Below are 461,373 nucleotides of genomic sequence, written 5' to 3'. Positions count from 1 at the left end.
GATGTCCGCGCGCTTGTCCACGCGGTCGAAGTCGAGGCGGGCGGGGCGGCTAACGGTGCCGTGGCATCGATCGGTATCGGTACGCCAGGGTCGATTTCCCCGCAAACCGGACTGATGCGCAACGCCAACTCGCTGTTTCTGAACGGACGCCGGTTCCGCGAAGACCTGGAGACCGCGATCGGCCGACCTGTGCGGATGGCGAACGACGCCAATTGCCTCGCCTTATCCGAAGCCGTCGACGGCGCGGCAGCCGGCGCGCGCTCGGCGTTCGCAATCATCGTAGGGACCGGCTGTGGCGGTGGTCTCGTGATCGACGGGCGGATTATAGAAGGGGCGAATGGCATTGCCGGGGAATGGGGCCATGTGCCGCTGCCTTGGCCGAACGAGTCTGAGTATCCCGGGCCAGAATGTTGGTGCGGCGAGCGCGGTTGCCTGGAGAGCTGGGTATCGGGAACGGGATTTCGGCGCGATCACGAGATCGTCACCGGCCAGGCGCTAGAAGGCGCGGCGATCATCGCGGCGGCGCGCGACGGCGATCCCGACGCGGCGGCAACTCTGGAGCGCTACGTCGATCGCCTCGGCCGTGCGATCGCCTTGCTCGCCAATTTGATCGATCCCGACTGTTTCGTGCTCGGCGGCGGCATGTCGAACGTGGTCGAGATTTACGCCCAGCTGCCTAATGCGGTGCGTCGACATACCTTTTCCGACGCCTGGAATGCGAAGATCGTCCAGGCGGTGTGGGGCGACAGCAGCGGTGTCCGCGGTGCGGCACGGCTTTGGCCATTTTAAAGGAGTCCACACGCGCAGAGGAAGGGATTCAAAATTTCAGCGCCGGTCGAATTCAGACTTTATTGTATGGATACTTGTTTTTCCGCGAAGGCGGGGACCCACACTGGCCTGCGACCGTCCCGGGAGAACAACGCTTCGTTGCGCTACGCCCGCTTGACGCTAAGGTGCGCTGCGCAAGCCGCACACTTCGCCGCGTAGATCCGCCCCCGGCTGCGGGCCACCGTTCACGAAGCCAAGATAACTCTTGGTTGCAAGATCAAAACGCTTCCACGCGGGCAGTCCGGCAGCGTTCGGATCGCCGGTGCGCGCAAAGGCTAACCAATAGGCCTGCATTGGCGGCGCCCCAGGCTCCAGATCGTGCGCGCTCGTCATCACGTAGCGAATTTCGCTGCCGTGCGTCACGGGCTTGGCATCGGGCGCGCTGTAATCAAACTGGTATTGCCAGACCGGCTGACCCGCGCGCGTGCGAGCGGCGGCAATTGTCGTTACCGGACAACGGAAGGTGATGTCATTGGACAGGATCAGGTCTAGATCACCCAGCCGCGGATCGGCAACGGGGATCGTGTCCACGCCGTACACCTTGCGAGCGATGGCGGCGTTGTTGCCAAAAGCTTCCGCGATCGCGTCGTCCGCGCGCGCGACACCACCGTGCAGCGTCAGTTCGCGGGCGTTGCTACCCACGATCAGCGGGGCGGGGTTGCCGCCCTTTACTAAGCTCGCAGCGGGCGACTCCGTCAGTACGCGGCCATCAACGACCGCCTGAAGCCAGATGAAGCTCTTGTCGGCGAGCCCTGGCACCTCGACAGCCTCGGTGGCTTCGATGAGCTTGGCGACGGGAAGCGCACGCATCGCGGCAGTGGTCTGTCGGATGCCCGCCTTGACCGCGATCAATGTGCCAAGGCGTTCGTTTTCGGCCAGGCTGCGCGGTGGCGTCCCGAAGCCGGGCGTCCCGCTCTCCTCGATCGCCTTGGCGAATAGCCCGCGCGATCCAGGACTGAGCAGGTGCAGGCCGACGTCCATCGCGCCGGCACTTTCGCCGAACAGGGTGACGTTGGTCGGGTCACCACCGAACGCCGCGATGTTGGCGCGCACCCATCGCAGCGCCGCTTGCTGATCCATTAGACCGTAATTGCCCGATGCACCGCTCCCCTCGCGGGTCAGCGCCGGATGCGACAGGAATCCGAGCGCGCCGAGGCGGTATTGCATGCTAACAAGCACGACGCCGTTGCGCACCAAGCCGGACTGGATCGTACCCGCGCCGCCACCCGCATAGTTGGATCCGCCGTGAATCCACACCATCACCGGCAGCGATTTGCGCGGCGTAAGGTCGGGCGTCGCGACTTCGAGGTAAAGGCAGTCTTCGCTCGCGGAATTTGCAGCCTGCGTGTTCCAGCCATGATCTACCTGTGGGCAGGACGGTGCGGATTTGGTCGCATCGCGCGGACGCTGCCAGCGACGCATCGGTTGCGGCGGTTTCCAGCGTAGCGGGCCGATCGGAGGCGCGGCGTAAGGTATCCCGCGGAACAGATGGCGGCCGTCCGACGTCACTTCGCCGCGCAGGGCACCTTGAGGGGTGGAAACGATCGTGGCGGTTAGCAGCCCAGCGAGCAGAATCACCGCGCGATGATCGCGCGGGTGGGCGCGGGCTTTGCCAGCGCTGCTGCGAATGCGAGATCGGCGACCGGCGCCATCACCGCATAGCCCGCGGGGGTAGGATGAACGTGATCCGACGACAGGCCTGCGCGCATGCCGTTGGTGCCGGGTGCAACCAGTGCGGACCAGTAATCCGCGTAGGTCGAACCAGTCGCCGCGGCATAGGCCTTGAGCCACGTGTTCATCGCCACGATCTTGCTGCCTGTATCAAGCCCCGGACGCCAAGGATACTGGTCTGCCGGCGGGATCGAGGCGAGGATCACCCGGATGCCATTGGCCTGCGCGAGTTCCGTCATCGCGCGAATGTTCGCCTTGCTCTCGTCGGGGGTCATCGGCCCGGTATTGAAGGCGATATCGTTTGTGCCGGCCATGATCTGTACCACTGCGGGCTTCAGCTCGATCACGTCGGCGGGGAAGCGCACAAGCATTTGCGGCGTGGTCTGGCCACCGATGCCGCGACCTAACCGGCCGTCCTTGAAGAACGCCGGCACCTGGTCGAACCAGCCCTGTGTGATCGAGTCGCCGATCAGCACGATCCGTGGCTGGCCTTTGACGGGAGCAAGTAGGGCTGCGTTCGCATCGCGGTAGCGGCCGAGATACGCCCAATCGGTGTGCAGCCGCTCCTCGGCTTCCTTGGCCCATCGTGCCTTCTGCTCGGGCGTAGGGTCGGCGGCGAGGGCAGGGAATGCTACGGCGAAGGCGAGTGCTGCAATCAGCAGGCGGGTCGGTTTCATCGGAGCGTCCTCATCGGATCGGAACGAAACGGATCGCGCCGCCGCCCGATGCTGCGAGTGTAAGGGTCAACGTTTCGCGTGCAGTGACAACGCGCGTGGTCGTGATGACGTCGGTGGGGCTTGCACCGTCCTGCCATATTGTCGCGGTGAAGCGGCCACTGCCAAGAAAATCGAGCGGTACGTCTACGGTCCGTGCCGTCTCGTTGGTCATTGCGCCGACATACCAATCTTTGCCCGACCGGCGCGCGGTGACGATCCGCTCGCCGATCTCGCCCGACACGACGTGGGTTTCGTCCCAAGTTGCGGGCACGGCACGGATGAAGTCGAATCCCGCCGCGCCCGCATAATTATCCGGGCTGTCGGATACGCCCATGAACGGACTGTCGAACACGACGTACATGGCAAGCGCCTGTCCCCGCGTGGTCTGCACCATCGGCGTCTGCGGTTCGATCCGGAACGTCGCGGGCGTCGCGTTGCGGAAACCACCGGGGGTATAGTCGTAGGGTCCCGCCAGCCCGCGCGTGAACGGCAGCGTGACGTTGTGCCGCGCGGTAATGCGTCGCGTCCACTTGTTGTATTCCGCGCCGAGCACGCCCTCCTGCGTCAGGAACTGCGGCCATGTCCGCGTCGCGCCGGTCGGATGATACGCGCCGTGCAGGTCGAGCATCAGGCGGTGCGCAGCGCTCGCCTTGAAGATCCGGTCGTAGAATTCGACGATCTGCTGGTCGCTGCGGTCCATGAAGTCGACCTTGAAGCCCTTGATCCCCATCGCCGCATAGCGATCGAACGCCGCGTTCATCTTGGCATCGAGCACACGCCAGTTCGCCCACAGCCACAGCCCCACCTTCTGGTCGGCGGCGTAGCGGACGAGGCTGGGCAGATCGATCGTTGGCACGATCGTCATGATGTCGGCTCCCGGATACACCACCGGCCCGCCGCCGCTGTTGATGTACCAGCCCTCGTCGATCAGCATGTACGGCAGGCCGTTGGCGGCGGCGAAGTCGATATACGCTTTGATCGTCGCGTCGTTCATGCCCGCCTTGGGCAGTGCCCTCAGCGTTGGGCCGTTCCACCAGTCCCACGCGGTCTTGCCCGGCTTCACCCACGAAAAGTCGCCCTTCGGCGCAGGGTTGAGGCTGGTCAAGATCGTCGACTCGATCAGTTTGCCCGGCGTGTCGCCGAGCATCACCACGCGCCACGGCGTCGTTAGCCCGGTGGTACGGATATCGGCCTTCACCGCGATCGCGGGATCGTCGAGCCGCGGCGTCAGGCGCGTGACGAAGCCGAGCGCACCAGTCTCGCGACCGGTGAGGTAGGAGCCTGAGTAATTACGCAGATCCGCCTCGGTCAGCGCGAAGCTGGTATCGCCGGAGCCGGTGCGGCAGGTGACGGGCGTCTCGAACAGATTGTGCGGGCGGACCTGCGATGCGTTGAGCGGGTCGTATTCGCCCTCGTGGCTGGTGTCGAACCGGCCGAGATTGAGCCCCCAGCAGCGATAATCGGCTGGGAAGGCGAATTCGGTCAGTTCGCCCGCGAGCCGCAGGTCGGTGAAGCCGGGCTGGACGGGCAGGCGGTAGCGGAACGCGACGCCGTCGTCATACGCGCGAAATACGATATCGAGCTTGCGTTGAGCGCCGCCGGTCTCGGTCAGCCCCAGCGTCAGCTCGTTATACTGATCGCGCGCGGCCGACGTCTTGCCCGCAATCAAGCGATAGCGTGTATCGGCGTTCGTGCGCGCAGCACCGGTAACCGCGGTGTCGGGGCCAAGCTTCTTGTAGCTCTCGAACGCAAGGCCCAGCGGCGACGTGCCGATCACCGGCCGCCCGTGAAAGGCTATGGCGTAGGTCGGACCCTTGGTAGCCGCATCTTGGCCGATCGTCACGTCGATCGCCCCATCGGGCGACAACAGATGCCGGTCTTGCGCCGATACGGAGGTGGCGGTGCACAGGAGCGCGAGGGCGAGGAGCGTCTTCATCATTGTACCTTCACAGTGGTCGGCGTCACGTTCCAGCCGCGCAATGCGACCGTCGTCCGTCCCTTTGTCGCGGAGGCGGGGTAGCGGATTTCCACGCGGCGACGAGTGCCGGGGAGTAGCGATACGTAGTTATCGGTGAAGTACGCGGGGAGGACTTGCGTGCCGGCTCCGTTCATCACCGTCAGCTTGGTCGCGAGTGCTGCGACCGAGCCCGTGTTCGACAGGTCCAGCGTCGTCACGATCTCGTCGCCGTCCCGGCGGCTGAAGACGGTGGCGGCGACGCGGGCCTTGGCCATCATCGTCATACCCCGATAGGCGGCGTCGTCAGCACCCTGCCAATAGACGTTCTGCGAGACGATCTTGCCCGCCGCGTCGGTGACGTCGAGCGACACCAGCACCATGCCCTTCGCCAGCAACGGCGCAAGATCGAGCGTGAACGCGTCCGCCACCAGACCCGCCCCCGCGCTCAAGGTCGCACGCTGCTCGGCAAGCACGCGGTTGTCGAGCGACGTTACCTTGGCATGCACGACCGCGCCAGCCAGCGCCGGGCCGTTATTCACCAGCACCACCTTGTGATCGGGCAGGTTCATCTGGACATGGACTGGCTCCGACGCCTTCTTCGTCCCATAGAACGCGGCGTGCGTATCATAGTCCGACGAGAAGATTTGCCACGCCGACGACGGCCAAGCTGGCTGCGTCATCCACAGCATCCTCGCCGAGTTGGTGGTCCACAGCCCGGCGTTGAACCCTTCGAAGATCGCGCGGTAGGAGTCGTACTCCATCATCTGCGCCTTGCGTTCGAAGTCGGGCAGGCTGGTGCCCTCACCATAGCGCGTCGCCAGCGCATCCATATACGTCTTGACGGCGCCGTTCCCGGTCTGGTGCCAGTCGTGATACGCCCACGCATCGCCGATCGGCCACAAATCCGCCTTGGGCAGCGCGCGCGTCCACGCTTCCAGTGTCGGGAAGCTCGGCGTACCGAGTTCGACCGAAAAGCCCTTGGCGTGTTCGGTGAAATAGCTCGCCTCGGGACGCCAGTTGTACGGCCCGCTGTTCTGCAGATTCACCCGGTTCGACGAGCCCATGTACAGCCGCGTCCCGTCGTCACGGTTGACGATTCCCTGCAACGCCTCGTTGAGGATTGGCTGCGGCACGCCCTCGTTGCGGCCGAACCAGACTACGATCGAGGGATGGTTGCGGAACCGCTTCACCACGTCTTCGGCATTGGCGGTGAACAGCGGCACGTCCTGCGCCTCGAGGTTGTAATCCTGCGTCGATTCCCAGAAATCGTTGAGGATCATCAGCCCGTGTTCGTCGGCGAGATCGTAGAACGTCTCCTCGGTATTCTGGCCGACCCAGTTGCGGATGATGTTGAGGTTCGCATCCTGATGCAGCCGGAAGAACGGCAGCAGGCGCGCGCGCTCGGTCCGCTTCATGAAGTCGTCCATGCCGATATTGCCGCCGCGCGCGGCGATCCGCACGCCGTTGACCTTGATCAGCAGATACGGCGCGAGCCCGGCATCGCCTGCGATCGGCGTCACCGCGGGCGAGGTCTCGGCGCCGGGGACGAGCGACGCCGCCCAGCCATTCTCGGTCTGGAGGATACCTTGGTGCGTACCATCGACGATCTGCGTGTGCAGCGCGCGCGCCTTGGATAGGTCGATTCCGACGCGGCGCAGCGTATCGGTCTTGTCCATCAGCGAAATCTCATAGGTCACCTGCCGCATACCGAAGCGCAGCGTCTTCGTATCCGACACCGCGCCGCCGATCGTGCTGGTCAGCGTCAGGTCATGCAGCGCCGGCGCACCGTAGCCGTTCGGCCACCAGAGCTCGGGATTGCGCACCGCGAGCACCGGAAACTCGGCGGGTGCCATCGTCACGTCGGCGCTCGCACGCGGTGCGAGCGAGACCGATTTGCTGACCGTCACGTCGTCGAACCTGGCAGTGACGACCGCCGTCGTCGGCTGGTCGGTCAGGTTGCGGACGGGGACCGTGATCTCGACGTTCGCGACGCTGTTGTCGGCATTGGGCAAGGTCGTGACGACCTGCGCATCGCCAAGTGCGGCGGACCCGGTCGCGATCAGGTCGACGCCTTGCCACAGACCGGTATTGCGGTCGCGGATCGACGGGATCCAGTCCCAGCCCTCGGTCGCGACGAAGGTCGGGCCGTCGAGCATCTGCATGCCGCCGTTCTCGCCTACCCCTGCGGTCATCGATTCCTCATGCGCAAGGCCGGGATGCGGCGGCGGCGACACCTTCACGGCGATGACATTGCGCCCGGGGGCGAGCTTGCCCGTCACGTCGAACCGGCCGCGGATGAAGGCGCCCTTCATCGTGCCCAGACGCGCGCCATTCAGCCAGATTTCGGCCGCGTAGTTCACGCCCTTAAAGTTCAGTTCGAGATGCTTGCCGACGGTCTCGGCGGGCACTTCGATTTCGGTGCGGTACCAGTAATCCTGGCGGGCGAGGCGCTCGGGGATCGCCATGTTGTTCAGCCCGAAGGCGGGATCGGGATAGACGCCGCGGTCGACCAACGTGGTTAGCACGGTGCCGGGCACGGTGGCGACGTACCAAGATTCGGCGTCATAGCCTACGCGCGATACTGCGGCACCGTTCGCCCGAACGCTGGGTGCTTCGGCGAGCCGCCAGCCGGCGACGGTCCACGATCCGGGCGAGCGCTTCGCCAGTGCCGGACCAGGCGGTACGGGCTTGGCAACGGGCTTCGACAAGGGGGCACGGCTGCGCGGAAGTGTAGCCGGGTCCTGCGGTGCGACCTGTCCCAGCGACTGGCGAACCTGCACCGGCCATTCCGACCGAACGAGGTCGCGCTCGGCATAGCCTGGGGGGAGCGGGGCAGGAGGTGCTGTCTGGGCGCCAGCGGTAGACGCGAGCAACGACGCGAACGCAGTAGCGCCAAAGATACGGATCGAACGTTCGGTCATCAGTCATCCCCTTTTTCGGCAGCCGGATCTCTGGCCGGGCTGCACAATCAGGCCTCAAAAAGCACGCCCGAGAGAAAAAGCCAAATTATTTGGCAAACTCCTGGTGGCGATCGAACGGCGCGTGCCGGGCGACGAATTCCGCATGGTCCGGCAGGGCTTTCGCGGTACGCAACGTCGCGGCGCGCATCTCGCGCAGCGCGTCGGCAACCCGATCGGCATCCAACGCATCTACGATCGGATCATAGCCGACCGGGGTGACGTTCTGCCCAAGCAACACCTGCACCCAGCTCAGAATGCCGAACAGCTCGTCATCGTAGCGGAAGATGCGGCCCTTTTCACGGAACAGCGCGAGCTTGCGCGTCAGGCTGTCGGGGATTGGCATCGTCCGGACACGCCGCCAGAACGCGGAATCGTCGCGGCGGGTGGCATGGTAATGCAAGATGATGAAGTCGCGAACCGAGGTGTAGGCGTCGCCCATCAGCCGGTTGTATTCGTCGCGTTCAACATCGGAGAAACTGCGGTCGGGAAACAGCGCAAACAGCTTCGAGATCCCCGTCTGGATCAGGTGGATGCTGGTCGATTCGAGCGGTTCAAGGAACCCGCCGGCAAGGCCGAGCGCGACGACGTTGCCCTTCCACATTTTTGTACGCCGCCCCGCCTTGAAACGAAGTTGTCGCGGATCGGCTGTCGGCTTGGAATCGAGATTGGCGAGCAGCAGCGCGCTTGCCTCGTCATCCGAGATATGCCCGCTGGAATAGACATGGCCATTGCCAGTGCGATGCTGGAGCGGAATCCGCCATTGCCAGCCGGCCGAACGCGCCGTCGCTCGCGTGTAGGGCAGCAGCGGTGCGCTCGGTTCGGTCGCGACCGCGACCGCCCGGTCGCAAGGGAGCCAGTGCGACCAGTCCTCGAACGGCACGCTCATCGTCTCGCCAAGCAGCAGGCTGCGAAACCCCGAGCAGTCGATGAACAGGTCACCATCGACCGAACGACCATCATCGAGCCGGACCGCGCTGACGTGACCGGTGTCGGGATCGCGATCGGCGCCAACGATCCGCCCTTCAATCCTAGTGACGCCACCGGCCTCGGCATGGCGGCGAAGGAATGCGGCGTATAGGCCGGCGTCGAAATGATAAGCGTAGGCGAGCGGTTGCTGGCCGCTGGGCTGGCCGAACTTGTGCAGGTAGGCGGCGACTGCGGAGGGGGCGTACGCGTCGAGTGCGCTAATACCGGGACGATCGCGCAGTTTCAGCCAGAGCTGATGGAAGGCGAGCCCCTGAATGTCGCGGCCGTGTCCGCCGAAGGCGTGCAGGTAGCGATCGTCCCCCGTGTCCCAGCCGACGAACTCGATCCCGAGCTTGAAGGTGGCACCCGTCGCGCGGACGAAGTCGCGTTCGTCGACGCCGATCAGCTGGTTGAATCCGAGGATCGGCGGGATCGTCGCCTCGCCGACACCGACCGTGCCGATCGCGTCGGACTCAATTAGGACGATCTGGCGCTGGCCATCGTCGAGATAGCGGGCAGCCGCAGCGCCGGCCATCCAGCCAGCTGTGCCCCCGCCAACGATGACGACCTTCCGTATCGGGCCAAGGTTCGGATCGGTCATTGGCCACGCTCCAGTTGCGCGAGATAGGCGGGGTAGGGGGGCAGGCGCGCTGGCAGAGCCGCAGTTGCCTCGGCAAGCCGCTTCAGCGTGGCGGCGATCGTGCCGGGGGCGGTAGCCGAGGCGATCGGGTCGGCAATGTGCGGCATCATGCCAAGCCCCAGTAACAGCCCATGCCAGTCGTCCTTGTCAAAGCTCTCATCCTCATAGAATGGCAGCCGCCCGCGGTGCGCGAATTGCTCAAGCGTATGCGTGAGGCTGTCGGGCCGGGGCAGGCGGGATGCCCTCTTCCAGAACGCGCCGCGCGTGCGACCGGTCGGTAGATAATGCGCGGCCTGGTAGTCGCGAACCCGCTCGGCCTGGCGAACGCTTTGGGCGTTATATTCAGCAAGTTCGGTCAATGCGCAGTCACGACCCGGGAGCAGGTCGATCGCGCGCAGGATGGCGGCGTGTGCGAGGTGCAGATTGGCGTTTGCCAAGGGATCGAGCACGACCGCGGCATCGCCCAACGCAAGGACGTTGTGCTTCCACGGTTCGGTGCGGACACCCGGCGCGATGGGAATGATCGTCTTACCTGCGGGCAGGATGCGGCGTGCACTTGAATCCGACGTCTGATCAGCGGCGAAGGACAGGCCAGTCAATGTCCGGTCACGGAGTACGCTCGTAAACCGCCACCCTGCCGGCACCGCGATCAGTTCGTCGGTCGGCGTCGGCGCCTGGGCGGTAGCCGTTCCAAGCAGCAGGCGGTCAACCGGCAGCCACGTCTGCCAATCGTCCCACTGCGCATCCAATGTCGAGCGCAACGGCGCGGCGGGCCCCGAACAGTCGAGATACAGATCGGCCGAGACGCGCCGCCCGTCCGTCAGCATCAGCAACGCGACGCGCCCATCCGGGGAGCGCTCGACGCTGGCAAGGGCACCGGAAACAGAGAGGATGCCGATATGCCGGGAAAGTGCATGCAACAGATCGCGATAGCGGCGCGGATCTAGGCGCAATGCGTAGTCGAAACCCGAGGTCGGTGAGTTCGTATCGTCGGACGGATGGACGAACTTGTCCGCAGACGCGAGCACGGCCGGCACCGAGAAGGCATCGAACCCAGCGATCTTGCCGGCGCGGCGTGCGTTCAGCCAGTGTTGGTGAAACGCGCCAGGTGCAATCGTACCACTGCGTTCGCCATGCGCGAGCACGAACGGCGCTCCGTCAGCGGTCCAGTCCGACAGCCGCGTGCCGATCCGATGCGTCGCGCCCGCCGCAAGCAGGTCGCGTTCGCGCAGGCCGATCCGGTCGTGAAACTCGGTGATCGAGGACAACGTGCCGGGCAGGCGATCAACCAGCGCCATGGGATCGTCGGGCGTATCGATCAGCGTCACCATCAGCCCGGGCAGCGCACGCGCGAACGCGACCGCTGCGGACAGACCGACGATTCCTGCACCAAGTACGGCGACGCTGGCTATCGGCGCGCGGCTGGTCACGCGGCGATCGTTGCGTTGCGGCGCGCGATAAACGCGGCATGGTCGGGCATTGCGTTGGCGGTCGAGGCGACAGTGCCGCGCAAGCTGGCGAGCGCGCGATCGAGACCGTCGAGGCCCGGTCGATCCGCGCGCTGGTCCCACGCCTGCGGGATGATCCCCTGACCGAGATACACCGCGATCCAGCTCGGTTCGAGGAACAGGCCCTCGCTATACTGAGTTACGCGGCCAGCACGGCGGAACAGTTCCATCTTGTCGGCGAGCGTCGTGGGCACGTCCATCGTCCGGACGTGGTTCCAGAATTCAGAATCGTCGCGGGTTGTGGCGTGATAATGCAGGATCAGGAAATCGCGGATCCGGTCATACTCCATGTCGACCATCCGGTTGAACTCGGCCCGATCGGCGGCGGATATGCCCTCCGACCCGGCGCGCTGCGGGAACAGCTCGATCAACTGGGTGATCGCCATCTGTGCGAGGTAGATGCTGGTCGATTCGAGCGGTTCGAGGAATCCCGATGCGAGGCCGATCGCAACGACGTTGCCGACCCAGCTGTTGCGGCGGCGACCGGCACGAAACTTCAGGAATCGCGGGTCGGCGAGCGGCGTGCCCTCGACCGACGCGACGAGCGCCTCGGCGGCAGCCTGATCCGTTATGTGCGCGCTAGAATAGACATAGCCGTTGCCGACGCGGTGCTGCAACGGGATGCGCCATTGCCACCCGGCTGATTTCGCCGTCGCCCGCGTATAGGGTTCGATGGGTCCGTCCGGCGAGGTGCACGGCATCGCGACCGCGCGGTCGCATGGCAGCCATCTCGACCAGTCTTCCCAAGGCTCGGCCATCGCGTCGCCGAGCAACAAACTGCGGAACCCCGAGCAGTCGACGAACAGGTCGCCCTCGACGGTCTCGCCCGAATCTAGGCGTAGCGTACGGACATCGCCACTAATGGCATCCTGCTCGACCCCGACGATCCGCGCTTCGGTCCGGCGCGCGCCGTGTGCTTCGGCAAAGCGGCGGAGATAGGGGCCGAACAACGTCGCATCGAACTGATAGGCATAGCCGAAGCTCGCGGCCAGATCGTCGGGTGCGCCGTCCGGAATGGCAAAGCGATGGCGCCTGGCAGCGGCGACCGCGATCGAATAGTCGCCGATCGGGCCGGCCCGCCCCTCGGCCGCGAGCCGGAGCCAATAATGATGGAACCCGACATCGTCGAGCGGACGACCAAACGTACCAAAGGGATGGATATAGCTGTCGCCGATCGCGCCGAAATCGCGAAAGTCGATGCCGAGCTTGAAGGTCGCATGCGTGGCTCGCATGAAGTCGGCCTCGTCAAGCCCCAGCCGTTCGACAAAGGCGCGGATATGAGGCAACGTCGCTTCGCCTACACCAACAATGCCGATCTCCGTCGACTCGATCAGCTGAACGGTACAGACGTTTGGCAACAGCCGGGTCACTGCCGCTGCCGTCATCCAGCCGGCCGTCCCGCCGCCGACGATCACAACATGCGTAGGCCTCATATCGTACATCATCCTCTTCCCCGATTTAGGATCGATCCGAGAATGTAACATGAAAGTCACAGTCGGATTAAGTCCGGCATTATCTGTCAATTGATTTGTCTTATTCGACTTGTATGGGCAAACATAGCTGCTTATCACGCTGATCAAGCGTGCGATTGTCGTTCGCCTTGATGGGGAAAGCCCGGTGAGAACGCCTGCTTCATAAGCGGCGACAGCTAGGCTTGTGGATGTTGAAGGGGTAATCATGGCTAGTATTTCATCGCGCCTGTTCGGGGCGAGCGTATCGGCGCTCGCTGTCGCGTTCACTGCACAACCGTCGTCCGCGCAGGTCGCTGCTGCATCGACCGATGCCCAGACGGTGCCGGCACCCGCCGGCTCTGGCGCCGCGAGCACGACGTCGGGCGCGACCAGCCTCGATGCAGCGACCGCGGGCACGGCGCCTGGTTCGGCTAGCAACACCACCGGCACCTCGGGCGCCGCGCAGGATGCCGGCAACCCGACCCCCGATCCCGAGCGCGAAGAGATCGTTGTCACCGGCATCCGTCAGAGCCTGGCGAACGCGCAGAACATCAAGCGTAACTCCGACACGGTCGTCGACGCGATCACCGCGGAAGACATCGGCGCGCTCCCCGATCGCTCGGTCAACGAAGCGTTGCAGCGCGTTCCTGGCGTGTCGATCAGCCGTTTCGCCGCCCCCAACGACTCGCAGCATTACTCCGCGCAAGGCTCGGGCGTCGTCATCCGTGGTCTCAACTATGTGCGCGGCGAGTTCAACGGCCGCGATGCGTTCGCCGCGGGCGGCGGTCGCGAGATCGGCTTTAACGACATTCCAGCCGAAGTCGTCGGGTCGATCGAGGTTTTCAAGAACCTTACGTCCGATCTGATCGAGGGTGGCATCGCCGGCACGGTCAACATCAACACGCGCAAGCCGTTCGATTCGGCGAAGGACCTGATCTTTTTGTCGGGCGGGATCAATTATCCTGATCTTGAAAAGCGCAGCGCGCCGCAGGCCGTCGGGCTCGTTTCGAAGCAGTTCGATCTCGGCAGCGCCGGACGCTTCGGCATTCTCGCCAGCGGCACCTATCAGAAGCTCTATAGCCGTTCCGACTCGGTCTTCGTCTCGTCGATGCTGCCGCGCTACAATGACGATACGAACGGCAACGGCGTCCAGGATGCCGGCGAGGGCCGCGTGCTCAACGCTGGTACGCCGTACCAGTCGACGCTGTTCGACACCTTCCCGCTGCCTACCGGCCGCAACGTCGTCTACGCGCCACTCGGCGGGGGATCGCGTACGCAGGACTTCGATCGCAAGCGTATCGCCTATTCAGGGTCTGCGCAGTATGAGAATGCCTCGCGCAGTCTGCTGATCACCGGCCAGTTCCTGCGCGCCGAATCGACCGAAGACTGGATCGAGCACACTGTCGAGCCGAACGTCTATTATAATGACGTCAACACGGTTTTCCCTGTCGGCGGTACTGATTTCACCTATGACGATGACGGCGTGTTTACCAGTGGCACGCTCGGAAAGCGCACAGGGCAGGTATTCGGCAACAATCCCGCCGGGTGCGGCACCAACGCCGATGGCTCGCTGGTGACCTACTGCCCGCTGACGCAGTTCGCACCCAACGGAATCTTCACGACCCAATCCAACCGCCACTTCTATTCCAAGTCGATCACGCAGGATCAGTCGCTCAACATTAAGTTCGAGCCGATCGATCGCCTGCATCTTAATTTCGACGGCCAGTATGTGAGCTCCAAGGTTAAGGTGCGCGACGATATTCTCGACACCGCGACCTTCAGCCAGACGTCGATCGACCTGCGTGGCAATATTCCGCAGATCACCTCGATCACGCCAGGCTTCGATACCGCCAGCTATTTTGCTAATCCGAACTCGGTCTATTTCCGTGACGCCTTCAACGGACGCCAGGATAATAAGGGCGACGAGTGGGCGTTTCGCGGCGACGCGCAGTTCGACGTCAGCGAAAACGCGTTCCTGCGCAACGTTCGGGTCGGCGGTCGCTATAGCGACCGCAAACAAACCGTGAAGGCGGTCGACTACAACAACTGGGGCAACGTGTCGGAGACGTGGGCAGCCGCGGGGCCGGTCAGCTACACGGCGCTCGACTCTAGCCAAGGCGAACTTTACAACTTCACCAATTTCTTCCGCGGTGGCACGAACACGCCTCCGAGTACGTCGTTCGTTTCTGACGCTGTACTGGGCGATCATGACGCATTCACCGATCTGTTGCGTAAGCTCACCGCGCTTGGCGGCGGCAGTTATCAGCCAGCCGAGGATCGAACGGGCGTGACGGTTGACGGCGCATACCGGCCGAGCGAGGTCTATCGCAATCGCGAGCGTACCTTTGCAGCCTACGCTCGTGCCGATTTCGGCGTAGAGGATTTCGGCAACGGGATGAGCCTGACCGGTAACGTCGGCGTGCGTTTCGTCCGCACGAAGGACGATTCGAACGGCGCGATCACTTTCGCGCAGCAAAATACGATCTTCGATCCCACTAACCTCGGCAATAACGCGGCCGGCGTACCCTATCCGGCAACGCTCGGTGGTTTCTGTCAGCGCGCGTTTGATCAGCCAAACGGTCAAGGCACCGTGCCTGCGATCTGTACGGTGTCCCCCGCACAACAGGCGGCGATCGTGGCGTATTCAAACGGTGCCTCCACACCGGACATCGCCAAGCAGAAGTTCAACTTCTGGTTGCCGAGCGCGAACGTGAAGCTTCAGGTCACCCCGACGCTTCTGTTCCGTGCGGCTGGATCGAAGGCAATCTCCCGCCCTAATTTCGGCGATCTCCGCAACTATGTCGGCGTCGGCGCTTCCGGCGGCAACACGACCGGCAACTTCCAGTTCGCCGCGCAATCGCGGAACCCGTTCCTTCGCCCAGTCGAGGCATTGCAGTTCGATCTGACCAGCGAGTGGTACTTCTCGAAGGTTGGCTCGCTGACTGCAACACTGTTCCACAAGACGCTGTCGAACATCATTGTCGACAATTTCGGCTACACGCGCACCCTGACGAACAACGGCCAGACGTTCGACGTGCAGGTCAACGGCCCCGCCAACGTGAAGGGCAAGTCGCGGATCAAGGGTGCGGAAATTGCGTACCAGCAGACGTTCGACTTCTTGCCGGGTGCTCTCAGCGGCCTCGGCATGCAGGCAAACTATACGTATGTGAAGGCAGGCAAGATCCCCAACCCGGTGCCCGCAAATGGCGCCGCGGATGGCAGCCGTCCGCCGCAGGACGTCGCTGGCCTGTACGACAATCTTCCGCTCCAGGGCCTGTCGAAGCACACCGTCAACCTCGCCGGCTTCTACGACAAGGGTCCGTTCTATGCCCGTGTCGCGTATAGCTGGCGTTCAAAGTTCCTACTGACCAACCGCGATTGCTGCTTCCCGTTCCTGCCAGTTTACGCGTTGCCGACCGGACAGCTCGACGCATCGGCGTTCGTGACGGTGAACGAGCACTTCAAGCTGGGCGTGACGGGGGCGAATCTGCTCGACACGACGACCAAGACTACCTTCCTGCTAAACGGTGCGGGGCTTGAAGCGCCACGCAGCTTCTTCAAGAACGATCGCTCGTACACATTGTCGGCACGCATGACCTTCTAAGGTAGCGGGATACAAGGCCAGGGATTACACGCATACGATGAGTGAAATCACTGGCCTTCCGGTGGCCGAAACCGGCCCGGTCGACGCTGTACGGTTCGAAGCCGAGATCGCGCATAGTTATCACCCTGTTGTGATGCGCGGTTTGGTGGCGGCCTGGCCGGCGGTGCGAGCGGCACGGACTTCCGATCGCGCAATTGGCGATCATATTATCAAGTTCGATGGTGGACGCTCCGCCGACGTAATGGTCGCTCAGAACGAGCTGCGGGGGCGGTTCTTCTACAACAATGACCTTAGCGGCTTCAACTTCGAGCGCGCCAAGGCACCGATCCCTACACTGGTCGAGCAACTAATCGCGCTACAGGGCGTGCCGGGTGCGCCCGCCATCTACGCCAGCGCCGCCGCAGCGGAAGAGTTCCTCCCTGGCTGGGCGGAAGCAAACGTCCTGCCGCTTCTAACACCCAATGCAGTGCCGCGCGTCTGGATTGGCAATGAAAGCCGCGTTTCGACACATTACGACGTATCGAGCAATGTCGCGGTCGTGGTGGCGGGCAGGCGGCGGTTTTGCCTATTCCCACCCGAGCAGGGGCCGAACCTGTATGTCGGGCCGCTCGACGTCACGCTCGCCGGCCAGCCCGTGAGCCTGGTCGATCTCGAGGCGCCGGACCTGCAGCGTTATCCCCGCTTTGCCGAAGCGTGCCCGCACATGCAAATGACTGTGCTTGAGCCCGGCGATGCGATTTTCATTCCGTCGATGTGGTGGCACGACGTGAAGGCGCTCGGGCGGTTCAACGTGCTGGTCAATTACTGGTGGGGACAACCAGGCGCCGCGTCGCCGTTCCCTGCGCTGATCCACGCCATTCTGGCGATCCGCGACTTGCCGCCGGGTGAGCTTGAGGCGGTGCGCGGGTGGTTCGATCACTATGTGTTTGGCGACAACGCTCAGAACGCGGCCGCACATATTCCCGAGGCGGCACGCGGCGTACTCGGGGCACCTTCACCTGAGCGGACCGCCGTGATCCGCGGGTATCTAGCACGGACGCTGGAGCGGCTCTAGCGCCCCCGCGTCGCATCGAGGAAGGCGGCGGTCCAGACCAGGGGTGCGTTCCAATTGATTGCGACTTCGTTAACCGTGAAGGCGCGATAGTCGTCGATCCAGCAGGTTTGTGGCGCGCATCCCTTCATCGGGCCGGGTTCGTTCGCTGCCGCGGAGTTGGGGCCGCCCGACAGCACGCCGGTAGGGGGGGGCGGGTAGCGCTTGCCCGCCGCGGCGGCCCAGAAACGGTGGTGCGGGTGCTGCACCGGGCGCGTGCCGATGCCGGTGACGTAGGACCGGTCGAGCGGATTGCGGCCGAGGATATAGTCGAGGCTCGCCACGACCGCGTCGCGATAAACTGGCTTGCGGTCGATCTGCCACGCGACGCCCAGCAAGATCGCTCGATTGAGGATCGAACTGCTCGAGCCGCACGGGTAGTTGGTGCCGCCAAAGGGGATGCCGTAGCCGCTGCGATTGCCTTCGGCGACGAAGCCGTCGGCCAGTGCGGTGATCCGGCCGCGGAGCGTGGCGCGATCATCGGCCGGTAGGTCGCCGGGGACCGTTGCCAGCGTCAGCGCGCCCGCCAGCTTGAGCGAGCCCCAGCCAATATCCGCGCCGGGATCGGTGAAGATCCCGTCCTTGCGCAGGCGATCGAGGAAAACTGGTTCCTTGGTGGTTGCGTAGAGTTGCGCGGCAGCGAAGGTGAACTCGTCGCGGACATCCGGGTCGCCGTAGCCGCCACTGCCGGTGAAGTCCGAACTGGTGAGCAGGTTCGGGTGACGAAGTGCCGCAGCCCAGCCGCGCCGTGCCGCGGTGAGGCATTTGGTGGCGAAGGCGGGGTCGATCGTGCGCCAGATCCGCGCACACTGCGCCGCGACGCCGACCATGTTGAGCGTCGCCGCGGTCGAGGGCGGATAGAGGAACCGCGTCTGGTGATCGTCAGCCGGCGCGGTCGGGATGCCCGTCCAGCTCTCGTCGGCGATCTTGGTGTGGACTAGCCCGCTTGCGTCAATCGTCTCGAACCGGGTGATGGCCTTGCCAGCGACGCCCGCGTCCGGGGCAATGGCGAGCTTGGTGCCATCGGGAATCTGCATGGCGAGCAGGAAGGCGACTTCGACGCGCGCCTCGTCGAGCAGATCGTCCTTGCCGTTGGTGCGTTCGGGCAGCGCGAGGCGGCCATCGGCGAAGGCGTTGGCGTCACCGAAGGCGGCGAGGCGCTCGTGGAGGTCGAGCAAGGTCCAGTTCGAGACTTCGCCGTTGACGACGTATTTGCCGTGGTCGCCGGCGTCGTACCAGCCGCCGGTCGCGTCGAGCTTATAGCCGCAACCAGGCCATTTGACGCCCTTCTGGTCGACGCCGGCAAAGCAGGTGGCGATGTCGGGGGCATGACCGGCAGGACGGGCGAGGTCCTTGCGTTCGACGAATGCGGGCAGGATCGGCACGCCGCTACGCTGCTGATAGAAGAACGACATCGCTGCGGTCGCGACAGGCGCGAACGGACGGTCTGCGATCGCGAAGGGGTGGCTGGCGGTTGCGCCGACGTGCAGGCGATAGCCGGTGCCGGGCGTGTGGAAGCTGCCGAAATCGATCCGGTGGACGCTTTCGCCCGATGCTGCGTCGGCACCTACCGGTATCGTCTGGCCCGACGCGGCGGTCTTGCGGCGCGCGTCGGTGAGTGTCCACGCGAGCGGCTTCGCCTGCGTCGATGGCAGGACCGCGATCTTGGGGCCGCGCGTCTCGAACCCTGCCTGGTCGATCCTGATCGCCGCGGGCGGAGCTTGCGTGGCGGCGGTCGTAAGCAGGACAGCCGCCGCACCGAGTAGGAGCCGGCTCAATCGCCGCACTTCGTCATCGGTACGGGAGCGGAGTCGATCTTCACGTCGGAGATCGACAGGCCGAGCTTGCCGTCGGTGGCGATCACGAACGGTGCGGTGACGTGCGCCATGTCGATGCCGCGCTTGGCGAAGCATTGCAGCGGCACGATCACCTGCTGCCACTCGCCGCGCTTGCCAGCCGCGAGCGTCCTGGTGATCGGGACTGTGACGGCCTTTCCGTCGTTACTGACCATACCGAGCCCGACGGGTGCGCTACCGGCGCGATCGACGCGGACGTCGACGACAAGGCTCAGTTCACCATTGTTCTCGCGTGTCAGGTCGAGCGGACCGGACGCTTCGACCCGCGCATCGGCAGCCCCGCCCGCCCAAACGAGCGCGCGCGCGTCTTCCTGACGGCGGCGGTCGACGGCGGAGGCGGTGAGGCGCTTGGTCGCGGTCGTCGCGTTAACGCCGAGCAAGCGAACCTTCGACTGGTCCTGCTCGACTAAAGTCAGCGACCAGCCCTCGGGTACGCGGCCCTTGCCGAAGATCGTGCCGTTCGACGATGCGGCCATGCCGGCGGGGCGGGTTTCGTCGAGCTTGGGGACCGAGCCGGGCTTGGCGTAGCTCAGGCCGTAGCCGAATGCGAAGAGCGGGTCGTAGCCGGGGTCGGAGCGGTTCAGCACATACTGATCGGGTCGCTTCGGCCAGGAAAAGCTCAACTTGCCGCGGAAGTCGTTGGCGACGCTGCCGTCCTTCTTGCGCAGCAGCACGTCGGCGATGCCGCCGCCTTCGCTGCCCGGCAGGAACGCCGCGACGAACGCATCGGAGGCGTTCAACTCGGCATTCACCCAAAGCGGGCGGCCCGACAGGAATACCGCGACGACGGGAACGCCCGCCGCCTTAAGCTTGCGCAACAGGTCGAGGTCGGACTTGTCCTCGGGGCTGTATTCGAGGTTGGGACGGTCGCCCTTGAACTCGGCATAGGGCTGTTCGCCGAACACGATGATCGCCGCGTCGGGCTTCTTGGCGAAGCTTCCGTCCGCCGACAGCGTCGCGGTGCCGCCGGCGTTCTTGACCGCGGTGCTGATCCCCGACCAGATCGTCTCGGCGTTGGGGAAGTTCGCGTTGGTGGTCCCGCCGCCCTGCCATGTCAGCGACCAGCCACCGGCCTGTTGCGGAATGTTGTCCGCACCGCCGCCGGCGACGAGAATGTTGGCGGAGGGCTTCAGCGGGAGCAGCCCGCCTTCGTTCTTGAGCAGCACCATCGATTCACGCGCTGCCCGGCGCGCGATCGCGCGGTGGTCGGCGGCACCGATGAGGTTCATCTTGCCGGCGAGCGCCCGCGACGACGGGCGACCGCGATCAAACGTGCCGGCGCGCAGCTTGACGCGGAGGATGCGGCGAACCGCATCGTCGAGCCGAGCGGCGGGGATCTCGCCCGACTGCGCCTGTTTCAGCGTGTTGGCGTAAAGCGTCTTCCAGCCGCTGCCCGAATACATGAACATGTCGAGCCCGGCATTGATCGCAGCGGCGCAGCTCTCGTTCGAACAGCCCTCGACCTGGCCGTGGCCGTTCCAGTCGCCGACGACGAAGCCGTCGAAATGGAGCCGGTCCTTGAGCACGCCGGTCAGCAGGCTCTTATTGCCGTGCATCTTGGCGCCGTTCCAGCTCGAGAAGCTCGCCATCACCGACTGCGTGCCCGCCTCGATCGCGGCGGGGTAGCCGCCGAGGTGAATGTCGCGCAGCGCGGTCTCGGGGATCAGCGCGTCGCCCTGGTCGCGACCGCCGGTGCCGCCATCGCCGAGGAAATGCTTCGTCGTCGCGATCACGCGGTCCGGCGCAAGAAACTCCTTGGTGCCGACCTTGCCCTGGACGCCTTCGATCACCGCGCCGGCGTAATCGGCCTGGATCGTCGGCTCCTCGGAATAGCTCTCGTACGTGCGACCCCAGCGGTCGTCGCGGACGACGGCGAGGGTGGGGGCGAAGGTCCAGTCGATGCCGGCGGCGGCGGTCTCGATCGCGGTGACGTGGCCGATCTCGCGCATCAGGTCGCGGTCGCGTGCGGCGCCGAGGCCGATGTTGTGCGGGAAGAGCGTTGCGCCGGGAATATTGTTGTTGCCGTGGACCGCGTCGGTACCCCAGATCACCGGGATCGCCGGGCGGCCGTCGCTGCGCGCCATCGACGCGTCGTAGAACGCATCGGCGAGTTTGAGCCATTCGACCGGGGGAGCGAGATCGTTGCCGCCGGGGCCGGCATTGCCGCCGTTGAGGATCGATCCGAGCTTGTAGGTGCGCAGGTCCGATGGCTCGATGCTCGCGATGTCGACCTGTATCAGCTGGCCGATCTTGTCCTCGACCGACATGCGCTTCATGATCGCGTCGATCCGTGCCTCGACCTTGGGATCGCGCAAGGGCCGCGCGTTGGCGGTCGGCCAGATTTCGGGATGCGCGACGGGCGAAAGCGGCACGGTCGGTGCCGCTATGGGCGCCGCCGCCGATTGCAGCAGAAGCGCGATCGTAAAGGTCGAAAAACTCGCAGGCATCATACTCTCCCCGGTCGGTACGCGATCGTAATCCGTACCGTTGCCCCTCTGCTACCGGGTGCCGGCAACAATATGCAAATTATTTGGCTATTCGTTCGTCCAGATCTCTGGATGCGCGTCGATATAGGTCGATAACGCGGTCCCGATCTGGGCATCGTCAGCCGTCGAAGGGTGCGCGTGGCAGCCGGTGAAGGCAAGTCCGGTGACGGGCACGAAAGCGACGTCTCGCTGACCCTCGGCCTTGAGGCGTGCAGCGACCTTGCCGACTTCGGATGCGATCTCGCCGTCGGCCATGTCGGTTGCCCACAGGAGTACATGCGCGTGCGAATTTTGTGCGCGCAGACGTTTGACGAAATCGACATAGTGCTGCTCGTAATCGACATGCAGCGCATCGCGCGTCTCCCACGGTTCGCCGGGGTGGAGCGGCGTGGTGAAGTCGTTGGTGCCGAGCGCGATGACGAACAGGCGGGGGCGCCAAGCCGGGTCGGCGTAGCGCGTGGCCTTGTCGAACAGCGTGAAGGGATAGGCCACGGGCACGGTATCGGCCGTCATGCCGTCGTAATTGCGGACGATGCCGCGGCCGGAGATCGCGTTGATCTGATAATCCGCGCCGTAGCGGCGCGCGGTCAGCGCAGGCATGGCCTGCGACGCGTCGGTGGTCGCCCAGACTTCGTCCTGCGTGCAGTCGCGCTTGGTCGAGATGTTGCCGTAGCCGACGGTGTGGGAATCGCCGATGAACTCGATCTGGCGGGTGCGGGCGGGAGCGGGCAGGGCGCGTGTTTCGGGGTCGGCGTAGAAGCCACCGAAGACGGTCGGTGCAGCCTGGCTTTCGCTGGCGACGTCGACGCGAATGGTATGGCGGCCGTTCGCGAGACCGCCAACGCGGTAGAGACCGGACCTCGGCTTGACGAGTTTGGCGACGGGGGCGCCATCGACGGAAACGCGAAGGATCACGTCGCCCGCGCCGATCTTCAGAAGTGCGCTCGTGCCGCGGAACGCCGCCTCGAAATAAGTGCCCGGCCACTGGCGCGTATAGCCTTCCGCGGTCCGCGAGACGCGACCGCCGACGTGAAGGGGGAGCACGGCGCCGGCTTTCCCGGTCGTCGGGGTTACCGTCGGTGGGGCGGCGATGGCCGACGTCGACAGCAATGTCGCGGCGAACAGCCCCAGGATTATCTTCATGCCTTTACCCTCAGCGCTGCGGGAAGTTCATCCTTGGTCACGTAGCGCTTCGACGCGAAGTCGCGGCGCAACTGGTCGGGCGTATTTTGGTCGGCGCCGGTGAGCCAGCGCGTGTGCCACGTCATGAACCAGAGCCAGTCGGCGTTCGGGCCGAGGAACGCCGGATCGGGGACCGGACCGTTCTCGTGCAGGCAGATCGGCAGCGTGTCGCCGACGATCGCCTTTACCTGCGCGAACATGGGCGCGAGATTGCCGTGGTCGTTCGCGTAGATGTCGGCGCCGGCGACGTCGACGGTTGCACGGCCGGGATACCAGGCGGGGTCGACGTTCTGCCCAGCCCAGCCAAGTACCCAGATCAGGTTGTTGAGGCCGTGGACGCGCGTGAACTGGTCGTACATCAGTGCCCACAGCGCCTTGAAAGCGTCGGGGCCGTGCTTGCCCCACCAGAACCAGTCGCCACTGAATTCGTGGAAAGGGCGCCACAAGACTGCGACGCCGCGGTCTTGTAGGACATTCAGCAGGCGCGCCACCTCGGTCATGTCGCGCATCATCGCGACGTTCTGCGGCGTGCCGGGCTTTAGTGCGGCGGCGACGTCGAAATCCTTCTTCGAGTTCTCGTAGCCGGTGCCGATGTCGGGGGCGCCCCAATGCCAGCACAGCGTGACGATCCCGCCGGACCGCGCCCAGGCAGTTGCCCGGTCGTTCACCGCGTCGTTGTCGCGTGGGTCGATATAGTCGAGGCCGAGGATCGCGGGCAGCTTGCCGGTGACGCTCTGGAGATAGTCGAGTTCGCCGTTCGGATTCGGCTGGGCGGAACCCTGTTCCTGCTGGCCGGTCAGCGTCTTCCTGCCGTACTGGCTGCACAGATAGGTGTAGAGTTTTCGCGCGGCCGGGGACGCGCTCGAGTTGCTGAGCGTATGGTTTGGGCCCGCCGCCAAGGCCGGCACGCCGTGCAGCAGGCCCAGCGCGGCCGTCATCCCCAGCGTTTCGCGTCGGCTGAGCATCACAGTGCCGCCATCGCCGATGCGTGGGCGCGGATCACCGCTTGCGTCGAGGTGTCGCTGTCGAACACGCCGTACCAGCCCTGCGGTTCGTGCGGCGGATCGCCCATGTAGCTGAGGTCGCTGCGCTGGAACCGGTGATCGGCATGTGGCGTGCGCGCTTCGCCGTTCCACGCCCAGAAGTTCGAGCCTGCGAGCGGTCCGCCGGCCTTCACGTTGGTTTCGATCGCGGTGTAGATCTGCCGGTAGAAGCGATCCTTGTAGACCGTCGTGATGGTCGGGTCATAGGCGGTCTTGCCATCGCGCGGGTAGCCGAACTCCTCGATCACCAGCGGCTTGCCGAGCGTGGTGGCGAGCCGGATATGCGCGTCGATATAGCCGGCGACCTTGGCTGCGCCCGCGTCGTAGGTGCCGGCGAGGTTGCCCGCGTCCATCCACGTCCAGTTGTTCGGCCAGATGTGCGTGGTGAGGTAATCGATCGACGTCGAGCGATGTGCGGCGAGCACGACGTCCTCGCGCTCGATCGAGCCCTTCAGGCCTTCGGAGCCGGTGGAGACGAGATGGTTCGGATCGAGCGTCTTGATGTAGCGCGCAGTCTCGTCGATCCAGCGATAGAAGGCGGGCAGATTGGGGACGGCGACCGCAGCCCCGCCGGCGGGACGCGGTTCGTTCGCAAGCTGCCACGCCATGATCGTGGGATCGGCGGCATAGGCCACGCCCGTCACGCTATTGGTGCGCGAGACGACCGCGCGAATATAGTCGCGGTACATCGCCTGCGCTTGGCCGTTGGTGTAGAACGCGGCGTTCCAGTCGGCGAACTCGGGCCACGGGTACGCGGGGTCGTTCATGTTGATGAACTTGCCGCCGTTGACCCACGACAGATACGTCATCATCCCGCCCGACCATTCCCAGAAGTTGGTAAGGTAGATGACGCCGGTCATGTCGCGCTTCGCCACCTCGGCGAGCGTCCAGTCGAGGCCCTTGAGCAGATCCTCGTTGTAGGTCGCGGTCTTGTCGCGGAAGCCGGGCGTGATCGAGTTTTTGAGCGGCGACAGTTCGGCCGAGCCGAGGATGCGCAGGTTGCGCACGCCGAGCGCCTTCAGCCGGTCGAGCTCGCGCCCGAGCCGCGTTCGGTTGCCATAGGCGGTGTCCGCGCCAAGCCATGCGCCGTACCAGATGTTCGCACCGGCATAGCGATACGGCCTGCCGTTGCGTTCGAAGCCGTGGCCCGCGACAGTGACGAACGACGAAGCCGGCTGTGCGCTACCAAGCCCTCCGCTCGCTAGATGCGCCGCATTCGTGCAGCCAGCCACGAGAGCCACCCCCGCGAGCAACGCCGCGCGCCTGTCGATTACCGCCAATGCCAACTCCCCTGTAACGCCCGTGTTTCAGAACCGGTCGCGATTATTCCGTATCGGATAGACCTTTAGGATTGCGCTCCGCTCTGCGCTACCGCGGAATGTATCGAACAGATTAATTCGGCAGATCCGATGGCAACCGAGGTTCGCCCGTCGCATCAGCCGAGCAAGTTGACTGCTAAGTCTACATATGTTGGATAGGCGCGTGACGCGTGATCGTCGACCCTCGAAACAGATGCTGGCGCTGTTGGCGACAATGTCCGAGCGTCCCGGACACTGGCGGCACTGGTATGAGCTCATGAAGAATATCGGTGTCTCGTCCGGTACGCTCTACCCGTTCCTCATGCGCATGACGGAGCAAGGGTTGTTGGCCGCGGAATGGCGCGAGCCGGTGCAGGCGGGGCGGCCTCCGCGTCATGATTACCGCCTGACGGCCGCCGGCATCTCCCTCGCGCGACGCGTTGCCGAGAGTGGATTTGTATCCGCCGCGGGAATGGTCCGGATATCATAGCAATACTCTCCCGGTGCGTGATGACACTTGCGATCGCCGGTCTGGGCGATCGTAATCGCGACTGGGGACTTGCGATGCAGGGCGAATTCGAGGCCTCGATCGACGACGGCAGGCCGTTATTCTTTGCGTTCGGTTGCCTGCTGGGCGCGTGGCGCATGCGATTGGCGGACCCGGACGGACGCTTTGCCTTGGCGAGTTTCGCGCTCGCGGTCGGCCTGATCCTGCCGCTGGCGTCGGTGCTAGCCGTCGGCGCGATCGTCGGCTTTCCGTATCTCGATTTCGCACAGGACAATGTGGTTGGTATTCTGGCCGTCGACGGTGCGCCGACGACGCTTCTCAACGACGGCAATCGCGCCGCCGCGTCGTCGCTGTCGATGGTGGTATTCCTGCTGGCGGGCACCAGCGTTCTCATCGCGTGGGCAATACTCGATCGTAATTGGGTCCGCGTTGCAGCGGTCGAACAGTTGACGGTGGCGGCGACACTGACGCTGTTGGTGTTCGTCGGGCTGCTCGGCTTCGACGAAACCCGCATGATCTTGCCGATTCTGGCTTTCGTGACCCAGCACGTTGTGGTCCTGATGCTGATGCAATGGCATTGGCGGCTGGACCGGGACACCGCGAGCTCGCATCGTCAAGACTAGCCATACTCGGTTCGTTCGACACTGTTCATCCTGTTAGCCCGCAAAAGGTAGCAAACCCATGCAGTCGCCCGAGAGTATGCGTGAGGATACTCGATGGGCGCCTCGCATAACCTTCGCAGCATGCCTGTTGTCCTGGTCGGCGGCAGGTATATCCCAGTCCGGAATGCCGTCGGACGTACCGGTTAAAGGCGATCCCGACGCATTGCGAGACCAGCCCAACGCGTCCAATTCCCGCCCTGATATCGTGGTGGTCGGCAGGCGACGGCAGGTGGACACGGCCATCCAGCCGCTGGCGACACTCGACGCGGGGGCGATAAGCGCCACCGGGGCGACCTCGATCGACGAGCTGCTGCGGACGATCCGCGGCGTGACGCAATCAGGCGACGGGCAGGAGCCGATCTTCCTGCTCAATGCGCAACGCGTGTCGGGATACCAGGAGATCGGCAACTTGCCGCCGGAAGCGATCGAGAAGGTCGAGGTGTTTCCGGAGCCGGTCGCGCTGCAATACGGCTATCCGCCGACCCGGCGGATCGTGAACTTCATTACCAAGCGCCGGTTTCGCCAGCTATCCTTGAAGCAGGCCGCCGGGACGTCGACACGGGGCGGTGCCGACAATGCGAACGCGCATGTCGATTACACGCGTCTGCGGGGCGACGGCCGTCTCACGCTGTCGCTGGACGCGCGACATACCGATGCGCTGTTGCAGACCCGGCGGCGCGTCCTGCCCGATCCGGACGTGCCGTTCGATGCACGCGGGAATATCAACGGGACGCTGGCGGGTGGCGAGATCGATCCGGTGTTGTCAGGCTTGGCCGGACAATTCGTGACGATCGTCCCGGTGCCGAACGCACCTCTACCGGTTGGCTCGGTTAGCCTCGGCAGTTTCGTGGCGGACGCCAATCGGCCGCGGCTGTTCGACCTGTCACCATTGCGTACACTGGCGCCGTCCAACGAAACGTTCCACGGCGAGGCGGTGATCGCCAACCGGATCGGGCGCAGGCTGTCGGGCTCGTCGACGCTGACAGGGGATCGCAGTCGCGAACGTACCGTGTTCGGCCCGGCAAGCGCGACCTTGTTCATTCCCCGCGGCAATCCGTTTTCGCCGTTCGGCCGGGACGTGCTGCTCCAACGCTACCTCGTCGAGGCACCGCCGCTCAGCCAGCGCACCGATACCACTACCCTGCACGCGGGCAGCGTGGTGCGCGGCGCGTGGCGGGGGTGGCAATGGGACTGGACGGGCACGCTCGACACGCAGCGCAAGGAAGGCATCGTCGCCAAGGCGATCGACACCACAGCGGTCACTGCGGCGATCGCCGCGGGTGCCGACCCGTTTCGACCGCTCGATTCCGCATTGCTGGCCAATCGGCTGGTCGATCGGACGGTTCAGTCCAGTTATGGTGCCGGCACGAAATTCGTCGCGACCAACCGTCCGCTGCGCCTGCCGGCCGGTCGCGTCACGCTGACGGCCACGTTCGAAGGCGAGCAGATCGGCACGGACAGCAGGACGCGCGGTGCCAACCCGTCCGCGATCGCCTTCGATCGCAGCCGGGTCGAGGGGGCGGTCGCGCTTGACCTGCCCATCACGTCGCGGCGCGAGGACGTACTGCCATGGGTCGGCGAACTGTCGGCCAATGTCTCTGCCACCGTCCGCCACGTTGGCGGTTTCGGCGATTTGTCGGATTCAACGCTGGGCGCGAACTGGGCGCCGTTCGCGGGTCTTGCTGCACGAACCAAGCTCCTTGCACTGAACGCTGCCATGGAGGCGGCCCGTGTCGGCGAGGCAGGAAAGGGGTTTGCCGTCGTTGCCGACGCCGTGAAATCTCTGGCCGCGCAGACCGCGGACGCTACGGGCGAGATTGAGGAGCAGATAGCTGGTATGCAACGCGGCACCGGGGCAGCCTATGCCGGCCTGTTGCATATCCGCGCAATGGTCGAGGACATGGCTCGCGGCACCGATGATCTCGCGTCGAGCATTGGCGAACAGGCGCAGAGCGGCCAGGTCATCAGCCGGAACGTGGATGGAACTGCTACAGACCTCGACCTGATCGGGCGCCTGGTGACACATGTATCCGTCGCGACGCAAAGCACGACGGGGATGGCAGCCAAGGTCCGCATGGACTCACGGCTGGTCGAAGATGGGGCATCGTCAATCGATGCCGCCCTGTTGCGCTTCTTCGAGACGTTGCACGCAACTTGAGGCTACGCGCGGTCGATCCGGAGCGTCGCACAGGCGCGGTTCAGCGTAGACCGCTGCCCTCCAACGCGAGGACCGCGGCCCGCATTGCTACGATGCGATCGGCCGCCGTGGGCGAAAGCTCGCCCCAGGAAAATGCCGAACGGTCACGCGCGCCTTCGCGCCACATCCGCGCAGCGACATTGTCCAGGTCCGCTGCGGTCGGGGACCGGCCCGTCGACATGCAATCGACTATTTGATGGGGAACGAGCGAGGTAGCGCTGGACATCGGGAATACCCTCTACTGCAAGAACTTTCCCTAGCTGCGTTTGATGGCACCAGAATGACAGGCGCGGTGTTTTCAAACACCTAGCGGTATGGAAATGCTTTCCGGAGCTTCGGGCCCTGACGCGAAAATCACGTCCAGCCATTGGCCGTGCTGATCCGAATATATGCCACAGCCATCGACGTGACGATCAAGTCATGCCGCATCGTAACATGCACGTCACAAGTTTACCGCATTCAGCCTGGAGCCGGATGCGGAAATTGGGGGCGCGATGTTTTAAATCTTGGCTGGTTGCTGGCGTCCGTCATTTTGACAAGCCGATGTAAGCGATAAAGTCGGGCGACGCGTACGCTTGCCGCTGCAACGCGACGGCATGAAGAATTGTCTGGTCTGCCCGATCAATAGTCGTCGCGTGCACTAGAGCCAACGTATCTCCGCAGGCGGACTGCCGTTCCATTAAATAAAATCTGTCATGATCTCGAACGCACACGTTCGGGGCGCGAAGTCGCACGTCCAGCGATCACCTCGCGGGGTGTCACTGGCATATCAGCACCGGGGGAAGCCGAACAATGATCCGTAGTTTGAAGCATGTCGACCGCATGACGTCCCTGCTCTTCGGAGCCGCGACCGCAGCACTGTCCGTGGCACCGGCCGCTGCCCAAACCGTAGCGGCGCCCGTCAGTCAGGAGGCCGATACGGGCGACGAGATCCTGGTCTCCGGGTATCGCCGCAGCCTCGAAGAAGCGATCGACATGAAGCGCAACACGATCGGCTTTTCGGACTCGATCATCGCCACCGATATCGCCGACTTCCCCGAGCAGAATCTCTCCGAAGCGCTGCAGCGCGTGCCCGGCGTGACGATCGAACGCGAACGCGGCCTCGGCACGCGCGTCAACGTCCGCGGCCTGCCGAGCGAATTCACCTTCGTGTCCATCAACAAGCTGGCGACCGCCTCGGGCTCGGGCGGCCGCGACGTCGAGTTCGACATCTTCGCGTCCGAACTGATCCAGTCGGTCACCGTGCAGAAGTCGCCGGTGGCGGCGGACGAGGAGGGCGGCATCGCCGGCTCCGTGCTGATCCGTACCGCGCGGCCGTTCGACAACCCCGGGCTTCGCGTGGTCGGCAGCGTTGATGGCGCGTATAATTCGATCTCCGAAAAGATCGATCCTAACTTCTCGTTTCTCGCCAGCAAGACCTTTGGCGATTTTGGCTTGCTGGTTTCGGTCGCCAAGCAGCAGCGCACCAATCGCACCGATTCCAACTCGGGTATCAACTTCCGCCCGATCGCGCGCTGGACCGATCGCGCCAACACCGTCTATCGCAACCAGGCGATCGCTGTATTGCAGCGCGACGTTGGCGTGACGTTCACCGAAGCCAACAAAAACAGAATCGTCTTCCTCGATAAGGTCGGCGACCGCGTCTATCAGAACGATCAGGACCGCCTCGGGCTGTCGGGCTCGGTGCAGTACAAGCCGAGTGACGATTTCAGCCTGGCCTTCGACGCCTTTCTCGGATCATACGACACGACCGAGGACGAATATGACGCTGCCGGCTATTCGGCATCGAGCAATTCGACGCTCGAGACGATCCACGAATTTGATGCCAAGACGCTCGCCGATAGCGGCATCGTCGTGCTGCGCGACGTCTCCTACACCAACACGCAGCATGAATTCCTGAGCAAGGAATATATTAACGAGACCGACTATCGGCAGTTCGGCGGGGAGATGAACTGGACGACGGGCAATTGGAAGATCAATGCGCTGGGCGGCTATTCCGGCGCCAGGAAGACGCTCGACTATTCCAATCTGAAGCACGTCGCCTATGCGCCCTCGCGCACGCGCTATACCGAGAATGGCGGCGAAACGATCCCGAGCGGCAATCCGAAGACGATCGACATGTACGATGCGCCGAATTCGTATCTGTTCGAAGCCTATGAGACCACGCGCGAACAGATCAAGGACGACAAATATGCCGCTCAGATCGATCTGAGCTATCAGTTCGAATCGTCGGTGCTCAAGCGCTTCAATTTGGGTGGTCGCTACACCGACAAGACCAACGAGCGTCAATATGGCGAGGAGAAGATCCAGGGTCCGACCCGCGGCAGCACCGCCTATGTCAACACCCGCAAGCTGGGCGATAGCCCGCTCGAGACCGTCACCGACATCGTCGGCGGGAAGAACTACCAGGCACGCGACCTGAGCTGGGCGCAGGTCTCGAACGCCTATGCGCGCGACTTCTTCCGGCCCGACGGGTTCGTCACGCCGTTCAGCGATGCGAACTACTACAGGGTCAAGGAAGAGACGATCGCCGGCTATGCGATGGTCGATTTCGAATTCGACGTGGCCGTGCCGCTGTTCGTTAATCTGGGTGGCCGCTATCTGCGCACCACGATCAATTCGGAAGGGTTTCAGCAGGTCCAGTACCCGAGCGGCTCGATCGGCCTGACCCCCGCGCCGGTGTCCAGCGACGGAAAATATGAGAAATTCCTGCCCTCGTTCAACGCGCATGCCGAGCTGACCGACAGCCTGTTCCTGCGCGCTGCCGCGTCGAAGACGCTGATCCGCCCGGCGTTGACCGATCTGGCGTACAAGCGGATCGCGAGCATCGGCAATTTTCGGTACACCGATGGCAATCCCGGCCTGAAGCCTACGCTTGCCGATCAGTGGGAAGTCGGCCTCGAGCAATATCTCCCGCGCGGCGGTATTCTGGCGGCGTCCTATTTCTGGAAGAAGATCAAGGGTGTGGTTCAGAGCCAGTTGACCGCCGAGGTACCCGGCGTGACGGTCTACAACGCCAACGGCACGGTCAACGGCGTCTATGACTTCGACGTCTACCAGCCCGTCAACGCCAAGGGCGCGTACAAGGTCAGCGGCGTCGAGGTGAACGCGGTGATCCCGTTCGGCATGATTGCGGACTGGGCGGACGGCTTCGGCGTCAACGCCAACGCCACCTTCCTCGACAGTTCGCTGACGGGTCAGTCCGACCTCGGCATCGATACTTCGCCGATCGGCCTTGCCGACAAGACCTACAATGCCACGGTCTTCTACGACAAGGGGCCGGTGTCGCTGCGCGTCTCGTACAACCGCAAGGGTGGTTACGTGGAACGGATCGAGCGCAACATGTATCCGGTTTACCGCGATGCCTATGGCCAGTTCGACGTCGCCGCCAGCTATCAGGTGACGCGCAACGTCCGTGTCGAGCTGCAGGGCATCAACGTCGGCAATGCGAAGACCACCGGCTACACGGTGGATCCGTCCTTTCCGGCGATCTACGAATCCTCGGGCAGCCGCATCAGCCTAGGCGTTCGCGGGCAGTTCTGATCCTCGGCAGGCCTCGCCGTGGGGGCGAGGCCTGCCGCGTAATCTCGTTGCGGAGAATCCCCAAGTCTCGCGTAGCGCCCTTGCCGCTCTCGCTCGACGCCAGCAACAGGACGGCACTCGCGACAAGTTCAAGCCGCCCCAGGCGCCCGAGTGGAACGCCTGTGATCAGCTCTTCGTCAGCTCCCGGCGTTGCGTCAAAATAGTACCGAATAAGACGTGTTTCAGTGCCTCCCGGACGAGACGACGTTCACGCGGATGCCGCGTTCTTTCCGGTCAGGGCGGCATTTCAAGCGCCGCTCTCCCCGAAATCGAATAGGCGTCCGCCTGACGGTCGATGATGCCGAGTTTCCCGGCTTCTTCGAATACCGCTTGAAAGTCGGGCGTGGAGAGGTGCGCGTTCAACGCCGCCTGATCTCGCCAGGCTTCAATCAGGCGGAACGTGCCGGCGGCACCTACTTCCTCCGTAACGTCGAGAAATACACAGCCGTCCCGTAGCTTGGCTGCGCTCGCCATGCGCGAAGCGATACCCCGGAACGCCTCCACATCGCTGAGCTGAATGCGATATGTTGCATAGATCAGGATGGTCGGGGTGTCAGTCATGTCCAAGCTCCATCGAGGCGACGGAAAAGATGATCGATCACGTCGCGCACGTTTCCGGGATATGGACTGGCACTGGTACTGCGGGTAGAACCTACCTAAAGGTAAGTGTCAAAGAGGCTTGATGAACGTTCCCCGATCTGACCCTGCAAGTGACTGTGGCCTCGATGTCGCGCTGGCCATCATGGGCGGCAAATGGAAGCCGCTGATCCTGTATCATCTCCGCTCGGGTCCGAGGCGGTTCGGCGATCTCAAGCGGGCGGTTGCCGGCATCAGCGAAAAGGTGCTGATCCAGCAATTGCGTGAACTCGCTTCGGCAGGCGTAGTGGTTCGTCACGATTATGGCGAAGTGCCGCCCAAGGTCGATTACACCGTCACGCCATTCGGCATGACGCTGATCGAGGCTCTGCTGCCCTTGTGCGAGTGGGGCGTAAGGAACCGCACCCGCGCTTCGGCCGACAATACCTTTAAGGGCAAGCTGGAGAACCGCTAGATTGCGCCTCGTTGATCTGGCCTTTGCGAGGTTCCATCCTTTTTGAGAAAAGCGGCAGCGCCGCGATGTCGGCTATTGGCGCCCGCCGTCCCGAAAACCGCCGTTCCACTTTCCTACCTCGGCGAACATCAGACTAACGTGCAGAAAGGCGACGCTACTGATGGCCTGAAACGTTTGCGGTCAGGCGCCCGGCGACGATCCTGGTAGCTGTCGTTTGAAATGCTATTCTCCTGGCGCGTACAAGAGGCCCTCGTGCCAAATCGCAGCTAAGGTTGCTGTGTGCAGCAGCGCGATGGCGAGGTTGCTCTTTACCACCGGATTGCGCCAACCGACCGCCGGTATGGTCATCAGCTTGTAGGCGATCTGCATCGGAAACAAGACGCCGGCGATGGCGATCGACAACGTCGTATTGCCCGAAGCCTGACCGATCAGCGCGACGGCGCTGGCCATTGCGATGGTCGCGTAAAGGCATGCAAGGATACGCCGTGCAGCACTGTCGACGCCGTAGCACGCCGTCATTGCGGGCACGTCGCGCGCGATCAACGCTGGAATGACCGTCACAACGATAACATTTACGAGATGAGATAGGATCAGCAAGACCATGCCTTCATCCGATCAGAAGCTGGCGCATGGTGAATATATGCATCCGATGCGTACCGGTCCAGCGAGGGCGCGGCTTATGGACCCGACAACAGACACGCCTGATCGGAATTGATCAACGAGGCGCTAAATCCGATCTATAAAATATCCTTGCGAGTTATCTAAGCTGCGAGTTCGATAAGTATCCATGGGCTGATGTTTTTCAATCAACGATATCCCGGTTTAGCGTCCTTAGTCCGTAAGGTAGTCAGAAAAGTAGAAGGCCTAAAAAGTGACCAATTTTTGCTTTTGCCGCCGTCAGACGGGCTCATTTAAACCGGACATTGCCGACGCAAGAAACGCGAGATAGATTCTAGCCATGTGGACATTGTTCCCTTGAAATATTGCGGCTCTGGGCATCTAGGCTTTCCACTACGGGCCTTCCGGGTGCGCTTCGAATTACCGGACCAGTCGGGAAGCTCTCCCGCCGTATGAGGCGGAACGGGGGCGGCTGGGGGGCAACTGACTCAAAGGATATAGATTGTTGGTGCGAACTTCCTAACTTAAGTCTACGAAAGCTACCATCAACGGCGTCCCGTTGGCTGAGAGACGCTGGAGTGCTCCCGCTTATCTGGGGGAGTGACCAATGTTCCGTTTCGATCTGGAGCCTGCGATACCGCTTCTGACGGTCATCCAGAAAGGCGTTTGGACAGCCGCGACGGTGGCGACGTTTGAGCCGGCTTTTCGGCAAGAGCTTAAACGGCTTCTGGTCTCGGGGCGGCCGACATCGCTGATTATCGAAATCAGAGCCCCGGTGCCCAGGGATCTTCTTGTCACCGAGGCGCTGCGCGCAATGGTTGCGCGACTTGGACTTCTCAACGCGGACAGAACCGCCGTGGTGTCGTCGTTGGGATTTGCAGATCTGCAAGCCGGGCGCATTTCAGACCCAAATACACGGATCTTTACGTCGATCGTTCAGGCAAGGGACTGGGTGACGAACAACCCCGCGGAAAGCCTAGGTATGACGTGCGGCAACGAGCCGAGCGATGCTAGCCCAGAAGGGTCCGTCGTCCATGTACGCGGTCCTGCAGACGTGGACTTTGTGCTTACCCCGGCCGCCGCGCTCGAAACGGCTAGGCGTATTAGCGATGCAGCGGTGGAAGTGCTGCTCGAAACCGCGAGCGCGACGGCTCAGCGCGTCATTCCGATGTAAGCAGTTCCAAAGCCCGGACGCCTGATTTGGTGCCAGCACTGTAGTGGCGCTGAGTATGGAAAATCTTTGCATCCCATCATTGCTTGATCATGACGCGCGCACTTGGCGCCACCGGTCTAAGGTTCGCCACTGGGAACCTTAGACCGGGTCGTGTTCGCTGGGACCGGAAATTCGGAATGTCACCTGCCGAGCGCTTGGGCGATCGCCGCGGTCGCGAGGGGGCGCATGGCGGCATAGCCCTGCGGGGTCGGGTGGACGCCGTCGGTTGCGTAGCCGGGCTTCATCGCCCCCGCCCGCGTCGAAAGTGCGGCGTGATAATCGACATAGGTGAAGCCATTGGCTTTGGCATAGCCGCGCAGCCAGTCGTTGAGCGCGGCGATCTGCGGGACCGGGCGTTTGTCGGGGCTCCAGGGAAAGGCGGCGGCTGGGGGAACCGAGGCGAGGATCACCTTGATCCCGTGCGCGCGCGCGAGTTCGGCCATGCTCCGGATATTGCCTTCGACCGTCTCGATCGTCGCTGCGCCCGTGTTGCCGGCGATGTCGTTGGTCCCGGCCATGATGTGGACTGCCCGCGGTTTGAGCGCGATGACATCGCTGCGGAACCGGACGAGCATCTGCGGGGTCGTCTGCCCGCTGATCCCGCGATCGACCACGCCGTTCGAGAACAGTGCGGCGTCGGCATGGATCCAGTTGTCGGTGATCGAATCGCCCATGAACACGACGCGGACCGTCTTGCCGGCGAGTGCGCGATTATCCGCCGCGTAACGGCACAACTGTCCAAAATCGCGGGTCAACATATGCCGTTTCCACGTTGCCCAGCCGGCTGCATCGGCCGGTGCCGGATGTTGCGGGCAGGGGTCGGCGACGATACCCACCGGATCGCTGGCATAGGGCGTGTCTGCGTCACTCGTCTGCGCGGCGACGGTGATTGGCAACACAACAAGTATCATTGGCAAAAGCCAGTGTTTCATCGCCATGCAGTGGATCCTTTCCAGTGTCCTGCGGCGCCCTCGACAGGCGCGATTATATAATTACCGCAATTTATCATACAAACCTTGTTACCGCTATCGGATCAGGCAATACAGCGGCGCTACGCGACCGGAGCTTATCGGTTGCGAGGCGAGAGGGGACGGGACTGGTGGGGAAGAGGGTGGTCTTGACGAGCGCGATCGCGTTGCTCGCCCTGTCGGCGCCTTCCCGGCCCGCCGCGTCGCACGCCGAGGTTTCTCCGGCTCGTGCGCCCTATGCCTGGCGCAACGTCCGGGTCGGTGGCGGCGGCTTCGCGCCCGGCATCATCTTCAGCACCGTCGAGCGTGGGCTCGCCTATCTGCGTACCGACATGGGCGGAGCCTATCGCTGGGACGCGGCCGCGCGTGCCTGGCTGCCGTTGCAGGACGGCAATGCCGTCAGCAGCTATATGGGGATCGAAAGCATTGCCGCGGATCCGGTCGATGCGGATACCGTCTATCTCGCGGCGGGCATGTCGGCGCGGGGCGAAGCGGCGATTTGGCGATCGGACGACCGTGGCGCGCGGTGGCAGATCACGCCGGTACCGTTCGCGATGGGCGGCAACGAGGACGGGCGCGGCCTTGGTGAACGGCTTGCGATCGACCCGCATCGCCCGGCGACGCTAATGTTCGCGTCACGCCATGACGGCCTGTGGCGAAGCGGCGATTCGACTGCGCATTGGCGAAAGGTCGACAGCTTTCCGGTCGCGGGGCTCGGCAAGCCGGTGCAGCCCCGCGCAACGCATGGCGGGCTGAGTTTCGTCCTGTTCGATCGCGCGCATCGCGGGCGGATCTTCGTTGGCCAGGCGGACCCCGGCGCGCATCTGTTCCGGTCCGATGACGGTGGCGCGTCGTGGCGCCAGGTATCCGGCGGGCCCGATGAAAGCATGCATGCCGTGAAGGCCGTACTCGGTACGGACGGTGTCGTGACAATGACCTGTTCGAACGGAATCGGGCCAAATGGAATCACTCGGGGCGGCGTCTGGCGGTACGATCCAACGACCAATGTCTGGACCGACGTGACCCCCGACAGGCGCCCGGATGCACCGCCGGGGGGCTATATGGGCGTGGCGGTATCGGCGCAGGATCCGCGCGTCATCGCCGTCAGTACTGTCAATCGCTATCGCCCCGTCGACACCGTGTGGCGATCGAGCGACGCTGGCGCACATTGGGACCAGCTCTACCAGCGCAGCACCCGCGACGTCACGCAGACCCCGTTCCTTGCGTTCGACGGCCCGGCGGATTTCGGGCACTGGATCGCCGGGCTTGCGATCGATCCGTTCGACCCGGGCCACACCGCCTATGTGACCGGCGCGACGCTGTACGAGACACGCGCTTTCGACCGACCCGGTGCCGTGCCGTGGAAGCCCTGGACACGGGGTATCGAGCAGACCGCGATCATCACGCTGATCAGCCCGACGGGGGGCGCACCGTTGATCTCGGGGTTCGGCGATATTGCGGGGTTCCGTCACGACGATCTGACGGTTTCACCGCCCAACAGCCACCGTAATCCCTATCTGACCAACACGAACACGCTCGATTATGCGGGACTGGCGCCGGCGGTGGTCGTCCGCAGTGGCAGCAGTCATAGTCGCGAGGTCGCGGGCGCGAGCCTGGCCTGGTCGCAGGATGGGGCCCGGAGCTGGCAACCGCTCGTCACGCCGGGCAGGGGCGCGTCCGAACGGACCGGCGATGCGCCGATCATCGTGTCGGCAGACGGTGCGGCGTTTATCGTCGAGACGGAACAGCCAGTCCTGACCCGCGATCGCGGGCAGACCTGGGTCCGGATCCAGGGTCTGCCGGTGGGGCTGCGGCCGGTCGCCGACAAGGTCGACCCATTCCGTTTCTACGTCGTCGACACGCTGAACAACCGTGTCCTGCGCAGCACGGACGGCGGCGCGCATTTCATTCCCGTCGCTGCACAGGGCCTCCCCGCCGACCTTTCGATGGCGCAGGGCCGCAACCGGGAGGCGCAGAGCCCGCTGCTCGCGACGCCGGGCACGGCGGGCCTGCTGTGGCTCAACCTCGGCGGGGGCCTGTACCGCTCGATCGATGGCGGTGAGCGATGGGCGCGGGTCGGGGCAGGGTTGCACGTCGCGCAATTCGGTCTGGGCAAGGCGGCGCCCGGCGCCCGCTGGCCGGCACTCTATGCGATCGGCCAGCAGGCCGGACAGGACGCGGTGTGGCGATCGATCGACGGTGCGACGACGTGGCAGCGGATCAACGACGACCGGCATCAATGGGGACTGCGCTTCCGCGTGATCAGCGGCGATCCGCGGATCTTTGGCCGCGTCTATATCGGCACCGACGGCCGCGGCGTCGTCTATGGCGATCCGGTCGCCCGGAACACGAAGGGCTGAGGGGATGAAGATGAAACGACAGGCTCTGCTGCTTGCGTGGACGATGTCCGCGCTGGTGACCGCCGCACATGCGCAACAGGCGACGCCGGTGCCGCACGTCGAGACGAAGGACGGACGTCATGCGCTGATCGTCGACGGCGCGCCCTTTCTGATGCTCGGTGCGCAGGTCAACAATTCGAGCAACTACGCCTCCGCGCTGCCGAAGGTCTGGCCGATGCTCGAGCGGATCCATGCGAACACCGTCGAGATTCCCGTTGCCTGGCAACAGATCGAACCGATCGAGGGGCAGTTCGATTTCTCGTTCGTCCAGACGCTGCTCGATGAGGCACGCACGCATGACAAGCGTGTCGTCCTGCTCTGGTTCGGAACGTGGAAGAATACCGCGCCGGGCTACACACCCGACTGGGTCAAGCTCGACAATCGCCGCTTTCCCCGGATGAAGGACAAGGCGGGGCAGGATCATTCCGTCCATACGCCGCTCGCCCGGTCGACGCTCGAGGCCGACAAGCGCGCCTTTGTACGCCTGATCGGCTATCTCAAGGAGCATGATCCGCAGAACACGGTCATCCTCGTCCAGCCCGAAAACGAGGTTGGCAGCTACCGCGTCCCGCGCGACTATAGCCCGGCGGCGAACGCGCTGTTCGCGAAGCCCGTGCCCGCGGCGCTGACGCGCAAGCTCGGCAAGCCTGCCGGAAGCTGGACCGCATTGTTTGGCGCGCAGGCCGACCGTGCGTTCAACACCTGGCACACGGCACGATATGTCGACGAGATCGCTGCGGCGGGCAAGACGGTCAAGCCGATCCCGATGTACGTCAACGCATCGCTGGCCGGACCATCCAACGTGCCCGATCCGACCGGTGTCGCCAGTGGCGGGCCGCAGCAGGACGTGCTCGATATCTGGAAGGCGGCAGCGCCGTCGATCGATTTCGCCGCGCCCGACATCTATGACCGTGCGAGCGAGAACGTCGCGCAGTATCTCGATAAATATGCGCGGCCCGACAATGCGCTGATGGTCCCGGAAATCGGCAATGCCCGCGAATTCGCGCGCTATTTCTACGGTGCGCTGGGTCGTGGCGCGATCGGCTACGCGCCGTTCGGGATGGATGATACCGGCTACGTCAACTATCCGCTCGGCGCGCGGTCTCTCGACGAGGCGACGCTCGATGCGATCGCCAAGCCCTATGCCCTGTTTGCCGGCATGGCGCGCGAGTGGGCGAAGATCGCGTTCGAGCGTCCGACCTGGGGCGTCTTCAAACCCGACGACAATACGCCCCGGTCGACCGTGATGGGCGAATGGACGATCGCTGCGACCTGGGGCGAATGGCAGTTCGGTCAGAAGGACTGGACCTGGATCAAGACCGAGCCCGCGCCATGGGGCAACGAGCCCGTTGGCGGCGCGGCGATCGCGCACTTGTCCGCCAATGTCTTCCTGGTCGCGGGCGACCATGTCCGGCTCAACTTCGGCGCGCGATCGGGGGGGGCTGCAAACGGGCTCGTCCTGCGCGTCGACGAGGGGCATTTTCGGGACGGTGTCTGGGTGCGCGACCGGATCTGGAACGGCGATCAGACCGACTACGGGATCAACCTGATCGAGCCCGTGCTGCTTCGGGTCACGATGGGCGCATATCGCTGAAACATTACCGATCGACGCGCCGCGGGCTGCGTCGGCACTGCTGGAGAGTAAGATGACCAAGCCATTCCTGACCCTGTTGCTGGCGAGCAGCGCGATCGCCTCCGCGCACGCCGCTGCGCCCGGCGGGTACGAGAAGATCGACGGCGGCATTGCCGTGACCCCCGCAGGCGGCGCGACCGCGCGCGTAGAGGTCACGGTTCACGGCGACGGGATCATCCACGTCGTCGCCGCCCCGGCGACTTCGCTCGGCGCGACCCGCGCGGCGAGCCTGATGGTGCCGAGCCCGCCCAAGGCGGGCGCGTACACGGTGACGGAGCGGGCAGGGCATGTCCTCATCAAGACGGCGCGGGATACGGCGGACGTCGACCTCGCGACCGGGCATGTCCGGTTCCTCGACGCCACCGGCAAGACGGTGCTCGACGAGGCCAATACGCGCCGCTTCCTGCCGAAGACGGTCGACGGGCGGCAATATGTCACGGCGTCACAACAGTTCAACCGCGGTACCGACGAGGCCTTTTACGGGCTCGGCCAGCATCAGAACGCGCAGATGGATTACAACGGCGAGGACGTCGAACTCGCGCAACACAACATGGACATCGCCGTGCCCTTCCTGGTTTCGACCGGCAAGTACGGCATCCTGTGGGACAATGACGGGATCACCCGGTTCGGCAATCCCAAGCCGTATGACCTGGTCGGCGCGGGAACCGACACGGGCCTGCGCGTGACGAGCAACGGCAAGCCGGGCTTCACCGCCAACTATTATCTCGACGGCAAGCTGGCGGTCACGCGCCAGGAAGCCACGATCAACTATCAGTATATCAAAGACCAGGCGAACTGGCCCGAGGCGGCCAAGGCGCGCACGGTGGCGGCGACCGGCGGCCAGAATACGGCCGGCAATGCGGCCCAGACGCAGCGGGTCGTATGGACCGGCCGCGTCACGCCCGACCAGACGGGCGGTCATAAATTCCAGCTCTATGGATCGAGCTATTTCAAGGTGTTCGTCGACGGGCGCGAGGTGCTCAACCGCTGGCGTCAGAACTGGAATCCCTGGTACGCCAATTTCGACCTGCCGATGACCAAAGGCAAGGCGGCGGAGATCCGCATCGAATGGGATCCGAACGCCGGATATATCGCGCTGCTCCACAATGATCCGCTGCCCCAGGCCGATCGCCACTCGGCCTGGTTTACAAGCGACGTCGCGCGGTCGGTCAATTACTGGTACGTGCCCGGCAGCGACATGGACGACGTGATTGCGGGCTATCGCAAGCTGACCGGCAAGGCCGTCATGATGCCCAAATGGGCCTATGGCTTCTGGCAGTCGCGCCAGCGCTACAACACGCAGGATGAGGTCGTCGACGTGGTGCGCAAGTATCGCGACCTCCGCATCCCGCTCGACAACATCGTCCAGGACTGGTTCTACTGGCCCGAAAACGCCTGGGGCAGCCATCAGTTCGACAAGACGCGCTTTCCAGAGCCGCAGAAGATGGTCGACCAGCTCCACGATCTGAACGCGAACTTCATGATCTCCGTCTGGCCGAAATTCTACCCGACCACCGACAATTACAAGGAGCTGGCGGCCAAGGGTTTCACCTATGACGGCAATCTGAAGATGGCGAACAAGGACTGGGTCGGGCCCGGCTACGCCAATACCGACTATGATCCCTATGCGCCCGAGGCGCGGACGATCTTCTGGCGGCAGATGCGCGACAGCCTGGCAAAGTTCGGCATCGACGCCTGGTGGCTCGATGCGTCGGAGCCGGACATCCATTCGAACCTGTCGATCCCTGAGCGGATCGCGGCGATGGGCCCGACCGCGCGCGGGCCGGCGGAGGAATACTTCAACAGCTTCCCGCTGGTCCATGCCGGCGCGGTCTATGACGGCTGGCGCCAGTACAAGCCCGATGTCCGGCCGTTCATCTTGACCCGTTCGGGCTTTGGCGGACTGCAGCGCGAGGGGGCCGCGATCTGGTCGGGTGATGTCGCCAGCCGCTGGTATGACCTGCGCGCGCAGGTCTCCGCGGGCGTCAACGCGTCGATGTCCGGCATCCCGAACTGGACCCACGACATCGGCGGCTTCGCGCTCGAGGATCGCTATGCGAGCAAGACGCCCAAGCCTGCCGATCTCGACGAATGGCGCGAGCTCAACCTGCGCTGGTTCCAGTTCGGCGCGTTCAGCCCGTTGTTCCGCAGCCATGGTGAGAGCCCGTACCGCGAGATTTACGAGATCGCGCCCGAGGGCACGCCGATGCGCGCCTCGATGCTCTGGTATGATCAGCTTCGCTATCGTCTGATGCCGTATATCTACACGCTCGCTGCGGAGACGTGGTTCAAGGACGGCAGCATCATGCGGGGCATGGTGATGGATTATCCCGACGACGTGAAGGCGCGCCGGATCAACGACCAGTATATGTTCGGCCATGCGTTCCTGGTCGCGCCGGTCACCGACTACAAGGCACGCTCGCGGTCGGTGTATCTGCCGGGTGCAGCAACGCTCTGGTATGATTTCCAGTCCGGCCAGACGTATCGCGGCGGCCAGACGATCACAGCGCCCGCGCTCTATACGCGCATGCCGCTGTTCGTGAAGGCGGGGGCGATCGTGCCGATGGGGCCTGTCCGCCAGCATGTCGATGACCTGCCCGACGCACCCGTGACGGTGACCGTCTATACCGGCGCCAGCGGACAGTTCAGCCTGTACGAGGATGACGGTCGCAGCGAGCAATATCGCGGCGGTGCGTTTGCGCGCATTCCGATGCGGTATGACGATGCAGCGGGCACGCTGTCGCTCGGTGCGCGCGAGGGCAAGGGCTTCAAGGGCATGGCGACATCCCGCACGATCAACGTGCGCTGGTTCACGCCCGGCAAGCCGGTGACCGACGCCGATACCGCCGATGCGACGGTGACCTATGCGGGCAAGGCGATCACGGTGCAGCGCCCGCGTTGATGGCCGCGCGAGGGGGCACGGACGCGAAATCCCTTCGGGCCTGAACAGTCGCGGCGGACATCTGGACGCCGCAACGAATGCCGGGCTAGATCGGGCGAAACGAGACCAGGCGGGACGGCATGCGCCGGCCGTCCAGAGACGGCATGTAGAGAGAGAAATGTGATGATGACGCGCGGTACCCGATCGCTCCTGAACGTCTTGCTGCGCAGCGCGGTGCTGGTCGGTGTAATCGGGGTTTCGCCCGCGCTGGCGCAAACGACGAACAACGCGCCCGCGGCGGCGGCGGCGAAGACCGATGCGCCGGTCGCGCGGCCGTGGATGGATACGAGTCTCGATCCGTCCGTCCGCGCCGATCTCATCCTCAAGGAGATGACGCTCGACGAGAAGCTGCAGCTGACCTTCGGCTATTTTTCGACCGATGCCGCCTGGCTCAAGACGCCGACCAAGAACTGGGAATTTCCGAAGGACGGCTTGCCGGGATCCGCGGGGATCGTTCCGGGCATCGCGCGGCTGGGTATCCCGAGCCAGTGGCAGACCGATGCGGGGGTCGGTGTCGCCAGCCAGCGCAGCGCAACCCCGCGGCTGCGCACGTCGTTGCCATCGGGAATATTGACCGCGGCGACGTGGAACCCGGCGCTCGCCGAAGCCGGTGGCGCGATGATCGGCAACGAGGCGTTCCTGTCGGGCTTCAACGTGCAACTGGCGGGCGGCATGAACCTGCTGCGCGAACCCCGTAACGGCCGCAATTTCGAATATGGCGGCGAGGACCCGCTGCTCGCGGGCGTCATGACGGGGCATGCGATCAAGGGAATCCAGTCCGAGCATGTCGTCTCGACGATGAAGCATTACGCGTTCAACGGGCAGGAAACCAACCGCTTCACGATCGATCACCGCATCGGTGAGCAAGCGGCGCGCCAGTCGGATCTGCTGGCGTTCCAAATCGCCAACGAGATCGGTCAGCCGGGTTCGGTGATGTGCTCGTACAATCGCGTCAACGGTCATTATGCGTGCGAGAACGACTGGCTGCTGAACACGGTCCTGAAGAAGGACTGGGGGTTCAAGGGCTATGTGATGTCGGACTGGGGAGCTGCCCATTCGACGACGGAAGCCGCCAATGCCGGGCTCGACCAGCAATCGGGCTGGGCGTTCGATCGGTCGCCATATTTCTCCGAAGCGCTGCGCGAAGCGGTCAATAACGGCCATGTCAGCACGACGCGCGCGGACGACATGGCCCGACGCGTGCTGTGGGGGATGTTCTCGGTGGGCGCATTCGACGCGCCGGTCCGCGGCGATCGTGCGGCGACGATCGACTATACCGCGCACGCGGCGGTCACGCGCAGCGATGCCGAGGAGGGCATCGTCCTGCTGAAGAACGACGCCAATCTGCTGCCCCTGGCGAAAACGGCGAAGTCGATCCTGCTCATCGGTGCGCATGCCGATGTCGGCGTGTTGTCTGGCGGCGGATCGTCGCAGGTCTATTCTCACAACGCGCCGACCAGCGGCCTGATCGTGCCGGACGAGTTCAACAAGGGCTTTCCCGGCCCCAAGACCTATCACGCATCGTCGCCCATGACTGCGCTGCAGGCCAGAACCGGTGCTCGCGTCACCTATCTCGGCGGCAAGGATCCGCGCGCGGCTGCGGCTGCGGCGCGCAAGGCCGATATCGTGATCGTCTTTGGCGAACAGTGGACGGGCGAGTCGATCGACGTCCCCGACCTGGCGTTGCACGATGCGCAGAATGCGCTGATCGACGCGGTCGCCCGCGCCAACCGCAAGACCGTCGTGGTGCTCGAGACGGGCGGGCCGGTCGTGATGCCGTGGCTGTCGAAGGTCGGCGCGGTGATCGAGGCCTGGTATCCGGGCACGGCGGGCGGCGAAGCGATTGCCCGTATCCTGACCGGCGAGGTCAATCCGTCGGGTCGGCTTCCCGCGACCTTCCCCGCGTCGCTGTCGCAGCTGCCCCGCCCGGTGCTGGAAGGCGACCCTAAGCTCGACCGTGACGCGCATCCGATGGGCAATTACGACATCGAAGGCGCCGCCATCGGCTATAAGTGGTTCGACAAGACCGGCCGCAAGCCGTTGTTCCCGTTCGGCTACGGCCTGTCCTATACCCGGTTCGCGCTCGACGGTCTGAAGGCCGAAGCAAAGGGGAAGGGCATCGCCGCGACGTTCGCAGTCCGCAATACCGGGTCTGTCGCAGGCAAGACCGTCGCCCAGGTCTATGTTGCGGCGCCAGGCTGGGAAGCGCCCAAACGGCTCGGCGCGTTCAAGAAGGTCGATCTGGCACCGGGGGCGAGCCAGTCGGTAGCGACGATGATCGACCCGCGCCTGCTCGCGACCTTCGACACGGCGACCGCGACGTGGAAGATCGCGGAGGGCGACTATCAGGTCATGCTGGCCGACTCGGCGGCGAGCATCGCGCAGACGGTCACCGTGCATCTGCCGGCGCAGACGCTCGACAGCCGGGGGAAATAGCCGACGGCGCGGGGGCTGTCGCGCGGCGGCGGACGCCGATCAGGACCGCGATCAGTCCCAGCGCCGACGCCCCGGCACCCGCAAGCGCGACGACCGGATAGCCGAGGCCTGCCGCAATGACGCCGCCGCCAACCGCCGCGCCGATCGCGTTGCCCAGGTTGAACGCACCGATGTTCATCGCCGAGGCGAGGTTCGGCGCGTCGGCGGCGGCGTGCATGACACGGACCTGAAGCGGGGGGACGAGCGCGAAGCTGGCGACACCCCACAGGAAGATGAGGATCGCGGTCGGCACCTTGAACGGCATCAGCACGGCGAAGCCGACCAGGATCGCGGTCAGCAGCGCAAGCGTCACGATCAGTGTCCGGTCGACCGAGCGATCGGCGAACCGCCCGCCGAGCCAGTTGCCGACCGTCAGGCCGACGCCATAGGTCACCAGCATCGCGGTAACATAGCCGAGCGACGCCTGCGTCACCTCGCGCAGGATCGGCGTGATATAGGTGAAGACGGTGAACATCGCGCTGGCGCCAACGACCGTCAGGCCGAGCGCACCCAGCACCGGCCCGCGCGTGAGGACGCTCAGTTCAGCCCTCGGGTCCGTACCGATCGGCGCGGGCAACGCGGGAAGCGTCAACCGCAGCGCCGCCATCGTCGCGAGGCCGAGCGCCGAGATGCCCCAGAACGATGCGCGCCAGCCTAGGTGATCGCCCGCCCATGTCGCGAGCGGGACGCCGACGACGTTGGCGATGGTCAGCCCCATGAACATCGCTGCGACCGCACCGGCCCGGCGTTCGGGCGGCACAAGGCTGGAGGCGACGATCGCCCCGACCCCGAAGAACGCGCCGTGGTTGAACGACGTCAGGATCCGCGCGGCCATCAGCATGCCGTACCCCGTCGACATTGCGGCGAGCAGGTTGCCGATCGTGAAGATGCCCGCCAGCATGATCAGCAGCGTGCGGCGCGGCACGCGCCCGGTCGTCAGCGTCATCAGCGGCGCGCCGATGACCACGCCGAGCGCATAGGCACTGATGAGCAGGCCCGCTGTCGGGATCGAGACGCCGAGATCGCCGGCGATGACGGGGAGCAGGCCCATGGGGGCGAATTCGGTCACGCCGATACCGAACGCGCCGACGGACAAGGCCAGAAGCCCGGGGTTCAATTTCATCGCTGTATTCCTGATGACGTGGGCGGTTCGGACCGTCGACGGACTTAGCCGGGCGTAACCCTCTCGCTGACGATTGGGCGGCAGGCATGGCTGGATCTGCAGCCCCGATGATCCCGATCGCGACTTAACTCGGCTTCGATTTCGAGGCATAAATAGGGCAACGCGCGGGGCGTTATTAGGGGGCGATGTGACGAAGGACCTTTGACTTGAACGCAAAGACGGGAATGGGGGCTGATCGGGCCCGCGCGCTCGAGATCTTCGCCGTGGTTATGCGCGAGGGAAGCTTCTCGGGGGCGGGACGCGTGCTCGGACTGACGCCGTCTGCGGTGGCGCGGGCGATCGACCGGATCGAGGCTCGGCTCGGCATCCGGCTGCTCCTGCGGTCGACCCGTGCGCTGACCCCGACGGCCGAGGGGCAGGCCTATCTTCAGACGGCGCGCCGGATCCTCGCCGACCTCGACGATGCAGAGCAGCAGATCGCCGATCAGGGCGCGCCCCGGGGACGGCTGCGGATCAGTGCCGCGCTGTCGCATGGGCGGTTGTGCGTCGTCCCACTGCTCGGCGCATTTGCCGAGGCCTATCCACATATCCTCGTCGATATCGCGTTGACCGACACGATCGTCGACGTCGCGGCGGGGCAGGCGGACGTCGCGATCCGCTTCGGTCCGCTGGTCGACAGCCTGTTGACCGCCCGGAAGCTCGGCGAGAGCCGGCGGGTGATCGTCGCGGCACCCGACTATCTGGCGCGGCGTGGTACCCCGACCCGGCCCGAGGAGCTGCACCGGCACAACTGCCTGAATTTCAACTTTCGTCGGGTCGAACCCGTCTGGCCGTTCCGTGTCGATGGGGTAGACATGGCGCTCGTCGTGACCGGCAATATCGAAGCCAATAACGGCGAAACATTGGGGCAGCTGGCCGCCGCGGGCGTCGGGATCGCGCGCGTCGGTGCGTTCAGCGTCGTCGACGATATCGCCGCGGGCCGTCTCGTCCCGCTCTTCGAGGCGTATAATCCGGGCGACGTCGAACACATCCACGCGCTCTTCGTCGGCGGTAGCAACACGCCGGCGCGTGTCCGGGTGTTCGTCGACTTTCTCGCGGAACGCCTCCGGGGCTGATCGCCGCGCCGGTGTGCCGGGAGGGGTTATCGACCCGCGGCCATCCCGGGTCGCGCAGGCACTTGGCGGTGTCCGCTGAGATCGGATCCGGCATCGACGGCAAAACGGCGGTTCCAGATCGTGGCGGCCGCCGACACCGCCGTCACGACGAGGAATGCGAGGGTGAAATCGGCGAGCACCGGGCGTGTCGTGCCCGATCCGAGCATGCCGACCTGCAACGCGGCCGCGCCGACGCAGATGCCGAGCGAGAGCATGAGCTGCTGGAACGTTGCGTAGAAACTGGTCGCGCTGCTCATCCGTGACGATGGAATCTCGTCATAGGCGATCGTGTTGTAGGCGGAGAACTGGAACGACATGAAAAAGCCCGAGAGCATCAGGACGCCAAAGATGACGGGGATGGGCCAGTCGGGGCGGAACAGCCCGCACACCGCGTAGCCGCCGCTCGAACACAGGCCGCCGACGATCAGGCTGTTGCGGAATCCGAACCGTCGCAGCACGCGGGGGGCGAGGCTCTTCATCATCAGCGAACCGATCGCCCCGGCGATCGTGATTGCGCCGCTCGCCGCCGCGGTCATGCCGAAGCCGAGCTGGAGCATCATCGGCAACAGGAACGGCTGGGCGCCTTGCGTGATCCGCGTCAGCGATCCGCCGATCACCGAAAGGCGGAAGGTCGGGATCAGCATCAGCGACAGGTCCAGGATCGGATCGCTGCGGCGTCTGGCATGGCGGATATAGGCGACGCCCGCGACCAGGCCGACCGCGATGAGCCCGACGGCCTGCGTCAGTTCGCCCGTGCGGCTGGTCATCTCGAACCCGAACAACAGGCACCCGAGCGACACGCCCGACAGGATGAAGCCGGGGACGTCGAAGCGTGCCGGGCGATCCTCGCGCACATCGCCGATATAGCCGGTGACGAGCGCCACGCCGAGCATGCCGATCGGGATGTTGAGGTAGAAGATCCAGCGCCAGTCCAGATAGGTGACGATCGCGCCCCCGACCGGCGGCCCCAGGATCGGACCGATCAGCGCGGGCATGATCAGCCACGACATGGCCTGCACCATGTCTTCCTTGGCGACGCTGCGAAGCAGGACGAGACGCCCGATCGGGATCATCATCGCGCCGCCCAGACCTTGCAGGAACCGCGCGCCCATCATGAACGACAGGCTGGTCGCCTGACCGCACAGGATCGAGCCGCCGACGAAGATCAGGATCGCGGCCCGGAACACGGTGCGCGATCCGAACCGGTCGGCGAGCCGCCCGCTCGCCGGGATGAAGATCGCCAGCGCCAGCAAATAGGAGGTGAGTGCCGATCCCATGCTCGTCGCTGGCACGCCGAAATCGCGCGCCATGGTCGGCAACGCCGTCGCGAGCACGGTGGAATCCATCTGTTCCATGAACAGGGCGCAGGCGATGATCAGCGCGGTGACGCGGTAGTTGCTCGGCGTGTGCGGGGGCGCTCCGGCGTCGCGCGCGACCCGGGCGATCGTGCCGGCGGCCGGGACGATGCCGTCGCGGACTTCGCTGTTGATCGCGGCGAGCCCGCGCCGGCGAAGCCTCATGCCTGCCACCCGCCGCCCAGCGCCTTGAAGACGTCGACCTGACGATCGATCAACAACGCGTCGGACGCGGCGAGGTTGGCCTGCGCCGTGGTCAGCGCCGCCTGCGCGGTCAGCAGCGACAGGAAATCGGTTCGGCCGAAGCGATAGAGCGTGCCCGCCTGGCCGGCGGCGGTCGCCGCGCTCGCCTGCGCCCGCGACAGCGCGGCGTTGCGGTCGCCTTCGCGCGCATAGGCGGACAGCGCGGTCTCGGTTTCGCGCAAGGCCTCAAGCGTCGTCGAGTCGAACTGCGCCAGTGCCTGATCCGCCGAAGCGCCGGCCTGCGCGATTCGTGCGCGGACGACCGGGCGGTTCGGGAAGCTCCAGCTGATGAGCGGGCCCAGCCCCCGGTGAAAGGCGCTGGTGGATCCGAGCGTCGAGACCGGCCCTGTGAACCCGGCGGATCCCCCCAGGCTGACCTGCGGATAGAGGTCTGCGGTGGCGATGCCGATCCGCGCGGTCGCCGCGGCCAGTGCGCGTTCGGCCTGACGGATATCGGGCCGGCGGCGGATCAGCGCGGCACCGTCGCCGATCGGCAGCGGCCGGGTGAGGGCGGGGGGCTTCGCGCAGGTCGCGACCTCGGCGGGATAGGCGGCGGGTGCCCGACCCATCAGCGTCGCCAGCCGGTAGAGCGCGGCGGTGCGCGTCGCGACCTGCGACGGGATCAACGCCTCGCTCTGGTCGACCGCGGTCCTTGCCCGCGTGACGTCGAACGCCGTGCCGCGCCCACCACGTTGCAGGCGGCGCGTGACGTCGAGCGTCTGGCGCTGGAGGGCAAGTACTTGGCTGTTGGCGGCGAGCACCATGTTCGCCGTGCACACCGCGGCATAGCTGCGCGCGGTTTCGGCAGCGACGGTCACGCGGACGTCGTCGCGCGCGGCGGCGACCGCCTGCGCATCGCCCTGCGCGGCTTCGATCGCGCGCCGGATGCGCCCCGACAGGTCGAGCGGATAGGCGAGGGTGATGCCGAGATTGGCGTCAAGCGTTCCGGGCAGGTTGCCGCGGCTCGCATAGGGCCGGTCGATCGACGTACCGCCGCCGATCGTGGTCGACAGCGTCCGCCCGGCGGCAACCTCCGCAACGACCGCGTCGGCACGGCGGAGATTGGCATCGGCAGCGCGCAGATCGGTGTTCGCCGCCAGCGCCTCGGCGACGAACGCGTCGAGGCGGGGATCGCCATAGAGTTGCCACCAGTGATCGGGGAGGGGGGCATCGACGAACGCGGCCTCGTGACCGCTGTCGAACGCGCCCTGCGCGGCGGGCATCGCGGCGACGGCGTGGTCGGGGCGCGCATAGTCCGGGCCGGCGGTGGTGCAGGCGGCGAGGCCGAGCGCGAGGATACTCGTGGCGAGACCGCGGTGGGTGGGGGAGGCGGCGATCCCGCCTCGTCCAGGAGAAGGGGCGATCGGCGAGAGACGCGTGCGCATCACGCCGGCGCTCCCGACTGAAGTTTGGGTTCCACCGTCACCGTCGCCGTCCGCCCGACGATAAGCGGGACACCCTTCGGCACCTGCACGAGCTTCACACGCACGGGGATGCGCTGTGCGAGGCGGACCCAGTTGAACGTCGGGTTCACATTGGGCAGCAGGTTGGTCGTGTTCGTCCGTTCGCTGTCGTTGATGCCCGCCGCGATGCTGTCGACTCGACCGTGCAACGCCTGCGCTTCGCCCATCAGATGCACGGTCACCGGGTCGCCGAGATGGATGCTGCCGAGCTTGGTTTCCTCGAAATAGCCCTCGACCCGAAGCGAGTCCGTGTCGATCAGCGCCATCGCCTGCGCGCCCGCGGCAATATAGTCGCCGGGGTGCAGGTCGAGATTGGTGACGATGCCGTGCACGGTCGCCCGCACCGTCGTCCGCGCGAGGTTCAGCGCCGCGGTCGATCGCGCGCTCCGGGCCTGCGCGAGCGTCGCCGAGGCGGTGGCGACGCGCGCGACATTCTGTTCGTGCGTTTCCTTAGCGACCAGATCGCCCAGCGCGAGGTCGCGCTGCGCCTCGCGCCGTGCCTGCAGCAGCGTCGCGCGCGCGCTCGCGATCGAGGCGTCAGATTGCGCAAGCGTCAGTTCAAAACGGGGACGATCGACCACGAACAGCACGTCGCCGGGCTTGACCGTCTGGTTGTCCTGCACCGCGACGCGCGTGACGAGACCCGCGACATCGGGCGTTACGCGAACGATGTCGGCCCGGATATGCCCGTCGCGCGTCCACGGATCGCTCTCGTAGCGCTTCCACAGCCAAAGCGCGACGACCACCGCGAGCGCGACGATGACCAGAGTGACGGCGGAGCGGCCGAGCGGGGCCAGCAGGGACTTGAGACGGGGCGAGGTCATGCGGAGGGTCCGGTGAGCAGGGCAAGTAGCCCGAGGATGAGGATGAACAGCGCCAGGTCGACCAGCGGACGATAGGTCACCGCGCGGTACACCCCGGCAAAGGCGAGCAGGCGGGTAGCGACGCCCGTGAGCACGACCGCGGCAACCGCAAGCAGGAGGAGGGTCGGCAGATAGACACCGCCGATCGAGATCTCGCCGGTCATGCGGGCATCTCCGGTGAGCCCGCATAGGCGGGGGCCGAGGGAAAGAGGTTGCGGCGCAGCGAGGTGAGCGCGAGCACGCTCGTGCGGTGTCGCTCGGGCATGCTCGACGCGAAGCCGGCCAGCGCCCGGTCGATCCCCGCGAGCAGATCGGGTTCGGGGGGCGCCGGCTGGTTGGGGCGTAGTGCGCGGTAATGCGTGCCGACCCCGCGCAGCACCGGCGTGATCATCGCCGCCTCGTCGACCGGACCATCGATCCGGAGCTGGCGCAGTTCGCCGACCGCCACGCCGACGCGCAGGTCGGTCAGCGCATCGAGCAGCGGCTTGCCGGGATCCTCACCCTGCAGCGCAAGCCGCGGTGCGAGCAGGCCGATCCGGTCGAGCATCCGCGCGATCCAGCCGGCCGTATCGGGCCGGCCGGTCGAATCCGCGCGCGTCGCGAGTTCGCGCCAGCCGGCACGGAGCAACCGTCGCGCGCTGGTCTGTGCGCCGATCGTCTGGAACAAGCCGACCGTGACGACCGCGAACAAGGTCCCGATCAATTGCGCGATCGCGCCGTTCATAAACTGATCGAAGCCGCCGCCGAACCGGTCGTTCAGCCCGACCGTGTTAAGTCCGCCAAGCAACGCGCCGAGCGTGACGAGCAAGGTTGCCGGCCGCGCGAGGAACATTCCTCCGATCAGCATCGGCGGCGCGAGCACCGCGGCGAGCGTCACGAAGTCGGTCACGCGTGGCAGGATCGCGAACGCATAGACGGCCGACACGACCAGGCCGAGGATCGTGCCATAGAAGAACGCCTTGATCGCCGGTGCCGGGTTGTCGCTGTTGCCGAACAAGGCGCAGCACACCCCCGCGATCAGCACCGCGCCCGCACCGTCGGTCCATGCGGTCCCGATCCAGAAGGCGCAGCCCAGCAGGATCGTCATCACCGTGCCGGCGGCCGCTCGCAGCGCGATGCCGCGATCGCGGTGGAGCGGTCGCCTGGCGGAGCGCGCGAGCAGTCGCGCGACTGCGGGGGTGACGGGCGCGCGCGACGGCGATCGCATCTGATCGCGCAGGTCGCGCACTTTGCGATGCGCGTCGACCAGTTCCCCGAGCCGCGCCACCAGGCTCAGCCGCAACGCGTCACGCCAGATCAGCGCGCTGCCGGGCGCGGGTTCGAGCGCGCGGGCCCGGGCGATCAGTTCATCGGCGTGCGCGCCGCGCTCCGATGCCGAAGAGGGATCGCGCAGCCATTCGCGAACGTCCTCGATCAGCGCGAGCGCCTCGGGCCGCGGCCTGTCGGCGCCCCGCTTGAGCTCGACTATCCGGTCGTCGATCGCGCTCGCCAGCGGCAACAGCATCGACAGTTCCGCCTGGAGTGCGCGCAACGTCCGGACGCGCGGGAGCAGCCGTGCGGTGTCGAACGGCAGATGGATGGAAAGCTGGTGCAGCTCGTTGATGTCCAGTGCCAGCCGCCGCCGGTCGCGGTCGAGCGCGGCATCGCTTTCCCCCGCAAGCGAATCGCGCGACCAGCGTTCCGCGTCGGCGAGGATCGCGTCGATCCGGCCGAGCAGCACGGCGGTGACGGTCTGCGGGAAGACGAGGCCGTGGATCAGACTGCCGCACAGGATGCCGATCGTGATCTCCTGCACCCGCAGCGCAGCGATGGTGAAGACCGCGCCCGGCGCCGCAACCGACGGAAAACCGATGATGCTGGCGGTATAGCCCGCGAGCAGGAACACATAGGCCCGCGGCGTCCGGTCGAGCAGCGAGATGTAGAGGCACAGCCCGAGCCACAGCGCGAGGCCGAGCGACAGGAGTTCGGGCGCGTTGACGAGGTTCGGCACGAGCACGACCGCGGCAATCGCGCCAAGCACGGTCCCCGCGACCCGGAACACCGCCTTCGACAACACCGCGCCGGCCAGTGGCTGCGCGACGATATAGGACGTCGTCACCGCCCAATAGGGCCGCGTCAGACCGATCCGCAGCGCGATGTAATAAGCGAGGATCGCGGCGACGAAGCATTTGACCGAGAAGAGCGCCTCCTTCCCCCCGAAACGCGACAGCGTCATCGTCCGCGATCTGCCACAAACCGCGCGCCGAGCCGTTCCGCAACACGTAGCGCGGTGGCCAGATCGTCGTCCGGCACGCCCTCGAGCATCGCATGGCGCAGCGTCGCGAACTTCGCCTCGATCGTGGTGACGAGCCGCCGCCCGTGTGGCGTCAGGCGGATCCGGCTGACCCGCGCATCGGCGGGATCGCGGTGGCGCTCGACAAGCCCGGCGGCGGTCATCTGGTCGATCGAGCGCACCAGCGATGCCTGTGTCACGTCGAGTTCACAAGCGAGATCGATCTGCCGCACATCGTCGCCCAGCCGCCCGACCTGAACAAGCGCCCAGCCGGTCGATGCCGACACCCCCATGTCACGGAGCGCATGGTCGGCCGCCTGCCGCCAGCTGCGCGCGAGCGGCAGGAGGGTGCGAGCGTAGGAGGATTCGAGCTTAGCGCGGGGGGAAGTCATTAGCGTGCTAAGTAATCACGTCAGCCCATGCTGCAATGCAAAATAGTAAGTTATGCGAGGAATTTGTTCGCGCCCGCCGGGCCGCGCGGCGTGCGCGACCCGGCGGCTCAGATCTAGTGATTGTCGCGCGGCAGGCCCATCGTCTGCGCGATGCGCTGATATTTCTCGGCACCTTCGAGGATGGCACCGGTTTCCATCTGGCCGACCGTGGCGCGCTGGATTTCCTGCCACGGCGTCTGCGAGCGCGGGAAGGCATAGCCGCCCGCCGCGGTCAGCGTGCGGCGCCGCTCGGCGAGTTCCTCATCGGAGATCAGGACATCGGCGCTGCCCTTGCCGAGATCGATGCGAACACGGTCGCCGGTGCGGATCAGCGCGAGGCCGCCCATTGCAGCCGCCTCGGGGCTGGCATTGAGAATCGACGGCGAGCCCGACGTGCCCGACTGGCGACCGTCGCCGATGCAGGGAAGCGCGTGAACGCCTTCGCGGATCAGATAAGCGGGCGGACGCATGTTGACGACTTCGGCGGCACCCGGATAGCCGATCGGGCCGGCACCGCGCATGAACAGCAGCGTATCGGTGGTGATGCCGAGCGACGGATCGTCGATCCGGTGATGATAGTCCTCGGGGCCGTCGAACACGACCGCGGGGCCTTCGAACGCTTCGGGATCGTCAGGATTGCTGAGATAGCGTTCGCGGAATTCCGGCGAGATGACGCTCGTCTTCATGATCGCGCTGTCGAACAAATTGCCACGCAGGACGATGAAGCCGGCATCCTGCAGTAGCGGGGTCGCGAACGGGCGGATGACGCGCTCGTCCTCGATCGTCGCGGTGCGGCAATTGTCGCCGATGCTCTTGCCGTTGGCGGTCATCGCGTCTTCGTGGATCAGGCCCTGCTTCATCAGCTCGGCGACCACCGCTGGCACCCCGCCGGCATGGTAATAATCCTCGCCGAGATACTCGCCGGCGGGCTGAAGGTTGACCATCAGCGGGACCTTGTGACCGTGCGTCTGCCAGTCGTCGATCGGCAGGTCGACGCCGATATGGCGCGCGATCGCGGCGAGGTGGATCGGCGCGTTGGTCGATCCGCCGATCGCCGAATTGACGACGATCGCGTTGTGGAACGCCTCCTTGGTCAGGATGTCGCTGGGCTTCAGATCCTCGGCGACCATGTCGACGATGCGCTTGCCGGTCTTGTACGCGACCTCCTGGCGGTCGCGGTAGGGCGCCGGAATCGCGGCCGAGCCGGGCAGCTGCATGCCGAGCGCCTCGGCGAGCGAATTCATCGTCGTCGCGGTGCCCATCGTGTTGCAATAGCCGGTCGACGGCGCCGACGAGGCAACGAGCTTGATGAAGCCCTCATCGTCGATCGCACCGGTCGCGAGCAGCTCGCGCGCCTTCCACACGATCGTCCCCGAGCCGGTCCGCTCGCCCTTGTGCCAGCCGTTGAGCATCGGGCCCACCGACAGCGCGATGGCGGGAATGTTGACCGTCGCCGCCGCCATCAGGCAGGCGGGCGTCGTCTTGTCGCAGCCGATCGTCAGCACGACGCCGTCGAGCGGATAGCCGTAGAGCACCTCGACCAGCGCCAGATAGGCGAGGTTGCGGTCGAGCCCGGCGGTCGGGCGCTTTCCGGTCTCCTGGATCGGGTGGACCGGGAATTCGAGCGCGATCCCGCCCGCCTCGCGAATGCCTTCGCGCAGCCGTTCGGCGAGCACGAGATGATGGCGGTTGCAGGGGCTGAGGTCGCTGCCGGTCTGGGCGATGCCGATGATCGGCTTGCCCGAGCGCAGTTCCTCAAGGCTCAATCCGAAGTTCAGATAGCGCTCCAGATAGAGCGCGGTCATGTCGATATTCTCGGGATTGTCGAACCACGCGCGGCTGCGGAGTTTGGGCAAGTCGGTCATGAGAGGCTTTCCGGGGTAAGCAGGTCGAATATCAGCGAGCGACGGAGACGCGGTAGATCATGGCGTGATGATAGGGCTTGCCCGGATCGACACGCGCAGAGACAAAATTCGGCTTGTTCGGTGCGTCCGGAAATTTCTGCGGTTCCAGCGCGATACCATCGCCCATCCGGTAGAGATGGCCGTGCTTGCCGATGAACGTCCCGTCAAGAAAATTGCCGGTGTAGAATTGTACGCCCGGCTCGGTCGACAGGACTTCGAGCACACGGCCCGACGCAGGGTCCTCGAGCCGCGCGGCGAGCTCGGGCTTGGCGGTAACGCCCTTGTCGAGCGCGAAATTGTGATCGTAGCCGTGGCCGTAGCGGATCTGCTGGTCGCGACCGTCGCGAAGCCCTTCGCCGACGATCCGGCCGTTGCGGAAGTCGAACACGGTCCCCTGGACGGGCTGCAACGCACCGGTCGGGATCAGCTTGTCGTCGACCGGCGTGATCGCCTTGGCGGGGATCGTCAGTCGGTGACCGTTCGCGCCCATCGCCGATCCCTCGCCACCAAGGTCGAAGATCGCGTGATTGGTCATGTTCACGATCGTCGGCTTGTCGGTCCTGGCATCATAGGCGATGCCCAGATTGCCCGCTTCGTCGAGCGTATAGGTGACGGTGACGTCGAGGTTGCCCGGATAGCCGGACTCGCCATCCGCGCTGCGGTGGCCGAGCACGAGCGTCGCGGTCGGGCCGTCCTTGATCGACAGGACTTTCCACGCGACCTTGTCGAAACCCTTGCCGCCGCCGTGCAGCGAATTGACCTTGTCGTTGAGCGGCAGCTGATAGGCCTTGCCGTCGAGTGTGAAGCGGCCGCCGGCGATGCGGTTGGCGAAGCGTCCGACCGTCACGCCGAAGAAATTGGGATGGTCGACATAGGAGGCGAGGTCGTCATAGCCGAGCACGACGTCGGCGACCTTGCCGGCCCGGTCGGGCGCCATCAGCGATTGCAGCGTCGCGCCGTAGGACAGGATGCGCGCCGAGACGCCGTGCGCGTTGCTGAGCGTGATCGCCTCAATCGCCGTGCCGTCGCGCAGCGTACCCGCGGGGGTGCGCTTGGCATCGGCCGCGTTCGCCGCTGGCGCTGCCAGAGCGGCTAAGAGAGTTGCCAAGATGATCCCCGTTTTTCCGATTCCGCTCATTCCGGTTCCTATCCTGATCGTCTGACGCCGTTGACGCGCCTTATGGGGGTATATAGTCGGACAATATATTTCTGAGCAAGCCATGCGGGAAAAGACTGATGCTCAGTCGCCGACATGGCACGGAGGATGATGACTATGGCGATGCCGATACAGACGCACGGGACGATCGCAGGCGCTGCACCGGGGGCAGGGGGCAGCGCGGAGGGGCCGAGTTACCGATCCGCGCTGACCTTGCTGGCCAGCCTGTTCTTCATGTGGGGCTTCATCACGGTCATCAACAACACGCTGCTGCCGCATCTGCGCAGTGTGTTCGACCTCAGCTACACACAGACCACGCTGATCGAGAGCGTCTGGTTCATCGCCTATTTCTTCGCGTCGATCCCGTCCGCCAAGCTGATCGAGCGCGTCGGCTATCAGCGCGCGATGGTGTTCGGGCTCGGCTTGATGGCCGCGGGCGCATTGATGATGGTGCCCGCCGCGCGGCTGCCGTCTTATGGCGTGACGCTGTTCGCCCTGTTCGTGATCGCCAGCGGCATCACGCTGCTTCAGGTCGCGGCGAACCCCTATGTCGCGGTCGTCGGCCCGCCCGAGACCGCGTCGTCGCGACTGAACCTGGTCCAGGCGTTCAATTCGGCGGGCGCGACGCTCGCGCCCTTATTCGGCGGCTATCTGATCCTCGGCCGCTCGACCTCGGGCACGGCGGTCGCCGGTTCCACCGCGGTACTGACGCCCGCCGAGCGACTGGCCGACGCGCAGTCTGTCGTGCTGCCCTATCTCATCGTCGCGGGCGTGCTGGTCGTGCTCGCGGTCGTCATCGCGCGCTTCCCGCTGCCGGCGATGGGGGCAGCGACGCAGCGTTCGGCAAAGGCCGATCGCAAGGGCCTGTCGCTTTGGTCGCATCGCAACCTCGTGCTCGGCATCCCGGCAATCTTCATCTATCTGATCGCCGAGATCGGCGTCGCCAACCTGTTCATCAATTTCGTCAGCCAGCCGCAGATCGGCAATCTGACGCACGAGCAGGCCTCGCACTATCTGTTCATCCTGTGGGGCGGGATGATGGTCGGGCGGCTGGTCGGCAGCGTCATCATGCGCAGCGTTCCGGCGGAGCACGTCCTGGCGCTGGCCAGCATCGGCGCGTTCGTCGTGATGCTGGTCGCCACCTTCACCACCGGGCATGTCGCGATGTGGGCGCTGATCTCGGTCGGGCTGTTCCATTCGATCATGTTCCCGACGATCTTCACGCTCGGCATCCGCGGGCTCGGACCGCTGACGGAAGAGGGGTCGGGGCTGCTGATCATGGCGATCGCGGGTGGTGCGCTGGTGATCGTGCAGGGCTGGCTTGCGGACCGTTATGGCCTGCAGATCTCGTTCCTGCTGACCGCGGCGTGTGAACTCTACATCCTGTTCTACGCGCTCTGGGGATCGCGCGTGACGCATGCGCTGCCCGAGCCGGTCGCGGTCGGATGATCCGGATATCGGCGATGCGGCGCGTTCAGCGCTGCATCGCTGCCTTCGTATCTTCCAGTGCCAGGTCGACCAGCGTGCGCATCGCGGCACTTGCCGCCGCGGCATCGCCGGCTGCGATCGCGTCATAGACCAGCACATGATCGGGGATCGGGTTGCGGGGCAGCGCGCGGGCGCGTTGCTTGTACTGCGTGGTCCAGTTGACCGCCGCGCCGATGCTGGCGCTCAGCACGATCAGCGCGTCGTTCCGCGTCGCGGTCAGCACGGCGTCATGGAATTCGCGATCCGCCGCGCGGCCCGCCTCGGTCGCGAGCGTGTGGCGACGCATCGCGGTGAGCGCGTCCTTCATGATCTTCAGATCGGCGCGGTCGCGGCGCTCGGCCGCCAGCGCGGCGGCGGCCGGTTCGACGATTGCGCGCAGTTCGAACAGGTCGCGCACGAACATGATGTCGGGCTCGGCCGCGAATGCCCAGGCGAGCACGTCGGGATCAAGCAGGTTCCAACGGCTGCGGGGCAGGACGCGCGTGCCGATCTTGGGCCGGCTCTCGACCAGCCCCTTGGCGGTCAGCACCTGCACGGCCTCGCGGTACGCGCTTCGCGACACGTCGAGCGTCTTGGAGAAATCGACTTCCCCGGCCAGCGTGTCGCCGGGCGCATATTCGCCCGACAGGATCGCGGTGCCCAGCTTGTGCGCCACCGCGCCGTGCAGGCGGCGGCCGGTCCCCCGGGGGCTGCGTGCTGTTCCGGCGTCGGTCACAATCTCCTGTGGATCGTCGTCGTTGATCGTCATAGCGCCTGCTCCATCATCACGGCGTAACAGTCCGCGTGCCATCAAGGAACGCCAAAAGATTGCTAAATCGGGCCATTGCGCATAAGTCTGAGTATAAGGGAGCTACTATCCATGACTGATATCCAGACGGCCAAGACGGCCGGCCACGACGCGTTCCGTTCGATCGACGCGGCGACGGGGCTCGCGACCGGCGAGGCCTTTGCGGTGCACGGCGCTGATGACGTGGCGACGGCCTGCGCTGCCGCCGACGCTGCGTTCGATGCGTATCGCGCGACCGACAATGCAGCCCGCGCGGACTTTCTCGAACGGATCGGCGAAGAGATCGTCGCGCTCGGTGACACGCTGATCGTCACCGCGATGCGCGAGAGCGGCTTGCCGCGCGCGCGGCTCGAGGGCGAGCGGGGTCGTACCGTCGGCCAGCTGAAGCTGTTTGCAGGCGTCGTGCGCCGCGGCGGCTGGATGGGTGTCCGGATCGACCCGGCGCTGCCCGACCGCGCGCCCTTGCCGCGTCCCGACCTGCGGCTGCGGATGATCCCGCTCGGCCCGGTCGCGGTGTTCGGCGCGAGCAATTTCCCGCTCGCCTTCTCGACCGCGGGTGGTGATACCGCGTCCGCGCTCGCTGCGGGCTGCCCCGTCGTCGTCAAGGGTCATCCGGCGCACCCCGCGACCGGCGCGATGGTCGCTGGCGCGATCGCGTCGGCGGTTGCTGCCTGCGGCCTGCCAAAGGGCGTGTTCTCGCATCTGGTTGGCCCCGGCAATGATCTGGGCAGCACGCTGGTCCAGGATCCGCGGATCGCTGCGGTCGGCTTCACCGGGTCGCGCGCTGGCGGCTTGGCGCTCGTCAAGCTGGCGCAGGCGCGCGACGTGCCGATCCCGGTCTATGCCGAGATGTCGAGCATCAATCCCGTCGTGCTGCTGCCCGAGGCGCTGAAAGCGCGCGGCGCGGCGCTGGGCATGGCGTTCGTCGGGTCGCTGACGATGGGCGCGGGGCAGTTCTGCACCAATCCCGGCCTCGTCCTCGCGATCGAGGGCGACGGGCTCGATGCGTTTGTCGCCGCGGCGGCCACCGCGCTTCCCGACGCACCGGCGGCGACCATGCTCACCGGCGGCATCCACGCTGCGTACCAGAAGGGCGTCGAGGCGCTCGCGGGCCATGACGCGGTCAAGACGATCGCACAGGGCAAGGTCGGCGAAGGTGTCGCACAGGGGCAGGCGGCGTTCTTCGAAAGCACCGCTGCACAGTTTCTGCGCGACAAGGCGCTGGGGCATGAGGTGTTCGGGGCGTCGTCGCTGCTGGTCCGCTGCGCAGACGAGAACGAGCTCCATGCCGTGCTGCGCGCCGCGGAAGGTCAGCTGACCGCGACGATCCAGATGGACGCGGGCGATGCCGGGATGGCGTCGCGCCTGATCCCGCTGCTCGAGCGCAAAGCGGGGCGGATCCTGGCCAATGGCTGGCCGACGGGCGTCGAGGTCGCGCATGCGATGGTCCATGGCGGACCGTTCCCGGCGACGTCGGACGGTCGCACGACCTCGGTCGGCAGCTTGGCGATCGACCGCTTCCTGCGGCCGGTATCCTACCAGAACCTGCTGCCGGAATTGCTGCCCGCCTGCGTGCGTGACGACACGGACGCGCCGCGGCTGATCGACGGCGTCGTCGCCGGTTGACCCGCCAATTCCCTGCATGATGACGTCCGGGCGAACCGTAACAGCGGCACCTGGAAAGGAGAGGATGATGAGCTTGCGCCTGTTGCAGCATGTTGGCGTCGACGGCACGCGATCGGTAATCGCGGCCACCAGCGCCGGGGCGGCTTTCGTTACCGGCGTAGATAGCGTCCGTGCGCTTGCCGAGCGCGCGATCGCGGAGGGTCTTGATCTTGCCGCGACGGTCGCGGCCTGCGGTACGGGCACCAGTGTCGACATCGCGGCCGAACTGGCTGCCGGTCGGCTGATGTCGCCGATCGATCATGTCGACCCGGCGCATGTCGTCATGACGGGTACCGGGCTGACGCATCTCGGCTCGGCCGAGGGACGCGACAAGATGCACCGTGCCGCGGCGGATGCGGAAAAGCAGACCGATTCGATGCGGATGTTCCTGGAAGGGGTCGAGCGCGGCAAGCCGGGGCCGGGGGAGCGCGGTCAGCAGCCCGAATGGTTCTACAAGGGTGACGGTTCGGGGCTCGTCGCGCCGGGCGCGGCGCTCGAGATGCCTGATTTTGCCGAAGATGGCGGCGAGGAGCCCGAGCTTGCCGGGATCTACCTGATCGGGGCTGACGGCACGCCGTTCCGGCTCGGCCTGTGTCTGGCCAACGAGTTCAGCGATCACGTGACCGAGCGGCATAATTACCTCTGGCTCGCGCATTCCAAGCTGCGCCAGGCGTCGCTTGGCCCTGAGCTGCTCGTCGGCACGCTGCCCGAGCATGTCGAGGGAATGAGCCGGATCCACCGCGACGGCGCCGTCCTGTGGGAGAAGCCGTTCCTGTCGGGCGAGGCGAACATGTCGCACAGCATCGCCAATCTCGAGGCGCATCATTTCAAATATGACCTGTTCCGCCGTCCGGGCGACATTCATGTCCATTTCTTCGGGACCGCGACGCTGTCGTTCGCCGAGGGCGTGACGACGCGCGAAGGCGACGTGTTCGAGATCGAGGCCGCGCCCTTCACGCTTCCGCTACGCAACACGCTGACCAGGGCCGCGCCGCGGTCGGTCTCAGTAAAGGCGCTTTGAGCGTGGCGGGTATTCGCATCGCCGTCGTCGGCATGGGCAAGATCGCGCGCGACCAGCATCTCCCGTCGATCGCGGGCAACGCCGAATTCGAGCTTGTCGCCAGCGTCAGCCCGCGCGATCCGGGCGTCGAGGGCGTCGCCAACTTCAGGTCGCTGGAGGCGCTGCTCGCCGACGGTCCGGCGATCGACGCGATCGCGCTCTGCACGCCGCCGCAGGTGCGCTATTCGCTTGCCACGATGGCGCTCGAAAAGCGCCTGCACGTGTTCCTCGAAAAGCCGCCGGGCGCGACACTCGCGGAGGTCGACGCGCTCGAGGCCCAGGCCGCACAGACCGGCGCGACGCTGTTCGCCGGCTGGCATTCGCGGTTCGCCGCGGGGGTCGCACCCGCCAAGGCCTGGCTTGCCGGCCGTCGCATCGACCGCGTGTCGATCGTCTGGCGCGAGGACGTCCGCGTCTGGCATCCCGGCCAAGCGTGGATCTGGGAGCCGGGCGGCCTCGGCGTGTTCGATCCCGGCATCAATGCCCTGTCGATCGCGACGGAGATCCTGCCCGAGCCGTTCTTCCTCGAGTCCGCGACGCTGTCGACACCGGCCAATCGTGCCGCGCCCATTGCTGCCGATCTCGCTTTCCGCAGTGCGTCGGGCACACCGATCACGATGGATCTCGACTGGCGTCAGACCGGCCCGCAAAGCTGGGACATCGTCGTCGACACCGACGCCGGCACGCTCCGTCTCGCCAAAGGCGGCGCGGTGCTCACGCTGCCCGAGGGCAGCAGCGAGCATGACGATGCCGAATATGCCGGGCTCTACGCGCGTTTCGCCGCCCTGGTCCGTGACGGGCGCAGCGAGGTCGACACGACCCCCTTCACGCTCGTCGCCGACGCGTTCCTGCGTGGCACCCGCGTCTCGGTCGCGGCGTTCGACGACTAGGACCGCGGGTGCGATGGCCCGCGGTCCTGCTCGGCCGTGGGTTAAAGCCTCAGGCCGAGACCGACGCCGAAGACGAGCGGATCGAGATTGATCTTCACGGTCTGCGTACCGATTGCCGTCGTACGCAGGCGGGCGCTCGTGTCGATGTCGATATATTTGACGTCGAGATTGAGAAAGACCTTCGGCGTGATGTCGACATCGACCCCGGCCTGCGCCGCCCAGCCAAAGCTGTCCTTCATACGCACCCGCGTCCGCCCGACCGCCTTTTCGAGACCCGCCGAGGCATCCTCGTTCCAGAACATCGTGTAGTTCAGCCCGGCCCCGACATAGGGACGGATCGAGCCGCGTGGGTTGAGGTGATATTGCGCGGTCAGCGTCGGGGGCAGCACCCAGGTCGAAGCCAGCTTGCCGATCGATCCGGTCGTCCCGCTACGCCCGCTGGCGCTGTGCTTGGTCGTCGCGGCGATCAGTTCGAAGCCGATCTGGTCGGTGGCCATATAGGTGACGTCGACCTCGGGCATCGCGCTGTTGTCGACGCTGACGCGTTCGCCGGGAAAGGTCGGGAGGATCCCGCCCGAGCGTTCGTTCGGGGCGACGAGGATCGCGCGCAGGCGGACGAGGACGTCGCCGGCCTTGATACCGGTGCGCGGTGCCGGGTCCTGCGCCATGGCCGGCGTGGCGATGCCGAGGCCGGCGGCGGCTAGAACTACGCCGATGGAAAGATGCTTCATTGCCCGACTCCTGATTGGGATGCGTTCGGGCTAGGCGTGCGGCGTGGCGGGGGCGTTGATCACGGCCAAACGCGGTTTTGATGCCGATCAAAGACCAGTCGAAGGGGACATCGCACCCATCATCGCATGTGGACCTATCACCCCGAACTGCTCGCGACACCCGTGCCGCGCTACACCAGCTATCCGACCGCTGCCGAATTCGGCGACGATGTCGGCCCGGCCGACATGGAGGAGGCGCTGGGGGGCATAGTGCCGGGGACGGTCGTCTCGCTGTATCTGCACATCCCCTATTGCCGGGACATATGCTGGTATTGCGGATGCAACACGGGGGCGGCGAACCGCGCCGCGCGGCTCGCCACCTATGTCGAACGGCTCGAACGCGAGATCGCACTCGTCGCGCAGCGGGTGACTGGCATCCGCGTGGGACGGATCGCATTCGGCGGCGGCAGTCCGAACGCGATTCCGCCGGCGGCGTTTCTCCGGCTCGTCGAAAGCGTCAGGACGGCGTTCGACTGCACCGATGCGATACTATCGGTCGAGGTCGATCCGCGCGGTTTCGACCGCGACTGGGCGGGGGCGATCGGGCGGGCAGGGGTGTCGCGGGTCAGCCTCGGCGTCCAGACGCTCGACCCTCAGGTCCAGGCGGCGATCGGGCGCGTGCAGCCGTCGGAGGATATCTGTCGCACGACAGCGCTCCTGCGCGAGGCCGGTGTCGGGTCGATCAATTTCGATCTCATGTATGGCCTGCCGCGACAGTCCGAGCAGAGCCTGCGGGCCAGCATCGTCGAGAGCATCGCGATGGGCCCCGACCGGCTCGCGGTGTTCGGCTATGCGCACGTCCCGCACCTCGTACCGCGCCAGAGACGTATCGTCGCGGACGGGCTGGCGGGGACGGCGGAGCGCTTTGCGCAGGCGGCCCTGGCGCATCGCATGCTGGTCGATGCCGGCTATGATCCGGTCGGGTTCGACCATTTCGCCCGACCGGGCGATGCGCTCGCGCAGGCGGCGGCGAGCGGCGGCCTGCGCCGCAACTTCCAGGGTTTCACCGAAGACCCGGCGGAGATCCTGATCGGTCTGGGCGCCAGCGCGATCAGCGATTTCCCCGACCGCATCCTGCAGACCGAGAAGAATACGGGGCGCTACGGCATGCGGATCGATGCCGGAGCCCTTGCAACCTGTCGCGGGCTGCGGCGCAGCCCCGAAGACAGGCTGCGCGGCCGGGCGATCGAGACGATCCTGACCCGGGGCACGGCAGACCTGACCTCGCTGGATGGCGCCGCCGATATTCGCAGTCGGCTGACGCCGTTCGAACGGTACGGGCTGATCGCCTGGGAGGGGAATGTGCTCCGCCTGAGCGAAGACGCGCTTCCCTATGCGCGCGTCATTGCGAGCAGCCTGGACGCCTACCGGCAGCCCGCGTCGGCCCGCTTCAGCCATGCGGTCTAGCGCGGCTGGCGGGGCGATCGTGACGCTGCCGCCACGCTGTGCCGCCTGCAACGTACGCGACGATGCGCTGTGTGCGACGCTCGAAGACGCGGGTCTGGTCGCGCTGCACGGGATCGGCCGACGGCGGACGATGCCGGCAGGACAGGTACTGGTCTGGAGCGGGGATCCGAACGCGATCTGCGCCACCGTCGTGTCGGGGGTGCTGAAGGTGATGCGCGCGGGGCCGGAGGGTCGCGAACACATTGTCGGCCTCGCCTTTGCCGGAGATTTCGTCGGCGACCTGTTTGCCGACACCGCGAACGAGACGATCCGGGTGATCACCGATGCGGAGCTGTGCGTGTACCCGCGCGCGGCGCTGCAACGCATGCTCGACGCGCATCCGGCGATGGAACGCCTGTTGCTGCACCGCGCGCTCGGTGCGCTCGACGATGCGCGGATGTGGATGCTGATGCTGGGACGCAAGGCCGCAGGCGCGCGGATCGCCACGTTCCTGCTGGAAATGGCACGGCGGATGGGTCAGCCGGGCCCGGCCCGCTTCGACCTGCCGATGAGCCGGTCGGAGGTCGGTGCGCTGCTGGGGATGACGATCGAGACCGTCAGCCGGCAGATGACATCCCTGAAGCGCCGCGGGGTCGTCGCCCTGCCGGGCGGGCGCGGCGTCATCATCCTCGATCGGGCGCAGCTCGCGCGGGCCGCGGCGGGCTGAGCGACAGCGTCCGGAGCCGGTGCTAGGCGGCGCTACGCTGGTCCGATCCCGCCTGTGTCAGGTCGAAACGCCGGGGGCAGAGGGCGACGAGCGCCGGGCGGTGGCTCACGAGGATCAGCCCCTGTCCGGTCGTGTCGAGGCGCTGCGCCAGTCGGACCGCGAGCAGCTTTTCGGTCGTGCCGTCCAGCCCCTCGCTCGGCTCGTCGAGCACGAGCCACGGCGCGAGCGAGCAATAGGCACGCGCGACCGCGAGACGGCGCCGCTCCCCGCCCGACAGGCGTGCGCCGTTTTCACCGACCCACGCGTCGAGTCCGTGATCGAGCGCGCGAACCTGATCGTCGAGCACCGCGTCGTGCAGCGCCCGCCACAGGGTCGCATCGTCGGCATCCGGGTTGGCCAGCATCAGATTGTCGCGCACCGTCCCCGACAGCAGCGCGGCATCCTGTGGTGCCCAGGCGAAGCTGCGCCGCGATATCTCAGCCCGGATCAGGCCGATATCGAGCCCGTCCAGCCAGATCTCGCCAGGCGCGCTCGGCCGCAACGACAGCAGCCGTTCGACGAGCGTCGTCTTGCCGATCCCCGAGGGGCCGGTCAGCGCGACCCGATCGCCCCGCCGCACGTGACACGTCCCCGCCGGCAGGACGAAGTGCAATGCGCTACGGCTAGGACCGGTCGTGTTCGGCAAAGCGCGCGGAGATGCATTCTCCAGGTAAGTCTCTGCGCTCTCGTGCGTTTCCAGAATATCGTCGAGCCGGTCGCGTGCCGCGCGCATGCGACCTCGCTCGATCATTGCGCGCAACACGGGCGTTCCCGCGTCGATCGTCATCGCCGCCGCCAGCGCCGCCAGTGCAGCCCGTGGCGCCCCCGATCCCGCCGAAAGGATCGCGGCGCCGGCGGCGGCGATACCGACGGCCGTCGCATGCAGCAGGTCCAGCCATCCGGCAGCTTCTGCCTGCGCACGCTGCGCCGCGGCGAGCGCACGGCTTCGATCGTCGACCTGCGCAGCCGCCCAGGGCTCGAGCCCGAAGCATCGCAGTTCGGGGGCGGCATCGGCAAGGCCTGCGAACGTCTCGCGAAGTGCCCCGGCAACGTATTGCACCGCTTGGCCAAGCGGCGCGCTACGACGGGCAAGCCGGTCGGCAATGATCACGAGCACCGCCATGCAACAGGCGGTGGCGATCGAGGCTGCGACGCTGCCCAGCGATACGAGCCCGAGCCCCGTGATCAGCGCCGCGGCGACGCCCCAGGGCGCGGACTGTCGTACGAACTGCATCTCCATCGCATCGACGTCGCCGATCAGTCGGGCGGTCGCCTCGCCCGTCCCGAAGGCGAGCGCGGTACCAGCGGGCTGTGCTGCGAGCGCGCGGAAGATGGCCGGGCGTATCCGCGCGAGCGCGCCGAACGCCGCCTCGTGGCTGGCAAGGCGCTCGCCGTAGCGTGCGCCAGTCCGCAGGATGGCAAGAAGCCGGATCCCCGCGCTGGGCAGCATGTAGTTGAACGCGAGCGCTGCCGCCGGGCCCGCCAGACCGGCGATCGCGGCGGCGGTGATGAACCAGCCCGACAACCCGAGCAGCAGGACCGACGCTGCCGCGACCACTGCGGCGAGCAGCGCGGCGCGTGCGAGAAGTAGGCGCTGCGCACCTCGCTCCTGCGCGAGCAACCTGTCGAGTGGACCAGTCATGCCGGGTCTCCAAGCCGGACCACATGATCGGCGATGCCGACCAGGCGGTCGCTATGCGTCGCGATCAGCGTCGTCCGGCCGCGACAGGCCGCCACGATCGTCGTGACCAGCGCAATCTCCGACAGCGCATCGAGATGCGCCGTCGGCTCGTCGAGCAGCAGGATCGGTGCCGGCTTGAGCATGGCGCGCGCCAGGGCAAGCCGCCGCCGTTCGCCACCGGACAGCCCGCCGCCGCGCGCATCGAGCCGCGTGTCGAGACCGGCGGCCATCCGACCGCCGCCGCGTGCCATCAGCATCGGCCGAAGACCGGCCTGCACCACCGCGCGGTCGATCGCATCGTCGGTGGCGTCGGGGCAGGCAAGCCGCAGGTTTTCGCGGATCGTGCCGGCGATGATCAACGGATGCTGGCCAGCCCAGGATGCGGACGGCGCGAGCGAACCGCCGGGTGGGAGCCGCTCGCCGTCGATCAGGACATCGCCCGCGACCAGCGGCGCGAGGCCGAGCAGCAGGTGCAACGCGCTGGTCTTGCCGCTGCCCGATGGTCCGGTCAGCACGACGATGCGGCCCGGCGGGACATCGAACGACAGGTCGGACACGGCGTCCTGTTCCGCGTCGGGATAGCGGATCGCGACCGACTGGAACGCCAGTGCGGGAAGAGCGGGCATTTCGAGCCGCAGTGCGTGCGGCGTCGATGGCAGCGACGCCGGCATGGGAGACGAGGGCGCGGGCGCGGGCAGGGCGATCAGGCGATCCGCCGCCGTCTCGGCCGCCTGCTTGTCGTGATAGGCGGCGGCAAGACGTCGCATCGGTGCGTAGAATTCGGGTGCGAGCGCGAGGACGAAGAAGGCGCGGCCGAGATCGAGCTGCTCGGGCACCGGGAAGGGCAGGAGGTGGAGCAGGTTGAACCCGCAATAGACCGCGACCAGCGCGACCGAGAGCGCGGCGAAGAACTCCAGCGCGCCCGAGGACAGGAAGGCGACGCGCAGCACGCCCATCGTCCGCGCCGCCAGTTCGTCTGCGGCGATCCCCAGCGCGCGGGCCTCGCGGTCCTCGGCGCCGAACGCAAGGACGACCGGTAGTGCGCGGACCCGATCCGCGAACCGCCCTGTCAGCCGGGCCAGCGCGGTGAACTGGCGCCGGGATTTGTCCGCGGCCGCGCCCCCCGCAAGCGCCATCGCGACGATGAACGGTATGAGCGTCACGACCAGGATGCCCGCGGCGACGGGGCTGGCCAACGCGGTCGCGAGCAGGATCAGGAAGGGTGCGATGGCGCTTGCTTTGCGCGCGGGCAGGAATCGCGCGATATAGCCGTCGAGCGCGTCCACCTCGTCCACCACCGCGGCCATCAGGACACCCGTGGTCGTCGGCGCACCGGGGTCGCGGTGCAGCGCCGACGCGACGATCCGGCGACGCAGCGTCACCTTGGCGTCTTCGGCCTGGCGGGCGCCCCTGCGCGTCGCGAGCATGACGACAAGACCGCGAAGGCCGCCGGACAGGACGACGAGCATTGCCCAGGGCAGGACCGCGGCGGCACCGGCCGGAACCGCGACGATCGCCCCCGCCAGGCCGCCGGCAAAGCCGATTGCGGCAATGCTGTCGAGCATGAGCCACGCCGCCGCCGCATCGCCGCGTCGGCCGCCCTGGGCGATGGTCTTGAGCCACTGGCGACGCGCGCGGGGCGTCGGGTCGGTGGATGCGAGGTCGCTCGAAGATAGTGCCGTCATGGACAGGCTTGTCGCGTATTGCCGTTCGTCTGGTCTTTGACCGCGGTCAATGTTCTGACCGGCCGCGCCACTTACGCCCCGACCAAACCGGCATGTTCGCCGGGGGGGAGACCGTTCCATGGACCTCGGGGTCATCGACCTGTCGCGGCTGCAGTTTGCGCTCACCGCGCTCTATCATTTTCTCTTCGTGCCGCTGACGCTGGGCCTGTCGATGATGCTGGTCATCATGGAATCGGTCTATGTCATGACGAACCGGCCGATCTGGCGCGTGATCACACGCTTCTGGGGGCGGATCTTCGCGATCAACTTCGTGCTGGGGGTGGCTACGGGGCTGACGATGGAATTCCAGTTCGGCACGAACTGGTCGTATTTCTCGCATTATGTCGGGGACATATTCGGCGCGCCGCTCGCGATCGAGGGGCTGATGGCGTTCTTCCTCGAAGCGACGTTCGTCGGCATCATGTTCTTCGGCTGGGGGCGGCTGTCGAAGCTCGGGCATCTGCTCGTCACGGCCATGGTGGCGCTCGGCACCAACCTGTCCGCGCTGTGGATCCTGATCGCGAACGGCTGGATGCAGAATCCGGTCGGCGCAAAATTCAATCCGGAAACGATGCGGATGGAGGTCACCGATTTCGGCGCCGTCCTGTTCAACCCGATCGCGCAGGCCAAGTTCGTCCACACGGTCAGCGCGGGCTATGTCTGCGCGGCGGTGGTCGTGCTGGGCATCAGCGCCTTCTGGTTGCTCACCGACCGCTACAAGGGCGTGGCACGGCGATCGATGACGGTGGCGGCAGCCTTTGGCCTGGCCGCGTCGCTGTCGGTCGTCGTGCTGGGTGACGAGAGCGGCTATGCCCTGACCGACAACCAGAAGATGAAGCTCGCCGCGATCGAGGCGGCTTGGCACACGGCACCCGCGCCGGCCGGTCTGACGCTGTTCGGCGTACCCGACGTCGCCGCCCGGGAAACCCGGTACGAGGTTCAGATCCCCTGGGTCCTCGGGCTGATCGCGACGCGCAGCCTCGACGGCACCGTCACCGGCATGTCCGAACTGGTGCTCAAGGCGCAGGAGCGGATCACGTCGGGCGTGGTCGCCTATGACGCGGTCGAACGGCTCAAGACCGACCCTGCCAATGTCGTACAACGCGCACGGTTCGAGGCGCACAAGCGTGACCTGGGCTACGCCCTGTTGCTCAAGCGGCATGTCGCGGATCCGCGCACTGCCAGCCCCGCCCTGATCGCCTCCACGGCGTGGGACGTGGTGCCGAACGTGCCGCTGATGTTCTGGAGCTTCCGGATCATGGCCGCGATCGGGGTCCTGATGATCGCGCTGTTCGGGGCGGCGTTCGTCCTGACGTCGCTCCGCCTGCACACGCAGACGCGGTGGTTCCTGAAACTCGCGGTGCTCGCGATCCCCTTGCCCTGGATCGCGATCGAGCTGGGCTGGATGCTTGCCGAGATCGGCCGCCAGCCCTGGGCGATCGAGGGCGTGCTGCCGACCTTCCTTGCCGCATCCTCGCTGACGCGCGGCGTGCTGTGGACGACGATCATCGGCTTCACCGCCATCTACGAGACGCTCGCGGTCATCGAGGTCCGCCTGATCCTCGCGACGATCCGCAAGGGGCCGTTCGAGCATGACGAGGATGCCTATCCGGTGCCCGATGCCGGACCGGCAGGGCGCGGCGCCGCGCGTCCCGTTGCTGCCGATCCGATCCCCGCCTGACCCCTTTTCGCCTGATCCGAAAGGCACGATCCGATGTTCGACTATGAGACGCTGCGCATATTGTGGTGGGGGCTGATGGGGGTGTTGCTCATTGCCTTCGCGCTGACCGACGGGTTCGACCTCGGGGTCGCCACGCTTCTGCCGTTCGTCGCACGGACCGATTCCGAGCGCCGGATGGTGATCAACTCGGTCGGTCCGACCTGGGAGGGGAACCAGGTCTGGTTCATCCTGGGTGGCGGCGCGATCTTTGCCGCCTGGCCGTTCGTCTATGCGGTCAGCTTTTCCGGTTTCTACCTCGCGATGTTCCTCGTGCTCGCGGCGCTGATCCTGCGACCGGTCGGGTTCAAATACCGGTCGAAGCGGCCGGATCCGCGGTGGCGGTCCGGATGGGACTGGGCGCTGTTCGTCGGGGGCGTCGTGCCGGCGCTCGTCTTCGGGGTCGCGGTCGGCAATGTCCTGTCTGGGGCGCCGTTCCGGCTGGACAGCGATCTGCGCGCCTTTTTCGACGGAAGTTTCCTCGGGCTGTTCACGCCGTTCACGCTGATCTGCGGCCTGTTGTCGGTCGCGATGCTGGTTTTGCACGGCAGCGCATGGCTGGCGATCAAGGTCGAGCATGGCCCGGTCCATGACCGCGCGACGCGGTTCGGGACATTGGCCGCGATCCTGTCGCTGGTCCTGTTCGCGGCCGGTTGGGCGTTCGTCGCCTGGACCGATATCGGGTTCCGCATCGTCGGGACCATCGATCCGGCGGGGCCGTCCAATCCGCTGCGCACGACGAGCGAAATCGCTGCGGGCGCGTGGCTGGCGAACTATGCACTCCATCCCTGGATGATGATTGCCCCGCTGATGGGATTCGGCGGCGCGGTGGTCGCGCTGATCGGGATACGCCGACGGATCGAGAGTGCGGCATTTGCGGGATCCTCGGCATCGGCGGTGGGGATCATTGCGACCGTCGGGCTGTCGATGTTTCCCTACATCCTGCCGTCCAGCATCGATGCGCATTCGAGCCTGACGGTCTGGAATGCGTCATCGTCCGAAAAGACACTCGGGATCATGCTGTTCGTCACCGTCGTCTTCCTGCCGATCGTCCTCGCCTACACCGCATGGGCCTTCAAGCTGATGTGGGGCCGCGTCACGGCGCACGAGGTCGCGACCAATCCCGATTTCTACTGATCACTCCGTGCGGCAAGGACGATAGATAATGTGGTATTTCAGTTGGGTATTGGGCCTCGGCCTTGCGTTGGGCTTCGGAGTGCTGAACGGCATGTGGCATGAATTCTCGTTGCCGGCCGATGACGAGATCGACGTACCGGACATGCCGTAGACAGTGACGGGCAACATATCCTGCCCGGCCCGTCCGGCGATATTGACCAGTCGGCGCCGAATTGATGCGGTCAATTCGGCGACCGGGCGCTATATCTGCCGTCATGCTTGCTGCAACCATCTGCGTCGACTGTGCAGTTCGCGATCAGTCGCTCTGCGGAAGCCTGACCAACAGCGAACTGCATGCGCTCAATACCCTGGGTCGGCGGCGGATCGTGCGGCGTGGCGAGACGCTGATCTGGGCGGGTGAGGACAATATCCTGTGCGCCAATCTCCTGTCGGGCGTGCTCAAGCTCGTCGCATCGAGCGGTGACGGTCGCGAGCAGATCGTCGGGCTCCTATACCCCGCCGACTTTGTCGGGCAGCCCTATCCCGGGCAGGCCGATTTCAGCGTGTCGGCGCTGACCGACGCGGAAGTGTGCATCTTTCCGCGGGCGTCGTTCGAGCGCGTCCTGACCGATCATGCGCGGATGGAGCGGCTGCTGCTGCAACGCACGCTTGCCGCGCTCGACGAGGCGCGGTCACGCATGCTGACGCTCGCGCGCAAGTCGGCGAGCGAGAAGGTTGCCGGGTTTCTCGTCGATATGGCGATCCGTGCCGCGGCGACCGGTTGCAGGGGAACGCCCAGCGGGCCGGTCACGTTCGACCTCCCGCTTTCTCGGGGTCAGATCGCGGACATATTGGGTTTGACGATCGAAACCGTCAGCCGGCAGATGACGCAGCTGAAGACTCGCGGCGTCATCGGCTTGCCCGGCGGAAGAGCCATCACCATTGTCGACCGCGACGCTCTCGCGGCGCGCGCCGATCCGGCATAGCGACGCCGGGAGCGACAGCAGGCTGCGCTCAGGGTGAAACGCTACGCGCCAGGCTGTCGGTCAGCCGCATCCTGGCGGCGCGCGTGAGGCGGGCATGCCCCAGGGTCAGGATCGCCAACTCGGTGAATTCGGTGGCACGCCGGCAGCCGTCGAAGAAGCATCGCAGCATATAGCCGAGCATGTCGGGCGCGAACCGGTCAGCCTCGATCGAGCGCGGATCAAGCGCGACGATGAGATCCTGCGCATAGACGGCGTCGGTCGCGCGGTGTGCGGCGACATGATCGAGCAGCACGCCGATCAGCGGCTGTGACGGGGTTCGTCGGAACAGCGTGTCGAGCGTCGGCTCGAGGCCATCGTCGCGCCGTTCGGTCACCAAGGCCAGTCGCGCACAGATCCAGTCCGCATCACGTGCCGAGGGTCTGACGGGCAAGCAGTCTGCGCAATGTTCCAGAATGCTGCACAGGCTGCGCAGATCGGCATGCTCGGACAAAAGGTCCGCAAGATCGTCGTCGCGGATGACATGCCAGTGACGACACGCTGGAACCGGGGACGACTCGCCGTCGCCCGATTCCCGATCGACGCGCTGCGCCTCGCCGTCCTGCTTCGTGCCGTGCCCGTCCGTCATGCCGGCTCCTCCGGTCATCGCTCTGCCCGTCATGGCGAACCGTGGCATTGATCGTCGTCAAAGGGGCAGGGCACGGGATTGAGGCCGCGGCCACGACCGTCGCGGAGCCAGAACGTCGGCTGATATTCGGTGACGTTTACCGATGCTTAGGCGCGCCGGCCTATCCTCGGGCGGATCGTCGCGTCGTTCCGAAGTCGCGGGATGGACGGCTTTTCACAGCTGACCATAATGGTGGAACTGCCCGTCATTATGGGTCAATATATTCGCCAATGAGCTAGGTAATAATACAGTATTGGCATATATTTGCCGGATAGCATGGAGACTTCAATACAAGACGATCCCGTTTCGACAATGAGACAGCCGGGCCGTACTGTGGCCGGGTGGTGCATAGCGGCTGTCTTTGCCTGCGCGACGATCCCGTTGATCGGATGGATGCTGCGGATTCCCGTGCTGACGACGTTCGGTTTGGTCGAGCCAATGCCGCCGTTCGGCTGCATTGCCTTTGCCTGCATGGCGGCGGCGACCCTGATTTTGTCACGCGGACATTCCAGTCGCCGGGCCATGCCGCTGCTCGCCGTGCCGATCGCCATCGGTCTCGAACGCCTGTTCGTCCAACTGGTCCTGCCGGCCGGGAGCCATGGAATCGATGGGTGGCTGTTTGCGGACGATGTCCGGAAAGCCTTTGATCGCGCGATGACGGGGCCGGGCATTGTCGCCGATCTCATACTCGTCGCATTGCCCGTAGCGATCGGCGCAGCCGCGGCAAAAACCCGCTCTTATGGACGGCTGGCGGCGGCACTCGCAGGCGGCAGTTTGGTGACTGCAAGCACAGCCTTATTGCTGATCCCGATGCTCCCGGCCCTGCATGCGACCGGGTGGCATCTGTCGTCGACGTCCATGCCATCCGCGATCGGCGCGATGCTGCTAGCCCTGGCGGTACTTGCCTGGCGAAGTGATATTCTGGACGAGCCCGGTGCCTGGTCGCCCGAATGGCACATGTTGCGACTTGTCCTGCCGCTGCTGCTGGTCGTACCGGTGCTAGCGCCGCTCGTGGAAATGGCGAGCATCGAGCTTGCCGGGGTGTCTGCGGTCTGGGGCGAACTGCTGACCGTCACCCTGAATTTCGTGGTGGTCAGCGCCCTCGTCACCTGGACGGTGCGGAGCGCAGCGCGGCATCGCGCCGCGTTGTCCGAGCTGACCGAGGCATTGAACGCCGCACCGATGGCGCTGGTCGATACCGATGACCGGATCATCCACTGGTCGCGCGGGTGCGAGGAATTATACGGGTGGCGTGCGCACGAGGCGCTCGGCAGGCAGAAGCATGTACTGCTCGCGTCGTGCACCGCCGACGGCAGCTTGGCGACGGGCTGCCCGCATGCCGATGGCGAGCGTGAACTGATCGAGCGCCGACGCGACGGCAGCGCGGTGCACGTGATCGAGCAGGCGCGCAGGGTCGAGAAGCTGGCCCGTGCGCCGGCCCTCGTCCTGTCGATGACCGATATCAGCACCCGGCTCGAGATCGAGGCCGCGCTGCGCAAGAGCGAGGAGCGTCTCGCGCTCGCCAGCAGCGCGCATGAGGTCGGGGTCTTCGAATGGGAGGTGGCGACCGGGGCGCTGACCTGGACCGCAGGGTCCGAGCAGCGTCTGGGGCTGCCCGCGGGAAGCCTGCACGATTATCCGAGCTGGGCGGCGTTGATCGACCCGGACGACCTGGCGGAGGTCGAGCGCACGATCGCCGAAACCGTCGGCATGCGCGCACCGCGCATCAGTTTCACCTATCGATTGAAACTGCCCAACGGCACGCAGCGTTTCCTCGAGGGCTCTGCCCGGTGCTTCTATGATCAGGCCGGCGTCATGATCCGGACGACGGGGATCACGCTGGACATAACGCGGCACGAGGAGCGCGAGGCGGCGCTTCGCGTGCGCGAGGCGCAATTGCGGTCGATCCTTGAAACCGTGCCCGACGCGATCATCGTGATCGACGAGGCCGGCGCCATCCGCTCCTTCAGCGCCGCCGCCGAACTCATCTTCGGCTATAGCGCCGCCGAGGCGATCGGATTGAACGTGCAGACCCTGATCCCGGGCGAGCGCGAGGCGTGGCAGCAGGGATATTTACGGCGCTATCCGGCCTCGGGCGATCGGCGTGGCGTTGGTCATGGCCGGCTCACCACCGCGCGGCGCGCGGACGGAAGCAGCTTCCCGGTAGAACTGCATGTCGGCGAAGCGCTGGTCGACGGCGAACGCGTGCTGACGGGGTTCGTCCGTGACATTTCGGAACGGATCGCCGCGGAAGAGCGGCTGAGCCTCGTCCGGCGGGAATTGATGCAGGTCATCCGGTTGAACGCGGTCGGCGAAATGGCTGCGGCGCTCGCGCATGAACTCAACCAGCCGCTCGCTGCGATCGCGAACTTCGTCACGACCGCCGAATTGCTCCTCGACAGCGGCGCCGGCATGGATGGCGACCGGCTCAAGGCCACGTTGATATCGGCGAACGCGCAGGCCCTGCGGGCAGGCGACATCATCCACCGGCTTCGCGAGTTCATCGCCAAGCGCGAGTCCGAGATGCGGATCGAGCCCGTGGAGGCGACACTGCGTGAGGCCGTCACGTTGCTGACGTCCGGCGGACAGCATGCCGATATCGAGCTGAGCTTCGGGCTGTCCCCCGACGCCGACTTCATGCTCGCGGATCGGATCCAGGTGCAGCAGGTGGTCGTCAACCTGCTCCGCAACGCGTTCGAAGCATTGGCGACATCGCCCGACGGCGCGCGCGGCGTCCTCATCGAGGCGCGGTTGAACAAAGCGGCGCTCGTCGAGATCAGCATCTGCGACAATGGTCCCGGCTTGCCCGATGCGATCCTGTCGCGGATGTTCACGCCCTTCACGTCATCGAAGGGGGAGGGGGGCATGGGCTTCGGCCTGTCGATCTGCCGCCGCATCGTCGAAGCGCATGGCGGGGAGCTGGTCGGCTTCAACGCCCCGGGCGGTGGCGCCTGCTTTCGCTTCACCGTGCCGCATGTCTGTTTGGAATAAGCCGTGAAAGGATGTCTGGATGCGTACCGTCTATGTCGTCGACGATGACGACGCCGTCCGTGCATCGGTGCAGGGGCTGCTGTCGACCCGTCCGAACCTGCTGATCCGCGGCTTTCGCTCCGGGGACGCGTTTCTGGCCGAGCTCAGCAGTCTCGATCCGGGTATCGTGCTGCTCGACCATCACATGCCCGGAACCACCGGGCTCGAGGTGTTGCGAAAGCTTGTGCCGTTCGCACCGCATTTCGCGCCGATCATCCTGACCGGGCAGGGCGACGTGCAGCTCGCCGTCGAAGCGATGAAGGCGGGCGCGCTCGAGTTTCTGGAGAAGCCGTGCGATCCGCACATCCTGCTGCGCACGGTCGACGAAGGTTTTGCGCGGCTCGAAACCGAAACCGCGGCCGCGGACCGGACCCAGGCGGCGCGTCAACGGATCGCGCGGCTCTCGATGCGCGAGACCGACGTACTGATGGGACTGATCGACGGCCAGCCGAACAAGGTGATCGCGCATGCGCTGAGCCTGAGCCCGCGGACCGTCGAGATCTACCGTGCCAATCTGATGGACAAGCTCGGCGTGCGGAGCCTGTCCGAGGCGCTTCGGATCGCCTTTGCCGCCGGCCTCGTGACGGTCGACTGACGATCGTGCGGTCCAAGGGGGTGTCGTTTGTGGCGCGTGCCGGTTAGGAAGGATCCGACGCCACGCGGGAGTATCTTTTGGAAGCTGTATCGATCGTTCTGTTCCTCCTGCTCGCGGTCGTCCTGAGCGGGTCCATTTCGCGAATGCTCCCCGTGCCGGTGCCGACGCCTCTGGTGCAGATCATGCTCGGTGCGGTCATCGGTATGTCGACGTCGTACCGGGTCGCGCTCGATCCCGAACTCTTCTTGCTGCTGTTCCTGCCACCGTTGTTGTTCCTCGATGGCTGGCGGATCCCCAAAGACGAGCTGCTAAAGGACATTTCGACCGTGGTCGAACTGGCGCTGGGGCTGGTCCTGATCACCGTGATCGGCATGGGACTGTTCATCCACTGGATGATCCCGGCCATGCCGCTCGCCGTCGCGTTCGCGCTGGCTGCGGTGGTGTCGCCGACCGATCCGATCGCAGTCTCGGCGATCGCCGCGCGCGTCCCGATCCCGAAGCGGATGATGCACATCCTCGAAGGGGAATCGCTGCTGAACGATGCGTCAGGCCTTGTCTGCCTGCGCTTCGCGATCGCCGCGGCGCTGACCGGATCCTTCTCGCCGTCCTCCGCCGCCTTCAACTTCATCTGGGTTGCCGGCGCGGGCATCGTCGTGGGCGCCGGCCTGACGCTTGCGGTCACGCGCGCCAAAGCATGGGTATCGCGGCGGTTCGGTGAGGAATCAGGGTCGCAGATCCTCGTCAGCCTGCTGATCCCGTTTGGTTCGTATCTGCTCGCCGAACATCTTCACGCGTCGGGGATCCTCGCGGCCGTCGCGGCGGGCGTGACGATGACCTATGCTGAGATATCACGTCAGGCGCTCCCGAACACGCGGATGCGGCGCAACTCGGTGTGGGACACGATCCAGTTCGCGCTCAACGGCATCATCTTCGTGCTGCTCGGCGAACAGCTGCCGGCGATCCTTGCGGGTGCCAGGACGACGGTCAAGATGACGGGGCATGACAGCACCGGCTGGCTTGCCGCTTATGTCCTCGCGATCGTCGCCGGGCTCGCCGCCCTGCGGTTCGTCTGGGTCTGGGTGTCGTTGCGGCTGACGCTGCTGCGCCGACGCTATCGCGACGGGGTGACGGTCCACAGCCCGGACTGGCGGCTGGTCGCGGCGATGTCGTTGGCGGGGGTCCGCGGGGCGATCACGCTGGCAGGTGTCCTGACGATCCCGCTCGTGCTCGACGACGGCACCGCGTTTCCGGCGCGCGACCTCGCCATATTCCTCGCCGCAGGAGTGATCATCGTGTCGCTGGTGCTGGCGAGCGTCGGCTTGCCGATCCTCCTCAACGGCCTGACGATGCCGCCCGAGCCGTCGTTGCTCGCGGAAGAGGATGCGGCGCGGGTCGCGGCGGCGGAAGCGGCGATCCGCGCGGTCGAGCGATCGCAGCATGAGCTGGCCGAACGGATGGGCGACGGCGATTTCTATGCGGCGGCGGGCGGCCGGGTGATGGACATCTATCGCGACCGGATCGACAGCCGCAGCGGTTCTGCCAAGGCGTCCGCGGCCGCGCGTGTGCAGGACCGGATCGAGCGGGACTTCAAGCTCGTCGCGCTCCAGGCGGAACGCAGCAGGATCGTCGATCTCGCGCGCGATCGCCGGATCGGCAGTGCGACGATCCGCAAGCTGGTCCGTGAACTCGACCTCGTAGAGGCCCGGTATCGCAGCTGACGGTCTGCGAGGGCCTCAGACGGGAGCGCCGGGCTTTCTCAGCGTGGAAAGCCATGCGACCACGTCATCGGGTCGTGTCACGGGGATCATGTGGCCGCCTGCGACCAGCGTGAGCGCTGCGGCGGGACAGGCGTTGGCGAGACCCTGGCCGTGGGCCAGCGGATCGAGCACAGCGTCGTCGCGTCCGAACAGGATCGCGGTCGGGACAGACAGCGAAGGATAGCGGTCGACCATCGCGGGCAGATCGGCATTTGCCGCTGCGAGATCTGCCGCCGCTCCGGCAAAGGCCGATGGACGACCGATCAGCGCGCCGCCGCCGCGTGTCGCGAAATCGTCGGGTACCGGATCGGGTGCGAAGACCATGCGCGCGCCGCTGGGTCGCGCGAACAACGCCGCGGGCGTGGCGACCGTCCATGCCAGCGCGCTGCGCATCGCTCGCGTAGCGATGGCGCGCGTTGCGACGATCTGCGGCACGGTGGCGAGTGGCTGGGTCAGGGGTGCGATCAGCGCGAGCCCGCCAACCTGCCGCGGATGATCGAGCGCCAGCGCGAGCGCGATCGAGCCGCCCAGCGAGTGGCCGACGACGAGCGGCCGGTCGAGCCCCATCGCGGTGATGAACGCCGCGACATGCGCGGCTTGTGCACGGATATTGGCCTGCGCGATCGGCGCCGAATAGCCCGAGCCCGGGCGGTCGATCAGGATCACGCGGTGATCCGCACTCAGTCGGTCGAGCAACGCATAGCCGAAGTTGCGCATCTGCCCGCCAAGCCCGTGGATCATCACGATCGCCGGGCCCGTACCGCGTTCGAGATAATGCATCCGACGCCCGTCGATATCGATGAACGCTCCGTCGGCGGGCACGCGGCGTTCCACGCTGTTCGCCGCGAACCTGGCGAACAGCGCAAGACCGGCCACCACACCGAGCGCGAGGCCGGCCGCACGCGCGGCCGGATGGCGAGGCGGCGTGGGCGCCGCATGGTCGTTCTCTTTCATATGCGTCATCCGCCGACACATAGAATGCGCCGAAAGGTCACGCCAAGCCTCCGCGAGGCCGGTATGCAGCCCGCTTGCGAAGCAGCAGGCGCAGGCGGCATGACGCTGGTATTGAAACCGGGCCGGGCGGGTGCGCCGGATGGGAGATGGTGATGACCGACATGACGGCGATCCTGGGGGCGCAGCGGGCGGCGTCGATGGCGGCGATGCCCGAGCCGCTGTCGGTCCGCAAGGACCGGCTGAAACGGGCCGTGGCGATGATCCGCGAGTCCGCCACGCGGTTCTGCGACGCGCTGTCGGAGGATTTCGGGCACCGGAGCCGCGAGCAGTCGATGATCACCGACATCGCCGGATCGATCGCGCCGATCACCCATGCGATCAAGCATCTCGACCGCTGGGCGAAACCGGAGCGGCGCGCGGTGCAGTTTCCGCTGGGGCTGCTCGGCGCGAAGGCCTGGGTCGAATATCAGCCCAAGGGCGTGGTCGGGGTAATCGCGCCGTGGAATTTCCCGGTCAACCTCATCATGGCGCCGCTTGCGGGCATCTTCGCCGCGGGCAACCGTGCGATCGTCAAGACCAGCGAATATACCCCGGTCACCGGCGCGCTGTTCGAGGAGCTGGTCGGGCGGTATTTCGCGGCGGACGAACTAGCTTTCGTTGGGGGCGGTCCGGAGGTCGGCAAGGCGTTTGCCAGCCTGCCGTTCGACCATCTGCTCTTCACCGGTGCGACGGGGATCGGGCGCCATATCCTCCACGCGGCCGCCGACAATCTGGTGCCCGTGACGCTGGAGTTGGGCGGCAAGTCGCCGGTGGTGATCGGTGAGGGGGCGGATATCGCGCGCGCGACCGAGCGGGTCGCGCTCGGCAAGATGCTGAATGCCGGCCAGATCTGTCTCGCGCCCGATTACATGCTGGTCCGCGACGCCGACGAGCCCGCGGTGGTGGCCGGGCTGACCGCGGCGGCGAGCGCGATGTATCCGACATTGCTCGACAACGCGGACTATACGTCGCTGGTTAGCGACCGCCACATGGCGAGGCTGAACGACTGGCTCGACGATGCCCGGGCCAAGGGCGCGCGGGTCGAGATCGTCAATCCGGCGGGCGAGGACCTCAGCGGTGCGAATACGCGCAAGATGCCGCTGCACATCGTCCGCGACGCGACCGACGACATGATCGTGATGCAGGAGGAGATCTTCGGTCCGGTCCTGCCGATCCGTCGCTATGACGACATCGACGACGCGATCGGCCAGATCAATCGCCGCGACCGGCCGCTTGCCCTCTATCACTTCGGCAGCGATGCGGACGAGCGTCGCCGGTTGCTCGATCGAACCGTGTCGGGTGGCGTCAGCCTCGACGACGTGATCCTCCATGTCTCGATGGAGGATCTGCCGTTCGGCGGCATCGGCCCGTCGGGCATGGGCGCCTATCACGGCGCAGACGGGTTCCGTACGTTCAGCCATGCCCGCGCGGTCTTCCGGCAGGCGCGGTTCGACGTCGCCAAACTGGCTGGCCTGAAGCCACCCTATGGTGCAACAGCGCGCAAGGCCGCCGCGCGGCTGATCGGATGAACCGCGCGTCCAACCGACCCACCGCGCCCGCCGGCGGTTAGAAATCCTTGCGCAGCAGCAGGCCGGCGTAGCGCTGGTCGTCACGCGGGACGAACCGGACAGTCCCGGCGAACGTCCCTGCGGTGAGGAACGACGAATAGGAGGTGTTCGTCAGGTTTTTCACATAGGCGCGCAACTGCCAGCCCGACTGGTCGCTGAGCAGGGCGACGCTCGCATTCCAGATCGCATAGGCGGGCTGCACCGTGCTCGGTGTCTGCGCCAGCGCATATTGCACCTTGCTGCTGAACGTCACGTCGCTCTGCAGTTCGAGGGCGAGCGTGTCGCTGAGTGCGAAGCGGTAGGCCGCATTCTCATAGAGCTTGATCTTGGGGGCATAGGGGAGCGGCTGGCCGTCGATGTTGCAGCTCGTCGGCGCACCCGGCGGGCAGAGAAAATTGCGCACCGTGGCATCGGTATAGGCGGCCGAGATGTCGAGCGTCAGGCCCTTGGTCGGGCGCAGCGTCACGTCCGCCTCCGCGCCGCGCGAGCGCACCGAGCCGGCGTTGATCAGGCGGCTGACCTGCGCGCCCGCGACGACGTCGTTGAAGCTTGCCTGATACCCGTCGAAATTCGTCGTGAATGCGGCCAGGCTGTAGCTCAAAGCACGGTCTGCGGTGCTGCCCTTCAACCCGACTTCGTAGGAGTTCGAGGTCTCGGGGCTCAGCGGAACCTCGTCGAGCGGCGTCGTCGCGTTGAGCGACCGCATGTTGAAATACACGTTATACGCCGGCCCCTTATAGCCGCGCGAATAGGTGAAATAGGTCTGTGCGTGATCGCCGATGTCATATTGGAGACCCAGCCGGTAGCTGTCGCCACGCCGATCGAGCCCGTCGCTGGCATTGTGATAGGCGCGCACGCCGGGGCGATCGAGCGCCGCTGCCCCGGTGTTGAGCGGATCCGCGCTCGACGTGCGGACATGGTAGAAATCGAGGCTGTCCCAGGTCGAACGATAGCCCGCGATACCACGGAAGCGCGGGGTGAAATTGACGTTGGCCTCGCCGAACAACGCGAAATTGTCGTTGGTGATGCCGTAGTTCGCGATGCCCGTCGTCGTGCTGCGCGCACCACCAGCGGCGAGCGACGTCAGCGTCCGCTGATAGGTCTCGTCGGTGGTGGCGTGGAGATAATAGGCACCGAGCACGTAATCGATCAGCCCGCCCTTGGGCGATGTGAGCCGCAGCTCCTCCGAGAACTGCTTGGTGTTCACCCGCCCCGTGTCCTGGCCGGACGGGAAGGCGGTCGATAGCGCGGCGACGCTGTCATAATCCTGACGTTGCGTGTTCAGCCACTGCCGCCAACCGGTGATCGAGGTGAGGTGATAGTCGCCGAGCGTGAGGTCGCCCGTGAACGAGCCGCCGTAATTCTCGTCGCGGACGTCGGTGATCGTATCGTTGTTCGTGCGGCGGTTACTGGCGTTCGCACTGATGCCGCTTGCCGCAAGCGCGGCAGCCAGGTCGGGCGAATTGGTGACGGTGCCGGTGGGGTAGGCGGTCCGGCTGGTGCGGGCATAGACGCTGGTCGGGGTGGTATCGTGCGAATTGAGATAATCGCCGATGATTGTGAACTTCAGCGCGTCCGACGGCGTGATCACCAGCTTGCCGCGCGCACCGTAGCGCCGATAGCCGTTGACGTCGTCGTTGCGCGTGACGTTTCGGACATTGCCCTTGAAGTCGTCGTAAAGGCCGCCGATCAGCGCCTGGACCTTGCCGGGCACGATCGCACCCGAGATGCCGGCCTTGATACGGTATTCCTTGTCCGACGTGACGCCGGCTTCGCCGAACATCCGGAACTCGTCGGTCGGATTGCGCGTGACGATGTTGACGACGCCCGCCGACGCGTTCTTGCCGAACAACGTGCCCTGTGGCCCACGCAGCACCTCGATCCGCTCGACTTCGCCCAGGTCGAGCGTCGACTGGCCGGGGCGGGTGAGGACGACACCGTCGAGCACGGTCGACACCGACGGCTCGACGCCGGGCGAGGTGGTGATCGTGCCGACGCCGCGAATGAATATCGTCCGGTCCTTGTTCGACGCACCGCTGCGAAAGCCGACCGCGGGGATCGTCGCGGCGATGTTCTCGACCGTGTTCAACTGGCGTTCGGCGAGCGACTGTCCGCTGACGGCGGTGATCGCGATCGGTACGGACTGGAGGCTTTCGTTGCGAAAGCGCGCGGTGACGACGACGTCTTCGCCGGTGTCGGCGGGAGGCGTTGCCGGCTTGGGGGTCGCGGCTGTCGGCGCCGCTGCCGTGTCCTGAGCGAATGCCGGCGCGGCGAAGGTCGCAAGCGCGGTGCCGGCCAGCAGCGCCACATGGCGTGGATCGATCATGATATCCCTCCCGAAGATGATGTCGTCTTTTAAATCCCATTCAGCCGATGGGTATATAGATCTGGATGCAGACGCATCGTATCAGCTTTAGTGCCCCTCGACCGGGCGTAACCGCGGCAGCAGCAACTGGATCCAGCCGACCGCGAGCAGATAGGAGACGCTGGCGAACAGGAACAGCGGCAGGTAGCCGAGCCCGGCGGTCAGGACGAGGCCGGCGACCTTGGCGATCACCATACCACCGACATTGCCGCTGAACGAGCCGAACGCGGTAACCCGGCCGAGCTTGTCCTGCGGCACGACGTCGGCGATCAGCGCGAACAGGTTGGTCGAGAACGCCTGGTGCGCGGCGAGCGTCAGCGCCATCAGCGCGATCGTGACGGGATAGCTGCCGACGTAAAGCACGAGCGGAACGGGCAGGACGCAGAGCGCGGCAACCAGCAATATGCCCTTGCGGACGGCGTTGACGCTGTAGCCAAGGCTCAGCAGCCGGGTCGCCACGCCGCCGCCGAGCAGCGAGCCGACCGCAGCGCCACCATAGGCGATGGCCAGCGGGACGCCGAGCGCGACCCCGCTCAAACCATATTGCCGGTGAAAGAAGTCGGGCAACCAGAAGAGCATCAGCCACCAGGTCGCGTCGGACAGGATCTTGGCGACCGCGATCGCCCAGGTCTGGCGATTGTGCAGTATCGGGCCATAGTCGCCGACCGGTGCCGCGGCATCTGCGGCGCCCATGGGCTGCAAGGTGAAGCGCAGGCGACGTGTCGCCATCAGCCAGACCGCCGCCCAGACGAGCCCGAGCGCGCCTGCGACGACGAACGTCCCCCGCCAGCCGACGAGCAGAGCGACCCCCGGAATCGCCAGCGGCGCCAGGATCGCGCCGATGCTGTTGGCCGCATTGGTCGCGCCGAACCCGCTCGACCGCCAGTTCTTGGGCAGCACCGACGCGATCGTCTTGATCCCGGTCGGCGTGCCCATCGCCTCGGTCGCGCCCAGGCTGACGCGGATCATCACGAATTCGGTCATCGATCGTGCCCAGCCATGCGCCATCGCGGCGATGCTCCATGCCGCGACACCGATCGGGTTCGCCCATTTCACCCCGAGCTTGTCGACGATCCAGCCAGTGAACAGGAACGCGAACGCCGCACCGCCCTGGAACCAGGCGGCGAGCGTCCCGTAATCATCGTCACTCCAGCCGAGATCGGCGGCGATCGTCGGCTTCAGCACGGCGATGATCTGACGGTCGACGAGGTTGAGGATGCCGGCGGTGACGACCAGCGCGAACAGCAATGTGCGGCCACGGGCGCTGAGTTGTGCGACGGTCTTGGTGGGCAAAGTCATAGCGGGCCAGCATGGACAAGAGGACGATGGATGCGAGCCAGTTTCTCTTGTCCGCGTCGGTTATTTGATTTCAGTCGGTCTCAGCGGGCAGGCCTGCGTCCTAGACGACCAAGGGACCATGCTCGATCCGCGGCAGCACGTGGCGTGCGAACAGGTCGGCCTCGGCGGCGTGCGGATAGCCCGACAGGATGAACGCATCGATTCCTTCGGCCCGGTAGGCGTTGAGCTTGGCGAGCACCTGATCCGGATCGCCGACGATCGCGGCACCGCATCCCGACCGTGCGCGGCCGATCCCGGTCCACAGATTCGCCTCGGCATAGCCATCGTCGGATCCCTCGCGCAGTTCGGCCTGGCGACGGACGCCGGCGGACTGAGAATCGAGCGAACGCGCGCGGATCGCCTGGCCTTCGGCATCGTCGAGCTTTGACAGCAGACGATCGGCCGCGGCGCGGGCTTCGGCCTCGGTGTCGCGGACGACAACATGGACACGGTAGCCGAAGCGCAGCGTGCGGCCGTGACGTGCGGCGCGGGCACGCAGGTCGGCGATGATCGCACGAACGCCGTCCATCGTGTCGGGCCACATCAGATAGACGTCGGCATTGGTCGCCGCGGCTTCCCGCGCCGCCTCGGACAGGCCACCGAAATAAAGCGCGGGACAGCGCCCCGACACGGTGGTCGTCCGGGGAGGATCGAGCTTCAGCTTCCAGAAGTCGCCGTCATGGTCGAGCGGCTTGCCGTCGAGCAGCGTGCGCAGGATGTGCATCGCCTCGACGGTGCGCGCATAGCGTGGCGCGCTTGCGAGCGTTTCGCCGGGCAGGTCGCTGGAAATGATGTTGATTGCCAGCCGGCCGCCGAGCATCTGGTCGATCGTCGCGATCTGGCGGGCGAGCTGCGGCGGCCAGCTTTCGCCGATCCGTACCGCCATCAGCAGTCGCAATCTCTTGAGCATCGGTGCGATCCCCGCGGCAAACGCGGTCGTGTCGATACCGAGCGTATAGCCCGAGGGCAGCAGGATATTGTCGTATCCCGCTGTCTCGGCCTGCATCACGATGTCGCGACAATGCTCCCAGCTCGATTTCAGCGCGGGGTCGGGGACGCCGAGAAACTCGTAATCATCATCGCACAGCGCGGAAAACCAGCTGATCTCGCAGGGCGGAAGGCTTGCCGACGGATCGATCATGGCAGCGAGACGCCCATGCCGGCCTGCAACACCGCATACCATTCGCTGCGGGTCCATTCGACCTTGTACGCATCGGCCGAGGCTGCGATCCGCGCCGGGGTCTGCGAGCCGACGATCGGGATGATCCGCGCCGGATGCGCCATGATCCACGCCAGCGTCGCGGTGGCGGCGTCGACGCCGTAGCGCGCGCCATGCTCGGCGAGCAGCGTTGCCGCCGGATGATCACCCTGCGCCAGCCGGCCCCCGCCAAGCGGCGACCACGCCATCACCGCGACGTCGTGCGTCATCGCCTGATCGAGCGTGCCATCGAACAGGGGCGCGGTCTGGAGCGGGGAAAACTCGGGCTGGGTGCTGACGATCGGCTGGCCGAGAAACGCCTGCAATGCCGCGAATTCGTGGACGCTGTAGTTCGACACGCCGATGCTGCGCACCTTGCCCGCGTCGACCATGCGCGTCAGCGCCGCGGCGACCTCCTGCGGATGGGTCATAAAATCGCGGCGGTGGATCTGGTACAGGTCGACCTGTTCGATCGCCATCCGCGTCAGCGACGCATCGAGGGCGTCGGCCAGATACTCTGCACTGGAATTATACGGGATGCCGGGACGGATGCCCGCCTTGGTCGCGATCACCATCTTCGCGCGCAGGCTCCGGTCCTCGGCCAGCGCGCGACCGAACAGCGCCTCCGCCGAGCCGAAACCCGCCGGGACGTCGCAGCCATAGATGTCGGCGGTGTCGAAGAAGTTGATCCCCGCACCCAGCGCCGCGTCGATCATCGCGCGGACAGGCGCGGTTTCTCCGGCCAGCCGCCACATGCCCCAGGCTATCGGCGAAACAAGGATTTCGCTCTTGCCGAGCGGGCGAAGGTCGTTGGAAAGGCGGATCGTCGTCATGCCGACGGCTCATGGCATAGGGATAGACAGCTTGGTAGCCACGATCAGATACGGTGTCGTCGGAACGGGCATGATGGGCGTCGAACACATTCGCAACCTGGCGATCCTCCCCGGTGCGGAGATAGTCGCGATCGCGGATCCGGTCGCGACCTCGATCGACTGGGCGACCGAGGCGCTCGGCGACCGGGCCGATGGCGTCGCGCGGTTCGACTCGGTCGAGGCGTTTGCGAAGCGGGCCGATGTCGACGCGATCGTCATCGCGTCGCCGAACAATACGCACCGCGACGTGCTCGATCAGCTGTTCGCGATGGACGCCGCGATCCTGTGCGAGAAGCCGCTGGCGACGACGATCGACGATGCGCGGTGGATCGTCGATCGTGCCGCCGCACACGCCAAGCCGTTCTGGACCGGGATGGAGTATCGTTTCATGCCGCCCGCAGCCGCCTTTATCGAGCAGGTCCAGGCGGGCCGGGTCGGCCGGTTGCAGATGCTGTCGATCCGCGAGCACCGCTTTCCCTTCCTGCCCAAGGTCGGCGACTGGAACCGGTTTGCCCGGAACACCGGCGGGACGATGGTGGAGAAATGCTGTCACTTCTTCGATCTGATGCGGCTGATCGTCGGGTCGGAAGCGGTGCGCGTCCATTGCTCGGGCGCGATGGACGTGAACCATCTCGACGAACGCTATGACGGCGAGCGCCCGGACATCATCGACAACAGCTATACGACGGTCGATTTCGCGAACGGCGTGCGGGCGATGCTCGATCTCAGCATGTTCGCCGATGGTGCGGAGAATCAGGAGGAGATGTCGGCGACGGGCGATGCGGCGCGGCTCGACGTGCTGATTCCTGCAGGCGAACTCGTCTATTCGCCACGGGTCGGATTTCTCAACCCCAAGGCGGTCGAGCGCAGCCATGTTTCGGTCGATCCGGCGGCCCGGGCTGCGGGCTCGCACGAAGGTGCAACCTATTATCAGCACGCCGCTTTTGCTGCCGCCGTGCGCGGCGAGGGACCGGTACAGGTCACCGCGGAGGATGGCCTGCGCGCGGTCGCGATCGGTACCGCGGCGGAGATCAGCGCGCGCGAGCACCGGGTCGTGACGATGGCGGAACTAGGCGTCTGACACGGCCGCGGGGTTGCGCGCCATCCGCCGGGCGCGCACAGGCTGTGGCGAAATCACGCCCAGGAGGTCGATATGCCCGTGAAGGTCATTGCGTTCGTTTCCGTCAAGCCCGGCCATGAGGAGGCCTTCATCGACGCCGCCCGCATCTGCGCCGCAGCGTCGCGTAATGAACCGGGGGTGCTCCACTACGATCTGTGGCGCGAGGCCGATGGCGACCGGCGCTTCGTGTTCAACGAGCTGTATGTCGACGATGCCGCGGTTCAGGCGCACATGGCGTCCGACCATTTCAAGGCACTGGGCGTGGCGTCACGCGATCTCGCCGCCGCGCGACCGACGATCATCGCGACGCATCCGGTCGACGTCGAAGGCTGAGGCAACACCGCGGCCGCGACGCGCGCATCCGTGAGGGGCTGACGCGCGCCGTCTGCAGCCGAGCATCCGCCATGGTCGTGACGTTTTCTCTTACGGTATAGGCGACGGATGGACACGCAGGGTCTGGAGGCCGTCTTCCTTGCCAACCGCGATACGCTGCTCCGCTTTCTGTCGGCGCATGGCGCGGGGGATGCGGCGGAAGACCTTTTGCACGAGCTCTGGATCCGCGTGCGGACGCCGCGCGGCGGGCCGATCGCTGCGCCGCTGGCCTATCTGTACCGCGCGGCGCACAATCTCATGCTCGACCGTCATCGCGCGGTCCGGCAGGCCGCCCGACGCGATCAGGACTGGAGCGACGCGGTCGGCGGCACGGTCGCGGGCCAGTCCGATGCGCCGTCGGGTGAGCGCGTGCTGATCGCGCGTGAAGAGGCGCGGATGGCAGCGCGCGCGCTGGAGGCGATCGGCGAACGCGCCGCGGCGGTGTTTCGCCGCCACCGGATCGACGGGATCGCGCAACGTGCGATCGCGGACGAGATGGGCGTGAGCCTCAGCACCGTCGAAAGTGATCTGCGGCAAGCCTATCGTGCGATGATCGCGTTGAAAGGGCGGCTCGATGAGGTTTGAGGCGAACGTCTCCGTCAAGCCAGTCAGGAGGCCATGATGGCGCAGGACGACACCGCATTGGACGCACAGGCGCTCGACTGGATCGTGCGGACGGGCGATCCCGCATTCGACGACTGGCCCGGCTTCATGGCTTGGATGGAGGCGGACCCGACGCATGCCACGCGCTATCACGCGCTGAGCGCCGCGATCGATGATGGCGTCGCACTGGTGCGCGCGCCGCAGGCGGGGGCGGTGGCGCAGCCGATGGCCAGCCCGTCACGACGCGCGCCGCAGCGGATAGGACGGTGGGCCGGTGGGGCGATCGCCGCATCGCTGGCGGTCGTCGCCGGCTTTTCGGTCTATGAGCGCCGCCCCCAACCCTATGCCGTCGAGGCGGCGGCGGGGGCCGCGCGGACGATCCTGCTTGCCGAGGGAAGCAGGATCATGCTCGCGGGCGGTTCGCGTGTGACGATCGATCGACGTGATGCGCGCATCGCGACGCTCGATCGTGGCGAGGCGATGTTCGTCGTCGCGCATGATGCGGCGGATCCGTTCGAGGTCCGGGTCGGCGAGACGCGGCTGGTGGATGTCGGCACGGCCTTCGACGTCAAGCGAACCAGCGATGGCATGCGGGTCGCCGTGTCCGAAGGTGCGGTCGACTATGATCCGGGTCCGAACGCGATCCGGATGACGGCGGGGCAGGGCGTCGTGGCCACGCGCGGCGGTGTGATGCGGATCACGGTCGAAGCCGCGGCGGTCGGGTCGTGGCGCGAGGGGCGGCTGGCATTCGAAAATACGCCAATGACCGAAGTCGCGGACGATCTGTCGCGAACGCTGGGCATCGCGATCGTGGTGGCACCTGAGATCGCCGATCGCCGCGTCCGTGCAACGATCGCCACGGCCGGGCTCGCGCGTGACCCCACGCCGCTCGCCGCACTGCTCGACGTGACGATGCGGCGGTCCGCCCAGGGTTGGACGATGTCGGCACGGTGATCCGGCAGGGCGGGGTCTTTGTCGTTATGGTGGCAATCGCCGGGCTTACCGCTGGGTCGGCTTCGGCGGGGCCGGTATCGCTCGACCTTCGCGCCGGCCGTCTGGGCGACTCCGTCATGGCACTGGGGCGGCAGGCCGGGGTCAGCATCGCCGTCGACGACCCGGCCTTATGGGCACGCCCCGTCCCCGCGATCCGGGGTCGATTCACGGCTCGGCAGGCGCTCACAAAGCTCGCACGGTCGACGGGGTCGACGATACGGTCCGCAGGGGCCGGGGGGTGGCGTCTGGTCGCGCGTGCCGCGCCGCCACGTGCGGCACAGCGCCGGCTTCCGGGGGCGACCGCGAATGCCGCGCCGGCAGTACCGACCATAGCAGGGACCGATATCATCGTCGCCGCGAGCAAGCGGGACACCCGGCTGCGCGATTTCGCCGGGCAGGTCGCGCACCTCGATGGAATCGACCTGGCGCTTGGCGGCGCGGGGGGCAGCGACGCGGTGCTGGCGCGGCTCGCGAGCGTGTCGTCGACGCATCTCGGTGCGGGGCGCAACAAGCTGTTCATTCGCGGCATCGCAGATTCGAGCTTCACCGGGCCGACGCAGACGACTGTCGGCCAGTATCTCGGCGACATCCGGCTCAGCTACAACGCGCCCGATCCCGACCTGCGGCTCTACGACATCGCGTCAGTCGAGGTGCTCGAAGGGCCACAGGGAACCCTGTACGGCGCAGGGTCGCTCGGTGGCATCATCCGCACCGTTCCCAATGCACCAGTGATCGACGACACGACGGCCGCCATCGCGACGGGCGTGTCTGCGACGACCCACGGCGACCCCGGTGGCGACATCGGCGCGACTCTCAACCTGCCGGTGATGGAAGGCCGGATGGCGCTGCGCATCGTTGGCTATGCGGTGACGGAGGGCGGGTATATCGACAACCCGACGCTCGGGCAGAGCGACGTGAACCGCACCAGCATCGCCGGCGGGCGGGGTACGCTGCACGTCGATCTCGGACGCGACTGGACGCTCGATCTGGGCGGCGTGTACCAGCGGACCCGCGGCGACGACAGCCAATATACCGATCGCGACGCGCCGCCCCGGACGCGGAACAGTGCCGTCGTGCAGGGCTTCGGTGCGGACTACCGAATGGGCGACCTGGTCGTATCGGGCACGCTTGGCGGCCTGATGCTGCGATCGTCGACGGCGATCGTCGGGCAGACGCTGACGGAACGCTATGACGCCACCATGGTGGACGGTGATCCGCGGCTGTTCGTGCAGCGCAACGCGACCGCGATGGTGACCAACGAGACCCGGTTGTGGCGGCCGATGCGCGCTGGCTTCGGCTGGGTTGTGGGGGGCAGCTTCACGCACAACCGGACGCGGCTGTCGCGCGCACTCGGTGCGGTCGAGGCACCGGTGCCGGTGACGGGCGTCACCAACCGGATCGACGAGGCGACGCTCTATGGCGAGGGCAGCGTCGCGCTGTTCCCCGGATTGATCGCGACCGGCGGCGCGCGCGTGACGCGGGCCGCGCTGTCGGGAACGGGCCAGGATCTGGCGGAGGCACTCGCCCCGGTTGCGCTCGCGCGTGCGCAGGTGACCGCCAGTCGTCGCGAAATCAGCCTGTTGCCGTCCGGATCGCTGATCGCGACCGTGCTGCCGCGGCTCTCGCTTTATGCCCGGTACCAGCAGGGGTTCCGGCCCGGCGGGCTCGCGATCGAGAGCGACTTCGTCCGGCGGTTCCGCAACGACCGGGTCCGCACGATCGAAAGCGGCATACGGTTCGGGCAGAGCGGGATCGATCCGGTATCCGTGTCGGCCGGGCTGTCGCATACGCTGTGGGACGATATCCAGGCGGACTTCATCGACGGGTCGGGGTTGCCGAGTACCGCCAATATCGGCAACGGCCGGATCTGGTCGGCAAGCGCGGCCGCCGCCTGGCGACCGGTCGCCGGGCTCACGATCGACGCCGGGCTGACCTATAACGACAGCCGCGTGACCGAACCCAGCCAGGCCTATGCCCTGGCGTTCGCGCGGATGAGCCAGGTTCCCAATATCGCCCGGTTCGCAGGGCGGCTGGGGCTCGACTATAGCCGGCCGCTCCGCGGTGACCTCGATCTGCGGGTCTATGGCTGGGCGCGGTATGTCGGCCGCTCCCGGCTCGGTATCGGCCCGGTGCTCGGGGAGGAGCAGGGCGATTATCTCGATACCGCGCTGACAATGCGCGTCGGCCGGCCGACACTCGGCTTCACGCTCGGCGTGACCAATCTGACGGATGGCACCGGCAATCGCTTCGCGCTGGGCACGCCGTTCCAGATCGGCAGCGGCCAGATCACGCCATTGCGTCCCCGCACGTTGCGCCTGGGGATAGACGCGGCATTCTGAAAAGCTGCGCAGCGCGGCAAGGCTGCGCGGCAATGGTTCCGTCCTGTGTTCGAAACATATTCGAAAAGGGACCTGGTTCATGCGTCGTATCCTGCTTGCCTCTACCTGCCTGATGGCAGTCGTTCCGGCCCATGCGCAGACCACGATCGAGACCAAGCGCACCGATACGGTGCGGACATCGACCGTGAAGGCCGGGGCGCCGGATGCGATCCGGATCACGGCCGCGGGATCGGTGACCCCTGCCGGCGGCACGGCGGTGACGATCGACAGCGTGCATGCCGTCACCAACGAAGGCACCGTCCAGATTACCAATGCGGACAATGCCACGGGCATTCTTGCGGTTGCGGGGACCGGCGGCGGTATCACGAACAGCGGCAAGATCATCGTCGACGAGACCTATGAAGCGACCGATGTCGACAAGGATGGCGACCTCGACGGCCCCTTCGCGGCGGGCAGCGGCCGTACCGGCATCCGCACCGCGGGCGCCTATAGCGGCGCCATCGCCAATACGGGCGCGATCACGGTCGAAGGGAACGAGTCCGCAGGGATCTGGCTCGGCGGCCCGCTGTCCGGTGCGCTCAAGACCGAGGGCACGATTGCGGTGACGGGGACGAACGTCGTCGGCGTACGGGCGGGCGACATTACCGGCAACGTCCGGCTCGCCGGAACGGTCGCGGCGATCGGGCAGGGGGCCGTGGCGGTCCGGTTAGACGGCGCGATCACCGGTGCGCTGGTGGTGCAGGGTTCGCTCGGCGCGACCGGCTACCGTACCACGACCGCGCCGGCGGATCCGTCGAAGCTCGATGCCGACGACCTGTTGCAGGGCGGCTCGGCGCTGGTCGTTGCGGGCAACGTGTCGGGGGGCATCGTCTTCGCGGTGCCGCCAAAGGATGCCAGCACGACCGACAATGACGAGGACAAGGACGGGATCGACGACAGCAAGGAAGGATCGGCGTCGGTGACCGCCTATGGCGCCGCGCCCGCGGTCCAGATCGGGTCGGCGACCAATGCGGTCGCGATCGGCGCAGTCGCGGGCAGCGGCACGAATTTCGGGCTGATCGTCGATGGCGGCATCGGTGGCAGCGGTGTCTATGCGGGTATCACCGCGACCGGCCTCTCGATCGGCGGCCTTGGTGGCAGCGTGTCGATCGCCAACGGGATCGCGGTCAACGGCACGGTCCAGGCACAGGCCAATGGGGCGAGTGCGACCGCGATCCGGATCGGCAGCGGCACGACGACTCCCGAACTGCGCAATGCCGGGACGATCGCGGCGGCGGGCGGCGGCACGACCGCATCGCTGTCGAGCGCGGTCCTGATCGAGGCGGGCGCGACGGTCGGCACGATCCGCAACAGCGGGACGATCAAGGCGAGCGCACAGGCGGCCGATGGCAGCGCCACCGCGATCCTCGACCGGTCCGGCCGGGTGACGCTGGTGGAGAATAGCGGGGCGATCACCGCAAGCGGTGCACTCGCGACGTCGGAGCGCAACGTCGCGATCGACCTGTCCGCAGCGACGGCGGGCGCCACCGTCCGCCAGACCGCGGTCGCGGCGGGCGTCACGGCGCCGAGCATCGTCGGCGACGTCCGGTTCGGTACAGGGAACGACGTGTTCGAGATCGCCGATGGCACCGTGTCGGGCACGACCCGGTTCGGCGGCGGCGCGAACCGTCTCGCGCTGTCGGGCGACGCAGCCTATGCGGGAACGGCGCTCTTCGGCACCGGCAACGACACGATGGCGCTTGCCGGGACGGCGGTGTTCAGCGGCGCGGCGGATTTCGGTGGCGGGGCGGACACGCTGACCATCGGCGGGACGTCGCGCTTTTCGGGCACGCTCGCCAACAGCGGCGGGCTGGCGGTGACGGTCGCGGGCGGTACGCTCGACCTGACCAAGGCCGCGACGATCGCGTCGCTGGCGATGGGCTCGGGCAGCGTGCTGGCGGTGACGCTGGACAAGACCGGGGGGACGGGGACGTCGATTACCGTCGCCGGGGTGGCGTCGTTCGAGAAGGACACCAAGCTCGCGCTCAAGCTGGCCAGCATCACCGGTGCGGAAGGACGGTACACCGTCCTGCGCGCGGGGAGCCTGACCGGCGCGGCAAACCTGACCGCCTCGACCACGCTGTTGCCGTTCCTGTACAAGGGGAACGTCGCGACGGGCACGGGCAACGACGTTGCGATCGACATCGTCCGCAAGACCACGGTCGAACTCGGCCTCAACCGCTCGCAGACCTCCGCCTACAACGCAGTCTATGCGGCGCTCGGCACCGACGCCAAGGTCGGGCAGGCGTTCCTGAACATCAATGACGGCGACGCATTTCGCGGATCGCTGCGCCAGATGCTTCCGGATCATGCCGGCGGGACGTTCGAGACCGTGACGATGGGCTCGCGTGCGACCGCCCGTGTGATCGCCGACCCGCACGGCCCGTTCAAGGATGAGGGGCAGTGGGGCTATTGGGTCAGCCAGGTCGGCTGGGGCACGTCGAAGAGCATCGGCGATACCGGCGGCTATGACGTGACCGGCTGGGGCGTCTCGGGCGGGGCCGAATACAAGACCGGGCTGGGCAATTTCGGTGCGTCGCTCGCCTATCTCAGCGGCCGCGATGCCGATGAGGGGACCAGCAACGAAGTCAGTTCCAATCAGTATGAGCTCGCGGCCTATTGGCGTGGGCACTGGGGTGGGCTGAACGCCAATGCCCGCGCCTCGGGTGCGCGGATCGGGTTCGACGGCGTGCGGCGCTTCGCCGGCACTGCGGGGACCGAGGCGGTCCAACGCGTGTCGAGCGCGGACTGGAACGGCACGCTCTACTCGGCGTCGGGCGGCCTGTCCTATGATGCCGATCTGGGCAATATCTCGTTCCGGCCGATCATCGCGGTCGATTATTACAAGCTGAAGGAGGACGGCTACAGCGAAACCGGCGGCGGCACCGCGATCGATCTGGTCGTCCAGTCACGCAGCAGCGACGAACTGGCGGTCACCGGCAGCGCGGCGCTGGGTCTCGATCTCGGGGGGCAGAACCAGGACGCAGGCTGGTTCCGCTTCGAGCTCGAGGGCGGGCGGCGCGAACTCGTCGGCGGGGGGCTGGGTGCGACGACCGCGGCCTTTGCAGGCGGGAGCGCGTTCACGCTGACACCCGAGGAGCGGACCAGCGGCTGGGTCGGCAAGCTGCGCGCGGTCGGCGGCAATGCCGCGTTCCGTTTCGGCGGCGAATTCAACGCTGAGGAGCAGCAGGGACGTGCCGCCTTGTCGCTGCGCGCGAGCCTGCAGATCGGATTGTAACAACGGAAGACTGGTCTGCCCGCGTCAGCGCGGTGCGGACCAGTCCCCGGACTTGCCGCCGCGCTTTTCGAGCAGGCGGATCCCGTCGATCTCCATCGCCTTGTCGATCGCCTTGGCCATGTCGTAGACCGTCAGCAGTGCAACGCCGACCGCGGTGAGCGCCTCCATCTCGACGCCGGTCTTGCCGTCGGTCGCGACGGTCGCGGTCGCGGTGACGCCGCTGTCGTCGACGTCGAGGTCGAGCGTGATCTTGGTCAGCGGCAGCGGGTGGCACAGAGGGATCAGGTCGCTGGTCCGCTTCGCTGCCATGATCCCCGCGACGCGGGCGACGGCGATGACGTCGCCCTTCTTGGCCGAGCCCTCGGCGATCGCGCGCGCAGCCTCGGCCGACATGGTGATCCGGCCGGTTGCGACCGCCTCGCGTGCGGTCGGCGTCTTGCCGCCGACATCGACCATCCGCGCGGCACCCGCCGCATCGACATGCGTCAGCTGGCTCATCCGACCAGCGCCCGCGTCGCGGTCTCGACATCGTCCTGGCGCATCAGCGCTTCCCCGATCAGGAAGCACCGGATTCCGCGCTCGGCCATCGCGTCGAGGTCGGCGCGCGTCGTCAGTCCACTTTCGGCGACGAAGGTACAGTCGCGCGGGGCCTTGTCGACCAGGTCGTAGGTCCGCTGAAAATCGACCGTGAAATCGCGCAGGTCGCGGTTGTTGACCCCGATCAGCCGCGATTTGAGCTTGAGCGCGCGATCGAGTTCGTGCGCGTCGTGGATCTCGACCAGTACGTCCATCCCGCATTCGAGTGCCGAGGCCTCGATCTCCGCCATCTGAATATCGTCGAGCGCGGCGACGATGATCAGGATCGCGTCGGCGCCGATCGCGCGCGCCTCGGTCGCCTGCCACGGGTCGACCATGAAGTCCTTGCGCAGGACCGGGATCGACACGGCGTCGCGCGCGGCGGACAGATAGGCGTCCGCGCCCTGGAACCATTTCTCGTCGGTCAGGACCGAGAGGCAGGCGGCACCGCCAGCTTCATAGGCGCGGGCATGCGCGGGGGGATCGAAATCGGCGCGGATCAGCCCCTTGGACGGGCTGGCCTTCTTGACCTCGGCGACCAGCGCATACCCGGACTTCGCATCGAGCGCGGCGCGGAAGCCGCGTGGCGCGGACATGCGGGCAATGCCGGCGTCGATGTCCGACAGCGAGGTGGTGGCCTTGCGCGCGGCGACTTCGGCGCGCTTGGTCTCGAGGATACGGTCGAGCATGGTCATGTCAGTAGGCGATCCAGCGGTCGAGCAGCGCGTCGGCGCTGCCGGTGTCGAGGGCGGTGGCGGCGAGCGCCGCGCCTGCGACAAGGGTGGGGACGGTCCCGGCGACCATCAAGGCCGCGGCGGCGTTGAGCAGGACTGCGTCGCGATAGGCGCCCGCCTCGCCCTTCAGCAGGCGGCGGAGCGCCTCTGCATTATGGGCGGCATCACCGCCGCGAATTGCCGTGATCGCATGCCGCGGCAACGCTGCATCGTCGGGCGTGACGCGCGCGGGAAGCGCGACGTTGCCGATGGACGCAACGACGCTGGGGCCCGCGCCGGACAGTTCGTCGAGCCCTTCCTCGCCGGAGACGACGAGTGCGGCCTGGGTACCGAGCTGGGCGAGGGCATCGGCGTAGAGCGGGACATAATCGGGCCGCGCGATGCCGATGAGCTGACGCGTCGTTCGCGCGGGATTGGCGAGCGGCCCCATCAGGTTGAATATCGTCCGCCTGGCGATACGCTGACGGATCGGGGTGATCCGCTTCATCGCCGGATGGTGATTGGCGGCGAACAGGAAGGCGATGCCGATGTCGCGCAGGCTGGCCTCGGCCGTCGCACCCGCGCGGTCCATGTCGAGGCCGAGGACTTCGAGCGTGTCGGCGGCGCCGGCCTTGCTCGAGGCGGCACGGTTGCCATGCTTGGCAACCGGCACGCCGCAGGCCGCGACGACGAGTGCGACGGCGGTCGAGACGTTGAGCGTATGGTGGCCATCGCCGCCGGTGCCGCAGACGTCGATCGCGCCCGGCGGCGCATCGATCGGGATCATCCGCTCACGCAGCGCACGCGCGGCCTCGGCGATCTCGATACTGGTCTCGCCACGCTCGGACATGGCGATCAGGAATGCGGCGATCGCGTCTTCGCTGGCGCGCGCGTCGAGGATGTCGGCAAACGCCTCGCGCGCGGTCTCGCGCGACAGCGGCGTCGTCGGATCGGGCAGGAGCACCGTGGTCGTCATCGATCGAGCCCCTCGCGCAGGCGGTCGGGCAGCTGATGCGAAATCCCCGCCAGCGTCAGGAAATTGGCGAGCATCGCGTGGCCGTGTTCGGTTGCGATGCTCTCGGGATGGAACTGCACCCCGTGGATCGGCAGCGTCGCGTGGCGGAACCCCATCACGCTGCCATCCTGCGCGGTCGCGTTGACGACCAGCGTATCGGGGACCGCGTTGACGATCAGCGAGTGATAGCGCGTCGCGATAAACGGCGAAGGGAGGCCGGCATAGAGGCCGGTGTCGTCATGGACGACCGGCGACGTCTTGCCGTGCATCAGCCCGCCACGTTCGACCTTGCCGCCGAAATGCTGCCCGATCGCCTGATGGCCGAGGCAGACGCCGAGCAGCGGTTTGCCGGCGTCGGCGCAGGCGGCGACGAGGTCGAGGCTGACGCCCGCTTCGGTCGGCGTGCAGGGGCCGGGAGAAATGAGAAACGCCTCCGCGCCGGACGACAGGGCCTGTCCAGCGGAGATCGCATCGTTGCGGACGACCTCCACCTCGACACCCAGTTCCATCAGATAATGGACGAGGTTCCAGGTGAAGCTGTCGTAATTGTCGACGACCAGGATCATGCGTTCGCCATAGACGAAGTCGAAGCCGGTGCAACGGGGATGCGCATCGGACGGCGCTGTACACGATGCCCGTGATAATCGCTGATGGGCTACGCGCGGGGCATGCTATTCAGCACGGAGCAACCTGCGGCGGCAGACGTTGTGCGTATGCAAGGAGTTTTCAACCAATGTTCCGTCTCACCGTCCTCGCCGCGCTGATCGCGCTTCCCGCCCTCGCTTCGGCGCAGGAGCAGACGGCCGAACAAGGCCAGCCCCCGCAGCGCATCCGCAGCGTTACGCTCGGGGCTGGGCAGAAGTGCCCGACATCGACCAATGGTGAGATCGTCGTCTGCTCGACACTCGACCAACCCTATCGTATCCCCAAGGAACTGCGCGATACCGCACCGATCGCCGCGCAGAATCAGAGTTGGGTCAACCGGGCTGCAACTGTCGATCAGGTCGGCCGCGTCGCGGGCGGGCTGCCGGACACCTGTTCGCCGGTCGGTACGGGTGGACAGTCGGGATGCGCGCTCGCACGGGCCCGCGCCTATTCGGCCGAGCGTCGTGCGCAGGCTGCGGGGCAGGCGATCGATCCCTGACGCCAAAGCGAGAACTACCGGGATCTTAGGCCGCGGTCGTCACCTGACGCCCGCGGCCTTTTATTGTGCGTTTCACCGATCGCCGGATTATTGCCCGTAGGACGTCCCGCCGGCGCGCGCGACCGCTTCGCAGGCGGCGGCGAGGATCGCCCCGGCCTTGGCCTCGCATTCGCGCTGTTCGGACACGGGATCGCTGTCGGCGACGATTCCCGCCCCCGCCTGTGCATGGATCATCCCGTCCTTCACGACGGCGGTCCGCAACACGATGCACGAGTCCATCGATCCGTCGGGGGAGAAATAGCCGACGCCGCCGGCATAGGCGCCACGTCGTTCGGGTTCGAGTTCGGCGATGATCTGGCACGCCCGGACCTTGGGGGCGCCGCTGACCGTGCCAGCCGGGAAGCCCGCGAACAGCGCATCGAGCGCATCGCTGCCAAGCGCGAGCGACCCGACGACGTTCGAGACGATGTGCATGACGTGGCTGTAGAATTCGACGCCATAGCTTGCCGTGACGCGGACCGAGCCCGGCGCCGATGCCCGCCCGACATCGTTGCGGCCGAGGTCGAGCAGCATCAGATGCTCGGCGCGTTCCTTCGGATCGGCGAGCAGGCTGGTCCGGTTCGCCTCGTCCTCCGCAGCACTGCGGCCACGCGGACGGGTCCCCGCAATCGGGCGGATCGTCACCTCGTCGTCGCGGACGCGGACGAGGATCTCGGGTGAGGATCCGATCAGCGCGAAGCCGGGCAGATCGAGGTGATAGAGGAAGGGCGACGGATTGATCCGCCGCAGCGAGCGATAGAGCTCGAACGGCGGGAGCGTGAACGGCGTGCTGAAACGCTGGGCAAGGACGACCTGGAAGATGTCCCCGGCCACGATATAGTCCTTCGCGCGCGCGACCATCGCGCCGTAGCGATCCGGCGACAGCGCCGACGTGTAGGACGGCTCGGGTGAAACTGCCCGGACCGGCGCCGGCACCGGCGTGGTCATGAGCTTCGCGGCGACGGCGTCGAGTCGCTCCTCGGCACGCGCGACGATCGTGTCGGGATCCATGGCTGGATCCGGCCAGGCGGGGGCGACCAGAAACAGCGCGTCGGCGAGCCGGTCGAAGACGAGAACCACCGAAGGACGCACGAAGATCATGTCGGGCAGACCGAGCGGGTCGCTGTCGGGTTGCGGCAGGGTCTCGACCAGACCGACCGTCTCATAGCCGAAATAACCGACCAGACTGGCAAGCGCGCGCGGCAATTCTGCCGGGACGTCGCTGCGGCATTCGGCGACCAGAGCGCGCAGGGCGTCGAGCGTCGGCAGCGCACAGGGCTCGAACGCCTCGCGATCGGTCGACCAGTGACGGTTGATCTCGGCCCGATGACCCGCGGCACGGAACAGCAGGTCGGGCGCGAGGCCGATCAGACTGTGCCGTCCGCGTGTTGCGCCGCCTTCGACCGATTCGAGCAGGAAGTCGCCACGCCCCGGCTCGATGAGCTTGAGGGCGGCGGCGACCGGCGTCTCCGTGTCGGCGACCTGCCGCCGCCAGACGAGGGCGGGGCGTCCGGCGGCAAGCGCCGCGCGTGCGAGCTCAGTTATTGGAACCACCCTGTGCCAGCAGTTCGGCACGGACGCGGGCAACCGCCTTCGGATCGGTCTTCACGCCGACCTGCGCGCGGACGGCCTTGACGAACTGGTCGACATATTCGCGGCCGACGCTGCGCGCGATCGAACCGCGAGCGGCCTGGATCGCCGCCTGGTTGCCGGTCGCGTTGCCGCGATCGATCTTGTCGAGCTTGACCACGAACCAGCCATCGGGGCCGGCGATCGTCTTTGCGGTACCCTGTGCCATGCTGAACATCAGGCGCAGCACGGGCGGGGTGTTTTCGGGGTTCTGCATGATCTGCGCGCGCGACGCCGTGACGGGGCGCGCGGGCGGGACAGGGAAGCCCGACTGCCCCAGCGCCTGCTGCAGCGGTATGCCCTTGTTGATCCGTGCAAGCGCGGCATTGGCATATTTGCGGGCGGCCTGGCTGGCGCGGTCAGCCATCAGGTCACGCATCACGGCAGGACGGACCTGTGCGAGCGGACGGGGTGCTGCACGAACGACGCGGCCGAGCGCGACGACTGCGAAGCTGCCGTCCGACCCGGTCTGGACCATCTGCGGCGCATCGCCCTCGGCGGCCTGGAACGCGGCACTGACGATCGGCGCGAGCGCGGCGTCGGGCTGGGTGGCGGGCGCGTCGGGGTTGGTGCCGTTGGCGACGAGGCCGGGCGTGGTGATCGCGGTCAGCTTGCGGTCCGCGATGATCTCGTCGAACGTCGCATTGTCCGACAGGCCATCGTCGATCGCGTCATGGATCTTGCCGAGCGCTGCCTGTGCCTTTTGCGCGCTGAGTGCTGTGGCGATCTCGCCCCGTGCCTGGTCGAGCGTCTTGGCGGGGACGTTCTGGATCGCATCGATGCGAGCGATCGTCCAGCCGAGCGGCGTACGGACGGGGCCGACGACCGCGGCATTCGCTGCCGCGAACACGGCATCCGCGACCTGCGGGCTGGTCGTGCCGGCATAGGCGGCCTTCTCGACAGCCGTCTGGGTCGATGCCTCGAGCCCGGCGGCGCGGGCGGCGTCGGCGATCGCGGTTCCGGCCTTCACCTTGGCAGCGATCGCGGTGGCGCCTGCCTGATCGGCGACGACGACCTGCGTGATCGTGCGCTTCTCCGTCGGGGCATAGCGCGCGCGATCCTGCTGATATTGCGCGGCGATTTCGGCGTCGGTCGGGACGGCCTGTGCCTTCACCTGCGCCGCATCGACGACAGCGTAGCGGATGACGCGGCGTTCGGGGATCGTGTAGCGCGCGACGTTGCGGCGATAGAAGGCGTTCAGTTCGGCGTCGGTCGGCGCAGGGCCGGCGGGCACCGCGGCGGTCGGGATGAAGCCGACGAGACCGCTGCGCTTCTCGAGCAGCAAGGAGGCGAAGGGGAGGGCGAGCTGGCTCGGGACCTGCGACGCGCCGCGCGTCGGCAGGATCAGCTGCTGCGCATAGGTGTCGCGGACGATGTCGGCGCGAATCTGCGCGTCGGTCAGCTTCCGTTCGACCAGCACGCGCTGATACAGGGACGGATCAAACTTGCCGGTCGGGCCCTGCAGCGCGGGGATGCTGGCAATCTGCCCGTCGACCGCGCGCTTGCTGACGACCATGCCCTGCTGCCGGCCGAACTGCTCGAGTGCGAGGCTCGCCGTAATGCGGTCGAGCGTGCCGTCGAAGCCGCCCTGCTGGACATAGCTCGCCATGTCGAGCGTCGGCTGCTGCTGGCGGAAACCTTCCATCTCGGTCTGGACACGCGTGCGAAGCTCGTTCGCCGTCACGTCCGCCTTGCCGACCGTGGCGACGTCGTCCGCAGCGATGCCGCTTGTTCCGCCGCCCAACCCGGTCATGTCACCCGCCGCGAAGGCGAGTGCGATGACGCCGAGGAGGCCGAAGGTGATGATCACGCCGAACCTCGACTGGGTGAGGCGGCGGAAGAAACTGAGCATGAATGGCCGATCGACAGGGACTGAGTTCCTTCCGCTTTACGGTGCGCATCGGCGCGCTTCAAGCTTGTGCCGTTCGGTGTCGGCGCTATCCGGGACCGATGATGATCGGGAGAGTGCGATGCGGCGCAAGTTGGTAGCGGGAAACTGGAAGATGAACGGGTCGCGCGCGGCGCTGGCCGAACTCGACGCGATTGCGGCGGCGGCGGCGGCCGCGCCGGACGTCGATGTGGAGATTGCGGTGCCCTTCACGCTGATCGCCGCAGCGGCCGATCGCGCGCCGGCGCTCGCGATCGGTGCCGAGGATGTGCACGAGGCCGACTCGGGCGCGCATACGGGTTGCGTGTCGGCGGGGATGGTGAAGGAAGCGGGTGCGCGCTTCACGATCGTCGGTCATTCCGAACGCCGTGCTGACCAGCACGAAACCAGCCACGACGCCTGGGCGAAGGCGGCGGCGGCGCGGCGGCAGGGGCTGCGCGTCATCCTGTGCTGCGGCGAGACCGAGGCGGAACGCGATGCCGACCGTGCCGAACGTGTCGTGCAGGCGCAGATCGAGAAATCGGTACCCGACAATGCGGACGGAAGCTGGTTTACGCTGGCCTATGAGCCGCGCTGGGCGATCGGTACCGGGCGCACCCCGACGCTCGACGAGATCGCCGCGATCCATGCGATCGCGCGGGCGAAGCTGCGGATGCTGATCGGCGATGCGGCAGCGGGCGTGCGGATCCTCTATGGCGGGTCGGTGACCGGGAGCAACGCGGCCGCCATCTTGGCGACCGCGAATGTCGACGGCGCGCTGGTCGGGGGCGCGAGCCTGACCGCGGACAAGTTCGTCCCGATCATTGAGGCCGCGGCCGGTTGCAACGACGCCCGCTGACGCGCGGTCCGGCCGCCGGCCTCAGCCGGTGCCGTACCGCGTGCTCAGCATCGCGAAGGCGGCGCGCAAGGCATAGGCCTCGCCCCCCTTGGGGCGGCCGGGCTTCGGCGTCGGGCGCCAGGCAAAGACGTCGAGATGCGCCCAGGCAATGCCGGGCGGCACGAAGCGGCGCAGGAACAGCGCCGCGGTGATCGCGCCGGCAAAACCCCCATCGGGCGCGTTGACCAGATCGGCGATGTCCGACTTGAGCATGTCGTCATACCCGTTCCACAACGGCATCCGCCAGAGCGGGTCGGCCTGTGCGTGGCTAGCGGCGATCAGTTCAGCCGCGAGCGCTTCGTCGTCGGTGAACAGCGGCGGCAGATCGGGGCCGAGCGCGACTCGCGCCGCGCCCGTCAGCGTGGCGAAGTCGAGGATCAGCGCAGGGCGGTGCTCGACCGCGCGGGTCAGTGCGTCGCCGAGAACGAGCCGCCCCTCGGCATCGGTATTGGTATTCTCGACCGTCATGCCCTGTCGCGTGTCGAGTACGTCGCCCGGGCGGAAGGCATTTCCGGCAATCGCATTCTCGACCGCGGGGATGAGCAGGTGGAGCCGGACGGGGAGCTTCGCCCCCATCACCAGCCCGGCCAGGGCGAGCGTGTGCGCGGCGCCGCCCATGTCCTTCTTCATCAGCCGCATGCCCGCCGACGGCTTGATGTCCAGGCCGCCCGAGTCGAAGCAGACGCCCTTGCCGACCAGCGCAACGCGCGGGTGCGTGGGGTCGCCCCATTCGAGCTCGATCAGCCGGGGCGCGCGTGCCTCCGATGCTGCCTGGCCGACCGCGTGGATCATCGGATAGCCGCTGGCGAGCGCGTCGCCGCGCGTCGTCGTCACGGTCGCGCCATGCCGTGCGGCGAGCGCTTCGACCGCCGTCTCGAGCTCGGCGGGACCGAGATCCGATGCGCCGGTGTTGACGAGGTCGCGGACCATTGCGGTCGCCTCGGCAAGACGGATCGTCGGCTCGATCGACGCGACTTCGCTCGTCAGCAACACGCGCGCAGGCTTCGCGGCGGGCTTGCGATAGCGATCGAACTGATGCTGAGCGAGCATCCAGCCAAGTCCGGCACCCCCCACGTCGCCCTGTGCAAGGCGGTAAGTGCCCGCGGGGAGTGAGGCGCCGAGCGAAGCAATCCGCCACGGCGACGACATCGCCTCGTCACAGACGAGCAGCATCGACCAGGTGTCGGAGGGATCGCCCGGGAGCACGGCACGGTCGCCCGGCTTGCCGGTCAGGCCATGCGCCGCGACCGCGGTGCGGATGCGCGGCGGCTGAGCACCAAGCCAGCTCGCAAACTCCTCCGGACGGACGACGTGGATCGGCGTGGCGGGCTGGCCGCGGTCGGGCTGAAGCAGGGAAGCGAAATCGGTCATTGCGTGCCAGTTACTGAGAGGGAGCCACGAGAAATTGTTCGTACCGGCCGTTCGCGCCGGGTTCGGCATAGGTGCTGAGCGACAGCGTGCGGTCGGGATAGGTGATGCGATAGGTGCGGTTGACGAAGCCGCCGCGCAAGCGGGCGCGGCCGGTTTGCGCAAAACCGGTCGGTTCGCCGAGCGCGCCGAGGCTCGATTTATAGTCCGCGAGCGCGACCGGCTTGAAATAGAAATTGGCGTCCTCGGTCAGGCGGCTGCGGTCGAGCGTGCCGGTGCGGAGCTGATCGTAGACTGCGCGTGCCCTGGGCAGGGCGGCGGCATCTTCTCCGTTCGCGGCGGGGGGTGGCAGGACGATCTTCGCGATCCCGCTCGAGATGCGGCCGACCGCATCGCTGAACCAGCTGTTGGTAAGCACGACGATCGCCGCCTGATCGTCGGGATACACGATGTTCTCGGAGAGGAACCCGACCGCCTCGCCGCTATGCTCGACATAGCGACGCCCGTTGGCGGTGCCGGTCGAGACGCCGAGGCCATAGCCATTGGTCGATCCGTCGACGAGCCTGATAGGGGTCTCCTGCGCCGCCCAGTCGTCCGCGGGCAGCGTGGTGCGGGTAAGCCGCGCTACGTCCCATTTGGCGAGGTCCCGCGCACTCATCGACAGCTCGCCCGCGGCGTAGAGCCAGCCGGGCGCACTCGGCGTCTCGGGACGGACGGGCCCGAGCGCGAAACGGCCATAGCCTTGCGGAAAGCCCCTGCCGATCGCCTTGTCCTGATCGAGCGCGCGAATGTCGAGCGGCTTGAAGATGCGCTGCTGCAGGAAGTCGAGCAGCGGTTGGTTCGCGACCTTCTCGACGATCAGGCCCGCGACGACATAGCCCGTGTTGGAATATTGCCACTGCGTGCCCGGCTCGAAATCGAGCGGCTTCTTCCCCCAGCGATCGACGATCTGCTGTGGCGTGACGGGGGTGGCCATCGCCGCAAAGCTGTAATCCTGCGGCCAATAGTCCTGCAGCCCTGAGGTGTGGCTGAGCAACTGGCGGATCGTGATGCGGTCGCCGCCGGTCACGCCGGGGACATATTTCGCGACCGTATCGTCGAGACCCAGCCGGCCCTCATCCTCGAGCAGCAGGATCGCGGCGGCGGTGAATTGCTTCGAGATCGACGCGATCTGGTAGGGCAACGCCGGATCCGCCCGCGCGACCGTTTCGGACGGCTTGCCATAGGCCTTGACGAAAATGATCCGCCCGCCGCGCACGATCGCGATCGATGCGGACGGGACGCCCGTATCGCGGAGCGAACCAGCGACGAGCGTATCGATCTGCGCGCTTTCCGCATGCGTGAGCGACTGGGCGATGGCCGGGAGGGGAAGCGCGAGCGCGGCGAGCGTGAACAGGCGAAGCAACATGACGGTATCGAAGCAGAAGGCGGGTGTCGGCGCAACGCCGCAACTAAATGTCGAGCTAGCTGAGGAGCTTAACCCATATCAGGTTAAACGGCGGAACACGCTCGAGCGCGGGGACGTTTCAGCGGCATCGATCACGTCATCATAACAGATTGGGAACTGCCATGCTCTGGACCATCGCCGTCATCTTGCTCGTCCTCTGGCTTGCCGGTTTCGCCTTTCACGTCGCGGGCGGGTTGATCCACATTCTGCTCGTGGTCGCCGTGATCGTGGTGCTCGTGAAGCTGTTCACCGGTCGCAACGTCGTCTGAACGTGTGAGCCCCAAGGTGCAGGCGTTTTCGCGTGCACCTTGGGGTAGTATCGTTGCGTCAAGACCGACGCAGGCGCGTCAGACCGGCACGCCGTACAGATCATGGTCGTCGGCATCCTCGATCGTCACGGGTACGATGTCGCCGACCGTCAGGTGACCCGCGTCGCGCAGGAAGACCTCGCCGTCGATCTCGGGCGCATCCGCCTGTGAGCGACCCGTCGCCCCCTCGTCGTCGACCACGTCGATGATCACGTCGAGCGTCCGGCCGATCTTGGCCTGCAACTTCGCTGCCGAGATCGCCGCAGTCTTTTCCATGATCCGGGCGTAGCGCTCTTCCTTGAGCGCCTCGGGCACATGGTCCGGCAGCAGGTTGGCCGCCGCGCCCTCGACCGGTTCGAACCGGAACGCGCCGACGCGGTCGAGCTGCGCCTCGTCGAGCCAGTCGAGCAGATACTGGAAATCCTCCTCGGTCTCGCCGGGGAAGCCGACGACGAAGGTCGAGCGGATCGTGATGTCGGGTGCGATCTCACGCCATTTGTGAATGCGCTGGAGCACCTTGGCGTCGTTGCCGGGGCGTTTCATCCGGCGCAGCACCGATGGCGCAGCATGCTGGAACGGGATGTCGAGATAGGGCAGCACCAAGCCCTCTGCCATCAGCGGGATGACGTGGTCGACGTGCGGATAGGGGTAGACGTAATGCAGCCGCACCCACGGCGCGATCTTGCCGAGTTCGCGCGCGAGATCGGTCATGTGCGCACGAACCTCGCCGCCACCCTTCAACGGCCAGACCGAGTGGCGCAGGTCGACGCCATAGGCCGACGTGTCCTGGCTGATGACGAGCAGCTCCTTCGTGCCCGCGGCGACCAGCTTTTCGGCTTCGCGCAAGATCGCGTCGGGGCGGCGGCTGACGAGATCGCCACGCAGGCTCGGGATGATGCAGAAGGAACAGCGATGGTTGCAGCCTTCCGAGATCTTCAGATAGCTGTAGTGCCGCGGCGTCAGCTTGAGCCCGGCGTCGGGGATCAGGTTAAGGAATGCGGACGGCGGCATCGGGGCGGCTTCGTGGACTGCGCCGACGACCTGCTCATATTCATGCGCACCGGTGATCGCGAGCACCTGCGGGAAGCGCGCGCGGATCGCCTCGGCTTCCTTGCCCATACAGCCGGTGACGATGACACGGCCGTTCTCGGCGATGGCTTCGCCGATCGCCTCGAGGCTTTCCTCCTTCGCCGAATCGAGAAAGCCGCAGGTATTGACGAGGACAACGTCGGCACCGGCATAGTCGGGCGACATCTGATAGCCGTCACCGCGCAGCTGCGTGAGAATCCGCTCGCTGTCGACGAGGTTCTTCGGACAGCCGAGCGAGACCATGCCGATCTTGGGCGGAGTGGGGAGTATGGTTGCCATGGGAGCCGCGCACATAGGCGCAAAGTTCGGTTTTTTCTAGGCGGTCGAGATACGATCCGTCATGGCCGGGTTTGAGGACAGGCAAGGGGACCCAAATGCTGGCGATTGGATTGATGTCGGGGACGTCGCTCGACGGGATCGACGCCGCGCTGATCGAGACCGATGGCGAGGCGATGGTCCGCCCCATCGCGTTCCGTGGGGAGCCCTATTCGGATGCGGCGCGCGCGGAACTGTCCGACGCAACACGTATGGCGCTGACGTTCGATCGGCCGCGCGCCAGTCCGCCAATCGTCGCGGCGGGCGATCTCATCACGCGTACGCATGTCTTCGCGGTACACAAGCTGCTGGCGGATGCCGGCGTCGCCGCGGCGGAGATCGATGTGATCGGGTTCCACGGACAGACGATCGCGCATCGGCCCGATCGGGGATGGACCTGGCAGATCGGCGACGGCGCTGCGATGGCACGCGCGACGGGGATCACGACGGTATCCGATTTCCGGTCGGCCGATGTGGCGGCGGGGGGGCAGGGCGCGCCGCTGCTGCCGGTATATCATGCGGCGCTGGCGTCCACGCTCGACGGGCCGGTCGCGGTGTTGAACCTGGGCGGGGTCGGCAACATCACCTTCATTCCCGAGGCGACAAATGGCAACGACTCGCTGGTCGCGTTCGATACGGGGCCGGCGAACGGCCTGATTGACAGCTGGGTCGAGGCGGAGACGGGCGCGCGCTACGACAAGGGGGGCGCGCTGGCGGCGGCGGGGCGTGTCGACGAGACGGTGCTGACGGCGATGCTCGATCACCCGTTCTTCGATGCACCGCCGCCCAAGTCGCTCGATCGCAATGACTTCACGATTCAGCCGGCACGCGGGCTGTCGGCGGCGGATGGCGCGGCAACGCTGACCGCATTTACCGCGGAGACGGTTGCGGACGCGGTCCGGCATCTGCCCGCGCGACCCAAGCGGCTGCTGGTCGCGGGCGGTGGACGTCATAATCCGACGATGTTGGACATGATCGCCGCGGCGACCGGGCTGCGGGTTGAGGCGACTGACGCGCTCGGGTGGAACGGCGATGCGCTGGAGGCGGAAGGTTTCGCCTATATGGCGGTGCGGACGCTCCGCGGGCTACCGATCAGTTTTCCGGGGACGACGGGGGTGCCGGCGGCGATGGCTGGCGGGGTCGTCCACGCGGTCTGAGCCCGGCGGGATGCAAAAAATCATGGCCCGCCTTTTCGGGCGGGCCACACATTTCGCTCAGTGAGCCTTTTTCGGCTTGCCGGGCTTCTTGGGTGCGGGCTTTGGCGAGGTCTTCTTTTCCGGTGTGTCCTTGGCGCGCAGCGCCGGTGCAGCGATCGCAGCGGCGATGCCGGCGACCAGCGTGGCGCCGACCGCGATCGCGGTCTTCGGGTGCGACTTCACCGCGTCGGTGGCGGTGGCGATGCCGGCCTTTGCCGCGTCCGTCGCATCGTCCATCCAGTCGCCCTTGGCGGCGGGAGCCGGCGCGGCGTCGTCGTCATGCTTGACCTTGGCATGCGGCATGGCAGAATTCGGGATCGACGACATAAGCTATTCCTCGCACAGGGATGATGCACGGTAAACCGACCAGGTCCATGACGGTTCCGTTACGGGATCGCGCAGGCGGGGCCTTAGCGCTTGCGGGTAAGCTCACGCATCGCGTCGTCGAGACCGGCGAGAGTCAGTTGGTACATGCGGTCGGTCATCAGTTCGCGCATCATGCGAACCGATTGCGAATAGCCCCATTGCGCCTCGGGCACGGGGTTGAGCCATGCGGCAGACGGATAGGTCGTCGTCAGGCGCTGCATCCAGACCGCGCCCGGCTCCTCGTTGAAATGCTCGACCGAACCGCCGGGGTGGGTGATCTCGTACGGGCTCATCGATGCGTCACCCACCAGCACCAGTTTGTAATCATGGCCGAACTTGTGGAGCACGTCCCACAAGGGCGTACGCTCGGCGAAGCGGCGCGTGTTGTCCTTCCACACGCCCTCGTAGGGGCAATTGTGAAAATAATAGAATTCGAGATTTTTGAACTCGGTGGTCGCGGCCGAGAAGAGTTCCTCGCAAAGCTTGACGAAGGGGTCCATCGATCCTCCGACGTCGAGGAACAGCAGCATCTTGATCGCATTGCGGCGTTCGGCGCGCATGACGATGTCGAGATAGCCCTGGCGCGCGGTGCCGGCGATCGTGCCGTCGATGTCGAGTTCGTCCGCCGCGCCGTCGCGCGCGAACCGGCGCAGGCGGCGCAGCGCGATCTTGATGTTGCGCGTGCCGAGTTCGCGGGTGTTGTCGAGATTGCGGAACTCACGCTGGTCCCAGACCTTGAGCGCGCGCTTGTGCCGGCTCTCGCCGCCGATGCGGACGCCTTCGGGATTGTAGCCGCCATTGCCGTACGGGGAGGTGCCGCCGGTGCCGACCCATTTGTTGCCGCCCTGATGGCGTCCCTGCTGTTCCTCAAGCCGCTTCTTGAGCGTCTCCATGATCTCGTCCCACGAGCCCAGCGACTGGATCGCGGCCATCTCTTCGGGGGTGAGGAATTTCTCGGCGACCGCCTTCAGCCAATCCTCGGGGATGTCGGTCGGCGTCGTGCCATAGCTTGTGGCGAGGCCGCGGAAGACCTTGGCGAAGACCTGGTCGAAGCGGTCGAGCATCCCCTCGTCCTTCACATAGACCGCGCGGGAGAGGTAGTAGAATTCCTCGGGCGTCCGCTCGATCACCTCGGCGTCGAGCGCCTCGAGCAGGAGCAGATGCTCCTTGAGGCTGGCCGGGATGCCCGCGCTACGCAGCTCGTCGAGAAAATTGAGAAACATCGCCCTATCCTGCCTCTCCAGCCCCGCGAAGTCGAGGGGCGAGTCGAGGATCGGGTATGCGCGGTCAGCTGCCCGGGACGTATGCGTCGATCAGCGCGCCGACATAATCCGGATTGCGACTGGTCAGTTCGGCCGCGGGTCGCGCATCGCCGTGGATGAAGCCGTAGACGGGGTAGATGCCGCCGCCGAGGCCGTCCACATCTTTGTACCAGACCTTGACGCGGCTCCAGTCATTAGCGGGCGAGACGTCGAACAGCGTGACGTCCTGTTCGGCATGACCGCGTTCGCCGTTCTGACGCGACCAATTGGCATGGGTCAGCATCACGACGCGCTTCTCCACGACGCGGCTGATGACCGCGACATGCCCCATCGGCAGACGGGCCGTCTTCGCAAAAACGATGACCGAGCCCGTCTTTGGCCGGTGCGTGCGCTCGTAGCGGCCATCGGCCTGACGCCACCATGTCCAGGCATCGCCATAGATCTCGATCCCCGAGGCCGCCCGCGCGAAGGGAACGCACTGCCCGACATAGTCGAGCAGCGATGCCTGTGCAGCGGACCCCGCGCCGATCGTGAGGACAGCGGAGAGAAGGGCGCGACTGAAGCGATTCATCCCGTGATCCTAAAGGCCGTCCCATGACCGCCATGTTGCCGCCTGTGGTTAATGGCATGGCGATGCGCCAGCCTCAATATGGATTAGTCGACAAGGCGTTGCGCGCGCGCGGTAGTCCGTAAAGCGCCCAGTCGGTTCCCGACAGCATTCCCCGGCGGCGCACGGTCCGAAGCGTATAGACGCGTCCGCAGCGTCGCGTCGTGGCCGCCGCCGCGCCGCCGTCGTCGAGATCGACGAAGACGAATTGCACAGGTCGGCAGTCGCCTGTCAGAACGAGCGGATAACGCGCCGTCGCGGCGGCGACCCGAAGCGGGGCAACCGGCTGGAGGTGATCGACATGAACGCGTGCGCCGCCCGGTGCTTCGATGCGGACGCCGGCGATGGCGGCATCGATATCGCCGCGTCGTCGCGCGATGTCCTGCGCGATGTCGTGGACCATGCCGATCGCGACGAGAGTGAGGGCGAGCGCGGCCAATATCTTTGACCGCAGGCCTTTCGTCAGCGCCGTGGCGACCAGGTCGGTCAGGAGCAGCAGTATAGCCACGCTGGAGAGCAGGAAATATCGCGGCATTCCTGTGTTGGCGATGTGAAGCGTGGCGAGGGCGATTGGCAGTCCTGCAATGGCGAGAATTACCAGCCACGCCATGGGTCGTCGTTGCGCCACGGCGGCCATTGCCGCGACGCATAGTGCGAGCGCGAGCACGGCGATGCACCAACGCGGCGAGGCGGATGCGCCGAGCGTCGTCGCCAGCATGACCTGCAGCGCGCTGACCAGGCTGGCGAACGAGAAGGGTACATAGTCGCCGACCTGCATGCCGCCAGGGCTTGCGGCCGCGGCGCCGAAGACCAGCGTGACGACGAGCAGGACGGCAACGAGGCTCGGCAGCATCAGCCGCGCGGTCATCGCAGCGGCCGTCGCTGTGGCAAACCGCTGGCGCAGCGTCAGCGCGACCCAGCCGGCGATCGCAACCACGAAGAACAGCATCGTCAACTGCGACAGGAGTCCGAGGATGGTCAGCAGCGCAAGCAGCCCCGGCGCATGGCGGGGCGCAGAGGCGGGGGCGTTGAGCCAGCGCGCGGTGACCAGGATCGCGCCAAGCGCGCACAGCAGCATCGGCGCATAGCCGCGCGCTTCGCTGCCATAATTGACCAGGATCGGCGACAGCGCGAACAGTGCCGCGCCGACCAGCGCATGCGCCGTGGAGCGCCGCGCACCGATCGCGGCAACGACCAGCACCGTGGCGGCACCGGTGACGATCGACAGCGCACGCAGGGCCAGCGGCGGCGCGGCATAGCCGACCGCCTGCATCCACAGGCTGTTCAGATGGTGGTTGTTGTCGTGGTTGATCGAGGTGAACACGGCCCAGGGCGTGCCCGCCTTCGCCACCAGCACCGCAGACCACGCCTCGTCAACCCACAGCCCGCCATGGGCCGATAGGATCCGGATCCAGACCGCGACGCCCAGGATCGCAAGCAACGCGTATGCCGCGGGGAGGGGCAGGTGGTGACGCACCCCCGGAGCATTAGCGCGCAACTGATTAAAGCCGCGTTTTCAGCGTCGCTCAGGCGGACCGTTCCGGCCGCGGCTGTCTCGTCGCTCCCGAAGCTACCCCTGGTTCTTCTGCCGCTTCGCCATGAAGGCGAGGCGTTCGAACAGCATCACGTCCTGTTCGTTCTTGAGCAGTGCGCCGTGCAGCGGCGGGATCGCCTTGGTCGGATCACGGTTCTGCAGCGTCTCGAGCGGCATATCCTCGTGCAGCAGCAGCTTGAGCCAGTCGAGCAGTTCGGAGGTCGAGGGCTTTTTCTTGAGGCCGGGTACGTCGCGGACGTCGTAGAACAGGTCCATCGCGCGCGAGACGAGCATGCGCTGGATCCTGGGAAAATGGACGTCGACGATCGCCTGCATCGTCTCGCGGTCGGGAAACTTGATATAGTGGAAGAAGCAGCGACGCAGGAACGCGTCGGGCAGTTCCTTCTCGTTGTTGCTGGTGATGATGACGATCGGGCGCTCGACCGCGCGGACGGTTTCTTTGGTCTCGTAGACGTGGAATTCCATCCGATCGAGTTCCTGCAGCAGATCGTTCGGGAACTCGATATCGGCCTTGTCGATCTCGTCGATCAGCAGGACGGGCGGTGCCGGCTGGGTGAACGCCTCCCAGAGCTTGCCCTTGCGGATATAATTGCCGATTTCGTGGACGCGCTCGTCGCCGAGCTGGCCGTCGCGCAGGCGGGCGACCGCGTCATATTCGTACAGCCCCTGCTGCGCCTTGGTCGTCGACTTGATGTTCCATTCTATCAATGGCGCGCCGAGCGCCTTGGCGATCTCATAGGCGAGCACGGTCTTGCCGGTGCCGGGCTCACCCTTGATCAGCAGCGGGCGGCGTAACGTCACCGCGGCATTCACTGCGACCTTGAGGTCGTCGGTCGCGACATAGCTCTGCGTGCCTTCGAAGCGCTTCATGCCCATTCCCGTCAGAATCGAATTCCCGGTACGGATAGAAGCTGTTGGGTATCCGACGCAACCCGGACGATGGCGACACCGACAGCGATCGGGGTTCGTGGCAAGGCCCGGACGGTGTACGGAACGATCGCGCGGCGAAACGGCGCGGCTGGAGGAGGCATCACGATCATCATGCTGAACAGGCGGGCTCTCCTGTCAGGCGTTTCCGCAACGCTCGTCACGCGTCCCGCCTTCGCACGCAGCGAGGCTCCTCCGCCCGGCGTCGCCGACTATGAGACCGCGAGCGGCGGCCATGTCGGGCTCTACGCGCGCAACCTGACGACGGGGAGGGCGATCGCCTGGCGTGCCGATGAGCGGTTCGTCATGTGCAGCACGTTCAAGGCCTCGCTCGCCGCGTGCGTGCTTAGCCGGGTCGATCGCGGCCGGGCCCGGCTTGCGGACAGGATCGCGCTCGTTCCTGCCGACCTTCAGGACTGGCACGCGCCCGTCGCCCGGCAGAATCTGGCGCGGGGCGAGATGTTGCTCGGCGAGATGTGCCAGGCCGCCGTCGAGCACAGCGACAATAGCTGCGCGAATATCCTGTTGAGGCAGGTTGGCGGGCCCGCCGCGTTGACGGCCTATTGGCGACGTCTCGGCGACGATGTCAGCCGGCTCGACGATATCGAGCCGTTCCTGAACCGTACGCCGCCGGGTGGGTTGCGCAACACGACGACGCCGAGGGCGATGGCGGCGACGATCGGACGGCTGACGCGTGGTCCGGCGTTGTCGCCCTCGTCGCGCGCGCTGCTCATGCTGTGGCTCCGGCAATGCCGGACCAGCGACGCGCGGTTGCGGGCCGGTCTGCCGCACGGATGGGCAATCGGCAACAAGACGGGGAACAACGGCAGGGACGCGGCAGGCGACGTCGGCGTGTTGTGGCGCGATCCCGACACGCCGATCATCATCAGCGTCTACACGCGTGGCGGCTCGCCCACCGAGGCACAGTTCAAGAGTTTGTTTTCAGAGGTTGCCCGGGGAGTTGCTACGACACTGGCCTAGGCTGCGTGTGCAATCCGGTCAGAGATCGCCGCGCGCGCTGGCGCGGGCTTCGAGCAGCGACCAGAGGCCGCGATGCTGGGCGTAGAGCTGCTGCGCCCCGAAAGTGATGGCGCGCCGCGTACCGGGCGTCGCACCCAGCGTCGCCAGCGCCTTGGCGCTGACGTCAGCGGGCGGGAGCGCGCGCGGCGGCGCGACGATGCCGAAGCGGGTCGCGGCAAGGTCGAGCACATCGCGCGTCACCGCCCAGTCGTGGAGCAGCGCGGCCACCGCCCCCGTGGCGCAACCGGCGCGCTCCGAACCGGACAGGATCTCCAGCGCGTTGCGCACGCCGGCGAGGGCGGCCTCGGTCGCCGCCTGACCCGGTGTCGAGGGCAACGGCCCCACGGCCGCGGTCAGCTGGGCGAGATAGCCGCGTTCGATCGCGAACCCGGTCGCTGCGGTTTCGAGCCAGGGCAGCGATGCGAGCTGTGCGCCGCGCAGCAAGGCGTCGTCGATCATCCCTGGGTGCCGTCCATAGACGTCACAGAACGCGTGCACCGCATCTGACAGGTTGCGCTGGGCTGGGGCGGATTGAATCAGCCGCGTCGCGTGAGGGTGCGCGGCGGCACCGTCGACGGCGCCAAGGCGCGCGACGACGTCCCAGGCGCCGGGCCGTGTTTCGTCAATGGATGCCGTTGTCGAAGCCATTAGTCCCCGGTCATGTCTGGGATGCCCGCGCGCCATATGCGTGCGGACGTCCGGCCACAGGTCCTTGCATGCGACCTGTAAAGACGGCGTGCACATGACGTTAACCGGCTGCTAATCATCCGCCGGCGGGTCCGGTCGGCCTGGGCTTGACGGCTTGGCCGCGGGCGAGCGCATCACGCGGGGTTTACGGCTTTACGGGGGCGGGGCGCGCCGCGATAACGCGCGCGGCACCGGCGCCGCGCTGGAGCCCGTCCATCGGAGACTATAGGATGCGTACATGGTTGCTTGGGCTTGCACTTGCTTCGGTCGGAACCGCCGCGATGGCTGCTGACGGCGCGTCCGCGCAAACGGCTGGCAAAGCCGACGGCGTTGCCAAGCCGGGCGACCCGGCAGCGGCTCCCGTGGCAGCTGCAGCCCCGGCCGGCGATCTGACGCTGGCGCGGGTGTTCGGCAATCCCGACCTGTCGGGCCCGCAGCCGCGCGCGGTTCGGCTGTCGCCCGACGGTGCACTGTTGACCTCGCTGCGCAACCGGGCGGACGAGAAGGAGCGGTTCGACCTGTGGGCGGTCGATACCGCCACGGGCCAGGAGCGGATGCTCGTCGATTCGAAGAGCGTCGGCAGCGGCGCCGAGCTGAGCGAAGCCGAGAAGATGCAGCGCGAGCGCGCGCGGATCGCCGGGTCGAAGGGCATCGTCGCCTATGACTGGGCCCCCGATGGCAAGTCGATCCTCGTACCGCTCGACGGCGACCTGTACATTGCGACGCTCGACGGCAAGGTCCGGCGGCTGACTGATACACCGGGTGGCCAGCTGAACCCCGTGATCAGCCCCAAGGGCGGATTCGTCTCCTATGTCCGCGACCAGAATCTGGTCGTCCAGCCGCTCGCGGGCGGCGAGGCGCGCGCGGTCACCAAGGGCGGCGGCGGCACCGTCCATTTCGGCGAGGCGGAGTTCGTCGCGCAGGAGGAAATGGATCGCCGCACGGGCTATTGGTGGTCGCCCGACGAGCGCTATGTCGCGGTCGAGCGGTTCGACGAGGCGCCGGTGCGGATCTTCACGCGTGCGTCGATCGGCGCGACCGGGACCAAGGTCTATGATCAGCGCTATCCCGCCGCTGGCACGCCCAACGCGCTGGTCGACCTGTATGTGATGAAGCCCGACGGGTCGGGCCAGGTGAAGGTCGATCTGGGCACCAATCCCGACATCTATCTGGCGCGCGTCGACTGGACGCCCGATGGGACGATGTTGCTCGTCCAGCGCCAGAGCCGCGACCAGAAGCTGCTCGAGATGCTGCGCGTCGACCCGGCAACGGGCAAGTCGACGATCCTGTTCACCGAGAAGTCGGGGGTGAAGAGCTGGCTGAACCTGTCGGATGCATACCGCGTGCTGAAGGACGGCAGCCTGATCTGGCGGTCGGAGCGCAGCGGCTATGGCCATCTCTACCGGTTCGCGGCGGGGCGCTGGACGCAGCTGACCAAGGGCGATTGGGTCGTGACCGGGCTGGTCGGCGTCGACCAAGCCAAGGGGCGGCTGTTCTTCACGGGCAACAAGGACGACGTGCTCGAGCAGCAGCTCTATTCGGTCGATATCGCAAAGCCGAACGCGATCACCAAGCTGACTGAGAGCGGCTGGTGGAACAGCGCGTCAATGGACGGCGCCGGCACGCGGTTCATCATCTCGCGCTCGAACCCGTCACAGCCGACCCAGGTCTATCTGGCGGATGCGACCGGCAAGCGGATCTCGTGGATCAACGAGAATGCGGTGAAGGAGGGGCATCCCTATCATCCCTATGCCGCCAGCCATCAGCAGACCAAGTTCGGGACGCTGAAGGCCAAGGACGGCACGACGCTCTATTACGAGATGATCACCCCGCCGATCGAGCCGGGCAAGAAATATCCCGTCTTCTTCCAGCATTATGGCGGTCCGGGCACCGGCCAGCAGGTCACGCGCGGCTGGCAGGGGCCCCTGCCGCAATATCTGGTCGATCAGGGCTGGATCTTCTTCCAGATCGACAATCGCGGCTCCTACAACCGCGGCAAGAAGTTCGAGGACGCGATCTATCATGCGATGGGCACGGTCGAGGTCGAGGACCAGCTGAGCGGGGCGGAGTATCTGAAGACGCTGCCGTTCGTCGAGCCGAGCAAGATCGCGACCTATGGCTGGTCGTATGGCGGGTACATGTCGCTGAAGATGCTGGAGAAGACGCCGGGGGTCTATGCCGCCGCAGTCTCGGGCGCGCCGGTCACCGACTGGCAGCTCTACGATACGCATTATACCGAGCGGTATCTGGGCGATCCCAAGACCGATCCGGCGAGCTATGCGACGTCGGCCGCGGTCGAGGATGCGTCGCTGATCAAGGATCCGCTGCTGTTGATCCACGGCATGGCGGACGACAACGTGTTCCTCGACAATTCGACGAAGGTCGCGGCCAAGATGCAGGCGACTGCAACGCCGTTCGAGATGATGTTCTACCCGGGCTATACGCACCGCGTTGCGGGGCCGGGGATCAGCGAGCATGTCTGGGGGACGATCCTGAACTTCCTCGACCGGACGGTGAAGGACAAACCGGTTCCCAGCGAAGGGACGAGCTTGCCCACGACGAAATAAAGTTATCTGGCAGGGCGCGCCGGAGACGTATACGGACGCGCCCGGATGAAAATCAGCAATGTCGCGATCGTTTCGCGGCGGCATCAAGGGACGACATAATGGGTTATCGGATCGTGGTCGCAGGGGCGACCGGCAATGTCGGGCGCGAAATGCTCAACATCCTGGCGGAGCGTGAATTTCCGGCGGACGAGATCGCCTGCGTCGCATCGTCGCGCAGCCAAGGCGAGATGGTCGATTTCGGTGACACCGGCAAGCAGATCAAATGTCAGAATATCGAGAATTTTGACCCCACCGGCTGGGACATGGCGCTGTTCGCGATCGGGTCGGAGGCGACCGCGGTCTACGCACCGAAGTTCGCCGCGGCGGGCTGCACCGTGATCGACAATTCGTCGCTGTACCGGATGGATCCGGACGTGCCGCTGATCGTGCCCGAAGTGAATGCGGACGCGATCGACGGCTACAAGGTCCGCAACATCATCGCCAACCCGAACTGCTCGACCGCGCAGATGGTCGTCGCGCTCAAGCCGCTGCATGACGCGGCCAAGATCAAGCGCGTCGTCGTCGCGACCTATCAGTCGGTGTCGGGCGCGGGCAAGCAGGGCATGGACGAGCTGTTCGAGCAGAGCCGCAACATCTTCGTCGGCGACCCGGCCGAGGCCAAGAAGTTCACCAAGCAGATCGCGTTCAACGTGATCCCGCACATCGACAGCTTCCTCGACGACGGGTCGACCAAGGAAGAGTGGAAGATGGTGGTCGAGACCAAGAAGATCCTCGACCCGAAGATCAAGGTCACCGCGACCTGCGTCCGCGTGCCGGTGTTCGTCGGCCATTCGGAAGCGATCAACATCGAGTTCGAGAACGAAATCTCGGCCGAGGAGGCGCAGAACATCCTGCGCGAGGCGCCCGGGGTCATGCTGATCGATAAGCGCGAGGATGGCGGCTACATCACGCCGATCGAATGCGTCGGCGAGTTCGCAACATTCATCAGCCGCGTGCGCGAGGATTCGACCGTCGAGAACGGCATCAATCTGTGGTGCGTGTCGGACAATCTGCGCAAGGGTGCCGCGCTGAACGCGGTGCAGATCGCCGAGCTCCTGGGTCGTCGGCATCTGAAGAAGGACGCGTAAGCGGGGGAGCGGGAGGGGGAGCCTCCTTCCGCTTATCCGACGTCGAGCGCGGGATGACGTATCGCGGGCGTCATCCTGCGTGGGCGGACACGGGCAAAGCCCGTGTCGTCGACCGGCGCTGAGTGCGCCGTCGGCCGATCTTGCCCTATGCGATCCTGCTTCGCTGGATCGTCTTATGGCTGCGATCAGTGCCCAATATACCGTCCCGGGCGGTGCCAAGCGATCAGGATAAGGCTGATCGCGGCTGCGCTTAGGACCGACCAGCCGAACTGACCCGCGCTGACGACAGGGATCGCGGCGGCTAGGATTACCACGTCGAGCGCGATCTGCGTGCGGCCCGCATTCCAGCCGCGCGTGCGCTGCAGCCACAGCGTCACGACCCCGGTGCCGCCGACCCCGGCCTGATGTCGCGCGAGGACGAGGATGCCGAGCCCGATCACCGTGCCGCCGACGATCGCGGCGAAGAACGGGTGCATCTGGTCGACGTGCATCGACCCGCCCGCGAAGGTCGAGAAGGCGGCAATCCCGGCATTCACCAGCATCGTCTTGATCGCGAAGCGGCGGCCCATCGCGTAATGCGCGAACAGGAAGAAGGGCAGGTTGATCAGCGTGAACAGCACGCCGGTCGGCAAGGGCACCAGATAGGACAGCAGCAGCGCGATCCCGGCGATCCCGCCGGTGACGAGCCCTGCCGCCTTCAGGAAGACCAGCCCGATCACCAGCAGGATGCAGCCGATGACGAGCGCGTAGAAATCCTCCGCGATACTGTGCGGCCGCCCCAGCGGGAGTGTGGCTGAGGGAAGGGTGGCGTCGGCAGATGGCGGCATTGCGGGTCCTTGGTCGGGCCCTTCGCGCATCCTCGGTGAATCGTCCGACGCGATCCTTGTCCCTTAGCTAAAGGAGTTTGCGTGCCACACTACCCCTTTTTGTGATGGCGTCGTGCGTTGCGGGGTTTAGCGCCGGTCCCGGTGGCGGTTGACAGCAAGGTGTCGTGTGTCGGACGGGGGCGGCAACATCCTAAGATTATAGGGATCTGGATCCGTGGCACATTCCCCGACCGAGACGCAGTATTTTGAGAGCTTCGACGGCACGCGGATCGCGTGGCGCGAGGTCGGCGAGGGGCGGCCGGTGGTGCTGATCCACGGCTATTTCTCCGACGCGAAGACCAACTGGATCCGCTACGGCCATGCCGCCAAGATCGCGGCCAAGGGGTTCCGCGTGATCATGCCCGACCTGCGCGCGCACGGCGAGAGCGGCAAGCCGCATGGGCTGGAATTCTACCCCGCGGATGCGCTGACGCTCGACGGCCATGCGCTGGTCGATCATCTCGGGCTCACTGATTATGATCTCGGCGGCTATTCGCTCGGCGCGCGGACGACGTCGCGGATGCTGGCGACGGGCGCGACCCCCAGGCGCGTGATATTTTCGGGGATGGGGCTCGCGGGGCTGACCGAGACGTCGCGGCGCGCGGGGCATTTCCGCAATATCCTCGCCAATCTGGGCAAGCATGTCCAGGGCACGCCGGAATGGCTGGCCGAGGCGTTTCTGAAGACCACGGGCGGCGATCCGGTCGCATTGCTCGGGATCCTCGAGACGTTCGCGGACACGCCGATCGAAGCGGTGAAGGCCATCCAGCAGCCGGCGCTTGTCGTCTGCGGTGCGGAGGACGCGGACAACGGATCGGCGCCGGACCTCGCCGCGGTCCTGCCGCATGGCCGCTATGTCGCGACGCCGGGCGGGCATATGAGCGCGGTGGTGAAGCCCGAGCTTGGCCAGGCGATTGCGGATTTTCTTGCTGAATAGCCCCCGGTCATCCTGACGAACGTCAGGAGTCGGAGCCAAGGAGCGCCGTCCCCGGTAACCCTGGGTCCTGACTTTCGTCAGGATGACGGGAGGGGGCGTGGCTGGCGGGTTGACCATCTGGCGGCGGATCATCCATCAGGGCCTCACGATAAGGGGATGATGATGGTTCGGTTCAGCGTTTCGATGTTTGCTCTCGCCGGCGCGCTGTGCGCTGCGCCGTCAGTGGCCGGTGCTCAGGCCACCGCTGCCGCGTCCAGCCCGACCGCCGCGCAGGCGGATGCATTCGTCGCCGAGGCGGAGAAGGTCTTTGCCGCCAAGTCGGTCGACGCATCGCGCGTGGCGTGGGTGAACGCGACCTACATCACCGACGATACCGATGCGCTGGCGGCGAAGTCGGGCGCGGAGATGACCGATCTCGGCGTGAGATATGCGCTGGGCGCGGCGAAATACGCCAATGTCCCGGGCCTGTCGGTCGACACCAAGCGCAAGCTCGACCTGCTCCGCGGGGGGCTCACGCTGCCCGCGCCGACGCGGCCGGGCGCATCGGACGAGCTGTCGATGCTGACGACGAAGATGTCGTCCTCCTACGGCAAGGGCATGGGGACGCTCGACGGCAAGCCGATCAACGGCTCGGACATCGAGGCGGCAATGGGCGAGAGTCGCGATCCCGCCAAGCTGCAGGAGATGTGGACGAGCTGGAACGACGCAGTCGGTGCGCCGATGCGCGGCGACTATGCCAAGATGACCGCCATCTCGAACGAGGGCGCGCGCGAGCTCGGCTACAAGGATGTGGGCGCGCTCTGGCGGTCGGGCTACGACATGAGCCCCGAGCAGTTCGCGGCGCTGACCGACAAGATCTGGAAAGAGGTTGAGCCGCTCTACATGGCACTGCACACCTATACGCGGTGGAAGCTCAACGAGAAATATGGCGACGCGGTCCAGTCGAAGACCGGCCCGATCCGCAGCGACCTGCTCGGCAATATGTGGGCGCAGGAATGGGGCAACATTTACGACATCGTCGCCCCCAAGGGATCTGGCGATCTCGGCTTCGACACGGGCGAGCTGCTGAAGGCCAAGGGCTATGACGCGGTGAAGATGGTGAAGCAGGGTGAGGGCTTCTACTCGTCGCTGGGCTTTGCGCCGCTCCCCGAGACCTTCTGGAAGCGGTCGCAGATTACCAAGCCCGCGGATCGCGACGTGATCTGCCATGCCTCGGCCTGGGATATCGACAACCAGGACGATATCCGCATCAAGATGTGCACCAAGGTGAATGCGGACGACTTCGTCACGATCCACCATGAGCTCGGCCACAATTACTATCAACGCGCGTACAAGGCGCAGCCGATGCTGTACAAGAACGGCGCGAACGATGGCTTCCATGAGGCGATCGGCGATACCGTCGCGCTGTCGATCACGCCTGATTATCTGGTGAAGATCGGGCTGCTCGACCAGGCGCGGGTGCCGAGCGCGGACAAGGATATCGGCCTGTTGCTGCGTCAGGCGATGGACAAGGTCGCGTTCCTGCCGTTCGGGCTACTGATCGACAAGTGGCGCTGGGGCGTGTTCTCGGGGCAGATCCCGACGACCGGCTATCAAGCGGCATGGGACCAGATGCGGCTGCAATATCAGGGGATCAAGCCGCCGGTCGCGCGCGACGAGACCAAGTTCGACGCGGGCGCGAAATATCACATCCCGGCGGCGGTGCCCTATACGCGCTACTTCCTCGCGCGCGTGCTGCAGTTCCAATTCTACAAGGCTGCGTGCGAGCAGTCGGGGTGGAAGGGGCCGCTGCATCGCTGCTCGTTCTACGGCAACAAGGCGGTCGGCACGAAGCTGAACGCGATGCTGAGCATGGGGCAGTCCAAGCCCTGGCCCGATGCGCTGCAGGTGTTCACGGGCAGCCGCGAGATGTCGGGCGCGGCGCTGGTCGAGTATTTCAAGCCGCTCAAGGCGTGGCTCGACGTGCAGAACAAGGGCAAGCTTACGGGTTGGTGAGCTTTAGACGACTGGCGGCGGTCCTGTTTCCCCGCGAAGGCGAGGATCCAGGGCTACCAGAACGCCCTAGGTTTTAGCTGGGCCCCCGCGTCCGCGGGGGAACAGTGGGCGGGCAGCCGACGCCTTTGCCCCACAGCCCCGGAGAAAGACGGCCTGGTGGCAGGATGCGGCCTGCCAGGGGCGATTATTCCGGGATCGTCCCTTCGTCGGCAATCCCTGCCTCGAACGACTTAGACGAATCCGTACCATCCGCCTGATGCGCGTGCTTGCCAGCGGGTTTGGGCGTCTTTGGTGTGCTGCCGCGCAACGTCAGCAGCGCGGCGGCAGCGCCAAGTACCGCGACGCCGCCCGCGATCGTAGCGGCTCCCCATTTGCCGCCGACCTTGTCGATCGGCTTGGCGACGGGCGGCGGCGTCTTGCGCGCCGATATCGGTCGCGGCGTGCTGCGCTTGGTCGAGCGCGGCTTGGGGGCGGGTTTGGGCTTGCGCGAGACGGGGACCGCCTTTTCGGATGTCGGCTTGTCGAGTGCCGGCGCGGCCGGCGCAACCACTGGCTTTGCCGGCTTGGGTGCACTGGCCTTGCGCGGCGCGCGGCGGCGCGTGACGACGGGCTTCTTGGCGTCCGTTTCAGGCGAGTCGGTGTCGGCCACGGCTATGCTCCCTCACAAATGGTCCCGCGGGCGTAACGCATCGGCATGCGATGCGCTCCGAAAATCGCGCGGCAGGCCTTACCGGAACGGCGGCTCGTCGAACGCCCGCAGCTTGCGGCTGTGGAGCTTGGCGCCCTCCTGGCGAAGCTGTTCGCAGGTTTCGATCCCGATCCGCAGATGCTCGCTGATCGCGCGTTCGTAGAAGCGGTTGGCCTGACCCGGCAGTTTCAGCTCGCCGTGGAGCGGCTTGTCCGAGACGCAGAGCAGCGTGCCGTAGGGAACGCGGAAGCGATAGCCCTGCGCCGCGATCGTCGCCGATTCCATGTCGATGCCGACCGCGCGCGACAGCGAGAACCGCAGCGCCGATTTCGAATAGCGCAGCTCCCAGTTGCGGTCGTCGGTGGTGACGATCGTGCCCGTCCGCAGTCGGCGCTTCAGGTCCTCGCCCGACTGGCCCGAGACGATCTCGGCGGCCTTGGCCATCGCCACCTGGACTTCGGCGATCGCGGGGACGGGGATCTCGGGCGGAAGCACGTCGTCGAGCACATGGTCGTCGCGCAGATAGGCATGCGCGAGCACATAGTCGCCGATCCGCTGGCTGGGACGCAGGCCGCCGCAGTGACCGATCATAAGCCAGGCCTCGGGACGCAGCACCGCGAGATGGTCGCAGATCGTCTTGGCGTTGGACGGGCCGACGCCGATGTTGACGAGCGTGATCCCGGTGCGGTCGTCCGCCATCAGGTGATAGGCCGGCATCTGGTGCCGACGCCATGCGCTGTCCGAGATGATCTTGTCGATATCATCCCCGGACGTGATCGTGATCCCGCCCGCGCCCGACAGCGTCGTGAACCGGCTGCCTTCGCCGAGCTGGGTACCCGCCCAGCGAACGAATTCATCGACATAGCGGTGATAGTTCGTAAACAATACGAAGCGCTGCGCGTGTTCGGCCGGTGTGCCCATGTAATGGCGCAGCCGTGCCAGACTGAAATCGGTGCGCAAGCCATCGAACAGCGCGAGCGGACGCGTGTCGTCCTGCGCCACCCACAGCCCGTCGGCGATCTCGTCGCCGATATGCGCGAGCTCGGTGGCGGGAAAGAATCGTGCGAGCTCGGTCGCGGAGACTTCGTCGAGGCTCAGCGCGTGGCCGGGATCGATGACGTACGGGAAGGGGATCTCCTGCCGCCCTTCGACGGCTTCGACCTCGACGTCATAGTCCTCGATCAGCAGGGTGAGCTGTTCGGTCAGATAATCGGCGAAGATCGCGGGCTTGGTCACGCTGATCCGGTATTCTCCGGGATTCACCATGCGTCCGAAGGAGCGGAGCGGGGTCGGGCGATCAATGCCGCCTTTGTAGATCAGCCGGATTTCTGGATAGGCGAACGAGCCATCGCTGCGGCTTGCCGGATCGGGCACGGTGCCGTCGGCGATATAGGCGCTCATGGCGGACTGGAGCCGCGCAACGGAGGCGCGGTAGAGGCGGTCGAGTTCGGCGACCAGGTCGGATGCGATTGTCATCGCCCAGTGTTACGCGGGCGAGATTACGGAGGCAAGACTGGCACGCGTGCCACGCCAACTCCGTCATTCCCGCGTGCGCGAGGATGACGGAGCGCGACGTTCAATCAGGCGTGCGACGCGATCAGATTTCGCTGAGCAGATGCTCGGCAGAGCTCACCTTGAACTCGCCGGGGGCCTCGACGTTCAGCTGCTCGACGACGCCGTCATTGACGATCATCGAATAACGCTGGCTGCGCGTGCCCATGCCGAAGCCCGAGCCGTCCATCGTCAGGCCGACCGCCTTGGCAAAATCGCCATTGCCGTCTGCGAGCAACGTGATGTCGCCGGCGCCAGCCGACTTGCCCCAGGCATCCATCACGAACGCGTCATTGACCGAGGTGCAGGCGACCTCGTCGATGCCCTTGGCCTTCAACGCGGCTTCCTTTTCGACGAAGCCCGGCAGGTGCTTGGCCGAGCAGGTCGGAGTGAAGGCGCCGGGAACCGCGAAGAGCGCGACCCTGCGGCCCGCGAAGAAGGTCTCGGACTCGACCTGATCCGGGCCGTCCGCGGTGGCCTTGACGAGAGTGGTGTTGGGAAGCCGGTCGCCGACGCTGATCGTCATGGAAATTCTCCTGTCGCCGCGAGATCGTCCCGGGCGGACGGTACCTCGTATGGGAGGCACGCGATTTCAAGCGTGGCGGCGGGGCCGTCGCGACGCTATGGTCTAGGGCATGGACAAGACGGCTTTTCTTTCCGGGCAACTCCTCCTTGCGATGCCGGGGATGAGCGATCCGCGGTTCGCCCGCGCGGTGATCGCAATGTGCAGTCATGATGAAAACGGCGCGCTCGGGATTGGTCTCGGCGCCACCGTCGACGGTCTCGGCTTTCACGACCTGCTCGAACAGTTCGAGATCGCACCCGGTGACGCGCCCAATGCCCCGGTGCATTTCGGCGGGCCGGTCGAACCCCGCCGCGGCTTCGTCATCCATTCGTGCGACTGGGGCGGGCAGGACACGATCGAGGTCGCAGGGCTCTGGGCCTTGTCGAGCACGATCGACGTGCTCCGCGCGATCGCGGAGGGGAAGGGGCCGTCGCAATGGGTCGTCGCGCTCGGCTATGCGGGATGGGACAGCGGGCAGATCGAGGGCGAACTGGCGCGTCCCGGCTGGTTCAACGTCGCCGGCGCTGCCGATCTGGTATTCGACACCAGCGCGGATGAGCGCTGGAGCAGGGCGTTCGAGCGGGCCGGCGTCGACCCGCGGCTGCTGGTGGCGGATACCGGTACGGCCTGACGATCGCTGCACGCATCCGCGGGTCAAGATGACATTCTAGCGCGGTGGAGACCTCTCCGGGCATCATATAAAGATATCTTTATATTTGATTTGGGCGGCCCGTTCCTTTATGCGGCCCTGCATCCGGCACGGGCATGAGGCCCGCCGATCAAAGATTTCCAGGAGATATCCTCGTGGCCACCACGCTCGCGCCCCAGAAGACGGACGGCAAGACCGATTACGTCGTCGCCGACATCAGCCTTGCCGATTTCGGCCGCGCCGAGATCAACATCGCCGAAACCGAAATGCCGGGCCTGATGTCGCTCCGCGAGGAATTCGGCGCAGCGCAGCCGCTCAAGGGCGCGCGCATCACCGGTTCGCTGCACATGACGATCCAGACCGCGGTGCTGATCGAGACGCTGACCGCACTCGGCGCCGACGTCCGCTGGGCGACGTGCAACATCTTCTCGACGCAGGACCATGCCGCCGCTGCGATCGCCGCATCGGGCGTGCCGGTGTTCGCGATCAAGGGCGAGACGCTCGCCGACTACTGGAATTATGTCGGCGACATCTTCTCGTGGGATCGCGACGTCGAGGGCCAGACCGCTAACATCATCCTCGATGACGGTGGCGACGCGACGATGTTCGCACTCTGGGGTGCGAAGCTCGAAGCCGGCCACACGATGCCCGAGCCCGAGAACGAGGAAGAGGTCGAGATGCAGCGTGCGCTGAAGGCGTATGTCGCAAAGAATCCCGGCTATCTGACCGAGACCGTCAAGAACCTGAAGGGCGTTTCGGAAGAGACGACCACCGGCGTTCACCGGCTGTACGAGATCGCCAAGAAGGGCGAGCTGCCGTTCCCCGCGATCAACGTCAACGACTCGGTCACCAAGTCGAAGTTCGACAACCTCTACGGCTGCAAGGAATCGCTGGTTGACGCGATCCGTCGCGCGACCGACGTCATGCTCGCCGGCAAGGTCGCCTGCGTCGCCGGTTTCGGTGACGTCGGCAAGGGTTCGGCCCAGTCGCTCCGCAACGGCGGCGCACGCGTGATGGTCACCGAAGTCGATCCGATCTGCGCTCTGCAGGCGGCGATGGAGGGTTTCGAGGTCGTGACGATGGAAGACGCCGTGAAGCGTGCGGACATCTTCTGCACCGCGACCGGCAATGCCGATGTCATCACCGCCGATCACATGAAGGCGATGAAGCCGATGTCGATCGTCTGCAACATCGGTCACTTCGACTCGGAGATCCAGATCGCCGCGCTGTCGAACTATGACTGGACCGAAGTGAAGCCCGGCACCGACCTGGTGAAGTTCCCGGACGGCAAGCAGATCATCATCCTGGCGAAGGGTCGCCTTGTGAACCTGGGTTGCGCCACCGGCCATCCGTCGTTCGTGATGTCGGCCTCGTTCACCAACCAGACGCTCGCGCAGATCGAGCTCTGGACCAAGGGCGAGAACTACAAGAACGAAGTCTATGTCCTGCCGAAGCATCTCGACGAGAAGGTCGCAGCGCTGCACCTCGAGAAGCTGGGCGTGAAGCTGTCGCAGCTTACCCCGAAGCAGGCCGGTTACATCGGCGTGCCCGTCGAAGGCCCGTTCAAGCCGGATCACTATCGCTACTGATCGCCCACGCGATCTGAAGCGGAAAAAGGCCGCGTCTACCGAAGGGTGGACGCGGCCTTTTCTTTTGGATCTGACTGTTGCGTGGCGACTGGTATGCCAGTCTTTCCGTTACATATCGGTCGCTTGCGGTGCTTTCCTGACGTCCGGCTTCAACACCGGGGCCGCGGCTGCCGCTGGCGTGGCGGGCGTCTTGCGTCGCACACCGTCGAGCTCCTGTGGCGCATCTGCTTGGGGCGCAGCCTTGTCCGCCGCGGCGGGGGCCGCGCGCAGCGTCTGTCGCGCGCGCATGCACTGCGAGGGATCGGGCCGGCGGACCTGCTGGCAGTTCCACAACGCCTTTTCGTAATCGGCCGAGCGATCGCGCAGATAGCTGAACGTGATTGCCGCGCTCTGCACCGGCGTCAGCGGCGTGGCCGTTGCGGCTTTGGTTTTGTCGGCCCAGGCCATGAAACGGCAAAAGGCGCGGTCGCCGCACGCGATCGTGGCAAGCGTCGGGTAGGCGTTGGGCAGCACGCCCGGCGAGAAGGTCATCAGCACGGTATCGCCTTCGGCCGTCGCGAAGGGCGTCGAGGCGGCGTTCGCGCCGTCACCGGCGACCGCGTCATCGCCCAAAACAAAGCCGAGCGCGGCGGATGCCTCGGCAATCGCGGCATCGGCTTCTGACAGCGCGGCGGCGGTGCGGTGCGCATCCGAAATAGGCGCGAGCTGCGCGATAACCGATTCGCCCTGCTCGGGCGCGCGCCGGAAGGCCGGGGGCGTGCCCCACCAGCCCGACCAACGGAAGAACAGGTGCGACCCGACCGCGACGATCTTGTCGAGGCTCGACTGCCAATAGGGGACGACCCAGTCGGTGTGGTAATGCGTGGCATAGCCGACCGGTCGATAGACATTGCCCGACAATGCGGCGGTCGCGACGCTGCGCGCCCGGCGCCAGGCGTCCTCGGAGGGCTTCCATCGAAGCAGCGCGCCGTCGCAGCTGAAGCTGAACTGGCATCCCGTCGCGCGTGTCTCGCCCTCGAACACGACCCCGCAGACGGTCTTCGGAAAGGCGGGATGACGCAGGCGGTTCAGCACGACCTGCGCGACGGCGCGCTCGCCGACCGTGTCGTCCCCCGCCTCGTACAGCGTGCCGGCCGCGAGGCAGTCGGTCGCGCGTGCGAGGTCGTCTGCGGTACCGGCGAAGCGGAACGGCCGTGCAGCGGGGTTCGGATCGGTCGAGAACGGCACCGTGGCGTTGAACGCCCGCGCGTCCTCGGGCGCGAGGTCGACGAACCGGACCGGCTCGACCGGGGGCAGCTCTGCCTGGGGCACGACGCGCTGCTTCGGCATCGCGGCGCGCGCCGGGTGGGGCAGCGCCGGGGGATTGGTCACGACGAGCGTCGGTCCGACGATCGCCGCAGCCGCGATCGCGAGTACCGACACGCGCAGATAAACGGCGCCACGCGCATCGGTCATCGTCGTCACTGCTCCGGAAGGAAGTCCGGCACGGACAGATAGCGCTCGCCGGTATCATAGTTGAAGCCGAGGACGCGGACGTCGTCGGGAAGATCAGGGAGCTTCTGCAGGATCGCGGCCAGCGTCGCGCCCGAACTGATCCCGACCAGCATGCCCTCTTCGGCCGCCGATCGGCGTGCCATGTCCTTGGCGACCGCGGCATCGACCTCGATCACGCCGTCGATCGCCTGGGTGTGGAGATTGGCGGGGATGAAGCCTGCGCCGATGCCCTGGATCGGATGCGGGCCCGGCTGGCCACCGGCGATCACCGGCGAGGCGGCGGGCTCGACCGCATAGACCTTCAACTCGGGCCAGTGCGCCTTCAGCGCCTCGGCGACGCCCGTGATGTGGCCGCCGGTGCCGACGCCCGTGATGATCACGTCGATCGGCGTATCCCGGAAATCCTGGAGGATTTCCTGTGCTGTCGTACGGACATGCACGTCGATGTTCGCAGGATTTTCGAACTGCTGCGGCATCCAGGCGCCGGGCGTTTCGGCGACGCGCTCGCGCGCGCGTTCGATAGCGCCCTTCATTCCCTTCTCGCGCGGGGTCAGGTCGAAGGCGGCGCCATAAGCGAGCATCAGACGCCGACGTTCGACGCTCATGCTCTCGGGCATCACGAGGATCAGCTTGTAGCCCTTGACCGCTGCGACCATCGCCAGGCCGACGCCGGTGTTGCCGCTGGTCGGCTCGATGATCGTGCCGCCGGGCTTCAGGTCGCCGGCCTTTTCCGCGGCCTCGATCATAGCCAGCGCGATACGGTCCTTGATCGAACCGCCCGGGTTCGACCGTTCGGATTTCACCCAGACTTCGGAATCGGGGAAGAGCTTCGACAGGCGGACGTGCGGCGTGTTGCCGATCGTGTCCAGGATCGAGGAGGCTTTCATGGCTTGGCTTCTCCGTGCTGTGGTTCGGTCTCTAGGATCTCGGGGGGATCAAAGGTCTTCGCCGCCCCGAGTTCCGGGAACAGGCGCGCCCAGCCGATCGTGACGGCAATAGCACCAACCCCGCCGAACACCACTGCGCCGACCGGGCCGAGCAGCGACGCCATCACCCCGCTTTCGAATTCGCCGAGCTCGTTCGAGGCCGAGATCGTCAGCTGCGACACCGCGCTGACCCGGCCGCGCATCACGTCGGGCGTGTGCAGCTGGATCAGCGACTGGCGGACATAGACCGAGATCATGTCCGCACCGCCCGCGACGATCAGCGCGACGAGGCTGAGGACGAAGGCGGGATGAATGGGGAACCCCGCAATCGTGCCGGGGGTGAGCCCGATCAGCTCGACGATCGGCGTCGCGACCCCGAAGGTGAGGATCGCGATACCGAACACGATCACCGCGACCAGCATCTTGACCCCGACATTGCGCGACATCGGTCGAATCGAGAACCAGATCGCAGTGACCGCGGCACCGATCCCCATGCCCGCGGCGAGCACGCCGAGCCCCTGCGACCCGACATGCAGGATATCGCGGGCATAGACCGGCAACAGCGACGTGGCCCCCGCCAGCAGTACCGCGAACAGGTCGAGCGTGATCGTCGCGAGCACCAGCCGGTTGCGGCGGACATAAGTGAAGCCCTCGATGATCCGGGCGAGGGGGCGATGGTCGGTCTGCGCGGCGGGCTGTGCCACCGGGCCGATCAGGAACATGAACACCAGCGCGACGAGGAAGAGCAGCGTCGCCACGCCGTACGCGACCTCGGGATGGATCGCGTAGAGCAGCCCGCCGACGCTCGGGCCTGCGATCGTTCCGACCTGCCACGCGATCGAGCTGATCGCGATAGCGGTGGGGAGCACCGCCCGGGGCACGAGATTGGGCGCGAGCGCCGAATAGGCCGGGCCGGAAAAGGCGCGCGCGACGCCGAAGGCGACCGCGGCGGCGAACAGTGCGCCGAGCGTGAGATGGCCGGACCAGGTCAGCAGCCAGAGCGTCGCGGCGGTGAGGACCAGAAGCGTGGTCGTGCCGCGGACGATCCAGCGCCGGTCGAAGCTGTCCGCGACGAGCCCGGTGATCGGGGTCAGCAGGAACAGCGGCACGAACTGCGCAAAGCCGATCATCCCGAGCATGAACGCCGCCTGGCGGATGTCCATCGTCTCGCGTGCGAGGTTGTAGACCTGCCAGCCGATGACGATCGACATCGCGCTGACCGCGATCGTGCCGGCGAACCGCGACAGCCAATAGGCGCGAAAATTGGCGATCCGGAAGGGATGCTGATGCGGGTCGATCGTCGGGTTCATTGTCCCGGGCTTTAGGGGGTCGGGCGGGGGAAGGGCAACCGGAGCTTTGCTTGGGGCGGGGATAGGGGCGGGGGCGACAGCCCGCGTGTCGGGCGCGACGGATCGAGGCTCGCGGGACAGTCGCAAAATCGCATACCCCAGACGGGAATTGATGTTCGGCCCCGTCCGCGCCTATAGGCTGCGGCAACTCCCCTACGGAAAACGAGGTTTCCCACATCGTGGCCAAAGCCCCCCCAGCACGTGCAATCGCCGAGCCCCCGATCACCAACCGTGAACGGCCGGCCGAACCCAAGCCCTATGAGGCCAGCAAGGACGAGCTGCTCGCCTTCTACAAGCAGATGCTGCTGATCCGGCGTTTCGAGGAAAAGGCGGGCCAGCTTTACGGTCTCGGCCTGATCGGCGGCTTCTGCCATCTGTACATCGGCCAGGAAGCCGTCGCAGTCGGCCTGCAGTCCGCGCTCGACGGCGAAACCGATTCGGTCATCACCGGCTATCGTGACCACGGCCACATGCTCGCCTACGGGATCGACCCGAAGGTGATCATGGCCGAGCTGACCGGGCGCGGCTCGGGCATCTCGAAGGGCAAGGGCGGGTCGATGCACATGTTCTCGACCGAACATAAATTCTACGGTGGGCACGGCATCGTCGGCGCGCAGGTGTCGCTGGGCACCGGCCTCGCGTTCAAGCACAAATATTCGAACGACGGCGGCATCTGCATGGCCTATTTCGGCGACGGCGCCGCGAACCAGGGCCAGGTGTATGAGAGCTTCAACATGGCCGAGCTGTGGAAGCTCCCGATCATCTTCGTGATCGAGAACAACCAGTACGCCATGGGTACGAGCGTCAATCGCGCCTCGGCCGAGGACCAGCTCTATCGCCGCGGCGAATCGTTCCGCATTCCCGGCATCCAGGTCGACGGCATGGACGTGCTGGCGTGCCGCGGGGCCGCCGAAGAGGCGATCGCCTGGGTCCGCGCGGGCAAGGGCCCGGTCATCCTCGAGATGAAGACCTATCGCTATCGTGGCCACTCGATGTCCGATCCGGCGAAATACCGTACGCGTGACGAGGTCCAGGCGGTCCGCGACAAGTCCGACCCGATCGATCACATCAAGAAGTTGCTCGACGAGCAGGGCGTGACCGAGGCGGACCTGAAGTCCATCGAACAAGAGATCAGGAAGACCGTGAACGAAGCCGCCGATTTCGCCGAGCAGACCCCCGAGCCGGATGTCGCCGAGCTCTACACCGACGTTCTGGTGGAGTCGTACTGATGGCGATCGAGATCAAGATGCCCGCGCTCTCCCCGACGATGGAAGAGGGCACGCTCGCGAAGTGGCTCGTCAAGGAAGGCGATAGCGTCAAGTCCGGCGACATCATGGCCGAGATCGAGACCGACAAGGCGACGATGGAGTTCGAGGCCGTCGACGAGGGCACGATCGGCAAGATCATGGTCGCCGAGGGTACCGACAATGTGAAGGTCGGCACCGTCATCGCGACGCTGCTCGAAGAGGGCGAAAGCGCCGACAGCGCGCCGACCGAGGCGCGTGCGGGCGAGGCCGCCAATGCCGCGCCGAAGGAGACGCCGTCGGACGACAAGGCGCCGCCGGTTCCCGAAGGCGCGTCGCCTGCGAAGGCCGAGAGCGGCACGCAGCAGCTCGTCGCCTCGGCCGAGAAGGTCGGCAAGGCGGACCCCGCGATTCCCGAGGGCACCGAGATGGTCAAGACGACCGTCCGCGAGGCGCTGCGCGATGCGATGGCCGAGGAAATGCGCGAGGACGACCGCGTCTTCGTGATGGGCGAGGAAGTCGCGCAGTATCAGGGCGCGTACAAGGTCACGCAGGGGCTGCTCGACGAGTTCGGCGAGCGTCGCGTTATCGACACGCCGATCACCGAATACGGCTTTGCCGGCATCGGTGCAGGCGCGGCGATGGGTGGCCTCCGCCCGATCGTCGAGTTCATGACCTTCAACTTCGCGTTGCAGGCGATCGATCACATCATCAACTCGGCCGCCAAGACCAACTACATGTCGGGCGGCCAGATGCGTTGCCCGATCGTGTTCCGTGGTCCCAACGGTGCCGCGTCGCGCGTCGGTGCACAGCATTCGCACAACTTCGCCGCATGGTATGCGAGCGTCCCCGGCCTGATCGTGATCGCGCCCTATGACGCGGCGGATGCCAAGGGCCTGCTGAAGGCGGCGATCCGTACCGACGATCCGGTCGTGTTCCTCGAAAACGAGCTGATGTACGGCCGCAGCTTCGACGTCCCCAAGCTCGACGACCATGTGCTGCCGATCGGCAAGGCGCGGATCGTCCGCGAGGGCAAGGACGTGACAATCGTCAGCTACTCGATCGGCGTAGGCATCAGCCTCGAAGCCGCCGAGAAGCTCGCCGAGGAGGGCATCGACGCAGAGGTCATCGACCTGCGCACGCTGCGCCCGCTCGACACCGACACGGTGCTGAAAAGCCTCGCCAAGACCAACCGCATGATCATCGTCGAGGAAAACTGGGCAACCTGCTCGATCGCGTCCGAGATCGTGTCGGTGGTGATGGAGCACGGCTTCGACGACCTCGACGCGCCGGTGCTGCGCGTGACCAACGAGGACGTGCCGATGCCCTATGCGGCGAACCTCGAAAAGCTGATGCTGGTCGATGTTGCCAAGGTCGTCGATGCGGCGAAGAAGGTGACGTACCGGTAATCGGGTGAGCCGTTGCTGATCGCTCCGACCGGGTTCACCGGTCGGAGCGATCATGCTGCGTAGGTCGAGCACAGACTCGGCGTGACTCCCGCAACGGCGGCCAGGGTCTGGTCGTTGCGTTCGCGCACATTGTAAACCGCTTCAGCACGCAGGACCGGGGCGCCGAAGAATCGCTGCGAGACGAGCGGCTGATACTTGTAGGTCACCTCGATGAAGATCAGCGCGGTTCCGGGGGCCGCCGCAATCTTGCGACTGGCCAGTCCCATATATTGCAGGCTTGCATCGGCCTTGCCCTTGTCCTGCAGGCCATAAGCCGGCTGCGAGGCACTTGTGTTCAGCGCCCCCGTGCACCGCTGCCAACGGATCCACTGTCCCGCCTTCGTGCCGGTCTGACCATTGGGTTCGACGCTCGAAATCACGACGCGGCCGTTATCGGCAAAGTCGATATCGGTCCCTAGCAACTTCGGGCTGAGCAGGACCTCGTTGACATCGGCCTCGTTGATCGAATCCCGCACGCGTGCGACGTTGTCGGACGCGGTCGTGGCGATCTGGTTGACGCGCATCTTGGCGATCGACATGTGCGTCAGTTCGGCGCCGGCGAGACCCAGTGTCAGCAGGAACGGCGCAACGATCGCAAATTCGATCATCGCGAGGCCGCGCGTGTCCGCGAGAACCCTTGGCCTTGCGGTGCGGTCCGTCCTCGTCATGGCTTGGTACATACGACCGTCGGTGCCGCACGCGAGGTAAAGGGCTGGTTACGTACCAGCGTCGTTTCCGTGACTGTCCGGGTGCGCGTCCAGCCCATGAGCGGTCCGACCGGCGTCAGATTGGGGTATTTCACGGTCGCCGTGTAGAAGATGACGTCGTCCGCGCTACCAACACCGTCATCGCCAGGCGTCGCGTCGTAAATGCCGTTGTTGTTCGCATCTTCGAAACAGTCCCCGAGATTGAACGTGCCGCGCGGGTCCGTGTCCGACGTGATCTTCTCGGGCTTGCCGACATTCGAGAAGTTGTAATAGCGGCGCGTCGACACGGTGACATATTCTGCCGGGACGACGGCGCGGACCTCGGCCTTGATCGTTGCGCTCACGTTGGCCGCGGTCGTGTTGCCGACCGTGGTCAGCCGTGATGCCTTTGCGAGCGCGCCCTGTACCATGGCCTCGACATAATTCTGATACCCGACCTCCAGGATCATCATCAGCAACCCGATCAGTAACGGTACGATCAGAGCGAATTCGACGATCGTTGCGCCCGCGACGTCTGCCGCAATGCGCCGCCTTGCCGGCGCTAATCGCGCGATCACTGGCTCACCCGTAGCGATCCGACCTTGGTGCCGATTTCCTTGAACTTCTGGATGAGCGCGGCGGAGGTGGTGATGCCTGACGCCATGGAAGGCTGTGTCGCGCAATCCCGCATGTCGTTGGTCAGCGTGGTCGAAAACGCAATGACGTACAGCTGGATACCCTGCGCCCTGGCAGCATTGCAGGCCATGCGAAATCGCTGGAGATGACGCGACAGCTGCGCTGCGGCGAGCTGGGTGGTATTGCCCGTCGTCGTTCCAAGCACGCGCTTGTCGCGCTCCTCCGCGCCATAGGTCGTATAGACGTCCAGGTAAGGCGACAGATCGCCGTCGGTCATGAAGATCATGAACTTCCTGACCGAGAAGCCGCGAAGCTTTCTTGGATTGTCCGGATCGCTCTGATTGTTCGTTTCGGGCGTTGCCGATGCGAAGATGCCGTCCGATGAGATAAACCGGGCGCCCCATATCATGCCGATATCATGATAGGTGCCGCCAAGAGGTTGCAGGTCATTGAGGTATTTCATGAAGCCGGCCTTGTCGCCGTAATATTCCTTCAGGCGGCTGGCCTCGCTGGCGCAGTATTTCGGGTCGGTATAGATGGCGCGCCGGTCGGGATCGAATTCCGTCTCGGGCCACCACGGCGCCCAACGGCTGGCGTCCGAGTTCGGCAACCGGTTGATGTCCAGGTCCCACGCGTCCGACGGTGCCGTCGTCAGCGATCCGCCGTCGATCGTCGTGTTGTTGGTCTGGCGCTCCTCGATGCACCCGGCCCATTTCGATGTCGCCGTGCTGGGCGATCCGCCAGGCGTCGGTACCGAGGCGCCCGTCTTGAACGTCGCGGTGTTCAGCGTCGCCTGCTGGTAGGTCCAGTAGTTCGAGCAGACCCCCCAATAGCTTGAATAGCTGCCGTCATACGCGTTGCACCAGTTCAGCGAGCTGTAGACAGGTCCGCCGGTCCGGGCCCGCGTCTGATAGGGTGCGCTGTTGCGGATATAGCTCGCATCCTTGGCATAGACGAGCCTGCCGACATTGACCGTCGCATTATAGGGCACAAAGCCATAGCGAAGCCTAAGGTTGTTGTTGTGCAGCTGGTTCTGTGCAGACTCCAGGGTGTCGTAGAGGGACTCGGACGCATCGCGCAGCGCCTGCATCTTCGATCCGGATTGTTCGATCTCGCCGCAGGCGTCATTGGGGCGGCTCGTCGGGCAGTTCATCGATCCCGACATGTCGAGGACGAGCACGACGTCCGTGCCGACGAAATCCTGCGTCGCTGCGCAGGTGATCGACAGGGGCAAGGTGTTGAACCCGAAGATCTTCATCACCGTGGTCGGTATCGCGGTCGTCGCGGTGATCCGGACGGTACCAACGGCGGGAACGGTGACCACGGGAGTGAACGGGGTCGTGTCGAAGGCCCCGCTGGGGAAGTTGAAGTTGAAATAGTTTCTGGCTTCGGTTTCGACGTCGCTCGTCAGCGTCGGGCCCGCCAGCAGGCGCCGCGCCGCCAGCGAGCCCGCGTCGCAGGCCTGCTGCAGCCGGTCACGCGCGACATAGGCGCGTGACATGTCCAGCCCGGACCCGACCATGGCCAGCAGCGGCATGATCGCGAAGGCGACGATCACCAAAGTGTTGCCTTTGACGTTCCGTCGCAGACGCGCGAGGAACGTCAGCGCTGCAAATTTCGGGGCAATCGTCTTGGCCATGGATGTCCCACTGGATCTTGATCGCGCACCCATGCCCGGCAATCCGGTAAGCCCGGCTCAAGAGATATGGTTAACGTGGTCGGGGGGCGTGCCCTGCGGCGCGTTCGCAGCTATGGCAGCGCGATGGTCGACCCTGCCAACATACCCAATCCCGAGCGCGCGCTTGCCCTGAGCTACGCCCCGGCCTCGACCCGGCCCGGGCTTGAGGCGCTGTTCGCGCTCGACACGGCGCTCGGCACGATCCTCAAGACGACGCGCGAGCCGATCGTCGGGCAGATGCGGCTGACCTGGTGGTATGAGGCGCTCGGTCGGCTCGACACCGCGCCGCCGCCGGCCGAGCCCGTGTTGCAGGCGCTCGCACACCATGTCGTGCCGCAGGTCGGCGGCGCGACGATCGCGACGATCGCCGAGGGGTGGGAGGCGCTGCTTGAAACGCCGCTCGACGATGCAGCGGTCGAACGCTTTGCCCGTCTGCGCGGCGGGCAGCTGTTCGCGGCGGCGGCATCTTTGCTGGCGGTGTCGGACGATCGCATCGCGGCGGCGGGCGAGGGATGGGCGCTGGCGGATCTGTCGCTGCGGCTGTCGGATCCGCAACGCGCGGCAGGCGTGGCCGCGATGGCGAACAAACGGCTCGACATGGCGCTCCACGGCCGCTGGCCACGACGCGCACGATCGCTCAGCGCACTCGCACTGCTGGCGCGGGCCGATCTTACCGCGCCGGAGCAACCGGCCGGCAGCCCAAAGCGGGTCGGCCGCCTGCTGCTGCACAGACTGGTCGGATACTGACCGGTTCGTTTGAGATCGGCGCGCTGCGGGACTAGCCTTGCGCCTGGACGGGGACGTCCGGGGGTGGGGGAGACCGGGGATGTGGCGATACCTGACGGGCGGCGCGGCGCTGATCGCGCTGATCGGTGCGGCGATACTGGGCTTTGGCGGCAAGGTGCGATCCGGGCCAGTGCTGGCACCACAACCCACCGCGCAGGCGCAGACCCAGGCGGGGGCGGATGGCGGAATCGATCCTTTGCCGAGCATGGCACCGCGCGCGACCGATGCGACGCGCGAACAGCGGCGATTTCAACGGTATGACAAGGATCGCGACGGCGCGGTGACGCGCGACGAATATCTGGTCGCGCGGCGCAAGGCCTATACGAAGCTCGACGTCGATGGCGACGGGCGGCTGTCGTTCGACGAATGGGCGGTCAAGGCGACGACCAAGTTCGCCGGTGCGGATGCGGACAAATCGGGCGCGATGACCGCGCCCGAATTTGCCACCACCGCGGTCAGGCGGAAGCCGTCGTCTCGGGCTGCCTGTCCGCCGATTCCGCCGTCGTCTGAGGAGAGTTGAGCCACGCCGCCAGCGCCGCGCGGCCGCGATCGGTGTACATCCGCTTGCGATCGGTCTTCTTGGTGCGGCCGGGGATCGGCGGGAACAGCCCGAAATTAACGTTCATCGGCTGATAGGTCTCGGCCTCCGCCCCACCGGTGATGTGGCCGAGCAACGCGCCGAGTGCGGTCGCAAAGGGCGGCGGCGTCAGCGTCTGGCCGTTCAGCTCGGCGGCGGCGAACCGGCCCGCGAGCAGGCCGATGCCGCAGCTTTCGATATAGCCCTCGCACCCCGTGATCTGCCCGGCGAAGCGGATGTTCGGCCGCGATTTCAGCCGCAGCATCGCGTCGAGCAGCTCGGGCGATCGGATGAAGGTGTTGCGATGAAGGCCACCCAGCCGCGCGAACTCCGCATTCTCGAGGCCGGGGATCGTGCGGAACAGCCGGACCTGATCGGCATGTTTCAGTTTGGTCTGGAAGCCGACGATGTTCCAGAGCGTCCCCTGCGCATTGTCCTGGCGCAGCTGGACGACCGCATAGGGCCAGCGCCCGGTCTTGGGATTGTCGAGCCCGACGGGCTTCATCGGGCCATAGCGCAGCGTGTCGACGCCGCGCTCCGCCATCACCTCGATCGGCATGCAGCCATCGAAATAGGGCGTGTCCTTCTCCCAGTCCTTGAACGGCGTCTTCTCGCCATCGACCAAGCCCTGATGGAAGGCGAGATACTGGTCCTTGTCCATCGGGCAGTTGATGTAGTCCTTGCCCTCTCCCTTGTCCCAGCGCGAGGCGAACCAGGCGGTCTCCATGTCGATCGAGTCGCGGTGGACGATCGGCGCGAGCGCGTCGAAAAAGGCGAGTGCCTCGCGGCCGGTCTCGGCGCCTATCCCTGCGGCGAGCGAGGCGGCGGTGAGCGGGCCGGTCGCGACGATCGTCGGGCCGTCGGGCAGCGCGTCGATGCGTTCGCGGACGAGCGTAATGTTCGGATGCTGGTCGATCGCCTCCGTCACGCTGTTCGAGAAATTGTCGCGGTCGACCGCGAGCGCGGAGCCGGCGGGGACGCGGTGGATATCCGCCTGACGCATGATCAGCGAGCCGAGCGTGCGGAGTTCCTGATGGAGCAGGCCGACCGCATTGCTCTCCGCATCGTCGGATCTAAAACTGTTCGAGCAGACGAGTTCGGCGAGGCCGTCGGTCTGGTGCGCGGGCGTGGCTTCGCCGCTGCCGCGCATTTCGGAGAGGCGGACCTTGAGGCCGGCTTCGGCGAGCTGCCAGGCGGCTTCGGATCCGGCGAGGCCGCCGCCGATAACATGGATGTCGTGGGTCATTCCCGCCAGATAGCGCCGGACGCTTGCCGTGTCAGCGGTCCAATCCCACTTCGTTCTCATGAAGATCTTCACGATCGGCTATGAAGCCACCACGATGACGGACTTTCTCGCGGCGCTGACGCGGGCCGGGGTCGAGCGGGTGATCGACGTCCGCGCGCTGCCGCTGTCGCGTCGGCCGGGCTTCTCAAAGACATCGCTTGCAGCATCGTTGCGCGAGGCGGGAATCGATTACACGCATCTGAAGGCGCTCGGGACGCCGAAGCGCGGGCGCGACGCGGCCAAGAAGGGTGACGTCGCGACGCTGACCGCGGTGTATGACGAACAGCTCGAACTGCCCGAGGCGCAGGCACAGGCGGCGATCATGTTCGCGCTCGCAGCGGAGAAGCCGAGCGCGCTGCTGTGTTACGAGCGCGACCCCTGCCATTGCCACCGGACCCTGCTGTTGCAGGCGGTGGGCGAGGGGGCCGAGGTGGTGGACCTGTTTACGTGATTTTCGACGGGCTTGACCCTCCGTCATCCTGACGAAAGTCAGGATCCAGAGCCACGAACGGTGAACTTCAGTAACTCTGGATCCTGACTTTCGTCAGGATGACGGGGTTGTGGAGGAAGCGTGGCAGACCGTGTTGCAATGCAGCACCGTATCCGCTAGCAGGCCCGCATTCGCTTGGACCCGGTGCAATTCCGGGTGGCTATTCCGGCCGCCGATCCGCCGGACAACGCAACGACGCCATTGTGAACACCCGCGACCGAAAGCGTCGCCGCGGTTCGTGCGTCCTATGCGGACACATCCATGACAATTTCTGCTTTTTCTCGTTACCGCGCCGAGTGGTATAGCGGCCCGACGGCCGCGCGGCGTGACATTCTCGCCGGCATGGTCGGTACCTTCGCGCTGATCCCCGAGGTCATCGCCTTCTCCTTCGTCGCCGGCATCGATCCCGAGGTCGGCCTGTTCGCTTCGTTCGTGATCGGCATCGTCATCGCCTTTGCGGGCGGGCGCCCCGCGATGATCTCTGGCGCGGCGGGCTCGGTCGCGCTGGTCGCTGCCGCGCTCGTTCATGCGCACGGGCTTCAATTTCTCCTCGTCGCGACGATCCTCGCGGGCATGCTGCAGATCGCGTTCGGGCTCGCCAAGCTCGATGTGCTGATGCGGTTCGTCTCGCGCTCGGTCCATGCGGGGTTCGTCAACGCACTCGCGATCCTGATCTTCTCGGCGCAGGTGCCGCAGATGGTGGGGGTCAGCTGGCAAGCCTATGCGATGATCGCGGGCGGGCTTGCGATCATCTATCTCGTGCCGCGGATCTCGAGTGCGATCCCGTCGCCGCTGATCTGCATCGTCGTGCTGACCGCAATCGCTATGTGGTTTCCGATGCCGCTGAAGACGGTCGGCGATCTCGGGCGGCTGCCCGATTCGCTGCCGTCGTTCGGCTTGCCTGACGTGCCGCTCAGCTGGAATACGCTGCGCATCGTCGCCCCCTATGCGCTTGCGATGGCGGCGGTTGGGCTGCTCGAATCGATGATGACCGCGAATGTCGTCGACGAGCTGACCGAGACGCGCAGCTCGAAGGCGCGCGAATGCACCGGGCTCGGGCTCGCCAACATCGCCGCGGGTGCGTTCGGCGGGATCGCCGGGTGCGGGATGATCGGCCAGACGGTCGGCAATGTCCGCTATGGCGGCACCGGACGGCTGTCGACGATGGTCGCCGGCGTGTTCCTGCTCGTGGTGATGGTGCCGTTGCGTCCCTGGGTCGCGCAGGTGCCGGTCGCGGCGCTGGTCGCGATCATGATCATGGTGTCGATCAGCACCTTCTCCTGGGGGTCGCTGCGCGATCTGGTGCGGCATCCCAAGGTGTCGAGCGTCGTGATGCTGGCTACCGTCGTGGTCACCGTTGCGACCCACGACCTGTCGCTCGGCGTCGGGGTGGGCGTGCTGCTGAGCGGCGTATTCTTCGCGTGGAAGGTCACGCGGATGATGGATGTTGTGGTCGACTACGATGCGGCGAGCGATACGCGAGTCTACAGCGTGACGGGACAGGTGTTCTTCGCCAGTGCGGATATCTTCGCGGACCGGTTCGACCTGCGTGAGGAGGCCAAGCATGTGCGGATCGACCTGACGGGCGCGCATCTCTGGGACGTCACCGCGGTCGGTGTGCTCGACGATGTGGTCGCCAAGCTGCGGCGGCATGGTGCGGTGGTCGAGGTCGTCGGGCTGAACCAGGCGAGTGCGGTGCTCGTCGACCGGCATGCGCCGTTGATGCGCGATTTGGCGGCGTGATCGGGTAGCGGGGGGCGGTCTGAACGACGGTCGTCGTTGCCGCCCCCTCCGTCACACTTTGCCTGCCACCTCCCCCTGGCGGGGGAGGATGGTCAGGGCTTTAGCCGGCTACGGGAAGCTTCACCTGGCCAGCATCGTCGCGTTCGAGCGGGCTGTAGGACAGCACCGTCTCGAGCAGGAGCGGACCGTTATAGATGTGCGGGAAGAGCTGGCCGCCGCGCGACTCTTCCCATGTCACGTCGTCGCCGATCGCTTCGAGATCGACTGCGGCGACGTACAGGTCGGACTGGCCGGTGAAATGCTTGTCGACCGTCTCGGTCAGCTGCGCCGCCGTCGAGAGATGGATATACCCATCGGCCAGATCGACCGGTGCGCCGGCGAAGCTGCCGCTTTCCAGCGACGCCAGCTGCTCGCCCGTCAGCACCTTGTAGGCGATAGGGTCGCGGCTCATTCGCCGTCCCCCTGGCCTTCGGTCGGATCGCCCGCCGCCGTGTCCTCGCCGATCGTCGCGCCGGTGTCGGGCGCCAGCTCTGGCGTTGCGTCGGCCAGGTTCACTTCGGCGTCTTCCTCGGTTTCCTCGATCCGTGCGGCCGAGACGACATGCTCGCCCTTGGCCACGTCGAACAGCTTCACGCCGGCCGAATTGCGGCTGATGACGCGCAGGCTCGCCAGCGTCGTGCGGATCAGCTTGGCCTGGTTGGTGACCAGCATCAGCTGATGGCCCTTGGCCGCCGCAAAGCTCGCGACCACCGGACCGTTGCGGCCGATATTGTCGATGTTGGTGATGCCCTGACCACCGCGACCGGTGCGACGATAGTCGTACGCGCTCGACAGTTTGCCATAGCCGTTCTCGCAGACCGTCAGGATGAACTGCTCGCGATCCTTGAGATCATTGTAGCGCTCGTCGCCCATGCCGTGATCGCCCTCGCGCTCGCCCTTCCAGGGGGCGAACTTCAGGTACGTCTCGCGTTCTTCGGGCGTCGCGCCGACGCGGTGGAGGACCGACAGCGAGATGACCTCGTCGTCGCCCTTTAGCGTCACGCCGCGCACACCTGTCGAGGTGCGGCTCTGGAACTCGCGGACGTCGTCGCCGGCAAAGCGGATCGCCTTGCCGAGGCGTGTCGCGAGCAGGACGTCGTCATGCTCGGTGAGCAGCGCGACGCCGATCAGCTTGTCCTCCGAACCCTCTTCGAAGCGCATCGCGATCTTGCCGTTCGACGGCACGTTGGTGAACGCATCCATCGCGTTGCGACGGACGAGCCCGCGCTGCGTCGCGAACATGACGTGGAGGCGGCTCCACTCGCTGAGATCCTCCGGCAGCGGGAGCACGGTCGAGATTGTCTCGCCCGGCGCCAGCGGCAGCAGGTTGATCATCGGGCGCCCTCGGGTTGCTGGGCCACCCTCGGGCAGGCGCCAGACCTTGTAGCGATAGACCTTGCCGAGGTTCGAGAAGAACAGCACCGGCGTGTGCGTCGAGGTGACGAACAGCTCGGTGACGACATCCTCGTCCTTGGTCGACATGCCCGCGCGGCCCTTGCCGCCACGTGCCTGCGCACGGAACGTGTCGAGGCTGGTGCGCTTGATATAGCCCTGCATGGTCACGGTGACGACCATGTCCTCGCGCTCGATCAGATCCTCGTCGTCGATGCCGTTGGCGGCAGCGGCGATCTCGGACCGGCGCGGGGTCGCGAATTCGTCGCGGATCGCGATCAGCTCGCCGCGCATCACCTCGTACAGCTTGGCGCGATCGGCGAGGATGTGGAGCAGCTCGGCGATCGAGGCCGCGAGCGTCTTGAGTTCGTCGCCGATCTCGTCGCGACCCAGCGCGGTGAGGCGGTGGAGACGGAGGTCGAGGATCGCGCGGACCTGCGGCTCGGACAGCTTGTAGATGCCCTCCTGCTGCTTGTCCTCGACTGCCTCGACGAGCGCGATGTACGGCGCGATCTCCGCGACCGGCCATTCGCGCGCGAGCAGCTTGCCGCGGGCTTCGGCGGGGCTCGACGATCCGCGGATGATGCGGACGACTTCGTCGAGGTTGGTGACCGCGATGACGAGGCCGAGCAACAGATGCGCGCGCTCGCGAGCCTTGGCGAGTTCGAACTTCGAGCGGCGGGTGATGACCTGTTCGCGGAAGGTGATGAACGCGCCGATGATGTCGCGCAGGTTCAGCAGCTCGGGGCGGCCGCCGCGGATCGCGAGCATGTTGGCGGGGAAGCTCGACTGCGCGGGGGTGTGCCGCCAGAGCTGGTTGAGCACCACGTCGGGGGTCGCGTCGCGCTTCAGGTCGATGACGATGCGCACGCCCATCCGGCTCGATTCGTCGCGAATGTCGCTGACGCCTTCGATGCGCTTGTCCTTGGCGGCTTCGGCGATCTTCTCGACCAGGCCGTTCTTGCCGGTCTGGAACGGGATTTCGGTCAGGACGATCGAACGGCGATCGCCCTTGCCCTCTTCGACGACGTGGCGCGAACGGACGATGATCGAGCCGCGGCCGGTCTCGTAGGCGGACTTGGCGCCTGCGCGGCCGAGGATGATCGCGCCGGTCGGGAAGTCGGGCCCGGGGACGATCTCGAACAGTTCCTCGGTCGTGATCGCGCCATTGTCCATATAGGCAAGGCACGCGGCGATCACTTCGCCGAGGTTATGCGGCGGGATGTTGGTCGCCATGCCGACCGCGATGCCGCCTGCGCCGTTGACGAGCAGATTGGGGAAGCGCGCCGGCAGCACCGACGGCTCGCGCTCCGACCCGTCGTAATTCGGCGTGAAATCAACGGTATCCTTGTCGAGATCGCCGAGCAGCGCATTGGCGACCTTGCCTAGGCGGGCCTCGGTGTAGCGCATCGCCGCGGGCGGATCGGGATCCATCGAGCCGAAGTTGCCCTGACCGTCGATCAGCGGCACGCGCATCGACCAGTCCTGGGTCATGCGGGCCAAGGCGTCGTAGATCGAGCTGTCGCCGTGCGGGTGATATTTACCCATCACGTCACCGACGATACGCGCCGACTTGCGATACGGCTTGCCCGCGACGAAGCCGCTTTCGTGCGCGCCGTAGAGGATGCGGCGATGGACGGGCTTCAAGCCGTCGCGGACGTCGGGGAGCGCGCGCGCGACGATCACGCTCATCGCATAGTCGAGATAGCTCGACTTCATCTCGTCGACGATCGAGATGGTGGCAATGCCGGCTGGCTCGCCGCCGGTGGGTTCGGCGAGCATGGTCTCGTCGGTCAAATCTGAAGGCTTTCGGCTTGTTTCGGTACGATGACACACCTTAGCCGAGGGGGGACCACCTTACTACCCCCGCGCACGCGTACGCGCGGGGAGAGGAGAGGTTTCATCGGTATTTGCGGGTGATTGTGGGTTGTCGGCGCGACGCGTTATGCCAGCTTTCGCCGGGGTGACGGATGTCGGGGCAGGCGAAGGCGCGCGTCAGGGGGTAATCTCGACCCCGTCCCACGCGAACAGCTTCCCGCTGTCGGGCGCACGGAGGCCGTCGATCACGTCGAGCAGCTGGACCGCCGCCCGGTCCGGCTTGAACAGCGTGCCGGGCGTCACATTGCCCTGGAACGGCTGCGACAGACCGGTGTCGACCGTACCCGGATGAAGCCCGACGACGATGCCGCTAGAATTGCGCCGCTTGTCCTCGATCGCGATCGTCCGGACGAGCTGGTTGAGCGCCGCCTTCGACGCACGATAGCCGTACCAGCCGCCGAGCTTGTTGTCGCCGATGCTGCCGACCCGCGCCGAGAGGACCGCGAACACGATCCGCCCCGCCTTGGGCATCGTCGGCAGAAAATGCTTGGCGACCAAAGCGGGACCGATCGCGTTGATCGCGAAGTTGCGCGCCATCCACACCGGATCGAGATCGCGCATCGCCTTTTCAGGCCCCTTGTCGCCCGCATGGAGCAAGCCCGTCGCGACGATCACGAGCGTCGGCGACCCGACCTTCGTCGCTGCGGCGGCGATGCTCGCTTCATCCTCCAGGTCCAGATGGCGATCGCCATCGGCCGACCGCGAGAAGCCGTGGACGGCATCGAATGTGCCCTCGTCGCGCAGCGCCTCTTCCAGCGCCTTGCCGATCCCGCCCGAGGCGCCGATGACGACCGCGCTGCTCATCGGCGCACGAACCGCCACTGCGCGTCGGTACTGCCAGCCGCGTCATAGGCATAGCCGTCGGTGTCGAAGCCCTTCATCCCCTCGATATCGTCGATGCGGTGCTCGAGCATCCAGCGCGCCGCCATCCCGCGAGCCTTCTTGGCGTGGAAGCTGACAAATTTCTGGGCCTCCCCCTCGCGGAAATCGAACGCGACGACGCGGATCCCGGCGGGCAGCTTGCCATCGGCCGCCGCCCAATATTCCTGGCTGGCGAGGTTGAGGATCGTCCCTGAGCCTTCGGTCGCGACGTCCTCGGCCAGAAGCTTTGCGATCCGGTCGCGCCACCAATCGGTCAGCTTCTTCTGACGGGGTGCCCAGCGGGTCCCCATTTCGAGTCGGTAGGGGCGCATCGCGTCGAGCGGACGGAGCAGGCCGTAGAGACCCGACAGCATGCGCAGATGATCCTGCGCATAGTCCACCGCCGCCTCGTCGAGCGTCTTCGCGTCGAGCCCGGTATAAACGTCACCTGCGAACCCAAACATCGCAGGGCGTTCGGGCAGCGTGTCGAAATCGCCGAACCGGTCGGCATTGAGCTTCGCGAGCGCCGGCGAGATGTGCATCAGTTCGCTCAGCCGCTTCTGCGTCAGATGCGCCGCCGCATGCGCGAGCGTCGTCGCCTCGTCGGCGAACCGCGGCTGTGTGGGGGTGACGGGGGGCAGGGCGGTCTCATAGTCGAGCGTCTTGGCGGGCGAGAGGACGGCGATCATGCGGGTCACCTAGCCGTGCAACCCGGCGCGTTCAATCGGCGTTCAGTGCGCGGGACACATAAGGCGTGTCTTCACCCTGATTCCCGCTGCTTGCTTGAACGCAATCGGCCACACCCATATAGCGTCGCGCCAAGTCGCAGATACGCACGAGGAGAGTTCCCGCATGAAGACCATTTCGAAACTCGCACTGGCCGCGGTGCTCGCCACCGGGGTGAGCGGCATGGCACTTAGCGTTCCGGCCATGGCCAAGGACAAGAAGGAAGAGGCCAAGGGCGGTCTCAAGCTGAGCCCCGAGGTCCTGAAGGCCGCACAGGTCGCACAGCCTGCGATCGCTGCGAAGGATTTCGCCACCGCAGAGCCCGCGCTCGCGCAGATCGACGCAGCCGCGAAGACCGACGACGACAAATATATCGGCGCCGCGCTGCGCTATGATCTGGAACAGCAGAAGCTGGCCGCCGCACAGGCCGCCAACCCCAATGCTCCGATCAACGAGACTGTCCTGGCCGGTCCGCTCGACGTGCTGATCGTCAATCCGAGCACGCCTGCCGACATGCGCGGGCGCTACACCTATCGTCGCGGCGCGCTCGCGTTCAACGGCAAGCAGTATCCGGTCGCGATCCAGTATTTCCAGAAGGCCAAGGCGCTCGGCTTCACCGATCCCAACCTCGACCTCCAGATCGTCAAGGCGAAGATGGAAAGTGGCGACGTGAAGAGCGGCCTCGCCGATCTCGACGCGTCGGTGACGGCATCGACCGCGGCCGGCCAGAAGGCACCCGAGGATTTCTATCGCTATGCGATCAGCAAGGCCAATGCCGCCAAGCTGAAGCCCGAGACCTTTGCTTGGCTGCAGAAGTACGCGGTGGCCTATCCCTCGCCCAAGACGTGGCGCGACGTGATCGTAACGTTCGGCCTTCAGCAGAACGGCGTCGTCACGCTCGACGAGACGCAGAAGATCGACCTGTTCCGGCTGATGCGCCAGACCAAGTCGCTCGCCGATCAGAACGACTATCTTGAATATGCGGACAGCGTGAACCGTCGCGGTCTGCCGAGCGAGGCGCAGGCCGTGCTCAAGGAAGGCATGGCTGCGGGCAAGATCCCGGCGACCAACACGATGGCGAAGACCCTACTGGCGGATACCGGCACGGCGATCCGCAACGACGGCCCCTTGTCCGGGCTCGAGAAGAAGGCCGCGAGCAACGCCGATGGCAAGCTGGCTGCCGGCACCGCTGATGCCTATCTCGGTCAGGATAACTACGCCAAGGCGATCGAACTCTATCGCCTTGCGCTCAGCAAGGGCGGCGTGAATGCCGATGACGTCAACCTGCATCTCGGCATCGCGCAGGCGAAGTCGGGCGACAAGGCTGGTGCGGCGACCTCGTTCGCGGCCGTGAAGACCACGCCGCGTCTGGAGACGGCGCAGCTCTGGACGGCCTGGATGAACGCTCCCGCCGCCTGAGCGGGTGGCAGAAATGGAAAAGGGGGCGGCAGCGATGCCGTCCCCTTTTTTTGTGCCCCGCGTCGGAGGGGGCGCTGCGGATGCGGCGTCGAACTTGTGCCTAGTCGAGCGTGACGGGAATGCCCGACAGCGCCTTGGCGGTGCGGATCGTCAGCGAGGTCTTCACGCTGGCGACATTGGGGGCAGGGGTCAGGTGCGTGGTCAGGATTTCCTGGAAGCTCTTCAGGTCGGCGGCGACGATCTTCAGGATGAAGTCGATCTCGCCGTTGAGCATGTGGCATTCCCGGATCTCGGGGATGTCGGCGATGTGCGTTTCGAACGCGGCCAGGTCGTGCTCGGCCTGGCTGCGCAAACTGACCATCGCGAAGACGGTGATCGGGAAGCCAAGGCGGCCGGCGTCGAGATCGGCGTGATAGCCGCGGATCGCGCCCGCTTCTTCAAGCGCTCGGACGCGGCGCAGGCATGGCGGCGCCGTCAGCCCGACCTGGTCTGCTAGGTCGACATTGGTCATCCGACCGTCAGCCTGCAAAAGCGACAGGATCTGGCGATCGATCCGGTCAAAACTCATTACGTGTAACTCCCATGAAACGCGTCAAACACGGCGATCGACCCTCCATAGCGATAAGATTGTTGCGGCGAAACGCAATTGTCCCACATCGCCACGGCATAACCATGCACGCCAATTCTGTTGTTCCTTCCAAGGCCGCCTCAGGGTATGACAGCTTGATGACGCAGGCGGTGCAGCGTCCATTCGGGGAACTCCGTGCGCTTCGACGACAGCCTGAAGACCGTGCTATCTGCCGACATGGCCACGGATTTCGGTGCTCAATCGGCGTGGCGTCAGATGGTCGACCTGATCGGACGCGGGCGTAGCCCTGCCGATGCTGAGTCGCTGGCCCGGTTGCAGGCGCTGCGCAAGCTGGTCCCCGACACGGTTCGCGCGGCAAGCGCGCGCGCGCTGGCGTTCGCGAAGCCCGATGTCGCACTGGTAGGGTTTTTTGCCGAAGACACCTTGGCGATCGCCGCCCCCGTGTTGCGGACCGCGATGCTGCCGGCGGATGACTGGCTTGCTCTGCTGCCTCAGCTGACCCCGGCGGGCCGATCCGTTCTGCGGCATCGGAAAGATCTGCCCGAGCCCGTCTGCCGCGGTCTTGAGAGTTTCGGATCAACCGATTTCGTCCTCGCGCATCATCCGGCGCCGTCCGAGGCTGCTCCCGCGATCAACCCCGGTGCAGAGGTGCAGCTTTCTGTCGATGACGTGGTGCCCGCACCTGCCGTCGAGGCTCCAGCGGAATCACCGTCGTGTCCGACCATGCCGCGCACCGCGTCGCCCTTTGTCACGCTCGGCGCGATTACGCGCGGTCTGCCAGTCGTGGCCGAAGCGCTGCGTCACGCGGCGGTACCGGCGACCGACGCCGCGCCCGAGCCCGTCGCGAAGCCTGAGCGGTTCGAGATTTCGGACCTCGTCAAACGAATCGACGCGTTCAATCGCGACCGGATCGTGCCTGAGGCGACGGACTTTGCCGCGGAGGTTGCCGACAGCTTCCGCTACGAAACCGATCCGACGGGCGTGATCCGCTGGGTCGACGGCGTGTCGCGCACGGCGCTGGTTGGCGCCTCGCTGGCCTATGCCGCCGTTCAGGGTGAGGTTCAGATCGACGGAGTCGCGGCAGGCGCCTACCGGCGGCGCTCCGCCTTCGACGCGGCGCGGCTCCAGATCGGCGGTTTGTCGAGCGCTGCCGGTGCATGGCGTATTTCGGGTGTCCCGGCCTTCGATCCCGCATCGGGGCGGTTTACCGGGTTTCGCGGCACCGCCCGCCGGCCGCGGCGCGATGAGGTTGCGTCGCTCGGTGAGCCGTTGGCCGCGCCCAAGTCGCCGGTTTCCGATTCGTTGCGGCAACTGGTGCACGAACTGCGCACGCCGACCAATGCGATTGCGGGCTTCGCCGAACTGATCGAGACCGAATTGCTCGGCCCGGTCCCTGCAACCTATCGCGAACGCGCGGCGATGATCCGGAGCCAGGCGTCCGAACTGCTGGCCGCGATCGAGGATCTGGATACCGCGGCACGGATTGAAGGCGATGCGCTCGAACTGCGCCCGACGATCGTGCCCGTCCTGCCGTTGCTCGACGGCGTGGTGCGTGACCTCGCACCGCTGGCGGCGTTGCGCGGCGCCCAGGTCGTCATCGATCCGTCGGCGGCCCATTGCGACATCGCCGGTGACGACCTTGCTGTCGAACGGCTGGTGGGGCGCCTGCTGGCGACCCTCGTATCGGCCTGCAGCGCGGACGAGATGCTGATGGTCGCGGTCCTGTGCTGCGGCGATACGGTGGCGCTGCGCTTCGATCGGCCTCGCGCGATGGCGGTGCACGACACGAACATCCTGCTGAGCATCGACAACGACCGCGGTCACGAGCGCGATGGCGCCCCGTTGCTGGGCACCGGTTTTGCGCTGCGGCTGGCGCAGAATTTTGCGGTCGAACTGGGTGGGCACATGGCGTTCGAGTCCGAACACATCATCCTCACGCTACCTGCCGTTGCGGCCGAACGGATGGAGCGCGTTCTCGACCGGTTTCGGTGAACGGCGCGCGGTACAGGCTGGCTTCACCGCCGGAGCCCATCGTCTGGCGGCCGGGTTTTGGCCCGCGCTACACGCTGTTCGTCGATGTCGAGGAGCAGTTCGACTGGAACGCGCCATTCGAGCGTACGCGACATTCGACGAGTGCGATGGCGGCATTCCCTGAGGCGCATGCGCGGTTCCGCGAGCAGGGCGTCGCGCTGACCTGTCTGGTCGATTATCCGATCGTCGACGACCCCGCCGCCGTCGAGATCCTGCGCGACGTCGTTGCCGATGGCCGGTCGGAGATCGGCGCGCAGCTGCACCCCTGGGTCAACCCGCCCTTTCGAGAGCCGCTGACCCCGGCGATGAGCTTTGCGGGAAATCTTCCCGAAGGCCTCGAAGCCGCAAAGCTCCGCTTTCTTACCGACGCGATTGCCACGGCGTTTGGCCGACGCCCGCGCGCGTATCGCGCCGGTCGCTACGGGGTTGGCCCGGACACGGTCGCGACACTCACGGCGCTCGGCTACCGCGTCGATAGCTCGGTCCGGCCCGGCTATGACTATTCAGCCGAGGGCGGGCCCGACTTTTCGTCGAGCGACCCGCGTCCCTGCCGCCGGGGCGCGCTTCTTAGCGTGCCGTTGTCAACGCTGTATGTCGGCGCGCTGCGTGGTCACGGTGCGGGACTGTACCGCGCGCTGGGGCGAGTGCCCTATGCGCGCGGTGTCGCGTCGCGACTGGGGCTGTTGTCGCGGGTCGCGTTGACGCCGGAGGATATGCCGATCGGCGCAGCGTTGGAGGCGGTGACGATCGCGGTGGGCGAGGGGGTCGAACTGCTCAACTTCGCCTTCCATTCGCCGTCGCTCGTCCCCGGCAACACGCCCTATGTCCGCGACGCCGCTGATCTGCGGGTGTTCCATGACTGGTGGTCGGCGATGCTGACCCGGCTCGACCGGCTGGGCGTGCGCAATGCGTCGCTCGACGAAATCCTGGAGAATGCCCTGTGACGACGCACCCTTCGCGCTGTGGCTGGGCGGGGCACGATCCGCTGATGTGCGCCTATCACGACACCGACTGGGGCGTTCCCGAACGCGACGGACGCGCGCTGTGGGAAAAGCTGATGCTCGACGGTTTCCAGGCGGGACTTGCCTGGATCACCGTGTTGCGAAAGCGCGAGGCGTTTCGCGCCGCCTTTGCCGGGTTCGACCCGGAACAGGTCGCGCGCTTCGACGAGGCGGACATCGCCCGGCTGATGGGGAACGCCGGCATCATCCGGTCGCGGGCCAAGATCGAGTCGACGATCGGCGGCGCGCGCGCGGTCCTCGCGATGCGCGACGCGGGTCTGGATTTCGCGACCTATTGCTGGTCGTTTACCGATGGCGCGGTATTGCTCGGCGACGGTGCCAAGCTGGTGACGCAATCGCCGCTATCGGCCCAAATCGCAGCCGATCTCAAGAGTCGCGGGTTCAAGTTCGTCGGTCCGACGATCGTCTATGCCTGGATGCAGGCGGTCGGGATCGTCAATGATCACGAAACCACGTGCTTCCGACGCGCGGAGCTCAACGGCTAGGACGCGACAGGTCGGCGCGGTCACAACGCGCGACGGTGCTTTCCGCCATAGCGACGGCCGATATAGTCGCCGATATGCGCAACCTCGATCGCCGCTTCGCGCACTGCGCCGTTCTGGCAGGGCATCGGATCGCTGGCCGGTTCGGCGGCGCGGCGTTGAACCGTCGCGCAAAGCTCCTCGATGTCGGCGCGCGACAGGATGTTCTTCTCGCGCAACAGGCAGATCAGGCTTTGCAGGATGACGAGGTTCTTGTCCTCGGGATCGGCTTCGAGCCGTAGCGGCGTCGTCACTGTCTCTCTCCTTATGTTTATCCAGTGATGATATGCTCATGAGGTTCAGGCGCAAGGATTGATTTTCGCTGTGTTGCAAAGGCTTGCCGGTAACGGGTGACGCATCGCCCTACGCACCCTATCTGGTGGGGATGTACAAACCGAAAGCCGGTCTTCCGACCCGCCAGCAGATCCTGGACTTCATAGCGTCGTCGGACGTCCCCGCGGGCAAACGCGAGATCGCCAAGGGCTTCGGCCTGAGCGCGCAGGACAAGATCGGACTGAAGGCGTTGCTGAAGGACATGGCGGACGAGGGGCTGATCGACAGCGCTCCCGGCCGCGCGTTTCACAAGATGGGCGGCGTGCCGAAGGTCACTGTGCTGCGGATCGCCGACGTCGACGATGCGGGCAATGTCTGGGCGGTCCCCGAGCGCTGGGAGGCCGAGGGCGTGCCCCCGCCGCGGCTGCGCGTGCGCGAACGCAAGCGCGGTGCGCTGGGGGTCGGCGAGCGGATCCTCGCGCGGACCGAGGAGGCCGGCAATGGCTGGACCGCGCATCCGATGAAGGTGCTCGCGCCCGCGTCGGAGCAGGTGCTGGGCGTGCTGCGCGAGGAGGCGGGGCGGCTGTGGCTGACCGGCGTCGACAAGCGCGAGCGGCGTGAGTTCGCGGTTGCTGATGCCGGCGGCGCCGCGCCGGGCGATCTGGTGCTGGCCGAACTGGCGGGCAAGCCGCCGCGGATCGCCGCGCGGGTCGTCAACAAGCTGGGCGACCCGTTCGCCGCGCGCAGCTTTTCGCTGATTGCGATCCACAAGCACGGAATTCCCGACGTGTTCGCGGTCGAGGCGATCGACGAGGCCAAGCGCGTCGCGCAGCTCCCGCTCGGCGACGACCGCGAGGATCTGCGCCACCTGCCGATCGTCGCGATCGACCCGGAAGATGCGCGCGATCATGACGACGCGGTCTGGGCGCAGGCGGACGAGGATCCGGCTAATGCCGGCGGCTGGAAGGCGATCGTCGCGATCGCCGATGTCAGCTTCTACGTGCGGCCCAAGTCCGAGATCGACCGCGAGGCGCGACGTCGTGGCAATTCGGTCTATTTCCCCGACCGCGTCGTCCCGATGCTGCCCGAGATCCTGTCGGCGGACGTCTGTTCACTGAAGGAGGGCGAGGACCGCGCCGCGCTCGCCTGTCACCTGGTTATCGGCAAGGATGGGTCGCTCAAGTCGTGGCGCTTCACCCGTGCAGTGGTGCGGATCGCGGCGAACCTCGCCTATGAGGAGGCGCAGGCCGCGATCGACGGTACGCTGGCGCTCGACATGACCGAGACGGTGCTGAAACCGCTCTGGGGCTGCTGGGCGTCGCTGGCGAAGGCCCGCGATGCGCGAGCGCGGCTCGACCTCGACCTGCCCGAGCGGCGGGTGGTGCTCGACGAGAGGGGGCGGATCATGTCGGTCGCACCGCGCGAGCGGCTCGATGCGCACCGGCTGATCGAGGACTACATGATCGCGGCCAACGTCGCCGCGGCCAAGGCGCTCGAGGGCAAGAAGGCGCCGGTCATGTACCGCGACCATGAGCCGCCGAGCCGCGAGAAGCTGATGGCGCTGAAGGATTATCTCGAGACATTCGGGGTGCCGTTCGCGCTGGGGCAGGTCATCCGGCCAGCGACGTTCAACCATGTGCTCGAGCGGATCGGCGACGCCGACTTCCGGCCACAGGTGATGGAGCAGGTGCTGCGCACGCAGACCCAGGCCTATTACAGCCCCGCCAATCACGGGCATTTCGGGCTGGGGCTTGGCAGCTACGCCCACTTCACCTCGCCGATCCGCCGTTATGCCGATCTGATCGTGCATCGATCGCTGGTCGCGGCCTATGGCCTGGGGGCAGGCGGTCTGCCTGCCGAGGATGCCGCCGGGATGGAGGCGATCGGCGAGACGATCAGCCGACTTGAACGCCGCGCGATGGAGGCCGAGCGCGACACGATCGACCGCTATGTCGCGTCCTTCCTGTCCGAACGCGTCGGCCAGATCATGGAAGTGCGGATCACCGGCGTCACCAATTTCGGATTCTTCGCGACCGTCGAGGGAATCGGCGGCGACGGGCTGATGCCGGTCCGCGACCTTGGCGGCGAGTATTTCCGTTTCGACGAGGCGACGCGGACGCTGGTCGGCGAGGACAGCGGCGACGTCTATGCGCAGGGGCAGATGCTCGACCTCAAGCTCGCCGAGGCGAACCCGGTATCGGGCGCGCTGCGCTTCGAAATGCCCGAGGGGAAGGGGGCCGCAGGACCGGCACGCGCGCGCAAGCCGGGCCGCGAGATCAAGCGGCGCGGGCGTCCGGCGAACATCCGGCACCAGGGAAAGCGACGCTGATTATGATCCCCGTTGCCACGGATGATGCGGAAGCTTTGGCATAAGCCCGGCGAGGTGCTAACGGCGCGCGCATGACGACCGAATTGTCCCGCATCCGCAACTTCTCCATCATCGCGCATATCGACCATGGCAAGTCGACGCTCGCCGATCGACTGATCCAGCAAACCGGCGGTCTGACCGCGCGCGAAATGTCCGAGCAGGTGCTCGACAACATGGACATCGAGAAGGAACGTGGGATCACGATCAAGGCGCAGACCGTGCGCCTGGCCTATCGCGCGAAGGACGGCGAGGATTACGTCCTCAACCTGATGGACACGCCGGGCCATGTCGACTTCGCCTATGAGGTGAGCCGCAGCCTCGCCGCCTGCGAGGGCGCGCTGCTGGTCGTCGACGCGGCGCAGGGCGTCGAGGCGCAGACGCTCGCCAACGTCTATCAGTCGATCGAACATGATCACGAGATCGTGCCGGTCATCAACAAGATCGATCTTCCCGCCGCCGAACCCGAGAAGGTCCGCAAGGAAATCGAGGACGTGATCGGCATCGACGCGTCCGGCGCGGTGCTCGCATCGGCCAAGTCGGGCATCGGCATCGAGGACATCCTCGAGGCGATCGTCACGAAGATCCCGCCGCCCAAGGGCGATCCGGAGGCACCGCTGAAGGCCATGCTGGTCGACAGCTGGTACGATCCGTATCTCGGCGTCGTCATCCTCGTCCGCGTGATCGACGGCATCCTGAAGAAGGGCCAGCAGATCAAGTTCATGCAAACCGGGACGATGCATCTGGTCGACCGGGTCGGCTGTTTCCGCCCGAAGATCGAGCAGTTGACCGAACTCGGCACGGGCGAGATGGGCTTCATCACCGCGCAGATCAAAGAGGTCGCGCAGACGCGCGTCGGCGACACGATCACCGATGCGAAGCGGCCTGCGCTGGAAGCGCTGGCGGGCTTCAAGGAAGTCCAGCCGGTCGTGTTCTGCGGCATGTTCCCGGTCGATGCCGCCGAATTCGAGAAGCTGCGCGAGTCGATCTCCAAGCTGCGCCTCAACGATGCGAGCTTCTCGTTCGAGATGGAGACGTCGGCGGCCTTGGGCTTCGGCTTCCGTTGCGGGTTCTTGGGCCTGCTCCATCTGGAGATCATCCAGGAGCGCCTGACGCGCGAATATGACCTCGACCTCATCACCACCGCGCCGTCGGTGGTGTACGAGATCGAGCTGACCCACCCCGATCCCGCGGGCACGACGCATATCGAGCTGCACAACCCCGCCGACATGCCCGAGCCGAACAAGATCGCAACGATCAGCGAGCCGTGGATCGAGGCCACGATCTACGTCCCCGACGAATATCTCGGCAGCGTGCTCAAGCTCTGCCAGGACCGCCGTGGGATCCAGAAGAACCTGACCTATGTCGGCGGCCGCGCACAGGCGACCTACGAGCTGCCGCTCAACGAGGTCGTGTTCGATTTCTACGACCGGCTGAAGTCGATGTCGAAGGGCTATGCGAGCTTCGACTATCACCAGATTGGCTATCGTGAGGGCGACCTCGTCAAGATGGGCATCCTGGTCAACGAGGAGCCGGTCGACGCGCTGAGCATGATCGTCCACCGCGGCACCGCCGAGGTACGCGGTCGCGGGATGGTCGAGCGGCTGAAGGACCTGATCCCGCGTCACCTGTTCAAGATCCCGATCCAGGCAGCGATCGGCGGCAAGGTGATCGCTCGCGAGACGATCAGCGCGATGCGCAAGGACGTGACCGCCAAATGCTATGGCGGCGACGCGAGCCGCAAAAAGAAGCTTTTGGAAAAACAGAAGAAGGGCAAGCTGAAGATGCGCGAATATGGGTCGGTCAGCATCCCGCAGGAGGCATTCATCGCCGCGCTGCGGATGGGCGACGACTCCTGATCGGGTGTTCTCTTTCAGGCTGACGTGACGGATTTGTCATCGTCCCGATCGGTCGCAGGCATGAATGGTGGTGCATGGCGCGCGATCCTGGGGTCGGATAGCGTTGGTCATGGCACTGCATCCTGTTTTCTACGACGCTAGCGGTCGGCGTCGTCGTCGTTTCGCATTGGGTGTCATCGCGTTCGTCGCGCTCGTTTTATTGTCGGTGGCGGTGTTCGCCGTGTCGATCGGCGCGGTCCCGGCGGCACCGTTGCTGCCGTTCGAGCCCGAGCATCCCGGTCTCCACCGTCTTCCGGCACCGCATAGCGGCGTGATCGGCCGGGCGCAGCGCAGCATCGATTATTACGGCAAGGCGCTGTTCGGTGGCCCCACCGCGGGCGCCGGCAAGGCGGGTGCGAAGGGGGGCGTCGGACAGGCACCGCGCGCGACCAACCCGCGGCTGGCCATCGCCTTCCACGTGCCCTGGGACGAATCGAGCGTGGCGAGCCTTGCCCGGCATGTCGAACAACTCGACTGGGTCATTCCCGGCTGGGTGTCGGTGACCGGGGCCGACCACCGGATCACCGTGTTCCGCGATGTCGCGGGCCGCGCGGTGCTCAATCGCGCGATCCACCGCCCGGTGATCCTGCCCATGGTGCAGAATGCCAAGGATGGCGACTGGGACGGCGCGGGCAGCGCCGCGCTGTTTGCGGATGCGACCGCCCGGCGCGCCTTTCTCGATCGGCTGGTCCCGTTCCTCGCGGCGAACCATGCAGGCGGCGCCTTCTTCGATTTCGAGAGCCTGCCGGCGAATGCGCAGGCGAACTACCGCCTGTTCCTTGCCGAGGCGAAGGCGCGGTTCGCGCCGCGCGGCTGGGTCGTCGCGATCGCCGCGCCGGTCGGGAATGCAGACTGGAACATGCATGCCTATGCGCGCGTGACCGACAAGATCTTCCTGATGGCCTATGACGAGCACGAGACGAGCGGCCCGGCCGGGCCGATCGCATCGCAGCGCTGGTTCGCGCGGTCGGTTGCGAATGCCGCGCGCGGCGTCGCCCCCTCAAAGCTGGTCATCGCGTTCGGATCCTATGCCTATAACTGGCATGACCGTGGCGGCGATGCGCTCGGCGTCGAGGAGGCGTGGCAGGCCGCATCCGACTCGGGCACCGTCCCGACGTTCGACAAGGGTAGCGGCACCAGCAGCTTCGCCTATGCCGATGGCGGGACCCGGCATCAGGTCTGGCTGCTCGATGCGGCCAGCGCGTATAACGAGCTGGCCTTTCTTCAAAAGGCGGGGGTGCAGAGCTTCGCGCTGTGGCGGCTTGGGTCGGAGGATCCGGCGCTCTGGTCGATCTTCGGGCGCGACCACCGTCGATTGGCCGATGCGCGTGCGATCAACACGACACCGGCCGGGACGAATGTCGATATCGAGGGCAATGGCGAGATCCTGAAGATCGGGTCGACGCCGGTGTCCGGGCTGCGTGATACGGTCGCGGCTGCCGACGGGACGATCGCGGACGTCCGCTTCACGCGCATGCCCTCGCCCTATGTCGTCCAGCGGACGGGCTACAGCCCGCGGGCGCTGGCGCTCACCTTCGACGATGGGCCGGACGCCGAATGGACGCCGCAGATCCTCGACATCCTCCAGCGCAAGCACGTGCCGGCGACATTCTTCGTGGTGGGCGAGAATGCGCTGACGCAGCGGAGCCTGCTCGAACGCATGGTGGCCGAAGGGCATGAGGTCGGCAGCCACACCTATACGCACCCCAATCTGGCGACGGTATCGGGGCGGCAGGTCGGGTTCGAGCTCAACACGACGCAGCGGCTGTTCCAGGCGTTCACCGGGCGATCGCTCCGCCTGTTCCGCGCGCCCTATTTCGGCGATGCCGAGCCGAGCACCGCAGACGAGATCAAGCCCGCACTCGAGGCGCAGCAGCGTGGCTATGTATCGGTCGGCCTGCACGTCGATCCCGACGACTGGAAGCGTCCGGGCACCGCGGCGATCATCGACCGCACGATAGCACAGGTCGTGGAAGGATCGGCCGAACGCAGCGCCAACATCATCCTGCTGCACGATGCGGGGGGCAACCGCGCGCAGACCGTCGCGGCGCTGCCGGTTATCATCGACCGGCTGCAGGCGATGGGCTATCACTTCGTGCCCGTCTCCGCGCTGGCCGGGCTGACGCGCGATGCGGCGATGCCGGTGATATCGCCGAGCGACCGGGTCGCGGCGGTCGCGGATCTTGCGCTGTTCAGCACGCTGGGTGGACTGGTAATCGGACTGCGCTGGATCTTCGGGATCGCGATCACCATCGGCATCCTGCGTGCGCTCGCGCTGTCGGCGCTGGCACTGATCCAGGCACGGCGCGAATTGCGGACGGTGTTCCCGGCGATCGATCCGGCCCGATTCGTGACGGTCATGATCCCGGCGTTCAACGAGGAACGCGTCATCGTCCGCGCGGTCGAGGGCGTGCTGGCCTCGACCGATGTGATGGTCGAGGTGATCGTGATCGACGACGGGTCGAGCGATGGTACGAGCCAGGCCGTCGCCAGCGCCTTTGCCGGCGACGCGCGGGTGCGACTCATGACTCTGGCGAACGGCGGCAAGGCGCGGGCGCTGAACCGCGGGCTGGCCGCGGCGCGCGGTGACATCGTCATCGCACTCGACGCCGATACGCAGTTCGAGCCGCTGACGATCGCACGGCTGGCGCGGTGGTTCGACGACCCGGCGCTGGGGGCGGTCGCGGGCAATGCGAAGGTCGGCAACCGGGTCAATCTGATCACGCGCTGGCAGGCGCTCGAATATATCACCGCGCAGAACCTCGAGCGTCGCGCGCTCGCGCGGCTGAACGCGATGACGGTCGTGCCGGGCGCGGTCGGCGCGTGGCGACTGGCGGCGATCCGCGCGGTCGGCGGCTATCCCGACGATACGCTGGCCGAGGATCAGGATCTGACGATCGCGATCCAGCGCGCGGGGTGGACGGTCCAGTACGACCAGTTCGCGATCGCCTGGACCGAAGCGCCCGAGACGCTGCGCGCGCTCGCCAAGCAGCGGTTCCGCTGGGCGTTCGGGACGCTCCAGTGCCTGTGGAAGCACCGGTCGGCGATCGGCCGGAGCCAGCCGCGCGGACTTGGCTGGGTCGGGCTGCCCCAGGCGATCGTGTTCCAGATCCTACTGACAGCGATCTCGCCGATCATCGACCTCGCGCTGCTCGTCAGTGTCGCGACGACTTATGTCGCGGTCTCGGCGCATGGCTGGGCACAGAGCAGCCATGACCTGCAGACCATGCTGACCTATTGGCTGGTCTTCACCGCGATCGACCTGCTCGCGGCGACGATCGCGTTCGCGCTCGAGCGGCGCGAGCGGTGGCGACTGCTGTGGCTGCTGATCCCGCAGCGGATCGGCTATCGTCAGGTCATGTACTATGTCGTGCTCAAGGCGCTCGCCCAGGCCGTGCGCGGGCCGATGGTCGGCTGGGGCAAGCTGGCCCGGACGGGGCGTGTGACGGCGCCCTCCGGGGCAGAATGAACCCGACGTCGGTTGTGGCGTTCAGCGGGCGGCATATTATAGCGCCGTGATCATTGGCGAGCCTGAGGGGACATGATGAAGTATCCGGTATTGCTCGCCATGCTGGCCGTCGGCGGCGTCGCGACGGGCGCCGACGCCGCGCAGCGCGCGGCACCGCTCGTGCTGGCAGCGGCGAGCCTGCAGGAATCGATGACCGCGGCCGCCGATGCGTGGGCGGCGAAGGGGCATGTGCGACCGACGATCTCGTTTGCGGCCTCGTCGGCGCTGGCACGGCAGGTCGAGGCCGGCGCGACAGCGGACCTGTTCGTGTCCGCGGATGAGGACTGGATGAACGAGCTGGCAAAGCGCCGCCTGATCGTCCCTGCGTCGCGCGTGACGTTCCTGGGAAACCGGCTGGTCGTCGCCGCGGCGGCGGGGACGACGGTGCGGATCCCGTCACGCCCGCCCGCCGCGCTGGCGCGGGTGCTGACCGCGGGTCCACTCGCGATGGCGGATACGCCCGTCCCCGCGGGGCGGTACGGCCAGGAGGCGCTGGAGGCGCTCGGCGTGTGGAAACAGGTCGCGCCGCGCGTCGTGCGGGCCGAAAACGTCCGGGCGACGTTGGCGCTCGTCGAACGCGGCGCGGCACCCCTGGGGATCGTCTATGCGACCGATGCCAAGGCGTCGACGCGTGTCAGGATCGCGGGCGTGTTTCCCGCATCGACGCATCCCGCCATCACCTATCCGATCGCCCGTCTGACGACGTCGCGCAATCCGGAGGCCGAGGCGTTCCGCCGGTTCCTGACGTCGCGTCAGGGCAAGGCGATCTTCGTGCGTTACGGCTTTTCGGCGCGCTGAGTGACGGATGGATTCGTCCTGACACCGGCGGAATGGGAGATCGTCGGTCTGTCGCTGAAGGTCGGCGCCGTCGCCATGCTGATCACATTGCCGATCGCGTTCGGCTTTGCCTGGCTGCTGGCGCGCGTACGGTTTCCCGGGCGGATCCTCGTCGATGCGGTGATCCACCTCCCGCTCGTCGTGCCGCCGGTCGTGACGGGGTGGCTGCTGCTGCTCGCCTTTGCGCCGAACGGGCCGGTTGGTGGGTGGCTGCAGTCGTGGTTCGGGGTCAGCGTTTTGTTCCGCTGGACCGGTGCGGCGATCGCGGCGGGGGTCATGGCACTGCCGCTGATGGTGCGCGCGATGCGGTTGTCGATCGAGGCGGTCGATGCACGGCTTGAAAGTGCGGCGCGGACGCTGGGCGCGGGGCCGTGGCGGGTATTCTGGACGGTCACGCTGCCGCTGAGCGTACCGGGCGTGCTCGCGGGCGCGGTTCTCGGCTTCGCGCGATCGATCGGTGAGTTCGGGGCGACGATCACCTTCGTCTCCAACGTGCCAGGCGAGACGCAGACGCTGCCCTTGGCGATCTATTCGGCGCTTCAGCAGCCGGGCGCGGAGATGCTGGTGTGGCGGCTCTCGGCGATTTCGGTCGCGCTGTCGCTGATCGCACTGGTCGCGTCCGAACTCCTGACGCGGCGCGCGGGCAGGGGGCTGCATGTCCTTTGAGATCGACGTCCGCAAGCGACTGGGCGATGCCGAGGTCGCGCTGACGCTGGCGGCGGGCGACGGCGCGACGGTGCTGTTCGGACCGTCCGGCGTCGGCAAGACCAGCATCCTGAAGATGGTCGCCGGGCTGCTTACGCCCGACCAAGGCCGCATCGTCGTCGATGGCGTCACGCTGTTCGGGGAGGGCATCAACCTGCCACCGGAACACCGCCGTGCGGGCTATGTATTTCAGGAGGCGCGGCTTTTCCCGCATCTGAAGGTGCGCGCTAACCTGCTTTACGGCGCCGGCCGCGACACGTCGGGGTTCGAGGAGCGGATCGGCTTCCTCGGAATCGGGCATCTGCTTGACCGCTGGCCGCGGTCGCTATCGGGGGGCGAAGCGCAGCGCGTGGCGATCGGACGGGCATTGCTCAGCAACCCGCGCTTCCTGCTGCTCGACGAGCCGCTGGCGTCGCTCGACCGACCGCGCCGCGAGGAGATCGTCCGCGTGATCGAGCATCTGCGCGACGCGATGCGCCTGCCGATCCTGATGGTGACCCACGACCCCGACGAGGCTGCACGGATCGGCACCCGCGTCGTACGGATGTAGCGCAGGCATGAAAAAGGCGGCCCGGGAAAACCCGGACCGCCTCTTTCGTAGTTCGGTAAAGCGTTTAGCGCTTCGAGAACTGGAAGCTACGACGGGCCTTCGCCTTGCCGTACTTCTTACGCTCGACGACGCGGCTGTCGCGCGTCAGGAAGCCTGCAGCCTTGACCGATGCACGCAGCACCGGCTCGAAGCGGGTCAGCGCCTGGCTGATGCCATGCTTGACCGCGCCGGCCTGGCCCGAAAGGCCACCGCCCTTGACCGTGCAGACGACGTCATACTGACCTTCGCGCTCGGTGATACCGAACACCTGGTTGATGACGAGACGCAGCGTCGGACGTGCGAAATACACTTCCTGGTCACGACCGTTGATCGTGATCTTGCCGGTGCCGGGCTTGACCCAGACGCGAGCGACGGCGTCCTTGCGACGGCCGGTCGCATAGGCGCGACCCTGCTTGTCGAGGATCTGCTCGCGGAGCGGCATCGGCTCGCGGACCGGCTCGTTCGAGACGGGCGCTGCGATGTCGCCTTCGCTGGTCGGCAGCGACTGGGCGGCCGGAGCAGCCGGTGCGGGCTGGTTGGTCAGGCTCGCGAGATCGGCGAGCGACTGGCGGTTGTCGGTCATTTACGCACCCACCTTGTTCTTGCGATTCATGCTGGCGATGTCGAGAACCTCGGGGTTCTGTGCCTCATGCGGATGCTCGGTACCCTTGAAGATACGCAGGTTGCGCATCTGCTCACGGCCAAGCGGGCCGCGCGGGATCATGCGCTCAACGGCCTTTTCGAGAACGCGCTCCGGGAAGCGGCCGTCGAGGACCTTGGCGGCAGTGATGCCCTTGATGCCGCCGGCATAACCGGTGTGCTTGTAATAGACCTTCTTCGCGGCCTTGTTGCCGGTGAAGCGGATCTTGTCGGCGTTGATCACGACGACGTTGTCACCGCAATCGACATGCGGGGTGAACGACGTCTTGTGCTTGCCGCGCAGGACGTTGGCGATGATCGACGCTGCGCGACCGACCACCAGATCCTCGGCATCAACGATATGCCATTTCTTCTCCACCTCGTGCGGCTTGGCCGACTTGGTGGTCTTCATGAGCGCCTTCATGGGGCTGAGACCTTTGCTGAAACGATATGCGCCGCCACGACGGACGGCGCTAACGAGGCGGCAATGGCGAAAAGGGGTGTTTAAGTCAAGCTTTCCGCCGGTTTCATGGCGGGTATTATGATACCCTGGACGGATTGCCGAGGCGGTGCGCGGCAAATACCGTGGCGATCAGCAACAGCGCCGCGTTGGCTTGATGCGCGACCGCGACTTGGATGGCGACGCCGGTCATGAGCGTGGCGATCCCCAGAAAGACCTGAAGCGTGACGAGCCCGACCACCCAGAAGCCGGCGCGCGAACCGTGCTGCGTCGCGCGGACAGCGAGCCAGACGAGCCCGGCAGCGGTGGCGAAGGCGAGCCACCGGTGAATGAACTGGACGACAATCGGGTTGTCGACGGCGTTGATCCAGCCGGGTGACAGCATCGGGACGCCGGCCGGAAACAGGCTGTCGCCCATCAGTGGCCAACTCGCAAAGGCATAGCCAGCGTCGAGCCCTGCGGTGAACGCGCCATAGACCAGCTGGACGAACAGCAACGCGAACGCGGTGACCGCGATCGGCACGAGGCGGGCCGGGGCTGCAAGCTTCGAGCGGTGGAGCGCGAGCAGGTCGAGCGCCGTCCAGACGATGCCGGCGAGCGTGACGAGCGCGGTCATCAGATGGACTGCGAGACGAATGTGGCTGACGTCGGTGCGAACGGACAGCCCGGACTTCACCATCCACCAGCCGACCGCGCCCTGAAGCGCACCGAGCGCCAGCAGCGCGCCGAGTCGCCAGCCATAGCCGACCGGGATCGCCCGGCGCAGCGCGAACCACAGGAGCGGGATCGCGAACGCCGCGCCGATCGTCCGTGCCAGCGCGCGGTGGAGATATTCCCAGAAGAAGATCGCCTTGAACCCGTCGAGCGTCATGCCACTGTTGAGCTGGCTATATTCGGGGATCTGTTTGTAGTTCGCGAATTCCGCCTGCCACTGCGCAAGCGTGAGTGGCGGGATGATGCCGGTGATCGGCTTCCATTCGGTAATCGAGAGGCCCGAATTTGTCAGGCGCGTTATCCCGCCCACGACGACGATGCCGACGATCATCGCCGCAACGAGAAGAAGCCAGGTCGCGACCGCTCGCGGGCGCGCTGTGGACAGGAAGGCGGCACTGGGCTGGAGCATCGCACGGCTCTACGCCTGTCTGACTGGGGCGTCGAGTATCAGGGGTTATCGGCTGCCGGGTTTCTGCTGGGCCAAGACACGCGTGCGATGTGTTGAGAACGAGCGCACGCGGACGATTGATCACGACATCGGTCGAGCGTCCTTTTCCTGGAAAAAAACGAGCGGACGGCGGGCGTTCGGTCGAATGTGATGTTGTATCCTTTCCTTTGATGGACTATCTGACCGGAACGATGTCGACGACCGCCCACCACCATACCCATGCGCATCCATCCTGGATCGCAGGCCTGGATCGCTATGCGATCGGGCTTTCGGGTTTATGCATGGTGCACTGTCTGGCAACGTCGGTGCTGGTTGCGCTGATGTCGACCGCGGGCGGCGTGCTGCTCGATCCCATCTTCCACGAAGTCGGACTGACGATCGCGATCCTGTTCGGTGCGGTCGCGCTGGGACGCGGGATCCTTCATCATGGCTATGCGATGCCGGCCGCGATGGGGGCGTTCGGCCTCGGGATCATGGCGGGGGCGATGACGCTGCCACATGATTCGGGAAGCGGTGAGACGCTCTGGACGATCATCGGCGTCGCGTTGCTCGCGTTCGGGCACGATCTGAACCGCCGCGCCGACAGCTGAGCCGGGCCGCACGATCGCCCCGGTGCGGTCGCTGCTTGTCGCGGCTCCTGCGGCACCCTAGATTCACGGCATAATGGCAACGCATTCGCATTCACATCATGAGCCGCAAGGCGCCGACCTCAACGTTGCCGCGCAGGCGACGCTGGAAAAATCGGGCGAGCAGTGGACGACGATGCGCGCCAGCGTGTTTTCCGCGCTGGCTGGCTTCGACAAGCCGGCCTCGGCCTATGACATCGCGGAAGCCGTGTCGAAGGCGGAAGGGCGGCGCGTCGCTGCCAACAGCGTTTACCGAATTCTCGACCTCTTCGTGGGTGCGAACCTGGCGCGACGGGTCGAGAGTGCGAACGCGTATGTCGCCAACGCCCATCCCGATTGCCTTCACGACTGCATCTTCCTGGTGTGCGATTCGTGCGGGCAGACGACGCATATCGACAATGACGTGATCACCCGCGGCGTCCGCAACGCGGCGGTTTCGGCCGGTTTCGTGCCTGTCCGCCCAGTCATCGAAGTCCGCGGCCGGTGTGCCGCATGCGAGGCGCAGCGCTGATCGAGGACGGCTTCCAGCGCCATGACGGGGTGACCAATCTGGCGTCGCTGCGTAGAAATATCTGCGGATGGCGGGGTTTCGTTCGGTAACAATCGACACCAAACCTGTGCTGCGATAAGCCGGTGGGATGGCAGATACTCCTGTAACCCCGTTGCTCGACACGGTTTCGACCCCCGATGACCTGCGCAAGCTGAAACCCGACCAGCTTCGCCAGCTTGCCGATGAACTGCGGACCGAGACGATTTCGGCCGTCGGCACGACCGGTGGCCACCTCGGATCGGGGCTCGGCGTGGTCGAGCTGACGACCGCAATTCATTATGTGTTCGATACGCCGCGCGACCGTCTGGTCTGGGACGTCGGGCATCAATGCTATCCGCACAAGATCCTGACGGGCCGCCGCGACCGGATCCGGACGTTGCGCCAGGGTGGCGGCCTCAGCGGCTTCACCAAGCGGAGCGAGAGCGAATACGACCCGTTCGGCGCTGCGCATTCCTCGACGTCGATCTCGGCCGCGCTCGGCTTCGCGGTCGCCAACAAGATCGCGGGCACGCCGGGCAAGGGCATTGCCGTGATCGGCGACGGCGCGATGTCGGCGGGCATGGCCTATGAGGCGATGAACAATGCCGAGCAGGCCGGCAATCGCCTCGTCGTGATCCTGAACGACAACGACATGTCGATCGCGCCGCCGGTCGGCGGTCTGTCGGCCTATCTCAGCCGGATCGTGTCGAGCCGCGAATTCCTGGGCATTCGCGAGCTTGCCAAGAAGCTCGCTCGGCGCCTGCCGCGGCCGTTCCACAATGCCGCGCGGAAGACCGACGAGTTCGCCCGCGGCATGACGATGGGCGGTACGCTGTTCGAGGAACTCGGCTTTTACTATGTCGGGCCGATCGACGGTCATAATCTCGAGCATCTGATCCCCGTGCTCGAGAATGTGCGCGACGCGGAGGAGGGCCCGATCCTCGTCCATGTCGTGACCAAGAAGGGCAAGGGCTATGCGCCCGCCGAGGCCGCGGCCGACAAATATCACGGCGTGCAGAAGTTCGACGTGATCTCGGGCGTGCAGACCAAGGCCCCGCCGGGACCGCCGCAATATCAGAACGTCTTCGGCGCGCAGCTCGTCGCCGAGGCCGCCAAGGACGACCGGATCTGTGCGATCACCGCGGCGATGCCGTCGGGCACCGGCCTCGATGCGTTCGCCAAGGCCTATCCCGATCGCTTCTTCGATGTCGGCATCGCCGAACAGCACGGCGTGACCTTCGCGGCTGGGCTTGCCGCGCAGGGGATGCGGCCGTTCTGCGCGATCTATTCGACGTTCCTGCAGCGCGCCTATGACCAGGTCGTCCATGACGTCGCGATCCAGAACCTGCCGGTGCGCTTTGCGATCGATCGCGCCGGGCTGGTCGGCGCGGATGGTGCGACGCACGCCGGATCGTTCGACGTGACCTATCTCGCGACGCTGCCGAATTTCGTCGTGATGGCGGCGGCGGACGAGGCCGAGCTGGTCCATATGACGCACACCGCGGCGCAGTATGACACCGGCCCGATCGCCGTGCGCTACCCACGCGGCAACGGCACGGGCGTCGCCCTGCCCACAACGCCCCAACTGCTCGAGATCGGCAAGGGCCGGATCGTTCGCGAGGGCAAGGCCGTGGCGATCCTGTCGCTCGGCACGCGGCTCGAGGAAGCATTGAAGGCCGCCGATGTGCTCGAGGCCAAGGGGCTGTCGACCACCGTCGCCGATCTGCGATTCGCCAAGCCGCTCGACGTCGAGATGATCCGCAAGCTGCTCACGACGCATGAGGTCGCGGTCACGATCGAGGAGGGCGCGGTCGGCGGTTTCGGCGCGCATGTGCTGACGCTGGCCAGCGACGAGGGGCTGATCGACGGCGGGCTGAAGCTGCGCACGCTGCGTCTGCCGGATCTCTTCCAGGATCAGGACAAGCCCGACGCGCAATATGCCGAGGCCGGGCTCGATTCGGCGGCGCTGGTGGAAACCGTGCTCAAGGCGCTGCGCCATAATTCGGGCGGGGTTGCCGAAGCGCGCGCATGAGCGGGCCGACCAAGGCCATCGTGATCATTGCGCTCGCGGTGATCGTGATGGTGTCGCTGAACATCGCCATGTGGCGGCGGATGCGCGCCGGGTTGGCCGCGGCGCGTGCCGCGGACGAGCAGGATCAGCAGTCGCAGGTGCCGGCAGACGACACACTGCGCGGCTGATCCGGAACGACTGCCGGACGCGCGCCCTGCCTATCTGCCCAGATAGTGGGAGTGGGCCGCGTCGGTTGCGCTGACGGCGAGGATCGATCGCGCCTGGCTCGGCGGCAGCGCTTGCCCGTGACCGTCGCCACTCGCGGCGATCACCCGCTCGAGCAGATCCTGTCCCTCGCGCCACCAGCCGATACCGCTCGCGGCATTGAGATGCCCCTGCGGGCCGGCATCGACGAAATGACTACCCCAGTCGGCGGCCATGCTGTGCGCGCGGTCGGGCGTGACCCAGGGATCGTCGCTGCTCGCGACGACGATCGAGGGGAAGGGCAGGGGGCCGCGCGGGGTCGGTGAAAAGCCCTTGAGCTCGGCCTGGGCCCCACCGCGATCGACATCGGCGGGCGCGACGAGCAACGCACCCGCGACGGGCCAACCATAGGGTTGTGGGCTGAGTTCGGCCCACCACGCCACCGCGAGGCAGCCAAGACTGTGCGCGGCAAGGATGACGGGAGCCTGTGCGCGCCGGATCGCCTCGTCGAGTCGCGTGACCCAGGCGTTGCGATGTGGTGTGTTCCACATTCCCAGTTCGACCCGGACGGTATCCGGCCGGGCATCTTCCCACAGGGTCTGCCAGTGTGACGGGCCGGATCCGCCGAGCCCGGGGACGGTCAGGATGGTCGGCTGAACGCTATCATATGGTGCAAAAGAACCCACGACGCCTCTCCTTCTCCAGACCCCCGGAGCCCGGGGGTGGGATCGTGATCGATCGACGCTCTAGGGGACGTCGGCCGATCACGATCCCTGTCCACAAGATAATCCGACCATTTCAGTGGGCAATAGGCATTGCGGCAAAAGGAAGGCAGCTTGCGATGATCGGACGCCGGGGCGATAGGCTGGCGCATGGCAAAGCAACGTGCGGACCAGATGCTGGTCGACAGGGGACTGGTCGAGTCGCGGACGCGCGCCCAGGCGCTGATCATGGCGGGGCTGGTCTTTGCCGGCACGCGCAAGGTCGACAAGCCGGGGCAGACGCTGGCGGACGACGTCGTGCTCGACGTGCGGGGTCGCGATCACCCCTGGGTATCGCGTGGCGGGATCAAGCTCGCGCACGGGCTCGCACATTTCGGCTGGACGGTCACGGATGCGGTGGCGATCGACGTCGGCTCGTCGACCGGTGGGTTTACCGACGTGCTGCTCAGCAACGGGGTCGACCGCGTCTATGCCGTCGACAGCGGGACCAACCAGCTTGCGTGGAAACTCCGCCAGGACCCGCGCGTGATCGTCCATGAACAGACCAGCGCGCGCATCCTGACCGACGCGCATATCCCCGAACCGGTCGACCTGATCGTCTGCGATGCGAGCTTTATCGGGCTGGCCAAGGTGCTCGAGCGCCCGATCGGGTTCGCACGTCCCGGCGCGCGGCTGCTCGCGCTCGTCAAGCCGCAGTTCGAGGCGGGCCGCGAAGAGGTCGGAAAGGGCGGCGTGATCCGCGATCCGGCCGTCCATGCGCGCGTCTGCGGCGAGGTCGCGGCCTGGTTCGAGGCACAGGGCTGGCAGGTCGAGGGCGTCGTCGAGAGCCCGATCACCGGTCCCGAGGGCAATATCGAGTTCCTGATCGCCGCGCATGCGGTCTCCGCGCCACGCGGCTGAGGATCCGGATGCTACCCGCGCTGGACCCGGATCGGCCATCGCAGAATGACACACTTCCCGATCGGTCCATGCATGTTGCGGTTTACGGCAGGGCGTTCCCGCGGCAGGACTAAGCCGATCAGTCTTGAAAGGACGTATGTGGGAGGCATCGCTTCGAAGGGCCAGCTGAGGATGTCGTTCCTGCGCTGGGCGATCGTGACCGTTCCGTTGATCGTCCTGCTGGGCTTTCTGGCCGGGCGCGCGGTCCCGGTGGGGAGCGAAAGTGCCTGGTACACCAGCCTGGTGAAGCCGGCGCTCACTCCGCCAGGCTGGGTGTTTCCGGTCGCCTGGTCGACGCTCTACGTGCTGCTCGGCCTGGCTCTCGCAATGATCCTCAATGCGCGTGGCGCGCTGGGGCGGGGGCGCGCGATCGCCTTGTTTGCCGCGCAGTTCGTGTTGAATCTTGCCTGGACGCCATTGTTTTTCGGCGCGCACCGAATCGGGGCGTCGGTGCTTGTCATCGTCGCGATGCTGCTGCTCTCGATCGCGGCGACATTCCTGTTCGCGCGCATCCGGCACGGCGCGGCGTGGCTGATGGTACCCTATATGGTGTGGATCAGCTTTGCGGGAATGCTCACATACGGTATAGGCCGGCTCAACCCCGAGGCCGAAACCCTTGTGCCGACGACGCGCACCTCCCAGATGTTGTGAAGAGGCGCGCGGCGCGAGTTACTAGCAGGATGATGACAATGCAGTCCGAAAGCCGGATGTTCGACGATTTCGTGAAGGTCCTCAACGGCGCCGCAGGAACCTTTGCCGGTGTCGGCCGCGAAGCGCAGTCTGGGGTTCGCGAGCGTGCCCGTGAATGGCTCGGCGGCCTCGATTTCGTGAGCCGTGAGGAGTTCGACGCGGTCAAGTCGATGGCGGCTGCGGCGCGCGACGAAAATGATGCGCTGAAGGCCCGGCTCGACGCTCTCGAAGCAAAAATGCAGGTCGGCGTCTGACTTTTCCACAGATTTCTGGGCATTCGGATCGAACGGGGTTGTCGGAGCATTTTTGCCCCGGCACCCTTTGTCGCGTGACAGGGAGTGCCAGGACGTAATGATGCTCGACCACGCCGACCATGACCAGGACGATGCTGCGCCCATCGACATGCTCGAAGCCTATTATGCTGCGCATGGATGGGAGCACGAACGTCACGACGACGAGATCGTCGCGACCGTAAAGGGCAGCTGGACGACCTACGAGCTGCGCGCCTTGTGGCGCGAGGACGACAGCGTGCTGCAGTTCCTGGCGTTTCCGGACATCAAGGTGCCCGATGAACGGCGTCAGGCGGTCTACGAGACGATCGGCCTCGCCAACGAGCAGCTCTGGATCGGCCATTTCGAGCTTTGGTCGACTAGTGGGATCTTGCTGTTCCGCCACGCGGCGATGGTCGATGGCGGCGAGGATGGGACGATGTCGCTGTCGGCCGCCGAACTGCTCGTCGAATCGGCGATCGAGGAGTGCGAGCGCTTTTATCCGGTGTTCCAGTTCGTCCTGTGGGGCGGGAAGACGCCCGAGGATGCGCTTGCCTCGGCATTGATCGAAACCCAGGGCGAGGCGTGATCGCGCGCGTTTCCCCGGGCGCGGCGTGCCGATGACCGGGCGGATCCTGATGATCGGCTGTGGCAATATGGGCGGGGCGATGCTGGCCCGCTGGCTTGCCGACGGCCTTTCACCTGACAGCGTGACCGTCGTCAGCCCCAGTATGCGCGTGATGCCACCCGGTGTGCACGTCGTCGCCGCGGTGCCCGACCCCGACGACTTTTCCGCCGAAACCGTCATGCTCGCGCTGAAGCCGCAGCAGCTTGGCGCGCTGAAGACGCCCGTGTTCGCGCGCTATGCGCCCAAGCTCCTGATTTCGATCCTCGCGGGGGTCGAGATTGCCGCACTCGACCGTCTGTCCCAAGCGCAGGCGGTGGTTCGAGCGATGCCCAACCTGCCGGTTGCGATCGGCCGCGGCGTGGTTGCGCTGCACGGCGCGACGGATGACGGCGCGGCGCGTGCGACCGCGGAGGCGTTGATGACGCCGCTCGGCTTGGTCGAGTGGATCGCCGCAGAGGCGCAGTTCGATGCCGTCACCGCGCTGGCAGGATGCGGGCCGGGTTTCGTGTTCCGCTTTGCCGACGCGCTGGCCAAGGCGGGGCAGGCGCTCGGCCTGCCGGCGGATCAGGCGGCTCGGCTTGCGATCGCGACGCTTGACGGGTCCGCGCGGATGGCCGGCGCCGCGGACGTTTCGCCGGCGGTGCTCGCGGACCGGGTCGCGAGCCCGGGTGGATCGACACGCGAAGGGCTAAACGTGCTCGACGACGGCGATGCACTGGTCACCCTGATGTCCCGCACGCTGGCGGCGTCGGCACGGCGCAATGCGGAGATGGCGGCAAACGCCCGAGGCGACCTCGCGCCGCGCTAGTCAGCCACGCAGCTTTATCACCTGCTCTCGTTCTTCTTCGGGGATCAGGCCTTCAAGCACCGCCCAATAGCCCGCAACCGCGCCGTGGCCGGCGTGATTATAGGCTGCGGACATCTTCTGTCGCGCGGCTTCGAACAGGTCGCTTTCCATCTTGCTGCCGACCGGCGTCAAGCGCAGCAGCCGCTGACGCCGGTCACGATCGCCGGGACGAACCTCGATAAAGCCGCGATCGCTGAGTTCGTTCAGCACGCGGCCGAGCGACTGTTTGGTGATCGCGAGCAGCGATAGCAGCTCGCTGACCGTCATGTCCGGTTTGCGGGCGATGAAATACAGGGCGCGGTGGTGCGCGCGCCCCAGCCCTTGCTCCGCGAGCCCCGCATCGATCGACCGGACCAGATGGCTCTGACCGAAGTACAGGAGTTCCATGCCGCGACGCAGTTCGGGTTCGCGAAGAAACAGGGGTGAAGCGGGTGATGCTGAGGCAGCCATGTTGACCGGTTTAGTCTTCGGTCCTAGTCGACGGCAAGCCGTGGAAAGAGAGAAAAATTCAATGCATCCTCCGTTGTCGCAGGCCTCATCGTCCCCAGACGCGAGCATGACATTTTCGTTCGAACCGTGTGGCGATCCGGTCGCTGCGAACGAGCGTGCGCAGCGCCTGATCGATCCCGGCTTCGGCCGGGTCTTTACCGACCATATGGCGATAATCCGATTCAGCGACGCGAAGGGCTGGCATGATGCCAGGATCACGACGCGTGCGCCGATCATGATGGACCCCGCTTCCTCGGTTCTGCACTATGCGCAGGAAATCTTCGAGGGGATGAAGGCGTATCGACTCGCCGATGGCGGCACCGCGCTCTTCCGGCCCGAAGCCAATGCGCGGCGCTTCCAGGACTCGGCCCGCCGGATGGCGATGCCCGAGCTTCCCGAGTCGCTGTTCCTCGAATCGGTCGAGCGGCTGGTCCGGACGGATCAGGACTGGATTCCCGACAGCGACGGCGGCGCGCTGTATCTGCGGCCGTTCATGTTCGCGAGCGAGGTGTTCCTGGGGGTCAAGCCGAGCGCGGAATATCTCTACATGGTGCTCGCCTCGTCGGTCGGTGCCTATTTCAAGGGCGGTGCCTCCGCGGTCTCGATCTGGGTCAGCCAGCATTATACGCGTGCGGCACAGGGCGGCACGGGCGCGGCGAAGTGCGGCGGCAACTACGCCGCCAGCCTGCTCGCGCAGAAGGAAGCGATCAGACAGGGCTGTGACCAGGTCGTCTTCCTCGATGCGGTCGAGCGCCGCTGGGTCGAGGAACTCGGCGGCATGAACGTCTTCTTCGTGTTTGCGGACGGCAGCCTGTCGACCCCCGCGCTCACGGGCACGATCCTGCCCGGCATCACCCGCGATTCGATCCTGACGCTCGCGCGGGCGCAGGGGATCACGGTGCGCGAGGAGCCCTATGCGATCGATCAGTGGCGCGCCGACGCAGCGAGCGGCAAGCTTGTCGAGGCGTTCGCCTGCGGCACTGCCGCAGTCGTGACCCCGATCGGGACCGTCGCGTCGCCCGAGGGCCGCTTCACGATCGGCGGCGGCGAGCCGGGCGCGATGACGCTGCGGATCCGCGATTCGCTCGTCGCGATCCAGCGAGGTCTGGCGCCGGATGCCAATGGGTGGGTCCATCGACTCGATTAAGACGCGATAGGGCTTTTCTCGTCGGGGCGCGCCGCTATAAGGCCGCCTCTGCTGGGGCGTCGCCAAGTGGTAAGGCAGCGGCTTTTGATGCCGCCATGCGCAGGTTCGAACCCTGCCGCCCCAGCCAGTCCTTCCTGCGTCCATCGGTTCTGCCATACGCGGGGAGCCGAGGATTGCGAAAGCGGGCGGTGATGACCCATCCTTATGATCTCGAACGGTTCGTCACTGCGCAGGCGGCAGTCTACGAGTCCGCGTTTGCCGAGATACGCGGCGGCGCCAAGCGTAGTCACTGGATGTGGTTCATCTTTCCGCAGATTGCCGGGCTCGGACGAAGCCCGATGGCGCAGCATTATGCGATCGTGTCACTCGAGGAAGCGCGGGCCTATCTTGCGCATCCGGTGCTCGGGGCGCGTCTGCGGCAGTGCGTGGAAGCGCTCGACGCGCTGACGGGGGTGACCGCCCGGGCCGTTTTCGGTGAGGTCGATGCGATGAAGCTGCGATCGTCGCTGACGTTGTTTCGCGAGGCGGGGAATGATCCGCTGTTCGGCGCAGCGCTCGATCGCTGGTTTGCCGGGACGAGCGACGCGGCCACGCTTGCTCTCATCGACAGATCAAGCTGACGGCGATCCACGCCGCGCCGTTCAGTCCTCGGCCCAGCGCCGGAGCAGGTTGGATTGCGTCTTGGCGAGCAGGTCGAGTTCGGGCGTCTTGCCCAGCCGCTCGAACAGCGCGTGGCGGGCGGTTTCGAGATCGAACAGCAGTTCCCGTGCATCCGCGTCCCGAACGAGGCTGCGGACCCAGGTCACCGCGGCAAGCCGCTCGCCCGACACGACTGGCGCCACGCGGTGCAGCGAGGTCGTCGGATAGCAGACCGCCGAGCCCGCAGGCAGCTTGACGTCCTGTTCGCCGGCGGCGGATTCGATCACCAGTTCGCCGCCGTCATAATCCTCAGGCTCGCTGAGGAAGACCGTCACCGACACATCGGTCCGCATCCCGCCCATGATCGCATCGTCGACATGACTGCCATAGGCCATGCCCGCATCATAGCGGCTGAAGAGCGGCGGGCGGACGACATGCGGCCGCGTCGCCATGCGGAACAGGGCATTGTCGAGCAACCGGTCGACGACGAGGTCCTGCATCTCGGCGAGCAACGGGTCGCCGCGGTCGACCTGTTCGTTGCGTTTGACCGTTCGTGCCTCGCGCCCCGCCGTCCGTCGGCCGTCGACATAGCGGGTCTTGCGCATATTATCTCGCAGCCACTGGAGATTGTCCGCATCCAGGACGTTGGCAATCATGATCATCATGGGAAATCTCGCAAATCCGGCATGGAGCCGGGTGATGCGCCCCTAACAGTTCAGTGCCCTCCCGGCCAACGTGTCGGGACCAAGGAGATAGTATGCGTACAAAATTATGGATGGGCGTTGGCGCCTTTGTGATCGCTCAATCGGGCCAAGCCGTCATCGGGGACGCGGCCGCCATGCCAATGCCGTCGCCAGCTCAGCAGGTCGGTGAGGGCGAAGGCGAGGGTGAAGGTGAAGGACGGCGGGTCGTTCGGTCGGGCAAGGCTCGGCATGCGGTGACATCGCCGCGGCGCGCGCGCGCGGTGCAGCAGCAGCGTGGCCAGCGCGGCGAAGGCGAATATGAGGGTGGTGAGAACGAGCGCGGCGAGGGTGGCGAAAACGAGGGTGGCGAGGGCGAACGATGAGCCGCCTACGCCGATTGGCGTAACCAGCACTGCCGCACGGACCGGCATGATCCGTGCGGCAGTAACGAGACGGCACCATGGGCATCGCCCCGGCGGTGACGAACGGACGGTCAGTCGGTGCGTGATCCGCTCGGCTTGGCGCGATAGCGATCGAACCAGGCGATGATCGCCGAGGCCTTTGCCGCGGATTGCGACGGCCGTGCGGTGAAGCCGCCATGGCTCGCACCCGGCACCTTGACGAGCGCGGTCGGTACGCCGCGAATCTGCAACGCGGCGTAATATTGCTCGGATTCCGAAACCGGCGTGCGGTAATCGTCGCTGCCCACCACGACCAGGGTCGGCGTCTTGACGTTGCCGACGAGACTGAGCGGCGAGCGGTTCCAGTAGCTCATCGGATCCTCCCATGGCAGCTTGCTGAACCAGTAGCGCGACGTGAACAGCGTATTGTCCATCGTCAGCGCCTCGCTCGCCCAGTTGATCACCGGCTTCTGCGTCGCCGCGGCCTTGAACCGGTCGGTCTTGCCGACGATCCAGGCGGTCAACACGCCGCCGCCCGATCCGCCGGTGACGAACAGATTGTCGGGATCCGCGGTCCCATCCGCGATCGCCGCGTCGACCGCGGCGATCAGGTCGCCATAATCGTCGGACGGGTATTTCTTGTCGATCAGGTTGGCGAACTCCTCGCCGTAGGAGGTCGAGCCGCGCGGATTGGTCCACAGCACCGCATAGCCTGCCGCGGCATAGAGCTGCATGTCGGTGGCAAACCCAGGGCCATAGGCGCTGTTAGGCCCACCATGGATTTCCAGGATCAGCGGCACGCGCTGGCCGGGCGTGCGATTGGCGGGCGTTGCGAGCCACGCGTCGATCGCGCGGCCATCGGGCGCGGTCACCGCGATCTTGCGGATTGGCGCGAGCGCTTTGGCGCCGGTCATCACCGCGTTGAGCTGCGTCAGCCGCCGTGACTTGCCACCGCTCGACACCCAGACATCGGCGGGGGCGCTGCCGTCGCCGCCGGTATAGGCGATCGTTCCGCCTCTCGCGACCGAGAACTCGCCCCCGGTATAGGGCCGGTCGAGCCCGCCGCCCGCGACATTGTCGACCAGCGGCGTCGTCCGGCCGTCGAGGCCGATGCGCGCAATCCGGCGCTGGCCGTGATCGTCATAGCTCGCATAGAGGCTGCGCCCGTCGGCGGCCCACACTGCATCCTCGATCCCGCGATCGAGCGCGGCGGTCAGCGACCGGGGACTGCCGGCGTTGCGGTCGCCGAGGTAGAGCTGGGTGTTCTCGTAACTGCGCCGCTTGTCGTCGAAGCCGAGCCACGCGATCCGCGTGCCGTCGGGGGAGATCCGCGGCTGCGCATCGGGGCCGTCGCGGGTCGTCAGCGTCCGCATCGCGCCGCTCGTCGTGTCGACCGCGATGAGGTCCGAATTCATCACCTGCCGCTCGGCTTCGTGCCCACGGATCGCGGCGAAGACGATCCCGCGGCCGTCGGGCGTCCATGACAGGGGGCCGCCGTCATCGAACGCGCCGAAGGTGAGCTGTTGCGGCGCGCCGCCGTCCGCCGCGACGACGAACAGATGATCGCGGCCGGGCTTCACATAGCCGGGGCCATCGTTGCGATAATTGACGCGGTCGATCACCGTCAGCGGCTCGGCCCATTTCGCGCCCTCGGGCTTGGGCGGTGCCTTGCCGAGCGTCGTCGCCTCGCCAGCAACGGTCGCGACGTAAGCGAGCCGGGTGCCGTCGGGCGACCAGGCGAGCGCCTGCGGATCGCCGGGAAAGCCCGTCACCCGCGCGCTCGTGCCGGTCGCGATCCAGCGGACGAACAGTTGCGATTGCTCGCCGTCGCGCGCGGCATAGGCGACGCGCGTGCCGTCGGGGGACCAGCGCGGGTCGGACCCTTGCGCGGCGAACGGCGACTGGCGACCGGTCGCAACGTCGATCAGCCACAGCGACGACTGGACACGGTCGGTCATGACGTCGGCGGTGCGGCGGACATAGACGATCGTGCGTCCGTCAGGGCTGATCTGCGGGTCCGCTGCGATCGACAGGCCGAACAGGTCGGCGCCGGTGAAGCGCCGCGTCGGGGCGTCGGCGGGGGCCGCGATCGGCTGCTGCTGCGCGACGGCGGGGGCAGCCGACAACAGGGCGAGAACGAGGGTGAGGCGCAAGCACGGCTCCTTTGACGATGATCGAGGTGCGATCATGCCCGATCCCCCGGTCCGTGCAAGGGCAGGGGCGGGGGCGGGGGCGTCACCGGTCGGGTGATCGTCAACCAGTCGGCGCGAGGAACACCGCCCGGGGACGCGCAGGGTCTGATCGGTCGGCGCGAGACGGCCGTCCTTGCCAAGTGCCATGACCGCGATCGTGCCCGACCGCTCGTTCGCGACGAGCATCTGCCGCTGATCCTCGAGCAGGAGGAAGATGCGCGGCCAATGTCCGCCGGCGGCGATGTGCTGGACGAGGGTCGGCACTCCGTCGCGATCTAGTGCGAACACCGCGATACTGTCAGCGCCGCGGTTCGAGACGTAGAGGTGCCGGCCGGCGCGATCGATCGCGATGTGCGCGGCCTGGGATGACCCGACATGGCCATCGGGCAGGGTGGATACCTGCGTGCGGGTGGTGAAACGCCCGTCCGGCTGTGCATCGAGCATGGTCACGGTATTGGCGAGCTCGGCGACGACATAGGCGCGCGGCAGGCGGGGATGCCAGACGAGGTGGCGCGGTCCCGTTCCCGGCGGCGCGCGCCAGGCCGGGACCGGTGCGACAAGGCTGCGCGCGCCCGGATCGAACTGATAGGCGAAGATCGTGTCGGCGCCGAGGTCGACCGAATGCAGCCAGTGTCGATCGGGGCTGAACCCGACCCAGTGCGCATGCGGCCCCTCCTGACGGCTCTTGTCTGGACCGGTCCCCTCATGGCGGAAGATCGTCGGTTCGCCCGGCGCACCGGTCGCGGGATCGATACGGTAAAAGCCGACGCTGCCGCTCGAATAATTGGCGATGGCGAGGCAGCCGGACGCGTCGTCGAACGCGGCATGGCAGGGATCGGCGCCACCCGATGGCATCGTGCCGCGGGCTTTCCAGTCGGGCGTGAAGCCGGTCACCGACCCTTTCGCCTGCTCACGAAGGACGTACCATAGCCCGGTGCGGGGTGCCCGCACCGCGAACGACGCGTCGTCGATCCCGGCGACGGGCGGCTCGACCTGCCAGCGATTGCGCGCGCGGTCATGCGACAGCGTGTACAGGCCCTTGCCGCCCTCGCGCGCATAGGTGCCGACGAGCACGCGGGCGTCGCGCGGCGATGGCGGCGTGGCGCGCAGACCGGTGGCGAGCGTCGCGGTCGCCATGCCGCAGAGCAAGGTGCGGCGGGTGATGTTATTGAAAACAGGTGGCGTCATGGATGGCGGTCCGATGGTTGATCCTCCACCCCAGCTTACCATCTAAGAAGCGGTCTCGCGCAAGGGGCTCTCCAGACCGAGGATAGACCGACGAGCGAAGATCCTGTCATGCCCGGTACGGAGCTGGGCGCCGAGCAAAATCCAGACGCTGATAACGAGTCCGGCTTCGACGCCGGATCGCAATCGCGTGGCGGGCGGTCGATCCCGCGGGGCCGGCTGTCGCGGCTCGGCGTGTTCGGGCGGCTTGCCGGCGGCGTCGCGGGCGGGGTGGTCGCCGAGGGGGCCCGGCGCCTCGCGAGCGGCGAGCGTCCGCGCATGTCGGACCTGCTGCTGACTCCCGCCAATGCGGTGCGGGTCGCGGACCAGCTGTCGCATCTGCGCGGTGCGGCGATGAAGCTCGGCCAGATGGTGTCGATGGACGCGGGCGACATGCTGCCGCCCGAGCTGGCGACGATCCTCGCCAGGCTGCGCAACGATGCGCATCACATGCCGCCCGCGCAGCTCGACCGGGTGCTCACGGCCGAATGGGGGAAAGACTGGCGCCGCCGCTTCGCCCATTTCCAGGCGCATCCGGTCGCGGCCGCATCGATCGGCCAGGTGCACCGGGCACGGCTCCCCGACGGACGCGTGCTGGCGATCAAGGTGCAATATCCGGGCGTGAAGGACAGCATCGACGCGGATGTCGACAATGTCGCCACGCTGCTGCGCGTGTCCGGGCTGTTGCCCAAGGAGCTCGACATCACGCGGCTGCTCGGTGATGCGAAACAGCAATTGCACGACGAGGCGGATTATGTCCGCGAGGGCGAGATGCTGGAACGCTATCGCGCGCTGGTGGGCGACGATGCGGGGCTGGTCGTTCCGCAACTCGAGCCGACATTGTCGACGCCGCGCGTGCTGGCGATGGAGTATATCGACTGTACGCCGATCGAGAGCCTCGAGACCGCACCCCAAGACGTACGCGATACGGCCATGGAGCGGCTGATCAGGCTCACGCTGCACGAACTGCTCGACTGGCGGCTGATGCAGACCGATCCCAATTTTGCGAATTATCGCTGGCAGGCCGAGACGGGGCGGATCGTCTTGCTCGACTTCGGTGCCGCGCGTGCGGTGCCGCAGGCCGTGGCGGACGGGTATCGCCGGCTGCTGGCCGCGGGGCTTGCCGGACAGCGCGACGCGGTCCGCGACGCCGCCGTTCAGGCTGGCTTTCTGGGCGAGGCCGCGGTCGTGGGGCATCGGCCGCAGATCGACCGCATGATCGACGTGATCCTGGCAGAGATGAACCGGACGGGGCCTTTCGACTTCGGCGATCGCAGCTTCGTCTCGGTGCTGCGGGACGAGGGCGCGGCGATCGCGCGCGACCGGTCGACCTGGCATATCCCGTCGGCTGACATGCTGTTCGTGCAGCGCAAGATCAGCGGTACCGCACTGCTCGCCGCACGGCTGAAGGCGCGCGTGGACGTGCGGGCGATGGTCAAACCTTATTGCTAGTCAAATGAAAGCCGTACTGACCTATAGAGGCGATCACCAGCTGCGATTTTCCTGTTTTGCCGCTTATGCTGCGGCGCGGTATCGCGACTCCAAATGTTTAGGCTGCATGGACCCGGGCAATTTCCGCGGTGACACGCCCGATTTGGAGATTTGAGTATGCGTAACAAGCGTCCCGACGGGATTGTCGACTATACGGGCCCGGCCGGTGGCTGGGGTGCGCTCAAGGCGGTTGCCACGTCGTTGAAGGCCCAGCAGATCGTCGTGCGGGGCGGGCAGACGCTGCTGAAGTCCAACCAGCCCGACGGGTTCGACTGTCCGAGCTGCGCCTGGCCGGACCCCAAGCATACCTCGTCGTTCGAATTCTGCGAGAATGGCGCCAAGGCGGTGGCATGGGAATCCACGGCCAAGCTGATCGGCGCCGACTTCTTCGCCAAGCACAGCGTCTCCGAGATCTGGAAGCAGAGCGATCATTGGATCGAGGATCAGGGTCGCGTCACCGAACCGTTGCGCTACAACGCCGCGACCGACCATTATGAGGTCGTGACCTGGGCGGAGGCGATGTCCGCGATCGGTTCGGGTCTGGCCGCGGTGCCGGACCCGAACCAAGCCGAATTCTATACCTCGGGCCGCTGCTCGAACGAGGCGGCATTCCTCTATCAGCTGTTCGTGCGGCTGTACGGGACCAACAACTTCCCCGACTGTTCGAACATGTGCCACGAGGCGACGTCGGTCGGCCTCCCCAAGTCGATCGGGATCGGCAAGGGTACGGTCAGTCTCGAGGATTTCGACCATGCCGACCTGATCCTGTCGATCGGCCATAATCCGGGGACGAACCATCCTCGGATGATGGCGACGCTGCGCGAGGTGTCGCGCCGCGGTGGCAAGATCATCGTGTTCAACCCGCTCAAGGAGCGCTCGCTCGAACGCTTCGAATCGCCGCAGTCGGTGGTCGAGATGGCGACGATGTCGGCGACCCAGATCGCCAGCTCCTATCTGCAGGTGAAGGTCGGCGGTGACGCCGCGGCGCTCAAGGGTATCGCCAAGGCACTCGTCGCGCTCGACGAGGCGGCGCGCGCGAGCGGCGGCGAACCCGCGCTCGACCATGCTTTCATCGCCGAGCATACCGACGGGCTCGAACCCTATATCGCCGATCTCGCATGGACTGACTGGGCCGATATCGAACAGGCCAGTGGTTTGCGCCGGGCGGATCTCGAGGACGTCGCGCGGATCTATGCGTCGTCCAAGGCGACGATCGCCTGTTACGGCATGGGGATCACCCAGCACCGCACCGGGACCAGCAACGTCCAGCAGCTTGCGAACCTGTTGCTGCTGCGCGGCAATATGGGCCGCCCCGGCGCCGGGATCTGTCCTCTGCGCGGGCATAGCAACGTGCAGGGCGACCGGACGGTCGGCATCACCGAACGCCCGATGCCGCTGTTGCTCGATCAGATGAAGAAGGTCTTCAATTTCGAGCCGCCGCGCGAGCATGGTCATTCGGTGGTCGAAAGCATCGCCGCGATGCGCGACGGCAAGGCCAAGGCGATCGTCTGCCTGGGCGGCAACCTCGCCATCGCGTCGTCCGATCCGCAGGCGTGCGCCGAAGGGTTCCGCAATCTCGATCTGGCGGTGCACATCACCACCAAGCTCAACCGCACGATGCTGTTGATGGCGAAGGACACCTATATCCTGCCATGCCTGGGGCGGACCGAGCTCGACACGCAGGCCGGTGGCCCACAGTCCGTCACCGTCGAGGATTCGATGTCGATGGTCCACGCCTCGCGCGGCTTCCTGATGCCGCCGGGCGAGAATGTAAAGTCCGAGATCTGGATCGTCGGCGAGATCGCCAAGGCGACGCTGCAGGGCAAGGGCGATATCGACTGGGATGCCTTTGTCGGCAATTACGACCTGATCCGCGACAAGATCGAGGCGGTGTTCCCCGATTTCGCCGATTACAACGCGCGCATCCGCAAGCCCGGCGGGTTCCATTTGCCCAATTCCGCCGCGATGCGGATCTGGAAGACGAGCAGCGGCAAGGCGAACTTCATCGTCGCCGAGGGGATCGAGGAAGACGAGACCGCGAACGCGCCGGACGTGCTGCGTCTGACGACGCTGCGGGCGCATGATCAGTACAACACGACCGTCTACAGCCTCGACGACCGGTATCGCGGTGTCTTCGGCCGTCGCGACATCCTGTTCATGAACGAGCGGGACATGGCGCGGCTCGGCTATGCGGAGGGCGATGTCGTCGATGTCGCCACCGCGTTGCAATATGCGCATCCCGACCGCGTCGTGCAGAAGCTGACCCTGGTCCGCTACGCGCTGCCGGACGGGTGCATCGCGTCCTATTATCCCGAGACGCAGCCGCTGATCGCGCTCGAGGATCATGATCCGCAGAGCTTCACCCCGTCCTACAAGTCGGTTCCGGTCACGGTGCGGCGGGCTGGCGGGGATGTCGGTGCGGAGCGCGGCGTGGCGCGCGCGGGGGTCGTCGGCCAGAGCCAGGCTGCTATGGTATGAGCGCGGGATACGCGCCGACGATCGACACCTATGCGACGCTCGCGGCGGCCAAGGCCGCGGCGTGGCGTCGCTCGCCGATCGGCTTCTTTGCAGGCGCGATCCTGGCGGGAACCTATATCGGGATCGCGATGATCCTGGCGATCAGCGCGGCGGCGGGGCTTCCTCCCGGCGTCCGGCCACTGGTGATGGGCGCGACGTTCGGGATCGGCCTGATCCTGACGGTATTCGCCGGCGCCGAGCTGTTCACCGGCTATGTCATGTATCTTGGCTTCGGCCTGGCGAAGCGGACCATCAGCTATGGTGAGGCGATCACGCTGGCGGCCGTTGTATGGCTCGGCAATCTGGTCGGTGGCGTCCTGTTATCGGTGATCTTCGCGATCGGCGGGGGCGGCGCCGTGTTCGCCAATGCCGACACGATGTTCAACGCCTATGTCCAGCACAAGGTCGAGGCGGACGGTATCGCGTTGTTCGCGCGGGCGATCCTGTGCAACTGGCTCGTCTGTCTCGCAATCTGGACGGCGGCGCGGATGAAGGGCGATGCGGCCAAGTGCATCGCGATGGCCTGGATCCTGCTCGCGTTCGTTGCTGCCGGCTTCGAGCATTCGGTCGCCAACATGACCGCGCTCACGCTCGGCCTCATGGCGCCGCATCCGGTGATCGATCTGGCGGGCACGGTGCACAATCTCGTCGTTGTGACCGCGGGAAACACCGTCGGCGGGCTGGTCTTCGTCGTCTTCGGGTACATGCTCGCGGCCAGGACGGATGCAGCAGCCGCGCCAGCGGCGGACTGACGCGCACTTGGCGAAGAAGCATTATCTCACCGCGACGCTGCCCGATGGCTATGTGAAGACGATCGGGCCTACGGCGACTGCGTTCACGCACTACTGGCGGATCGTCGCGGTGCTCGCCAACGGCAAGACCGAAGTGTTCTGGGGGCACAGCAAGTCATTGGCCGAGGCGAAGAAGAAGCGCGTCGCGGCCGAGGAGGCGTCGATCCAGCGCGGTTGGCGATCGCATGCGTTCGAGATCGTCGAGCTCGTTCGCTCCTAGACCGTCCACGCGTACAGCTGGGCCAGACGCGAAACGGCCGCCCCGCACATGATGTGCGGGGCGGCCGTTCTTCTGTTGGACGAATGAGACCATACACGAACGGCGTGATCTCATTCTCGTGCCGGTCAGGCGAGCATGCGGACGCTGGGTTCACGATCCCAATAGCGCTTTGCACCTGCGGTCGCGATGTCGGCCAGCGCCACCACACCCGCATCGGGCTCTACGCCGGCCTTGTCGAGAAGCGGCTTGGCCGCATCGCTGGCGCCGATCGCCTTCAGATGACCGAACGCATCCATGACCCACTGGACCGCCGCGCCTTCCTTCAGGAGCATCTTGCACCCGTCGGCCGACAGGACGACCGCCACCGCGTCGAAGATCTGCGACGGGCTGCCCGCAAGCTGGCCCTGTGCCTTCTTCATGCTGCCATCGGCAAGCTTCGCGCCACCGACCTTGGGCGCGACCAGCACCGGCTTGCCGCCTGCACCCTCGACCGCCGCGACGACCGCGTCGATCTCTGCGCCATCCGACCCGTCGGCGATCAGGATCCCGACCTGACGGCCCTCGAGCGTCTCCTTCATGTTCTTCTGGATCGACAGTGCCGGGCTCGGTGGCATGTCGACCGGCGCACGGAACGCCGGATTGGCCGCCGGCAGGGCGATGCCGAGACCATCGGCAACGCGCGTCGCGAGTTCTTCGTTCACGTTGCGCAGGTTGGCAACGGTGCGCTCCTGAACATGCGCGAGACCGACCTTCGACAGCTCGAAGGTGAAGGCCGACGCGATATGCGCCTTCTCATTGTCGGTTGCCGACACCCAGAACAGCCGTGCCTGGCTGTAATGGTCACCGAACAGTTCGGCGCGCATCCGCAGCTTCTCGCCCTGCTCGTCTGCACCGGTCGGGTTGGTGGTCGTCACGAAGCCGTTCGGCGATTCGCGTGGGCCACCGTCTTCGCCGACAACCGACAGGCTGTTCGGCTCGTAATTGGCACGACCCTTGGGCACCTTGGTCTGCATCATGCCGTCACGCTGGAAATTGCCAGCGGGGCTGCGGGGTGCGTTGACCGGGATCTGGTGGAAGTTGGTCGTGCCGAGACGCGACTTCTGCGTGTCGAGATAGCTGAACAACCTGCCCTGAAGCAGCGGATCGTTCGAGAAATCGATGCCGGGGACGATGTTGGTCGGCAGGAACGCGACCTGCTCGGTCTCGGCGAAGAAGTTGTCGACGTTGCGGTCGAGCACCATCCGGCCGATGATCCGAACGGGAACGTCCTCCTCAGGGATCAGCTTGGTCGAATCGAGCACGTCATAAGGCTGCGCCTCGGCGAACGCCTTGTCGAACACCTGGATGCCGAGCTCCCACTCGGGGAAGTCGCCGGTGTCGATCGCTTCCCACAGGTCGCGACGATGATAGTCGTTGTCCGCGGCCTGTAGCTTGAGCGTCTCGTCCCAGATCGTCGACTGGAGACCGAGCTTGGGCTTCCAGTGGAACTTGACGAAGCTCGACTTGCCTTCCTCGTTCACGAGCTGGAACGTGTGGACGCCGAAGCCTTCCATCATCCGCAGCGAACGCGGCAGGGTGCGGTCGGACATCGCCCACATCTGCATGTGCGTCGATTCCGGGGTCAGCGATGCCCAGTCCCAGAAGGTGTCGTGCGCCGAACCTGCCTGCGGATAGGCGCGATCGGCCTCCATCTTCACCGAATGGATCAGGTCGGGGAACTTGATCGCGTCCTGGATGAAGAACACCGGAATGTTGTTGCCGACGAGATCCCAGTTGCCCTCGGTCGTGTAGAACTTGACCGCGAAGCCGCGCACATCGCGCGGGGTGTCGACCGAACCGGCGCCGCCAGCGACCGTCGAGAAGCGCGTGAAGAGCTCGGTCTTCGTGCCCTTCTTGAACACCGCCGCCTTGGTCAGATCGGAAATGTCATCGGTAGCTTCGAAATAGCCGTGCGCACCCGATCCGCGCGCATGGACGATCCGCTCGGGGATCCGCTCATGATCGAAATGAAAGATCTTCTCGCGCAGTACGAAATCCTCGAGCAGCGTGGGACCACGCGCGCCGGATTTCAGGCTGTTCTGGTTGTCGGACACGGGCACGCCGTGGTTGGTGGTCAGGACGGGGACGTCGCCGCCTGCCTGCTGATGCGTCTCACCACCGTTGCCGGGGTTGCGCTGTTCGATGTCGCTCATTGCGGATCCTTGCTGTCGAGGACGAAGTTCGGGTGCTCAACGTGCGATCCACCAGACCGGGTCCACACAGGCGGCAAGGAATCGGCCTGCTTCATGTTAGGGGATCAGGTCGTGGGCGACGGATGTTGCCCGGACCACGCCGAACCGAGTCCGTTTCCAGCAGGTGCCCGGAATCGCCGGAGTTTTTTCGCCGACCGCCAGAGCAGAAGCAGGCCGATCGCGAACAGAAACAGCGCACCGAACAGAAAGGCGAGGTAGAATCCTGGTGCGAGCCAGGCCGATCGTATCACCGGCCCGGCCGCTGCGGCGTCCGCGGCGGCCCCTGCCATGCTGGTCATCGGCGTTGCACTGGTTTCGATCGCTGTCATGGCGTGTCCCCGGCCGGACCGGCACCGTCGCGGCACCGGATCCGACCTGAGGTATGCCCGCGATTTATTGCACGCGTGGGACAGACCGTATCATTGCGTCACCCGCTGCGCGGCCGGAACGCGCCGATCCCGGCGATTGCGAGGCGACGGGCAGGGATCGCGGTCTCGGCAAAGCTGAGGCGGAGCAGACGGGCGGTGACCGGGGTCGCAAAGGCGATGCGCTGAGTCGCGAGCGCATAGGCGATGTTAGGCAGTTCGCCCTTGCCGGCCTCTTGCCAGTTGGTGCCGTCGGTGCTCGTCTCGATCCGGTAGCCCTTTGGCGGCGCGGTGTCCGCCATGACCGCGCGAGACGGCGTCAGGCTGAACCCGGCGAGCGTCTCGGTCGCGCCAAGGTCGATCGTCACCGAGGCGGGGGCGCCGGGTTTGGGGGCGGGCAGCGCCCAGCTCGTCGCGGTATCGTTGTCGAGCAGGGCCTGTGCGCCGGGGGCGGAGGCGGCAGCGATCGACCAGCGCGTCGTGGCGACGATGCTCGGGTCGGATGCGACGACAGTCGCGACCGCGGTGGGCGCGACCTGGCGGAAGAGCGCGATTTCGCGGATCGCGGGACAGGCCGGCGCCTCAAGGATTCGCAGGCGCAGGCGGCGGGCTGTGACCGGCGCGGGCAGGCGGATGATCCGCTGCGCGCCGATGCAGGCGTGCTGTGCCAGTTCACGCCACCGGCCGTCCACTTCGGCATCGACCGCAAACCGCGTCACGCGCAGCCCGAGCGGGAGATATTCGCGCAGGCGGATGAGGTCGAAGGCCCGGCCGGGCGGAAGGTCGAGCACGAGACTGGGCGTCGTGATCCCGTCGGCGGTCGACCAATAGCTGTCGGCGCGACCGTCGAGGACGTTTGCCGGCGAAAAGCCTGAGCCGCGACTGTGGCTGGCGGTCGCGACCGCGCCCTGGGCGAGGTTGCGCGCGAAGGTGGCGGCCTGCGCGGTGCCGAAGGATTTCAGCACGGCGACGTCGATATCGGCGAGGCGGCCGCGCCGGTCGGGCGGCAGGTTGAGGTTGAGGTTGGTGCCGCGACCGACCGACTCGTCGTACAGCTTTACCAGCCGCGCGGGCGTCTTGACCTTCGCATCCTCGTCCGCGTGATAGAACCAGCCCGGCCGGATCGAGACGTCGGTCTCGGCCGGCCACCAGAGCGGTGCACCGCGCACGCCCGAATTACCCTCGCTCTGGACATAGGGATGGTTCGGCATGGTCGGCCAGCAGGGATCGCCCGCGACGCCGTCCTCATTGCCGACCCAGCGGACATCCGCGCCCAAAGGATCGAAGGTACAGGCCATAGGCTGATGCTGATGGACCAGCGCGACGATCGACGGCCAGTTGTAATATTTCGGCGCATCGATCTTCCGCGTGTCGCGCGCGCCGCCATAATAGCCGTCGCCGCCATTGGCGCCGTCGAACCAGAATTCGAACAGCGTGCCATAGCGCGTGCAGAGCTCGACCACCTGCTTGCGGAAATACTCGACATAGGCCGGGCGGCCATAGTCCGCGTGATTGCGATCCCAGGGCGAGAGGTACAGCCCGAAATCGAGCCCGGCCCGCCTGGTCGCGCGCTCCATCTCGCCGACGACATCGCCCTTGCCGTTCTTGTACGGGCTGTTGCGGATGCAATGCTCGGTCAGCATCGTCGGCCACAGGCAGAAGCCGTCATGATGCTTGGCGGTCAGGATGATGCCGCGCATGCCGCCTGCCTTGGCCGCCGCGACGATCTGGTCGGGGTCGAAATCGGTCGGATCGAAGAGCTTGGGATCCTCGTCGCCATAGCCCCATTCGCGATCGGTGAAGGTGTTGATCGAGAAATGGACAAAGGCATATTGCTCGCGCGCATGCCAGGCGAGCTGGCGCTTCGACGGCGTCGCACCCCATGGCTTGGGGGCGGCCGCGCGGGTCGCCGCGAGCGCAGGCGTCGCGGTTGCGGCGAGGCCCGAGGCGAGCAGGAGGCGGCGGGAAACTTCGGTCATCATCGTCTCCATGGGAGTTCAGGTGGCGGGGCGGCCGAACGAGGGGGGGCGGTCAGCGAGCTTCTCGCCGAACGCCGGATCGGGGGTGGCGGACATGGTGAAGCGCAGCGTACCGCCAGCGACGAGATCGGCATGCGCGATCCAGCTTTTCGTCCAGGGCTTGCCGTTCCAAGTGACCGCGGTGACATAGGGCGTATCGATGCGGTTGCCCGGCGCCTCGATCACGACCTTGCGCTTGCCCCCGACCTTGAGTTCGGCGCGGGTGAAGAGCGGCGCGCCGAACACATAGACCGCCGCGACCGGATCGACCGGGTAGAGGCCGAGCGCTGACATCACGAACCATGCGCTCATCTGGCCGCAATCGTCATTGCCGATGATCCCGTCGGGCGCGCGCTTGTACATCGTCGTCAGGATCTTGCGGACCAGCGCCTGCGTCTTCCAGGGCTGGCCGACATAAGCGTAGAGATAGGGCACGTGCTGATCGGGTTCGTTGCCGTGCGCATATTGGCCGATCAGCCCCGATATGTCGGGCGGCGCGTCCCTGGGCAGCGTCGAGGGCGCAGCAAACAGCGCATCGAGGCGCGCGGCGAACTTCGCATCGCCACCGAAATGCGCGATCTGGCCGTAGAGGTCATGCTGATTGAGGAAGGTCGTCTGCCAGCCATTGGCTTCGGTGAAATCATGGTAGCGCTTGATGTGGCCGAGCTGGATCGGGTCATAGGGCGTCAGCCAGCTGCCATCGGCAAGCTTGGGCCGCGCCAGGCCGATCACCGGGTCGAGCACGTTGCGATAGTTCCGGCTGCGCTCGCGCAGGCGGGCGGCGTCGTCGGTCGCGCCGGCCCTGGCCGCGAGGGCGGCCATCGCCCAGTCGTCATAGGCATATTCCTGCGTTCGGCTGACCGACTCGTCGACCTGATCGGCGGGCAGATAGCCACGCGCGATATAGGTGCCCCGCGCGCGGCTGTTGACGAGGTCGGGGGCCTTGGCGTCGAACGCGCGCGTGCGGATCGCGGGCCAGGCGGCGGCATAGTCTGCGTCGATGCCCTTGGCTGCCGCCTCCGCCATGATCGCGACCGAATGCCAGCCGATCATCGTGCCGGTCTCGACCCCCTGGAGCGGCCAGCAGGGCGGGCCATAGGCGCTTTGCTGCGTCTGGCGGACCAGGTCACGGACGAGTGACCGCGCGCGATCGGGCGCGACCAGGGTCAGTAGCGGGTGGAGCGTACGATAGGTGTCCCAGGTCGAATAGGTGCTGTAGGCCTGATCGCCTTTGGGCACGCTGTGGACCAGCCGGTCGAGCCCGACATAGCGGTCGTCGACATCCGAAAACAGCGTCGGCGCGAGCATCGCATGATAGAGCGCAGTCGCCATGACGACGCGCTGGTCGTCGCTGCCACCCTCGATCTTCACGGTCTTGAGGGCGTCGGCCCAGTCGCCGATCGCCTGACGCCGCGCCGCATCGAAATCGCGCGAGGCCGAGGCGGCGAGGTTGGTCCGTGCGCCCGCCATGTCGACCGCGGAGACCGCAGTGCGCACGACGATCGGGGCGGAGCCCGCATCGTCGTAGTGCAGCACCGCGCGCACGCGGTCGGCGGTCGCGATCGCGCCGTTGACGACCTGGTCGCCCGCATGGAGCGTAATCCTGTCGGGCTTGCGCGAGACCTGCATCGCGAAGTGGATGCGGCGCCCCTTGGCCCAGCGGAAGGTGCGGCGGCTGCCGATCAGGATGCCGTCCGATTCGAGCTCGATCCGGCTGTCGTCGATCAGCGGGCCTTCGCCCGGGCGGCTGTCGCGGTAATTGCCGAGGTCGATCAGGAGATGCCCGGGGCCGGCGGGAAAGCGGTGCCGCTGCCACCCGACGCGCGCTTCAGCGGTGAGTTCGGAGCGGACGCCGTTGCCCAGCGTGCAGGCATAATAGCCGGGCTCGGCACTCTCCTGTGCATAGGTCTGGCGATAGCCTTCGCCGGGACGGTCGGGCGCGCCGGGGCGCAGCTTGACCGGGCCGCGGGCAGGCACGACGAGCACGTCCATCATGTCGGCGATACCGGTGCCCGACAGATGCGTGTGCGAAAAGCCCATGATCGACGGGTCACCGCGATGATAGCCCGAGCAGTTCGCCCAGTTCTCCGTATCCGTATCGGGGCTGACCTGGACCATGCCGAAGGGCACGGTCGCGCCGGGATAGGTATGACCGTCACCGCCGGTGCCGATCCACAGATCGGGCACCGCACGCGACCGCCCGGCAAAGGCCGGCATCGCGCCGGTCAGCGCCAGCGCACCGGTCGAGCCGAGCAACGCACGTCGCGTGAGCCTCATAACGGCGCCGCCAGCAGCGCGGGGCGGGTATCGGCAAGATGGACGAGCAGTTCCCCGAACAGACCGTTCGTCCAGGCGAACCAGCTGCGCGTGAACTTGGTGGGATCGTCCTTGTCGAACGCCTCGTGCATGAAGCCGGTGTCGGCATCCGTATCGCGCAGCATCCTGAGGCAGCTGCGAACGGTCGCGTCGTCGGCGCCGGCAAGCGCGCGGATGATCAGCGACATCGGCCAGATCTGGCCGAGCCCGACATGCGGGCCGCCGATCCCCTCCGCCTTGGTGCCCTTGAAGAAATAGGGATTGGCGTCGCTCCAGGCCGCGTCCGAGGTGCGGCGCCAGAGCGGGTCGGTGGCGGGAGCGCAGCCCATATAGGCAAGCGCGGACAGCGACGGCACGTTGGCGTCGTCCATGAAGACCGCGTTGCCGAACCCGTCGACCTCATAGGCCCACACCTCGCGGCCGTCGCGCAGCCGCATCTTGCCGTGCGCGTTGAGCGCGGTCTCGACCTCGGCCGCGAGCGCGGTGGCATCGGCGGCGAGCGCGGTGTCATTGCGCGCCTCCTTCGCGACGACGGCCAGTTCACGCAGCGTCGTCACCGCGAAATGATTGGCCGGGATAAGATAGGGATAGAGGCAGGCATCGTCGGACGGACGAAAGCCGCACTGGATCAGGCCGTTCGGCTTGGCGGGATTGCCCCAGCCCTCGAGCGCCATCGTCTCGGTATTGCGGTTCGAGGCGCGCAGGAAGCTATAGGGTCCGCGGCCATCCTTACGCTGCTGCTCGCGATAGGTGCGCAGGCTGGCGCGTGCTGCCTCCGCCCAGGTCGCGTCGAACGGGGTCGCGTCGCGCGTCGCCTGCCAATAGCCATAAGCGAGACGCATCGGGTAGCAGAGTGAGTCGATCTCCCATTTGCGCTCGGCAACACCCGGTTTCATCTCGGTCTGGTCGTGCAACGCCCAGCTCAGCTCGGTCTTCCCGGCGGGATCCTCGCGAAATGCGTTGGCATAGGGATCGAGCAGGATCGACCGCGACTGGCGGGCGATCAGCCCGCGAAACACGGTGCGCAGCGCGGGATCGTTGCGGACGAGGTGGAGATAGGGGCGGAGCTGCGCCGAGCTGTCGCGTAGCCACAGGCAGGGAATGTCGCCGGTGATGACGAAGGCATCGGGCGCGCCCGCGATTGTCGACATCCGCACGGTCGTGTCGAGCGTGTTGGGATAGCAGTTGCCGAACATCCAGCGCAGCTTCGGATCGGCGATCCGGGCCGAGACGCGGGCGATCTCGCGTTCCACCGCCCGGCTCTTGAACAGACGGTCGGCGACGGCGGGGCGCTTGGAGGGCAGGCCCGGGCGGGCGGCAAAGGCAGGGGTGCCGACGAGCGCGAGCCCGCCGGCGATCAACGAACGGCGATCGATCATTTGGGCAGCCCCACCGCTGCGCCGGTGATCGTCAGGTCGGTCCATTGCCCCTCGCCGTCGCCGGGCTGGCCGCCGCCGACATAGAGGCGATAGGCGCCGGGCTGGATCGTCCGCGTGCCGTCGCGCGCGACGCTGCTCATCGAGCGGGGATCGAGCGCGAACGAGACGGTGCGCGACTGGCCGGGCTTGAGCGCGACGCGGTCGAAGCCGACGAGCTGGCGCTGGAGCACCGCGGTGGTCGCTCCGCCGCCGGTGGTCGCGGTCGGGACGAGATAGGCCTGAACGACCTCTTCGCCCGCGCGCGCGCCGGTGTTCGAGACCTTCGCCGCGAGCGTGAGAGGCTGGCCGGCCGCGACGGTGAGGCTGGGTTTTGCCGCGGCATAGCCGAAACTGGTATAGCTCAGCCCGTGCCCGAAGCCCCAGAGCGGCTTGCCGGTGAAGTAGCGGTAGGTGCGCTCCTTCATCGTATAGTCGATGAAGGCGGGCAGGTCGCTCGCGGACTTGTAGACGGTGACGGGGAGGCGACCCGAGGGGTTGTTGAGCCCCGCCAGCGTCTCGGCGATCGCGGTGCCGCCGGCCTGGCCCGGATACCAAGCGGTCAGGATCGCGTCGGCGAGCGACGGATCGACCGCCACCGCGCTGCCGCTGGTCAGGACGAGGATGACGGGTTTGCCGGTCGCGCGCAGTGCTTTCAGCAGCGCCTGTTGCGCGAGCGGAAGCCCGATGTCGGTGCGGTCGCCACCGACGAATCCGGGGACGCTGACCGACAGCGCCTCGCCCTCGAGATCGGGCGACAGGCCCATCACCGCGACGACGACGTCCGACGCGTTTGCGGCGGCGACGGCGGCGGCGAGCATCGGCGCGGCGGGCGGCGTCCAGAGCAGGCGGATGCCCTCGTCGTCGCTGCGGTGATCGAGTTCGAGGCGGAAGGCGGCGGGCTTGCCGTCGCTGGAGACCGGGATCTCGATGCGGCCTTTCTTGACCTCGCCCGCAGTGAGCTGGCGGTCGCCGATCCAGAGGCGTGCGACGTCATGGACCGAACAGTCTTTCCAGCACGCCGGGACGTCGATTACCAGCGTATAGTCACCCGCGGCGGGCGGGGTGAAGACGCCCGACCAGCGGACGGCGAAGCTGCGGCCAAGCCCGGGCGCCGGACTGACGCGGTTGAGGTCGGCATCGATGCGGCGTTCGGTGCGCGTCAGCACCGGCGTGCCGCCGGTCGTCCCGGTACCAGCGAAATATTCGGCCTTCAGACCCTGTGGAAAGACGGTCTCGGGAACCACCACCGGCGCGCCGTCGGCGAGCACCGAACCCTGGGCATAGCGGACATTGGCGGCGCCGAACTGCTTGCGGATGCCGTCGAGCGGGGTGACCGGGGCGACCGCGGTGCCGTGGTAATTGCCCTGAAGCACGCCGATATCGTCGGCATTGGTGCCGATCACCGCGATCCGGCTGCCGGTCTTGAGCGGCAGGCGGCTGGCATCGTTCTTGAGCAGCACGATCGACTTGCGCGCCGCCTCGAGCGCGAGCGCACGGTGCGCGGGGGTGTCGACCTGATCGGTGCCGATCTTGCTCCACGGGCTGTCGCCGCCGAACGCGATGCCCAGCGCGCGGCGGGCGCGGAACGCCCGCGTCAGCGCGGTGTCGACCTCCGCCTCGCTCACCAGGCCCTGGCGCACTGCGGCGGGGAGGCCGGCATAGGCGGTGCCGCAATTGAGGTCGGTGCCGCCCCTGATCGCCGCCGCCGCTGCGCCGGGCGTGTCGAGCCGGTAGTGGTGATAGGTGCTGATATTACCGACCGCGTCGCAATCCGAGACGGTGAAGCCGGTAAAGCCCCAGTCGCGCCGCAGCCGGTCGACCATCAGCGGCGACGACGCGCAGGCGGGCACCCCGTGGATCGAGTTGTACGCGCACATCAGCGAGAGCGCCTTGCCCTCGGTCACCGCCTGACGGAAGGCGGGCAGGTAGGTTGCTTCCAGATCCTGCGGGCTGGGGTCGACGTCGAAACTGTCGCGCCCCGCCTCGGGGCCGCTATGCACCGCGAAATGCTTCGGCGTGGCGACGACCTTGGGATGGAGCGGGTCGGGGCCCTGGAGACCGCCGATGAACGCGACGCCGAGCCGCCCGGTCAGATACGGGTCCTCGCCATAGGTTTCCTGCCCGCGCCCCCAGCGCGGATCCCGGAAGATGTTGATGTTGGGCGACCAGATCGTCAGCCCTTCATAGATGCGGCGATCGGCATTGGCGGGCTTCGCATTGAAGCGCGCGCGTGCCTCGGTCGCGACGACGTCGCCGATTTTGCGGACGAGCACCGGATCCCAGGTCGCGGCCATGCCGATCGCCTGCGGGAACACCGTCGCATGCCCGTTGCGCGCGAGACCGTGCAGTCCCTCGTTCCACCAGTCATAGGCGGGCAGCCCGAGCTTCGGATCGGCGGGCGCGGTGCTTTGCAGCTGCGCGGCCTTTTCTTCCATCGACATGGTGGCGACCGCGGTGGCGACGGGATCGGCGGAGGCGAGCAGGAGCCAGATCATCGGGCAAGTGTCCTCAAGGTGAGCGCTTTGCGCAGTGTGGCAGGCGACGCGTCCGACGCAACGGCGACGGTCCGCGTCTCGCCCGGCAGAAGGTCGAACCCGTCATCGGCGGGCTGCGCCGCCACGTCCCCGAAATCGAGCATGACCGCGCGGGCGAAGCGGCTGGCCGTGATCGTCGCGGTCGAGCCCGACCAGGTGACGCTCAGGCCCGGATCGGGATAGGCCATGTCCTTGGGCAGCGCGCGCTCGATGATCGCCCGGCTGGCGACCGCGTCACCGATGATAAGCTCGGCGACCGCATAGCTGGCCCCCGGCGCGGCGCTGCCGAACAGCGTCGCATCGGGGAGCGTCGCGGCGAGCGTCGACGAGAGCGGCGGCAACGTCGCGGGGGTGGTGGTGTCGTTCAGCACGGTGCCCGCCATGTCCATCGCGCGCACCCGCCAGCGCGCGGCGATCGGCGTGGTCGCGTCGGAGATCAGCGAGATCCGCGTCGCGCCATCCTTGTGCTCCGCAGCAATCGCCTGGGGTGCAAAGAAGCGCCGCGCGGCATAGTTCAGCAGCTTCCACTGGCCGTCATGATCGATGCTCGCCCAGCTGATCGAGGGCCAGACGTCATTCAGCTGCCAGTAGAGCGACCCCATCGTCACCGGGCGGCATGCACGGTGATGCAATGCGGCGATCCGGATCGCCTCGGCCTGGTTGACCTGCGTCAGATAGACGAGATCGGCGAAATCCTTTGCCGGGCGCAGGCGGTCGCGCAGGTACATCAGCAATCGCTCATTGCCCTCGCCGGCGAGGAATTTCTGGTGCGCCTTCATCACCGGGCTGTCGGCGGCAAGCGGGCCCTTGCCCGCGAAAGCGCGGATCGTCGCGAGGTCCGGCATCGCCTGGAAGCCATATTCGGACATGAAGCGAGGACAGCTGTCGAGATAGCGTTCGACCGGTTTCGAGCCGGACCAGACATCCCAGAAATGGCGATCGCCATTCTTGTCGGTGTCGGTCGGGCCCTCATAATCAGTCGAGGGGGAGCCCGGCCAATAGGGCGTGCCGGGCGAATATTTCGTCACCGCCTGGCGCAGCACGCGGTCGAACAGCACCGCCATGCCCGCGCCGATCCGCTCCTGCTCATCCGCGCCGACCGCCTTCTTGAACGCCTTGCGATCGGACCAGTTCTCCCAGCCCGATAGCACTTCGTTGCCGCCGGCCCAGATCACGACCGAGGGGTGCGAGCCGATCCGGGCTACCTGCTGCTCGGCCTCGATCCGGACATTCTCACGGAACGCCGCATCGGGCGGCGTGACGCTGCCGCCGAACATGAAGTCCTGCCACACCATCAGCCCCATGCGGTCGGCCAAGTCGTAAAAGGCGTCGTCGAGATAATAGCCGCCGCCCCAGATGCGGATCATGTTCATGTTGGCGTCCGCCGCGCCCTTCAGGATCGTCTGCATATAGGCGGGGGTGACGCGCGACGGGAACATGTCGAACGGGATCAGGTTCGCGCCCTTGGCGAAGATCGGCGTGCCGTTGACCTTGAAGCCGAAGCTGCCGTCCTTGCGGATCAGTTCGACCGTGCGCAGGCCGATCCGCCGCGTGACGCTGTCCTCTGCGGTCGCTTGCGCGCCGGCGAGCGAGGCGGTGACGGTGTAGAGCGGCTGCGCGCCATAGCCGATCGGCTGCCAGCGCTGCGGCGCGGCGATCGTCAGCGGGAGCGAGACGCTGTTGCTGCCGGCGGCGAGCGTGACGCTGCGGTCGACCGTGACGGTCTTGCCGTCGGGACCCGTGACAACGGCGTGCACAGTCGTGCGACCGGGCGTGTCGGCGACGATGTCGAGCTTCGCCGCGATCCGCGCCTCGGCGTCGCTCAGATCCTCCTGCTCGACCCGGAACGTCTCGATCCGCGCCTCGTCCCAGATTTCGAGACGGACCGGGCGCCAGATGCCGATATTGACGATCCGGGGACCCCAGTCCCAGCTGTAATGATATTTGGGTTTGCGGATATAAGGCGAGGTTTGCTTGCCCTTGGGCTCGTCGCCGAACGCGCTGTCATATTCGCCGGGAAGCGGATGCTTCTCGGCGAGCACCATCGGCTGAAGCGTGCGGATGGGCGAGGCGATCGTCACCAGCACCTCGTTGCGGCCCGCCTTCAGCGCCGATTTCGCGTCCACACGCCAGCGACGGTGCGCATTGTCGGTCTTGAGCAGCGGCGTGCCGTTGACGGTGACCGTCGCAAAGGTGTCGAGACCGTCGAATACGAGGTCGAGATGGTCGCGCGCGAGCATCGCCGGCGTGACGTCGAGCACGCGGCGGAACTGCCACCGGGTCAGCCCGGCCCACTGGATCGCGGCCTCGTTCATGCCCTTGTAGGGATCGGGGACGCGGCGCGCAGCGATCAGGTCCTGCTGGACCGAGCCCGGCACCGTGGCCGCGAGCCATTTCGCCTCGCGCTTGTGCGCGGCGACCGCGCTCGTGTCGGTCGGATCGATCCGGACCTGCCAGTCGCGGTCGAGCGTGACCACTGTCTTCGGGGCCGAGATCGCGGGCGAGGCGAGTGCGAGGAGCGGGAGAAGGAACCAGCGACGCATCAGCGTGTCTCCGTGAGTTGCATCCGCTCGACCGCATAATAGGGATCGGACGTGGGGGAGGTGAATTGCAGGCAGATGTCGCGGTCGCCGGTCAGCGCGGGCAAGCGGCCCTTGACGCTGAACCGGGTGGCGGCGGTTGCCGGATCGGGAAGCGGGAAGGTGCCGGCGACGACCGGCTTGGCACCCGCCACGGTGCAGCCGACGAGCACGATCAGCTCGCCGTGCGGGGTGACGTTATAGTGCCGGCGCAGCTTGGTATCTTCATGCGCCAGCGCATAATGACGCGGCAGGCGGGCGATATCGATCGTGAAGCCCTTTGCGACGTCCATCGGCGCGGCGGGATAGGCGGTGCACAGGTCGAACAGGTCGATATTGTACACCGGCGCGTTCGTCTGCGCCTCGGGCGTCAACGGCACGCGGAGTGCGAGCGATCCCTTTGGACAGGCGACCATGTCGGAGGCAGTTCGCGTCAGCAGTGCCTCGCGGCCGGTATCGAACAGGCGTGGCTCGGCGATCTGCTGACCGGCGGCGTCGAACGCGGCGGCGCGGATCTTGACCCCCGGTTTGATCGACAGCGGTGCCGTATAGGCGGGCGACCGCGGGCCGGGGGCCTTGCCGTCGAGCGTGTAGCGGATCGTGCCATAGGGCGCCTGCGTCGCCAGCGAGACCTTGGCGCTTTTGGTGCGCAGCGCATCGCCGCGCGTGCCAGCGAGCGTATAGTCGACCGCGAACGCGCTGTCCGCGACCTGCATGCCGGAGGTGCGCCAGCGGCCGATCTGCGGCTGGACCCGCTCGAGGAAACTGCCGAAGTCGCGCTTGTCCTTGCCCGACCAGGTGATCTCGGCGAGCGCGGCGGCGCGTGGGAAGATCAGATGCTGCATCTGATAGGGCGTGACGATATATTCGCTCCACAGATTGCCCTGTGCGCCGAGCACGTGATGCGCCTTGTCGGCGGGGATCCCCGCGGGCATCGGCTCATACTTGTACACGGTCTCGAGAGACTGGATATCGATCCGCCCCGGCGGTTCGTCGCTGCGATCGCTTTGCAGGCTGTTGAGGTAGAGCGTCGGTGCGGGCGAGAGGACGACGTCGTGGTTCTGGTTCGCGGCCTCGACCGCGCCCTTTTCGCCACGCCACGACATCACCGATGCGGAGGCGGGGAGGCCGCCTTCGAGGATTTCGTCCCAGCCAATCAGGCGGCGGCCCTTGCTGGCGAGATATTCGCCGAACTGGTCGATCATCCAGCTCTGCAGGCCATTCTCGTCCTTGATCCCGAGCTTGACCATCTGCGCCTGGACTTCGGGACTGCGTTCCCACTGATCCTTGACCGCCTCGTCGCCGCCAAGATGGACATAGGTGCCCGGGAATACCGCCATGATCTCGTCGAGCACCGTCTTGACGAAGGCGATGCCCTTGGGGCCGGGATTGAAGAGATAGGGATTCACGCCCCAGTCGCTGCTGACCTTCGGCGTGTCGCCGAGGACGCCGAGGTGCGGATACGCGGCGACGAGCGCCTGGGCGTGGCCGGGCAGGTCGATCTCGGGGACGACGACGATGCCGCGCTCGGTTGCATAGGCGACGAGCTTGCGCAGCTCGTCCTGCGTGTAGAAGCCTCCGACCTGCGTGCCGGGCGCCTCGCCGGTCGAGGGCGACGTCCGGACGCTGCCGATCGCGGTCAGCCGGGGATAGGCCTTGACCTCGAACCGCCAGCCCTGATCGTCGGTGAGGTGGAGATGGAGCGTGTTGAGCTTCACCGACGCCATCTGGTCGACGAGCGCATAGAGCGAGGGCAGCGACTGGAAATGCCGTGCGGTGTCGATCATCAGCCCGCGCCAGCCGAAGCGGGGGGCGTCGTCGATCGTGACCGCTGGGATCCGGACGGGCTGGCCGAACGCGCGATCGGGGCTGATCAGCTGCGCCAGCGTCATCGCGCCATAGACGAGCCCGGCATCGCCCGACGCCGCGATCCGAACGCCCGACGCATCGACCGTCAGACGATAGGCTTCCGCGCCTTTGATCGTCGCGTCGCGATCGATCCGGATCACGCCGCGCGCGCCGGTCGCCAGCGTCAGGCCGCGTTCGGTCTTCACATGGGCGAGGAGCAGACGGGCGGCGGCGGCGGTGCCGGCATCGCCGGGATCGGCGGACACCGTGCTGCCCGTCACGATCGTCACGGCGCCGGTTCCGCGCGTCATCGCTGCGGGTTGCGGGACGAGCGGCAGGCGGTCCTGTGCATCGGCCACGCCGGTGGTGCCGAGCATCATGCCGGTCGCGATGAGCGCGCATCCGAAACGGGGGGGTGCGTTTGACCGCATGATTTCTGCTCCCGGTAACCGGCTCCTCACGGCCGCTGGTCGGGGAATGTAACCAATATAGGTCCAGACACAAGCCGTTGATTCAGCGGCGTCCCGAAAGCAGGTCCCGAGCCTTCGCAAAGTTTGCCAGTGTTTCAGCCGATCTGACAGCATCGACCCGTTTTGAACGGAAATACCAATATAATCCTTGGCGCCGGTCTGGTTGCCGTGCGGCTGTGCTTTGGCTATCCTCCCGCGCCAGGACAGGGTGTGGCGCGCTTCGGGCTGCCAGTCAAAGGGGGGTACATGGCGTTTTCCGATGATATCGGACGCTTTCGCAAGGGCAATCCGTCGCCGCTCTATCTTCAGTTGCAGGATCTGATCCGCAACGCGATCGGCGAGAAGCTGCTCGTCCAGGGCAATGCGATCCCCGCCGAACGCGATCTGGCGATCGAATATGACGTCTCGCGCATCACCGTGCGCAAGGCGATCGGCGGGCTCGTCGAGGAAGGGCTGCTGACCCGGCGTCGGGGTGCGGGCACGTTCGTCGCCGGTCGCGTCGAAAAGAGCTTCTCGAAACTGTCGTCGTTCAGCGAGGACATGGCAGCACGCGGCCGGACATCGAGCAGCACCTGGATCTCGCGATCGGCGGGCCAGGTGAACCCCGAAGAGGCGATGGCGCTCGGCCTGTCGCCGGGGGCGCCGGTGTTCCGTTTCAACCGCATCCGCTATGCCGACGAGGAGGCGATGGCGCTCGAATTCTCGACCATCGCGGGCTATTGCCTGACGTCGGTCGATGGCGTGACGGACTCGCTCTATGCCGCCCTCGAAGCGGCGGGGAGCCGACCGGTGCGCGCGCTGCAGCGGCTGCGGGCGGTGCCGTTCGGGGGCGAGCATGCGCGGATGCTGGGGGTCGATGCCGGTCATGCCGGGCTACTGATCGAACGCCGCGGCTTCCTGCGCGACGGACGCGCGGCCGAATTCACGCGCTCCTATTACCGCGGCGACGCCTATGACTTCGTCGCCGAACTTGCCGACATCTGATCCGTCACACCGAAAGACTGCCATGAACCGACGCCAGCTCCTCATCGGCACGGCGGGCGCCGGTGTCGGCGTCGTCGTCCGCCCGACCGACGCCTTTGCCGCTGCCGGGGCTGGCCCGGGTCGGCAGGCAGGCGAGGCCGGCGCATTGCCGATGCCCGCGCCGTCGCGGACGCTGCCGCCTGCGATGCATGTTCAGGACCTGTCCTGCACCCGGATCGAACGCGGCTGGGTGTTTCATGAAGGCGATGTCGCGACGCCCGCGCCCGAGGGGCATAATGCGACCTATCTGAGCGTGAAGGCGGGCAACGCGCTTGGCGCCGCGGCGATGGCGTTCGACGATTCGGACTGGGCGCCGGTCCGGTTGCCGCACGACTGGGCGTCCGCGCAGCCGTTCGAGCGCGACGCGAATATATCGCAGGGCTATCGCCGGCGCGGGATCGGCTGGTACCGGCGGACGTTGCGGCTGGAGGCGGACGATCGTGGCAAGACGATCGCGCTGCGGTTCGACGGGATCGCGAGCAACGCGACGATCTGGGTCAATGGCAGCGTCGTCGCGCACAACTGGTCCGCCTATAACAGCGTCGAGATCGACCTGACCCCGTTTGCGCGGTTCGGCGACGATCTGAACATGATCGTCGTGCGCGTCGACGCCACCGCGATGGAAGGCTGGTGGTATGAAGGCGCCGGCCTGTACCGGCATGTATGGCTGATCCGGCGCGCGCCGGTCGCGATCGTCACCGACGGCGTGCACTGCGATCCGCGCCGCGACCCGGCGGGGGGCTGGCACGTGCCGGTCGCGGTGACGATCGGCAGCATCGCGCGGGCTGCGGTCGGCGTGACGATCGAGACGATCCTGCTCGGCCCGGACGGCAAACCGGTCGCGACGGCGCGCGCGGCGGCGACCGTCGCGCCGCTCGATCCGGTGGTGACGACGCTGATGATGCCGGTGACGGCGCCCCGCTTGTGGTCGATCGAGACCCCGACGCTTTACACCGTTCTCACGCGTGTGATGCGCGACGGCAGCGTCATCGACGAGCGGCGGACACGCGTGGGGTTCCGGACGATCCGCTTCGATGCGGACCGGGGCTTCTTCCTGAACGCTCGACCGGTGAAGTTGAAGGGCGTGTGCCTGCATCAGGATCATGCGGGTGTCGGCACCGCGATCCCCGACGCGGTGGTCCGCTGGCGGCTCGAACGGCTGAAGGCGATGGGGTGCAACGCGATCCGCTGTTCGCACAATGCCCCGGCGGCCGAGCTGCTCGACCTGTGCGACGAGATGGGGTTCGTCGTGATGGACGAAAACCGCCAGTTCAATCCCGCGCCCGACTATATGGCGCAGCTCGAATGGATGGTGCGGCGCGATCGCAACCATCCGAGTGTGATCCTGTGGTCGGTATTCAACGAGGAGCCGATGCAGGGGACGGAGGCCGGCGTCGAGATGCTCCGGCGGATGGTCCATGCGACGCACGCGCTCGACGACAGCCGGCCGGTGACCGCGGCGATGAACGGTGCCTTTTTTGATCCCGTCAACGTCTCGAGCGAAATCGATGTGACGGGGTTCAATTACTATCAGGGCGATTATGATCGCTTTCACCAGCTCAACGCGACCAAGCCGATCACGAGCTCGGAGGATACGAGCGCCTATGAGACGCGTGGGGCCTTTGCCAGCGATCCGGCGCGGCATGTCCAGTCGTCCTATGACGTCGAGGCGGCGAGCTGGGGGGATACGCATCGCGGCACCTGGAAGAAGATCGCCGCGCGGCCGTTCGTCGCGGGCGGCTTCGTGTGGACGGGGTTCGATTATCACGGCGAGCCGACCCCGCACGAATGGCCGACGATCTCGAGCTTCTTCGGCATCCTCGACCTGTGCGGTTTTCCCAAGACCGCGTTCGACATCCACCGCGCGCACTGGGTAGACGCCGCGCCGGTGGTGAGCATCACCCCGCACTGGACCTGGCCGGGGCGGGAAGGCCAGCCGGTCACGCTGCTGGTGATGAGCAATGCCGAGCGCGTCGAGGTCCGGCTGAACGGCCGGGTCGTCGGCGAGGCGGCGGTCGACCGGATCATGGGGAATGAGTTCGTCGTCCCCTATGCGCCGGGGCGGATCGAGGTGATCGCGCGGCGCGGTGGCTCGCCGGTGGCACGCGCGGCGCACGAAACCGCCGGGCCGCCGGTCGCGCTGCGGCTGACGCCGGCGCGGACGGTGATGGCGGGTGATGGCGAAGATGCGCAGCCGGTGACGATCGATGCGGTCGATGCGGAAGGACGGCACGTGCCGACCGCCAACCTGCCGACGCGGTTCGCGGTCGAGGGGGCGGCGATCATCGGGATCGGCAATGGCGATCCGAACAGCCATGAGAGCGAGAAGGGCAATGCCCGATCGCTGTTCAACGGCCTTGCGCAGGTCATCGTCCAGGCGGGCGAGGGGCGGGGGCGGATCGTGATGACCGCGACCGCACCGGGCCTGAAGCCGGCGCGGCTGACGATCAATCGCGCGGGTCTTGCGCCGCCTGCGCAGGTCGCCGTGAAGCCCGCGACGATGGCGATCCGCGAGTGGCGGCGTTCGCCGGCGATGACGGCGCGGCCCGATCCGGCGCTGGCACCGGTCGATGGCGACAATAACAGCTGGGCGTTCGTGCGCAGCGGGACGCCGGTCGATCCGGAGCGTGCGGGCCGCTGGCGGATCTATCGCACGAAGGTCACGCCGTGGCGGCGGGTTGCGCAGGAGGGGGGCGTGATCCGCTTTGCAGCGATCGCCGGGCGTGCGGAGCTATGGGTCGACGGCACGCGGGTCGCGGTCAAGGGTGCCGCATCGGTCGGACCGTTCGAGGCGGCGGTGCCGCCGGGTGGCGGCGTGCGGACGATCGCGGTGCTGGTCGAGGCGGCGCCGGGCGTCGCGTCCGGGCTCGTCGGCGGCGTGACGCTGGAGCCGCGCGCAAGATAACAAGGGCGGTGCCGTGCCGCCCGACCCTCGGCCGATGCCGAAGGAACGGGCGGAATGGACGTCAGGCGGCGGTGTGGATCAGCGTCGCGAGCGTCGCGTCGGTCCCGAGCAGGTGCAACTGACCGGCAGCGGGGCGTGCGGTGGCGCGGAGCCCGAGCCGTGCGAGACGCGGTTCGTCGATCGCCGCAGCGTCGGCCAATTCGATCCGCACCCGACCGGGGTGGCGGCTCGCGGTGACGATATTGTCGTTGCCTCCGAGTGCGGCAACGGCCGCGTCCGAAAGCCGCACCGCGGTGGTGTCGTGCACTACCGCGGCGGTCGCGACGGGCGCAGCGCGGGCGACAACTGCAGGACCGCCCAGGGCGAGCGCATCGCGGATCTCGACCGCGACCACATCTGCAATCGGGCCGAGCACGACCTGCAGCGCGGCGTTCGATGGGCGCAGGATTCCGCGCGCGCCGAGCGCCTTGAGAGCGGCGTCGTCGACCGCGGACTGATCGACGACGATCAGACGCAGCCGCGTGGTGCAGGCGCTGACCGTGGTCAGGTTCGCACCGCCGCCGAGCGCCTGCGCGAATGCCGCACCACGGCCGCCCGCGACGGGGGCCGCGGCGACAACGCTCGCCTCTGCTTCCCGGCCCGGGGTGGCGAGGTCGAACTTGCGGATGAAGAAGCGGAACAGCCCGTAATACAGCGCGAAATAGACCGCACCGACGGGGAGCAGCAGCAGCGGCCGTGTCGCCTTGCCATAGTTAAGGACATAATCGAGCAGTCCCGCCGAGAAGCCGAAGCCGAGTTTCACGCCCAGCGCGTTCATCAACGCCATTGACAGGCCGGTCAGCACCGCATGGACCGCATAGAGAAGCGGTGCGAGGAACATGAAGCTGAACTCGATCGGCTCGGTCACGCCGGTCAGCGCGGAGGTCAGCGCGAGGCTGAACAGCATGCCGCCGACCGCCTTGCGTCGCTCGGGAAGCGCTGCGTGGTACATGGCGAGACAGGCGGCGGGGAGGCCGAACATCATGACCGGGAAGAACCCGGCCATGAACGCGCCGGCATCGGGATCGCCTGCGAAGAAGCGCCGCAGATCGCCGGTCGTGCCGTGATAATCGCCTGCGACGAACCAGACGATGTTGTTGACCAGATGATGCAGGCCGGTGACGAGCAGCAGCCGGTTGAACAGGCCGAAGAGGAACAGGCCGATCGCACCGCTGCCGCTGACCGCTAGGCTGAGCTGATCGACGCCCGCGTTCAGGATACCGAAGCCCGCGCCGAAGATGACCGCGAAAACCAGCCCGGCAACGCCGCTGATGATCGGAACGAACCGACGTCCGCCGAAAAAGGCGAGATATTCCGGCAATTTGATCGCCGAATACCGGTTATAGAGCAACCCGCCGGCGAGCCCGGACAGGATCCCGATCGGCACGTCGAGCCGCGCGATCGCCTTGGCCTTCCAGGCTGCGGCGACAATCTCGAGCGTCGGGGTCGCTATCCCCGCGACGACGTCGGCGGGGACGGATAGGAACACCTTGCCCGCTTCGGTCGCGACGAGGAAGCACACGACACCCGCCAGACAGGCCGCCCCGTTTCCGTCGCGGGCGAACCCGGTCGCGACACCGATCGCGAACAACAGACCCAGATGCGAGAAGATCGCGTCACCCGCCGCGCTTAGGAACGCGATGTCGAGCAGGTCGGGCTGGCCGAGACGCAGCAACAGGCCGGCGATCGGCAGCACCGCGATCGGCAGCATGAGCGCCCTGCCGAGCGGCTGCAGGGCTTCGAGTATCGACTTCATGCGGCAAACTCCCGGGCGAGCGTTCGGACTTGGGCAGCGGAGGTGCAGGCGAGACACGCGGTCGCGTGCGCGCGGCACGCCTCCATGCCGAGCGTGGCGACCAGCGCCTTGATCTCCGGAATGATCGCCGGTGCGCAGGAAAGTTCGGTGACGCCGAGGCCGATCAGGATCGGCACGGCAAGCGGTTCGGAGGCCAGCCCCCCGCAGACGCCGGTCCAGCGCCCATGGACCGCGCCACCCTTGCAGGTCTGCGCGATAAGGCGGAGGACGGCGGGGTGGAGCCCGTCGATACCCGACGCAACCGCCGGATTTCCGCGGTCCATCGCCAGCGTATATTGGGTCAGATCATTGGTGCCGACCGACAGGAAGTCGGCTTCGCTGGCGATCAGGTCCGCGGTCACCGCAGCGGCGGGGGTCTCGATCATGACGCCGACCGGGACGCGATCGGGCAGGTCGAGCTCGGCGGCGATCCGGTCGACAGCCGCGCGGACTGCGCGCAGCTCGTCGAGGCTGGCGATCATCGGCACCATGATCCGGCATTGACCCGTGGGACGGACCGACAGGATCGCGCGGACCTGATCCTCGAGCATCTGCGGATAGGCGAGCCCGACGCGGATGCCGCGCAGGCCCAGCGCAGGATTTTCCTCGGCATCCATCGGCAGATAGGAGGCCGGCTTGTCGCCGCCGATATCGAGCAGCCGGACGATCAGCGGGCGACCGTCGAGCGCGTCGGCGATCGACTGGTAATCGGCGGTCTGCTCGGCGACGCTTGGTGCGGATTCGCGTTCGAGGAACAGGAATTCGGTGCGGAGAAGGCCGGAGCCCTCCGCCCCGTTGTCGCGCGCGAGACGGGCATCGCCGATCGATCCGAGATTGGCAAAGGCCTCGATCCGCGTCCCGTCGGCCATGCGGCAAAGCTCGCCGGCGCGGGCGAGCATGTCGGCTCGGCGCATCTCGGCCTGGGCAAGCCGGACCTGCGCGGCGACGAGCGTGTCCGCGTCGGGATCGACGCGCATGAGCCCTTCGCTCGCCTCGAGGATGACGGGCGTGCCGTCCGCCAGCGGGGCAAGCGCGGAGCCGACCGCGACCAAAGCGGGCAGGCCGATCGTCGCGGCGAGGATGGCGACATGCGACGTCGGCCCACCGCGCGCGACGCACAGGCCGATGACCATCGCGCGGTCGAGCGCCAGAATGTCGGATGGCAGCAGGTCGTCGGCGAGCAGGATCGTCTCAGGCGGAAAGACCGGGACGGTCGTCTCGACGCCTTCGAGGACCGCCAGCAGCTGGCGTTCGAGGTCGAGCATGTCGTCCGCGCGCTCGGCGAGCCGTGCATCGGAGCCGGCACGCAACGCGTCGGCAAGCGGACGGATCGTGGCGCGCCAGGCGTGGCCCGCGCTTTTGCCCGCGGCGATCTGCGCCTGCGTCCCGTCGCGGAGCACGGGATCGTCGAGCATCGCCGCATGCGCCTCGATGATCGCCTTCTGCGCGCCCGCGCTATTGCGGGTCTGCGCGGCGAGTCGCGCGGCGAGCGTCGTGATCGCGCTCGCGAACCGCTCATTCTCGACGGCGATGCCCTGGCCCTGTTCGGGGACCGCGATCTCGGCATGGCGGAACCAGCGCGCCTTGCCGACCGCGAGGCCCGGTGCAGCGGTCACGCCGAGCAGTGCGCCGTCGATCGCCGCACGCGCCGGGCTGGCTGCTGCCGGGGCCGGGGCGGGTGCCGGAGCGGCCTCGTCCATGCCGCTGAGGATCAAAGCCGCGATCGCGTCGAGCGCGTCGGCGGCGTCGGGGCCTCGCGCACCCAGCGTGATCGGGTCGTTGTACCGCACCCCGAGCGCGAGCAGCCCGATCGGGCTGAGGATGCTGGACGTGTTCGCGTCGCGCGTGACCGTGACGTCGGCGGTATAACGTTTCGCGAGCGCCCCGAGCCGCGCGGCGGGGCGCGCGTGGATCCCGTGCGCAAGTGGCACGGTGATCGTCCGCGTCAGGATGTCACCCGCGTCCGCGCCACCTGCGGCTGCGTCGGGCCGGATGTCGGCAATCGGTTCGATCGTCATCAGCGGGTCGCCGAGCGCGACCTGCCGGTCGGTCATGCACTGCGTGATGGCGAATCGGTCGGGGTTGACGACGATGATCGGCGTGACGACGGCACGCGCTTCGCGTACGAGCAGGTCGAGATCGAAGCGGATCAGCGGCGCACCCGTGACGATCCTGTCGCCGACCGCGACGCAGGGCGAGAAGCCCCGACCACCGAGCGCGACGGTATCGAGCCCGATATGGATCAGGATCTCCGCGCCTTCCGCGGTGCGTAGCGTGATCGCATGGCCGCTGTCGAGCAGCGTCAGCACGGTCGCGTCACAGGGCGCGTAGAGCCCGTCGCCGGTCGGATCGATCGCGACGCCGTCCCCCAGCATGCGGTCGGCGAAGACCGCGTCGGGGACCTGATCGATGGGCAGCGCCCAACCCTGCATCGGCGCGCTCAGGAGGATGGGAGCCATGGGATCGTCCTTGGTGCCGTAAGGGGGGTAAAGCGGGGCGCGGTCAGGCGGACGGAACGCCGCCGAACCAGGTGCCCCGGGGGTGGAGATCGTGCGTCAGCCGCACCCAGTCGGCGCGCTGCCCGGGGGCAAGCGCCCCGCGCGTGTCCGACAGGCCGAGAAACGCGGCCGGATAGGTCGACGCCATCGCCGCGGCCACCTCGGGTGCGAGGTCGAGCCGCGCGACCGCATTGCGGACCGCACCGGTCATGTCGAGGTCCGACCCTGCCAGCGTCCCGTCCGCGCCGACGCAGCGGCCATCCTCGACACGGATCGGCCGCCCCTGGATCGTGAAGGACTTGTCCGCCGCGCCGACACACGGCATCGCGTCGGAGACGAGCATGAACCGGTCATGCGGGCGGCTGCGCAATGCGATCCGCAACGCGGCGTCATCGACGTGAAAGCCGTCGACGATGATCCCGCAATAGACCGACTGGTCGTCGAGCGCTGCGCCGACCACGCCGGGTGCGCGGTGGATCAGCGGCGACATCGCGTTGAACAGATGCGTGACGCCGGTGATGCCCGCAGCGATGCCCGCGGCGGCGGTTGCATAGCTCGCATCGCTGTGACCGATGCTGACGAGTACTCCGGCGGCGGTGAGCGCGGCGACCTGATCGGCGGTGACGCGTTCGGGCGCGAGCGTCAGCATGACTCGGCCGCGACGGGGACGCGTCATCAATTCCATCAGATCGTCGTCGAGATCCTGGAAGCGCGACGCATCATGGATGCCCTTGCGGGCCGCACTGATGACCGGGCCCTCGACATGAATGCCGACCACGCCCGGCACGTCGGCGTCGATCGCTTCGTCGACCGCATCGAGCGCACGCGCGATCACGTCGGGCGTGTCGCTGATCAGCGTCACCATGAACGCGGTCGTACCGTAACGGGCATGCGCCGCACCGATGGCGGCGATCCCCTCGACCGTGGTGGCATCGTTGAACAACACGCCGCCGCCGCCATTGACCTGCGTGTCGACGAAGCCGGGCATGATCCAGCCCCCGTCGAGGTCGATCGTCTCCGCCACGGTGTCCGCGACGGGCGCCGCGTCGAGGCTGACGATCCGGCCGTCTTCGACGACCATCGTCGCGTCGGTGAGGACAGCGGCCGGCGTGACGATATGGCCGTTGGAAAACCGGAAAGTCGTCATAGCGTGCGCGTGACCTTGGCAAGATGCGAGGGCGCGTCGGGATCGAACCCGCGCGCCACGGAAAGGGCGTTGACGAGCTTGTAGAAGCTCTGGATCATCAGGACCGGCTCGATCGCCGGATGCGCGGTGAGCGCGGGCAGCGTCGCGTCGCCGGCCTGCGCGTCGCGTGCGGCATCGGCCAGCAAGACGCAGGCGCCGCGCCCCGCAAATTCGGCCGCGGCGTCGCGCACGCCGTCGCCGGCCGCGTCGGAGGTCGCGAGCGCGAGCAGGGGAAAACCGTCCTCGACGAGCTGCATCGGGCCGTGGCGCACCTCGGCCGAGCTGAAGCTTTCGGCATGAAGCGCGCAGGTTTCCTTCATCTTCAGCGCCGCCTCATTGGCGATGCCGAAGCCCGGGCCGCGCGCGATGACGAAGAGGTTGGTAGCAGTGCGCAACGGCGCGATCGCGCTGGACCAGTCGAGCGCCCAGGCACGCTCCAGGTCGGCGGGAAGTGCCGCCACCGCGTCGCGCAATGCATCGTCGTCGGCCCATTCCGCGGTGAGTGCCGCCAGTGCCGCGAGCGCGCAAATATAGGATTTGGTCGCAGCGACGGAGCGCTCGGGGCCAGCCTTGAGCGCGATCAGCGTGTCGGCGGCAGCGGCGAGCGGCGACGTCTCGTCATTGACCAGCGCGACGACATGCGCGCCGCCTGCCTTCATCGAGGCGACCGTCGCGAGCAGATCAGGGCTGCGGCCGCTTTGCGAGATGGCGATGCACAGCGTCGTCTGCGCGGAAAGCTCTGCGTCGTACAGCGACACGACCGAGGGGGCGGCGGCCGCGACCGGGATGCCGGTCTTCGTCCAGATCAGGTATTTGCCGTAAACCGCAGCGTGATCGGACGATCCGCGCGCGCAGGTCACGACCACCGCGGGCGGTGCGGCCCGCAGCTTTGCGCCGAGCGTCGCGAAGGCGTCGGCATTGGCCGCGAGCAGCCGGGCAACCGCGGCGCCCGATTCCGCCGCTTCGCTGAACATCAGCGTGGCTTCCGGGTCGCGTGCCGCCAAGGGGGCGGGGGGGGCGTTGGTCATGACAGCTCGCTCTCAGGATCTTGCACGGTGACCGTATGGCGGCCTTCGTCGTTGGATTACGCCAAGCGTAAGTTATAGACTGGTCTTATTCAAGCGTGTGTTTCTGCGTAAGCATATGTGACAGCTGGCGGATGCGGTCCGTACTGGTCGCGGTGCGGTTCGGCGCGGCGAAACCGAATCGCACGTCCACCGGATCGGCACCGCCGGCGATCGGCTGACGGCACGAGGCGTGGACTTCGGTGATGCCGGTGCGCAGCAGCGCGGGCAGTGATTGCGGGGACACGCCGCTGCCCGCGAGGATGATGATGCGTCCGGCGGCTCGGCGATGCAGGTCGGCAACTGTCTCGACCCCGTCGATTGCTTTGGGCGTCCCGCCCGAGGTGAGGACCCGGTCGAAGCCGAGTTCGATTGCGGTGTCGAGGGCGGCGCCAAGATCGGAACACACGTCGAAGGCGCGGTGCAGCGTCAGCGAAAGCGGCCTGCCGCGTTCGCTGCCGAGCGTCCGTGCGTGCGCGATCAGCATGGCCAAGGTTGTCGCGTCGAGGCGGTGGTCGGCCAGGGTTGCGCCGATCACGACGCCCGCGAGCCCGGCGTGCGCAGCGGTGACGATATCGTCGGCGATCAACGCGATTTCGCGCGGGGTGTAGGCGAAACCGCCCTCGCGCGGGCGTACGAGCAGGTGCGCGGGGAGGGGCGCCTGCGCCGCCGCGCGGATCAGCGACGCAGGCGGCGTCAAGCCACCGACCGCGAGTGCGGCGCACAGCTCGATCCGGTCGGCGCCGCCCTCCACCGCGGCATCGATGCCGTCGAGATCCTCGACACAGACTTCGAGCGTCATGGCGTCGCGCATCATGCGGTCAGCTCGCGAACAAGGCGCGCGCTTTCAGCACCGTGGTGCTGCCGCGCGCGTCGGTGACGGCGTAGGTAAAGCCCGGCAACAGGCAGAAGGCCCCGACCGCGCCCTTTGTATCGAGCGCGAGGAAACCGACCTGCACCCCGCGTATCGCGTCGCCGCGCAGTCGCGCGATATGGCGGACCACCTCTTCGCAGGCCTGTTGCGGCGACGCGCCCGCGCGCATCGATGCGACGACGCGCGCCGACCCTGCGACACGCGTAACCTCCTCGCCCAGCCCGGTCGAGGTCGCGCCGCCGACGCCGGCCTCGACATAGAGTCCCGATCCGACCTGCGGCGAATCGCCGACCCGGCCGCGCATCTTGAACGCCATGCCCGATGTGGTGCAGGCGCCGGCCATCCGCCCCGTCGGATCGCGCATCAGCAGCCCGATCGTGTCATGGTCGAGCGCGCCACCGGGCGTCCGCGTGATGCGGTTCTCACTATTGGCTTCGGGGCGATAATCCGCGGTCTTCAGCCAGTCGCGCCACGCCTTTTCCGCCTCGGGCGTCAGCAACGACTGTTGCTTAAAGCCTTGGTCACGCGCGAACCGCGTCGCGCCTTCGCCGACGAGCATGGTGTGCGGTGTCCGCTCCATCACCCGCCGCGCGACGGAGATCGCGTGCATCGTGTTCTCGAGCGCTGCGACTGCGCCGACGCCACCCGCATCATCCATGATGACCGCATCGAGCGTGACATGGCCATCGCGGTCGGGATAGCCCGAATAGCCGACGCTGTGATTGTCCGGATCGGCTTCGGGGACCATCGCACCGGCCTCGACCGAGTCGATCAGCGATCCGCCGGCGCGTCTGCGGGCAAAAGCCGCGGCATTGGCAGCAGCACCGAAATCCCAGGTCGACACGATCACCGCGGGCGCAGGGCCGCCGGTTGCGGCGCGCGCGCGGGCGATCGGCGCAACAAAGGGCAGGGCCGCTCCAATACCACCAAACGCGGTCAGCAACGATCGTCTCGTCTTCATCAGCAGCCCCCTGTTGTCACCCTGGCGCCCAGTCGTATCGCAAGTCACGGCGGTCGACCAGTCGTATGGCCATTTTACAACATCCGGTCCGAAACGTTACACAGTGGTCTTACTAAGGTATTGACTGAGACCCGATTATGACCAAAACCTTACGAAGGAGACGGGGGCAGGCGACAACGCTGGCCCAAACAAGGGTTTTTAGTATGAACGTGCGTAATTCGGCGTCTTATATGGCGCTTGCGGGGGCACTGATGGTGTCCGCGACCCCGGCGATTGGACAGGTCACGCCGGCACAGGCCGAGGCTACTACGCCCGCGGAGGCCAAGGTCGAGGCGGACGCGGCGACCGCGACCAGCGCCGTCGACGCGCCGCCCGCCGAAGACCGCGCTGGCGGGGGCGACATCGTCGTGACCGGATCGCGCATCCAGCGTCCGAACATGACCTCCGCCGCACCGATCACCTCGGTCACCTCGCAGGACATCCGCGCCCAGGCTGCGGTCAATGTCGAGGACGTCCTCAACCGCTTGCTGCAGGTCGCGCCCGACAGCCAGCAGACCTATAATGATTCGGACGGCCGGCAGCGGATCAAGCTGCGCAGCCTCGGGTTCGAGCGGACGCTCGTGCTGATCGACGGCAAGCGCCTTGGCACGCAGAACGGCCAGGACGTGGGCATCATCCCGCCGTCGTTGCTCGAGCGCGTCGACGTCCTCACCGGTGGTGCGTCGTCGGTCTACGGGTCCGATGCGGTCGCCGGCGTCGTCAACTTCGTCCTGAAGAAGGATTTCGAAGGCATCCAGCTCGACGGCAACTATAATTTCTACAACCACAACAACAAGGACACGGTAGTCTCGTCGCTGGCACGCGCAGCTGGCTTCAACAGCCCGCGCGGCCTGACCAACGATGGCGGCCGCGCCGACGTCACGCTGACCGCGGGCAAGAAGTTCTTCGACGGTGCGCTGCGGATCAACGGCTTTGTCAACTACAAGCATACCGACGAGGTCCTGCTGTCCGAGCGGTCGAACTCGGGCTGCTACCTCACGCAGACGAGCCTCAACGCGCCGATCTCGTGCGGCCTGACGCCGAGCAGCTCGACCAGCGGCCTGATTTCGCCACTGGACAGCAAGGGCGTCGCGACGGGGCAGTATGTCAACAACCCCAATGGCACGCGCACCTTCGTGCCGTTCGGCACCGGCGCGGGCAATGCGTCGAACTATTTCAGCAACTACGCCTATCAGCGCCCGTCCGAGCGCGTGAACGCGGGTGGCTTCGTCAGCCTCGACGTTGCGCCGGACGCCGAAGTCTATGCATCGGGCATCTGGTTCCGCGACAAGTCGTACAACAACTACCCGGCGATCGCGGGCGGCAACGTCCAGGTGAACTGCAACAATCCGTTCCTGTCGGCTTCGCAGGCCAGCACGATCTGCGGGGCGGCAGCGGGTACCGCGGCGTTTGCGCCGATCGACATCCGCTATCGTCTCGGCGAGGGCAACGATCAGCCGGACAGCTATCTGAACACCGGTCTGCGCCTGACCGGCGGCCTGCGCGGCAAGGCCGGCGATGCATGGACCTATGACATCGGCGGCGTCTATGCGCGCAACAAGCAGGACTACACGCCGAGCTTCGTCAACGCGGCCAATCTGCGGAAATCGCTGAACGTGGGCGGGACGCTCGCGGCACCGACCTGCGCAGGGACCACCGACGCCGCCTGCGTGCCGTTCGACGCGTTCAGCGCGGGCAACACCAATCCGGCGCTGATCGACTATCTCTACGACCGCGGCACGTCGACCACGATCGGTACGCTGTATGACGTGCAGGCGAACATCACCGGCGATCTCGGCAAGTACGGTGTCACCTCGCCATTCGCCGAGCAGGGCGTCGCAATCGCGCTCGGCACGGAATATCGCAAGGATACGCTGAAATCGACCGCCGACAGCGTCTACCGCGCCGGGCTTGGTGGCAATGACACCTATCTCAAGCAGGACGTCTGGGAGGCCAATATCGAGGTCCAGGCGCCGCTGATCGAGCACAAGCCGTTCGCGGAACTGCTGCAGGCCAATGGTGGCTATCGCGTTTCGAAGTACAGCAGCAATTCGAGCAGCTTCAACACGTGGAAGATCGAGGGCATCTACGCCCCGGTCAGCGACCTGACGTTCCGTGCATCGTTCAACAAGGCACAGCGCGCGCCAACCGTGACCGAGATCCGCCAGGCGACCAATGTCGATTTCGCCCGTGGCGGATCGGGCACGTTCAACGATTTCTGCGCACCGACCGTGACGACCAACGCCGCTGGCGGCGTGACCTATGGCACGCCGGTCGCCTCGCGCGAGGTCTGCCGCGCGACCGGCCTGTCCGACGCGCTGTACGGCAGCCCGACGCTGATCTGTCCGGGGGATGCATCGACGGGGGCGACCGGGTGTACGGTTCGCTCGGGCGGTTTCGAAGCCGATCCCGAAACGGCTTATACCCAGACCTATGGCCTGATCGTGAAGCCGCGCTTCGTGCCCGGGCTGGTCTTCTCGGTCGATCGCTACAAGATCAAGATCGACGACTCGCTCGGCTATAACGACTTCAGCTATTACACCGATGGCTGTCAGCGTTCGAACGGCGACGCGTTCTTCTGTCAGGGCATCGTCCGCAATCCTGGAACCGGCACGCTCTACTCGAACGCGGCGAGCAACCCGACGACCGGCTTCATCCGCCAGGGCACGACCAACTTCTACAAGTCGATCGCCCGCGGCTATGACTTCCAGGCGCAGTACACGCTCGATCTTGCCAGCGTCGGCAAGATCGACTGGAACTTCAACGGCTCGCTGACGACCTTTGCCGGTGGTCAGGACTCACCGGTCCAGCCGACCCGCAACTGTGCAGGCTATTACGGCAATGGCTGCGGTCAGTTGATCCCGAAATGGTCGCACGGCCTGCGCGCGACCTATACGACGGTCGACAAAGGGTTCAGCGCGTCGTTCAACTGGCGCTATGTCGGTTCGCTGACGAATGCGGACAATTCGGGTGATCCGGCGATCGGCGGCACGCCCGAGCGCGAGCGAACCAGCTATTTCCGCGTCTCGCCGAAGAGCTATTTCGATCTCGCGCTCAACTTCGCGATCGACAAGGCATTCTCGCTGCGCCTGATCGCGAACAACCTGCTCGACAAGAGCGCGCCGATCGTCCCCGATTCCTACAATGTTGCGCTGGCACGGACCAACACCATCCCGCAGCGCTACGACTCGCTTGGTCGCAACCTGGCGGTTGGTGCTACCGTCCGGTTCTGATCCCGTACCCCCACCTCAAGGCCCGCCGGAAACGGTGGGCCTTTTTTTATGCGCGCGTTCGGCGATGGAGAGGCGGGTTCGTGCTTGCGGGCGTGGATCGCATGGTCTAGCGAAACCGCCGCTGCCCGGGGCTTGAAGCCTGCAGGGCGGTCGTGCGGGTGTGGTGGAATTGGTAGACGCGCTGGACTCAAAATCCTGTTCCGAAAGGAGTGCCGGTTCGACCCCGGCCACCCGCACCACCTTTACTGTTTAAGAGCCCGGGCGACCCAAACCAGTCGGCCCGGCTCCACGGCTACGAAGCCGGAAAAATCTGAACATCGTCGAAGCGAAGCCCCGCACGAGCGCCACGCTCGGGCAAGGGACCGCTCGTGTCGATCTCGACGGCGATGTCGTCGACACGCGCCTCGACGCGCCACGTACCACCCCGCTTGTGCACGGCGCCGACGACGATTGGCAGTGCACCGGGCGTGTCATCTCCCAATAGCGCCTCGTGCGGGCGGAAGTGGAGTTCGGCCGGGCCGTTGGCGAGCGCCTTCGGAGAAACGTCGAGCGCCTGTCCGTGATGCAGGACGCGGCCATCGGCGACCGTCACCGGGATGCGGTTGGTCTCGCCGACGAATTCGGAGACGAACGGCGTGGCAGGCATGTCATAGACTTCGCGCGGGGTCCCGATCTGTTCGATGACACCGCGGTTCATGATGACGACGCGGTCGGCAAGCTCGAGCGCCTCCTCCTGATCATGCGTGACGAACACCGAGGTCAGGCCAAGCCGGTCGTGCAGCTCGCGCAGCCAGCGGCGCAGGTCCTTGCGGACCTTGGCATCGAGCGCGCCAAAGGGTTCGTCAAGTAGCAGCAGGCGGGGCTCGACCGCGAGCGCCCGTGCCAGTGCGACACGCTGGCGCTGACCGCCCGAGAGCTGTGCGGGATAGCGATGGCCCAGATCGGGCAGCTGGATCAGGTCGAGCAGCTCGGCGACGCGCGCGCGGATGTCTGCCTTGGCCGGACGATCGCGGCGGGCACGGACGGTCAGGCCGAACGCGATGTTGTCGGCGACCGTCATGTGACGGAACAGCGCATAGTTCTGGAACACGAAGCCGATCTGGCGTTCGGCCGCAGGCGTCCCGGTCATGTCGGCGCCGTCGAACAGGACACGGCCTTTATCGGGGAAGTCGAGCCCCGCGATCATGCGGAGCAGCGTCGTCTTGCCCGAGCCCGACGGCCCCAGCAGCGCGAGGAACTCGCCCGGACGCGCTTCCAGGCTGACGTCGTTCAGCGCGGCGAACTGGCCGAACCGCTTCGATACGGCGTCGATGACGATACTCAATGCGCACTCCTTGCCTGATGATAGCCGAACCGCCATTCGAGCAGGCTCTTCAGCACGAGCGTGACGAGCGCGAGCGACGCGAGCAGCGATGCCACCGCAAACGCGCCGACGAAGTCATATTCATTGTACAGGATCTCGACGTGGAGCGGCATGGTGTTGGTCAGGCCGCGGATATGACCCGACACCACCGAGACCGCGCCGAACTCGCCCATCGCGCGCGCGTTGCAGAGCAGCACGCCGTAGAGCAGGCCCCAGCGGATATTGGGCAGGGTGACGTGCCAGAAGGTCTGCCACCCCGACGCGCCGAGCGATACCGCTGCCTCTTCGTCGTCGCGACCCTGCTCGGCCATCAGCGGGATGATCTCGCGCGCGACGAACGGGAAGGTGACGAACACGGTGGCAAGCACGATGCCGGGCACCGCGAAGATGACCTTCCAGTTGTGCGCAATCAGCCACGGCCCGAACCAGCCCTGTGCGCCGAACATCAGCACGAAGATCAGGCCGGCGACCACGGGCGACACCGAGAAGGGCAGGTCGATGAGCGAGATGAGCAGGCTCTTGCCGCGGAAGTCGAACTTGGTGATCGCCCAGGACGCGACAACGCCGAACACGCAATTGAGTGGCACCGAGATCGCCGCGACCAGCAGGGTGAGCCGGATCGCCGCACGCGCATCGGGCTGGCCGATCGCGTCGACGAACATCGGCCAGCCCTTGGCAAAGGCCTGGACGAACACGACGACGAGCGGCAGCGCGAGGAAGAGTGCGAGGAAGAGGAGACCGATGCCGATCAGGATCCGCCGGGCGACGGGGCTTTCGCTGGACGCGGCGCGGGTCATTTCGCGCTCCGCTTCGCACGCCACGCCTGGAGCAGATTGACCAGCAGCAGCATCGAGAAGGAGGCGACCAGCATGACGCACGCGATCGCGGTCGCGCCGGGATAGTCGAACTGTTCGAGCTGGGTGACGATCAGCAACGGGGCGATCTCCGACTTGTACGGCATGTTGCCCGCGATGAAGATGACCGAGCCATATTCGCCGACGCCGCGCGCAAAGGCGAGCGCGAAGCCGGTCAGGAGCGCGGGTGCGATGGCGGGCAGGATGACCCGGCTGAACGTCTGCCACCGGGTTGCCCCGAGCGTCGCTGCGGCTTCCTCGACATCGGCGCCGAGATCGGCGAGCACGGGCTGGACCGAGCGCACGATGAACGGCAGGCCGATGAAGATGAGCGCGACGACGACGCCGAGCGGGGTGTAGGCGACGCGGATGCCAAGCGGTGCCAGCAGCGACCCGATCCAGCCGTTTTCGGCATAGAGCGACACCAGCGCGATGCCCGCGACCGCGGTCGGCAACGCAAAGGGCAGGTCGACCGCGGCGTCGACGAACTTCTTGCCCGGAAACTCATAGCGCGCAAGGATCCAGGCGATCAGCAGGCCGAACACCGCATTGACCGACGCGGCCAGCAGCGCGGTACCGAAGCTGAGCTTGTAGGCAGACAGCGCGCGCGCCGAGAGCCCGACCGCGACGAACCCGTCCCAGCCAAGCCCCGCCGCGCGCAGGAAGATCGTCGACAGCGGGATGAGCACGATCAGGCATAGCCAGACGATCGTCAGCCCCATCGTCAGTCCGAACCCGGGAATGACCGACCGTCGCGCGCGGCGAGCGCGGCCGGGCCTGGCGCCGAGGCGCGCGACGTCAGCCATTGGTGGGGATCCGGACGATCGCATTCCCGATCAGCGCTTCGGACCCGAATAGATCCGGTCGAACACGCCCCCGTCTGCAAAGAAGCGGGCCTGCGCGACCTTCCACCCGCCGAAATCGCGGATGGTGCGCATCTCGATCTTCGGGAACAGCGTCGCATAGCGCGCCAGCACCGCAGGATCGCGGGGGCGATAATAATTCTTGGCGACGATGTCTTGGCCCTCGGGCGTGTAGAGGAACCGGAGATAGGCCTCAGCGACCTTCTCGGTACCGTGCGCCTTGGCATTGGCGTCGACGACCGCGACCGATGGCTCGGCGAGCACCGAGATCGACGGCACGACGATGTCGAACTTGCCGGTGCCGAGTTCCTTCTCCGACAGGAATGCCTCGTTCTCCCAGGCGATCAGCACGTCGCCAAGTCCGCGCTCGACGAAGGTGGTGGTGGCGCCGCGTGCGCCCGAATCGAGGACCGGGACATGGCCGTAGAGCTGCGTGACATAGGCCTGCGCGGCGGCGTCGGATCCGCCCCCGGCCTTCTTCCCATAGGCCCAGGCCGCGAGGAAATTCCAGCGTGCACCGCCGCTGGTCTTCGGGTTGGGCGTGATCACCTGGACGCCGGGTTTGACCAGATCGCGCCAGTCGCGAATCTGCTTGGGATTGCCCTTGCGGACCAGGAACACGATCGTCGACGTATAGGGCGCGCTGTTGTCGGGCAGCCGCGTTTCCCAGTTGGCGGGCAGCAGCTTCGCACGCTCGGCAATCGCATCGACGTCATAGGCGAGCGCCAGCGTGACGACGTCGGCGCCCAGGCCGTCGATCACCGCCCGCGACTGCTTGCCCGATCCGCCATGGCTCATGTTGAACCGCACCGTTTGGCCGGTGTCCTGCTTCCACTTGGCCGCGAACGCGGTGTTCACCGCCTTGTAGAGTTCGCGGGTCGGATCGTAGCTGACGTTGAGCAACTCGACCGATCCGTCCTTGCCCGTGCTCGAGGGCGACGAGCAGCCCGCGACGATCGCAGCAAGCGCCAGGCCGATATGCGTGCGGTTCAGTCTCATCCAGTCCCTCCGGTTCGCGTAATCCCTATCGCGTCGGTAGTGGTGGGGAATAGCCGCAAAGCTTGGCCATGCCAAAGCCTGGGTATCCGGCAGGCGTCACATCTGCAGCGGATCGGCATAGCCGGTGAGCTCGAGATAGCCGCTGCCGCCCGCCGTGCGGACCGCACCTTCCCAATAGACCGGCATGCCGCTGCGCCGCGCGTCGAGCTCCTGATCGGCGAACAGCGGATCGAGGCGGAAGCGGCGGACGCCTTCGGGGAGGCGGACGGTGAGGCGTTGCGTCACGGGGTAGAGCGCCCCCGTGCGCGGCGAACGCCATTGCCGGAGCGGATCGAACCGGACGTCGGCGGGCGCGAACCGGACGACGCGGCCATCCGCGCGGCGCAGCGATCCCCCAGCCCAGAGCGGCTTGCCGTCGCGGCCACGTATGCGGAACGCCATCAGCGCCCCCCCGTCGTCGAGATTGAGCCCGGTCCAGTCCCAGCCGACCGCGCCGCCGCCCAGATAGTCGGACGACCATTCCCGGTCGAGCCACGCCTGTCCCGTGACGCGTTGCGTGCCGTGCCGCACCAGCTGCCCCGTTACCGCGAGGTGCGGGATCGAGTAGTAATAGCTCGCCTGTTCGGGCTTCGGGCCCTTCTGGCTGTAACCCGCCTTGCCCTGGAGCAGAGGCGGCTGGCGCGGTGTCAGCGTCAGCGTCAGCGCAAAATCGCCAGTGGTAACGGTGGTCGTGAACCGGCCATCGGGTCGCCTGCGGATATGCCAGTCCTTGAGCGTGACGTCGGTATCGCCGATGCGCGCCTGGGCCAGGCCGAATCCCGCCCGTGCCGCCCGCTCCCCGTGCAGCAGATGGCCGAGCTTCGGGTCGGAGAGGGCCGCATGCGCGAACAGGATCTGCTTGGGGGCGAAGCGGCTGGGATTCGCCGCGTCGGTGCCCGGGGTGGTCCGGAAGAAGGTGATCTGGAAGCCGAGGTCGCGGCCGTTCTGCGTCTTCAGCAGGCCGGTGACATACCACCATTCGGTGCGGAATGCCGGGTGTGCGCCGTGTTCGCGCGGAAAGGTGAAGGAGGCGCCGGGACGGACGACGGGATAGCCGGTCGCGGCCGGCGTCGCGGCGGTCAACGCCAGCGCTGCGAACGTAAACACTGGGCGCATCACCAGTCCTCCCTGACCATGCGGACCGCATCGGCGGCGATCGCGCGCCGGCCGGCAAGCACCGCGGTACCCGCCGCCGCAACGATCAGCGCAAGTGCTACTCCGCCGACGCTACCCCAGGGGATGCGCGTCGCCATCGTCCAGTTGAACGACTGCGGATTGATCACGTGGACGAGCACCTGTGCCATCACCCCGCCGAGCGTAATCCCGGCGATGCCACCGACGAGACCGAGCAACGCCCCCTCGGTCGCCAGCATCGCGACGATCTGCCGCTTTGCGACGCCGATATGGCGGAGCATCCCGAATTCGCGTGTGCGGGCGATCGTCTGCGCGGACATGGTCGCGGCGACGCCGGCCAGCCCGACAAGGATCGCGACCCCCTCGAGCAGATAGGTGACGGCGAAACTGCGATCGAAGAGTTCGAGGGCATAGCGGCGCAGGGTGGCCGGGCGCGCGATCGAGACGAGGCCGGCGAGCGCCGGGGGCGCCGCCGCGGTCAGCGCGCGCTCGACGGTGCGGGGATCCGCGTCGCGGGCAAGCGTGATGGCCGCCTCGGTCCGCGTGCGGTCGCCGGTGGCGCGCGTATAGTCGGTGTCGCGGACGATGATCGCGCCCTGCTGGCGGGCATAGTCGCGCCAGATCCCCGCGACGACGTACCGGCCGGCGATCGGCAGCACGACGCTGTCGCCGACCGACCAGCCATACAGCCGCGCGGCGGGCTCCGAGATCCAGATCGGCGCGGTGCCGGCGGGGCGGGCGCGTCCGCTTTCGAGCAGCACGAGGCTCGGGTCGGGGCCATCGGTAACAACCGGGCGCGCGATCAACGAGACGGGCGGCCGGTCCGGCGCGAGCGTCAGCGGGATCTGCCGGCTATACGCGATCGCTGCGATACCGGGTACGGCGCGCAACCGGGCCTGCGCCGCGGGATCGAGCCCGGTGCCACCCTCGACCCGGAGATAGAGATCGTCCGAGAGGACCTGACCCAGCCATTCGTCGACCGCGCCGCGAAAGCTGGTGACCATCACCGCCATCGCGATCACCAGCGCGGTGCTCGCGACGATCCCGCACAGCGCGGTGGCGGCCTGGGCGGGGGCACCGTGGAGGTGGCGGATCGCGAGGTCGACGGGGACGGACCGCCCGGCACCGCGGCTGAGCGGTGCGAGCAGCGTGCGCGCGAGCCAGGGCATGCCGGCGATGCCGCCTGCGAGAATCAGCGCCATGCTCGCAAACCCGAACAGGGGCAGGCCGCCGATCGCGGGGAGCAGCGCCGCGCCACCGCCGAGCAGCATCAGGATGGCGGCGGGGCGGACGGGCATGGGAGTCCGGGGGTCGATCACGTCGCCGGCGTTGCGTAGCGCCGCGGCGGGGGCGGCACGCGCCGCGATCCGCGCCGGCAGGACGCTGCCCGCGACCGCAGCCAGCAGGCCGAGCGCGAAGAATCCGATCGCGGCGGCGGGCGCGAAGGCCAGCCGGACGCAGCCATCGGCGAAATAGCCTGCGCCAAGGTCCGCGCCGAACCGGGCGAGCGCGGCATAGGCCAGCGCATAGCCGAGCAGCAGACCGAGCGCGGCGCCGATCACGCCGATCGCCAGCCCCTCCAGCGCGACGGTCGCGACGATCCCGTTGCGCGGCAGGCCGAGCGTGCGGACGAGCGCAAAGGCCCGCAACCGGCGTGCTACCGATAGCGACTGCGCGGAAAAGACGAGGAACCCGCCGGTCAGCAATGCGACCAGCGCGAGCATGTCGAGATTGACGCGGTACGCGCGTGACAGCGCGTCGCTGCGCGTCGCATCGCTAGCGTCGCTGCCGATCGTCGCATCGCGCGGGAGGATGGTGGCGAGGCGTGGAGGGGCGGCGCCGTTCTGCTGTTTCACGTCGATCCGGTCGAGGCGGCCGAGCCGGTCGAAGAGCCACTGCGCCGCGGCGACGTCGATCACGCCGATCGCCTCGCCCTCGGCCACGCCCGGCAACCGGCCTGCGACGCGCATCGTGGCGGTTCGTCCGTTCGCGGTGACGACGAGTATCGCGCCGGGACGGGCATTCACGTTGCGCATCGCCGCGGCGGACAGATAGAGCGCCGCGTCGTCGAACGCCGCGTCGCCCCGGCGGTCGATGCCGGCGGGAGCGACGCCGACCAGCGACGGCGTGACCTGCGCCGCGCGGATCACGTCGAGGCCGAGCAGGGTGACTGGCCGTTTCCCGATCGTCGCGCGCAGGATGACGACCGGGCTCGCGTCCGCGACGCCGGCCGCGGTCGCGACCCTGGGATAGAGCGCCTCGTCGAAGCCGAGCGGGCTGGTCGCGTTGACCTGAAGGTCCGCGCTGCCCTTGACGGTGCGCAATGCGCCTTCGAACGACGACAGCGCCGATCCGTTGACGAGGTGGACCGCGAAGCCGAGTGCGACACCGATGGCGATCGCGATCGCGGTGAGGGCGAGCCGCGCGGGATGGGCGCGCCACTCGCCACCGATCATCCAGCCCAGCGCAAGCCGCGCCGACAGGATGCTCATCGCGCGTGTTCCAGCCCGCTTGCGGTCAGCGTCAGAACGTCGTCGGCGATCCCGGCGGCCGCCGCCGAATGGGTGACGATGATCGCGGCAACGCCCTGTTCGCGGACCGCGTCGGAAAACAGCGTCAGGATCTTCGCGGCGGTGTCGGGGTCGAGATTGCCCGTCGGTTCGTCGGCGAGGATCAGCGCGGGACGATGGACGAGCGCGCGCGCGATCGCGACGCGCTGCAGTTCGCCGCCCGACAGGTCGCGGGCATAGCCGTCGCCGCGGGTGCCGAGCCCGACCCGCGCGAGCATCGCCTGCGCCTGGTCCGCTATCGCGCGGCGGTCGGTGGACACCAGCGCGAGCGGAAGCGCGACGTTCTGGCGCAGGGTCAGATAGGGCAGGACGTGAAAGGCCTGGAACACGAACCCGATCCGCGTCGCGCGCAGCCGCGTCAGCGCGGCCTCGTCGAGCGTGTCGAGGATCGTGTCCTCGATCGCGACATGCCCCGCGTCTGGCGCGTCGAGCCCAGCGAGGATGTTGAGCAGCGTCGATTTGCCGACGCCGCTTTCGCCGACGATCGCGATAAGCTGGCCGGCACGCGCGGTCAGGTCGAGCCCGCCGAAGAGTTGGCGGCCGCCTGGGACCGACTTTTCGAGCGCGGTGACGCGGAGCAGGGCGCGGTCTTGCATGGGGGGCTCATGCCACGGCGCGCGGCCGGGGGACAGCGCGGCGGTGTTGCCATGGGTTGTCTTGGGGGCTGGTTTTTGTGGGGGTGTGGCTGCGAAGGGGTGAGCTTTGGGTTGGCCGATACCGCGTGCTCCCGCGGCGCCCTCAATAGCGCCTCCCCGGCGGAGGCCGGGGTCCAGTTGGAGAGGTGGGAATAACGAAAGGCGACGCCTGCCATAACCGTCCCCCAACTGGGCCCCGGCCTTCGCCGGGGAGGTGTCTTTCAGTAGGCATGCGCGTCTTTACTGACGTTGGAACAGGCCAGCGCCGCGACGAAGCCGCGGCGTCGGACGGGGATTTTGGCCCCGCCGGCCGGGCCTGACGCGGGTCCGCGCCGGAGCTTGCGCTCCGGCTTGGGCGTCAGGCCGCGAACTGGTTCATCGTGTTGTGGACGCCGCCGGCCTTCAGCGCCGCCTCGCCCGCGAAATACTCCTTGTGATCGTCGCCTAGGTCGGAGCCCGACATGTTCTGGTGCTTCACGCAGGCGATACCCTCGCGGATTTCCTTGCGCTGGACGCCCTTCACATAGCCGAGCATCCCTGCATCGCCGAAATACTCCTTGGCGAGATTGTCGGTCGAGAGCGCCGCGGTGTGATAGGTCGGCAACGTGATCAGGTGATGGAAGATGCCGGCGCGCTTTGCCGAATCCGCCTGGAAGGTGCGGATGCGCTCGTCCGCCTCGTCGCCGAGCGGCGTGCCGTCATAGTCGACGCTCATCAGGCGCGTCCGGTCATAGGCCGACACATCGCGACCCGCTTCGGTCCACGCATCAAACACCTGCTGGCGGAAGTTCAGCGTCCAGTTGAAGCTGGGCGAGTTGTTATAGACGAGCTTCGCATTTGGCACGACCTCGCGGATGCGGTCGACCATGCCGGCTATCTGCTCGATGTGCGGTTTCTCGGTCTCGATCCAGAGCAGGTCGGCGCCGTTCTGCAAGCTTGCTATGCAGTCCATCACACAGCGATCCTCGCCGCTGCCGGCACGGAACTGGAACAGGTTGGAGGGCAGGCGCTTCGGGCGGAGCAGCTTGCCGTCGCGGTTGAGGATGACGTCGCCATTCTGCGCGGTCGCGGGGTCGATCTCCTCGCAATCGAGATAGGAGTTATACTGGTCGCCGAGATCGCCGGGCATCTTGCTGACCGCGATCTGCTTGGTGAGGCCAGCACCGAGCGAGTCGGTGCGCGTGACGATGATGCCGTCCTCGACGCCGAGTTCGAGGAAGGCGTAGCGGCAGGCGCGAACCTTGGCGAGAAAGTCCTCGTGCGGCACGGTGACCTTGCCGTCCTGATGCCCGCACTGCTTCTCGTCGCTAACCTGGTTCTCGATCTGGAGTGCGCAGGCGCCCGCTTCGATCATCTTGCGCGCGAGCAGGTATGTCGCCTCGGCATTGCCGAAGCCTGCGTCGATATCGGCGATGACGGGGACGACGTGCGTCTGGTGGTTCTCGATCGCGTTGAGCAGGCGCTTTTCCTCGATCGCGTTGCCCGCTGCGCGCGCCGTATCGACGTCGCGGAACAGCATGCCGAGCTCGCGCGCATCGGCCTGACGCAGGAAGGTGTAGAGCTCTTCGATCAGCGCGGGTACGCTCGTCTTCTCGTGCATCGACTGGTCGGGAAGGGGCCCGAATTCGCTGCGGAGCGCGGCGACCATCCAGCCCGAGAGGTAGAGATAGCGGCGGTCGGTCGTGCCGAAATGCTTCTTGATGCTGATCATCTTCTGCTGCGCGATGAAGCCGTGCCAGCAGCCGAGCGACTGGGTGTAGTTCGCCGGATCGGCGTCATAGGCGGCCATGTCGCGGCGCATGATCCCCGCGGTGTAGCGGGCGATGTCGAGACCCGAGCGGAAGCGGTTCTGTGCGCGCATCCGGGCGACCGATTCGGCGGAAATCCCGTCCCAGGTGCCGTTCCGCGCGGCGATCAGCTGGTCGATCTGGGTAAGGTCGGTCTGGAAGGTCATGCTGCATCCTCGTTCCGCGTTTGATGACGGATCGGTACACAACATGACAACAAATCGCTCGGGGCTAGGAGGCAGCTACAGCGTCGCGCTGTCAAACTCCTGCGCGTGCCTGAGTCTTCTTGTCACGTTTGTGACAGCGCGCAGTTATGCCGTGGCGGCCTGCGCCGTCCCGGCGTCTTGCAGTGCCGGATCGAGCAAGCCCTGCCGCTTGGCGACGATCGTCGGGACGAGCGCCTGCCCGGCGACATTGACCGCGGTGCGGCCCATGTCGAGGATCGGGTCGATCGCCAGCAGCAGGCCGGCGCCCTCGAGCGGGAGGCCGAGCGTCGACAGCGTGAGCGTCAGCATGACGACCGCGCCGGTCAGCCCTGCGGTGGCGGAGGACCCGAGCACCGACACGAGCACGATCAGCACATAGTCGGCGGCATGCAGCGGAATGCCGTAATATTGCGCGACGAAGATTGCCGAGACCGCAGGATAGATCGCGGCGCACCCGTCCATCTTGGTCGTGGCAGCGAGCGGAACGGCGAAGGCGGCATAGGTGCGGGGGACGCCGAGGCCGCGTTCGACGACATCCTCGGTCACCGGCAGCGCGGCGATCGACGAGCGCGACACGAAGCCGAGCTGGATTGCGGGCCAGGCGGCGGCGAAGAACCGCCGCGGGCTGAGCCCGTTGGCAAGCAGGAGCAATGGATAGACCACGAAAAGGACAATCGCGAGCCCGGCATAGACCGCGATGCTGAACGCGCCGAGCGCCGACAGCGATTGCCAGCCATAGCGGACGATCGCGTTGCCGAGCAGCGCCCCCGTACCGATCGGCGTCAACCGTATCACCCAGCGCAGGATGCGGCGGAAAAGCGCGAGCGCGGATGCATTGAAGGCGAGGAACTGCTCGCCCGCATCGCCGATCCGGACCGCGGCGATCCCGATCGTGATCGCGATGACGATGATCTGCAGGACGTTGAACGACAGCGCGGTTCGTGCGGTGTCGTCGGTCATCTTGGTCGACGCCTCGAGCCCGAGGATATTGGCGGGGACGAGCCCGCGCAGGAAGTCGAGCCACGACCCGGCGGTCGTCGGCGCGACCGCGCTGGCGGCACTGACCCCCGCGGTCACGCCGGGCTGGATCACCAGCGCGAGGACGATGCCGATCGACACCGCGATCAGCGCGGTGATCGCGAACCAGGCGAGCGTGCTGATGACCAACCGGCGTGCATTGTCGAGATCGCGCAGCGCGGCGATCGACGCGATGATCGCCGTGAAGACGAGCGGGACGACAAGCGTCTTGAGCAACTGCACGAAGATCTCGCCGACGATGCGCAGCGTCTCAGCAAGGCCCGATCCCGCGCCGGTCCCGCGCGCGACGAAGCCGAGCGCGAGCCCGGCGATCATCCCGATCAGAACCTGTAATCCGAACGATCGCCGTAATGTCTGCATGGCCGCTGTCCCGTATGAACCGGACGAAATACAGCTTCTGCACGGTGCGGTGCAACGAAGACGCTGTCCGTGCCGGGATAGCCGAGCTTGTCGGTCGCGCGGCGCGCCAATCAGCGTATGATCGGGAATTCCTCACGGAACCGGTCGACGAGTGTCTCGATCCGGTCGATATCCTCGGCGCTGCCCGAGGGCGTGACCGACCAGTTGCAATGCGCGTGCGTGTCGGTCGAATAGACCCGGACCTCGCCGACCGCCATGCGCCACCGACGCCGGTCGCCGAGATGGTCGCGAGTCAGAACGGTCACGAGCCGATCGCGCAATTCGCTGGCGGTCAGCATCGGGGTCCGGAACGGGTCATGGGGCAGGGCAGGTGGAGCAGCATGGGGCCGGCGATACCGCGCCCGTCGCGATGTGGCACCCCCCAAAGGGCGATCAGGTCGGATCGCTTTCCTCGGAAATCGAAACGAGCGGCAGCGGGGCGCCACCTCCAAGGACCGGGCCGGCATGTACCGAACCGATATGAATGCGGACACCCGACGCCAGATGCACGCGTGGTGTTGCGGCGGAGGACTCAGATGGTGTCGACAGCGCAGTCTCCACCCCCGGCATGGTCCGGCCGCGATGGACGGTGACGCCGGATCCCGCCGTACCGGGTTCGGTAGAGGCGGACGGGGACGCGGCGAAGATCGTATCGGGCGCCGCAACGCGGGTCGGTTCGACGCCCGCATAGGTCTGGCGGAAGCTGAGCGCGCGCTCCATCGCGCCGCGCCAGCGATAGAAGATGTGCGCACCGACTGCGCCGACCCGGCTGAGGCTGGGCGCCCACCAGGGCAGGATCGAGGCGGCGTGGTAGGAGGTCGAGGCGCCGACCGGGGCGAAGACGCTGCCGTCGAACGCGGCGCGCGCGACCGATGCGGCCCTTGCCCAGGCGGCACCGTCGCGGGGGTGGTTCATCGAGCCGTCGCAGGTGAAGCTGAACTGGCAGCCGGTGCGCCGTGTCGACCCCTGATAGACGACGCCGCAGACGCTGTGCGGAAAGGCGCGATCGCGCACGCGGTTGAGCACGACCTGTGCGACCGCGCGCTGGCCATCGGTCTGTTCGGAGCGTGCCTCATAATAGACCGCGGCGGTCAGGCAGGCGATTGCGCGCTGGCGGTCGTCGTCACTTTGCGCGGCGCCGGGAAAAGCGGGCGCGGCGGCGAGGGTGCGCGGGGTGTCGTTGGTGGAGGCGGCAGAGGCGGCAAAGGCGCGGTCGAGTGGTTCGGCGGGCGCCTCGAGCGCGAGCCCGGCGAGCAGGCTGCGCGCTTCTGCTGCGTCGCGGACCGGGACGCCGGTCGTCGGTGCAGCCACGCGCATTGACGGGGGAACGCACGAGGTGCTGGCGGCGATCGCCGCGAAACCGAGCACTGTTCTCTTGAGCATGGGGTAGATCGCGCGTCGTGACAGGAAGCCTGCACGTACCACCCGGATGTTAGATAGTGGTTAAGCCCCCGGCGTGGCGCCGACGAGGCTCAGCCCGACCGCCTCGGCGACCTTGATGCCGTCGACGCCGGCCGACAGGATCCCGCCCGCATAGCCCGCGCCCTCGCCGGCGGGGAACAGGCCGATCGTGTTGAGGCTTTGAAAATCGTCGCCGCGCGTGATCCGGACGGGAGACGAGGTACGCGTCTCGACCCCTGTCAGGACCGCGTCGGGGTGGTCATAGCCGGGAATGTCGCGACCAAATACCGGCAGCGCCTCGCGCATCGCCGTGACCGCGAATTCGGGAAGGCATTCGGCGAGATCGGTGAGGTGGACGCCGGGGCGGTAGGACGGGATGACCGTGCCGAGCGCGCTCGACGGGCGGCCGGCGAGGAAATCGCCGAGGCGCTGCGCGGGGGCCTTATAATCGGATCCGCCCGCGACATAGGCGCGCGATTCCCAATGGCGCTGCAATTCGATGCCCGCCAGTGGATTGCCGGGATAGTCACGCGCAGGGTCGATGCCGACGACGAGTCCCGAATTCGCGTTGCGCTCGTTGCGCGAATATTGGCTCATGCCGTTGGTGGCGACGCGGCCTTCCTCGGACGTCGCCGCGACGACGGTACCGCCCGGGCACATGCAGAAGCTGTAGACGGTGCGCCCGTTCGTGCAGTGATGCGACAGGCTGTACGCGGCGGCGCCGAGATCCGGATGGCCGGCACAGGGGCCGAACCGCGCCTCGTCGATCCAGGATTGCGGATGTTCGATGCGCACGCCGATCGAGAAGGGCTTCGCCTCCAGGAATACGCCGCGATCGTGCAGCATGTGGAAGGTGTCGCGCGCACTGTGCCCCACCGCGAGCACGACATGATCCGCCTCGAGATAGTCGCCGGTATGCAAATGCAGCCCGCGGATGCGCCGCGTGCCGTCCGCATCGACCGCGATGTCGAGATCGTCGACGCGGTGCTCGAAGCGATATTCGCCGCCGAGCGACTCGATCGTCGCGCGCATCGCCTCGACCATCGTCACCAGCCGGAACGTGCCGATATGCGGATGCGCCTCGGTCAGGATCTCGGGCGGGGCGCCGGCCTTGACGAACTCGGTGATGACCTTGCGGCCGAGATGGCGGGGATCCTTGATCTGGCTCCACAGCTTGCCGTCGGAGAAGGTGCCCGCGCCGCCCTCGCCGAACTGGACGTTGGACTCGGGGTTAAGGACGCTGCGGCGCCACAGGCCCCAGGTGTCCTTGGTGCGTTCGCGGACCAGCTTGCCGCGGTCGAGGATGATCGGGCGGAACCCCATCTGCGCGAGGATGAGGCCGGCGAACAGGCCGCACGGCCCTGTTCCCACGACGACCGGGCGACGCGCGCCCGGCGTCTCGGGTGCCTTGGCGACGTGGCGATAGCCGGTATCGGGGGTCGTGTTGACGTGACGGTCCTTGCGGAACCGCGCGAGGATCGTCGCCTCGTTCTTCGCGGTGACGTCGATCGAATAGACGAGCTGGATGTCCATCTTGTCGCGCGCGTCATGCGCGCGCCGCGCGACGGTATAGCGGATCAGTTCGCGGGGGGTGATGCGCAGCCGCTTGCAGACCGCGGCGGGGATCGCTTCGTCGGCATGGTTGAGCGGCAGCTTGAGTTCGGTGATGCGGAGCATGGGGCCCTGTAACGCGGGCCGCGGGGTTTCGCCATGAGCTGTGGTACCGAAGCGCAGACCGTGCAGGCCTTGCCCTGGGACGGCCCGGACTGCACGATATCGGCATCCGGGAACAAGGGAGCTAGCCGATCAACAGCGCCGTCGTCATCGCCGCGATGCTTGCCTATGGCACCGCGTTGTTCGGGATCGCCTGGGTCGTCGATCGGCGCGGGCTTTCGCCGCGCATGGCGCGGATCGCCTATCCCTTGTCACTGGCCGTCTATTGCAGCAGCTGGACCTTCTTCGGCGGCGTCGGCACCGCGGCGACGCGCGGCTGGGATTATCTGTCGATCTACCTCGGCCCGGCGCTGGTGTTCCTGCTCGCGCCGGGATTCCTGACCAAGCTCGTCCGGCTGGCGCGCGACGAAGGGTCGAGCTCGATCGCCGACTTCATCTCGGCGCGTTATGGTCGCAGCCGGAGTACCGCGGCGATCGTCGCGGGGACCGCACTGGTCGCGTCGATCCCCTATATCGCGCTGCAGCTGCGATCGGTGACGCTCAGCTTCGGCGCGCTGGTCGGGATCGGCGGATCGGTGCTGGTCGGGCCGCTCGTCGCGCTGCTGCTGGCGACGTTCGCGATCAGCTTCGGCGCGCGACGCTATGAAGTAGCGGGGGGCAATACCGGCGTGGTCGCGGCGATCGCGGCGGAATCGCTGATCAAGCTGCTTTGCTTCGTGGCGCTTGGCGGATTCGCGCTGACGCTGCTTGCGACGATGCCGGCCGCGCGGATCACGCCCCCGCTGACCGGGTTCGTCGAGGGTTTCGCGCCCGGCGCACTGACCCCCGATTTCTTCGTCCGTACGCTGTTATCCGCCTGCGCGATTCTGTGTCTGCCGCGTCAATTCTATGTCGGGATACTAGAAGCGAGCGGCCCGGCGGCGGTGCGGCGCGCGCGCTGGCCGTTCATCGCCTATCTCGCGGTGATCTCGGTGATGGTCCTGCCGCTCGTGCTGGCGGGGCTGGCGGTGTTACCCGCCGATACGCGACCCGACCTCTATGTGCTGGCGGTCCCGCTGGCGCTCGACAACGATCCGATGGCATTGCTCGCGTTCATCGGCGGGTTTTCCGCCGCAACCGCGATGGTCGTCGCCGAGACGATCGCGCTGTCGACGATGGCGACCAACGACCTGCTGGCCCCATTGCTGCTGCGGCGGCAGACCGATGGAGGGGAAGGCGATCTGGGGCGGCGGCTGCTGCGTGTCCGGCGCGTGATCATCGCCGCGATCGTCGCCGCAGCTTTGTGGTACGGCACGAGTATCGGCGACGAGCTGTCGCTCGCATCGATCGGGCTGATCGCGTTCGCCGGCGTCGCGCAGTTCGCGCCCGCGCTGATCGCCACCGTCGGCTGGGGCTTTGCCGATACCCGGGCGGCGCGCGGCGGCTTGATCGGCGGCGTCGTCGTCTGGGCCTATTGCCTGTTGATGCCATCGGTATTGGGTGGCTTCGGCGCCAGTCTTGCGAAAGCGAGCGGCGGACTGCTCGACCCCGATGCGCTGATGCGGGTCGCGCTCGGATCGCCGCTGGTCAACGGCACGGTCTGGAGCCTGGGCGTGAATATCGCGCTGATGGCGGTGCTGCACCTGTACGCGGCGCGGCGGCGGGTCTTCGGGGGACGGCACAGCGTGCTGGATCACGTCACGACCTTTGGCGAACTCAAGATCCTGGTCGCGCGCTTCGTCGGCGATGCCGAAGCCGCGGAGGGGCTGGACCCGCTGTCACGCGATCCGGGCGCGCCGATCGACGGACGCGCCGCCCGTCAGGCGGAACGGCTGATCGCGGGCGTGATCGGCGCACCCTCGGCGCGGCTCATCGTGACGTCGAGCCTGGCGGGTTCGGCGATGGAAGTAGGCGACGTCGTCCGGCTGCTCGACCAGCGGGGGCGCAGCCTGCGCTTCTCACGGTCCCTGCTGTCGGCAACGCTCGAGACGATCGACCCGGGCGTCAGCGTGATCGACGCCAATCTGAGGCTCGTCGCGTGGAATCCGCGCTATGTCGAGATGTTCGACTATCCCGAAGACTATGTGATCGCCGGACGGCCGATTGCCGACTTGATCCGCTACAATGCCGAGCGCGGCGAATGCGGCCCGGGCGGCGTCGAAGCGCATGTGTCGCGCAGGCTCGCGCATCTCGAACGCGGCCTTCCGCACAGTTTCGAGCGGCTTCGACCGTCGGGGCGGTGGATCAAGACGGTCGGTCAGGCCATGCCGGGCGGCGGCTATGTCCAGAGCTTCACCGATATCACCGCAGAAAAGACCGCGCAGGCGGAATTGGAGGCCCGGGTCGAGGCGCGGACGCATGATCTGGCCCAAACGAACACGATGCTCGACGAGGCGCGGCGGCATGCCGAGACCGCGACGCGCGACAAGACCCGGTTCCTTGCCGCGGCAAGCCATGACCTGCTCCAGCCGCTTCATGCCGCCCGGTTGTTCTGCGCGGCACTCGACGAGGGCAAGGCGCCGCACCAGGCCGACCTGGTGCGCGCGATCGATGGCGCGATCGGGTCGGCGGATACGCTGCTGCGGGCCTTGCTCGACGTGTCGCGGCTTGACGCGGGCGGGGTCGTGCCGAAGATCGAGCAGTTCGTGCTCGGGGACCTGATCGAGGAACTGGCCGCCGAGTTCCGGCCGCTTGCCGGCGAACGCGCGTTGATCCTCGCCTCGCACCCGGGGACGCACATCGTCGCCACCGACCGATCGCTGCTGCGCTCGATCCTGCAGAACTTCCTGTCGAATGCGGTGCGTTATACCCCGTCGGGGCGGATCTGGATCGGCGCGCGGCGGCGCGGCGGTGACGTCCTGGTCGAGGTGCGGGACAGCGGGCCGGGCATCGCGGCGGGTGACCGTGAACGGATCTTTGCCGAGTTCGAGCGGGTGGAGAGCAAGGGCAGCGCGGGCGGCGGTGTCGGGCTGGGGCTGGCGATCGTCCAGCGGATCGCGCAACTGCTCGACCTGCGGATCGAATTGCGGTCGCAGCCGGGTGCGGGGTCGACCTTCGCCGTTCGCGTTCCGCTGGCGGCGCATGCGACGCTGCCCGATCGTGCCAGGACGGCCCCGGTCCTGCGCGACCTGCCGCCGGGGCTGCGCGTCCTGTGCCTCGACAATGATGCCGCCATTCTCGCCGCGCTTGACGCGGCGCTCCGGTCGCGGCGCTGCGTCCCGCTGCTGGCGGCGACAATCGAGGAGGCGATGACGCTGGCGGCGGACGAGGAGCCCGACGTCGCACTGATCGATTTCCATCTCGAGGTGGCGCAGGACGGACTGGACGTTGCCGAACGCTTGTCGGCGATGGCACCGGCGCCCGCGATCGCGCTGGTGACCGCGGACCGCAGCGCGGCGGACGATCCGCGCTGTGCCGGGATCACCGTCTTGACCAAGCCGGTGGTGCCACGCGAGCTATGGGCATTCCTCGAACAGGCATCAGCCGCCGCGGCTGCGGTTTGAGGTCCCGGCCCAGCGCGCCTATTTGTTCGGTGCGCTGGTGAAGTCGATCTTGATGCGGACCCAGGCGCCGATCATCTTCTTGCCGCCGACCCGAGGCGGCAGCACGCGGAACTGCCATGCGGCCTGCCGCATTGCGCGGGCCAGCCCCGAGCCGACCGGGGATTCGCCGAGCGACCGGCAATTCTCGACCCTGTAGTTCTCCGCGGTCCGGCAGGCGATCAGTGCCCAGCTGCCCGGGGGTGCGCCATTGGGAACATAGCCCGCAAGTTCGGCATGGCTCGGTTCGGTATACCATTCGGCATTGTAGAGCCGCTCGCCACTTGGACCTTCGCCCGGGCCGTAGGCAGAGCCGCTGTCCTTGCCAGCGCCCGCGCCATCGGTGTCGGAGCCGCCCGCCTGGCGATCGCCCGGGTGCGACGGGATCTTGGATATGTCCGCCGAATCGAACAACTCCATGCCGCCCGCCAGCATCTTGGGGAAGGCCGGGGCAGGGGTGACGGGGCGCGGGTCCGACGCCGGCGCGGTCGATGGCGGGCGGGGCGATCTGGGCGAGGCGCCGCCGGCGACCTTCTTCGCCTTTTCGATCACCGGGCGTTGCGGGGTCTCGGGTTTCGTCTCGCGGTCGGGTAACAGGCGGAAGCTGCTGGGCGGTGGCGTCGGCTCGGGCTTGGTCGGCGTTGGCGCGAGCCGCAGCAGCAGGAGAATGACGACGACATGCGCGGCGATCGCCAGCAGGAATGAACGCGCGCGCCGCCAGAGCGGCTGGCGCGATCGGTTCGACGCGGACAGGTAGGACGTCGAAGCCATTGATGGTCGCCTAGACCGCGCAAGGTGGTGTCGCAAGACGTCGATTGCCGTGCGGCTCGTCTCACAAGTGGGAGGCGGTCGGCTAGTCGGCGAAGCGAATGTCGAGCGCGCGCGCGGCAAGCACCGCCTGGGTGCGGTTCTGGACGCCGAGCTTGCGCAGGATCGCGGTCATGTGGCCCTTTACGGTCGCCTCCGAAACGCCGAGATCGAACGCGATCTGCTTGTTGAGTCGCCCCGCGAGAACGCCGAGCAGCACTTTCAATTCGGTCGGGGTCAGGCTGGCGACGCGATTGGAGATGTCATCGGCCGGCAGGGCGGCGACGGGGGCATCGCGGTCGCCCGCCAGCGCGCGCGCGACCGCATTTTCGAGCGTGGCGAGATCGGCGGTCTTCGACACGAAGCCGACCGCGCCATAGGCGCGCGCGCGCGGCGCGGCCTCCGCCTCGTCGGCGGACGAGATGACGACGATCGGCGTGTCGGGACGCTCAGCATGCAGCAGTGCGACACCCGCAAAGCCCTCCGACCCCGGCATCCGCAGGTCGAGCAGGACGAGATCGAGGCGGGCGGCGCCGCGCGCCGCCTCGATCGCCTCGCCGAGCTGCCCCGCCTCGAGGATCACCGCATCGGGGGCCGCGCGACCGACCGCCAGCTTCAACGCCTGGCGAAACAGCGGGTGGTCGTCGGCGATCAGGATCGTGCGCGCGGTCATGCGAAGGCGGCGGTGGCCTTTTCGCGACCCGTGATCAGCGCGTCGACGACCGTCGGATCGGCGAGCGTCGAGGTATCGCCCAGACCGTCGAGCTGGTTCTCGGCGATCTTGCGCAGGATCCGGCGCATGATCTTGCCCGAGCGCGTTTTCGGCAGGCCGCGGGCGAACTGGAGGACATCGGGCGTCGCGATCGGGCCGATCTCGCGGCGGACCCATTGGACGAGTTCCTTGCGCAACTCTTCGCTGGGTTCGGCATTCGCGTTGAGCATGACATAGGCATAGATGCCCTGGCCCTTCACGTCGTGCGGCATGCCGACGACCGCGGCTTCGGCAACCTTCGAATGTGCGACCAGCGCGCTCTCGACTTCGGCGGTGCCCATGCGGTGGCCGCTGACGTTGATCACGTCGTCGACGCGGCCGGTGATCCAGTAATAGCCATCCGCGTCGCGGCGGCAGCCGTCACCGGTGAAATACTTGCCCGGATAGGTCGAGAAATAGGTCTGGAAGAAGCGCGCATGATCGTTCCACACGGTCCGCATCTGCCCTGGCCAGCTGTCGGCGATCACGAGATTGCCCTCGACCGCGCCGTCCAGCACCTTGCCGTCGGCATCGACCAGTTCGGGCACCACGCCGAACAATGGCTTGGTCGCGCTGCCGGGCTTGAGCGCGGTCGCACCGGGGAGCGGGCTGATCATGTGTCCGCCGGTCTCGGTCTGCCACCAGGTGTCGACGATCGGGCAGCGGCCTTCACCGACGACATTGTGATACCAGTTCCAGGCCTCCGGGTTGATCGGCTCGCCGACCGACCCGAGCAGCCGAAGCGACTTGCGGCTGGTCCGCGTGACCCAGTCGTCGCCCTCGCGCATCAGCGCGCGCAGCGCGGTCGGTGCGGTGTAGAGCGTGCTGACCTGATATTTGTCGACGATTTGCCAGAAGCGGCTGTGGTCGGGGTAATTGGGAACGCCCTCGAACATCACCGTCGTCGCGCCGTTCGCGAGTGCGCCGTACAGCGTATAGGTGTGGCCGGTGACCCAGCCGACATCGGCCGCACACCAGAAGACGTCGCCTTCGCGGTAGTCGAACACATATTCATGCGTCATCGACGCCCAGACGAGATAGCCGCCGGTGGTGTGGAGCACGCCCTTGGGCTGCCCGGTCGATCCGCTGGTGTAGAGGATGAACAGCGGGTCTTCCGCGTTCATCGGTTCGGGTGCGCAGTCGGTCGACTGGTTTGCGACGCACTCGTGATACCAGCAATCGCGGCCCTCGGTCATCGCGATGTCGCCGCCGGTGCGGCGGACAACGATGACCGTCTCGACGCCGAGATCGCCCTGATCGAGCGCGGCATCGACATTGGCCTTCAGCGGAATCGTCTTGCCGCCGCGCAGCCCTTCGTCCGCGGTGATGACGACGCGGCTGTCGCAATCGTGGATCCGGTTGCACAGGCTGTCGGGGGAGAAGCCGCCGAACACGACCGAATGGATCGCGCCGATCCGCGCGCAGGCGAGCATCGCGAACGCGGCTTCGGGGATCATCGGCAGATAGATCGTGACGCGGTCGCCCTTCGCGACGCCGCGTGCCTTCAGCGCATTGGCGAGCCGGGACACTTCGTCACGCAGTTCGGCGTAGCTGATCGTGCGCGAGTCGGCGGGGTCGTCGCCTTCCCACAGGATCGCGGTCGCATCGGGCCGTGCATCGGCGTGGCGATCGACGCAATTGGTGGCGACGTTGAGCTGGCCGTCCTCGAACCAGCGGATGCGGAAATCGGCCTCGTCGAACGACGTGTCCTTGATCTTGGTCGGGGAAATGATCCAGTCGAGCCGCTGCGCCTCTTTCGCCCAGAAGGCATCGGGATCAGTCGCGGCCTCGGCATACATCCGGTCATAGGCGGCGGCATCGATCCGTGCGTCCTTGGCCCATGCTGCGGGAACGGGATAGCTGGCCTCGGTCATCACACTCTCCTTTTGCCGCCGTTCTAGACGGTCGCGCGGCACGCGGCACCCCCAACCAAAGTCAGGGATGATCCCGCCCGGGCGATCCGCCATCGTCGTGTTGCTTGCATCTACGCGTCAGACCGGTGGAGCAACCAGGAGGTTGGGATGAGACGATCGGTATTCACGACGTTGCTGCTGGGCACGGCCCTTGCCGGGCTGACGCCGGGCGCCGCCTTCGGCCAGACCGCGCGAGAGGCGGAACTCGAAGCACGGCTCAAGGCGCTCGAAGCAGCGGTCCAGGACCTTCGCGGTGAGTTGACCGCAGCGCGTGCAACCGCCGCCGCGGCCCCGACTGTGCCCCCACAGACCGCCGTCGCTGCGTCGCAGGTGACGGCGCCGGCCGCATCGCCCGGCGGATCGCCCGGCGCGACCAATGTGGCCCAGGCCAAGCCTGTCGCGACAAATTCGGCACCGACCGACGGTTTTCGCATGGGGAACACGACGGTCAAGCTGGGCGGTTTCGTTCGCCTCAACGCCATCGCCAGCCGCTACAGCGGTGGCGAGGTCGCGGTCGGGGGGCTGGGCAAGGAGTTCTTCCTGCCGCAGCAGATTCCGGTCGGCGGCGGGTTCTCCAGCCAGGACCTGCTGCTCTCCGCGCGCCAGACCCGCCTGCAGTTCAGCACGGCAACCCCGATGAACGGTACCGACATAAAGACGCTGGTAGAGTTCGATTTCGCGCTCGCGACGGCGCCGGTCGGTGCCCAGCGCGCGACCAACCCTTACACGCCCACTTTCCGCCGTGGCTTCATCGAATATGGCAATCTGCTGGTCGGGCAGGAATGGTCGACTTTCCAGAACATCGCGGTGCTGCCCGAGACGACCGATTTCGTCGGACCGCTGGACGGCACGGTGTTCAACCGCCAGGCGCTGATCCGCTACTCCATCCCCTTGCGAACCGGGCTGACGTTGCAGGTCGCGGTCGAGAATCCCGAAACGGAAACGGCGCTTCCCGCCAATGCGGCGCTGGTCGACACGGATGACGACCGCCTGCCCGACGTGGTGGCACGGCTGAACTGGAAGTCGACACTCGGCGATTTCGCGCTGGCCGGCATCGCGCGCGAATTGCGCACCGATACGCTGGGCCGCGGCGATACCGCCTTTGGCTGGGGCGTTTCCGGTTCCGGCAAGATCCCGATCGGCAAGCGTCACGACCTGCGCTTCATGGCGACCTACGGGCAGGGCATCGGCCGGTATCTGGGATTGGGATATGTCCCCGACGCGATCTACGGCGGCACCGCGACGCAGCTCGAGCGGATCGACAATTTCGCGGGCTTCGCGGCGCTGCGGATCGGCTGGACCGATGCGATTCACTCGACCGTCATGGGCAGCTACCAATCGGCCGATTATCCGGCCGGCGTGATCGTCACGGGGCTGGCCAATGCCAAGTCCTATGGCGGTGCTGCCAACCTGTTCTGGTCGCCCGGCAAGGGCTTCGACATCGGCGTCGAATATCGCCACGCCGTCCGCGAACTGGTCTCGGGTGACACCGGTGCGCTCGACCGCATGGAATTCGCCTTCAAATACGGGTTCTGATCGCCCGACGTTCCAAAATCACCACCGCTCCACTTGAGAGGATACCGCCATGGCAACGACAACAGGGGACGCATCGCCCCTTGGTCACGTGAAGCAGAGCCAGCCACTGATCATCATCGCGTCGTCGCTCGGCGCGGTGTTCGAATGGTATGACTTCTATCTCTACGGGCTGCTCGCGACGATCATCACCGCGCAGTTCTTTTCGGGCGTCAACGAGACGACCGGTTTCATCTTCGCGCTCGCGGCGTTTGCGGCGGGGTTCGCGGTACGGCCGTTCGGTGCGCTGGTGTTCGGGCGGATCGGCGATGTCGTCGGGCGCAAGAACACCTTCCTCGTCACGATGGCGATCATGGGCCTGTCGACCTTCCTCGTCGGCCTGCTCCCGAGCTATGCTTCGGTCGGCGTCGCCGCGCCGATCGCGCTGGTCGTGCTGCGGCTGTTGCAGGGCCTCGCGCTCGGCGGCGAATATGGTGGCGCTGCGACCTATGTCGCCGAGCATGCGCCCGACAAGAAGCGCGGGCTGTTCACCAGCTTCATCCAGACCACGGCGTCGCTCGGGCTGTTTGCAGCGCTGCTGATCGTCATCGGCGTTCGCACGCTCGTCGGCGAGGAGGCGTTCGCGGCCTGGGGATGGCGCATCCCGTTCATCGTCTCGATCGCGTTGCTCGCAGTGTCACTCTGGATCCGGATGCAGCTCGAAGAGAGCCCGGTGTTCCAGAAGATGAAGGAGGAGGGCAAAACCTCCAAGGCACCGCTGACCGAGGCGTTCGCCAAATGGGGCAACCTCAAGATCGTGCTGATCGCGCTGTTCGGTGCGGTCGTGGGGCAGGGCGTCGTGTTCTACACCAGCCAGTTCTACGCGCTGTTCTTCCTCGAAAAGAATCTCCGTGTCGACGGGCCGACGACGAACATTCTTATCGCAATCGCGCTGCTGATCGCGACGCCGGCGTTCATCTTTTTCGGCTGGCTGTCGGACAAGGTCGGGCGGAAATGGATCATCCTGACCGGCTGTGCGCTCGCCGCACTGACCTATATGCCGCTGTTCCACGCGCTGTCGGAGGCAGCCAACCCGGCGCTCTATGCCGCGCAGCTGTCGTCGCCAGTCAGCGTCGTCGCCAACCCCAATGAATGCTCGGTGCAGTTCGATCCGGTCGGCAAGAACAAGTTCGACAGCAGCTCGTGCGACATCGCTAAGTCGTATCTGGCCAAGGCGGGCATTTCCTACACCAACGTCGTCGCACCGGCCGGCACGGTCGCCCAGATCCATATCGGCGGCGCAACCATTCCGGTCGTCAATCCGGCGATCATAACAGGGGCCGATCGTACTGCAGCGATCAAGGCGTTCGGGGCCGAGGTGAAGACCGCACTGACCGCAGTCGGCTATCCTGAAAAGGCGGACCCGGCGCAGATCAACAAGCCGATGGTCGTCGCGATACTCGTCCTGCTCGTGCTGTACGTGACGATGGTCTATGGCCCGATCGCCGCGCTGCTCGTCGAGCTGTTCCCGACGCGGATCCGCTATACCTCGATGTCGCTGCCCTATCATATCGGCAATGGCTGGTTCGGCGGCTTCCTGCCGACTGCGGCCTTCGCGATGGTCGCGGCGACCGGGGACATCTATTACGGGCTCTGGTACCCGATCCTGGCCTGTGCGGTCACCGCGCTGGTCGGTCTGGTCTTCCTGCCCGAGACGTTCCGCCGCTCGCTGCACGGCTGAACGGTAGTATCGAAAAGTCCCGGGGTGCGGCAGCCGCCGCGCCCCGGATCTGTTTCAGAACAGCGTCTTGAACAATCCGGCATTGGTCTTGCCGAGCTCGACGATCGAATCCCCGCGACCACTCATCACCGCTTTCGCCATATAGAGCGTGAAGCCCTTCATCTGTTCGAGCGTGATCTTGGGCGGCATCGACAGTTCGGTGCGCGCGGTGACGGCATCGAGCAGTGCGGGGCCCGGATGCGCAAGCACCTCGCGGACGCCCGCCTCGACCTCGCCAGAGTCGGTGACGCGGACACCATGCAGACCGATCGCACGCGCCATCGCGGCGAAATCGGGATTGTCGAGCGCGACCCCGGTCTCGATCATCCCCGCCGCCTTCATCTCCATTTCGACGAAGCCGAGCGTGCCGTTGTTGAAGACGATGATCTTCACCGGCAGGCCGAGCTGCCGAACGGTCAGCAATTCACCCATCAGCATCGCCAGGCCGCCGTCGCCCGACAGGCTGACGATCTGACGGCCGGGATAGGCGGCCTGCGCGCCGATCGCCTGCGGCAGGGCGTTTGCCATCGAGCCATGGTTGAACGACCCGATCAGCCGGCGGCGGCCGTTCATTTCCAGGTAGCGCGCTGCCCAGACGGTAGGCGTGCCGACATCGCACGCGAAGACGGCGTCGTCGCTTGCCAGGTCGCTGACGATGCGGGCGACATGCTGCGGGTGGATCACGCCGCTGCCCGCGGTACCGGTCGCGAGCTCGTCCAGGCCTTTGCGCGACTTGGCATAGTCCTCGCGTGCGTCGCGCAGGAAGGCGCCGTCGCGCTCGCGTGTCAGCAGCGGCAGGACATGGTCGATCGTCGCGCCGACGTCGCCGACCAGCCCGAGATCGATCGCGGTGCGGCGCCCGAGATTTTCGGGCCGCAGGTCGATCTGCGCCACCTTCGCCTTTTCCGGATAGAATTGGCGATAGGGGAAGTCGGTCCCGAGCATCAGCAGCGTGTCGCACCCCATCATCGCGTCATAGCCGGACGAGAAGCCGATCAGCCCGGTCATGCCGACATCATAGGGATTATCATATTCGACGAATTCCTTGCCGCCGAGTGCATGGACAACCGGTGCCTGGAGCACGCCGGCAAGCGCGACGAGTTGCGCATGCGCCCCCCGACAGCCGCGACCTGCGAGGATCGTCACCTTGCCGGCGTCGTTCAGCAGCGCGGCAAGGCGAGCGAGCGAGTCCTGATCGGGGATGATCGTGGCCGCTTCGGGCAGCAACGCCGTGCGGGATCGGGCGACGAGGCCGGTCGTCGAGCGCAGTGCGACATCACCCGGCATCGCGACGACCGCGACGCCACGATGGCCGACCGCGGCACGGATCGCGGTATCGAGCGTGCGCGGCATCTGATCGGCATCGGAGATCGTCTCGCAATAGACGCTGCATTCACGGAACAGCGCCTCGGGACGGGTTTCCTGGAAGTAGTTGGAGCCGATTTCTGCGCTCGGTATCTGCGCCGCAATCGCGAGTACCGGCACGCGCGTCCGGTTGCAGTCGTACAGCCCGTTGATCAGATGCAGGTTGCCCGGCCCGCAGGAGCCGGCGCAGACCGCGAGCTTGCCGGTGAGTTGCGCTTCGGCGCCGGCCGCGAAGGCCGCCGCTTCCTCGTTGCGAACGTGCACCCATTCGATCGTTCCGCGCCGCCTGAGCGCTTCGGTGAGGCCGTTCAGGCTGTCGCCGACCACGCCATAGATGCGCTCGACACCGGCAAGCTCGAGCGTCTCGACGAACAGGTCGGCGATCAGGGTCTTGGGCATCGGGCGTCTCCGGGTCTCGAAAGGGGGGAAGGTCGAGGCTTCAACGCGTTCCGGCGGCAAGTGACGCGGCGGAATCGCGGAATTCAACTTGGGAGCGGTATGACCGATCGTTGCAGAAATGTAACAAGTCCGAATTTTCGGTCCGAAAACGCGCGCGAATACGATCTCGTTACCCTGAATCGGTTGCATTCAAAATTTGGAGACCCGAGCATGCACAACGGATCCCGGCAACATCCCGGGGCCATGACAAAGGATTGATTTCGGCACGGCCAGTATTGCGTGAGCAAACGACGTAAATCGTCGATAGACTTGGGGGAAGGATCGGAAAAGGCACTCACCATTCGGGGGTAGCCTAATGAAGATCGCTCATCATATCTCGCGTCACGCCTTGATCGTCGCCCTTGCCGCTGGAGGGCATGTTTCCGCCAGTGCCCAAGAGCTTGCCCAGACGACAAACCCCGCCACGGTAGGATCGGCCAGCCCGCCGACAAGTGATGCGTCCGACGACATCCCCGACGACATCATCGTGACGGGGACGCGTGCGACCGGCATTACTGCTGCCGAAAGCGCGGCGCCGATCAAGGTGCTTGATGCCGACATGATGAGCCATGTCGGCCAGCCCAATCTGAACCAGATCCTGACGCAGCTGGTCCCGTCCTTCACCGCGCAGGCATTTGGCGGCGACACCGCGAACCTGACGCTGTCCGCGCGGTTGCGCGGGTGAGCCCCAACCACACGCTCGTGCTCGTCAACGGCAAGCGCCGGCATGGCACCGCCAACCTCGCGGTGCTCGGCGGGCCCTATCAGGGGGCCGCGACCGCGGATCTCGACCTGATCTCCCCCTCGTCGATCAAGCGGATCGAGGTTCTGGAAGACGGCGCGGCGGCCCAATATGGCTCGGATGCGATCGCCGGGGTGATCAACATCATCCTCAAGGACGGCGATACGGGCGGCGATGGCTATGCGACCGTGGGCGAGAACTACCAGACGGGCGGGCGGACCTATGCCGGGACGCTGCATCTCGCGACCAAGATCGGCGAGGACGGGTTCCTCAACGTGACCGCATTTCACCGCTATCACGACTTCACGCAGGTCGGCGGGCTCGACCGGCGGGTGACGGACGGTGATGGCAAGCTGCTCACCGGCACGACGTCGCCGGCGTTAAGTCCCCTGCAGCAGCAACTCTACCCGAATATTTCGGGATTTCCGTACGTCAATCGGATCAACGGTGATGCGCAATCCCGCCTCACCAACCTGCAATTTAACAGCGCCTACGACTTCGGCGCGGCGGAGGTGTACAGTTTCGGCACCTATTCGAAGCGGATCGCCAGCGCGTACGAAAACCTGCGTGTACCGACGCGGGTCTCGCGGACGGTCGGCGGGGTCACGACCTATTTCGATCCTGACGGCGACAGCCCGGTCAACGGCTTTTCGCCGCGCGAGAAAATCCGCGAGGACGACATGGCGTTTACCGGCGGGGTTCGAGGGCTGCTGAGCGGGTTCAACTACGACCTGTCGACCAGTTTCGGGCAGGACAAGAACCTGATCTACACCGTCGATTCCGCCAACGCCTCGCTCTACGCGGATACCGGATTTATGCCGACGAGCTTTTATAACGGCTTCTTCAAGGCGACCGAGTTCACCGCGAACGCCGATGTCACCCGCGAGATCGCGGTGGGCATGGCGGCCCCGCTGAACCTCGCATTCGGCGCGGAGTATCGGAAGAACGTGTACGAGATCGGCTCGGGCGATGCCGCATCGATCTACAAGGAAGGCGGGCAATCCTATCCCGGGTTTCGGCCATCCGATGCGGGCGTGAACGGCCGCAACAGCCAGGCGGCCTATGTCGATGTCGCGATGATGCCGATCGACGGGCTGAAGGTCGATGTTGCCGGACGCTATGAACATTATTCCGATTTCGGCAGCAAGTTCATCTACAAGGGGACGAGCCGGTACGATTTCTCGGACGCGTTCGCACTTCGCGGCACGGTCTCGACCGGGTTTCGGGCGCCGACGCTCGCGGAATCCTATTACTCCGCGACCAATGTCTCGCCGACGTCCGCGTTCGTGCAGCTGCCGGCCAATTCCGCCGCGGCCAAGCTCCTGGGGTTTGCCAATCTCAAGCCGGAGAAATCGACCAATTTCAGCCTGGGTACCGTGCTGCGTCCGGCGCCACGCCTGACGATCACGATCGACGCCTATCAGGTCAAGATCCGCGACCGCATCCTCGGGACCGGTTCGCTCTACGGCAGCGGTGGTGCGACCAACTTCCCGATCGTGACCGCGGCCATTCGGGCGAACGGCAACATCCTCGGCCCGACCGTCAATCAGACCGGGATCAACATCTTCACCAACGGCGCGGACACGCGGACCCGCGGCATCGATCTCGTGGCGAGCTACGTCACCGATCTTGCGGACTATGGCAAAGTGAACTGGATGCTGTCGGGCAACTATAACGAGACCAAGGCGCTCAGGCTGAATGCGGCGCCTGCGACGCTCGGCGCCATCCCGCTCTTCGACGATGAGGCGATCAGCTATCTCGAGACGGCGTCGCCCAAGACCAAGGTGATCGGTTCGATCGTCTATGCGCTCGACAAGTTCGGTGCGACGCTGCGCGGGACCGTCTACGGCAAGACGACGGCGTATCTTACCCCGGATGGCGGCGCATATTACAAGCAGACGGTGGGGTCGGCGTTCATCGGCGACGTCGAGCTCAACTATGACCTGACCGCCGCACTCAAGCTGTCGGTCGGTGCCAACAACCTGTTCAACAAGCGGCCGCCGACCGTCGGGCTGGTGCCGGGGTCGACCAACTCGCTGGTCAACGACGCCAATGTCCTCGACGGGCCGCTGACGTTCAGTCCCTACGGCATCAACGGCGGCTATTATTACGCGCGCTTCAATATTACCTTCTGACGAGATCGGGCGCGGCGCTCGGCGGCCGCGCCCGAACCTGCCTGCACGTCAGGCGGGGGCCATGACCGACAGGATATCATCGACCTGTGCGGTGGCGAACGCGGTATATTCGTCGCCGATTGCATAAGGCAGCAGGATGCGGCGCCCCTGCAACAGCCCGCCGCAGCTATAGGTGACGTTCGGCACATAGCCGCCACGCTGCTCCGCGCTCGGGAACAGGAGTGGGGAGGGCGTGCGCGCCAGCACGCGGCTGGGGTCCGCCTTGTCGAGCAGACACGCGCCGATGCAATAGCCGCGGACCATGCCGACGCCATGGGTGAAGACAAGCCACCCCTCGTCGATCTCGATCGGGGATCCGCAATTGCCAAGTTGCACGAATTCCCACGGATATTTCGGTGCCATGATCGGCGTCCCGCGCTCCCAGGTGTAAAGATCGTCAGAGCGGAGCAGCCAGATCGTCTCGCTGTCCTGCCGTCCGAGCATCACGAACTGGCCATCGATCCGGCGCGGGAACAGCGCCATGCCCTTGTAGCCGGTCATGGCGCCGGCGAGGGGGCGCATTTCGAAGGTCCGCATGTCGACGCCGCGGAGAATTTCCTGCTGAACCTTGCGTCCGTCGAACGCGGTATAGGTCCCGATGATGCTGCGAACGCCATCATGATCGGTGAAATTGACGAGGCGCAGATCCTCGACACCCTGGCGCTGGCTGGGCAGGACGGGAAAGATGACCGTTTCCGACGCGTCCTGGCTGTCGTCGCACAAGAGCCGGACCCAGCCATCCCGGTTGCGGTCAATTCGTGGCGGCACACCATGCGGGCTTGCCGAATCGATCACGAGGCGATCATCGGGTCCCCATTCGCCGGTACGGAACGTAACCGAGGAGATATGTCCTTCGCCGATGCCGCGCAACGACAGCACGAACTTGACGCCGCCCGTAGCCGATCCGGGTTCGTCGTCGATCCGCGCGATGCTCGGATTGAAAAGGGCCGCCGACTCGAACGCATATTCCTGACTAAAATAGGCTCCCAGCAGCAGGGCCTCGTCGGCGTCGATGTCGCCGATATCAAGCTCGTCTTGAACCTCGGCAAAGCGGCGGCGGAAGACGTCATCAGCATTGCGATGCCGCTCCTCCATCGGTTTCGCCAGCAGTTCGATCATGCGTTTGCGCAGCGCGGGGTCGAGTGCCATCACCCGCTGCGCCACCTTTTGCGCGCGCGATGGACGATCGGCCGCAAATGCCTCGGGATAGCTGAAGCTGAACGGGCGGATCACCGTTCGCGAAGGATCGGGCTTGAGTTCGATCTCAAGCTTTTTGAAGACGTTGGCAGCTTCCATGCGCGGACCTTTCATCGGGCGGCGTCCTGCATGCGCACACCCTTGCCCCGTTCAGCGATGGACCCCGCGTTTATATCCATAGATCGCATCGCCGCGGCGGATTTCCTTGCGACCTGCTGCTCGCGACCCTGACCGGATATCGTGCAATAACTTTGCTATTGATAACCACTCGCAAAATTCTGTAGGGCATGACCATGCAGGTCATCCCGCAGCGCACGCCGGATCTAAGGCGAACGGCAACGTCGCCGCGGCGTCGGTTGCGACCTGCGGTCGTGCCGATGATTGCTCGGATCGGGACCGCGCTGGTCGGCGGCTATGTCCTTGCCTCCGCGGTCGCCACGCTGATCGCACGCCTGCTGCCGGTGGACCGTGCGGAGGCGACCAGCTGGGGAATGATCCTCTCGTTCCTGGTCTACGCAATCGCCGCGCTCTGGAGCTTTCACGAGCCGCGGGTGATGCGTGTCACGCTCGGCATCTGGGGCGGTAGCGTGGCGATCGGTCTGGCACTGGCCTTGCTCGGCGTCCGCCCATGACGGCTGCGTTGCCGCTGCGGCAGAGCATGGCGTGGATCCATGGGTGGCTGGGACTGCTCGCGGGATGGCTGTTGTTCGCGATGTTCCTGACGGGGACGGCAAGCTATTTCCGGCCCGAAATCACCCAGTGGATGCAACCCGAAATCCGCGCGAGCACGGTGTCGCCTGCGCAGGCCGCGCAAGGCGCGATGACCTATCTGCAGCGGATCGGCGCGGGGGACGACGTCCAGTGGTTCCTCTACCTTCCCGATGCCCGCTCGGCGGTGACGCGTGTGTTCGAGCAGCGGAGTCCGACGTCGACGGCACCGCCACGTCCCGCCGAACTCACGCTCGATCCCCGCAGCGGAGAACCGGTCCGTGCCCGCGAAACGCGGGGCGGCGAGCATTTCTATCGGTTCCACTTCCAGCTTCAGCTGCCCTATCCCTGGGGGCGCTGGCTGGCCGGACTGTGTGCGATGGTGATGCTGGCGGCGATCGTGTCGGGGGTGATCACGCACAAGCGGATCTTTGCCGATTTCTTCACGCTGCGCTGGAACAAGGGACAACGCAGCTGGCTCGATGCGCATAACGTCTCGGCGGTGCTCGCGCTGCCCTATCATGCGATGATCACCTATACCGGGCTGATCACGCTCGTGGCGATGTACATGCCGTGGCCGGCGATGGTGAACTACAAGACGCCGCTCGATTACGGGGCGGTCGCATTCGGCATTCCGACCGAGCGCGCGGCGACCGGGATTGCCGCGCCGCTGCTGCCGATCGGGCCGATGATCGAGAAGGCCGAAGCGGTGCTCGGCGCACCTGCGACCCGGGTCGTGGTGCGCCATCCTAATGATCGTGCGGCAACGGTGACCGTCTATCGTCATGCCGGCGTGTCGATCAATGCGCGGCTGCCATCGGTGACCTATTCGGGAAGCACTGGGCAAATGCTCGAGCGATCGGGCGGCACCGGCCCCGCGCTGATGACCGCGGGGGTGATGCTCGGTCTGCACGTCGCGAGCTATGCGGCTCCCGGGCTGCGCTGGGCCTATTGCCTGCTTGGCCTGACCGGCGCTGCGATGGTCGGTACGGGCCTGTTGCTCTGGACGACCAAGCGGCGGCGGCCGGGCGCGGCGCCGTTTCCGGGGCTGACGCTTGTCGAGCGCTTGAACATCGCGGTGATTGCCGGGCTGCCGGTCGGGATGGCGGCGTATCTCCTGGCGAACCGGTTGATTCCTGTCGATGCGGCCGGGCGTGCGGATGGCGAAGTCGCCGCGATGTTCTGGGTCTGGGGCGCGGTCGCAGTCGCGCAGCTGGCCCGATCGCCGCGGCGCGCCTGGATCGAAGGGTTCGGGATCGGTGCCATCGCCTTTGCCGCAATTCCGGTCATCAATGCCGTCACGACCCCGCGCGGTCTGCCGGCCTCATTGCGTGGCGACGACCCGGTATTTGCCGGGTTCGACCTGACCATGCTCGCGATCGCCACCGTTCTGGCGATGGCGGCATGGCGTGTCGCGCATCTTCGTCCGGCCCCCCCGGTACGACGTCCTGCCCGTGGAGTGGTTCATGCTTGAAACGATCATCGTCACACTGGCGGGCTGGATGCTGCTCGCGGCCTCCGCGTTTCGCTATCGCCGGGATCTCGGGATCACCGCACCCGGGACGATCCGGCTGTTGCGGATCGCCGCCGCCGCCGCGCTGACGCTGGCGTTCCTGCGGTGCGGGGCGCCGGTCAGCGGCGAACGCGTCGTGCGGTTTCTGGGTGGCGGCTCGATCGCGGCGGTCATCATGGTCGGCACGCTGTCGGTCGCGCCGATGCTCATTTTGCGGCCCGTCGTCCTGATCCTCGGCATGGCGCGTGCCCTACGACCTTCGAAAGACGAACACCGTACCGCTTCGGCCTGACGGCGGAAGCGGTACGGAGGGTGCCGGTCATTCGCGATTGGCCTGAGGACTCGATCCGCCACAGTTGTGGCGGATCGCAACCATCCTAGCGATTTACCGCGGCAGCCGGTGCGCGGGGTAGCGTTTGCGCGACGGGTGTGCCGACGGGTGCCGGTGGCGGCGTGACACCGGTTACGGATGGGGCACAGCCTGGGGCGGTGGACGGCGCCATTGCCCCGGGAGGGGCCAAGTTCGCGCCGCCCGGTGGCGGGGGCGGCGGACCATCGTGGCCGGGACCACCGGGGCCGCGAGGACCACCGGGGCCATGCGGCGGCGGCCCGCCCGCGGGGCCGGCGGCGATGATCCGCCCATTCGGATCGACCAGATAGGACGCGCGCAGCTGCCCATTGTCGTAGCGACCCTGTACCGTCATCGTCGCACCGGCAGTGACGCCATCGCCGTTGCGACCGGCATCGATCATCGTCCGCCCGGTTGCGTCCTGAAGGACGAAGCGGTCACCGAAGATCTCGACCACACGGCCCTTCACCGTCACCACACCGCTCGTACCAGACAGTCGGGCGATCGCGGTCGGCGTGGTGGGTGCCATCTCGATGCCGGGCCGCGTCAGCGATACGGCGCCGGCGCCGCCTGCCACGCCGACTGCGAGCAGGGCGGCAGCGGCGAGCTTCATCCGCGTTCCGCGGTTCAGTGTGTCCATCAAACGGGGCATTCATCGTCTCCTCTTCGTGTCGATGCCCGGCTTCTAGGCGCCGCATCCCCACGCCCCGCTGAACTTCCCCGTTCAGTTTGGGTTTAGCGTTCACAGCTAGCGAGGTCGTCATGCGTATATTGCTCGTCGAGGACGATCCCGATCTCGGCCCCGCGCTCGCCAAGGCCTTGCGAGGCGAGAATTGCGCGGTCGATCTTGCCGCAAACGGCGTCGATGCGGGGCATCTGGGCGACACCGAGGCCTATGACGCCGCCGTGCTGGATCTTGGCCTGCCGGGCCGGGACGGCGTCACGATCCTGCGGGACTGGCGGGCGGCGGGGCGCGACCTTCCCGTGCTGATCCTCACCGCGCGCGACGGATGGTCGGACAAGGTGGCGGGGTTCAAGGCGGGGGCCGATGACTTCATGATCAAGCCGTTCCGCGTCGAGGAACTGGTCATGCGGCTGCGCGCGCTGGTGCGCCGGGCGGCGGGGCATGGCGCCACACGGCTCGAATGCGGCCCGCTCGCGTTCGAGACGCAGACGGGGCAGTTCGAGCTCGACGGTTTGCCGGTCAAGCTGACTGCGCTCGAATGGAGGGTGCTGTCGGCGCTGATGCTGTCGAAGGACGCGGTGATCGAGCGGCTGGCGTTGATGGAGCGTGTCTATGAGGGCGATGCGGACGGCGATTCGAACAGCCTCGAGGTGATCGTGGGTCGACTGAGAAAGAAGATCGGTGCGTCGCTGATCGATACCGTGCGTGGCCGGGGCTACCGGCTCGCCACGCCGACACCCCGATGAGGCCGATCCCGCGGTCGATCCATGGGCGGATGCTCGGCCTTTCACTGCTCGCCACCCTCGTTGCACTTTTGGTCGCGGGTGCGGCGATCGCCGGCGTGCTGCAGCGGTTCGTCACCCAGGGGCTCGACCAGCGGCTCGATGCCGAATTGTCGCTGCTTGCCGGTGCGGTCGGTGGCGATGGGCGGATCGACCGGGCGCGACTGACGCGGCTTCGTGGCCTGCTTGATGCCGGCCCCGGCTGGCAATGGCAGATCAGCGGCCCGGTACAAACAGTGAGTTCCGCCGAATTTCCGACGCTGCGGACGCCCGGCCCGGCACCGCGAGGCTCGCTGCGCGGGGAAGGGGAGGCGCGTCCGCAACCACTGGAAGGGCGGAACGGAATCCATGCCCGACGGATTTCGATCGCGACGGACGCGGGGCCGATGGTGTTGACCGCAGCCGCACCGCGCGACGTCGTCGCCCGACCGATCCGGTCGGCGGTGGTGCCGTTGCTTGCAACGCTCGGCATCCTTGGCATCCTGCTGGGCGTTGCGACGCTGGTGCAGGTGCGGATCGGGTTGCGACCGCTGCGCGCGTTGCGCGACGGCGTCGCTGCGATGCGCAGGGGGGCCGCGGGTGTGTCCGAAGCGCAGCCCGACGAGCTTCGTCCGCTCGCGATCGAACTGAACGCACTCGCGCGGGACAACGCGTCGGCGCTCGCGACCGCGCGCGCGTCGGCGGCCAATCTGGCGCATGCGCTGAAAACCCCGGTCGCGACGCTTGCGCTAACGGTGCGTGACGATCCCGCCCAGGCGGCGCAGCTTGCCCGGATCGACGCAACGATCCGGCATCATCTTGCCCGCGCACGCAACATCGCCGGCGGTCATGCGAGCAGCACCGCACTCGCCCCCGCGATCGCCGATCTGATGTCGACGATCCGGCGGCTGAGGATGGAACGCGGCGTCGTGATCGATGCGGCGATCGATCCCGAGCTGCACGTCGCGGTCGATGCCGCGGATCTCGACGAGATGGCGGGCAATCTAATCGACAATGCCGCGCGGCATGCGCGAACGACGGTGCGTGTCGCCGCGAGGGTCGATCAGGGCATGATCCGGCTCAGCATCGTCGACGATGGCCCGGGCATCGCGCTGGCCGACCGTCAGCGGGCGACCGATGCTGGCGTGCGGCTCGACGAACGTGAGGACGGCCATGGGTTCGGACTGGCGATCGCGCGCGAGCTCGCGGCGCTGTATGGCGGCGTGCTGGTCCTCGACGATGCCGCGGGGGGCGGGCTCTCGGCTTCGGTCACCATGCCGATCGGTACCGCGGTCTAGGATTGGCCCGAATGCGCGGCGATCAGGTCCGCGGCGTTTGGACGGCGCAGGATGCGGATGCCGTCATCGCAATAGTCGACGAGCCCCATCGCGACAAACGCGTCGAGCCAGCCCTGCATCGGCCACCAGCCCCACCGCGCGTGGAATATCGTCGCGTTGCGGACGATGTCGTCGAGATGCTGGACGGGCGGATCATAGCTGTCGTGATACTGATGGCAGGCGATGGCCCCGCCGACGAAGATCAGCGGGGTTTGTGCATGCTCGGCGCGAAAGCCGAAATCGGTGTCTTCCGCGCCATAGCCGACGAAAGCCTCGTCGAAGCCACCAAGCGCATCGAACCGCGACCGGCGGATCGCGAACGCCAGCGACCAGAACAGACCGGGATTGGTTTCGCGCCGCGTGCCCGTCGCGGGAAAACAGCGCACCGGATGTGGCCGCCCCGCCGCCAGCAGGACCTCTTCGTTCCACGTCGAACGCGCGTCGTCGGGTCCGAGATAGCGGATATCCGCGCAGAGCAACGCATCGTCCTCATCGAGTACCGCACCCATCCTACCGAGGCACTGCGCCATCGGGATACAGTCTACGTCGAGGAACAGCAGATGTGCAGACGTCGCGTGCCGTGCTGCAAGGTTGCGTGCGGCGGCAAGCGCGAGGGTGCCGGTCTGGAGCCGGTGGACGTGAACGGGGAAGGGCGCCTCCGGCTGCGCGACCGGGTCGCTGCTCATGTCGACGATGATCAGTTCGGCGGGGGCGACCGCGCTCCGTTTCAGGCCCTCGACCAGCTGGATCAGATGGGGTTCGCGGTCCTTGACGAGGGTCAGGACGGAGAGCGGCGTCATCGTAGGGACCACAGGTCGAGGCGGTACGCGTCTTTTCTTTCGGCGCGCTCGACCGCGACGCCGCCGAGCCGATCCCGTAGCTTGGTGACGGCTGCGTCGCCGGTCTGTGGATAGTCGGTATCGCCCGTCCAGTGCACGAGTATGATCCGGCAATCGGGCGTAGCGCTGGCGTGGATCGCGGCGGCTGCGCGCTCGATATCCGCATCGTCCCAGTAATAGACGACCTCCGACAGCACGACGAGATCGAACGCGCCTTCGGGTGACTCGGCCGGGAAGTTACACCGCGTGATCCTGACATTGGACAGTGCGGCGCAGCGCGACCGGGCAAGCTCGACCGCGCGCAGGCTGATGTCGATCGAGGTCAGGGTATCGCACAAAGGCGCGAGCCGAGCGGTCAGCACGCCGTGGGCGCAGCCGATCTCCAAGGCCGAACGATAGCGTCGATCGTCGATCGCGGCGATCGTCGCATCGAACTTTGCGGCCTCATACGGGCTCGAGGCGAGCGACCAGGGATCGTCGTCGCCGGTGAAGACGTCGTCGAAATAGCGCGCGTCGAGGCTATGGTCGGGTCGCATGTCGGTTCGCCAGATAGAGGAGATCGGTTCCCGGCATCCGCTGTTGCGCGCGCGGCAGGCGAAAGCCGTCGCCCATCAATCCGGTCAACTGGCTGCGGTGCGCGCGGAGCGCGGCGGAGCGCCGGGCGATCGGCATCGCCGTGGTGCGGACGACGCGCTTCCCTTCGGGGCGTTCGCCCCAGACGGCATATTCGAAAATCGCGACAGGCCTGCGCGCGGCGAGCGCGGCCTGCACCGCGAGCGTGAAGCACGCGGCATGATCGCAATGCGGCTCGCCTGCCGCGGTTGTCGCGATCGCGTCGACCGCGTGCCGGCGCAACAGGGCCGCCAGCTGCCGGACGGACCGACGGAACGCGGCGCTTCCGGGGCGGTGCGGGTTTGCATCATGCCAGTCGAGAAACCGCGGGGTGATCCGCCGTCCGCCGGTCAGTAGCGCGACGGCGTGCCGTGCCTCACCGCGTCGTCGCCGGATGAGCGCGCTACGATTTGCCGGCGTCGGGCAGGAATGCGAACCCGATCCGTCGGTCAGGATCATCACACCGGCAAGGCGATTGCGCGCCGCCGTATCCGCGATCAATGCCCCCGTGCCGAGTGTTTCGTCATCGGCGTGCGGCGCCAGCACCAGCCACCGTGCGCTGCGCCAGGGACTTTTGCTCAGCGCCGTCGCGGGGGTCACCACAAGCGATCACCTGCGCCCCAGACGTCGCGGTCGAGCCAGGCGAGCGCCGCCTGATCGCGTGCATAGTCAGGGCCTGCCTGACGCAGATAGAGGCTGAGGTCGCGGCTGATCTTGTCCGCGCGCTCACCATCAAACGCGCTGCGCGTACCAAGCAAACGCGCGGTGGCCTCCATGACGTCAAGCGCGGCACGTTCGACGACCCCGCGAGTCATCTGGACGAAGATGGTGGCGTCGGCCTCCTCACGCGCGGCACGTCCCGCAGCCTCGCGGATCCACAGATAGGCGGTGCGCGCGGCAACGACCGCCTCGGCGAAGCGCGCACGCTGGACGGGATCGCCGCGTGCAGTATCGGACAAGGCTCGCCGGGTCTCGGTCAGCAGCCCCTCCATGCCGCCAAGCTGGACCGCCAGGAACCGCCATGCCCCCGCGGTGAATCGGGGTTCGCGATCATAGTCGCCCGGTGCGCCCAGCGTCTGCATGACGCCGGCGGGATAGCCCGAACATTCATAGCGACCGCTCATGCTCGCACGCATGCCGCGTACGCGCCAGCGGGACGCGTCGGTACGCACGGGATCATTGGCCGGGATGACGACGATCGGACGCTGCCCCGCCGCCGGACGCGCGGTGACGATTGCATAATCGATACCGCCGGCGCCGCTTGCGAAGTGCTTCGCCCCGTCGAGCGCGGGGCCGTCCGGACCGTCGATTACCGCGACGCCGGGCGGAGGTTCGGTCGCCCAGACGCCGAACCACGCACCGCGGTCGAGTTCGGTATCGAGCCAGGCAAGTTGATCCGCCGATGCATACCAGTCGAACAGCGCGAGCGCGTTGACATGGCCCTCGAACAGCCGCCCGACGCTGAGGTCGCCGCGTCCGACCGTCCGCAACGCATCGAGCAGCTCGTCCGGTGCACCATTGGCCTGGCCGCCAAGTGCACGCGGGGCGAACCGCCGGTGCAGGCCGTGGCGGACCAGTGCGGCCATGCTGTCCGTGGGAAACATGGGGGCGGCATCATAACGCTCGCCGCAGGACGCGAGCGTCTCGACAAGGTCGAGGGATGGCGTCGCGGCGGCCGGCTGTGCAGTCGGGCCACTCATCGGTCGAGCCCCAGCGGCATGTCGCAGCGCATTGGCGGGAGCAGGGGTTCATCGCGCGCGACTCCTGCATCACCGCCCGGCTGGTCGCGTCGCATCCGTCGCCACGCCGCGCGTGCGCGCCACTGATCGAACGACGGCAGAAAAGTGGACTCGCCGCGCGCCACCCGATCGGACAGCGCCTGCATATGGTCCGCCATGCCCCCGGTCGCGCGACCGATGGTGCGCGCGGACACACGGGTCCACACACTCATCGGATGACCGAGCCGACCACCTGCCGCGACCGCCGCCTCGACCAGTGCACGGTCTTCCCCGGCGGGGATAGCGGGGACACCGCCCGCCGCACGGTATAGCGGGGCAAGAATTGCCAGGCTTGCGCCGGTATGATCGCCGTGACGGGGCGCCGGATCCCAGCGGCACGGATCGATGTCGTCCTCGATTGCGCGAACACACGCCCAGTAGCGGTCGAGCTTGACCTGCATCGCGTCCATGGCCGTCGCGAGCGGTTCGGCGTCGTCGACGACGATCCGGCCGCCGACAATATCGAGCCCCGCGTCGATTGCGCAAAGCATCGCCGAGATCCAGTCGGACGGCGGCCGGGTATCGGCATCGGTGGAAATTAGAACGCCGCGATCCGGATCGATGCGTGCCAAGCCAGCCTCCATTGCCAGGCGTCGTGCGGTGCCGGCATGCGCGTGCTCGGGCGGAAAATCGTGGCAGGCCACGGCGAGATGCAGTCGCTCGCCCCAGGCGGCCTGTGCCCGGGCCACCGCGGCGACGCTGTCATCAACGGTGTTGTTGATCAAGATCGAGACGCGGATCGGTCCATCCACGTCCTGTCGCGCGAGGGCGTCGAGCAGAATTGGCAGGCGGTCTGCCTCGTCACGCGCGGGCACGCACACGCAAAAGCGGGCGTCCGTCATGCCGCCCCCGCCAATGTGATCGGATAGTCAGACGCGCGGCCCCGTGCGGCGTGGCGTGTCGGCTGGATCATCTCTTCGTATAAGTCCTCATAGCGGTCGATCATGACGTCCGCGTCGCAGATCGCCTCCGCGCGCAGGCGGCAGGCGCGGCGGTCGAGCAGCACCGCCCGCCGCGCGGCATCCGCGAGCGATGCGACATCGTCCGCGCGTGCGAGCGTGCCACAGGACTCGTCGAGGAGCGCTGGAATCGCGCCGCGCGCAAAGGCGGCGACGGGCGTCCCGGACGCGAGGGCTTCGGCGACCACCAGCCCGAACGGCTCCTCCCAGCGGGGCGTGCAGAGAAACGCACTCGCACCGCCGACGAGCGCGCCTAGTGCCGCATGCTCGAGATGCCCGACATGCGTGACGTCGGCCCCGAGCCGCGGCAGGATCTCGGCCGCATAATAGTCCGGATCCGAGATCGGTCCGGCGATGCGGAGCGGATAGCCTGCCAGCCTAGCCGCGTCGATCGCCAGATGAAGGCCCTTTTCGGCAACGATCCGCCCATACCAGACGAGATAGCGGTCGGGACTTGCGGCAGGTTGGAAAGGGAAGCTCGCAAGGTTGATGCCGTTCGGGATCGTGCGGTCGATTGGCGTCACGTGGCTCCACAGACCGCGGATCGTATCTGAAACGGCAACGAAGCGCATTGATGGCGACTTGCAGAGTCGGATGCCGCTTTCCAACCAGCAGAACGGGGGTGTGTGCAACGTCGTGACCATCGGCGTATCGAGCGTTTCCGCCATCGAGACGGGAAGATAGTGGAGCGAGTTGTTGTGGATGACGTCGAACCGTCGATTTCTCAGCATGCTCATCAGCCGCAGATAGGCATGGTGTTCGCGGAAGAACGTCACGTCCTGCGCTTCGGCGGTGCCGGTTTCGAGAAGCGAGGTTTCGTCGCAGATTGCCTCAAGCCCCATTGCCGGATCGGATTTCATCGATGCGAATACTGTGACCGCATGTCCACGTCGGCGTAACGCGGTCGCCAACAGGTGCGTATGCATCTCGAGACCGCCAGCAAAAGGCTCGCGGATGGCATATTTGAGATGCGCAATAATTGCGATTCGCATTCCGGCCCCTTCACCAGCGATCACGATCTACGTCGCGTCGATACGGTGAGAAACGCATCAATTCGGCTTTTATGTCCGCTACTCGGACCGGGTTTGTGCTAATCTATATCAATACTATAGCAGGTCACGGTCGGGCTGCATGTCGGGGTGCGCAGCGGCGAAGGCTGGCAGTGTCGCTGCATTCGCGGCGGCGGTGGCCAAACGGGGGTAGCGTGAGAGATCGATGGCGAAGCGCTCGGCCGCATAGACCTGCGGCACGAGATAGCAGTCGGCCAGCGTCGGCGTGGCGCCAAAGGCATAGCCGTCGCCATGGCGAGCGATCTGTGGCTCGATCGCATCGAATCCCGCGGTCATCCACCGCGCGATCCAGGCTGATACCTGCTCGGGCGTCGCGGCGAAATCGGCCCTGAGCGCGTCAAGGATTCGTAGATTGTTGACCGGATGAATGTCGCACCCGATCGTTGCCGCAATGCTGCGCACGATCGCGGCCTCGGTCGGGTCGGCGGGCAATAGCGGCGGCGCGGGATAGGTCGCGTCGAGCCATTCGAGGATGGCAGGCGACTGCGTCAGGATCGTGCCGTCGCCAATGTCCAGCGCGGGCACCAGCCCTTGCGGGTTGAGCGCGAGATAGCGCGCGTCACGCTGTGCGCCGGTCCTGAGATCGTGCGTGCATTGCTCATAGGCGCATTGCTTCAGGTTCAGCGCGATCCGCACACGGTACGAGGTCGTCGACCGCCGATAGCCGTGCAGGATCATGCCGGCAGCACCGCTTTGGGGAAATCGGCCCAAACCGCGTCGTAGTCGAGCTGGGCATGCGCCAGCGCATGCGGCGTCGGTCGGTAGGGCCAGCAGCTCTCCACCATGAAGGCCATGGTGCCGTCGATCTTGTGCGGCTTGAGATCGGCGTTCGTCGCGGCGGTCCAGCTGTCGAGATCGGGACCGTGGCCTGCCATCAGATTGTGTAGGCTCAGACCGCCGGGCGTGAAGCCGGCCGCCTTGGCGTCATAGGCGCCGTGGATCAGACCCATCGCCTCCGACATAACGTTGCGGTGGAACCAGGGCGGGCGGAACGTGTCTTCGGCAACCATCCAGCGCGGCGGGAAGACGACGAAATCGGCATTGGCGCGGCCGGGTACGTCGGAGGGCGAGGTCAGAACGGTGAAGATCGATGGATCGGGATGGTCGAAGCTCACCGTGTTGATCGTGTTGAACCGCGCGAGATCGTAACGCCACGGCGCCAGATTGCCGTGCCACGCCACGACGTCGAGCGGACTGTGCTCGAGCGTCGTGCACCACAGCGCTCCCATGAATTTCTGGATAACCTCGAACCGCGTGTCGCGATCCTCGAACCAGGCGACCGGCGTTTCGAAATCGCGCGGATTGGCCAGCCCGTTCGCGCCGATTGGACCTAGATCGGGCAGACGGAACAGGGCGCCATGGTTTTCCGCGACATAGCCCGTTGCTTGCCCATCGGGTAGCAAAGCCCGGAAACGAACACCGCGCGGGATGAGCGCGATCTGGCCGGGCGCGACCATGATCCGCCCGAGCTCGGTCAGAAGTTCGAGCCGCCCCGCCTGGGGGATGAAGAGCAGTTCGCCATCGGCATCGACAAAGACCCGCGCGGTCATGTCGCGGTTGGCGGCATAGAGGTGGACCGCGACGCCCTCCAGATCCGCAGGATCGCGGGTGGCGAGCATCGTCGTCATGCCGTCGATCAGGTCGGTTCCCGCTGGCGGCGGCGCGCTCGGGTCCCAGCGCAGCCGATTGGGCGCCAGCGGACCGTCCTGCGCGTCCGCCGCGAAACGTGCGGCGCCGTCATATCGTACATAGGGCGGATGTTCGGCGGTGGGACGCATGCGGTACAGCCAGCTCCGCCGGTTCTCGTGACGCGGTGCGGTGAAGGCCGTGCCTGACAGCTGCTCGGTGTACAGCCCGAAGGGCGGTCGCTGTGGCGCATTGCGCCCGACGGGTAGCGCGCCTGCGACGGCCTCGGTCGCGACATGGTTGCCGAAACCCGAAATATAGCCGGTGGCGGCCGGGTCGTTGGCCATCGTAACACTCTCCTCGCGCACCCCTGTTCGACGTGCCGCGGGGGCCGGGGGTTTCGCTCAGAACGATGGCCCCCGACCAATATGGTGTCAACTGTTACCAGTTTGTGCCGCTTTCGCCTCCTGCCGGAAGCGGTGGAGCAGGGGTTCGGTATAGCCGTTCGGCTGATCAAGCCCTTCGAAGACGAGCGCGCGCGCGGCGCGATAGGCCAGGCTGGTCGCTTCGTGCCCGACCATCGGCCGATAGTGCGGATCGGAAGCATTCTGCGCATCGACCTTGGCCGCCATCTTCACGAAGGCGGCATCGACCTCGGCGGGTGTTGCGATGCCGTGGAGCATCCAGTTCGCCATATGTTGCGAGCTGATCCGCAGGGTCGCGCGATCTTCCATCAGGCCGATGTCATGAATGTCCGGCACCTTCGAGCAGCCGACGCCCTGGTCGATCCAGCGCACGACATAGCCGAGAATGCCCTGCGCATTGTTCTCGAGCTCGTCGCGGATCTCGTCGGGGGACCAGTTATGGCCGTGTGCGAGCGGGATCGTAAGCAGCTTCTCGAGCGGCGTGACGGGCTCGCTCTGTCGTGCCGCCTGCCGCGCGAAGACGTCGACGCGGTGGTAATGCGTCGCGTGGAGCGTCGCCGCGGTGGGTGAGGGGACCCAGGCGGTGTTGGCGCCGGTCATCGGGTGGGCGATCTTCTGGTCGAGCATGTCGGCCATGCGATCGGGCGCGGCCCACATGCCTTTACCGATCTGCGCGTGACCGCTGAGGCCACAGGCGAGGCCGATCTGGACATTGCGATCCTCATAGGCAGCGATCCAGGCGCTGGCCTTCATCTCGCTCTTGCGGATCATCGGTCCGGCGCGCATCGCGGTGTGCATCTCGTCGCCCGTGCGATCGAGGAAGCCCGTGTTGATAAACACGATGCGGTCCTTCACCGCGGCAATACAGGCGGCCAGATTGGCCGAGGTGCGGCGTTCCTCGTCCATTACGCCGACCTTGATCGTGTGGCGGTCGAGGCCGAGCAAATCCTCGACCGCGTCGAACAGCCTATTGGTGAAGCCCGCTTCGTCGGGGCCGTGCATCTTCGGCTTGACGATGTAGATCGAACCCTGGCGGCTGTTCCGGAAGCGACCGGTGCCGTTCAGATCGTGCAGCGCGATCAGCGCGGTCACGATCCCGTCGAGAATGCCCTCGGGCGCTTCCGTCCCATCGGGCAGATGCATTGCGGGCGTGGTCATCAGATGGCCGACATTGCGGACGAACAACAGGCTTCGTCCCGGCAGGACGATTTCGGACCCGTCCTGCGCGGTGTAGCGCCGGTCGTCCTCCAGCAACCGGGTCAGCGTCTGGCCTCCCTTGTCGAACTGCGCCTCCAGATCGCCCTTCATCAGGCCCAGCCAATTGATATAGGCAGCGACCTTGTCGTCGGCATCGACCGCTGCGACTGAATCCTCGAGATCGACGATCGTCGTCAGCGCGGATTCGAGCCGGACGTCGGCGAGTCCGGCAGGATCGGATGCGCCGATCGGATGGTCGCGATCGATGACAAGTTCGATGTGTAGGCCATTGTGGCGCAACAGGATCGTGCTGCCGGCATGGCCGCGGAGCTGATCCGGTTGTGCCAGCACGGGCGTGCTGCCGTCCCAATCGGTCCATGAGCCCGACGCAAGCGGCACGCTGGAATCAAGGAACGCCTTGGCCCAAGCGATCACCTGCGCACCGCGGTCCGGATCATAACCCCGACCCGACGGCGTTCCGGGGATTACGTCGGTGCCGTAGAGCGCGTCGTACAGGCTGCCCCAGCGTGCGTTTGCGGCGTTGAGGACGAACCGGGCATTGAGGATGGGCACGACGAGTTGCGGGCCTGCCAGCCGTGCCACCTCGTCATCGACGCGAGTCGAGGTCGCCACGAACGGCGTAGGCGCCTCAGCGAGATAACCGATCTCGTGAAGGAAGCGCGCCTGCGCGTCCGGATCGACGGGGCGGCCGCCAAATGCGTCGTACCAGGCGTCGATCTTCGCCTGCAGCGCATCGCGGCGAGCAAGCAGATCGCGATTTTCGGGTGCGAAGCGGGCGTAGATGTCGGCCATTCCGGACCAGAAGGCGGACGGGTCGACTCCCGTGCCGGGCAGCGCCTGGTCATCGAGGAACCGTGCCAGCGGTGCGGCTACACGCAGCCCCGCCTTGTCGATCATGCCGTCTGACGTCGCGGTCATCGTTCTCTCCCTATCTGACGATCATCCTATACGACCGCCAGGCTGTTCGGTAGACGATCAAGTGTTGAAGCTGTCGATCACCGGGGGAATGAATGGATCCGGATGCCGCCTTGTTCGTCGACGTCGTCGCGGCCGGAAGCCTGAGCGGAGCTGCCCGCTTGCGCGGCATCTCTCCGGCGATGGTATCGAAACGGATCGTCCGGCTAGAGACGCGGCTCGGAGTGCGGCTGCTCAATCGTACGACACGGCGGCTCGAGCCGACGGCGCGAGGCGAGCGGTATCACGCGGACATGGTCGCGATCCTTGCCGCGATCCGGGAGGCCGAGGGGCGGGTCGGCGACCGGGCCGCCGGGCCGAGCGGTCCGCTCCGCGTCAGTGCGCCGACGTCGTTCGGGCGCTTGCATATCGCACCTCGGCTCAAGCCCTTTCTCGATGCGCATCCCGACATCGCGCTCGAACTAAATCTGTCAGACGGTTTTTCGGACCTGCTCGGCGAAGGGATCGACCTCGCGATCCGGATCGCGCCGACGGTCGAACCGGGTTTTGACGCGCACCGGCTGGGCGACAGCCGCCGGGTCCTGTGTGCCGCACCCGCCTATCTCGAGACGGCGGGCATTCCTGGCAGCGCGGCGGCGCTGGGTGATCATCGCCTGCTCGCGGCGCGCGGCCAAATGCCGTGGCGGCTGACGGGGCCTGACGGCGATTTCACGATCGATGCCGCGAGCCACGTCCGCACGAATTCGAGCGAGGTCGTGAGAGAGCTCGCGCTGTCGGGCGTGGGGATCGCGCTGCGGTCGCTGTGGGACGTCAGCAGCGATCTGGCGGCGGGGCGGCTCGTTCGCGTCCTGCCGGCAATCGAGGGGAGCGCGGATGTCGGGATCTTCGCGCTGCACCCGCGCGGCGCAGTGCCGTCGTCGGTTGTTGCACTGCTCGACTATTTGCGGACGCTGTGGACACCGTCACCGCCCTGGGCCGGCTGATCGAGCGCGCTGGTCACCGCGTCGATCCGGCGGAGCATCGCCGTGAACGCGGCGACTTCGGCCGGATCGAACTGCGCAAAGATCCGCGCCTCGAGATCGCGCGCCTTTGGCGCGACGGCAGCATAGAGCGTGCGACCCGCATCGCTGAGCATCAACAGGTGCGAGCGACGGTCGCTGGCATTGGCGCGCCGTTCGAGAAGCCCGCGCTCGACCAGCGCGATCGCCGCGCGGCTTACCGTAACCTTGTCCATCCGCGTACGATGACCGATTTCCGCCTGCGTGATGCCGCCGGTTTCGGCAATGACGGCGACCAGCCGCCATTCGGGGATCGAGAGGCCGAACAGCGATTCATAGCTGCGCGCGATCGTGTCGCTGACGAGGTTCGACGTGAACGACAGCCGGAACGGGATGAAGTCGTCGAGCAGCAGCGGGCGGTCGGATGAAGCGGTCATGGCACGGGATAGTATCAGTTGACACGATCTGCGCAAACGCGCAGTTGGTATCCAACGATACTATAAAGCTTTGAGAGGCTGTCGCATCATGGAGCATATGGACGTCAACCCAATGGGGTTGGATGGTTTCGAGTTCTGCGAGTTCACATCGCCCGAACCGGCGGCGATGGGCAAACAGTTCGAGCAATTGGGTTTCGTGCCCGCGTCCCGGCATCCGACCAAGGCAGTGACCCGGTACAAGCAGGGTCGCATCAACCTTTTGCTCAACGCTGAACCGACGGGGCAGGCCGCGACGTTCCGCGCCGACCATGGTCCTTCGGCGAACGGCATGGCGTTCCGTGTTGCCGATGCCAAGGCGGCCTTCGACGCTGCGCTGGCACGCGGTGCGAAGGCGGCCGATGCGTCGCTGGGGGCGCTGGGCGACGAGAGCTACGCGCTGGAGGGGATCGGCGGATCGTTGCTCTATCTCGTCGACCGTCATGGCGGCGCGGGCAGCCTGTACGATGCCTGGGATCAGATCCCGGGCGCGGCGGAGGCCGAGGCCGAGAATTCCGTTGGTCTCGATCTGCTCGACCATCTCACGCACAACGTAAAGCGCGGCCAGATGCGGACCTGGTCGACCTTTTACGGCCAGATCTTCGGGTTCGAAGAGCAGAAATATTTCGACATCAAGGGCAAGGCGACGGGCCTGTTCAGCCAGGCGATGATCGCGCCCGATCGCGCGATCCGGATTCCGCTGAACGAGAGCCAGGACGACCACAGCCAGATCGAGGAGTTCATCCGAGATTACAACGGCGAAGGCATCCAGCATCTCGCGCTAACCACCGACGATATCTACACGACCGTCGAGAAACTGCGGGCTCGCGGCGTCCGGCTGCAGGACACGATCGAGACCTATTACGAACTGGTCGACAAGCGCGTGCCGAACCATGGCGAGGATCTCCAGCGGCTGCGGCGCAACCGGATCCTGCTCGACGGCAATGTCGGTGAGGAGGGGCTGCTGCTCCAGATCTTCACCGAACCGCTGTTCGGGCCGATCTTTTTCGAGGTCATCCAGCGCAAGGGCAATGAGGGGTTCGGCAACGGCAACTTTCAGGCGCTGTACGAATCGATCGAACTCGACCAGATTCGGCGTGGGGTGATCACGGTCGACGCGTGAAGACGTGATGACGGACATGCAGGGCCAGCCGGGCGACGACAGTGCCGTGAGCGATGCGCCGTCGTCGGTGCGGCTGTTCGCCACGCCGGCCGGTATTGCGCTCGGGTCGATCGAGGCGATCGCACCCGGCCAGTCGCGAGGCTATGTCGTGCAGATGCGCGCGGGGCGGTTCCACGGTTTTGCGGTTCGGCGCGGTGACGGCGTCGTCGGCTATGTCGATCGCTGCCCGCACGCCGGACTGCCACTAGCGCGCGCCCTCGACGACTATCTGAGCCCGAATGGCGACCTGATCGTCTGTGGGTGGCATTCCGCACTGTTCAGAATCGACGATGGCCACTGCGTCGGCGGCCCATGCGCGGGGCAAGCGCTTGCGGTCTGGCCGATCACGGTCGTAGACGGCGTGATCACGACGCTCGGTGCGCCGGCTGCGGTCCCTGACCCACGCTAAACGCCGGGTGAGAACGGTAATGAGAACAGCCCGGCAAACCACGGGATAATACGGTAAGGAGAGTTTCGTGACGCCAGATTTCGACTTCGCGCTGGGCGAAGCCGCGGACATGATCCGCGACACGACGCAGCGCTTCGCGAAGGAGAAGATCGCTCCGCTGGCCGCGAAGATCGATGCGGACGACTGGTTTCCCCGCGAGCTCTGGCCGGCGATGGGCGAGCTGGGGCTTCACGGTATCACCGTCGAGGAAGAGTATGGCGGGCTCGGGCTCGGCTATCTCGAGCATGTCGTCGCGGTTGAGGAAGTATCGCGCGCATCGGCGTCGATCGGCCTGAGCTATGGCGCGCACTCGAACCTTTGCGTCAATCAGATCCGCCGCTGGGGCAATGCCGAGCAGAAGGCAAAATATCTGCCCAAGCTGGTGTCGGGCGAGCATGTCGGAAGCTTGGCGATGTCCGAGGCCGGGGCGGGATCCGACGTCGTGTCGATGAAGTTGAAGGCGGTGAAGACCGAGAGTGGCTATGTGCTGAACGGCACCAAGTTCTGGATCACCAACGCGGCCTATGCCGATACGCTCGTCGTCTATGCGAAGACGGGGGAGGGATCGAAGGGGATCACCGCCTTCCTGATCGAGAAGGACATGCCGGGATTCGCGATCGGGCAGAAGATCGACAAGATGGGCATGCGGGGATCCCCGACCGCCGAGCTTGTCTTCACCGATTGCCACGTGCCGTTCGACGCGGTGATGGGCCCGGAGAATGGCGGCGTCGGCGTGCTGATGTCGGGCCTCGACTATGAGCGCGCGGTGCTCGCGGGCATTCAGCTCGGCATCATGCAGGCCTGTCTCGACGTGGTCATCCCCTATGTCCGCGAACGCAGGCAGTTCGGGACCGCGATCGGGCAGTTCCAGCTGATCCAGGCGAAGGTCGCGGACATGTATGTCGCGTTGAGTTCTGCACGTGCCTATGTCTATGCCGTCGCGCGGTCCTGCGATGCGGGCAAGACGACGCGGTTCGACGCGGCGGGCGCGATCCTGCTGGCGAGCGAGAGCGCGGTGAAGGTCTCGCTGGAATCGATCCAGGCTCTGGGTGGCGCGGGCTATACCAAGGACTGGCCGGTCGAGCGCTTCATGCGCGACGCCAAGCTGCTCGATATCGGCGCGGGGACGAACGAGATTCGCCGGATGCTGATCGGACGCGAACTGATCGGTGCCGCGCCCAAGGTGATGCAATGAGCGTGCTGATCAGGTCGCGGCGGGGTGAACGGTGAGCGGTCCCGTCCTCGATACGAAGCTGTCGGTCGACGCGGAGACGTTCCAGGCGAATGCGGCGCACAACCTCGCGCTCGCCCAGCGCCTGCGCGACGACGTTGCGCGCGTCGCGCTCGGCGGAGACGCCCGGTCGCGCGACCGGCACGTTGCGCGTGGCAAGCTGCTGCCGCGCGACCGGGTCGAGCGCTTGCTCGATCCGGGTTCGCCGTTCCTCGAGATCGGCCAGCTCGTCGCCAATGGGCTGTATGACGATGCGGTGCCCGGCGCGGGGGTGATTGCGGGGATCGGCCGCGTTGCCGGTCGGCAGTGCATGATCCTGTGCAACGATGCGACGGTGAAGGGGGGGACCTATTTTCCGCTGACCGTCAAGAAACACCTGCGAGCGCAGGAAATCGCACAGGAAAATCGGCTGCCCTGCATCTATCTCGTCGATAGTGGTGGGGCGAACCTGCCCCATCAGGCGGAGGTATTTCCCGATCGCGAGCATTTCGGCCGGATCTTCTACAACCAGGCGCAGATGTCGGCGTTGGGGATACCGCAGATCGCGTGTGTGATGGGGAGCTGCACTGCGGGCGGCGCCTATGTCCCGGCCATGTCCGACGAGACGATCATCGTCCGCGGGCAGGGCACGATCTTCCTCGCTGGGCCGCCGCTGGTCAAGGCGGCGACGGGCGAGGTGATTTCCGCGGAGGACCTCGGCGGCGCGGACACGCATGGACGGCGGTCGGGCGTCGTCGATCATGTCGCGGAATCGGACGACCACGCGCTGACGATCGTTCGCGACATCGTCTCGACCTTGCCGCCACAGGTCCCTGTCACGGTGAACCGGCAACCGGCGCGCGCCCCGAAATACGACGCTGAGGGGCTTTACGGTGTCGTGCCGTCCGATGTGCGCGCACCCTATGACGTGCACGAGGTGATCGCACGGCTGGTCGATGGCAGCGAATTCCATGCGTTCAAGGCGCTTTATGGTACATCGCTGGTGTGCGGGTTCGCGCATATCCACGGGATCCCCGTCGCGATCCTCGCCAACAACGGCGTCCTGTTCAGCGAAAGCGCTCAGAAGGGGGCGCATTTCATCGAGCTCGCCTGCCAGCGCAAGGTACCGCTCCTGTTCCTCCAGAACATCTCGGGGTTCATGGTCGGCGGGAAGTATGAGGCAGAAGGCATTGCCAAACATGGTGCAAAGCTCGTGACGGCAGTCGCGACCGCGACCGTGCCGAAGATCACGGTGCTGATCGGCGGCAGTTTCGGCGCCGGCAATTACGGCATGTGCGGACGCGCCTATTCGCCGCGCTTCCTGTTCAGCTGGCCGAACAGCCGGATCAGCGTGATGGGCGGCGAACAGGCGGCCTCGGTCCTCGCCACCGTTCACCGCGACGCGGACGACTGGACGGCGGAGGAAGCCGAAGCGTTCAAGGCGCCGGTTCGTCAGAAATATGAGGACGAGGGGAATCCCTGGTACGCGACCGCGCGCCTGTGGGACGACGGGATCATCGATCCCGCGCAGACCCGTGACGTGCTCGGCCTCGCGCTCGCCGCGACGCTCAACGCTCCAATCGCCGAACGCCCCGCGTTCGGTGTGTTCAGGATGTAAGCCGATGATCCTGCTATCGTTGCTGCTGGCCGCGGGTCAGGTCACTCCGGTCCAACCGATCGTCAAGGGCACCGGCTTGCCGCCAGCCGTGGTGACGGAGGAGGCCGGCGTCATGGTGCCGATCGACGCGATGTTGGCCGCGCTGGCCACCCGCGATGGCCAGGCACTGCTCCCACAGGTGCGCCCCGAGGGGGGGGCTACGGCCGTGGAAGAAAAGGCCGACGGCACGCGCATCATCCGCCGGACCGCCTGGTCCGACTTCGCCGCCGGTCTGAAGCCCGGGCCGGAGCGATATGCGGAACGCCTGACGGATCCCGCCGTGGATATCGATGGCGATATCGCGATGGTATGGTCGCCCTATGTCTTCACCATCGACGGCCGGGTGGCGCATTGCGGGACCGACCATTTCGACATGGTGCGCGACGCGGGCCGGTGGAAGATCCTCAACATCACCTGGTCCAAGCGGACCACTGGATGCCCCGCGCAATGATCGAATCACTGCTTATCGCAAACCGCGGCGAGATCGCCTGCCGCATTATACGCACAGCTCGGGCATTGGGAATCCGCACGATCGCGGTCTATTCCGATGCCGATGCGGGCGCGCTGCATGTCCGGCACGCTGACGAGGCGGTGCATATCGGTGCGAGCCCGGCGCGCGAGAGCTATCTGGTCGGAGAACGGATCATCGCCGCCGCGCTCGCCACCGGCGCTGAGGCAATTCATCCGGGGTACGGGTTCCTGTCCGAGAATGCGGACTTCGCGCAGGCCGTGCTCGACGCAGGGATCCTGTGGGTAGGCCCCGATCCCGACAGCATCCGCACGATGGGGCTGAAGGATGCCGCGAAGCAGCGGATGATGGCGGCCGGCGTTCCGGTGACACCGGGCTATCTGGGGGAGGACCAGTCGCCCGATCGGCTCCAACGCGAGGCGGATGCCATCGGCTACCCCGTCCTGATCAAGGCCGTTGCGGGCGGCGGCGGCAAGGGTATGCGCCGCGTCGATGCGTCCGCCGACTTTGCCGACGCGCTCGCTTCGTGCCAGCGCGAAGCCTCCGCGTCGTTCGGTAATACCGACGTGCTGATCGAGAAATATATTCTGTCGCCGCGGCATATCGAGGTGCAGGTGTTCGGCGATCGGCAAGGCAACGTCGTCCATTTGTTCGAACGTGACTGTTCGTTGCAGCGCCGGCATCAGAAGGTGATCGAGGAGGCTCCGGCCCCCGGCATGGATGATGCGACGCGCGCGGCGATCTGCGCGGCGGCGGTGCGCGCGGCACAGGCCGTGAACTATATTGGCGCGGGTACGATCGAGTTCATCGCCGATGCGAGCGAAGGCCTGCGCGCCGATCGGATCTGGTTCATGGAAATGAACACCCGGTTGCAGGTCGAGCATCCCGTCACCGAGGAAATCACCGGACAGGATCTGGTCGAATGGCAGCTGCGGATTGCCAGCGGCGAGGCGTTGCCGCTGCAGCAGCATGATCTTGCGATCCGCGGCTGGGCGATCGAGGCGCGGCTCTATGCGGAGGATCCCACCAAGGGGTTCCTGCCGTCGATCGGGCGGCTCGAGGCGTTCGATTTGGGTGATGCGACGCGGGTCGATACGGGTGTCGAACAGGGGGCGGACATCTCGCCCTATTACGACCCGATGATCGCCAAGGTGATTGCCTGGGGCGACACGCGTGAAGCCGCGCGTGAGACGTTGGCGGAGGCGCTGGACAAGGCGGTCGTCTGGCCGGTCCGGTCGAATGCGGGGTTTCTCGTCCAGGCACTCGATCACCCGGATTTCGTCGCCGCAACGCTAGATACCGGGCTGATTGCGCGCGAGGGGGCGGCGCTGATGCCCCCGGCGCAGCCCAGCGAGGAAGCACTGATCGACGCCGCGCGTACGCTCGTACGCGCCGAGCCGATGGCGGGTTTTCGTCTCAACGCGGCCCCTTTGAAGGCCGCGCGGTTCCTGCTCGACGACGACGCGGTGACGATCGATCTCGACGGTCGCGGCATCGATGCACCGGTCGATGCCACCCTCGTTTCCGATGCCGGGCAGACCTGGCAGTTGCGGCCTTGGCGTGCGTCTGGCGCGGCGATGGGGGCGGCAGCGGACGGCGCTATCTTGTCACCGATGCCGGGACGGATCATCGCGGTCGACGTGGCGGCCGGGGACCGTGTCGCAAAGGGGCAGAAGCTCGTGACGCTGGAGGCGATGAAGATGGAGCATTCGCTCGTCGCGCCGTTCGACGGGACGGTTGCCGAACTGACCGCGATCGAAGGCGGGCAGGTGAGCGATGGCATGGTGCTCGCGCGTATCGAGAAGGATGACTGATGGCCGGCCGCTATTTCGACCGATGGGCAGTCGGCGACCGGATCGTCCATGAGATCCGCCGCACCGTCACGGAGACGGACAACCTCCTGTTTTCGACGATGACGCACAATCCGCAGCCGCTGCACCTCGATGCGGAGGCGGCGAAGGCGAGTGAATTCGGCCAGATCCTCGTCAACGGCACCTTCACCTTCGCGCTGATGGTCGGCCTGTCGGTCAGCGACACGACGCTCGGGACGCTCGTCGCCAATCTCGGTTACGACAAGCTCGTGCATCCGAAACCCGTCTTCATCGGCGACACGATGCGCGCCGAGACCGAGGTCGCCGAGCTTAAGCCCAGCCGGTCACGCCCGAACGCCGGGATCGTCACATTCATGCACCAGCTGATCAACCAGCGTGACGAGATCGTCTGTCAGTGCCTCCGCTCGGCACTGCTGCTGCGGACGCCGGCATGAGGTTGCGCTCGCTGCTGTTCGTGCCCGCAGACCGGCCCGAGCGTTTTGCGAAGGCCGCGGCGAGCGGGGCGGATGCCATCATCCTCGATCTGGAGGACTCGGTCGCGCTGTCCCGCAAGGCCGTTGCCCGCGAGGCGGTCCGGGCCACGTTGCAGGACCACACCGACGTCGTGCGGATGGTGCGGATCAATCCCGTCGACTCCGGGTGGCTGGACGACGATCTCGCTGCCGCGAGGGACGCCGATGCGATCATGCTGCCCAAGGCGACGGGACCCGCGACCGTCCTCGCGCTGGTCGAGGCTTATGGCGATGACTGTCCGCCGATCCTGCCAATCGCGACCGAAGTGCCCGCCGCGATCTTCACACTGGGCGAATATGCGCGGGTCAACGACCGGTTATGTGGCCTGACCTGGGGCGCAGAGGACCTGCCCGCGGCGATCGGCGCGGCGACCAGTCGTGAGGACGACGGGTCCTATACCGAACCCTATAAGCTCGTCCGATCGCTGCTGCTGTTCGGCGCGCATGCGGCGGACGTCGCGGCGATCGAGACGGTCTATCCTGCAATCGCGGACATTTACGGGCTGGCAGCCTATGCCGCGCGCGGCAGCCGTGACGGCTTTACCGGCATGATGGCGATTCATCCGTCGCAAGTCGCCACGATCAACGCCGCGTTCACGCCGGATGCGGCGACCGTTGCACATGCGCACGCCGTCGTCGCTGCGTTTGCAGCGGCTCCCGAGGCGGGCGCGCTGCAGCTTGATGGGCGGATGATCGATGCGCCGCACTTACGTCAGGCGCGGGCGATCCTCGCGCGACTCTAGGCCCATTGGCGGCAGGAATTTTCTGCGCTACCGTCGCCCTGCGAAACCGGTGAAGGCCGGGGTCGCAGATCGCGTCGGTGCCCCTCGGGGCTTCAAAGGGAATGCGGTGCGGGAGGCGGTCCTCCTCATGCCGCGGCTGTCCCTGCAACTGTAAGCGGTGAGTGCGGTGCGCATGTCCCTTCATCATGGGGGGGCGACCACTAGGCCTGAGCGTAAGCGCAGGGCTCGGGAAGGTCGCGTACCGGGCGTCGACCCGTGAGCCAGGAGACCTGCCGGCGCTCGGTCGCTCTTGCCATGGTCCAGGGGATGACCGCGGCACGGTACTCCGTCTGAGCGACGAACCATGCGGCGGGGGCCGCATCGGCGCGCGTGGCGGGTGCGGTTCGGCGTACACCCCAAGCGTTGCGCCGGCTGTCCGTGGCATCGGACGGCAGGCCCCGGCCGGTCGCTCGTGACGCCGGGGGTATCGTTTCATGACCAGAGTTTTCGTTTCGCTTGCGGCGCTCGCGACCGCCACGGCCTTTGCATCGCCGACCGCGGCCGAGCCCGATCCGGTTACTGCGGCGACGGGCGAGGCGGCAGCGGGCGCCGCCGAGCTGGTGATCACCGCATCGCGATCGGGGGACGCGGTTCCCGCCGATCAGCTCGGAGCGTCGGTGACGGTGCTCGACGCCGCCACGCTCGACCAGCGGCAGACCCGGATCGTGTCCGACGTGCTGCGCGACGTCCCCGGACTGGCGGTCAGCCGGACCGGCGCGGTCGGGGGGACGACGCAGGTCCGGATCCGCGGATCGGAGGGCAATCACGTGCTCGTGCTGATCGACGGGATCGAAGTGTCCGATCCCTATCAGGGCGAATATGACTTCGGCACGCTGATTGCCGACGAGGCGGCACGGGTCGAGGTGCTGCGCGGCCAGCAATCGGCGCTGTACGGGTCCGACGCGATCGGCGGCGTCATTCAGTATCTCACGCTCAGCGGCGCGGAAGCCCCGGGCGTATCGCTGCGGGCCGAGGGGGGATCGTTCGGCACGTTTTCGGGCGGCGCGCGGGTCGCAGGCGTATCGGGCAATCTGGATTACGCGCTGTCGAGCTCGACCTACCTCACCGACGGCACGCCGACCGCACGGGGCGGATCGCGCGACATCGGCGCGAAGAGCGTCGGCGCGACGGGCAAGCTCAGCTGGTCGCCGATCGACACGCTGAAGGTCACGGGCGTCGCGCGCTACAGCTATACCGACGCCGACAGCAACGACACCGCGTTGAGCGGCCCGCAGTTCGGCACGATCGTCGATACGCCCGGCGCGCGGAGCACGGTCGAGGCCTATTACGGGCTGGTTCGCGCCGAACTCGCGCTGGCGGATGGCCGCTGGACGAATGCGCTCAGCGGCCAGTTTGCCGATACGACACGCCGGGCGCTGGCCGACGATGCCTTGAGCTTTGGCAACAAGGGACGACGGTACAAGGGATCGTTCGAAAGCGCCTTCCGGTTCGGCACCGATCGCATCCGGCATCGGCTGACCGCCGCAGTCGATGTCGAGCGTGAGGAATTCCAGACGCTTAGTCAGGTCCCTTCGGAGTTCGTCTTCACAGGGCGGCGGCACACCGACAATGTCGGGATCGTCGGACAGTATGACGTCGTGATCGACGACGCGCTCGCGATCGGCGGTTCGGTGCGGCGCGACGAGAATAACCGGTTCGACGACACCACCACCTACCGCGCGCAGGCGAGCTATCGCTTTGCGACCGGAACGCGGGTGCGCGGCGCCTACGGGACGGGCGTGAAGAACCCCGGCTACTTCGATCTCTTCGGCTATTCGGACGGTCGTTATATCGGCAACCCCAACCTCAAGCCGGAAAAGTCAAAGGGGTGGGAAGCCGGGGTCGAACAGGCTTTCGGGGGGGATCGTGCGACGATCGGCGCGACCTATTTCGACAGTCGGCTGACGAACGAGATCTTTACCACCTATCCCGCCCCCGACTTCGTCGCGACGCCCGGCAACCGCGATACGCGATCGACGCAGCACGGCGTCGAGGTGTTTGCCACAGCGCAGCCGATTGCGCAGTTGCGCTTCGACCTCGCCTATACCTATCTGAAGGCGCGCGAGGACGGGGGCGTGGAGATCCGGCGCCCCAGCCATATCGGCAGCATCAACATGACTGCGTTCAGTCGCGACGAGCGCGCCTCGGCAACGCTCACCGTCCGGTATAATGGCCGGCAGCAGGACGATGCCTATACCGATCCGAGCTATGTCCCTGTCCGCGTCTCGCTCCAGGAATATGTCCTCGTCAACCTGAACGCGGCGTACAAGCTGACGTCCCGGCTATCGGTCTTCGGTCGGGTCGAAAACCTCTTCGACGAGCGGTACGAGGAGGTGTTCAGCTATGTCGGTCAGGGGCGCGGTGCCTATGCCGGCGTGAAGGCAGCATTCTGATGCGGAGCGAGGCGGAGCACACGGCGCGGATGGCCAAGAAGAAGGTCGTCCAGGACAAGATCGTCGCGGCCAAGACGATCGAAAAGGGCCTGCTTATGGTCCACACCGGACCGGGCAAGGGCAAGACCACCGCGGCGCTCGGCATGGCGGTGCGGATGATGGGGCATGGGCGAAAGGTCGGGATCGTACAGTTCGTCAAGGGTGCGATGACGACCGGCGAGAAGGTCATCTTCGACGCCTTTCCCGATCTGGTCGAATTCAAGCCGATGGGCGAGGGCTTTACCTGGGATACGCAGGATCGGGCCCGCGATATCGCGGTGGCGCGCGAAGGGTGGGACGAGGTCCGCCGGATGATCGCCGACCCCAGCTATGCGATGGTCGTCGCCGACGAGATCAACATCGTCCTGCGCTACGACTATCTGCCACTCGGTGAGGTACTTGCGGGATTCGCCGCGCGACCGGCGATGACGCATGTCGTGGCGACGGGGCGCAACGCGCCCGATGCTTTGGTTGCCGCGGCGGATCTCGTCACCGAGATGGGGCAGGTCAAGCATCCGTTCCGGGGCGGGGTCAAGGCCCAGGCCGGCGTCGAGTTCTAACGGCCGCGGCGAGGACCAGCCGGACGGGGCGTGCGCAACTGCGCCGCGAGGCTTTGCGCGGCCAGCACATAGGCGGGACCTCCGCAGACGGTCCACGCCTCGGGGATGCGCAGACGGGGAATCCCGTCGAGAATCGGATGATGCAGCATTTCGGTGCCCTGATCGGTCACGCGGTCGGTGGCGCTCTCGACGATGAGATAGTCCGGGCGTGCCAGCGCCATCTGTTCGAGCGAGAGCTGCGATAGCGCCGGTTTGCCGAGCCGGGTCGCGAGATTGGCAAGCCCGAGACGCTGCATCAGTTCGTCGACGAGCGTGCCGGTACCGGTCAGGAAACCCCGACGCTGATAATAGGCCGCCGTGCGACCACCTCCCGGCGCGCGCGGCAATCGTGCGAGCGCGGCGTCCATCCGGCGGATCAGCGTTTCGCCGCGATCGCGGTGGCCGATGGCCGCGGCGACCTGACGGACTTGCAACACGATCGCGGCATAGCTGTCCGCGGGGGGCAGATCGAGCGTCGCGACGTTCCGGCCGGCGAGAATGGCCGTGACCGTCTGGCGTCGGAACGGCGAGGCGATCACCAAATCGGGGTGCAGCATCAGCACGTCTTCTGCGCTGCCGCGGCTGACTGGCATGGTACGTGCGGCGTTGGCGGCAGCGGACATGTTCGGATCACGCGCGAACCGGGTGAGCGCGACGATCTGCGCGGGGTCGGCGAGCGCCAGAAGATACTGGTCAGCGCATAGGTTGAGCGAGACGATACGCCGCGGCGGTCGAGGCGCCGCCGCCGCCGTAGTTGCGCCAACGGCAGCGACGATTAGGATGGTCAGGAGATGGCGGCCGCGCATGCGCAAAACCCTGCCGCAGCGGCCGCTTATGCGCTAGGCGGAAATCGATGCGGTGGGATCTGGCACTATGGAACGCGTGACGCGTGCGCGATTGGTCGGTGGCCTCGCGCTGCTTGCGCTGTTGGCCGGCGCTGCGTCGGTCGCGGTGGGGAGTGCGGCGATCCCGCTCGTGCATGTCGTGCGGGCGCTCAGCGGGCAGGGCGATCCGATCGAACGCGCGATCCTGTTCGAACTCCGTCTGCCGCGCGCGATCCTCGGGCTCGCGGTCGGCGCGATGCTGGGGCTTTCCGGTGCAGCACTGCAGGGGTTCCTGCGCAACCCGCTGGCCGAGCCATCGGTGCTGGGCGCGTCGAACGGGGCATCGCTGGGCGCGGTGATCGCGCTGTATTTCGGGCTGGCGGAGCTTCATCCGGCGATGCTGCCGATCGTGGCGATCGCCGGGGCGTTCGCGGCGCTGGGGTTGCTGTTCGTGCTGGCGGCCGGGTCGCAAAGCGCCTTGTCCCTGATCCTCGCGGGGATCGCGGTTGGAACGCTGGCCGTCGCGGGGGTCAGTCTTGCGCTCAACCTGTCCCCGAACCCGTTTGCGGCGATGGAGATCATGACCTGGTTGCTCGGGTCGCTCGAAGACCGGTCGTTCAGCCATGTCACGCTGGCGCTGCCCTGTATCGCAATCGGCACGGTGCTGGTCGCCTCGGACGGCCATGCGCTCGACGCGCTGACGCTCGGCGAGGATGGCGCACGTGCGCTCGGCGTCGATCTGGGCCGGACGCGCATGCGGATGCTGGTCGGGGTGGCGATCGGGGTCGGCGGGGCGGTCGCGGTATCGGGCGCGATCGGGTTCATCGGCCTGATCGTCCCGCATCTCGTCCGGCCGATGACCGATCGTTCGCCATCGGCGATCCTGCTCCCCTCCGCACTGGGCGGGGCCGCATTGCTTACCTTTGCCGACGTGCTGGTCCGGGTGATCCCGACGTCGAACGAACTTAAGCTCGGGGTCGTCACCGCGTTTCTCGGCGTGCCGGTGTTCCTGGTTCACCTCATGCGCGAGCGCCGGCTGTGGTAACCCTCGCCGCGAACTGCCTAAGCGTCTCCCGCGCAGGGCGGGTCGTGGTCGACGACGTCACCTTCGCGGCAGAAGGCGGCGCGCTCATCGGGATCGTCGGCCCCAATGGGGCGGGCAAATCGACGCTGGTCCAGGCGTTGCTCGGGCTGGTTCCCGCTACGGGGGCGATCCTGCTCGACGGCGTTCCGCTGGCGGAACGCTCGCGACGTGAGATTGCGCAGACGGTCGCGTATCTGCCGCAGGGTCAAAGTCTTCATTGGCCGCTGAGCGTCGAGCGTCTCGTCGCGTTGGGCCGGTTGCCCCATCTCGCACCGTTGTCGCGCATTTCTCAGCAGGATCGTGATGCGATTGCCCGTGCGATGGCGGCGGCGGACGTGACCACGCTTGCGGCGCGTGTCGCGACCGAGATTTCGGGGGGCGAGCGGGCTCGGGTCCTGCTGGCACGGGCGCTCGCGGTGGAGGCGCCGGCGCTGATCGTCGACGAGCCGCTCGCGTCGCTCGATCCCGCGCATCAGATCGCAGTCATGGAGATCCTGCGGGCGCAGGCCGCGCGCGGCGTCCTGGTGATCGCCGTACTGCATGATCTGGGGCTGGCCGCACGCTATTGCGATCGCATCCTCGTGCTAGACGCGGGCCGGCTCGTCGCCGACGGCGCGCCTTCGGCAGTGCTGACGCCGGCTCGACTGCGTGAGACCTATGGCGTTAGGGCGTGGTTCGGATCGATCGAGGGCGTACCGGTCGTGGTACCGCTGACGCGTGACAGCGCGCAGGGCGATTGACCCGGGCCGCTCGCCCGGCCTATCCCTCCGACCGCGACAGGTTCCCCGGCGACGGGGATGAAAAGGGAACGGGAGAACCCCGGCTGCCCCTGCAACTGTAAGCGGCGAGCCATCGTGCCATCATGCCATTGGGATCCCGGTCCCGAGAAGGCGGCGCGAAGGGCTGTGACCCGTGAGCCAGGAGACCTGCCTGTCGCAGTCGTCTTTCGTCCGGCCAGGGTGCGCCGAGCGGACGGGGGTAAACCCGCGCGACGACATAACCAGCCTGCGGCCTGTGCCGCGGGCGCGTATGTCATGGGGTTTCAATGCCGAATCTACTGGTTCCCGCCGAAGACGGTGCGGCCGTCGTCGCCTGCAGCACCTGCCGCGCGTCCACCGATGCGAAGGACGATGCCGAGGGCATGCGCGGCGGTGCGAGACTCGTCGCGGCGTTGCAGACGGTCCAGGCGAGTGATCCGCGCTATGCCGGGATTGCGGTCCAGGCGATGCCGTGCCTGTTCGCCTGTCAGGATTTCTGCACCATCCATGTCCGCGGGCCCGCGAAGATCGGCTATGTTCTGGGGCGCTTTACCCCGGATGAGGAGGCTGCGCGCGCGATCCTCGATTATGCCGTGCTGCATGCGGAGAGTGCGGAGGGGCAGGTGCCGTTTCGGCAGTGGCCTGCGGGGATCAAGGGGCATTTCATCACCCGGACGCCCCCCGCGGGCTATGTCGCGCAGTGACGCTGTTCCCCACGGTCGCAGCGTTCGACGCGGCGCTGGAGGCCCTTCCTGAGGCAGACGAAGCCGCGCGGGCTGCGGCATCGCTGCGGCAGGGGCAATTGACCAAGCCGCCAGGATCGCTCGGCCGACTTGAAGACCTCGCGGTCTTCATGGCGGGCTGGCAGGGGCGCGAGCGGCCGCGGTTCGAGCGTGCGCGAGCGGCGATTTTCGCCGGAAATCACGGCGTTGCGGTGCACGGGGTCAGCGCCTTCCCGATTTCCGTAACCGCACAGATGGTCGAGAATTTCCGCCACGCGGGCGCGGCGATCAATGCGCTGGCGGATGCCGTCGGGCTCGAACTCGTCATCGCTGACATCGATCTGGAAACCCCCACGGCGGATTTCACGACGGGGCCGGCGATGGACGAAGCCGCGTGTCTCGCCGCACTCAACATCGGTGCCGACGTCGTCGTGCCGGGACTCGACATACTCGTCGTGGGTGAGATGGGGATCGGGAATTCTACGTCGGCCGCAGCACTGTGTCTGCGTAGTTACGGCGGAACCGCCGCGGACTGGGTTGGGCCGGGGACGGGGGTTGATGTGGCGGGAATCGCGCGGAAAATTGCGGTCGTCGAGGCGGGGATTGTGCGTCATGCTGATTCCCCGCGTACGCCTTTCGAGACATTGCGGCGGGTGGGGGGGCGTGAAATCGTCGCGATCGCTGGCGCGGTGGTGGCGGCGCGGCTGGCCGGGGTGCCGGTGGTGCTCGACGGATATATTTCGTCGGCGGCGATCGCACCGATCGCGGCGGCGTATCCTGGCATTACAGCGCACTGCATTGCCGGGCATTGTTCGGCCGAGCCGGGGCATGAGCGATTGCTTCAAGCGCTGAAACTCGAGCCTTTACTGAGACTTGGGATGCGGCTGGGGGAGGGAAGCGGGGCGGCGGTTGCGGTGGGAGTGATCCGGTCGGCGTTGGCGGCGCATGATGGGATGGCGACGTTTGCCGAGGCGGGGGTGTCGGTGGCGTGAGTGGGGCGTTCCTGCTCCACCTGTTGCGGCATGGTGCGCCTGAACTGACCGGGCGGATGCTGGGGCGGACCGATAGTCCGGTCACGGCGGAGGGGATGGCGGCCTGTTTGGCGAGGGCAAAGTCACTGCATTTCAACACGCTAGTCTCTTCTGATCTCATGCGATCGCAGGCTATTGCGGATGCGATCGGGCGGGAGCGGGGGCTCGCTCCGACGACCGATGCGCGGTGGCGGGAGCTGGATTTTGGGGATTGGGACGGGCTGGCTGCGGCGGAGATCGACTCTGCGGCGTTGCAGCGGTTCTGGGACGATCCGGATGGCGCACCGCCACCGGGTGGGGAACGGTGGAGCGATCTTGTCGCAAGAACTACCGATGCGATAGAAGACCTTACCCCCGAAACCTCATTGATCGTGACACATGGCGGGGCGATCCGTGCGGCACTGAAATCACTGTGCGGGTTCGGGTTGCGGGAGCTCTGGGCATTCGATTTGCCCTATGCGGCGTTGATTACGCTACGGATCTGGCCGGACCGGACGGCGCAGATCGTGGGGCTGCAGACGGATCCGGTTTCTTGAAGCGGCTGATCGTCGCATTCGGCTTCCTGACGCGCGTGCCGATGCCGCAAGTTGCTGCAGACGCTGAGGATTTTGCATCCGCGATCCGGTGGTATCCGGTCGTCGGGGCGTGCATCGGGGTGGTCGTGGCGGCGGCGGGGTGGGTCGGCGCGCTGGTCGATCCGTGGACCGGCGCGCTCGCTGCGCTGGTAATTTGGGTAGCGATTACAGGCGCTTTGCACCTGGATGGGCTGGCAGATCTGGCGGACGGGCTGGGTGCCGCGCACGGCAATCGCGACAGGCTGCTAACGGTGATGGCGGATCCGCATATCGGTAGCTTCGGCGTTGTGATGACCACGCTGCAACTCATTGCAAAGCTTGTATTATTGCATGCAGTTTCGAGTCAGGGATGGGCGGTCGTGATCCTCGTCCCGATGCTCGCGCGGATCGGCCCGTTATGCTGGGCGCGGTGGGTGCCGCTGCTCCGCGAGGGCGGGCTGGGAGGGATGGTGGCAGGGAAGATCAGGGTGCACGATCTGGTCTTTTGGGGGTGCGTAACAGGGTGTTTAGGGGTGCCTGTGCATGCCGTTGCAGGGGCCCCTGCACTGATCGCGGTATTCGGCTGGTGGCTGGTCCGGCGGGTCGGCGGCGTATCGGGGGATTGCCACGGCGCGGGGATCGAATTCGTCGAGACCGGGATGCTAGTCGCGATTGCCATTGCCGGCCGCGTCTGACCCCGCGAGCTTCGACACTGCGATCAGCGCGTCGATATCAAGATGACGTTCGAGCGTTTCCGCAATCGCATCGAGCGCGGCGTCGATCGACGCGCCATGGTCGGGCCCGACCGCGTCGACCCCGAGCCGGCCGAGCCAGGCGCGGCGCTGATCCGCGAGGCCGAGCAGGCCGTGGACATAGCTGCCAGAGACGAGCCCGTCGGGACTGACCGCGCCGTCGCGGCGGCCATCGTCGCGGGTCGTGAGCGCGCGCGCGGTGTCGGGGCCGGTGGTTTCGCCGATATGGATTTCATAGCCGTCGAACCGTGCGCCGATCGCGGTGCCGGCGACGCGCTCGAGCGTCTTGGCGGGGGACAGGATCGTCGCCACGTCGAGCAGGCCGAGCCCGGGGGCGATACCGGCGGGACCCTCCAGCCCGTCCGGATCGGCGATGCTGCGGCCGAGCATCTGATAGCCGCCGCACAGCCCGAGCACCGGGCGGCCGCGACGGCGATGCGCGTGGATGTCGATGTCCCAGCCCTGCGCGCGGAGAAAGGCGAGGTCGGGGATCGTCGCCTTGGAGCCGGCGAGGATGATCATGTCGGCGTCGGGGATCGGTTCGCCGGGCGCGACCATGACCAACGTGACGCCGGGGTCGAGCCGCAGCGGATCGAGATCGTCGAAATTGGCGATGCGCGGGGTGATCGGACAGGCGATGACGACCTGGCCGTCCTGCCGGTCGTGACCGGTCCCGCGTTCGAGGATGACCGCGTCCTCGCTCGGCAGGCGGGCGGCCTCGGGCAGCCAGGGAATGACGCCATAGCCGCGCCAGCCCGACCGCGCCTCGATCGCGCGATAGCCGTCGTCGAACAGCGCGGGGTCGCCGCGAAACTTGTTGACGAGGAAGCCGTGGATCATCGCGGCGTCGGCGGGGTCGATCACCGCGCGCGTGCCGACGAGCGAGGCGATGACGCCGCCCCGGTCGATATCGCCGATCAGGATGACGGGGACGCCGGCGGCGCGCGCAAAGCCCATATTTGCGATGTCGGCGGCGCGCAGATTGATCTCGGCGGGGCTGCCCGCGCCCTCGACGACGACGATGTCCGCCTGCGCTTGGAGCCTGTGATAGCTGGCAAGCACGTCGTCCATCAGCCCCGCGCGCCCCTCACGCCAGCGGCTTGCGCGGAGGATGCCGCGGACCTTGCCGTGGACGACGAGCTGCGAACTGCGGTCGCCCTGGGGTTTGAGCAGGACGGGGTTCATGTCGGTGGTCGCAGCGGTGCGCGCGGCGATCGCCTGGGTCGCCTGGGCGCGGCCGATCTCGCCGCCATCGGCGGTGACGGCGGCGTTGTTCGACATGTTCTGCGGCTTGAAGGGCCGGACGGAGAGCCCGCGATTGGCGAGCGCGCGACATAGGCCGGCGACGAGCACCGACTTGCCGACATCCGAGCCGGTGCCCTGGAGCATCACCGCACCCACAGCAGCGCCCCCGTGACGATCCAGAGCAGCAGGCAGGCGCGGCGATAGACCTGAAGCGCGCGGGCGATGTCGGCGGCAGTGGCGGCGGGGCGACCGCCGCCGATCCAGGGCTTCAGCTGGGTGACGCCGTCATAGCTGACCGGGCCGGCGAGGCGGAGGTCGAGCACGCCCGCCATCGCCGCTTCGGGCCAGCCGGCATTGGGCGAGGCGTGTTTGCGCGCGTCGCGCCGCATCACGCGCCAGCCGCCGGGACCGGCGAGGCACAGCAGGGCGCCGCTGATCCGCGCGGGGATCCAGTTGGCGAGGTCGTCGATCCGTGCGGACGCCCAGCCGAACGCGCGCCAGCGTGGCTCGCGGTGGCCGATCAGGCTGTCGGCAGTGTTGATCGCCTTGTAGATCCACAGCCCGGGGAGCCCGCCGATAAGCAGCCAGAAGAGCGGCGCGACGATGCCGTCGCAGAAGCTTTCGGCGAGGCTCTCGATCCCGGCGCGGGCGATGCCGGCGGAGTCGAGCCGGTCGGTGTCGCGACCGACGATCCGGCCGACCGCGATCCGCGCGCCCTGCACGTCACCCTTGCCCAGCGCGGCGGCGATCGGGGCGACGTGATCGTTGAGGCTGCGCTGCGCGAGGCCCGGGGCGGCAAGGAGGCCGATGCCGAGCCAGGCATAGCCGCCGAGATAGGTCGCGAGTAGCCAGGTCGCGCCCCAGGCGATCCCGCCCGTCACCGCGAGCGTGATCGCGAGCGTCGCGACCCCGGCGATGCGGCGCGTCGCGTCCGGCCATGACGGACGGTTGAGTGTCTTTTCGAGGCTGCCGATGATCGCGGCGATCGCGCCTACGGGATGACCGATCCGACGGTAGAGCCGTTCCGGCCAGCCGAAGGCGGCGTCGAGCGCGAGGGCGATGAGCGCGACGGGGTCAGCCATGCGCGAGCCCCGCGTCGAGACGCGCCAGTGCAGTCGCGTCGGCGGGGACACCGAGACGGAGCCAGCGGGGGTCATAGGTGAAGGGACGCGTCAGGATGCCCGCCATATTAAGACGCTCGAACAGCGACTTGGCGTCGTCTGTTGCGATGAGGCGGAAGAGCGGGCAGGCGCCCGTTGTGGTGAGTCCGTGGCGGAGAAGCACCGCGTCGAGCGCGGCTGCGCGGGTGACGAGCTGTGTGCGCGAGGTCTCGATCCAGTCGCGGTCGGCATAGGCGGCGGTGCCGATCGCGAGTGCGGTGGCGGAGATCGGCCAGCTGCCCAGACGGTCGCGGACCTGCGCGACGATGCCGGGCGGTGCGATCATGAAGCCGAGCCTGACGCCCGCGAGTCCGAAGAACTTTCCGAATGATCGGAACAGGATAACGGGATCTTCTGCGGAAAGCTGCGAGGCCAGGCCGGCGTCGGGTAGCGTGTCGGCGAAAGCCTCGTCGACGACCAGCCAGCCTGCATTCTCGCGAAGACGGTTGATCACGGGCCTGAGCGCGTCCGGACTTACCAGACGGCCGTCGGGGTTGTTCGGGTTGGCGAGCAGGATGGTGCCGCCGTGTGCCGCTTCGTCGGTCAGGCTGTCGATCGAGATACGCGCGGGGAAGACTGCGGTATGCGTCGCGTAGCTGGGGCCGACATGGCGGGCGGGGGCGGGCAGGCCGAGATCGTCGAGTAGGCGCAGGCCGATCTCGGTGCCGGGCAGTGCGACGACGCGCGCGGGGTCGGCGCCGAAATGGCGCGCGGCGACGGCCTCGAGCGTGGCGAGTGCGGCGGGCGAGGGGAGGCTGCGCAGGTCGACCGCGAGATCGGCGGGGGGCTCCCACGCGCAGGGGTTGATCCCGGTCGACAGGTCGAGCCAGGGACGCGGCGCGTGCGGGTACAGCGCCTGCGCGCTGTCGATCCGGCCGCCATGTTCCATCAGCGCGTGCACATGCGTCCCCTGCGCCGGCGATGCCGCGGCGTTGCTGCTGGCCTTCGCCATTCGCCGGGGATAGCGCAAGAGGCGATGGAGGAGACGATCGTGCAGGGGTTTGGAAAGACGGTGCTGGTCACCGGCGGTGCGCGCTCGGGCAAGAGCCGCCATGCGCAGGCTTTGGCAGAGGCGGGGGCAGAGGCGGCTGGTGGGGCCGCGCTGGTCTATATCGCGACCGCGCAGGCATTCGACGGCGAGATGACCGAGCGGATCGCGCGGCATCGCTCCGAGCGGGACGAACGGTGGCGGACGGTCGAGGCGCCGATCGCGCTGGCAGAGGCGATCGTCGAGGCGGATGCGCCGGACGGGGTGATACTGGTCGACTGCCTGACCTTGTGGGCGTCGAACCTGATGCTGGCGGAGGCGGATGCGGAGACGGCGATCGCCGCGCTGCTGGACGCGATCGGTCGCGTCGCGGGGCGGCTGGTGCTGGTCACCAACGAGGTCGGGATGGGGATCGTGCCCGACAATGCGATGGCGCGGCGGTTCCGCGATCTGGCCGGGATGCTCAACCAGCGGGTCGCGGCTGCGGTCGAGACGGTCGATCTCGCGGTGTCCGGGCTGACGATCCGGATGAAGGGATAGGGTGCCCCTCCCCGTGCGGGGAGGGGCGGTTAGCGTCAGAACGAGACGCGGGCGCCGAGCGAGGTGACGATCGCGCTGGCGTCGCGGAGCGCGCCGTTGGTGCGGATGATGCTGCCCGCGACCAAGGTGGCGCGGTCGATCGTCGTGTTCTCGAAGTCGACATATTGCGCGGCGGCGTCGACCGCGATGCGCGGCGTCACCTGGTAGGAGGCACCGGCGGCATAGGTCCAGCGATCGGCGTCGGGGACGCGCGCGTCGCGCTGGCCGTCCTGGGTCGGCGTCTTGGTGCGCTGGACACCGCCGCGCACCGTCAGTTTGGGCGTGACGTCATAGTCGAGGCCGCCCGCGAGGCTCCAGCTGTCGCGGTAGTTTTCGGGGATCGCGGTGTTGAGCGGTGCGCCGAGATCGATCGTGTCGAACTTGCTCCAGTTGAACGCGATGACCTGGGCGTTGAGCGTCAGCTGGTCGGTGGCGCGGACGCGGCCCGCGACGATCACCTGGCCCGGCGTGTTGAACTCCGCGGTCGCGCCCGAGACCTCGGTGTTGCCGCCGGCGAGCGGGCCGAGCAGGCCGGTGACGACGAGGTCGCCCTTCAGCTTGTGGCGGATGCTCGACTTGTAGGTGACGCCGACGGTGGCGAAGTCGTTGTGGAGCTGGACGCCCGCGGTCCAGCCGAGATCCCAGCCGTCGCCGCTGAGTTCCTGGCGGCCGTCGGGCTGTGCTGCGGAGACGTTGGGGAGCGCGTTGCTGAGGATCGCGTCGGTATATTCGACGTTGAGCGCACCGCCGACCCGGAGCCAGTCGGTCAGCTCGACGCCGATCGAGGGCTGGATGTCGATCGTGCGCAGGCGGGTCTTGTCCGCGCTGTAGCGGGCCCAACTGTCGGCGTCATAGTTGGTCGTGAAGCTGAACGGCGAGGTGACGACGAGGCCGACCGCGATCCGATCGGTCAGCGGATAGGCGACCGCGCCCGAGGGAACGACGCCCTTGTTGACCGGGTCGCTCGAGTTCGACTGGCCGCTGATCGCGGTGCAGGGCTGGCCGCCCGGACGGCAGATCTGCGAGCCGGTGTCGATCACGTCGCCGCGCGGGATGATCGCGCTGGCGCTGAGCGTCGCGCTGCCGTCGCGGATGCCGGCGATCGCGGCGGGGTTCCACCAGAGCGACGCGGCGCCGGTATCGGCGGCCTCACCCGAAAACGCACGGCCCGCGCCGCGCGCCGACTGCGCCTGGAGATAGAAGGCGTCGGCATAGGCGGTGCTGGCGCATCCGAAAGCGGAGACGAGCGCGGTCACGGCCAGCAACGGGGCCTTGGTACGAAACGACATTTACAAAATTCCTGAACGCTAACTTTTGGGGAGATGAAAGGGACCTGGGATCAGCGGACGCGCGTCCAGGTCTGGGTCTTGCAGAGCGGGAAGAAGACGCAGCCGCGCAGTTTCAACTGGTTCGCGCCGACCGGGGTGATCTTGCCGCTATAGGTCTTGCCGTCCTCGGCATTGTAGACCTGGCCGCTGCTCCAGACGCCGTCCTTGTCGGACTTGAAGCCGCTGAGCATCTGCATGCCCTGGATCGGGCGGCTGCGCAGCGCGGTGTTACTGTTGTTGGCGTCCTTCATCGACGGGTTGGCGCGCAGCGCGTCGGAGGTCAGGATCTTGCCGCAGATCGAGGGGCCGCAACGCGCGATCTCGACGATGGCGTTGTGCGTCTCGGTCCGCCAGCGGCCGACCACGGTGTCGGCGGTCGCGGGCGCGCCGGCGAGCAGCGCGGCGATCATCATCAGGGACATCGTCTATCCTCTCCTAGTGTCGGGCCGCCGCATCTGTACGGTCACCCAGTGTATTTGCGAGCACCGCGACCTATTCGCGAGTCCGCTGCCGTATACGGCATGTCATCGACCCGCCTAGATTTGTACAAACAATAGTCAAGTGTTCTTACTGATCCGGGCGGGTGAAAAATTGGTCATGCGCGGGTGTTCCCCCGCTCGCGCGGGGGAACTGTCTCAGTTGCGCAGTGGCTTACCCGTCTGGAGCATGTGGACGACGCGCGCCTGGGTGCGCTGGTCCTTGACGCTCGCCATGAAGGCGGCGCGTTCGAGGTCGAGGAGCTGCGCCTCGGTGACGGTGTCGACGAGGTCGGCCTCGCCGCCGGTCAGCACCTCGGCGAGACGGTCGGCGACCACCACGTCATAGTCGGTCGCCATGCCCTTCTTGTGGAAGTCCGACACCGCCATCGACAGACCGGTACGACCGCTGGCACCCGCCAGACGGAAGGTCGGCGGCTCGGGGGCGACATAGCCCTCGACCAGCGACAAGGCCTTTGCCTTCGCGTCGGCGAGGAGGCGATCGCGGTTCATCGTGATGCCGTCGTCCTTGCGCAGGATCATCATCTCCTTCGCCTCCGCCGCCGACTTGGCGACCTGCGCGGTGGAGACCGCCTGGAACACCTTGGTCAGCGCGGGCATGGGGCCGTTGGGGAGCGTGCGCGACTTCGTCCAGCGATCAAGCATCTCGCCATTGCCGCCCCAGCCGGGGACGAGACCGACGCCGCATTCGACGAGGCCGGCATAGGTCTCGGCATGCGCCTGGACCGCGTCCGAATGGAGCAGCATCTCGCACCCGCCGCCGAGCGCGAGCCCGGCGGGCGCGCTGACGACGGGGAAGGGCGCGTATTTGAGCGCCTTGTACGCCTGCTGGCCGCGCGAGACGCTCGCCTCGACCATGTCCCACAGGCCCGCACCGACCGCGAACATCGCCGCGCCGAGATTGGCGCCCGCCGAGAAGTTGCTGCCCTCGTTATAGACGACCAGCGCCTTGAAGCGCTCGCGCACGACCGGGACCGCTTCCTCGATGAGCGCGATGACCTGATCGTCGAGCGCGTTCATCTTGGTGTGGAATTCGAGCGCGGCGACACCGTCGCCGACGTCCCAGAGCGACGCCGAGGCGTTGGTCAGGACCGGCTGCGACCGGAGCTTGATGTCCTCGAGCAGTTCGACGCCGTCGGCGCGCGGCACGTCGACATAGTCGCCCGCGGTGGTCAGATACTGGCGGTTGCCGTTCTCGACGCGGTAGAAGGGGCGGTCGCCCGCGGTCGTCAGGATCGCAGGCACGTCGCGGCCCTCGGCGGCGAGACGCTGGGCGAGCAGGCCCGGCCCCATCCGGTCGATCAGCTCGAACGGCCCGTATTTCCAGTTGTAGCCGAGCTTCATCGCGTCATCGATCGCGACGATATCGTCCGCCGCCTCGCCGACGAGCATCGCCGCGTAGGACAGCGTGTTGCCGAGGATCGTCCAGGCATAGGTGCCGATCTTGCCGGGCTCGGCGATCAGCGCGGCGAGATCCTTGCCGGTCTTGCCGGGCAGCTCGGCGGGCTTCGCCTCGGGGCGATAGTCGCCGGTCGCGAGGTCGAGCGACAGCTTGGTGCGCGTCGCCTTGTCGAAGCGGTAGAAGCCGCCCTTGCCCTTGCGGCCGGTGAACCCCTCCGCGATCATCTTGTCGACGAGCGGCATGTCGCGGACGGTGTCGAAATAGGGGTCGCCCGCGGGGAGCGTCGAGGAAAGGCTCTTCGACAGCAGCGGCATCAGGTCGACGCCGACGAGATCGACGAGCCCGAAGATCCCGGTCTTGGGCACGCCCATCGGCCGGCCGCCGATCTGGTCGGCCTCCTCGACGGTCAGCCCCTGATCCATCGCCGCGTTGATCGCGATCGCCAGCCAGTAGGTGCCGATGCGGTTGGCGATGAAGCCCGGCGTGTCCTTCGCGCGGACGATGCGCTTGCCCATGAAGCGATCGACGAAATCCTCGACCTTCTCCGCGACCGCGACGTCGGTATGCTCGCCGCGGACGATCTCGACCAGCCGCATGTAGCGCGGCGGGTTGAAGTAATGGGTGATGAGGAAGTCGGCCTTGAACTGGTCCGAGCGCCCGTCGACGAGATGGCCGAGCGGGATCGTCGAGGTGTTCGAGGAGACCGCGGTACCGGGACGCTTCAGCGCCTCGAGCTTGGCATAGAGCGCCTGCTTGATGTCGAGCCGTTCGACGATCGCCTCGACGATCCAGTCGCATTCGGCGACGCGGTCGAGATGGTCGTCGATATTGCCCGTCTCGACCAGCTTGGCCGCACGCTTCGACATGAAGGGGGCGGGGTCGGTCTTGAGCATCTTCGCGACCGCGCCCTTGGCGACCGCGTCGCGATCGTCACCCTCGCGGGGGACGATGTCGAGCAGCAGCACCGGGATGCCGGCATTGGCGACCTGCGCGGCGATGCCCGCGCCCATCACGCCCGCGCCGATGACGCAGACTTTTTTGATCTGGTCCGACATCATGCGCGCTCCAGCACCGTTGCGATGCCCTGACCGCCGCCGATGCACTGGGTGGCGAGCGCGTAGCGGCCGCCTTCGCGCGCGAGCAGGGCTGCGGCCTTGCCGACGATCCGCGCGCCGGTCGCGCCGAGCGGATGGCCGATCGCGATCGCGCCACCATCGAGGTTGATCGTCTCGTCCTTGAGCCCAAGGTCGCGGATGCAGGCGATCGCCTGGCTGGCGAAGGCCTCGTTGATTTCGACCACGTCGAGGTCGGCGACGGTGATGCCGGCGCGCTCCATCGCCTTTTGCGAGGCGTAGATCGGACCGAGGCCCATCGTCGACGGCTCGTTACCCGAGACCGCGACCGACTTGATGCGCGCGAGGATGGTCAGGCCGTGCTTCGTCGCGAACTCTTCCGAGGTGACGAGGACGGCCGACGCCCCGTCCGTCAGCGGCGAGGAGGTGCCGGCGGTGACCGAACCGTCCGCGCTGAATGCAGGCTTGAGCCCTGCGAGCGCTTCGGTCGTCGTGCCGGCGCGGATCGTGCCGTCCTGGCTGACCGGGCCCGCCTTGGTCTGGATCGTCACGATCTCGTCGGAGAGACGGCCATCGGCGCGCGCGGCGGCGGCCTTGTCCTGGCTCTTCACCGCGAACGCATCCTGCTCGGCGCGCGTGATCTGGTAATCGCGCGCGACGTTCTCGGCGGTCTCGCCCATGCCCATATACGCGCCGGCGTTCTTCTTGAAGAGATCGGGGTTGGGGAGCGGGTTATAGCCGCCCATCGGTACGCGGCTCATCGATTCGAGGCCGGCGCAGATGAACGCGTCGCCAGCCCCGATGTTGATCTGGCCGACCGCGATGTGGATCGCGCTCATCGACGAGCCGCAGAAGCGGTTGACCGTCATGCCGCCGACCGACAGCGGCAGGTCGGCGAGCAGGCCGATCATCCGCGCGACGTTCAGGCCCTGCTCGCCCTCGGGGAAGGCGCAGCCGAGGATGATGTCCTCGATCGCGGCAGGATCGACGCCGGTCTTGTCGAGCAGACCGCGGATCGTCTGCGCGGCGAGATCGTCGGGGCGGACGCGGGCGAGATCGCCCTTGCCGGCAAGGTGGAACGGCGAGCGGGCGTACCCGGCGATGACGACGTTGGTCACGATGATCCTCTCCAATTGCAATCGGTCCGCTTAAGACTTGCGGGCTACCCTTAAGGTGCGATACCTCTCCTATACGTCAAGGTGATGCGGCCTACAATATCAGTCGAGAGCGCACGCCGAAAAGGAGAGAGAGATGCTGGACACCGACGGCCGTGCGATCGGCGTACCGCTAGAAGGCGAAGCGCGTTTGCTGGGCGACATGCTCGACACGGCGGTCCGCCGATTCGGGTCGCGGACGGTGCTGGATTTCCTCGGGTCGACGATGACCTATGCCGAGCTCGGCGACGCGGTCACGCATGCGGCGCGGGGCCTGCAGGATCTGGGCGTGGTGAAGGGGACGCGGGTCGCGCTGTGCCTGCCGAACACGCCTTATTATCCGGTGCTGTTCTTCGCGGTGCTGAAGGCGGGCGGGATCGTCGTCAACGTCAACCCGCTCTATGTCGAGCGCGAGCTGTGCCACCTGCTGAAGGATTCGGGCGCGGAGATCATCGCGACCTGCGACATCACCGAGATCCATGCGCGCGTGCTGAAGGTCGCGGGCGAGACGGGGCTGCGGCATGTCATCACCTGCCCGATCGCGGGTGCGCTGCCGACGCTGAAGTCGATCGCCTACCGGATCTTCAAGCGCGCCGAGATCGCCCGCGCGCCGAACGACGCGCGGCATCGCAGCTTCGACTCGCTAGTGCATGCGAAGGGCGCGCCCACGCCGGTCGCGGTGACGCCGGACGAGGTCGCGGTGCTGCAATATACCGGGGGGACGACAGGCGAGCCCAAGGCGGCGATGCTGAGCCACGCCAATCTGGTGTCGAACGCGGATGCGATGATGACGTTCGTCGGCGGCGAGACGCCCGAGCAGGACCGGGTGATGGGGGCGCTGCCGCTGTTCCATGTCTTCGCGCTGACGACGGTGCTGACCTATTCGATCCGCGCGGGCGCGCAGATGATCCTGTTGCCGCGGTTCGAGCTGCAGCAGCTGCTCAAGACGATCGTGCGGACCAAGCCGACCTATTTCCCCGCGGTGCCGACCATCTATGCGGCGATCACCAAGGCGGCGGAGACGCAGCCGATCGACCTGTCGTCGATCCATGCGTGCATCTCGGGCGGCGCGCCGCTGCCCGCCGAGGTGCGCACCGCGTTCGAGGCGGCGACGGGGTCGAAGCTGGTCGAGGGGTACGGCCTGTCGGAGGCGTCGCCGATCATCACCTGCAATCCGATCGAGGGGCTGAACAAGCCGGGATCGGCGGGGCTGCCCTTTCCCGGCACGATCATCGAGATCCGCGACCGCGAGGACCCGACCCGGCTGCTGCCCGTCGGTGAGAATGGCGAGATCTGTGCGCGCGGCCCGCAGGTTACGCAAGGATATTGGCACAAGCCGGAAGCGAGCGCGGCGCTGTTCGCGGACGGCGCGCTGCGCACCGGGGATGTCGGGCATCTCGACGCGGACGGCTATCTGTTCATCGTCGACCGGATCAAGGACCTGATCCTGTGCGGCGGCTACAATGTCTATCCGCGGGTGATCGAGGAGGCGCTGTACGAGCACCCCGCGGTCGCCGAGGTGGTGGTGATCGGGGTCGCCGACGCCTATCGCGGACAGGCGCCCAAGGCGTTCGTCACGCTGGTCGAAGGTGCGGTCACAACCCCTGTGGAATTGCGTGATTTTCTGCGTGACAAGATCAGCAAGATCGAGCTTCCCCGCGAGGTCGAAATCCGCGACACTCTGCCCAAGACGTTGATCGGCAAGCTATCCAAAAAGGAACTTGTCACGGAGGAAGAGGCCAGGCTGGCACGCGCGATGCCGGCCGGGGCGGCGTCGGGGGAGAGGGGAGCGACACCGTGAACGAGCGGCAGGATGATCTTACCGGGATTCAGGACGTGTCGCAGGCGCTGGGGGTCAGCGCGCGGACGCTGCGTTTCTATGAGGACAAGGGGCTGATCGAGCCGTGCCGGATCGGCACGACGCGGGTCTATACGCGGCGCGACGTCGCGCGGATGCAGCTGATCCTGCGCGGCAAGCGGCTGGGATTCTCGTTGCGCGACATCGAGGAGTTCCTCGTCCTGTACGACGCGGATCCGCAGCATATCGAACAGATGCGCGCGCTCGCCGAACGCTGTCGCCAGCGGATCGACGACCTCCAGCAGCAGCAGGCGGCGATCGCGCAGACGCTGGAGGAGCTGGAGAAGATCGAGGCGCAGGCGCTCGAGCGGATTGCGTCCTGACCGGCGTGTAACGCGTGCGCGGTTGCGCCGGCTCGCGCGGCGCGGCAGGGACGGGCGATGCGTACCATCTCCTCCGCCGTCGGCGTTCGTCTCTATCATCTCGACGATGCGCTCGAGGGCGGGGCGGCGACGACCTTGTTCTATGGCCCGCTCGGCGAGGCGCTGGCGATTGCCGCGCAGCAGCCCGAGGAGGTCCAGGCGGGGCTGTACATCGCGACCGAGAACGACGTTGTCGCCTATCTCGACCTCGACGACTGAGGCTCAGGCGCCGGCGGTGAAGCCGTCGTCGCGGTCGGCGGGGACGGGCGCGCTGACCGCCTTGCAGATCGCCCGGAGTGCAGGCTTCAGCCCCTCCTCGAGCGTCGGGTGATAGAAGGGCATGTCGAGCAGGTCGGTCGCGGTGCGGCCCTGCTGGATCGCCCAGGCGATCAGGTGCGCGCTGTGCTCGACCCCGGGGGCGGCCATCGTCGCGCCGGTCAGCCGGCCGGTGCCCGCCTCCGCATAGAAGCGGATCAGCCCGGCGTTGCGCGCCATGACCTTCGCGCGACCCTGATCCTCGTAGGAGGCTTCGCCGATGACGATGCCGTCCTGGTCGTCGGGGGTGATGTCGCCGATGACCGCGACGGTCGGGTCGGTGAACATGATCGCGAGGGGGACCATCCGCGGGCCGGGGGTGACGTCGGGGAACTGCGCGGCGTTGCGGCCGGCGATCATCCCCTCGGCAGACGCTTCGCCGAGCACGGTGCGGTCGTGATCCGCGTCGCCGGCGATGAAGATCGGCGCGTCGCCGCACTGCATCGTCGTCCTGTCGAAGACCGGCGTGCCGTGATCGTCGAGCGTGATCCCGGTGGTCTCTAGCCCGAGGCCCTTGAGCCGCGGCGGGCGGCCGGTCGCGACGAGCAGATAGTCGAAGCGGTGGGATCCCGACTGCTCGCCCGACCAGGACAGGCGGACGCCATCGCCGTCGGATTCCGCCTTCAGTTCCATTTCGAGATGGATCGGCAGCTCCTTGTCGAGGATACCGTGCAGCACCGCCGAAACCTTCTCGTCCTTCAGCGCGGCGAGGCCGGGCGACTGGTCGAACACCATCGTCTCGACGCCGAGCCGGACGAGTGCCTGGGCGAGTTCGAGGCCGATCGGGCCGGCGCCGATCACGCCGACCGAGCCGGGCAGGGTCGGCAGCTCGAAGATCGTCTCGTTGGTCAGGACGCGGTCGCGGACCGCGTCGAAATTGTCGGGGATGTTCGGGTAGGAACCGGTCGCGATCACGACGGCCTTTGCCGTGACGGTGCGGCCGTCGTCGAGGCTGAGCGTGGTCGCGTCGACGAAGCGCGCACGGGCCTGGACCTTCACGCCGTCGGGGAGCGCGTCGAGCGAGTCGCAGACGCCCGCGACGAACGCGTCGCGCTCGCGCTGGACGCGCGCCATCACCGCGGGACCGTCGATCCGCGGCTCGGCGACGATGCCGAAGACCGATGCCTGGCGGACCGCATGCGCGGCGTGGGCGGCGGCGATCAGCAGCTTGGAGGGCATGCAGCCGACGCTGGCGCAGGTGGTGCCCGAAAAGGTCTCGTCGATCAGCAGCGTGCGCGCGCCGTTGCGCCGTGCGTTGCGTTCGGCCGCGAGACCGGCGGTGCCTGCGCCGATGATCGCGACATCGCAGGTTAACTCGGGGCTGGTGTTCGGCATGATCGACTCCGTCTCCGGAGCATTCCGGTTATGGCAGCGAAACCTTCCAACCGCCTGACCCGTTCCGCATGCCGATCCGATAATCACCACGATCCGAGGACCCGCCATGCTGACCGTCCATCACCTGAATTTTTCCCGGTCTTTCCGCATCTTGTGGCTGCTGGAGGAGCTGCAGCTGCCTTATGAGCTGGTCCGGTACGAGCGCGACGCGAGCTTCCGTGCGCCCGCGTCGCTGAAGGCGGTGCATCCGCTGGGCAAGGCGCCGATCGTGCAGGACGATAACCTGACGCTTGCCGAGAGCGCGTCGATCCTGTCCTATCTCGATCGCAAGTATGGCGGCGCGCGGCTCAGCCCGCCCGAGGGCACGCCCGAGGCGGCGATCCATGACGAATGGCTGCACTATGTCGAGAGTTCGGCGGCGTTCCCGATCATGATGACGGTGATCGGCAAGATGATGGGCGGACTGCCCGAAGGCCTCGGCAAATTCTCCGAGCCCGAGGTCGCCAAGACGTTTGCGTATATCGCCGACGCGGTTGGCGAGGGACCGTATCTGATGGGGGCGAAGCTGACGCTGGCGGATATCCAGATGTCGTATTTGCTCGCGACCGCGGAGAGCGCGGGGCTGCTCAGGGACCAGCCGGAGGTGAGCGCGTATTTCGAGCGGCTGAAGGCGGTGCCGGGCTATCAGAAGGCGATCGAGATTGGCGGGCCGCTCTCGCCACCGCGGCGCTGACGGGTGAGCGGACCGGCGCTGCGATACGGCAGCGCCGGTCCCGCCGGCTCAGCGCGCCTTGAAGCGGATCGCCTGACCGCCACCGGGCGCGAGCGCGAGCGTCAGCGTGTCGCCCTTGCGGACGCGCTTCGTCTCGATCGTGATCGCGTGGCGTGCGGTCGTCTTGTAGTCGGCGCCGGGGCCGTCGCGGTAGATCTGCGCGGTGTAGGTCCGGCCGGCGTCGAGGAAGTCGAGCGCGACAGTGAGCGTCCGGGCATTCTCGTCGGTGACGCTGCCGACATACCAGTCGTTCGACTTGCGGTCCTTGCGCGCGAAGGTGACGAAGTCGCCGACCTCGCCGTTGAGCACGCGGGTGTCGGACCAGTCGGTCGGCACGTCCTTGATGAACTGGAACGCGGCGGGGTATTTCGCGTAATTCTCGGGCGTGTCCGCCGCCATCACGACGGGCGAATAGAGCACGACATAGAGCGCGAGCTGCTTGGCGATGGTCGACAGGAGATCGCTGTCGTCGGTGCCCTTGAGGCTGAGCACGCCGGGGGTGAAGTCCATCGGCCCCTCGAGCATCCGCGTGAAGGCGAGGTTCGCCTCATGCTCGGGCGGGTTCTTGCCGGCCCAGCTGTTATATTCCATCCCGCGCGAGCCCTCGCGCGCGATCCAGTTAGGATAGGTGCGGCGCAGGCCGGTGTCCTTGACGGGCTCGTGGCTGTCGATCGACACCTTGTACTTCGCGGCGGTGGTGACGACGCGGGTATAGTGGTTCACCATCCACTGACCCTCATGCCATTCGCGGTGCTGCGATCCGTCGGGATCGACGCGTTCGATCTGGCCCGCGTCGGTGACATAGCCGGTCTTGATCGCGGGGATGCCGTGATCGCGTGCAAAGGCGAAGGCGCGGTCGAGCTGGCCGTCATAATGGCTGGCCGAACCGCCGGTCTCGTTATGGCCGATCAGGTAGACGCCCTTCGACTTGGCGTATTTCGCGAGATAGCCGGCATCGAAATCGGGGGTCGGCGTGTCGAACTGCATCGCGGTGCCGTCGCCGAACCAGTCGCCGTCCCAGCCGACATTCCAGCCCTCGACGAGGACGCCGGGGATTTTGTTGGCGCTGGCGAAGTCGATATAGGTCTTCACATGCGCGGTGGTGGCGCCGTGATTGGGGCCGGTCGCCCAGCTCCACTTGCCGGTGATCATGTTCCACCAGACGCCGACGAACTTGCCGGGCTTCACCCAGCTGACGTCGCCGAGCTTGTTCGGCTCGTTCAGATTGAGCTCGATATGGCTCATGTACAGGCCGGGCGCGTCGTCCGAGAGGATCAGCGTGCGCCACGGCGTCGCGAACGGGCCGGTCCGCGTGACCTTGGGCGCGCCGGCACCGGGGGTCAGCACCGCCTTCAGCGTGTTGCCCTCGACCTTGGCGACGTTCATGCCGGCATAGTCGATGAGCGCGGCCTCGTGCAGCGCGACATGCGTACCGCCTGCGAGCTTCAGCGTGATCGGCGTCGCGGCGGTGCCGACATCGGCGAGCGGCGTGCGGTTGTAGAGATATTCCTCGCGGTTCCATTCGAAGCCGGGCTTCCACCAGGCGGTCGCGTCCTCGGCAAAGGCGAACTGCGTCAGCTCCTCGGCGATGTTGATCGTCTTGAAGTTAGGCTGGTCGGGGAAGACGTAGCGGAAGCCGATGCCGTCGTCCTGAAGCCGGAACACGACGTCGATCGCGCGCTGCAGCCGGTCGGTCTCGCGCAGGCGGACGCGCATCTCTGTGTGGTTGTCGCGGATCGTCTTCCACTCGCCCCAGGGCTGGGTCCAGGTCGAATCCGCCTTGTCGCGGGTGACGGTCTCGATCTTCAGATGCCGGTCGAACTTGGGGGCGTCGGTGAAGAGGAAGCCGAGCCGCGACGGCTTGACGATCAGCGTGCCCTTGCGCGTGACGCTATAGGTCGCATGGCCTTCGCCGTCGGTCGCGACGGTGACCGCTATGCTGCCATCGGGCGAGGTCGCGATCGCCGAGGGGATCGTCGGGACGGGCTGCGGCTTGATCGTCTCGTTCGTGGTGACGGCGGGCGTGGTCACCGCGGGGGCGGCCTGATCCTGCGCGATTGCGGGTGCGGTGGTCGCGAGCAAAGTCGCGAGGGTCATCGAGAGGGTCTTCAAGATCCGGTCCTTTCGACGATCAGCGCGGCATAGCCGCCCAGTCGTCCTATCGTTGCGTCGTTGATGCTGTCGCGGACGCGCCAGTGTTCGGGGGTAGCGGGGCTCCACGCGACGGGTGTCGCGGCCATGTTGAAGACGCAGAGCAGGATCTGGTCGCCGTCACGGCGTTCGAAGGCGAGCAGCGTGTCGGTGACCTCGGTCAGGACCAGATCGCCGATCGCGAGTGCGGGGATCGCGCGGCGCAGCGCGAGCAGGCGGCGGGTCAGCGCGAGGAGCGAATTGGGATCGCCCTCCTGCCGGTCGACAGCGAGCTCGGGATGGTCGTTACCGACCGGGAGCCACGGCGACGCATCGGTGAAGCCCGCATGCGGCGCATCGGCCCGCCACGGCATCGGCGTGCGTGCGCCGTCGCGCGACAGCGTCAGCGGCCAGTTGGCGATCGCCTCCGGATCCTGGAGCTGGTCGAACGGCACCTCGACCTGGGTCAGGCCCAGTTCCTCGCCATAATAGAGGAAGATGTTGCCGCGCAGGCAGACGAGCAGCGCGATCTTCATCCGCGCGAAGGCGTCGCGGTCATCGGGGCCGATCCAGCGCGAGACGGCGCGGGGGGCGTCGTGATTCTCGAACGCCCAGCTCGGCCAGCCCATCTCCGCATCCGACGGCCAGAGCGTGATCGCGTCGGCGACGGTGCTGGGGCGGAGGTCCGACGCGTAGAGGAAGTCGAAGCCATAGGCGCTGTTGAGCCGGGTCTGGCCGCGGGTGAACAGCTTCATCTCGCGGTCGCTGTCCGCGCCGCCGACCTCGGCCACGGTGAAGCGGTCGCCATAGCCGTCGATCAGCCGCCGCAGCCGTTCGAGGAAGGCGGGGATGTCGGGATGGCTCTGGTTGTGGACATGCGCCTGAAAGTCGAAGGGGCGCGTCTTCAGACTGTTGTCGGTGACCGGCGGATTGTCGGTCAGCGCGGGCTCGTGCATCGCGAAGTTGATCGCATCGAGCCGGAAGCCGTCGACGCCGCGGTCGAGCCAGAATTTTGCGGTGTCGACGATCTCGTCCTGCACGTCCGCGTCGTGGAGGTGGAGCTGTGGCTGTTCCTTCAGGAAATTGTGCAGATAATATTGGCGCCGGCGCGCGTCCCAGGTCCAGGCGGGGCCGCCAAAGACCGACTGCCAGTTGGACGGCGGGCTGCCATCGGGCTTGGCGTCGGCCCAGACATACCAGTTGGCCTTGGGGTTGGTGCGCGACGAGCGGCTCTCGACGAACCAGGGATGCTCGTCCGAGGTATGGCTGTAGACCTGGTCGATGATGATCTTCAGGCCGAGCGCGTGGGCGCGCGCGATCAGCGTGTCGAAATCGGCGAGCGTGCCGAAGATCGGGTCGACATCGCGGTAGTTCGCAACGTCATAGCCGAAGTCCTTCATCGGCGATGTAAAGAAGGGCGAAAGCCAGACCGCATCGACGCCGAGGCTCGCGACATAGTCGAGATGGCGGGTGATGCCGGGCAGGTCGCCGATGCCGTCACCGTTCGAGTCCGCAAAGCTGCGCGGATAGATCTGGTAGATGACCGCGCCCTTCCACCAGGGTCGGTGCACGGGCAGGCTCGTATCGTCGGGCATCAGCGGGTCTCCGCGGCGCAGACCGCATAGCCAAAGGCGGGGATGGTCAGCGTGACGCTGCCGGGGGCGGTCGCGCGCGCGGCGCAAGCGCCGGCGAGCGTATCGAAGCGGGTCGAGCGAGTCTCGACCTGGATCGCGCTGGTCAGCGGCTTTGCGCTGGTGTTGTACGCAAGAAGCATCTCGGCGCCGGTCACGGGATCGAAGCGCGAGACCGCGAACAGGCCGGGCGTATCGCCGCGCGCGCGGACGAGCGTACGGCCGCGGGTGAGCGCCGGGTGCGCGACGCGGAGGCGGGCGAGCTCGGCGATCTGGCGGAACAGCGGGTGGGTCGTGCCGAAGCTGGCGGTCGCGGTGGTGGCGTCGGTGCCGACGAGGCGGTTGTCGTTATAGACCGCGACCTTCGAGGCGAACATGTCCTCGCGCGCGTCCTGGTCGTCGCCGTCGCCGGCAAAGCCCTGCTCGTCGCCCGAATAGATGGTCGGCACGCCGCGCAGCGTCAGCAGCATCGCATGGCCGAGCTTGACGCGGGCCAGCACCTCGGCCTCGCTCGCATTCGGGTTGAGGCGGCGGACGTCGCGCGCGAAGCGGCCCTGGTCGTGATTGCCGAGGAAGGTCGGCAGGATCATCGCGGTGTCGGCGCCGTGCTCGTAGAGCGCGTCGCCGTCGAACAAGGCGGCGAGTTCGTTGGTGCCCTTGTTGCCCGCGACGACGTCGGTCACGCCCCAGCGGAAGCCGAAGTCGAGCACCGCGGGCAGCTTGTCGACGCGGGTGAAGCGCGCAAGATAGCCCGGATCCATCGTTCCATAGGCGACCTCGCCGAAGATGTGGAAATTGGGGATGCCGTTCGCCCTGGCGCGGTCGAGCATCGCGGGCGTGAAGGCCTGCCAGAATTCGGGGTTCACGTGGCGCGCGGTGTCGATGCGGAAGCCGTCGACCTTGAACCGGTCGATCCAGCCGCCAAAGATGTCGATCATGCCCGACACGACGCGGGGGTTCTCGGTCGCGAGATCGTCGAGGCCGGAGAAATCGCCCATCGTCGAACTCTCGTCGGTGAAGGTCGAGTCGCCGCGATTGTGGTAGTAGATCGGGTCGTTGAGCCAGGCGGGGACCTTCACGGTCCGTTCCTTGGCGGGGACATAGGGCGTGTAGGCGAAGCCGGGGTCGGTCAACCGCGCGAAGTTTTCAGGCGTGCGGACGGCGTCGCCCGCGAAACTGGGATTGATCGGCTTGCCGCGCAGGCCAAGCTTGCGCTGATAGGGATAGTTGGCGCGGTCGCGATAGGCGCAGGGGGTGCCCTCGGTGCATTCGCGGTACTGGATCACGTCGGCGGTGTGGTTGATGATGATGTCCATATAGACCTTCATCCCGCGCGCATGCGCCGCGGTGACGAGCGCGGTCATGTCGGCATTGGTGCCGAGATGCGGATCGACCTGCGTGAAGTCGGTGATCCAGTAGCCGTGATAGCCAGCGGATTCCTTGCCGGGCGCGCCCTGGACGGGCTTGTTCTTGAAGATCGGGCCGAGCCAGATCGCGGTCGCGCCGAGCGACTGGAGATAGCCGAGGCGCTTGGTCAGGCCCTTGAGGTCGCCGCCGTGATAGAAGCCCTTGGCGGTCGGATCAAAGCCGGTGACGCGGCGATCGCCGGTCAGGCCGCCGCGGTCGTTGGCGGGATCGGCATTCTCGAACCGGTCGGGGAGGACGAAATAGATGACCTCGTCCTGTGGCAGCCGCGCGCGATAGTCGGTGGCGGGTGCGGGCTTTGGTGCCGGGCCCGGGTCTGCGATGGCGGGCGAGAGCGCGAGCAACCCTGCCAGGATGGTGGCGACGCTCTTGATCATCGGATGTCCTTTTCGCACCGGAATTCGGTGACGGCGCCACCGGCGCCAGGTCGCCGTCCGCCGGGAGGACCCCGGGCGGACGGCGGTATTACAGGTAGTTAGAAGCGGAAGCTCGCGCCCAGATAGAACTGACGCCCGAAATATTGCAGCGTGCCCGTCTGTGCGGTCTGGCCGAAATAGGAGCGGGTCGGCTGGTCGGTCAGGTTGTTTGCCTGCGCGAGCAGCGTCATCCCGGCGAGCGGGCTGCCCTGCGGGAATTCATAGCTCATCTGCGCGTCGAACACGGTCTCTGCGGCGTTGGTCACGATCTGCTCGCTGAGGCCGAACTGCGGTGCGACGAACTTCGAGCGGTAGCGCATCGAGACGCGCGTCTGGAAGCCGTTCTTCTCGTAGAAGAGCGTCGGGTTGGAGACGATCTTCGACAGGCCGGGCAGCGACAGCGAGAGCGTGTTGCCGCTGATCGCGTTGGTGATGCTGACGTCGGACTGGTTGTACGAGATGTTGAGCACCGCGCCGAGGCCGTCGAACGGCGCCGGCAGGAAGTCGAACGTCTTGGTGATGGCGCCTTCGAAACCATAGACATAGCCGCCATTGCCGTTGATCGGTGCGAACAGATTGCCGGTCGTGACGACGCTGGTGAAGCCGGTCCCGGCAAGCGGCGGGGTGCTGATGCCGTTGGCGGCGAAGTCGTAGTTCGGGATGACGCCGCCGATCACGAAGCTGCGGACGTCCTTGTAGAAGGCGCCGAGCACGAGCGAGCCGCTGTTGCCGAAATAATGCTCATAGGTGGCGTCGAACTGGTTGGCGCGGAACGGCTGGAGCGCGGGGTTGCCGCCCGACCCGTCGAGCCGCGCCGCGGTGCCGCCGATGCTGACCAGGTTGGTGCTGATCGAGTTGCGGAAGTCGAAGAAGCGCGGACGGGAGATCTGGCGCGAGAGCGACAGGCGGGCCTGATCGTTCTCGGTCAGGCCGAGGATGAAGTTCGCCTGGGGCAACCAGTCGGTGAACTTGCGGCCGCGGGTGTTGAGGTAGCGACCGGTGGCGCCGTCCGAGATGGTCGAGGACGAGCTCTGGTCGGTATGGACGACGCGCAGGCCGATATTGCCCTTGAACGGCAGTGAACCGGCGATCGTGTCGAAGTTGAGCTGGCCGTAGCCGGCATAGGTCTTCTCGTCGATCGTGAAGCTCTGGTCCTGCGTGAACGCCTGGGTCTGGTCGACGACGCGGTCGGGCCCGAGCTGCGAGTCGAAGATGCTGCCGATATCGGCGACGATGAAGTCGGGGAAGGACGAGAACTTGCCCTTGAAGCCTGCGGTCGTCGAATTGGCGCTGGTCAGCGTGACGGGTGCAGCGAAGCTGAACGCGTTGAAGCTGGTGATCGTCCGCTCCGCCTTGCGGTTGCCATAACGGCCGCCGACCTCGAACGACTTGAGGAACGGACCGTCAATCTTGAGCAGCGCGCTGCCCGCGAACGCATAGAGGCGGTCGGTGTCCTTCTGCGGGACGATGTAGAAGCCCTCGAACGCGTTCGCGGCGGGATCGGTGTAGTTGGCGTTGGTCGAGAACGAGCCGACGTTGAGACCGTCGAGCTTGTAGCTGAGCGTCGTCGGCGTGGCGGTCGTGTTGCCGTTGTCGTCGAGACCCGAATTGTTGAAGAAGCTCGACGCGCGCGAATAGGAGCCGTCGGCGGTCAGCGTGAGCTGGCCGATGTCCTTCTGGACGTTGCCGCCGAAGGTGTAGAGCTTGTCGAGGCGGTTCTCGTTCTGCTGGATCGTGCGGGTGCGGATGCCCGAGGCGTTGCCGCCGACGATCGTGTTGCCGATGACGGTCGGGTCGATGAGGTTGCTGCTCGTCTGCTGCAGGTTCTCGACCCGGATGCCGCGGCGGAACACGTCCGACTTGAAGCGCGAATAATAGCCGTCGAGCAGGACGCGGAACGTGTCGGTCGGCTCATACTGGATGCTGCCGAGGACGCCGTCGCGGGTCTCGTTGCCGCCCGACTGGACCGCCTCGAAGCCATAGCCGATCGCATCGGCGCGGCCGTTGCCGTCGAGGTCGCGGATCGCCGGGCTGCCGTTCTGGCCGGTCGCGGTATAGTCATAGCCGACGAAGCGCGTCGCGACGTTCGCCTGCTTCAGCCGGGCATAGCCGACCGCGAGGCCGAGCGTGTCGTCGAGCAGCTTGGTCTGGATCGAGGCGCTGCCGCGATAGCCGAATTCGCTGGCGTCGGGGTTCTGGCCGGCGCGGTCGTTATAGACGCCGCGGACGTTGACGCTGACGAGCGTCTTGCCGGGGATGCTGAGCGGGCGCGCGGTGCTGAGCTCGACCTTGCCGGCGACACCGCCTTCGATCTGCGAGGCCTTGGGGCTCTTGTAGACCGCGGCCTGGTTGATGAGCTCGGACGGGTACTGGTCGAATTCGATGACGCGGTTGCCCGAGGTCGCGACCTGTTCGCGGCCGTTGAGCGTGGCGGAGACGAGATCCTGGCTGAGCCCGCGGATGTTGATCGCGGAGGCCTGGCCGCCGGTACGCTGCGAGGTGACGCCGGGCAGGCGGGCGAGCGACTCGGCGATCGAGACGTCGGGCAAGCGACCGATATCCTCGGCCGAGACGATCTCGGCGACGACGTCGAGGTTGCGCTTGACCGCGATCGACGAGCGCAGGCTGGCGCGGAAGCCGGTGACGACGATGTCGTCGCTCGACTCGGCTGCGGGACCGCTGCTCGGCGCGGTGGCGTCCTGCGTCGCGACGGTCGGGGCGGGCGTCGAGGGTGCGCTCGACACGGTGTTGTCGGCGGAGGCCGGGGCGGGATCGGTCGCGACCTGCGCGTCGGCGACCGACGCGGCGAAGAGCGCCACGGCAAGCGCGGTGCCGCTGGCCGATAGGGTGAAAAGGTGATGCGCGGCAGATGCCGGGAAACGCTTGGACGTCGTCATGTTCAACTCCCCTGAAAGCCCCGCTGCATCTTTCGCGCCGTGGGCCGTGTGTGGCGTTCCAATGGAATTCCGCCTCACGAAAGCCAATCAATCGACATACGTATTCAGTGCGGCCGTTCCGGCCGTGTTGCCGATTTGCCACGGATCGCGGGGGCCAATGCGTTGACGTTGCGGGCAAACTGGAGTGATGATTGCGACGGCGACGCCGTCCGAGCGCCCCCGAGAGGATCCCTGTCTTGAGTGCCCAGCGCAAATCCACGTCGTTCGACATCGCGCAGGCCGCGGGCGTATCGCAGCCGACCGTGTCGCGCGCACTCCGTGGCAGCCCGACGGTCAGCCCGGCGACGCGGCAGCGGATCGAGGCGATCGCCAAGCAGCTGAACTATACCGTCGACCGCAGTGCCTCGAACCTGCGCAGCGGCAAGACGCGGACGATCGCGCTGCTGCTGTTCCGCGATCCGACGCCCGACGAGACCGAGGTCAATCCGTTCTTCCTGGGCATGCTGGGCGCGATGATGGGGGCGTGTGCCGATCACGGCTATGACCTGCTCGTCTCGTTCCAGAATTTCTCGTCCGACTGGCATACCGACTACGAGGACAGCCACCGTGCCGACGGGCTGATCCTGCTCGGCTATGGCGATTATGCGGATTATCGCGCGCGGCTGGATCATCTCGTGGCGCAGGGGACGCATTTCATCCGCTGGGGATCGGTCCGGCACGACCAGCCCGGGCTGACCGTGGGGTGCGACAATGTCGCGGGCGGTGCGGAGGCGACGCGGCACCTGATTGCGCAGGGGCGGACGCGGATCGCGTTCCTGGGGGATGCGACCGACCATTATCCGGAGTTTTACGACCGGCACCGCGGCTATCTCGCGGCGCTCGCGGACCATGGCCTGCATGCCGATCCGCACTTGCAGGTCGATGCGATCACGACCGAGGAGGACGGCACGCGCGCCGCTCAGGCGTTGCTCGCGCGCGGGGTCGCGTTCGATGCGATCGTCGCGGCGAGCGACCTGATCGCTTTGTCGGCGATGCGGGTGCTGGCGGGGGCGGGACGGATCGTGCCCGACGACGTCGCGATCGTCGGCTTCGACGACATTCCCGCCGCCAGCCTCGCCAACCCGCCGCTGACGACGGTGGCGCAGGATACGGTGCTGGGCGGCCGGCGGCTGGTCGAGATGCTGCTCGCGCGGATCGACGATCGCCCGGTGACGAGCATCGTACTGCCGACGCAACTCGTCGTACGGCGCTCGTCGGGCGAGGCCGCGGCGTGACGCGCGAGAAGCCGCGTCAGGGTTTCTGGGGTCTGTGGAACATCTCGTTCGGGTTCTTCGGGATCCAGATCGGTTTCGCGCTGCAGAATGCGAATGTCAGCCGGATCTTCCAGTCGCTCGGCACCAGCGTCGACGATCTCGCCTTTCTGTGGATCGCCGCGCCGCTGACCGGGCTGCTCGTCCAGCCGGTGATCGGGCATTACAGCGACCGGACCTGGGGGCGGCTCGGGCGCCGGCGACCCTATTTCCTGGGCGGTGCGGTGCTGGCGACGATCGCGTTGCTGGGGATGCCGAACGCGCCCGTTTTGTGGGTTGCGGCGGCGTTGCTGTGGATGCTCGACGGATCGCTCAACGTCGCGATGGAGCCGTTCCGTGCGTTCGTCGGCGACATGCTGGGCAGCCGGCAGCGGACCGCGGGCTATGCGTTCCAGACCGGCTTCATCGGCGCGGGCGCGGTGATCGGCAGCCTCGCGCCGCTGATCCTGACCGACGTCTTCCACGTCGCCAATACCGCGGCGGGCGGCGGGATCCCGCCATCGGTGCGCTATGGCTTCTATCTGGGTGCGGCGGCCTTGTTCTGCGCGGTGCTGTGGACGGTGCTGACGACGAAGGAATATTCGCCCGACGAGATGGCCGCGTTCGAGCAGGATGACGGCGCAGTCGAGGCGGCGCCGGCGACAGCGGCACCGGCCGGATCGGGCGCGCGGCTGGCCCCGGTCTGGATCGCGCTGGGGGCGATCGTGATCGCGGCGGTGGCGCGGTTCGGGCTCGACAAGCCGGTCTATCTGCTCGGCGCCGGGCTGATCGCGTTCGGTATCGCGCTGCTGGTCAGCGCTGCGCTGGTACGGTCGGGCAGAGAGTCCAATGTTCTCAGCCAGATCGTCGGCGATCTTGCGACCATGCCGCAAACGATGAAGCGGCTCGCGCTCGTCCAGTTCTTCACCTGGTCGGCGCTATTCATCATGTGGATCTACACCACGCCGATCGTCACGCAGCGCGCGTTCGGGACGACCGACACGGCGAGCGTGGCGTATAATGACGGCGCGAACTGGGTCGGGGTGCTGTTCGCGGTGTATAACGGCGTGGCGACGGTCTGGGCGTTCGTGATGCCGTGGCTCGCGGGCCGGATCGGGCGACGCAATGCGCATATCCTGGGGCTGCTGAGCGGGGCGGCGGGGTTCGGGTCGTTCCTGGTGCTGCGCGATCCGCATGCGCTAATCGGGTCGATGGTGCTGATCGGGATCGCCTGGTCGTCGATCCTGACGATGCCCTATGCGATGCTGTCCAACGCGCTGCCGCAAGCCAAGCTGGGCGTTTACATGGGGCTGTTCAACATTTTCATCGTGCTGCCGCAGCTGATCGTGTCGTCGGTGATGGGGCAGGTGATGCGAACGGTGTTTCCGGGCGACCCGGTCTGGGCGATGCTGATCGCTGCGGGCGTGATGGGCGTCGCGGCGCTGGCGATGCTGCGGGTGCCGCGGGACGCCTGAGATACTGTCCTCCCCCTGGCGGGGGAGGATCAGGGGTCAGCCGCCGAAGCCGCCGCGGCCGCCAAAGCCGCCGCCGAACCCGCCGCGCGAGATCACCGAGCTGCGGGTCTGGACCCGCGCGGGAGCGCGCGCGGTGGTGGGGGTGAAGGCGTCCGAGCCGACCCGGGTGCGGCCGGTGACGTAATCGCGGCTGATGCGGCCGCCGGCGCCGCCATAATAATTGCCCTGACGGTCGCGGTACATCGGCGCGCCGCGATAGCCATAGCCGCCGTTGAGCGCCTGGCCGATGATGAACCCGGTCAGCAACGGCGTGAAGAAGCTGCCGCCGCTGCCATTGTTGCGCGGTTCGCACTGCGCGGCGCCGAACTGCTCCTCGCAGGTCTGCTTGTCCTCGAACCGTGGTGCGGTCTTGGCGGCGTCGGTCTTGGCCTGTTCATAGGCGGTGTCGCACTGCGCGGCGGGGATCGCCCCCGCCGAGCGGCATTCGGCGACCGAGGCATAGCTCTGCGCGTCGACGGGCTTGCCGCCGACATCGCCGTCGCAGGCGGTCAGCGAGATGCCCGAGCCCGCGATCAGGCCGGTGAGGACGATCGAGCTGGAACGCTTCATGTCTTTGCCTCTCAGTTCGTCATGCACGCGGCATTGAGGATGCCGACGCAGAGCGAGATGCTGCCCATATAGGTGGCGGCGGCGATATCGCCCCGCACGATGCGGTCGTGAATGTCGCGCATCACGAGGCGGCGGACGACGAGCGCGGCGACGATCTGGATCACGCCTGCGAGCACCGCCCACACCGCGAACTCGACCAGCGTGACGGTGTGCGTCAGCGCGGAGGCGAGCGGGAGGACATAGCCGAGCAAGGCTGCGCCCAGCGTGATCGCCGCGGCGGTATTGCCGTCGCGGATCAACGCCTTCTCGTTATAGGGCGTGGTCGCCTGGAAGATGATCTTGAACGCGATGGTGAAGAGCCCGGCCGCGACGAACGCGATCAGGAAGGCCGCCGCGCTGGCGCCGAAGCTGTAATAGTCGATCATCTGAATCCCCCGGAACGCTGTGGCGACGATGCTAGGCGCGGAACTCGCCGAGTTCCAGTGCGACGCCGAGCATGATCTCGAACGAGACCTCGCCCGCCTCATTCTCCTGGTCGATCGCGAGCAGCAGTTCGCGGCCGTCGTCGCCCGGCAGGTCGCGGCCGAACAGCATGCAGGTCTGGAAGATGCGACGGTCGACGATGCCGTCTCGGTCGTCGTGGAGATCCTCCCAGAAGGTCACCGGCTCCTGTTCGCTCGCCTCGGGGCCGAACCAGACGCGGTCATAGTCGGGAAGCCCCTCGGCGGTGAAGCTGCGCGCCTTGAGCCGGGACTTCCACGCCGGGCGTTCGGCGGCGGAGGAGGGGTAGGCGCTGTCCCAGGGCGCGAAGATCGTGACGTCGGTGACGTCCTGCCCGGCGCGGTCGTTCGAGACCGCCTGGAACATGATGTCGTCATCGGTGTAGAAGCGGTGGACGAACCCGCCCTCGTTGAGGTCGACGAGACCCTGCGCGACGATCACCAGCGTGTCGCGGTCGAACGGGAACAGCAGCTCCGACCCGAACCGGCGCCAGGCGAGCGGATCCACAGTCACCGTGCGGCCGAGCGTGACGTTGCGGATGACGGGAAGTCCGGAGCCTTCAAGCGGTTGCTTGCGGCCGAACAGGCGATCGAACATGCAATCCTCGCATCTGTGTTGACGGCCTGCATAGGGCAAAGCGGTGGCGGTCGCAAAGGGCGGCGGGGTGGGGTGTGTCCCGTCATCGTGTCTTTTCTCGTCATCCTGACGAAAGTCAGGACCCAGGGTAATCAAGGGCATCGCATAGTAACCCTGGGTCCTGACTTTCGTCAGGATGACGGAGTGGGGGAAGGGTGACGGGGCGAGCGCGTTGGGGCGGGTACCGCTTTCGCGAGCGAACGGCATAGCAAGGCTTTCCGAGACGTCCTATGTTGACGCACGAGCCACGCATGGGAGTTCTTGCATTGACCGACATCTGGACCGTCCGCAGCCTGAAGGCCGCGCTCGATACGTCCGAGCCTGCGAAAACGGGGGAGTTGAGCGTCCGTATCGTCCAGGGGGCGGATCCGATCCTGCTCGTCACGATGCACGAGCATGGCGATCTCGAACTGTTCGTCAATGTCAGCGAGGCGCAGGTCTCGGCGTCGACCCTGCTCTGGCCGTGTGACGAGCAGGAGGACCAGGCGGCGTTCAACGCGTTCCTGCTGAAGACGCAGAAGCTGGTGCCGCTGTCGAACTTCGGGATCGGCAGCGTCGAGGGGCGCGACTATTATGAACTGTTCGGCGAACTCGCGACGTCGAGCCGGCTCGACACGATACTGATCGAGCTGCGCACGCTGGCCGAGAACGCGATCGATGCGGCCACCGACCTGCGCAACGCGCAGATCCCCGCCGCCTGACCCAAAGCATCATACGGAGAGACTGGCATGGCCATCTGGAGCAAGATTTTCACCCTCGGCCGGGCGGGCGCGCATGAAGCCGGCGCGGCGGTCGTCGACGCGAACGCCCTGCGAATCCTCGACCAGGAGATCCGCGACGCGGACAAGGCGCAGGGCAAGGCGCGCGACGACCTGGCCGGGCTGGTCGCCCGCCGCCGGATCCTCGAGACCGAGGTCGAGAGCTTCCGCGCGCAAGCCGCGAAATACGAGGCCTCGGCGCGAATCGCGGTCGAGAAGGGCAATATGGACCTTGCACGGCAGGTCGCGCAGCGGATCGCCGATCTCGAACAGGATATCGCGCTGAAGAGCCCGCAGGTCGAGGACATGCGCGCCGCCGAGGAACAGATCCACACCGCGGTCGCGCAGACCGACCGCAAGATCGAGCAGCTCCGCCGCGAGGTCGAGGTCGTCAAGGTCAACGAGTCGGTGCAGAAGGCGCAGGCGACCGTCGCATCGGGGAGCATCGGCGCGGGCAACAAGCTGGGCTCCGCGGCGGACAGCCTTGCGCGGATCCGCGAGCGGCAGGCGATCCGCGGCGAGCGGATCAAGGCGGCCGGCGAGCTGGAGGATCGGCGCACCGGCGCGGATCTCGACGAGAAGCTGCGCCAGGCGGGGATCCTGCCGGGTCAGTCGTCCGCGGACGACGTGCTCGCCCGGCTGACCGCGCCCAAGACCGACCAGCTCGGGCAGACGCTGCGGCTCGAGCAGCGTGACGACAGCAAGACGCAGGACAACTGATGCGCCGGATCGCGGTCGACCCGCGCGGCGACTGGCGCGAACGGGCCGACGCGATCGGGTTCGTTTATCACGGCACGGCGGTGGGCGACGCGATCGAGCCCTATTGGGACGAGAGCGCCGCCTATGCCTTCACGCTGGCGGAGATCGAGGAGGATCTCGAACCCGCGGCCGAACAGATGCACGCGATGTGCCTCGACCTGGTCGACGAGGTGGTGCGCGACCAGCAGCTGATGGAGCGGCTCGCGATCCCGCGCGAGCAGTGGAATTATGTCGCGGAGACGTGGCGGACGCGCCAGCCGTCGCTCTATGGCCGGTTCGACTTCGCCTATGACGGGACGGGGCCGGCCAAGCTCTACGAATATAATGCCGACACGCCGACATCGGTGTTCGAATGCGCGACGTTCCAATGGATGTGGCTGGAGGACCTGCTCGCGAGCGGGGCGATGCCGGCGGGGACTGACCAGTTCAACAGCCTGTTCGACAAGCTGCGCGAACGGTTCCGCGCGCTGTTCCCGAGCGGGGGTTTCGTCCATTTCGCAGCGGACGCGACCGCGATCGAGGACCGCCAGACCGTGCGGTTCTTCGAGGATCTGGCCAGCCAGGTCGGAATCGAGCCGAAGTTCGTCGAGATGAAGGATATCGGCCTCGCTGCCGATGGCCGGTTCGTCGATCCCGAAGGCTTCGAGGTGCAGGCGGCGTTCAAGCTCTATCCCTGGGAGTTCATGCTGCGCGAACCCTATGCGCCGAACCTGTCGCGTGCGGACGTGCGCTGGATCGAGCCGGCGTGGAAATCGATCCTGTCGAACAAGGGCATCCTGCCGCTGCTGTGGGAGCGGCATCCCGGGCATCCGAACCTGTTGCCGGCGTATTTCGACGGCGATCCGGCGGCGACGATCCTGGGGCCGCGCCATGTCCGCAAGCCATTATTCTCGCGCGAGGGCGCCAATGTCGAGATCGTCGGCGGGGAGGGCGGCACGCCCGCCATTCTCGACCAGGGCTATGGTGCCGAAGGGGCGATCCTCCAGGCCTATGCGCCGCCGCCGGTGTTCGACGGGCGGCATCCGGTGATCGGCGCGTGGATCGTCGGCAACGAAGCCGCGGGGATCGGCGTTCGGGAGGATGAGACGGTGGTGACGCGCAACATGGCGCGGTTCGTCCCGCATATCATCGAGGCGAATGATGACTGACGTACGCGAGCTGCCCCCGTTGCCGCCGATCGAGCGGCTGGTCGAGCTTATGTTCGATGCCGCGCGGATGGGGCGGGACGAGATGATCCCGGCGCTCCTGCAGGCCGGGGTCGATATCGAGGTGACCGATGCGCGGGGGTACACCCCCCTCGTGCTGGCGAGCTACAATGCGCAGGAGTCGACGACGCGGCTGCTGCTCGACGCGGGCGCGCTAGTCGATGGCGATCCGGTGAGCACCGCCAATACCGCGCTGATGGGGGTGTGCTTCAAGGGCTATACGCCGATCGCGCGGATGCTGATCGCGGCAGGGGCGGACGTGAACCGGCGCAACGGTGTCGGGCAGACCGCGCTGATGATGGCGGCGTTGTTCAATCAGGGGGCGATCATCGACCTGCTGATCGAGGAGGGTGCGGATCCGGCGGTGGTCGATGCGGCGGGGAACAGCATGGCGTCGCTGGCGATGTCGCAGGGGAATGCGGCGCTGGCGGCGCGGTTTGGCGAGGGTTCGCACGGGTCGGGATCCGTCGCCTGAACCTCGTCATCCTGACGAACGTCAGGACCTAGAGCCACAAAGGTGCCGGTTGGTACTCTGGGTCCTGACTTTCGTCAGGATGACGAAGAGGGGCGTGGGTCCTGACTTTCGTCAGGATGACGAAGAGGGGGTTTGCCCGTCGTCATCCGCGTGCGTCTGCGGGAGGACCGCGCCGACATGCGTCTGGCCGCGGGCTTCGGCGAGGCGCATCTGGCGTTCGCGCTCGGCATAGCCGGCGCGCTGGGTCGCGTCGCGGGCGTCGTGGCAGGCGGGGCAGCTGATCCCCTCGACATAGAGCGGCGAGGCGCGGTCGGCGGGGCTGACGGGCATGCGGCAGGCATGGCACAGACCGTGCGTGCCGGGGGCGAGGCCGTGGCCGACCGCGACGCGCTGATCGAAGACGAAGCATTCGCCCTCCCACAGGCTCTCGGCCTTGGGCACGGTTTCGAGATATTTGAGGATGCCGCCCTTCAGGTGATAGACCTCGTCCAACCCTTCCGCTTTCAGGAACGCAGTCGACTTCTCGCAGCGGATCCCGCCGGTGCAGAACATCGCGATTCTTGGCGGCGGGCCGTCGCCGACGAGTTGGTCGCGGTGCTCGCGGAACCAGGCGGGGAAGTCGCGGAAGCTGCGCGTCTTCGGGTCGATCGCGCCTGCAAAGCTGCCGACCGCGACCTCATAATCGTTGCGCGTGTCGATCACGATCGTGCCCGGATCGGCGATCAGCGCGTTCCAGTCGCCAGGCTCGACATAGCGACCGACATCGCCGAGCGGGTCGATATCGGGTTCGCCCATCGTCACGATCTCGCGCTTGAGGCGGACCTTCATGCGGTGGAAGGGCATCGTTTCGGCGCGCGAATCCTTGACGTCGAGCGTGGCACAGCCGGGCAGCGACCGGATATGCGCGAGGACGGTGTCGATCGCCGCGTCGGTCCCCGCGATCGTGCCGTTGATCCCCTCGGCTGCGAGCAGCAGCGTGCCCTTCACGCCTTGCGCACAGCACAGCGCGGCGAGCGGCGGCTTGATCGCGGCGATGTCGGCAAAGGGCGTGAAGCGATAGAGCGCGGCGACGCGGACCGGTCCCAGAGACTCGAGATGGGCCGCAAGAGGATCGGCGGCGGGTAAGGGGTCGGCAGGCATGGGCAGGACGGTCCGGATCGAAGATGGCGCCGCCGCTGTTACGCCAAGTCGGAGTAGGTGGCGAGCAGGGTTTCGGTCCTGGCGAGGCCCGTGGCGGTGAGCTGGATCACGCCCGCGCTGCAGTCGGGGCGTTCGACCAGGCCCTTTTCGGCGAGCGCGCCGATCCAGCGGTGCGTGCGCGGCAGATCGAGCAGGGCCAGCGCGCCGAGCGTCGCCGCATCGATCACCCGACCCTCGGCCTCGGCGAGATAGATCTGCACCAGCACGAGCCAGGCATGGTCGCCGAACAGGTCGTCGCCCAGCTGTTCGCGTCGTCGGTGCAGGCTCCGGTCGACCTTCAGCGCGACCTGCCAGAGCCGTTCGGGCATGACGACGTCGGGCACCGCGGTGAGCGCCTTGGCTTGCGGAAGGTAGAGCGTGCCGACGAGCCGGCCGGCCTCGAGCCCGCGGTCGAGCCGCGAGACATGGACGTCGACCCACACGGCGGCACCGCCGGGCTGGAGATAGCGCTTGCGGATGCAGACCGGGCCCGCGCCGGGGGCGAGCATGGTGACCCGATCGATGTTGCGGACGCGGTCGTCCGGGTGGGTGACGTCGGCATAGGAGCGCCCGACGAGTTCGCTAAGCGGCCGTTGCAGCAGGTCCTCGACGGTCTGGTCCATCGTCAGTAGCAGACCGTTCGGGTCCGACAGGGAATGGCCGACGAGCATCGAGGCGGGAGTCCTTTGTAATCCCCCGTTCAGATAGGGCGCGATCACCCTTATATCAAATGTTTACGCCGTGATCGCTCAGCTGGTGACGAAGGTCAGCCCGGCATGCCCGATCAGCCGGTCGCGCAGTTTGGCGCCCATCAGCGCGCCCGGCGTCCAGATGCCGCCATCGCCCGCGACATCGCGCACGAGGCAGATCGCCGCCTCCGCGATCATCTTGCTGGTCGATCCATAGCCCGGGTCGCGGTCGCCCGTCACGACCGTGTCGATGCGGCTGCCATCGGGCATGATCCCTGCGAACAGCAGGTCGTAATGGCCTTCATCGCGTTCGGCCTTGGAGGGGCCTTGGCCGGGCTTCGGGCCCTTGTCGCCGGCGAACGGATTGAACTTCGCGATCGCCTCGGCCGCGGCCTTGCCCATGTCGCCGAGCCCCGCGACCATCATCTCGTCATAGACGAAGTCCGCGCCATAGGCCTCGCCGAGGAGGAAATTCGTGCGGTGGACGTTCTTGGTGTTGATCGGCGCCATCACGAACGGTGCGACCCAAGTCTGGAGCGTCGAGTCATATTCGGGAAGCAGCCCGGACGGCTGATGCGGCCCGGTGAAGCCGGGGGTGAGCGCGAACGGGCTGGTCAGCAGCTTGACGAGGCCGGGATCGCGCGCGGCGGCGGCGAGCGTCGCCTTGAGGCTGGCCGCGGTGCCGCCGGAGAAGGTGCCCTTCATCGTCCGGACGCGGCCCTTAACGCGCGGCGCAGGACTGCCGTAGCGCGCCCTGGCCGCCTCCTGGAGCGTGAGCACGCCGAGATCGAACGGGATGCTGTCAAAGCCGCACGAGAAGACGATCCGGGCGCCGGTGCGCGTGGCCTCCCCCTCGTGCGCGTCGATCATGTGGCGCATCCAGGCGGGCTCGCCGCACAGGTCGACATAGGCGGTGCCCGATGCGGCGCAGGCGGCGACGAGGTCGGAGCCGTAGAGCTGGTAGGGCCCGACGGTCGAGATCACGACGGTGGCGCGCTCGACCATCGCGCGCAGGCTTGCCGGATCGGCCGAGTCGGCGGTGACGAGCGGCGTGTCGGCGGGGGCGCCGATCAGGTCGCGAACCTCCTCGAGCTTGGCGCGCGACCGCCCGGCCATCGCCCAGCTCAGGCCGGTCGGATAGGCCTGGACCAGATATTCGGCGACCAGCCGGCCGGTGAAGCCGGTCGCGCCATAGATGACGATGTCGAAGTCACGCATGTCCATCTCCCGTTTTGCCGCGGTTCTGCCCCGACCGCCGCCGCCCCGCAAGCGAAACGCCGCGTCTCGTCAAGGCGGGTCGGATCTGGCAGGATCGCGCAATGGCCTCCGATCCGAGCATCGTCGCGTTCATCGTCGAGCAGATCGCCGCCGCGGGCGAGGTCGCCGCGCGGCCGATGTTCGGCGAATATGGCGTCTATTGCGACGGGCGGATGGTGGCGCTGATCTGCGACGACCGGCTGTTCCTCAAGCCGACCCCGGGCGGGCGCGCGTTCGCGGGCAGCGACGGCGCGGCGATCGAGGAAGCAGCGCCCTATCCGGGGGCGAAACCCTGTCTGGTGATCGACGCGGATCGCTGGGACGATGCCGACTGGATGGCCGAGATAGTCCGGATCTCGGCCGCCGAACTGCCGCTGCCCAAGCCAAAGCGCGCGAAACCGCCGAAGGGCTAGGCCGCGTCGTTGAACTGCAGGCTGGCCAGCCGCGCATAGAGGCCGCTGTTGGTCATCAGCGCCCCGTGCGAGCCCTCCTCGACGATCTGGCCGTCGTTCATCACGATGATCCGTTCGGCGGCGCGGACGGTTGCGAGGCGGTGCGCGATGACGAGCGTGGTGCGGTTCGCCATGAGCCGTTCGAGCGCCTCCTGGACGAGCCGTTCGCTCTCCGCGTCGAGCGCGCTGGTCGCCTCGTCGAGCAGCAGGATCGGGGCGTCGCGGAGCAGCGCGCGCGCGATCGTCACGCGCTGACGCTGACCGCCCGACAGCCGCGCGCCGCCCTCGCCGAGGAAGGTGTCGAGGCCTTCGGGGAGCTTGCGGAGGAATTCGGCGGCGTTGGCGGCCTCGGCGGCGGCCCAGAGCTGGTCGTCGCTCGCGGTCCAGTCGCCATAGCGGAGATTGTCGCGCGCCGAGGCGCCGAAGATCACCGTTTCCTGCGGCACCATCGCGATCCGCGCGCGGACCGCGGCGGGATCGGCATCGCGCAGGTCGACGCCGTCGAGCGTCACGCGGCCCGCATCGGGATCGTAGAAGCGCTGGACGAGCTGGAACAAGGTGGTCTTGCCCGCGCCCGAGGGGCCGACGACCGCGACCGTCTCGCCCGGTTTGATGTCGAGCGAGAAGCCGTTGAGCGCGGCGACGTCGCGGCGGGTGGGGTAATGGAACCGGACGCCCTCGAAGGCGAGCGCACCGCGCGAGGGCTGCGGCAGCGCGACGGGCGTGGCGGGCGGTGCGATCTCGGGCGTCTCGCGTAGCAGTTCGGACAACCGTCCGGCGGCACCCGCGCCGCGCAGCAGATCGCCGTACACCTCGGTCAGTGCCCCGAACGCGCCCGCGACGATCCCGCCGGTCAGGACGAAGGCGGCGATCGCGCCGCCGCTGATCCGCCCGGCGGCGACGTCGACCGCGCCTTCCCACAGCACCAGCGTGATCGAGCCGAACAGCAGTCCGATGACGATCGCGGTCATGATCGCGCGCAACAGGATCCGCGCGCGCGCTGCGGCGAAGGTCGCGCGCACCGCGTCACCAAAGCGGGTCGCCTCGCGCTCTTCCTGCCCGAACGCCTGCACGACCTTCATCGCGCCGAGCGTCTCGGTGGCGATCGAGCCGACATCGGCGACGCGGTCCTGCGAGGTGCGCGAGTAATTGCGGACGCGCTTGCCGAGCAGCGCGATCGGCAGGACGATGAGCGGGATTCCGATCATCAGCAGCCCGGCGAGCTTGGGCGAGATCGCGAACAGATAGATCAGCCCGCCGACCCCGGTGAAGGTGTTGCGCAGCGCGATCGAGACGGTGCTGCCGACGACCTGGTCGATCAGCGCAGTGTCCGAGGTCAGCCGCGAGGCGATCTCCGACGGGCGATTCTCCTCGAAGAAGCGCGGCGTCAGGGTGAGCAGGTGACGCTGGACCGTGGTGCGGATGTCCGCGACGACTCGTTCGCCGAGCCATGACACATAATAGAAGCGCACCGCAGTCGCGACCGCGAGCACGACGACGATCATGAGCAGATAATGGAACGATGTCCCGACCGATCCGCTCGCGCCCGGGCCGAAGCCGCGGTCGATCACGCGCTTGAAGCCGTAGGGTATGCCGATCGTCGCGGCCGAGGTGGTTACCAGCGCGAGTCCCGCAAAGGTGATCTGGCGCGGGTAGTTCGCGGCGTGTCGCCACACCATTGCAAGGTCGCCGATCCGGCGGGGCGTCTTTTCGTCGAGTATCGGCTTGGCCATGGCGGATCGCCTAGCAGCGGCGGGGGTCACGCTCAACGGCAACCGCATGACGGCCGGGACGTTGAACGAGCAGGACGCGCACGGGATTGGGACACGCGCGCGCCTGCGTCCCGGCAATGCTCTGTTGCGCGGCAGCATAATTGCGTTACGGAAATGTTAACCCCTTTTGGGGTAGAGGATACCGAATGCTCTACGATGCCTATGAATTTCAGCGGTCGATGATGGCAGGTGCCAGCAGAATGGCCAGTTTCGGGGCGGGAATGCTGAACAATCCAGCAAACCCATTCGCCTATTTGGGCGGCGGCGCGGTCGTCGGATCGGCGCTGGAGGTGTTCGCGCACGTCAATGCGACTCGCGGAAAGCCGGCGTTCGGCCTCGACCACACGATCATCGACGGACGCGAAGTCGCGGTCCGCGAGGAGATCGTGCTGCGCAAGGATTTCGGTCAGCTCAAGCGGTTCGTGCGGGAGGGCGTCGACGGCGGCCCCAAGCTGCTGATCGTCGCGCCGATGTCGGGGCATTATGCGACTCTGCTGCGCGGCACGGTCGAGCGGATGCTGCCGTTCGCCGACGTATACATCACCGACTGGCGCGACGCGCGCAGCGTGCCGCTGTCCGCCGGACGGTTCGATCTCGACGATTATATCGATTATGTGATCGCGTTCCTCGAGGCGATCGGCGCGAACGAGGGGCAGGGCGGCACGCATATGCTGGCGGTCTGCCAGCCGTCGGTGCCCTGCTATGCCGCGGCGGCGCTGATGAGCGCGGACGGCAATCCGTGCCGGCCGAAGACGCTGACGCTGATGGGCGGGCCCGTCGATACGCGCGAGGCGCCGACCGCGGTCAACACGCTGGCGACCGAGCGTCCGCATACGTGGTTCGAACAGAATGTCATCGCGACGGTGCCGGCGAATTATCCGGGCGCGGGGCGCAAGGTCTATCCGGGCTTCCTGCAGCTTGCCGGTTTCATGTCGATGAACCTCGGCAACCACATGGTCTCGCATTGGGAGATGTATAAGCATCTCGTCCAGGGCGACGGCGAGAGCGCGATGGCGAGCAAGGGGTTCTACGAGGAATATCGCTCGGTCTGCGACATGACCGCCGAATTCTATCTGCAGACGATCGACGTGGTGTTCCAGACGCATGCGCTGCCGCGCGGCCTGCTGACGCACCGCGGGCGGCCGGTCGATCCGGCGGCGATCACCGATATTGGCCTGCTGGCGATCGAGGGCGAGCGCGACGATATTTCGGGGCTGGGGCAGACCAAGGCGGCGCTGTCGCTGGCGACCGCTCTTCCCGAGGCAAAGAAGCGGTATCTGATCGCCGAGGGGGCCGGCCATTACGGGATCTTCAACGGCTCGCGCTGGCGCAACACGATCGCGCCGGTGGTCGAGGAGTTCATCACCGCGAACGGATAAGGACCCGCCAGTATAAAGGTCGATCGCGACCGCCGGTCCTGAAACCGGCGGTCGCGATCGGTATCTGGGTCAGCCGACCGAGTCGACGACGGCGTGACTGCTCGACTCGCTCGACGTGATCGTGCCGCCGAACAACATCTTGACGCGTCCGGTCAGCGAGATGTCGGTTTCCCAGAGTTCCGCGCTGTTGATGTCGAAGCGCAGCAGCGTGAGGTTGGGGTCTTCCTTGCCGCCCGGAAACCAGGCCTCGACCTGGTTGTTCCACAGCTTGTCGATCTGCGTACGGTCGTTCATCTGCGAGACGGTGCCGGCCATGCACGCGAAGAAATCATGCCCCTTGCCGACGAACTGCGCCATCGCCGCGCCACCCTTGGCGATGCGGTTGTCGCGACCGGCGAAGAAGAACAGCACGTTGGGCTGATCGTCATCAAGCTGCGCGGTCATCGGCTCGGAATGCTGGCCGTCGTCGAGGCCGATCATCACGAACGGGCTGGACTTCAGCTTGTCGAGGAAGGTGTTCGCGACTTCCTGCGGGGTATCCTTGTCGGCCATCGTCATTCTCCTATTGGCTTGGATTGCCACAGAGAACGGGCGGGGCGGAGGATGGTTGCGACCGCCGCCCCGCGACCATCACAGCACCTCGAACAGGCCCGCCGCGCCCATGCCGCCGCCGACGCACATCGTCACGACGACATGCTTTGCGCCGCGGCGCTTGCCCTCGATCAGCGCATGGCCAGTCGCGCGCGCGCCGGTCATGCCGTAGGGATGGCCGATCGAGATCGCGCCGCCGCTGACGTTGAGCAGCTCGTCGGGAATGCCGAGCGTGTCGCGGCAATAGAGGACCTGGACCGCGAACGCCTCGTTCAGCTCCCACAGGCCGATATCGTCCATCTTGAGACCGAAGCGCTTGAGCAGCTTGGGAATCGCGACGACCGGGCCGATCCCCATCTCGTTGGGTTCGGTGCCGCCGACCGCCATGCCGATATAGCGGCCGAGCGGCTGGAGCCCGCGCTGCGACGCGATCTTTTCCTCCATCAGCACAGAGGCGGACGACCCGTCGGACAGCTGGCTGGCATTGCCCGCGGTGATCGTCATGTCGGGGCCCATCACGGGCTTCAGCGACTGGAGACCTTCGAGCGTGGTGTCGGCGCGGTTGCCCTCGTCGCGGGCGATCGTCACCTCCTTGTAGGTGACGTCCTTGGTCTCCTTGTTGACGATCGCCATGTTCGCGGTGACGGGGACGATCTCGGCGTCGTAATAGCCCGCGGCCTGCGCGGCGGCGGTGCGCTGCTGCGACTGGAGTGCATAGGCGTCCATCGCGTCGCGCGTGATGCCGTAGCGCTTGGCGACGACCTCGGCGGTCTGGAGCATCGGCATATAGACGTCGCGGTGCATCGCGAGCAGTTCGGGATCGGGGGCGACGCGCATCTGCGGCGTCTGGACGAGGCTGATGCTCTCGACTCCGCCACCGATGGTGATGTCCATCTGGTCGGTGATGATCTGCTTGGCGGCGGTGGCGATCGCCATCAGCCCGCTGGCGCACTGGCGGTCGAGCGACATGCCGCTGACTGTCGTCGGCAGCCCGGCGCGGAGCAGCGAGGTGCGCGCGATATTGCCCGCCTGATGCCCCTGCTGCAGCGCGCAGCCGAAGACGACGTCGTCGACTTCGCCCCCGTCGATGCCGGCGCGCTCGACCGCGGCCTTGATCGAATGCGAGGCGAGCGTCGGCGCGGGGGTGTTGTTGAACGCACCGCGATAGGCGCGGCCGATCGGGGTGCGGGCGGTGGAGACGATGACGGCTGAACGCATGATGCTATCCTTTTTCTGAAGTCCCCTCCCGCGAGCGGGTGGGGAGCGGTATCAAACGAAAACCTGGCTGATCCATTCGGCGATCAGGGCGGGCTTGTCCTGGCCCTTGATCTCGACCGCGAAGCTGTTGGTCTGCTGCCACTGGCCGGGGCGCTTCTCGTCGAACGACAGCAGCTTGAAGCGGCCGCGGACCTTCGATCCCGAGCGGACCGGCGAGAGGAAGCGGACCGAGTTGCCGCCGTAATTGACGCCCATCTTCGCGCCCTCGATCGTCGGCGCGTCGGGGATCTTCGACGACAGGAGCGGCATCAGCGAGAGCGTGAGGAAGCCGTGCGCGATCGTCCCGCCGAACGGAGTCTGCGCCGCGCGGGCGGGGTCGACATGAATGAATTGATGGTCGCCGGTGGCGTCGGCGAATTTGTCGATCATGCCTTGCGTGACCTCGACCCAGTCGGACAGCGTCTCGGTGCCGACGCGGTTCTGCATCTCGGCGGTGGTGATCGTCGCCACGGCATTCCCCTCCTAGCCTGTTTGGCGCTAAGCGCAGCGACGTCTCTAGGCGTACAGGCTGGCCGACCGCAAGCCTCACCCAACCGGAAGCTGGAAAATGTCGACTGCCGTAACGTCCAATGCCCGTAACACCATGGCAAAGCTGTACCGCGCAAGCGAACCCGATGTTCTAAAACCGCTGCTGGAGCGTGCCGCGCTCGATTCGGATTCGCGTGAGCGGGTGATGGGTCATGCGCTCGGCTTGCTCGCCGATCTGCGCGCGGCGCAGAGCAAGGGGTGGGTGAACCAGTTCCTCCAGGAATATCGGCTGAATTCGTCAGAAGGGGTCGCGTTGCTGAGCCTCGCCGAGGCGTTCCTGCGCGTGCCCGATCCCGAGACCGCAGACCTGCTGATTGCGGACAAGCTGGGCGATGCCGACTGGCGTGCGCATGCGGGCAAGTCGAATTCAAAGCTCGTCAATTCGGCGACCTGGGGGCTGGTGGTCGGCCGCGTGCTGGTCGGCGAGGGCGCGACCGGGCCGCTGCGCCGGCTGATCAGCCGGGCGGGCGAGCCGTTCGTGCGCCAGGCGGTGGGTGCCGCGATGAAGATGATGGGCGAGATCTTCGTGATGGGCCGGACCATCGACGAGGCGATGAAGCGGATGCGGCGGCCCGAGAACAAGGGCTTCACCGCGAGCTTCGACATGCTGGGCGAGGCGGCGCGGACGCATGCGGATGCGCAGCGCTATTTCCAGGCCTATGTCGGTGCGGTCGATGCGGTCGGGCGCGATCCCGCCGCGGGGCATTCGATCTCGGTCAAGCTGTCGGCGCTGCACCCGCGCTACGAGGTCGCGCGGTGGAGCGAGTGCGTGCCCGCGCTGACAGAGATGCTCGAGGCGCTGGCGGTGCAGGCGGCGTCGAAGGGCATTGCGCTGACCGTCGATGCCGAGGAATCCGAGCGGCTGGAGATGAGCCTCGACATCATCGGCACGGTCGCCGGGCTGCCGTCGCTGAAGGGCTGGGACGGGTTCGGCATGGCGGTGCAGGCGTACGGCAAGCGCGCGCGGCCGGTGATCGCATGGGCGAACCGGCTCGACCGCGTGATGAACGTGCGGCTGGTCAAGGGCGCCTATTGGGACAGCGAGATCAAGCGGACGCAGGTCGAGGGGCTGGCGGACTATCCGCTGTTCACGCGCAAGGCGGCGACCGACGTGTCGTATCTGGCGGTCGCCAAGGACATGCTGGCGGCGGAGAATATCCGGCCGGCGTTCGCGAGCCACAATGCGCTGACGGTCGCGACGATCATGGAATGGGCGGGCAACAGCCGCGATTTCGAGTTCCAGCGGCTGCACGGCATGGGCGACGGGCTGTACGAGCGGCTGGTGCAGGAGAATGGCTATCATTGCCGCGTCTATGCGCCGGTCGGCGGGCACCGCGACCTGCTCGCGTATCTCGTCCGGCGTCTGCTGGAGAATGGGGCGAATTCGAGCTTCGTGCATCAGCTGGCGGACGAGCGGCTGACGGAGGGGGAGATCCTCGCGGATCCGGTGGCGAAGATCGCCGCGGTGGGCGGCAAGCGGCATCCGAGCATTCCGTTGCCGGTCGATCTGTTCGGGGCGGGCGGGCACCGGAATTCGGCGGGGCTCGATCTGAGTGACGTGGATACGCTGGCGGCGACTGTTAAGGTGGTGAATGCGCCGGTCGCTTCGTCAGGGCACCACCCCGGCGAAGGCCGGGGCCCAGTTGGGGGCGGTGATGTGACGGAGGACGGCGCGTCGTCACGGCAGCCTTCCCAACTGGACCCCGGCCTTCGCCGGGGGGGAGCAGCAGGGTTGGGCGGGGATCAGGTTACGGCCGCCATCACCCGCGCGCATGCGGCGTTCCCGGGCTGGTCGCGGTCGCCGGTCGAGGAGCGCGCGGCGTGTCTCGACCGGCTTGCCGACCTGCTCGAGACGCATCGCGACGAGCTGATGGCGATCTGTGTGCAGGAGGCGTTCAAGACGATCCCCGACGCGATCGGCGAGGTGCGCGAGGCGGTGGATTTCTGCCGTTATTATGCGCAGCAGGCGCGCGCGAAGCTGCAGCCGATCGAGCTGCCGGGGCCGACGGGCGAGCGCAACATGCTGCATATCGAGGGGCGCGGCGTCTGGGCGACGATCGCGCCGTGGAACTTCCCGCTGGCGATCTTCCTGGGGCAGACGGTGGCGGCGCTCGTCACGGGCAATGCGGTGGTGGCCAAGCCAGCGCCGCAGACGCCGCGGATCGCCGCGCGGGCAGTCGAGCTCGCGCACGAGGCGGGCGTGCCGGCCGACGTGCTGGTCCTGGTCACGGGCGGGCCCGAGGTCGGCGCGGCGCTGACCGCGGACGCCCGCATTCAGGGCGTGGCGTTCACCGGCTCGACCGCGACCGCGCGCAAGATCGCACGCGCGCTGCTCGAGGACGACAGCCGGCCGATCGTCCCGCTGATCGCGGAGACCGGCGGGATCAACGCGATGATCGTCGATTCGACCGCGCTGCCTGAGCAGGTGGTGGCGGACGTGATCGCCTCGTCCTTCCGATCGGCGGGGCAGCGTTGCTCGGCGCTGCGCCTGCTGCTGGTGCAGGAGGATATCGCCGACGGCGTGATCGAGATGCTGTCGGGTGCGATGGACACGCTGAGGATCGGTCGTGCGGGCGATCCGGCGACCGATGTCGGGCCGGTGATCGACCAGGCCGCCTATGACCGGCTGATGGCGTATCGCGCGCGGGTGGCGACGAAGACCGTCAAGACGCTCGACGTGCCCGCGGACGGCCTGTTCGTGCCGCCGACTTTGGTGCGGATCGGCGCGATCGAGGATCTGAACGAGGAGTGGTTCGGGCCGATCCTCCACGTCGCGACCTGGGAGGCGGGCAAGCTGAGCGAGACGATCGCGCGGGTCAACGCCAAGGGCTACGGCCTGACGATGGGGCTGCACAGCCGGATCGCGCGCGCGGCCGAGGTGATCGAGGCCGAGGCGGCGGTCGGCAACCTGTACATCAACCGGTCGATGATCGGGGCGGTGGTCGGGTCACAGCCGTTCGGCGGCGAGGGGCTGTCCGGGACCGGGCCCAAGGCGGGCGGGCCGCGCTATCTGTACCGCTTCTGTGCGGAGCGGGCGGTGTCGGTGGATACGACGTCGGCGGGCGGGAATGCGACGTTGCTGTCGCTGGATGAGGGGGGGATCTGAGGGGGGTTGTCCCGGCCTACCCACACCCACCTCGTCATCCTCGCGTAGGCGGGGATCCATACTGGCTGGCGGTGAGGGGTATCTCGATCCGTTGAGTCTATGGATCCCCGCCTTCGCGGGGATGACGGAGGGGGGTGGGCTTCCCCCTTGCAGCAGGCGTGCCGCGCTTCCTTCGTCCTCCCCGGCGGAGGCCGGGGCCCAGTTGGGGGACGAGATTGACGACGGGTGCGTTCCGTTACTGCGGCCTCACCAACTGGGCCCCGGCCTTCGCCGGGGAGGTGTGGTGGTTGGTGTGGCGAGTCTCGTCAGAGTCCGGGACCTCGTCAGGTGGATGGTGTATCCGCGCGCGACCGTTGCGCCTCCGGGAATGGCATCACGATCGACCCGTCAGGGGCGGCGGTGAGGTTGACCTGGGTGGGGAAGGCGATCTCGATCTTCTCGTCGTTGAACCGCTGGAGGATGGCGATGCCGACGGCGGTGCGGCCGTTGTAGAAGCTGGCATAGTCGGGGCCGTCGCTGTCGAACTGAACCTCGAAATCGAGGCTTGATGCGCCGAAGCCGGTGAAGCCTGCGCGGACGAAGATCTTGCCCTGCGCCTCGACCACGTCCTTCAGCATGTCGGGAATGCGCGCGCAGATTTCGGCGGGGGTGAAATAGGTGACGCCGATGATGAATTTCGCGCGGCGATGGTTGCGCTGCGTGTTGTTGAGGATCTCCTTGTTGAGGAGGTTCTTGTTCGAGATCACGCGCTCCTCGCCGTCGATACCGCGGATGCGCGTCGATTTCAGGCCGATCGCCTCGACGCTGCCCGAGGCGGTGTCGTAGCTGATCGAATCACCGCGGCGGAACGGGCGGTCGAAGATGATCGCAAGCGCGGCGAACAGATCGGCGAAGATGCCCTGCGCGGCCAGACCGATCGCGATGCCGCCGACGCCGAGGCCCGCGACGAGGCCGGTCACGTTGACGCCGAGATTGTCGAGCACGACGACCATCGCGACCGCGAACACGACGAAGGTGACGAGCAGGCGGATCAGGCCCATCGCCGACAGCAGCGCCTCACCCGAATAATGTTCGGACTGGGTGCGGTGCTCGATCGCGCCGAGGATGATCTCGCGCACCCAGACCGCGACCTGGAATACCGCGGCGACGGTGAAGAGGAAATTGACCGTGGTCGCGACCTCGCCCGGCGCGGCGGAATAGCCGTCGACGAGCTTGGCGGCGAGCATGACGATGAAGAAGTTGCTGGTCCGCGAGACCGCCTTGCCGACGACGATCCCCCAGCCGTTGAGCGCGCGCGGGCGTTCGCATAGCCGGCTGCCGAAGCGGCGTGCGGTGTGGAGCGCGAGGACGATCAGCGCGCCGGCGCCGAACGCGATCAGGATCTGCAGCCAATAGGCCTGGACCCAGGCGAGGCTGGCGGTGACAAAGCCCTGTGCCTGGCTGCCGACATCGCTCGCGTTGAAGATTGGGGCCTTGGCGACGCTGTTGGTATTGGACATCTGGATACTCGTCAGGCCGCGACGGCGATGGTCGCGGGGGTGCCGGCCTCGAGAAAGGCGATCAGGCCGCATTCCTCCCGGCTGAGATAGCGCTTGGCGCGCGGGAGGCGGAGCGCCTTGCGGAAGGTCGACTGGCCCTGTTTGACGAGGTCGATCAGGGCCGGGTGGACATAGCTTTTCCGCGCGATGGCATGCGTGTTGCCGAGCCGCGCGACGACCGGTTCGAGCATCGCCTTCAGGCTGAGATCGCGCTCGGCCGAGGCGAGCGCCTCGAACGCGGCGACGCTGGCGGCCCAGGTGCGGAAGTGCTTGGCGGTGAAGTCGGTGCCGGTGACCGCCTGGATATAGGCGTTGACGTCGCTCGACGTGACGGGATGCGCCACGCCGTCATCGTCGAGCCAGGCGAAGAGATGCTGTTCGTCGAGATCCTGGCATTTCTTCACGAAGCTGCTGAGCGAGCGGTCGGTGATCCGGAGCGTCCGCATCTTGCCCGACTTGCCCTTATATTCGAGCCGGAGCGTGGCGCCCTTCACCGCGCCGTGGCGCTTGCGGAGCGTGGTCGCGCCGAAACTCTCGTTCGCGGCGGCATAGGCCTCGTTCCCGATGCGGATATGCCCGCCGTCGAGCAGGCGGAGGACCGCGGCTACCGCGCGGTCACGGCTGAGCGAGCGTTTGCGCAGATCGGCCTCGACCGCCTTGCGCAGCTTCGGGAGGGCGAGACCGAAATCGGCGCAACGCTCATATTTCGCGGCGTCCTGCGCCTCGCGGAAGCCGGCGTGATAGCGATATTGCTTGCGACCCTTCTCGTCCCAGCCGACCGCCTGGATGTGACCATTGGGCTTGGGGCAGAACCAGGCGTTGCTGTAGGCGGGGGGCAGGCCGACCGCGTTGAGCCGGTCGATCTCGTCACGGTCGGTGATGCGGGTGCCCGATGCGTCCCAATAGCCCCAGCCGGCGCGCATCTTGCGGCGGGAAATGCCGGGCTTGCTGTCATCTGAATATACGAGTCTGCTGGGCAACGCGTCGCTCCTTCCGGCCGACATTCGAAATGTTCGGGCGGGCGCATCGTTCCGGAACGACCCGCGCGGCGCGGGGTTGAGGGGGCACGGGATTTCACTGGAGACATGACATGGCCGATCTTTCCCAGGCACGCATTCTGATCCTCGCCACCGACGGTTTCGAGACCGTCGAACTGTTCGAACCCAAGAAGGCGCTCGAGGCGGCGGGCGCGAAGGTGACGCTCGCGTCGATCAAGACCGACCCGATCCAGGGCATGAAGGGCGACATCAACAAGGCGGAGACGATCACCCCCGAGCTGACGCTCGACGAGGTCGACACTGACGATTACGACGCGCTGGTGCTGCCCGGCGGCGTCGCCAACCCGGACGCGATGCGCGTCCAGGAGCGCGCGATCGAGATCATCACCGAGTTCATGGAGGACGGCAAGATCGTCGCCGCGATCTGCCATGCGCCTTGGCTGCTGGCCGAGGCGGATGTGATCGACGGGCGTCGTCTGACGAGCTTTCCGTCGATCCGCACCGATCTGGAGAATGCCGGCGCGGAGGTGGTCGACGAGGAGGTCGTGGTCGACGACAATCTGATCACCAGCCGCAAGCCCGACGACATCCCCGCGTTCAACAAGGCGATCATCGCCGCGCTCGAGGAGGAACTGGCGGACGAGCCGGTCGATTGACGCTCGACGATCAGATGCGACGAGATACCGGGGGTCAGCGTGTTTGCTAGCCCCTTTTTGGTGTTTGGCCAAAGCGGTTGATCCAGGCTTGCGCGGGCCGCTCGACGCCGTGGTACAGCGCGAGGGAGGCCAGCAGGATCCCGAAGAGAAGCGCGCCGATCAGGAGCGGCGAAACCGCGACTGCGCTGGCGACGAACGCCATCTTGAACGCGGTCCAGAGCAGCGAATGGCTGAGATAGGTCGAAAAGCTGATCTCGCCGAGACTGTGCAGCGGCCAGGAGGCGAGCGGGTTGCGGGGCCGGTTGGAGGTCAGCGCGAGCGCGAGCAGCAGCGCCGCGAGCGCGGCCGGCACCGCGACGATTTCGTTGACGAGGCCGCTAGCAAAGCTCGCAAAGCCCAGGCTGCTGACGCACAATGCCGCGACGAGTGCGCGCCGGGGGTGCTCGCGGTGGCGTAGCCACAAAGCCGCGACCGCGGTGCCTGCCGCGAATTCGGTGACGCAGCGCAGGACGCCGAACCAGGGGATCGCCTGGCCGAGCGTCGTCATGCCGTTCGATCGCATCACGTAAGCGAGCAGGCCCAGCGCGACGGCGATCGCCGCGATCAGGCCGAGTGTCGGGACGCGTCGCCAGTCGATGACGAGCGGGAGCAGCGGGAAGGCGAGATAGGCAAACATCTCGCTCGAGATCGACCAGGCGGGATCGTTCCAGTCGAGCGCGGTGACGCCGAACCAGTCGCGCGTCATCGGCCAGTTCTGGAGCAGGAGGATATGCACCGGCAAGCGGTCGAGCGGGAAGCGCGGGTCGGGGGGGCGTCCGGTCAGCGCGAGCGCGGCGACGATGAGCAGCGCGACGCCGAGCATGACGAGGTGGAGCGGCCAGATCCGCGCGACCCGGCGGCGCAGAAAGCCGGGGATGGCGCGCCAGCGCTGCACGGCGATCCGGTCGGCATAGCTCAGCCAGATCACGAAGCCAGAGAGCAGGAAGAAGAAGTCGACCGCGAGATAGCCCTTGGCGAGAAACCGCTGCACGCCGTCGGACACGCCGAGCGCGGCGCGGAGATGGAACAGCACGACGAACCATGCGGCGACGCCGCGCGCGCCGGTCAGCGCCCGGAGTTCGGTCATGCGGGCAGGGGCGTGCGCGCGGGGCGTCGCATCGGACGGAAGCTCGCGTCACGGCGTTTGCGCCCGAGATAGGTGTCGAGCCCGATCTGCGCGCCGATCAGCATGTAGATGAACGGCTGGAACGCGATCGCGATGAACGCCGCGCCGAGCAGATAGACGAGATGGCCGCTCTGCAATGCGGCGGCGAGCGGGCCGGCCCAGGCGAACTGCCCTTCCGGATCGCGGTAGCGGCGGCGCAATATCTCCATCCGGACGAGGCCGCCCAGATTGAGGACCAGCCACAGCGCGAGACCGAAATAGCCCTGTTCGCCGAGCATCTCGAAATAGGCGCTGTGATAGGCGCGCGCCTTGTCTTCCTCGACACGGCCCGGCGTCGCAGCACCGGTGCCGGCGAGGTCGTAGCGGATGCGGTTGCCGCGATACGCCTCGAACCCGCCGCCGAAGGGATGCGATTTGGCATAGTCGATCGTCCACTCCCACACCGCGATCCGGGTCGAGGCGGATTCGTCGGCCTGGTAGGTCTTGATCGTGTTCATGCGGTCGGTGAAGGTCGAGGGCAGGAAGGGGATCGCGATCAGCCCGAGTGCGCCGAGCCCCGCCAGATACAGCGCCTTGCGCTTGACGACGCGCAGCGACAGGACCGCGAGCAGCGCGATGCAGAGCAGACCGGTGCGCGTCGAGGTGCCGACCGGGATCAGCAGGCAGGCGAAGACGAGCGCGACGCAGAAGCCGCGCACGCGCCAGTCGGGTTTGAAGATCGTCCCGTAGCGCATGAACCAGATAATGATCGGGATGATCGCGACCGCGACCGCGCTGATCGTGCTGCCTTCGTAGAGCCCCGAATTATTGTCGACCATCAGGTTCAGCTGACCATAGCCGCCGCCGCCGCTGGCGATCGTCTTGATGCCGCCGACGATGATGATCGAGGCCGCCGACAGGATCATGAACAGCAGCAGCGCCTCGATCCGGAGCCGGGTGCGCAGTGTCAGCGGCAGGAAGGCGGCAAAGGCGAGCGCCTTCCAGACCCAGTCCCATTTGTCCTTCGCCTCGATCGGGAAGTCGGCGGCGAGCGTGGTCGCCCAGCAATAGAGCAGCAGCACGACGATCAGCAGCTGGCGCGGCGCGACCCGCGTGTCGCGCTTGTCGTCCGCGATCAGCCAGCCGCCGACCGCCAGCGCGACCGCGATCAGCGAGATCGGGACGGTGTTGAGCAGCAGATAGGTCAGCCGCTGCGGCGAGACGATGTCGATATAGACATAGGCGAGGACGAGCAGGAACGGACGCCGGAACCCGAGCGCGAAGATCGCAGCCAGAAAGGCGATGAAGGCGAGATCACGCACGCGGGCGGCGTCCGTCACGGTCGAGCGTGCCGCCACCCGTGCGATCGTCGTCGGATTTCGGCTCGGAATCGAGATCGGGGCGGCGGAGCAGCAGGATCGCGGCGAGCATCATCAGGCCGTGCGTCAGGCCCAGCGCGAAATTGTCGATCATCGGCCCACCTTCCGTGTCTGCGCGGTCCCGTTGCCGCCCGTGTCCGTCGCAGCGGCATAGGCCACGGCGGTTGACGCGCCGTTAAGCGCTGTCATGGCAACACGCTACTCACGATGCGCATTCTTCATATCCTCGACCACGGCCTGCCCCTGCAGAGCGGCTATACCTTTCGCACGCGGGCGATCCTCAAGGCGCAGGAGGCGCGCGGCTGGACGGTCGCGGCGGTGACCGGGCAGCGTCATGGGCCGGCCGCCGCCGCGGTGGAGTCGGTCGACGGGCTGACCTTCCACCGGACGCCGGCGACGCGCCGGTCGGGGCCGCTGGGCGAGATTGCCGGGATCCGCGCCTTTGCCCGCCGGATCGAGGCGGCGGTCGATGCCTTTCGCCCCGATATCCTGCACGCGCATTCGCCGGTGCTCGATGCGTTGGCCGGACTCATCGTCGCGCGGCGGCGCAAACTGCCGCTGGTCTACGAGATCCGGGCGTTCTGGGAGGATGCCGCGGTTGGTAACGGCACCGGGGCCGAGGGATCGCTCGCCTATCGGACGACGCGCGCGCTCGAGACCTGGGCGGTCGGCCGTGCGGACGGCGTCGCGGTCATCTGCGAGGGGCTGCGCGACGACCTGATCGCGCGCGGGATCGACGGGGGCAAGATCATGGTGTCGCCAAACGGTGTCGACCTGACGCTGTTCGGGGCGGTGTCGCCGCGCGACGACGCGCTGGCGGCGACGCTGGGGCTCGACGGCAGGGACGTGGTCGGCTTCATCGGCAGTTTCTATGACTACGAAGGGCTGGACGACCTGATCGCGGCGATGCCCGCGCTGGTCGCGGCGCGGCCGGACGCGCGGCTGCTGCTGGTCGGGGGCGGGCCGATGGCGGATGCGCTGGCGGCGCAGGCCGCGGCCTCGCCGGTCGCGGACGCGATCCATTTCGTCGGCCGGGTGCCGCATGCCGAGGTCGAGCGCTATTACGGGCTGATCGACATCCTCGCCTATCCGCGCAAGCGGATGCGGCTGACCGATCTGGTGACGCCGCTCAAGCCGCTCGAGGCAATGGCGCAGGGGCGGATGGTGGCCGCGTCAGACGTGGGCGGACACCGCGAGTTGATTCGTGACGGGGATACGGGCACGCTGTTCCCACCCGACGATCCGCCAGCGATCGCGGCGGCACTGGCGGGGATGTTCGACGATCGCGCGGACTGGCCGTCGCGCCGCCAGCGTGCGCGGGCGTTCGTCGAGCGCGACCGTAACTGGTCGTCAAACATTTTGCGTTACGAACCGCTTTACCATCGGCTGATACAGGCCGAATGACGGACCATGGCATGACCGAATTCCATCGACAGTCCCCGATCCGCCACCTTCCCGTCGCCGCAGCACTGTTCGTCGCGGTCGCTGCGGTCATTGGCCTTGTCGCGATGCCGGAGACGATGCTCGAGGAACTGGTCTGGCGGACAGGGGTCGCCGCGCTGATCCCCGCCGCACAGCCGCCGCTGGGGACGACGGCGCGCGTCGTTCTCGCGCTCGCCACCGCGTTTATCGGCGCGGCGGTGACCTGGTCGGCGCTGTTCCTGCTGGTGGGGCCGGGGGGGCTGCTGGTGCGTCCGCCGCGTCGTCGCGACGACGGCGTGCCGGTCGTCCGCCGGGCCGATGCGCATCCCGACGCGCCGCCACGCCGGCCGATGACCGCGGCCGATCTCGGCACGCCGATGATGGAAGTGACCGCGGCGAACCCGGTCACGCTCGAACGGTCGATCCCGGCGGACCTCGACCAGCCGCTCGCGGCGTTCGACCCGCATGCGATCCTGCCGGTGCCGATGGCGCCGATCCGGCCGGTCACGCCGCTGGTGCAGGCCGAGGCGGCGCCGGTCGCGCCAGCCGCTCCGGTCGAAGACGAGGAGCGGGTCGAAGAATTAGCCGACGCATCCGTCGCGATCGACGAGCCGGTGGAGGCCGCGACGGTCCCGATCATGGTCAGCGAGCCGGTCGCGCCGCGGGTTTCCGTGGCCTGGTCAGCGCCATCGGCGGTGCCACCGTCAGCTGGTGCGGTAAACGGTGCGGCGCGGCATGAGCCGCGTCTGGTCGATACGCCGGCGCCGGCTCCATCGCCGTCACCGCCCTCGATCGAGTCGCTGTTGCGGCGGCTGGAGCAGGGTGCGACCCGGCGGCGTCAGGCGACATCGGGCTGACATACCGCGACCGCGTGAAACCGCTGTTGATACGAAGAAACCTCTGATACCGATTGCTCGAAAACGACGGTCGGAGGGGTCATGGCGCAGGTCGCGGATCAATCGAAGTTCGAAGAAGCGCCGCCGCCTGCAGAGCCGGACGGGCAGGCGGGGGCGACCCGCTATGGCTGGTATGTGCTGTCGATCCTGTTCCTGGTCTATGTGCTCAACTTCGTCGACCGGCAGATCATCTCGATCCTTGCCGAGGACATAAAGCGCGATCTGGGGCTGAAGGACCAGGATCTCGGGTTTCTCTACGGGACCGCCTTCGGGGTCTTTTATGCGCTGTTCGGGATCCCGCTCGGGCGGCTTGCGGACAATTGGCACCGCGTCCGGCTGATGACGATCGGCCTGACGCTCTGGTCGGTGATGACGGCGGTGTCCGGTCTGTCGCGGACCGGCGGGCATCTCGCGGCGGCGCGGATCGGCGTCGGCATCGGCGAGGCGACCGCCAGCCCGTCGGCCTATTCGCTGATCTCCGATTATTTCCCTAAAAGGCTGCGTGCGACGGCGTTGTCGATCTATTCGGCCGGGCTTTATGTCGGTGGCGGCTGCTCGCTGTTTATCGGCGGGGCGATCGTGCAGGGCTGGAACCGGGCCTATCCGGGGGGCGGGCCCTTCGGCCTCGTCGGGTGGCAGGCGGCGTTCATGGCGGTCGGCGTGCCGGGTCTGCTGCTCGCGATCTGGATCGCGACGCTGAGGGAACCGATCCGCGGGCATGTCGAGGGGCTTCCCGAACCGGCGCCGCACCCCGCACCGTTCCGCGCCTTTGCCGGCGAGCTGCTGACGATTGTGCCGCCGCTGACGCTGATCGGTGCGGCGATGGGCGGGGTCGGGGCGTTCGTCGTCAATCTCGCCGGGCTGGCGATCGTCACACTGGCGGTGGTAGGGCTGGTGGCAGCGGGCGAGCCCTGGCCGCAATGGGTGGCGATCGGGACCGGCGTCTATGCCGTATTCTCCTGGGCCTGTGCGCTGCGCCGCCGCGATCCGCCGACCTTCGCGCTGATCATCGGCACGCCCGCGTTCCTGTGCACGGTCGTCGCCTATGGCCTGAACGCGTTCCTCAGCTATGCGGCTAGCTTCTGGGCGGCGCCCTATGCGCTGCGCGTGCTTGGCGCGACGCCGTCGAGCGCGGGGTTCCTGCTCGGCGGGCTGGGCGCGCTTGCGGGGTTTCTCGGGCTGACGATGGGCGGGGTCATGTCCGACCGGTTGCGGCGGACGAACCCGGCGGGGCGGCTCTGGGTGGTGATCTTCGGCGCGGTCGTGCCGGTGCCGTTCCTGTGCCTCGCCTTCACCGCGTCGGCGCCGCTGCCCTTCTATGCCGGGATCTTCCTCGCGCAGATTACCGCGAGCTGTGCGCTCGGTGCCGCGGCGGCGACGACGCAGGATCTGGTGCTGCCGCGGATGCGGGGGACGGCGACCGCCACCTTCTTCATCGGGACGACGCTGATCGGACTGGCACTCGGGCCGTATCTGGCGGGTCGCGTGTCAACGCTCAGCGGGAGCCTGTCGGTCGGGATGCTGTCGCTGCTGGTCAGCGTGCCGATCACGCTGGCCGCGGCGGTCGCGGCGTACCGGCTGGTCCCTGCCGCCGAGGCGTCGCGCGAGGCGCGGGCCCGGGCGGCGGGGGAGGTCGCCTAGCCATGGCCCCTCGCTGAGGATGCCATGGTACGGCTAAGTGGTTCAGCTCGGCTGGAACACGCCGCAGGCGATGCGGCCGCCGCTGTTGCCGGACGGATCGGTCATCAAATCGTCGGGACCGGCATGGACCACGAACGCCGAACCATCGGCATCGAGCAGCCCGGCCATCGTCGCGCCCGGGATCGTGACGCCGACCGTGCCACGGCCGTCGGTGCCGATGATCAGGTTGGGCAGATCGCCCTCGTGCGGCCCCTGCGGGTTCATCGACCCGTGCTTCATCGACGTCGGGTTCCAGTGGCCCCCCGCGGTCGTGAAGTCGGGAGCATCGCACCGACCGGTCGTGTGGATATGGACGCCGTGCGTGCCCGGCGGCAGCGCCTTGGCATCGACGGTGAAGCGCAGTCCGCCAGCGACGTCGGTCGCGGTCGCGCGGCCGACATCGACCCCGGCGGCGTTCATCAGCATCGCGCGCGCGCTCTGCCCGCCTGCGACCGGCGTGCCGGTCTCGAGCCCCTTCTGATCGCAGGCCGCCAGCGTGAGCGCCGCTGCACCGACCAGCGCAAATGTTGCAATCCGCATGTCCGTCTCTCCCTATTGATCCGACGCGAACCCGCCAAAGTCGCCGGCGGTTCCGGCGTCGGGTTCGAGCGGCCAGCGCAGCAGCGGTTCGTACCAGGCACCGTCGCGGCCGAGGTGGCTCTGGTACAGCGTCAGATGGGTCATCGCAAACGGCGCGCTGGCGAGCCCGGCATGGCGGGCGATCCAGCCGTCGATCTCCGGCGACGTGCCGAGCGACCGCGGCAGCCGCGCGAGCGTGACGTGCGGCAGATAGGCGCGGCGGTCGGGTGGCAGCCCGGCGCGGACCACCGCCTGATCGACCTTGCGGTGCAGCGCGGTGAGCGCGGCGTGCGGGGTGACGCCCGCCCAGAGCGTGTCGGTCCGCCCGCGGCTCGCAAACTGACCGACCGCATGCAACGCCACCGTTGGCGCCGCCGGCGTCAGCGACAGGCGGAGCCGGTCGATCTCGGTCACGATGTCGTCGGCCAGACGCGGATCGACCTCGCCCAGGAAGCGCGTCGTGACGTGGAGCTGCTCGTCATCCTGCCAGCGCGCACCCCCGATCCCGTCCATCAGGTCGAACAGCATCTCGCGGATGTGGAGGGGCGGGCGGAGCGCGAGAAACAGGCGGAGCATCGGCGGGATTGATAGCGCCGATCACCCCGAATTGGGAACGTCTCCGCTTGAAAATCGTCCTCCCAGCACCGATGTTGCACGCAACCGGCATGTGGCCGGATAGAGGAGTTGTAATTTCAATGGCTAATTGGTCTGATCCCCGGCCTCGTGCCGCGCCGTTCGGAGCGACGGCCACCACCACCGGTTCGGCAGCGTATGACGCGGGTCTCCGTTCGTACATGCTGTCGGTGTATAACTATATGGGCTCGGGCGTGCTGCTGACCGGCATCGTCGCGCTGCTGTTCGCCTGGGGCGGTGCATCGTCGCCTGCCGCACAGGTGTTCATGGGCGGCGGTCCGCTGAAGTACGTCATTATGTTCGCGCCGCTCGCGATCGTGTTCGGCATGAGCTTCGGCCAGAACCGGATGAGCACCGCGACGCTGCAGATGCTGTTCTGGGGCTTTGCGATCCTGATGGGTCTGTCTCTGTCGACGATCTTCCTGGTCTATAGCGGCACGTCGATCGCCAGCGCGTTCTTCGCGACGGCTGCCGGCTTCGCCGGGCTGAGCCTGTACGGCTATACCACGAAGCGCGATCTGTCTGCGTTCGGGACGTTCCTGATCATCGGCGTCGTCGGTCTGCTGGTGGCGAGCATCATCAACATCTTCCTCCAGTCGGGTGTCATGCAGCTGGTCATCAGCGGCGTCGGCGTACTGCTGTTCGCGGGTCTGACGGCCTATGACACGCAGCGTACCAAGAGCCTGTACATGCAGGTCGCGGGTACGGACATGGTCGGCAAGGTCGTGATCATGTCGGCGCTGAGCCTGTATCTCGACTTCATCAACATGTTCATGTTCGTGCTTCGCCTGTTCGGCAGCAGCCGCAACTAAGCGCTTCGCACCTTCTCTCAGTGACGGTCCGGCGGGAAACTGCCGGGCCGTTTTTGCATCCTGGCCAGGATTTAAGACCACAATGCGTCTCTCGATCGACGTTCATCTGGATTATGGAATTGCCGGCGACGCCGACGTGTTGCTGCAGATCGAGGCGGCGGCGATGCCCGACCAGCGGATCGAGGAACAATCGCTGACGATCTGGTCGGACAGCCCGATCCGCGCCGTCCCGGGCGAAGACGGCATCGGCCAGCGTTGCTGGGCGCGGGGACATGGCAGGCTTACCGCGGCGTACCGCGCGGTGGTGAAGGTCGAGCGGCCGGTCGTCGCGCTCGGCGCCTATGGCACCACGCCGCCCCGAATGCTGCCCGGCGACGTCACCGCCTATCTGATGCCAAGCCGCTATTGCCAGTCGGACCGGTTCGAGGGGTTCGTTGCACGCGAGTTTCCCGGGCTCGACGGCGGGGCGCTGGCGGCGGCGCTGAGTGCATGGGTCGGAAACGCGCTCGATTACCGGATGGGATCGAGTTCGGGCGAGACGACCGCGCTTGACACCTTCGCGTCGCGGTCGGGCGTGTGCCGCGACTATGCGCATCTGCTGGTCGCGCTCGCCCGCGCGGGGGGAATTCCGGCGCGCTGCGTGTCTGCCTATGCACCGGGGGTGGATCCGCCCGACTTCCACGCGGTCGCCGAGCTCTGGCTCGATGGCGCGTGGCGGCTGGTCGATCCGACGGGGATGGCATCGTGCGGCGATATCGCGCGTGTCTGCATCGGGCGCGACGCCACCGACATCGCGTTCATGACGGTGTTCGGGCAGGCGACGCTGTGGACGCAGACTGTCCGGGTCCGCGCGCTCGACGACGAAACTGCGTGACCGGTCCGCGACGCGAGTCGCTCGTCGCAGCGGCAGGAACACCGGGCGTGCTGAACCGTTTGCGTCCGTAACGATTTTCACAGGAGTCTCGACATGAACGATATCGACAAACGCGCGCTCGACAGCCTGTCGGTTGCACCGGATGGGCAGGATGGCGATGCTGCCAACGGCCGGACCGACGGCCGCGACCCGCGCCAGGAGGCCGGTCAGGACAAGTCGATCGGCAAGCGGCTGCAGAAGAACCCGTCGAGCAACGATGCGCGTCTCGACAATGCGCTCGACGAGTCGATGGATGCGAGCGATCCGCCCGCCTCGACTCAGCCGGTGCACAATCAGGGGCCGGCGCCGTCGTCGGGCTATGATGCCGAAGCAGAACGCAAGCTGGCCGAAAAGAACAGCTGATCTATCGGGGAGTCTGCTCGCGCCCGGCCGATGCCGGGCGCGGGCGGCGCTCCGACATTCCAAGTTCTAATGTTGCGTAAATACCGCCCTTGGCGAAAAGTTTGATGCCTGGCCTCGACTGGTCGCATTGCGTGTTGCAGCGCAACAGATTTCATGGTCGCTTATAACCGTGACGTGACGATGCGTTAGGGACCCTCCTCTGCCCCAAATGCATGGGAACGCCTGTTACTTGCAGCAAGGCGGGGTGACGATATGGCTTCACGGATGAAACCGGCAAAGGGCATCACGACGCTCGCCGAGATGAAGGAATTCGCAGGCTTTTCCAGCGCGACGCAGCGTTATATCCGGCGTTCGCTCGATGTCGGCCTCGATCGCGAGGATGCGATGACGCGCTGGTCGCGCGACGTGGTCGAGGAAGCCAGCATTCGCGCACAGGCGCGGCTCTATCGTGGTCTCGACGATGTTCGCGAACTTCTGCCCGAGGATGCGGGGCTCGGCGGGGCGGACCGGTTTCTGGGAAAACTGGTGACGCTGGCGGCGTTCGATCTGGGGCAGGGGCGGCTGACGAGCTTTTCCGCGTTCCGGTTCCTGTACGAGCGGCTTGCCGGCGCGGATGTCCGACCGTGGCTGCCGTCCGCCTTCTGCGCGGCGGCGGCGTTGCCGCATCTCCACCCCGAACTGCGCCGCAAGCTGCTCCAATCGATCAGCGAAGCCGCGGCGACCGCGTCGGGCTGGTCGAGCCGGGAGCCGGTCTTCTTTCCCTATTGGGTGGAGAAGGTCGACAGCGGGACGTCGCTCGCCACCTGACGGCTCAGCGGCAGGCGCGCCAGCCCATCGCGCCGCGATCCGCCTGATCGAGATGGAAGTGGTCGGCATGTGCGGCGTTGTAATCGGGCGAGAGCGTCGTCGCGAACAGCTGGCAGGCGCCGTCGCGTACCTCCCGGAGGAAGGCGGCCTTGGCGGCATCGCCTTTCCAGTCGCGGGCTACGGTAATCCGCGTGCCATTGCCCAGCCGAAAGCCGGCAATGTCGACCGCGTCGGCGGTCGAATGCTCGCTCCACGTGCCGGCATCGCGGCCGTAGATGCGGCGACAGCTATAGCTGCCGAAATGGTCGATGCTCGTGACCTTGGTGCCGAAATGCCGTTCGGCCGCAGGCTGGACGACATTCCATTCCCAGATCGCGAGCGCCGCGGCGACGGGGCAGGCGACGCCAAGACCCGCGGGCGCGAAGTCGATCCGCCGTGCGCCGCCGGATGTGAACCGGACGCCGTCGCTATAGCCGCACCGGCCTTCACCGCTGCGAGGCGGCAGCGCGGTGTAGCGGACACCGGCACGCTCGAGCGCGGCGCGACAGGCGGGATAGGACTGGGTCAGCGCGTTGAGCTTGCGCCCGGTCATCAGCCCGATCGGCTGGCCGAGGTCGAGCGGGGTCCAGGGCAGATCCTGCGGCCGACCGCGCAGTGTCGACCAGAGTATCAGGCCGAGGCCCGTGATCACCGCCAGTGCGACGATCCAGCCCAGCGTCCGTCGCACCGCACGCATCAGCCGTGCGCCACACGCGTGACGGGCTCGCTGGTCACCGGATAGCCGAGATCGTCGGGGATGCAGAAATGATCGATTCCGTCGCGCGGCTCTATCCACGGCGTCACGGTGCGGACCGGTCTGCGTCGTGTGTCGTCGACCGCGTCGTCGAAGCCGGCGAACAGCGCGAGGCGTTCGAGGTTGCGGCGGGTGGGGAAGATCACCTGTGCGCGCCCGGCATCGGCATGCGCGAGGATCTCTGCAGCGGTCGCCCAGAGCAGGCGGACATTCTCCGTCTCGTCGACGCGGGCGGGGGCGGCGTCGGCGGGGAGGCGCGCGAGATAGAAGCGCGTGTCGAAGATGCGGATCAGATGATGCGCCGGCCGCCACCGCGCGAAATAGGTGAGCATGTGCGGATCACAGCGGAGCCCCAGCGCGTCGAGCATCGGCCCCAGTTCCCGTCCGGCATGCAACGCCGCGCGCAGTGTCGTGAGCGTATCGGCGGACGGTGCGGGGTGAAGACCGATGGCGAGCCCGACCTCCTCGATCGTCTCGCGGATTGCGGCGATGCGGGCGGCGGTCTCGTCGATCGCAGCCTGATCGCTACGCTGCGGGATAAGTTGCTCTGCGAGCGTGCGGTCGGCCGGGTCGACCCGGCCACCGGGGAAGACAAGTGCACCGCCGGCAAACGCCATCGATCCCGCGCGCTCGACCATCAGCAGTTCGGGGGCGAGCGACGGGCGATCGCGAAAGATCACCAACGTGGCAGCGGGTATGGCGGGGGAGATCGGTTCGGTCATCGATCTGTGTAACGCGCGAAACCCGGATCGGGCCAGACGGCAGTATAGCGTGATTCAGAGCGCGACCGGCAGAGCGCTCAGGATGGCTTTGACGGTCGGGGAGGGCGACAAGCCCTCCCCGTGGCGCATCAATCGTCGCTGCCGAGCGTACGCTTGGCGGCATCGAGCGCGGCCTTGCCGGTCTTGCGCGAAGTCTTGCCTGCGTCTTCCGCAGCGGCTTCGACCTTCGAACCAGCCTTGCGGCCGAGGCCGATCGACTTCGCCATCGCACGGCGTGCTTCCGAATAGGTCGCAGCGACCATCGGATAGTCGGCCTTCAGGTTGAAACGTTCGCGATACTGCTCCGGCGTCATGCCATGCGTCGTCAGGTGGCGACGCAGTGTCTTGTACTTCTTGCCGTCGATCATCGAGACGATATGGTCAGGCGATGCAAGCGACTTGCGCGCCGTCACGGCGGGCTCATAGGTCGTCGCCTCGGCGGTATCGCCCGTCATCTCTGCGCCGGTCGTGAGCTTGGTCACGGCGGTGTGCATCGACAGGAGAAACGCAGGAACGTCTTCGGCAGCGGTGCGGGTGTTGGGGTTCGCCAGCCAGGCTGCCGTCAGTTCTGCCGCCAGTTCGACGGTATTGATGGTTTCGGTCACACGGGATCCTTGATTGTTGAAAAATTTTCCCCCTCCATTCGCGCGACTACGCGCTATTGGCAGAAAATGACACCCGCAAATATTATTAAAGCGCTCAATTGACCGGGAATTCTGTTCGCGACGTCGAATCCGAGCGCTGATCTTGCGGTTTGCTGATGTTATACGCGCGCCAGACCAGCCCTATAGATCCTCACAAATACGCGCATTCGCGGTTGTAGCATGCGTGCTCTCGCAGCGGGTCCGACATCCGGCGCAGTCATCAGATCCGGCAGATCAGGGTGCGGATCGAGACGCCCGATCGGGACGTCGCGATTGGCAGATGCATCTTATCGCGCAGGGGCAGCCGGTCGGCGCGGCGTGATCTTGGTACCGAGCAGGACCAGCCCGTTCGCGCCGACACCGAAGCCGTGCGGAACGCCGGCGGGGATGAGCAGGACGTCGCCGGGGCGGAGCGCGCGGGTCGTGCCGCCCTCGATCCGCGCACCGTCGGTGAGGCCGGGATTGACGATATGCGGATCGACCAAGCGTCCACCCGAAAGCAACGTCCCCGATCCCGCGACGACGGTCGCATATTCATTCTCGTCGGGATGCACCGCAGGACGGCCTTCGGCTTTCCAATATTCGAGCGCGACGACGCTGCCGCCGCCGCTGACGAGCGTCTGCATCGCAAAGCCCTGACCCGGTTTCATCGTCGCTTCGAGCGCCGCGACCGCGCGGGGGATATCGGTCGCTGCGGCGAAATCGCGCGCCGCTTCCTGCGCCGGCGCGACCGTGGCGACCGCGACCGTCGCCAGCGCGAGCAGCACGCGCATCACGCCTTGGTGCCCGATGCCAGCCGGATCGTCCGCCCCTCGCGCGCCGAGCGATAGATCGCCTCGACGATACGCAGGTCGCGCAGGCCCTCCGCGCCCGACACGATCGGTTCGCGGCCGGTGCGGATGCAGGTGACGAGATGATCGAGCTGGCCGGCGAACTGGGTTCGGCCGGATGCTGCTGGCGTGACATCGCGCTCGCGCCCGTCCGCACCCGTCCACATCCGGTTGTCGGCATAGCGGGTCGCGGGTTCGAGCTCGATCCGGCCGCGTTCGCCCATCAGCAGGATGTGGTTCTGGTTCGCGCTGTACATCGACTGGCAGCTGGCGATCGCGCCGGACGGGAATTCGAGCGTCCAGTCGATCATGTCCTCGACCTCGCGAAACCGCGGATCGGTGCGATCGGTGGACTCGCGCGCGGTCACCGCGACGGGCTCCTCGCCGGTCATGTAGCGTGCGGCCTGGAGGCTGTAGATGCCCATGTCCATGAGCGAACCGCCGCCGGCCAGCGCCTTGTTCAGCCGCCACTTCGACGGATCGCGCTGGACGAAGCCATGTTCGGACCGGACATAGCGCGTCCTGCCCATCGTCCCCGCGCGCGCGAGCCGCATCGCCTCGACGTTGCAGGGCTCGAAATGGCAGCGATAGCCGATCATCAGCTTGCGATCCGCCGCCTTGCAGGCCGCGATCATCGCCTCGCATTCGGCGACCGAGACCGCCATCGGCTTTTCGCACAGAACATGCTTGCCGGCGCGCGCGGCGCGGATCGTGTACTCGGCATGCATCGCGTTGGGCAGGCAGATATAGACGATATCGATATCGGGATTGTCGCGGATCCGGTCGAAGGTTGCATAGCTGTAGACCGACCGGTCGGGCAGGCCATGCGCCGCCGCGACGCGGCGCGCCTTGGCGGGGTCACCGCTCACCACCGCGGCGAGCCGGCTGTGCGCGCATTTGGCGAATTCGGGGATGATGACGTCGAGCCCGTAATAGCCAAGCCCGACGATCGCATAGCCGAGCTTGCGCGTCGGGTCGGCCGCCTGCGTGATCGCGGGCACCGCGGCCAGCGCGGTTGCGCCGATGACAAATTCGCGTCGTCCTATCGTCACGATCAGATCCCCATCCTGCAAGCGCTGTCGGCCACCCTGTTCGGCTACCAGTTGGCGCGTGGCCATTACGACCTTGGTCGGTCTTATCGCCGATCCGTGCCGTTGGCGGCATCCACGCTGGCGCGGTCATCGATCCAGGCCCAGACGTCGCGTACCAGCGTGTCGGGCGTCGCCTGCGCATCGAGCGTGATCGCGGTTTCGTCGGGCCCGGGGCGCTCGAGCGTCGCGCGCTGGCTGTCGAGCAGGCTGGCCGGCATGTAATGCCCCGCGCGCGCGCCGAGCCGTCGCGCGAGTTCCGCCGGATCGGTGTCGAGCAGCACGAACAGCAGCGGAACGCCCGCCGCAGCGCCGAGCCGCTCGCGATAGACGCGTTTCAGCGCGGAGCAGGCGGCGATCGCGAAGCCGTCCGCCGCGACCGCATCGCCGATCGCGTGACCGACGCGGTCGAGCCAGGGCCATCGGTCGGCGTCGTCGAGCGGATGGCCGGCACTCATCTTGGCGACCGCCTCCGCGCTGTGGAAGCCATCGCCCTCGAGGAAGCGGTGGCCGGTCTGATCGGCGAGACGCTGGCCGAGCGTCGACTTGCCGCTGCCGCTGACGCCCATGACGATGATCGCGCAACCGCGCGGGACCGCGTGGGGCATGCCGTCGCCGGAGCGGGCCTGGGGGAAGGGGGTGGTTTGCACAGTTCCTGACTCGCGGGTTGAGCGCGTCCGGCGGCGCTTGGTTCCAGGCCTCTATCCGGTCGATCGCGACAATTGGCCATTACGACCATCGTCGCGCCCTTGTCGACCGGCGTCGGGACGGGCATCGAGACCGTCCATTCAAAGGGATCGCCGCATGTCCGCTCGCAATCATCATGACGTCCTGATCGTCGGGGCCGGCCATGCCGGTGCGCAGGTCGCGATCGCGCTGCGGCAACGCGGCTATGCGGGGACGATCGGGCTGATCGGCGACGAGACCTCGCCCCCCTATGAGCGGCCGCCACTGTCGAAGGACTATCTGGCCGGCGAAAAGGCGTTCGATCGCATCCTTTTGCGCCCGGCCAGTTTCTGGGGGGAGCGCGGGATCACGCTGATCCCCGGCCGTCGCGTGACCCGGGTCGACGCGGCCGCGCACTGCGTCAGCCATGTCGACGCGCAGGCGACCGAGAGCGCCGAGGAGGCGAGCCTTCACTATGGCACGCTCGTCTGGGCCGCGGGGGGATCGCCGCGGCGGCTGGGGTGCGACGGGCATGATCTTGCCGGGGTCCACGGGGTGCGCACGCGCGACGATGTCGACCGGATGATCGCCGAACTGCCGGGTGTCACGCGGGTCGTGGTCGTCGGCGGCGGCTATATCGGGCTGGAGGCGGCGGCGGTGCTGACCAAGCTCGGCAAACATGTGACGGTGCTCGAGGCGCAGGACCGCGTGCTCGCGCGGGTGGCGGGGGCGGCGCTGTCGCGCTTTTACGAGGCCGAGCACCGCGCGCACGGCGTCGACCTGCGAACCGGTGTGACGGTGGCGGCGATCGAGGGCGCTGGCGGAGCCGCGTCGGGCGTGCGGCTGGCGGACGGTACGGTGCTGCCGTGCGAAATAGTCATCGTCGGGATCGGCATCGTGCCCGCGGTCGCGCCGCTGATCGCGGCAGGGTCCGGTTCGGCGGGCGGTAACGGTGTGATGGTCGACGCGCAGTGTCGCACGAGCTTGGCCGATGTCTTTGCGGTCGGCGATTGCGCGGCGCATGCCAGTCGCTTTGCCGGCGGGGACGTGATCCGCGTGGAATCGGTGCAGAACGCGAACGACCAGGCGGCGATCGTCGCCAAGGCGCTGACCGGCGTGGAGGAGGCCTATGGCGCAGTGCCGTGGTTCTGGTCGAACCAGTATGACCTGAAACTTCAGAGCGTCGGGCTGTCGACGGGGCATGATCTCGCGCTGCTGCGCGGCGATCCGGCGACGCGCAGCTTCTCGGTGGTATATCTGAAGGCGGGGCGGGTGATCGCGCTCGACTGCGTCAACAAGACGCGGGATTATGTGCAGGGGCGGGCGCTGGTGGTCGCGTCGGCGCGGGTCGAGCTGGCGCTGCTGGCCGACATCACGGTCGATCTGAAGACGCTGGTGCCCGCGGATTGAGGTCCGACCCGGCGGCGTGCAGCGTGAAGCGCGTCATCTCTGACGGGCGGCCGAGCCGGACCGCGAAGCCCGGCCAGAGTCCGGTGCCGTTGCCGACATAGAGCGTCATCCCTGCGACGTCGTAGCGGCCGGACACGAACCCGCCATTGGCGCGCGCGAACAGGCGGTCGAAGCCGGGCGCGACGCCGCCATGCGTATGCCCCGACAGCTGGAGCGCGACGCCGTGCGCCGCGGCGTTGCGAGCATTGCGCGGCTGGTGATCGAGCAGCAGTATCGGTGCACCCGCGGGTGCGCCGCGCAACGCGCTGTCGAGATCGGGACCCGGCTGTCCGACCGAGGGGGCGGAGAGATCGGTGAGTCCTGCAAGCACGAGCTGCGCGTCGTCGCGTGACAGCACGGCGTGGCTGTTGGGGAGCATGCGGAAGCCGAGCCCGTCGAGGTGCCGCATCCAGGCGGCGTAATCGAAGAAATATTCGTGATTGCCCGGGATCGCATAGACGCCGTCGGGCGCGCGGAGCGCGCGTAGCGGGGCGACGTCGGCGCGGCGCATCGCGACCGATCCGTCGATGAAGTCGCCGGTGACGACGATCAGTTCGGTGCCCGCAGCATTGGCGCGGGTGACCACCGCCTTGGCCCAGCGCGCCGGGAACAGCCGGCTAATGTGCAGATCGGTGAGCTGGAGGATGCGATACCCCTCGAACCGCGGCGGCAGTCCGGTGATCGTGACCGCGACGTCCTTGACCGGCGGCACGCGCAGCGCGTTCGAGACACCGATCGCGGAGATCAGTGCCGCGAGCCCCGCGATCGCATAACGCAGCCCGTCTGGCGCGGCGGTCGTGCTGCGACGCAGGATCGCGGTCGCGAGCGTGCCGATGTCGAGCAGCAGCTGGAGCATCGCGAGCAGCACAATCGCCGCGAACGCCCAGTTGAACAGGATGACGACGCTGCGCGGAAATTCAGGGGCGAAGATCGATCCCGAGGACAGCCGGTTCCAGAAATGAAACTGTGAGGCGAACAGCAGCAGCAGCGCCACGCCGGCCTTGAGCCAGAGCGACATCGACAGCGGCCAGAGCCAGCGGGCAAGGACGACCAGGCAGGGCGTCGCGAAAATGAGATTGAAAATGACGGTCTCCGTTCGTCCCCGCGCCGCCTGTGGGGGAGTTGGCCGTGCGTCGCAAGGCCCGCCGGACCCGCCGGCGCGAGTAGACCGGTCAGCCGCTCGCGGGTGGGCGCGCGGTCGAACGGCGCACCGTCAGTTCCGCCGCGACCGTGATCGGTGCGTCCGGCGGAGGATCGCCCGCCAGCCCGGCGATGATGAGGCTGACCGCGCGCGCCGACGCCTCGGCGATCGGCTGGACGATCGCGGTCAGCGGCGGGTGGGCGAGGCGGATGATCGGCGTGTCGTCGAAGCTGATCAGCGACAGATCCTCGGGCACGCGCAACCCGGTTTCGCGCGCGAGTTCGAGCGTCGCGAGCGTCATCTGGTCGTTGCTGCCGATGATCGCGGTCGGCGGCTCGGAGAGCGCGAGCAGGGTACGGGCGGCGGCCCGGCCCGAGGCATGGCTAAAATCCCCCGACGCGAGCAGATCGGTGCTGTCGAGCCCCGCATCCGCCATCGCCGCGCGCCAGCCATCGACGCGCCAGCCGCTGAGTTCATACTCGGCAGGCCCGGCGATGAAGCCGATCCGGCGGTGGCCGAGCGCGACGAGATGCTCGGTCGCGATCCGCGCCGCGCGCGCGTCGTCCATCATCAGGCGCACGCCGGGCCCTTCGCTGATCGAGCCGATCCGCACGAACCGGATGTCCTGCGCCGCGAGCAGGTCGATGATCAGCGGATTGCCCGAATGCGGCGGGGTGAGGATCACGCCGTCGGGCTGCAACGCGGCGATCGCGCCCAGCAGTTCGCGTTCGATATGATCGCTGTGCGTATCGACCAGCTCGACGATCAGGCGATAGCCATGTTCGGCGCAGGTCAGCATTCCGCCGAGCAGCATCTGGTCGACCCAGTCGGTCCCCTGCCGCGCGCGCCAGTCGGCGATCGTGCGTTCGCGGTCGTTGAGCGCGAGGATCAGATAGGAGCGCGAACCGCCCATCCGCTGGGCGGCGATCGAGGGGACATAGCCGAGCCGGTCGATCGACGCCTGCACGCGCTCGGCCATTTGCGGGCGGACGCCGGTTTCCTTGTTGACGACGCGACTGACCGTCTGCAGCGAGACGCCGGCGTCCGCTGCAACATGCTTGATCGTCACGGCCTGACGGCGCCTAGCCAAGATGCGGGGATCCCGCCGAGGCGGACGGCGCTGTGCTGCAATAATGCGCGACATAGGCGGCATGGTCGGGCAGCGCGTCGACGGTCGCGTTGGTCGTGTCGCGCAGCCCGCCGAGCAGTCGCACGAGTTCGTCGTCGCGCATCTTGGTCGCGATCGGGTGATAGCTCTCCGGGACGATGCCCTGGCCGAGCATCACCTGGACCCAGCTGTTCTCGGCGAACAGCTCGTCATTCTTGCGGAACACGCGGCCGGTTTCGCGAAACAGTGCGATCTTGTGCGCGAGCGAGTCGGGCACCGGCATCGACGCGCATTGCCGCCAGAAGGCGCTGTCGCGGCGGTCGGTCGCCTTGTAGTGGAGGATCAGGAAATCGCGGATCTGCAGCATGTCGGTATGCTGCTGTTCGTTGAATTCGGCGACGTCGCGCGGGCTGATCCCGGCCGATGGGAACATCCGCAGGAGACGGAGGATGGCGCGCTGGATCAGGTGGATGCTCGTCGATTCGAGCGGCTCCATGAACCCGCCGGACAGGCCGATCGCGATACAGTTGCGATGCCATTGCTGGCGTCGCGCGCCGGTGACGAAGCGGATCCTGTTCGGCTCGGTGAGGGTCGGTCCCTCGACGGTGCCGAGCAGGCGCTCGAGCGCGGCATCGTGATCGAGATAGCGGCTGCAATAGACGATACCGTTGCCGGTGCGGTGCTGCAGCGGGATGCGCCACTGCCATCCGGCGTCGTGCGCGATCGCGCGGGTATAGGGCAGGGCGGGCCGGACGCTTTCGGTCTGGACCGCGATCGCGGAATCGCACGGCAGGAAATGCGTCCAGTCGTCGAACCCGGCATGGAGCGCCTGTTCGATCAGCAGCGCGCGAAAGCCGGTGCAGTCGAGGAACAGGTCGCCTTCGATCCGAGCGCCCGAGTCGAGCGTCAGCGCGGCGATGTCGCCACTCTCGCCGTTCAGCTCGACCTGCGCGATCCGGCCCTCGATCCGGGTCGTGCCGTCAGCCTCCGCCATCTTGCGCAGGAACCGGGCGTAGAGGCCTGAATCGAGCTGATAGGCATAGTTCATCCGGCCATCGGGAAGATGCGCGAACTTGCCCTGCAGCGCGGCGCGCAGTTCGAGGCAGTAATCGTCGAATGGCTGGTGATGCCCGCGCGTCAGCCCGTGCAGCCAGAAATGCTGGAAGCCTGCGGACCAGTGATCCTTGCCGGTCGTGCCGAACGAATGAAAATAGGTGTCGCCGCGATCCTTCCAGTTGTCGAACAGGATGCCGAGCTTGAACGTCGCCTGCGTCTCTCGCATGAATTCGGCTTCGTTGATCCCGAGCAGGCGGTTGAACGTCACGATCGGCGGGATCGTCGATTCGCCGACGCCGACGGTGCCGATCGCCTCGGATTCGACCAGCGTCACCGCGACCGTGCGGCCCATCGTCCGCGCGATTGCGGCGGCGGCCATCCAGCCGGCGGTGCCGCCGCCGGCGATGACGACGCGGTGGATCGGGGGCGTGGTCATCGGCTGAGTGCTCTCAGGAGGAAGGCGCGCAGCTTGCCTGCGCTTTCGGGGGTGAGCGGCGCGAGGACGCCGCGCTCGGCTTCGGGGATATGCGCCGCGACTGCGGGGTCGTCGGAAAACACATAATGATCGAACATGGCGCGCCAGTGCCGTTTCTCGTCCTCGGGCAGGTCGCGGATCGCGAGCAATGCGTGGTTGAGCGCATCCTGCGGCTGGCCGAGCCAGCGCGGCGTGTCGCGCCACCAGTAATTGACCAGCACGTTGAAGTCCGAAAGCCCCTCGACATGATGCCACCACAGCGCCGGGATGTAGAGCGCGTCGCCGGCATCGAGTTCGGCGACCTGCGCCTGCGCCAGCGCATCGCGGAAGCCGGGATAGGCGGCGAAGTCGGGGTCGTGGAAGTCGACCATGCTTACCGCGCGGCCCGCGGGGGTATTGTCGACCGGGCCGAGATAGAGATTGCGGAACTGGTCGCGCGGAAACAGCGTGAAGCGGCGACGACCGACTGCGACGCAGGCCAGATTGTCGGGCGCGTCGTTATGCGCCGCGATCCGCGTCGGCGTTCCCATCCAGATGCTCGCGAGCGGCGTGCGGTCGCCGAGATCGACGTGATTGGCCTCGTGCAGCCCGGTGAAGAAATTCTGCATGTCGATCGAGGCGAGATAGATGGACGGTGCGCCGTCGACCCCTTCGTTCTCGGTCATCCGCGCGAAGATCTCGGGCAGCGGCGCGCGCATCATCTGGAAGTTCATGCCCTGCATGTCGCCGTAGAACAGCCGGCCGCCGCTCTGCGCCGCACCGACCGAAACGGCAAAGGGCGTGGGCCGGGCATGGCGTTCGATATAGTCGCGCGCCGCACGTCCCGACTGGCGACCGGCCTCGACCATCGGCCAGTCGGCGACGAGCCCGCGGACGATGAACGGCGTCGTCGCCTCGCGCAGCAGCGTGTCGAGCGCCGCCGGCCCGCTGATGTCGACTTCGCGGATCCGCGGCAGGGCGGCGAAGATCCCCGCGGTGCCGGCGTCAGCCATGCGCGAGCCGTCGGTTCTTGCGCGCGACAAGATCCCCGATCTGGCCGAGCGAGGCGAGCGCCATGAAGATCGACAGCAAATGGCCTTCGGCGTGGAGCTCGGCGACGGAGGCGGGGTCGAGTGCTTCAACGCGATCCTCGTCGATGACGTGATAGCCGACCAGCCGGTTCTTCGATCCGTCCTCGAGCGTGACGTCGAGCGTCAGCGGTTCGAGCAGATCGTGACGCTGGAGCGCGGCGAAGAACGCGGTCGCGGCAACATAATCCTCGTCGAGTGCGCGCAGCTGATCCGCGATGCGTTCGAGAAACGGCGTCGGGCGACCGGTATCGTCGAACACGCGCATGCCTTCGCCCGCGCCGATCCGCGGGCTCGCCATGTCGATATGCACCTGGCGCAGCGACGAACCCTCCGGCCCGCGACCGACGAGGAAGGGCTGGCTGTCGATAGCGAGCGGGCGATAGCGGGCATCCCAGCGGCCGCCCTCGAGAAACAGGTTTTCGCCCGCCTCGAACCCGAACATCGCGAGCGCGGTGAAGCCGTCGCGGGTCTGGTCGCGCTGGAACAGGATCGGATAATGGGTCTGGACGCGGCGGAATTCGCTGGGGACGGTGATGCACGCCATGACGGCGTCGCCCAGCGCATCCGACCGGTCGGTGCGGATCCGCAGGTCGCGGTGCTCTTCAGGCGTCAGGATCGCGTGGTCGGGCATCAGGCTCTCGTTTCCATGGTAGCGCTTGTCATCGCATGCCGCAGGGCATCGAGATAGGCGCGATTGGTCGGCAGGGCGGCGGCGAGCATGCGACCGTGCCGGTCGACCTGCTGCACGAGCATGTCGGCGGCACCGCGCGCGCCCGTGCGGACAGGCGTGCGGCGCGGCGCGGGAAAGCCCATGCCGTAGAGCACGTATTGATAGCTCGCCGCGGGAAAAATCTCGTCGACCATCGGGAAATCGGCGTGCGACGGGGGCTGGTCGGCCCATAGCTGGAGCAGCTCGGCGAGACGCCGCGGGATCGACCCGGGATCGCGGTGGTCACGCCAATAGGGCTCGTCGCGCTGGCTGAGGACATAGTGCAGCTTGAGGAACTCGACGATCCGGTCCCAGCGATAGCGGAACAGCGTGTTGAAGCGCGCGGCGTGGAGATCCATCGTGCGGCGGGTTGCCGGGAAATTGTCGAGCAGCGCCTCGACCGAGAGCTCGACGAGCACGATCGCAGATGCCTCGAGCGGTTCGAGGAAGCCGGCGGACAGACCGATGGCGAGGCAGTTGCGGTGCCAGAAACGGTCGCGATGGCGCGACTGGAACCGCAGGGGGCGAAAGTCGGGCAGTGGTGCGTCGGGGGCGGTCGCGCGCAGATAGCGGATGAGCGTGTCGGCCGCCGCGTCGTCGTCGAGATGCGCAGACGAATAGACGCAGCCGATGCCGCGTCGCGCGGGCAGGCCGATATCCCAGATCCAGCCCGCGGCGTGCGCGGTGGCATTGGTCTGCGACGCGATCGCGCTGTCGGGTGCGACCGGCAGCTGGACTGCGAGCGCGCGGTCATTGAAGAGTTCGCGTCCGCGGTCGATCGTGCCGACGCCGTAATGCTCGCCGATCAGCAATCCGGCATGACCCGTGCAATCGAGGAACAGGTCGCCCTCGATCCTGCCCGATGCGCGCGTGCGGACCGCAGCGATATAGCCATCGGCCGCGCCATCGACGCCGACGACATGGTCGCGCAGGTGGCGCACCCCGAGCCGTTCGGTCGCGTGCCGGGCCAGCAGGGCGGCGAACTTGCCGGCGTCGAGATGATAGGCATAGTTCAGCGTGCCCGCATAATCGGGCATCGCACGCTGACGCGGCGCAAGGTCCCGGTTGCAGACGGCATGTTGCGCGCAGAGCGCTTCGGCAAAGGCCAGGCCGCTGTCGGACCAGGCCGAGGCGAGATCGCGCGGGGCTGCTTCGGCGGGTGTCGTGAAGGGGTGGAGATAGCGGTCGTCGGCCGCGCCGGTGCGCCACCCGTCGAAGCGCGATCCCTGTTTGAACGCGGCATCGCAGGCGAGGAGGAATTCGGTTTCGGAGATGCCGATCCGTTCGAGCGTGCGGCGCATCGTCGGCCATGTGCCTTCGCCCACGCCGATCGTTGCGACGTCGGGCGACTCGATCAGGGTGACCTGAAGCGGGTGCTCGGCATCACGGTCCGCGCGGGCGGCGATGAGGCACGCGGCGAGCCATCCGGCGGTGCCACCGCCGACGATCACGATCGAGGTGATTGCCCGATCCATGTCCAGCCCGTCAGTTTGCATGTCCGACACTGTCATTCTGTGCCGCCACGGCGCCGAAAAGACCACCCCCCGTGGGGGAGGTGGTCGTTCCGTTGGCCGGCGGCGCCGCGGGTCAGAAGTTGAACCGCAGGCCGGCTGCGTAGCGGGCATAGCCCGGCTGCGCGAAGGTGGCGAAATTGTCCGAGCGACGGTGACCGCGACGGCCCTGGCCGGTGAGGTTGATGACCTCGCCGAACACGGCCAGCCCCGTGGTGACCTGATAGCTCGCGCTGGCGTCGACCTGCCCATAGGATTCGACATAGAGCGGATCGAAGGCGCCGCCGGCATAGAATTCGCCGCGCCAGTTATAGGCCACACGCGCCTGGATGCCGTTCTTGTCGTAATAGGCGACCGCGTTGGCGCTGTCGCTGAGCCCGGTCAGCGCGAACTGGCCGATGTTCGGATCGAGCGTGTTGTCATATTTCGCGTCGCCGTTGACGATCGTGTAGTTCAGGATGACGCCGAGCCCGGTGTTCCAGAGCCGGTGCTGCAGCGCGAATTCCCACCCGTCGATATTGGCGGTCTGGTCGCTGTTGAACGGCTGGCTCAGCTGGAAGTTGAACAGGTCGTCCTCGGGCAGACCGAAGATGTTGCCGTTCAGCAGACCGGAATCGCTGGTGCCCGTGACCTGCGACGAGGCGGGGAAGTTGCGCAGGATGTAGTCGCGAACCTGGAGATTGTCCGTCGTTCCGAGGGCTGCGACCGCCTGACGATAGCGGGGCCCCGAGCCCGGGTTGCGCAGGTTGAACGCCGACGTGTTGACCTGGGTCGTGCCGATGAAGTTCTTCACGTCCTTGTTGAAATAGCCGACCGAGATGTAGCTCTCGGCACCGTAATACCATTCCGCCGACAGATCGATGTTCTTCGACTTGAAGGGGACGAGGTTCGGATTGCCCTGGCTGCCCGTGCCGCCGCCGATGCGCGGGTTGGAATCGATGTTCAGGCCACCCTGCAGGCTGCCGTAATCGGCGCGCGTGATGGTGTGGCTGTAGGACGCGCGCAGCTTGACGTTGCGGAGGGGTTCGATGTCGAAATCGACCGCGGGCAACCAGTTGTGATAGCGGCCCTTCAGCGAGGTGAACGAATTGGCGCCGTAGGTGAGCGCGAATTCGTTCGCGCCCGTCCAGCGGGTGCCGTTCGGGATCGGCACCAGCGCCGACGAGTTCACCTGCGTTTCGTCATAGCGGACGCCGCCGATGAGGTGCGCCGGCATCGAGAACATGTCGAACTTGCCGTTGAACTGAATATAGGGCGAGATCGTGCGTTCGCGGATGCGGCGATCGTTGGTGTAATTGGCAAGGCAGGTGCCTTCCGCCGCGACGCCCGTCTGCGGTGCGCTGCAAATCGCATATTGCGAGCGCAGCAATTCGGCCATCTGCTCGAAGTTGAACGTGTAGATCGACGGCGGCAGCGCGGGATCGTTCGATCCGGCGACGCCCTTGAACTTGTCGGGCAGGCTGGTGAGGTTGAAGAAATCGTCTGGCACGGCGGCCGCGCCGAACGACGCGCCGCGCGGGTCGACACCGCCCCAGGTCTCGTTCTGGATGAAGCCGTAGGCCGAGCGCACCTTGTTATCGACATAGGAGAAACCCCAGTCGATGCTGCTCAGGAAATCGCCGTCATGGTCGTAATGACCCTTCAGCTGGAGCTGGTTGATCTCGTTCTTGAAATAGGCGTTGCGGAACGCGTTGCCCGTCGGCGTGATCAGCGATGCGTTCAGCGGGTCGATGCCGGGATACATCTGGTACGAGATGACCGGCAGGTCCTTCTCGAAATTGATGCTCTGCGACTGGACGCCGAAGATCGCGCCACCAATCGACGTGCTGCTGCCGTAATCGTTGGTCGGCTTCGACACCGCGGTCGAATGATGCGCGTCGAGCGACATCGTGACGTTGCCGGGCGCTTCCCAGGTCAGGTTGCCGCCGAGCGACTTGTTCTCGGACTTGTTCGCGGTCAGCGAGCTGCTGTACGACAGATCCTTGCCGGGCGCGAAATTCTCCGAATAGAAGACGGGTCCAGCCGCGGGGCCATCGGTCCAGGCGCTGCGCGTGTCGCCGAAGTTGAACCAGATGCCGACGCTGCTGTTGCGGACTTCGACCTTGTTGCTCGAATAGGTGAAGTCGAGCGTGGCGGTCAGCGTGTCGGTCGGCTAGGCCTGCAGCACGAGCTGGCCGTTGATGCGCTCGCGATCGATGTCGACAACATCGTAATTGGCGCTTTGCGGGATTTCATAGACATCGGTCGGGCCGGGACGGTTGGTGATGTTGGCACCGCCGGGCGTGCCGGGCTGGGCGAGCGTGCCCCAGTTGTTCTCCGCGCCGAGAAAGCCGTCGCGGAAGCCGACGCCCGCCGAATTGTTGCTCGCCTTGCGCCGCTGATACGCGCCGCTGAGCAGGACGCCGATGCGGTCGTCGGCAAAGGTGGTGGACAGGATGCCCGACACTTCGGGAGTGATCGGATCCTTGCCGTTGCGCGAGCTGTCGAGCACGCCCTTGACCGCAATGCTGCCGCGCGTGCCGGGCTTGTCGATCGGACGCGGGGTGCGGATGTTGATCGACGAGCCGATACCACCTGACGGAACCGCGGCGCGGCCGGTCTTGTAGACCTCGACCGCGGCGACGCCTTCGGAGGCGAGGTTGGCGAAGTCGAACGAGCGCGAGGCGGGCGCGCTGGCGCCGTCGCCGAGCGTCGAGGTCGGCATCTGGCGCCCGTTGAGCGTGACGAGGTTGTACTCAGGACCAAAGCCGCGGACCGTGACGGTCGAGCCTTCGCCGTTCGAGCGGTCGATCGAGACGCCGGTGATGCGCTGGAGCGATTCCGCGAGGTTGGTATCGGGGAACTTGCCGATATCCTCGGACGAGATCGCGTCGACCACGCCCTGGCCGTTGCGTTTGATGTCGATCGCCTCGCGCAGCGACGCGCGGATGCCGGTCACGACGATGTCGTCGGTGACCGCGTTCGGATCGGCGGGCGTGGCGGGTGCGGCCTGCGGATCGATGTCGGACGGGCCGGGATTGCCGACCGTGGCTGCGGCATCCTGCGCCAGAGCGACGCCGGGAATGGCGGCCAGCGCCAGTGCCGATGTGCCGATGACAAGACGCGAAAGCGAGCGAGCCGTGAAGCCACGCATGGTAATCCTCCCTGTAGCCGACGCTATGAGTGCGCCTTCCGTGTGAACGTTCACTTTCCCTTTTCGCGATTCGTGTCAAGGATTTGGGCTGCTGGTTGTGAACGTTCACTAAATATGCTGTGAACAGTGACAATGGTGCCACAGCCCGGCCGGACGCGTGTCGCAGTCCGCAGGGGGGGGGGCGGAAAACCGGAAGGGAATGAGGATGTCGACGGGGTATCGGGCGCTGATGCTGGGCGTGTCGCTGATGGGGATCGCCGCCATGGTCGAGGCGCGCGAGATGCCTGCGAAGGTGGCTCCGCCCAAGGCGCCAGCGACGGCGGCGCCGGACGCCGGACCCGATGCGCGACGGCGGGCCGCGGCGATCGTCGCGCGGATGACGATCGACGAGAAGATCAAGCTGGCACACGGCCTGTTCCCGCCGATGGCGGCAGGCAAGACGAGGGACACGCTGATCCCGTCGGCGGGTCATATCGACGCCATCGCGCGGCTGGGCGTGCCACTGGTCCGCGAGAGCGACGCGTCGCTCGGCGTCGCCAACCAGGTCGAACAGCGCAAGGGCGACGTCGCGACCGCGTTGCCGTCCGGACTTGCCACCGCGGCGAGCTTCGACCCTGAAATCGCGCGCGCAGGCGGTGCGATGATCGGCGCGGAGGCGCGGGCGAAGCGGTTCAACGTGCTGCTGGCGGGGGGCGTCAACCTGACGCGTGATCCGTGGAACGGGCGCAACTTCGAATATCTCGGCGAGGATCCGCTGCTGGCAGGGTCGATGGCGGGCGCGCATATTGCCGGGGTCCAGTCGAACCACATCGTCTCGACGGTCAAGCACCTCGCGCTCAATGCGCAGGAGACCGGTCGCATGGTCGTCGACGCGCGGATCGGCGAGGCCGATCTGCGGATGAGCGACCTGCTCGCGTTCCAGATCGCGATCGAGCGCGGGAAACCGGGATCGGTGATGTGCGCGTACAACAAGGTCAATGGCGACTGGGCGTGCGAGAACAAGCATCTGATGACCGACGTGCTCAAGCGCGACTGGGGCTATCGCGGCTGGGTGATGAGCGACTGGGGTGCGGTCCATTCAACTGCGAAGGCGGCCAATGCGGGGCTCGACCAGCAGTCGGGACAGGAACTCGACAAGGCGATCTACTTCGGCGCGCCGCTCAAGGCCGCGGTGGCCGACGGCAGCGTATCGCAGGCGAGGCTCGACGACATGATCGTCCGCTATCTGACCGGCCTGATCGAAACCGGCGCCTATGACACGCCGATGCCCGCCGCAGAGGCGCCGATCCCCTATGCGCGTCATGCCACCGTTGCGCAGGACGCGGCGGAAGCGGGGATCGTGCTGCTCAAGAACGACCGCGACATGCTGCCGATCGCACGCACGGCCAAACGCATCGTGCTGATCGGCGGACGAGCGGACGTCGGCGTGCTGTCGGGCGGGGGATCGAGCCAGGTCCGCTCGGTCGGTGGCGCGCCGATCGAGATCCCGCTGACCTCGGGCGCGGCGATGTCGTTCGCGCGCTATACCTATCATGCCTCGTCGCCGCTCAGGGCGATCACCGCGGCAATGCCGGGTGCGGTGGTGACCTTTGTCGACGGCAAGGACACCGAGGCGGCGGCGCGCGCCGCCCGCGACGCGGACATGGCGATCGTCTTTGCGACGCAGTGGACGACGGAGGCGCAGGACGTGCCGACGCTGTCGCTGCCCGACAATCAGGACGCGTTGATCGCGGCGGTGGCGAAGGCGCAGCCGCGGACGGTGGCAGTGCTCGAAACCGGCGGGCCGGTGCTGATGCCCTGGATCGATGCGGTGCCGGCGGTGCTGCAGGCCTGGTATCCGGGACAGCGCGGCGGCGAGGCGATCGCGAACATCCTGACCGGCCGGGTGTCGCCGTCGGGCCGGCTGCCGATCACCTTCCCCGCCGCCGCGACCCAGGCGCCACGCCCAGCACCGGTCGGTCTCGACCGGCTGACGTCGGTCGAGGCGCAGGCGGCCGCCAATCCCGCGAACGCCGCCGCGATCCAGCTCGAAAGCTTTCCGGTCGACTATGTCGAGGGCGCGGACGTCGGCTATCGCTGGTACGAGAAGCAGCGCCAGCGGCCGCTGTTCGCCTTCGGGCACGGGCTGAGCTTTACCAGCTTCGCCTATCGCAACCCGGTGGTGACCGGCGGCCGGCGGCTCAGCGTGACGTTCGACGTCGTCAACACCGGGCGCCGTGCGGGCGCTGACGTTCCGCAGATATATGTCGCGCAGGCGGCGGCAGACGGGGCGGGGACGGCGACGCCGATGCGGCTTGCGGGGTTCACGCGGCTGACGCTCAAACCGGGCGAGTCGCGGCGCGTGACGCTGACCGCGGAGCCGCGGGTCGTCGCGCAGTACGACACCGCGCTGCCGGGGTGGCGGGTTGCCGGGGGCCGCTACCGCGTCGCCCTGGCGCATGATGCCGCGGACCGGTCGCAGCTGCTGACGACGACGCTCGAGCCGATGACGATGAAACCCTGACCGGGGCGTAGACCAGCCGCGGCGGCGGCGGGGGTGGTTCGGGAGTTGCCCGACGGCGGCGAGCGGGTCACAAGGGCGCCATCGTGCCGCGTACCGTTTCCTCCTCCCCGCATGGCCGGTCGCCGTCACCCGCGCCGCGACCGGCAGCTTTCCTCCTCGTCTGCGCGCTCGCTTATGCGGGGGCGGTCGTCGGCTATCTGCCGCTGCTGACGCTGCTGCTGCCGATCAAGGTCGATCAGGTGGCGGGCGACGGTCGTCTCGATCTGCTGACGGTGACGGTGATCGCGGGAGCGATCGCGGCGAGCGTGGCGAATATCGGCTTTGGCTGGCTGAGCGACCGTTTGGTGAGCCGGGGCGGAGGCCGCCGCGGGATCATGGCGGCGGGCGTCGTCGCGACGATGGCGTCCTATGCGGGGCTCGCGGCCGCGACCACGCCTGCCTTGCTGGTGGCGGGGATCGTCCTGTTCCAGGTCGCGCTGAACGCGGTGATCGCGCCGCTGATGGCGATCATCGCCGAGGAGGTGCCCGATGGCCGCAAGGGGGTCGCAGGCGGGCTGCTGGCGATGGCCAATCCGGTCGCGGCGACGCTGTCCGCCGCGCTGGTCGGGGCGAGCCGGTTCGGCGAGCCGGCGCGCTTCGTGGTCATCGCGGTCACCGTCGCTGCGTGCACACTCCCGCTCGTGATCGTACGCGGGACTAGGCAGGCGGGGGCGCCGCCGCCGGTGTTACAGTCGATGCTGCGGCGTGATCTGCTGCTCGCCTGGACCGCGCGGCTGCTCGTGCAGATCGCGGGCAGCGCGCTGTTCGTCTATCTTCTCTATTATTTCGAGACCGTCGCGCCGTCGGTACCGGAGTCGGTGCTCGCCGCGCGGATGGGGACGGTGATGATCGTCGCCTATAGCGTGCCTCTGCCGATCGCGGTGCTCGTCGGCCGGCTTGCCGATCGGACCGGGCGAACCAAGCCGTTCCTGTTCGCGGCGGCGCTGGTCGCGGCGGCGGGGCTGATCGCGATGATGGCGGCGCGCGACTTCACCAGCGGCGCGGCGGCGTTCTGCGTCTATACGGGCGGAACGTCCGTCTTCCTGGCGCTGCACGCGGGCTTTGCGATGCAGCTGTTGCCGAGCGCGCGGCACCGGGGACGCGACCTCGGGCTTCTCAACCTCGCCAACACCCTGCCCGGGCTGCTCGGGCCGGTGATCACCTGGGCGCTGGCGACGCCGCGCGATTTCGATGCGGTGCTGGTCGTGCTCGCGGTGCTGACGCTGGGCGGGGGGATGATCCTGCTCGCCGCGCGGGGGCGGCGCTGAGGCTGATGGCGATCAGCGGCGCGACCGGCTCTGGGCAGGGCGCCAGTAGCGGACATAGTCGACCGCCATGCGCTGCGGGAAGGCGGTGTCGTCGATCCCCTTCTGCCCGCCCCAGTCGCCGCCGACCGCAAGGTTGAGGATCAGGTCATAGGGCCGGGTGAACGGCCAGGCCGCCTTGCCGCCGGGCTGATCATTGGCGACGCGCATGACCGCGCGGCCGTCGACGCCGATCGTGATGACATCCGCGCGCCAGTCGAGCTGATAGCGATGATAGCGGGTGCAGGCGGTCGGCACGCGCTTCTGCGCGCCGCGCTGCGTGCCCTTGGTGTGGTTGAACGCACCGCTGTGCACCGTCGCATGGACGACGTTCGGGTCCCATCCGACCAGCTCGACGATGTCGATCTCGCCCTCGTCGGGCCAGCGGCCGCCGCTTGGCAGCAGCCAGACCGCGGGCCAGCTGCCCCGACCGCAGGGCAGCATCGCGCGGACTTCGTAGAAGCCATAGCCGCGTGGCACCCGCGAGACGAGCTTCGCCGAGCTGTAGCTCTGGCCGCCCCAGTCGGGGAAGCGCGCCTTGGACAGCGTCTCGCGCCGCGCCTCGATGATCAGTGAGCCCTTTTCGATCCGTGCATTCCGGGGCCGGTCCTTGGCATAATATTGGCGCTCGTGATTGGCCCAGCCCTCGGCATTGCGCGAGGTGTCGAACCGCCATTTGCTGCGATCGATCGTTCGCCCGTTGAATTCGTCGGCAAAGGCGGGCGTCGTTTTGGGTGTCGGCATCGGTGCGTCGAGCCCGTAATTGGTCGCGCCGAGCGTCGCGGCCTGCGCGGCCAGCAGCAGGAGGATCATCGCGTCACCGCCGTCGTGGGCTTCGCAGCTTTGCGCTTCGGGGCGGGGTCAAAACACATGGGCGGCGCTCTCCATCATGCCCGGATCGTCGCCGCGATGTGCGGACGCGAGCCGGTGGCGTGACGGGTCTAGGGCAGCCCCGCGGCAAGCTCAACCGGGCGGCTTCCCCACGCGCAGGGCGTTTCGCAGGAGGACGCCGTGCACATCAGAACTGGCCGCCGATATTGAAGGTGATCAGCTTGCTGTCGTCGCCATCCGCCTTGAGCAGTGCCTTGGCGAGATCGATCCGCAGCGGGCCGAACGGGGAGGCCCAGTTGACGCCGATGCCGACCGACAGCCGCGGGCTGGCGCTATTGCCCGTATAGGTCTCGCGATAGGCGCCGAGCGAATAGCTGTAGGGCGTGCCGGTGTTGGTCGTCGTGCTTGCGCCGGCGGAATCGAGGTAGAGCAGGTTGCCGGCGCTGTCGGTGTATTGACGCGTCGCGGCGACGCACGCGATCGAGGTCGCGTTCGCGGCGGCACAGCTGTCGGTCAGCGTCGGCGTCCTGCCGCCGAACACCGCGCCGACGTCCATGTAGACGGAGGGGCGCAGGCCGAGTTCGCGCGCGCCCGAGCCCAGCGGGAGCTCGACCTCGAGGCGGGCCTGGTAATAGGCGGTGCCGCCCAGCGCGGTCTGCGTGTTCGAACTGCTGTCGGTCGAGATCGTCGCAGGGATCGTGCTGGTGTCGTAATAGGTCCGCGTGACGCGCGGCCCGACGCCGCGGATATCGAAGCCGCGCATCTGGGGATCGCCCAGATAGAAGCGATCGGTCAGTCGCACCTGCTGCCCGAGCCCCCTGATATAGCCGCCCTCGGCATGCGCGGTGAGGATGAAGCGCGAGCCGAGATCGACATATTTCGAGTAGTTGGCGGTGCTGCGGAGATACCGCGTGTCGCCGCCGAGGCCGGCGAAATCCTGGCTGACGCTGAATTTGCTGCCCTTGGACGGGCGGGTGCGGCTGTTCGTGCTGTCGAACACCAGCGAATAGCCGATCGACGAGGTCCAGCGATTTCCGACCGCGTCGCACAGATACTGGCCGGCGACCGCGGGATCGCACACGCCGTTGGTGTAATAGGTGTCCGCATCGAGCGCGACCTGATCATAGGACAGGCCGTAGCGGGCGGTGGCCGACCAATATTCGGTCAGCGGCACCGCCGCGCGGATCTGGAACCCGGTCGAGATCTGTTCATAGGTCGTGCTGTCGGTGTCGCCGGTGGTGCTGTACGAGCTGTAATCCCGCCGGAATATGTCGCCGCCCAGCGCGATGTTGGTGTCGAACAGATAGGGTTCGGTGAAGCCGAGATTGACCGATTTCGAATAGCTCGAATAGCTGACCCCGGCCCGTAGCTCCTGTCCCATGCCGCGGAAGTTGCGCTGGGTGATCGTGGCGGACGCGATGAAATTCTCCAGACTGGAATAGCCGGCCGAGAGCTGAAGCTCGCCGCTCGATTTCTCCTCGAGGTTGGTTTCGAGGATGACGCGATCGGGCGCGGAGCCGGGCTTCTGCTTGATCTCCGTCTTGTCCTGAAAATAACCGAGCGAATTGATCCGGTCCTCCGAGCGTTTGACCTGGAAGCTGTTGAACGCGTCGCCCTCCGCCAGGCGGATCTCGCGCCGCACGACCTTGTCCTTGGTCTGTGTGTTGCCGTTGATCTCGACGCGTTCGACATAGGTGCGCTTGGCTTCGGCGATGTTGAGGTTGATCCCCATCGTCAGCGTGTCGGCGTCCTTCTGGAACTCCGGATTGACCTCGGTGAAGGCGTAGCCGAACAGGCCGGCGGTCTGGCTCAGGCTGTCGACCGCGTCCTCCACCTGCTTGGCGTTATACCAGGCGCCTTTCTTGAGCGGCAGCGTGGCGGCGAGCTTGCTGCTGTCGAAGTCGCGGATCTGGCTGTCGACGGTGACGGCGCCGAATGTGTAGCGTTTGCCCTCCTCCACCACATAGGTGATGATGAAGTCCCTCTTGTCCGGGGTGAGTTCGGCGACCGCGGACGTGACGCGGAAATCGGCATAGCCCTGCGTCAGGTAGAATTGCCGCAGCTTCTGCTGGTCGTAGCTCAGGCGATCCTGGTCGTAGCTGGTCGCGGACGACAGCATGCGGCTGAGCCGCGCCTGTTTGGTCGCCATCTGCCCGCGAATTTGTGCGTCCGAAAACACGCTGTTGCCGAGGATGTTGATCTGGCGAACTTTCGATTTCGGGCCCTCGCTGACCTCGAAGACGATGTCGACGCGGTTCTGATCGAGGCTGACCATCTTCGGATCGACCATCGCGGCGAAGCGGCCCTGCCGGCGATAAAGCTCGACGATCCGCGCGACATCCTGCCGCACCGCGCTGCGCGTGAAGATCTGCCGCGGTGCGAGCCTGATCTCCTTGGTGATCTTGTCGCTCTTGAGCGCCTTGTTGCCCTCGACGACGATGCGGTTGATGATCGGGTTTTCGCGGATGCGGACGACGATATTGCCGTCCTCGACCCCGGCGATCGAATAATCGGCGAACAGGTCGCTCGCCTGAAGGTCCTTAAGCGCCTGATCGAGGGTCTCCGCCGTATAGGGGATGCCGGCGCGCAGCTTGGTGTAGCTCAGCACGGTCTCGGGCTCGATCCGCTGCGCGCCCTCGACGCGCAAGGTTCGGATCGTCCGGACGGCGGGATCGGCCGGTGGCGTCGGGGCGGGGGGCTTCGCATGCTGGACGGGCGCTGCGACCGCCGTGCCGCCGATCGTGCCGGCCAAGGCCAGGGCCATCGTACTGGCGCCAAATTCGAACATCATGGGGAGGTCTCCGGGTGAGACCGGGCGCCTGGGCGGGCGATGTTTCCGGCGGATGGCGCGCGCCGGCCGGATTGCAACACTGGGTCACCAACGAGCGCGACCGCGCAGTCGCCGGGCCCGGCTGACACATGGAGCAAGTGGCGGGAAATGTTCGGGACATGGTCGCTGGCTAGAGCGCCGTGCGGGCCAATCGGCTCGCCCGTTCATCCTGCGAGGACCATCGCCATGCGTGTCGCCATCAAATCCGTCCCGTCATCCGCGCCGATCAGCGCGCCGACGCTGCCGCCGCTCGTCGACAATCCGTTCGCGCCCGAAGTCTTCGCCACGGGGCTCGCCGGGCTCGCCAATCTGTCGGGCGTGATCGTGCTGACGCTGGAGAGCGCGCGGTGCGATCACACGCGCGACGCGCCGTCGGTCGAGCGGGTCGTCGTCGGGCGGGTCGCACTGACCAGCGGCGCCGCGCAGGATCTGGTCGCGGCGCTGAACCAGTTCCTCGAGCAGCAGGGGCTGAGCCCGAGCAAGGCGATGGCTGCCGGGTCGACGTTCCAATGAGCCGCGCGACCGTGCCGCCCCCAGCCGGTATCCGCGGGTCGTCGGCCACCGGCCTTACCGTGGCGATCGAAGCGCTGCGGTTCGGCGTTCGAGTACAGAGCCGCGCTGTGGATCAACGCGTCCGGAGCGTGACCGTGGTGTTCCGCCGACCGGCGGCGTGATGCATGCCTGATGTCCGCGCTGCGATCAAAGTCACGATACAGTCTTGCTTGCGACACGGTTTGTAACAAACCGTGGCTGCGTAACAACAGGTCGAACGTATGACGGTTCGATGACGACTTAGCCGTTGTCGACCCCGTCAAATCCCTGCAGCTTTGCGGGGCGGACCATATCCGTCATCGCAAAAAATGCCGCGCAACCCAAAGTGTTGCGGCTCAGGGAGTATCACCATGCGTCTGGACTTTCGCAAACGCCTTCTGGCGTCCACGCTTCTGCTTGGCTTGAGTGCACCGGCCGTCGCGCAGACCGTCGACCCGGCAACGCAGGCGGTGCCGGACAACGCCGCGCCGGCCGATGGCGAGACGATCGTCGTCACCGGATCGCGGCTGGGCGGTCTCCAGTTGCAGCAGGCGTCACCGATCGCGGTGGTCAGCGCGCAGGACTTCGCACTGTCGGGCCAGCCCAATGTCGAGAATGTCCTGAAGGACCTGCCGCAGCTGGTGCCGAGCACGACGGGTGCGTCCAATAACCCCGGGGGCGGGGTGGCGACCGCGGATCTGCGCGGGCTGGGTTCGACGCGAACGCTCGTCCTCGTCGATAACCGTCGCTACGTCGCCTATGACTCGAACCAGGTCGTCGATCTGAACACCATCCCCGCCGGGCTGATCGAACGCGTCGACATCGTCAGCGGTGGCCGGTCCGCGGTTTATGGCTCCGACGCGATCTCGGGCGTGATCAACTTCGTCATGAAGAAGGATTTCAGCGGCGCGGAGGTGAATGCGAACTACCGCATCAACGAGGCGGGCGATGGCGGCACGTTCAACGGCAACTTGCTGCTCGGGGGAAATTTCGAGGACGGGCGCGGCAATGCGACGGTCTATTTCGATTATACCAAGCGCAACGGCATCCTTCAGTCGGCGCGCGACTATTCGCGACAGGCGCAGGTCGATGATGGCGAGGGTGGCCTGATCGCAGGCGGGTCGGGCTCGATCGAGGGCACGCGGTTCGCGATTGGCGGCGTCAACCGCAAGTTCGAACCCGATGGGAGCTTTTCGGCTTATAGCGCCGCGACCGACGCCTATAATTATGCGCCGTCCAATTACCTGCAGGTCCCGCAGGAGCGGTTCCTGATGAGCGCGCAGACGCATTACGACGTCAGCGACGCACTGACCGTCTATGCCGAGGGCCAGTTCATCAACAACCGCGTGAAGAACCAGCTCGCGCCGACGCCGTTCACCGGGTCGGTGTCGCTCGACGCCGATTCCTCGTTCCTCTCCGCAGGATCGCGCGCGCTGCTCCAGGGGCTCGATACGGATGGCGACGGCTTTGTCACCTCGACCATCTACCGACGGCTGAGCGAGGTCGGCAATCGCGTGTCGAGCCTCGACAACACCGCCTATCGCACCGTGCTGGGCGCGAAGGGCGATATCGGCGGTGGCTGGAACTACGACGCCTATTACAGCTATTCGCGGACCAAATCGATCGAGAGCCAGACCGGGAACGTCTCACGCAGCCGCGTGCTCCAGGCGCTGCGGACGACCTATGACACCGGCGGCAATCTGGTGTGTTCGGATACGAGCAATGGCTGCGTCCCGCTGAACATCTTCGGGGCGGGCAACATCAGCGACGCGGCCGCCGCGTTCATCACCATTCCGGTGCAGAATTCGAGCACGATCAGCGAGCAGGTCGCCAGCGCGTCGATCTCGAACCGCGAGCTGTTCGATCTGGGGGCGGGCCCGGTCGGGATCGTGTTCGGGACCGAATATCGCCGCGAACAGGGCAGCTACAATCCCGATTTCTCGCTGTCGTCGGGCGACGTGGTCGGCTTCAACGCGGGCGAAGGCCTGGGCGGTGGGTATAACGTCAAGGAAGTCTATACCGAGGTCGCGGTGCCGCTGCTCGCGGATCTGCCCTTCGTGAAGAAGCTCGAGGTCAACGGCGCCTATCGCTATTCCTATTATTCGACCGCGGCGAAATCGGTGAACACCTATTCGGGTGGTGCGGTCTGGTCGCTGATCGACGACGTCGCGCTGCGCGGCCAATATTCGAGGGCGGTGCGTGCGCCGACCGTGTCGGACCTGTTCAGCGGCGCGTCGCAGGATTTTCCCGCCGCGACCGATCCGTGCACGACCGCGGTGGCGCTGACGAACACCAATCTGAATGCGAGCTGCCTGTCGAACGGCGTCGCGGCGTCGGTGATCGGCACCGCCTATGACGGCGGCAGCACGCAGATCCAGACGGTGAACGGCGGCAACCCCGCGCTGCGCGAGGAGACGTCCGACACCTATACCGCGGGCATCGTGCTCCAGCCGCGTTTCCTGCCCGGCTTCTCGTTCACCGCGGATTACTACAAGATCAAGATCGCGAACTATATCTCGACGGTCGGCACGACCAACCTGATCCGCGCCTGTTACGGCGACGCGGACAATGGCTACACGCCCTATGACGCGAGCTATTGCGGGTCGTTGCCGCGCGACGCGAACAGCTTTGCGATCACCGATGCGGCCAACACGCTGGCCAATACGGGGGGCGTGACGACGCGCGGGGTCGATTTCGAGGCGCGCTACGGCCTGCCGCTCGGCTTCGGCGCGTTCGGCAGCGACACCAGCCGGCTCGACCTGCGCTTCAGCGGCACGCGGCTGATCGCGTTCGACTATAACCCGCTGGCGGCGATCCCCGACCTGACGATCGACTGTGCGGGCAAGTTCGGCCAGACCTGCGGCAATCCCTATGCGAAATGGCGGCTGTCGACGCGCGCGACCTATTCGACCGGGCCGATGACGGTATCGGTGCTGTATCGCCACCTGTCGGCGGTGAAGGACGACGACAGCGCGACGACCTATGCGGTCGAGCGGATCAAGGCCTATGACTATTTCGACCTGACCGCGGCGTTCCGGATCAAGGACGGCTTCACCTGGTCGGTCGGGGTCAACAACCTGTTCGACAAGCAGCCGCCGATCCTGGGCGACAACCAGCAACAGGCGAACACCTATCCGTCGACCTACGACCCCTATGGTCGTGCCTTCTTCGTCAGCACGAACGTGAAGTTCTAGGGCCGACGACCGGTAGGACTAAGAAACGCCCCCGCCATCCATCGTGATGGCGGGGCTTTTTCGCGTCTGTCGTCCGGGGGGCAGCTCGCTGAAATATTCGGGACAAACCGCGCTGCGATATCCGGCCCGACGGAATGAACCGGGGAGCCAGCCATGCCGATGCCATCACCGCGCACCACCGATTGCAGCGTCGGGCGTCATCTGCCCCGGTCGCGGCACCGCGATGTAGCCGGCGCGTCGATCCAGCGCGCCGCCTGCCGTGGATGCGGGGCGACGATCACCAAATCCGCGCTGAGCCGGCGCTGGATCATATCCGGGATGCTCGGCTGACACCGGGGGAAGGACGATGACGATGATTTTGAAGAAACCGCGGTCGTCACGCTGGCTGGCCGCGATGCTGCTGCTTAGCGCGACCTGCACTGCCAGTGCAGAGCGTCCGCGCGGGCCGGAGCGTGGGCCCGCAAATGTCGATGCGATGCGGGCCCGCGAGGCCGACGATATCGCGCTGCTGCTGCACCTGCGACCCGACCAGCGTGGTGCGCTCGTTGCGTTCCTGTCCGCCTGGGGGCCTCCGCCGCGCGACGGCGGGGAGGGGCCGAATATGCGCCCGGGCCCGCCGATGCCGGGTGGCGAGGATTTCGCCCGCCATCTCGAACGGTTCGAGGCGGAGGCGACCGCGCACGCAGCGCATGACCGGTCGCGCTTGATCGCAGCCCGCAGCTTCTACGACAGTCTCGACACGCCCCAGCGCGCGGGGTTCGAGGCGCTGATGCGGCTTCGCCATGCGCCTCCGGGGCCGGGTGGGCCGGGCGGTCCGTTGGGGGCCGGGCCGCCACCCGGCTGATGCGGCCTGTCAGCGCGCGGGCGTCAGCGTTGGAGTCCCGAGTTGGTCGTCGCCGTTGCGCCAGGTGTCGCCGCCCGCGCGCGGCACTTCGCGACGCCGGATCGCGCCGTCGCCATTGCGGTCGAGCGCGGCGAACCGGTCGGCGGCGGCCTTGGCGAACTCTGCCCGGTCGACGCCGCGGTTGAAATCCAGATCCGCCGACGTCACCGGTTCGGGCAGGTCGAACAGGCCGAAGCGGCCGGCGCCGATCCGCAAGGTCGCGTCGGCGGTGCTGGTCCTGCGGCTGGCGGCGCTGCCACGCTTGCCGGACCCGGTGTCGGGCCGTCCCGCCGATCCGCCCCGTCCTCCACCGCGGACGCGGATCTCGGGGACGAGGATATTCTCGTACCAGGCGATATCTTCAGGGTCGATCTCGCCGTCGCGGCCGCGGTCGAAATGCGCGAAGACCCGGGTCGCATCGGCCTGAAACTCCGCACGGGTGATCCGGCCATCGCCGTCGCGGTCGGCACCCTGGAACCATAACGCCTGCGCCGCGCCGGCCTTCTGGGTCGAGCGGAACGGCTCGCCCATCGGGCTGATGAACAGCTGGCCGCGGCCCTGTTGCGGGCGCTGGCTGGGGGATCGCGCCGGCTCGGGGCTCGACTGCGCTGTTGCCGCGGCATTCGGGGCGGGCGCCACCGCGGCCAGCATCCCGCCGGCGATCACGGTCCATGCGCGCATCGACATCGGTCTTCTCCTGTTTCGGTGCCGGATCATGCCGGCAGAATGACGCGCACGATCAGACCGCCTTCGGGGCGATTTTCCAGCGACGCGGCACCGCCATGCGCATGCGCCACCGCGCGGACGCTGGCGAGCCCGAGGCCGGTGCCACCGGTATCGCGGTTGCGCGACCGCTCCGCCCGGAAGAACGGCTCGAAGGCATGCGCCGCATCGGCGGCGGACAGGCCCGGACCGCGATCGCCGACCTCGATCACCACCGTGTCGCGGTCGCGGTAGAGTTGGACCTCGGCATGCCCGGCATATTTGACGGCATTGTCGACCAGATTGACCAGCAACGCCTTGAGCGCGGGCGCATCGCCGTCGATCGCGAGCGACGGACCGGGTGACAGCACCACCTGCTCGCCGCGGTCGGCATAATCGTCGGTGATGCTTTCCGCGAGCGAGCGCAGGTCGAGCCGCTGGCGGCGGACATGCCGGGTCATGTCGCGGACGAACGCCATCGCCGCGCCGATCCGCTGGCTCATCTCCTGGATATCCTCCTCGCTCGCCTCGCGGATCTCGTCGGGCGCCTTTTCGAGCCGGAGCGCGAGACGCATCAGCGGCGTGCGCAGATCGTGTGCGACCGCGGCGATCAGCGTCGTGCGATCCTCGACATAGCGATTGAGCCGTTCCTGCATGACGTTGAAGGCGGTCGCGGCCTCCATGATCTCGGGCGGTCCGGTCAGCGGGATCGGATCGGCGCGAGGGTCGCGACCGAGCCGGTCGGCGGCGGCGGCAAACAGCGCGACCGGCCGCGCTATGCGTCGTGCCAGCACCAGCGCGACCGGTGCCGCGACCGCCATCGCGACGAGGAACCACAGGATCAGCCGCGCCTGCCACAAGCCGAACGCCGGCCGTGCCGGGCGGATCGTCCGCCACTGGCCGTCGGGGGCATGGACCCAGACGACGAACGCACCGAACAGCGTGTTGTCGACGACCGACTGTGGCGGCATCTTGGGCATGCCCATCGGCATGGGCGGACGAAACGCGCCCGCCATCAAGGGCGGACCATAGCGCCGCGCCTCGACGATCACCGCGCGTGCCGGCACGCCAAGATCGGCGGCGATCACCTGGCCGAGATGGCGATCGCGCGCATCGCCCTCCTCGGTCGGCGGGGCGGTCGCGACCGCGATCGTCAGCAGCCCGCTCGGGTCGCGTCCGGCGCGCACGACCGAGGCGATCCGGCTGGTCGAATAGACCACCGGCGTCGGCGGCGGGACCAGCAGGACGGCGGCGAAATTGAGCAGCTGGACGAGCAGGACGGTGAACAGGATGAACGCGAAGATGCGCAGGAACAGCGGCCAGCGCCGCGGATGCCCGACCCTGGTGCCGGCCGGATTCGCGCCAGCCGTGCGTGGCGGCGTGGTCATAGCCGGATCACGCGGGGAACGAAGAAATAGCCCTCGTTGCGGATCGTCCGGATGATCTCGTCACCGCGTGAACGCAGCTTGCGTCGCAGCCGGCTGACCTGGACGTCGATCGCCCGGTCGAACGCGTCGGTGTCCGGGCCCCGCGCCGCCTCCAGCAACGCGTCGCGCGCGAGCACGCGTCGCGGACGCTCGACAAAGGCGCGCAGCACCGCGAATTCGCCATCGGTCAGGTCGACGAGCATGCCGTCGCCGTCGAGCAGTTCGTGCGCGGCGAAATCGACCCGCCAGCCGAGAAAGCCATAGCTGCGTCCGGTCTCGGCAGCCGCGCCATTGCGTTCACGCAGTGCCGCGCGGACCGTGGCGAGGATCTCGCGCGGGCTGCACGGCTTGGTGAGATAATGGCTCGCGCCGATCTCGAGCCCGAGAATTCGGTCGGGTTCGTCGCCCAGCGCGCTGAGCATGACGACGGGGGGCGCGCCCTTGCGGGTCAGGCGGCGACAGGCTGCAAGACCGTCCTCGCCGGGCATCATCACGTCGAGCAGGATCAGCGCGATCGGATGCCGCGCGAGCGCGACGTCCATTTCCTGCGCATTCGTCGCGGTTTCGACGCGGTACCCGTGCATCCCCAGACTCTGCGCGAGCAGCGTCCGGATCGCATGGTCGTCATCGACCACGAGCAGCATCGTATCGGCGGGTTCGGGAGCGGCGCAGTTCATCGCCGGCCACTATGCCACGTATGTGTTCGCGATGTTTCAGCGATTTCGCATCATGCCACGCCACCGCCGGTCGTTGCCGGCGCGACGGATTGCGCAACATCCAGACATATGCCGGAAAGAACTGACCTGCAGGCGAGGCGCATGATTTTGACCAACAGCGTTTCCGTCGCCGTGCCCGGCCCTGATCTCAATGCCGGCACGCGAGGGGCGGATGACAGCGCGCGGATCGTCATCGTCGACGACGATCCCGGGCTGCGAGAGTTGCTGACGGGGTTTCTGGTCGATCACGGCCTGCGCGCCGAAGCCGTGGCGAGCGGCGCCGCGTTGCGGACCCGGCTCGCGCACCGTCCCTGCGATCTCGTCGTGCTCGACATGATGATGCCCGGCGAGGACGGGCTGTCGGTGCTGCGCGCGCTGACCCAGACCCAGGATCCGCCGCGCGTGATCATGTTCTCCGCGCTGTCGAGCGAGATCGACCGGGTTGTCGCGCTCGAGCTGGGCGCGGACGATTATGTCACCAAGCCGTCGAGCCCGCGCGAAATTCTCGCGCGGATCCGGTCGGTGCTGCGGCGGCAACGCGCGCAACTGGCCGCGGGCACGTCACCCGATCCTGCCGACCCCGCGCCGACCGAGCGACTCGTTGGCGCCGCAAGTCCTGTGCAGAGCCACGATCTGGTCGGCTTTGCGGGCTGGGCGCTGAACTGCCGGATGCGGACGCTGACCGCCCCCGACGGCACCAATGTCCGGCTGACCGACGGCGAGTTCCAGATGCTCCACCTGTTCGTCGCGCAACCGCAGACGATCCATTCGCGCGACGATATGATCGCGACGCTGGGGCGCAGCGACGGTCCGGCGAAGGGGCGCACGATCGACGTCAATATCAGCCGGCTGCGGCGCAAGGTGCAGCGGCACGACCGCACCGAACTGATCCGGACGGTACGCGGCAACGGCTATATCTTCATGCCGGACGTGTCCCCGCTCTGAGCGGCGGGCGGACCCGGTCGGCGCGTTGCAGGCTGCTGCCAGGAAAATAGTGTTGGGGCGGGATATTGGCGCACGCCGCGACGTTCATGTCCGACCACGGCTTCCCCAGCGTCGAATACCCGGCCTGGTGGGGGGCAGAGACGCGATCGGACAGACACTTCCATGGCCAAGACCCTTGCCGCATTGGCCAGCGACGTGCTGCGCGCCACCACCCGACCCGCGCGCGACGACGTATGCGAGGGGGTGCGTGAGGACGGCTATCTGCGGCTGGAGGATTATGGCGCGCTCGGCGACGGGCGGTCGGTCGCGCTGTCGGGTGCGGACGGATCGATCGACTGGTGGTGCGTGCCCAATCTCGATTCTCAGCCGCTGTTCGACCGGCTGCTCGATCCGGAGGAGGGGGGACGGTTCAGCATCACCCCGACCGAGCCGTTCACCGTCGAGCGCCGCTATCTGCCCGGCAGCAACGTGCTCGAGACGCTCTTCATCACGGACAGCGGCCGCGCGCGACTGACCGAGTCGATGAACAGCGGTACGGCGGGCCGGTTGCCCTGGACCGAACTCGCACGCCGGATCGACGGGCTCGACGGTGCCGTCCGGTTCAGAATCGAGATGCGCCCGGGGCGCAGAGCCAGCGGGGCGAGCCCCTATCAATCGAAGATCGGCGAATATCCGGTCTTCCATGTCGACCGTGTGCTGGGGCTGTTCCTGCACAGCGACGGCGTCGTCGTGAAGCGCGCTGACGAGGCGGTGACGGGCGTGCTGACGGTCGCGCAGGGGCAGCGAGAGGTCGTCGCGATCGTTGCGGGTGAGGACGAGCCGCTGGTCGTGCCGACGATCGCCGACATCGACGAGCGGATCGATATCTCCGACGCGGAATGGCGGCAATGGTCGCACCGGATCGACTATGACGGCGAACGGCGCCCCGCGTTCATCCGCAGCGTCCTTGCGCTGAAGCTGCTGCTCTATTCACCGACCGGTGCGATCGCAGCCGCCGCGACCACCTCGGTTCCCGAAGGGATCGGCGGCAAGAAGAATTACGACTATCGCTACGCCTGGATCCGCGACGCCGGCTATACGATCAAGGCGTTTCTCGCGGCGGGTGCGCAGATGGAGGCCAAGGCGGCGTTCACCTGGCTGTTGAAGCGACTGGGCGAACACGGCCCGCGCGTCTGCTATACGCTCGACGGCGCGCTGGTCCCCGATCTGAGCGAAATCGACGTGCCGGGATATCGGCGGTCGAAACCCGTGCAGGTCGGCAACACCGCGACCGACCAGAACCAGCACGGCGTCTATGGCGACATATTCGAGACCGCCGCCCGCTTCGTCAGTTGCGGCAATATCCTCGATGCGTCGAGCGCCGAGCTGCTGTCGCATCTCGCGGACCGGTGCGCGGACGCGTGGCGGCAGAAGGATGCCGGCATCTGGGAGCTCGAGGAGTCGCAGCATTACACCATGTCGAAGATCAGCTGCTGGCAGGCGCTGGCGCGCGCGGTCGAACTGGCGGACCAGGGGCAGTTGCCGACCACGTGCCGCGATCGCTGGTCGCGCGAACGCGACCGGATCGCGCAGTGGATCGAGGATGAATGCTGGTCCGAGACCAAGCAGGCGTTCGTCTTCTACCCTGGCAGCGACAAGCTCGACGCGTCGCTCGCGCTGGCGGTGCGGTTCGGCTTCGACGGGCGCGAGCGGCTGGAAAAGACGCTCGACGCGATCGACCGCGAACTGGGGGCAGGGCCCTATCACTATCGATACAGCGACGTGTGGGCCGAAGAGGGGTGTTTCCTGGCGTGCACCTTCTGGATGATCGAGGCTCGTGCGCTGCTTGGCCAGCGTGATCGGGCGGAGGCTGCGCTTGCGGGCATTTCCGAGGCGCTCGATCGCGGCGTCGGGATCATGACGGAAATGGCCGATCCGAAGACGGGCATGTTTCTCGGCAACCTGCCGCAGGGTCTGTCGCACCTTGCGCACGTCATGGCGCTCGACGTGCTCGGCGGACAGGACGCCTGCTAGAAAAGCGGGCGGCGGGGCGTTTCGCCGCCCCGCCGTCAGCCTGTCGCCGGACTATTCAGCCCTCGTCGACGCCCTGTTTGCGCGCGCCGGTGATCATGCGCGCGGCGATCTGCCGAACACCGGCGTCGTCCTTGGTCTCGTCGGTCGCCGGGTCGCCGAGATGGTCGAGGCTGGCTTCCATGAAGTCGAGCAGCCCAGGGTGCTGCGCCTCGACATATTCCATCAGTTTGAACAGCAGATGTTCGGACGCAATCTCGCGCTGGCGGGCCATGATGGCGGTGGTATCGGTCATGTCGGATTCCATGGTGTCGGGGAGGGGGTAAAGACGGTCGCAGGGGCGGGGCGGACACCGTGTCGTCCGCCCCGCCCTCACGGCGTTTAGCGCTCCGCCACCTCGCTGGCGTCGAACTCGGCGAATGCGGCCTTGATGTCGCTGGCGCGCGCGGCGTCCGCGATATCGACCGAAACGATGATCTTGCCCTCGAGCGCGGCGTCGGCGCGCGACGCGGGCGTGGGATCATCGCCTGCAGTGTCGGCGCCGGCTCGCTCGTCGCCAGCGCTGTTGTCCGCGCCGTCGGTCGTGATGAAGATGTCGGTCCGCTCGACATTCATCTCCTGGACGAGACGTTCCACCGTCATCTCGGCTTCGCGGCGCGTGTCGAACTTGGCTTTGAGAGTGGTCGGCATCAATGGCTCCTCGGGATGCGAAAGGTCCTGCAAGACGGGCTATCGGCCGTCCTGCAACGCGTGATGACAACGCGCATCGCCGGATTTCGCCCAGCCGTTTCGAAGAATTTGACCCGGCGGCAAAGGTCGATCGCCGATTTAGGGCTCCCTCTGCCGAACCAGGCGAACAAGACCTGCTTCCGTGCGTTACACGGTGATTCCGGGAGGTGACGCCATGATGCAGGATGATGAACGCTGGATGCGCGAGGCGATCGCGATCGCCCGGTCGAAGGGATCGGATCCGTCGACCTCACCACTGGGCTGCGTGATCGTGCTCGACGGCAAGATGATCGCGGGCGAACGCAACCAGACGCACGAGCTTCCCGATGCGACCGCGCATGCCGAAATGATGGCGATCCGGCGCGCCTGCGAGGATACGGGCGAGCTCGAATTGCGCGGGGCGACGCTCTACTCGACGCTGCAACCCTGCGGGATGTGCACGATGGCGTCGATCTGGTCGAAGGTCGGGCGCGTCGTCTATGGCGCCGGCCGCGACGACGTGCATCCGATGTATTTCGAGGCGAAGCACGTCGACACGCTCGCCTTCATCCACGACGCCTATCGCGACGATATCGTCATCGAAGGTGGGTGTCTTAAGGCCGAATGCGCCGTGCTCTATTATGGCCCTGACGCGGAGTTGCCGACCGACGAACAGGCCAACCTCTGAGCTGAGGCGGCGCGTCGGGTCAGGATTTGTTCAGGCTCATGCCGCCACTCCGGGCGCGTCCTGGGCGCAGTAGCGATCGACGAACGCCTGGTGCGCGGGCAGCCGATCGACCTGTTGTGCGATCCCCGCCTTCAGCTCCGCGAGTGACGATCCGAGCCGTTCGGGCGGCATCATCCGCGCGAGGCGATGCCAGTCGCGCGGCTCGAGCCGCTGGCCCAGCATGACCTGGGTCCAGGAACTGACGCGGAACAGGTCGTCCGGCGACTGATAGGCCTGCGCTGCGTCGGCGAACAGCGCGATGCGCTCCGCCAGTGTGTCGGGGATCGGCATTGCGGCACAGGCCTTCCAGAACGGTTCGCTGCGCTGGTTCAAATGATAGTGGAGGATGACGAAATCGCGCACGCCTTCGATCTCGCGCCGCGTTTGCGCGTTGAACTGCGCGACGACCACAGGGCTGATCCCGTCGAAGGGGAAGGCGCGGAGCAGCCGCGTCAGCGCGGTCATGACGAGATGGATGCTGGTCGATTCGAGCGGTTCGACGAACCCGCCGGCGAGGCTTAACGCGATGCAATTGCCCTCCCATGCGCGCAGGCGGCGCCCGGTCGTGAAGCGCAACAGGCGCGGGTCGGTCAGCGGTTGGCCCTGGACGGACGCCAGCAGACGGTCCCGGGCCGCGTCATCGGAGAGGTACTCGCTCGAATAGACGATGCCGTTGCCGACGCGGTGCTGCAGCGGGATCCGCCATTGCCAGCCGGCATCGTGCGCGATCGCTCGGGTATAAGGCCGGGCGGGCTCGACCGATGACGTCTGCACCGCGAGCGCCCGGTTGGCGGGCAGCCAGTGGCTCCAGTCTTCATAGCCGACACCGAGCGCATCGCCGATCAGCAGCCCGCGAAACCCGCTGCAGTCGAGAAACAGATCGCCTGCGACACGCGATCCGTTGGCAAGGATGACCGCATCGATATGGCCGGTCTCCGCCGAGCGATCGATCCCGGCGATCCGTCCCTCGATCCGGGTCAGCCCCGCGGTCTCGCAGCGCTCGCGCAGGAAGCGGGCATAGCGGCCCGCGTCGAAATGATAGGCATAGTTAAGCTGCGGACCCTGCTGACCGATGGTGAAGCGGCGCGCCTCTGCGGCCTGGAGTTCGAGGCAATAGTCGCCAAAGTCGCCGGCCAGACCGTTGGCGCGGGCTTCGAGCCAGAAATGCTGGAAGTCGCCCATCCAGGTGGACCGCCCGACATCGCCGAACGAATGGACATAGCGATCGTCCGGGCGGGCCCAGCCCTCGAACGCGATGCCGAGTTTGAATGTAGCGCCGGTGGCGGCCATGAACGCGCGCTCGTCGAGGCCGAGCAGTGCGTGAAAGGCCTGAACCGTGGGGATGGTCGCTTCGCCGACGCCGACGGTGCCGATTTCATCCGACTCGATGAGCGTGACGTCGACCAGCGCGCCGAGTTGTCGCGTCAGCAGCGCCGCGGCGAGCCAGCCGGCGGTGCCGCCGCCGGCGATGATCACACGGGTTTTCGGCGGGGTATCCATCGCATATCCCTTCATCGATTGAGCCGTTGCAACAGCGTGGCGCGCAGCCTTCGCGCGGCCATCGCATCCAGCGGTGCGAGTGCGCCCCGGGCGTCTGCCGGCAGATGCGCGCCGGCGCGCGCCGCATCGCCGAAGACATAATAGTCGAACAACGCCTGCCACCCGCGCTTCTCATGCTCGGGCCGGTCGCGCAGGCTGAGCAGGCCGTGCAGCAACGTGTTCTGCGGCGTGTCCATGAAGCGCGGCGTCGGGTTCCACCAATAGTTGATCATCGCGTTGAACGGATCGAGCGCCTCGACCTGATGCCACCACAAGGCCGGGTAGATGAGCGCGTCGCCGGGCTCCATCTCCGCGACTTCGGCCACCGCCAGCGCATCGGCAAAGCCGGGATGGCGGGCGAGGTCGGGGGCGTCGAAATCGACCATCGAGACGACCTGGCCCGCGGGCGTCGGTTCGAGCGGCCCGGGATAAAGGTTGGCGACCTGATCGGGCGGGAAGAGCGTAAAGCGCCGCCGCCCGACCAACGTAACCGCGATGTTGTTCGACATGTCGTGATGCGCCGACGCGGTCGTCCGGTTGCCGATCCAGATACTGACCAACGGTGGATGCGCGATGAGGTCGGGGTCGCCGAAGGGGAGCACCGCCTGGTCCCGGAGACCGGGGAGATACTGATCGATGTCGGTCGAGCCGATATAAATGCTGGGCGCGGCGGCATCGTCGATGCTGGCGAGAAGCTGGTCGAGATAGGCGGACAGCGATCCGCGCTCGCGGGTGAAGTTGAGCGCGGTGCAGTCGGCCGTGTATCCGAAGCGGCCGCCGATCGTGGCATCGCCAATATAGGCCGTCACCGGCTGGCCGCCATCGAACCGCTTGAGCCAGGCGACCGCGGCCGCGGGGCCCTGACGCGCCGCGGCGACGAGCGGCACGTCGCGCGCGAGCCCCCGCAGGATCGTCGGGCGGCCCTCCGCGATCAGATCGGCGACGGGCAGGGTCCGCGCGTCCGCCCCTTCGATCACGCGTGTCCGGCGGGTGATGGCGGGCACCAGGGTCAACCGACTGCCGCGAGCCGCTGTTGCTTGTGTGCAATCAGCTGCTGAATATTGCCGAGCGATGACGCGGCAAGAATGGCGAGCCGCAGGATACCCGAGCGGTGCAATTGTTCGAGCGGCGGGCCGCTGAGCGCCGCGAGCTGCTCGAGGTCGACGACGAGCACGTCAGGTACGGTGTAGCGGCGCTCGTCGCTGACATCGATGGTGAGCGTGACCGGCGCGAGCAGGCCGGTTTCGTCGAGCGCGGCATAGGCGGCGGGCGCGGATTCCATCCCCTCGTACAGCAGCCGCAATACACCGGTGACATGATCGAGATAGGGCGTGTTGCCGCCATGCTCGAGGAACAGCGGCAGGCCCGCCGGGTCACCGACGCGCGGATCGTCGAGATCGACCTGCAGCATCGCCTCGCCGACATCGTCCGGTGCGGACCGGGTCATGCCGATCGAGAAGGGACCGCGCCGGTGGCTGGCGGGGACGTAGCGGCTGGTCCAGCGGTCATCGGTCAGAAAGAGATTCTCGTCGCTGTCGAGCCCGAGCAGCGCATAGGCCTGAAGCCCCTCGTCGCGGCGGCGGAACACGATTGCGAATTCGCGTTGCAGTTCCTCGAATTCGGCGGGGAAGACCAGCGCCTGATTGGCCGCGTCATTGAATGCGGCACCGGCGCGCGGGCTGACGCGCAGGTCGGCATGATCGATATTATTGATCTGTACGGGGTTCATCCGCTCCGGTCCCTTTTTGTCCGGGTCTATCAGCCAGGCGGCGACGGACAACAGGAAAAGGCCGCGGCACGGTGCTGCGGCCCTTCCAATGTCCGATGCGGTGGCCGGCGCGCGCCGAGGCGCACGCCGGCCTGTGCTCAGAAGCGGTAGCGCGCGCCCAGATAGAAGCGCGGCTTCAGTTCCTGCACATAGACCAGATTGGTCTCGGTGCGGGCATATTGGCGGAACGGCTCGCTCGTCAGATTGACCGCCTCGAGCGAGATCGAGAAGCTCTGCGCGATGTCGTAGCTGATGCTCGCGTCGAGCGTCCCGAAGGCTGCGGTGAAGAGCGGGTTGCGGTTGCCGCCTTGGTTGGTGCCCGACAGATATTTGTCGCGCCAGTTGTACGAGACACGCGCCGAAAGCCCGTTCTTGTCATAGATGCCGGTCAGGTTCGCGCTGTCGCCGAGGCCGGTCAGTGCGAAGATGTTGACGTTGGGATCGGCATAGGGATCGACGTTCACGTCGCCATTGACCTTGGTGTACGACATCGCAAAGCCGAAGCCGGTCTGACCGAAGAAGTTGGTCCAGGCGACTTCGAACCCGTGGATGTTGCCCTCGCGGTTGTTGACCGGGCCGCTAATCGCGAACTCGAACAGGGGATCGTTGGGATCGGCAACGATATCGACCGCATTGGCCAGATCGACGACGAACTGCGTCCTCAGGCCACCCGTCGCGGGATCGATATTGTTCTGGAACGCGGCGGATGCGGCCGCCTGGTTGCCGTTATTCTGCGTCAGCAACGCGGTGTAGGAGAACAGGTTGATGTCGCTGAGCGGCAGCCCGTTGGCCTGGAGATAGGCCAGCGCGGTACCCGAGCGCGAACCGGCAGCGCCCGAACCCGGGTCACGCAGTCCGAACAGATTGCCGCTGGTGACCTGGTTGCCGATGAAGTTGCGGACGTCCTTGTTGAAGAAGCCGACCGACACGAAGCTCGTTGGCTTGTAATACCATTCAAGCGACACGTCGAAATTGTCCGAGACCAGCGGTAACAGCGCCGGATCCTGGCGCGTTGCGCCCGCAGGGGCTGCGCCGAGCGCGGTCGGGCGGTTCGGTGCCCCGGCGCTGACGGAGGCGAACAGATTGCCATAGTCGGGACGGGCGAGCGTGCGGCTGAACGAGGCGCGCGCCATGACGTTGTCGATCGGTTCGATGTTGAAATCGAGCGATGGCAACAGATTGTCGTAGCTCGCTTTGACCGTGACGGCGCCGCTGGGCGGCCCGCCATCGACCGCGAAGTCATTGTCCTGCGACCAGCGAATGCCGCTCGGCACCGACTGGATACCGATCGACTTGACCCGCGTCTTTTCATAGCGGGCGCCGATCAGCGCATTGGCGCGACGTCCGCCAAGTTCGCCTGCCCAAGTGATCTGGCCATAGGCCGCCCAGGTCTTCTCACCGACGGTATCGTCCGAGGACGGGCTCGGCGAAACTGCGTTGCCGCGACCGGCATAATAAGGCTCGAAAACGTTGAGCAGATCGACCGCGTTGGCGCGGAAGGCGACCAGTGACGAGCCTGTCGACTTCGGATCATATTTGTCGAACTTGCAGGTCAGGCAGAAGGTGTCGACGAGATCGCCGGCGAGTTCCGCGACGCGGCCGGTATCCGTGATGCCCCAGTCGCCGAGCGTCTGGATCGTGTTGACCGTGGTCGAGCGCATGTTCGCGTCGATATAGTTGCCGCCGACGTTGAACTTGCTGCCCCCGCCCAGGTCCCAGGCGACGTCGCCGCCGAATTGGTTGATCCGGGCTTCCTGGGTCGACGTGATCTTCCGCGCGACCTGGCTGCCCAGATCCGCGATGTCGAGCGTGTTGTTGCAGTTGCCGCCGCGACCACCGTTGGTTGCGGTGCAGTCGTTGATCGTCTCGGACTGCTGCGGGAAGCCGGTGGTGAAATCAACCTTGTGCGAGGAGCGTACCGGCGCACCGATCGAGATCGTCGTCGCCGAGGTTCCGTTCGCGTTGTCCGGATTGGTCTTCGACTTGGCGTGGTTGGCGTCGAGCGTCAGCCGCAGATTGTCGGTGAAGTCCCACTTCACATTGCCACCGACCGAATAGAGCTCGGTCTTGGTCGCGAACCGCTGCTGCTCGTAACCCTTGTCCGCCTGGATCGACTCGGCGAGGATCACCGCGCTCTGCATCTGCTTGTTGTCGTCGAAGGTGACTTCGGTGAACGGACGCTGGAACCAGTTGGTCTGCTCGCTGCGCTCTTCGCTCAGCTTGTTCCGGGCATACATGCCGTCGATCGAGATTTCGAAGCGGTCGGACGGCTTGAACTGGATGTTGGCCTGGCCGTTCAGACGCTCGCGGCGGTTCTCGGAGAACTGGTACCGGCTGTCGTTCGGTATCTGGACATATTCGGTCGTCGGGCGATTGGTGATCACCGTCGTCGGCCGGATATAGGCGCCCGCCGTGTTGAGGAAATCGGCCAGCGGCACGATGTTCCAGTAATTGGGATTGGATTGAACCGACGCGGAATTGCGCAGCTGATAGCTGCCGAACACGTTGACGCCGAAGGTTTCGTTCGGGTTCTTGTAGTTGATCAGCCCGGACAGTTCCGGCGTGACCTTGCTGGGATCGCTCTCGGCCTTCTCGACCGAGGTATCATAAAGTCCCTTCGCACCGATCGACCCCGAAAGGCCGCTCTCCTCAGCCGACAGCGGTCGGCGGGTGACGACGTTGATCGCCGCGCCGATGCCGCCCGACGGGATGTTGGCGCGGCCGGTCTTGTAGACCTCGAGCGTGGCGACACCCTCGGATGCGAGGTTCTGGAAATCGAACGAACGACCTGTACCGGTCGCAAACGCGTTGCCGGTGCTCGTGTCGATGCTGGTCGCCGGAAGCTGGCGGCCGTTCAGGGTGACGAGGTTGAAGCCGCCGCTGAAGCCGCGGACGGCAACCTGCGAGCCTTCGCCGTTGGCGCGGCTGATCGACACGCCGGTGACGCGCTGCAGCGATTCCGCAAGGTTGGTGTCGGGGAACTTGCCGATATCCTCGGCCGAGATGGCGTCAACGACGCCTGCCGAATTGCGCTTGATGTCGATAGCGCGACCAAGGCTGGCGCGGATGCCAGTGATGACGATCTCGTCCCCGGGGGCCGATTGCGGATCCTGGCTCGCGGTCTGCCCTGCGTCCTGCACGGTGGATGTCGCCGGAAGCGCTGGCTGCGCGGCAGTCGCAGGCGACCCTGTCCCGGTGCCTGGCGCCATTTGCGCGAAGGCCTGTGCCGGATTCAGCAGGCAAACGGCAACTGTGGCAATTGAACTCGAACGCACGAGTGCATTGAGTATGGACGAACCCCTCATCATTCTCTCCCCCTTTGCGGCATCACCGCAGCCCTTTCGAAACCGCTCTTATTGGCGGTGTGTGATAGGGCTACCATGGGCACGAATACTGTCAACGGTAATCTGTATTCTGTGTCGCGTATTTTAGACACAGTGGCAGTAAAGCCATAGCCGATAAAATAACTTAAATATGATTATTTAATACTTGAGACATGGAGAGACCTGCCCCGTCATTGGAAAGGGGGGCAGGGCCTGTTCGGGCAGGTTCGGACCAACCGCAGGAACGGGCGAATTGGTTGCCCGGTCCGGCGGCAAAGGCGGGGACCGGCGCGACTGTCAGGCCGGGCGCGTGCTCAGCGCTGCGGCGTGGTGAACAGCGCGAGCGGTACCGCGGCACCCATCACCCGATAGCCCGCTTCGGACGGGTGAAGATGATCGCCTGAGTCGAATGCCGGCGCGAGGCGGTCGGGACGGCGCGGATCGCGCATCACCCGGTCGAAGTCGATCACCGCATCGAACACGCCCGAGCTGCGGATGAAGGCGTTGACCGCCTGGCGATCGGCCTCGAGCGCGGCGTCCGGGTGATAATAGTCATTGCCCCCGAACGGCATCACCGTGCCGCCGATGATCCTGATACCGTGCGCATGCGCGCGGTCGGCCAGCTGGCGGAAGCCGGCGGTCAGCTGCGCAACGAGCGCCGCATGGTCTTCGGGCGCTGCCGGAGCGTCGCGCGTCAAGACGCCGAGATCGTTCACCCCTTCGAGCAGGATCACCCAGCCGACGTCGCTGCGCGCGATCACATCGCGATCGAACCGGGCAACAAGGTTGGGACCGAGCCCGTCGAGCAATATCCGGTTGCCGCCGATGCCGGCATTGACGACGCCGAGCGCGCGTGTCGCCGGCGCCGCGCGCAGCCGCTCGGCGAGGATGTCGGGCCAGCGGGTGTTGCGTTCCGGGGCGACGCCATAGCCGTCGGTGATCGAATCGCCGATCGTGACGATCGTCGACGGGCGTGTCGCACCGGTGACCTGGGCGACGCGGGGCCCCGCCACCTCGACATCGGCGAGCGCATACCAGTGTGGCGTCGCGGTCGCGCCTGCGAGAAGCGGGTCGGCGACGTGATTGCCCGCGATCGTGAAGCTGGTGGCCCGCGCACCGGGATGCCCGGTCTGTGGCGTGGCGGGATCGGGCAGATAGAGGCTGACGGCGAGGTCGGCCCCGGGTGCGAGCGCGAGCGCGACCGGATCCGAATAGATCTCCCCACCCGCCGGGATGACCGCGGTCTCCTGTCCGGCAAAGCGCAGTGTCGTGCCGCCCGCGATACGCGCGGTGCCGAGTGCGATCGGCCGGGCAATATGCGCTGCGCCGATCCTGAGCGGCTGCGTGCCGAACGCGTTGGACAGCCGCACGCGGACCTGTGTGCCGCCAGCGGATAGACGGACGACCTGTCGGAGCGTGATCGCGCCGGCCCGATCGGCCGGCAGCGCATTGTCGCCGGTCGCGATCATCTGCGCAGAGCCCCAGCTCCCGGTCCACCGCTCAGTCGGCGCGGCGCGCTGGGCATCCGCGCCGGTCGCGAGCAATGCTGCCAACAACCACGCCGTCGGCCTGGCGACCGAAGATCCTACCGTCATCGCTTTCTCCATAAGGCCGCTCACTGCGGGTTGCCCGGGGCAAAGGCGGGGTGCTGCGCCTTGTACCAGTCGAGGTCGTGCGCGGGCGCAGCGGCGCCGGCCGGCAGCGACCGGCCGTTCACCGACATCCAATAGGCGAGGCTGGCATCGCGCCACCACCGCGCCTCGCGCTCCTGGATCCCCAGATAGGTCGCGGTCTTGGCCCAGCGTTCGGCATCGACCTGGCCGCGCAGTCCGTCCCAGCGCTGGCGCATGTCCGCGACATAGCCGACGCCGCGGTCATAATCATGGACCATCTCGGCCCAGAGGCTGCGTCCCGATGCCATCGGCCGGTCCCATGACACGTGATGGAACCACAGCAGGTCACGCTCCGGCGTCGTTGCGGGATCGGCGAGACTGCGGGCAAGCTCTGGGGCATATTGCGCGACGGCGTTGCTGCCGGTGCGCGTCCGGTCGAAGCCGATTCCGGCCTTGTCCGCGCGGTGATAATAGACCGGATTCCATTCCGGACGCTTCAGGTCGGCGACCCACGGGCCGGGCCCGTAATGATGGCCCGTCGCCATGACGTGCGCGAGCCCGAGCGGGGTCATATAGTCGACCACCGCTTCGCGCGAGCCCATCATCATGTCCGTCACCGGTGCGACGATCGCGGGGTTCGGCCCGAAGGTCATCGCCGCCCATTCGCGCGCAACCGGCTGTGCACCGATCGTCGGATCCCAGGCCATCCGCCCGAACGCGAACCAGTTCGCCTGATTGAACGTCGATCCGCCCCAGTCGCGGTCGCGGCCGATATTAGCAACTCCCGCCATGCCGGTCAGCGCGTGGCGATTGACGCCGCCCTCGACGATTTCAGCGACCGTCGCGCGCTTGCCGCCGGCGAAGGTCTCGCTGCCAAGCGTCTCGGCGAAGAGCGGCCCGAGATAGGCGAGGTGCGTCGCAAAGCCGAGATATTCCTTCGTGATCTGAAACTCGAGCATCAGCGGTGTCCTGGGCATTGCCCCGAACAGCGGATGGAACGGCTCGCGCGGCTGAAAGTCGATCGCGCCGTTCTTGACCTGGACGATGACGTTGGCGGCAAACTTGCCGTCGAGCGGCTTGAACTCGGTATAGGCCTGTTTCGCGCGGTCGTCAGGATCGGTGTCGGCATAGACGAACGCCCGCCACATCACGATGCCGCCATGCGGTGCGACCGCGGCTGCGAGCATGTTCGCGCCGTCCGCATGGCTGCGGTGGTAATCGCGCGGCCCCGGCTGCCCCTCGCTATTGGCCTTGACGAGAAAGCCGCCGAAATCGGGAATCGCGCGGTAGATCTCGTCGCTCTTCGCCTTCCACCAGGCCGCGACCTGGGGGTCGAGCGGGTCTGCCGTCTTCAGCTTGCCAAGCTCGATCGGCGCCGAGAATCGGGCCGACAGATAGACCTTGATGCCATAGGGGCGGAAGACATCGGCGAGCGCGGCGGCCTTGGCGATATAGCTGGCGGACAGGCTGTCGGGCTTGGCGTTGACGTTGTTGAGGACGGTGCCGTTGATGCCGATCGACGCATTGGCGCGCGCATAGTCGGTGTAGCGGGGATCCTTGAAGTCGGGGAGCGTCCACCAGTCCCAGAGCGACTGGCCCGCATAGCCGCGCTCGACCACGCCATCGAGATTGTCCCAGTGGTTCAGCACGCGCAGCTTGACCCGCGGTGTCGAGGCGAGCGCGATCCGGTCGAGCCGCCCGCCGGTCTGGATGTGGCGCAGCAGCGCGAAGCTGCCGTAGAGCACGCCGCGATCGGTACGCCCCGTCACCAGCGTGACGTCGCGGCCGCCAAAACGCACCTGCCGCACGATATAGCCTTCGTCGCCAAGGTCTTTCAGCGGCAGGCCGAGCCGGCCGACGTCAGCGTCTGCCGAGGTCGCCAGCAGGATCGGATGCGGGCTCGGACCCATGGCAAGAGCGTGGCCGGTCAGCCCCGCGAGACCGCGGCGAAGCTCGTCCGCGGCGGCGCGCAACGTTGCCGACTGGCCGCGCACTTCGACCGATTCGGCGTCCCGACCGAGCGCCGTCGCCGCCTCTTTCGCCAAAGGGCGGTAACGCATCCAGAGGTCGTAGCCGTCCTCTGCCTGCGCCCCGGTCGTACTTGCCATCGCAACCGCGACCGCCACGCAAAGCCAACGCACTCGCATCATTCTTTCCTCTCCCGGCACAGCCTCCCGCATTGACAACGGGTCTGCTTGTCGAACATGTTATCGCTATCACGATGACGGCATCGACAGCAATGCCGCGTTTGACGACAGGAGACGATGGGTGACCGGCACGAGTTTCAGGACAATCGCGACCAGTCGCCGCGGCATGCTCCGCTGGCTGGGTTCGGCGTCGCTCGCAACTTTGACGTCCGGTCTGGCCCCCGGATTGGCGAGCGCTGCAAAGGATTCGCTCGTCTACCGCGATCCGCGCGCGCCCGTCGACCTGCGGGTCCGCGATCTCATGGCGCGGATGACGCTCGACGAGAAAGTCGCGCAGCTGATCACGCTGTCGACGACGAAGCGGCAGGTGATGGACGACGCGCTGCGCTTCGACCCGGCGCGCGCCGATACGGCCTATCCCAATGGCATCGGCCAGATCGCGCGGCCATCCGACCGGGGCGGGGCCGCCACCGCAGCCAACACGGCCGCCGCCGTTACCGGCCGCTGGCGCGCGCCGGCCGATACGATCGCGTTCGTCAACGCAGCGCAGCGCTGGGCGACGACCCGCACGCGGCTGGGCATCCCGATCCTGTTCCACGAGGAGGCGCTGCACGGTTTCATGGCGCCGGAAGCGACCAGCTTCCCGCAGGCAATCGCGTTGGCGGGATCGTTCGATCGCGACCTCGTCCGCCGGGTCAACGCGGTGATCGCGCGCGAGGTGCGGGCGCATGGAACGGTGCTGGCGCTGTCGCCGGTCGTCGACATCGCCCGCGACCCGCGCTGGGGCCGGATCGAGGAGACGTTCGGCGAGGACCCCTATCTGTGCGGGGAAATGGGCGTCGCGGCGGTGATCGGTCTGCAGGGCGAGGGCAAGACGCTGGCACCCGGCAAGGTGTTCGCGACGCTCAAGCACATGACCGGGCATGGCCAGCCCGAAAGCGGCGAGAATGTCGCCCCCGCGCCGATCGCCGAACGCGAACTGCGCGAGAATTTCTTCCCGCCGTTTCGCGCGGTCGTCGCGCGGACCGGGATCGGCGCGGTGATGCCGTCGTATAACGAGATCGACGGTGTCCCGAGCCACGCCAATCGCTGGCTGCTGACCGACGTGCTGCGCGGCGAATGGGGCTTCGACGGCGCGATCGTCAGCGATTATGCGGCGATCGGCGAACTCGCATCGCTGCACCACATCGCCGCGGACAAGGCTGAAGCGGCGCGCCTCGCACTGGCGGCGGGGGTCGATTCGGACCTGCCGGACGGCGAGGCCTATCGCTCGCTCGCCGATCAGGTCCGCGGCGGTCGGGTGGCGATCGAGGCGGTCGATGCCGCGTGCCGGCGGATGCTGACGCTGAAGATGCGGTCGGGGATGTTCGAACAGGCGATCGTCGATCCGCAAGCGGCGGCGCGGATGACCGGCAATGCGGAGGCGCGCGCGCTGGCGCTCGAGGCGGCGCGGCGGTCGATCGCGCTGCTCGTCAACGACGGCGTCCTGCCGCTCAGCCCGGGCGCGCACAAGCGCGTCGCCGTGATCGGTCCGAACGCGGCCGTCGCCCGGCTCGGTGGCTATTCGTCGATCCCCAAGGCGACCGTGTCGCTGCTCGAGGGGGTTCGTGCGCGGTTGAAGGGCAAGGCCGAAGTCGTTCATGCGCAGGGCGTCTTCATCACGCAGAGCGAGGACCGCTCCGCCAACGAAGTGCTGCTGGCCGATCCGGCGCGCAACCGGGACCTGATCGCCGAGGCGGTTACCGTCGCCAGCACCGCGGACGTCATCCTGCTCGCGGTCGGCGACACCGAGCAGACGAGCCGGGAGGGCTATGCCAAGACGCATCTCGGCGATCGCACCAGTCTCGACCTGCTCGGCGAGCAGAATGCGCTGTTCGCCGCGATGAAGGCGACGGGGAAGCCCGTCATCGTGGTCGCGATCAACGGCCGCCCGCCATCTTGGCCGAGCGTGACGGCGCAGGCCAACGCTGTGCTCGAATGCTGGTATGTCGGGCAGGAGGGGGGCACTGCGATCGCGGAGGCGCTGTTCGGGGACATCAACCCCGGTGCGAAGCTTCCGGTGACGGTCGCGCGGTCGACGGGGCAGCTGCCGGTCTTCTACGACGCCAAGCCCTCGGCGCGTCGCGGCTATCTGTTCGACACGACCGCGCCGCTGTTCCCGTTCGGGTTCGGGCTCAGCTACACCAAGTTCGAGATCGGTGCGCCGCGCTTGTCGTCGGCGAAGATCGGGGTCGCGGCTAGTGTCACCGTCTCGGTCGACATCGCCAATGTCGGTGCGCGCGCGGGCGACGAGGTCGTCCAGCTCTATGTGCGCGATCAGGTGTCGTCCGTCGCGCGGCCGATCCTCGAGCTCAAGGGCTTCGAACGCGTGACGCTGGCCCCCGGCGAGCGCCGGACGGTCCAGTTCACGCTCGGCCCGGACGCGTTCCGGTTCTTCGACATCACGATGCGCGAGGTCGTCGAGCCGGGTCTGTTCGACATTTCCGTTGGTGCCGACTCGACGCGCCTCAAGACCGCTATTCTCGAAATCGCCTGAAGGATCGTCATGCCCAGGATCGTCAATGCCCGCGTCATCGTGACATGCCCCGGGCGCAACTTCGTGACCCTCAAGATCGAGTGCGACGACGGCACCACCGGGCTCGGCGACGCGACGCTCAACGGTCGCGAACTCAGCGTCGCGAGCTATCTCAGCGATCATGTCGTGCCCTGCCTGATCGGTCGCGACGCGCATCGGATCGAGGACGTCTGGCAGTTTCTGTACAAGGGCGCCTATTGGCGGCGTGGCCCGGTGACGATGGCGGCGATCGCCGCGGTCGACACGGCCCTGTGGGACATCAAGGGCAAGCTGGCGGGGATGCCCGTCTATCAGTTGCTCGGCGGCGCCGCGCGCGACGCGTGCATGGTCTATGCCCACGCCAATGGCACGACGATCGACGACACGATCGCGGTCGCGAAAGCCGAGCAGGCCAAGGGCTACAAGGCGATCCGGCTGCAATGCGGCGTGCCCGGGCTCGCCTCGACCTATGGCGTCGCGAAGCACGGCGCACGCTACGAACCCGCCGATGCGGATCTGCCCAGCGAAAGCGTGTGGTCGACCGAGAAATACCTCCGCGTCGTCCCCGAGCTGTTCAAGGCGGCGCGCGAGGCGATGGGCTGGGACGTCCACCTGCTCCACGATATCCATCACCGGCTCACCCCGATCGAGGCGGCGCGTCTCGGCAAGGCACTTGAACCCTATAACCTGTTCTGGATGGAGGACCCGACGCCTGCCGAGAACCAGGAGGCGTTCAAGTTGATCCGTCACCACACGACGACGCCGATCGCGGTGGGGGAGGTGTTCAATTCGATCTGGGACGCGAAGGATCTGATCGAGCACCAGCTGATCGACTATATCCGCGCCACCGTCGTACATGCAGGCGGCATCACGCACCTGCGCCGGATCGCCGCGCTCGCCGACCTCTATCATATCCGGACCGGGTGCCACGGCGCGACCGACCTTTCTCCCGTGGCGATGGCCGCCGCGCTGCATTTCGGGCTCTCCGTCCCCAATTTCGGGATCCAGGAGCACATGCCGCACACGGACGAGACCGACGCGGTCTTTCCGCATGCCTATCGCTTCGATGCGGGCATGATGCATCCGGGGGAGGCGCCGGGCCTCGGCGTCGAGATCGACGAGGCGCTGGCCGAAACCCATGACTATCGGCGCGCCTATCTTCCGGTCGCCCGGCTGGAAGACGGCACGCTGTGCAACTGGTGAGCGCCGACGGATCGAGCCCCGCCGAGGTCGAGAAACCGCGGGGCCGGGTCCGGTGGATCGTCTGCGCGCTGCTGTTCGCAGCGGTGGTGCTGAGCTATGTAGACCGGCTGGTCCTGCCGACGCTCAAGCCGGACCTTCAGCAACGCTATGGCTGGAGCGAGACGGGCTATGCTGATCTCGCCATCTGGTTCCAGGCGGCCTACGGTCTGAGCTATCTGGTCTTCGGCCGGCTGATCGACCGGCTCGGCGCGCGGATCGGGTACGCGCTGGCGGTGGCGCTGTGGACGATCGGGCATGTCGGCCACGTCTTCTTCACCTCGACCAGCGGGATGATCCTCGCGCGGATTCCGCTCGCGCTCGGCGAGGCCGGGACCTTCCCCGCCGCGATCGCCGCGACCAACGAATGGTTTCCGCGGCGCGAGCGGGCGCTTGCGATCGGCATTTTCAACGCAGGGTCGAACGTCGGCGCGATCCTCACGCCGTTGCTGGTCCCGATCATCGCGGTGACGATGGGCTGGCGCTGGGCGTTCATCCTAACCGGGCTGCTCACGCTCATATGGCTGATCGTCTGGCTCGGCTTCTACCGCCGCCCCCGCGAGCATCCCCGGGTCACGGCCGAGGAGCTCGCCTATATCGAGAGCGAGCCGGTCGAACCCGGTCGGCCCGTCGCGTGGCGGACGCTGCTGCGGCAACGCCAGACCTGGGCCTATATTCTCGGGCGGTTCCTCATCGACCCGGTGTGGTGGACGTTCCTGTTCTGGCTGCCGGACTTCTTCAACCGGCAATATGGCGTGACGATGCTCGCCTTCGGGCCGCCGCTGATCGCGGTCTATCTGCTCGCCGATGTCGGGTCGGTCGCGGGCGGCTGGTTCTCGTCGCGGCTGATCGGGCGCGGCTACAGCGTCAATCGCGCGCGCAAGACCGCGATGTTCGCCTGCGCCCTGTGTGCGGTGCCGATCGCGTTCGCGACCCAGGTGCCGAGCATGTGGTGGGCGGTGCTGATGATCGGCGTGGCCTGTGCCGGGCATCAGGGGTTCTCGGCCAATCTCTATGCGCTGCCGGGCGATCTGCTGCCGCGCTGGGCGACCGGGTCGGTGGTGGGGCTGGGGGGGCTTTCGGGTGCGATTGGAGGCATGCTGATGGCGAAGTTCGCGGGTCGCATCCTCGGGACCGTCGGCAGCTATCAACCGATCTTCATCGTCGCGGCCTGCGCCTATCTCGTCGCGCTCGCCGTCATCCATCTCGTCGTGCCGCGCTATGCGCCGGTGGCCCCGGACCGCCTGGGGTGATGCCGGCGGCGCGTGCTTCGCGGCCCGTCCGGAGCCGCTAGACGTGGTGCTCGTGGCTTGCTTCGATCATCACCCGCGCGACCAGATCATAGGCGTCTTGCCAGGCTCGGTCGGTATCAGGATCGAAATCCGCGCCGGCGAAATGCGCGACGACATGGCGCAGCGCGTCGCCGACGATGGCATAATGATGATCCTTGGCGCCATACGCGACATGGCGTCGGCCCAGCGCCCTCAGTTCAGGACGCATCGCCTCGAACGCGGTCAGCCCGGTGACGATCTTGGCGAGCGTCTGCATGAAGAGCCGGCCCTGGACTGTGCGGTCGTTCGTGAACAGCGCGCGGGATTCCGGGGCGAGCGCGAACACTCGGTCGTAGAAGATCGTCGAGGCTTCGTCCGCCGCGAACAGGATATGGACGAAGCTGTCGCGGACCAGATCGATCTGCCGCGGCGTCACCGGACGAGGTTCACCAGGATGCCGGCCGACCGGGGTGACCCGGAGATGGCGTATCCGACACACGGCTCGCCCGACGGCGATCGTGGCGATATGGCATACATGCCTGTGACCTGTCGCATTCCGGCTCTCCCGACCCGCACGATTATGTACCGGTTTCAACAGCTTCACGATCGAGCGTCAATCCGCCATGTTGCACGCGTGTTACAATCGGCGCGAACCTCAAATCGTCGTACGGCGATCCCGGTGCGGCGGCTGTTTCGTCGCCAAGTGTCGCGCCGAGCTTGACTGTTCGGCAGGTAAAGGTAGCGCTATCGGATTGACTTGGAGGAGAGAAGCTTTGGATCGCGTACCGGCTCGGCCGTTTCGTTCGCGCGACTGGTTCGCCGACCCCGCCCGCTCGGACATGACGGCGCTCTATCTCGAACGCTTCATGAATTACGGGCTCACGCCCGCCGAGCTGCGCTGTGGCAAGCCGATTATCGGGATTGCGCAGACTGGCAGCGACCTGTCGCCCTGCAACCGCATCCATGTCGAGCTCGCCAAGCGGACGCGCGACGGGATCATCGCGGCGGGCGGGATCCCGATGGAATTCCCGACGATCCCGATCTTCGAGAATTGCCGTCGCCCGACCGCGGCGCTCGATCGCAATCTTGCCTATATGACGCTGGTCGAGACGCTCTATGGCTATCCGATCGACGCGGTCGTGCTGACCACGGGATGCGACAAGACGACCCCCGCGGGGATCATGGCCGTGTCGACCGTCGACATTCCCGCGATCGTCCTGTCGGGCGGGCCGATGCTCGACGGATGGCATGACGGCGAACTCGTCGGTTCGGGCACGGTGATCTGGCGCAGCCGGCGCAAGCTGGCCGCGGGCGAGATCGACGAGGAGGAGTTCCTAGCCCGCGCCACCGACAGCGCGCCATCGGCCGGACATTGCAACACGATGGGGACGGCGTCGACGATGAATGCCGTCGCCGAGGCGCTCGGCATGTCGCTGACCGGGTGCGCCGCGATCCCCGCGCCGTACCGCGAACGCGGCCAGATGGCGTTCGAGACCGGACGCCGGATCGTCGACATGGCCTATGAGGATCTGCGCCCGTCGAAGATCCTGACGCGCGAAGCCTTTCTGAACGCGATCCGCGTCGTCAGCGCGATCGGTGGGTCGAGCAACGCGCAGCCGCACATCATGGCGATGGCGCAGCATGCCGGGGTCGCGCTCGACATGAGCGACTGGTCGACGCACGGCTATGATGTGCCGCTGATCGTCAACATGCAGCCGGCGGGCAAGTATCTCGGCGAGCGCTTCCACCGCGCGGGCGGGGTGCCTGCGGTGATGCATGAACTGGCCGAGTCGGGCCTGCTCGACACGAGCTGCCTGACGATCACCGGGCAGAGCCTGGGCGACAATCTGACCGGTCGCGTGACGCGGGACCGCGAGATGATCCGCACGCTCGACGCGCCGCTGATGGAGCATGCCGGGTTCCTGGTGCTCAAGGGCAATCTGTTCGATCATGCGATCATGAAGACGTCGGTGATCTCCGACTCCTTCCGCGCGCGCTATCTCTCGACGCCGGGGGCGGAGAACCGGTTCGAGGCCCGCGCGGTCGTGTTCGACGGATCGGACGATTATCACCACCGCATCAACGACCCCGCACTGGGGATCGACGAGCGGTGCATCCTGGTGATCCGCGGGTCGGGTCCGATCGGCTGGCCCGGATCTGCCGAGGTGGTCAACATGCAGCCGCCAGACGCCCTGATCCAGCAGGGGATCCTGACGTTGCCGACGCTGGGCGACGGTCGCCAGTCGGGCACGTCGGACAGCCCGTCGATCCTCAACGTGTCACCCGAAAGTGCGGTCGGTGGCGGGCTCGCCTGGCTGCGTGACGGGGATATGATCCGGATCGATCTGGTCGCGGGGACCTGCGACGCGCTGGTCGATGCGGAGGAGATCGCCCGTCGCAAGACCGAGCCAGCGCCGCCGATCCCGCCGAGCAACTCGCCCTGGGAGGAACTGTACCGTGAAAAGACGGGGCAGCTGGCGCAGGGCGGGGTGCTGGACTTTGCGGTCAAGTATCGCGGGATTGCCGCGAAGACGCCGCGGCACAATCACTAGGCGCCGAGCGCGCCACCGATAGGCCGAAATGGGGCGGGCGAGAGGAACACCTCCCGCCCGCCCTTTTTCATGGTCCGGCTCAGCCGGTCATGTCTTCGAGTTCGCGACCCCGGGTCTCGGTGACCGCGGCGCGGACGAAGAAGAACGAGACGAGCGCGGCGATCGCGTAGCCGAGATAGGTGAAGGCCAGCCCCGGGGAGAGGACGAGCGACGGGAAGCTGACCGAGATCAGCGCGTTGGCGATCCACTGCGCGAACCCCGCGACGGCGAGCGCGGAACCGCGGATCTGCGTCGGGAACATCTCGCCCAGCATCACCCACATCACCGGCCCCCAACTGACGTTGAAGAAGATCACGTAGAGATTGGCGGCGACGAGGGCGATCAGCCCGGTATTGCCGGGCAGCGTGACGCCGACGCCCGAGGCGGCGGGCACGGCATTCGAGAAGGCCCAGGCGACGATGCCGAGCGTGACGGTCATGCCGGCCGAGCCGACCAGCAACAGCGGCTTGCGCCCGATCCGGTCGATCAACGCGATCGTCAGGAGGCAGGCACCGATCGACAGGACGCCCGACAGGATGTTGATCTGGAGCGCATTGTCCTCGGTGAAGCCGACCGCTTCCCAAAGCGTCGCGCCGTAATAGAACACGACGTTGATGCCGACGAGCTGCTGGAACACCGCCAGACCGATACCCGCCCAGAGGATCGGACGGATCTTGCCGGTGGTCTTGTCGACCAGATCGGACAGCCGCGGCTTGTGATGATCGACCGCGAGCGAAGCGCGGATCTCGGCCACCTTGCGGCGGGCCTCGGCCGCGCCGAACAGGCGGGTCAGCACCACTTCGGCGCGGGCGTCATGACCCTTCACGACGAGATAGCGCGGGCTTTCCGGGATGAAGAACAGCGCGACGAAATAGATCGTCGCGGGGATCACCTGGAGCCAGAACATCCAGCGCCAGGCCTGATACCCGAGCCAGAACTCGGCGGTCGAGCCGCCGGCGAAGCGGGCGAGCGCGAAATTCGCGACGAACGCGCCGGTCAGGCCCGAGATGATCATCACCTGCTGGATGCTGGTCAGTCGTCCGCGGATATTGGCCGGTGCGACTTCCGAGATATAGACCGGCGAGGTGACGCTGGCGGCGCCGACGCCGAACCCGCCGATGATCCGCGCGATGATGAACAGCAGCGACGAATTCGCCGCCCCCGCTGCGAGCGCACTGACGATGAACAGGATTGCGGCCAGCATCATCGTGTTGCGACGGCCGATCACGTCGGACAGCCGGCCCGCCGCGAATGCGCCGACCGACGATCCGACCAGGATCGCGCCGACATTGATGCCGATGCCCAGTCTGCCCAGGTCGAACGCCGCCTCGATCCCCTTTTGCGTGCCGTTGATCACGCCCGAATCATATCCGAACATGAAGCCCCCGATCGTCGCCACCGCGACGATGAGGGCGATCAGCGCGCTGTTGACGCCCCCCGTATCGGTGGGTGAGCCCGTGGCCCTGGCTGTAGCCGTGCCGTTCATTAGTGACGTCCTTCCTGATGGTGCACGCTCTGTTGGCGTGTTCAAGGTCTAGAGATTAAAGGTGCAAGCTGACTGGCATGACGGGAATGCCGCCAATGTCGGTCCGGAACGTGAAGATGTCGCCCGCGAGCGGTTGCGAGGCGAGGTGCTCGGCCGACAGTCCCTGCCGCGCGGTCGTCGCAAAGGCGGTGCGGCCATCGTCCCCGCCGAGCGCGATCTTGGTGACGTTCGAGACGGGAAAGCGCACTTCGTCGGTCATCGTGCCATCGGGCGCGAACCGTCGCGCCGCCCAGCCGCCGTAAAAGCCGACCCACACGCCACCGCCGGCATCGCAGATCGCGCCGTCCGGATAGCCCTTGCTCGCGTCGAACTTGAGGAACGGCCGGCCCGCGCCGATCGTGCCGTCGAGACCGATCGGGTGCGCGGCGATCGACAGGCCCAGCGTATCGACCAGATAGGCGGTACGCCCGTCGGGCGAGATGGCGGGGCCGTTGGTGATCACGACGGGCGACACGGCAGTCCTGCTGACGGCGCCGCGGTGCCACTGGTAGATATGCCCGGTCGGATGGACTTCCCTGTTGTCCATCGACCCGAACCAGATCCTGCCGGCGGGATCGACCGCGGCGTCGTTGAGGCGGTTGTCGGGCAGGTCCGCCTCGATGCCGTTCATCAGCGTGAAGCTGCCGTCGCGCGGATCGAAGCGGTGGAGGCCCTTGGCAAGCCCGGCGACCCACAGGCCGTCCTGGGCGGGAAGGATCCAGCCGACATGCGATGGCGCGTCGAAGCGATCGAGCGCATGCGACGCGGGATCATATCGATAGACGCAGGGCGCCTTGATATCGACGAACCACAGCGCCTTGTCGCGCGCCGACCAGACCGGTCCTTCACCGAGCTCGGCGCCGACCGAAGCGAGCAGGCGGGCTTCGCTATCCATGGTTCAGCGCCAGCCCGCATCGATGAAATAATCGTGCCCGGTGCACATCCGCGCATCGTCCGACGCGAGGAACAGCACGAGTGCTGCGACGTCGATCGGCTGGATCCGGCCGTCGAGGCACTGGGCGGCGACGATCTCCGCCTCCCCTTCGGGCGTGTACCATTTCTCCTGGCGCGGTGTCTGGACGTTGCCCGGGACGATCGTGTTGACGCGGATGCCGTCGCGGCCGAGATCGCGCGCGAGGCCGCGCGTCAGACCCTCGATCGCCGCCTTGCACGTCTGGTACAGGACCAGGTCGGGCAGCGCGAGATGCCAGCTGATCGACCCGAAGTTGAGGATCGTGCCGCCGCCGGCGCGCTTCATCGCAGGGACGACGGCCTGGGCTGCGAAAAACTGGTGTCGCAGATTGACGTTCAGCCGCTCGTCCCAATAAGCGGGCGTGACCTCGTCGACGCCGTGCCGGTCGTCGTTGCCCGCATTGTTGATCAGGATGTCGATCCCGCCGAGCGCCTGCTCGAGCGCGCCGAACACCGTCTTCAGCTGATCGATGTCGGTCAGGTCGCAGCGATGATAGATCGGCGCATGGGCCGCATCGACCGCGAGGCGCTCGAGCAGTGCCTGGCTGGGTTCGTCGGCGACATCGACGAACGCGACGCGCGCACCCTGGGCGACGAACGCCTCGACCAGACCCGCGCCGATGCCCGAACCCCCACCGGTCACGAGGACCCGCTTGCCGGCGAGACTGGGATAGATGGCACGGCCTTCACCGGCGCTGGTCTGCTGCAACACGGGAGTCTCCGTCTGATCGTAGGTCATGCGTTTAGAAGGTTGCGACGCGCGAGATTGGCCATCAGGCCGCCGATGCCCAGCGTCCATGCGGGCGCATCGCGCGACGTGGTGACACGGTTGACGAGCGCGCCGAGCTTCGGGTTCGAGATGGTGACGATGTCGCCCATCTTGTGCGTGAAGCCGCGGCCGGGTTCGTCGCGGTCCTTTGTGGGGGCGAAGAGCGTGCCGAGGAACAGGACGAAGCCGTCCGGGTAATGATGCTCGCTCATCGCCTGCGTGACGAGATCGGTCGGGTCGCGGCTGATCTCGCGCATCGAGCTATGCCCGTCGAGCACATAGCCGTCCTCGCCCTCGATCTTGAGCGTCACGTCGCTCGCGCGGACGTCGTCGAGCGAGAAGCCGTCTTCGAACAGGCGGATGAACGGCCCGATCGAGCAGGACGCGTTATTATCCTTGGCCTTGCTCAGCAGCAGGGCGGAACGGCCCTCGAAATCGCGCAGGTTGACGTCGTTGCCGAGCGTCGCGCCGACGATCGCGCCATCTGCATCGACCAGCAGCACGACTTCGGGTTCGGGGTTGTTCCACGTCGAATCGGACCGGATCCCGATCGGGCCACCCCAGCCGACGGTCGAGAGCGTCGGGCTCTTGGTGAAGATCTCCGCATCGGGGCCGATCGCGACCTCGAGATATTGCGACCACATCCCGTCCTCGATCAGCGCCGCCTTGAGCGCCGCCGCCTCGGCGGAACCCGGCACGACCGAACGGACGCTGCCGCCAATCCGGGCCTCGAGCCGGCCACGCACTTCGACGGCCTTGGAGGCATCGCCCCGGGCACGCTCCTCGATGACGCGCTCGATCGCGGACACCGCGAACGTCACGCCGGCGGCCTTGACGCATTGCAGGTCGATCGGGCTCAGCAGGCGCGCAGGCGCATCGACCGCCGCGGACAGGTCGAGCGATTCGAGCGTGCCGAGCGACTGGCCGGCGGCGGCGTCGAACGTGCCGCCCGCGACGAGCGCGGACACGGTCGGCGCGACGCGGGACATGTCGAAGACTTCACCGCGGCTGATCAATATGGGCGTGGGGCCGTCGCCGAGATCAACCCGGCCAAGCAGCAGCGCGTTGCGCCAATCCGCAGGCAACGCCGACTGGACCGGCGCGGCGATATGCGACATCAATTTCCCTCTCCACTCATGTTACCGCTATCGTATAGGCCATTGCCCGATCGTCAAGAGACGCGGACGAGATTGATCGTACAATAGGCTGCCCCGCTTCGGGACGCGCGGCGTGCCGTGGCCAGCGAGCGACGGACTTGCCGTGCCGAGACGCGATCGCGCTTGCCATTCGCGGGCCCGTGCCTACCGTGAGCATATGGAAAATATCGCATCGCCGCTCGATCTGCTCACCTCGCTCAAGATCGCCTTTGTCGAGCGGGACGAGGCCGCAGACGCCTTTGACGTGTTCAAGCAGGACGCGATCATGGCGCATGAACCGTCGCCCGCCGACGCACCGGCGATCAGCAGCGACGACGCCGCCGATGCCGCGGCGGGTGAGGTCGATGCGTTCGACGCCGAGGTCCGTGGGCTGCTGGCCGCTGCGTCGGATGCCGATGTAATTGCCGCCTATCGCGCGACGGAAGGCGAGGTCGGCGACCCCGCCGCCGAAGCGCTGCTCGGCGAGATCCGGCGGCGTCAACTGACCGCCTGAGCCCCTACGGCGGCGGCGCGCTCGCCGCGCAGGGGCCGCCGCCGCGTGACGATCACTTCGCCGCGACCGCCTTCGCCACGACTCCGCGGTGCATGACGAAATCGACCTGCGTGAGCCGGTTCACATCGTCGAGCGGGGACCCCCGCACCGCGATGATGTCTGCCGTCTTGCCGGGCGCGAGGGTGCCGATATCCTCCCGCCCCAGCAGATCCGCCGCGCCGCTCGTCGCCGCGGCGATAGCTTGTGCGGGGGTAAGGCCGTTCTGCACGAGCAGCGCGAATTCGGTCGCATTGTCGCCGTGCTTCGACACGCCGGTATCCGTCCCGAAGGCGACCTTGACGCCGGCCGCATAGGCGCGGCGATGGCTGGCGGCCATTGCCGCGGCGGCGGACTCCGCCTTGACGATGGTGGCCGCGGGCAGGGCGCCGCCGCGTGCCTGGGCGAGTGCCGCGACCGGTGCGATCTCGGTCGGCACGAGATAGGCGCCCCTGGTCTTGAAGAGACGGATTGTCTCGTCGTCGAGAAACGTGCCGTGTTCGATCGAATCGACCCCCGCCTCGAGCGCGGCGCGGGTTCCCTCGGTCGCGTGGCTGTGCGCGGCGACCTTGCGGCCGAGCATGTGCGCGGTGTCGATGATGGCGTGCATCTCGTCCGGGGTCATCGCCCGGCCCAGGCCGCCGCTGACGTTCGACAGCACGCCGCCGGTCGCCGCGAACTTTATGACACGCGCACCGAGCGCAACCTGCGCCCGGACCGCGCGGCGGCAGTCATCGGGCCCGTTGCAGACATTGACCTCGCGACCATGCACCATATCGGCGAATTCCTCGGCGAGGCCGTTGCCGCCATCGCCGTGCCCGCCGGTGACCGAGATCATCTCGCCAGCATTGGTAATGCTCGGCCCTTCGATCGCGCCTGCATCGATCGCGTCACGCAAAGCACGGATACCGCGCGGATCGCCGCCAAGATCGCGGACCGAGGTGAAACCTGCGGCGAGCGTCTGCCGTGCATTGGCGACTGCGGTCATCTCGTCATCGAACCGGTCGCGGGTCATCGCCTCAAGCCGGGCGCGCATCGGGTCGCCGCCGATGCCCCATAGATGGACGTGCATGTCGACCATGCCCGGCATCACGAACGCGGTGCGCAGGTCGACGAGCGTCGCGCCGGCCTCAGGCGCCACGAACCCGTCACGCAGCGCGACGATCTTGCCGTCGCGGACGATGATCGTGGTCGCGCCGCGCGGCGCCTGGCCCGGACGATCGAGCAGCGTGCCGGCCTGGATATAGGTCACAACCGGTGGCGCCGTTTGCGCGTCGGCCGGCATCGCGGTCGCCGCAGCCAGCGCGACCAGTATCGCGGTCTTCATGTATCTCTCCCCTTTGTTGCATGCTTGCCGATCCGCGACGTCCGGGCAAGCGTCGATGCGTGACGACGACCGTCGGCCAACACCTGCCCAAAGCTGCACTTGAGAACCAATAGCAATACGTGATAGTGCGGCATCCGTGATCTGGGGGGCTGAAGGCAGATGATGATCGTTCGAGACTGCGCGCAATGACGCTGCGTCGCGTGCTGTTCCAGATGCACTGGTTTCTGGGAATTACCGCGGGTTTCGTGCTCGCACTGATGGGCGTGACCGGCGCCGCGATGGCGTTCGAGGACGAGATCATGGCGGCGCTCAGCCCGGGCGTGGTGACCCTCGCACCGCTGCCAAGTGGGGCGGGCGATGCGGCAAGGCTGTCGCCCGATGCTCTGGTCCGGGCCGCATCCGCGCAGCGCGGGGGCAAGCGGGTGCAGGACCTGACGATCGCGCGCGATCCCACGCTCGCAGCGCAGGTTCGCTTCGCCGCGAAGAAGGGCCAGCGCGGTGGCGAGCGCAGCTATATCGACCCGCGAACCGGCCGGTTGTTCGGCACCGCCACCGGCGCGGGGGTGTTTCGCACGATCGAGAACCTCCACCGCTGGCTCGCGCTGCCGGGTGGACGCAACGGCATCGGCAGCCAGCTGACCGGCCTGTCCGCGCTGGCGCTCGTCTTCTTCGCGGTGTCGGGGCTGTATCTGCGCTGGCCGCGCCACCCGCGCGACTGGCGGGCGTGGTTCGTGCTCGATCTGCGCAAGACCGGACGCAACCTGTACCGCGCGCTTCATGCGGTGATCGGCGGCTGGGTGCTCGTCTTCTACCTGCTGAGTGCGGCGACCGGCCTCTGGTGGTCCTATGACTGGTATCAGCGGGGTGCGCGGTACATGCTGACCGGTACGACCGAGCGGCCGGAACGTGGCGGGCGCGAGGAGCGCGCGCCGGGAGGCCGTCGCGGCGACCGGGGTGAGGTGGCAGAAGAGTCGCGACCGATCGCCCCGGCCTGGGCGGTGTTCCAGCGTAGCGAGGGTTCGCGTTTCGACCGGGTGACGATCACGGTCCCGCAGGGCGCGGCGCCCGTGACGATGCGGATGGTGCCGATCGGCGCGCGGTCGGACCGGATGACCGACGAGCTCCGCTTCGACGCGCGCAGCGGCGCGCTGACCAAGGCGGAGCGCTATGCCGATCGCGGCGTTGGCGAGACGATCGCGACCAGCATCTATCCGCTCCACACGGGGGCATTCTTCGGTCTGCCCGGGCGGATCGCGCTGTTCCTGACGAGCCTGACGATGCCGCTGTTCACGGTCACCGGCCTGCTGCTGTATCTGGGCCGCCGGCGGACCAAGCGGGCGCTGGCGGCGGTCGCGGTTCCTGCCTCGGCCGACAACGGGGGGGCGGACCGACCCGGCGTGCTGGTCGTCCACGCTTCGCAGACCGGCACCGCCGAGCGTCTCGCACGCCTCAGCGCTGCGGCGTTCCCGGGTGCTGCGATCCGGCCGCTGGCGACGGTGTCGCCGGCCGATCTGCGCGATGCCGGCACCGTCCTGTTCGTCGTGGCCACCTATGGCGAGGGCGATGCGCCGGACACCGCCCGGGCGTTCGAGCGCCGCGTCATGGCCGCGCCGGCTGATCTCGACGGGGTCCGCTACGCGGTGCTGGCGCTGGGCGACCGCGAATATCCCGACTATTGCGCCTTTGGTCAGCGCGTCGACTCGTGGCTGCATGCCAGCGGGGCGCAGCGCCTGTTCGACCGGATCGAGCTCGATGCGGCCGATGCGGACGGCGAACGCCAGTGGCAGCAACAGCTTCACGCGATCGGCGCGGATCCGGCGCAGCCCGACTGGCAGCCGGCGGACTATGCCGCGTGGCCGCTGGTCGCGCGGACATGGCTCAATCCCGACAGCCCGGGCGCGCCGATGTACCGGGTCGAGCTCGGCATCCCCGCGGGCACGTGCTGGGCACCGGGCGCGATCGCCGAGATCGAGCCGCGTCACGATCCGGCCCGCGTCGCGCGGTTCCTGGCCGATTGCGGGATCGTCGATGACGGCCGGGTCGCGGCTGGACTCGCCAAGGCGACGCTGCCCGATCCGGCGACGTTCGATGCCGGGGGGCGGGATCCGTTGGCGCTACCGCCGCTTGCGCACCGAGAATATTCGGTCGCGTCGCTGCCGGAGTCTGGCCGTGTCGAGCTGCTTGTGCGGCAATGTCCCGCAGCCGATGGCGGGCTCGGCATCTGCTCGGGGTGGCTGACGGAAGTGGCGTCTATCGGTGATCCTATCGCCATTCGGCTTCGCGCCAATCCGGGGTTTGCGACACCGATGGATCCGGCGACCCCGCTCGTGCTGATCGGCAACGGCACCGGCCTTGCCGGGCTGATGGCGCATCTTCGTGAGCGGGCGCGGACCGGCGGCGCGCCCGCCTGGCTGCTCTATGGCGAACGCAGCAGCGCGTTTGATCGCCCGCTCGCCGCCGAACTCGATGCGCTGCATGCCGCGGGTACGCTCGAGCGGATCGACCGCGCCTTCTCGCGTGATGCCAGCTGCGGACGCTATGTCCAGGCGCTAGTCGCGGAACAGGCCGCCCGGATGCTCGACTGGGCGAACCGGGGGGCGGCGATCTATGTCTGCGGCAGTCTCGTCGGGATGGCGGGCGCGGTGGATGCCGAACTCCGGATCATCCTCGGCGACGACCGGGTCGAGGCGATGAGCGAGGCCGGGCTGTACCGCCGCGACATCTACTGACCGCCGTCGACCTCAGCGCCGGTTCCGACCGGGGATGTCAGTCGACCCCCAGCGCCGGTCGCGACCGGCGATGTCAGTCGACATCCCCGTGTCCGTGGCCGACGGTGATGCGTGCGCCCGTATCGGCGCCCGCACTGCCGCTCTCCCACCAATAGGCCTGGCGCGTGCGCGTGCCGGTGATCGTCTCGTTCAGCGTCGCGGCATCATAAAGGCGGCCGCCGAGCATGACCTGCGCGACCTTGTCGCTGTTGCGGATGTCGCTTGTCGGGTCGGCGCTCAGCACGACCAGATCGGCGAGCTTGCCGGGTTCGAGCGAACCGACGTCCTTGGCGTATCCCAGCGATCGTGCCGATTCGATCGTACCCGCACGCAGCGCCTCGATTGGGCTGAACCCGCCCCGGACGAAGCTCCACAGCTCCCAATGCGCGCCAAGCCCCGGCTGCTGGCCGTGCGCGCCGATCGCCACGGGCACGCCCTTGACCGCGAGCTTGCGCGCCTCGCGTGCGGTCGCGCCATCGACATAATCCTCCTCGGGCGCGATCTCGCGCCGCGCATTCTGCGCCGCGAGCAGTGCCGGCGGCGCATGGCGGGCGAGCAGCGGATGCCGCCACACGTCGCTATGCGCGCGCCAATAGGGATCGCCCGCCGGTCCACCATAGGCGACCACGAGCGTCGGCGTGTAGCCGACCGTCGTCTGCGACCAGAAATCGACAACGTCCGCATAGAAATGCTCGAGCGGGACGTTGTGCTCGACCGTGGAATTGCCGTCCTGCACCAGGCTCATGTCGAGCGTGAAGAGCGAGCCGCCCTCGGGCACGACTTCCATGCCCTCCGCCTGCGCTGCCGCCACGACCATCTGGCGCTGCTCGCGGCGTGGCTGGTTGTAGTTCTTCACGCTGCGCGCACCCTGCGCCTTGAGGCGACGGACGACGGCGAGCGCGTCCTCATAGGTGTCGATCTGCGCATAGACGTCGGGCGCCTTCGCGCCATAGACGATCTCGCCGGTCGAGAAGGTGCGCGGTGCGAGCAGCATGCCTGCCTGCTGCATCTCGGCCGCCGGGAAGATTTCGGCGGAGCGTGACGACGGATCGTGGATCGTCGTGGTGCCGAGCGCGAGGTTTGCCATCGCCGACCAGTTCTGCTGCGGCACGATCTCGTCCTCGCCCTGCGGACCATGCGCATGCGCGTCGACCAGCCCGGGGATGACCGTCTTGCCCGCCAGGTCGACGGTCTTCGCGCCTGCGGGCACGGCGACCGTGCCGCGTGGCCCGACCGCGACGATGCGGTCGCCGCGGATCAGGATCGTCGCATCGTCGATGATCCCGCCATCGGCCTTCGCCATCGTCACGACGCGTGCGCCGGTCAGCGCCACCGTCGCGTCAGGCTTGGCGGCGGCGATGTCCATCGACAGCGAGGTGCCGGTGCGCGGCGCGACGAACTTCGGCGCGTCCTCACCCTTCGGCGTCGGCACCGCGCGGAAGAGCGCCGCGGTCTCGGCCGTGTAGAGCGTCGGGCCCGCGCTCCAGTGGATCTGCCGGCCGTCGTTCGACCAGTTGATGAAGTCCGCGCCGTCGCCACTGACGCGGGTGACGGGCAGGGGGCCGCCCTTGGCATCGGTCTCGACCGCCTGGCGGCCCGGCATCAGCGGCATCACGAACGCCTCGTAATTCTGACGGAAGGCGACGTAATCGCCCTGTGGTGCGATCTGATAGTCGTTGACCAGTTCACCCGAGGCATGGACGCGGCGGTCCTGTCCGTTGAGATCGGTGCTGATCAGCTGGCGCTTGTCCTTCTCGGTCGCCATCAGGAAGACGCGGTCGTTCGCCGCGCCGAATTGCGGCCCGCTCGCCTCCTTGGCGATCCGCACCGGCGCACCGCCGCTGGCGGCGACGCGGTAGGCCCCGGCGTCGGGATTGCCCCGCGCCGCGGTCAGCCCGCCGCCGGGGCCCTGTTCGAACACGATCGTGCGTGCGTCGGGCGAGAAGCGCGGGCGGCGATAATGGCCGGCGACGGTCGTGACGGTGCGGGGCGAGCCGCCGCCTGCCGCGATCGTTCGGATCTGGCCGAGCCCCGCATCCGTCCAGCCGACGAACACGATCTGGCGGCCGTCGCGCGACCAGCTCGGGAACAGCTCGAATTCGTCCGCGCCGCGTGTCAGCCGCGTCGCGGTGCCGCCCGCAACGGGCTTGGTCCAGAGCTTGCCGAGCGTCTCGAACACGACCGTGCGGCCATCGGGCGACACACTGGCCCAGCGCGGCATCTTCGTCGCGAACCGGTCGGGTGCGACCGCGACCTGCGGATGGACCGCGTCGACGATGACCCGCGTATCGTCGATGCGGAACGGGATCACCGCCGCGCCCGAGCCGTCGGGCGCCACCCGGCGCAGCTTGCCCCCCGCCCAGAAGACGATCGCCGTGTCGCCCGGCGTCCAGGCCATGTCGGGATAGACCCCGGTAACGGCCCAGGTTTCCTGCACGTCGCGGTCGAGCGGGCCATAGATCATGCGTTCGACCCCGGTCGCGAAGTCCTTCACCCATAATTTGGTGACGTTGTTCTCGCGCCGGACAAAGGCAATCCGCTTGCCGTCGCGCGACGGGGTCGGCCGGACCGAGCCGCCGACCCCCGATACCGCGGTGCTGACCTCGCCGCTGTCGACGTCATAGCGTTCGATATCGAACAGGTCGGTGCGCGAATTCTGCGCATATTCAAAGATCGGACCGGGCGAGATGTTGCGCGTGTAGAAGATGCTCTTGCCGTCGGGCGCGTAGATCGGCTCGCCCAGTTCCTTCTGCAGCACCTCGCTCGCGCGCTTGACGAGCTGGACGCCGCCGCCACCCGAGACGTGATAAAGCCAGATCTCGCCCGTGCCGAGCGAGCGGCCGGTCGTGAAATGCTTCTTGGCGGCGATGAACCGGCCGTCCGGGCTCCAGCTCGGCTGGTTGAGCAGGCGGAAATCCTCGTTCGTCACCTGGCGCTTGTCGCTGCCGTCGACGTTCATCACCCAGATGTTGTCGCCGCCGCCGCGGTCCGACGTGAAGGCGATGCGGCGGCCGTCGGGCGAGAAGCGCGGCTGATGCTCGAACGCCAGCCCCTCGGCGATACGTCGCGGCGTGCCGCCAGTGATCGGCATGGTGTAGAGGTCACCGAGCAGGTCGAAGGCGATCAGCCGGCCGTCGGGCGAGACGTCGACGTTCATCCAGCTGCCCTCGTCGACATGCAGGCCGATTTCGCGCGTCTTCAGTCCGCGCGGCTGCATGACGTCCCAGACCGGCGGCTTGGCGGACGATTTCGATGTGGCAGCCGAGGCATTGGCGGGCACGGCGATAGGGACCGGGGCTGCGGCGACGGGCTGGGGCGACGGGTTGGCGTCGGCGCGGGTCGTCGCGGGGGTGGGCGCGGTCGCCTGATTCTCGGGCGCCTGGGTCCGTTCGACGGGCTTGGCGGCGGGTGGCGGCGTGGTCTGTGCGGACAATTCGGTGGCGACGAGGCAGAGTGCGATAGCGGTCAGTGCGCGGTGCTTCATGGTGTAGAGATCCCCCCTTGTGCGGCAGGGTCTAACCGATTGACCGCGATCGTCACTCGCAAATTTCTTTTATCGGGTCGCTTCTCGTCCTGTTGCCGCCGCTCCGCTTTGTACCGGTCTTGGACGTGATCTTCGCCGGTCGCGAGTGGATGGAAGGCGAGAGCACGTCACGCCGGGTCTAGAGCGTCGCGTCGCAAGCAAGTTTCTCCGCCTTGCTTGCGCTTTGGACGCGTTGACCGACGACCGATAGCAATGACCCCAGCGAATACTATTCCATGGCGGACGGAACCGCAACCGAAGCGGAATGGTGCGGCCTGAGGAACGTAAAGTCCTGTCATTGATACCGATTGAGACCGTTACGACATGAAATCCATACCGCGTGTCATTTCTGAAATTATTGGTATTGTTTTGATATTTGGGACGTGACAGCATGTGCCTGTCCGAGGGTCCGGATGGTAATGCCGAACAAGGTCAGCAAGGTCACGGGGCGACAGATCCCGATGAAAGCGCGTCCTGTTGTTCATCGAACGCTTCCGAACAGGGTCGGCGGCAATCGATACGATGCATCACCATCCCTGTGACCCGATCGGCAACATGGGGGGTAATGGAATGGTGCTGTTCAAAGGGTTTCTGACTACGACATGTTGCGTCGCGGCGTTGTTTGCGATGCCGGCTCAGGCGCAGGCCCAGGCGTCGGATACAGGCGCGGCCGATGGTGCGCAGGAAAGCCAGACCGCGATCGGCGATCCCGTCGCCTCCGCCAAGCTCGCCGCAGATGCCGAACGCACCGGCGATCGGCGGGAAGCGTCGGATATCGTCGTGACCGGCACGCGCATCGCGCGGCCGAACAACCGATCCGCCGCACCGATCGTAACGACGACCGCCGCAGAAATCGCGGCACAGGGCGCGACGACGATCGAGGAGGTGCTGAACCGCCTGCCGCAGGTGCAGGTGAACTCGGAACAGAATTTCAGCGATTCCGAAGGTCGCCAGCGCATCAAGCTGCGCAGCCTGGGCTATGAGCGCACGCTGACGCTGATCGACGGCCTCCGCATGGGCCTGGCCAACACGGTCGATGTCGGCATCATCCCGAACGCACTGGTCGAGCGGATCGACGTGCTCACCGGCGGTGCCTCGTCCGTCTATGGATCCGACGCGGTGTCGGGCGTCGTCAACTTCGTGCTGAAGAAGAACTTCGAAGGCATCCGGCTCGACGCGAACTACAGCTTCTATAACCACGACAATGGCAGCAACGCCGTCACCGACGCGGCAGGTCGCGCAGGTTTCGCTGCCAAGCGCGGAATGACCAATGACGGTGGTCGTTCGGATGTCAGCCTGGCGGCGGGTACCAATCTGTTCAACGACCGGGTGAACCTCACCGGGTTCATCAATTACCGGCAGTCCGACCCGATCGAGCTGGTCGATCGCTCCTATTCGGTTTGCGAGGCGGTCCAGCCGACCAACACCTCGCCGCTCGGCTGTTCGCGTGCGAGCTTCACGCCCGCCGGTACGATCATTCCGCAGTCGGGCCCGCGCGCCGGGCAGATCCTGGTCAACAATCCCAACGGGAACGGGACCTTCATTCCGATCAACAGCGGGCCGCAGGGCTCGTCTGCCAACCCCTATGACAATTGGGCGGTCCAGCGCGCGTTCAACCGCGTCAACCTTGGCGGTTTCCTCACCGCCAAGATCACCGATGACATCGAGCTGTACGGCAACGGGCTGTTCTACCGCGACAAGTCCTACAACACCCAGCTCAACCGCACCTTCAACTTCGGTGCGTACGGCTCGGACCCGTTCCGCGTGAATTGCGACAACGCGTTCCTGTCGTCCTCGCAGGCACAGGATCTGTGCGGCGCCAACGCCGGTGTTGCCGGACAATATGCGCCGATCGACGTCCGCTATCGCTTCGACGGGCTGCCACTGGTGCGGCAGCGCTTCACCAATGAGGGCTATCGTATTGTCGCAGGGCTGCGCGGGCGCGGCTTTGACGACGTATGGTCCTACGATGTCGCGGGCATGATCTCTCGCGCGCGCCTCGACACCATCGACGTGCCGTTCGCGCGCTTCGAGAACATCAATCGCTCGCTCGACGTCGTCCGGGTGAACGGCACACCGACCTGTCGTGCGGTCGTCAACGGGACCGATCCGTCCTGCGTGCCGTTCAACGCGTTCGCGCCGTTCAACCAGGATACGGCGCTCAACCAGTATCTCTACGGTGGCGCGACCGGCGGGATCAGCACGCGCATCCCGCGCCTGTTGCAGTTCGTCGGCACCGTCAGCGGCGATCTGGGCCGATACGGCATTACCTCGCCGCTCGCGGATCAGGGCATCGCGATCGCGCTAGGCGCGGAATATCGCGAGGAGATGGAACGCACGATCGTCAACGAGATCTTCCAGCAGAATAACGGCGGCGAGAACCAGCGCTTCACGCAAAGCATCCTCGAAGCCAATGCCGAGGTCCAGGCACCGCTGATCGAACATCGCCGGTTCGCCGAGCTGCTGCAGGTCAACGCCGGCTACCGCGTGTCGCAGTACAACCGGCTCGACGGCAAGTTCGATACCTGGAAGGTCGAGGGGCTCTGGTCGCCGGTGGCGGACATCACGCTGCGCGCCTCCTACAACAAGTCCCAAGCCGCACCGGGCGTCAGCACCGCGCAGGGTGCCGCCAACATCTTCTGGAACCAGGGTTTCTATGCCGATCCCTGTGCGCCGCGGATCGATCCGTCGAACCCCAACGGCGCGCGACTGGCGCCGTCCGCGACGCTGCAGCAATGCCGCAACACCGGCCTCGCCGACAATCTCTATGGCAGTGCCTCGCTGATCTGCCCTGACGATCGGTGCACCGTGCGCGAGGGCGGATTCAACCTGACGCCCGAAAGCGCCTTTACCAAGACGTTCGGCGTCGTGCTGCGCCCACGCTTCATACCCGGCCTGACGGTGTCGATCGACCGCTGGCTGATCGATCTGAAGGACCAGCTCGACTTCCTCCAGCCGCAGAACATCATCGGCGAGTGCCTGGCCACCGGGAACGAATATTTCTGCCGCGGCATCGTCCGCAATCCCGGCACCGGCACGCTGTCCAGTTCGCCTGCGACCAGTCCGTCGACGGGTTGGGTGGCTCGTGGCTCGGCCAATGGCTACAAGTCGCAGTCGCATGGCTGGGATTTCCAGGGGCAGTATAATGTCGGTCTGGGCGGCGTCGGCCGGCTCGACATGAGCTTCAACGGGACGCTGATGACCCGCGTCGGCTCGCAATCGTCGCCAACGATCGAACCGCGCAACTGCGTGGGATATTTCGGCAATCTCTGCGGCGAGAGCATGCCGCGCTGGAAGCACCAGCTCCGCACCACCTGGACCGCGCCCGACAGCACGACCAGCCTGTCGGTCAACTGGCGCCACCGCGGCGCGATGCCGCTCGATATCTATGCGCCCGAGGACACCGGTATCCCCGCCCAGGACGCGAGCGCTCGGCGCGATCAATACCCGGGTGTCGGTTCGTACAACTGGATCGACGTGGCGCTCAGCTTCGACATCAACAAGCAGATGACGTTCCGGCTGGCTGCCAACAACATCTTCGACCGCGATCCGCCGCTCATTCCGGACAGCCGTTCGCGGATCGGGCTGCTGCGCGGCAATACCGTGATGGGGTATGACCTGCTCGGCCGGCAGCTCGTGGCAGGTGTCTCGCTGCGGCTGTAACGCGACCGACTGATGTGATCGCCGGGGTCCGGATCGGGATCCCGGCGATTTTTCAAAATGCGCTACGGTCTGCGAACGCCGGATTTTAGCAGCCGCTAACGCCCCGGCTCCGTCGCCCCCGCCGACGACAGCAAAGCGGCGGCGACGGGCTGTTCCGGCGTTGAGAACGCCCCTTTGGCGACCGGCAGCAGCATTTTGCGCGCTTCACTCCGAAGGTCGCGCGCGATCAGCTCCTCACCGAGTTTCAGTCTCGGACCGGGCGCGGCGGGCGCAGACTGAACGATCTTGTACAGCCCCTCTACCGCGACATCCGGGGCCTGCTCGCCCGCCGTCGCAAAGCTGTCGTGGTACGCGATCAGCGCAAGGCTGCTCTCTGGGTCCAGGCGGTTGGCCTTGACGATGAAGCGTCTCGCGTCCGCAAGCCGCTGCCGACGTTCGACGGCGGGAGCGCGCACGGTCAGCTGCGTCAGCGCCGTGCCTTTCCACACCAGCGCGCGTGTTTCCGTCGGTGACTGTGCAATCGCCCTCTCAGCGGCATCAAGACAGGCTTCGGGATTGCCGGTGCGGCATTCGGCTTCGGCCAGGAGCAGATGGTTTTCGGTCAGGGCGGGGAAGCGGGTCGCGTTGTCGCGAAGCCGGTCGAGCCACGCGGAGCGCCGCGCGAGCGCCTTCTCACGGTCGGGGCCGGCGTCGGGCACCTCGATCCGCGCGCCGAGTTCAAGCCGTCCACGGATCAGCCCGGCCTCCGCCCGGGTCAGACGGCGGATGCTGGGTCCCGGCGCGCGATCGGCCGGAAAGGTCATCCGCTCGGCCGGCAATTTGCGGCCTCGGTACGCGGTCACGGCCCTCTGAAACTGGCTCGCGTCGCCAAGGGCGCGCTCGGCGGTCTGCAAGTCGTCACCACGTGCCAGGGCGTTCAGATAGCCGTGAAGCCGTGGCTTCCACTCCTCGGAGAAATACAGAAGGTGGACCAGCCGCCATGCGTGATAGGGCGTCCAGGCCCGACCCTTGCCCGAGAGATAGCGCCCATCGAGGATGTGCGTGACCGGATACAGACCGTAATGATGCATGACCTTCGCGTAGCCAGGCGGAAGGTGGCCATATTCGACGTAGTCGGCGCCGGCTTCCATCGTCGCGAACAATTCTCCGAACCCCTGAAGATACCAGCGCGGATACGCTGCCGGAAAATAGGTCATCAGGTAGTTCTGGGCGAAGGCGGCATAAACCCTGGATTCCGCCCATTGGCAAAAGGCAATCTCGTTCACTGGAAGCTGTTCGAGAATCTGGTTCACGTCGTACGTCGGCTGTCCGGTCGCCGTCACCCTGGGGCTTATGTAGTAATCAACGATTGGAGGGTTTCGGTCCTGCTCGCGCGTACAATTGCGGCTCGTCTTGCGGCCGACGGAGGGCTGAAGAATCAGGTTCACGCCCTCCTCGGTCGTTGCGAGCACCGACCCTTCATCACGCGGATCATAGTAGATCGTCTTTTCGAACGCCTGCGGGAAGGGACCATATTACCAGCGCAGGTCGGTCAGTCGAAGCTGTTCGAACGCCGCGACATCGCCGATCATCGTCACGGCGATCTTGATCGTCTCGTCAGGCTGATCCACCCGGCCATGCAGGACCGAGAGCAGGAAGTGCAGCTTTTCAAGATTGTGCGCGGTGCGCCGCAATGCCGTTTCGTTGCCCTGACTGAACACAACGACGTGCGGCGTTTCCGCCATTCGCCACTCGCTCATCTCCACCTTGGATTCGCGGCTTCGGTTGCCCGTGACGACGATGGTCGAGTCGCCATTCTTAACCGGTGCTGCAAGCTGCGCCTGCGCCGGGAGGCTGACGGCTACACCCAGGATGAAGAGCAACCACCGCTTCATTTGTCTGAAGCCCCGCATTACCTTAAAGCATTCGGATGTGCACTAAGCGCCTGACCGAACCCTAAATCAAGTCATTCCAAGACCAGGGTACCGGTACAGACGATCTTCAGGCACCGTCTGTAAAAATGTCTGCTTCTCACCCCATTCTGGACCTTCGGGATCACGCGGTGCCCCGAAAGTGGCTCCGATTTGATTGGGCTGTTTATGAACCGATCGGGGTCTCCGGGGATGCGAACACGCCGGAAACGGGACTTGGGCGTCGTTAGGTGCCCGTGTGAGGCAAGCTGAGACGATGCTTTGGCGGAAGAGGTGTCCGCCATACCGCAGTCTCGCCTAGTATCATTCGGTATCGTTGTGGCGTTTAAACGCCCTGTTTTCAGCCACTTTCTGCATTTATTGGTAAAGCTACGTATCTTGACGGATCGCCAAAGCTCGCGCTTTATGTGGGCCGCAATGTGGTGGAAGACTTATTATGCCGAAGCGCGTCAAGGAACTGACTGCACGTGAAGTGGATCGGTTGAAGGCTGTAGGCGACGGCAACCGCCGCGTGATGGTTGGCCCGGCCGACTGCGCAGGATTACATATTCGCCTAGAGGGCGGCGCCAAGCACTGGGCAATCCGCATCAAAGTTGGCGAGCAACGCCGCGACATCGGCTTAGGCACTTACAACGGGAAGATTGGCGTTACGGACGAGGCAGCGGCACGTCTGGATGGCATGTCGCTGGCAGAGGCACGCGCCAAGGCCAGGGATGTGCGCTACGCCGTCCGCGTCGGTAGCATGACGACAACGCCCACCGCGGAGCGGAAGGCCATCGTAGCATCGGCTTCGGCTGCCGCCTCGCAAGTCAAAACGTTCAAGGAATGCACCGCCCTCTGTCTGGCGGACAAATCTGGCGAATGGAAAAACGCCAAGCACGAGAAACAGTGGGCCGCTACGCTCGAAACTTATGCTTTCCCGGTGATCGGCTCACTGCCCATTTCTGGGATAGACCGCGGGTTGGTGCTGGACGTGTTGCGCCCGATTTGGGCAACCAAGAGCGAAACCGCAGGACGGGTGCGCGGCCGTATGGAAACCGTGTTAGCCTGGGCAAAGGTTAACGGCTATCGTGACGGCGAGAACCCGGCGGCCTGGAAGGGCAACCTAGAGCATTCGCTGGCGAAGCGTCAAAAGCTGACGCGCGGGCACCACGCTGCTTTGCCTTATCCAGCTGCACCAGCATTCATGGCCGCACTTGCGAAGCGCGAGGGCCTATCAGCGCGAGCGCTTGAATTCGCTATCTTGACTGCCGCCCGGTCTGGGGAGGTCCGCGGAGCGACGTGGGACGAGATCAACATGGGCGCGAAGTTATGGACCGTGCCTGCGCAGCGGATGAAAGCCGGGCGTGAGCATGTGGTGCCGTTGTCCAATGATGCGATGACGCTGATCGCTGCCCTTCCGCGCGTCGATGGTTCGCCGCTCTTGTTTCCTGCGCCGCGCGGCGGGGCGCTGTCCGATATGTCGCTAACAGCCGTATTGAAGCGGATGGGCTTGGCTGATCTGACCCAGCATGGTTTCCGTTCCACGTTCCGCGACTGGGCTGGAGAGACGACGGCGCACCCGCGTGAGGTGATCGAACACGCGCTGGCGCACCAGCTGAAGGACAAAGCGGAAGCCGCCTACCAACGGGGATCGCTGCTGACGAAGCGGCAGGCGCTGATGGCTGACTGGGCTAGCTATTTGTCTGCCGCCATGAATTCCAATGCGGAAGAGACATCGGGCGCCTAATTCGGAAAACCCACAAGAGGAAACCCGAGTCCTACCCGATGCAAAGCGGTGTCGTTCCACATTAGACTTACGGGATCGACACCAAATGACCACTTCGCAAATCATCCGCCTACCCGCCGTTCTGGATAGACAGGACGCCACTCGCGCCAGTCGCGCCGGTCGCAGCAACGGCAAAATTGAGCTGCCCTGCCGACAAAGCAGACATTCCAACAACGACTTTCCAACCGGCAGACGCATTCCCTGCAATCACCAAACGTCCATCGTTCGGCGTCACAGATGGTGTGACACCAGATGGGACGTTGGCGATGTTCGATACCAAGGTGCCGGCTGCTGCGTTCGCCGCGATTGAGGGAGTTGTCGGCGAGAGGGAGAGGACCGGTGCCGCAGCCGATACAGTGCGCGTCAAAACCGACGACGAAGCACTGCCGCCCGTGCCCGTCGCAAACTCCTGATACGTCAAAGTGCCAGCTGAAGCGGGGGCTGCGGTTAGCCCTGTGCTGATAGTCGAGCCGTTGAGCGCCCAGGCACGGGACGTGATCAAGCCATTGCTTACAGCGCCTGCCGTTGCGGTGTAGGTCGTCGTCCCAGCCGTGCCAGTAGAAGGGCTGACCGTTGGCTGCAAGGTGAAAGCGGGCGCTGGCGCGGCTGCGGTGGCTACGGTCACCTGCTGCACAGTCGACGGCGTGGTGCCACCTGATCCGGTTGCCGTCTCTTGGTATGTCAAGGTGCCTGACGATGCCGGAGACGCCGTCAGGCCGGTGCTGATCACCGTTCCGTTGATGGTCCACGACCGCGCCGTGACCGACCCATTGCTGACGTTGCCCGCGGTCGCCGCGAAGGTCGTGGTGCCTGCGGTGCCGGTGTTCGGGCTGATGCTCGGCTGCGAAGTGAAGGACGGCGCCGGCGTCGGGGTGACGGTCGCCGCGGTTAAGCCGGTAGTGCCGGCGGACATGACCGCTACGCTGCGCGAACTCGACAGGCAGGATTAACGGCCCGCCCAGACCGGGTGGGGGCGGGCGGGCCGACCGGAGAACGTTGGGCGCGCTCCGGCGCGTAAAGAACGGACAACTTCCCCGATCGCCGCACCGCGCGGCAAAGAAATATTGCAACGACCGGCAAGGCGTAACGGCCCGCCTGCGAACGCAAAAGGGATTAGCGCGAGGCGGGCCGGTCGACACGTTTGTACACGCACCGACGTAACCCGAACTGCCCACCGCCCACTTCGACCCCAGTTGGAAGGAAATAATCATGCCGACGGCATCAGAGCCGGCGCGGCTTCGCCATGTCTGGGCACTTCTACGCAATCGTGAGACGGGTCCAGCGTAAGTCAGTCACACCGTCGCGCCGTACTCCCTGCTCGTCGTAGCTGGGGCGGCATTGTGACGAGCAGGGAACCCTACACGGGGAGGCAGAGCCTCGGCTGTCTAATCACACACCATAATCGAAGCTTAGTTAACATAGCTAAAGCTTAGTCCACGGCTTGTTCGAAGCCGCTGCGCGATCGCGAGGTGGAGCGACCGGGATGCGAGCAGAATCGCCCCCGCTCTCACTCACAATCGATTCTCGAATACTTCAGACGGAGAATTACGATGACGATGGCATCAACGCCGGCGTGGCTTTTGGCTGCGCGGGCAGCACGCTGTCGCTGTCGATTGAAGGGTTCAGCGAGGCAGCGACCCCTGCTCCGCTGACGATCCCTTGGGAGAATGTCAGCGGCACGAAGCCGACCGAGAACGCCGACAACACCGGCGAGAACACGTCGAAGGACACGGGTGCGGTTGCTGGGGTGCCGGCGACGCAGGTCATTGCTGACGCGGCCTCGGTAAAGCAGCGATCGGACACCACCGACTATGTCGGCCGGGATAGCGCTACAAACGCTCGCGTCGACCAGACGGCGGGCGCGATGAGCGAGGGTGATCGCGCCCTCGGCATCCGGGTTGACGGTGTCGCTGCCAGCCTGGCGACCACGGACAGCGCCGTGCGTGCCGAGATCGGCCGGGTCGAGCGTACATCGGTCGATCGGGATACGGCGCTAGGGCAGCGCAGCGACACGATCACGGCATCGCTTAACGATGCGCGCGGCCGCCTGTCGACGGTTGAAACGGCGGTGACCGATGGCCGGTTTGCGGCTGCGCAGCGCGTATCGAACCTCGAAGCTCGACGATGGAGATTACTGAACTGAAACGCGCAGCCGTCTGAAGGGATGGGTCATGGAATATTGGATCGTTTACGACCTCGCATCTGGCGCCGAGCGCTGGCGCGGAAGCGGCGTTACGGGGGCGGCAGCTGGGCAGGTCTTACCCGACGGACTTGGGATCGTGCTCGTCCCTTCGGCGGCACTCGGAGGCGAAACACTCGATCTTGACGTGTTGCGCGATACCGCGGCCGCCAGCATCGATATGCAGGCTGAGGCTATCCGGAGCATCGTGCGGGTATGAGCGATCTGTTACCGATCAACGCCACTGACCAGGAGCGCGGCCTAAGCAACGCTGCGGCGCGCGTTGGCAACGTGCCCACCCCGCTGCGGGACGTATGGAACCCTGACACCTGCCCGGCTGAACTGCTGGCATGGTTGGCCTGGGCGTTGAGCGTGGACCAATGGGATAGCGGCTGGACCGAAGCCCAGCAGCGCGAGTTCATCAAGCGCAGCGTGGAAATCCACCGCTATAAGGGCACAATTGGCGCCGTGCAGGATGCCCTGGGCGCCCTGGGCGTTCAGGCCGCAGTGCAGGAGTGGTTCAATCAGGCGCCGCCCGGCGATCCTTACACGTTCCGCGTGCTGCTGCAGGCGGACCAGGTGGGCGTCACCGAGGCGGCTGCCACCGCACTATTTTCCGTGGTCGAGCGCACGAAGAACTTGCGTTCGCACCTAACCGAAGTCGAACTATCCATAAAGTCTTCGGCTGGGCCTTCGATGGTAGCTGCCGCGGGCATGGGTAACGAAATCACGCTGACGAACTTTCAATGGTCCGTCATCGTGCTGAATGAATACGCGATGGTGATTTAACCGGACAAGCGGCCTAACTTCGATAGGCCAAGCGTAGCCAAGGCGGCATTCTTATGTTGGCCCCCATGTGGGCCGTAGCGCGCAACACCGAATAAAACCCAACGATTACAGTACGGTTTGGCGGAAGAGGTGGGATTCGAACCCACGGTAGAGTTACCCCTACGCTGGTTTTCAAGACCAGTTCCTTAAACCACTCGGACACTCTTCCGCACCGCATCCGCGCCGCCGCAATGGCGGAGGGGCGTGTGCGACCGGCATCTAGGTCGGGGTGGACCGTTGCGCAACTCTTTCGCACGGAGGGGGCGGCCGTTCGACATGACTTGCCACGATCGCCCGGCTCGGGCAGCGCTGCGTCATGGATCTCGACGCGATGCTCACCCATTATTTCGGCACGACCGATCTCGATACGCTGGATACGATCGCGATCGATGACGGTCTCGAGCGCGTCCGGATCGCGTTCGGGACCGAGCGCGAGACCGGCCGGCGGTTTGCGCTGTGGGCCGTGCTGGCGACTCTCGGCGATGCGCCCGACCCGCGTGACGCGTTCAAGACCGCGGCCGAGCAACAGGCGGCGCAGGCCTATGTGCGCGCACTGCGGACGGCGGACACGCCGGACGACTAGCCGCCCCGTGGGGGCAGACGGATAGCTTTGGCAAGGCGGGCGTTGGGGACGCAACTCCCTTACAGTCTAGCGAAAGCGAGCCTCATGCACATCGATCTCTCCGGACAGACCGCCATCGTCACCGGTGCGAGTTCCGGCCTCGGACGCGCCGCCGCGCTGCTCTTCGCGCAGGCCGGCGCGCGCGTCGCGGTCAATTACAACAGCAATCGCGAGGCGGCGGACGACGTGGTCGCGCGGATCGTTGCAGGCGGCGGCGAGGCGTTCGCCTGTCAGGCCGATACCGCGGACGAGGATGCGGTCCTTCGGCTGTTCGATGAGACCGTGTCGCGGTTCGGCGGCGTCGATGTCGTGTTCGCCAATGCCGGCATGCAGAAGGATGCGGGCTATGCGGACATGACTCTGGCCGACTGGAGTCGCGTCATCGACGTCAACCTGACGGGCCAGTTCCTCGTTTCGCGCGAGGCGGTACGCCGCTTCCGCGCGCAGGGTGATCGCGGCTTTGGCCGGGCGATCGGCAAGATCCTGTTCATGAGTTCGGTGCACGAGACGATCCCCTGGGCGGGGCATGCGAACTATGCGGCGTCGAAGGGCGGCAGCGGGATGCTGATGCGCACGCTGGCGCAGGAGGTCGCGCAGGAGCGGATCCGGGTCAATGCGCTGGCGCCCGGCGCGATCGCGACCGACATCAACGCCGATGCGACCAAGGGCGATGCCGCCGACGCGCTGCTTGAGCTCATCCCCTATGGACGGATCGGCGAGCCCGACGACGTCGCGCGTGCGGCGCTGTTCCTGGTGTCCGACGCCGCGGACTATATCATCGGATCGACGCTGACCGTCGACGGCGGGATGAGTCTGTATCCCGGTTTCCGCGACAACGGCTGACCGCGCTGGAGACATTGCCGCGACCCGCGAGGGTCGCGGCTCGTGTCAGGCCTGGAACAGGTCCTTGTACTGGCGCGGCTGTGAGCGGAGATACTGGTTGGGCGCCTTCACATGGCCGCCGAGATGTGCGGCGGCGTGCCACGGCCAGCGTGGATCGTAGAGAAGGGTCCGGGCGAGCGCGACGAGATCGGCGTCACCGGTCCCGATGATCGCCTCGGCCTGTTCATAGTCGGTGATCAGCCCGACCGCGACGACGGGGATCCCGACCGCCTGCTTGACCTGACGCGCCAGCGGGACCTGATAGCTCGGGCCGACCGGGATCTGCTGGTCCGGGCTGAGGCCCCCGCTCGAGACGTGGATCGCGTCGCACCCGCGAGCCTCGAGCGCCTTGGCGAAGGCGACGGTCTGTTCGCCGTCCCAGCCACCCTCGACCCAGTCGGTGCCCGATACGCGCATCGTCACCGGGCGATCCGCCGGGAAGGCGGCGCGGACCGCGTCGTACACTTCGAGCGGGAAGCGCATCCGGTTCTCGAGGCTGCCGCCATAGTCGTCGTCGCGGTGGTTCGCCAAGGGCGAGAGGAACTGGTGGAGGAGGTAGCCGTGCGCGGCGTGCAGCTGGATCGCATCGATCCCGAGCCGTGCCGCGCGCGTCGCCGCGGCGGCAAACGCGTCGCGCAGTCGCGCCAGCCCCTCGCGATCGAGCGCCGTCGGCGGCGTATCGTCGGGCAGGAAAGCGGCCGGGGAGGGGGCTTCGGTCTTCCATCCCTTGTCGGCGCTCGGCGCGATCTGCCCGCCGCCCTTCCATGGGACTTCGCACGACGCCTTGCGTCCGGCATGCGACAGCTGGATGCCGATCGGCATGTCCGACCAGCGGCGCACGCTGTCGAGCGTCCGCGCGATCGCCGCCTCGCTCGCATCGTCATACAGCCCGACATCGCCGTAGGTGATCCGCCCCTCGGGCGTCACCGCGGCGGCTTCGAGCATCATCAGGGCCGCGCCCGACAGCGCGAGATGCCCGAGATGGATCAGGTGCCAGTCGGTCATGCAACCGTCGACCGCCGAATATTGGCACATCGGCGCGATGACGATCCGGTTGACGAGATCGAGCTTGCCGACCTTGAACGGCGTGAAGAGCTGCGGACCGCTCATGCGGCGACCGCCGGAACGATAGAAGTGGCGCGCATCGTGAGAACCTCATGCGATGGGGAATGCGCCTCAACGCACGGGGCCGGGTTAGGAGCCAGTAGACAAATGCCGAACCTGCCCCGTCCTCCGACCTATCGGCCTCCGCAGATGGTCCCCGCCGTCCCGGCGCGTGCCGGAACGACAGGGTGGGACAGGGCTGTTTAGAACTTGGCGCCGAGCTCGACGCCGTAGAAGCGCGGTTCGCCGGCGATATAGGTCGGGATGCCAAACCCGCCGCCCGTGTTGCCCGCGTCGATCAGGTAGCGCTTGTTGGTCAGGTTGCGCGCAAAGCCGCCGACGCGGTAGCGCCCGTCCGCGAGCTCGATACCCGCACGCAGGTTGACCAGCGTATAGCCGCGCTGGCTGATTGCGGCGCTGTTGGGCAGTTCGAAGAACACCTTCGACCGGTAGTTGGCGCTGGGCGTCGCATAGAAGACCGCGCCGCCGAGCGGGAGGCGGAGCGTCGCGCCGCCCGATGCCGTGGTGCTCGGCTGGAGGCGGAAGCGGTTGCCGGCAAAGGTGCCTGCAGGCTGGTCCGCGATCCCGCCGTCGAGATAGGCGAAGGTCCCGAACACCGACAGATACTGGCCAAGCGCCAGATTGCCCTCGAGCTCGACGCCGACATTCTTTGCCGAGCCCGCGCTGCGCGTGACCGCAACGACCGCACCATTGGCGGGATTGACCTCGTTCACCGAGACCTGGAACCCGTCATAGGTCTGATAGAAGACCGATGCCGCGCCGGTGAACGGACCGACGCGCCCCTTGATCCCGCCTTCGTAGTTCCAGACATTTTCCTCAGGCACGATCTGAAGATTGGGGCGTACGCCGTTGACGGCGTTGAGTGCCGCCAGCTGGACGACCGGCGAGCGCCGGCCCTTGCTGATCGTGCCGTAGAGGCTGACATCGTCGTCGAGCTTCAACAGCGCGTTGAACCGCGGAAGGATCGCGGCGAAGCTCTGGTCCGCCTCGAACTTCACGCCATTGGTGTTCGCGGTCCCGAGCAGGCTGGTGCGGACGCCCAGCGCGGCGAGAATCTGCGAATTGGGCTGGATCGAGGAATAGCCCGACTGCCGATCCTCGATCAGGATGCGTGCGCCAGCGGTCAGCTCGAGCGCCGGGATCGGGATATAGGTCGCGTCGGCGAACACGGAATAGGTGTCATTGTTGCCGTAATTGGTGAACTCGGACGAATAGGGGATCTGCGTCGCGCGGCCGCCTGTCAGGATCGCGGTGGCGCGGGTCGCCGCGGGGATCGTGCCGTTGGCGGCGACACAGCCCGGGCCGGTCGGGATGCCGGCACCGTTCAGCGCAGTGCGGAACGGCTGATAGGCCGCAGCGATCGAGCAAGCGATATAGGTGCCCTCCTCGGTCGAGAAGGGGACGCGCTGCGACCCGTTTTCGAAGAAGGCGTTCCACCCGAAGGAAGCGCGATATTTCGGGCCGTCGAACGCGAAGCGGCTCTCATGGCTCCACTGGTCGCCCTTCGCATCCTCGGCGAATTCGAGATACCAGGCCGGGCCGCCATCCGCGTCGAATATTTCGAGCGCGTCGAAGCGGCGATAGCCGTTGACGGTGGTGAAGGTGATGCCGGGCGACAGATCGACCGACACCGTCAGATTGGCGTCATAGACGTTGCGGTCGAGCCCGAGCTTGCGCGCACCGAGCGCCTCGGCGCTGAACGGCGAACCCGAGAGCTCGGCATTGCCGTAATCGCCGGTCTGGCCGCCGGTCGGGGCATGCGCGCGGCTCTTGAACGCGGTGCCGGGATTGCGCTGGCCATCATAGGTCAGGACGAGGTCTGCGGTGACCGCGTCGTTCGGCTGGAAGCGCAACGAGCCGCGAATGCCGCGCTGGTCCTGCCCGTTCAGATCGTCCTGATCGACCTTGCCCTGGTTCTGGTTGGGGATGTTCGCATCGCCCGCGATGTTGCGGACATAGCCGTCGCGATATTTAGAGGCGAAGGCGAGGCGCCCCGACAGCACGTCGTTGCCGGCGTTGATAAAGCCCGACACCTGCGTCCTGTTGTAATTGCCATAGGAACCGGTGATCGCGCCCGAGGTGCCGGGCTGCGGCTTGGCGGAGATGAGGTTGATCGCACCGACCGCGGCGGCGGTGCCGAACAGCGTCGCCTGCGGGCCCTTAACGACCTCGATCCGCTCGAGATCATAGAGATCCTGATAGGCGCCGCGCGAGCGGCTGATGTCGACGCCGTTATAGTAGAGCGTCACGCGCGCACCCTGCTGCGACGAGCCATTGTCCGATGTGATGCCGCGGATCACGAAGCCGGGGTTGTTCGCGCTCTGCTCCTGGATCTGCAAGCCGGGAATATAGGCGGCGACTTCGGACAGCGAGTTGACGCCGATATCCGCCATCTTCGCGCCGGTCAGCGCGGTGACGGTCAGCGGCACGTCCTCGATCCGCTGCTCGCGCTTCTGCGCGGTGACGACGATGTCGTCGCCGTTTGTCACGCTGGCGCGGGCGGCCGGGCCGGTCGCCGGATCGGGCGCGACGATCGCCTGGGCAAGCGCACCCGTCGAACAGGATGCAGCAAGCGCGGCCAGAGCCAGGCGCGTAGAAATGGTCGTCATGAAGTCCCCCGATTGTCAGTGAGCGAGCACCTAGGGCGGGGTCGTTACGGTTCCGCGTCGGATACATGACCCGCGCGTGACGGCCTGTCATCGCGGCGTAACGCTGCCGCAACGTGACTGACGCCGAGCGCCCCTAGCAGGCGGCATCACCGCAAAAGGCACTGTTATGACGATCAATCGCCGCGACGCCCTCACGCTCTTCGGCTCCGGCTCCGCGCTCGCGCTTCCCGGCCTCGCCACCGCGGCGCGCACGAACGGCAGCGCGGGGGCAGCGCGCTTCGACCACGGCGTGGCGAGCGGCGATCCCTCGGCGGACGGCGCGATCCTGTGGACGCGTGCTACCCCGCAGGATCCGCAACAGGCGGGCGATATCGCGCTGACCTGGCATGTCGCGTTGCGCGAGGGCGATACGCCCCTCCGTTCGGGCCGGATCGCGGCGCGGGCGGCGCGCGACTTCACCGCCAAGGTCGCGGTGACGGGGCTGAAGCCCGGAACCGAGTATTGCTATTGGTTCGAAACCGCGGCGGGCACGCGCTCGACCGTCGGCCGGGTCCGCACGCTGCCCCGCGGCGTGGTTGCGGATGTCGTCATGGGCGTGGTGTCGTGCCAGCTCTACCCCGGCGGGTTCTTCAACGCCTATGCTTCGATTGCCAAACTCGACCGGCTCGACGCGGTGCTGCATCTCGGCGACTACATCTATGAATATGACATCGACGGTTATGGCGGCGACATCGGCAAGAAGATCGGCCGGCTGGTCGAGCCCACGCATGAGATCGTGACGCTCGCCGATTACCGGATACGTCACGCGCAGGTGAAGCGCGACGCCGACATGCAGGCGGCGCATGCCCGCGCGGCGTTCATCTGCGTGTGGGACGATCACGAGGTCGCCAATGACGACTGGATCGGCGGCGCCGAGAACCATGACCCGGCGACCGAGGGCGACTGGAAGGCGCGCAAGGCCGCGTCGATGCAGGCCTATTTCGAATGGATGCCGATCCGCGACCCCAAGCCCGGCGAGCCGTGGGAAGCGATCAACCGCAGTTTCGAGTTCGGGGATCTCGCGACGCTGGTGATGGTCGAGACGCGGCTGCTCGCGCGGAGCAGGCAGGTCGCGGCGAAGGGCGGGTCAATTGCGCCTGCCGAATATGCCCCGATGATGGCGGAACGCGCACAGCCGGGTCGCGAAATGCTGGGCGCACCGCAGCTCGCCTGGATCGAGCGGACGATGGCAGCGTCGGTCACGGCGGGCAAGCCGTGGCAGGTGCTCGGCAACCAGGTGGTGATGGCGCGCGTGGCCGGCCCCGATCTCGAGAAGCAGCTCGGCACCGATCGCTTCGCCGCGATGATGGCGCGGCTGCCCGAGAAATGGCGCACCGCGCTGATGGCGAGCATGGCATCCTATCGCGCGGGCCTGCCGTTCAACTTCGACAGCTGGGACGGCTATCCCGCAGCACGCGAGCGGCTTTATGCCGCGTTCAAGCGGTCGGGGTCGCGACCGGTCGTGCTGTCGGGGGATAGCCATGCCGGCTGGGCGAACGATCTGCACGATGCATCGGGGAAGCTCGTCGCGGTCGAATTCGGCGCCACCGCGATCACCAGCCCGTCCTATGGCTCGCTGATCCCGGGGATCGGGACGCTGATCGCCGACGCCAATGACGAGGTTCGCTTCTGCGACCAGGATCGCAAGGGGTTCATCGTCCTGACGCTGACGCCGGACCATGCCACCGCGGACTTCAAGACGGTATCGACGGTTGTTGCCAAGTCGTTCGCGGAGGCGAGTGTCGCGCGGTTCCGCGCCTCGGCCGCAGCCCCGGATGCGAAACTCGAGCAGCTTGGATAACGGCGGCGACGCACCGGGTGACGCCGATCGGCGTCACCCGCTTTGCACGAGACCGCCGGTTATTTCTCTTCGACAGGGAAAAGAAACCGAACCGGGAACATTGGCGAGAGCAGGCGGGTTTTCGCCCTGACACGCCGCCGCGCTGCTAGAATAGTGGAGGTTGGCGTCAATCTGGGGGCTCGCTTTGCATCTTCTGCCTGATACGCTCGAGGCCGGTTCGGCCTATCCGCTCGGCGCCACGTTCGACGGGCTCGGGGTCAATTTCGCGGTCTATTCGGCCAATGCCGAGAAGATCGAGCTGTGCGTCTATGACGACAGCGGCCGCCGTGAACTGAAGCGCTACGTCCTGCCCGAATGGACCGACGAGGTGTGGCACGGCTATCTCCCCGATGCGCAGCCGGGGCTGTCCTATGGCTATCGCGCCTATGGCCGGTATGCACCCGAAGAGGGCCACCGGTTCAATCCTAACAAGCTGCTGCTCGATCCCTATGCCAAGGCGATGACGGGCGAGTTGCGCTGGACCGACGCGATGTACGGCTATCAGGTCAAGTCAGCGCGCGAGGATCTGAGCTTCGATCGGCGCGACAATGCGTTGACCATGCCCAAGGGTGTCGTGACCGACAGCCATTTCGACTGGTCGCGCGACGTCCGCCCGAACACGCCCTGGTCCGAGACGATCATCTACGAGGCGCACGTCAAGGGCCTGACCAAGCTGTTCGACGAGGTGCAGCCCTCCGAACGCGGGACGTTTGCCGCGCTCGGCAATCCAAAGGTCATCGATCATCTGAAGCGGCTGGGCGTGACCGCGCTCGAGCTGTTGCCAATCCAGAGCTATACGCAGGACCGGTTCCTGCAGGAAAAGGGGCTGCGGAATTACTGGGGGTACAACACCCTCAATTTCTTCACGCCCGAACGCTCCTTCTTTGCGACCGACAGCCACAACGAGCTGCGCCGGTCGATCCGCCGTCTCCATGCGGCGGGGATCGAAGTGATCCTCGACGTCGTCTACAATCACACATGCGAGGGGTCGGAGCAGGGGCCGACGCTGTCGTGGCGCGGGCTCGACAATGCGAGCTATTACCGGCTGGTCAAGGATCAGCCGCGCTTCTCGATCAACGACACCGGGACCGGGAACACGCTGAACCTGACCAAGGCGCGGGTGATCCAGATGGTCGCGGATTCGCTGCGCTACTGGGCGACGAGCTTTGGGATCGACGGGTTCCGTTTCGATCTCGGGCTGACGCTGGGGCGGACGGACACCGGCTTCGATCCGGGCGCCGGGTTCTTCGACGTGCTCCGGCAGGATCCGGTGCTGGGCCGGCTGAAGCTGATCACCGAGCCCTGGGATATCGGCCCGGGCGGGTATCAGCTGGGTAATTTCCCCCCGGGCTTTGCCGAATGGAACGACAAGTACCGCGACACCGTCCGCAAGTTCTGGCGCGGTGACCATGCGCAGCGCGCGGATCTGGCGGCGCGGCTGACCGGGTCGGCGGATCTGTTCGATCGCCGTGCGCGGCGCCCCTGGGCCAGCGTCAACCTGCTCGGCGCGCATGACGGCTACACGCTGGCCGACACGACGGCCTATGAAGAGCGGCACAACGAGGCGAATGGCGAGGACAATCGTGACGGCCATTCGAACAACTGCTCGCGCAACTGGGGTGTCGAGGGGCCGACCGACGATCCCGTGATCGCGGAGACTCGCAAGCGGGTCGCGCGCTCGATGCTGACGACGCTGTTCGCCTCGCTCGGCACGCCGATGCTCGTCGCGGGCGACGAGTTCGGGCGGACGCAGGGCGGCAACAACAACGCCTATTGCCAGGATAACGAGATCAGCTGGCTCGACTGGACGCAGGCGAAGACCCCCGAGGGCGAAGCATTGATCGACTTCACCGCGCGGCTGGCCGCGTTGCGGCGCGACTATCCGATGCTGCGCGCGGGCAATTTCCTCTACGGTGACGACACTCCGGCGGAGGGTCTGAAGGACATCGAATGGTGGGACGAGCGCGGAGTCCAGCTGTCGCCCGAGGATTGGGAAAACACCAATGGCCGTGCGCTGACGATGCGTCGTGCGGCGCTGTGCGAGGATGGCAGGATCCAGGTCGTGTCGTTGCTGCTGAACGCGTCGGAAGGACCGCTGACTTTCACCATGCCACCGCCCTCCGAGGTTGAGCGTATGGTCCTGATCGACAGCGCCAAGCCCGATCAGCTACCAATGCCGATCACCGACAGCTATGACCTCGCACCGCAGGGTGCGGCGCTGCTGTCCTGGACGATGGATGCGGCATGAGCGCGTGGGGTGCGACGCCGGCGAGCGGCGGCACGGCGTTCCGGCTTTGGGCGCCCGATGCCGACCGGGTGACGCTCGAGATCGACGGGGCTGCGCCGAAGCCGTTGGACGGGCAGGCCGACGGATGGTTCACCGCGACCGTCGATGTCGGGGCAGGGGTGCGCTATCGCTTCCGGATCGGCGAGGACCTGGTCGTGCCCGACCCCGCGTCGCGCCAGCAATCGGGGGGTGTGCACGGCTGGAGCGTCACCGTCGATCCCGATGCGTATCGCTGGCGATCGACCGACTGGCGCGGGCGGCGCTGGGAGGAGCTTGTGATCATGGAGGTCCATGCCGGCACCATGGGTGGTTTCGCCGGGATCACCGCACGCCTGCCCGAGATCGCCGCGCTCGGCGTGACCGCGGTCGAGTTGATGCCGGTCGCTGCGTTCGGCGGCACGCGCAATTGGGGCTATGACGGCGTCCTGCCCTATGCGGTCGCCGAGAGCTACGGCACGCCCGACGATCTGCGGGCGATGGTCGATGCCGCACACGCGCTTGGCGTCGCGGTGCTGCTCGATGTTGTCTATAATCACTTCGGACCCGACGGGAATTATCTGGGCGCCTATGCTGGATCGTTCTTTCACAAGGACGTCGACACCCCCTGGGGCGGCGCGGTGGCGGTCGATGTCGAACCCGTTGCGCGCTACTTCATCGACAACGCCCTGATGTGGCTCACCGACTACCGGATCGACGGTCTTCGGTTCGATGCGGTCCACGCGATCGACAATGACCGGTTCCTCGATGCGATGGCGGCTGAGATCCGCGCGACGGTAACCGACCGGCCGGTCCACCTTGTCCTCGAGAACGAGCACAACAACGCCGATCGGCTGCGGCCCGGCGGCTATGACGCGCAGTGGAACGACGACTTCCACAATGTCCTTCACGTGCTGCTGACGGGCGAAACCAGCGCCTATTACGCCGACTTCGCCGACCGGCCGGCAGAGCGTCTCGCGCGGTGCCTGGGCGAAGGGTTCATTTATCAGGGGGAGGGGTCGGCCAATCATGACGGTCGGACGCGCGGCACGCCGAGCGCGCACCTTTCACCGACCGCGTTCGTGTCGTTTCTGCAGAACCACGACCAGATCGGCAACCGGGCGCTTGGCGAGCGGCTGACGTTGCTCACCGATCACGCTCGGCTGCGTGCTGCGACCGCCTTGCTGCTGCTCTGCCCGCAGATCCCGCTGCTGTTCATGGGGGACGAGACGGGGAGCGAGACGCCGTTCCTGTTCTTCACCGACTTCCATGACGAACTCGCCGATGCGGTGCGCGATGGGCGGCGCCGGGAATTTGCGAAGTTTGCCGCGTTCGCCGACGAGTCCGCCCGCGCGGCGATCCCCGATCCGAATGCCCGCGCGACCTTCGAGGCGTCGGTCGCCGAACCCGGTCCCGAGGCCGATGCGTGGCGCGATCTCTATCGCACGCTGATCGCGGTCCGGCAGCGCGCGATCATACCGCGCCTGTCCGGCACGCGCGCGATGGGCGCCGAGGCGATCGGGCCGGCGGCGGTCGTCGCGCGCTGGACGCTGAGCGACGGCGCGGTGCTCACGATCGCGCTCAATTTCGGCGAGGATCCGGTCGCGTTTCCGGAAGCCTCCGGCGAGATGCTGTTCGCGCAGGGCGATCCCGGGCAGCACGCGAGCGTCGCCGTGTGGCTGGCGGCATGAGCCTGCTCCACGACCTCGCCGCCGCTGCTGGCCTGCAGCCCCGGTGGCAGGACGCTGGCGGGCGTGCACAGACCGTGACCGACGAGGCGTTGCAAGCGATCCTGAACGCGCTCGGACTTCCCGCCGACAGCGACGCGGCGATACGCACGAGCCTGACCACTGCGCGCACGGAGCGTGCCGAACCTCCGTCATTCGTTTCGGCGGATATCGGTGCGCCGGTGTCGATCGGGTCGGGCGACGGACCTGCGGTCTTGGCTTTGGAGGACGGGTCGTCGCGTGCCGTGACGATCGTCGACGGGCAACTGCCGGGCATCACGGAGCCAGGATACCACACGCTCAAGGTTGGCGGCCGGGACATCCGGCTCGCGATTGCGCCACCGCGCTGCGTCACGATCGCGGAAGTCGAGGCAGGTGGGCGGCTCTGGGGCCCGGCGGTGCAGATCCCCGCCCTACGCGGCGGCCGGAGCACCGAGTTCGGCGACTTCGGCACGCTTGCGGACACGGTGCGCGCTTTCGCGACGCGCGGTGCCGATGCGGTGGCGATCAGCCCGACACATGCGCTGTTCCCGGCGGATGCGACCCGCTTCAGCCCCTATGCCCCGTCGAGCCGCCAGTTCCTCAACGTCATGCTCGCCGATCCGTCCATGATAGCCGGCGATGCGCCAGCGGACGCAGGGTCGCCGCCCGCGCTGATCGACTGGGCGGGCGCGATCCCGGATCGCCTCGTCGCACTGCGTCGACAGTTCGACACGCTGCCGGACACCGTACGGGCCGAGGTCGAGGCGTTCGCGGCTAGGGGCGGCAGCGACCTGCGTTTCCACGCCGCGTTCGATGCGCTTCACGCGCATTTTCTTGCGCAGTCGGGCGCCCGGGGATGGCAGGACTGGCCTGCCGCCTATCAGGATCCCGATGGCGCCGCGGTCGCCGCGTTCATGACGGAGCAGCGCGATACGTGCGACTTCTACGTCTTTCTCCAGTGGCTGGCGGATGCCGGGCTCGAACGGGCGCAGCACACGGCACGTGATGGCGGCATGGCGGTCGGTCTGGTCGCGGATCTCGCGGTCGGCATGGATCCGGGCGGCAGTCATGCGTGGCGGCGGCGGGGTGATTTGCTGAACGGTCTGTCGATCGGTGCGCCACCCGACCCGCTGGGGCCCGACGGGCAGGCCTGGGGCATCACCGGCTTCGATCCACGCGCGCTGGCGGCAAACGGCTTCGCGCCGTTCATCGCGACGATCCGCGCGGGCTTGGCGCATGCCGGCGGGCTTCGCATCGATCACGCCTTTGGCTTGCGGCGGCTATGGGTGGTGCCGGACGGCGCGTCGGCGGCGGACGGGGCGTATCTCGACATGCCGTTTGCCGACATGATGCGGATCATCGCGCTCGAATCGCACCGCGCGCGCGCGATTGTCATCGGCGAGGATCTGGGGACCGTGCCTGATGGGTTTCGCGCGGCGATGGACGCACGGGCGATGCTGGGGATGCGCGTGCTCTGGTTCGAGCGCGACGGCGACGGTGATTTCATTCCCCCCGACTCCTGGTCGGTCGACGCGGTTGCGATGAGCGGGACGCATGACCTCGCGACGATCGCGGGCTGGTGGCAGGGGCGGGATATCGCCTGGAACTGGGCCCTTGGCCGGACCAGCGAGGCGGACGACGAGGCGGCCGACCATGCGGCCCGCGCTGCGGATCGGTCCCGTCTGTGGACCGCGCTCGGTGCGCCGGGGCCACAGCCCGAGCCGAGCAACACCGCGCCGGTCGTCGACGCCGCGCTGGCGCATGTCGCACGGACGCCATGCGGGCTGGCGATCTTCCCGCTCGAGGACCTCGTCGGTCTCGTCGAGCAGCCCAATCTTCCCGGCACGACCGATGAACACCCCAATTGGCGGAGACGCATGCCAGACACCACCGACGCGCTGCTCGCGCGCCCCGAGATTGCCGCACGAATCGCCCTGATCGAAACGGCGCGCGAGTCATGACGCCGCGCGCAACGTATCGGATGCAGTTCCACAAGGACTTCACCTTCGCGGACGCCGAAGCGCAGGTGCCCTACCTCGCCGCACTCGGAATCAGCCATCTCTACGCCTCGCCGATCGCGACGGCACGGTCCGGCTCGACGCACGGCTATGACGTCGTCGATCCAACCCGGATCAATCCCGAACTGGGTGGCGAGGCGGGGTTTCGCCGGCTCGTCGACCGGTTGAAGGCGCACGGCATGGGCATGATCGTCGACATCGTCCCCAATCACATGGGTGTGGCGGGCGGCGAGAATGGCTGGTGGAACGACGTCCTCGCGAACGGCGCGTCGAGCCGCCATGCGCCGTTCTTCGATATCGACTGGCGCGAGCCAGTCCTGCTGCCGATCCTGGGCGATCCGGTGTCGGTGGCGATCGCGCAGGGCGCGCTCAGCGTCGAACTGCGCGATGATGTGCCGATGCTCGTCGCCTATGGCGAGCACCGTCTGCCGCTCCGTCCCGAGGATCACGCGACCGCCACGAGCGACGACCTGGCCGCGTTGCTCGATCGGCAGCATTACCGGCTGGCATCGTGGCGCACCGCGAACGACGATCTCAACTGGCGGCGGTTCTTCACGATCAACGATCTCGCCGGACTGCGCGCGGAAGATCCTGCAGTGTTCGAGGCGAGCCACCGCCTGTATCTCGACCTCTATGCCGAGGGGCTGATCGACGGTGTCCGGGTCGATCATGTCGACGGACTGACCGACCCCGCCGGCTATTGCCGAACGCTGCGCGCGCACTTCGATGCGATCACGCCAGCTGGCGCGGATCCGGCCTATATCGTCGTCGAGAAGATCCTGGCAGAGGGCGAACCGCTCGCCACCGACTGGGGGATCAATGGTACCAGCGGTTACGACTTCATGGCGCAGGTCACCGCGCTGTTGCATGACGATGACGGCGCCGCACCGCTCGCCGAGCTCTGGGCGGATATCAGCGGCCGGTCTGCCGCGTTCGAGCCCGAGGATCTGCGCGCGCGTCGGGACATGCTGTCCTGGCAGTTCGAGGGGCAGCTTGGCCGATGCGTCGCGGCGTTCGTCGCGCTGGCGCGGTCAACGCCAACAGGCGACTGGGTAACGGCGGGGATGATCCGGCGGGCGGTCGAGCGCATGCTCTGGGTCTTCCCGGTCTATCGCACCTATGGCACCGGCAGCGCGGCACCCGCCGCCGATGCCGCGATCCGGGCGATCGTGCGCGAGCGGGTTGCGACGCATCTGGCACCCGGCGAAGGACCAGTCGTCGACCTGATCCTCGACTGGCTCGCTGGCGAAGGTCCGGGCGATCCGGATCTCGCCCCGGCCGCGGTGAGGCGGTTCCAGCAACTCTCGGCACCGATCGTGGCCAAGGCCGTCGAGGACACCGCCTTCTACCGCTATGGCCGGTTGCTGTCGCGCAACGACGTCGGGTTCGACCCTGCCGCGTTCGCGCTGCCGGTCGAGGCGTTTCATGCCGCGATGGCGGAGCGCGCTGCCTGTTGGCCGCGTGCGATGCTGGCCTCGGCGACGCATGATCACAAGCGTGGCGAGGACGTGCGTGCCCGGCTCGCAGTGCTGAGCGAGATCCCGGGCCGCTGGCGTGAGACCGTGACGGGCTGGCTCGCTGCGGCGGCCGGTATCGACGACGCGGTGGATCCAGGCGACGCCTATATGCTGCTGCAGACGCTGTTCGGGGCGTGGCCCGAGGAGCTCCAGATCGACGATCGCGCAGGGCTTGCCGCTTTTGCCGAGCGCATCGTCGGGTGGCAGGAAAAGTCGCTGCGCGAGGCCAAGCTGCGGTCGTCCTGGGAGGCGCCGGACGAGGCCTATGAGGACCGCTGTCACGCACTCGCCCGCGCCTTGCTCGACCCGGACCGTTCCGCGCGGTTTCTGCGCGATCTGCATGAGCTGGTCGAAGCGACGGCGGCGGCGGCGCAGGCGAATGCGCTCGTTCAGACGGCGCTGCGTTACACCGTGCCGGGGGTCCCCGATCTGTATCAGGGTACCGAGCTGGCGGATCTCAGCCTGGTCGATCCTGATAACCGCCGGCCGGTGGATTATGCCTGCCGCGCGCGGCTGCTCGGGCACGATGCGCCCGCAAAGCTCGCGCTGATCGCCCGCCTGCTCGCGACCCGGGCGGACGCACCTGAAATCTTCGCCCAGGGTGACTACGCCCCTCTCGACGTGACCGGACCGCGTGCCGCGCATGTCCTCGCTTTCGAGCGCCGCGCGAACGGACAGACCTTGCGGGTTGCGGTCTCACTACGCTGCGCGGCGGAATTGCTCGATCAGTCGGGGGCGGCGGTTCCTGCGGCATGGTGGGGTGGAACGCGGCTCGCGACCGGCGAGCGCGCAGCCGACCTTTTCGTGGACGGACCGGTCTTCGTCGCGGCGAGCGATTGACCCGGGCTGCGTCCCGCGTACGGCGGGACGCAGCTTATTTGCCGGCGAGATACGCGGCTATCGGGTCGATCATGTCCTCGGGGATGCGACGCGCGATGACCGGCATCGTCGCCTGCGACTTGCGCGCGTCGACCACCGTCTCGTCGCCCCGCCAGTTGCGCAGACGCTGTGCGATGTAGGTGGCGCTCTGCCCGGCGATCACCGGGTAGGGCTTGCCCGGCGCGTGACAGCTGGCGCAGGCGGGAAGCTGCCTGGCAGGCAGGCCCTCGCGGACGATCCGCGCAGCATTCGGATGGCCCGAGGCTGTGGTGGTGCCGAGACCCGGCATGGCGGCGAAATGCCGCGCAAGCCGCGTCATCTCGCCGGGCGTCAGCGTCGCGGCGGCGTTGGCCATGACCGCGCTCTGGCGCTTGCCAGTCGCATAGGCCTGGAGCGCGGCACGGAGGTAGGCGGGGCTCTGACCGCCGAGGACGGGCATGTCGGGCTGGCCACGGCCGCGGCCGTCCGTGCCATGACAGCCGGCGCAGACGGCGATGCGTGCTGCGTCAGGACCGGCGGTGCCGCTGCCGGGGACTTCGGTCAGTGCGCGGTAGGTCGCGGGCGACATCTCCGGCAACAGGCGGACGAAGGCGACCATGCGGCGGACCTCATCGTCGCGATCCTTGGCCGCCCAGCCGGGCATGCCGGTGTATTTGACGCCGTGCTTGAGGATCCAGAAGATCTGCTTGTCGGTCCATTCGCGCGCGTTGACGGCGAGGTCGGGGGCAGGGGGCGTCGCCGCCTGCATCACCGGCAGCGGACGCACGCCGGGCGCGCCATGGCACGAGGCGCAGCTTGCCCGGAACAGGCCCGCGGCGCTGACGAGGCCTTCATTCGCCTTGGGATCGTCGGGCGCGGTAAAGGCGGCGTGCGTGCGCACCGAATTGCGCATCGTCCAGTGAAGGAACCAGTCGGTTATCTTCCAATGACCCGACGAGGCGGCGATGTTGAACACGCCCGACCAGGCGAACAACAGCCCGGCCAGCGCCAGCGCGACGATCGCGGCGATCGCGCGCGCCCAGGTAATGCGGATCGTCATGCCGTCGCGCTCCGTGTCTTCAATACCCCGCCGAGCATCGCGAGCCCGCCGAGGAAATAGCTTGCTGCGCCGACCATCAGCATGACGACGCCGCCAAGCTGCTGATCCTCGAGCGCGTCGAGGCCGTGCCCGGCCGGGTGCATCGCCATCATCGCGTAAAGCGGCCGCGGGGCGAGGCCGACGAGTGCGCCGAGAAGGGTCATGTGCATCGACGTCAGCAGCATCGCCGCGACGCCCGATACGCGCCGGTCGGTCGCGCCGCCGGTGCGCGTGCCGAGCACCGCACTCCACAACAGCAGACCGGCGGCGAGGAAGCTCGCCTGTTCGAGCAGCAGCGCAACCGGCTGCATGTCGACGCGCAGCCGGAGCGCAGGAAGGTGCCAGAGCCACACGACCACCAGTTCGACCAGCGACATGGCAAGCGGGGTGACGATTGTCGGCCAGCGCTCGGCGGGATCGAACCGGCTGCCCGCGATACCATAAGCGAGGAACGGCGCAGCAACCGCGACGGCGATCATGTGGCCGGTCATGTGGCCGACCATACCGAGCGGCGCGGCGGCGAACGCCCAGCCGATCGGCACAAGCGCGACGCCGAGCGCGAGGCTCGCGCGCCTCATCGGCAATCACCGAAGACGATGACGGGAAGCGCGGTGAAGATCACTGCGACGAAGCTCAGGCCTGCGAGCAGCCGGGTCGACAGCGCAAGGAAGCGCAGCCGGTCGATCGCGGTCCCCTCGTCATGCGGCGGGGCGTCGCCCGGCGTCTGCGACTGGACACGCGCGATGTAGCCCGCGGCGAGGATGCCGAGCAACGCGGCGATCGTCGCTATCAGGGTCGCCACGGGAAAGCCCGTCAGCGCCGTCGCCGGAGTCGGCGACTTGGCGCACGTCACTGCGACCCACAGATAACAAAACAGGAAATGCACGGCCCAGATCGTCGGCGGGACGATCAGCGTCCAAAGCGTGACCTTCAGGTCGCGCGCCCAGTGTTTCCTATTGTCCTTGGGCGTTGTCATGCGACCCCCGGGAACAGGCCGATCGTGCAGAACGTCACGATGCCCGTCAGTGCGAGGAAATGATGGTAGACGGTAATGTTGCGCAGATCGGCGTCATAGACCGGCGTCATCTTGCCAGCGAGGCTGCGCGCGAGCGTATAGGCCTGCATGATCACGCCGATCGCGGCGTGCACTGCGGTCCAGATCGCGAGCGTCCAGACGATTGCGGGATAGACGTGCAGCTCGGGGTCCATCCCCGAATACCACGGCCCGGCGAGCCCGGCGAACAGGCTCGACAGCGTTGCGACGATGCCGAGAACGAGCAGCAAGCGGCCCGCGGCGACGTTGCCGCGACGGTGCACCTCGCGCGCGCCGACGGTCGCCGCCCAGCCGGTCAATGTCAGCGCCAGCGCGACCATCGGCCAGAATACGCCGGGTCCGTCCAGCCCCGCGCCCGTGGGTGGGAAATTGCTATGGATCGTCCAGAAGAAGAAATAGCCGAAGACGAGGCCCGAAAACGCGGTCGCATCCGCCATCATCGTAATGAACATCGCCCACCAGCCCGGCGCCGATGGCCCCGAGGTATAGAGCGGCACCTCGATCCCGTGCCCGATATGCTTGGTCGGCTTTTCGGGGATCTCGGCGGTGCCGGTCCACAGCCACCACAGCACGCAGGCGAGCGTCGCCACGCCGCTGAGCGCTGACAGCAGATAGAGGTGATAGGTCGTCAGGATGAATACGCCCGCCAGTGCGACCGCGGTCATCATCGGCTTCACGCTGGGCGTGCCGAGGCGGATGACCTGCAACGGCCGTGCGTCGAGCACGGTGGTGATGATCGACTCGCGCCGCATCTCCTCCGCGTCGGGCAGGAAGAAGCGGCCCTCGTCGACCTTCTGGACGAAGTTCTTCTGGTCCCAGATCGGATAGCGGCTCTCGATCAGCGGGACCGAGCGGATGCCCCAGTCCTCGTCATCGGGCAGCGCCAGCCATTCGAGCGTGCCCGCATTCCACGGATTGCGCGGCGCCTTCGGGCGGCGCGGCGAGAGCGCGAGGTCGATACACACGATCAGCACGCCGAGTGCGAACATGTAGGAGCCCGCGGTCGAGGCGAGGTTGAGCCCGCCGATGCCGAGTTCCTCGGGGTAGGTAAACACGCGGCGCGGCATTCCAAGCAGGCCCGACAGATGCATCGGGAAGAAGGTCAGGTTCATGCCGACGAACATGATCCAGAACGCGGTTCGCCCGAGCCTGTCCGACAGCTTCTTGCCGGTCACCAGTGGCCAGTAATAATAGAGCCCGGCGAACAGCGGCAGCAGCGTCCCGCCGATCAGCACGTAATGGAGATGCGCGACGATGAAATAGGTGTCGTGTGCCTGCCAGTCGAAAGGCGCGACCGCGACCATCACGCCGGTCAGACCGCCGATCACGAACACCGCAAGGCTGCCGCTCGCGTAAAGCAAGGGCGTCGATTTCTTGACGTTGCCCGCCCAGAGCGTCGCGATGAACACGAAGATCTGGACACCGGTCGGGATCGCAACCGCCTCGGACGCTGCCGCGAAGAAGGCGAGGCTGATCTTGGGCAGCCCGGTCGTGAACATGTGGTGGACCCACAGCCCGAAGCTGAGGAACGCAGTGCCGACTGCCGCCAGCACGATCCACGGATAGCCGAGCAGATGCCGCTGCGCGAAGGTCGGGATCAGCATCGCGAACAGCGCGATCGACGGCAGGAAGACGATATAGACTTCGGGGTGGCCGAAGATCCAGAACAGGTGCTGCCACAGCAGCGGGTCGCCGCCCTTTTCCGCGTTGAAGAACGGCCAGTTGAGCAGCCGCTCCATCTCGAACAGCACGTCGCCTGCGATTAGCGGCGGGAAGGCGAACAGGATCATCACCGCGACGACGAGGATGTACCAGGCGTAGAGCGGCATGAGGTTGAGCCGCATGCCGGGCGGGCGGCATTTGAGCACGCCGACGATCAGTTCGACTGCGGCTGCGACCGACGACACCTCGATGAAGCTGAGGCCGAGCATCCAGATGTCCGCGCCGAGCCCACTCAGATCGGTCCGCGTCGTCAGCGGCGGATACATGAACCAGCCGCCATCCGGCGCGGCATCGAAGAAGATCGATCCAGAGACGAACACGCCGCCGATCAGGAAGCTCCAATAGCCAAAGCCCGAGAGCCGCGGGAAGGGCAGGTCGCGTGCGCCGAGCAGCTGTGGCAGCAGGATGATCGAGACCGCCTCGAACATCGGCACAGCGAACAGGAACATCATCATCGAGCCGTGCAGCGTGAACAGCTGGTTAAACGTGTTCGCGGTGACGAGATCGTTGTTCGGCACCGCCAGCTGCGTGCGCATGATCAGCGCGAGCACGCCTGCGAACAGCATGAAGCCGAACGCGGTCAGCGTGTACCAGACGCCGATCCGGTTATTGTTGACGTCGGTCCAGCGGAAGAACCAGCCGCTCGGCGGTTTCCAGACCTCGCGCAGGCGATCCTCCTGGCCCTTGCGGACCGCGGGATCGTTCTGGTCGGGGGCGACATAGGCCGGACTGTCGGTCGTCATTTCAGCCCCTGAAGATAGCTGGCGATCTGGTCGGCTTCGGCGGCCGACATCTGCGGGAAGGCGGGCATGCGCACGCCGGGCTTGGTCTTGCCGGGCTGACGCACGAACCGCGCGATATTGGCGTGGGTCATCGGCAGGATCCCTGCGGCAAGCGTCGGACGTGATCCGAAATGCGTCAGGTCGGGGCCGATCTTTGCCGCCGGGCCCACCCCGCGCACGCTGTGGCAGCCGCTGCAGCCATAGCTGGCGAACAGCCTCGCACCGGGCGATGCGGTGACCGTCGCGGGACGCGCCTGCGCGGTGAGCCAGCGCTCGAACGCGGCAGGCTCCATCGCGACGACGTCGAATGCCATCAGCGCATGGCCCAGCCCGCAGAATTCGGCGCAGACGCCGCGATATGTTCCCGCCTTGGTCGCGCGGACGACCAGGCGGTTGGTGCGGCCGGGGATCATGTCCATCTTGCCGGCAAGCCCCGGCACCCAGAAGCTGTGGATGACGTCGGGGCTGCGCAGCGACAGCTCGACGGTGCGACCGACGGGGAGGCGAAGTTCATTTGCCGCCTCGACGACCGCGCCGCCGGGAGGAGCATAGCGTACGCGCCACCAGAACTGCTCGCCATCGACGCCGATCCGCAGGTCGGCATCGGCGACCGGACGGGGGCGCATTGCGGGCAACGCGTAGAGCAGCAGCGCGAGCAACAGGATCGACGGGCCGATCCCGCCAAGCCACAGGACCATCTTCATCCCGCCCTTGTGGGTCAACCGCCCCTCGGGCGCGCGGATCGCGTGCCGCATCAGCAGCGCAAGGCCAAGCGCCAGGACGACCGCGCCGACGACCAGCACGATGGTGATCGACAGCACCTGATCGGCCTGTTCGCCGAACGGAGCCAGCGTCGACTGGTGCCGGTTGCAGGCGCCAAGCGCCGGCAGGCACGCCCAGACGGAAAGTAAACTTGCCTTCCGCATCATCGCCTTAGCTTCCCCTTTGAGCAGGTCCTCTAGCTGTGGCCGAAACGGCGTTAAACCCCTTAAATGAACTTTCCGTCATGGACTGGCACAACCCGGGGAGGGGTGGCTGGCATGTGGACTAGGGCTGGCGGATGAGATCGCGGATACGACCGGCCAGCGCGTCGATCGCGAAGGGTTTCGTCATCACGTGCATGCCCGGGTCGAGATGGCCGTTGCCGACCACCGCATTTTCGGCATAGCCGGTGATGAAGAGGATCTTGAGGTCCGGACGGCCTACGCGCGCGGCATCCGCCATCTGCCGCCCGTTCATCCCCCCCGGCAAGCCGACATCCGTGACCAGCAGGTCGATGTGCGTGTCGGACTGGAGGATCTTCAAGCCGGCAGGCCCGTCCGCGGCCTCGATCGCGGCATAGCCCAGTTCCTCGAGCACCTCGACGACCAGCATGCGAACGGTGGGCTCGTCGTCGACGATCAGCACCGTCTCGCCACGGATAGCGCGCGGGGCCTCGGCAAAGTCGGGCTGCGGTTCGTCCTCGTCCGACGGACCGAAATGCCGCGGCAGATAGATGCAGATATTGCTGCCTTCCCCGACCTCCGAATAGATCCGAACCTGTCCGCCCGACTGGCGCGCAAAGCCGTAGATCATCGACAGGCCGAGCCCGGTGCCCAGACCCAAGGGCTTGGTCGTGAAGAACGGATCAAAGGCCTTGGCGACGACCTCGGGCGGCATGCCGGTGCCGTTGTCGGACACGCAGAGCGAGACATATTGTCCGGGTTCGAGATCGCGGTCGCGGCCCATCCGCGCGTCGATCCAGCGATTGGCCGTCTCGATCGTCAGCCGCCCGCCGGTTGGCATCGCATCGCGCGCGTTGATGCACAGGTTGAGGATCGCGTTTTCAAGCTGGTTGGGATCGACGAGCGTCGACCACAGCCCGGCGGAGGCGACCACCTCGACGGCGATATCGGGCCCGACCGTCCGGCGCACGAGCTCCTCCAGGCCGCCGATCAACCGGTTGACGTCGGTCGGCCGGGGGTCGAGCGTCTGCCGCCGCGAAAAGGCCAGCAGGCGGTGCGTCAGCGCCGCGGCACGCTTGGCGGCACCCTGTGCGGCAAGCGAGTAACGCTCGACATCGCCCAGCCGTCCCTGTGCGATGCGGATGCCGAGCAATTCGAGGCTGCCCATGATCCCGGTAAGCAGATTGTTGAAATCGTGCGCCAGCCCGCCGGTCAGCTGGCCCACGGCTTCCATCTTCTGGCTCTGGCGCAGCGCGGCCTCGACATCCATCAACTCGCGGGTGCGCGCGGCGACCTGATCCTCGAGCGTTTCGGTCCAGGCGAGCAGTTCGGCGGCATGCCGGCGGCCATCGTCGATGTCCGTATTGGTGCCGACCCAGCGCGTGATCTGGCCGCCGATGGTCCGTACCGGCTCCGCGCGAGCAAGAAACCATCGGTAGCCGCCATCAGCACTACGCAACCGGAACTCGGCGGCATAGGTAGTGCCCGTATCGCGTGCGGCCTGCCACGTCGTCGCCGTGGCCTCGCGGTCGTCGGTGTGAACCAGTGACAGCCAGGTGCCGGATCCAGTTAGAGCGCCGGGCGAAATGCCGGCATAATCATAGACCTGCTGGTTGACCCAGTAGATCTCGCCATCGGGACGCGCCGCCCAGATCAGGCTGGGCACCGCTTGCGCGAAGACGCGGAACTGTTCTTCACTCTCGCGGAGCGCTGCTTCCGCACGCAGCCGCTCCGTCGCCGCACGAACCCGGTCCGCGACCTCGCGCATCAGCTGCAGTTCCTCCTCGGCCCAGACGCGCGGTTGATCATGATTGGCATAGAGCAGCGCGACGAAGGCATCCTGTTCGAGCAACGGCATGTTGACGAACGACCATGCGCTGATCGCCTTAAGGCCGGCAGCACCCGCGGCGGTTCGCGGGTCGCGCTCGACATCGGCAATCACGACCGTGCGCCCTGCCTTCAGATCCTCGATATAGGACCCATAGTCGCGGAACTGCAGCATGCCCGCCAGGGTGAGTGTTCCCGGCGCATTCCAGTCCCGCTCGACGGTGATCGTCTCGGCAAGGGTGTCGATCACACCGTAGCCGACCCGGCTGACCTGCAGGGCGTGGCCGAGGATTTCGGCCGCTGCATAGGCGATTGCCGCAGGGTCGGTCAGATCGCGAATCGCATCGCCGAGCGCCAGCAACGCGGTTTGCCGCACGTCGGCGAGCTTGCGGGCGGTGATTTCAAAGCTGATCCCGGGAAAACGTAGCGCAGTCCCGTCGGCCGCGCGCTCGCAACGGCCCTGCGCGATCACCCAGCGGATCGTCCCGTCGCGCTCCAGCAGGCGATATTCGGCTTCGAACGGTCCGCCCGATTGGACCGCCGCCTCGATTGCCTGCTCGGTGCGCGCGCGGTCGTCCGGATGAATGCCTTGAAAGAACGTCGTGATCGGTGCGCCCGCCGCCGCGGCTGCCGGATCCACCCCGTACAGCACGGCGAACCGTGCATCGGCGGTGACGCGATCCCGGGCGATATCCCAGTCCCAGGTACCGATCCCGCCACCGGCCGAAAGCGCCAGCTGCAGCCGTTCTTCGGCTTCGCGGGCGAGCGTCTCGGTTCTGCGCCGCTCGGTCACGTCGCTCAGCAGCACGGCGATTCTGGCCGAGCCCGGCTCGCCAATCCGCGCGACCTGTGCATCATAGCGCCGATCGCCTCGCGCCACGCGCGTCTCGAACCGGGTCGCGTGCCCGGTCCGGGCGATCTCGCCGAACGTCCCGATCCAATCGCCATCCAGTGCGGGCTGCAGCGCGTGCCAGGTCTGTCCGACCGGATCGCGCAGGCCCGTCTGCCGGAGAAATTGCGCGTTCGTCTCGAGGAACCGGCAATCGACCGCGCGATCGCCGTCGAAGATCAGCTCGACCAGTCCGAAGCCGATATCGATCGCGGCGAACACTTCGTGATAGTCGCCTTCGCCGGGATGTCCCGATACGTGCTGACAGTCGTTCCCGGGGACGTTGTTCGGACTCGAGGGCATCGAATTTTCTACTCGCAGGAACACCAACTCGGGTCCGGCATACGACCGGCCATGCAGCCGGCGTCACGGGACCCGGGTCGTCAAACGCGAGACAGGCGGTGGTCGATCCCCGGGAAGTTTGGTGTCATGCGGAACGGATGTGCGCGCTGGCGGATGTCAGAGCGGACGCGACCCGTTCCGCCCAGGCGGCACAGCCGTCGGGTGCGCCGATCAGGTCCTGGCGGATCTCGATCTCGGCATAGAGACGCCGTGCCGGATAGGCGTGCCGCGGGATCGTATAATCGATCAGGTCCATCCGATAGGGCTCGTTGTCGCCCACCACGAGGTCGGGCTCATCCGCCAGTACCTCGAGCATCGCGAGGGCGAAGCGCGTGTCGCCGCCATCGTGCAGGATGCCGATATGCCAGGGCCGAATTGCCGCTCCGTCCGCGCCGCGCATCGCCGGGGTGAAGCTGTGCAGCGCAACCAGAATGGTCGGTTGTCCGGCGGCATCACGGCGTGCGATCTCGGCCGCGATCGCCGCATGATAGGGCGCATGGATCACCGCATATCGCGCGGCCCTGTCCGCCTCGCTCAGGTCGCGATTGCCGGGGATCGGCGTGCCGTCGCTGGTCGCGGCAATCGCATCGGGTTGCGTCTCGCTCCGGTTGCAGTCGACGACCAGCCGAGAATAGGTCTGGTGGATGAAGACCGCGTCGAGCCGGTTCGCCAGCAACCGTCCGACCTCGCCGACGCCGATGTCCCAGCCGATGTGCCGGCCCAGTTCGGCATCGTCGAGACCGAGCGATCCGAGCGACACGGGCACTGAATTTCCAGCATGATCGCCGATCAGTAGGAACGATGATGCGCCTTTCGGGTTGACGATGACGGTCGGAGGCCTGTCTCCTGCCGCGATCAGCGGTCCCTCGGTCCGGTTGGTCATGCGATACGGATCCTGAATGCCATTTCTCACACTTTCTCACGTGACGAGATACACTTACCGGCAACCGGTAGCATTTGGCGAGCACCGTATCATGGTCCGTCCGCGCGAAAGCCATGACCAGCAGCTGATTTCGGCCGAGCTGACCATAACCCCCGAACCGTCGGAGGTGCGCTGGCTGCACGACGTGTTCGGCAATTCGGTGGCGATCGCGACCTTCGATCGCCGTGCGCGTGAACTCGTGTTCGACAGCCGGGTGCGGCTTGATCACAGCCCCGCCGAACTCGCGACGGTCGATATCGAGCAGTACGCACGCTCCTATCCGTTCACCTATTCGTCCGAGGACATGCCCGACCTGTTGCGGTCGATCGAGCGCCAGCATCACGATCCGCACCGCGAGATCGATCGCTGGGCGCGGCGGTTCCTCGATCCCTCGGGGCGGACCGATACGCTGGCGATGCTGTCCGACATGACCGCGGCGATCCGGCGCGACTTCACCTATGTGCCGCGCCCCGAAAAGGGGACGCAGTCGCCGATCGAGACGCTTGCCCGGCGCAAGGGTACCTGCCGCGATTATGCGATGCTGATGATCGAAGCGGCGCGCGCGCTCGGCTTCGCGGCGCGGTTCGTGTCGGGCTATGTCTATAATCCATCGAGCCGCGAGCAGCGGACGGGGGGCGGCAACACGCATGCCTGGGTCCGCATCTACCTGCCGGGATCGGGTTGGGTCGAGTTCGATCCGACCAACGGCATCATCGGCAGTCGCGGGCTGATCCGCGTCGCGATCGCCCGCGACATCTACCAGGCCGTGCCGATCTCGGGAAGCTGGGCGGGCTTCCCCGGCAGCTTCCTCGACATGACCGTCTCAGTCGACATCGCCGTCGACGGTCCGGACGTCGCCCCTACAGCCACAACCCCGCTCGCGCCGCAGCCGGTCCGGGCATGAGAAAGACGACCGCATGCTGATCCGCGCCGGCTATGATATTCGCTTCGAAGCCGATGTTCCGACGCCGCTGATGGCGATGCTGAGCCTTCACCCGTCGCGCAACCGCGATCTGGTCACCCCGCACCGGATCGTCGCAAGCCCCGACGTCCCGATCTACGATTATCTCGACGCGTTCGGGAATGTCTGCACGCGCATGACCCTCCCCGCCGGCGGCCTGACGCTGTCGTGCGACTTCACGATCGAGGATGACGGGCAGCCCGACCCGGTCAATCCCGATGCCGTTCAGCATGCCGTCGAGGATCTGCCGGACGAGATCCTCGTCTTCCTCCTCGGCAGCCGCTATTGCGAGACGGACCGGCTGTCCGAGACCGCCTGGTCGCTGTTCGGGCATGTGCCCTCAGGATGGGCACGCGTTCAGGCGATCGTGCAGTTCACGCACGACCATATCGAGTTCGGCTATCATCATGCGCGGGCGACCAAGACCGCCTGGGATGCGCATCAGGAACAGCAGGGCGTGTGCCGCGATTTCGCGCATCTCGCGATCACGCTGTGCCGCTGCATGAACATTCCGGCGCGCTATTGCACCGGCTATCTCGGCGATATCGGCATTCCCCCGGTCGATGCGCCGATGGATTTTTCGGCGTGGTTCGACGTCTATCTCGGCGGGCGTTGGCATACGTTCGACGCGCGACACAACCAGCCGCGGATCGGCCGGATCCTGATGGCGCGCGGCCGCGATGCGACCGATGCCGCGCTCACAACGACGTTCGGGCCAGCGCGGCTCGTGGGCTTCGACGTCCATACCGACAGCGTCGACGCGGCGGCTTGAGCCCGCCGCAGCGTCGGTTTACGCTTGTCACCCCGCCGGCGTTCGTGCGAACGCCGCGACACCATTAAACAATGCTGCGATGCACCATATGCCTGCTTCTTCGACACCCGGTTCCGTCCCCAGCAACGCCAACGCGCTGCTGCTGCAAGCGATCGCGCTGCGCCAGTGCGTGACCGCGGTCTACAACCGGATGCATGTCAAACTCGCGCCGCATATCCTGTTCACGCGCCATGATGATGTGTTCGTCGACGCGGTCACGCTGCAGCGCGACGGACAGCCGCCCAAGGAGATCAAGCTCGGCACGTTCAAGCTCGCCGGCCTGAAGGATATCGTCGTGATCGACGAGGGGTTCCGCCCCGACGCCGTCTTCAACCCGCACGACATCAAATATGAGGGCGTGACGCTCTTCGTCGTCGAGCCGAACTGACCGCCAAACGGATTGGCGCCGTGGTTACGGCGCCGGCGGCAGCCACGCCGTCTCGATCTCGCCGTAGCGGTCGACAAAGCCCGTCCGCCGCATCTGTAGCTCCGGGTCGAGGATCCGGACGCGCCGACCGTTGCGCTCGATCACGCCGTCACGCTCGAGCGCGCGGATCGTCCGGTTGACGTGCACCTTGGTCAAGCCGAGCGCATCGCCGATATCGCTCTGCGTCAGGGGCAGGTCGAAAGAATCGATCACGCCACCCGCGGTGACCCGCAGACGCGCCAGGATATCGAGCAGGAGCGTAGTCAGCCGCTCCGCCGCGCCCTTGCGGCCGATCGAGGTGAGCCGATCGCTCATCGCGACATTCTCGGCCGCGGCGATGGCATAGAGCAGCCCGGCGAGCCGCGGCTGCTGTCGGAAGATCTGGCCCAGATCGGCCTTGGGCAGTTCGGTGACGGTACAGTCCGACACCGCGGTCAGCGTCGCCGAGGCCTGCGACCAGGCGATGCTCGACGTGCCGATCAGGTCGCCGGCATAGTGGAAGCGCAGGATCTGGCGGCCGCCGGCCGCGAGCCTCGCCGCCGAATGCAGCCAGCCATAATGGACGACGAACAGTGCATGGCTCGTCCCGCCCTCGGCCATCAGGATCTCGCCAGGCTTGAGCCGGATCTCGCGTTGCTCGGCGCGCGAGATCGCGGCGCGTTCTTCTTCCGTCAGCGCAAGATGGCGTTCGAGCCGCGCGATCAACCCACTTCGATGCATCGTTCCGCCCCTGCATTCGCCCTTGTCGGCGGCCCCTGTCGGCTGCCCATCTCGGCTGCCCGTTGCGACCGCTCGTGACCCCATGCTCAACCATGCGGTTCGTCCGGTCGTCAACAGGTCGATTGGTCCGTATCAGCCTTTATCGAGCTGTCCCAGAATGATCGGCGTAAATCGATCGGCGATCCGATCGATTCCGCGTGTGTTCGGGTGGACATGATCGCGCTGCATCAGCGCAGCGTCGCCGATCACGCCGTCGAGGATGAACGGATAGAGGCCCGCACCATAGGTTTTGGCAAGATCGGGCCAGATCGTGTCGAACGCCGCCTGATATTCGGGACCGAGATTGGGAGGCGCCCGCATGCCCGTCAGCACGACCGGGATCTTGCGGCGGCGCGCCTCGTCCATCATCGCGGTCAGGTTGGCGCGGGTCTCCGCGGGCGCGATCTGACGCAGCACGTCGTTGCCACCCAGTCCGAGCAGGATGAGATCGGGTTTGCGGGGCAGGCTGTCCAGCGTGAAGGTAAACCGCTGGCGCCCCGCCGCGCTGGTGTCGCCCGAGACGCCGGCATTGACGATCGTCGCGTTGACGTCCTTGCGGCGGAGCGTCGCCTGCAACACGTCGGGCAGGCTGTGACCGCGCGCGACGCCGTACCCCGCGTACAGACTGTCGCCAAAGGCCAGGATCAGGCGCTCGCGACCGGTAGGCGCGGGCGGCATCGCGACCGCCGTACCATCGACGGCCGTGTCGTTGCCCGCGCCGCGGGTGGCCGCCACAGGGGCCGAGCTATCCGCCACCCGATCGCACCCCGCGAGGACCAGCGCTTGGAGAACCGCGGCGACTGCCACATATGAAGGCCTGTATCGCTCCAACGTAAAGTGCTCCATGTCCCGATCAACCTCCGACGATATGGTGATATCGGCCCGCAATGTCACGCTGACGCTCGGCAGCGCGAGTGCGGCGACCGCGATCCTCAAGGGCATCGATCTCGACATTGCGCGGGGCAGCAGCGTGGCACTGCTCGGGCCTTCGGGGTCGGGCAAATCGTCGCTGATGGCGGTGCTGTCCGGGCTCGAACAGGCGAGCGGCGGGCAGGTCGAGGTTGCGGGACTCGATTTTGGCGCGCTCGACGAGGATGCGCTGGCGCGCGCGCGGCGCGGTCGTATCGGCATCGTGCTCCAGGCATTTCATCTGTTGCCGACGATGACGGCGCTGGAAAACGTCGCCGTCCCGATGGAGCTTGCCGGCATGGCCGATGCGTTCGCACGCGCCGCCGATGAGCTGGAGGCGGTCGGGCTCGGCCACCGGACCGGGCATTATCCGACCCAGCTGTCGGGCGGGGAGCAGCAGCGTGTCGCGATCGCTCGCGCGCTGGGACCGCGGCCGGACCTCGTCTTCGCGGACGAGCCGACGGGCAACCTCGATGCCGCGACGGGTGCGGCGGTGATGGACCTGCTGTTCGATCGACGCGCGGCGACGGGCGCGACGCTGATCATCATCACGCATGATCCGGTCCTTGCGGCGCGGTGCGATCGGGTCGTCGAACTCGGTGACGGGCGTATCGTCCGCGACCAGTTGCGGTCCGTGACGGGCGCGGGGGCATGACCGACTGGCGGCTCGCCTGGCGTCTGGCCAGGCGCGAGCTCAATCTCCGGTTCCGCGGCCTGCGACTGCTGCTTGCCTGTCTGTTCTTGGGGGTCGGCGCGCTGGCGGCGATCGGCAGCCTGACCCGCGCGATCGACGGCGAACTGGCAAGTCGCGGGAGCACGATCCTGGGCGGCGACGTCGAATTCGCCACGTCGCAGCGCGCCGCGACGCCCGAGGAGCGCCGCGCGATGGCCGCGCTCGGCACCGTATCGGAGACGGTGCGCATGCAGGCGACGGCGGTTCGCGGTGCGGCCAGCGTCCCGATCGAACTGAAGGGCGTCGACCGCGCCTATCCGCTCTACGGCACGGTCCGGTTTGCCGATGGTGGCGTAGCGGAACCGCCCCGTGACTCGGGGATCTGGATCGCGCCCGCGCTCGCCGACCGGCTAGGCGTCGGCCGCGGCGCCCGGATCCGGCTGGGTACGGCCGAGTTCGTGGTCGACCATGTCCTCGCCGAGGAGCCTGACCGGCTGGGCGAAGGCTTCACGCTGGGGCCCGTCGCGATCGTTTCGCTCCCCGGGATTGCGCGGACCGGCCTGATCCAGCCCGGCAGCCTGTACGAAACCAAATATCGCGTCCGCCTCACGTCGGGACTCGCGCCAACGCGCGCGGTCGATCGGATCAAGGGGGCATTCCCGTCCGCGGGCTGGGAAAGCAAGACCCGCGACCGTGCCGCGCCCGGTGCAGAACGCTTCGTCCAGCGAATGGGCCAGTTCCTGTTGCTCGTCGGCCTCTCCGCGCTCGTCATCGCCGGTATCGGCGTCGGGAATGGCGTCTCGTCCTATCTCGCCGCACGGCGGCAGAGCATCGCCGCGCTCAAGGTGCTTGGTGCGACGTCCGGGATGATCGCCCGGGTCTATCTGATTCAGATCGTCGTTGTCGCCGGGATCGGCATTCTAGCCGGTTTGATCGCCGGCGCCGCGGCGGTGCCGTTGATCGTCGCGCTCGCGGGCGACGTGCTGCCGGTCGCGCCGAGCTTTGCGGTGCAGCCCGTGCCGCTGCTGCTTGCCGCCGCTTATGGCATGGTGATCGCGCTGGCCTTTACCGCGCCAGCACTGGTCGAAGCCGGAAGTGTGCCGGCGGTCGTGCTGTTGCGTGGCAATGCCGGCCAGCGGCGCGTACCGTTGCGCCGGACGCTGCCGTGGGTTGCCGGTGGCGGGCTTGCACTCGTCGCGCTCACGCTGCTGACCGCGGAACAGCCCTGGCTCAGCGCGGGGTTCCTTGCGGCGGTCGCGGCCGTGCTGCTCCTCCTCGCCGGGTTCGGCTGGCTCATCCGGATCGCGGCTGCGCGATTGCCGCGAGCGCGCCAGCCTTTGCTCAGGCTTGCGGTTGCAGCACTGCACCGTCCCGGCGCTCGGACCGGCACGCTGGTCGTTGCACTTGGTCTGGGGCTGACGCTGTTCGTCCTGCTGGCCGCAATCCGGACGAGCATCGACGCGAATATAGCGCGGACCGTTCCGCAGCGCGCGCCCGCGTTGTTCGCACTCGACGTCCCGCCGCAGCGCGAAGCCGAATTCCGCCGCACGGTCGCTGAGGCCGCGCGCAAGCCGGTCGTGACCACCGTGCCCGCGATGCGCGGGACGATCACGGGCTATGCCACAACGCGTGTCGCCGATCTCAAGACCTTGCCCGAAGGCGCCTGGGCGCTGCGTGGCGAACGCGGCTTGACCTATGCCGAGACGCTGCCGGACGGCAGCCAGATTACCGCGGGACGCTGGTGGCCGCGCGGCTATGCCGGGCCGCCGCTGGTGTCGATCGACGAGCGGCTGGCCAAGGTTCTCAGTCTGAAGATCGGCGATCCGATCCAGTACAGCCTGCTGGGTGTCGAGCGGAGCGCGCGGATCGCGTCGTTCCGGCGGATCAGCTGGGATACGCTCGGCTTCAACTTCGTCATGGTCTTCTCGCCCAACGCGATCGCCGACGCACCGCATAATCTGGCGGCGACGATCGATCTCAACCGTGGCGAGGAGGGGGCGGTGATGCGTGCGCTGCTCCCGCGGTTTCCGTCTGTTTCGGTGATCGAGGTCCGCGACGTGCTGGGGCAGTTGCGGACGATCGTGGGGCAGATGGCGACCGCGATCACCGCGGCGGCGTCGGTCGCGATCCTTGCCGGTATCGCTGTGCTGATCGGCGCGATCGCCGCGGCGCGCGAAGCCCGGACCTATGACGGGGTGATCCTGCGCACGCTCGGCGCGACGCGTCTCCAGGTGCTCGGCGTCCAGGCGCTCGAATATGCGTTTCTGACGGTGATCCTGTCCGCAGTGGCGCTGCTGCTGGGGCTGGGGGGGGCGTGGTATGTCGTCACGCAGGTCTTCGCGTTCACATGGCTGCCGAGCTATCCGGCGGTGTTCGCGACGCTGATCGTAGGTGCGGGGCTGACGATGGCGATCGGGCTGATCGGGGCCTGGCCGATCCTGAGTGCGAGGCCGGCCAGGGCGTTGCGCGACCTCTGACCTGTTCCGGCCGCGGCACGAAATCGCGGCCGCGGCGTTTGCAAGGGATCGGGACGGCGCGATGGGCGGCCAAGGGGATCTGTGAGTGAGTAATGCAGTGGCAAACGGCGACGCACCCGTCGACGCGACAAGCCCGTGGTCGATGTCGATGGCCACCTGGTGGTCGGTGCTGAAGCGCAGCTGGGCCGAAGCCAGCGACGATAATATCGGCCTGATCGCCGCGGGCACCGCCTTTTACGCATTCGCGGCGATCGTGCCGCTGCTCGCCTCGATCGTGCTGATCTACGGCCTGGTCGCGGACACGGCGACGGTCGTCGCCAATATCCGCGGCCTGTTCCAGGTGCTGCCGGCGGACGCCGCCAAAGTCATCGGCGACCAGCTCGCCACCGTGGTCGGCACGTCGGAGGGCAAGAAGGGGTTCGGGCTGATCTTAGCACTCGCGCTTGCGCTCTATGGTGCGTCGAAGGGGGCATCGTCGATCGTCACGGCGCTCAACATCGCATATGAAGAACGCGAGACCCGCGGGTTCTTCGCGCTGTATATCCTCGCATTCTCCATCACCGCGGGCGCGGTGGTTCTGGCGCTGACCGCCGCGCTGTCGACCGCGGCCTTCGCATTGCTCGACAGCATGATACCGGGGGCTCCCGATTTCGTCCTGACGCTGCTGCGGCTTACCAGCTATGCGGTGCTGGCAATGCTCGCCGTCACAGCAGCGGCGTGCCTGTACCGGTACGGGCCGAACCGCGCGCATGCCAAATGGGCGTGGCTGACCCCGGGGTCGCTTGCAGCGACGCTGATCTGGCTCGCCGCGACTATCGGCTTCGGTTTCTACGTCGCCAATTTCGGGAATTACGGCGCGACCTATGGCTCGCTGAGCGCGGTGGTCGTGCTGCTGACCTGGCTGTGGCTGTCCGCCTATGTCTTCCTGCTCGGCGCCGAGCTCAACGCAGAGCTTGAGCATCGCACCACCCGCGATACGACCACAGGGCCCGAACGCCCGGCCGGTGCGCGTGGCGCTGCCGTTGCCGATGCGACCGTGACGACGCCCCCGCCATCACACACGCCCGATATGGCAGAACCGCGCCGTGGCGTGCGAACCGCGCAGACCGCGGCCGCATCGCGGGCCGCGCGCGCGCCGATGCCGTCAGTTCTGCTCGCGGTCGGCGGGCTGGGTGCGCTGCGTCGGGGGTCCGGCAAGGCAGGCATGATCCTGCTGGTCGTCGGCGGCGCGCTCGCCTGGGCGGGCCGGACGTCTCCGGATGGTGACGACGATGTCCAGCGTTCCGCTTAAGCTGTTCTTCGACGGCGGATGTCGTCCGAACCCGGGGCGCATCGAGATCGGCGTCGTCGTTCGCGGCGTGACCCATATCCTGGACGACTGCGGGCACGGCACCAACAGTGATGCGGAATGGCTGGCGGCGATCCATGCGCTGCGAGTCGCCCGCGAGCTTGGCGCGGTCTCGGTCGATCTGCGCGGGGACTCCGCGCTGGTGGTGGGGCAGGCGCGTGGTACTGCGCGCTGTCGATCGGCTGAGCTTCGCGCGCACCGCGACGCCTTTCAGACGCTCGCGGCGACGTTCGAGACGGTGAAGATCCGCCATGTCGGCCGGTCCCACAATCTTGCCGGGATTGCGCTGGCCCGCCTGCATCCGCGCTGAGCGGCAGGCCCTCTAACCAACCCCCGATTGACAGTGCTGGTCGTGGCGCGCCAGCCTGCTATAGCGCTACCATCGTTGGTCCGTTCCTGACCGCCGACGACAGAGAGATGCGCGCGCTCCCGTCACACCGACTGGAGAACTGCGTTGGCCATCGCTCCATCGTCCCCGACCCCCGCAAAGACTGCATCATCGCCTCTCGCGCTGATGATCCGGAAGCTCGAAACCCATGCGACGCTCGACCGACGGGATCGCGAGGCGATCCAGGCCCTGCCGCACCATGTCCGCACCTTCGACGCGTCGGCCTATCTGGTCCGCGAGGGCGACAGTCTCGAGCATTGCTCGGTGCTGGTTTCGGGCTATGCGTTTCGCAAGAAGGTCACCGGCGACGGGTTGCGGCAGATCGTGTCGCTGCACATTCCCGGCGAGCCGCTCGATCTCCAGCATCTGTTTCTCGATCTCGCGGACCACAACGTCCAGACGCTGACGCGCGCCGAGGTGGCGATCATTCCGCGCGCGGCGCTGCAGAGCCTGGCCTTGTCGCATCCGGCAATCGGGCACGCGCTGTTCGTCAACACGCTGGTCGAGGGATCGATCTTCCGCGAATGGGCGCTGAACGTCGGGCGGCGCGACGCCCGGACCCGGCTGGCGCATTTCCTGTGCGAGTTCGCGGCGCGGCTCGACGCGCAGGGTCTCGACGGGGCCAGGGGCTATGAATTGCCGATGTCGCAGGAACAGATCGGCGACGCGCTTGGGCTGACCGCGGTCCATGTCAACCGGACGATGAAGCTACTCGAAAGCGAGGGACTGATCGTCCGCACAAAGCGACGGATCGACATACCAAGCTGGACCGCGTTGCGCGAGGTCGCGGACTTTTCGAGCCGCTATCTCCACCTGCGAACGAAGGCCGGCTAGTCGCGCGCGGCAGCCAAGGCCTCAAGAATCGACGCCGCGAGTTCGGGACGGCAGATCAGCAGATCGGGGAGCAGCGGATCGACGCAGTTGTAGACCAGCGGGCTGCCGTCGATCCGCGACGCATGCAATCCCGCGGCGATTGCAACCGCAGCCGGGGCGCAATTGTCCCACTCATACTGGCCTCCGTCATGCAGATAGGCGTCGGCCCGGCCATCGACGACGGCCATCGCTTTGGCACCCGCAGATCCCATCGGCACCATCGTCGCCCCCATCGCGACACCGACGCGACGGGCGATGTCCGGCGCACGCGAGCGGCTGACGACGATCCGCAGCGGTTCGCCAGCGGGTGCCCAGGGCCGTGCCGGATCGTCGGTCGCGAAGACCGCGTCGCGCGCAGGCACGGCGACCGCACCGACGCGCGGGACGCCATCGATCGCGAGGCCGATATGCACCGCCCAGTCGTCGAGACCCTCGGCATATTCGCGCGTGCCGTCGAGCGGGTCGACGATCCAGACGCGCCGCGCCGCACAGCGGCTGCGATCGTCGAGCGATTCTTCGGACAGGATGAAATCGTCCGGGCGTTCGGCGCGCAGCCGGTCGATGATCAGCATATTGGCCTCGTGGTCGCCCGCAGCCCCCATCGCCGCCCCCGCGATCGTCCCTCGCGCCCGGATTTCCTGCAGGAGCGCGCCTGCCTCTAGCGCCACCGAGCGCGCGAGTCCGGCATCGGTCAGGTCGGTCGTCACAGGTCGTAGCTCCAGACGCCGATGACATGTTCGACGATGCGCTCGGCTGCGGCCTCCGGGCTCTCGCGGGTCGTATCGATCCGGATGTCGGGACGCTGCGGCGCCTCGTACGGGCTCGATATGCCGGTGAAATCGGCGATCTCGCCGGCGCGTGCCTTGGCGTACAACCCTTTGACGTCGCGCGCCTCGGCAGACGCAAGCGGCGTGTCGACGAAGATCTCGACGAACTCGCCCGGAGCGACCATCGAACGCACCATGTCCCGCTCGGCGCGGAACGGCGAGATGAACGCGGTCAGCACGATCAGCCCGGCATCCGCCATCAGTCGTGCGACCTCGCCGATCCGGCGGATATTCTCGATCCGCCCGGCTTCGGTGAAATCGAGGTCGCGGTTGAGCCCGTGACGGATATTGTCGCCGTCGAGCAGGAAGCTGTGCCGGCCGAGCGCGAACAGCTTCTTCTCGACCAGGTTCGCGATCGTCGACTTGCCCGAGCCCGACAGGCCGGTGAACCAGAGAATCATGGGCGACTGACCCTTTTGCGCGGCATGCGCCTCGCGCGTGACGTCGATCGACTGCCAATGGACGTTCTGGGCTCGGCGCAGCGCCGATCCGATCATCCCCGCCGCGACGGTCGCATTGGTGGCGCGATCGATCAGGATGAAGCCGCCGAGATCGGCACCGTCGGCATAAGGCTCGAACACGATCGCGCGGTCGGCATAGACTTCCGCGACCCCGATATCGTTGAGCGCGAGCGTCGAGGCGGACAATTCGGCCTGCGTGTTCACGTCGACGACGTGACGCGGCGGCTGGACCGTCGCCCCGACGACCTGCGTGCCGAGCTTCAGCTGATAGCCGCGGCCCGGTACCAGCGGCGTGTCGGACATCCAGACGATGGTCGCGAGGAACTGGTCGGCGGCCTCGGGCGGCGCATCGGCGGCGGCGATCACGTCGCCGCGCGAGCAATCGACCTCGTCGGCGAGCACGATCGTCACGGACTGGCCGGCGACCGCCTCGGTCAGGTCACCGCCGAGCGCGACGATCCGCGCGACGGTCGTCGTCTTTCCCGACGGGACGACGCGGACGCTGTCGCCGGGGCGCACGGTGCCGCTGGCGATCATGCCGGCAAAGCCGCGAAAATCAAGATCGGGGCGATTCACCCATTGCACGGGCAGCCGGAAGGGCTGCGCCTGGCGCGCGTCGACGTCGATCGGCACGGTCTCCAGATGCGCGAGCAGCGGCAGACCGGTGTACCAGGGCATCGTCGCCGCTTGGGTCGCGACATTCTCGCCGGTCAGCCCCGACAGCGGGAACGCGGTGAAGCGGTCGATACCGATCGACGCGGCAAAGGCGCGATAGTCCGCGACGATCGCGTCGAACCGCGCCTCGTCATGGCCGACCAGATCCATCTTGTTCACCGCAAGCACGATCTCGCGGATGCCGACAAGGTGCGCCAGATAGCTGTGACGGCGGGTCTGGGTCAGTACGCCCTTGCGCGCATCGATCAGGATGACGGCAAGGTCCGCGGTCGACGCGCCAGTGACCATGTTGCGCGTATATTGCTCGTGCCCCGGCGTGTCCGCGACGATGAACTTGCGCTTTTCGGTCGAGAAAAAACGATAGGCGACGTCGATCGTGATGCCCTGTTCGCGCTCCGCGGCAAGACCGTCGACCAGCAGCGCGAAATCGATATTCTGACCCTGCGTGCCGACCCGGCGGCTGTCCGCCTCGAGTGCTGCGAGCTGATCCTCGAAGATCGTCTTGGAATCATAGAGCAGCCGGCCGATCAGCGTCGACTTGCCGTCGTCGACCGAGCCGCAGGTAATGAAACGCAGCATCGATTTGTTCGCATGCGTATCGAGATAGGCGTCGATATCCGACGCGATCAGCGCCTCGGGCGTATAGGCGGACATCAGAAATACCCCTCGCGCTTCTTCTTCTCCATGCTCGCCGCCTGATCATGGTCGATCGCGCGGCCCTGACGCTCGCTGGTCGTCGTCAGCAGCATTTCCTGGATGACGTCGGGCAGCGTCGCCGCCTCACTTTCGACCGCGCCGGTTAGCGGGTAGCAGCCGAGCGTCCGGAAGCGGATCGACCGATCGACCGCGACTTCGCCTTCGCGAAAACGGAACCGTTCGTCATCGACCATCAGCAGCATCCCGTCGCGCTCGACGGTCGGCCGCGGCGCGGCGAAGTAGAGCGGGACGATCTCGATCCCTTCGGCCAGGATATATTGCCAGATGTCGAGTTCGGTCCAGTTGGACAGCGGGAAGACGCGGATGCTCTCGCCCTTCGCGATCCGCGTATTGTACAGACGCCAGAGCTCTGGGCGCTGCGCTTTCGGGTCCCATCCATGGCTTGCCGAGCGGAAGCTGAAGATGCGCTCCTTGGCGCGGCTCTTCTCCTCGTCGCGCCGCGCGCCGCCAAACGCCGCATCATAGCCGCCCGCGGTCAGCGCCTGCTTCAGCCCGTCGGTCTTCCACATGTCGGTGTGGCGGCTGCCATGGTCGAACGGATTGATCCCGAGCGCTTCCGCCTCGGGATTGGTGTGGACGATCAGTTCCATCCCGGCTTCCGCTGCAGCACGATCGCGCAGGTCGTACATCGCGCGGAATTTCCACGTCGTGTCGACATGCAGCAGCGGGAAGGGCGGACGCGCGGGGAAGAACGCCTTCTTCGCCAGATGCAGCATCACGGCGGAATCCTTGCCGACCGAATAGAGCATCACCGGGCGCTCGGCCTCGGCGACGACTTCGCGCAGGATGTGGATGCTCTCGGCTTCGAGGCGTTGCAGATGTGTGAGCCCGGTCATTGCGTCCCAGATAGGCCCGCGGACGCGGTGTGCGACGAACTTATACTGTTGGCCGCAAAAGCGCGATCAGTCGCGCGACTGGTCGACCGAGTCGATCAGCCGCCCGCCCGCCATGAACACCGCGGTCGAACAGGCCGCCGCGAGCAGCCAGCCGCCATAGCCGGGATACTGCTCCAGATAATGGCTGCCACGTTCGACCGCCCCGAGACCGAGCCCGTAGATGACGAGATACGCCTCGAACTTGGTCTTGATCACGAACAGGCGGCAGAAACGTTTCCACATTCCGGCAACCTAGCAACGCTCGTGCCAAGCGCGCAATTGCGCCGTTTGCGCAGGGTCGGAATTGGTTATTTGTCAATTAACCCGACACGGCAGAACTCTGCGCTTCTGACGCGAGAATACCGGAAAACCTCCGCTGTTTCCACCGAGACGAAGGGTGTGAAATGGAAAACCGTCAGAGCCTCAATGCAGTTAATTCGCGGTGTCCGTCGTGAGGACGTTGACCGGCGTCGGCGGCATATTCTGCGCCGCCCACCGCGACCTCAAGTCAGGTGCGCTCCACGGTCATAGCTGGGAAGTGACGGCTTGGTTCACCGGGCGGCCGAACGCGGCGCATCGGCAAGAGCAGCTTGCCGCGATCCTACGCCGTCTCGATCACACCGAGCTTGGCGTTGAGCTTTCGTGGGGTGAAGACATCGCTCAGCGGATAGCCGAGCGGGTCAACGATAACATGTGTGTGCAGGTCGACGTGTCTCGCCCGCTCGAGCGTATCTACGCGCGGTGGGAACGCTGATGGCAACCGTTTATCACGGCACGCCGGTGACGCCCGCTCCCGCGCTAGACGCCGTTTCCGGCCGATCGTTCTGCGTCAGCTACTATCGGCCCGATAGTGTCGAGGCGGTCGAGGCGATGGCGCCGCATATCATGTATGACAACGGAGCGTTCAGCTTCTGGATGCAGGCCGTGCGGGCTGGCATTGACCCAATTGAGGCAGGCCGCTCCGACTGGACCCCGTACTATAATTGGCTTGCGGGCAGGCTCTATGAAGCCGGGCGCTGGGCGGTGATCCCTGACCGTCCTGCCGCACCGTCCCAGATCAACGACGGCTTATTGAACGACTGGCCATACGGTCGGTCGCGAGGCGCGCCAGTCTGGCGCATGGATGGCCCGCTCGACCGCTTGGCGCGCCTATGCGAGCGGTACGATCGGGTCTGCCTTGGTTGGATAGGTGACCCGAAGCGTGAGCCTGTCGGATGTGATGCGTATCGTCGGCGCATGGACGAGGTCGCGGCGCTTCTGGGGAATTACTGGCACCCCCTCCACATGCTCCGCGGTGTCGCGGTCGGTGGAGACTACCCGTTCGTGAGCTGTGACAGCACCAGTCTCGCTCAGAACCATCACCGCTACCGACTTCGTCTGTTCGCCGGCACGCCTGACGAGTGGTCGGGTGTGCGGGCATATGCCGATAAACTCGAAAGGATGGCGGCATGAAGCCAGACTGGACAGCCGAGGAGACAAACGCCGCGATCTCATTGCGGGCGAGCGGTCTGGCCTATTCCGTCATCGGAAAGCGGATCGGGCGTACCGCGCAAGGCGTGAAGCGGCGTCTGCAATACATTCGGGAGCTCGCCGCATGACCCTCGTCATCCTCGCGCTGGTCAGCTTCGTCCAGGTCTTCGCCCTCGGGTTCCAGAGCAAGAACGTCAACCACGGCAATTATGGATGGGCCGCCGGGACGTCGTTCTTCATTGGGATCTCGCAGGCGGCGGTCTGGCGGCGGATCACCGGCCCCGACGCCACCTCGACCAGATGGTCGGGGACGGGGTCGTCGGACTTTCCGTCAAAGCTGAGGGGAAGTCTAAGCCCCGAAGTCCAGCCCTTCCTCATCAAGATAGAACACGGCAACTGAAGGTGCGCAGGCTCCTGCCTGCGCACGATCTTTAAGCTGCACGCTTGCGGCTTGCTCGATCCGCCTCGACGGCTGCCCGAATTGCTGCCGCGCCTAATCCCGCAGCTTGAATGCACTCGGCATTGCCATGGCAATTCTCTTCTTCGATCCGCTCAGCCGCCAACGACTCTGCTGCCATGATGAAAGCGAGGTCAGAACTGTTGAACTGATCACGCAAATTCCCCTTCTTGAAACCGCGCTCTGCGCGCAGCTTATACGATGGGGCTCCGAGCAAGTGAGTATACGTTGCCTCTGTGCAATGCATGTACCCCTTTTCTTCGACACCGTGATCTTTCAAGGCGTCCGTAAATGCCACCCGCTTGGATCTCGAAAGCGCTCGCACGCCCGCCCATTGATTGGCTTCGGCGCTCGCACGCTGCAAAATGTCATCAGCGAGCGTTTCATCGGCGGCCCGATAACGAAGCCATACCTCGCGGACCTCTACCTCTAAAGCAGGGCTCAGATATCCGGCGTACGCGGCTGCTACTACGGGGTGAGCAAATGTGCCCTTGTTACCCCGGCCCGGCTTGGCATAGATCACAGCGGCTTCGTCATCATTCGACATATTATCAGAAATTCTGATCTTTTCCGCGAGGGCGGAAACTAGCCGCTGCGCTGCCTTTCCAATTCTCCAATGAGCCGGCTTTTGAGAGGTATCTCCCTCAGCAGCAGTCCATAGGTCGTCGAGACATATCCAACCGCGCTCATCTTCGGTGATTGAGCGCCCCCGGATCGTCAGCTGATACTGTCGGTTGTCGTCGGTCTGGGTCATATAAAGGGTTCCTTATATCCCTTTGGGAGGAACCTTGACCGACCTCGAGGTACGGAATATACCCTTTGGCGAACCACGGCAGTGCTCCTCCCTTAAGGTGTGCTGTTTACCAGGAACCGCATTTGGGTCTGATCACCTACGTGCGGTTTCTGCGTTTCAGGCCCGGTGCCTTCAACTTGTTCTGAATACGTGACGGTGGTTGCCGATGCAAGTTTGCGGCTCGCCGGAAAACTCACGTTCGTAACGCCGTCAAGCTCTAATGTAAGCGCGACGCGCGGATTCCTCGGGGTTACGCGATAATCAAGAGACCAATTGATCGCTTGAAATATTTTCCCTCGGTACAACTTTTGTTCTCGGAAGCAGCGAATCGGTATCTAGGCTCCCCATTCTGGCCCTTTCTCGTCAGGATAGCATCCGCGAGACTTTGCGTGTTGAGCGGCGCATAGGTGCGCGAGCTGGGTAGCCGGGGATGGAGTGTTCGGTGAATCCGTTGAAGATCGTCGTTTTCATCATTTGGAGCGTCGGGTTCGTACTTAGCGGCCTTATCGTGCTATCCCTCTTCACGATGGGCGACTGTCTAGAAGGCCCGAAACATGCGGCATGCGTGATAGCGACGAAGAGAACTTTTTGGGTGATAGCGACCATCGAACTAGTGGTTTACTTCAGATTGACGTGGTCTCTGTTTCTGCCAAGCGGGCGCAAGCGGTAGGCAAGTAGCGGCCCGGTTTAGGCTCCCCACTCGGGGCCTTCTTCGTCCGGATAGAACGCGTGGGAATCGTAAACCGGTCGCTGCGCCGGCCGCGCGTGATGGGGAGGCGGGCGCTTCGGAACATCGGGGACCGGGTCGGGCAGGGTAGGGACACCATCTCCGAACCGTATGCGGATGTATGCGCCGCTTCCGTGCATCGCCTAAAAGACGGCATCGCGTCCGCTCAACCTCTTCTCCGTTTAAGGAGCATGCTCTGGTCTGGCAAACGAATGAGACAGGTAGTCCGGGTCAAATTCCCCAAGCCTAGCAAGTCCGTCATAGTCAAGGATTTGGATACGGCGCTTGTCTACTACAAAGAGGCCTCGATTACGAAGCCATCGCAGTACACGATTAACGTGAACGCCTGTAAGCCCTGTCACCTCGCCAATGTCAGGCTGGGTCAATGGAAAGTGAAACGCGTTATCCGTGACCAGGCCGACCATGTCGAGGCGCACGTATATCTCGCATAAAAAGTTTGCAATCCGTGCTTCTGCACGATGTCGTCCATGCGAAAATATCCATTTCCGATGTATTGCGGCGTCTAACAAAGTGCTAAACCAAAAAGCATTTGCGAGGCGGGGCGATTTTTGTGTTATATCCGTCAAGTCTTGACGGTCAAATGTGGCAACCTTAACCTCACTAATAGTTACGATGTCATGATCAAGTTGCTTTAACGGCAACGCGTGGAGATCAACAAAGTCACCAGGTACATGTATTCCGACCGCTTGGCGCGCACCGGTCTGGTCGTTTTTATATCTGCATGCGAAGCCTTCTAGAAGCAGTGTGCTTTTGACCACCTCTTCCCCACGGCATGCTAACGGCTCTCGCGCTGGAACCTCGATTACGTTGGCAATTTTACTTTCGATCATTCTTATTTCCTCGATCGAAAGCTGGTCGCGTCCGCGCCCCATGAGGAATTTATGTGAAATCACTGGATCAACGCTCAAACGCCCGTCTTGACGTGGTTAAAAAGCACATTGATTGATATTGTGAAATTGACGCAGGTTGAGGCGGGCAAGCTATAAGGCCCTAACAAACATCAACCTAAACGGTCTTGCGGGAGGTAACTCGTTCCAGCGTTTGGCGGTGGGCATACGTTAGCCACGGCCGATCGGTATATGCGCGAGGGGCTTGCCGTTCTCGATCGGGGCCCTCTTTCTCGAGAGAGCCGCACTCGACAAGTTCATCTAATTTCGTGCTGCCGTGGATCAATGCTTGGAACGATCCGCAGCCACTGGCCGCTGATTGCCGGTGGGAGAATCGGCATGCTGATCACCTTACGAGCTGAAGTTTTATACGTCTCGGCCAATGAGGGGCTGGTGCTGATCGACGGCCCTGGCCTCGCTGTCACACTCGACATTGAAGCGGCGTCAGCGCTGTCCGATCAGCTGCTTGCCGGATGCACCTTGGCTCGGCAGCAACAGCGGGCAGCGATCGGTCAGGCACCCCACTCCGACCCATGCTCGTTCGGCTAGAACGGGCGCTCACATAGCTAGCGCACAAAAAAAGGGCAGCCTAAGCCGCCCAAGGTAAGGGGTGATGCCGATGCCGACAGAATTCCATCAGCGGGCAAGGAATGGGGTAGAGCAACTGTCCCGATATGCCAAACCAATTTTGTTTAATCGAAGCTGCGTAGGCTCTGGGCGCAACCCGGCTAAATAGCCGGCATGATAGCATTGCCTAAAAGCCCTGTCCTTGAACCGGAGAGCGGATCAGTCGATGCTGTCGTTGTGCGGCAGTTCCTCACTTTCGAGGATCCAATGGCGCTAGATAGGACCTTCGACATGAGCATCCAGAACGATCGTCTACCGGACCTTGAGGAACCCTGCAGAGCGTGCGGAGGAACGGGAAATTCATCGCCAGCCCAACCTGGTCAAATGAGGGCGAGCTTTCATTGTGAAGTCTGCAAAGGTTACAAATTGGCTTCGACCGAAGCAGGTCAACAGCTTATTGAGTTCATCAGCCGGCGATTCCGCATCTCCGACTACGAGGTCCAGCGGGATATGTTTGGCTGATCACGCTCCCCACTCGGGTCCTTCCTCGTCAGGATAGAACGCGTGGGGATCGTAGACCGGTCGCTGCGCTGGCCGCGCCTGGCGAGGAGGCGGGCGCTTCGGCACATCGGGGATCGGGTCGGGCAGGGTAGGGACACCGCCTCCGAACCGTATTCGGATGTAAGCGCCGCTTCCGTGCATCGCCTGGAAGACGGCGATCGTCTCGCCTTCCTTCATCCGCTTGCCAATGAGCGGCGCGCGCTCGGCGCTGACATAGCCTAGCTGGGTGCCGCGATCGCTGAAGATGGCAATGGCATTATTGTCGAACGGGTTGGCCGGCTCGAGGCGCAGCTCGACCGCGTCGCCCGGGGCGCAAAGCATGCACTCCATGCGCCGGTTGCTCTTGCTCTTGTCCTCGTTTGGAAAGTCGATGCCGACAATGGATGTGGTTAATTCGTCCATAAGGATGGTTTGCCTTAATCGGTCGGCCCCGCATAGGTTTCGCGTATGATCACTGACCGAGAAGTCTGGCTCAAGGCGATGGCGATCGTCGAGACCTATGGGACGCGAGAGGCGGGCTCGGCAATCCGCGCCATTGTGAACAGTCTCGACGAGGAGCCCAGGTGGAGCGAATGGCTCCAGGTTGCCGCTGCCGTCGACGAGATCGCCGAGGCCACCCCGCAATGACCGATCCGAACCCCATGAACTCGAGAGCATACGGTTCCTTGGTTTGAGCGTGTTGGCGAATGGTGCTGATCCATGTGATTGACCTGCTGCCACGCTCAAAGTCGAAGCGGCGTTTCCGCTGTCCAATCAACATCTCGTCGGCTGCGCCATGGTCCGTTAACGACCGCATCACGATGACGAGGCGGAACTGTCAAAATCAGCCCCGTCCGCACAGAAAGCTGCATGAATTAACGTATGTTGTGAACGCGGTATCTAATCAAGGATGGCCGACCGGTGATAATGTATTCTCCTATTGATAAGTTAGGAGTCTACAAATGGCTGACACGCTGCGCATTAACCCGTTCACCGCGATTGCCGTCGAGGGCGCGGTTTTAGTGGAGGCTGGTGGATACGCTATGGCGATGACACGCGAAGCAGCTTTGGCCTCAGCGAAGGATCTGTTGGCCGCGTCCGCTCATGCCAAACGGCAGGCTGCTGTGCGTGGGATCAGTTAGTCGGCCAAGTTATGCCTAGGGTAGTTGGGAATACGCGCATTCCCGACAAACGTACGCGCTGACAAAAAGGAACATACATTGATTTTAACCCTGATTGTCGAAGGATGGCTTGGCCTCTGACGATCTACTTTGTAGCAAAACCACCTATGAATACGCCCTTTGGACACGACGCAGAAATTTTGCGTTCCGCGATCGCATGGGCGCTTCATGTCGCCGACGCATCTAACAATCCGCTAGTGGCTTCTTTTTTGGCCGATGCACTTCACCATGCCGAAGATGGTGCCTATGGATCTTGCGCCGCCACTGGTGCAAATTCACTAGGTTGGAACGCGGGTGCGTTGTCTCCCGAGCGTTGAGTTAAATCAAAAATTCGGGTTTTAGCGTGCGCTTCAGGCACCATCTTGAGCAGTGCCGCACGCATTGCTTTTACGGCGTCCCGTTTCCCAACACTTTTGCCGCGGGCCTCAGTGATCGCGTCGCGTTCGTCAGCCCCAAGCGCTCGCCCTAACTGTCGCTCATAGTACGGGACGAACTTGCTGGGCTTCATATTGCAAACATACGTCAAACCGCACTCGAAGACCAATGTTAAGCGCTGAACTCGGGCCCAGTTGGTCGGGGTAGAATGCATGGGGTCGTCGACCAGTCGCTGGGCCGGCCGCGCCTTGCGGGGAGGCGGGCGTTTTAGAACAGCGGGGACCCGGTCGGGCAGAGTAAGCACCCCGCCTCCGAACCGGATCCGGATGTCGGTGCCGCTTTTGTGTATCGCCTGGAAGACGGCGATTTCATCTGCTTGCCGATCAGCGGCGCACCGTCAGCGCTTGCATAGCCCATCTGAATGCCGCGCTCGTTGAAGATGGCAACGGTGTGCTCGTCGTACGGGTTGGTCGGCTTGAGGCGCAACGCGACCGCTGGTCCAGGCGAACACCGCGCGTACTACATATGCCGGTGCTCTTGCTCTTGTCCTCGCCCGGGATGTCGATGCCGACAATGGAGGTGGTCAGTTCGTCCATTGTGGGGATGTAAGGTTTTGCCCCTCGTATCGGACGGTCTAAATTACTCTGTGCAACGGCGACTCGACATCGATGGAATTAAGATGAACGATCTAAAAACATGGTTTCAGCCAAAGGTTGTCGGAATAGGATGGACGCCGCGAACGTGGGAGGGTTGGGCACTCATTGCGGCCGTGATTGCCGTTGGAGCACTCGTCGGAAGACTGGACCCTTAAGGCAGCTCATTGCGCTGTGCAGATAGTTTACCCGGATCGGCCGCTGACACATGGCCTTGCTCGATGATGAGTGATCGAGAAGTGTGGCTGAAGGCGTGGGCGGTCATCGAGACACATGGCCCGCGAGAATCCGCGCCCGTCGTTGCTATGCTGCTTGATATAATGGGTGATGATCCAGACCACTACGATTGGGCGCGCGTCGCTGCAGCTGTCGATGCGATCAACGAAGGGCCGTTGCAGTAGTGTAGCGTAACGAACGCCTTTGATTGATTATCTGGTAGGCGGTCTGTTTAAGACTGCGTACAGCGCTATGTAAAAGGCAGTGAAACCCCTTGGCCTTGCTCATCGGCATGCACTGATGAGATGCCGGTAAGGATATGACGCGGTCGCGAACGCAAAAAAATGCCCGGCTCGGAAAGCCGGGCATTTTTAACGCCAGCCGTTGTAAGGATCACCATTGTCTTAGTCACGGACTTGTTTACACCCTGCGAGATGTGTCAATGATAACAATGGCTATTCCTAGGCTGATGACAATGTTACCCGCGGATGGGCTTGCCGATTGGCCAGTAGCGCATTTGAACCCCCAAAGTTAAAAGTGCTCGTCTTTCGACAAGGGGATTTATGCATTACAACTGTTGAGTAATTGCGACTTCATGCGGTTAAAGTCGATTAACTGCAAATTTTTGCTGCCGATGCTGCCCGCGCGTTGCTGACTTCGGCATATGCGCCCGATCGACGCAGCTGCTGCACAATGCCGTTGAATGCGGCCGTCACACTCTGCCTCCGACCGATTTAGTTATCCTGCTGCGTGCCCTCCCAAAGGTCGTGTCCCGGGTGGTGGTGTAGCTCAGCGGTAGTGAAGCTGACCGGCCGCGCGCTATCATCCAGCGCTGTAGCGGCCGGTCAGGTTCACGG

At 66.6% G+C, this 461,373-nt stretch carries 375 protein-coding genes, 3 tRNA genes, 2 pseudogenes, 2 riboswitches and 1 other annotated feature (1 of these 383 only partly in view); of the genes and pseudogenes, 177 read left to right on the top strand and 203 right to left on the bottom strand.

Going from position 1 to position 461,373, the window contains the following annotated elements:
- Positions 1–789, top strand: the 3' portion of a protein-coding gene (locus tag FHY04_RS05875; protein WP_031393294.1) for an ROK family protein. 123 nt of this gene lie to the left of the window's left edge; only the last 789 of its 912 coding nucleotides appear in the window; the start codon falls outside the window, past its left edge; it ends in the stop codon at positions 787–789.
- Between the two features lie 159 nt (positions 790–948).
- Here FHY04_RS05875 and FHY04_RS05870 read toward each other — a convergent pair whose 3' ends face one another.
- The 7 genes from FHY04_RS05870 to FHY04_RS05840 all read right to left on the bottom strand — a co-directional run bounded on the left by FHY04_RS05870 (position 949) and on the right by FHY04_RS05840 (position 12,679).
- Entirely contained in the window at positions 949–2,406 is a 1,458-nt protein-coding gene (locus FHY04_RS05870) for a carboxylesterase/lipase family protein (protein WP_183935770.1), read from the bottom strand.
- The gene (locus tag FHY04_RS05865) at positions 2,403–3,176 is read right to left on the bottom strand and encodes an SGNH/GDSL hydrolase family protein (protein WP_183935769.1); all 774 of its coding nucleotides are present in this window, start codon (positions 3,174–3,176) and stop codon (positions 2,403–2,405) included. The genes FHY04_RS05870 and FHY04_RS05865 overlap by 4 nt, the downstream gene beginning before the upstream one ends.
- 10 nt (positions 3,177–3,186) lie before the next feature.
- Positions 3,187–5,151 (bottom strand): glycoside hydrolase family 97 protein, encoded by a 1,965-nt coding sequence (locus FHY04_RS05860; protein WP_221211654.1) that lies wholly within the window; start codon positions 5,149–5,151, stop codon positions 3,187–3,189.
- Positions 5,151–8,093: a glycosyl hydrolase 2 galactose-binding domain-containing protein gene (locus FHY04_RS05855; protein WP_183935767.1), complete on the bottom strand. Its 2,943-nt coding sequence runs from the start codon at positions 8,091–8,093 to the stop codon at positions 5,151–5,153. The genes FHY04_RS05860 and FHY04_RS05855 overlap by 1 nt, the downstream gene beginning before the upstream one ends.
- An 85-nt stretch (positions 8,094–8,178) precedes the next feature.
- Positions 8,179–9,699 carry a tryptophan halogenase family protein gene (locus FHY04_RS05850; protein ID WP_183935766.1) on the bottom strand — a complete coding sequence of 507 codons (1,521 nt, stop codon included), beginning with the start codon at positions 9,697–9,699 and terminating at the stop codon, positions 8,179–8,181.
- Entirely contained in the window at positions 9,696–11,168 is a 1,473-nt protein-coding gene (locus FHY04_RS05845) for a tryptophan 7-halogenase (RefSeq protein ID WP_183935765.1), read from the bottom strand. The genes FHY04_RS05850 and FHY04_RS05845 overlap by 4 nt, the downstream gene beginning before the upstream one ends.
- Positions 11,165–12,679 (bottom strand): tryptophan halogenase family protein, encoded by a 1,515-nt coding sequence (locus tag FHY04_RS05840; protein WP_183935764.1) that lies wholly within the window; start codon positions 12,677–12,679, stop codon positions 11,165–11,167. Before FHY04_RS05840 ends, FHY04_RS05845 begins: the two co-directional genes overlap by 4 nt.
- 244 nt (positions 12,680–12,923) lie before the next feature.
- Here FHY04_RS05840 and FHY04_RS05835 point away from each other — a divergent pair, with 244 nt between their 5' ends.
- Both FHY04_RS05835 and FHY04_RS05830 read left to right on the top strand, forming a co-directional pair.
- Positions 12,924–16,301, top strand: a complete 3,378-nt coding sequence (locus FHY04_RS05835) for a TonB-dependent receptor (RefSeq protein ID WP_183935763.1) — start codon at positions 12,924–12,926, stop codon at positions 16,299–16,301.
- Between the two features lie 37 nt (positions 16,302–16,338).
- Positions 16,339–17,355 (top strand): cupin-like domain-containing protein, encoded by a 1,017-nt coding sequence (locus FHY04_RS05830; RefSeq protein WP_183935762.1) that lies wholly within the window; start codon positions 16,339–16,341, stop codon positions 17,353–17,355.
- On the opposite strand, the gene FHY04_RS05825 is transcribed toward FHY04_RS05830, so the two are convergent.
- From FHY04_RS05825 to FHY04_RS05805, 5 genes are all read right to left on the bottom strand, one after another.
- Entirely contained in the window at positions 17,352–19,169 is a 1,818-nt protein-coding gene (locus FHY04_RS05825; RefSeq protein ID WP_183935761.1) for a glycoside hydrolase family 9 protein, read from the bottom strand. The genes FHY04_RS05830 and FHY04_RS05825 overlap by 4 nt on opposite strands.
- The gene (locus tag FHY04_RS05820) at positions 19,166–21,694 is read right to left on the bottom strand and encodes an exo 1,3/1,4-beta-D-glucan glucohydrolase (protein ID WP_183935760.1); all 2,529 of its coding nucleotides are present in this window, start codon (positions 21,692–21,694) and stop codon (positions 19,166–19,168) included. The genes FHY04_RS05825 and FHY04_RS05820 overlap by 4 nt, the downstream gene beginning before the upstream one ends.
- Before the next feature lie 87 nt (positions 21,695–21,781).
- Positions 21,782–22,876, bottom strand: a complete 1,095-nt coding sequence (locus FHY04_RS05815) for an SGNH/GDSL hydrolase family protein (protein WP_183935759.1) — start codon at positions 22,874–22,876, stop codon at positions 21,782–21,784.
- The gene (locus FHY04_RS05810) at positions 22,873–23,880 is read right to left on the bottom strand and encodes a glycoside hydrolase family 26 protein (protein ID WP_260171334.1); all 1,008 of its coding nucleotides are present in this window, start codon (positions 23,878–23,880) and stop codon (positions 22,873–22,875) included. Before FHY04_RS05810 ends, FHY04_RS05815 begins: the two co-directional genes overlap by 4 nt.
- A complete protein-coding gene (locus FHY04_RS05805) occupies positions 23,880–25,238 on the bottom strand; it encodes a mannanase (protein WP_221211652.1) in 1,359 nt (452 codons plus the stop codon). The genes FHY04_RS05810 and FHY04_RS05805 overlap by 1 nt, the downstream gene beginning before the upstream one ends.
- Positions 25,239–25,470: 232 nt before the next feature.
- On the opposite strand from FHY04_RS05805, the gene FHY04_RS05800 reads away from it, so the two are divergent.
- From FHY04_RS05800 to FHY04_RS05785, 4 genes are all read left to right on the top strand, one after another.
- Positions 25,471–25,746: a PadR family transcriptional regulator gene (locus FHY04_RS05800; protein WP_183935758.1), complete on the top strand. Its 276-nt coding sequence runs from the start codon at positions 25,471–25,473 to the stop codon at positions 25,744–25,746.
- A 20-nt stretch (positions 25,747–25,766) separates the two neighbouring features.
- Complete coding sequence (locus FHY04_RS05795; RefSeq protein ID WP_183935757.1) at positions 25,767–26,387, top strand: hypothetical protein; 621 nt, start codon at positions 25,767–25,769, stop codon at positions 26,385–26,387.
- Between the two features lie 268 nt (positions 26,388–26,655).
- Positions 26,656–28,584, top strand: coding sequence for a methyl-accepting chemotaxis protein (locus FHY04_RS05790; protein WP_311723829.1), 1,929 nt, complete (start codon positions 26,656–26,658; stop codon positions 28,582–28,584).
- Positions 28,585–29,415: 831 nt separating this feature from the next.
- The gene (locus FHY04_RS05785; RefSeq protein ID WP_183935755.1) at positions 29,416–32,166 is read left to right on the top strand and encodes a TonB-dependent receptor; all 2,751 of its coding nucleotides are present in this window, start codon (positions 29,416–29,418) and stop codon (positions 32,164–32,166) included.
- Between the two features lie 273 nt (positions 32,167–32,439).
- On the opposite strand, the gene FHY04_RS05780 is transcribed toward FHY04_RS05785, so the two are convergent.
- Entirely contained in the window at positions 32,440–32,766 is a 327-nt protein-coding gene (locus tag FHY04_RS05780; RefSeq protein ID WP_183935754.1) for a putative quinol monooxygenase, read from the bottom strand.
- A gap of 121 nt (positions 32,767–32,887) precedes the next feature.
- Between FHY04_RS05780 and FHY04_RS05775 the strand changes: the two genes are divergently transcribed.
- The gene (locus FHY04_RS05775) at positions 32,888–33,256 is read left to right on the top strand and encodes a helix-turn-helix domain-containing protein (protein WP_183935753.1); all 369 of its coding nucleotides are present in this window, start codon (positions 32,888–32,890) and stop codon (positions 33,254–33,256) included.
- Positions 33,257–33,478: 222 nt separating this feature from the next.
- On the opposite strand, the gene FHY04_RS05770 is transcribed toward FHY04_RS05775, so the two are convergent.
- Complete coding sequence (locus tag FHY04_RS05770; RefSeq protein WP_183935752.1) at positions 33,479–33,859, bottom strand: hypothetical protein; 381 nt, start codon at positions 33,857–33,859, stop codon at positions 33,479–33,481.
- Positions 33,860–34,481: 622 nt separating this feature from the next.
- On the opposite strand from FHY04_RS05770, the gene FHY04_RS05765 reads away from it, so the two are divergent.
- The gene (locus FHY04_RS05765; protein WP_183935751.1) at positions 34,482–35,048 is read left to right on the top strand and encodes a hypothetical protein; all 567 of its coding nucleotides are present in this window, start codon (positions 34,482–34,484) and stop codon (positions 35,046–35,048) included.
- A 179-nt stretch (positions 35,049–35,227) separates the two neighbouring features.
- On the opposite strand, the gene FHY04_RS05760 is transcribed toward FHY04_RS05765, so the two are convergent.
- A complete protein-coding gene (locus FHY04_RS05760; protein ID WP_260171356.1) occupies positions 35,228–35,998 on the bottom strand; it encodes an SGNH/GDSL hydrolase family protein in 771 nt (256 codons plus the stop codon).
- Between the two features lie 206 nt (positions 35,999–36,204).
- Between FHY04_RS05760 and FHY04_RS05755 the strand changes: the two genes are divergently transcribed.
- The 4 genes from FHY04_RS05755 (at position 36,205) to FHY04_RS05740 (ending at position 45,464) form a co-directional block, all read left to right on the top strand.
- Positions 36,205–38,415 (top strand): hypothetical protein, encoded by a 2,211-nt coding sequence (locus FHY04_RS05755; protein ID WP_183935749.1) that lies wholly within the window; start codon positions 36,205–36,207, stop codon positions 38,413–38,415.
- A 10-nt stretch (positions 38,416–38,425) separates the two neighbouring features.
- Positions 38,426–40,048 carry a DUF5597 domain-containing protein gene (locus tag FHY04_RS05750; RefSeq protein ID WP_183935748.1) on the top strand — a complete coding sequence of 541 codons (1,623 nt, stop codon included), beginning with the start codon at positions 38,426–38,428 and terminating at the stop codon, positions 40,046–40,048.
- 52 nt (positions 40,049–40,100) lie between these two features.
- Complete coding sequence (locus tag FHY04_RS05745) at positions 40,101–42,989, top strand: TIM-barrel domain-containing protein (protein WP_183935747.1); 2,889 nt, start codon at positions 40,101–40,103, stop codon at positions 42,987–42,989.
- A 165-nt stretch (positions 42,990–43,154) separates the two neighbouring features.
- Positions 43,155–45,464 (top strand): glycoside hydrolase family 3 C-terminal domain-containing protein, encoded by a 2,310-nt coding sequence (locus FHY04_RS05740; RefSeq protein WP_221211682.1) that lies wholly within the window; start codon positions 43,155–43,157, stop codon positions 45,462–45,464.
- Here FHY04_RS05740 and FHY04_RS05735 read toward each other — a convergent pair.
- Positions 45,418–46,626, bottom strand: a complete 1,209-nt coding sequence (locus tag FHY04_RS05735) for an MFS transporter (RefSeq protein WP_183935745.1) — start codon at positions 46,624–46,626, stop codon at positions 45,418–45,420. The genes FHY04_RS05740 and FHY04_RS05735 overlap by 47 nt on opposite strands.
- 224 nt (positions 46,627–46,850) lie before the next feature.
- On the opposite strand from FHY04_RS05735, the gene FHY04_RS05730 reads away from it, so the two are divergent.
- Positions 46,851–47,741, top strand: a complete 891-nt coding sequence (locus FHY04_RS05730) for a LysR family transcriptional regulator (protein WP_183935856.1) — start codon at positions 46,851–46,853, stop codon at positions 47,739–47,741.
- A 26-nt stretch (positions 47,742–47,767) separates the two neighbouring features.
- On the opposite strand, the gene FHY04_RS05725 is transcribed toward FHY04_RS05730, so the two are convergent.
- From FHY04_RS05725 to FHY04_RS05690, 8 genes are all read right to left on the bottom strand, one after another.
- On the bottom strand, positions 47,768–49,300 hold the full coding sequence (locus tag FHY04_RS05725; protein ID WP_183935744.1) for an MFS transporter: 1,533 nt from the start codon (positions 49,298–49,300) through the stop codon (positions 47,768–47,770).
- Positions 49,297–50,766, bottom strand: coding sequence for a TolC family protein (locus FHY04_RS05720; RefSeq protein ID WP_311723822.1), 1,470 nt, complete (start codon positions 50,764–50,766; stop codon positions 49,297–49,299). The genes FHY04_RS05725 and FHY04_RS05720 overlap by 4 nt, the downstream gene beginning before the upstream one ends.
- Positions 50,763–51,665: an efflux RND transporter periplasmic adaptor subunit gene (locus FHY04_RS05715; RefSeq protein WP_183935743.1), complete on the bottom strand. Its 903-nt coding sequence runs from the start codon at positions 51,663–51,665 to the stop codon at positions 50,763–50,765. The genes FHY04_RS05720 and FHY04_RS05715 overlap by 4 nt, the downstream gene beginning before the upstream one ends.
- Complete coding sequence (locus FHY04_RS05710; protein ID WP_031394920.1) at positions 51,662–51,868, bottom strand: DUF1656 domain-containing protein; 207 nt, start codon at positions 51,866–51,868, stop codon at positions 51,662–51,664. Before FHY04_RS05710 ends, FHY04_RS05715 begins: the two co-directional genes overlap by 4 nt.
- Complete coding sequence (locus FHY04_RS05705; protein ID WP_183935742.1) at positions 51,865–53,919, bottom strand: FUSC family protein; 2,055 nt, start codon at positions 53,917–53,919, stop codon at positions 51,865–51,867. The genes FHY04_RS05710 and FHY04_RS05705 overlap by 4 nt, the downstream gene beginning before the upstream one ends.
- A complete protein-coding gene (locus tag FHY04_RS05700; protein WP_056407583.1) occupies positions 53,916–54,368 on the bottom strand; it encodes a MarR family winged helix-turn-helix transcriptional regulator in 453 nt (150 codons plus the stop codon). The genes FHY04_RS05705 and FHY04_RS05700 overlap by 4 nt, the downstream gene beginning before the upstream one ends.
- Positions 54,369–54,481: 113 nt before the next feature.
- Positions 54,482–56,272 (bottom strand): IlvD/Edd family dehydratase, encoded by a 1,791-nt coding sequence (locus FHY04_RS05695; protein WP_183935741.1) that lies wholly within the window; start codon positions 56,270–56,272, stop codon positions 54,482–54,484.
- Between the two features lie 31 nt (positions 56,273–56,303).
- Complete coding sequence (locus tag FHY04_RS05690) at positions 56,304–57,449, bottom strand: aldose epimerase family protein (RefSeq protein WP_159510644.1); 1,146 nt, start codon at positions 57,447–57,449, stop codon at positions 56,304–56,306.
- Between the two features lie 135 nt (positions 57,450–57,584).
- Here FHY04_RS05690 and FHY04_RS05685 point away from each other — a divergent pair, with 135 nt between their 5' ends.
- Positions 57,585–58,916, top strand: coding sequence for a sugar MFS transporter (locus tag FHY04_RS05685; protein WP_183935740.1), 1,332 nt, complete (start codon positions 57,585–57,587; stop codon positions 58,914–58,916).
- Positions 58,917–58,941: 25 nt separating this feature from the next.
- Here the strand turns inward: FHY04_RS05685 and FHY04_RS05680 are convergent, their stop codons facing one another.
- Entirely contained in the window at positions 58,942–59,703 is a 762-nt protein-coding gene (locus tag FHY04_RS05680; protein WP_056407587.1) for a FadR/GntR family transcriptional regulator, read from the bottom strand.
- A 111-nt stretch (positions 59,704–59,814) separates the two neighbouring features.
- Between FHY04_RS05680 and FHY04_RS05675 the strand changes: the two genes are divergently transcribed.
- The 3 genes from FHY04_RS05675 to FHY04_RS05665 all read left to right on the top strand — a co-directional run bounded on the left by FHY04_RS05675 (position 59,815) and on the right by FHY04_RS05665 (position 63,357).
- Entirely contained in the window at positions 59,815–61,368 is a 1,554-nt protein-coding gene (locus FHY04_RS05675; RefSeq protein ID WP_183935738.1) for an aldehyde dehydrogenase (NADP(+)), read from the top strand.
- Between the two features lie 67 nt (positions 61,369–61,435).
- Positions 61,436–62,428, top strand: coding sequence for an AraD1 family protein (gene araD1, locus FHY04_RS05670; protein WP_183935737.1), 993 nt, complete (start codon positions 61,436–61,438; stop codon positions 62,426–62,428).
- A 2-nt stretch (positions 62,429–62,430) separates the two neighbouring features.
- On the top strand, positions 62,431–63,357 hold the full coding sequence (locus FHY04_RS05665; RefSeq protein WP_183935736.1) for a Gfo/Idh/MocA family protein: 927 nt from the start codon (positions 62,431–62,433) through the stop codon (positions 63,355–63,357).
- 41 nt (positions 63,358–63,398) lie between these two features.
- Here the strand turns inward: FHY04_RS05665 and FHY04_RS05660 are convergent, their stop codons facing one another.
- On the bottom strand, positions 63,399–64,088 hold the full coding sequence (locus FHY04_RS05660; RefSeq protein ID WP_183935735.1) for an OmpW family protein: 690 nt from the start codon (positions 64,086–64,088) through the stop codon (positions 63,399–63,401).
- Positions 64,089–64,214: 126 nt separating this feature from the next.
- Between FHY04_RS05660 and FHY04_RS05655 the strand changes: the two genes are divergently transcribed.
- Both FHY04_RS05655 and FHY04_RS05650 read left to right on the top strand, forming a co-directional pair.
- Positions 64,215–65,534 (top strand): radical SAM protein, encoded by a 1,320-nt coding sequence (locus tag FHY04_RS05655; RefSeq protein WP_183935734.1) that lies wholly within the window; start codon positions 64,215–64,217, stop codon positions 65,532–65,534.
- Positions 65,524–66,240, top strand: a complete 717-nt coding sequence (locus FHY04_RS05650; RefSeq protein ID WP_183935733.1) for a Crp/Fnr family transcriptional regulator — start codon at positions 65,524–65,526, stop codon at positions 66,238–66,240. The genes FHY04_RS05655 and FHY04_RS05650 overlap by 11 nt, the downstream gene beginning before the upstream one ends.
- 22 nt (positions 66,241–66,262) lie before the next feature.
- On the opposite strand, the gene FHY04_RS05645 is transcribed toward FHY04_RS05650, so the two are convergent.
- On the bottom strand, positions 66,263–67,921 hold the full coding sequence (locus FHY04_RS05645) for an amino acid ABC transporter ATP-binding/permease protein (RefSeq protein WP_183935732.1): 1,659 nt from the start codon (positions 67,919–67,921) through the stop codon (positions 66,263–66,265).
- Positions 67,918–69,645 carry a thiol reductant ABC exporter subunit CydD gene (gene cydD / locus FHY04_RS05640; RefSeq protein ID WP_183935731.1) on the bottom strand — a complete coding sequence of 576 codons (1,728 nt, stop codon included), beginning with the start codon at positions 69,643–69,645 and terminating at the stop codon, positions 67,918–67,920. Before cydD ends, FHY04_RS05645 begins: the two co-directional genes overlap by 4 nt.
- Before the next feature lie 118 nt (positions 69,646–69,763).
- On the opposite strand from cydD, the gene FHY04_RS05635 reads away from it, so the two are divergent.
- The 4 genes from FHY04_RS05635 to FHY04_RS05620 all read left to right on the top strand — a co-directional run bounded on the left by FHY04_RS05635 (position 69,764) and on the right by FHY04_RS05620 (position 73,503).
- Positions 69,764–71,365 (top strand): cytochrome ubiquinol oxidase subunit I, encoded by a 1,602-nt coding sequence (locus tag FHY04_RS05635; protein ID WP_183935730.1) that lies wholly within the window; start codon positions 69,764–69,766, stop codon positions 71,363–71,365.
- A 33-nt stretch (positions 71,366–71,398) separates the two neighbouring features.
- Positions 71,399–72,538, top strand: coding sequence for a cytochrome d ubiquinol oxidase subunit II (gene cydB / locus FHY04_RS05630; RefSeq protein ID WP_183935729.1), 1,140 nt, complete (start codon positions 71,399–71,401; stop codon positions 72,536–72,538).
- Positions 72,539–72,566: 28 nt separating this feature from the next.
- On the top strand, positions 72,567–72,689 hold the full coding sequence (gene cydX, locus FHY04_RS05625; protein WP_031440400.1) for a cytochrome bd-I oxidase subunit CydX: 123 nt from the start codon (positions 72,567–72,569) through the stop codon (positions 72,687–72,689).
- A gap of 103 nt (positions 72,690–72,792) precedes the next feature.
- A complete protein-coding gene (locus tag FHY04_RS05620; RefSeq protein ID WP_183935728.1) occupies positions 72,793–73,503 on the top strand; it encodes a Crp/Fnr family transcriptional regulator in 711 nt (236 codons plus the stop codon).
- Between the two features lie 28 nt (positions 73,504–73,531).
- Here FHY04_RS05620 and FHY04_RS05615 read toward each other — a convergent pair whose 3' ends face one another.
- Together FHY04_RS05615 and FHY04_RS05610 are read right to left on the bottom strand one after the other, a co-directional pair.
- On the bottom strand, positions 73,532–74,128 hold the full coding sequence (locus FHY04_RS05615) for a hypothetical protein (RefSeq protein WP_183935727.1): 597 nt from the start codon (positions 74,126–74,128) through the stop codon (positions 73,532–73,534).
- Between the two features lie 254 nt (positions 74,129–74,382).
- Positions 74,383–74,718 (bottom strand): hypothetical protein, encoded by a 336-nt coding sequence (locus tag FHY04_RS05610; RefSeq protein ID WP_183935726.1) that lies wholly within the window; start codon positions 74,716–74,718, stop codon positions 74,383–74,385.
- Between FHY04_RS05610 and FHY04_RS05605 the strand changes: the two genes are divergently transcribed.
- The 3 genes from FHY04_RS05605 (at position 74,690) to FHY04_RS05595 (ending at position 79,510) form a co-directional block, all read left to right on the top strand.
- Positions 74,690–77,158, top strand: coding sequence for a PAS domain S-box protein (locus tag FHY04_RS05605; protein ID WP_183935725.1), 2,469 nt, complete (start codon positions 74,690–74,692; stop codon positions 77,156–77,158). The two genes, FHY04_RS05610 and FHY04_RS05605, sit on opposite strands and share 29 nt — an antisense overlap.
- Positions 77,159–77,177: 19 nt before the next feature.
- Positions 77,178–77,792 carry a response regulator transcription factor gene (locus FHY04_RS05600; protein ID WP_031440397.1) on the top strand — a complete coding sequence of 205 codons (615 nt, stop codon included), beginning with the start codon at positions 77,178–77,180 and terminating at the stop codon, positions 77,790–77,792.
- Positions 77,793–77,869: 77 nt separating this feature from the next.
- The gene (locus tag FHY04_RS05595; protein ID WP_183935724.1) at positions 77,870–79,510 is read left to right on the top strand and encodes a Na+/H+ antiporter; all 1,641 of its coding nucleotides are present in this window, start codon (positions 77,870–77,872) and stop codon (positions 79,508–79,510) included.
- 15 nt (positions 79,511–79,525) lie between these two features.
- Here FHY04_RS05595 and FHY04_RS05590 read toward each other — a convergent pair whose 3' ends face one another.
- Positions 79,526–80,503, bottom strand: coding sequence for an alpha/beta fold hydrolase (locus FHY04_RS05590; RefSeq protein WP_183935723.1), 978 nt, complete (start codon positions 80,501–80,503; stop codon positions 79,526–79,528).
- A 161-nt stretch (positions 80,504–80,664) separates the two neighbouring features.
- Between FHY04_RS05590 and FHY04_RS05585 the strand changes: the two genes are divergently transcribed.
- A complete protein-coding gene (locus FHY04_RS05585; protein ID WP_409349149.1) occupies positions 80,665–82,071 on the top strand; it encodes a coniferyl aldehyde dehydrogenase in 1,407 nt (468 codons plus the stop codon).
- Positions 82,072–82,108: 37 nt separating this feature from the next.
- On the opposite strand, the gene FHY04_RS05580 is transcribed toward FHY04_RS05585, so the two are convergent.
- From FHY04_RS05580 to FHY04_RS05565, 4 genes are all read right to left on the bottom strand, one after another.
- Positions 82,109–84,436: a TonB-dependent receptor gene (locus FHY04_RS05580; RefSeq protein WP_183935721.1), complete on the bottom strand. Its 2,328-nt coding sequence runs from the start codon at positions 84,434–84,436 to the stop codon at positions 82,109–82,111.
- 87 nt (positions 84,437–84,523) lie between these two features.
- Complete coding sequence (locus FHY04_RS05575; protein WP_192097430.1) at positions 84,524–85,774, bottom strand: MFS transporter; 1,251 nt, start codon at positions 85,772–85,774, stop codon at positions 84,524–84,526.
- Positions 85,775–85,874: 100 nt separating this feature from the next.
- Positions 85,875–86,954, bottom strand: coding sequence for an LLM class flavin-dependent oxidoreductase (locus tag FHY04_RS05570; RefSeq protein WP_183935719.1), 1,080 nt, complete (start codon positions 86,952–86,954; stop codon positions 85,875–85,877).
- Positions 86,951–87,844 carry an aldo/keto reductase family oxidoreductase gene (locus FHY04_RS05565; RefSeq protein WP_183935718.1) on the bottom strand — a complete coding sequence of 298 codons (894 nt, stop codon included), beginning with the start codon at positions 87,842–87,844 and terminating at the stop codon, positions 86,951–86,953. The genes FHY04_RS05570 and FHY04_RS05565 overlap by 4 nt, the downstream gene beginning before the upstream one ends.
- A gap of 43 nt (positions 87,845–87,887) precedes the next feature.
- Between FHY04_RS05565 and FHY04_RS05560 the strand changes: the two genes are divergently transcribed.
- From FHY04_RS05560 to FHY04_RS05535, 6 genes are all read left to right on the top strand, one after another.
- Positions 87,888–88,964 (top strand): Gfo/Idh/MocA family protein, encoded by a 1,077-nt coding sequence (locus FHY04_RS05560; RefSeq protein ID WP_183935854.1) that lies wholly within the window; start codon positions 87,888–87,890, stop codon positions 88,962–88,964.
- 72 nt (positions 88,965–89,036) lie between these two features.
- On the top strand, positions 89,037–89,336 hold the full coding sequence (locus tag FHY04_RS05555) for a putative quinol monooxygenase (RefSeq protein WP_183935717.1): 300 nt from the start codon (positions 89,037–89,039) through the stop codon (positions 89,334–89,336).
- 108 nt (positions 89,337–89,444) lie between these two features.
- Positions 89,445–89,960, top strand: a complete 516-nt coding sequence (locus tag FHY04_RS05550; protein ID WP_183935716.1) for an RNA polymerase sigma factor — start codon at positions 89,445–89,447, stop codon at positions 89,958–89,960.
- Between the two features lie 36 nt (positions 89,961–89,996).
- Positions 89,997–90,932 carry a FecR family protein gene (locus FHY04_RS05545; RefSeq protein WP_183935715.1) on the top strand — a complete coding sequence of 312 codons (936 nt, stop codon included), beginning with the start codon at positions 89,997–89,999 and terminating at the stop codon, positions 90,930–90,932.
- Entirely contained in the window at positions 90,911–93,310 is a 2,400-nt protein-coding gene (locus FHY04_RS05540; RefSeq protein ID WP_311723796.1) for a TonB-dependent receptor domain-containing protein, read from the top strand. Before FHY04_RS05545 ends, FHY04_RS05540 begins: the two co-directional genes overlap by 22 nt.
- A 79-nt stretch (positions 93,311–93,389) precedes the next feature.
- Positions 93,390–96,587 carry an autotransporter domain-containing protein gene (locus tag FHY04_RS05535; protein ID WP_183935714.1) on the top strand — a complete coding sequence of 1,066 codons (3,198 nt, stop codon included), beginning with the start codon at positions 93,390–93,392 and terminating at the stop codon, positions 96,585–96,587.
- 24 nt (positions 96,588–96,611) lie between these two features.
- Here the strand turns inward: FHY04_RS05535 and moaC are convergent, their stop codons facing one another.
- The 4 genes from moaC to FHY04_RS05515 are packed head-to-tail and all read right to left on the bottom strand — an operon-like array spanning position 96,612 to position 99,457.
- Positions 96,612–97,085 (bottom strand): cyclic pyranopterin monophosphate synthase MoaC, encoded by a 474-nt coding sequence (gene moaC / locus FHY04_RS05530; RefSeq protein WP_031396379.1) that lies wholly within the window; start codon positions 97,083–97,085, stop codon positions 96,612–96,614.
- Positions 97,082–97,858: an indole-3-glycerol phosphate synthase TrpC gene (gene trpC, locus FHY04_RS05525; RefSeq protein WP_183935713.1), complete on the bottom strand. Its 777-nt coding sequence runs from the start codon at positions 97,856–97,858 to the stop codon at positions 97,082–97,084. Before trpC ends, moaC begins: the two co-directional genes overlap by 4 nt.
- A gap of 1 nt (position 97,859) precedes the next feature.
- Positions 97,860–98,852: an anthranilate phosphoribosyltransferase gene (trpD, locus tag FHY04_RS05520; protein WP_183935712.1), complete on the bottom strand. Its 993-nt coding sequence runs from the start codon at positions 98,850–98,852 to the stop codon at positions 97,860–97,862.
- Positions 98,849–99,457: an aminodeoxychorismate/anthranilate synthase component II gene (locus FHY04_RS05515; RefSeq protein ID WP_183935711.1), complete on the bottom strand. Its 609-nt coding sequence runs from the start codon at positions 99,455–99,457 to the stop codon at positions 98,849–98,851. Before FHY04_RS05515 ends, trpD begins: the two co-directional genes overlap by 4 nt.
- A 167-nt stretch (positions 99,458–99,624) precedes the next feature.
- Between FHY04_RS05515 and FHY04_RS05510 the strand changes: the two genes are divergently transcribed.
- The gene (locus FHY04_RS05510) at positions 99,625–100,035 is read left to right on the top strand and encodes a hypothetical protein (RefSeq protein ID WP_031440380.1); all 411 of its coding nucleotides are present in this window, start codon (positions 99,625–99,627) and stop codon (positions 100,033–100,035) included.
- Between the two features lie 87 nt (positions 100,036–100,122).
- Here FHY04_RS05510 and FHY04_RS05505 read toward each other — a convergent pair whose 3' ends face one another.
- Positions 100,123–101,628 carry an anthranilate synthase component I family protein gene (locus tag FHY04_RS05505; protein ID WP_183935710.1) on the bottom strand — a complete coding sequence of 502 codons (1,506 nt, stop codon included), beginning with the start codon at positions 101,626–101,628 and terminating at the stop codon, positions 100,123–100,125.
- Positions 101,612–103,555: a peptidylprolyl isomerase gene (locus FHY04_RS05500; protein WP_183935709.1), complete on the bottom strand. Its 1,944-nt coding sequence runs from the start codon at positions 103,553–103,555 to the stop codon at positions 101,612–101,614. Before FHY04_RS05500 ends, FHY04_RS05505 begins: the two co-directional genes overlap by 17 nt.
- A gap of 118 nt (positions 103,556–103,673) precedes the next feature.
- Between FHY04_RS05500 and tpiA the strand changes: the two genes are divergently transcribed.
- A complete protein-coding gene (gene tpiA, locus FHY04_RS05495; RefSeq protein ID WP_082446966.1) occupies positions 103,674–104,429 on the top strand; it encodes a triose-phosphate isomerase in 756 nt (251 codons plus the stop codon).
- A gap of 21 nt (positions 104,430–104,450) precedes the next feature.
- Here tpiA and FHY04_RS05490 read toward each other — a convergent pair whose 3' ends face one another.
- Together FHY04_RS05490 and FHY04_RS05485 are read right to left on the bottom strand one after the other, a co-directional pair.
- Complete coding sequence (locus tag FHY04_RS05490; protein WP_183935708.1) at positions 104,451–105,839, bottom strand: M17 family metallopeptidase; 1,389 nt, start codon at positions 105,837–105,839, stop codon at positions 104,451–104,453.
- A 10-nt stretch (positions 105,840–105,849) separates the two neighbouring features.
- Complete coding sequence (locus FHY04_RS05485) at positions 105,850–107,244, bottom strand: serine hydrolase (protein WP_183935707.1); 1,395 nt, start codon at positions 107,242–107,244, stop codon at positions 105,850–105,852.
- 161 nt (positions 107,245–107,405) lie between these two features.
- Between FHY04_RS05485 and FHY04_RS05480 the strand changes: the two genes are divergently transcribed.
- Complete coding sequence (locus tag FHY04_RS05480) at positions 107,406–107,552, top strand: lmo0937 family membrane protein (RefSeq protein WP_159510672.1); 147 nt, start codon at positions 107,406–107,408, stop codon at positions 107,550–107,552.
- 78 nt (positions 107,553–107,630) lie between these two features.
- Here the strand turns inward: FHY04_RS05480 and rimO are convergent, their stop codons facing one another.
- Positions 107,631–108,959, bottom strand: a complete 1,329-nt coding sequence (rimO, locus tag FHY04_RS05475) for a 30S ribosomal protein S12 methylthiotransferase RimO (protein ID WP_183935706.1) — start codon at positions 108,957–108,959, stop codon at positions 107,631–107,633.
- Positions 108,960–109,054: 95 nt separating this feature from the next.
- On the opposite strand from rimO, the gene FHY04_RS05470 reads away from it, so the two are divergent.
- Complete coding sequence (locus FHY04_RS05470; protein ID WP_183935705.1) at positions 109,055–110,152, top strand: anhydro-N-acetylmuramic acid kinase; 1,098 nt, start codon at positions 109,055–109,057, stop codon at positions 110,150–110,152.
- A gap of 57 nt (positions 110,153–110,209) precedes the next feature.
- Here FHY04_RS05470 and FHY04_RS05465 read toward each other — a convergent pair whose 3' ends face one another.
- The 5 genes from FHY04_RS05465 to FHY04_RS05445 all read right to left on the bottom strand — a co-directional run bounded on the left by FHY04_RS05465 (position 110,210) and on the right by FHY04_RS05445 (position 114,851).
- Positions 110,210–110,518, bottom strand: coding sequence for a hypothetical protein (locus tag FHY04_RS05465; protein WP_183935704.1), 309 nt, complete (start codon positions 110,516–110,518; stop codon positions 110,210–110,212).
- Positions 110,519–110,601: 83 nt separating this feature from the next.
- Positions 110,602–111,780, bottom strand: coding sequence for a VWA domain-containing protein (locus FHY04_RS05460; RefSeq protein WP_183935703.1), 1,179 nt, complete (start codon positions 111,778–111,780; stop codon positions 110,602–110,604).
- 64 nt (positions 111,781–111,844) lie between these two features.
- Positions 111,845–112,390 carry a CHAP domain-containing protein gene (locus FHY04_RS05455; protein ID WP_031394952.1) on the bottom strand — a complete coding sequence of 182 codons (546 nt, stop codon included), beginning with the start codon at positions 112,388–112,390 and terminating at the stop codon, positions 111,845–111,847.
- Positions 112,391–112,463: 73 nt separating this feature from the next.
- Positions 112,464–113,867, bottom strand: a complete 1,404-nt coding sequence (locus FHY04_RS05450) for a hypothetical protein (RefSeq protein ID WP_221211649.1) — start codon at positions 113,865–113,867, stop codon at positions 112,464–112,466.
- A gap of 129 nt (positions 113,868–113,996) precedes the next feature.
- Positions 113,997–114,851 (bottom strand): MoxR family ATPase, encoded by an 855-nt coding sequence (locus tag FHY04_RS05445; protein ID WP_183935701.1) that lies wholly within the window; start codon positions 114,849–114,851, stop codon positions 113,997–113,999.
- A 69-nt stretch (positions 114,852–114,920) separates the two neighbouring features.
- On the opposite strand from FHY04_RS05445, the gene bla reads away from it, so the two are divergent.
- A complete protein-coding gene (gene bla, locus FHY04_RS05440) occupies positions 114,921–115,889 on the top strand; it encodes a class A beta-lactamase (protein WP_260171333.1) in 969 nt (322 codons plus the stop codon).
- A gap of 18 nt (positions 115,890–115,907) precedes the next feature.
- On the opposite strand, the gene FHY04_RS05435 is transcribed toward bla, so the two are convergent.
- Positions 115,908–116,576, bottom strand: a complete 669-nt coding sequence (locus tag FHY04_RS05435; protein WP_183935700.1) for a DUF6975 family protein — start codon at positions 116,574–116,576, stop codon at positions 115,908–115,910.
- A gap of 269 nt (positions 116,577–116,845) precedes the next feature.
- Here FHY04_RS05435 and FHY04_RS05430 point away from each other — a divergent pair, with 269 nt between their 5' ends.
- Positions 116,846–119,182 carry a DPP IV N-terminal domain-containing protein gene (locus FHY04_RS05430; protein WP_183935699.1) on the top strand — a complete coding sequence of 779 codons (2,337 nt, stop codon included), beginning with the start codon at positions 116,846–116,848 and terminating at the stop codon, positions 119,180–119,182.
- A gap of 98 nt (positions 119,183–119,280) precedes the next feature.
- Positions 119,281–120,309, top strand: coding sequence for an aspartate-semialdehyde dehydrogenase (locus tag FHY04_RS05425; protein ID WP_031439890.1), 1,029 nt, complete (start codon positions 119,281–119,283; stop codon positions 120,307–120,309).
- A gap of 185 nt (positions 120,310–120,494) precedes the next feature.
- Here FHY04_RS05425 and FHY04_RS05420 read toward each other — a convergent pair whose 3' ends face one another.
- Positions 120,495–121,136 carry a YitT family protein gene (locus FHY04_RS05420; RefSeq protein WP_031394464.1) on the bottom strand — a complete coding sequence of 214 codons (642 nt, stop codon included), beginning with the start codon at positions 121,134–121,136 and terminating at the stop codon, positions 120,495–120,497.
- Between the two features lie 214 nt (positions 121,137–121,350).
- Between FHY04_RS05420 and FHY04_RS05415 the strand changes: the two genes are divergently transcribed.
- Positions 121,351–122,112 (top strand): alpha/beta fold hydrolase, encoded by a 762-nt coding sequence (locus FHY04_RS05415; RefSeq protein ID WP_183935698.1) that lies wholly within the window; start codon positions 121,351–121,353, stop codon positions 122,110–122,112.
- A 162-nt stretch (positions 122,113–122,274) separates the two neighbouring features.
- Positions 122,275–124,107: a M2 family metallopeptidase gene (locus FHY04_RS05410; protein ID WP_183935851.1), complete on the top strand. Its 1,833-nt coding sequence runs from the start codon at positions 122,275–122,277 to the stop codon at positions 124,105–124,107.
- Between the two features lie 184 nt (positions 124,108–124,291).
- Here FHY04_RS05410 and FHY04_RS22440 read toward each other — a convergent pair whose 3' ends face one another.
- From FHY04_RS22440 to FHY04_RS05395, 3 genes are all read right to left on the bottom strand, one after another.
- Positions 124,292–124,756 (bottom strand): hypothetical protein, encoded by a 465-nt coding sequence (locus FHY04_RS22440; protein ID WP_260171332.1) that lies wholly within the window; start codon positions 124,754–124,756, stop codon positions 124,292–124,294.
- Positions 124,757–124,834: 78 nt separating this feature from the next.
- Entirely contained in the window at positions 124,835–126,271 is a 1,437-nt protein-coding gene (locus tag FHY04_RS05400; protein WP_166747879.1) for an AMP nucleosidase, read from the bottom strand.
- 121 nt (positions 126,272–126,392) lie between these two features.
- On the bottom strand, positions 126,393–126,872 hold the full coding sequence (locus FHY04_RS05395) for a peroxiredoxin (RefSeq protein WP_031394784.1): 480 nt from the start codon (positions 126,870–126,872) through the stop codon (positions 126,393–126,395).
- A gap of 109 nt (positions 126,873–126,981) precedes the next feature.
- Between FHY04_RS05395 and FHY04_RS05390 the strand changes: the two genes are divergently transcribed.
- Positions 126,982–127,542, top strand: a complete 561-nt coding sequence (locus FHY04_RS05390; RefSeq protein ID WP_183935697.1) for a YqgE/AlgH family protein — start codon at positions 126,982–126,984, stop codon at positions 127,540–127,542.
- A 173-nt stretch (positions 127,543–127,715) separates the two neighbouring features.
- Positions 127,716–129,149 (top strand): adenosylhomocysteinase, encoded by a 1,434-nt coding sequence (gene ahcY, locus FHY04_RS05385; RefSeq protein ID WP_037530116.1) that lies wholly within the window; start codon positions 127,716–127,718, stop codon positions 129,147–129,149.
- A gap of 108 nt (positions 129,150–129,257) precedes the next feature.
- Here the strand turns inward: ahcY and FHY04_RS05380 are convergent, their stop codons facing one another.
- The 3 genes from FHY04_RS05380 to FHY04_RS05370 are packed head-to-tail and all read right to left on the bottom strand — an operon-like array spanning position 129,258 to position 132,879.
- Positions 129,258–130,604, bottom strand: a complete 1,347-nt coding sequence (locus FHY04_RS05380) for a cell wall hydrolase (RefSeq protein WP_183935696.1) — start codon at positions 130,602–130,604, stop codon at positions 129,258–129,260.
- Positions 130,605–130,609: 5 nt separating this feature from the next.
- Entirely contained in the window at positions 130,610–131,530 is a 921-nt protein-coding gene (gene cysK / locus FHY04_RS05375; RefSeq protein WP_183935695.1) for a cysteine synthase A, read from the bottom strand.
- Positions 131,527–132,879 (bottom strand): MFS transporter, encoded by a 1,353-nt coding sequence (locus tag FHY04_RS05370; protein ID WP_056676181.1) that lies wholly within the window; start codon positions 132,877–132,879, stop codon positions 131,527–131,529. Before FHY04_RS05370 ends, cysK begins: the two co-directional genes overlap by 4 nt.
- A gap of 218 nt (positions 132,880–133,097) precedes the next feature.
- Here FHY04_RS05370 and pdhA point away from each other — a divergent pair, with 218 nt between their 5' ends.
- Complete coding sequence (gene pdhA, locus FHY04_RS05365; RefSeq protein WP_031394777.1) at positions 133,098–134,147, top strand: pyruvate dehydrogenase (acetyl-transferring) E1 component subunit alpha; 1,050 nt, start codon at positions 133,098–133,100, stop codon at positions 134,145–134,147.
- Positions 134,147–135,571 (top strand): pyruvate dehydrogenase complex E1 component subunit beta, encoded by a 1,425-nt coding sequence (locus FHY04_RS05360; protein WP_183935694.1) that lies wholly within the window; start codon positions 134,147–134,149, stop codon positions 135,569–135,571. Before pdhA ends, FHY04_RS05360 begins: the two co-directional genes overlap by 1 nt.
- Positions 135,572–135,621: 50 nt before the next feature.
- Here FHY04_RS05360 and FHY04_RS05355 read toward each other — a convergent pair whose 3' ends face one another.
- Genes FHY04_RS05355 through FHY04_RS05345 form a run of 3 tightly spaced genes read right to left on the bottom strand, consistent with a single transcriptional unit; the run spans position 135,622 to position 138,571 of the window.
- Positions 135,622–136,278, bottom strand: coding sequence for a TadE/TadG family type IV pilus assembly protein (locus FHY04_RS05355; RefSeq protein ID WP_183935693.1), 657 nt, complete (start codon positions 136,276–136,278; stop codon positions 135,622–135,624).
- A complete protein-coding gene (locus FHY04_RS05350; protein ID WP_183935692.1) occupies positions 136,275–136,874 on the bottom strand; it encodes a TadE/TadG family type IV pilus assembly protein in 600 nt (199 codons plus the stop codon). The genes FHY04_RS05355 and FHY04_RS05350 overlap by 4 nt, the downstream gene beginning before the upstream one ends.
- The gene (locus FHY04_RS05345) at positions 136,871–138,571 is read right to left on the bottom strand and encodes a TadE/TadG family type IV pilus assembly protein (RefSeq protein ID WP_183935691.1); all 1,701 of its coding nucleotides are present in this window, start codon (positions 138,569–138,571) and stop codon (positions 136,871–136,873) included. The genes FHY04_RS05350 and FHY04_RS05345 overlap by 4 nt, the downstream gene beginning before the upstream one ends.
- Before the next feature lie 66 nt (positions 138,572–138,637).
- On the opposite strand from FHY04_RS05345, the gene FHY04_RS05340 reads away from it, so the two are divergent.
- Both FHY04_RS05340 and FHY04_RS05335 read left to right on the top strand, forming a co-directional pair.
- On the top strand, positions 138,638–139,357 hold the full coding sequence (locus FHY04_RS05340; protein ID WP_260171330.1) for a squalene/phytoene synthase family protein: 720 nt from the start codon (positions 138,638–138,640) through the stop codon (positions 139,355–139,357).
- Positions 139,358–139,436: 79 nt separating this feature from the next.
- Complete coding sequence (locus FHY04_RS05335) at positions 139,437–139,916, top strand: EF-hand domain-containing protein (RefSeq protein ID WP_183935690.1); 480 nt, start codon at positions 139,437–139,439, stop codon at positions 139,914–139,916.
- On the opposite strand, the gene trmFO is transcribed toward FHY04_RS05335, so the two are convergent.
- Positions 139,852–141,219, bottom strand: a complete 1,368-nt coding sequence (gene trmFO / locus FHY04_RS05330; RefSeq protein ID WP_183935689.1) for a methylenetetrahydrofolate--tRNA-(uracil(54)-C(5))-methyltransferase (FADH(2)-oxidizing) TrmFO — start codon at positions 141,217–141,219, stop codon at positions 139,852–139,854. The genes FHY04_RS05335 and trmFO overlap by 65 nt on opposite strands.
- A 58-nt stretch (positions 141,220–141,277) precedes the next feature.
- Here trmFO and FHY04_RS05325 point away from each other — a divergent pair, with 58 nt between their 5' ends.
- The gene (locus FHY04_RS05325) at positions 141,278–141,709 is read left to right on the top strand and encodes a DUF488 family protein (protein WP_183935688.1); all 432 of its coding nucleotides are present in this window, start codon (positions 141,278–141,280) and stop codon (positions 141,707–141,709) included.
- 173 nt (positions 141,710–141,882) lie between these two features.
- Positions 141,883–141,938: a sequence feature (sul1 is cis-regulatory element that is thought to sense ions involved in sulfur or methionine metabolism; They are found in Alphaproteobacteria), on the top strand.
- A 71-nt stretch (positions 141,939–142,009) separates the two neighbouring features.
- On the top strand, positions 142,010–143,491 hold the full coding sequence (locus FHY04_RS05320) for a SulP family inorganic anion transporter (RefSeq protein ID WP_183935687.1): 1,482 nt from the start codon (positions 142,010–142,012) through the stop codon (positions 143,489–143,491).
- Between the two features lie 100 nt (positions 143,492–143,591).
- On the opposite strand, the gene FHY04_RS05315 is transcribed toward FHY04_RS05320, so the two are convergent.
- From FHY04_RS05315 to yaaA, 4 genes are all read right to left on the bottom strand, one after another.
- The gene (locus FHY04_RS05315) at positions 143,592–143,942 is read right to left on the bottom strand and encodes a DUF952 domain-containing protein (protein WP_031439907.1); all 351 of its coding nucleotides are present in this window, start codon (positions 143,940–143,942) and stop codon (positions 143,592–143,594) included.
- Positions 143,939–146,719 (bottom strand): DNA gyrase subunit A, encoded by a 2,781-nt coding sequence (gyrA, locus tag FHY04_RS05310; RefSeq protein WP_107933066.1) that lies wholly within the window; start codon positions 146,717–146,719, stop codon positions 143,939–143,941. Before gyrA ends, FHY04_RS05315 begins: the two co-directional genes overlap by 4 nt.
- A gap of 198 nt (positions 146,720–146,917) precedes the next feature.
- Positions 146,918–147,604: an SDR family NAD(P)-dependent oxidoreductase gene (locus FHY04_RS05305; protein WP_056408676.1), complete on the bottom strand. Its 687-nt coding sequence runs from the start codon at positions 147,602–147,604 to the stop codon at positions 146,918–146,920.
- Entirely contained in the window at positions 147,601–148,350 is a 750-nt protein-coding gene (yaaA, locus tag FHY04_RS05300) for a peroxide stress protein YaaA (RefSeq protein WP_183935686.1), read from the bottom strand. Before yaaA ends, FHY04_RS05305 begins: the two co-directional genes overlap by 4 nt.
- 163 nt (positions 148,351–148,513) lie before the next feature.
- Here yaaA and FHY04_RS05295 point away from each other — a divergent pair, with 163 nt between their 5' ends.
- Positions 148,514–149,806, top strand: coding sequence for a hypothetical protein (locus tag FHY04_RS05295; protein WP_183935685.1), 1,293 nt, complete (start codon positions 148,514–148,516; stop codon positions 149,804–149,806).
- Between the two features lie 100 nt (positions 149,807–149,906).
- On the opposite strand, the gene FHY04_RS05290 is transcribed toward FHY04_RS05295, so the two are convergent.
- The gene (locus FHY04_RS05290; RefSeq protein WP_031393257.1) at positions 149,907–150,374 is read right to left on the bottom strand and encodes an Lrp/AsnC family transcriptional regulator; all 468 of its coding nucleotides are present in this window, start codon (positions 150,372–150,374) and stop codon (positions 149,907–149,909) included.
- A gap of 195 nt (positions 150,375–150,569) precedes the next feature.
- On the opposite strand from FHY04_RS05290, the gene FHY04_RS05285 reads away from it, so the two are divergent.
- The 3 genes from FHY04_RS05285 to FHY04_RS05275 are packed head-to-tail and all read left to right on the top strand — an operon-like array spanning position 150,570 to position 153,933.
- On the top strand, positions 150,570–152,387 hold the full coding sequence (locus FHY04_RS05285) for a histidine kinase dimerization/phospho-acceptor domain-containing protein (RefSeq protein ID WP_311723764.1): 1,818 nt from the start codon (positions 150,570–150,572) through the stop codon (positions 152,385–152,387).
- The gene (locus tag FHY04_RS05280; RefSeq protein ID WP_183935684.1) at positions 152,384–153,370 is read left to right on the top strand and encodes a polysaccharide deacetylase family protein; all 987 of its coding nucleotides are present in this window, start codon (positions 152,384–152,386) and stop codon (positions 153,368–153,370) included. The genes FHY04_RS05285 and FHY04_RS05280 overlap by 4 nt, the downstream gene beginning before the upstream one ends.
- Positions 153,367–153,933 (top strand): DNA-3-methyladenine glycosylase I, encoded by a 567-nt coding sequence (locus FHY04_RS05275; RefSeq protein ID WP_183935683.1) that lies wholly within the window; start codon positions 153,367–153,369, stop codon positions 153,931–153,933. Before FHY04_RS05280 ends, FHY04_RS05275 begins: the two co-directional genes overlap by 4 nt.
- A gap of 20 nt (positions 153,934–153,953) precedes the next feature.
- Here FHY04_RS05275 and FHY04_RS05270 read toward each other — a convergent pair whose 3' ends face one another.
- Complete coding sequence (locus FHY04_RS05270; protein ID WP_183935682.1) at positions 153,954–154,223, bottom strand: hypothetical protein; 270 nt, start codon at positions 154,221–154,223, stop codon at positions 153,954–153,956.
- A gap of 131 nt (positions 154,224–154,354) precedes the next feature.
- Here FHY04_RS05270 and FHY04_RS05265 point away from each other — a divergent pair, with 131 nt between their 5' ends.
- The 6 genes from FHY04_RS05265 (at position 154,355) to FHY04_RS05240 (ending at position 164,105) form a co-directional block, all read left to right on the top strand.
- A complete protein-coding gene (locus FHY04_RS05265; protein WP_183935681.1) occupies positions 154,355–156,571 on the top strand; it encodes a ribonuclease R family protein in 2,217 nt (738 codons plus the stop codon).
- 71 nt (positions 156,572–156,642) lie between these two features.
- The gene (lepA, locus tag FHY04_RS05260) at positions 156,643–158,466 is read left to right on the top strand and encodes a translation elongation factor 4 (RefSeq protein ID WP_031439917.1); all 1,824 of its coding nucleotides are present in this window, start codon (positions 156,643–156,645) and stop codon (positions 158,464–158,466) included.
- A gap of 109 nt (positions 158,467–158,575) precedes the next feature.
- The gene (locus FHY04_RS05255) at positions 158,576–161,974 is read left to right on the top strand and encodes a polysaccharide deacetylase family protein (protein WP_183935680.1); all 3,399 of its coding nucleotides are present in this window, start codon (positions 158,576–158,578) and stop codon (positions 161,972–161,974) included.
- Positions 161,975–162,049: 75 nt separating this feature from the next.
- The gene (gene modA, locus FHY04_RS05250; RefSeq protein WP_107934202.1) at positions 162,050–162,811 is read left to right on the top strand and encodes a molybdate ABC transporter substrate-binding protein; all 762 of its coding nucleotides are present in this window, start codon (positions 162,050–162,052) and stop codon (positions 162,809–162,811) included.
- Positions 162,812–163,516: a molybdate ABC transporter permease subunit gene (modB, locus tag FHY04_RS05245; RefSeq protein ID WP_311723757.1), complete on the top strand. Its 705-nt coding sequence runs from the start codon at positions 162,812–162,814 to the stop codon at positions 163,514–163,516. It begins immediately after the preceding gene.
- On the top strand, positions 163,506–164,105 hold the full coding sequence (locus FHY04_RS05240) for an ATP-binding cassette domain-containing protein (RefSeq protein WP_183935679.1): 600 nt from the start codon (positions 163,506–163,508) through the stop codon (positions 164,103–164,105). The genes modB and FHY04_RS05240 overlap by 11 nt, the downstream gene beginning before the upstream one ends.
- Before the next feature lie 64 nt (positions 164,106–164,169).
- Here the strand turns inward: FHY04_RS05240 and rpsI are convergent, their stop codons facing one another.
- The 3 genes from rpsI to FHY04_RS05225 all read right to left on the bottom strand — a co-directional run bounded on the left by rpsI (position 164,170) and on the right by FHY04_RS05225 (position 166,366).
- Entirely contained in the window at positions 164,170–164,727 is a 558-nt protein-coding gene (rpsI, locus tag FHY04_RS05235) for a 30S ribosomal protein S9 (RefSeq protein ID WP_043157976.1), read from the bottom strand.
- Positions 164,728–165,207 (bottom strand): 50S ribosomal protein L13, encoded by a 480-nt coding sequence (gene rplM, locus FHY04_RS05230; RefSeq protein ID WP_037530138.1) that lies wholly within the window; start codon positions 165,205–165,207, stop codon positions 164,728–164,730.
- A 115-nt stretch (positions 165,208–165,322) separates the two neighbouring features.
- A complete protein-coding gene (locus FHY04_RS05225; RefSeq protein WP_183935678.1) occupies positions 165,323–166,366 on the bottom strand; it encodes a COX15/CtaA family protein in 1,044 nt (347 codons plus the stop codon).
- Positions 166,367–166,596: 230 nt separating this feature from the next.
- On the opposite strand from FHY04_RS05225, the gene FHY04_RS05220 reads away from it, so the two are divergent.
- The 4 genes from FHY04_RS05220 to FHY04_RS05205 all read left to right on the top strand — a co-directional run bounded on the left by FHY04_RS05220 (position 166,597) and on the right by FHY04_RS05205 (position 169,759).
- Complete coding sequence (locus FHY04_RS05220; protein WP_051916566.1) at positions 166,597–166,995, top strand: MerC domain-containing protein; 399 nt, start codon at positions 166,597–166,599, stop codon at positions 166,993–166,995.
- Positions 166,996–167,068: 73 nt separating this feature from the next.
- Entirely contained in the window at positions 167,069–167,542 is a 474-nt protein-coding gene (locus FHY04_RS05215; protein ID WP_107933086.1) for a Fur family transcriptional regulator, read from the top strand.
- A gap of 127 nt (positions 167,543–167,669) precedes the next feature.
- A complete protein-coding gene (gene dxs / locus FHY04_RS05210) occupies positions 167,670–169,592 on the top strand; it encodes a 1-deoxy-D-xylulose-5-phosphate synthase (protein ID WP_183935676.1) in 1,923 nt (640 codons plus the stop codon).
- On the top strand, positions 169,589–169,759 hold the full coding sequence (locus FHY04_RS05205; RefSeq protein WP_183935675.1) for a hypothetical protein: 171 nt from the start codon (positions 169,589–169,591) through the stop codon (positions 169,757–169,759). Before dxs ends, FHY04_RS05205 begins: the two co-directional genes overlap by 4 nt.
- Before the next feature lie 30 nt (positions 169,760–169,789).
- On the opposite strand, the gene FHY04_RS05200 is transcribed toward FHY04_RS05205, so the two are convergent.
- On the bottom strand, positions 169,790–170,461 hold the full coding sequence (locus FHY04_RS05200) for an alpha/beta hydrolase (RefSeq protein ID WP_031439324.1): 672 nt from the start codon (positions 170,459–170,461) through the stop codon (positions 169,790–169,792).
- A gap of 186 nt (positions 170,462–170,647) precedes the next feature.
- Between FHY04_RS05200 and FHY04_RS05195 the strand changes: the two genes are divergently transcribed.
- The 5 genes from FHY04_RS05195 to FHY04_RS05175 all read left to right on the top strand — a co-directional run bounded on the left by FHY04_RS05195 (position 170,648) and on the right by FHY04_RS05175 (position 173,831).
- On the top strand, positions 170,648–171,397 hold the full coding sequence (locus tag FHY04_RS05195) for a TlyA family RNA methyltransferase (protein WP_183935674.1): 750 nt from the start codon (positions 170,648–170,650) through the stop codon (positions 171,395–171,397).
- A gap of 171 nt (positions 171,398–171,568) precedes the next feature.
- Positions 171,569–172,087 (top strand): TspO/MBR family protein, encoded by a 519-nt coding sequence (locus FHY04_RS05190; protein ID WP_183935673.1) that lies wholly within the window; start codon positions 171,569–171,571, stop codon positions 172,085–172,087.
- A 38-nt stretch (positions 172,088–172,125) separates the two neighbouring features.
- Positions 172,126–172,380 (top strand): accessory factor UbiK family protein, encoded by a 255-nt coding sequence (locus FHY04_RS05185; RefSeq protein WP_183935672.1) that lies wholly within the window; start codon positions 172,126–172,128, stop codon positions 172,378–172,380.
- A 97-nt stretch (positions 172,381–172,477) separates the two neighbouring features.
- Positions 172,478–172,984 (top strand): YbjN domain-containing protein, encoded by a 507-nt coding sequence (locus FHY04_RS05180; RefSeq protein ID WP_409349145.1) that lies wholly within the window; start codon positions 172,478–172,480, stop codon positions 172,982–172,984.
- A gap of 31 nt (positions 172,985–173,015) precedes the next feature.
- Entirely contained in the window at positions 173,016–173,831 is an 816-nt protein-coding gene (locus FHY04_RS05175; protein WP_183935670.1) for a pyrroline-5-carboxylate reductase, read from the top strand.
- Here the strand turns inward: FHY04_RS05175 and FHY04_RS05170 are convergent, their stop codons facing one another.
- The gene (locus FHY04_RS05170; RefSeq protein ID WP_031395654.1) at positions 173,832–174,320 is read right to left on the bottom strand and encodes a MarR family transcriptional regulator; all 489 of its coding nucleotides are present in this window, start codon (positions 174,318–174,320) and stop codon (positions 173,832–173,834) included.
- Between the two features lie 106 nt (positions 174,321–174,426).
- On the opposite strand from FHY04_RS05170, the gene FHY04_RS05165 reads away from it, so the two are divergent.
- From FHY04_RS05165 to FHY04_RS05155, 3 genes are all read left to right on the top strand, one after another.
- Positions 174,427–175,506 (top strand): branched-chain amino acid aminotransferase, encoded by a 1,080-nt coding sequence (locus tag FHY04_RS05165; RefSeq protein WP_183935669.1) that lies wholly within the window; start codon positions 174,427–174,429, stop codon positions 175,504–175,506.
- 52 nt (positions 175,507–175,558) lie between these two features.
- Positions 175,559–175,633 (top strand) — tRNA-Gln (locus FHY04_RS05160).
- Between the two features lie 64 nt (positions 175,634–175,697).
- Positions 175,698–176,126, top strand: a complete 429-nt coding sequence (locus FHY04_RS05155) for a DUF1810 domain-containing protein (protein WP_183935668.1) — start codon at positions 175,698–175,700, stop codon at positions 176,124–176,126.
- 21 nt (positions 176,127–176,147) lie between these two features.
- Here the strand turns inward: FHY04_RS05155 and FHY04_RS05150 are convergent, their stop codons facing one another.
- Complete coding sequence (locus FHY04_RS05150) at positions 176,148–176,810, bottom strand: Fe2+-dependent dioxygenase (protein ID WP_183935667.1); 663 nt, start codon at positions 176,808–176,810, stop codon at positions 176,148–176,150.
- A gap of 92 nt (positions 176,811–176,902) precedes the next feature.
- Between FHY04_RS05150 and FHY04_RS05145 the strand changes: the two genes are divergently transcribed.
- Entirely contained in the window at positions 176,903–177,211 is a 309-nt protein-coding gene (locus FHY04_RS05145) for a hypothetical protein (RefSeq protein WP_183935666.1), read from the top strand.
- 110 nt (positions 177,212–177,321) lie between these two features.
- Here FHY04_RS05145 and FHY04_RS22255 read toward each other — a convergent pair whose 3' ends face one another.
- Together FHY04_RS22255 and FHY04_RS22250 are read right to left on the bottom strand one after the other, a co-directional pair.
- Complete coding sequence (locus FHY04_RS22255; RefSeq protein WP_221211675.1) at positions 177,322–179,418, bottom strand: S9 family peptidase; 2,097 nt, start codon at positions 179,416–179,418, stop codon at positions 177,322–177,324.
- Between the two features lie 102 nt (positions 179,419–179,520).
- Positions 179,521–180,558 (bottom strand): annotated as a pseudogene (locus FHY04_RS22250) (lactonase family protein); the annotation flags it as partial.
- Positions 180,559–180,717: 159 nt separating this feature from the next.
- On the opposite strand from FHY04_RS22250, the gene FHY04_RS05135 reads away from it, so the two are divergent.
- The 4 genes from FHY04_RS05135 (at position 180,718) to FHY04_RS05120 (ending at position 185,664) form a co-directional block, all read left to right on the top strand.
- Positions 180,718–182,097, top strand: coding sequence for an AarF/ABC1/UbiB kinase family protein (locus tag FHY04_RS05135; protein ID WP_183935664.1), 1,380 nt, complete (start codon positions 180,718–180,720; stop codon positions 182,095–182,097).
- Positions 182,098–182,253: 156 nt separating this feature from the next.
- Positions 182,254–184,614, top strand: coding sequence for an FdhF/YdeP family oxidoreductase (locus tag FHY04_RS05130; RefSeq protein WP_183935663.1), 2,361 nt, complete (start codon positions 182,254–182,256; stop codon positions 184,612–184,614).
- Complete coding sequence (locus tag FHY04_RS05125; RefSeq protein ID WP_183935662.1) at positions 184,611–185,405, top strand: formate/nitrite transporter family protein; 795 nt, start codon at positions 184,611–184,613, stop codon at positions 185,403–185,405. The genes FHY04_RS05130 and FHY04_RS05125 overlap by 4 nt, the downstream gene beginning before the upstream one ends.
- A complete protein-coding gene (locus tag FHY04_RS05120) occupies positions 185,377–185,664 on the top strand; it encodes a hypothetical protein (RefSeq protein WP_183935661.1) in 288 nt (95 codons plus the stop codon). Before FHY04_RS05125 ends, FHY04_RS05120 begins: the two co-directional genes overlap by 29 nt.
- 125 nt (positions 185,665–185,789) lie before the next feature.
- Here FHY04_RS05120 and FHY04_RS05115 read toward each other — a convergent pair whose 3' ends face one another.
- The 8 genes from FHY04_RS05115 to FHY04_RS05080 form a co-directional block, all read right to left on the bottom strand.
- The gene (locus FHY04_RS05115) at positions 185,790–187,856 is read right to left on the bottom strand and encodes a catalase (protein ID WP_183935660.1); all 2,067 of its coding nucleotides are present in this window, start codon (positions 187,854–187,856) and stop codon (positions 185,790–185,792) included.
- 104 nt (positions 187,857–187,960) lie between these two features.
- The gene (locus FHY04_RS05110; protein ID WP_183935659.1) at positions 187,961–188,224 is read right to left on the bottom strand and encodes a hypothetical protein; all 264 of its coding nucleotides are present in this window, start codon (positions 188,222–188,224) and stop codon (positions 187,961–187,963) included.
- A gap of 98 nt (positions 188,225–188,322) precedes the next feature.
- On the bottom strand, positions 188,323–190,239 hold the full coding sequence (locus tag FHY04_RS05105; RefSeq protein WP_183935658.1) for an alpha-L-fucosidase: 1,917 nt from the start codon (positions 190,237–190,239) through the stop codon (positions 188,323–188,325).
- An 18-nt stretch (positions 190,240–190,257) separates the two neighbouring features.
- Positions 190,258–192,555: a GH92 family glycosyl hydrolase gene (locus FHY04_RS05100; RefSeq protein WP_183935656.1), complete on the bottom strand. Its 2,298-nt coding sequence runs from the start codon at positions 192,553–192,555 to the stop codon at positions 190,258–190,260.
- Positions 192,552–193,973: a glycoside hydrolase family 125 protein gene (locus tag FHY04_RS05095; RefSeq protein ID WP_183935654.1), complete on the bottom strand. Its 1,422-nt coding sequence runs from the start codon at positions 193,971–193,973 to the stop codon at positions 192,552–192,554. The genes FHY04_RS05100 and FHY04_RS05095 overlap by 4 nt, the downstream gene beginning before the upstream one ends.
- The gene (locus tag FHY04_RS05090) at positions 193,970–196,507 is read right to left on the bottom strand and encodes a glycoside hydrolase family 3 C-terminal domain-containing protein (RefSeq protein WP_183935652.1); all 2,538 of its coding nucleotides are present in this window, start codon (positions 196,505–196,507) and stop codon (positions 193,970–193,972) included. The genes FHY04_RS05095 and FHY04_RS05090 overlap by 4 nt, the downstream gene beginning before the upstream one ends.
- Positions 196,504–199,089: a glycoside hydrolase family 2 protein gene (locus FHY04_RS05085; RefSeq protein WP_183935651.1), complete on the bottom strand. Its 2,586-nt coding sequence runs from the start codon at positions 199,087–199,089 to the stop codon at positions 196,504–196,506. Before FHY04_RS05085 ends, FHY04_RS05090 begins: the two co-directional genes overlap by 4 nt.
- Complete coding sequence (locus tag FHY04_RS05080) at positions 199,089–201,353, bottom strand: beta-N-acetylhexosaminidase (protein ID WP_260171329.1); 2,265 nt, start codon at positions 201,351–201,353, stop codon at positions 199,089–199,091. The genes FHY04_RS05085 and FHY04_RS05080 overlap by 1 nt, the downstream gene beginning before the upstream one ends.
- Before the next feature lie 336 nt (positions 201,354–201,689).
- Between FHY04_RS05080 and FHY04_RS05075 the strand changes: the two genes are divergently transcribed.
- Positions 201,690–202,427: a GntR family transcriptional regulator gene (locus FHY04_RS05075; RefSeq protein WP_031396151.1), complete on the top strand. Its 738-nt coding sequence runs from the start codon at positions 201,690–201,692 to the stop codon at positions 202,425–202,427.
- Between the two features lie 22 nt (positions 202,428–202,449).
- Positions 202,450–205,371, top strand: a complete 2,922-nt coding sequence (gene galA, locus FHY04_RS05070) for a beta-galactosidase GalA (RefSeq protein WP_183935649.1) — start codon at positions 202,450–202,452, stop codon at positions 205,369–205,371.
- 61 nt (positions 205,372–205,432) lie between these two features.
- Here galA and nagE read toward each other — a convergent pair whose 3' ends face one another.
- The 6 genes from nagE to FHY04_RS05040 all read right to left on the bottom strand — a co-directional run bounded on the left by nagE (position 205,433) and on the right by FHY04_RS05040 (position 213,788).
- Positions 205,433–207,166: an N-acetylglucosamine-specific PTS transporter subunit IIBC gene (gene nagE, locus FHY04_RS05065; RefSeq protein ID WP_183935648.1), complete on the bottom strand. Its 1,734-nt coding sequence runs from the start codon at positions 207,164–207,166 to the stop codon at positions 205,433–205,435.
- On the bottom strand, positions 207,163–209,664 hold the full coding sequence (gene ptsP, locus FHY04_RS05060; protein WP_183935646.1) for a phosphoenolpyruvate--protein phosphotransferase: 2,502 nt from the start codon (positions 209,662–209,664) through the stop codon (positions 207,163–207,165). Before ptsP ends, nagE begins: the two co-directional genes overlap by 4 nt.
- Before the next feature lie 43 nt (positions 209,665–209,707).
- A complete protein-coding gene (nagA, locus tag FHY04_RS05055) occupies positions 209,708–210,850 on the bottom strand; it encodes an N-acetylglucosamine-6-phosphate deacetylase (RefSeq protein ID WP_183935645.1) in 1,143 nt (380 codons plus the stop codon).
- On the bottom strand, positions 210,847–211,917 hold the full coding sequence (locus FHY04_RS05050) for an SIS domain-containing protein (protein ID WP_183935644.1): 1,071 nt from the start codon (positions 211,915–211,917) through the stop codon (positions 210,847–210,849). Before FHY04_RS05050 ends, nagA begins: the two co-directional genes overlap by 4 nt.
- 85 nt (positions 211,918–212,002) lie before the next feature.
- The gene (locus tag FHY04_RS05045; RefSeq protein ID WP_244651607.1) at positions 212,003–212,770 is read right to left on the bottom strand and encodes a copper homeostasis protein CutC; all 768 of its coding nucleotides are present in this window, start codon (positions 212,768–212,770) and stop codon (positions 212,003–212,005) included.
- A 4-nt stretch (positions 212,771–212,774) separates the two neighbouring features.
- Positions 212,775–213,788, bottom strand: a complete 1,014-nt coding sequence (locus tag FHY04_RS05040; RefSeq protein ID WP_183935643.1) for a N(4)-(beta-N-acetylglucosaminyl)-L-asparaginase — start codon at positions 213,786–213,788, stop codon at positions 212,775–212,777.
- 203 nt (positions 213,789–213,991) lie between these two features.
- On the opposite strand from FHY04_RS05040, the gene FHY04_RS05035 reads away from it, so the two are divergent.
- The gene (locus FHY04_RS05035; RefSeq protein ID WP_183935641.1) at positions 213,992–217,060 is read left to right on the top strand and encodes a TonB-dependent receptor domain-containing protein; all 3,069 of its coding nucleotides are present in this window, start codon (positions 213,992–213,994) and stop codon (positions 217,058–217,060) included.
- A gap of 154 nt (positions 217,061–217,214) precedes the next feature.
- Positions 217,215–217,299, top strand: a tRNA-Leu gene (locus FHY04_RS05030).
- Between the two features lie 53 nt (positions 217,300–217,352).
- Here FHY04_RS05030 and FHY04_RS05025 read toward each other — a convergent pair.
- The 12 genes from FHY04_RS05025 to FHY04_RS04970 all read right to left on the bottom strand — a co-directional run bounded on the left by FHY04_RS05025 (position 217,353) and on the right by FHY04_RS04970 (position 232,025).
- The gene (locus tag FHY04_RS05025) at positions 217,353–218,384 is read right to left on the bottom strand and encodes a sulfate/molybdate ABC transporter ATP-binding protein (protein ID WP_260171328.1); all 1,032 of its coding nucleotides are present in this window, start codon (positions 218,382–218,384) and stop codon (positions 217,353–217,355) included.
- Positions 218,381–219,220 (bottom strand): sulfate ABC transporter permease subunit CysW, encoded by an 840-nt coding sequence (gene cysW / locus FHY04_RS05020; RefSeq protein ID WP_183935639.1) that lies wholly within the window; start codon positions 219,218–219,220, stop codon positions 218,381–218,383. The genes FHY04_RS05025 and cysW overlap by 4 nt, the downstream gene beginning before the upstream one ends.
- Positions 219,217–220,083, bottom strand: coding sequence for a sulfate ABC transporter permease subunit CysT (cysT, locus tag FHY04_RS05015; RefSeq protein WP_056408686.1), 867 nt, complete (start codon positions 220,081–220,083; stop codon positions 219,217–219,219). The genes cysW and cysT overlap by 4 nt, the downstream gene beginning before the upstream one ends.
- Positions 220,084–220,113: 30 nt before the next feature.
- On the bottom strand, positions 220,114–221,139 hold the full coding sequence (locus tag FHY04_RS05010; RefSeq protein ID WP_183935638.1) for a sulfate ABC transporter substrate-binding protein: 1,026 nt from the start codon (positions 221,137–221,139) through the stop codon (positions 220,114–220,116).
- Positions 221,140–221,235: 96 nt separating this feature from the next.
- Positions 221,236–222,294 (bottom strand): lipocalin-like domain-containing protein, encoded by a 1,059-nt coding sequence (locus tag FHY04_RS05005; RefSeq protein ID WP_183935636.1) that lies wholly within the window; start codon positions 222,292–222,294, stop codon positions 221,236–221,238.
- Positions 222,294–224,804 carry an FtsX-like permease family protein gene (locus FHY04_RS05000; RefSeq protein ID WP_183935635.1) on the bottom strand — a complete coding sequence of 837 codons (2,511 nt, stop codon included), beginning with the start codon at positions 224,802–224,804 and terminating at the stop codon, positions 222,294–222,296. Before FHY04_RS05000 ends, FHY04_RS05005 begins: the two co-directional genes overlap by 1 nt.
- The gene (locus FHY04_RS04995; protein ID WP_183935633.1) at positions 224,801–225,478 is read right to left on the bottom strand and encodes an ABC transporter ATP-binding protein; all 678 of its coding nucleotides are present in this window, start codon (positions 225,476–225,478) and stop codon (positions 224,801–224,803) included. The genes FHY04_RS05000 and FHY04_RS04995 overlap by 4 nt, the downstream gene beginning before the upstream one ends.
- A 397-nt stretch (positions 225,479–225,875) precedes the next feature.
- Entirely contained in the window at positions 225,876–227,471 is a 1,596-nt protein-coding gene (locus FHY04_RS04990; protein WP_183935631.1) for an isocitrate lyase, read from the bottom strand.
- A 144-nt stretch (positions 227,472–227,615) separates the two neighbouring features.
- Positions 227,616–228,908 (bottom strand): dicarboxylate/amino acid:cation symporter, encoded by a 1,293-nt coding sequence (locus FHY04_RS04985; RefSeq protein ID WP_183935630.1) that lies wholly within the window; start codon positions 228,906–228,908, stop codon positions 227,616–227,618.
- 110 nt (positions 228,909–229,018) lie between these two features.
- On the bottom strand, positions 229,019–229,246 hold the full coding sequence (locus FHY04_RS04980; protein WP_051916613.1) for a hypothetical protein: 228 nt from the start codon (positions 229,244–229,246) through the stop codon (positions 229,019–229,021).
- A gap of 94 nt (positions 229,247–229,340) precedes the next feature.
- Positions 229,341–230,264 carry a cell wall hydrolase gene (locus tag FHY04_RS04975; protein WP_183935846.1) on the bottom strand — a complete coding sequence of 308 codons (924 nt, stop codon included), beginning with the start codon at positions 230,262–230,264 and terminating at the stop codon, positions 229,341–229,343.
- 126 nt (positions 230,265–230,390) lie between these two features.
- Positions 230,391–232,025 carry an NAD(P)/FAD-dependent oxidoreductase gene (locus tag FHY04_RS04970; RefSeq protein WP_056407753.1) on the bottom strand — a complete coding sequence of 545 codons (1,635 nt, stop codon included), beginning with the start codon at positions 232,023–232,025 and terminating at the stop codon, positions 230,391–230,393.
- A gap of 155 nt (positions 232,026–232,180) precedes the next feature.
- Between FHY04_RS04970 and FHY04_RS04965 the strand changes: the two genes are divergently transcribed.
- Positions 232,181–235,504, top strand: coding sequence for a PAS-domain containing protein (locus FHY04_RS04965; protein WP_183935629.1), 3,324 nt, complete (start codon positions 232,181–232,183; stop codon positions 235,502–235,504).
- Positions 235,505–235,522: 18 nt separating this feature from the next.
- Here the strand turns inward: FHY04_RS04965 and FHY04_RS04960 are convergent, their stop codons facing one another.
- The 3 genes from FHY04_RS04960 to acs all read right to left on the bottom strand — a co-directional run bounded on the left by FHY04_RS04960 (position 235,523) and on the right by acs (position 238,972).
- Positions 235,523–236,311 carry a hypothetical protein gene (locus FHY04_RS04960; protein ID WP_056407757.1) on the bottom strand — a complete coding sequence of 263 codons (789 nt, stop codon included), beginning with the start codon at positions 236,309–236,311 and terminating at the stop codon, positions 235,523–235,525.
- Positions 236,312–236,393: 82 nt separating this feature from the next.
- The gene (locus FHY04_RS04955) at positions 236,394–237,020 is read right to left on the bottom strand and encodes a response regulator transcription factor (RefSeq protein WP_056676004.1); all 627 of its coding nucleotides are present in this window, start codon (positions 237,018–237,020) and stop codon (positions 236,394–236,396) included.
- Positions 237,017–238,972: an acetate--CoA ligase gene (acs, locus tag FHY04_RS04950; RefSeq protein WP_183935628.1), complete on the bottom strand. Its 1,956-nt coding sequence runs from the start codon at positions 238,970–238,972 to the stop codon at positions 237,017–237,019. The genes FHY04_RS04955 and acs overlap by 4 nt, the downstream gene beginning before the upstream one ends.
- 147 nt (positions 238,973–239,119) lie before the next feature.
- On the opposite strand from acs, the gene FHY04_RS04945 reads away from it, so the two are divergent.
- Both FHY04_RS04945 and FHY04_RS04940 read left to right on the top strand, forming a co-directional pair.
- The gene (locus FHY04_RS04945) at positions 239,120–240,547 is read left to right on the top strand and encodes a DcaP family trimeric outer membrane transporter (RefSeq protein WP_183935627.1); all 1,428 of its coding nucleotides are present in this window, start codon (positions 239,120–239,122) and stop codon (positions 240,545–240,547) included.
- A 49-nt stretch (positions 240,548–240,596) separates the two neighbouring features.
- Entirely contained in the window at positions 240,597–242,264 is a 1,668-nt protein-coding gene (locus tag FHY04_RS04940) for an MFS transporter (RefSeq protein ID WP_183935626.1), read from the top strand.
- A 54-nt stretch (positions 242,265–242,318) separates the two neighbouring features.
- On the opposite strand, the gene poxB is transcribed toward FHY04_RS04940, so the two are convergent.
- A complete protein-coding gene (gene poxB / locus FHY04_RS04935) occupies positions 242,319–244,067 on the bottom strand; it encodes a ubiquinone-dependent pyruvate dehydrogenase (protein ID WP_183935625.1) in 1,749 nt (582 codons plus the stop codon).
- A 355-nt stretch (positions 244,068–244,422) separates the two neighbouring features.
- Between poxB and FHY04_RS22435 the strand changes: the two genes are divergently transcribed.
- Complete coding sequence (locus FHY04_RS22435; protein WP_260171327.1) at positions 244,423–244,791, top strand: hypothetical protein; 369 nt, start codon at positions 244,423–244,425, stop codon at positions 244,789–244,791.
- Entirely contained in the window at positions 244,788–246,983 is a 2,196-nt protein-coding gene (locus FHY04_RS22425; protein WP_311723725.1) for a TonB-dependent receptor domain-containing protein, read from the top strand. The genes FHY04_RS22435 and FHY04_RS22425 overlap by 4 nt, the downstream gene beginning before the upstream one ends.
- A 48-nt stretch (positions 246,984–247,031) precedes the next feature.
- On the opposite strand, the gene FHY04_RS04925 is transcribed toward FHY04_RS22425, so the two are convergent.
- Entirely contained in the window at positions 247,032–248,318 is a 1,287-nt protein-coding gene (locus FHY04_RS04925) for a glycoside hydrolase family 130 protein (RefSeq protein ID WP_183935845.1), read from the bottom strand.
- 188 nt (positions 248,319–248,506) lie between these two features.
- Between FHY04_RS04925 and FHY04_RS04920 the strand changes: the two genes are divergently transcribed.
- From FHY04_RS04920 to FHY04_RS04910, 3 genes are read left to right on the top strand one after another with little or no spacing between them, the layout of a single operon-like run.
- On the top strand, positions 248,507–248,851 hold the full coding sequence (locus FHY04_RS04920) for an iron transporter (protein WP_183935624.1): 345 nt from the start codon (positions 248,507–248,509) through the stop codon (positions 248,849–248,851).
- Positions 248,848–250,401 (top strand): PepSY domain-containing protein, encoded by a 1,554-nt coding sequence (locus FHY04_RS04915; protein WP_183935623.1) that lies wholly within the window; start codon positions 248,848–248,850, stop codon positions 250,399–250,401. The genes FHY04_RS04920 and FHY04_RS04915 overlap by 4 nt, the downstream gene beginning before the upstream one ends.
- The gene (locus FHY04_RS04910; RefSeq protein WP_056407768.1) at positions 250,394–250,732 is read left to right on the top strand and encodes a hypothetical protein; all 339 of its coding nucleotides are present in this window, start codon (positions 250,394–250,396) and stop codon (positions 250,730–250,732) included. Before FHY04_RS04915 ends, FHY04_RS04910 begins: the two co-directional genes overlap by 8 nt.
- An 85-nt stretch (positions 250,733–250,817) precedes the next feature.
- On the opposite strand, the gene FHY04_RS04905 is transcribed toward FHY04_RS04910, so the two are convergent.
- Positions 250,818–251,429: a hypothetical protein gene (locus FHY04_RS04905; protein ID WP_221211648.1), complete on the bottom strand. Its 612-nt coding sequence runs from the start codon at positions 251,427–251,429 to the stop codon at positions 250,818–250,820.
- Positions 251,430–251,551: 122 nt separating this feature from the next.
- On the opposite strand from FHY04_RS04905, the gene FHY04_RS04900 reads away from it, so the two are divergent.
- Positions 251,552–252,220, top strand: a complete 669-nt coding sequence (locus FHY04_RS04900; protein ID WP_183935621.1) for a response regulator transcription factor — start codon at positions 251,552–251,554, stop codon at positions 252,218–252,220.
- On the top strand, positions 252,217–253,533 hold the full coding sequence (locus FHY04_RS04895) for a sensor histidine kinase (protein WP_260171326.1): 1,317 nt from the start codon (positions 252,217–252,219) through the stop codon (positions 253,531–253,533). The genes FHY04_RS04900 and FHY04_RS04895 overlap by 4 nt, the downstream gene beginning before the upstream one ends.
- On the opposite strand, the gene FHY04_RS04890 is transcribed toward FHY04_RS04895, so the two are convergent.
- From FHY04_RS04890 to FHY04_RS04850, 9 genes are all read right to left on the bottom strand, one after another.
- Entirely contained in the window at positions 253,530–254,372 is an 843-nt protein-coding gene (locus tag FHY04_RS04890; protein ID WP_183935620.1) for a glycosyltransferase family 2 protein, read from the bottom strand. The two genes, FHY04_RS04895 and FHY04_RS04890, sit on opposite strands and share 4 nt — an antisense overlap.
- A complete protein-coding gene (locus tag FHY04_RS04885) occupies positions 254,369–254,947 on the bottom strand; it encodes an SAM-dependent methyltransferase (protein WP_183935619.1) in 579 nt (192 codons plus the stop codon). Before FHY04_RS04885 ends, FHY04_RS04890 begins: the two co-directional genes overlap by 4 nt.
- Positions 254,931–255,623 (bottom strand): PIG-L family deacetylase, encoded by a 693-nt coding sequence (locus FHY04_RS04880; protein WP_311723717.1) that lies wholly within the window; start codon positions 255,621–255,623, stop codon positions 254,931–254,933. The genes FHY04_RS04885 and FHY04_RS04880 overlap by 17 nt, the downstream gene beginning before the upstream one ends.
- Entirely contained in the window at positions 255,620–256,723 is a 1,104-nt protein-coding gene (locus FHY04_RS04875; protein WP_183935617.1) for an acyl-CoA/acyl-ACP dehydrogenase, read from the bottom strand. Before FHY04_RS04875 ends, FHY04_RS04880 begins: the two co-directional genes overlap by 4 nt.
- Entirely contained in the window at positions 256,720–257,643 is a 924-nt protein-coding gene (locus FHY04_RS04870; protein ID WP_183935616.1) for a glycosyltransferase, read from the bottom strand. The genes FHY04_RS04875 and FHY04_RS04870 overlap by 4 nt, the downstream gene beginning before the upstream one ends.
- On the bottom strand, positions 257,640–258,752 hold the full coding sequence (locus tag FHY04_RS04865; RefSeq protein ID WP_183935615.1) for a glycosyltransferase family 4 protein: 1,113 nt from the start codon (positions 258,750–258,752) through the stop codon (positions 257,640–257,642). The genes FHY04_RS04870 and FHY04_RS04865 overlap by 4 nt, the downstream gene beginning before the upstream one ends.
- A gap of 114 nt (positions 258,753–258,866) precedes the next feature.
- Complete coding sequence (gene maiA, locus FHY04_RS04860) at positions 258,867–259,508, bottom strand: maleylacetoacetate isomerase (protein WP_183935614.1); 642 nt, start codon at positions 259,506–259,508, stop codon at positions 258,867–258,869.
- Positions 259,505–260,803, bottom strand: a complete 1,299-nt coding sequence (hmgA, locus tag FHY04_RS04855; RefSeq protein ID WP_183935613.1) for a homogentisate 1,2-dioxygenase — start codon at positions 260,801–260,803, stop codon at positions 259,505–259,507. The genes maiA and hmgA overlap by 4 nt, the downstream gene beginning before the upstream one ends.
- Before the next feature lie 87 nt (positions 260,804–260,890).
- Positions 260,891–263,017 (bottom strand): malate synthase G, encoded by a 2,127-nt coding sequence (locus FHY04_RS04850; protein WP_260171325.1) that lies wholly within the window; start codon positions 263,015–263,017, stop codon positions 260,891–260,893.
- A 92-nt stretch (positions 263,018–263,109) separates the two neighbouring features.
- Here FHY04_RS04850 and FHY04_RS04845 point away from each other — a divergent pair, with 92 nt between their 5' ends.
- Complete coding sequence (locus FHY04_RS04845) at positions 263,110–263,997, top strand: LysR family transcriptional regulator (protein WP_183935612.1); 888 nt, start codon at positions 263,110–263,112, stop codon at positions 263,995–263,997.
- On the opposite strand, the gene FHY04_RS04840 is transcribed toward FHY04_RS04845, so the two are convergent.
- Positions 263,952–264,449: a MarR family winged helix-turn-helix transcriptional regulator gene (locus FHY04_RS04840; protein WP_031439069.1), complete on the bottom strand. Its 498-nt coding sequence runs from the start codon at positions 264,447–264,449 to the stop codon at positions 263,952–263,954. The genes FHY04_RS04845 and FHY04_RS04840 overlap by 46 nt on opposite strands.
- A gap of 88 nt (positions 264,450–264,537) precedes the next feature.
- On the opposite strand from FHY04_RS04840, the gene hppD reads away from it, so the two are divergent.
- From hppD to cobO, 10 genes are all read left to right on the top strand, one after another.
- Positions 264,538–265,608, top strand: a complete 1,071-nt coding sequence (gene hppD, locus FHY04_RS04835) for a 4-hydroxyphenylpyruvate dioxygenase (protein ID WP_183935611.1) — start codon at positions 264,538–264,540, stop codon at positions 265,606–265,608.
- Between the two features lie 16 nt (positions 265,609–265,624).
- A complete protein-coding gene (locus FHY04_RS04830; protein ID WP_221211672.1) occupies positions 265,625–266,056 on the top strand; it encodes a Rieske (2Fe-2S) protein in 432 nt (143 codons plus the stop codon).
- Between the two features lie 67 nt (positions 266,057–266,123).
- Positions 266,124–267,290 (top strand): isovaleryl-CoA dehydrogenase, encoded by a 1,167-nt coding sequence (locus FHY04_RS04825; protein WP_107933210.1) that lies wholly within the window; start codon positions 266,124–266,126, stop codon positions 267,288–267,290.
- A 31-nt stretch (positions 267,291–267,321) separates the two neighbouring features.
- Positions 267,322–268,923: a carboxyl transferase domain-containing protein gene (locus tag FHY04_RS04820; protein ID WP_183935610.1), complete on the top strand. Its 1,602-nt coding sequence runs from the start codon at positions 267,322–267,324 to the stop codon at positions 268,921–268,923.
- A 4-nt stretch (positions 268,924–268,927) separates the two neighbouring features.
- Entirely contained in the window at positions 268,928–269,413 is a 486-nt protein-coding gene (locus FHY04_RS04815; RefSeq protein ID WP_183935609.1) for a hypothetical protein, read from the top strand.
- Positions 269,410–271,245, top strand: a complete 1,836-nt coding sequence (locus FHY04_RS04810; RefSeq protein ID WP_183935608.1) for a biotin carboxylase N-terminal domain-containing protein — start codon at positions 269,410–269,412, stop codon at positions 271,243–271,245. Before FHY04_RS04815 ends, FHY04_RS04810 begins: the two co-directional genes overlap by 4 nt.
- Positions 271,245–271,697: a MaoC family dehydratase gene (locus FHY04_RS04805; protein ID WP_183935607.1), complete on the top strand. Its 453-nt coding sequence runs from the start codon at positions 271,245–271,247 to the stop codon at positions 271,695–271,697. Before FHY04_RS04810 ends, FHY04_RS04805 begins: the two co-directional genes overlap by 1 nt.
- Positions 271,694–272,518, top strand: coding sequence for a CoA ester lyase (locus tag FHY04_RS04800; RefSeq protein WP_183935606.1), 825 nt, complete (start codon positions 271,694–271,696; stop codon positions 272,516–272,518). The genes FHY04_RS04805 and FHY04_RS04800 overlap by 4 nt, the downstream gene beginning before the upstream one ends.
- A gap of 58 nt (positions 272,519–272,576) precedes the next feature.
- A riboswitch (cobalamin riboswitch) is annotated at positions 272,577–272,810 on the top strand.
- A 181-nt stretch (positions 272,811–272,991) separates the two neighbouring features.
- Positions 272,992–274,950: a TonB-dependent siderophore receptor gene (locus FHY04_RS04795; protein ID WP_183935605.1), complete on the top strand. Its 1,959-nt coding sequence runs from the start codon at positions 272,992–272,994 to the stop codon at positions 274,948–274,950.
- The gene (cobO, locus tag FHY04_RS04790; RefSeq protein ID WP_221211647.1) at positions 274,950–275,549 is read left to right on the top strand and encodes a cob(I)yrinic acid a,c-diamide adenosyltransferase; all 600 of its coding nucleotides are present in this window, start codon (positions 274,950–274,952) and stop codon (positions 275,547–275,549) included. The genes FHY04_RS04795 and cobO overlap by 1 nt, the downstream gene beginning before the upstream one ends.
- Here the strand turns inward: cobO and FHY04_RS04785 are convergent.
- Complete coding sequence (locus tag FHY04_RS04785) at positions 275,546–276,394, bottom strand: ABC transporter substrate-binding protein (RefSeq protein ID WP_183935604.1); 849 nt, start codon at positions 276,392–276,394, stop codon at positions 275,546–275,548. The two genes, cobO and FHY04_RS04785, sit on opposite strands and share 4 nt — an antisense overlap.
- Positions 276,395–276,461: 67 nt before the next feature.
- On the opposite strand from FHY04_RS04785, the gene FHY04_RS04780 reads away from it, so the two are divergent.
- From FHY04_RS04780 to cobS, 6 genes are all read left to right on the top strand, one after another.
- Entirely contained in the window at positions 276,462–277,457 is a 996-nt protein-coding gene (locus FHY04_RS04780; RefSeq protein WP_183935603.1) for an iron ABC transporter permease, read from the top strand.
- Complete coding sequence (locus FHY04_RS04775; RefSeq protein WP_183935602.1) at positions 277,451–278,236, top strand: ABC transporter ATP-binding protein; 786 nt, start codon at positions 277,451–277,453, stop codon at positions 278,234–278,236. The genes FHY04_RS04780 and FHY04_RS04775 overlap by 7 nt, the downstream gene beginning before the upstream one ends.
- A 21-nt stretch (positions 278,237–278,257) precedes the next feature.
- Positions 278,258–278,445: riboswitch (cobalamin riboswitch) on the top strand.
- Positions 278,446–278,541: 96 nt separating this feature from the next.
- Complete coding sequence (locus tag FHY04_RS04770; protein ID WP_183935601.1) at positions 278,542–278,958, top strand: DUF1636 domain-containing protein; 417 nt, start codon at positions 278,542–278,544, stop codon at positions 278,956–278,958.
- Positions 278,955–279,968 (top strand): nicotinate-nucleotide--dimethylbenzimidazole phosphoribosyltransferase, encoded by a 1,014-nt coding sequence (gene cobT / locus FHY04_RS04765; RefSeq protein WP_183935600.1) that lies wholly within the window; start codon positions 278,955–278,957, stop codon positions 279,966–279,968. Before FHY04_RS04770 ends, cobT begins: the two co-directional genes overlap by 4 nt.
- On the top strand, positions 279,965–280,543 hold the full coding sequence (locus FHY04_RS04760) for a histidine phosphatase family protein (protein WP_183935599.1): 579 nt from the start codon (positions 279,965–279,967) through the stop codon (positions 280,541–280,543). Before cobT ends, FHY04_RS04760 begins: the two co-directional genes overlap by 4 nt.
- The gene (cobS, locus tag FHY04_RS04755; RefSeq protein ID WP_183935598.1) at positions 280,540–281,256 is read left to right on the top strand and encodes an adenosylcobinamide-GDP ribazoletransferase; all 717 of its coding nucleotides are present in this window, start codon (positions 280,540–280,542) and stop codon (positions 281,254–281,256) included. Before FHY04_RS04760 ends, cobS begins: the two co-directional genes overlap by 4 nt.
- On the opposite strand, the gene FHY04_RS04750 is transcribed toward cobS, so the two are convergent.
- From FHY04_RS04750 to FHY04_RS04740, 3 genes are read right to left on the bottom strand one after another with little or no spacing between them, the layout of a single operon-like run.
- On the bottom strand, positions 281,224–282,714 hold the full coding sequence (locus FHY04_RS04750) for a cobyric acid synthase (protein ID WP_183935597.1): 1,491 nt from the start codon (positions 282,712–282,714) through the stop codon (positions 281,224–281,226). The two genes, cobS and FHY04_RS04750, sit on opposite strands and share 33 nt — an antisense overlap.
- Complete coding sequence (gene cbiB / locus FHY04_RS04745) at positions 282,702–283,640, bottom strand: adenosylcobinamide-phosphate synthase CbiB (protein ID WP_183935596.1); 939 nt, start codon at positions 283,638–283,640, stop codon at positions 282,702–282,704. Before cbiB ends, FHY04_RS04750 begins: the two co-directional genes overlap by 13 nt.
- A complete protein-coding gene (locus FHY04_RS04740) occupies positions 283,633–284,607 on the bottom strand; it encodes a threonine-phosphate decarboxylase (protein WP_183935840.1) in 975 nt (324 codons plus the stop codon). The genes cbiB and FHY04_RS04740 overlap by 8 nt, the downstream gene beginning before the upstream one ends.
- Positions 284,608–284,694: 87 nt before the next feature.
- On the opposite strand from FHY04_RS04740, the gene cobU reads away from it, so the two are divergent.
- Positions 284,695–285,246, top strand: coding sequence for a bifunctional adenosylcobinamide kinase/adenosylcobinamide-phosphate guanylyltransferase (cobU, locus tag FHY04_RS04735; protein WP_183935595.1), 552 nt, complete (start codon positions 284,695–284,697; stop codon positions 285,244–285,246).
- A gap of 35 nt (positions 285,247–285,281) precedes the next feature.
- Here cobU and FHY04_RS04730 read toward each other — a convergent pair whose 3' ends face one another.
- The 4 genes from FHY04_RS04730 to FHY04_RS04715 form a co-directional block, all read right to left on the bottom strand.
- The gene (locus tag FHY04_RS04730) at positions 285,282–286,574 is read right to left on the bottom strand and encodes an OmpP1/FadL family transporter (protein ID WP_056675900.1); all 1,293 of its coding nucleotides are present in this window, start codon (positions 286,572–286,574) and stop codon (positions 285,282–285,284) included.
- Between the two features lie 50 nt (positions 286,575–286,624).
- A complete protein-coding gene (locus tag FHY04_RS04725; protein ID WP_031395134.1) occupies positions 286,625–287,035 on the bottom strand; it encodes a DUF2147 domain-containing protein in 411 nt (136 codons plus the stop codon).
- A gap of 213 nt (positions 287,036–287,248) precedes the next feature.
- Positions 287,249–289,567 (bottom strand): 3-hydroxyacyl-CoA dehydrogenase/enoyl-CoA hydratase family protein, encoded by a 2,319-nt coding sequence (locus FHY04_RS04720; protein WP_183935594.1) that lies wholly within the window; start codon positions 289,565–289,567, stop codon positions 287,249–287,251.
- Positions 289,567–290,703: a thiolase family protein gene (locus FHY04_RS04715; protein WP_031395136.1), complete on the bottom strand. Its 1,137-nt coding sequence runs from the start codon at positions 290,701–290,703 to the stop codon at positions 289,567–289,569. Before FHY04_RS04715 ends, FHY04_RS04720 begins: the two co-directional genes overlap by 1 nt.
- Positions 290,704–290,836: 133 nt before the next feature.
- Between FHY04_RS04715 and FHY04_RS04710 the strand changes: the two genes are divergently transcribed.
- Genes FHY04_RS04710 through FHY04_RS04700 form a run of 3 tightly spaced genes read left to right on the top strand, consistent with a single transcriptional unit; the run spans position 290,837 to position 293,178 of the window.
- The gene (locus FHY04_RS04710) at positions 290,837–292,540 is read left to right on the top strand and encodes a long-chain fatty acid--CoA ligase (RefSeq protein WP_260171324.1); all 1,704 of its coding nucleotides are present in this window, start codon (positions 290,837–290,839) and stop codon (positions 292,538–292,540) included.
- Complete coding sequence (locus tag FHY04_RS04705; RefSeq protein ID WP_183935593.1) at positions 292,537–292,920, top strand: MerR family DNA-binding transcriptional regulator; 384 nt, start codon at positions 292,537–292,539, stop codon at positions 292,918–292,920. Before FHY04_RS04710 ends, FHY04_RS04705 begins: the two co-directional genes overlap by 4 nt.
- A gap of 57 nt (positions 292,921–292,977) precedes the next feature.
- Positions 292,978–293,178 (top strand): hypothetical protein, encoded by a 201-nt coding sequence (locus FHY04_RS04700; RefSeq protein WP_183935592.1) that lies wholly within the window; start codon positions 292,978–292,980, stop codon positions 293,176–293,178.
- A 3-nt stretch (positions 293,179–293,181) separates the two neighbouring features.
- Here the strand turns inward: FHY04_RS04700 and FHY04_RS04695 are convergent, their stop codons facing one another.
- Complete coding sequence (locus tag FHY04_RS04695) at positions 293,182–294,609, bottom strand: dihydrolipoyl dehydrogenase (protein WP_183935591.1); 1,428 nt, start codon at positions 294,607–294,609, stop codon at positions 293,182–293,184.
- A 106-nt stretch (positions 294,610–294,715) separates the two neighbouring features.
- On the opposite strand from FHY04_RS04695, the gene FHY04_RS04690 reads away from it, so the two are divergent.
- The gene (locus FHY04_RS04690; RefSeq protein WP_183935590.1) at positions 294,716–295,342 is read left to right on the top strand and encodes a glutathione S-transferase family protein; all 627 of its coding nucleotides are present in this window, start codon (positions 294,716–294,718) and stop codon (positions 295,340–295,342) included.
- A 48-nt stretch (positions 295,343–295,390) separates the two neighbouring features.
- Here the strand turns inward: FHY04_RS04690 and FHY04_RS04685 are convergent, their stop codons facing one another.
- From FHY04_RS04685 to FHY04_RS04670, 4 genes are all read right to left on the bottom strand, one after another.
- Positions 295,391–297,478: a glycoside hydrolase family 97 protein gene (locus FHY04_RS04685; RefSeq protein WP_183935838.1), complete on the bottom strand. Its 2,088-nt coding sequence runs from the start codon at positions 297,476–297,478 to the stop codon at positions 295,391–295,393.
- A gap of 11 nt (positions 297,479–297,489) precedes the next feature.
- Positions 297,490–299,106, bottom strand: a complete 1,617-nt coding sequence (locus FHY04_RS04680) for an alpha-glucosidase (protein WP_183935589.1) — start codon at positions 299,104–299,106, stop codon at positions 297,490–297,492.
- Positions 299,106–300,944, bottom strand: coding sequence for an alpha-amylase family glycosyl hydrolase (locus FHY04_RS04675; RefSeq protein ID WP_183935588.1), 1,839 nt, complete (start codon positions 300,942–300,944; stop codon positions 299,106–299,108). Before FHY04_RS04675 ends, FHY04_RS04680 begins: the two co-directional genes overlap by 1 nt.
- Before the next feature lie 98 nt (positions 300,945–301,042).
- A complete protein-coding gene (locus FHY04_RS04670) occupies positions 301,043–303,880 on the bottom strand; it encodes a TonB-dependent receptor (protein ID WP_183935587.1) in 2,838 nt (945 codons plus the stop codon).
- Positions 303,881–304,116: 236 nt separating this feature from the next.
- Between FHY04_RS04670 and FHY04_RS04665 the strand changes: the two genes are divergently transcribed.
- Together FHY04_RS04665 and FHY04_RS04660 are read left to right on the top strand one after the other, a co-directional pair.
- Entirely contained in the window at positions 304,117–305,154 is a 1,038-nt protein-coding gene (locus tag FHY04_RS04665; RefSeq protein WP_183935586.1) for a LacI family DNA-binding transcriptional regulator, read from the top strand.
- A complete protein-coding gene (locus FHY04_RS04660; protein ID WP_183935585.1) occupies positions 305,151–306,644 on the top strand; it encodes an MFS transporter in 1,494 nt (497 codons plus the stop codon). Before FHY04_RS04665 ends, FHY04_RS04660 begins: the two co-directional genes overlap by 4 nt.
- Positions 306,645–306,680: 36 nt before the next feature.
- On the opposite strand, the gene FHY04_RS04655 is transcribed toward FHY04_RS04660, so the two are convergent.
- Genes FHY04_RS04655 through FHY04_RS04645 form a run of 3 tightly spaced genes read right to left on the bottom strand, consistent with a single transcriptional unit; the run spans position 306,681 to position 308,351 of the window.
- Complete coding sequence (locus FHY04_RS04655) at positions 306,681–307,253, bottom strand: DUF1190 domain-containing protein (RefSeq protein ID WP_037529576.1); 573 nt, start codon at positions 307,251–307,253, stop codon at positions 306,681–306,683.
- Positions 307,254–307,264: 11 nt separating this feature from the next.
- Positions 307,265–307,678 (bottom strand): DUF350 domain-containing protein, encoded by a 414-nt coding sequence (locus tag FHY04_RS04650; RefSeq protein WP_031440686.1) that lies wholly within the window; start codon positions 307,676–307,678, stop codon positions 307,265–307,267.
- 31 nt (positions 307,679–307,709) lie between these two features.
- The gene (locus tag FHY04_RS04645) at positions 307,710–308,351 is read right to left on the bottom strand and encodes a DUF2491 family protein (RefSeq protein ID WP_183935584.1); all 642 of its coding nucleotides are present in this window, start codon (positions 308,349–308,351) and stop codon (positions 307,710–307,712) included.
- A 305-nt stretch (positions 308,352–308,656) separates the two neighbouring features.
- Here FHY04_RS04645 and FHY04_RS04640 point away from each other — a divergent pair, with 305 nt between their 5' ends.
- The 4 genes from FHY04_RS04640 to FHY04_RS04625 are packed head-to-tail and all read left to right on the top strand — an operon-like array spanning position 308,657 to position 311,587.
- The gene (locus FHY04_RS04640; protein ID WP_221211644.1) at positions 308,657–309,091 is read left to right on the top strand and encodes a YjfI family protein; all 435 of its coding nucleotides are present in this window, start codon (positions 308,657–308,659) and stop codon (positions 309,089–309,091) included.
- A 27-nt stretch (positions 309,092–309,118) separates the two neighbouring features.
- Complete coding sequence (locus FHY04_RS04635; RefSeq protein WP_037529566.1) at positions 309,119–309,868, top strand: PspA/IM30 family protein; 750 nt, start codon at positions 309,119–309,121, stop codon at positions 309,866–309,868.
- Positions 309,868–311,055 carry a glutathionylspermidine synthase family protein gene (locus FHY04_RS04630; RefSeq protein WP_183935582.1) on the top strand — a complete coding sequence of 396 codons (1,188 nt, stop codon included), beginning with the start codon at positions 309,868–309,870 and terminating at the stop codon, positions 311,053–311,055. The genes FHY04_RS04635 and FHY04_RS04630 overlap by 1 nt, the downstream gene beginning before the upstream one ends.
- Positions 311,048–311,587 carry an ankyrin repeat domain-containing protein gene (locus FHY04_RS04625; RefSeq protein WP_183935581.1) on the top strand — a complete coding sequence of 180 codons (540 nt, stop codon included), beginning with the start codon at positions 311,048–311,050 and terminating at the stop codon, positions 311,585–311,587. Before FHY04_RS04630 ends, FHY04_RS04625 begins: the two co-directional genes overlap by 8 nt.
- A gap of 111 nt (positions 311,588–311,698) precedes the next feature.
- On the opposite strand, the gene FHY04_RS04620 is transcribed toward FHY04_RS04625, so the two are convergent.
- From FHY04_RS04620 to FHY04_RS04610, 3 genes are all read right to left on the bottom strand, one after another.
- Complete coding sequence (locus tag FHY04_RS04620) at positions 311,699–312,727, bottom strand: rhodanese-related sulfurtransferase (RefSeq protein WP_183935580.1); 1,029 nt, start codon at positions 312,725–312,727, stop codon at positions 311,699–311,701.
- A gap of 38 nt (positions 312,728–312,765) precedes the next feature.
- Positions 312,766–313,437, bottom strand: coding sequence for a PAS domain-containing protein (locus FHY04_RS04615; protein ID WP_183935579.1), 672 nt, complete (start codon positions 313,435–313,437; stop codon positions 312,766–312,768).
- A gap of 78 nt (positions 313,438–313,515) precedes the next feature.
- Positions 313,516–314,673, bottom strand: coding sequence for a trans-acting enoyl reductase family protein (locus FHY04_RS04610; protein WP_183935578.1), 1,158 nt, complete (start codon positions 314,671–314,673; stop codon positions 313,516–313,518).
- A gap of 101 nt (positions 314,674–314,774) precedes the next feature.
- Between FHY04_RS04610 and FHY04_RS04605 the strand changes: the two genes are divergently transcribed.
- Positions 314,775–315,125, top strand: a complete 351-nt coding sequence (locus tag FHY04_RS04605; RefSeq protein ID WP_183935577.1) for a TfoX/Sxy family protein — start codon at positions 314,775–314,777, stop codon at positions 315,123–315,125.
- Here the strand turns inward: FHY04_RS04605 and FHY04_RS04600 are convergent.
- The gene (locus tag FHY04_RS04600) at positions 315,122–316,897 is read right to left on the bottom strand and encodes an ABC transporter transmembrane domain-containing protein (protein WP_183935576.1); all 1,776 of its coding nucleotides are present in this window, start codon (positions 316,895–316,897) and stop codon (positions 315,122–315,124) included. The two genes, FHY04_RS04605 and FHY04_RS04600, sit on opposite strands and share 4 nt — an antisense overlap.
- A gap of 185 nt (positions 316,898–317,082) precedes the next feature.
- On the opposite strand from FHY04_RS04600, the gene FHY04_RS04595 reads away from it, so the two are divergent.
- On the top strand, positions 317,083–318,315 hold the full coding sequence (locus tag FHY04_RS04595) for a polyhydroxyalkanoate depolymerase (RefSeq protein WP_183935575.1): 1,233 nt from the start codon (positions 317,083–317,085) through the stop codon (positions 318,313–318,315).
- A gap of 69 nt (positions 318,316–318,384) precedes the next feature.
- On the opposite strand, the gene FHY04_RS04590 is transcribed toward FHY04_RS04595, so the two are convergent.
- The 3 genes from FHY04_RS04590 to FHY04_RS04580 form a co-directional block, all read right to left on the bottom strand.
- A complete protein-coding gene (locus FHY04_RS04590) occupies positions 318,385–318,867 on the bottom strand; it encodes a pyridoxamine 5'-phosphate oxidase family protein (RefSeq protein ID WP_031394543.1) in 483 nt (160 codons plus the stop codon).
- A 78-nt stretch (positions 318,868–318,945) separates the two neighbouring features.
- Positions 318,946–320,124: an acetyl-CoA C-acyltransferase gene (locus FHY04_RS04585; RefSeq protein ID WP_183935574.1), complete on the bottom strand. Its 1,179-nt coding sequence runs from the start codon at positions 320,122–320,124 to the stop codon at positions 318,946–318,948.
- A gap of 51 nt (positions 320,125–320,175) precedes the next feature.
- Complete coding sequence (locus FHY04_RS04580; protein ID WP_311723681.1) at positions 320,176–320,634, bottom strand: MaoC family dehydratase; 459 nt, start codon at positions 320,632–320,634, stop codon at positions 320,176–320,178.
- A 133-nt stretch (positions 320,635–320,767) separates the two neighbouring features.
- Between FHY04_RS04580 and putA the strand changes: the two genes are divergently transcribed.
- A complete protein-coding gene (gene putA, locus FHY04_RS04575) occupies positions 320,768–323,818 on the top strand; it encodes a bifunctional proline dehydrogenase/L-glutamate gamma-semialdehyde dehydrogenase PutA (RefSeq protein WP_409349144.1) in 3,051 nt (1,016 codons plus the stop codon).
- A gap of 323 nt (positions 323,819–324,141) precedes the next feature.
- On the opposite strand, the gene FHY04_RS04570 is transcribed toward putA, so the two are convergent.
- Together FHY04_RS04570 and FHY04_RS04565 are read right to left on the bottom strand one after the other, a co-directional pair.
- Positions 324,142–325,317, bottom strand: a complete 1,176-nt coding sequence (locus FHY04_RS04570) for a mechanosensitive ion channel family protein (RefSeq protein WP_183935572.1) — start codon at positions 325,315–325,317, stop codon at positions 324,142–324,144.
- 11 nt (positions 325,318–325,328) lie between these two features.
- The gene (locus FHY04_RS04565) at positions 325,329–326,360 is read right to left on the bottom strand and encodes a DNA topoisomerase IB (protein ID WP_260171323.1); all 1,032 of its coding nucleotides are present in this window, start codon (positions 326,358–326,360) and stop codon (positions 325,329–325,331) included.
- Positions 326,361–326,446: 86 nt separating this feature from the next.
- On the opposite strand from FHY04_RS04565, the gene FHY04_RS04560 reads away from it, so the two are divergent.
- Complete coding sequence (locus FHY04_RS04560) at positions 326,447–327,010, top strand: type 1 glutamine amidotransferase domain-containing protein (RefSeq protein ID WP_183935571.1); 564 nt, start codon at positions 326,447–326,449, stop codon at positions 327,008–327,010.
- Positions 327,011–327,056: 46 nt separating this feature from the next.
- Here FHY04_RS04560 and FHY04_RS04555 read toward each other — a convergent pair whose 3' ends face one another.
- From FHY04_RS04555 to FHY04_RS04545, 3 genes are read right to left on the bottom strand one after another with little or no spacing between them, the layout of a single operon-like run.
- Positions 327,057–328,136, bottom strand: coding sequence for an acyltransferase (locus FHY04_RS04555; protein ID WP_183935570.1), 1,080 nt, complete (start codon positions 328,134–328,136; stop codon positions 327,057–327,059).
- The gene (locus FHY04_RS04550) at positions 328,133–329,476 is read right to left on the bottom strand and encodes a putative O-glycosylation ligase, exosortase A system-associated (protein ID WP_183935569.1); all 1,344 of its coding nucleotides are present in this window, start codon (positions 329,474–329,476) and stop codon (positions 328,133–328,135) included. The genes FHY04_RS04555 and FHY04_RS04550 overlap by 4 nt, the downstream gene beginning before the upstream one ends.
- On the bottom strand, positions 329,469–329,627 hold the full coding sequence (locus FHY04_RS04545) for a hypothetical protein (protein ID WP_183935568.1): 159 nt from the start codon (positions 329,625–329,627) through the stop codon (positions 329,469–329,471). Before FHY04_RS04545 ends, FHY04_RS04550 begins: the two co-directional genes overlap by 8 nt.
- 113 nt (positions 329,628–329,740) lie before the next feature.
- Between FHY04_RS04545 and FHY04_RS04540 the strand changes: the two genes are divergently transcribed.
- The 3 genes from FHY04_RS04540 (at position 329,741) to FHY04_RS04530 (ending at position 333,492) form a co-directional block, all read left to right on the top strand.
- Positions 329,741–330,937: a TIGR04063 family PEP-CTERM/XrtA system glycosyltransferase gene (locus FHY04_RS04540; RefSeq protein ID WP_183935567.1), complete on the top strand. Its 1,197-nt coding sequence runs from the start codon at positions 329,741–329,743 to the stop codon at positions 330,935–330,937.
- An 11-nt stretch (positions 330,938–330,948) separates the two neighbouring features.
- Positions 330,949–331,812, top strand: a complete 864-nt coding sequence (locus FHY04_RS04535; RefSeq protein WP_183935566.1) for a hypothetical protein — start codon at positions 330,949–330,951, stop codon at positions 331,810–331,812.
- Between the two features lie 81 nt (positions 331,813–331,893).
- Entirely contained in the window at positions 331,894–333,492 is a 1,599-nt protein-coding gene (locus tag FHY04_RS04530; protein ID WP_183935565.1) for an MFS transporter, read from the top strand.
- A 42-nt stretch (positions 333,493–333,534) separates the two neighbouring features.
- Here FHY04_RS04530 and FHY04_RS04525 read toward each other — a convergent pair whose 3' ends face one another.
- Complete coding sequence (locus FHY04_RS04525) at positions 333,535–334,071, bottom strand: superoxide dismutase family protein (RefSeq protein WP_183935564.1); 537 nt, start codon at positions 334,069–334,071, stop codon at positions 333,535–333,537.
- A gap of 12 nt (positions 334,072–334,083) precedes the next feature.
- Positions 334,084–334,686 carry an RNA 2',3'-cyclic phosphodiesterase gene (thpR, locus tag FHY04_RS04520; protein ID WP_183935563.1) on the bottom strand — a complete coding sequence of 201 codons (603 nt, stop codon included), beginning with the start codon at positions 334,684–334,686 and terminating at the stop codon, positions 334,084–334,086.
- Positions 334,687–334,805: 119 nt separating this feature from the next.
- Between thpR and FHY04_RS04515 the strand changes: the two genes are divergently transcribed.
- The 4 genes from FHY04_RS04515 (at position 334,806) to FHY04_RS04500 (ending at position 337,638) form a co-directional block, all read left to right on the top strand.
- Positions 334,806–335,555 carry a Bax inhibitor-1/YccA family protein gene (locus tag FHY04_RS04515; RefSeq protein WP_031440668.1) on the top strand — a complete coding sequence of 250 codons (750 nt, stop codon included), beginning with the start codon at positions 334,806–334,808 and terminating at the stop codon, positions 335,553–335,555.
- 82 nt (positions 335,556–335,637) lie between these two features.
- On the top strand, positions 335,638–336,429 hold the full coding sequence (locus FHY04_RS04510) for a transglutaminase family protein (protein WP_183935562.1): 792 nt from the start codon (positions 335,638–335,640) through the stop codon (positions 336,427–336,429).
- A gap of 93 nt (positions 336,430–336,522) precedes the next feature.
- A complete protein-coding gene (locus tag FHY04_RS04505; protein WP_166748002.1) occupies positions 336,523–336,831 on the top strand; it encodes a hypothetical protein in 309 nt (102 codons plus the stop codon).
- Between the two features lie 264 nt (positions 336,832–337,095).
- Positions 337,096–337,638, top strand: a complete 543-nt coding sequence (locus tag FHY04_RS04500) for a hypothetical protein (RefSeq protein WP_235516446.1) — start codon at positions 337,096–337,098, stop codon at positions 337,636–337,638.
- 4 nt (positions 337,639–337,642) lie between these two features.
- Here FHY04_RS04500 and FHY04_RS04495 read toward each other — a convergent pair whose 3' ends face one another.
- The 6 genes from FHY04_RS04495 to FHY04_RS04470 form a co-directional block, all read right to left on the bottom strand.
- Complete coding sequence (locus FHY04_RS04495; protein ID WP_107933306.1) at positions 337,643–338,374, bottom strand: extensin family protein; 732 nt, start codon at positions 338,372–338,374, stop codon at positions 337,643–337,645.
- Positions 338,374–339,153 (bottom strand): NUDIX domain-containing protein, encoded by a 780-nt coding sequence (locus FHY04_RS04490; RefSeq protein WP_183935561.1) that lies wholly within the window; start codon positions 339,151–339,153, stop codon positions 338,374–338,376. The genes FHY04_RS04495 and FHY04_RS04490 overlap by 1 nt, the downstream gene beginning before the upstream one ends.
- Positions 339,154–339,281: 128 nt before the next feature.
- Entirely contained in the window at positions 339,282–339,797 is a 516-nt protein-coding gene (locus FHY04_RS04485; RefSeq protein ID WP_031393951.1) for a MucR family transcriptional regulator, read from the bottom strand.
- Between the two features lie 326 nt (positions 339,798–340,123).
- Positions 340,124–340,609 carry a cupin domain-containing protein gene (locus tag FHY04_RS04480; protein ID WP_183935560.1) on the bottom strand — a complete coding sequence of 162 codons (486 nt, stop codon included), beginning with the start codon at positions 340,607–340,609 and terminating at the stop codon, positions 340,124–340,126.
- The gene (locus FHY04_RS04475) at positions 340,609–341,718 is read right to left on the bottom strand and encodes a Gfo/Idh/MocA family oxidoreductase (protein ID WP_311723669.1); all 1,110 of its coding nucleotides are present in this window, start codon (positions 341,716–341,718) and stop codon (positions 340,609–340,611) included. The genes FHY04_RS04480 and FHY04_RS04475 overlap by 1 nt, the downstream gene beginning before the upstream one ends.
- An 83-nt stretch (positions 341,719–341,801) precedes the next feature.
- Positions 341,802–342,362, bottom strand: coding sequence for a gluconokinase (locus FHY04_RS04470; RefSeq protein ID WP_260171322.1), 561 nt, complete (start codon positions 342,360–342,362; stop codon positions 341,802–341,804).
- A 196-nt stretch (positions 342,363–342,558) separates the two neighbouring features.
- Between FHY04_RS04470 and FHY04_RS04465 the strand changes: the two genes are divergently transcribed.
- Positions 342,559–343,830: an NAD(P)/FAD-dependent oxidoreductase gene (locus FHY04_RS04465; protein ID WP_183935558.1), complete on the top strand. Its 1,272-nt coding sequence runs from the start codon at positions 342,559–342,561 to the stop codon at positions 343,828–343,830.
- Here the strand turns inward: FHY04_RS04465 and FHY04_RS04460 are convergent.
- The 8 genes from FHY04_RS04460 to FHY04_RS22865 all read right to left on the bottom strand — a co-directional run bounded on the left by FHY04_RS04460 (position 343,793) and on the right by FHY04_RS22865 (position 354,072).
- Complete coding sequence (locus tag FHY04_RS04460) at positions 343,793–344,887, bottom strand: metallophosphoesterase (protein ID WP_221211643.1); 1,095 nt, start codon at positions 344,885–344,887, stop codon at positions 343,793–343,795. The genes FHY04_RS04465 and FHY04_RS04460 overlap by 38 nt on opposite strands.
- A gap of 154 nt (positions 344,888–345,041) precedes the next feature.
- The gene (locus tag FHY04_RS04455; protein ID WP_260171321.1) at positions 345,042–346,100 is read right to left on the bottom strand and encodes a LacI family DNA-binding transcriptional regulator; all 1,059 of its coding nucleotides are present in this window, start codon (positions 346,098–346,100) and stop codon (positions 345,042–345,044) included.
- Entirely contained in the window at positions 346,093–347,610 is a 1,518-nt protein-coding gene (locus tag FHY04_RS04450; protein WP_183935556.1) for a tryptophan halogenase family protein, read from the bottom strand. The genes FHY04_RS04455 and FHY04_RS04450 overlap by 8 nt, the downstream gene beginning before the upstream one ends.
- The gene (locus tag FHY04_RS04445; RefSeq protein WP_183935555.1) at positions 347,607–348,641 is read right to left on the bottom strand and encodes a cupin-like domain-containing protein; all 1,035 of its coding nucleotides are present in this window, start codon (positions 348,639–348,641) and stop codon (positions 347,607–347,609) included. The genes FHY04_RS04450 and FHY04_RS04445 overlap by 4 nt, the downstream gene beginning before the upstream one ends.
- Positions 348,634–349,350 carry a SapC family protein gene (locus FHY04_RS04440; protein ID WP_183935554.1) on the bottom strand — a complete coding sequence of 239 codons (717 nt, stop codon included), beginning with the start codon at positions 349,348–349,350 and terminating at the stop codon, positions 348,634–348,636. The genes FHY04_RS04445 and FHY04_RS04440 overlap by 8 nt, the downstream gene beginning before the upstream one ends.
- Entirely contained in the window at positions 349,350–350,903 is a 1,554-nt protein-coding gene (locus FHY04_RS04435) for a tryptophan halogenase family protein (RefSeq protein ID WP_183935553.1), read from the bottom strand. Before FHY04_RS04435 ends, FHY04_RS04440 begins: the two co-directional genes overlap by 1 nt.
- A gap of 112 nt (positions 350,904–351,015) precedes the next feature.
- Positions 351,016–353,079, bottom strand: coding sequence for a TonB-dependent receptor (locus FHY04_RS04430; RefSeq protein ID WP_311723887.1), 2,064 nt, complete (start codon positions 353,077–353,079; stop codon positions 351,016–351,018).
- Positions 353,080–353,091: 12 nt separating this feature from the next.
- Complete coding sequence (locus FHY04_RS22865; protein WP_311723663.1) at positions 353,092–354,072, bottom strand: TonB-dependent receptor plug domain-containing protein; 981 nt, start codon at positions 354,070–354,072, stop codon at positions 353,092–353,094.
- A gap of 205 nt (positions 354,073–354,277) precedes the next feature.
- Between FHY04_RS22865 and FHY04_RS04425 the strand changes: the two genes are divergently transcribed.
- Both FHY04_RS04425 and FHY04_RS04420 read left to right on the top strand, forming a co-directional pair.
- Complete coding sequence (locus FHY04_RS04425) at positions 354,278–356,575, top strand: beta-glucosidase (protein ID WP_260171320.1); 2,298 nt, start codon at positions 354,278–354,280, stop codon at positions 356,573–356,575.
- Positions 356,576–356,658: 83 nt separating this feature from the next.
- Complete coding sequence (locus FHY04_RS04420; protein WP_183935552.1) at positions 356,659–357,882, top strand: MFS transporter; 1,224 nt, start codon at positions 356,659–356,661, stop codon at positions 357,880–357,882.
- 12 nt (positions 357,883–357,894) lie between these two features.
- Here the strand turns inward: FHY04_RS04420 and FHY04_RS04415 are convergent, their stop codons facing one another.
- A complete protein-coding gene (locus FHY04_RS04415) occupies positions 357,895–358,731 on the bottom strand; it encodes a family 16 glycosylhydrolase (RefSeq protein ID WP_183935551.1) in 837 nt (278 codons plus the stop codon).
- 205 nt (positions 358,732–358,936) lie between these two features.
- Complete coding sequence (gene bamA / locus FHY04_RS04410) at positions 358,937–361,540, bottom strand: outer membrane protein assembly factor BamA (protein ID WP_183935550.1); 2,604 nt, start codon at positions 361,538–361,540, stop codon at positions 358,937–358,939.
- 225 nt (positions 361,541–361,765) lie between these two features.
- Between bamA and FHY04_RS04405 the strand changes: the two genes are divergently transcribed.
- The 4 genes from FHY04_RS04405 (at position 361,766) to FHY04_RS04390 (ending at position 366,148) form a co-directional block, all read left to right on the top strand.
- Positions 361,766–362,092: a hypothetical protein gene (locus FHY04_RS04405; protein ID WP_031394510.1), complete on the top strand. Its 327-nt coding sequence runs from the start codon at positions 361,766–361,768 to the stop codon at positions 362,090–362,092.
- A 389-nt stretch (positions 362,093–362,481) separates the two neighbouring features.
- A complete protein-coding gene (locus FHY04_RS04400) occupies positions 362,482–365,304 on the top strand; it encodes a TonB-dependent receptor (RefSeq protein WP_183935549.1) in 2,823 nt (940 codons plus the stop codon).
- A gap of 153 nt (positions 365,305–365,457) precedes the next feature.
- A complete protein-coding gene (locus tag FHY04_RS04395) occupies positions 365,458–365,634 on the top strand; it encodes a hypothetical protein (RefSeq protein ID WP_156363361.1) in 177 nt (58 codons plus the stop codon).
- 22 nt (positions 365,635–365,656) lie between these two features.
- A complete protein-coding gene (locus FHY04_RS04390) occupies positions 365,657–366,148 on the top strand; it encodes a Spy/CpxP family protein refolding chaperone (RefSeq protein ID WP_183935548.1) in 492 nt (163 codons plus the stop codon).
- Between the two features lie 9 nt (positions 366,149–366,157).
- Here FHY04_RS04390 and FHY04_RS04385 read toward each other — a convergent pair whose 3' ends face one another.
- Genes FHY04_RS04385 through FHY04_RS04375 form a run of 3 tightly spaced genes read right to left on the bottom strand, consistent with a single transcriptional unit; the run spans position 366,158 to position 368,993 of the window.
- Positions 366,158–366,874: a hypothetical protein gene (locus FHY04_RS04385; protein WP_183935547.1), complete on the bottom strand. Its 717-nt coding sequence runs from the start codon at positions 366,872–366,874 to the stop codon at positions 366,158–366,160.
- A 26-nt stretch (positions 366,875–366,900) separates the two neighbouring features.
- A complete protein-coding gene (locus FHY04_RS04380) occupies positions 366,901–368,277 on the bottom strand; it encodes an ATP-binding protein (RefSeq protein WP_183935546.1) in 1,377 nt (458 codons plus the stop codon).
- Positions 368,274–368,993, bottom strand: a complete 720-nt coding sequence (locus FHY04_RS04375; protein WP_183935545.1) for a response regulator — start codon at positions 368,991–368,993, stop codon at positions 368,274–368,276. Before FHY04_RS04375 ends, FHY04_RS04380 begins: the two co-directional genes overlap by 4 nt.
- A gap of 141 nt (positions 368,994–369,134) precedes the next feature.
- Between FHY04_RS04375 and FHY04_RS04370 the strand changes: the two genes are divergently transcribed.
- Entirely contained in the window at positions 369,135–369,977 is an 843-nt protein-coding gene (locus FHY04_RS04370) for a response regulator (protein ID WP_183935544.1), read from the top strand.
- Between the two features lie 162 nt (positions 369,978–370,139).
- Entirely contained in the window at positions 370,140–371,990 is a 1,851-nt protein-coding gene (locus tag FHY04_RS04365) for a glycoside hydrolase family 15 protein (RefSeq protein WP_183935543.1), read from the top strand.
- 55 nt (positions 371,991–372,045) lie between these two features.
- Here the strand turns inward: FHY04_RS04365 and FHY04_RS04360 are convergent, their stop codons facing one another.
- Positions 372,046–372,282: a hypothetical protein gene (locus FHY04_RS04360; RefSeq protein ID WP_183935542.1), complete on the bottom strand. Its 237-nt coding sequence runs from the start codon at positions 372,280–372,282 to the stop codon at positions 372,046–372,048.
- An 86-nt stretch (positions 372,283–372,368) separates the two neighbouring features.
- Positions 372,369–372,677 carry a hypothetical protein gene (locus tag FHY04_RS04355; RefSeq protein WP_183935541.1) on the bottom strand — a complete coding sequence of 103 codons (309 nt, stop codon included), beginning with the start codon at positions 372,675–372,677 and terminating at the stop codon, positions 372,369–372,371.
- Between the two features lie 214 nt (positions 372,678–372,891).
- Between FHY04_RS04355 and FHY04_RS04350 the strand changes: the two genes are divergently transcribed.
- Positions 372,892–373,383, top strand: coding sequence for a nucleoside deaminase (locus FHY04_RS04350; RefSeq protein WP_166748017.1), 492 nt, complete (start codon positions 372,892–372,894; stop codon positions 373,381–373,383).
- A gap of 36 nt (positions 373,384–373,419) precedes the next feature.
- Here FHY04_RS04350 and FHY04_RS04345 read toward each other — a convergent pair whose 3' ends face one another.
- The 6 genes from FHY04_RS04345 to FHY04_RS04320 form a co-directional block, all read right to left on the bottom strand.
- Complete coding sequence (locus tag FHY04_RS04345; protein ID WP_183935832.1) at positions 373,420–374,922, bottom strand: tryptophan halogenase family protein; 1,503 nt, start codon at positions 374,920–374,922, stop codon at positions 373,420–373,422.
- A gap of 11 nt (positions 374,923–374,933) precedes the next feature.
- Positions 374,934–375,965: a cupin-like domain-containing protein gene (locus tag FHY04_RS04340; protein WP_183935540.1), complete on the bottom strand. Its 1,032-nt coding sequence runs from the start codon at positions 375,963–375,965 to the stop codon at positions 374,934–374,936.
- Positions 375,966–375,970: 5 nt separating this feature from the next.
- Positions 375,971–376,690 (bottom strand): SapC family protein, encoded by a 720-nt coding sequence (locus tag FHY04_RS04335; RefSeq protein ID WP_183935539.1) that lies wholly within the window; start codon positions 376,688–376,690, stop codon positions 375,971–375,973.
- Between the two features lie 137 nt (positions 376,691–376,827).
- Positions 376,828–379,938, bottom strand: coding sequence for a TonB-dependent receptor (locus tag FHY04_RS04330; protein ID WP_260171319.1), 3,111 nt, complete (start codon positions 379,936–379,938; stop codon positions 376,828–376,830).
- Between the two features lie 428 nt (positions 379,939–380,366).
- Positions 380,367–381,647 (bottom strand): SGNH/GDSL hydrolase family protein, encoded by a 1,281-nt coding sequence (locus FHY04_RS04325; RefSeq protein ID WP_183935537.1) that lies wholly within the window; start codon positions 381,645–381,647, stop codon positions 380,367–380,369.
- A 20-nt stretch (positions 381,648–381,667) separates the two neighbouring features.
- A complete protein-coding gene (locus FHY04_RS04320) occupies positions 381,668–383,812 on the bottom strand; it encodes an alpha-glucuronidase family glycosyl hydrolase (protein WP_409349148.1) in 2,145 nt (714 codons plus the stop codon).
- A gap of 166 nt (positions 383,813–383,978) precedes the next feature.
- Here FHY04_RS04320 and FHY04_RS04315 point away from each other — a divergent pair, with 166 nt between their 5' ends.
- Genes FHY04_RS04315 through FHY04_RS04305 form a run of 3 tightly spaced genes read left to right on the top strand, consistent with a single transcriptional unit; the run spans position 383,979 to position 388,858 of the window.
- On the top strand, positions 383,979–386,348 hold the full coding sequence (locus FHY04_RS04315) for a glycoside hydrolase family 3 N-terminal domain-containing protein (protein ID WP_183935831.1): 2,370 nt from the start codon (positions 383,979–383,981) through the stop codon (positions 386,346–386,348).
- Positions 386,349–386,357: 9 nt separating this feature from the next.
- The gene (gene manD, locus FHY04_RS04310; RefSeq protein WP_183935535.1) at positions 386,358–387,569 is read left to right on the top strand and encodes a D-mannonate dehydratase ManD; all 1,212 of its coding nucleotides are present in this window, start codon (positions 386,358–386,360) and stop codon (positions 387,567–387,569) included.
- Positions 387,566–388,858 carry an MFS transporter gene (locus tag FHY04_RS04305; protein ID WP_183935830.1) on the top strand — a complete coding sequence of 431 codons (1,293 nt, stop codon included), beginning with the start codon at positions 387,566–387,568 and terminating at the stop codon, positions 388,856–388,858. The genes manD and FHY04_RS04305 overlap by 4 nt, the downstream gene beginning before the upstream one ends.
- A 37-nt stretch (positions 388,859–388,895) precedes the next feature.
- Here the strand turns inward: FHY04_RS04305 and FHY04_RS04300 are convergent, their stop codons facing one another.
- A complete protein-coding gene (locus FHY04_RS04300; RefSeq protein WP_183935534.1) occupies positions 388,896–389,312 on the bottom strand; it encodes a globin domain-containing protein in 417 nt (138 codons plus the stop codon).
- Positions 389,313–389,649: 337 nt separating this feature from the next.
- On the opposite strand from FHY04_RS04300, the gene FHY04_RS04295 reads away from it, so the two are divergent.
- Positions 389,650–391,428: an IlvD/Edd family dehydratase gene (locus FHY04_RS04295; protein ID WP_056675738.1), complete on the top strand. Its 1,779-nt coding sequence runs from the start codon at positions 389,650–389,652 to the stop codon at positions 391,426–391,428.
- A 79-nt stretch (positions 391,429–391,507) separates the two neighbouring features.
- Here the strand turns inward: FHY04_RS04295 and FHY04_RS04290 are convergent, their stop codons facing one another.
- The 4 genes from FHY04_RS04290 to FHY04_RS04275 are packed head-to-tail and all read right to left on the bottom strand — an operon-like array spanning position 391,508 to position 395,851.
- On the bottom strand, positions 391,508–392,953 hold the full coding sequence (locus FHY04_RS04290; protein ID WP_183935533.1) for a sugar porter family MFS transporter: 1,446 nt from the start codon (positions 392,951–392,953) through the stop codon (positions 391,508–391,510).
- Positions 392,954–393,008: 55 nt separating this feature from the next.
- On the bottom strand, positions 393,009–393,887 hold the full coding sequence (locus FHY04_RS04285) for an SMP-30/gluconolactonase/LRE family protein (RefSeq protein ID WP_183935532.1): 879 nt from the start codon (positions 393,885–393,887) through the stop codon (positions 393,009–393,011).
- Between the two features lie 3 nt (positions 393,888–393,890).
- Positions 393,891–394,703, bottom strand: coding sequence for an SDR family NAD(P)-dependent oxidoreductase (locus tag FHY04_RS04280; protein ID WP_052149092.1), 813 nt, complete (start codon positions 394,701–394,703; stop codon positions 393,891–393,893).
- A complete protein-coding gene (locus tag FHY04_RS04275) occupies positions 394,700–395,851 on the bottom strand; it encodes a fumarylacetoacetate hydrolase family protein (protein ID WP_183935531.1) in 1,152 nt (383 codons plus the stop codon). The genes FHY04_RS04280 and FHY04_RS04275 overlap by 4 nt, the downstream gene beginning before the upstream one ends.
- Positions 395,852–396,047: 196 nt before the next feature.
- Between FHY04_RS04275 and FHY04_RS04270 the strand changes: the two genes are divergently transcribed.
- Positions 396,048–396,383: a hypothetical protein gene (locus tag FHY04_RS04270; RefSeq protein ID WP_107933366.1), complete on the top strand. Its 336-nt coding sequence runs from the start codon at positions 396,048–396,050 to the stop codon at positions 396,381–396,383.
- 52 nt (positions 396,384–396,435) lie between these two features.
- Here the strand turns inward: FHY04_RS04270 and FHY04_RS04265 are convergent, their stop codons facing one another.
- The gene (locus tag FHY04_RS04265; protein ID WP_183935530.1) at positions 396,436–397,746 is read right to left on the bottom strand and encodes an amidohydrolase family protein; all 1,311 of its coding nucleotides are present in this window, start codon (positions 397,744–397,746) and stop codon (positions 396,436–396,438) included.
- Positions 397,747–397,931: 185 nt separating this feature from the next.
- On the opposite strand from FHY04_RS04265, the gene FHY04_RS04260 reads away from it, so the two are divergent.
- Complete coding sequence (locus FHY04_RS04260) at positions 397,932–400,475, top strand: sulfite reductase flavoprotein subunit alpha (protein ID WP_183935529.1); 2,544 nt, start codon at positions 397,932–397,934, stop codon at positions 400,473–400,475.
- A gap of 73 nt (positions 400,476–400,548) precedes the next feature.
- Here the strand turns inward: FHY04_RS04260 and FHY04_RS04255 are convergent, their stop codons facing one another.
- Positions 400,549–403,998, bottom strand: a complete 3,450-nt coding sequence (locus FHY04_RS04255) for an amidohydrolase family protein (RefSeq protein ID WP_183935528.1) — start codon at positions 403,996–403,998, stop codon at positions 400,549–400,551.
- 609 nt (positions 403,999–404,607) lie between these two features.
- On the opposite strand from FHY04_RS04255, the gene FHY04_RS04250 reads away from it, so the two are divergent.
- On the top strand, positions 404,608–407,700 hold the full coding sequence (locus FHY04_RS04250) for a TonB-dependent receptor plug domain-containing protein (protein ID WP_260171318.1): 3,093 nt from the start codon (positions 404,608–404,610) through the stop codon (positions 407,698–407,700).
- 95 nt (positions 407,701–407,795) lie between these two features.
- Here the strand turns inward: FHY04_RS04250 and FHY04_RS04245 are convergent, their stop codons facing one another.
- Both FHY04_RS04245 and FHY04_RS04240 read right to left on the bottom strand, forming a co-directional pair.
- Positions 407,796–409,127: a hypothetical protein gene (locus tag FHY04_RS04245; protein WP_183935527.1), complete on the bottom strand. Its 1,332-nt coding sequence runs from the start codon at positions 409,125–409,127 to the stop codon at positions 407,796–407,798.
- A gap of 87 nt (positions 409,128–409,214) precedes the next feature.
- Positions 409,215–409,574 carry a hypothetical protein gene (locus FHY04_RS04240; protein ID WP_183935526.1) on the bottom strand — a complete coding sequence of 120 codons (360 nt, stop codon included), beginning with the start codon at positions 409,572–409,574 and terminating at the stop codon, positions 409,215–409,217.
- Between the two features lie 472 nt (positions 409,575–410,046).
- Here FHY04_RS04240 and FHY04_RS04235 point away from each other — a divergent pair, with 472 nt between their 5' ends.
- The 6 genes from FHY04_RS04235 to FHY04_RS04210 all read left to right on the top strand — a co-directional run bounded on the left by FHY04_RS04235 (position 410,047) and on the right by FHY04_RS04210 (position 414,346).
- Positions 410,047–411,339, top strand: a complete 1,293-nt coding sequence (locus FHY04_RS04235; protein WP_183935525.1) for a site-specific integrase — start codon at positions 410,047–410,049, stop codon at positions 411,337–411,339.
- Between the two features lie 305 nt (positions 411,340–411,644).
- The gene (locus FHY04_RS04230) at positions 411,645–411,791 is read left to right on the top strand and encodes a hypothetical protein (RefSeq protein ID WP_183935524.1); all 147 of its coding nucleotides are present in this window, start codon (positions 411,645–411,647) and stop codon (positions 411,789–411,791) included.
- Between the two features lie 273 nt (positions 411,792–412,064).
- Entirely contained in the window at positions 412,065–412,328 is a 264-nt protein-coding gene (locus FHY04_RS04225) for a hypothetical protein (protein WP_221211642.1), read from the top strand.
- A gap of 623 nt (positions 412,329–412,951) precedes the next feature.
- Positions 412,952–413,521 (top strand): hypothetical protein, encoded by a 570-nt coding sequence (locus FHY04_RS04220; RefSeq protein WP_183935522.1) that lies wholly within the window; start codon positions 412,952–412,954, stop codon positions 413,519–413,521.
- A 28-nt stretch (positions 413,522–413,549) separates the two neighbouring features.
- Positions 413,550–413,777: a hypothetical protein gene (locus FHY04_RS04215; protein WP_183935521.1), complete on the top strand. Its 228-nt coding sequence runs from the start codon at positions 413,550–413,552 to the stop codon at positions 413,775–413,777.
- The gene (locus tag FHY04_RS04210; RefSeq protein ID WP_183935520.1) at positions 413,774–414,346 is read left to right on the top strand and encodes a phage tail protein I; all 573 of its coding nucleotides are present in this window, start codon (positions 413,774–413,776) and stop codon (positions 414,344–414,346) included. Before FHY04_RS04215 ends, FHY04_RS04210 begins: the two co-directional genes overlap by 4 nt.
- A gap of 118 nt (positions 414,347–414,464) precedes the next feature.
- Here the strand turns inward: FHY04_RS04210 and FHY04_RS04205 are convergent.
- A tRNA-Ser gene (locus FHY04_RS04205) sits at positions 414,465–414,554 on the bottom strand.
- A 147-nt stretch (positions 414,555–414,701) separates the two neighbouring features.
- Between FHY04_RS04205 and FHY04_RS04200 the strand changes: the two genes are divergently transcribed.
- Both FHY04_RS04200 and FHY04_RS04195 read left to right on the top strand, forming a co-directional pair.
- Complete coding sequence (locus FHY04_RS04200) at positions 414,702–414,968, top strand: hypothetical protein (RefSeq protein ID WP_183935519.1); 267 nt, start codon at positions 414,702–414,704, stop codon at positions 414,966–414,968.
- An 84-nt stretch (positions 414,969–415,052) separates the two neighbouring features.
- The gene (locus tag FHY04_RS04195; protein WP_183935518.1) at positions 415,053–415,850 is read left to right on the top strand and encodes a glucose 1-dehydrogenase; all 798 of its coding nucleotides are present in this window, start codon (positions 415,053–415,055) and stop codon (positions 415,848–415,850) included.
- Positions 415,851–415,895: 45 nt separating this feature from the next.
- On the opposite strand, the gene FHY04_RS04190 is transcribed toward FHY04_RS04195, so the two are convergent.
- Together FHY04_RS04190 and FHY04_RS04185 are read right to left on the bottom strand one after the other, a co-directional pair.
- Positions 415,896–416,999, bottom strand: a complete 1,104-nt coding sequence (locus FHY04_RS04190) for an NADH:flavin oxidoreductase/NADH oxidase (protein ID WP_183935517.1) — start codon at positions 416,997–416,999, stop codon at positions 415,896–415,898.
- Between the two features lie 197 nt (positions 417,000–417,196).
- Positions 417,197–419,623 (bottom strand): TonB-dependent receptor, encoded by a 2,427-nt coding sequence (locus FHY04_RS04185; protein WP_183935516.1) that lies wholly within the window; start codon positions 419,621–419,623, stop codon positions 417,197–417,199.
- 166 nt (positions 419,624–419,789) lie between these two features.
- Here FHY04_RS04185 and FHY04_RS04180 point away from each other — a divergent pair, with 166 nt between their 5' ends.
- From FHY04_RS04180 to treY, 5 genes are all read left to right on the top strand, one after another.
- Positions 419,790–421,463 (top strand): alkaline phosphatase, encoded by a 1,674-nt coding sequence (locus FHY04_RS04180; RefSeq protein WP_183935515.1) that lies wholly within the window; start codon positions 419,790–419,792, stop codon positions 421,461–421,463.
- A gap of 184 nt (positions 421,464–421,647) precedes the next feature.
- On the top strand, positions 421,648–423,750 hold the full coding sequence (gene glgX, locus FHY04_RS04175; RefSeq protein WP_183935514.1) for a glycogen debranching protein GlgX: 2,103 nt from the start codon (positions 421,648–421,650) through the stop codon (positions 423,748–423,750).
- Complete coding sequence (gene treZ / locus FHY04_RS04170) at positions 423,747–425,456, top strand: malto-oligosyltrehalose trehalohydrolase (protein WP_183935513.1); 1,710 nt, start codon at positions 423,747–423,749, stop codon at positions 425,454–425,456. Before glgX ends, treZ begins: the two co-directional genes overlap by 4 nt.
- Positions 425,453–427,435 carry a 4-alpha-glucanotransferase gene (gene malQ, locus FHY04_RS04165; protein WP_183935512.1) on the top strand — a complete coding sequence of 661 codons (1,983 nt, stop codon included), beginning with the start codon at positions 425,453–425,455 and terminating at the stop codon, positions 427,433–427,435. Before treZ ends, malQ begins: the two co-directional genes overlap by 4 nt.
- A complete protein-coding gene (gene treY / locus FHY04_RS04160) occupies positions 427,432–429,849 on the top strand; it encodes a malto-oligosyltrehalose synthase (protein ID WP_183935511.1) in 2,418 nt (805 codons plus the stop codon). The genes malQ and treY overlap by 4 nt, the downstream gene beginning before the upstream one ends.
- A gap of 34 nt (positions 429,850–429,883) precedes the next feature.
- Here treY and FHY04_RS04155 read toward each other — a convergent pair whose 3' ends face one another.
- The 7 genes from FHY04_RS04155 to FHY04_RS04125 form a co-directional block, all read right to left on the bottom strand.
- Positions 429,884–430,927, bottom strand: a complete 1,044-nt coding sequence (locus FHY04_RS04155; RefSeq protein ID WP_183935510.1) for a c-type cytochrome — start codon at positions 430,925–430,927, stop codon at positions 429,884–429,886.
- The gene (locus tag FHY04_RS04150) at positions 430,924–431,544 is read right to left on the bottom strand and encodes a cytochrome c oxidase assembly protein (RefSeq protein ID WP_183935509.1); all 621 of its coding nucleotides are present in this window, start codon (positions 431,542–431,544) and stop codon (positions 430,924–430,926) included. Before FHY04_RS04150 ends, FHY04_RS04155 begins: the two co-directional genes overlap by 4 nt.
- On the bottom strand, positions 431,541–431,942 hold the full coding sequence (locus FHY04_RS04145; RefSeq protein ID WP_183935508.1) for a hypothetical protein: 402 nt from the start codon (positions 431,940–431,942) through the stop codon (positions 431,541–431,543). The genes FHY04_RS04150 and FHY04_RS04145 overlap by 4 nt, the downstream gene beginning before the upstream one ends.
- Positions 431,939–434,485 carry a cytochrome c oxidase subunit I gene (gene ctaD, locus FHY04_RS04140; protein ID WP_183935507.1) on the bottom strand — a complete coding sequence of 849 codons (2,547 nt, stop codon included), beginning with the start codon at positions 434,483–434,485 and terminating at the stop codon, positions 431,939–431,941. The genes FHY04_RS04145 and ctaD overlap by 4 nt, the downstream gene beginning before the upstream one ends.
- Positions 434,482–435,450, bottom strand: a complete 969-nt coding sequence (locus FHY04_RS04135; RefSeq protein WP_183935828.1) for a c-type cytochrome — start codon at positions 435,448–435,450, stop codon at positions 434,482–434,484. Before FHY04_RS04135 ends, ctaD begins: the two co-directional genes overlap by 4 nt.
- Before the next feature lie 121 nt (positions 435,451–435,571).
- Positions 435,572–438,487: a PAS domain-containing protein gene (locus FHY04_RS04130; RefSeq protein WP_260171317.1), complete on the bottom strand. Its 2,916-nt coding sequence runs from the start codon at positions 438,485–438,487 to the stop codon at positions 435,572–435,574.
- Positions 438,488–438,611: 124 nt separating this feature from the next.
- Positions 438,612–439,409, bottom strand: coding sequence for an N-formylglutamate amidohydrolase (locus FHY04_RS04125; protein WP_183935506.1), 798 nt, complete (start codon positions 439,407–439,409; stop codon positions 438,612–438,614).
- Positions 439,410–439,425: 16 nt separating this feature from the next.
- Between FHY04_RS04125 and FHY04_RS04120 the strand changes: the two genes are divergently transcribed.
- The 3 genes from FHY04_RS04120 to FHY04_RS04110 all read left to right on the top strand — a co-directional run bounded on the left by FHY04_RS04120 (position 439,426) and on the right by FHY04_RS04110 (position 441,608).
- The gene (locus tag FHY04_RS04120; RefSeq protein ID WP_042467344.1) at positions 439,426–440,352 is read left to right on the top strand and encodes a transglutaminase family protein; all 927 of its coding nucleotides are present in this window, start codon (positions 439,426–439,428) and stop codon (positions 440,350–440,352) included.
- A gap of 13 nt (positions 440,353–440,365) precedes the next feature.
- Positions 440,366–441,181: a transglutaminase family protein gene (locus tag FHY04_RS04115; RefSeq protein ID WP_183935505.1), complete on the top strand. Its 816-nt coding sequence runs from the start codon at positions 440,366–440,368 to the stop codon at positions 441,179–441,181.
- 88 nt (positions 441,182–441,269) lie between these two features.
- Positions 441,270–441,608, top strand: coding sequence for a hypothetical protein (locus tag FHY04_RS04110; RefSeq protein ID WP_042467360.1), 339 nt, complete (start codon positions 441,270–441,272; stop codon positions 441,606–441,608).
- A 24-nt stretch (positions 441,609–441,632) separates the two neighbouring features.
- Here FHY04_RS04110 and FHY04_RS04105 read toward each other — a convergent pair whose 3' ends face one another.
- Positions 441,633–442,367: a Crp/Fnr family transcriptional regulator gene (locus FHY04_RS04105; RefSeq protein WP_031395205.1), complete on the bottom strand. Its 735-nt coding sequence runs from the start codon at positions 442,365–442,367 to the stop codon at positions 441,633–441,635.
- Between the two features lie 132 nt (positions 442,368–442,499).
- Positions 442,500–443,213, bottom strand: a complete 714-nt coding sequence (locus FHY04_RS04100) for an arylesterase (RefSeq protein WP_311723629.1) — start codon at positions 443,211–443,213, stop codon at positions 442,500–442,502.
- Between the two features lie 37 nt (positions 443,214–443,250).
- Between FHY04_RS04100 and FHY04_RS04095 the strand changes: the two genes are divergently transcribed.
- The 5 genes from FHY04_RS04095 to FHY04_RS04075 all read left to right on the top strand — a co-directional run bounded on the left by FHY04_RS04095 (position 443,251) and on the right by FHY04_RS04075 (position 449,035).
- Complete coding sequence (locus FHY04_RS04095) at positions 443,251–443,970, top strand: ABC transporter ATP-binding protein (protein ID WP_183935503.1); 720 nt, start codon at positions 443,251–443,253, stop codon at positions 443,968–443,970.
- Positions 443,967–446,465, top strand: coding sequence for an ABC transporter permease (locus tag FHY04_RS04090; RefSeq protein ID WP_183935502.1), 2,499 nt, complete (start codon positions 443,967–443,969; stop codon positions 446,463–446,465). The genes FHY04_RS04095 and FHY04_RS04090 overlap by 4 nt, the downstream gene beginning before the upstream one ends.
- Before the next feature lie 85 nt (positions 446,466–446,550).
- A complete protein-coding gene (locus FHY04_RS04085) occupies positions 446,551–447,756 on the top strand; it encodes a YihY/virulence factor BrkB family protein (RefSeq protein ID WP_311723626.1) in 1,206 nt (401 codons plus the stop codon).
- Positions 447,737–448,123 carry a ribonuclease HI family protein gene (locus FHY04_RS04080; protein ID WP_183935501.1) on the top strand — a complete coding sequence of 129 codons (387 nt, stop codon included), beginning with the start codon at positions 447,737–447,739 and terminating at the stop codon, positions 448,121–448,123. Before FHY04_RS04085 ends, FHY04_RS04080 begins: the two co-directional genes overlap by 20 nt.
- Before the next feature lie 204 nt (positions 448,124–448,327).
- On the top strand, positions 448,328–449,035 hold the full coding sequence (locus tag FHY04_RS04075) for a Crp/Fnr family transcriptional regulator (protein ID WP_183935500.1): 708 nt from the start codon (positions 448,328–448,330) through the stop codon (positions 449,033–449,035).
- Here FHY04_RS04075 and FHY04_RS04070 read toward each other — a convergent pair.
- The 4 genes from FHY04_RS04070 to FHY04_RS04055 all read right to left on the bottom strand — a co-directional run bounded on the left by FHY04_RS04070 (position 449,032) and on the right by FHY04_RS04055 (position 452,872).
- Positions 449,032–449,781 (bottom strand): 3'(2'),5'-bisphosphate nucleotidase CysQ, encoded by a 750-nt coding sequence (locus FHY04_RS04070; protein ID WP_311723623.1) that lies wholly within the window; start codon positions 449,779–449,781, stop codon positions 449,032–449,034. The genes FHY04_RS04075 and FHY04_RS04070 overlap by 4 nt on opposite strands.
- Positions 449,778–451,691 carry a sulfate adenylyltransferase subunit CysN gene (cysN, locus tag FHY04_RS04065; protein WP_183935499.1) on the bottom strand — a complete coding sequence of 638 codons (1,914 nt, stop codon included), beginning with the start codon at positions 451,689–451,691 and terminating at the stop codon, positions 449,778–449,780. Before cysN ends, FHY04_RS04070 begins: the two co-directional genes overlap by 4 nt.
- Positions 451,691–452,590 (bottom strand): sulfate adenylyltransferase subunit CysD, encoded by a 900-nt coding sequence (gene cysD, locus FHY04_RS04060; protein WP_183935498.1) that lies wholly within the window; start codon positions 452,588–452,590, stop codon positions 451,691–451,693. Before cysD ends, cysN begins: the two co-directional genes overlap by 1 nt.
- A 66-nt stretch (positions 452,591–452,656) precedes the next feature.
- Entirely contained in the window at positions 452,657–452,872 is a 216-nt protein-coding gene (locus FHY04_RS04055) for a hypothetical protein (protein WP_031441137.1), read from the bottom strand.
- A gap of 217 nt (positions 452,873–453,089) precedes the next feature.
- Between FHY04_RS04055 and FHY04_RS04050 the strand changes: the two genes are divergently transcribed.
- Genes FHY04_RS04050 through FHY04_RS04035 form a run of 4 tightly spaced genes read left to right on the top strand, consistent with a single transcriptional unit; the run spans position 453,090 to position 454,499 of the window.
- Complete coding sequence (locus tag FHY04_RS04050) at positions 453,090–453,383, top strand: 6-carboxytetrahydropterin synthase (protein WP_221211641.1); 294 nt, start codon at positions 453,090–453,092, stop codon at positions 453,381–453,383.
- Positions 453,383–454,081, top strand: coding sequence for a hypothetical protein (locus tag FHY04_RS04045; protein WP_183935496.1), 699 nt, complete (start codon positions 453,383–453,385; stop codon positions 454,079–454,081). The genes FHY04_RS04050 and FHY04_RS04045 overlap by 1 nt, the downstream gene beginning before the upstream one ends.
- Positions 454,078–454,227: a hypothetical protein gene (locus FHY04_RS04040; RefSeq protein WP_183935495.1), complete on the top strand. Its 150-nt coding sequence runs from the start codon at positions 454,078–454,080 to the stop codon at positions 454,225–454,227. Before FHY04_RS04045 ends, FHY04_RS04040 begins: the two co-directional genes overlap by 4 nt.
- Complete coding sequence (locus tag FHY04_RS04035) at positions 454,224–454,499, top strand: hypothetical protein (protein ID WP_183935494.1); 276 nt, start codon at positions 454,224–454,226, stop codon at positions 454,497–454,499. The genes FHY04_RS04040 and FHY04_RS04035 overlap by 4 nt, the downstream gene beginning before the upstream one ends.
- Positions 454,500–454,530: 31 nt before the next feature.
- Here FHY04_RS04035 and FHY04_RS04030 read toward each other — a convergent pair whose 3' ends face one another.
- Positions 454,531–455,310, bottom strand: coding sequence for a KilA-N domain-containing protein (locus FHY04_RS04030; RefSeq protein ID WP_183935493.1), 780 nt, complete (start codon positions 455,308–455,310; stop codon positions 454,531–454,533).
- A 948-nt stretch (positions 455,311–456,258) separates the two neighbouring features.
- Positions 456,259–457,005 carry a Crp/Fnr family transcriptional regulator gene (locus FHY04_RS04025; RefSeq protein ID WP_260171316.1) on the bottom strand — a complete coding sequence of 249 codons (747 nt, stop codon included), beginning with the start codon at positions 457,003–457,005 and terminating at the stop codon, positions 456,259–456,261.
- A gap of 264 nt (positions 457,006–457,269) precedes the next feature.
- On the opposite strand from FHY04_RS04025, the gene FHY04_RS04020 reads away from it, so the two are divergent.
- Positions 457,270–457,533, top strand: a complete 264-nt coding sequence (locus FHY04_RS04020; protein ID WP_221211640.1) for a hypothetical protein — start codon at positions 457,270–457,272, stop codon at positions 457,531–457,533.
- Positions 457,534–457,725: 192 nt separating this feature from the next.
- The gene (locus FHY04_RS04015; protein ID WP_311723615.1) at positions 457,726–458,073 is read left to right on the top strand and encodes a hypothetical protein; all 348 of its coding nucleotides are present in this window, start codon (positions 457,726–457,728) and stop codon (positions 458,071–458,073) included.
- On the opposite strand, the gene FHY04_RS04010 is transcribed toward FHY04_RS04015, so the two are convergent.
- Complete coding sequence (locus FHY04_RS04010) at positions 458,074–458,514, bottom strand: HIRAN domain-containing protein (protein WP_183935490.1); 441 nt, start codon at positions 458,512–458,514, stop codon at positions 458,074–458,076.
- 45 nt (positions 458,515–458,559) lie between these two features.
- Here FHY04_RS04010 and FHY04_RS04005 point away from each other — a divergent pair, with 45 nt between their 5' ends.
- On the top strand, positions 458,560–458,739 hold the full coding sequence (locus FHY04_RS04005; RefSeq protein ID WP_159510873.1) for a hypothetical protein: 180 nt from the start codon (positions 458,560–458,562) through the stop codon (positions 458,737–458,739).
- 314 nt (positions 458,740–459,053) lie between these two features.
- Positions 459,054–459,233 (top strand): hypothetical protein, encoded by a 180-nt coding sequence (locus tag FHY04_RS04000; RefSeq protein WP_183935489.1) that lies wholly within the window; start codon positions 459,054–459,056, stop codon positions 459,231–459,233.
- A gap of 681 nt (positions 459,234–459,914) precedes the next feature.
- Here FHY04_RS04000 and FHY04_RS22245 read toward each other — a convergent pair.
- Positions 459,915–460,145: pseudogene (locus FHY04_RS22245) on the bottom strand (hypothetical protein); the annotation flags it as partial.
- Positions 460,146–461,373 lie beyond the last annotated feature (1,228 nt).

This window comes from Sphingomonas sp. BK481 (genome assembly GCF_014194875.1).
GTDB classification, from domain to species: domain Bacteria; phylum Pseudomonadota; class Alphaproteobacteria; order Sphingomonadales; family Sphingomonadaceae; genus Sphingomonas; species Sphingomonas aerolata.
Note: the sequence above shows the minus strand (reverse complement) of the source record. Positions and strands in the feature narration are given on the sequence as shown.

Excerpts from the sequence above, each read along its gene's own strand:
- FHY04_RS05865 (WP_183935769.1), bottom strand. The coding sequence starts at position 3,176 with ATGAAACCGACCCGCCTGCTGATTGCAGCACTCGCCTTCGCCGTAGCA.
- FHY04_RS05860 (WP_221211654.1), bottom strand. The coding sequence starts at position 5,151 with ATGAAGACGCTCCTCGCCCTCGCGCTCCTGTGCACCGCCACCTCCGTA.
- FHY04_RS05855 (WP_183935767.1), bottom strand. The coding sequence starts at position 8,093 with ATGACCGAACGTTCGATCCGTATCTTTGGCGCTACTGCGTTCGCGTCG.
- FHY04_RS05850 (WP_183935766.1), bottom strand. The coding sequence starts at position 9,699 with ATGACCGATCCGAACCTTGGCCCGATACGGAAGGTCGTCATCGTTGGC.
- FHY04_RS05840 (WP_183935764.1), bottom strand. The coding sequence starts at position 12,679 with ATGAGGCCTACGCATGTTGTGATCGTCGGCGGCGGGACGGCCGGCTGG.
- FHY04_RS05835 (WP_183935763.1), top strand. The coding sequence starts at position 12,924 with ATGGCTAGTATTTCATCGCGCCTGTTCGGGGCGAGCGTATCGGCGCTC.
- FHY04_RS05830 (WP_183935762.1), top strand. The coding sequence starts at position 16,339 with ATGAGTGAAATCACTGGCCTTCCGGTGGCCGAAACCGGCCCGGTCGAC.
- FHY04_RS05820 (WP_183935760.1), bottom strand. The coding sequence starts at position 21,694 with ATGCCTGCGAGTTTTTCGACCTTTACGATCGCGCTTCTGCTGCAATCG.
- FHY04_RS05815 (WP_183935759.1), bottom strand. The coding sequence starts at position 22,876 with ATGAAGATAATCCTGGGGCTGTTCGCCGCGACATTGCTGTCGACGTCG.
- FHY04_RS05810 (WP_260171334.1), bottom strand. The coding sequence starts at position 23,880 with ATGCTCAGCCGACGCGAAACGCTGGGGATGACGGCCGCGCTGGGCCTG.
- FHY04_RS05800 (WP_183935758.1), top strand. The coding sequence starts at position 25,471 with ATGCTGGCGCTGTTGGCGACAATGTCCGAGCGTCCCGGACACTGGCGG.
- FHY04_RS05795 (WP_183935757.1), top strand. The coding sequence starts at position 25,767 with ATGACACTTGCGATCGCCGGTCTGGGCGATCGTAATCGCGACTGGGGA.
- FHY04_RS05785 (WP_183935755.1), top strand. The coding sequence starts at position 29,416 with ATGATCCGTAGTTTGAAGCATGTCGACCGCATGACGTCCCTGCTCTTC.
- FHY04_RS05780 (WP_183935754.1), bottom strand. The coding sequence starts at position 32,766 with ATGACTGACACCCCGACCATCCTGATCTATGCAACATATCGCATTCAG.
- FHY04_RS05775 (WP_183935753.1), top strand. The coding sequence starts at position 32,888 with ATGAACGTTCCCCGATCTGACCCTGCAAGTGACTGTGGCCTCGATGTC.
- FHY04_RS05770 (WP_183935752.1), bottom strand. The coding sequence starts at position 33,859 with ATGGTCTTGCTGATCCTATCTCATCTCGTAAATGTTATCGTTGTGACG.
- FHY04_RS05765 (WP_183935751.1), top strand. The coding sequence starts at position 34,482 with ATGTTCCGTTTCGATCTGGAGCCTGCGATACCGCTTCTGACGGTCATC.
- FHY04_RS05760 (WP_260171356.1), bottom strand. The coding sequence starts at position 35,998 with ATGATACTTGTTGTGTTGCCAATCACCGTCGCCGCGCAGACGAGTGAC.
- FHY04_RS05750 (WP_183935748.1), top strand. The coding sequence starts at position 38,426 with ATGAAACGACAGGCTCTGCTGCTTGCGTGGACGATGTCCGCGCTGGTG.
- FHY04_RS05745 (WP_183935747.1), top strand. The coding sequence starts at position 40,101 with ATGACCAAGCCATTCCTGACCCTGTTGCTGGCGAGCAGCGCGATCGCC.
- FHY04_RS05740 (WP_221211682.1), top strand. The coding sequence starts at position 43,155 with ATGACGCGCGGTACCCGATCGCTCCTGAACGTCTTGCTGCGCAGCGCG.
- FHY04_RS05735 (WP_183935745.1), bottom strand. The coding sequence starts at position 46,626 with ATGAAATTGAACCCCGGGCTTCTGGCCTTGTCCGTCGGCGCGTTCGGT.
- FHY04_RS05730 (WP_183935856.1), top strand. The coding sequence starts at position 46,851 with ATGGGGGCTGATCGGGCCCGCGCGCTCGAGATCTTCGCCGTGGTTATG.
- FHY04_RS05725 (WP_183935744.1), bottom strand. The coding sequence starts at position 49,300 with ATGAGGCTTCGCCGGCGCGGGCTCGCCGCGATCAACAGCGAAGTCCGC.
- FHY04_RS05715 (WP_183935743.1), bottom strand. The coding sequence starts at position 51,665 with ATGACCTCGCCCCGTCTCAAGTCCCTGCTGGCCCCGCTCGGCCGCTCC.
- FHY04_RS05710 (WP_031394920.1), bottom strand. The coding sequence starts at position 51,868 with ATGACCGGCGAGATCTCGATCGGCGGTGTCTATCTGCCGACCCTCCTC.
- FHY04_RS05705 (WP_183935742.1), bottom strand. The coding sequence starts at position 53,919 with ATGACGCTGTCGCGTTTCGGGGGGAAGGAGGCGCTCTTCTCGGTCAAA.
- FHY04_RS05700 (WP_056407583.1), bottom strand. The coding sequence starts at position 54,368 with ATGACTTCCCCCCGCGCTAAGCTCGAATCCTCCTACGCTCGCACCCTC.
- FHY04_RS05695 (WP_183935741.1), bottom strand. The coding sequence starts at position 56,272 with ATGACCGACTTGCCCAAACTCCGCAGCCGCGCGTGGTTCGACAATCCC.
- FHY04_RS05690 (WP_159510644.1), bottom strand. The coding sequence starts at position 57,449 with ATGAGCGGAATCGGAAAAACGGGGATCATCTTGGCAACTCTCTTAGCC.
- FHY04_RS05685 (WP_183935740.1), top strand. The coding sequence starts at position 57,585 with ATGGCGATGCCGATACAGACGCACGGGACGATCGCAGGCGCTGCACCG.
- FHY04_RS05680 (WP_056407587.1), bottom strand. The coding sequence starts at position 59,703 with ATGACGATCAACGACGACGATCCACAGGAGATTGTGACCGACGCCGGA.
- FHY04_RS05675 (WP_183935738.1), top strand. The coding sequence starts at position 59,815 with ATGACTGATATCCAGACGGCCAAGACGGCCGGCCACGACGCGTTCCGT.
- araD1 (WP_183935737.1), top strand. The coding sequence starts at position 61,436 with ATGAGCTTGCGCCTGTTGCAGCATGTTGGCGTCGACGGCACGCGATCG.
- FHY04_RS05660 (WP_183935735.1), bottom strand. The coding sequence starts at position 64,088 with ATGAAGCATCTTTCCATCGGCGTAGTTCTAGCCGCCGCCGGCCTCGGC.
- FHY04_RS05655 (WP_183935734.1), top strand. The coding sequence starts at position 64,215 with ATGTGGACCTATCACCCCGAACTGCTCGCGACACCCGTGCCGCGCTAC.
- FHY04_RS05650 (WP_183935733.1), top strand. The coding sequence starts at position 65,524 with ATGCGGTCTAGCGCGGCTGGCGGGGCGATCGTGACGCTGCCGCCACGC.
- FHY04_RS05645 (WP_183935732.1), bottom strand. The coding sequence starts at position 67,921 with ATGACTGGTCCACTCGACAGGTTGCTCGCGCAGGAGCGAGGTGCGCAG.
- cydD (WP_183935731.1), bottom strand. The coding sequence starts at position 69,645 with ATGACGGCACTATCTTCGAGCGACCTCGCATCCACCGACCCGACGCCC.
- FHY04_RS05635 (WP_183935730.1), top strand. The coding sequence starts at position 69,764 with ATGGACCTCGGGGTCATCGACCTGTCGCGGCTGCAGTTTGCGCTCACC.
- cydB (WP_183935729.1), top strand. The coding sequence starts at position 71,399 with ATGTTCGACTATGAGACGCTGCGCATATTGTGGTGGGGGCTGATGGGG.
- cydX (WP_031440400.1), top strand. The coding sequence starts at position 72,567 with ATGTGGTATTTCAGTTGGGTATTGGGCCTCGGCCTTGCGTTGGGCTTC.
- FHY04_RS05620 (WP_183935728.1), top strand. The coding sequence starts at position 72,793 with ATGCTTGCTGCAACCATCTGCGTCGACTGTGCAGTTCGCGATCAGTCG.
- FHY04_RS05615 (WP_183935727.1), bottom strand. The coding sequence starts at position 74,128 with ATGACGGACGGGCACGGCACGAAGCAGGACGGCGAGGCGCAGCGCGTC.
- FHY04_RS05605 (WP_183935725.1), top strand. The coding sequence starts at position 74,690 with ATGCCGCTGCTCGCCGTGCCGATCGCCATCGGTCTCGAACGCCTGTTC.
- FHY04_RS05610 (WP_183935726.1), bottom strand. The coding sequence starts at position 74,718 with ATGGCGATCGGCACGGCGAGCAGCGGCATGGCCCGGCGACTGGAATGT.
- FHY04_RS05600 (WP_031440397.1), top strand. The coding sequence starts at position 77,178 with ATGCGTACCGTCTATGTCGTCGACGATGACGACGCCGTCCGTGCATCG.
- FHY04_RS05590 (WP_183935723.1), bottom strand. The coding sequence starts at position 80,503 with ATGAAAGAGAACGACCATGCGGCGCCCACGCCGCCTCGCCATCCGGCC.
- FHY04_RS05585 (WP_409349149.1), top strand. The coding sequence starts at position 80,665 with ATGACGGCGATCCTGGGGGCGCAGCGGGCGGCGTCGATGGCGGCGATG.
- FHY04_RS05580 (WP_183935721.1), bottom strand. The coding sequence starts at position 84,436 with ATGATCGATCCACGCCATGTGGCGCTGCTGGCCGGCACCGCGCTTGCG.
- FHY04_RS05575 (WP_192097430.1), bottom strand. The coding sequence starts at position 85,774 with ATGACTTTGCCCACCAAGACCGTCGCACAACTCAGCGCCCGTGGCCGC.
- FHY04_RS05570 (WP_183935719.1), bottom strand. The coding sequence starts at position 86,954 with ATGATCGATCCGTCGGCAAGCCTTCCGCCCTGCGAGATCAGCTGGTTT.
- FHY04_RS05565 (WP_183935718.1), bottom strand. The coding sequence starts at position 87,844 with ATGACGACGATCCGCCTTTCCAACGACCTTCGCCCGCTCGGCAAGAGC.
- FHY04_RS05555 (WP_183935717.1), top strand. The coding sequence starts at position 89,037 with ATGCCCGTGAAGGTCATTGCGTTCGTTTCCGTCAAGCCCGGCCATGAG.
- FHY04_RS05550 (WP_183935716.1), top strand. The coding sequence starts at position 89,445 with ATGGACACGCAGGGTCTGGAGGCCGTCTTCCTTGCCAACCGCGATACG.
- FHY04_RS05545 (WP_183935715.1), top strand. The coding sequence starts at position 89,997 with ATGGCGCAGGACGACACCGCATTGGACGCACAGGCGCTCGACTGGATC.
- FHY04_RS05535 (WP_183935714.1), top strand. The coding sequence starts at position 93,390 with ATGCGTCGTATCCTGCTTGCCTCTACCTGCCTGATGGCAGTCGTTCCG.
- moaC (WP_031396379.1), bottom strand. The coding sequence starts at position 97,085 with ATGAGCCAGCTGACGCATGTCGATGCGGCGGGTGCCGCGCGGATGGTC.
- trpC (WP_183935713.1), bottom strand. The coding sequence starts at position 97,858 with ATGACCATGCTCGACCGTATCCTCGAGACCAAGCGCGCCGAAGTCGCC.
- trpD (WP_183935712.1), bottom strand. The coding sequence starts at position 98,852 with ATGACGACCACGGTGCTCCTGCCCGATCCGACGACGCCGCTGTCGCGC.
- FHY04_RS05515 (WP_183935711.1), bottom strand. The coding sequence starts at position 99,457 with ATGATCCTGGTCGTCGACAATTACGACAGCTTCACCTGGAACCTCGTC.
- FHY04_RS05510 (WP_031440380.1), top strand. The coding sequence starts at position 99,625 with ATGTTCCGTCTCACCGTCCTCGCCGCGCTGATCGCGCTTCCCGCCCTC.
- FHY04_RS05500 (WP_183935709.1), bottom strand. The coding sequence starts at position 103,555 with ATGCTCAGTTTCTTCCGCCGCCTCACCCAGTCGAGGTTCGGCGTGATC.
- tpiA (WP_082446966.1), top strand. The coding sequence starts at position 103,674 with ATGCGGCGCAAGTTGGTAGCGGGAAACTGGAAGATGAACGGGTCGCGC.
- FHY04_RS05490 (WP_183935708.1), bottom strand. The coding sequence starts at position 105,839 with ATGACCGATTTCGCTTCCCTGCTTCAGCCCGACCGCGGCCAGCCCGCC.
- FHY04_RS05485 (WP_183935707.1), bottom strand. The coding sequence starts at position 107,244 with ATGTTGCTTCGCCTGTTCACGCTCGCCGCGCTCGCGCTTCCCCTCCCG.
- FHY04_RS05480 (WP_159510672.1), top strand. The coding sequence starts at position 107,406 with ATGCTCTGGACCATCGCCGTCATCTTGCTCGTCCTCTGGCTTGCCGGT.
- rimO (WP_183935706.1), bottom strand. The coding sequence starts at position 108,959 with ATGGCAACCATACTCCCCACTCCGCCCAAGATCGGCATGGTCTCGCTC.
- FHY04_RS05470 (WP_183935705.1), top strand. The coding sequence starts at position 109,055 with ATGCTGGCGATTGGATTGATGTCGGGGACGTCGCTCGACGGGATCGAC.
- FHY04_RS05465 (WP_183935704.1), bottom strand. The coding sequence starts at position 110,518 with ATGTCGTCGATCCCGAATTCTGCCATGCCGCATGCCAAGGTCAAGCAT.
- FHY04_RS05460 (WP_183935703.1), bottom strand. The coding sequence starts at position 111,780 with ATGTTTCTCAATTTTCTCGACGAGCTGCGTAGCGCGGGCATCCCGGCC.
- FHY04_RS05455 (WP_031394952.1), bottom strand. The coding sequence starts at position 112,390 with ATGAATCGCTTCAGTCGCGCCCTTCTCTCCGCTGTCCTCACGATCGGC.
- FHY04_RS05445 (WP_183935701.1), bottom strand. The coding sequence starts at position 114,851 with ATGAAGCGCTTCGAAGGCACGCAGAGCTATGTCGCGACCGACGACCTC.
- bla (WP_260171333.1), top strand. The coding sequence starts at position 114,921 with ATGGCGACACCGACAGCGATCGGGGTTCGTGGCAAGGCCCGGACGGTG.
- FHY04_RS05435 (WP_183935700.1), bottom strand. The coding sequence starts at position 116,576 with ATGGCTTCGACAACGGCATCCATTGACGAAACACGGCCCGGCGCCTGG.
- FHY04_RS05430 (WP_183935699.1), top strand. The coding sequence starts at position 116,846 with ATGCGTACATGGTTGCTTGGGCTTGCACTTGCTTCGGTCGGAACCGCC.
- FHY04_RS05425 (WP_031439890.1), top strand. The coding sequence starts at position 119,281 with ATGGGTTATCGGATCGTGGTCGCAGGGGCGACCGGCAATGTCGGGCGC.
- FHY04_RS05420 (WP_031394464.1), bottom strand. The coding sequence starts at position 121,136 with ATGCCGCCATCTGCCGACGCCACCCTTCCCTCAGCCACACTCCCGCTG.
- FHY04_RS05410 (WP_183935851.1), top strand. The coding sequence starts at position 122,275 with ATGGTTCGGTTCAGCGTTTCGATGTTTGCTCTCGCCGGCGCGCTGTGC.
- FHY04_RS05400 (WP_166747879.1), bottom strand. The coding sequence starts at position 126,271 with ATGACAATCGCATCCGACCTGGTCGCCGAACTCGACCGCCTCTACCGC.
- FHY04_RS05395 (WP_031394784.1), bottom strand. The coding sequence starts at position 126,872 with ATGACGATCAGCGTCGGCGACCGGCTTCCCAACACCACTCTCGTCAAG.
- FHY04_RS05390 (WP_183935697.1), top strand. The coding sequence starts at position 126,982 with ATGGACAAGACGGCTTTTCTTTCCGGGCAACTCCTCCTTGCGATGCCG.
- FHY04_RS05380 (WP_183935696.1), bottom strand. The coding sequence starts at position 130,604 with ATGACCGATGCGCGTGGCGCCGTTTATCTGCGCGTGTCGGTACTCGCG.
- cysK (WP_183935695.1), bottom strand. The coding sequence starts at position 131,530 with ATGAAAGCCTCCTCGATCCTGGACACGATCGGCAACACGCCGCACGTC.
- FHY04_RS05370 (WP_056676181.1), bottom strand. The coding sequence starts at position 132,879 with ATGAACCCGACGATCGACCCGCATCAGCATCCCTTCCGGATCGCCAAT.
- FHY04_RS05360 (WP_183935694.1), top strand. The coding sequence starts at position 134,147 with ATGGCGATCGAGATCAAGATGCCCGCGCTCTCCCCGACGATGGAAGAG.
- FHY04_RS05355 (WP_183935693.1), bottom strand. The coding sequence starts at position 136,278 with ATGACGAGGACGGACCGCACCGCAAGGCCAAGGGTTCTCGCGGACACG.
- FHY04_RS05345 (WP_183935691.1), bottom strand. The coding sequence starts at position 138,571 with ATGGCCAAGACGATTGCCCCGAAATTTGCAGCGCTGACGTTCCTCGCG.
- FHY04_RS05340 (WP_260171330.1), top strand. The coding sequence starts at position 138,638 with ATGGTTAACGTGGTCGGGGGGCGTGCCCTGCGGCGCGTTCGCAGCTAT.
- FHY04_RS05335 (WP_183935690.1), top strand. The coding sequence starts at position 139,437 with ATGTGGCGATACCTGACGGGCGGCGCGGCGCTGATCGCGCTGATCGGT.
- trmFO (WP_183935689.1), bottom strand. The coding sequence starts at position 141,219 with ATGACCCACGACATCCATGTTATCGGCGGCGGCCTCGCCGGATCCGAA.
- FHY04_RS05325 (WP_183935688.1), top strand. The coding sequence starts at position 141,278 with ATGAAGATCTTCACGATCGGCTATGAAGCCACCACGATGACGGACTTT.
- FHY04_RS05320 (WP_183935687.1), top strand. The coding sequence starts at position 142,010 with ATGACAATTTCTGCTTTTTCTCGTTACCGCGCCGAGTGGTATAGCGGC.
- FHY04_RS05315 (WP_031439907.1), bottom strand. The coding sequence starts at position 143,942 with ATGAGCCGCGACCCTATCGCCTACAAGGTGCTGACGGGCGAGCAGCTG.
- FHY04_RS05305 (WP_056408676.1), bottom strand. The coding sequence starts at position 147,604 with ATGAGCAGCGCGGTCGTCATCGGCGCCTCGGGCGGGATCGGCAAGGCG.
- yaaA (WP_183935686.1), bottom strand. The coding sequence starts at position 148,350 with ATGATCGCCGTCCTCTCGCCCGCCAAGACGCTCGACTATGAGACCGCC.
- FHY04_RS05295 (WP_183935685.1), top strand. The coding sequence starts at position 148,514 with ATGAAGACCATTTCGAAACTCGCACTGGCCGCGGTGCTCGCCACCGGG.
- FHY04_RS05290 (WP_031393257.1), bottom strand. The coding sequence starts at position 150,374 with ATGAGTTTTGACCGGATCGATCGCCAGATCCTGTCGCTTTTGCAGGCT.
- FHY04_RS05265 (WP_183935681.1), top strand. The coding sequence starts at position 154,355 with ATGTACAAACCGAAAGCCGGTCTTCCGACCCGCCAGCAGATCCTGGAC.
- lepA (WP_031439917.1), top strand. The coding sequence starts at position 156,643 with ATGACGACCGAATTGTCCCGCATCCGCAACTTCTCCATCATCGCGCAT.
- FHY04_RS05255 (WP_183935680.1), top strand. The coding sequence starts at position 158,576 with ATGGCACTGCATCCTGTTTTCTACGACGCTAGCGGTCGGCGTCGTCGT.
- modA (WP_107934202.1), top strand. The coding sequence starts at position 162,050 with ATGAAGTATCCGGTATTGCTCGCCATGCTGGCCGTCGGCGGCGTCGCG.
- FHY04_RS05240 (WP_183935679.1), top strand. The coding sequence starts at position 163,506 with ATGTCCTTTGAGATCGACGTCCGCAAGCGACTGGGCGATGCCGAGGTC.
- rpsI (WP_043157976.1), bottom strand. The coding sequence starts at position 164,727 with ATGACCGACAACCGCCAGTCGCTCGCCGATCTCGCGAGCCTGACCAAC.
- rplM (WP_037530138.1), bottom strand. The coding sequence starts at position 165,207 with ATGAAGGCGCTCATGAAGACCACCAAGTCGGCCAAGCCGCACGAGGTG.
- FHY04_RS05225 (WP_183935678.1), bottom strand. The coding sequence starts at position 166,366 with ATGCTCCAGCCCAGTGCCGCCTTCCTGTCCACAGCGCGCCCGCGAGCG.
- FHY04_RS05220 (WP_051916566.1), top strand. The coding sequence starts at position 166,597 with ATGTCGACGACCGCCCACCACCATACCCATGCGCATCCATCCTGGATC.
- FHY04_RS05215 (WP_107933086.1), top strand. The coding sequence starts at position 167,069 with ATGGCAACGCATTCGCATTCACATCATGAGCCGCAAGGCGCCGACCTC.
- dxs (WP_183935676.1), top strand. The coding sequence starts at position 167,670 with ATGGCAGATACTCCTGTAACCCCGTTGCTCGACACGGTTTCGACCCCC.
- FHY04_RS05205 (WP_183935675.1), top strand. The coding sequence starts at position 169,589 with ATGAGCGGGCCGACCAAGGCCATCGTGATCATTGCGCTCGCGGTGATC.
- FHY04_RS05195 (WP_183935674.1), top strand. The coding sequence starts at position 170,648 with ATGGCAAAGCAACGTGCGGACCAGATGCTGGTCGACAGGGGACTGGTC.
- FHY04_RS05190 (WP_183935673.1), top strand. The coding sequence starts at position 171,569 with ATGTCGTTCCTGCGCTGGGCGATCGTGACCGTTCCGTTGATCGTCCTG.
- FHY04_RS05185 (WP_183935672.1), top strand. The coding sequence starts at position 172,126 with ATGCAGTCCGAAAGCCGGATGTTCGACGATTTCGTGAAGGTCCTCAAC.
- FHY04_RS05180 (WP_409349145.1), top strand. The coding sequence starts at position 172,478 with ATGATGCTCGACCACGCCGACCATGACCAGGACGATGCTGCGCCCATC.
- FHY04_RS05175 (WP_183935670.1), top strand. The coding sequence starts at position 173,016 with ATGACCGGGCGGATCCTGATGATCGGCTGTGGCAATATGGGCGGGGCG.
- FHY04_RS05170 (WP_031395654.1), bottom strand. The coding sequence starts at position 174,320 with ATGGCTGCCTCAGCATCACCCGCTTCACCCCTGTTTCTTCGCGAACCC.
- FHY04_RS05165 (WP_183935669.1), top strand. The coding sequence starts at position 174,427 with ATGACATTTTCGTTCGAACCGTGTGGCGATCCGGTCGCTGCGAACGAG.
- FHY04_RS05155 (WP_183935668.1), top strand. The coding sequence starts at position 175,698 with ATGACCCATCCTTATGATCTCGAACGGTTCGTCACTGCGCAGGCGGCA.
- FHY04_RS05150 (WP_183935667.1), bottom strand. The coding sequence starts at position 176,810 with ATGATGATCATGATTGCCAACGTCCTGGATGCGGACAATCTCCAGTGG.
- FHY04_RS05145 (WP_183935666.1), top strand. The coding sequence starts at position 176,903 with ATGCGTACAAAATTATGGATGGGCGTTGGCGCCTTTGTGATCGCTCAA.
- FHY04_RS22255 (WP_221211675.1), bottom strand. The coding sequence starts at position 179,418 with ATGATCGCACCTCGATCATCGTCAAAGGAGCCGTGCTTGCGCCTCACC.
- FHY04_RS05135 (WP_183935664.1), top strand. The coding sequence starts at position 180,718 with ATGCCCGGTACGGAGCTGGGCGCCGAGCAAAATCCAGACGCTGATAAC.
- FHY04_RS05130 (WP_183935663.1), top strand. The coding sequence starts at position 182,254 with ATGCGTAACAAGCGTCCCGACGGGATTGTCGACTATACGGGCCCGGCC.
- FHY04_RS05125 (WP_183935662.1), top strand. The coding sequence starts at position 184,611 with ATGAGCGCGGGATACGCGCCGACGATCGACACCTATGCGACGCTCGCG.
- FHY04_RS05120 (WP_183935661.1), top strand. The coding sequence starts at position 185,377 with ATGCAGCAGCCGCGCCAGCGGCGGACTGACGCGCACTTGGCGAAGAAG.
- FHY04_RS05115 (WP_183935660.1), bottom strand. The coding sequence starts at position 187,856 with ATGAGCGACATCGAACAGCGCAACCCCGGCAACGGTGGTGAGACGCAT.
- FHY04_RS05110 (WP_183935659.1), bottom strand. The coding sequence starts at position 188,224 with ATGACAGCGATCGAAACCAGTGCAACGCCGATGACCAGCATGGCAGGG.
- FHY04_RS05105 (WP_183935658.1), bottom strand. The coding sequence starts at position 190,239 with ATGACCGAAGTTTCCCGCCGCCTCCTGCTCGCCTCGGGCCTCGCCGCA.
- FHY04_RS05100 (WP_183935656.1), bottom strand. The coding sequence starts at position 192,555 with ATGAGGCTCACGCGACGTGCGTTGCTCGGCTCGACCGGTGCGCTGGCG.
- FHY04_RS05095 (WP_183935654.1), bottom strand. The coding sequence starts at position 193,973 with ATGATCGATCGCCGTTCGTTGATCGCCGGCGGGCTCGCGCTCGTCGGC.
- FHY04_RS05090 (WP_183935652.1), bottom strand. The coding sequence starts at position 196,507 with ATGATCTGGCTCCTGCTCGCCTCCGCCGATCCCGTCGCCACCGCGGTC.
- FHY04_RS05085 (WP_183935651.1), bottom strand. The coding sequence starts at position 199,089 with ATGCGTCGCTGGTTCCTTCTCCCGCTCCTCGCACTCGCCTCGCCCGCG.
- FHY04_RS05080 (WP_260171329.1), bottom strand. The coding sequence starts at position 201,353 with ATGATGCTCGGCACCACCGGCGTGGCCGATGCACAGGACCGCCTGCCG.
- FHY04_RS05075 (WP_031396151.1), top strand. The coding sequence starts at position 201,690 with ATGGCGTTTTCCGATGATATCGGACGCTTTCGCAAGGGCAATCCGTCG.
- galA (WP_183935649.1), top strand. The coding sequence starts at position 202,450 with ATGAACCGACGCCAGCTCCTCATCGGCACGGCGGGCGCCGGTGTCGGC.
- nagE (WP_183935648.1), bottom strand. The coding sequence starts at position 207,166 with ATGAAGTCGATACTCGAAGCCCTGCAGCCGCTCGGCAGGGCGCTCATG.
- ptsP (WP_183935646.1), bottom strand. The coding sequence starts at position 209,664 with ATGGCTCCCATCCTCCTGAGCGCGCCGATGCAGGGTTGGGCGCTGCCC.
- nagA (WP_183935645.1), bottom strand. The coding sequence starts at position 210,850 with ATGACGACTTTCCGGTTTTCCAACGGCCATATCGTCACGCCGGCCGCT.
- FHY04_RS05050 (WP_183935644.1), bottom strand. The coding sequence starts at position 211,917 with ATGACCAACGCCCCCCCCGCCCCCTTGGCGGCACGCGACCCGGAAGCC.
- FHY04_RS05045 (WP_244651607.1), bottom strand. The coding sequence starts at position 212,770 with ATGATGCGCGACGCCATGACGCTCGAAGTCTGTGTCGAGGATCTCGAC.
- FHY04_RS05040 (WP_183935643.1), bottom strand. The coding sequence starts at position 213,788 with ATGAAGACGAGACGATCGTTGCTGACCGCGTTTGGTGGTATTGGAGCG.
- FHY04_RS05035 (WP_183935641.1), top strand. The coding sequence starts at position 213,992 with ATGAACGTGCGTAATTCGGCGTCTTATATGGCGCTTGCGGGGGCACTG.
- cysW (WP_183935639.1), bottom strand. The coding sequence starts at position 219,220 with ATGACCCGCGCCGCGTCCAGCGAAAGCCCCGTCGCCCGGCGGATCCTG.
- cysT (WP_056408686.1), bottom strand. The coding sequence starts at position 220,083 with ATGGCTGACGTCGCGCGCCTCGGCGCCAGGCCCGGCCGCGCTCGCCGC.
- FHY04_RS05010 (WP_183935638.1), bottom strand. The coding sequence starts at position 221,139 with ATGAGACTGAACCGCACGCATATCGGCCTGGCGCTTGCTGCGATCGTC.
- FHY04_RS05005 (WP_183935636.1), bottom strand. The coding sequence starts at position 222,294 with ATGCGCCCAGTGTTTACGTTCGCAGCGCTGGCGTTGACCGCCGCGACG.
- FHY04_RS05000 (WP_183935635.1), bottom strand. The coding sequence starts at position 224,804 with ATGAGCATCCTGTCGGCGCGGCTTGCGCTGGGCTGGATGATCGGTGGC.
- FHY04_RS04995 (WP_183935633.1), bottom strand. The coding sequence starts at position 225,478 with ATGCAAGACCGCGCCCTGCTCCGCGTCACCGCGCTCGAAAAGTCGGTC.
- FHY04_RS04990 (WP_183935631.1), bottom strand. The coding sequence starts at position 227,471 with ATGACCTTCCAGACCGACCTTACCCAGATCGACCAGCTGATCGCCGCG.
- FHY04_RS04985 (WP_183935630.1), bottom strand. The coding sequence starts at position 228,908 with ATGCAGACATTACGGCGATCGTTCGGATTACAGGTTCTGATCGGGATG.
- FHY04_RS04980 (WP_051916613.1), bottom strand. The coding sequence starts at position 229,246 with ATGCTGACCGCCAGCGAATTGCGCGATCGGCTCGTGACCGTTCTGACT.
- FHY04_RS04975 (WP_183935846.1), bottom strand. The coding sequence starts at position 230,264 with ATGCGCGTGGCTGCACCGACGACCGGCGTCCCGGTCCGCGACGCAGCA.
- FHY04_RS04970 (WP_056407753.1), bottom strand. The coding sequence starts at position 232,025 with ATGCTCCGCATCACCGAACTCAAGCTGCCGCTCAACCATGCCGACGAA.
- FHY04_RS04965 (WP_183935629.1), top strand. The coding sequence starts at position 232,181 with ATGCTTGCCTATGGCACCGCGTTGTTCGGGATCGCCTGGGTCGTCGAT.
- FHY04_RS04960 (WP_056407757.1), bottom strand. The coding sequence starts at position 236,311 with ATGGCTTCGACGTCCTACCTGTCCGCGTCGAACCGATCGCGCCAGCCG.
- FHY04_RS04955 (WP_056676004.1), bottom strand. The coding sequence starts at position 237,020 with ATGACCGCGCGCACGATCCTGATCGCCGACGACCACCCGCTGTTTCGC.
- acs (WP_183935628.1), bottom strand. The coding sequence starts at position 238,972 with ATGACCGAGGCCAGCTATCCCGTTCCCGCAGCATGGGCCAAGGACGCA.
- FHY04_RS04945 (WP_183935627.1), top strand. The coding sequence starts at position 239,120 with ATGAGACGATCGGTATTCACGACGTTGCTGCTGGGCACGGCCCTTGCC.
- FHY04_RS04940 (WP_183935626.1), top strand. The coding sequence starts at position 240,597 with ATGGCAACGACAACAGGGGACGCATCGCCCCTTGGTCACGTGAAGCAG.
- poxB (WP_183935625.1), bottom strand. The coding sequence starts at position 244,067 with ATGCCCAAGACCCTGATCGCCGACCTGTTCGTCGAGACGCTCGAGCTT.
- FHY04_RS22435 (WP_260171327.1), top strand. The coding sequence starts at position 244,423 with ATGAAGATCGCTCATCATATCTCGCGTCACGCCTTGATCGTCGCCCTT.
- FHY04_RS04925 (WP_183935845.1), bottom strand. The coding sequence starts at position 248,318 with ATGGAAGCTGCCAACGTCTTCAAAAAGCTTGAGATCGAACTCAAGCCC.
- FHY04_RS04920 (WP_183935624.1), top strand. The coding sequence starts at position 248,507 with ATGACCATGCAGGTCATCCCGCAGCGCACGCCGGATCTAAGGCGAACG.
- FHY04_RS04915 (WP_183935623.1), top strand. The coding sequence starts at position 248,848 with ATGACGGCTGCGTTGCCGCTGCGGCAGAGCATGGCGTGGATCCATGGG.
- FHY04_RS04910 (WP_056407768.1), top strand. The coding sequence starts at position 250,394 with ATGCTTGAAACGATCATCGTCACACTGGCGGGCTGGATGCTGCTCGCG.
- FHY04_RS04905 (WP_221211648.1), bottom strand. The coding sequence starts at position 251,429 with ATGGACACACTGAACCGCGGAACGCGGATGAAGCTCGCCGCTGCCGCC.
- FHY04_RS04900 (WP_183935621.1), top strand. The coding sequence starts at position 251,552 with ATGCGTATATTGCTCGTCGAGGACGATCCCGATCTCGGCCCCGCGCTC.
- FHY04_RS04895 (WP_260171326.1), top strand. The coding sequence starts at position 252,217 with ATGAGGCCGATCCCGCGGTCGATCCATGGGCGGATGCTCGGCCTTTCA.
- FHY04_RS04890 (WP_183935620.1), bottom strand. The coding sequence starts at position 254,372 with ATGACGCCGCTCTCCGTCCTGACCCTCGTCAAGGACCGCGAACCCCAT.
- FHY04_RS04885 (WP_183935619.1), bottom strand. The coding sequence starts at position 254,947 with ATGCGACCCGACCATAGCCTCGACGCGCGCTATTTCGACGACGTCTTC.
- FHY04_RS04875 (WP_183935617.1), bottom strand. The coding sequence starts at position 256,723 with ATGAGTGGCCCGACTGCACAGCCGGCCGCCGCGACGCCATCCCTCGAC.
- FHY04_RS04870 (WP_183935616.1), bottom strand. The coding sequence starts at position 257,643 with ATGACGGACGCCCGCTTTTGCGTGTGCGTGCCCGCGCGTGACGAGGCA.
- FHY04_RS04865 (WP_183935615.1), bottom strand. The coding sequence starts at position 258,752 with ATGCGAATCGCAATTATTGCGCATCTCAAATATGCCATCCGCGAGCCT.
- maiA (WP_183935614.1), bottom strand. The coding sequence starts at position 259,508 with ATGATCCTGCACGGCTATCGGCGGTCGACGACCTCGTACCGTGTGCGG.
- hmgA (WP_183935613.1), bottom strand. The coding sequence starts at position 260,803 with ATGGCCAACGACCCGGCCGCCACCGGCTATATTTCGGGTTTCGGCAAC.
- FHY04_RS04850 (WP_260171325.1), bottom strand. The coding sequence starts at position 263,017 with ATGACCGCGACGTCAGACGGCATGATCGACAAGGCGGGGCTGCGTGTA.
- FHY04_RS04845 (WP_183935612.1), top strand. The coding sequence starts at position 263,110 with ATGGATCCGGATGCCGCCTTGTTCGTCGACGTCGTCGCGGCCGGAAGC.
- FHY04_RS04840 (WP_031439069.1), bottom strand. The coding sequence starts at position 264,449 with ATGACCGCTTCATCCGACCGCCCGCTGCTGCTCGACGACTTCATCCCG.
- hppD (WP_183935611.1), top strand. The coding sequence starts at position 264,538 with ATGGAGCATATGGACGTCAACCCAATGGGGTTGGATGGTTTCGAGTTC.
- FHY04_RS04830 (WP_221211672.1), top strand. The coding sequence starts at position 265,625 with ATGCAGGGCCAGCCGGGCGACGACAGTGCCGTGAGCGATGCGCCGTCG.
- FHY04_RS04815 (WP_183935609.1), top strand. The coding sequence starts at position 268,928 with ATGATCCTGCTATCGTTGCTGCTGGCCGCGGGTCAGGTCACTCCGGTC.
- FHY04_RS04810 (WP_183935608.1), top strand. The coding sequence starts at position 269,410 with ATGATCGAATCACTGCTTATCGCAAACCGCGGCGAGATCGCCTGCCGC.
- FHY04_RS04805 (WP_183935607.1), top strand. The coding sequence starts at position 271,245 with ATGGCCGGCCGCTATTTCGACCGATGGGCAGTCGGCGACCGGATCGTC.
- FHY04_RS04800 (WP_183935606.1), top strand. The coding sequence starts at position 271,694 with ATGAGGTTGCGCTCGCTGCTGTTCGTGCCCGCAGACCGGCCCGAGCGT.
- FHY04_RS04795 (WP_183935605.1), top strand. The coding sequence starts at position 272,992 with ATGACCAGAGTTTTCGTTTCGCTTGCGGCGCTCGCGACCGCCACGGCC.
- cobO (WP_221211647.1), top strand. The coding sequence starts at position 274,950 with ATGCGGAGCGAGGCGGAGCACACGGCGCGGATGGCCAAGAAGAAGGTC.
- FHY04_RS04785 (WP_183935604.1), bottom strand. The coding sequence starts at position 276,394 with ATGCGCGGCCGCCATCTCCTGACCATCCTAATCGTCGCTGCCGTTGGC.
- FHY04_RS04780 (WP_183935603.1), top strand. The coding sequence starts at position 276,462 with ATGGAACGCGTGACGCGTGCGCGATTGGTCGGTGGCCTCGCGCTGCTT.
- FHY04_RS04770 (WP_183935601.1), top strand. The coding sequence starts at position 278,542 with ATGCCGAATCTACTGGTTCCCGCCGAAGACGGTGCGGCCGTCGTCGCC.
- cbiB (WP_183935596.1), bottom strand. The coding sequence starts at position 283,640 with ATGGCTGACCCCGTCGCGCTCATCGCCCTCGCGCTCGACGCCGCCTTC.
- FHY04_RS04740 (WP_183935840.1), bottom strand. The coding sequence starts at position 284,607 with ATGGAACATGGCGGCCGGATCGACAGCGCGCAGGCGCTGTACCCGCAC.
- cobU (WP_183935595.1), top strand. The coding sequence starts at position 284,695 with ATGGAGGAGACGATCGTGCAGGGGTTTGGAAAGACGGTGCTGGTCACC.
- FHY04_RS04730 (WP_056675900.1), bottom strand. The coding sequence starts at position 286,574 with ATGTCGTTTCGTACCAAGGCCCCGTTGCTGGCCGTGACCGCGCTCGTC.
- FHY04_RS04725 (WP_031395134.1), bottom strand. The coding sequence starts at position 287,035 with ATGTCCCTGATGATGATCGCCGCGCTGCTCGCCGGCGCGCCCGCGACC.
- FHY04_RS04720 (WP_183935594.1), bottom strand. The coding sequence starts at position 289,567 with ATGTCGGACCAGATCAAAAAAGTCTGCGTCATCGGCGCGGGCGTGATG.
- FHY04_RS04710 (WP_260171324.1), top strand. The coding sequence starts at position 290,837 with ATGCTGGACACCGACGGCCGTGCGATCGGCGTACCGCTAGAAGGCGAA.
- FHY04_RS04700 (WP_183935592.1), top strand. The coding sequence starts at position 292,978 with ATGCGTACCATCTCCTCCGCCGTCGGCGTTCGTCTCTATCATCTCGAC.
- FHY04_RS04695 (WP_183935591.1), bottom strand. The coding sequence starts at position 294,609 with ATGCCGAACACCAGCCCCGAGTTAACCTGCGATGTCGCGATCATCGGC.
- FHY04_RS04690 (WP_183935590.1), top strand. The coding sequence starts at position 294,716 with ATGCTGACCGTCCATCACCTGAATTTTTCCCGGTCTTTCCGCATCTTG.
- FHY04_RS04685 (WP_183935838.1), bottom strand. The coding sequence starts at position 297,478 with ATGACCCTCGCGACTTTGCTCGCGACCACCGCACCCGCAATCGCGCAG.
- FHY04_RS04680 (WP_183935589.1), bottom strand. The coding sequence starts at position 299,106 with ATGCCCGACGATACGAGCCTGCCCGTGCACCGACCCTGGTGGAAGGGC.
- FHY04_RS04675 (WP_183935588.1), bottom strand. The coding sequence starts at position 300,944 with ATGATCAAGAGCGTCGCCACCATCCTGGCAGGGTTGCTCGCGCTCTCG.
- FHY04_RS04670 (WP_183935587.1), bottom strand. The coding sequence starts at position 303,880 with ATGACGACGTCCAAGCGTTTCCCGGCATCTGCCGCGCATCACCTTTTC.
- FHY04_RS04655 (WP_037529576.1), bottom strand. The coding sequence starts at position 307,253 with ATGAAGCGTTCCAGCTCGATCGTCCTCACCGGCCTGATCGCGGGCTCG.
- FHY04_RS04650 (WP_031440686.1), bottom strand. The coding sequence starts at position 307,678 with ATGATCGACTATTACAGCTTCGGCGCCAGCGCGGCGGCCTTCCTGATC.
- FHY04_RS04645 (WP_183935584.1), bottom strand. The coding sequence starts at position 308,351 with ATGTTCGATCGCCTGTTCGGCCGCAAGCAACCGCTTGAAGGCTCCGGA.
- FHY04_RS04635 (WP_037529566.1), top strand. The coding sequence starts at position 309,119 with ATGGCCATCTGGAGCAAGATTTTCACCCTCGGCCGGGCGGGCGCGCAT.
- FHY04_RS04630 (WP_183935582.1), top strand. The coding sequence starts at position 309,868 with ATGCGCCGGATCGCGGTCGACCCGCGCGGCGACTGGCGCGAACGGGCC.
- FHY04_RS04625 (WP_183935581.1), top strand. The coding sequence starts at position 311,048 with ATGACTGACGTACGCGAGCTGCCCCCGTTGCCGCCGATCGAGCGGCTG.
- FHY04_RS04620 (WP_183935580.1), bottom strand. The coding sequence starts at position 312,727 with ATGCCTGCCGACCCCTTACCCGCCGCCGATCCTCTTGCGGCCCATCTC.
- FHY04_RS04615 (WP_183935579.1), bottom strand. The coding sequence starts at position 313,437 with ATGCTCGTCGGCCATTCCCTGTCGGACCCGAACGGTCTGCTACTGACG.
- FHY04_RS04610 (WP_183935578.1), bottom strand. The coding sequence starts at position 314,673 with ATGCGTGACTTCGACATCGTCATCTATGGCGCGACCGGCTTCACCGGC.
- FHY04_RS04605 (WP_183935577.1), top strand. The coding sequence starts at position 314,775 with ATGGCCTCCGATCCGAGCATCGTCGCGTTCATCGTCGAGCAGATCGCC.
- FHY04_RS04600 (WP_183935576.1), bottom strand. The coding sequence starts at position 316,897 with ATGGCCAAGCCGATACTCGACGAAAAGACGCCCCGCCGGATCGGCGAC.
- FHY04_RS04595 (WP_183935575.1), top strand. The coding sequence starts at position 317,083 with ATGCTCTACGATGCCTATGAATTTCAGCGGTCGATGATGGCAGGTGCC.
- FHY04_RS04590 (WP_031394543.1), bottom strand. The coding sequence starts at position 318,867 with ATGGCCGACAAGGATACCCCGCAGGAAGTCGCGAACACCTTCCTCGAC.
- FHY04_RS04585 (WP_183935574.1), bottom strand. The coding sequence starts at position 320,124 with ATGCGTTCAGCCGTCATCGTCTCCACCGCCCGCACCCCGATCGGCCGC.
- putA (WP_409349144.1), top strand. The coding sequence starts at position 320,768 with ATGGCAAAGCTGTACCGCGCAAGCGAACCCGATGTTCTAAAACCGCTG.
- FHY04_RS04570 (WP_183935572.1), bottom strand. The coding sequence starts at position 325,317 with ATGTCCAATACCAACAGCGTCGCCAAGGCCCCAATCTTCAACGCGAGC.
- FHY04_RS04565 (WP_260171323.1), bottom strand. The coding sequence starts at position 326,360 with ATGTCGGCCGGAAGGAGCGACGCGTTGCCCAGCAGACTCGTATATTCA.
- FHY04_RS04560 (WP_183935571.1), top strand. The coding sequence starts at position 326,447 with ATGGCCGATCTTTCCCAGGCACGCATTCTGATCCTCGCCACCGACGGT.
- FHY04_RS04555 (WP_183935570.1), bottom strand. The coding sequence starts at position 328,136 with ATGACCGAACTCCGGGCGCTGACCGGCGCGCGCGGCGTCGCCGCATGG.
- FHY04_RS04545 (WP_183935568.1), bottom strand. The coding sequence starts at position 329,627 with ATGATCGACAATTTCGCGCTGGGCCTGACGCACGGCCTGATGATGCTC.
- FHY04_RS04540 (WP_183935567.1), top strand. The coding sequence starts at position 329,741 with ATGCGCATTCTTCATATCCTCGACCACGGCCTGCCCCTGCAGAGCGGC.
- FHY04_RS04535 (WP_183935566.1), top strand. The coding sequence starts at position 330,949 with ATGACCGAATTCCATCGACAGTCCCCGATCCGCCACCTTCCCGTCGCC.
- FHY04_RS04530 (WP_183935565.1), top strand. The coding sequence starts at position 331,894 with ATGGCGCAGGTCGCGGATCAATCGAAGTTCGAAGAAGCGCCGCCGCCT.
- FHY04_RS04525 (WP_183935564.1), bottom strand. The coding sequence starts at position 334,071 with ATGCGGATTGCAACATTTGCGCTGGTCGGTGCAGCGGCGCTCACGCTG.
- thpR (WP_183935563.1), bottom strand. The coding sequence starts at position 334,686 with ATGCTCCGCCTGTTTCTCGCGCTCCGCCCGCCCCTCCACATCCGCGAG.
- FHY04_RS04515 (WP_031440668.1), top strand. The coding sequence starts at position 334,806 with ATGGCTAATTGGTCTGATCCCCGGCCTCGTGCCGCGCCGTTCGGAGCG.
- FHY04_RS04510 (WP_183935562.1), top strand. The coding sequence starts at position 335,638 with ATGCGTCTCTCGATCGACGTTCATCTGGATTATGGAATTGCCGGCGAC.
- FHY04_RS04505 (WP_166748002.1), top strand. The coding sequence starts at position 336,523 with ATGAACGATATCGACAAACGCGCGCTCGACAGCCTGTCGGTTGCACCG.
- FHY04_RS04500 (WP_235516446.1), top strand. The coding sequence starts at position 337,096 with ATGAAACCGGCAAAGGGCATCACGACGCTCGCCGAGATGAAGGAATTC.
- FHY04_RS04495 (WP_107933306.1), bottom strand. The coding sequence starts at position 338,374 with ATGCGTGCGGTGCGACGGACGCTGGGCTGGATCGTCGCACTGGCGGTG.
- FHY04_RS04490 (WP_183935561.1), bottom strand. The coding sequence starts at position 339,153 with ATGACCGAACCGATCTCCCCCGCCATACCCGCTGCCACGTTGGTGATC.
- FHY04_RS04480 (WP_183935560.1), bottom strand. The coding sequence starts at position 340,609 with ATGCGCGTGCTGCTCGCGCTGGCGACGGTCGCGGTCGCCACGGTCGCG.
- FHY04_RS04470 (WP_260171322.1), bottom strand. The coding sequence starts at position 342,362 with ATGCCCCACGCGGTCCCGCGCGGTTGCGCGATCATCGTCATGGGCGTC.
- FHY04_RS04465 (WP_183935558.1), top strand. The coding sequence starts at position 342,559 with ATGTCCGCTCGCAATCATCATGACGTCCTGATCGTCGGGGCCGGCCAT.
- FHY04_RS04460 (WP_221211643.1), bottom strand. The coding sequence starts at position 344,887 with ATGTCGCTCTGGCTCAAGGCCGGCGTGGCGCTGCTGCTGCTGTTCGCC.
- FHY04_RS04450 (WP_183935556.1), bottom strand. The coding sequence starts at position 347,610 with ATGACCACGCCCCCGATCCACCGCGTCGTCATCGCCGGCGGCGGCACC.
- FHY04_RS04445 (WP_183935555.1), bottom strand. The coding sequence starts at position 348,641 with ATGGCTGACGCCGGCACCGCGGGGATCTTCGCCGCCCTGCCGCGGATC.
- FHY04_RS04440 (WP_183935554.1), bottom strand. The coding sequence starts at position 349,350 with ATGCCCGACCACGCGATCCTGACGCCTGAAGAGCACCGCGACCTGCGG.
- FHY04_RS04435 (WP_183935553.1), bottom strand. The coding sequence starts at position 350,903 with ATGGATCGGGCAATCACCTCGATCGTGATCGTCGGCGGTGGCACCGCC.
- FHY04_RS22865 (WP_311723663.1), bottom strand. The coding sequence starts at position 354,072 with ATGCGTGGCTTCACGGCTCGCTCGCTTTCGCGTCTTGTCATCGGCACA.
- FHY04_RS04425 (WP_260171320.1), top strand. The coding sequence starts at position 354,278 with ATGTCGACGGGGTATCGGGCGCTGATGCTGGGCGTGTCGCTGATGGGG.
- FHY04_RS04415 (WP_183935551.1), bottom strand. The coding sequence starts at position 358,731 with ATGATCCTCCTGCTGCTGGCCGCGCAGGCCGCGACGCTCGGCGCGACC.
- bamA (WP_183935550.1), bottom strand. The coding sequence starts at position 361,540 with ATGATGTTCGAATTTGGCGCCAGTACGATGGCCCTGGCCTTGGCCGGC.
- FHY04_RS04405 (WP_031394510.1), top strand. The coding sequence starts at position 361,766 with ATGCGTGTCGCCATCAAATCCGTCCCGTCATCCGCGCCGATCAGCGCG.
- FHY04_RS04400 (WP_183935549.1), top strand. The coding sequence starts at position 362,482 with ATGCGTCTGGACTTTCGCAAACGCCTTCTGGCGTCCACGCTTCTGCTT.
- FHY04_RS04395 (WP_156363361.1), top strand. The coding sequence starts at position 365,458 with ATGCCGATGCCATCACCGCGCACCACCGATTGCAGCGTCGGGCGTCAT.
- FHY04_RS04390 (WP_183935548.1), top strand. The coding sequence starts at position 365,657 with ATGATTTTGAAGAAACCGCGGTCGTCACGCTGGCTGGCCGCGATGCTG.
- FHY04_RS04385 (WP_183935547.1), bottom strand. The coding sequence starts at position 366,874 with ATGTCGATGCGCGCATGGACCGTGATCGCCGGCGGGATGCTGGCCGCG.
- FHY04_RS04380 (WP_183935546.1), bottom strand. The coding sequence starts at position 368,277 with ATGACCACGCCGCCACGCACGGCTGGCGCGAATCCGGCCGGCACCAGG.
- FHY04_RS04375 (WP_183935545.1), bottom strand. The coding sequence starts at position 368,993 with ATGAACTGCGCCGCTCCCGAACCCGCCGATACGATGCTGCTCGTGGTC.
- FHY04_RS04370 (WP_183935544.1), top strand. The coding sequence starts at position 369,135 with ATGATTTTGACCAACAGCGTTTCCGTCGCCGTGCCCGGCCCTGATCTC.
- FHY04_RS04365 (WP_183935543.1), top strand. The coding sequence starts at position 370,140 with ATGGCCAAGACCCTTGCCGCATTGGCCAGCGACGTGCTGCGCGCCACC.
- FHY04_RS04360 (WP_183935542.1), bottom strand. The coding sequence starts at position 372,282 with ATGACCGATACCACCGCCATCATGGCCCGCCAGCGCGAGATTGCGTCC.
- FHY04_RS04355 (WP_183935541.1), bottom strand. The coding sequence starts at position 372,677 with ATGCCGACCACTCTCAAAGCCAAGTTCGACACGCGCCGCGAAGCCGAG.
- FHY04_RS04350 (WP_166748017.1), top strand. The coding sequence starts at position 372,892 with ATGATGCAGGATGATGAACGCTGGATGCGCGAGGCGATCGCGATCGCC.
- FHY04_RS04345 (WP_183935832.1), bottom strand. The coding sequence starts at position 374,922 with ATGGATACCCCGCCGAAAACCCGTGTGATCATCGCCGGCGGCGGCACC.
- FHY04_RS04335 (WP_183935539.1), bottom strand. The coding sequence starts at position 376,690 with ATGAACCCCGTACAGATCAATAATATCGATCATGCCGACCTGCGCGTC.
- FHY04_RS04330 (WP_260171319.1), bottom strand. The coding sequence starts at position 379,938 with ATGGCGCCAGGCACCGGGACAGGGTCGCCTGCGACTGCCGCGCAGCCA.
- FHY04_RS04325 (WP_183935537.1), bottom strand. The coding sequence starts at position 381,647 with ATGACGGTAGGATCTTCGGTCGCCAGGCCGACGGCGTGGTTGTTGGCA.
- FHY04_RS04320 (WP_409349148.1), bottom strand. The coding sequence starts at position 383,812 with ATGCGAGTGCGTTGGCTTTGCGTGGCGGTCGCGGTTGCGATGGCAAGT.
- FHY04_RS04315 (WP_183935831.1), top strand. The coding sequence starts at position 383,979 with ATGCTCCGCTGGCTGGGTTCGGCGTCGCTCGCAACTTTGACGTCCGGT.
- manD (WP_183935535.1), top strand. The coding sequence starts at position 386,358 with ATGCCCAGGATCGTCAATGCCCGCGTCATCGTGACATGCCCCGGGCGC.
- FHY04_RS04290 (WP_183935533.1), bottom strand. The coding sequence starts at position 392,953 with ATGAACGGCACGGCTACAGCCAGGGCCACGGGCTCACCCACCGATACG.
- FHY04_RS04285 (WP_183935532.1), bottom strand. The coding sequence starts at position 393,887 with ATGGATAGCGAAGCCCGCCTGCTCGCTTCGGTCGGCGCCGAGCTCGGT.
- FHY04_RS04280 (WP_052149092.1), bottom strand. The coding sequence starts at position 394,703 with ATGACCTACGATCAGACGGAGACTCCCGTGTTGCAGCAGACCAGCGCC.
- FHY04_RS04275 (WP_183935531.1), bottom strand. The coding sequence starts at position 395,851 with ATGTCGCATATCGCCGCGCCGGTCCAGTCGGCGTTGCCTGCGGATTGG.
- FHY04_RS04270 (WP_107933366.1), top strand. The coding sequence starts at position 396,048 with ATGGAAAATATCGCATCGCCGCTCGATCTGCTCACCTCGCTCAAGATC.
- FHY04_RS04265 (WP_183935530.1), bottom strand. The coding sequence starts at position 397,746 with ATGAAGACCGCGATACTGGTCGCGCTGGCTGCGGCGACCGCGATGCCG.
- FHY04_RS04260 (WP_183935529.1), top strand. The coding sequence starts at position 397,932 with ATGACGCTGCGTCGCGTGCTGTTCCAGATGCACTGGTTTCTGGGAATT.
- FHY04_RS04255 (WP_183935528.1), bottom strand. The coding sequence starts at position 403,998 with ATGAAGCACCGCGCACTGACCGCTATCGCACTCTGCCTCGTCGCCACC.
- FHY04_RS04250 (WP_260171318.1), top strand. The coding sequence starts at position 404,608 with ATGGTGCTGTTCAAAGGGTTTCTGACTACGACATGTTGCGTCGCGGCG.
- FHY04_RS04240 (WP_183935526.1), bottom strand. The coding sequence starts at position 409,574 with ATGAAGCGGTGGTTGCTCTTCATCCTGGGTGTAGCCGTCAGCCTCCCG.
- FHY04_RS04235 (WP_183935525.1), top strand. The coding sequence starts at position 410,047 with ATGCCGAAGCGCGTCAAGGAACTGACTGCACGTGAAGTGGATCGGTTG.
- FHY04_RS04230 (WP_183935524.1), top strand. The coding sequence starts at position 411,645 with ATGTTCGATACCAAGGTGCCGGCTGCTGCGTTCGCCGCGATTGAGGGA.
- FHY04_RS04215 (WP_183935521.1), top strand. The coding sequence starts at position 413,550 with ATGGAATATTGGATCGTTTACGACCTCGCATCTGGCGCCGAGCGCTGG.
- FHY04_RS04210 (WP_183935520.1), top strand. The coding sequence starts at position 413,774 with ATGAGCGATCTGTTACCGATCAACGCCACTGACCAGGAGCGCGGCCTA.
- FHY04_RS04200 (WP_183935519.1), top strand. The coding sequence starts at position 414,702 with ATGGATCTCGACGCGATGCTCACCCATTATTTCGGCACGACCGATCTC.
- FHY04_RS04195 (WP_183935518.1), top strand. The coding sequence starts at position 415,053 with ATGCACATCGATCTCTCCGGACAGACCGCCATCGTCACCGGTGCGAGT.
- FHY04_RS04190 (WP_183935517.1), bottom strand. The coding sequence starts at position 416,999 with ATGAGCGGTCCGCAGCTCTTCACGCCGTTCAAGGTCGGCAAGCTCGAT.
- FHY04_RS04185 (WP_183935516.1), bottom strand. The coding sequence starts at position 419,623 with ATGACGACCATTTCTACGCGCCTGGCTCTGGCCGCGCTTGCTGCATCC.
- FHY04_RS04180 (WP_183935515.1), top strand. The coding sequence starts at position 419,790 with ATGACGATCAATCGCCGCGACGCCCTCACGCTCTTCGGCTCCGGCTCC.
- treZ (WP_183935513.1), top strand. The coding sequence starts at position 423,747 with ATGAGCGCGTGGGGTGCGACGCCGGCGAGCGGCGGCACGGCGTTCCGG.
- malQ (WP_183935512.1), top strand. The coding sequence starts at position 425,453 with ATGAGCCTGCTCCACGACCTCGCCGCCGCTGCTGGCCTGCAGCCCCGG.
- treY (WP_183935511.1), top strand. The coding sequence starts at position 427,432 with ATGACGCCGCGCGCAACGTATCGGATGCAGTTCCACAAGGACTTCACC.
- FHY04_RS04155 (WP_183935510.1), bottom strand. The coding sequence starts at position 430,927 with ATGACGATCCGCATTACCTGGGCGCGCGCGATCGCCGCGATCGTCGCG.
- FHY04_RS04150 (WP_183935509.1), bottom strand. The coding sequence starts at position 431,544 with ATGAGGCGCGCGAGCCTCGCGCTCGGCGTCGCGCTTGTGCCGATCGGC.
- FHY04_RS04145 (WP_183935508.1), bottom strand. The coding sequence starts at position 431,942 with ATGACAACGCCCAAGGACAATAGGAAACACTGGGCGCGCGACCTGAAG.
- ctaD (WP_183935507.1), bottom strand. The coding sequence starts at position 434,485 with ATGACGACCGACAGTCCGGCCTATGTCGCCCCCGACCAGAACGATCCC.
- FHY04_RS04135 (WP_183935828.1), bottom strand. The coding sequence starts at position 435,450 with ATGCGGAAGGCAAGTTTACTTTCCGTCTGGGCGTGCCTGCCGGCGCTT.
- FHY04_RS04130 (WP_260171317.1), bottom strand. The coding sequence starts at position 438,487 with ATGCCCTCGAGTCCGAACAACGTCCCCGGGAACGACTGTCAGCACGTA.
- FHY04_RS04125 (WP_183935506.1), bottom strand. The coding sequence starts at position 439,409 with ATGACCAACCGGACCGAGGGACCGCTGATCGCGGCAGGAGACAGGCCT.
- FHY04_RS04120 (WP_042467344.1), top strand. The coding sequence starts at position 439,426 with ATGCCATTTCTCACACTTTCTCACGTGACGAGATACACTTACCGGCAA.
- FHY04_RS04115 (WP_183935505.1), top strand. The coding sequence starts at position 440,366 with ATGCTGATCCGCGCCGGCTATGATATTCGCTTCGAAGCCGATGTTCCG.
- FHY04_RS04110 (WP_042467360.1), top strand. The coding sequence starts at position 441,270 with ATGCCTGCTTCTTCGACACCCGGTTCCGTCCCCAGCAACGCCAACGCG.
- FHY04_RS04105 (WP_031395205.1), bottom strand. The coding sequence starts at position 442,367 with ATGCATCGAAGTGGGTTGATCGCGCGGCTCGAACGCCATCTTGCGCTG.
- FHY04_RS04095 (WP_183935503.1), top strand. The coding sequence starts at position 443,251 with ATGTCCCGATCAACCTCCGACGATATGGTGATATCGGCCCGCAATGTC.
- FHY04_RS04090 (WP_183935502.1), top strand. The coding sequence starts at position 443,967 with ATGACCGACTGGCGGCTCGCCTGGCGTCTGGCCAGGCGCGAGCTCAAT.
- FHY04_RS04080 (WP_183935501.1), top strand. The coding sequence starts at position 447,737 with ATGTCCAGCGTTCCGCTTAAGCTGTTCTTCGACGGCGGATGTCGTCCG.
- FHY04_RS04075 (WP_183935500.1), top strand. The coding sequence starts at position 448,328 with ATGATCCGGAAGCTCGAAACCCATGCGACGCTCGACCGACGGGATCGC.
- cysN (WP_183935499.1), bottom strand. The coding sequence starts at position 451,691 with ATGTCCGCCTATACGCCCGAGGCGCTGATCGCGTCGGATATCGACGCC.
- cysD (WP_183935498.1), bottom strand. The coding sequence starts at position 452,590 with ATGACCGGGCTCACACATCTGCAACGCCTCGAAGCCGAGAGCATCCAC.
- FHY04_RS04055 (WP_031441137.1), bottom strand. The coding sequence starts at position 452,872 with ATGTGGAAACGTTTCTGCCGCCTGTTCGTGATCAAGACCAAGTTCGAG.
- FHY04_RS04045 (WP_183935496.1), top strand. The coding sequence starts at position 453,383 with ATGGCAACCGTTTATCACGGCACGCCGGTGACGCCCGCTCCCGCGCTA.
- FHY04_RS04040 (WP_183935495.1), top strand. The coding sequence starts at position 454,078 with ATGAAGCCAGACTGGACAGCCGAGGAGACAAACGCCGCGATCTCATTG.
- FHY04_RS04035 (WP_183935494.1), top strand. The coding sequence starts at position 454,224 with ATGACCCTCGTCATCCTCGCGCTGGTCAGCTTCGTCCAGGTCTTCGCC.
- FHY04_RS04030 (WP_183935493.1), bottom strand. The coding sequence starts at position 455,310 with ATGACCCAGACCGACGACAACCGACAGTATCAGCTGACGATCCGGGGG.
- FHY04_RS04020 (WP_221211640.1), top strand. The coding sequence starts at position 457,270 with ATGCTTGGAACGATCCGCAGCCACTGGCCGCTGATTGCCGGTGGGAGA.
- FHY04_RS04015 (WP_311723615.1), top strand. The coding sequence starts at position 457,726 with ATGATAGCATTGCCTAAAAGCCCTGTCCTTGAACCGGAGAGCGGATCA.
- FHY04_RS04010 (WP_183935490.1), bottom strand. The coding sequence starts at position 458,514 with ATGGACGAATTAACCACATCCATTGTCGGCATCGACTTTCCAAACGAG.
- FHY04_RS04005 (WP_159510873.1), top strand. The coding sequence starts at position 458,560 with ATGATCACTGACCGAGAAGTCTGGCTCAAGGCGATGGCGATCGTCGAG.
- FHY04_RS04000 (WP_183935489.1), top strand. The coding sequence starts at position 459,054 with ATGGCTGACACGCTGCGCATTAACCCGTTCACCGCGATTGCCGTCGAG.